This is a genomic window from Beduinella massiliensis (genome assembly GCF_900199405.1).
Lineage (GTDB): Bacteria > Bacillota > Clostridia > Christensenellales > Aristaeellaceae > Beduinella > Beduinella massiliensis.
This window is the reverse complement of sequence record NZ_LT963430.1, coordinates 1,965,915-2,427,287: the sequence shown is the minus strand read 5'-3', so window position 1 is coordinate 2,427,287 and position 461,373 is coordinate 1,965,915. Positions and strand designations below refer to the sequence as shown.

Annotated in this window: 423 protein-coding genes, 2 tRNA genes, 2 other RNA genes, 6 pseudogenes, 2 riboswitches and 1 other annotated feature (2 of these 436 running past the window's edge); of the genes and pseudogenes, 202 read left to right on the top strand and 231 right to left on the bottom strand. The window is 58.5% G+C overall.

Annotation, left to right across the window (positions count from 1 at the left end):
* From C1725_RS11760 to C1725_RS11695, 14 genes are all read left to right on the top strand, one after another.
* Positions 1-1,095, top strand: the 3' portion of a protein-coding gene (locus C1725_RS11760; protein WP_102411788.1) for a nucleotide sugar dehydrogenase. 225 nt of this gene lie to the left of the window's left edge; 1,095 of the gene's 1,320 nt are visible here — the last part of the coding sequence; its start codon lies off the left edge, out of view; its stop codon occupies positions 1,093-1,095.
* Between the two features lie 224 nt (positions 1,096-1,319).
* A complete protein-coding gene (locus C1725_RS11755) occupies positions 1,320-1,790 on the top strand; it encodes a CtsR family transcriptional regulator (RefSeq protein ID WP_102411787.1) in 471 nt (156 codons plus the stop codon).
* Between the two features lie 2 nt (positions 1,791-1,792).
* Positions 1,793-2,320, top strand: coding sequence for a UvrB/UvrC motif-containing protein (locus tag C1725_RS11750; protein ID WP_102411786.1), 528 nt, complete (start codon positions 1,793-1,795; stop codon positions 2,318-2,320).
* Positions 2,313-3,323, top strand: a complete 1,011-nt coding sequence (locus tag C1725_RS11745; RefSeq protein WP_102411785.1) for a protein arginine kinase — start codon at positions 2,313-2,315, stop codon at positions 3,321-3,323. The genes C1725_RS11750 and C1725_RS11745 overlap by 8 nt, the downstream gene beginning before the upstream one ends.
* A 30-nt stretch (positions 3,324-3,353) precedes the next feature.
* Positions 3,354-5,813: an AAA family ATPase gene (locus C1725_RS11740; protein ID WP_102413331.1), complete on the top strand. Its 2,460-nt coding sequence runs from the start codon at positions 3,354-3,356 to the stop codon at positions 5,811-5,813.
* A 148-nt stretch (positions 5,814-5,961) separates the two neighbouring features.
* Entirely contained in the window at positions 5,962-6,624 is a 663-nt protein-coding gene (locus C1725_RS11735) for a response regulator (RefSeq protein ID WP_102411784.1), read from the top strand.
* Between the two features lie 88 nt (positions 6,625-6,712).
* Positions 6,713-7,627 (top strand): ATP-binding cassette domain-containing protein, encoded by a 915-nt coding sequence (locus C1725_RS11730; RefSeq protein ID WP_102411783.1) that lies wholly within the window; start codon positions 6,713-6,715, stop codon positions 7,625-7,627.
* Positions 7,620-8,453 carry an ABC-2 transporter permease gene (locus C1725_RS11725; RefSeq protein WP_102411782.1) on the top strand — a complete coding sequence of 278 codons (834 nt, stop codon included), beginning with the start codon at positions 7,620-7,622 and terminating at the stop codon, positions 8,451-8,453. The genes C1725_RS11730 and C1725_RS11725 overlap by 8 nt, the downstream gene beginning before the upstream one ends.
* Positions 8,454-8,555: 102 nt before the next feature.
* A complete protein-coding gene (locus tag C1725_RS11720; RefSeq protein WP_346026615.1) occupies positions 8,556-9,488 on the top strand; it encodes a sensor histidine kinase in 933 nt (310 codons plus the stop codon).
* Positions 9,489-9,612: 124 nt separating this feature from the next.
* On the top strand, positions 9,613-10,110 hold the full coding sequence (locus C1725_RS11715; protein ID WP_102411781.1) for an AAA family ATPase: 498 nt from the start codon (positions 9,613-9,615) through the stop codon (positions 10,108-10,110).
* A 40-nt stretch (positions 10,111-10,150) separates the two neighbouring features.
* Positions 10,151-11,692, top strand: a complete 1,542-nt coding sequence (locus tag C1725_RS11710; protein ID WP_102411780.1) for an O-antigen ligase family protein — start codon at positions 10,151-10,153, stop codon at positions 11,690-11,692.
* A gap of 43 nt (positions 11,693-11,735) precedes the next feature.
* Positions 11,736-14,003: a DEAD/DEAH box helicase gene (locus C1725_RS11705; protein WP_346026614.1), complete on the top strand. Its 2,268-nt coding sequence runs from the start codon at positions 11,736-11,738 to the stop codon at positions 14,001-14,003.
* The gene (locus C1725_RS11700) at positions 14,000-15,154 is read left to right on the top strand and encodes a ribonuclease H-like domain-containing protein (RefSeq protein WP_346026613.1); all 1,155 of its coding nucleotides are present in this window, start codon (positions 14,000-14,002) and stop codon (positions 15,152-15,154) included. Before C1725_RS11705 ends, C1725_RS11700 begins: the two co-directional genes overlap by 4 nt.
* A gap of 3 nt (positions 15,155-15,157) precedes the next feature.
* Positions 15,158-15,871: a tetratricopeptide repeat protein gene (locus C1725_RS11695; RefSeq protein WP_102411777.1), complete on the top strand. Its 714-nt coding sequence runs from the start codon at positions 15,158-15,160 to the stop codon at positions 15,869-15,871.
* A gap of 37 nt (positions 15,872-15,908) precedes the next feature.
* Here C1725_RS11695 and C1725_RS11690 read toward each other — a convergent pair whose 3' ends face one another.
* A complete protein-coding gene (locus C1725_RS11690) occupies positions 15,909-16,688 on the bottom strand; it encodes a helix-turn-helix domain-containing protein (RefSeq protein ID WP_346026612.1) in 780 nt (259 codons plus the stop codon).
* Positions 16,689-16,819: 131 nt separating this feature from the next.
* On the opposite strand from C1725_RS11690, the gene C1725_RS11685 reads away from it, so the two are divergent.
* Both C1725_RS11685 and C1725_RS11680 read left to right on the top strand, forming a co-directional pair.
* Positions 16,820-17,641 (top strand): TIM barrel protein, encoded by an 822-nt coding sequence (locus tag C1725_RS11685; protein ID WP_102413329.1) that lies wholly within the window; start codon positions 16,820-16,822, stop codon positions 17,639-17,641.
* Positions 17,642-17,671: 30 nt separating this feature from the next.
* Positions 17,672-18,838 carry a Gfo/Idh/MocA family oxidoreductase gene (locus C1725_RS11680; RefSeq protein WP_102411775.1) on the top strand — a complete coding sequence of 389 codons (1,167 nt, stop codon included), beginning with the start codon at positions 17,672-17,674 and terminating at the stop codon, positions 18,836-18,838.
* Between the two features lie 177 nt (positions 18,839-19,015).
* Here the strand turns inward: C1725_RS11680 and C1725_RS11675 are convergent, their stop codons facing one another.
* Together C1725_RS11675 and nrdD are read right to left on the bottom strand one after the other, a co-directional pair.
* Entirely contained in the window at positions 19,016-19,846 is an 831-nt protein-coding gene (locus C1725_RS11675) for an HAD hydrolase family protein (protein WP_102411774.1), read from the bottom strand.
* A 63-nt stretch (positions 19,847-19,909) separates the two neighbouring features.
* On the bottom strand, positions 19,910-20,182 hold the full coding sequence (gene nrdD / locus C1725_RS11670) for an anaerobic ribonucleoside-triphosphate reductase (protein WP_102411773.1): 273 nt from the start codon (positions 20,180-20,182) through the stop codon (positions 19,910-19,912).
* Between the two features lie 199 nt (positions 20,183-20,381).
* On the opposite strand from nrdD, the gene C1725_RS11665 reads away from it, so the two are divergent.
* Complete coding sequence (locus tag C1725_RS11665) at positions 20,382-21,128, top strand: alpha/beta hydrolase-fold protein (RefSeq protein ID WP_102411772.1); 747 nt, start codon at positions 20,382-20,384, stop codon at positions 21,126-21,128.
* 3 nt (positions 21,129-21,131) lie between these two features.
* A complete protein-coding gene (locus C1725_RS11660; protein WP_102411771.1) occupies positions 21,132-21,680 on the top strand; it encodes a hypothetical protein in 549 nt (182 codons plus the stop codon).
* A gap of 100 nt (positions 21,681-21,780) precedes the next feature.
* Here C1725_RS11660 and C1725_RS11655 read toward each other — a convergent pair whose 3' ends face one another.
* Positions 21,781-23,151 carry an MATE family efflux transporter gene (locus C1725_RS11655; protein ID WP_102411770.1) on the bottom strand — a complete coding sequence of 457 codons (1,371 nt, stop codon included), beginning with the start codon at positions 23,149-23,151 and terminating at the stop codon, positions 21,781-21,783.
* A 142-nt stretch (positions 23,152-23,293) separates the two neighbouring features.
* Between C1725_RS11655 and C1725_RS11650 the strand changes: the two genes are divergently transcribed.
* Positions 23,294-24,430 carry an exonuclease SbcCD subunit D C-terminal domain-containing protein gene (locus tag C1725_RS11650; RefSeq protein ID WP_102411769.1) on the top strand — a complete coding sequence of 379 codons (1,137 nt, stop codon included), beginning with the start codon at positions 23,294-23,296 and terminating at the stop codon, positions 24,428-24,430.
* A complete protein-coding gene (locus C1725_RS11645; protein ID WP_102411768.1) occupies positions 24,427-27,549 on the top strand; it encodes an AAA family ATPase in 3,123 nt (1,040 codons plus the stop codon). The genes C1725_RS11650 and C1725_RS11645 overlap by 4 nt, the downstream gene beginning before the upstream one ends.
* On the opposite strand, the gene C1725_RS11640 is transcribed toward C1725_RS11645, so the two are convergent.
* A complete protein-coding gene (locus tag C1725_RS11640; protein WP_146009236.1) occupies positions 27,546-28,277 on the bottom strand; it encodes a SprT-like domain-containing protein in 732 nt (243 codons plus the stop codon). The genes C1725_RS11645 and C1725_RS11640 overlap by 4 nt on opposite strands.
* Positions 28,278-28,453: 176 nt before the next feature.
* Here C1725_RS11640 and C1725_RS11635 point away from each other — a divergent pair, with 176 nt between their 5' ends.
* Both C1725_RS11635 and C1725_RS11630 read left to right on the top strand, forming a co-directional pair.
* Entirely contained in the window at positions 28,454-29,467 is a 1,014-nt protein-coding gene (locus C1725_RS11635; RefSeq protein ID WP_346026611.1) for a peptidoglycan-binding protein, read from the top strand.
* A 66-nt stretch (positions 29,468-29,533) separates the two neighbouring features.
* Positions 29,534-30,622, top strand: a complete 1,089-nt coding sequence (locus C1725_RS11630; protein ID WP_146009235.1) for a zinc metalloprotease — start codon at positions 29,534-29,536, stop codon at positions 30,620-30,622.
* A 305-nt stretch (positions 30,623-30,927) separates the two neighbouring features.
* Here the strand turns inward: C1725_RS11630 and C1725_RS11625 are convergent, their stop codons facing one another.
* Together C1725_RS11625 and C1725_RS11620 are read right to left on the bottom strand one after the other, a co-directional pair.
* The gene (locus C1725_RS11625) at positions 30,928-31,794 is read right to left on the bottom strand and encodes a PPK2 family polyphosphate kinase (protein ID WP_102411764.1); all 867 of its coding nucleotides are present in this window, start codon (positions 31,792-31,794) and stop codon (positions 30,928-30,930) included.
* 23 nt (positions 31,795-31,817) lie between these two features.
* Positions 31,818-32,552, bottom strand: a complete 735-nt coding sequence (locus C1725_RS11620; protein WP_102411763.1) for a S24 family peptidase — start codon at positions 32,550-32,552, stop codon at positions 31,818-31,820.
* 268 nt (positions 32,553-32,820) lie between these two features.
* On the opposite strand from C1725_RS11620, the gene C1725_RS11615 reads away from it, so the two are divergent.
* The 6 genes from C1725_RS11615 to C1725_RS11590 all read left to right on the top strand — a co-directional run bounded on the left by C1725_RS11615 (position 32,821) and on the right by C1725_RS11590 (position 38,260).
* Positions 32,821-33,522: a hypothetical protein gene (locus C1725_RS11615; RefSeq protein WP_102411762.1), complete on the top strand. Its 702-nt coding sequence runs from the start codon at positions 32,821-32,823 to the stop codon at positions 33,520-33,522.
* A 17-nt stretch (positions 33,523-33,539) separates the two neighbouring features.
* On the top strand, positions 33,540-34,556 hold the full coding sequence (locus tag C1725_RS11610; RefSeq protein ID WP_102411761.1) for a GGGtGRT protein: 1,017 nt from the start codon (positions 33,540-33,542) through the stop codon (positions 34,554-34,556).
* Between the two features lie 121 nt (positions 34,557-34,677).
* Positions 34,678-35,154 carry an amidase domain-containing protein gene (locus C1725_RS11605; protein WP_102411760.1) on the top strand — a complete coding sequence of 159 codons (477 nt, stop codon included), beginning with the start codon at positions 34,678-34,680 and terminating at the stop codon, positions 35,152-35,154.
* A gap of 100 nt (positions 35,155-35,254) precedes the next feature.
* Positions 35,255-36,169, top strand: coding sequence for a WYL domain-containing protein (locus C1725_RS11600; protein ID WP_102411759.1), 915 nt, complete (start codon positions 35,255-35,257; stop codon positions 36,167-36,169).
* 16 nt (positions 36,170-36,185) lie between these two features.
* Positions 36,186-37,373 (top strand): hypothetical protein, encoded by a 1,188-nt coding sequence (locus C1725_RS11595; RefSeq protein ID WP_102411758.1) that lies wholly within the window; start codon positions 36,186-36,188, stop codon positions 37,371-37,373.
* Positions 37,370-38,260 (top strand): metallophosphoesterase, encoded by an 891-nt coding sequence (locus tag C1725_RS11590; RefSeq protein WP_102411757.1) that lies wholly within the window; start codon positions 37,370-37,372, stop codon positions 38,258-38,260. The genes C1725_RS11595 and C1725_RS11590 overlap by 4 nt, the downstream gene beginning before the upstream one ends.
* Positions 38,261-38,376: 116 nt before the next feature.
* Here C1725_RS11590 and C1725_RS11585 read toward each other — a convergent pair whose 3' ends face one another.
* Genes C1725_RS11585 through C1725_RS11575 form a run of 3 tightly spaced genes read right to left on the bottom strand, consistent with a single transcriptional unit; the run spans position 38,377 to position 40,997 of the window.
* The gene (locus C1725_RS11585; protein WP_102411756.1) at positions 38,377-39,120 is read right to left on the bottom strand and encodes an ATP-binding cassette domain-containing protein; all 744 of its coding nucleotides are present in this window, start codon (positions 39,118-39,120) and stop codon (positions 38,377-38,379) included.
* The gene (locus C1725_RS11580; protein WP_102411755.1) at positions 39,113-40,129 is read right to left on the bottom strand and encodes an iron chelate uptake ABC transporter family permease subunit; all 1,017 of its coding nucleotides are present in this window, start codon (positions 40,127-40,129) and stop codon (positions 39,113-39,115) included. The genes C1725_RS11585 and C1725_RS11580 overlap by 8 nt, the downstream gene beginning before the upstream one ends.
* Positions 40,089-40,997, bottom strand: coding sequence for an ABC transporter substrate-binding protein (locus tag C1725_RS11575; RefSeq protein WP_102411754.1), 909 nt, complete (start codon positions 40,995-40,997; stop codon positions 40,089-40,091). Before C1725_RS11575 ends, C1725_RS11580 begins: the two co-directional genes overlap by 41 nt.
* A gap of 131 nt (positions 40,998-41,128) precedes the next feature.
* Between C1725_RS11575 and C1725_RS11570 the strand changes: the two genes are divergently transcribed.
* The 18 genes from C1725_RS11570 to ilvA all read left to right on the top strand — a co-directional run bounded on the left by C1725_RS11570 (position 41,129) and on the right by ilvA (position 59,365).
* Entirely contained in the window at positions 41,129-42,016 is an 888-nt protein-coding gene (locus C1725_RS11570; RefSeq protein ID WP_346026610.1) for a LysR family transcriptional regulator, read from the top strand.
* Between the two features lie 75 nt (positions 42,017-42,091).
* Positions 42,092-42,751: a hypothetical protein gene (locus C1725_RS11565; RefSeq protein WP_102411752.1), complete on the top strand. Its 660-nt coding sequence runs from the start codon at positions 42,092-42,094 to the stop codon at positions 42,749-42,751.
* Positions 42,748-44,157 carry an exopolysaccharide biosynthesis polyprenyl glycosylphosphotransferase gene (locus tag C1725_RS11560; RefSeq protein ID WP_102411751.1) on the top strand — a complete coding sequence of 470 codons (1,410 nt, stop codon included), beginning with the start codon at positions 42,748-42,750 and terminating at the stop codon, positions 44,155-44,157. The genes C1725_RS11565 and C1725_RS11560 overlap by 4 nt, the downstream gene beginning before the upstream one ends.
* A gap of 172 nt (positions 44,158-44,329) precedes the next feature.
* Positions 44,330-44,497, top strand: a complete 168-nt coding sequence (locus C1725_RS19390) for a hypothetical protein (RefSeq protein ID WP_346026609.1) — start codon at positions 44,330-44,332, stop codon at positions 44,495-44,497.
* 369 nt (positions 44,498-44,866) lie between these two features.
* The gene (pyrR, locus tag C1725_RS11555; RefSeq protein ID WP_102411750.1) at positions 44,867-45,415 is read left to right on the top strand and encodes a bifunctional pyr operon transcriptional regulator/uracil phosphoribosyltransferase PyrR; all 549 of its coding nucleotides are present in this window, start codon (positions 44,867-44,869) and stop codon (positions 45,413-45,415) included.
* A 70-nt stretch (positions 45,416-45,485) separates the two neighbouring features.
* Positions 45,486-46,772, top strand: coding sequence for a solute carrier family 23 protein (locus C1725_RS11550; protein WP_102411749.1), 1,287 nt, complete (start codon positions 45,486-45,488; stop codon positions 46,770-46,772).
* Positions 46,773-46,900: 128 nt separating this feature from the next.
* A complete protein-coding gene (locus tag C1725_RS11545; RefSeq protein ID WP_102411748.1) occupies positions 46,901-47,830 on the top strand; it encodes an aspartate carbamoyltransferase catalytic subunit in 930 nt (309 codons plus the stop codon).
* On the top strand, positions 47,830-49,110 hold the full coding sequence (locus C1725_RS11540; RefSeq protein ID WP_102413328.1) for a dihydroorotase: 1,281 nt from the start codon (positions 47,830-47,832) through the stop codon (positions 49,108-49,110). Before C1725_RS11545 ends, C1725_RS11540 begins: the two co-directional genes overlap by 1 nt.
* A gap of 12 nt (positions 49,111-49,122) precedes the next feature.
* A complete protein-coding gene (pyrF, locus tag C1725_RS11535; RefSeq protein ID WP_102413327.1) occupies positions 49,123-50,052 on the top strand; it encodes an orotidine-5'-phosphate decarboxylase in 930 nt (309 codons plus the stop codon).
* 4 nt (positions 50,053-50,056) lie between these two features.
* Positions 50,057-50,824: an iron-sulfur cluster-binding protein gene (locus C1725_RS11530; protein WP_102411747.1), complete on the top strand. Its 768-nt coding sequence runs from the start codon at positions 50,057-50,059 to the stop codon at positions 50,822-50,824.
* Complete coding sequence (locus C1725_RS11525; RefSeq protein WP_102411746.1) at positions 50,817-51,731, top strand: dihydroorotate dehydrogenase; 915 nt, start codon at positions 50,817-50,819, stop codon at positions 51,729-51,731. Before C1725_RS11530 ends, C1725_RS11525 begins: the two co-directional genes overlap by 8 nt.
* 301 nt (positions 51,732-52,032) lie before the next feature.
* Complete coding sequence (gene thrS / locus C1725_RS11520; protein ID WP_102411745.1) at positions 52,033-53,931, top strand: threonine--tRNA ligase; 1,899 nt, start codon at positions 52,033-52,035, stop codon at positions 53,929-53,931.
* A gap of 15 nt (positions 53,932-53,946) precedes the next feature.
* Positions 53,947-55,884 carry a threonine--tRNA ligase gene (gene thrS / locus C1725_RS11515; protein ID WP_102411744.1) on the top strand — a complete coding sequence of 646 codons (1,938 nt, stop codon included), beginning with the start codon at positions 53,947-53,949 and terminating at the stop codon, positions 55,882-55,884.
* Positions 55,885-56,125: 241 nt separating this feature from the next.
* Positions 56,126-56,665 (top strand): translation initiation factor IF-3, encoded by a 540-nt coding sequence (infC, locus tag C1725_RS11510; RefSeq protein ID WP_487042804.1) that lies wholly within the window; start codon positions 56,126-56,128, stop codon positions 56,663-56,665.
* Between the two features lie 24 nt (positions 56,666-56,689).
* Entirely contained in the window at positions 56,690-56,887 is a 198-nt protein-coding gene (rpmI, locus tag C1725_RS11505; protein WP_102411743.1) for a 50S ribosomal protein L35, read from the top strand.
* A gap of 30 nt (positions 56,888-56,917) precedes the next feature.
* Positions 56,918-57,268 (top strand): 50S ribosomal protein L20, encoded by a 351-nt coding sequence (rplT, locus tag C1725_RS11500; protein ID WP_102411742.1) that lies wholly within the window; start codon positions 56,918-56,920, stop codon positions 57,266-57,268.
* 107 nt (positions 57,269-57,375) lie between these two features.
* Positions 57,376-58,161, top strand: a complete 786-nt coding sequence (locus tag C1725_RS11495) for a TrmH family RNA methyltransferase (RefSeq protein WP_102411741.1) — start codon at positions 57,376-57,378, stop codon at positions 58,159-58,161.
* 4 nt (positions 58,162-58,165) lie between these two features.
* A complete protein-coding gene (gene ilvA / locus C1725_RS11490; protein ID WP_102411740.1) occupies positions 58,166-59,365 on the top strand; it encodes a threonine ammonia-lyase in 1,200 nt (399 codons plus the stop codon).
* Positions 59,366-59,432: 67 nt separating this feature from the next.
* On the opposite strand, the gene C1725_RS11485 is transcribed toward ilvA, so the two are convergent.
* Positions 59,433-59,816 (bottom strand): PH domain-containing protein, encoded by a 384-nt coding sequence (locus C1725_RS11485; protein WP_102411739.1) that lies wholly within the window; start codon positions 59,814-59,816, stop codon positions 59,433-59,435.
* A 223-nt stretch (positions 59,817-60,039) separates the two neighbouring features.
* Here C1725_RS11485 and C1725_RS11480 point away from each other — a divergent pair, with 223 nt between their 5' ends.
* The 6 genes from C1725_RS11480 (at position 60,040) to C1725_RS11455 (ending at position 67,698) form a co-directional block, all read left to right on the top strand.
* Positions 60,040-61,824 carry a histidine kinase gene (locus C1725_RS11480; protein WP_102411738.1) on the top strand — a complete coding sequence of 595 codons (1,785 nt, stop codon included), beginning with the start codon at positions 60,040-60,042 and terminating at the stop codon, positions 61,822-61,824.
* Positions 61,796-63,031 (top strand): AraC family transcriptional regulator, encoded by a 1,236-nt coding sequence (locus tag C1725_RS11475; RefSeq protein WP_102411737.1) that lies wholly within the window; start codon positions 61,796-61,798, stop codon positions 63,029-63,031. Before C1725_RS11480 ends, C1725_RS11475 begins: the two co-directional genes overlap by 29 nt.
* 130 nt (positions 63,032-63,161) lie before the next feature.
* Positions 63,162-64,748 carry an extracellular solute-binding protein gene (locus tag C1725_RS11470; RefSeq protein ID WP_346026608.1) on the top strand — a complete coding sequence of 529 codons (1,587 nt, stop codon included), beginning with the start codon at positions 63,162-63,164 and terminating at the stop codon, positions 64,746-64,748.
* 61 nt (positions 64,749-64,809) lie between these two features.
* Positions 64,810-65,706 (top strand): ABC transporter permease subunit, encoded by an 897-nt coding sequence (locus C1725_RS11465; protein WP_102411735.1) that lies wholly within the window; start codon positions 64,810-64,812, stop codon positions 65,704-65,706.
* A 10-nt stretch (positions 65,707-65,716) separates the two neighbouring features.
* On the top strand, positions 65,717-66,589 hold the full coding sequence (locus C1725_RS11460; RefSeq protein WP_102411734.1) for an ABC transporter permease subunit: 873 nt from the start codon (positions 65,717-65,719) through the stop codon (positions 66,587-66,589).
* A gap of 26 nt (positions 66,590-66,615) precedes the next feature.
* Positions 66,616-67,698: a DUF2961 domain-containing protein gene (locus C1725_RS11455; protein WP_102411733.1), complete on the top strand. Its 1,083-nt coding sequence runs from the start codon at positions 66,616-66,618 to the stop codon at positions 67,696-67,698.
* 62 nt (positions 67,699-67,760) lie between these two features.
* Here the strand turns inward: C1725_RS11455 and C1725_RS11450 are convergent, their stop codons facing one another.
* Both C1725_RS11450 and C1725_RS11445 read right to left on the bottom strand, forming a co-directional pair.
* Complete coding sequence (locus tag C1725_RS11450) at positions 67,761-68,729, bottom strand: Gfo/Idh/MocA family protein (protein WP_102411732.1); 969 nt, start codon at positions 68,727-68,729, stop codon at positions 67,761-67,763.
* 14 nt (positions 68,730-68,743) lie between these two features.
* Entirely contained in the window at positions 68,744-69,829 is a 1,086-nt protein-coding gene (locus tag C1725_RS11445) for a Gfo/Idh/MocA family oxidoreductase (RefSeq protein WP_102411731.1), read from the bottom strand.
* 104 nt (positions 69,830-69,933) lie between these two features.
* On the opposite strand from C1725_RS11445, the gene C1725_RS11440 reads away from it, so the two are divergent.
* From C1725_RS11440 to C1725_RS11425, 4 genes are all read left to right on the top strand, one after another.
* Positions 69,934-70,815 (top strand): helix-turn-helix domain-containing protein, encoded by an 882-nt coding sequence (locus C1725_RS11440; protein WP_102411730.1) that lies wholly within the window; start codon positions 69,934-69,936, stop codon positions 70,813-70,815.
* A gap of 188 nt (positions 70,816-71,003) precedes the next feature.
* Positions 71,004-72,206, top strand: a complete 1,203-nt coding sequence (locus tag C1725_RS11435) for an extracellular solute-binding protein (RefSeq protein ID WP_102411729.1) — start codon at positions 71,004-71,006, stop codon at positions 72,204-72,206.
* Between the two features lie 132 nt (positions 72,207-72,338).
* Entirely contained in the window at positions 72,339-73,361 is a 1,023-nt protein-coding gene (locus tag C1725_RS11430; protein ID WP_102411728.1) for an ATP-binding cassette domain-containing protein, read from the top strand.
* 15 nt (positions 73,362-73,376) lie between these two features.
* Entirely contained in the window at positions 73,377-75,314 is a 1,938-nt protein-coding gene (locus tag C1725_RS11425) for an ABC transporter permease subunit (protein ID WP_102411727.1), read from the top strand.
* 54 nt (positions 75,315-75,368) lie between these two features.
* Here C1725_RS11425 and C1725_RS11420 read toward each other — a convergent pair whose 3' ends face one another.
* The 4 genes from C1725_RS11420 to C1725_RS11405 all read right to left on the bottom strand — a co-directional run bounded on the left by C1725_RS11420 (position 75,369) and on the right by C1725_RS11405 (position 78,889).
* A complete protein-coding gene (locus C1725_RS11420) occupies positions 75,369-76,163 on the bottom strand; it encodes a ZIP family metal transporter (protein ID WP_102411726.1) in 795 nt (264 codons plus the stop codon).
* Between the two features lie 21 nt (positions 76,164-76,184).
* A complete protein-coding gene (locus C1725_RS11415; RefSeq protein WP_102411725.1) occupies positions 76,185-77,102 on the bottom strand; it encodes a SufD family Fe-S cluster assembly protein in 918 nt (305 codons plus the stop codon).
* Positions 77,095-77,826: an ATP-binding cassette domain-containing protein gene (locus C1725_RS11410; RefSeq protein WP_102411724.1), complete on the bottom strand. Its 732-nt coding sequence runs from the start codon at positions 77,824-77,826 to the stop codon at positions 77,095-77,097. Before C1725_RS11410 ends, C1725_RS11415 begins: the two co-directional genes overlap by 8 nt.
* Positions 77,827-77,965: 139 nt before the next feature.
* On the bottom strand, positions 77,966-78,889 hold the full coding sequence (locus C1725_RS11405) for a LysR substrate-binding domain-containing protein (protein WP_102411723.1): 924 nt from the start codon (positions 78,887-78,889) through the stop codon (positions 77,966-77,968).
* 120 nt (positions 78,890-79,009) lie between these two features.
* On the opposite strand from C1725_RS11405, the gene C1725_RS11400 reads away from it, so the two are divergent.
* From C1725_RS11400 to C1725_RS11390, 3 genes are all read left to right on the top strand, one after another.
* Complete coding sequence (locus C1725_RS11400; protein ID WP_102411722.1) at positions 79,010-80,383, top strand: MATE family efflux transporter; 1,374 nt, start codon at positions 79,010-79,012, stop codon at positions 80,381-80,383.
* An 83-nt stretch (positions 80,384-80,466) separates the two neighbouring features.
* Positions 80,467-81,126: a beta-phosphoglucomutase gene (gene pgmB, locus C1725_RS11395; RefSeq protein WP_102411721.1), complete on the top strand. Its 660-nt coding sequence runs from the start codon at positions 80,467-80,469 to the stop codon at positions 81,124-81,126.
* Positions 81,127-81,276: 150 nt separating this feature from the next.
* Complete coding sequence (locus tag C1725_RS11390) at positions 81,277-82,761, top strand: DUF1846 domain-containing protein (protein WP_428829584.1); 1,485 nt, start codon at positions 81,277-81,279, stop codon at positions 82,759-82,761.
* 90 nt (positions 82,762-82,851) lie between these two features.
* Here C1725_RS11390 and C1725_RS11385 read toward each other — a convergent pair whose 3' ends face one another.
* Positions 82,852-83,949 carry an FAD:protein FMN transferase gene (locus C1725_RS11385; RefSeq protein WP_102411719.1) on the bottom strand — a complete coding sequence of 366 codons (1,098 nt, stop codon included), beginning with the start codon at positions 83,947-83,949 and terminating at the stop codon, positions 82,852-82,854.
* A gap of 290 nt (positions 83,950-84,239) precedes the next feature.
* Between C1725_RS11385 and C1725_RS11380 the strand changes: the two genes are divergently transcribed.
* Positions 84,240-87,650, top strand: coding sequence for an SH3 domain-containing protein (locus tag C1725_RS11380; protein ID WP_102411718.1), 3,411 nt, complete (start codon positions 84,240-84,242; stop codon positions 87,648-87,650).
* Between the two features lie 14 nt (positions 87,651-87,664).
* Entirely contained in the window at positions 87,665-88,408 is a 744-nt protein-coding gene (locus C1725_RS11375) for a methyltransferase (RefSeq protein ID WP_102411717.1), read from the top strand.
* Here C1725_RS11375 and C1725_RS11370 read toward each other — a convergent pair whose 3' ends face one another.
* Both C1725_RS11370 and C1725_RS11365 read right to left on the bottom strand, forming a co-directional pair.
* Positions 88,409-89,242, bottom strand: coding sequence for a restriction endonuclease (locus C1725_RS11370; protein WP_102411716.1), 834 nt, complete (start codon positions 89,240-89,242; stop codon positions 88,409-88,411).
* A gap of 92 nt (positions 89,243-89,334) precedes the next feature.
* Positions 89,335-91,344 carry a zinc finger Ran-binding domain-containing protein gene (locus tag C1725_RS11365; RefSeq protein WP_102411715.1) on the bottom strand — a complete coding sequence of 670 codons (2,010 nt, stop codon included), beginning with the start codon at positions 91,342-91,344 and terminating at the stop codon, positions 89,335-89,337.
* A gap of 192 nt (positions 91,345-91,536) precedes the next feature.
* Here C1725_RS11365 and C1725_RS11360 point away from each other — a divergent pair, with 192 nt between their 5' ends.
* From C1725_RS11360 to C1725_RS11275, 18 genes are all read left to right on the top strand, one after another.
* Complete coding sequence (locus C1725_RS11360; RefSeq protein ID WP_102411714.1) at positions 91,537-92,073, top strand: hypothetical protein; 537 nt, start codon at positions 91,537-91,539, stop codon at positions 92,071-92,073.
* 69 nt (positions 92,074-92,142) lie between these two features.
* A complete protein-coding gene (locus C1725_RS11355) occupies positions 92,143-93,300 on the top strand; it encodes an aminotransferase class V-fold PLP-dependent enzyme (protein ID WP_102411713.1) in 1,158 nt (385 codons plus the stop codon).
* A gap of 3 nt (positions 93,301-93,303) precedes the next feature.
* A complete protein-coding gene (gene thiI / locus C1725_RS11350; RefSeq protein WP_102411712.1) occupies positions 93,304-94,455 on the top strand; it encodes a tRNA uracil 4-sulfurtransferase ThiI in 1,152 nt (383 codons plus the stop codon).
* Positions 94,456-94,621: 166 nt separating this feature from the next.
* On the top strand, positions 94,622-96,484 hold the full coding sequence (locus C1725_RS11345; protein ID WP_346026607.1) for a DUF2207 family protein: 1,863 nt from the start codon (positions 94,622-94,624) through the stop codon (positions 96,482-96,484).
* A gap of 22 nt (positions 96,485-96,506) precedes the next feature.
* Complete coding sequence (locus C1725_RS11340; RefSeq protein WP_102411710.1) at positions 96,507-97,166, top strand: HAD-IA family hydrolase; 660 nt, start codon at positions 96,507-96,509, stop codon at positions 97,164-97,166.
* Between the two features lie 85 nt (positions 97,167-97,251).
* Complete coding sequence (gene nadD / locus C1725_RS11335; RefSeq protein WP_346026606.1) at positions 97,252-97,851, top strand: nicotinate-nucleotide adenylyltransferase; 600 nt, start codon at positions 97,252-97,254, stop codon at positions 97,849-97,851.
* Between the two features lie 14 nt (positions 97,852-97,865).
* The gene (yqeK, locus tag C1725_RS11330) at positions 97,866-98,456 is read left to right on the top strand and encodes a bis(5'-nucleosyl)-tetraphosphatase (symmetrical) YqeK (protein WP_102411708.1); all 591 of its coding nucleotides are present in this window, start codon (positions 97,866-97,868) and stop codon (positions 98,454-98,456) included.
* Positions 98,450-98,818, top strand: a complete 369-nt coding sequence (rsfS, locus tag C1725_RS11325; protein ID WP_346026605.1) for a ribosome silencing factor — start codon at positions 98,450-98,452, stop codon at positions 98,816-98,818. Before yqeK ends, rsfS begins: the two co-directional genes overlap by 7 nt.
* 3 nt (positions 98,819-98,821) lie before the next feature.
* On the top strand, positions 98,822-99,418 hold the full coding sequence (locus tag C1725_RS11320; RefSeq protein ID WP_102411707.1) for a NusG domain II-containing protein: 597 nt from the start codon (positions 98,822-98,824) through the stop codon (positions 99,416-99,418).
* Positions 99,415-99,933, top strand: coding sequence for a Gx transporter family protein (locus tag C1725_RS11315; RefSeq protein WP_102411706.1), 519 nt, complete (start codon positions 99,415-99,417; stop codon positions 99,931-99,933). Before C1725_RS11320 ends, C1725_RS11315 begins: the two co-directional genes overlap by 4 nt.
* A gap of 169 nt (positions 99,934-100,102) precedes the next feature.
* Positions 100,103-101,812: a glycoside hydrolase domain-containing protein gene (locus C1725_RS11310; protein WP_102411705.1), complete on the top strand. Its 1,710-nt coding sequence runs from the start codon at positions 100,103-100,105 to the stop codon at positions 101,810-101,812.
* Between the two features lie 163 nt (positions 101,813-101,975).
* Complete coding sequence (locus C1725_RS11305) at positions 101,976-104,360, top strand: SpoIIE family protein phosphatase (RefSeq protein ID WP_102411704.1); 2,385 nt, start codon at positions 101,976-101,978, stop codon at positions 104,358-104,360.
* Positions 104,361-104,466: 106 nt separating this feature from the next.
* The gene (gene tilS, locus C1725_RS11300) at positions 104,467-105,834 is read left to right on the top strand and encodes a tRNA lysidine(34) synthetase TilS (protein WP_346026604.1); all 1,368 of its coding nucleotides are present in this window, start codon (positions 104,467-104,469) and stop codon (positions 105,832-105,834) included.
* 37 nt (positions 105,835-105,871) lie between these two features.
* Entirely contained in the window at positions 105,872-106,438 is a 567-nt protein-coding gene (gene hpt / locus C1725_RS11295) for a hypoxanthine phosphoribosyltransferase (RefSeq protein WP_428829583.1), read from the top strand.
* Positions 106,439-106,506: 68 nt separating this feature from the next.
* Positions 106,507-108,390 (top strand): ATP-dependent zinc metalloprotease FtsH, encoded by a 1,884-nt coding sequence (ftsH, locus tag C1725_RS11290; RefSeq protein ID WP_346026603.1) that lies wholly within the window; start codon positions 106,507-106,509, stop codon positions 108,388-108,390.
* 324 nt (positions 108,391-108,714) lie between these two features.
* Complete coding sequence (locus C1725_RS11285; protein ID WP_346026602.1) at positions 108,715-109,584, top strand: PHP domain-containing protein; 870 nt, start codon at positions 108,715-108,717, stop codon at positions 109,582-109,584.
* A 47-nt stretch (positions 109,585-109,631) separates the two neighbouring features.
* Positions 109,632-111,182 (top strand): VanW family protein, encoded by a 1,551-nt coding sequence (locus C1725_RS11280; RefSeq protein ID WP_102411701.1) that lies wholly within the window; start codon positions 109,632-109,634, stop codon positions 111,180-111,182.
* Between the two features lie 25 nt (positions 111,183-111,207).
* Positions 111,208-111,591 carry a Rid family detoxifying hydrolase gene (locus C1725_RS11275; RefSeq protein ID WP_102411700.1) on the top strand — a complete coding sequence of 128 codons (384 nt, stop codon included), beginning with the start codon at positions 111,208-111,210 and terminating at the stop codon, positions 111,589-111,591.
* A gap of 54 nt (positions 111,592-111,645) precedes the next feature.
* On the opposite strand, the gene murC is transcribed toward C1725_RS11275, so the two are convergent.
* Positions 111,646-113,040: a UDP-N-acetylmuramate--L-alanine ligase gene (gene murC, locus C1725_RS11270; protein WP_346026601.1), complete on the bottom strand. Its 1,395-nt coding sequence runs from the start codon at positions 113,038-113,040 to the stop codon at positions 111,646-111,648.
* 222 nt (positions 113,041-113,262) lie between these two features.
* Here murC and purR point away from each other — a divergent pair, with 222 nt between their 5' ends.
* From purR to C1725_RS11090, 36 genes are all read left to right on the top strand, one after another.
* Positions 113,263-114,084, top strand: coding sequence for a pur operon repressor (gene purR / locus C1725_RS11265; protein WP_102411698.1), 822 nt, complete (start codon positions 113,263-113,265; stop codon positions 114,082-114,084).
* Between the two features lie 19 nt (positions 114,085-114,103).
* Positions 114,104-115,483, top strand: coding sequence for a bifunctional UDP-N-acetylglucosamine diphosphorylase/glucosamine-1-phosphate N-acetyltransferase GlmU (glmU, locus tag C1725_RS11260; RefSeq protein ID WP_102411697.1), 1,380 nt, complete (start codon positions 114,104-114,106; stop codon positions 115,481-115,483).
* Positions 115,484-115,596: 113 nt separating this feature from the next.
* Positions 115,597-116,166: an aminoacyl-tRNA hydrolase gene (pth, locus tag C1725_RS11255; RefSeq protein WP_102411696.1), complete on the top strand. Its 570-nt coding sequence runs from the start codon at positions 115,597-115,599 to the stop codon at positions 116,164-116,166.
* A gap of 11 nt (positions 116,167-116,177) precedes the next feature.
* Positions 116,178-119,798: a transcription-repair coupling factor gene (gene mfd, locus C1725_RS11250; RefSeq protein WP_102411695.1), complete on the top strand. Its 3,621-nt coding sequence runs from the start codon at positions 116,178-116,180 to the stop codon at positions 119,796-119,798.
* 186 nt (positions 119,799-119,984) lie between these two features.
* Complete coding sequence (locus C1725_RS11245) at positions 119,985-120,977, top strand: deoxyguanosinetriphosphate triphosphohydrolase (RefSeq protein ID WP_102411694.1); 993 nt, start codon at positions 119,985-119,987, stop codon at positions 120,975-120,977.
* Between the two features lie 80 nt (positions 120,978-121,057).
* Positions 121,058-122,818, top strand: a complete 1,761-nt coding sequence (dnaG, locus tag C1725_RS11240; RefSeq protein ID WP_102411693.1) for a DNA primase — start codon at positions 121,058-121,060, stop codon at positions 122,816-122,818.
* A complete protein-coding gene (gene rpoD / locus C1725_RS11235; protein ID WP_102411692.1) occupies positions 122,815-123,900 on the top strand; it encodes an RNA polymerase sigma factor RpoD in 1,086 nt (361 codons plus the stop codon). Before dnaG ends, rpoD begins: the two co-directional genes overlap by 4 nt.
* Before the next feature lie 83 nt (positions 123,901-123,983).
* A complete protein-coding gene (locus C1725_RS11230; protein ID WP_346026599.1) occupies positions 123,984-124,682 on the top strand; it encodes a tRNA (adenine(22)-N(1))-methyltransferase in 699 nt (232 codons plus the stop codon).
* A complete protein-coding gene (locus C1725_RS11225; RefSeq protein ID WP_102411690.1) occupies positions 124,667-125,428 on the top strand; it encodes a Nif3-like dinuclear metal center hexameric protein in 762 nt (253 codons plus the stop codon). Before C1725_RS11230 ends, C1725_RS11225 begins: the two co-directional genes overlap by 16 nt.
* Positions 125,429-125,454: 26 nt before the next feature.
* Positions 125,455-126,165, top strand: coding sequence for a C4-type zinc ribbon domain-containing protein (locus tag C1725_RS11220; protein WP_102411689.1), 711 nt, complete (start codon positions 125,455-125,457; stop codon positions 126,163-126,165).
* A gap of 71 nt (positions 126,166-126,236) precedes the next feature.
* Positions 126,237-126,567, top strand: an RNA gene (rnpB, locus tag C1725_RS11215) — RNase P RNA component class A.
* Between the two features lie 198 nt (positions 126,568-126,765).
* Complete coding sequence (rpsB, locus tag C1725_RS11210) at positions 126,766-127,488, top strand: 30S ribosomal protein S2 (RefSeq protein ID WP_102411688.1); 723 nt, start codon at positions 126,766-126,768, stop codon at positions 127,486-127,488.
* Between the two features lie 33 nt (positions 127,489-127,521).
* Positions 127,522-128,175 carry a translation elongation factor Ts gene (tsf, locus tag C1725_RS11205; RefSeq protein ID WP_102411687.1) on the top strand — a complete coding sequence of 218 codons (654 nt, stop codon included), beginning with the start codon at positions 127,522-127,524 and terminating at the stop codon, positions 128,173-128,175.
* Positions 128,176-128,255: 80 nt separating this feature from the next.
* Positions 128,256-128,972: a UMP kinase gene (pyrH, locus tag C1725_RS11200; protein ID WP_102411686.1), complete on the top strand. Its 717-nt coding sequence runs from the start codon at positions 128,256-128,258 to the stop codon at positions 128,970-128,972.
* Between the two features lie 167 nt (positions 128,973-129,139).
* The gene (frr, locus tag C1725_RS11195) at positions 129,140-129,700 is read left to right on the top strand and encodes a ribosome recycling factor (RefSeq protein ID WP_102411685.1); all 561 of its coding nucleotides are present in this window, start codon (positions 129,140-129,142) and stop codon (positions 129,698-129,700) included.
* Positions 129,697-129,906, top strand: a complete 210-nt coding sequence (locus C1725_RS11190) for a hypothetical protein (protein ID WP_102411684.1) — start codon at positions 129,697-129,699, stop codon at positions 129,904-129,906. Before frr ends, C1725_RS11190 begins: the two co-directional genes overlap by 4 nt.
* Before the next feature lie 58 nt (positions 129,907-129,964).
* Positions 129,965-130,723: an undecaprenyl pyrophosphate synthase gene (gene uppS / locus C1725_RS11185; RefSeq protein ID WP_102411683.1), complete on the top strand. Its 759-nt coding sequence runs from the start codon at positions 129,965-129,967 to the stop codon at positions 130,721-130,723.
* A gap of 15 nt (positions 130,724-130,738) precedes the next feature.
* On the top strand, positions 130,739-131,542 hold the full coding sequence (locus C1725_RS11180) for a phosphatidate cytidylyltransferase (protein ID WP_102411682.1): 804 nt from the start codon (positions 130,739-130,741) through the stop codon (positions 131,540-131,542).
* Positions 131,543-131,573: 31 nt separating this feature from the next.
* Positions 131,574-132,710 carry a 1-deoxy-D-xylulose-5-phosphate reductoisomerase gene (locus C1725_RS11175; protein ID WP_102411681.1) on the top strand — a complete coding sequence of 379 codons (1,137 nt, stop codon included), beginning with the start codon at positions 131,574-131,576 and terminating at the stop codon, positions 132,708-132,710.
* A gap of 163 nt (positions 132,711-132,873) precedes the next feature.
* Complete coding sequence (locus tag C1725_RS11170) at positions 132,874-133,914, top strand: M50 family metallopeptidase (protein ID WP_346026598.1); 1,041 nt, start codon at positions 132,874-132,876, stop codon at positions 133,912-133,914.
* 36 nt (positions 133,915-133,950) lie between these two features.
* The gene (ispG, locus tag C1725_RS11165; RefSeq protein WP_102411679.1) at positions 133,951-135,018 is read left to right on the top strand and encodes a flavodoxin-dependent (E)-4-hydroxy-3-methylbut-2-enyl-diphosphate synthase; all 1,068 of its coding nucleotides are present in this window, start codon (positions 133,951-133,953) and stop codon (positions 135,016-135,018) included.
* On the top strand, positions 135,015-139,349 hold the full coding sequence (locus tag C1725_RS11160; RefSeq protein ID WP_346026597.1) for a PolC-type DNA polymerase III: 4,335 nt from the start codon (positions 135,015-135,017) through the stop codon (positions 139,347-139,349). The genes ispG and C1725_RS11160 overlap by 4 nt, the downstream gene beginning before the upstream one ends.
* 192 nt (positions 139,350-139,541) lie before the next feature.
* Complete coding sequence (locus tag C1725_RS11155; RefSeq protein WP_146009233.1) at positions 139,542-140,054, top strand: ribosome maturation factor RimP; 513 nt, start codon at positions 139,542-139,544, stop codon at positions 140,052-140,054.
* Positions 140,035-141,132, top strand: a complete 1,098-nt coding sequence (gene nusA / locus C1725_RS11150) for a transcription termination factor NusA (protein ID WP_102411676.1) — start codon at positions 140,035-140,037, stop codon at positions 141,130-141,132. The genes C1725_RS11155 and nusA overlap by 20 nt, the downstream gene beginning before the upstream one ends.
* Positions 141,133-141,171: 39 nt before the next feature.
* A complete protein-coding gene (rnpM, locus tag C1725_RS11145) occupies positions 141,172-141,420 on the top strand; it encodes an RNase P modulator RnpM (RefSeq protein WP_102411675.1) in 249 nt (82 codons plus the stop codon).
* Complete coding sequence (locus tag C1725_RS11140; protein ID WP_102411674.1) at positions 141,413-141,727, top strand: ribosomal L7Ae/L30e/S12e/Gadd45 family protein; 315 nt, start codon at positions 141,413-141,415, stop codon at positions 141,725-141,727. Before rnpM ends, C1725_RS11140 begins: the two co-directional genes overlap by 8 nt.
* Before the next feature lie 54 nt (positions 141,728-141,781).
* Positions 141,782-144,562 (top strand): translation initiation factor IF-2, encoded by a 2,781-nt coding sequence (infB, locus tag C1725_RS11135; protein WP_102411673.1) that lies wholly within the window; start codon positions 141,782-141,784, stop codon positions 144,560-144,562.
* Positions 144,563-144,587: 25 nt separating this feature from the next.
* Entirely contained in the window at positions 144,588-144,965 is a 378-nt protein-coding gene (gene rbfA / locus C1725_RS11130) for a 30S ribosome-binding factor RbfA (protein WP_102411672.1), read from the top strand.
* Between the two features lie 4 nt (positions 144,966-144,969).
* Positions 144,970-145,908, top strand: a complete 939-nt coding sequence (locus tag C1725_RS11125) for a DHH family phosphoesterase (protein WP_346026596.1) — start codon at positions 144,970-144,972, stop codon at positions 145,906-145,908.
* Between the two features lie 4 nt (positions 145,909-145,912).
* A complete protein-coding gene (gene truB / locus C1725_RS11120; protein WP_346026595.1) occupies positions 145,913-146,794 on the top strand; it encodes a tRNA pseudouridine(55) synthase TruB in 882 nt (293 codons plus the stop codon).
* 1 nt (position 146,795) lies between these two features.
* Positions 146,796-147,734: a bifunctional riboflavin kinase/FAD synthetase gene (locus tag C1725_RS11115; protein ID WP_346026594.1), complete on the top strand. Its 939-nt coding sequence runs from the start codon at positions 146,796-146,798 to the stop codon at positions 147,732-147,734.
* Positions 147,735-147,870: 136 nt separating this feature from the next.
* Positions 147,871-148,134 (top strand): 30S ribosomal protein S15, encoded by a 264-nt coding sequence (gene rpsO / locus C1725_RS11110; RefSeq protein ID WP_102411668.1) that lies wholly within the window; start codon positions 147,871-147,873, stop codon positions 148,132-148,134.
* A 122-nt stretch (positions 148,135-148,256) separates the two neighbouring features.
* Positions 148,257-150,419 carry a polyribonucleotide nucleotidyltransferase gene (locus C1725_RS11105; RefSeq protein ID WP_102411667.1) on the top strand — a complete coding sequence of 721 codons (2,163 nt, stop codon included), beginning with the start codon at positions 148,257-148,259 and terminating at the stop codon, positions 150,417-150,419.
* A gap of 173 nt (positions 150,420-150,592) precedes the next feature.
* The gene (locus tag C1725_RS11100; RefSeq protein WP_102411666.1) at positions 150,593-151,834 is read left to right on the top strand and encodes an insulinase family protein; all 1,242 of its coding nucleotides are present in this window, start codon (positions 150,593-150,595) and stop codon (positions 151,832-151,834) included.
* Between the two features lie 102 nt (positions 151,835-151,936).
* On the top strand, positions 151,937-152,263 hold the full coding sequence (locus tag C1725_RS11095; RefSeq protein WP_102413322.1) for a transposase: 327 nt from the start codon (positions 151,937-151,939) through the stop codon (positions 152,261-152,263).
* The gene (locus C1725_RS11090) at positions 152,264-153,148 is read left to right on the top strand and encodes a phosphotransferase (protein ID WP_102411665.1); all 885 of its coding nucleotides are present in this window, start codon (positions 152,264-152,266) and stop codon (positions 153,146-153,148) included.
* 139 nt (positions 153,149-153,287) lie between these two features.
* On the opposite strand, the gene lexA is transcribed toward C1725_RS11090, so the two are convergent.
* The 5 genes from lexA to C1725_RS11065 all read right to left on the bottom strand — a co-directional run bounded on the left by lexA (position 153,288) and on the right by C1725_RS11065 (position 159,169).
* On the bottom strand, positions 153,288-153,896 hold the full coding sequence (gene lexA, locus C1725_RS11085; protein ID WP_102411664.1) for a transcriptional repressor LexA: 609 nt from the start codon (positions 153,894-153,896) through the stop codon (positions 153,288-153,290).
* Positions 153,897-154,019: 123 nt separating this feature from the next.
* Positions 154,020-155,045 (bottom strand): hypothetical protein, encoded by a 1,026-nt coding sequence (locus tag C1725_RS11080; protein ID WP_146009232.1) that lies wholly within the window; start codon positions 155,043-155,045, stop codon positions 154,020-154,022.
* A gap of 12 nt (positions 155,046-155,057) precedes the next feature.
* Positions 155,058-156,428 (bottom strand): MATE family efflux transporter, encoded by a 1,371-nt coding sequence (locus C1725_RS11075; RefSeq protein WP_346026593.1) that lies wholly within the window; start codon positions 156,426-156,428, stop codon positions 155,058-155,060.
* A gap of 377 nt (positions 156,429-156,805) precedes the next feature.
* Positions 156,806-158,065 carry an IS110 family RNA-guided transposase gene (locus tag C1725_RS11070; protein WP_102411661.1) on the bottom strand — a complete coding sequence of 420 codons (1,260 nt, stop codon included), beginning with the start codon at positions 158,063-158,065 and terminating at the stop codon, positions 156,806-156,808.
* Between the two features lie 321 nt (positions 158,066-158,386).
* Positions 158,387-159,169, bottom strand: a complete 783-nt coding sequence (locus C1725_RS11065) for a DDE-type integrase/transposase/recombinase (protein ID WP_346026592.1) — start codon at positions 159,167-159,169, stop codon at positions 158,387-158,389.
* A gap of 150 nt (positions 159,170-159,319) precedes the next feature.
* On the opposite strand from C1725_RS11065, the gene C1725_RS11060 reads away from it, so the two are divergent.
* From C1725_RS11060 to mscL, 25 genes and pseudogenes are all read left to right on the top strand, one after another.
* The gene (locus C1725_RS11060) at positions 159,320-159,802 is read left to right on the top strand and encodes a helix-turn-helix domain-containing protein (RefSeq protein ID WP_102411660.1); all 483 of its coding nucleotides are present in this window, start codon (positions 159,320-159,322) and stop codon (positions 159,800-159,802) included.
* Between the two features lie 57 nt (positions 159,803-159,859).
* Positions 159,860-159,997 (top strand): hypothetical protein, encoded by a 138-nt coding sequence (locus C1725_RS19385; protein WP_346026591.1) that lies wholly within the window; start codon positions 159,860-159,862, stop codon positions 159,995-159,997.
* A complete protein-coding gene (locus tag C1725_RS11055) occupies positions 159,994-160,827 on the top strand; it encodes an IS3 family transposase (protein WP_102411659.1) in 834 nt (277 codons plus the stop codon). Before C1725_RS19385 ends, C1725_RS11055 begins: the two co-directional genes overlap by 4 nt.
* Before the next feature lie 283 nt (positions 160,828-161,110).
* A tRNA-Ser gene (locus C1725_RS11050) sits at positions 161,111-161,201 on the top strand.
* Between the two features lie 31 nt (positions 161,202-161,232).
* Positions 161,233-161,306, top strand: a tRNA-Trp gene (locus C1725_RS11045).
* A gap of 119 nt (positions 161,307-161,425) precedes the next feature.
* Positions 161,426-161,662 (top strand): IS3 family transposase, encoded by a 237-nt coding sequence (locus C1725_RS19645; protein WP_102411658.1) that lies wholly within the window; start codon positions 161,426-161,428, stop codon positions 161,660-161,662.
* Positions 161,663-161,737: 75 nt separating this feature from the next.
* Positions 161,738-161,953, top strand: a pseudogene (locus tag C1725_RS19640) (hypothetical protein); the annotation flags it as partial.
* Positions 161,905-162,189 (top strand): annotated as a pseudogene (locus C1725_RS11030) (GDP-mannose 4,6-dehydratase); the annotation flags it as partial. The pseudogenes C1725_RS19640 and C1725_RS11030, both read left to right, overlap by 49 nt.
* A gap of 1,127 nt (positions 162,190-163,316) precedes the next feature.
* A complete protein-coding gene (locus C1725_RS11025) occupies positions 163,317-165,419 on the top strand; it encodes an RNA degradosome polyphosphate kinase (protein WP_102411656.1) in 2,103 nt (700 codons plus the stop codon).
* Between the two features lie 30 nt (positions 165,420-165,449).
* Positions 165,450-165,671: a binding site (T-box leader), on the top strand.
* A gap of 59 nt (positions 165,672-165,730) precedes the next feature.
* Positions 165,731-166,429 (top strand): serine O-acetyltransferase EpsC, encoded by a 699-nt coding sequence (gene epsC, locus C1725_RS11020; protein ID WP_102411655.1) that lies wholly within the window; start codon positions 165,731-165,733, stop codon positions 166,427-166,429.
* Positions 166,430-166,714: 285 nt separating this feature from the next.
* Entirely contained in the window at positions 166,715-167,482 is a 768-nt protein-coding gene (locus C1725_RS11015; protein WP_102411654.1) for a sigma-E processing peptidase SpoIIGA, read from the top strand.
* 37 nt (positions 167,483-167,519) lie between these two features.
* Complete coding sequence (gene sigE, locus C1725_RS11010; protein WP_346026590.1) at positions 167,520-168,257, top strand: RNA polymerase sporulation sigma factor SigE; 738 nt, start codon at positions 167,520-167,522, stop codon at positions 168,255-168,257.
* A 62-nt stretch (positions 168,258-168,319) separates the two neighbouring features.
* Positions 168,320-169,093, top strand: a complete 774-nt coding sequence (gene sigG / locus C1725_RS11005; RefSeq protein ID WP_102411653.1) for an RNA polymerase sporulation sigma factor SigG — start codon at positions 168,320-168,322, stop codon at positions 169,091-169,093.
* Positions 169,094-169,395: 302 nt separating this feature from the next.
* Positions 169,396-169,641: a PRC-barrel domain-containing protein gene (locus tag C1725_RS11000; RefSeq protein ID WP_346026589.1), complete on the top strand. Its 246-nt coding sequence runs from the start codon at positions 169,396-169,398 to the stop codon at positions 169,639-169,641.
* A 79-nt stretch (positions 169,642-169,720) separates the two neighbouring features.
* Positions 169,721-170,209 carry a transcriptional regulator NrdR gene (nrdR, locus tag C1725_RS10995; RefSeq protein ID WP_102411651.1) on the top strand — a complete coding sequence of 163 codons (489 nt, stop codon included), beginning with the start codon at positions 169,721-169,723 and terminating at the stop codon, positions 170,207-170,209.
* A 112-nt stretch (positions 170,210-170,321) separates the two neighbouring features.
* A complete protein-coding gene (gene spoIVB, locus C1725_RS10990; protein WP_346026588.1) occupies positions 170,322-171,602 on the top strand; it encodes a SpoIVB peptidase in 1,281 nt (426 codons plus the stop codon).
* A gap of 69 nt (positions 171,603-171,671) precedes the next feature.
* Positions 171,672-172,463, top strand: coding sequence for a sporulation initiation factor Spo0A C-terminal domain-containing protein (locus C1725_RS10985; protein ID WP_346026587.1), 792 nt, complete (start codon positions 171,672-171,674; stop codon positions 172,461-172,463).
* Between the two features lie 55 nt (positions 172,464-172,518).
* Entirely contained in the window at positions 172,519-173,685 is a 1,167-nt protein-coding gene (locus tag C1725_RS10980) for a phosphopentomutase (protein WP_102411648.1), read from the top strand.
* Between the two features lie 14 nt (positions 173,686-173,699).
* Entirely contained in the window at positions 173,700-174,515 is an 816-nt protein-coding gene (locus tag C1725_RS10975) for a purine-nucleoside phosphorylase (RefSeq protein WP_102411647.1), read from the top strand.
* Positions 174,516-174,595: 80 nt separating this feature from the next.
* Entirely contained in the window at positions 174,596-175,762 is a 1,167-nt protein-coding gene (locus C1725_RS10970; RefSeq protein ID WP_346026888.1) for a serine hydrolase, read from the top strand.
* Between the two features lie 365 nt (positions 175,763-176,127).
* On the top strand, positions 176,128-176,889 hold the full coding sequence (locus C1725_RS10965) for a site-2 protease family protein (RefSeq protein ID WP_102411645.1): 762 nt from the start codon (positions 176,128-176,130) through the stop codon (positions 176,887-176,889).
* Between the two features lie 7 nt (positions 176,890-176,896).
* Positions 176,897-177,640 (top strand): segregation/condensation protein A, encoded by a 744-nt coding sequence (locus C1725_RS10960; RefSeq protein WP_102411644.1) that lies wholly within the window; start codon positions 176,897-176,899, stop codon positions 177,638-177,640.
* Entirely contained in the window at positions 177,627-178,178 is a 552-nt protein-coding gene (gene scpB, locus C1725_RS10955; protein WP_346026586.1) for an SMC-Scp complex subunit ScpB, read from the top strand. The genes C1725_RS10960 and scpB overlap by 14 nt, the downstream gene beginning before the upstream one ends.
* 56 nt (positions 178,179-178,234) lie before the next feature.
* Positions 178,235-178,687 carry a DUF4279 domain-containing protein gene (locus C1725_RS10950; protein WP_102411642.1) on the top strand — a complete coding sequence of 151 codons (453 nt, stop codon included), beginning with the start codon at positions 178,235-178,237 and terminating at the stop codon, positions 178,685-178,687.
* Positions 178,688-178,715: 28 nt separating this feature from the next.
* On the top strand, positions 178,716-179,162 hold the full coding sequence (gene mscL / locus C1725_RS10945) for a large conductance mechanosensitive channel protein MscL (protein WP_102411641.1): 447 nt from the start codon (positions 178,716-178,718) through the stop codon (positions 179,160-179,162).
* A gap of 93 nt (positions 179,163-179,255) precedes the next feature.
* Here the strand turns inward: mscL and C1725_RS10940 are convergent, their stop codons facing one another.
* Positions 179,256-179,822 carry a TetR/AcrR family transcriptional regulator gene (locus tag C1725_RS10940; RefSeq protein WP_346026585.1) on the bottom strand — a complete coding sequence of 189 codons (567 nt, stop codon included), beginning with the start codon at positions 179,820-179,822 and terminating at the stop codon, positions 179,256-179,258.
* A gap of 255 nt (positions 179,823-180,077) precedes the next feature.
* Between C1725_RS10940 and C1725_RS10935 the strand changes: the two genes are divergently transcribed.
* The 4 genes and pseudogenes from C1725_RS10935 (at position 180,078) to pyk (ending at position 184,789) form a co-directional block, all read left to right on the top strand.
* Positions 180,078-181,055 carry an ABC transporter substrate binding protein gene (locus C1725_RS10935; RefSeq protein WP_102411639.1) on the top strand — a complete coding sequence of 326 codons (978 nt, stop codon included), beginning with the start codon at positions 180,078-180,080 and terminating at the stop codon, positions 181,053-181,055.
* 86 nt (positions 181,056-181,141) lie between these two features.
* Positions 181,142-181,996, top strand: a pseudogene (locus tag C1725_RS19380) (ABC transporter permease); the annotation flags it as partial.
* A 171-nt stretch (positions 181,997-182,167) separates the two neighbouring features.
* Complete coding sequence (locus C1725_RS19375) at positions 182,168-182,959, top strand: ABC transporter ATP-binding protein (RefSeq protein ID WP_346026887.1); 792 nt, start codon at positions 182,168-182,170, stop codon at positions 182,957-182,959.
* A 66-nt stretch (positions 182,960-183,025) separates the two neighbouring features.
* Positions 183,026-184,789, top strand: a complete 1,764-nt coding sequence (gene pyk, locus C1725_RS10925) for a pyruvate kinase (RefSeq protein WP_102411637.1) — start codon at positions 183,026-183,028, stop codon at positions 184,787-184,789.
* Between the two features lie 70 nt (positions 184,790-184,859).
* On the opposite strand, the gene plsY is transcribed toward pyk, so the two are convergent.
* The 5 genes from plsY to C1725_RS10900 all read right to left on the bottom strand — a co-directional run bounded on the left by plsY (position 184,860) and on the right by C1725_RS10900 (position 190,090).
* On the bottom strand, positions 184,860-185,477 hold the full coding sequence (plsY, locus tag C1725_RS10920) for a glycerol-3-phosphate 1-O-acyltransferase PlsY (protein WP_346026584.1): 618 nt from the start codon (positions 185,475-185,477) through the stop codon (positions 184,860-184,862).
* Between the two features lies 1 nt (position 185,478).
* On the bottom strand, positions 185,479-186,810 hold the full coding sequence (gene der, locus C1725_RS10915) for a ribosome biogenesis GTPase Der (RefSeq protein ID WP_102411635.1): 1,332 nt from the start codon (positions 186,808-186,810) through the stop codon (positions 185,479-185,481).
* Between the two features lie 2 nt (positions 186,811-186,812).
* Complete coding sequence (locus C1725_RS10910; protein ID WP_102411634.1) at positions 186,813-188,120, bottom strand: DUF512 domain-containing protein; 1,308 nt, start codon at positions 188,118-188,120, stop codon at positions 186,813-186,815.
* Positions 188,121-188,261: 141 nt separating this feature from the next.
* Entirely contained in the window at positions 188,262-189,440 is a 1,179-nt protein-coding gene (gene spoIIP, locus C1725_RS10905; protein WP_102411633.1) for a stage II sporulation protein P, read from the bottom strand.
* Positions 189,437-190,090, bottom strand: a complete 654-nt coding sequence (locus C1725_RS10900; RefSeq protein WP_102411632.1) for a YphA family membrane protein — start codon at positions 190,088-190,090, stop codon at positions 189,437-189,439. Before C1725_RS10900 ends, spoIIP (C1725_RS10905) begins: the two co-directional genes overlap by 4 nt.
* Before the next feature lie 188 nt (positions 190,091-190,278).
* Between C1725_RS10900 and C1725_RS10895 the strand changes: the two genes are divergently transcribed.
* The 24 genes from C1725_RS10895 to C1725_RS10780 all read left to right on the top strand — a co-directional run bounded on the left by C1725_RS10895 (position 190,279) and on the right by C1725_RS10780 (position 216,819).
* Positions 190,279-192,243 (top strand): DNA gyrase subunit B, encoded by a 1,965-nt coding sequence (locus C1725_RS10895; RefSeq protein WP_102411631.1) that lies wholly within the window; start codon positions 190,279-190,281, stop codon positions 192,241-192,243.
* A gap of 3 nt (positions 192,244-192,246) precedes the next feature.
* Complete coding sequence (locus tag C1725_RS10890; protein WP_102411630.1) at positions 192,247-194,694, top strand: DNA topoisomerase (ATP-hydrolyzing); 2,448 nt, start codon at positions 192,247-192,249, stop codon at positions 194,692-194,694.
* A gap of 145 nt (positions 194,695-194,839) precedes the next feature.
* Entirely contained in the window at positions 194,840-195,628 is a 789-nt protein-coding gene (locus tag C1725_RS10885) for a polysaccharide deacetylase family protein (protein ID WP_102411629.1), read from the top strand.
* A gap of 11 nt (positions 195,629-195,639) precedes the next feature.
* Complete coding sequence (locus C1725_RS10880) at positions 195,640-196,308, top strand: single-stranded DNA-binding protein (protein WP_102411628.1); 669 nt, start codon at positions 195,640-195,642, stop codon at positions 196,306-196,308.
* A gap of 191 nt (positions 196,309-196,499) precedes the next feature.
* Positions 196,500-196,793, top strand: a complete 294-nt coding sequence (locus tag C1725_RS10875; RefSeq protein WP_428829582.1) for a YerC/YecD family TrpR-related protein — start codon at positions 196,500-196,502, stop codon at positions 196,791-196,793.
* 2 nt (positions 196,794-196,795) lie between these two features.
* Entirely contained in the window at positions 196,796-199,081 is a 2,286-nt protein-coding gene (gene pcrA, locus C1725_RS10870; protein WP_102411626.1) for a DNA helicase PcrA, read from the top strand.
* Positions 199,082-199,083: 2 nt separating this feature from the next.
* Entirely contained in the window at positions 199,084-201,084 is a 2,001-nt protein-coding gene (ligA, locus tag C1725_RS10865; protein WP_102411625.1) for an NAD-dependent DNA ligase LigA, read from the top strand.
* Between the two features lie 12 nt (positions 201,085-201,096).
* Positions 201,097-202,083, top strand: a complete 987-nt coding sequence (locus tag C1725_RS10860; protein ID WP_102411624.1) for an AIR synthase related protein — start codon at positions 201,097-201,099, stop codon at positions 202,081-202,083.
* An 85-nt stretch (positions 202,084-202,168) separates the two neighbouring features.
* Entirely contained in the window at positions 202,169-203,032 is an 864-nt protein-coding gene (locus C1725_RS10855) for a YicC/YloC family endoribonuclease (RefSeq protein WP_346026886.1), read from the top strand.
* A 16-nt stretch (positions 203,033-203,048) separates the two neighbouring features.
* Positions 203,049-203,321, top strand: coding sequence for an extracellular matrix/biofilm regulator RemA (gene remA, locus C1725_RS10850; protein ID WP_102411622.1), 273 nt, complete (start codon positions 203,049-203,051; stop codon positions 203,319-203,321).
* Entirely contained in the window at positions 203,322-203,939 is a 618-nt protein-coding gene (gene gmk / locus C1725_RS10845; RefSeq protein ID WP_102411621.1) for a guanylate kinase, read from the top strand. It abuts the gene before it with no gap.
* A 21-nt stretch (positions 203,940-203,960) separates the two neighbouring features.
* Positions 203,961-204,173, top strand: coding sequence for a DNA-directed RNA polymerase subunit omega (gene rpoZ, locus C1725_RS10840; protein WP_428829581.1), 213 nt, complete (start codon positions 203,961-203,963; stop codon positions 204,171-204,173).
* A gap of 6 nt (positions 204,174-204,179) precedes the next feature.
* The gene (gene coaBC, locus C1725_RS10835) at positions 204,180-205,376 is read left to right on the top strand and encodes a bifunctional phosphopantothenoylcysteine decarboxylase/phosphopantothenate--cysteine ligase CoaBC (protein ID WP_102411620.1); all 1,197 of its coding nucleotides are present in this window, start codon (positions 204,180-204,182) and stop codon (positions 205,374-205,376) included.
* A 150-nt stretch (positions 205,377-205,526) separates the two neighbouring features.
* Positions 205,527-207,758 (top strand): replication restart helicase PriA, encoded by a 2,232-nt coding sequence (gene priA, locus C1725_RS10830; RefSeq protein ID WP_346026583.1) that lies wholly within the window; start codon positions 205,527-205,529, stop codon positions 207,756-207,758.
* Between the two features lie 21 nt (positions 207,759-207,779).
* The gene (def, locus tag C1725_RS10825; protein ID WP_102411618.1) at positions 207,780-208,256 is read left to right on the top strand and encodes a peptide deformylase; all 477 of its coding nucleotides are present in this window, start codon (positions 207,780-207,782) and stop codon (positions 208,254-208,256) included.
* The gene (gene fmt / locus C1725_RS10820; RefSeq protein ID WP_346026884.1) at positions 208,256-209,200 is read left to right on the top strand and encodes a methionyl-tRNA formyltransferase; all 945 of its coding nucleotides are present in this window, start codon (positions 208,256-208,258) and stop codon (positions 209,198-209,200) included. The genes def and fmt overlap by 1 nt, the downstream gene beginning before the upstream one ends.
* Positions 209,201-209,202: 2 nt before the next feature.
* On the top strand, positions 209,203-210,678 hold the full coding sequence (gene rsmB / locus C1725_RS10815) for a 16S rRNA (cytosine(967)-C(5))-methyltransferase RsmB (RefSeq protein ID WP_102411617.1): 1,476 nt from the start codon (positions 209,203-209,205) through the stop codon (positions 210,676-210,678).
* Positions 210,675-211,721 carry a dual-specificity RNA methyltransferase RlmN gene (gene rlmN / locus C1725_RS10810; RefSeq protein ID WP_102411616.1) on the top strand — a complete coding sequence of 349 codons (1,047 nt, stop codon included), beginning with the start codon at positions 210,675-210,677 and terminating at the stop codon, positions 211,719-211,721. The genes rsmB and rlmN overlap by 4 nt, the downstream gene beginning before the upstream one ends.
* Positions 211,722-211,743: 22 nt before the next feature.
* On the top strand, positions 211,744-212,460 hold the full coding sequence (locus tag C1725_RS10805; RefSeq protein ID WP_346026582.1) for a Stp1/IreP family PP2C-type Ser/Thr phosphatase: 717 nt from the start codon (positions 211,744-211,746) through the stop codon (positions 212,458-212,460).
* Entirely contained in the window at positions 212,457-214,313 is a 1,857-nt protein-coding gene (pknB, locus tag C1725_RS10800; RefSeq protein WP_102411614.1) for a Stk1 family PASTA domain-containing Ser/Thr kinase, read from the top strand. The genes C1725_RS10805 and pknB overlap by 4 nt, the downstream gene beginning before the upstream one ends.
* A 52-nt stretch (positions 214,314-214,365) precedes the next feature.
* Positions 214,366-215,244, top strand: a complete 879-nt coding sequence (gene rsgA / locus C1725_RS10795; protein WP_102411613.1) for a ribosome small subunit-dependent GTPase A — start codon at positions 214,366-214,368, stop codon at positions 215,242-215,244.
* Positions 215,237-215,902 carry a ribulose-phosphate 3-epimerase gene (rpe, locus tag C1725_RS10790; RefSeq protein ID WP_102411612.1) on the top strand — a complete coding sequence of 222 codons (666 nt, stop codon included), beginning with the start codon at positions 215,237-215,239 and terminating at the stop codon, positions 215,900-215,902. Before rsgA ends, rpe begins: the two co-directional genes overlap by 8 nt.
* A complete protein-coding gene (locus tag C1725_RS10785; RefSeq protein WP_102411611.1) occupies positions 215,899-216,528 on the top strand; it encodes a thiamine diphosphokinase in 630 nt (209 codons plus the stop codon). The genes rpe and C1725_RS10785 overlap by 4 nt, the downstream gene beginning before the upstream one ends.
* 93 nt (positions 216,529-216,621) lie before the next feature.
* A complete protein-coding gene (locus C1725_RS10780) occupies positions 216,622-216,819 on the top strand; it encodes a hypothetical protein (RefSeq protein ID WP_146009229.1) in 198 nt (65 codons plus the stop codon).
* Positions 216,820-217,012: 193 nt separating this feature from the next.
* Here C1725_RS10780 and rpmB read toward each other — a convergent pair whose 3' ends face one another.
* The gene (gene rpmB, locus C1725_RS10775; protein ID WP_102411609.1) at positions 217,013-217,204 is read right to left on the bottom strand and encodes a 50S ribosomal protein L28; all 192 of its coding nucleotides are present in this window, start codon (positions 217,202-217,204) and stop codon (positions 217,013-217,015) included.
* Positions 217,205-217,453: 249 nt separating this feature from the next.
* Between rpmB and C1725_RS10770 the strand changes: the two genes are divergently transcribed.
* The 6 genes from C1725_RS10770 to C1725_RS10745 all read left to right on the top strand — a co-directional run bounded on the left by C1725_RS10770 (position 217,454) and on the right by C1725_RS10745 (position 226,084).
* The gene (locus C1725_RS10770) at positions 217,454-217,804 is read left to right on the top strand and encodes an Asp23/Gls24 family envelope stress response protein (protein ID WP_102411608.1); all 351 of its coding nucleotides are present in this window, start codon (positions 217,454-217,456) and stop codon (positions 217,802-217,804) included.
* Positions 217,805-217,836: 32 nt separating this feature from the next.
* Entirely contained in the window at positions 217,837-219,483 is a 1,647-nt protein-coding gene (locus C1725_RS10765) for a DAK2 domain-containing protein (protein WP_102411607.1), read from the top strand.
* Between the two features lie 45 nt (positions 219,484-219,528).
* On the top strand, positions 219,529-221,532 hold the full coding sequence (recG, locus tag C1725_RS10760) for an ATP-dependent DNA helicase RecG (protein ID WP_102411606.1): 2,004 nt from the start codon (positions 219,529-219,531) through the stop codon (positions 221,530-221,532).
* 164 nt (positions 221,533-221,696) lie between these two features.
* Positions 221,697-224,333 (top strand): pyruvate, phosphate dikinase, encoded by a 2,637-nt coding sequence (ppdK, locus tag C1725_RS10755; protein WP_102411605.1) that lies wholly within the window; start codon positions 221,697-221,699, stop codon positions 224,331-224,333.
* Between the two features lie 81 nt (positions 224,334-224,414).
* Entirely contained in the window at positions 224,415-224,870 is a 456-nt protein-coding gene (gene rnhA / locus C1725_RS10750) for a ribonuclease HI (RefSeq protein WP_102411604.1), read from the top strand.
* 122 nt (positions 224,871-224,992) lie between these two features.
* Positions 224,993-226,084 carry a tyrosine-type recombinase/integrase gene (locus C1725_RS10745; RefSeq protein WP_102411603.1) on the top strand — a complete coding sequence of 364 codons (1,092 nt, stop codon included), beginning with the start codon at positions 224,993-224,995 and terminating at the stop codon, positions 226,082-226,084.
* A 180-nt stretch (positions 226,085-226,264) separates the two neighbouring features.
* On the opposite strand, the gene C1725_RS10740 is transcribed toward C1725_RS10745, so the two are convergent.
* Both C1725_RS10740 and C1725_RS10735 read right to left on the bottom strand, forming a co-directional pair.
* Complete coding sequence (locus C1725_RS10740) at positions 226,265-227,113, bottom strand: LCP family glycopolymer transferase (RefSeq protein ID WP_102411602.1); 849 nt, start codon at positions 227,111-227,113, stop codon at positions 226,265-226,267.
* An 8-nt stretch (positions 227,114-227,121) separates the two neighbouring features.
* Positions 227,122-227,559: a GtrA family protein gene (locus C1725_RS10735; protein ID WP_102411601.1), complete on the bottom strand. Its 438-nt coding sequence runs from the start codon at positions 227,557-227,559 to the stop codon at positions 227,122-227,124.
* 383 nt (positions 227,560-227,942) lie between these two features.
* Here C1725_RS10735 and C1725_RS10730 point away from each other — a divergent pair, with 383 nt between their 5' ends.
* The 4 genes from C1725_RS10730 (at position 227,943) to C1725_RS10715 (ending at position 233,882) form a co-directional block, all read left to right on the top strand.
* On the top strand, positions 227,943-229,067 hold the full coding sequence (locus C1725_RS10730; RefSeq protein ID WP_102411600.1) for a DUF3798 domain-containing protein: 1,125 nt from the start codon (positions 227,943-227,945) through the stop codon (positions 229,065-229,067).
* Positions 229,068-229,164: 97 nt separating this feature from the next.
* Positions 229,165-230,769 carry an ATP-binding cassette domain-containing protein gene (locus C1725_RS10725; RefSeq protein WP_102411599.1) on the top strand — a complete coding sequence of 535 codons (1,605 nt, stop codon included), beginning with the start codon at positions 229,165-229,167 and terminating at the stop codon, positions 230,767-230,769.
* Entirely contained in the window at positions 230,762-232,627 is a 1,866-nt protein-coding gene (locus C1725_RS19370; protein ID WP_346026581.1) for an ABC transporter permease subunit, read from the top strand. The genes C1725_RS10725 and C1725_RS19370 overlap by 8 nt, the downstream gene beginning before the upstream one ends.
* Complete coding sequence (locus C1725_RS10715; RefSeq protein ID WP_346026580.1) at positions 232,620-233,882, top strand: ABC transporter permease subunit; 1,263 nt, start codon at positions 232,620-232,622, stop codon at positions 233,880-233,882. The genes C1725_RS19370 and C1725_RS10715 overlap by 8 nt, the downstream gene beginning before the upstream one ends.
* 236 nt (positions 233,883-234,118) lie before the next feature.
* Here the strand turns inward: C1725_RS10715 and C1725_RS10710 are convergent, their stop codons facing one another.
* From C1725_RS10710 to C1725_RS10700, 3 genes are read right to left on the bottom strand one after another with little or no spacing between them, the layout of a single operon-like run.
* Positions 234,119-235,039 carry a 2-dehydropantoate 2-reductase gene (locus tag C1725_RS10710; RefSeq protein ID WP_102411598.1) on the bottom strand — a complete coding sequence of 307 codons (921 nt, stop codon included), beginning with the start codon at positions 235,037-235,039 and terminating at the stop codon, positions 234,119-234,121.
* Positions 235,036-235,746, bottom strand: a complete 711-nt coding sequence (locus C1725_RS10705; RefSeq protein ID WP_346026579.1) for a DNA alkylation repair protein — start codon at positions 235,744-235,746, stop codon at positions 235,036-235,038. Before C1725_RS10705 ends, C1725_RS10710 begins: the two co-directional genes overlap by 4 nt.
* Positions 235,743-236,576 carry a deoxyribonuclease IV gene (locus tag C1725_RS10700; RefSeq protein ID WP_102411596.1) on the bottom strand — a complete coding sequence of 278 codons (834 nt, stop codon included), beginning with the start codon at positions 236,574-236,576 and terminating at the stop codon, positions 235,743-235,745. Before C1725_RS10700 ends, C1725_RS10705 begins: the two co-directional genes overlap by 4 nt.
* Positions 236,577-236,828: 252 nt before the next feature.
* Here C1725_RS10700 and C1725_RS10695 point away from each other — a divergent pair, with 252 nt between their 5' ends.
* Complete coding sequence (locus tag C1725_RS10695; protein WP_102411595.1) at positions 236,829-238,313, top strand: fucose isomerase; 1,485 nt, start codon at positions 236,829-236,831, stop codon at positions 238,311-238,313.
* Positions 238,314-238,366: 53 nt separating this feature from the next.
* On the opposite strand, the gene C1725_RS10690 is transcribed toward C1725_RS10695, so the two are convergent.
* From C1725_RS10690 to C1725_RS10675, 4 genes are all read right to left on the bottom strand, one after another.
* On the bottom strand, positions 238,367-238,942 hold the full coding sequence (locus C1725_RS10690) for a xanthine phosphoribosyltransferase (RefSeq protein WP_102411594.1): 576 nt from the start codon (positions 238,940-238,942) through the stop codon (positions 238,367-238,369).
* 84 nt (positions 238,943-239,026) lie between these two features.
* Positions 239,027-239,491 (bottom strand): hypothetical protein, encoded by a 465-nt coding sequence (locus C1725_RS10685; RefSeq protein WP_102411593.1) that lies wholly within the window; start codon positions 239,489-239,491, stop codon positions 239,027-239,029.
* Between the two features lie 206 nt (positions 239,492-239,697).
* The gene (locus C1725_RS10680) at positions 239,698-240,774 is read right to left on the bottom strand and encodes a glycoside hydrolase family 18 protein (RefSeq protein ID WP_346026578.1); all 1,077 of its coding nucleotides are present in this window, start codon (positions 240,772-240,774) and stop codon (positions 239,698-239,700) included.
* A 120-nt stretch (positions 240,775-240,894) separates the two neighbouring features.
* Positions 240,895-242,292, bottom strand: coding sequence for an MATE family efflux transporter (locus tag C1725_RS10675; RefSeq protein WP_346026883.1), 1,398 nt, complete (start codon positions 242,290-242,292; stop codon positions 240,895-240,897).
* 139 nt (positions 242,293-242,431) lie between these two features.
* Here C1725_RS10675 and udk point away from each other — a divergent pair, with 139 nt between their 5' ends.
* On the top strand, positions 242,432-243,037 hold the full coding sequence (udk, locus tag C1725_RS10670; protein WP_102411590.1) for a uridine kinase: 606 nt from the start codon (positions 242,432-242,434) through the stop codon (positions 243,035-243,037).
* A gap of 81 nt (positions 243,038-243,118) precedes the next feature.
* Here the strand turns inward: udk and C1725_RS10665 are convergent, their stop codons facing one another.
* The 20 genes from C1725_RS10665 to C1725_RS10570 form a co-directional block, all read right to left on the bottom strand.
* Positions 243,119-243,985: a shikimate dehydrogenase gene (locus C1725_RS10665; RefSeq protein ID WP_102411589.1), complete on the bottom strand. Its 867-nt coding sequence runs from the start codon at positions 243,983-243,985 to the stop codon at positions 243,119-243,121.
* Positions 243,986-243,995: 10 nt separating this feature from the next.
* Positions 243,996-246,386: a phenylalanine--tRNA ligase subunit beta gene (pheT, locus tag C1725_RS10660; protein WP_102411588.1), complete on the bottom strand. Its 2,391-nt coding sequence runs from the start codon at positions 246,384-246,386 to the stop codon at positions 243,996-243,998.
* Between the two features lie 21 nt (positions 246,387-246,407).
* Positions 246,408-247,436 carry a phenylalanine--tRNA ligase subunit alpha gene (gene pheS, locus C1725_RS10655; RefSeq protein ID WP_102413316.1) on the bottom strand — a complete coding sequence of 343 codons (1,029 nt, stop codon included), beginning with the start codon at positions 247,434-247,436 and terminating at the stop codon, positions 246,408-246,410.
* Between the two features lie 334 nt (positions 247,437-247,770).
* Positions 247,771-248,127 carry a DUF1292 domain-containing protein gene (locus tag C1725_RS10650; protein WP_102411587.1) on the bottom strand — a complete coding sequence of 119 codons (357 nt, stop codon included), beginning with the start codon at positions 248,125-248,127 and terminating at the stop codon, positions 247,771-247,773.
* A gap of 16 nt (positions 248,128-248,143) precedes the next feature.
* Entirely contained in the window at positions 248,144-248,473 is a 330-nt protein-coding gene (locus C1725_RS10645) for a DUF1292 domain-containing protein (protein WP_346026577.1), read from the bottom strand.
* A 10-nt stretch (positions 248,474-248,483) separates the two neighbouring features.
* On the bottom strand, positions 248,484-248,921 hold the full coding sequence (gene ruvX / locus C1725_RS10640; RefSeq protein ID WP_102411586.1) for a Holliday junction resolvase RuvX: 438 nt from the start codon (positions 248,919-248,921) through the stop codon (positions 248,484-248,486).
* Positions 248,922-248,934: 13 nt separating this feature from the next.
* The gene (locus tag C1725_RS10635) at positions 248,935-249,201 is read right to left on the bottom strand and encodes an IreB family regulatory phosphoprotein (protein ID WP_102411585.1); all 267 of its coding nucleotides are present in this window, start codon (positions 249,199-249,201) and stop codon (positions 248,935-248,937) included.
* Between the two features lie 101 nt (positions 249,202-249,302).
* The gene (locus C1725_RS10630) at positions 249,303-250,319 is read right to left on the bottom strand and encodes an AI-2E family transporter (RefSeq protein WP_346026576.1); all 1,017 of its coding nucleotides are present in this window, start codon (positions 250,317-250,319) and stop codon (positions 249,303-249,305) included.
* Positions 250,320-250,457: 138 nt separating this feature from the next.
* Positions 250,458-251,012: a hypothetical protein gene (locus C1725_RS10625; RefSeq protein ID WP_102411583.1), complete on the bottom strand. Its 555-nt coding sequence runs from the start codon at positions 251,010-251,012 to the stop codon at positions 250,458-250,460.
* 84 nt (positions 251,013-251,096) lie between these two features.
* The gene (locus tag C1725_RS10620) at positions 251,097-252,002 is read right to left on the bottom strand and encodes an RluA family pseudouridine synthase (RefSeq protein ID WP_102411582.1); all 906 of its coding nucleotides are present in this window, start codon (positions 252,000-252,002) and stop codon (positions 251,097-251,099) included.
* Positions 251,950-252,459 carry a signal peptidase II gene (gene lspA, locus C1725_RS10615; RefSeq protein WP_102411581.1) on the bottom strand — a complete coding sequence of 170 codons (510 nt, stop codon included), beginning with the start codon at positions 252,457-252,459 and terminating at the stop codon, positions 251,950-251,952. The genes C1725_RS10620 and lspA overlap by 53 nt, the downstream gene beginning before the upstream one ends.
* Positions 252,460-252,475: 16 nt before the next feature.
* Positions 252,476-252,757 carry a DUF5665 domain-containing protein gene (locus C1725_RS10610; RefSeq protein ID WP_102411580.1) on the bottom strand — a complete coding sequence of 94 codons (282 nt, stop codon included), beginning with the start codon at positions 252,755-252,757 and terminating at the stop codon, positions 252,476-252,478.
* Between the two features lie 89 nt (positions 252,758-252,846).
* Positions 252,847-253,335, bottom strand: coding sequence for a DivIVA domain-containing protein (locus C1725_RS10605; protein ID WP_346026575.1), 489 nt, complete (start codon positions 253,333-253,335; stop codon positions 252,847-252,849).
* Between the two features lie 51 nt (positions 253,336-253,386).
* Positions 253,387-254,019, bottom strand: a complete 633-nt coding sequence (locus C1725_RS10600) for a YlmH family RNA-binding protein (protein ID WP_346026574.1) — start codon at positions 254,017-254,019, stop codon at positions 253,387-253,389.
* A 107-nt stretch (positions 254,020-254,126) separates the two neighbouring features.
* Positions 254,127-254,414 carry a YggT family protein gene (locus C1725_RS10595; protein WP_346026573.1) on the bottom strand — a complete coding sequence of 96 codons (288 nt, stop codon included), beginning with the start codon at positions 254,412-254,414 and terminating at the stop codon, positions 254,127-254,129.
* Between the two features lie 21 nt (positions 254,415-254,435).
* On the bottom strand, positions 254,436-255,059 hold the full coding sequence (locus tag C1725_RS10590) for a cell division protein SepF (protein WP_102411576.1): 624 nt from the start codon (positions 255,057-255,059) through the stop codon (positions 254,436-254,438).
* Positions 255,060-255,070: 11 nt separating this feature from the next.
* Entirely contained in the window at positions 255,071-255,775 is a 705-nt protein-coding gene (locus tag C1725_RS10585) for a YggS family pyridoxal phosphate-dependent enzyme (RefSeq protein WP_102411575.1), read from the bottom strand.
* A 24-nt stretch (positions 255,776-255,799) separates the two neighbouring features.
* Positions 255,800-257,005 carry a biotin/lipoyl attachment domain-containing protein gene (locus C1725_RS10580; protein WP_102411574.1) on the bottom strand — a complete coding sequence of 402 codons (1,206 nt, stop codon included), beginning with the start codon at positions 257,003-257,005 and terminating at the stop codon, positions 255,800-255,802.
* A gap of 37 nt (positions 257,006-257,042) precedes the next feature.
* Entirely contained in the window at positions 257,043-258,023 is a 981-nt protein-coding gene (locus tag C1725_RS10575) for a methyltransferase domain-containing protein (RefSeq protein WP_102411573.1), read from the bottom strand.
* A gap of 57 nt (positions 258,024-258,080) precedes the next feature.
* Entirely contained in the window at positions 258,081-258,596 is a 516-nt protein-coding gene (locus C1725_RS10570) for a shikimate kinase (RefSeq protein WP_102411572.1), read from the bottom strand.
* A gap of 212 nt (positions 258,597-258,808) precedes the next feature.
* Here C1725_RS10570 and argF point away from each other — a divergent pair, with 212 nt between their 5' ends.
* A complete protein-coding gene (gene argF, locus C1725_RS10565; RefSeq protein ID WP_102413314.1) occupies positions 258,809-259,765 on the top strand; it encodes an ornithine carbamoyltransferase in 957 nt (318 codons plus the stop codon).
* Here the strand turns inward: argF and yfbR are convergent.
* Positions 259,762-260,337, bottom strand: a complete 576-nt coding sequence (gene yfbR / locus C1725_RS10560; RefSeq protein WP_102411571.1) for a 5'-deoxynucleotidase — start codon at positions 260,335-260,337, stop codon at positions 259,762-259,764. The genes argF and yfbR overlap by 4 nt on opposite strands.
* Positions 260,338-260,390: 53 nt before the next feature.
* A riboswitch (TPP riboswitch) is annotated at positions 260,391-260,491 on the top strand.
* Between the two features lie 103 nt (positions 260,492-260,594).
* Here yfbR and thiT point away from each other — a divergent pair.
* Positions 260,595-261,230, top strand: coding sequence for an energy-coupled thiamine transporter ThiT (gene thiT / locus C1725_RS10555; RefSeq protein WP_346026572.1), 636 nt, complete (start codon positions 260,595-260,597; stop codon positions 261,228-261,230).
* Positions 261,231-261,287: 57 nt separating this feature from the next.
* Here the strand turns inward: thiT and C1725_RS10550 are convergent, their stop codons facing one another.
* Together C1725_RS10550 and C1725_RS10545 are read right to left on the bottom strand one after the other, a co-directional pair.
* Complete coding sequence (locus C1725_RS10550; protein ID WP_346026571.1) at positions 261,288-262,709, bottom strand: glucose-6-phosphate isomerase; 1,422 nt, start codon at positions 262,707-262,709, stop codon at positions 261,288-261,290.
* Between the two features lie 46 nt (positions 262,710-262,755).
* The gene (locus tag C1725_RS10545) at positions 262,756-263,568 is read right to left on the bottom strand and encodes a sugar phosphate isomerase/epimerase family protein (RefSeq protein WP_346026570.1); all 813 of its coding nucleotides are present in this window, start codon (positions 263,566-263,568) and stop codon (positions 262,756-262,758) included.
* 236 nt (positions 263,569-263,804) lie between these two features.
* On the opposite strand from C1725_RS10545, the gene C1725_RS10540 reads away from it, so the two are divergent.
* The 3 genes from C1725_RS10540 (at position 263,805) to C1725_RS10530 (ending at position 268,097) form a co-directional block, all read left to right on the top strand.
* Positions 263,805-265,211 (top strand): FAD-dependent protein, encoded by a 1,407-nt coding sequence (locus C1725_RS10540; protein WP_102413311.1) that lies wholly within the window; start codon positions 263,805-263,807, stop codon positions 265,209-265,211.
* Positions 265,212-265,277: 66 nt separating this feature from the next.
* Positions 265,278-267,212: a YgiQ family radical SAM protein gene (locus tag C1725_RS10535; protein ID WP_102411569.1), complete on the top strand. Its 1,935-nt coding sequence runs from the start codon at positions 265,278-265,280 to the stop codon at positions 267,210-267,212.
* A 12-nt stretch (positions 267,213-267,224) separates the two neighbouring features.
* Positions 267,225-268,097: a putative ABC transporter permease gene (locus C1725_RS10530; protein WP_346026569.1), complete on the top strand. Its 873-nt coding sequence runs from the start codon at positions 267,225-267,227 to the stop codon at positions 268,095-268,097.
* A gap of 283 nt (positions 268,098-268,380) precedes the next feature.
* Here the strand turns inward: C1725_RS10530 and galE are convergent, their stop codons facing one another.
* The 8 genes from galE to gpr form a co-directional block, all read right to left on the bottom strand.
* Complete coding sequence (gene galE / locus C1725_RS10525; protein ID WP_102411567.1) at positions 268,381-269,394, bottom strand: UDP-glucose 4-epimerase GalE; 1,014 nt, start codon at positions 269,392-269,394, stop codon at positions 268,381-268,383.
* A gap of 151 nt (positions 269,395-269,545) precedes the next feature.
* Positions 269,546-270,178, bottom strand: a complete 633-nt coding sequence (locus C1725_RS10520) for a cyclase family protein (RefSeq protein ID WP_102411566.1) — start codon at positions 270,176-270,178, stop codon at positions 269,546-269,548.
* Positions 270,175-270,651, bottom strand: coding sequence for a GNAT family N-acetyltransferase (locus C1725_RS10515; RefSeq protein ID WP_102411565.1), 477 nt, complete (start codon positions 270,649-270,651; stop codon positions 270,175-270,177). The genes C1725_RS10520 and C1725_RS10515 overlap by 4 nt, the downstream gene beginning before the upstream one ends.
* The gene (locus tag C1725_RS10510; RefSeq protein WP_346026568.1) at positions 270,652-271,581 is read right to left on the bottom strand and encodes a 1-phosphofructokinase family hexose kinase; all 930 of its coding nucleotides are present in this window, start codon (positions 271,579-271,581) and stop codon (positions 270,652-270,654) included.
* A 115-nt stretch (positions 271,582-271,696) separates the two neighbouring features.
* Positions 271,697-273,781: an elongation factor G gene (gene fusA / locus C1725_RS10505; RefSeq protein WP_102411563.1), complete on the bottom strand. Its 2,085-nt coding sequence runs from the start codon at positions 273,779-273,781 to the stop codon at positions 271,697-271,699.
* A 315-nt stretch (positions 273,782-274,096) separates the two neighbouring features.
* Positions 274,097-274,864 (bottom strand): glutamate racemase, encoded by a 768-nt coding sequence (gene murI, locus C1725_RS10500; RefSeq protein WP_102411562.1) that lies wholly within the window; start codon positions 274,862-274,864, stop codon positions 274,097-274,099.
* Between the two features lie 58 nt (positions 274,865-274,922).
* On the bottom strand, positions 274,923-275,807 hold the full coding sequence (gene spoIIP, locus C1725_RS10495; RefSeq protein WP_346026567.1) for a stage II sporulation protein P: 885 nt from the start codon (positions 275,805-275,807) through the stop codon (positions 274,923-274,925).
* 112 nt (positions 275,808-275,919) lie between these two features.
* Positions 275,920-276,846: a GPR endopeptidase gene (gene gpr, locus C1725_RS10490; protein ID WP_102411560.1), complete on the bottom strand. Its 927-nt coding sequence runs from the start codon at positions 276,844-276,846 to the stop codon at positions 275,920-275,922.
* Positions 276,847-277,049: 203 nt separating this feature from the next.
* Here gpr and rpsT point away from each other — a divergent pair, with 203 nt between their 5' ends.
* Positions 277,050-277,322 (top strand): 30S ribosomal protein S20, encoded by a 273-nt coding sequence (gene rpsT / locus C1725_RS10485; RefSeq protein ID WP_102411559.1) that lies wholly within the window; start codon positions 277,050-277,052, stop codon positions 277,320-277,322.
* 94 nt (positions 277,323-277,416) lie between these two features.
* On the opposite strand, the gene holA is transcribed toward rpsT, so the two are convergent.
* From holA to C1725_RS10450, 7 genes are all read right to left on the bottom strand, one after another.
* The gene (holA, locus tag C1725_RS10480; RefSeq protein WP_102411558.1) at positions 277,417-278,433 is read right to left on the bottom strand and encodes a DNA polymerase III subunit delta; all 1,017 of its coding nucleotides are present in this window, start codon (positions 278,431-278,433) and stop codon (positions 277,417-277,419) included.
* Positions 278,411-280,729, bottom strand: coding sequence for a DNA internalization-related competence protein ComEC/Rec2 (locus C1725_RS10475; RefSeq protein WP_102411557.1), 2,319 nt, complete (start codon positions 280,727-280,729; stop codon positions 278,411-278,413). The genes holA and C1725_RS10475 overlap by 23 nt, the downstream gene beginning before the upstream one ends.
* A 29-nt stretch (positions 280,730-280,758) precedes the next feature.
* Positions 280,759-281,973, bottom strand: a complete 1,215-nt coding sequence (locus C1725_RS10470; RefSeq protein ID WP_146009227.1) for a hypothetical protein — start codon at positions 281,971-281,973, stop codon at positions 280,759-280,761.
* A gap of 14 nt (positions 281,974-281,987) precedes the next feature.
* Positions 281,988-283,526, bottom strand: a complete 1,539-nt coding sequence (locus C1725_RS10465) for a GerMN domain-containing protein (protein ID WP_102411555.1) — start codon at positions 283,524-283,526, stop codon at positions 281,988-281,990.
* Positions 283,527-283,539: 13 nt separating this feature from the next.
* Positions 283,540-284,610, bottom strand: coding sequence for a GerMN domain-containing protein (locus C1725_RS10460; RefSeq protein ID WP_102411554.1), 1,071 nt, complete (start codon positions 284,608-284,610; stop codon positions 283,540-283,542).
* Positions 284,611-284,624: 14 nt separating this feature from the next.
* Positions 284,625-285,989: an ATP-binding protein gene (locus tag C1725_RS10455; RefSeq protein ID WP_102411553.1), complete on the bottom strand. Its 1,365-nt coding sequence runs from the start codon at positions 285,987-285,989 to the stop codon at positions 284,625-284,627.
* A gap of 91 nt (positions 285,990-286,080) precedes the next feature.
* Positions 286,081-286,773 (bottom strand): response regulator, encoded by a 693-nt coding sequence (locus C1725_RS10450; protein WP_102411552.1) that lies wholly within the window; start codon positions 286,771-286,773, stop codon positions 286,081-286,083.
* Positions 286,774-287,029: 256 nt separating this feature from the next.
* On the opposite strand from C1725_RS10450, the gene C1725_RS10445 reads away from it, so the two are divergent.
* A complete protein-coding gene (locus C1725_RS10445; protein WP_102411551.1) occupies positions 287,030-288,547 on the top strand; it encodes a D-alanyl-D-alanine carboxypeptidase family protein in 1,518 nt (505 codons plus the stop codon).
* 108 nt (positions 288,548-288,655) lie between these two features.
* On the opposite strand, the gene C1725_RS10440 is transcribed toward C1725_RS10445, so the two are convergent.
* From C1725_RS10440 to tig, 9 genes are all read right to left on the bottom strand, one after another.
* Entirely contained in the window at positions 288,656-289,399 is a 744-nt protein-coding gene (locus tag C1725_RS10440) for an IS3 family transposase (RefSeq protein WP_102411550.1), read from the bottom strand.
* Positions 289,396-289,746, bottom strand: a complete 351-nt coding sequence (locus tag C1725_RS10435; protein WP_102413310.1) for a helix-turn-helix domain-containing protein — start codon at positions 289,744-289,746, stop codon at positions 289,396-289,398. The genes C1725_RS10440 and C1725_RS10435 overlap by 4 nt, the downstream gene beginning before the upstream one ends.
* Before the next feature lie 86 nt (positions 289,747-289,832).
* The gene (gene yihA, locus C1725_RS10430) at positions 289,833-290,477 is read right to left on the bottom strand and encodes a ribosome biogenesis GTP-binding protein YihA/YsxC (RefSeq protein WP_102411549.1); all 645 of its coding nucleotides are present in this window, start codon (positions 290,475-290,477) and stop codon (positions 289,833-289,835) included.
* Positions 290,478-290,493: 16 nt separating this feature from the next.
* Positions 290,494-292,842 (bottom strand): endopeptidase La, encoded by a 2,349-nt coding sequence (lon, locus tag C1725_RS10425; protein WP_346026566.1) that lies wholly within the window; start codon positions 292,840-292,842, stop codon positions 290,494-290,496.
* Positions 292,843-292,912: 70 nt separating this feature from the next.
* The gene (gene lonB, locus C1725_RS10420) at positions 292,913-294,589 is read right to left on the bottom strand and encodes an ATP-dependent protease LonB (protein WP_102411547.1); all 1,677 of its coding nucleotides are present in this window, start codon (positions 294,587-294,589) and stop codon (positions 292,913-292,915) included.
* 74 nt (positions 294,590-294,663) lie between these two features.
* Positions 294,664-295,053, bottom strand: coding sequence for an ACT domain-containing protein (locus tag C1725_RS10415; protein ID WP_102411546.1), 390 nt, complete (start codon positions 295,051-295,053; stop codon positions 294,664-294,666).
* 55 nt (positions 295,054-295,108) lie between these two features.
* Complete coding sequence (gene clpX, locus C1725_RS10410) at positions 295,109-296,422, bottom strand: ATP-dependent Clp protease ATP-binding subunit ClpX (protein ID WP_346026565.1); 1,314 nt, start codon at positions 296,420-296,422, stop codon at positions 295,109-295,111.
* A 33-nt stretch (positions 296,423-296,455) separates the two neighbouring features.
* On the bottom strand, positions 296,456-297,040 hold the full coding sequence (gene clpP / locus C1725_RS10405) for an ATP-dependent Clp endopeptidase proteolytic subunit ClpP (RefSeq protein WP_102411544.1): 585 nt from the start codon (positions 297,038-297,040) through the stop codon (positions 296,456-296,458).
* 34 nt (positions 297,041-297,074) lie between these two features.
* Positions 297,075-298,361: a trigger factor gene (gene tig / locus C1725_RS10400; RefSeq protein WP_102411543.1), complete on the bottom strand. Its 1,287-nt coding sequence runs from the start codon at positions 298,359-298,361 to the stop codon at positions 297,075-297,077.
* Positions 298,362-298,647: 286 nt separating this feature from the next.
* Between tig and C1725_RS10395 the strand changes: the two genes are divergently transcribed.
* Positions 298,648-306,420 carry a GH36-type glycosyl hydrolase domain-containing protein gene (locus C1725_RS10395; protein WP_102411542.1) on the top strand — a complete coding sequence of 2,591 codons (7,773 nt, stop codon included), beginning with the start codon at positions 298,648-298,650 and terminating at the stop codon, positions 306,418-306,420.
* Here the strand turns inward: C1725_RS10395 and C1725_RS10390 are convergent.
* The 35 genes from C1725_RS10390 to C1725_RS10220 all read right to left on the bottom strand — a co-directional run bounded on the left by C1725_RS10390 (position 306,415) and on the right by C1725_RS10220 (position 344,512).
* The gene (locus tag C1725_RS10390; protein ID WP_102411541.1) at positions 306,415-306,993 is read right to left on the bottom strand and encodes a DUF6512 family protein; all 579 of its coding nucleotides are present in this window, start codon (positions 306,991-306,993) and stop codon (positions 306,415-306,417) included. The two genes, C1725_RS10395 and C1725_RS10390, sit on opposite strands and share 6 nt — an antisense overlap.
* 107 nt (positions 306,994-307,100) lie before the next feature.
* Entirely contained in the window at positions 307,101-307,700 is a 600-nt protein-coding gene (locus C1725_RS10385) for a YhcN/YlaJ family sporulation lipoprotein (RefSeq protein ID WP_102411540.1), read from the bottom strand.
* Between the two features lie 94 nt (positions 307,701-307,794).
* Complete coding sequence (locus C1725_RS10380; RefSeq protein ID WP_346026564.1) at positions 307,795-309,453, bottom strand: nucleoside kinase; 1,659 nt, start codon at positions 309,451-309,453, stop codon at positions 307,795-307,797.
* A 153-nt stretch (positions 309,454-309,606) separates the two neighbouring features.
* Entirely contained in the window at positions 309,607-309,969 is a 363-nt protein-coding gene (locus tag C1725_RS10375) for a DUF1667 domain-containing protein (protein ID WP_102411538.1), read from the bottom strand.
* 3 nt (positions 309,970-309,972) lie between these two features.
* Positions 309,973-311,220, bottom strand: coding sequence for an FAD-dependent oxidoreductase (locus C1725_RS10370; RefSeq protein ID WP_102411537.1), 1,248 nt, complete (start codon positions 311,218-311,220; stop codon positions 309,973-309,975).
* A complete protein-coding gene (locus C1725_RS10365; RefSeq protein ID WP_102411536.1) occupies positions 311,217-312,659 on the bottom strand; it encodes an FAD-dependent oxidoreductase in 1,443 nt (480 codons plus the stop codon). The genes C1725_RS10370 and C1725_RS10365 overlap by 4 nt, the downstream gene beginning before the upstream one ends.
* 47 nt (positions 312,660-312,706) lie before the next feature.
* The gene (locus C1725_RS10360) at positions 312,707-313,978 is read right to left on the bottom strand and encodes an aminoacetone oxidase family FAD-binding enzyme (protein WP_102411535.1); all 1,272 of its coding nucleotides are present in this window, start codon (positions 313,976-313,978) and stop codon (positions 312,707-312,709) included.
* A complete protein-coding gene (locus C1725_RS10355) occupies positions 313,941-314,807 on the bottom strand; it encodes an SIS domain-containing protein (protein ID WP_102411534.1) in 867 nt (288 codons plus the stop codon). The genes C1725_RS10360 and C1725_RS10355 overlap by 38 nt, the downstream gene beginning before the upstream one ends.
* A 78-nt stretch (positions 314,808-314,885) precedes the next feature.
* On the bottom strand, positions 314,886-315,629 hold the full coding sequence (gene surE, locus C1725_RS10350) for a 5'/3'-nucleotidase SurE (protein ID WP_346026563.1): 744 nt from the start codon (positions 315,627-315,629) through the stop codon (positions 314,886-314,888).
* A 1-nt stretch (position 315,630) separates the two neighbouring features.
* The gene (locus C1725_RS10345; protein WP_346026562.1) at positions 315,631-316,608 is read right to left on the bottom strand and encodes a VanW family protein; all 978 of its coding nucleotides are present in this window, start codon (positions 316,606-316,608) and stop codon (positions 315,631-315,633) included.
* An 8-nt stretch (positions 316,609-316,616) separates the two neighbouring features.
* Positions 316,617-317,867, bottom strand: a complete 1,251-nt coding sequence (locus C1725_RS10340; protein ID WP_346026561.1) for a VanW family protein — start codon at positions 317,865-317,867, stop codon at positions 316,617-316,619.
* A gap of 147 nt (positions 317,868-318,014) precedes the next feature.
* Complete coding sequence (locus tag C1725_RS10335; protein ID WP_102411530.1) at positions 318,015-318,485, bottom strand: CD1247 N-terminal domain-containing protein; 471 nt, start codon at positions 318,483-318,485, stop codon at positions 318,015-318,017.
* A 41-nt stretch (positions 318,486-318,526) separates the two neighbouring features.
* Positions 318,527-319,084, bottom strand: coding sequence for an elongation factor P (efp, locus tag C1725_RS10330; RefSeq protein ID WP_102411529.1), 558 nt, complete (start codon positions 319,082-319,084; stop codon positions 318,527-318,529).
* A gap of 64 nt (positions 319,085-319,148) precedes the next feature.
* Positions 319,149-320,216: a M24 family metallopeptidase gene (locus C1725_RS10325; protein WP_346026560.1), complete on the bottom strand. Its 1,068-nt coding sequence runs from the start codon at positions 320,214-320,216 to the stop codon at positions 319,149-319,151.
* 179 nt (positions 320,217-320,395) lie between these two features.
* On the bottom strand, positions 320,396-321,277 hold the full coding sequence (locus C1725_RS10320) for an EamA family transporter (RefSeq protein ID WP_102411527.1): 882 nt from the start codon (positions 321,275-321,277) through the stop codon (positions 320,396-320,398).
* Positions 321,270-322,013, bottom strand: a complete 744-nt coding sequence (locus C1725_RS10315; protein WP_102411526.1) for a helix-turn-helix domain-containing protein — start codon at positions 322,011-322,013, stop codon at positions 321,270-321,272. The genes C1725_RS10320 and C1725_RS10315 overlap by 8 nt, the downstream gene beginning before the upstream one ends.
* Before the next feature lie 25 nt (positions 322,014-322,038).
* A complete protein-coding gene (gene sigK, locus C1725_RS10310; RefSeq protein WP_102411525.1) occupies positions 322,039-322,782 on the bottom strand; it encodes an RNA polymerase sporulation sigma factor SigK in 744 nt (247 codons plus the stop codon).
* A gap of 70 nt (positions 322,783-322,852) precedes the next feature.
* Entirely contained in the window at positions 322,853-324,055 is a 1,203-nt protein-coding gene (locus tag C1725_RS10305) for a peptidase U32 family protein (RefSeq protein WP_346026559.1), read from the bottom strand.
* A gap of 39 nt (positions 324,056-324,094) precedes the next feature.
* Positions 324,095-325,291, bottom strand: a complete 1,197-nt coding sequence (gene mltG / locus C1725_RS10300) for an endolytic transglycosylase MltG (protein ID WP_102411523.1) — start codon at positions 325,289-325,291, stop codon at positions 324,095-324,097.
* A gap of 21 nt (positions 325,292-325,312) precedes the next feature.
* Positions 325,313-325,666 (bottom strand): YlbF family regulator, encoded by a 354-nt coding sequence (locus C1725_RS10295; RefSeq protein ID WP_102411522.1) that lies wholly within the window; start codon positions 325,664-325,666, stop codon positions 325,313-325,315.
* Positions 325,667-325,740: 74 nt separating this feature from the next.
* Positions 325,741-327,405, bottom strand: coding sequence for an RNase J family beta-CASP ribonuclease (locus C1725_RS10290; RefSeq protein WP_102411521.1), 1,665 nt, complete (start codon positions 327,403-327,405; stop codon positions 325,741-325,743).
* Positions 327,406-327,662: 257 nt separating this feature from the next.
* On the bottom strand, positions 327,663-327,992 hold the full coding sequence (gene trxA / locus C1725_RS10285) for a thioredoxin (RefSeq protein ID WP_102411520.1): 330 nt from the start codon (positions 327,990-327,992) through the stop codon (positions 327,663-327,665).
* 47 nt (positions 327,993-328,039) lie between these two features.
* Positions 328,040-328,468 carry a SoxR reducing system RseC family protein gene (locus C1725_RS10280; RefSeq protein WP_102411519.1) on the bottom strand — a complete coding sequence of 143 codons (429 nt, stop codon included), beginning with the start codon at positions 328,466-328,468 and terminating at the stop codon, positions 328,040-328,042.
* Positions 328,469-328,471: 3 nt separating this feature from the next.
* Complete coding sequence (gene aspS / locus C1725_RS10275; protein WP_102411518.1) at positions 328,472-330,274, bottom strand: aspartate--tRNA ligase; 1,803 nt, start codon at positions 330,272-330,274, stop codon at positions 328,472-328,474.
* 52 nt (positions 330,275-330,326) lie between these two features.
* Positions 330,327-333,341, bottom strand: a complete 3,015-nt coding sequence (locus tag C1725_RS10270) for a DNA translocase FtsK (RefSeq protein ID WP_346026558.1) — start codon at positions 333,339-333,341, stop codon at positions 330,327-330,329.
* A 93-nt stretch (positions 333,342-333,434) separates the two neighbouring features.
* Positions 333,435-334,619 carry a hypothetical protein gene (locus C1725_RS10265; protein WP_102411517.1) on the bottom strand — a complete coding sequence of 395 codons (1,185 nt, stop codon included), beginning with the start codon at positions 334,617-334,619 and terminating at the stop codon, positions 333,435-333,437.
* Positions 334,620-334,888: 269 nt separating this feature from the next.
* Positions 334,889-335,461 carry a dipicolinate synthase subunit B gene (locus tag C1725_RS10260; protein ID WP_102411516.1) on the bottom strand — a complete coding sequence of 191 codons (573 nt, stop codon included), beginning with the start codon at positions 335,459-335,461 and terminating at the stop codon, positions 334,889-334,891.
* Positions 335,462-335,464: 3 nt separating this feature from the next.
* The gene (locus C1725_RS10255; protein ID WP_346026882.1) at positions 335,465-336,283 is read right to left on the bottom strand and encodes an NAD(P)-dependent oxidoreductase; all 819 of its coding nucleotides are present in this window, start codon (positions 336,281-336,283) and stop codon (positions 335,465-335,467) included.
* Between the two features lie 396 nt (positions 336,284-336,679).
* Positions 336,680-337,843 (bottom strand): FtsW/RodA/SpoVE family cell cycle protein, encoded by a 1,164-nt coding sequence (locus C1725_RS10250; protein ID WP_102411514.1) that lies wholly within the window; start codon positions 337,841-337,843, stop codon positions 336,680-336,682.
* A 14-nt stretch (positions 337,844-337,857) separates the two neighbouring features.
* Positions 337,858-338,628: a P-loop NTPase gene (locus C1725_RS10245; protein WP_102411513.1), complete on the bottom strand. Its 771-nt coding sequence runs from the start codon at positions 338,626-338,628 to the stop codon at positions 337,858-337,860.
* Between the two features lie 21 nt (positions 338,629-338,649).
* Positions 338,650-341,148 (bottom strand): penicillin-binding transpeptidase domain-containing protein, encoded by a 2,499-nt coding sequence (locus C1725_RS10240; RefSeq protein ID WP_102411512.1) that lies wholly within the window; start codon positions 341,146-341,148, stop codon positions 338,650-338,652.
* A gap of 27 nt (positions 341,149-341,175) precedes the next feature.
* Positions 341,176-341,733, bottom strand: coding sequence for a rod shape-determining protein MreD (locus C1725_RS10235; RefSeq protein ID WP_102411511.1), 558 nt, complete (start codon positions 341,731-341,733; stop codon positions 341,176-341,178).
* 19 nt (positions 341,734-341,752) lie between these two features.
* The gene (gene mreC, locus C1725_RS10230; protein ID WP_346026557.1) at positions 341,753-342,823 is read right to left on the bottom strand and encodes a rod shape-determining protein MreC; all 1,071 of its coding nucleotides are present in this window, start codon (positions 342,821-342,823) and stop codon (positions 341,753-341,755) included.
* 54 nt (positions 342,824-342,877) lie between these two features.
* The gene (gene mreB, locus C1725_RS10225; RefSeq protein WP_102411509.1) at positions 342,878-343,915 is read right to left on the bottom strand and encodes a rod shape-determining protein MreB; all 1,038 of its coding nucleotides are present in this window, start codon (positions 343,913-343,915) and stop codon (positions 342,878-342,880) included.
* An 18-nt stretch (positions 343,916-343,933) separates the two neighbouring features.
* Positions 343,934-344,512, bottom strand: a complete 579-nt coding sequence (locus tag C1725_RS10220; protein WP_346026556.1) for a Maf family protein — start codon at positions 344,510-344,512, stop codon at positions 343,934-343,936.
* 243 nt (positions 344,513-344,755) lie between these two features.
* Between C1725_RS10220 and C1725_RS10215 the strand changes: the two genes are divergently transcribed.
* The 8 genes from C1725_RS10215 to C1725_RS10180 all read left to right on the top strand — a co-directional run bounded on the left by C1725_RS10215 (position 344,756) and on the right by C1725_RS10180 (position 352,185).
* Positions 344,756-345,103, top strand: coding sequence for a hypothetical protein (locus tag C1725_RS10215; RefSeq protein ID WP_102411507.1), 348 nt, complete (start codon positions 344,756-344,758; stop codon positions 345,101-345,103).
* Entirely contained in the window at positions 345,100-346,293 is a 1,194-nt protein-coding gene (locus tag C1725_RS10210) for a cation:proton antiporter domain-containing protein (RefSeq protein WP_102411506.1), read from the top strand. Before C1725_RS10215 ends, C1725_RS10210 begins: the two co-directional genes overlap by 4 nt.
* 93 nt (positions 346,294-346,386) lie before the next feature.
* On the top strand, positions 346,387-347,625 hold the full coding sequence (locus C1725_RS10205; protein WP_102411505.1) for a helix-turn-helix domain-containing protein: 1,239 nt from the start codon (positions 346,387-346,389) through the stop codon (positions 347,623-347,625).
* 86 nt (positions 347,626-347,711) lie between these two features.
* The gene (locus C1725_RS10200) at positions 347,712-348,950 is read left to right on the top strand and encodes an MFS transporter (protein WP_146009222.1); all 1,239 of its coding nucleotides are present in this window, start codon (positions 347,712-347,714) and stop codon (positions 348,948-348,950) included.
* A gap of 10 nt (positions 348,951-348,960) precedes the next feature.
* Positions 348,961-349,428, top strand: a complete 468-nt coding sequence (locus tag C1725_RS10195; protein ID WP_102411503.1) for a GNAT family N-acetyltransferase — start codon at positions 348,961-348,963, stop codon at positions 349,426-349,428.
* Between the two features lie 182 nt (positions 349,429-349,610).
* On the top strand, positions 349,611-349,913 hold the full coding sequence (locus C1725_RS10190; RefSeq protein ID WP_102410455.1) for a hypothetical protein: 303 nt from the start codon (positions 349,611-349,613) through the stop codon (positions 349,911-349,913).
* A 2-nt stretch (positions 349,914-349,915) separates the two neighbouring features.
* Positions 349,916-350,761: an IS3 family transposase gene (locus C1725_RS10185; protein ID WP_102410756.1), complete on the top strand. Its 846-nt coding sequence runs from the start codon at positions 349,916-349,918 to the stop codon at positions 350,759-350,761.
* A 107-nt stretch (positions 350,762-350,868) separates the two neighbouring features.
* A complete protein-coding gene (locus C1725_RS10180) occupies positions 350,869-352,185 on the top strand; it encodes a transposase (protein ID WP_102411502.1) in 1,317 nt (438 codons plus the stop codon).
* 184 nt (positions 352,186-352,369) lie between these two features.
* Here the strand turns inward: C1725_RS10180 and C1725_RS10175 are convergent, their stop codons facing one another.
* The 34 genes from C1725_RS10175 to C1725_RS10010 all read right to left on the bottom strand — a co-directional run bounded on the left by C1725_RS10175 (position 352,370) and on the right by C1725_RS10010 (position 381,775).
* Positions 352,370-353,416, bottom strand: coding sequence for an RnfABCDGE type electron transport complex subunit B (locus C1725_RS10175; RefSeq protein WP_102411501.1), 1,047 nt, complete (start codon positions 353,414-353,416; stop codon positions 352,370-352,372).
* Between the two features lie 15 nt (positions 353,417-353,431).
* Complete coding sequence (gene rsxA / locus C1725_RS10170; protein WP_102411500.1) at positions 353,432-354,007, bottom strand: electron transport complex subunit RsxA; 576 nt, start codon at positions 354,005-354,007, stop codon at positions 353,432-353,434.
* Positions 354,008-354,022: 15 nt separating this feature from the next.
* A complete protein-coding gene (gene rsxE, locus C1725_RS10165; protein ID WP_102411499.1) occupies positions 354,023-354,628 on the bottom strand; it encodes an electron transport complex subunit RsxE in 606 nt (201 codons plus the stop codon).
* Positions 354,625-357,402, bottom strand: coding sequence for an FMN-binding protein (locus tag C1725_RS10160; protein ID WP_102411498.1), 2,778 nt, complete (start codon positions 357,400-357,402; stop codon positions 354,625-354,627). Before C1725_RS10160 ends, rsxE begins: the two co-directional genes overlap by 4 nt.
* Complete coding sequence (locus tag C1725_RS10155) at positions 357,395-358,378, bottom strand: RnfABCDGE type electron transport complex subunit D (RefSeq protein ID WP_102411497.1); 984 nt, start codon at positions 358,376-358,378, stop codon at positions 357,395-357,397. The genes C1725_RS10160 and C1725_RS10155 overlap by 8 nt, the downstream gene beginning before the upstream one ends.
* 20 nt (positions 358,379-358,398) lie before the next feature.
* On the bottom strand, positions 358,399-359,724 hold the full coding sequence (rsxC, locus tag C1725_RS10150) for an electron transport complex subunit RsxC (RefSeq protein WP_102411496.1): 1,326 nt from the start codon (positions 359,722-359,724) through the stop codon (positions 358,399-358,401).
* A gap of 191 nt (positions 359,725-359,915) precedes the next feature.
* Positions 359,916-361,652, bottom strand: a complete 1,737-nt coding sequence (gene recN / locus C1725_RS10145; RefSeq protein ID WP_102411495.1) for a DNA repair protein RecN — start codon at positions 361,650-361,652, stop codon at positions 359,916-359,918.
* A gap of 23 nt (positions 361,653-361,675) precedes the next feature.
* Positions 361,676-362,125, bottom strand: coding sequence for an arginine repressor (locus C1725_RS10140; RefSeq protein ID WP_102411494.1), 450 nt, complete (start codon positions 362,123-362,125; stop codon positions 361,676-361,678).
* Positions 362,126-362,147: 22 nt separating this feature from the next.
* Positions 362,148-363,008 carry an NAD(+)/NADH kinase gene (locus tag C1725_RS10135; protein WP_102411493.1) on the bottom strand — a complete coding sequence of 287 codons (861 nt, stop codon included), beginning with the start codon at positions 363,006-363,008 and terminating at the stop codon, positions 362,148-362,150.
* Between the two features lie 64 nt (positions 363,009-363,072).
* Entirely contained in the window at positions 363,073-363,879 is an 807-nt protein-coding gene (locus tag C1725_RS10130) for a TlyA family rRNA (cytidine-2'-O)-methyltransferase (protein ID WP_102411492.1), read from the bottom strand.
* 18 nt (positions 363,880-363,897) lie between these two features.
* A complete protein-coding gene (gene dxs, locus C1725_RS10125; RefSeq protein ID WP_102411491.1) occupies positions 363,898-365,796 on the bottom strand; it encodes a 1-deoxy-D-xylulose-5-phosphate synthase in 1,899 nt (632 codons plus the stop codon).
* 103 nt (positions 365,797-365,899) lie between these two features.
* The gene (locus C1725_RS10120; protein WP_102411490.1) at positions 365,900-366,484 is read right to left on the bottom strand and encodes a hypothetical protein; all 585 of its coding nucleotides are present in this window, start codon (positions 366,482-366,484) and stop codon (positions 365,900-365,902) included.
* A gap of 694 nt (positions 366,485-367,178) precedes the next feature.
* Positions 367,179-367,625 (bottom strand): divergent PAP2 family protein, encoded by a 447-nt coding sequence (locus C1725_RS10115; RefSeq protein WP_346026555.1) that lies wholly within the window; start codon positions 367,623-367,625, stop codon positions 367,179-367,181.
* Between the two features lie 12 nt (positions 367,626-367,637).
* Entirely contained in the window at positions 367,638-368,546 is a 909-nt protein-coding gene (locus C1725_RS10110) for a farnesyl diphosphate synthase (RefSeq protein WP_102411488.1), read from the bottom strand.
* Entirely contained in the window at positions 368,543-368,785 is a 243-nt protein-coding gene (gene xseB, locus C1725_RS10105; RefSeq protein ID WP_346026554.1) for an exodeoxyribonuclease VII small subunit, read from the bottom strand. The genes C1725_RS10110 and xseB overlap by 4 nt, the downstream gene beginning before the upstream one ends.
* Positions 368,776-369,969: an exodeoxyribonuclease VII large subunit gene (gene xseA, locus C1725_RS10100; RefSeq protein ID WP_346026553.1), complete on the bottom strand. Its 1,194-nt coding sequence runs from the start codon at positions 369,967-369,969 to the stop codon at positions 368,776-368,778. The genes xseB and xseA overlap by 10 nt, the downstream gene beginning before the upstream one ends.
* Positions 369,970-369,989: 20 nt before the next feature.
* Positions 369,990-370,838: a bifunctional methylenetetrahydrofolate dehydrogenase/methenyltetrahydrofolate cyclohydrolase FolD gene (gene folD / locus C1725_RS10095; protein WP_102411485.1), complete on the bottom strand. Its 849-nt coding sequence runs from the start codon at positions 370,836-370,838 to the stop codon at positions 369,990-369,992.
* Positions 370,839-370,840: 2 nt separating this feature from the next.
* Positions 370,841-371,794 (bottom strand): tRNA (adenosine(37)-N6)-threonylcarbamoyltransferase complex transferase subunit TsaD, encoded by a 954-nt coding sequence (locus C1725_RS10090; protein ID WP_102411484.1) that lies wholly within the window; start codon positions 371,792-371,794, stop codon positions 370,841-370,843.
* On the bottom strand, positions 371,791-372,195 hold the full coding sequence (gene nusB / locus C1725_RS10085) for a transcription antitermination factor NusB (protein ID WP_102411483.1): 405 nt from the start codon (positions 372,193-372,195) through the stop codon (positions 371,791-371,793). The genes C1725_RS10090 and nusB overlap by 4 nt, the downstream gene beginning before the upstream one ends.
* Before the next feature lie 57 nt (positions 372,196-372,252).
* Positions 372,253-372,486, bottom strand: coding sequence for a DUF2273 domain-containing protein (locus tag C1725_RS10080; RefSeq protein WP_346026552.1), 234 nt, complete (start codon positions 372,484-372,486; stop codon positions 372,253-372,255).
* 10 nt (positions 372,487-372,496) lie between these two features.
* The gene (gene amaP, locus C1725_RS10075) at positions 372,497-373,333 is read right to left on the bottom strand and encodes an alkaline shock response membrane anchor protein AmaP (RefSeq protein ID WP_102411482.1); all 837 of its coding nucleotides are present in this window, start codon (positions 373,331-373,333) and stop codon (positions 372,497-372,499) included.
* 32 nt (positions 373,334-373,365) lie between these two features.
* Positions 373,366-373,878 carry an Asp23/Gls24 family envelope stress response protein gene (locus C1725_RS10070; RefSeq protein WP_102411481.1) on the bottom strand — a complete coding sequence of 171 codons (513 nt, stop codon included), beginning with the start codon at positions 373,876-373,878 and terminating at the stop codon, positions 373,366-373,368.
* A 67-nt stretch (positions 373,879-373,945) separates the two neighbouring features.
* Positions 373,946-374,488, bottom strand: coding sequence for a SpoIIIAH-like family protein (locus tag C1725_RS10065; RefSeq protein ID WP_102411480.1), 543 nt, complete (start codon positions 374,486-374,488; stop codon positions 373,946-373,948).
* A gap of 12 nt (positions 374,489-374,500) precedes the next feature.
* Positions 374,501-374,896, bottom strand: coding sequence for a hypothetical protein (locus C1725_RS10060; protein ID WP_102411479.1), 396 nt, complete (start codon positions 374,894-374,896; stop codon positions 374,501-374,503).
* Positions 374,893-375,123 (bottom strand): hypothetical protein, encoded by a 231-nt coding sequence (locus C1725_RS10055; RefSeq protein ID WP_102411478.1) that lies wholly within the window; start codon positions 375,121-375,123, stop codon positions 374,893-374,895. Before C1725_RS10055 ends, C1725_RS10060 begins: the two co-directional genes overlap by 4 nt.
* Before the next feature lie 20 nt (positions 375,124-375,143).
* Positions 375,144-376,286, bottom strand: a complete 1,143-nt coding sequence (spoIIIAE, locus tag C1725_RS10050) for a stage III sporulation protein AE (protein WP_346026551.1) — start codon at positions 376,284-376,286, stop codon at positions 375,144-375,146.
* Complete coding sequence (gene spoIIIAD, locus C1725_RS19365) at positions 376,283-376,669, bottom strand: stage III sporulation protein AD (RefSeq protein ID WP_102411477.1); 387 nt, start codon at positions 376,667-376,669, stop codon at positions 376,283-376,285. The genes spoIIIAE and spoIIIAD overlap by 4 nt, the downstream gene beginning before the upstream one ends.
* A 16-nt stretch (positions 376,670-376,685) precedes the next feature.
* Entirely contained in the window at positions 376,686-376,883 is a 198-nt protein-coding gene (gene spoIIIAC / locus C1725_RS10040; RefSeq protein ID WP_102411476.1) for a stage III sporulation protein AC, read from the bottom strand.
* A 25-nt stretch (positions 376,884-376,908) separates the two neighbouring features.
* A complete protein-coding gene (locus tag C1725_RS10035; protein ID WP_102411475.1) occupies positions 376,909-377,424 on the bottom strand; it encodes a hypothetical protein in 516 nt (171 codons plus the stop codon).
* Positions 377,421-378,338, bottom strand: coding sequence for a stage III sporulation protein AA (spoIIIAA, locus tag C1725_RS10030; RefSeq protein ID WP_102411474.1), 918 nt, complete (start codon positions 378,336-378,338; stop codon positions 377,421-377,423). Before spoIIIAA ends, C1725_RS10035 begins: the two co-directional genes overlap by 4 nt.
* Before the next feature lie 80 nt (positions 378,339-378,418).
* Positions 378,419-379,084, bottom strand: a complete 666-nt coding sequence (locus tag C1725_RS10025; protein ID WP_346026550.1) for a L,D-transpeptidase family protein — start codon at positions 379,082-379,084, stop codon at positions 378,419-378,421.
* Between the two features lie 154 nt (positions 379,085-379,238).
* Positions 379,239-379,643, bottom strand: a complete 405-nt coding sequence (locus tag C1725_RS10020; RefSeq protein ID WP_102411472.1) for a DUF550 domain-containing protein — start codon at positions 379,641-379,643, stop codon at positions 379,239-379,241.
* A gap of 24 nt (positions 379,644-379,667) precedes the next feature.
* Positions 379,668-381,407 carry an SNF2-related protein gene (locus C1725_RS10015; RefSeq protein WP_102411471.1) on the bottom strand — a complete coding sequence of 580 codons (1,740 nt, stop codon included), beginning with the start codon at positions 381,405-381,407 and terminating at the stop codon, positions 379,668-379,670.
* Entirely contained in the window at positions 381,404-381,775 is a 372-nt protein-coding gene (locus C1725_RS10010; RefSeq protein WP_102411470.1) for a hypothetical protein, read from the bottom strand. Before C1725_RS10010 ends, C1725_RS10015 begins: the two co-directional genes overlap by 4 nt.
* Before the next feature lie 192 nt (positions 381,776-381,967).
* On the opposite strand from C1725_RS10010, the gene C1725_RS10005 reads away from it, so the two are divergent.
* Positions 381,968-383,107: an SH3 domain-containing protein gene (locus C1725_RS10005; RefSeq protein ID WP_146009219.1), complete on the top strand. Its 1,140-nt coding sequence runs from the start codon at positions 381,968-381,970 to the stop codon at positions 383,105-383,107.
* Between the two features lie 46 nt (positions 383,108-383,153).
* Here C1725_RS10005 and C1725_RS10000 read toward each other — a convergent pair whose 3' ends face one another.
* The gene (locus C1725_RS10000; RefSeq protein WP_102411468.1) at positions 383,154-383,843 is read right to left on the bottom strand and encodes a hypothetical protein; all 690 of its coding nucleotides are present in this window, start codon (positions 383,841-383,843) and stop codon (positions 383,154-383,156) included.
* 139 nt (positions 383,844-383,982) lie between these two features.
* Positions 383,983-384,092: riboswitch (TPP riboswitch) on the bottom strand.
* A 175-nt stretch (positions 384,093-384,267) separates the two neighbouring features.
* Here C1725_RS10000 and C1725_RS09995 point away from each other — a divergent pair.
* Positions 384,268-385,206 (top strand): DDE-type integrase/transposase/recombinase, encoded by a 939-nt coding sequence (locus C1725_RS09995; RefSeq protein ID WP_102411467.1) that lies wholly within the window; start codon positions 384,268-384,270, stop codon positions 385,204-385,206.
* Positions 385,207-385,211: 5 nt separating this feature from the next.
* Here C1725_RS09995 and C1725_RS09990 read toward each other — a convergent pair whose 3' ends face one another.
* From C1725_RS09990 to C1725_RS09980, 3 genes are read right to left on the bottom strand one after another with little or no spacing between them, the layout of a single operon-like run.
* Positions 385,212-386,084 (bottom strand): damage-control phosphatase ARMT1 family protein, encoded by an 873-nt coding sequence (locus C1725_RS09990; RefSeq protein ID WP_346026549.1) that lies wholly within the window; start codon positions 386,082-386,084, stop codon positions 385,212-385,214.
* A gap of 50 nt (positions 386,085-386,134) precedes the next feature.
* A complete protein-coding gene (locus tag C1725_RS09985) occupies positions 386,135-387,289 on the bottom strand; it encodes an HD domain-containing phosphohydrolase (protein ID WP_102411465.1) in 1,155 nt (384 codons plus the stop codon).
* A gap of 59 nt (positions 387,290-387,348) precedes the next feature.
* Positions 387,349-387,702: an Hpt domain-containing protein gene (locus C1725_RS09980; RefSeq protein WP_102411464.1), complete on the bottom strand. Its 354-nt coding sequence runs from the start codon at positions 387,700-387,702 to the stop codon at positions 387,349-387,351.
* Between the two features lie 331 nt (positions 387,703-388,033).
* Here C1725_RS09980 and C1725_RS09975 point away from each other — a divergent pair, with 331 nt between their 5' ends.
* Together C1725_RS09975 and C1725_RS09970 are read left to right on the top strand one after the other, a co-directional pair.
* Complete coding sequence (locus C1725_RS09975; protein WP_102411463.1) at positions 388,034-388,252, top strand: cation transporter; 219 nt, start codon at positions 388,034-388,036, stop codon at positions 388,250-388,252.
* Positions 388,253-388,295: 43 nt separating this feature from the next.
* The gene (locus tag C1725_RS09970; RefSeq protein WP_102411462.1) at positions 388,296-390,146 is read left to right on the top strand and encodes a heavy metal translocating P-type ATPase; all 1,851 of its coding nucleotides are present in this window, start codon (positions 388,296-388,298) and stop codon (positions 390,144-390,146) included.
* Between the two features lie 137 nt (positions 390,147-390,283).
* On the opposite strand, the gene C1725_RS09965 is transcribed toward C1725_RS09970, so the two are convergent.
* On the bottom strand, positions 390,284-390,664 hold the full coding sequence (locus tag C1725_RS09965) for a metallopeptidase family protein (protein WP_102411461.1): 381 nt from the start codon (positions 390,662-390,664) through the stop codon (positions 390,284-390,286).
* 173 nt (positions 390,665-390,837) lie between these two features.
* Between C1725_RS09965 and C1725_RS19360 the strand changes: the two genes are divergently transcribed.
* Positions 390,838-390,981, top strand: coding sequence for a hypothetical protein (locus tag C1725_RS19360; protein WP_346026548.1), 144 nt, complete (start codon positions 390,838-390,840; stop codon positions 390,979-390,981).
* Positions 390,982-391,051: 70 nt separating this feature from the next.
* On the opposite strand, the gene C1725_RS09960 is transcribed toward C1725_RS19360, so the two are convergent.
* The 21 genes and pseudogenes from C1725_RS09960 to C1725_RS09865 all read right to left on the bottom strand — a co-directional run bounded on the left by C1725_RS09960 (position 391,052) and on the right by C1725_RS09865 (position 413,024).
* On the bottom strand, positions 391,052-391,258 hold the full coding sequence (locus tag C1725_RS09960) for a hypothetical protein (protein ID WP_146009218.1): 207 nt from the start codon (positions 391,256-391,258) through the stop codon (positions 391,052-391,054).
* Between the two features lie 87 nt (positions 391,259-391,345).
* The gene (locus C1725_RS09955; protein ID WP_102411459.1) at positions 391,346-393,808 is read right to left on the bottom strand and encodes a glycosyl hydrolase 2 galactose-binding domain-containing protein; all 2,463 of its coding nucleotides are present in this window, start codon (positions 393,806-393,808) and stop codon (positions 391,346-391,348) included.
* A gap of 298 nt (positions 393,809-394,106) precedes the next feature.
* A pseudogene (locus C1725_RS19635) lies at positions 394,107-394,200 on the bottom strand (D-alanyl-D-alanine carboxypeptidase family protein); the annotation flags it as partial.
* Positions 394,174-394,461, bottom strand: a pseudogene (locus C1725_RS19630) (M15 family metallopeptidase); the annotation flags it as partial. The pseudogenes C1725_RS19635 and C1725_RS19630, both read right to left, overlap by 27 nt.
* A gap of 314 nt (positions 394,462-394,775) precedes the next feature.
* On the bottom strand, positions 394,776-395,489 hold the full coding sequence (locus C1725_RS09945) for a D-alanyl-D-alanine carboxypeptidase family protein (protein WP_102411457.1): 714 nt from the start codon (positions 395,487-395,489) through the stop codon (positions 394,776-394,778).
* 38 nt (positions 395,490-395,527) lie between these two features.
* Positions 395,528-397,345, bottom strand: coding sequence for a GTPase HflX (hflX, locus tag C1725_RS09940; protein WP_346026547.1), 1,818 nt, complete (start codon positions 397,343-397,345; stop codon positions 395,528-395,530).
* A gap of 52 nt (positions 397,346-397,397) precedes the next feature.
* Complete coding sequence (gene nifU / locus C1725_RS09935; protein ID WP_102411455.1) at positions 397,398-397,793, bottom strand: Fe-S cluster assembly scaffold protein NifU; 396 nt, start codon at positions 397,791-397,793, stop codon at positions 397,398-397,400.
* 1 nt (position 397,794) lies between these two features.
* Positions 397,795-398,973 carry a cysteine desulfurase NifS gene (nifS, locus tag C1725_RS09930; RefSeq protein WP_102411454.1) on the bottom strand — a complete coding sequence of 393 codons (1,179 nt, stop codon included), beginning with the start codon at positions 398,971-398,973 and terminating at the stop codon, positions 397,795-397,797.
* Entirely contained in the window at positions 398,970-399,410 is a 441-nt protein-coding gene (locus tag C1725_RS09925) for an Rrf2 family transcriptional regulator (protein WP_102411453.1), read from the bottom strand. The genes nifS and C1725_RS09925 overlap by 4 nt, the downstream gene beginning before the upstream one ends.
* A gap of 237 nt (positions 399,411-399,647) precedes the next feature.
* Positions 399,648-400,898, bottom strand: a complete 1,251-nt coding sequence (glyA, locus tag C1725_RS09920) for a serine hydroxymethyltransferase (protein WP_102413306.1) — start codon at positions 400,896-400,898, stop codon at positions 399,648-399,650.
* A 158-nt stretch (positions 400,899-401,056) separates the two neighbouring features.
* Positions 401,057-401,193: signal recognition particle sRNA large type (gene ffs / locus C1725_RS09915), an RNA gene on the bottom strand.
* Positions 401,194-401,253: 60 nt separating this feature from the next.
* The gene (locus tag C1725_RS09910) at positions 401,254-402,816 is read right to left on the bottom strand and encodes a putative ABC transporter permease subunit (protein WP_346026545.1); all 1,563 of its coding nucleotides are present in this window, start codon (positions 402,814-402,816) and stop codon (positions 401,254-401,256) included.
* Positions 402,817-402,929: 113 nt separating this feature from the next.
* Entirely contained in the window at positions 402,930-403,667 is a 738-nt protein-coding gene (locus tag C1725_RS09905) for an ATP-binding cassette domain-containing protein (protein ID WP_102411451.1), read from the bottom strand.
* Positions 403,668-403,894: 227 nt separating this feature from the next.
* Positions 403,895-405,139 carry a S41 family peptidase gene (locus C1725_RS09900; protein WP_346026544.1) on the bottom strand — a complete coding sequence of 415 codons (1,245 nt, stop codon included), beginning with the start codon at positions 405,137-405,139 and terminating at the stop codon, positions 403,895-403,897.
* A gap of 132 nt (positions 405,140-405,271) precedes the next feature.
* Entirely contained in the window at positions 405,272-406,342 is a 1,071-nt protein-coding gene (locus C1725_RS09895) for a PucR family transcriptional regulator (RefSeq protein WP_346026543.1), read from the bottom strand.
* 288 nt (positions 406,343-406,630) lie between these two features.
* Positions 406,631-407,752 carry a sn-glycerol-3-phosphate ABC transporter ATP-binding protein UgpC gene (locus C1725_RS09890; RefSeq protein WP_102411448.1) on the bottom strand — a complete coding sequence of 374 codons (1,122 nt, stop codon included), beginning with the start codon at positions 407,750-407,752 and terminating at the stop codon, positions 406,631-406,633.
* Positions 407,753-408,175: 423 nt separating this feature from the next.
* A complete protein-coding gene (locus C1725_RS09885) occupies positions 408,176-409,342 on the bottom strand; it encodes an ABC transporter permease (protein WP_102411447.1) in 1,167 nt (388 codons plus the stop codon).
* On the bottom strand, positions 409,342-410,319 hold the full coding sequence (locus tag C1725_RS09880; protein ID WP_346026542.1) for an efflux RND transporter periplasmic adaptor subunit: 978 nt from the start codon (positions 410,317-410,319) through the stop codon (positions 409,342-409,344). The genes C1725_RS09885 and C1725_RS09880 overlap by 1 nt, the downstream gene beginning before the upstream one ends.
* A gap of 173 nt (positions 410,320-410,492) precedes the next feature.
* Complete coding sequence (locus C1725_RS09875; protein ID WP_102411445.1) at positions 410,493-411,878, bottom strand: MATE family efflux transporter; 1,386 nt, start codon at positions 411,876-411,878, stop codon at positions 410,493-410,495.
* 76 nt (positions 411,879-411,954) lie between these two features.
* Complete coding sequence (locus C1725_RS09870; protein WP_102411444.1) at positions 411,955-412,386, bottom strand: hypothetical protein; 432 nt, start codon at positions 412,384-412,386, stop codon at positions 411,955-411,957.
* Positions 412,387-412,391: 5 nt separating this feature from the next.
* Positions 412,392-413,024: an epoxyqueuosine reductase QueH gene (locus C1725_RS09865; protein WP_102411443.1), complete on the bottom strand. Its 633-nt coding sequence runs from the start codon at positions 413,022-413,024 to the stop codon at positions 412,392-412,394.
* A gap of 215 nt (positions 413,025-413,239) precedes the next feature.
* Here C1725_RS09865 and C1725_RS09860 point away from each other — a divergent pair, with 215 nt between their 5' ends.
* Positions 413,240-414,178: a DDE-type integrase/transposase/recombinase gene (locus C1725_RS09860; RefSeq protein ID WP_102411442.1), complete on the top strand. Its 939-nt coding sequence runs from the start codon at positions 413,240-413,242 to the stop codon at positions 414,176-414,178.
* 1,180 nt (positions 414,179-415,358) lie between these two features.
* On the opposite strand, the gene C1725_RS09850 is transcribed toward C1725_RS09860, so the two are convergent.
* The 47 genes and pseudogenes from C1725_RS09850 to C1725_RS09640 form a co-directional block, all read right to left on the bottom strand.
* Positions 415,359-416,903: a carboxyl transferase domain-containing protein gene (locus tag C1725_RS09850; protein WP_102411440.1), complete on the bottom strand. Its 1,545-nt coding sequence runs from the start codon at positions 416,901-416,903 to the stop codon at positions 415,359-415,361.
* A gap of 6 nt (positions 416,904-416,909) precedes the next feature.
* Complete coding sequence (locus C1725_RS09845) at positions 416,910-417,887, bottom strand: transketolase C-terminal domain-containing protein (RefSeq protein WP_102411439.1); 978 nt, start codon at positions 417,885-417,887, stop codon at positions 416,910-416,912.
* Complete coding sequence (locus C1725_RS09840) at positions 417,880-418,713, bottom strand: 1-deoxy-D-xylulose-5-phosphate synthase N-terminal domain-containing protein (RefSeq protein WP_102411438.1); 834 nt, start codon at positions 418,711-418,713, stop codon at positions 417,880-417,882. Before C1725_RS09840 ends, C1725_RS09845 begins: the two co-directional genes overlap by 8 nt.
* Positions 418,713-419,456 (bottom strand): SDR family oxidoreductase, encoded by a 744-nt coding sequence (locus tag C1725_RS09835; RefSeq protein ID WP_102411437.1) that lies wholly within the window; start codon positions 419,454-419,456, stop codon positions 418,713-418,715. Before C1725_RS09835 ends, C1725_RS09840 begins: the two co-directional genes overlap by 1 nt.
* Positions 419,457-419,490: 34 nt before the next feature.
* Entirely contained in the window at positions 419,491-420,471 is a 981-nt protein-coding gene (locus tag C1725_RS09830) for a lactate/malate family dehydrogenase (RefSeq protein WP_102411436.1), read from the bottom strand.
* Positions 420,468-421,640: an acyl-CoA reductase gene (locus C1725_RS09825; RefSeq protein ID WP_102411435.1), complete on the bottom strand. Its 1,173-nt coding sequence runs from the start codon at positions 421,638-421,640 to the stop codon at positions 420,468-420,470. The genes C1725_RS09830 and C1725_RS09825 overlap by 4 nt, the downstream gene beginning before the upstream one ends.
* Positions 421,627-422,706 (bottom strand): LuxE/PaaK family acyltransferase, encoded by a 1,080-nt coding sequence (locus tag C1725_RS09820; protein ID WP_102411434.1) that lies wholly within the window; start codon positions 422,704-422,706, stop codon positions 421,627-421,629. Before C1725_RS09820 ends, C1725_RS09825 begins: the two co-directional genes overlap by 14 nt.
* A 1-nt stretch (position 422,707) precedes the next feature.
* The gene (locus C1725_RS09815; RefSeq protein ID WP_102411433.1) at positions 422,708-423,346 is read right to left on the bottom strand and encodes a GNAT family N-acetyltransferase; all 639 of its coding nucleotides are present in this window, start codon (positions 423,344-423,346) and stop codon (positions 422,708-422,710) included.
* The gene (locus tag C1725_RS09810) at positions 423,343-424,722 is read right to left on the bottom strand and encodes an AMP-binding protein (protein ID WP_102411432.1); all 1,380 of its coding nucleotides are present in this window, start codon (positions 424,720-424,722) and stop codon (positions 423,343-423,345) included. The genes C1725_RS09815 and C1725_RS09810 overlap by 4 nt, the downstream gene beginning before the upstream one ends.
* A 22-nt stretch (positions 424,723-424,744) precedes the next feature.
* Positions 424,745-424,981, bottom strand: a complete 237-nt coding sequence (locus tag C1725_RS09805) for an acyl carrier protein (RefSeq protein WP_102411431.1) — start codon at positions 424,979-424,981, stop codon at positions 424,745-424,747.
* A 12-nt stretch (positions 424,982-424,993) separates the two neighbouring features.
* Entirely contained in the window at positions 424,994-425,215 is a 222-nt protein-coding gene (locus C1725_RS09800; RefSeq protein ID WP_102411430.1) for a phosphopantetheine-binding protein, read from the bottom strand.
* Entirely contained in the window at positions 425,166-425,843 is a 678-nt protein-coding gene (locus C1725_RS09795) for an MBL fold metallo-hydrolase (RefSeq protein ID WP_102411429.1), read from the bottom strand. Before C1725_RS09795 ends, C1725_RS09800 begins: the two co-directional genes overlap by 50 nt.
* Positions 425,840-426,757, bottom strand: coding sequence for an ACP S-malonyltransferase (gene fabD, locus C1725_RS09790; protein ID WP_102411428.1), 918 nt, complete (start codon positions 426,755-426,757; stop codon positions 425,840-425,842). Before fabD ends, C1725_RS09795 begins: the two co-directional genes overlap by 4 nt.
* Entirely contained in the window at positions 426,754-427,836 is a 1,083-nt protein-coding gene (locus tag C1725_RS09785) for a 3-oxoacyl-[acyl-carrier-protein] synthase III C-terminal domain-containing protein (protein ID WP_102411427.1), read from the bottom strand. The genes fabD and C1725_RS09785 overlap by 4 nt, the downstream gene beginning before the upstream one ends.
* Positions 427,836-428,585, bottom strand: a complete 750-nt coding sequence (locus tag C1725_RS09780; RefSeq protein WP_102411426.1) for an SDR family oxidoreductase — start codon at positions 428,583-428,585, stop codon at positions 427,836-427,838. The genes C1725_RS09785 and C1725_RS09780 overlap by 1 nt, the downstream gene beginning before the upstream one ends.
* Before the next feature lie 24 nt (positions 428,586-428,609).
* A complete protein-coding gene (locus tag C1725_RS09775) occupies positions 428,610-429,263 on the bottom strand; it encodes a NeuD/PglB/VioB family sugar acetyltransferase (protein WP_102411425.1) in 654 nt (217 codons plus the stop codon).
* Between the two features lie 36 nt (positions 429,264-429,299).
* Entirely contained in the window at positions 429,300-431,591 is a 2,292-nt protein-coding gene (locus tag C1725_RS09770; protein WP_102411424.1) for a hypothetical protein, read from the bottom strand.
* Positions 431,592-431,643: 52 nt separating this feature from the next.
* On the bottom strand, positions 431,644-432,753 hold the full coding sequence (locus tag C1725_RS09765; RefSeq protein ID WP_102411423.1) for a DegT/DnrJ/EryC1/StrS family aminotransferase: 1,110 nt from the start codon (positions 432,751-432,753) through the stop codon (positions 431,644-431,646).
* A 124-nt stretch (positions 432,754-432,877) separates the two neighbouring features.
* The gene (locus C1725_RS09760) at positions 432,878-434,677 is read right to left on the bottom strand and encodes a glycosyltransferase (RefSeq protein ID WP_102411422.1); all 1,800 of its coding nucleotides are present in this window, start codon (positions 434,675-434,677) and stop codon (positions 432,878-432,880) included.
* 20 nt (positions 434,678-434,697) lie between these two features.
* On the bottom strand, positions 434,698-435,540 hold the full coding sequence (locus tag C1725_RS09755) for a glycosyltransferase (protein ID WP_346026541.1): 843 nt from the start codon (positions 435,538-435,540) through the stop codon (positions 434,698-434,700).
* Between the two features lie 62 nt (positions 435,541-435,602).
* Positions 435,603-436,235, bottom strand: coding sequence for an SDR family oxidoreductase (locus C1725_RS09750; protein WP_428829579.1), 633 nt, complete (start codon positions 436,233-436,235; stop codon positions 435,603-435,605).
* 132 nt (positions 436,236-436,367) lie between these two features.
* A complete protein-coding gene (gene rfbB / locus C1725_RS09745; protein ID WP_102411421.1) occupies positions 436,368-437,387 on the bottom strand; it encodes a dTDP-glucose 4,6-dehydratase in 1,020 nt (339 codons plus the stop codon).
* An 11-nt stretch (positions 437,388-437,398) separates the two neighbouring features.
* Complete coding sequence (gene rfbC, locus C1725_RS09740; RefSeq protein WP_102411420.1) at positions 437,399-437,962, bottom strand: dTDP-4-dehydrorhamnose 3,5-epimerase; 564 nt, start codon at positions 437,960-437,962, stop codon at positions 437,399-437,401.
* A complete protein-coding gene (gene rfbA / locus C1725_RS09735; RefSeq protein ID WP_102411419.1) occupies positions 437,962-438,849 on the bottom strand; it encodes a glucose-1-phosphate thymidylyltransferase RfbA in 888 nt (295 codons plus the stop codon). The genes rfbC and rfbA overlap by 1 nt, the downstream gene beginning before the upstream one ends.
* Positions 438,850-438,968: 119 nt before the next feature.
* Positions 438,969-439,703 carry an ATP-binding cassette domain-containing protein gene (locus C1725_RS09730; protein ID WP_102411418.1) on the bottom strand — a complete coding sequence of 245 codons (735 nt, stop codon included), beginning with the start codon at positions 439,701-439,703 and terminating at the stop codon, positions 438,969-438,971.
* A 9-nt stretch (positions 439,704-439,712) separates the two neighbouring features.
* Positions 439,713-441,167 carry an ABC transporter permease gene (locus tag C1725_RS19355; RefSeq protein ID WP_346026540.1) on the bottom strand — a complete coding sequence of 485 codons (1,455 nt, stop codon included), beginning with the start codon at positions 441,165-441,167 and terminating at the stop codon, positions 439,713-439,715.
* Between the two features lie 62 nt (positions 441,168-441,229).
* Positions 441,230-442,165 carry a glycosyltransferase family 2 protein gene (locus C1725_RS09720; RefSeq protein WP_346026539.1) on the bottom strand — a complete coding sequence of 312 codons (936 nt, stop codon included), beginning with the start codon at positions 442,163-442,165 and terminating at the stop codon, positions 441,230-441,232.
* A 77-nt stretch (positions 442,166-442,242) separates the two neighbouring features.
* The gene (locus C1725_RS09715) at positions 442,243-444,372 is read right to left on the bottom strand and encodes a Helicase associated domain protein (RefSeq protein ID WP_102411416.1); all 2,130 of its coding nucleotides are present in this window, start codon (positions 444,370-444,372) and stop codon (positions 442,243-442,245) included.
* A gap of 390 nt (positions 444,373-444,762) precedes the next feature.
* On the bottom strand, positions 444,763-445,608 hold the full coding sequence (locus C1725_RS09710; RefSeq protein WP_102411415.1) for a tyrosine-type recombinase/integrase: 846 nt from the start codon (positions 445,606-445,608) through the stop codon (positions 444,763-444,765).
* 196 nt (positions 445,609-445,804) lie between these two features.
* Positions 445,805-446,128, bottom strand: a complete 324-nt coding sequence (locus C1725_RS19350; protein WP_346026538.1) for a hypothetical protein — start codon at positions 446,126-446,128, stop codon at positions 445,805-445,807.
* Positions 446,129-446,164: 36 nt separating this feature from the next.
* Positions 446,165-446,440, bottom strand: coding sequence for a recombinase zinc beta ribbon domain-containing protein (locus tag C1725_RS19345; RefSeq protein ID WP_346026881.1), 276 nt, complete (start codon positions 446,438-446,440; stop codon positions 446,165-446,167).
* A gap of 107 nt (positions 446,441-446,547) precedes the next feature.
* Positions 446,548-447,267 (bottom strand): annotated as a pseudogene (locus tag C1725_RS19340) (recombinase family protein); the annotation flags it as partial.
* Positions 447,268-447,489: 222 nt separating this feature from the next.
* Entirely contained in the window at positions 447,490-448,335 is an 846-nt protein-coding gene (locus tag C1725_RS09700) for an IS3 family transposase (RefSeq protein ID WP_102411414.1), read from the bottom strand.
* Positions 448,336-448,337: 2 nt separating this feature from the next.
* A complete protein-coding gene (locus C1725_RS09695; protein WP_102411413.1) occupies positions 448,338-448,640 on the bottom strand; it encodes a hypothetical protein in 303 nt (100 codons plus the stop codon).
* Positions 448,641-449,442: 802 nt separating this feature from the next.
* On the bottom strand, positions 449,443-449,784 hold the full coding sequence (locus C1725_RS09690; protein ID WP_346026537.1) for a sporulation initiation factor Spo0A C-terminal domain-containing protein: 342 nt from the start codon (positions 449,782-449,784) through the stop codon (positions 449,443-449,445).
* Positions 449,785-450,006: 222 nt separating this feature from the next.
* A complete protein-coding gene (locus C1725_RS09685; RefSeq protein ID WP_102411411.1) occupies positions 450,007-450,774 on the bottom strand; it encodes a DUF1829 domain-containing protein in 768 nt (255 codons plus the stop codon).
* A gap of 6 nt (positions 450,775-450,780) precedes the next feature.
* Positions 450,781-451,233 carry a DUF6978 family protein gene (locus C1725_RS19000; RefSeq protein ID WP_146009212.1) on the bottom strand — a complete coding sequence of 151 codons (453 nt, stop codon included), beginning with the start codon at positions 451,231-451,233 and terminating at the stop codon, positions 450,781-450,783.
* Between the two features lie 235 nt (positions 451,234-451,468).
* Positions 451,469-451,879, bottom strand: coding sequence for a phage holin family protein (locus tag C1725_RS09680; protein WP_102411410.1), 411 nt, complete (start codon positions 451,877-451,879; stop codon positions 451,469-451,471).
* Between the two features lie 14 nt (positions 451,880-451,893).
* Positions 451,894-452,637: an NlpC/P60 family protein gene (locus C1725_RS09675; protein ID WP_102411409.1), complete on the bottom strand. Its 744-nt coding sequence runs from the start codon at positions 452,635-452,637 to the stop codon at positions 451,894-451,896.
* A gap of 130 nt (positions 452,638-452,767) precedes the next feature.
* Complete coding sequence (locus tag C1725_RS19335) at positions 452,768-452,908, bottom strand: hypothetical protein (protein ID WP_346026536.1); 141 nt, start codon at positions 452,906-452,908, stop codon at positions 452,768-452,770.
* Between the two features lie 74 nt (positions 452,909-452,982).
* On the bottom strand, positions 452,983-453,378 hold the full coding sequence (locus C1725_RS09670; RefSeq protein WP_102411408.1) for a hypothetical protein: 396 nt from the start codon (positions 453,376-453,378) through the stop codon (positions 452,983-452,985).
* 13 nt (positions 453,379-453,391) lie between these two features.
* Positions 453,392-454,255 (bottom strand): hypothetical protein, encoded by an 864-nt coding sequence (locus C1725_RS09665; protein WP_102411407.1) that lies wholly within the window; start codon positions 454,253-454,255, stop codon positions 453,392-453,394.
* Positions 454,256-454,268: 13 nt separating this feature from the next.
* Positions 454,269-455,600: a glycine-rich domain-containing protein gene (locus tag C1725_RS18995; protein ID WP_146009211.1), complete on the bottom strand. Its 1,332-nt coding sequence runs from the start codon at positions 455,598-455,600 to the stop codon at positions 454,269-454,271.
* Positions 455,597-456,460, bottom strand: a complete 864-nt coding sequence (locus tag C1725_RS09655) for a hypothetical protein (RefSeq protein ID WP_146009210.1) — start codon at positions 456,458-456,460, stop codon at positions 455,597-455,599. The genes C1725_RS18995 and C1725_RS09655 overlap by 4 nt, the downstream gene beginning before the upstream one ends.
* Entirely contained in the window at positions 456,457-457,524 is a 1,068-nt protein-coding gene (locus C1725_RS09650) for a Gp37-like protein (RefSeq protein ID WP_346026535.1), read from the bottom strand. The genes C1725_RS09655 and C1725_RS09650 overlap by 4 nt, the downstream gene beginning before the upstream one ends.
* Before the next feature lies 1 nt (position 457,525).
* Positions 457,526-458,371 carry a phage distal tail protein gene (locus C1725_RS09645; protein WP_102411403.1) on the bottom strand — a complete coding sequence of 282 codons (846 nt, stop codon included), beginning with the start codon at positions 458,369-458,371 and terminating at the stop codon, positions 457,526-457,528.
* A gap of 9 nt (positions 458,372-458,380) precedes the next feature.
* Positions 458,381-461,373 carry the 3' portion of a phage tail tape measure protein gene (locus C1725_RS09640; protein WP_346026534.1) on the bottom strand. The gene runs 604 nt beyond the window's last position, so the window shows 2,993 of its 3,597 coding nt (coding positions 605-3,597); the start codon falls outside the window, past its right edge; it ends in the stop codon at positions 458,381-458,383.

Here is a 461,373-nt window from a genome sequence, read left to right as displayed (position 1 = left end):
ACGCGCCTGCGCGACGCGAAGTTTCATATCGTGGCCGTGCCGACGCCCGTCAACGCGGATAAGTCGCCCGATTTGTCGCCTGTAGTGAACGCGAGCGCGCTCGTCGGGCGCAACCTGACTCCTGGATCGATCGTCGTGTACGAATCGACGGTTTACCCGGGCGTGACGGAAGACGTGTGCGTGCCGATACTCGAGCGCGAATCCGGTCTACGCTGCGGCGAGGACTTCAAGGTCGGCTATTCGCCCGAGCGCATCAACCCGGGCGACAAGGTGCACCGGCTCGAAAATATCCGAAAGATCGTCTCCGGCATGGACAAAGAGGCACTTTGCGAGATCGCAAGCGTGTATGAGCTGGTGATCGAGGCGGGCGTGCATCGCGCCTCCACCATAAAGGTCGCGGAGGCGGCGAAGGTCGTGGAGAACAGCCAGCGCGACATCAACATTGCCTTCATGAACGAGCTGGCAATGGTGTTTGACCGCATGGACATCGACACCAAAGAGGTCATCGATGCGATGAACACCAAGTGGAACGCACTTGGCTTTACGCCCGGCCTCGTGGGCGGCCATTGCATCGGCGTGGACCCGTATTACTTTGTTTACGAAGCGGAGAAGCTGGGCTATCACTCGCAGATCATCCTGTCCGGGCGCAAGATCAACGACGGCATGGGCGCGTTCGTGGCCGATGCGGTCATCAAGCAGCTCGTGCTCGCGGGCAAGGCGGTGCGTTATGCAAAGGTGGCTATCCTGGGCCTTACGTTCAAGGAGGATTGCCCGGACACGCGCAATTCCAAGGTGGCAGACATCATCGGCCGCCTAAGGGAATACGGAATCGATCCCGTGGTGACCGATCCCTGCGCGGCCCCGGAGGACGCGGCGCGCGAATATGGCGTGACGCTGCGGCCGCTTTCGCAGGTGCAGGATGCCGACTGCGTGGTGATCGCGGTGGCGCATAAGGCGTTTCGAGCGCTGACGCTTGAGCAGATCGACCGCCTGTTCCGGACGATGCCCGCGGACGAAAAGGTGATCGTAGACGTGAAGAGCATTCTGGACAAGCAGGAAGTGCTTCGCGCCGGATACCGTTACTGGCGGCTGTAAAGGCGAGCGCCAGCCTTCCGACCTGAACTGCGCGGTCTGTATTTGTTTGAACCTGCCAGAAGCATCCCGGGCTTTGCACCGAAGGATGCTTTTTTAGTCCTATCCAGGGATGCACCTGCTTTTCCCTTGGACTGACAGCAAAATTTTTTCTGAACCGCTTGACGGATTCGGATTCCGGCGTATAATATAGTCAAAGTAGGTCAATAAGATGATGGGGTGGTCTCATGAAACCGCTTAGTGATACGATAGAGGCCTTCATCAAGGCTTTGATGGAAGAGGATGACACACAGGTAGAGCTCAAACGCAACGAGCTCGCCGAGCATTTTCAATGCGCGCCGTCTCAAATCAACTACGTGCTGGCGACCCGATTTACGCCCGACCACGGTTACGTGATCGAATCCCGCCGGGGCGGGGGCGGCTACATCCGCATCGTGCGGATCGCGAGCAGCGACAAGGACGACCTGCTCAAGTCCATTTACCAGCGGATCGGCACATCGATTTCCCATGGGGACGCCATGCGGATTTTAGCGAGGCTGCAAAGCGAGGAGATCGTCACGGAGGAGGAAGCGCACCTGATGGCGGCGGCGCTGACGCCGCAGGCCGTGCCGCTGCCGCTGAGCATGAAGGACGCGCTGTGCGCGGGAACGCTGCGCAGCATGATCTTGGAACTTGCCAAACGTAAGAAGGAGGCTTAAGGATGCTTTGTGAGGAATGCGGGAAGAATCCCGCGACGATTCATTATACACAGGTTCAAAACGGCGTCGCGACGCAGATGCACTTATGTGCGGCCTGTATGGCGAAACACCAGAAGGGACTGGACACGATGTCCAGTCTGATTTCCAGCCTTCTTTCAGGCGTTTCCGGCCAGAAGGAAAGGCCGGAGCAGGAGAAGCTTCGCTGTCCCACCTGCGGAATGGAGTACGAGCGCTTTCGGGAGACGGGGCTGCTCGGCTGCGCGGACTGCTACAAGGCGTTTGCGGCGCAGCTGGCCCCGATGCTGGGGCGCATCCATGGGCGCACGCAGCACGTGGGTCACGTGCCGCCTGCCCGCAGCGCGCACATCAGCGCGCAGCGGGAGCTGGAAAAGCTGCGCAGGGAAATGGACGAGGCGGTCGCGAAGGAGGAATTCGAGCTCGCGGCGCAGCTTCGCGACCGCATCCGCGCGATGACGGTTACGGAGGAGGAACAGGCGGAAGCGGCGAAGGGAGGCTGCGAGCATGCGTGATCAGCTTTTAGACGACGTGGTGCTTTCCAGCCGCGTGCGTCTTGCCCGCAATTATCGGGATATCCCCTTTCCGTCGATGATGAACGACGTATGGGCGGCGGAGACGATCCGCCGCACCTGCGACGCGGCGTCGACGTTTCCGGACGCATCGAGCTATGCTTTCGTACGGCTTTCCGACCTGTCGCCCATCCAGCGTCAGGAAATGGTGGAGCAGCACGTCATCAGCCGTGATTTGCTGCGCAGCGCGGATTTAGCCGCCGTTCTTTTGGGCAAAGATAATAAGGTCAGCATCATGGTCAACGAGGAGGATCACATTCGGCTGCAGGTGCTCTTGCCGGGGACGGACGTGGAGCAGGCGGCAAAGATTGCACGCGAGGTCGATGATGGGCTGGAAACCCAGGTGACATATGCCTTTGACGACCAGCTCGGCTACCTGACCGCGTGCCCGACGAACACGGGATCCGGCATGCGCGCCTCGCAGATGCTGCATCTGCCCGCGCTGACGATTCTGCGCCAGATGGGCGCTGTCGGGCAGGCGGTCGACAAGCTGGGGCTCACAATCCGTGGGCTTTACGGCGAGGGCAGCGAGGCTTTCGGAAACCTCTATCAGGTCTCCAATCAGGTGACGCTGGGGCGCACGGAGGAGGAGCTTGTGCAGGCCATCCGGGAGGTCGGCAGCCAACTGGCGGACATGGAGCGCAAGGCGCGCAGGACGCTGCTGGAGAAGGATCGTCTGACGCTGGAAGACCGGTTGATGCGCTCGGTCGGCGTGCTGATGTACGCGCGGCGTATCGGGGACAAGGAATTCATGCAGCGTTGGTCGGACGTAAGGCTGGCGAGCAGCCTGAACCTCGTTGACATGGACGGCTCAACGCTCGATTCGCTGCTTTACAGGGCTCAGAGCGCGGGCATCGCCCGAAGGGCCGGAAAAGAATTGACCGCGCCCGAACGGGATCAGCTTCGCGCAGAGTATGTACGCGCGGCGCTTTGCGGAAAACATTGACCCAAGTGGGATTTGGAGGTAATTATGGCATTGTTTGGACGCTTTACGGAGCGGGCGCAGCGGGCCCTGCAGGGCGCGCAGCACGCGGCTGTGGCGATGAAGCATCATTATGTAGGAACGGAGCACCTGCTCATGGGGCTCATGCAGGTGCAGGACGAAAAGGACCGCGAAATGCTCCAGGGCATCACGGCGGAACAGGTGCAGGACGAGATTCTGCGCGTGGTGGAGACCGGCGATGAGCCGGTCACCGGCGCGCTGAGCCTGACGCCGCGAACGAAGAAGGTGCTGGACGGCGCGATGGCGGAATCCCGAGCGCTGGGGCAGAACTACATCGGCGCGGAGCACCTATGGCTGGCGCTGCTGCGCGAGGGCGAGGGCGTCGCGGCGCACGTGCTCACGTCGCTGGGCGTCAACTTGGAGGAAGCGCGCGATACGATCCTCGCGTCGCTTTCGGGCGGCGGCGCGGGTGCGCCCCAGCAGGGAGGAGAAGCGCGCGAGGGCGCATCCGAGACGAAGACGCTCGACCAGTTCGGGCGTGACCTGACGCAGGATGCGCGCGATGGCAAGCTGGATCCGGTCATCGGGCGCAGCAAGGAGATCGAGCGGGTCATTCAGATTCTCTCGCGCCGCACGAAGAACAACCCGGTGCTCATCGGCGAACCGGGCGTGGGTAAATCCGCGATCGCGGAAGGGCTCGCACAACGCGTTGTGGATGGCAACATTCCGGAGATGCTGCAGGGAAAGCGCGTATTTTCGTTGGATCTGGCGTCGCTGGTGGCGGGCAGCAAGTACCGCGGGGAATTTGAAGAACGCCTCAAGAATGCGCTCAAGGAGCTGAAAGAGGCGGGCAACGTCATCCTGTTCATCGACGAGCTGCATACGATCGTCGGCGCGGGCAGCGCGGAGGGCGCAATGGATGCGGCGAATATTTTGAAGCCGCAGCTCGCGCGCGGGGAACTGCAATGCATCGGCGCGACGACGCTGGACGAATACCGCAAGCACATCGAGAAGGACGCCGCGCTGGAACGCCGTTTTCAGCCTGTGACCGTCGGAGAGCCGACGCAGGAAGAGGCAGTCGCCATCCTAAAGGGCCTGCGCGACCGTTACGAGGCGCATCATAAGGTTCGCATTACGGACGAGGCCATCGACGCGGCGGTGTCGCTCTCCTCGCGCTACATTTCAGATCGCTTCCTGCCCGACAAGGCCATCGATCTGGTGGACGAGGCGGCCTCACGCGTTCGCATCCGCTCGTTCATGACGCCCCCGGACATGAAGGAGACGCAGGAGGAGCTGGATGCCATCGCCAAGGAAAAGGAAGAGGCGGTCGCGCATCAGGACTTTGAAAAGGCGGCGGGTCTGCGCGACAAGGAGCGCTCGCTGGTCGCGGAAATGGAATCGCGTCGAAAGGAGTGGGAGCGTCAACGCAACGCCGTGCACGAGGAGGTCGGGGAGGCGGAGATCGCCGAGATCGTGGCCCAGTGGACGGGCATTCCTGTGCGGCAAATGACGCAGGATGAATCCGAGCGCCTTCTGCACCTGGAGGAGACGCTTCACGGCCGGGTCGTGGGGCAGGACGAAGCCGTAAGCGCCGTCGCCCGTGCAATTCGGCGCGCGCGCGCGGGCCTCAAGGATCCCAAGCGGCCGATCGGCTCCTTCATTTTCCTGGGTCCGACGGGCGTGGGCAAGACGGAACTGTGCCGCGCGCTGGGTGAGGCGATGTTCGGCGACGAGGATGCGGTCGTCCGCATCGACATGAGCGAGTACATGGAAAAGCACAGCGTGTCGCGCATGGTCGGTTCGCCCCCCGGCTACGTCGGTCACGATGAGGGCGGCCAGCTCACGGAAAAGGTCCGGCGCAAGCCCTATAGCGTGGTGCTCTTCGACGAGGTGGAGAAGGCGCATCCGGACGTCTTTAACATACTCCTTCAAATTTTGGAGGACGGACGCCTGACGGACTCGCAGGGACGCACGGTGGACTTCAAGAATACGGTCGTCGTCATGACCTCCAACGCGGGCGCGCACGCCATGGAAGACAGGAAACGCCTGGGCTTCGGCACGGACGTGGAGAGCGAAATGGAGCGCGCACGCAGCTATGAACAGATGCGCGAGCGGATCATGAAGGAGGTCAAGAACCTCTTCAGACCCGAATTTCTCAACCGCGTGGACGAAATCATCGTCTTCCATCCCTTGGAAGAGGCGGATATCCGCAAAATCGCGGGTCTCATGGTCGCGCAGGTGCAGCGCAGACTGCAGGAGCAAGGGATCGAGCTGCGCATGCCGGACGAAGCGGTCGCCTACCTCGCCAAGGCGGGTTTTGATCCGCAGTACGGCGCGCGTCCGCTGCGCAGGGCGATTCAGCGCACGGTCGAGGACGCGCTTTCAGAGGAGATTCTCGCCGGGCGGGTTCACCTGGGCGATACGGTGAGCGCGTCGCTACAAGACGGCAAGCTCGTCTTTCGTACGGCGCAGCCCGAAGGCGTAGACGCATAAAGGCAACGGCAGGGCGGCATGGTCTTAGAGGCCGTGCCGCCTTTCGCTGCGTAAGGCGGCGATTGGGGAAGAATACGAGGGAACGCTTATCGCCTGTTCATTCTAATCGCCATATGGAAACGTCCGAGCGGCGCCGGGAGGGCTTATCATGAAACACATACTCATCGTGGACGACGACGTACATATCGGGAACCTGCTGGAAACGGCGCTCACCCAGGAAGGGTATCGGGTATCGCGGGCCTATTCGGGCACCGAGGCGCTGTTCGTGCTCTCCGCCTCCAGGCCGGACCTCGTCCTGCTCGACCTCATGCTGCCGGGACTTTCAGGGGAGGCGGTGCTGCCGAAGATCAGGGAAATTCCCGTCATCGTCGTCAGCGCGAAGGCGGACATAACGGACAAGGTGAGCCTGCTGCTCGGCGGCGCAGCGGATTACGTCACCAAACCTTTTGCGCTTGAAGAGCTGCTGGCTAGAATCGCCGTGCGACTGCGCGGTGCGGCAAAGGATTTGAACGCAGAACTGACCTGTGAGGCACTGCGGCTCGATCCCGCGGCGCGCAGGGTATGGGTGAACGATGCCGAAATCAGGCTGACGCGCACGGAGTACGCAATCCTAAAGCTGCTGATGCAAAACCCGGAGCAGGTGGTCACCAAGTCGCAGCTATTGGATCGCATCGGCGAGGATACGCCGGACTGTACGGAGAGTTCCCTCAAAATGCACATCAGCAATTTGCGGCGAAAGCTGCGCATCCCGCAGGGCAGGGACTACATCGAAGCCGTTTGGGGCATCGGCTTTAAGCTGCGGACGGAATGAATCTATACCGTATCTTTACGATTTTCTTTACCGCTTTCCATACCTTCTTTCGATACAATGCCCGTATCAAACCAAGGGAGGCTTTCAAATGGAGTACGTTCTGACCGCCGACGCCCTGTGCAAGCACTACGCGCACTTTAAGGCGCTCGACGGCCTGTCCATGCATGTACCCAAGGGCGCGGTATACGGCTTTATCGGGAAGAACGGGGCGGGCAAGACCACGCTGATTCGTCTGGTCTGCGGACTGCAGGCGCCTACGTCGGGAACATTTGCGCTCTATGGCGCGGAGAACCGTGACCGACGCATCCGGCAGGCACGCAGGCGGATGGGCGCGGTGGTGGAGACCCCCTCCATCTATCTGGACATGACGGCGGAGGAAAACCTGCGGGCGCAATACCGCGTGCTGGGGCTTCCGTCGTTTGACAGCATTCCGGAGCTCCTGCGGCTGGTGGGACTTTCGGACACGGGGAAGAAAAAGGCGAGGCATTTTTCACTCGGCATGAAGCAGCGGCTCGGTATCGCCGTCGCGCTTGCCGGGAACCCGGACTTTTTGGTGCTGGACGAACCGGTCAACGGGCTGGACCCCCAGGGCATCATCGAGATTCGTGAGCTCATCCTGCGGCTCAATCGCGAGCACCAGATCACCGTTCTGATCTCAAGCCACATCCTGGACGAGCTGTCAAAGCTCGCGACGCATTACGGCTTTATCGACGGCGGACGCATCGTGAAGGAAATCAGCGCGGAGGAGCTGGAGACGGCCTGCCGAAAGTGTACGCGCATGAAGGTTACGGACACACAGGCCCTTACGCGCGTGCTGGACAGCATGAACGTCCAGTACAAGATCCTGCCGGACGACACGGCGGATGTGTTCGCGAGACCCAACGTCTCGCAGCTTACCCTCAGGCTGCTGGAGCAGGGCTGCGAGATCCTGTCCATCGTAGAACGCGACGAAAGCCTGGAAAGCTATTACGTCAGCCTCGTAGGGGAGGGTCGCCATGCGTAACGTATTGTCGGCAAACTTTGCCCGTCTTTTCAAGGACAGGGTCTTCTGGGCCACCCTCGCGGCGATGCTTCTGTGCGCGGTCGTCACCATGCTCAGCGGATGCAGGCAGGCCGCTGTAAACGCAGGCTCCGGGTATTCCTATACCTTGGATTCCTATTACTTCGGACTTGCGCCGACGCTCGGGCTCTTCTGCGCGGTCTTTACAAGCCTCTTTCTCGGCACCGAATACAGCGATGGCACCCTGCGCAACAAAATCATGGTTGGGCACAGCCGTGCGTCCGTTTATCTGGCCAACCTGGCCGTCTGCTTTGCGGCCACGCTCTGCTTTGCCGCCGTCTGGCTGACGGGTGGGCTCGTCGGCATCCCCTTCCTTGGTCTCTGGAAAATCGGCATCACAGGGCTTGCGGCCTACAGCGCCCTCATCTTCTGTTTCTCCGCGGCCCTTTCCGCCATCTTTACGTTTGTGGGCATGAACCTGCAGGGCAAGTCGGCTTCCGCCGTGCTTTCTCTCCTCCTGTTCCTCGCCCTGCTCGTCGGAGCGAGCATGGTGTATGCCCGTCTTTGCCAGCCGGAGATGACGAGCGGCGTCGTCATCACCTCCGAGGGTATGCAGATGGCGGAGCCCGCGCCGAACCCGGAATACCTCGGCGGTAACCTGCGCAGGGCGTATGAAGGGCTTCTGAACTTCCTGCCTACCGGTCAGGGAATCCTGATGGCGAATCTGGAGGTGGCGCGTCCGCTTTACATGCTGGCATCGTCCGCGCTGATTTCGGTGGGCATGACGCTGCTTGGCGTATGCATGTTCCAAAAAAAGGATTTAAAGTAGGGCGGGTGAGACGCTTGTCATTGTCGTGGATCGTATGCGGCATTTTATCGCTCGCGGTTCTGGCGCTCTGCGTCAAGATATAGTGGAAGGCGGGTGAGCGGAATGATCCTTCTTGGGCTTGCGTGCGCCGTCCTTGCAGTGCTTGTGCTCACGCTTGGCGCGAGGGTCTGGTTTCTCCGTAAGACCATGGACGAAATCGGCGCAGAGCTTAAGGAATGCCTGTCGAAGGACACGAATCACCTGATCTGCCTGTCCACACGGGACCGGCATGCGAGACGCCTTGCCTCGACGCTGAACGAGCAGCTTTGCGTACTGCGCAGAAAACGCCTGCAGTACGAGGGCGGCGACCGCGAGCTGAAGGAGGCAGTGACGAACATCTCGCACGATTTGCGCACCCCGCTGACCGTCATTCTGGGGTATCTGGACCTCTTGAAACGGATGGAGAAGAGCGACGTGGTTTCACGTTATCTTTCCTTTATCGAGAACAGAGCGCAGGCGATGAAGCAGCTGACGGAGGAGCTGTTCCGCTATTCGGTGCTCACATCGACGGCGGAGGAACTGACACTGGAGCCGGTCGACGTCGGCCGCGCGCTGGAGGAGAGCGTGGCTTCCTTTTACGCAGTCTTTAAGCAACGGGGAATCGTCCCGGAAATTCGAATGCCGGAGAGGCCTATCATGCGCAGCCTCAATCCCGCGGCGCTTGCCCGCGTGCTCGGAAATATCCTGAGCAACGCGCTCAAGTACAGCGATGGCGACCTGACGATCTCGCTCTTGAACGACGGGGCGCTTGTCTTTACGAACGCCGCGTCCGGTCTGGACGAGGTACAGGTCGGGCAGTTGTTTCACCGCTTTTTCTCCGTTAAAACCGCGCAGAACTCGACCGGTCTGGGTCTTTCCATCGCCAAGACGCTGGCGGAGCGGATGGGCGGCGCCGTCAGCGCGCGCTATGAAGCGGGGAGGCTGAGCATTTGCGTTATCTTCACGGAGAATCCGTCCGAGGAGAAATGCGATGGAGAGCCAGAAGAAGCGAATTAAAAAATAATGGGTACGCCGGCGGCTTTTGTACATACCGCCGGCGGCCTTTTGCTTTCGTGCAGGGCCTTTCTTGCACAAACGGGAGCGGAATGCTATACTAGGGGAAAAGCAAGGGAGCGATTGGATGGCGAAGATCATCATGCTTCGGGGAAATTCGGGCAGCGGCAAGACCACGACCGGCAAGACGCTGCAGCAAAAGCTGGGCCGCGGGACGCTGCTCATTTCGCAGGACGTCGTGAGGCGCGAAATGCTCTGGGTTAATGACGGCCCTGCAACAAAGGCGGTAGGGCTCCTGAGCAGCCTGGTGGAGTATGGAAGCCGGACGTGTGAGTACACCATACTGGAAGGAATTTTGAACGCCGAGTGGTATCGCCCCCTTTTTGAAACGGCCGTACGCCTCTTTGACGGGGAGATCTTTGCCTATTACTTTGACATCCCGTTTGAAGAGACGCTTAGGCGGCACGTGCAAAAACCGAACGCCCAGGAGTTCGGCGAAGCGCAGATGCGCCGCTGGTGGAAGGAAAAGGACTACATCGGGTTCCTGCACGAGGAGGCGATCGGCCCTGATTTAAGCGCGGAGGAAATTGTCGATCGGATCTATCGGGATGTGACATCGAGATAGCGCGCGATAAGCTGCTGCAACAAACGGAGGGACGCGCGGCATGGAGGAAAATTGGACGAAGGAAATGCGCAGTAACGCTCCTGCCGCCGTCTACGCGGCGATGATGCTGGGCATATTCCCGCTCTACTATCAAAACTATTACTTTAACATCAACACATGTAAGTACCGTTTTTTTATATGGTTAACTTTTTTGCTATGCGTCGGCGCAGCGGTCTATGCGGCCGTCCGTATCAGCAGACGCAAGCGTCCTTTTGTGGGAATCAGCCTGCCTGTCGGGGCGATGCTTGCCTTTGTCTGCTGCGCCGCCATCGCCTGCCGGTTCAGCGAAGAACCGGCAAAGGCGTTCAGCGGGGAGCTGGGACGGCGCAGCGGCCTGCTCTATTTGATGGCGATAGGCGCGATGACGTTCTTACTGTCGCAAGGGGGCGGCGGATACCGGGCTTGTCTTGGCGTCTTCCTCGTTTCGGGTTCCGCGGTCTGCGCGCTGGGCATCCTCAACTATTTTTATGTCGACCCGTTGCATTTTTACACCCACTTGACCGGCGGGCAGGAAAACGTCTTCATCTCGACGATTGGCCACATCAATTTTTTCGGGGCGTTTGTCGCCATGGTGCTTTCCTTCGCGCTCGCGGGCGCGATCAGCGCGAGATGGCCTTCCGTTCGCTATGCCTGTCAGGCGCTCGTGTTCGTGGGCTTTTCGGCGGCGCTCGCCGCGCGTAGCGACAGCGTCTACATTGCGATCGCGGCGGTTGCGATCGCGCTTCTGCGCCCGGCGCTTGCCTCCTGGCGGACGCTGGCAAGGGCTTTTCTTTGCGTAGCCTCCTTTTTTTTCTCGGCCTGGCTGATGGGTCTTCTTCCCTTTCAGCACATGCAGCTTCTGGGGATCAGCGCGGCCATCGCTGAATTGGGCGGCGCTCTCGCCGGGCTGGGCGGGCTCTGTGCTGCGATGAGCGGGCTCTTTTTTCTGCTGGATTGGCGGGGCTTGGATGCGCGCGCGTTGCCGTACGCACGCCGAACGCTTTACGCGCTGTGCGCTCTTGGGCTGCTTTGCACCGCTTTGTGCGTCGTATGGTTCACCGCGTTTGACCGGGAGACGCCTCTGGGCGCGCTGAATAACTATCTTCGCCTGGACGAGGCGTGGGGGACGGGGCGCGGCTTCGCATGGATTCAAGCGCTGGGGGCTTACAGGGATTTTTCACCCCTGCACAAGCTCTTCGGCTGTGGGCCGGACATGGTGCGCCGCGTGCTCGCGCCGCTGATGACGGAGGAGGCGCTCGCAAACTCGGGCGGCGTATTTGAAAACTGCCATAACGAGTACCTGCAATACCTGATGACGACGGGCGCGCTGGGCCTTGGGTGTTATCTCACCTTTCTGGGGGCGACCTTTTACAGGCTGGCGCGCGCGGGCAGGAAATGCCCGGCAGTGCGCGCGGTCTTTGCGGCGGTCTTCGGCTACGCAGCGCAGGCCTTTGTAAGCGTGAACCAGCCGATCACGACGACGGTCTTCTTCGTGCTGTGCGCGGTGGGGCTGGGACTGACCGCGGACATTGCGCGTAGACAAGAAGCGCCGGATTGTTTATAATAAGTAAATGTATGCGTAAATGCTAGACGGAGGAGGCGTTTTCTTGAATCTCACACAGCTCTTGGACAGGCTGCGCCATACGGACTTCATGGAAAACGTCACGCATTGGGAGACGATCCCCGCGCGGGCGGCGCAGTACGCGCCTTTTCCGGAAGGGCTGGACGCGCGCATTCCGCCGGTGCTTCGCGCGCGGGGGATCGGGCAGCTCTACACCCATCAGCGAAAAGCGTTGGAGGAGGTTCTCGCGGGGAAAAACATCTGCGTGGTCACCCCGACCGCTTCGGGAAAGACGCTGTGCTATAACCTGCCGGTTCTGGACAGCATCCTGAAGAACCCCGATGCGCGCGCGCTGTACCTCTTTCCCACCAAGGCGCTTTCCGCCGATCAGGTCGCTGAGCTCTACGAGCTCATCACCGCCCTTGACGTGGACATCAAAACCTATACTTACGACGGCGACACCCCCGCGGCCGCACGGCGTGCCGTGCGGCAGGCCGGGCATGTAGTGGTGACCAACCCGGATATGCTGCATTCCGGTATCTTGCCGCATCATACGAAGTGGGTTAAGCTTTTTGAGAACCTGCGCTACGTCGTCATCGACGAGATTCACGCCTATCGGGGCGTATTCGGCTCCAACCTGGCCAACGTCATCCGGAGGCTTAAGCGCGTTTGTGCGTTTTACGGTTCGCATCCGCAGTTCATCTGCTGCTCCGCGACCATCGCGAACCCTGCGGAGCTGGCGCGCCTGCTCGTAGGCGAGGAATGCGAACTGATTGACAAGTCCGGTGCGGCGAGTGGAGAAAAGCACCTGATCTTTTACAATCCGCCGGTCGTCAACAAGCAGCTCGGCATCAGGCGTTCGGTGATGCAGGAGACGCAGCGCATCGCCGCGATGCTGGTGGACAACGACATCTCCACCATCGTCTTTGCCAAGTCCCGCCTGACGGTCGAGGTGCTCACGCGTCACCTCAAGGAGCGCGTGAAGGATCCGCTGGGCAACGCCGGGCGCGTGCGCGGCTATCGGGGCGGCTATCTGCCCACGCAGCGACGCGAAATTGAGCAGGGCCTTCGCAGGGGAAGCATACGTGCGGTGGTTTCGACCAACGCGCTGGAGCTGGGCATCGACATCGGGCAGCTCGACGCCTGCGTGATGTGCGGCTATCCCGGCACCGTGGCCAGCACATGGCAGGAGGCGGGACGCGCGGGCAGACGGCGCACGGCGGCGGCGACGATCATGGTCGCCTCCTCGGGTGCGCTGGATCAATACATCGTGCAGCACCCGGAATATTTCTTCGGCCAGTCGCCGGAGAACGCGCTGGTCAACGCGGACAACCTGTACATCCTGCTCAGCCATCTGAAGTGCGCGGCCTATGAGCTTCCCTTTGAAGAGGGCGAAACTTACGCGCCGGGCGTGGAGACGCCGGAAATCCTCGACTACCTGTGTGAGCAGCAGATCCTGCGCCACGTGGGGACGCGCTATCACTGGATGGCGGAGGAGTTCCCGGCCGCCGACGTGTCGCTTCGCTCGATCGGCGAGGAAAACTTTCTCATCATCGACATCACCCGTCCGGAGCACCGGCGGGTCATCGGCGAGATGGACCGTTATACCGTGCCGATGCTGCTGCACGAGCACGCGATTTACATGCACGAGGGGCAGCAGTACCAGGTTGAAAAGCTGGATTTCCCCGAAAAGAAGGCTTACGTACGCAGCGTGGACGTAGACTATTACACGGATGCCGATCTCAACACGAGCCTGCGCGTGCTGGACGTGTTCAAGGACGAGGATGGGGCGGGAATTTCACGCGCATACGGCGAGGTACTCGTCACCTGGCTTGTGACGATGTTTAAGAAGTTTAAGCTCGACACACAGGAGACGCTGGGGTTCGGCCCGGTGGACCTGCCGGAGCTGGAGATGCAGACGACGGCCTGCTGGTGGTCGCTGCCGGACGCTATGACCGAGGGCATCTCGCAGGACGCGCTGCAGGGAGGCATGCTGGGCATCTCCAATGCCATCCGTCAGCTCGCGCCCCTTTACCTGATGTGCTCGCCTCAGGACATCGCGGTGCTCTACCGCGTGCGCGACCCTTTTACGAAGAAGCCGACGATCACCCTGTACGACAACTGCGCGGGCGGCGTGGGGCTCAGCGAAAAGGTATATGGCATGAACCTGCTGCTCTTCGAGCACGCGCGCGAGATGATCGCGGCCTGCCCCTGCGAGGCGGGATGTCCCTCATGCGTGGGGCCCGTGGCCGAGGTGGGCGCGCAGGGAAAGCGCACGGCGCTGCTGCTGCTGGAAAGGATGCTGAGCGCATGAGAGGGCTGCGGGACAGGCTGAACGCCATTTCCGGAAAGCCTGCAAGGTCTGCCGCGCCGGTTTCGACGGACTGCTTCGTGCGCGACACACGCGTGCCGCTCGCGAAGCTAGGCGGCGTCGAACGCACGACGATCGCGCAGGTGCGAAGGGTAGACCCCACATTTTCGGGCTACGGGTGGGACATCCGGCGGCTGCTCTTTCTGGATACGGAGACGACCGGCCTTTCGGGCGGTGCGGGAACGCTGGCCTTTCTGGTCGGCGTCGGTTTCATCGAGGGGGAAGAGCTGGTGATCCGGCAGCTTCTCATGCGCGACTATCCGGAGGAGCCGGTGCTGCTCTCGCATTTGGCGGGGCTGATGCCGCGCTTTGATGCTTACGTGACGTTCAACGGCAAGAGCTTTGACCTGCCGCTGATCCAGTCCCGTATGACGATGCACCGCATGCGGGACGAGTACCGCGACCTGCCGCACCTGGATCTGCTGCATCCGGCGCGGCGCATCTGGAAGCTGCGGCTGGGCCGATGCTCGCTCGCGGCGCTGGAAGAGGCGGTGCTCGGCGCGGGCCGGGCGGACGACCTGCCGGGCGCGCAGGTACCGGAGCGCTACTTTTCCTACCTGAAGACGCGAGACTTCGCGCTGCTGGAGGACGTGCTGCACCACAACATGCTGGACATTCGTTCGCTGGCCGTACTGCTCGCAAGGCTTTGCCAGGCGATGGACGCGCCGGAGCAGCAGGCGTTCTGCCAGGACGTGTTCAGCGCGGGCCGCGCGCTGGAGCGCTTCGGCTACGTGGAGGAGGCGCGCAGGTGCTATCGCGTGGCCAGCACGAGCGAGCTGTCCGAAAGGGCACGGGTGAGCCTCGCACGCAGCTACCGGCGCGAGCGCGACTACACGCAGGTGCAGCGTGAATGCCAGGAGATGATCGCGCGAAGAGAAGGCGGCGCGTTTCCCTACGTGGAGCTGGCAAAGATTTGCGAGCACCACACGCACGAGCTGGAACGTGCGCTGCGCTATACGCTCTGCGCGCAGGAGTACCTTGCTTCGTTGCCACCCTGGAAACAGGTGGATCCGCTGGAAACAGAGGCGCTCGAAAAACGGAGAAGACGGCTTCATATCAAGCTGCAAATAAAAAGAGACAAACAGGAGGTCTGAACCATGGGCTTTATGACGGGCATGAAGGGCAACAAGGCATACGCCGCACACGCGAAGGGGAATCTCGCGGAGGCAAGGCGCTTGTATGAGGAGGCGTATCAGGAGGGCATCAACGTGCCGAAGATCCTGCTGGGCTACTCGGTGCTGCTGCTGCGATCCGAGGAATACGACAAGGCGCTGGAGGTGCTGCGCCGCGTAGAAAAAGCTCCGGGGCTCGTGCCGGATCAGAGAACGCAGATGCTGACCAATTATGCGATCGTCTGCTGGAAGCAGGGGCGCACTGAGCGCGCGGTGGAGGTCATGCAGGAGCTCGACCGCAAGAAGAAGAACGGCACGATTTACGGCACGCTAGGCTTTTTGCTGATCGAAAAGGGCGACGCGGAGGAAGCGCTTCGCTACAACCAGGAGGCCGTGGAATACGACGAGGAGGATCCGGTGTTCCTGGACAACATGGGCCAAACGTATTACCGTGTGTTGGGAGACAAGGAAAAGGCAAAGCCTTACTTTGAAAAAGCGCTCAAGTTTAAGCCTTCCGCGATCGATACGAACTACTTCCTCGCGCTGTACGACATCGAGGCGGGAAACAAGCCGGCGGCGATCGAAAAGCTGCGCACGTCTGCAAAGGGCAAGTTCTCGCCGCTCAACTATGCGCGGCCGGAGATGATCAGGGCGAAGCTGGAAGAACTGGGCGCAAAACCGGAAGAGGACGACGATTAAGGAGGCTGCGGCATCATTGTGCCGCAGCCTCCTTTTGTTATCGCCTACGTCCGCCGGGCGTTTCCCCAATGTACGCCTTGTAGACGCGGTGGAACGTGCGCATGCTGGAAAAGCCGCAGGCGTTTGCGACATCGATCAAAGGCCTGTCGCCGGATTCCAGCATGCGCCGCGCCATCTGGCAGCGAAGGCTGCTCACGTACTTCGAAAAAGAGCAGCCGACCTGTTCTCCCCATAGGTGGGAAAAGCGCCCCTCGCTGTAGCCAAAGGCAGCCGCGGTCGAGGCGACGCTGAGCGGTTGGGTTGCATGGCGCTCCACGTACAAAAGAATGCGCTGAATGAGGCCGCCGCTTGCGTCAGAGGTGTTGGGTAGAAGGCCGATCCGGTCGATCAGGAGTGCGAGCAGCGCCTCAGCGAGGCAGTTGACGAAGCGCTCGTTGCCGTCGTTTTCGGGTGACGCCATCATGTTCAGGATGCACGGGCACTCCGCAAGATTTCGCACGTCCAAGACGCCGCTCTGGAACCGGCTGGACGAGAGCTGAGCCTGCAGGGCAGGGACGACGGAGAGGGGAATGGTCGCGATGATGGCGTCGGAGCTTTCAGGGGACAGATAGCTGTGCACGACGTAGCTAGAATTGACAATCAGGTGACCGCTGGAAACCGGCGTGCTGACGCCGTCCTGAATTACGCAAAGGACGCCGCTCTCTACGTAGGCCAGCTCGATGGTGCTGTGAAAATGCGCGAAATAGCTGTTGTTTTTCGCACGCCAAGCGGATGCACGGTGCGTCTCGTCGCGCGTTAGCTCGTAAATTTGGTTCACGGTGCGCCTCCTGTGGGTCAAACGATCTGTAGCGGGTTTTGGCATTATCATATCATAAACTGGCGCGACAGGGAAGCGGCGATCGGCTATAATAAATTTTAGATATGGAATTTTTTCAGGAGGTGTTCGTCATGGAAAAACGTCCCGTTGCGTATCAAATTTACTCCGCACGCGAGGAGGCCGAGAAGGATCTGGATGCGGTTCTGGCTGCGCTGAAGGGCATGGGGTATGACGGCGTGGAATTCGCCGGCTTTTACGGCCACAGCGCGCAGGAGGTCAAGGCGATGTTGGATAAGCACGGCCTCGTCGCGATTTCCAGCCATGTGCCGTTTGCGCAGATTGAGGCCGATATGTTCGGCGTAATCGCCTACCATCAGGCCATCGGCTGTTCGCACATCGCTATTCCGTACCTGGACGACGCGACGCGCCCCGGCTCGACGGGTTTTGGCAGAACGATCGCGGTCATCCATCGTTTTGCCCGCCTGATGAAGGAGGCGGGACTGACGCTGCTTTATCACAACCACGACTTTGAGTTCGTTCAGATCAGCGGCCAGTACGCCCTGGACTTTCTCTATGACGCGGTGCCTGCGGACCTGCTCAAGACAGAGCTGGACGTCTGCTGGGTGAAGTACGCGGGCGAAGACCCGGCGGCCTACATCCGCAAGTACGCGGGTCGCTGTCCGGTCGTCCACCTGAAGGATTACGTGGGCCGCAAGGGAGAATCGGCGCCCTACGCGCTGATCGGTATCGACGAAGGCGAAAAGAAGGATACGCAATCCTTTGAATTCCGCCCTGTAGGCTACGGCTGCCAGGACGTGGAAAGCGTGCTGGAGGCGGGCATCGAGAGCGGCGCGGAGTGGTTCGTCGTCGAGCAGGATATGTCGGTGGGACGCACGCCCCTGGAAGCGGCGGAGATGAGCATCGGTACCCTGAAAAAGCTGGGCCTCAAGTAAAGCGAAAAAACGCGACAGGAGAGATCATCAATGAGCGATACGGTGCTTTCAAACTTTACACCGACGGTGCACGAGGAGCGCACCTATACGAAGACGCTGAAGGTCGGCATCATCGGTACCGGCTGGATCGCGGAATCGCACGCGGAGAGCTACAAAAACATGCCAGACGTGAAGGTCGTCGCCCTGGCGGACCTCGTCCCCGGCAAGGCCGAGAAGTTCGCCAAGCATTATGGCTTTGAGGACGCGCATATCTATCCGGATCACAAGGCCCTGCTCGAAAATGAGGAGCTGGACGCGGTTTCCATCTGCACCTACAACCGCACGCACGCCGAGTGCGCCATCGCCGCGCTGGAGGCGGGCGTCAATGTGCTGCTCGAAAAGCCCATGTGCGTGACCACCGAAGAGGCGGCCGAAATCATCCGCGCGGAAAAGAAGAGCGGCAAGCTGCTTTCCATCGGCTTCCAGCCGCGCATGGACAAAAACATGCAGATGATCAAGAAGATCGTCGAATCCGGCGAGCTGGGCGAAATCTACTACATCCAGACAGGCGGAGGGCGCCGCCGCGGCATCCCCAACAGCACGTTCATCGAGCAGGATACGGCGGGCATCGGCGCCTTGGGCGACATCGGCTGCTACTCGCTGGACATGGTGCTCAACGCCATCGGCTATCCGAAGCCCCTGACGGTCACGGGCTATACATCCAACTTCTTTGGAACGAATCCTCTGTATCAGTATGCCGACGCGGCGCACACCGCGGAGGAGAACGCCGCGCGCTTTAATGTCGATGACTTCGCGGCTGCATTCGTCCGTCTAGAAGGCGGCATCGTGCTTGACTTCCGCATCTCGTGGGCCATGCACCTGGATACCCCCGGCGACACGGTGATCCTCGGCAAGAAAGCCGCGCTGCGCATCCCCTCCACCGAGTGCTGGAACGGCACGGTCGGCGGCCCCATGAAGCTGTACACCGACGTGGCGGGCGCGCAGGTGGAGACGGTTATCCCGATCATCGAGGATGACAAGTCGAGTTTTTCGGGTCTGTTTGACCGCAAGATCCGTTCCTTCCTGGACGCGATTTTGGAAGGCAAGGCTGCGCCCGTGCCCAGCAGCCAGATCCTCTACAACCAGGCGATCATCGACGGCATCTGTAAATCCGCAAAACTGGGACGCGAGATCGAGATCGAAATTCCCGAAATTTAATCCACGGCGGGATGAAAGCCGCATACCCCGCGGAGCGGGAGGATACGGGCTATGCGCCAAAGCGGCGTCGGATTATTCCGGGAGGCCTGGTCCGGAAAAGGGCGGGCCAGCGGTAATTCGTTTCTACAAGATAGGCAGGCGTGCCATCGCGGCGCGCCTGCCTTTTGCTGTGCATGTTTAGCGTTGGGAGAAATGACGCGCCTTTAGAAAGCGGGCCACGCCGTCTGCGTCGTTCGCACCGATAACACCCGTGGCGATGCGCTTTAAGGGTTCAGCGGCGTTATCGACGGCATAGGCCTCGTCGGCTGCTTCAAAAAGCGGAATATCGTTGATAGCGTCGCCGAAGGCTACAATGCGCTCAAAGCCCAGCAGTTCCTTGAGCTTACGGGCCGCTTCGGCCTTCGTCGCCTGCGCGGGCATGAGCTCGCACCAGTATTCGGGACGGTACAGCTCCTGCTGAAAGACGCACCGACAGCCTTCGAGCTGTGAGACTTCCTCGTACAGCGGCAGAAGCGCCGCCTGCTCTCCGATGAAGGTGTAGTAGAAGACGTCGCCCGCATACAGCGCCGTCTCGTCTTCCAGCGGACGCAGCCGGGGATCGCCGCTTCGCTGGGAGAGATAGCGCCGGATGCCGTCGTTTTCCCGCGAGGGGAGCCAGGAGACGCGTTCGCGCCCTTCCACAAAGGAATAGACGAGCGGAGAGAGCGCCAGATGAGCGGCGATAGACTGAATCCGCGCGCACAGGATGGGGGAAAACGACACGCTGTGCAGGTTTTGCGCGGTTACGGGGTCGCGGATAAACGCGCCGTTGTACACGATAACCGGCAGGCACAGGTGAAGTCCGCTTGTGACGCGGCTGGCTGAGGAGAGCGAGCGGGCCGTGGCATAGGTCAGGGACAGACCGTCCTCTATCAGTGCGTTCAGCGTTTTTAGACCCGTAGGGGGGATGCGATCGTCCCGGCCGAGCAGGGTACCGTCCAGATCGGTGATAAAAAGCGTCTTCGGCATGACGGAGCTCCTTGAAAATAGAATATGAAAAGGCCGCGGTGATAAGCATCGCGGCATAAGCGGTTAAAGGGCAATCGAGTGCTTGACGCGGTCGTGCTCCTCGGCACGCTTGGCGTTGTTGAACCGGTCGAGTGTGCCCACCAGATATCCGGTGATCCGGCGGATGCGCTGGAAGGGATGGTCGGCATAGTGATAGGCGATGTCCACAAAGTCGCCGTCGATTTTCAGGTCGAGCATGTCCGGCTCACGGCCATACAGACTGACCGCGCGGGCAAGATAGGCGTTCACTTCTTCCTGCGGAAGCTGGCCGCCGGTGATTTGTACGTTGCAGGGCATGGGCATTCCTCCGTTCAAACACAATATCTTCTCTTGGTGCCTCATTATACCACATCATATAGTACTTTGCAACGGCCTGCTATACAATCCATGTACAGGCGAGAGAAATTGGCAGGAAAAAGCATGAAAATGCAGAATAATATATACAGACGGCACATAGAATTGGGTGATCATATACGCGCAATGGGAGGCATGAGCAATGCAGGCAACATATCATCGGATGTACAGCCCCAGCCTGATGCGGGATATGGAAGTCAACGTCTATGGTACGCAGGGAAAGCCCTGCGTGGTATTCCCCTCGCAAAACGGCAGATACTTTGACTTTGAGAGCTTTGACATGATCGAACCCTGCCGCCCATGGCTCGAAGCGGGAAAGCTGCGCCTGTTCTGTGTGGACAGCATCGACCGTGAAACCTGGTCCAATCGGGAGATGCCGCCCCGCAAGCGGATTGAGCGCCACGAGCTTTGGTTCCGGTATCTGACGGAGGAATTTTATCCTTGGATGATGCGGACTTGCGGAGAAGGGGAGATGCCCTTTACGATCGGCTGCTCCATGGGCGCGACGCACGCGGCGAACCTGTTTTTCCGCCGCCCGGATCTCTTCGACGGACTGATCTCGCTGAGCGGTACCTACGACGCGCGCCTATTCTTCGGCGATTACATGGACGAACTGGTCTACTACAATTCTCCCTATCAGTGCCTGAAAAACATGTGCCAGGAACATCCTTACATCAAGCTGTTCAACCGGTCGAACATTATCCTGTGCGTCGGTCAGGGAGCCTGGGAAAAGGATATGCTGGAATCGACGCGCGCAATGCAGCGGGTCTTCGAGGAAAAGGGCATCCATGCGTGGGTCGATATTTGGGGAAGCGACGTCGCCCACGATTGGATCTGGTGGCGCAAGCAGCTTCATTATTTCCTTGAAAAAATACTGGGTGAGGCATAAAACATGAAAAAGGAAAACAAAAGACGCGTGCAGCTCGCACCGGCCCTCGTGCCGGTGCTGCTCTTTGCGCTGGTGCTTGTGCTGGTGATCTGGCATTCCGCCTCCTCGCGGCCCGCGGCCCCGGCCGATCTGCAGGAGCGCGAGAACACCGTGGCGAACGTGTTGGGGCAGACAGAGCTGTTTTTGCCGGGCGACCTCAAGCTCGAATCGTTTTATGAAAACTACACGGGCATTCGCAATTGCAGACGAATCGGAGCTGTCGCCTTGAGCGCTGAGCAGAGCGCCTTTTTGGCAGCGCTCCCTTGGCCGGCTTTGCCGGTGCCGGAAGACGTGCGCGCGGAAATCCTCGAGCCCGAATCCGATATCTACAGCGTGTACGAACCGTACGAGCCGCTTCGGGCGGCCGCACAGGAAGCGGATGGAAAGTATCTCCTGTTCGACCGCAGCGGGGACGGCCCGATGGACGGGTGTGCGTACTGGTCGAGCCAGTTTACCCTGCTCGTATGGGATGAGGCGGGAGACCGGCTGTACTTCATGACGTGGGACGCCTGATCTATCCGCGGGAAGGGTAGCGCTGCTGAAGTGCATAAAAGAGCGGCTTCGTGCTTTGAAAGAAAATCCTTTCAAAAGACGAAGCCGCTCTTGGGGTTGATCAGACCATCGGGCGTCCCTCGAACAGCGCGCGCTTGAACCCGTGGATTCGCACATAATAGGCGGCGATCAGCAGCGCCGCGGCGCCTGTCCAGGCGGCGATTTCCGCATAGTAGATTCCTTCCTGACCGATGAACCGGGGAAGCAGCCAGGCGACGCCCACGCGCATGACGAGCTCCACAAAGCCGGAAATCATCGGGATTACCGTATCGCCCATGCCCTGCAGCGCAGAACGGTACACGTGCAGCAGGTAGAGGATGAAGAGGATGCTGCTCATCACGCACAGGTATCGGTAGGCGATGTCGAGCACCTCTGCCGCGCTGCCGCTCGATTCCGAGACGAACAGGCTGAGGATGGAGCGTCCCCAAGCGAACATGGCGGCGCTGATACAAAGCGCGGTGGCGACGCCCATGAGGGCGGCGGCACGCAAGCCCTTTTGAATGCGCGCAAGCTGCTGAGCGCCGAGGTTTTGTCCGGTAAACGTGGCCATCGAAAAGCCGAAGGAAGTCGCGGCGATTTCCAGCAGGCCGTACAGCTTGTTCGTGGCGGTAAAGCCGGCGACGAACAGGAAACCGAACCCGTTGACGACGTACTGTACGCCCATGCCACCCACGGCGATGATGGCGTTTTGCAGGGCCATCGGCGTGCCGAGTCGAACCAGCGTGCGGATGCAGACAGGGTCGGGTACGAAGTCCTTACGCGTCAGGCGCAGCATCGGCAGGTTGAAGACCGCGCGCAGACAAAACAGCGCGGAGAAGATCTGCGCGATGACCGTTGCGGCCGCGGCGCCCGCAACCCCCCAATGAAAGATGACCACAAACAGGAGGTCCAGCGCGATGTTGATGACCGAGGCGATCAGCATCGCGATGAGCGGGGTGCGGCTGTCGCCCAACGCGCGCAGCAAAGAAGCGAGGATGTTGTAAAACATCACGACGCAAAGCCCGGCGAACATCACGCGAAGATACGTCAGCGCCAGGTCCAGAACGTTGGCGGGCGTGTTGAGCAGGAGGAGCACGGGACGGGCGATGCATTCGCTGACCAGCGTCAGCACGACGGCGATGACGGCGCCGAGCAGGGCGCTCATGCCTACCGCCTTGCGCAGCCCCTGGAGATCGCCAGCGCCGAAGCGCTGCGCGATGGGGATGGAAAAGCCGCCGGTGAAGCCCGTGACGATGCCCAGCGTCATCCAGTTCAGCCAGTCGGCCGCACCGAGGGCGGCCAGCGCTTCAACACCCGCGAACTGCCCGACGATCGCCGTGTCCACCGTGGTATAAAGCTGCTGGAAGACGTTGCCCAGCATCAGCGGCAGCGCGAAGGTCAGAATCAACTTCGCGGGGCTGCCGTGTGTCATGTCCTTAACGTGTGCGCTCATGTGATGCCTCCATCTTTGGGGTTACGTAGTCAAGAATAGCATGGCGATGCCCCAAAGTCAAGCGGTCGAAGACCGCGTCTTGACAAACCCCAGGGCTGACGATATGCTTACAGAAAGTCGACAAATTAGGAAGGAAGAAAAAATGCGCTTCTTGCACCTTTCAGACCTGCACCTGGGCAAGCGGGTGCACGGCTTTTCCATGATTGAAGATCAAGCACACGTGCTGCATCAAATAGAAGAAATCGCCAAAAGCGTGACGCCGGATGCCGTGCTGATCGCGGGGGACCTTTACGACAAGGGCGTGCCGCCTACCGAAGCGGTCGGTCTGCTGGATGGGTTCCTCACGCGCCTGCTGAGCCTGAAAATCCCCGTGTTGGTGACGAGCGGCAACCACGATTCGCCGGAACGGCTTTCGTTTGCGGGGGACATACTCGACGCTTCGGGGCTCTACATCGCGGGCGTGCTGCAAAGCAAAGTCAAGTGTGTGCGCCTTACGGACGCCTGGGGGCCGGTGGACTTTTATCTGCTGCCCTTTGTAAAAGCCGCGAAGGCCGCCGCACTGCATCCGCAGGCGGACATCGAAAACTGCGACGATGCCGTCCGCGCGATGCTCACGGACATTCCACGCGAGGCGGGCGTGCGTCGGGTGCTGCTGGCGCACCAGCTCGTCGCTGCGCCGGGCGAACAGGTCGAGCGCTGCGACTCGGAGACGCTGCAGCTCGGCGGCACGGACGCTGTGCTGGCCGATGCGTTCGACGCGTTTGACTACGTGGCGCTGGGGCATCTGCACCGTGCCCAGCGCGTCGGCCGCGACGGCATTCGCTACGCGGGATCGCCCTTGAAATACTCGTTTTCCGAGGCGCGGGGGACAAAGAGTATAACCCTGGTGGAGATGGACGAGAACTGCGTACACGCGAAGCTTTTGCCGCTCAGCCCGCTTCGGGAGATGCGGGAGCTGCGAGGCAGGCTGGACGATCTGCTGAAGGCCGCGCAGGGGGAATCGGACGATTACGTGCGCGCGGTGCTGACGGATCAGGAACCGCTGTACGACGCGATCGGTCGGCTGCGGCGCGTCTATCCCAACGTGATGTCGCTCGAATTTGAACGGGAAGCGGCGCTCGAGGGGCAGAAGGCGCTGCATCAGGTGGACGTGCGCAGCCGGACGCCCATGGAGCTGTTCGAGGACTTCTATTTACATCAGGCGGGAATGGAGCTAGATGACGCCGCGCGGGCAGTCGTTCAGGAGGCCATTCGCCGCGCTCGGGAGGGACTGGCATGAAGCCCATCGCGTTGACGCTGTGTGCGTTCGGCCCGTTTGCCGAGGAGGCGCACATTTCCTTTGACCGGCTCGGCAGCGCGGGGCTATTCCTCATTACGGGGGATACGGGTGCGGGGAAGACGACGCTCTTTGACGCGATCGTCTTTGCATTGTACGGCGAGACGAGCGGTAGCCGCAGGCGCGCCGACGGCATGCGCAGCGACTTTGCCCTGCCGGATGTGCCGACGTATGTGGAGCTCACATTCAGCCATCGCGGTCAGCGCTACACCCTGCGTCGAAATCCGGGAGGATATGAGCGGCGGAGCAAGCGCGGCGGGGGCGTGGTACAGGAAAAGCCCGACGCGACACTCCTTTACCCGGATGGCACGGTCACAAGCGGCGCGCGCGCCGTGACGGAGCAGGTGACGGCGCTGCTGGGCATGGACGAGCGGCAGATGAAGCAAATCTGCATGATCGCGCAGGGGGAATTCCTCAATCTCCTGCTCGCCAAGGACGAGGAGCGCCGCGCGGTCTTTCGCCGCGTGTTTGACACGGACTTTTACGTGGACGTTCAGCGTGCGCTCAAGGAGCGCGAGAAGGGGCTGAAGGAGCAGATTACGGGGCAGGAGGTTACGATCGTGCAGACCCTGCGGGAGCTGGAAGAAATTCTTTCGCTGGATCATCCGACGGTTCACGACGCGCCGGAAGCCATCGAAAAGCTCAAGCAGACGCACCGTGCGGACAGGCAGCGGCAGATGCAGCTGCAACAGGAGGCGGAGACAGCCCAGCGGGCGGCGGGGGAGTTTTCCGAGCAGCTCGTTCAAATTCAGGCGAACAATGCGCTGCTGGACACGCTGGAACAGGCGAAGGCGCATGCAGAGACCCTTCATGCCAGACGCGGGGAGATGGAGGCGCTTACACGTCGCTGTGAGAAGGCGAAAGCGGCGGATGCGCTGAGCGCCGGCCCCCTGGGCGCCCTAAAGCGGGAACAAGATGCGCTTGGCGCGCTGCAATCGCAGGGCGCAGCGCTGCGATTGCAGCGCGACGAAGCGTGCGAACGGCTCACGGCGCTTGCGCGCACCCGGGATGAAGCGTGCGAACGGGAGGAAGAGGCCGCACGCTTTCAGGCAGAGGCGGCGCGCATCGCATCGCAGCTGCCCCTTTACGAGCAAGCCGCGGCGTGCGGGATTCAGGCCGAGCGAGCGGAGCAGGAATTTCGCGCCGCGCGGCTGGTGCAGGAAAATCGAACGCAACGGGAAGCGCAGATCAGGCAGACGCTGGCGGCGCTGCGCGACTCTATAGAGTCAGGGACGAAGGCGGGCCTCGAGGCGGAGCGTCTGCGCTCCGAACTGCAGAGCGGGCAGAACCGGCAAAAGCGTCTGGAAGCGCTGTCCGCGAGGACTGCTGAGGGCGCAAGGGAGCAGGGAAATTACAAGAACGCCTGCGCGGCATTTGAGCGCGCGCAGGCAGCATATGACGACGCGCGCGCCAGGACGGCTGCGCTGGAGGACGCTTTTTACCAGGCACAGGCGGGCCTGCTTGCCGAAAAGCTGGAGGAGGGCAAACCCTGTCCGGTGTGCGGAGCCACGCACCACCCGCACAGAGCGGCGCTCGCGCCGGACGCCGTGACGCAGCAGCAGCTTGCACAGGCGAAAAAAAGTAAGGACGCCCTCGAAAAGAAACGGCAGGACAGTGCGGGCGACGCGCAGGCGGCTCGCGCCCGGCTGGACGCGCTGCACACACAGGTTCAAGCGGAAATACGGGAGCTCTTTGAAGGCGGCATCGCACAGGGGGGCGGCCTGGACGCGGCGGTGCGTGCGGAGCTGGAACGACTCAACGTGGAGCTGACACGTCTGAAGGCGGCGCTTGCCGAGCGGGAAGCGGCCCTCGCGCGCGCGAAGCAGGCGGAGATCGAGCGCGGCAGGCTGGAAAAGGAACAGACCGACCTTCGGTCTGCTTCTTTGGAAGGGCAACATGTGCTTCTGAAAGCGCAGGCAGAAAGCGCGCGCCTGCACGAAGCGGCGCAAAGCCTGCGCGCGCAGCTCACGTTTACTTCGCGCGAGCGGGCGCAAAAGGCGATGGACGATGCTTCCGCGAGGCAAGCGGCGATTTTAAACGCTAGCAGGCAGGCACAGGAAGCGCTCAGCAAACAGAACGCGGCCTGCGAGGCGCTGAAGGCCCGTCTGCGGGACAATGAAAGCGCCCTGCTGGAGGCGGAAGTGCGCGCCCGGGAAGCGCGTATGAAATTCAACGACGCGCTTGCCGCGAGCGGATTTGAAAGCGAAACGGACTTTGAGGCGGCGCGGCTTTCACGGGAAGCGGTGGAACAGGCGCAGGCGGAGCTTGAAAGCTACCGCGCGGAATGCCTGCGCTGCGAGGGCGAGTTGGCGCAGCTCACGGCGCAGGCAGAAGGCAGACGGCGAATGGACGCGCCCGCGGTGCAGGCGCGCCGGGACGCGGCGCAGGAGGCGGCGCGGGCGGCGCAGAAGCAGCTCGCCGACCTGCAAGCCGACATGCGCCAGCGCGCGTATCTGCTCAGCCGCCTGGAAGAGACCTACGTGCGCTGGCAGGGGACACAGGGAAACTACGCGCAGGCGCGCCGCCTTGCTTCCACGGCGTCGGGCGAAGTGAACGGCCCACAGGGTCAGCGGCTTTCCTTCGAGCAATACGTGCAGGTCTATTACTTCACGCAGGTTTTGGAGGCGGCCAACGCGCGCCTGCTCGGCATGTCGGGCGGGCGCTACCGGCTGCTGCGCAAGGAGACGGCGCTCGACCGGCGCACGAACGATGCGCTGGGGCTGGACGTTTTAGACCATTACACCGGCAAGGTGCGCGACGCGGGCTCTCTATCGGGCGGGGAATCGTTCCTCGCGTCGCTGGCGCTGGCGCTGGGGCTCTCGGATGTAATCCAGCGGCGCACAGGCGGCGTGCAGGTGGAAACGCTGTTCATCGACGAAGGATTCGGCTCGCTGGACGAAGAAGCCCTCGAGCAGGCGATGACCGTGCTCGAAGGCCTGACCACACAGAGCAACCTCGTGGGCATTATTTCACATGTGAGCGCGCTTAAGGAACGGATCGAGCGCAAAATTGTCGTGACCAAGAGCATGACGGGCAGCAGCGTGCGCGTGGCGAAGGACTAGCGCGGCGTTTTCAGGGGCGTCAGCAGCGAGAGGGGCACCGTGTACTTGTCGTACCGGCGGCCCCTTTTGTCGTGCCAGACGCCGCCGCGCGCGGGCACCATCACTGAGGCCGTCTTGCCCACACGGGAGACGATGCCGGTCAAGTTCTTTTCGCAGTAGGGAAAGCAGACGTGCGCGCCGACGCCGACACCCTGCACAGCGGCTTCCTGCGCGCGGGTGGGGAGAGAATGCGTGCAGGTCCTATGATGGAAGAGTCCGCGCGAGAGCGCGCGGAAGACCGCCTGGTGCGCATCACAGGAGCCAGTCAGCGCCCATTCGGCGGCGTGGCACAGTTCATGCTCGAAGACGAGCATGAAAGCCTCCAGCGGATCGGCGGCGGATAGCCCGTTTACGGTAAACGGCCCCTCCCGGAGCCGGAAGAGGAAGTCCGAACTCATGCGGATTTCCGTGACGGGGTCGTGGCCGCGCTCCTGAGTTACGCAGAACTTGCCCGCGCAGCGCGTCATGCGGGAGGTCGCGGCGAGATGAAGGCCGGGGAGCCTATCGGCAAACAGGCCCTGAAAAAATGCCTGATCGTACAGGTAGAGCAGCCTGGGAAGGGCGTCTGCGGGAAGTTTGGATACGGGAATATGGCCGAGCTGCGGAAAGGCATCGAGCGCCGCCGATTTGACCGCGGCGCGGCGCGCCAGGGCGTCGTCCGCCGGGAGCGGACAAGGGAAAGGAAACATCAGAAAAATCACCTCAACGCGATTAGCTTAACGCCTTTTTGGAGGGCTGTCAATGGCAGTGAAGGCACACACGACCAATGAATTTTTACGAAAAGGTGTTGACAACTTAACAAAATTGAAATATATTGTAGATGCGAAGAGGGCTCAACGGAGCATCTTGGAAAGGAGTGAGTCCAATGGATACGCATTTGAATCCCGTACAGAAGACATCCGTGCGTTTCAAGCGCGCTATATGCGTTGGCCTTGCGTCGGCCCTGCTCGCGATGTCAGCGGTGCCGGCCATGGCGGACGGTAAGGGAACGGTGACGGCGACGTCTCTGTACGTGCGAAAGACGGCCTCCACGGAGGCCAAGGCGCTGTGCAGCGTCAGGAAAGGGCAGCGCGTGACCATCCTGGATACGGACGGCGACTGGTATAAGGTAAAGACAGGGGAAACGATCGGGTACTGCGCAAAGCAGTACATCGACATCGAGGCGCAGAGCGCGGCGGAGAGCAGGCAGGAAGACCTGGGTACGGTCGCTTCTCTGGGCGACGCGCCCGCGACGAGCAGGCCCGGAGACGAGGGGAATAAGGTACTCAAGCTCCAGAAAGCGCTCACCATCAAGGGGTTCTATTCAGGCCGCCTCAGCGGCCACTACGGAGATCTGACGAAGGAAGCCGTGCAGGCATTCCAGAAGAGCAAAGGCCTTTCCACCGACGGCATAGCCGGAAAGAAGACGATTGCGGCCCTCTTCGGACAGAGCGCGGCAAACGACGCCGGTGCTTCGGACAAGTCCTATAAGACGGAAAAACTCGACTGGTACCACGGCGGTAACGGCAAGATTCCGAACGGGGCGACGATTACGATCAAAGACGTCGGCACTGGAAAGACGTTCAAGGCGAAGCGCCGGTTCGGCACCAACCATCTGGACGCCGAGCCCATCGACGCGCAGGCGACCGAGGCGATGAAGGCGATTTATGGCGGGAGCTGGTCGTGGTCCCGGCGGGCCGTGCTGGTGCTGTACGACGGCCGCGTGTACGCGGGTTCGATGAATGGCATGCCGCACGCGGAAGAGGACGAAAACATCAAGGACAACCAGTTTGACGGCGTATTTTGCATCCACTTTTTCGGAAGCAAAACGCACGGAAGCGACAAGGTCGATAAGGAACATCAAAACCAGGTCGCAAAGGCCATGAAGGCCGCCTGGTGACGGGTGCGGCGGCTTGAAGCGAAGCCGCCGCGCTGCTTTTACAGGGATTGAGAACGGAGTATGGACGTGAAAAAGGCAACGAAACGGGCGAAGGTCTGGATGGGGTATGCCGCTTTTCTGATCTGCTGCTTTGCGGCGGGCTACCTCATCGCCTGGTCCGGGCATACAGGCGGGGCGTCGATCACCACGGGAAAGATTTTCAGCACCGCAAAGGTGCTGGTGTTTTTCTGCCTTTGCGCGTACCTTCACATCCTGCTGCACGAGGCCGGGCATTTGCTTGCGGGCCTGACGACGGGATACCGCTTCGTCTCCTTTCGCGTCGCGAGTTTTACCCTCGTGCGTACGGGCAAGGGCTTTGCCATGCGGCGCTTTTCAATTCCGGGCACGGCGGGGCAGTGCCTGATGATGCCTGGGGACTGCGCGGGGGAGCCGCCCTACATCCTGTACAATCTGGGCGGCGTGCTGATGAATCTCCTGCTTTCCCTCGCGGCATGCTTCCTTCCCGGCGTTTTTTTTCGGATATTCAGCGCAGCGGGGCTGATTTTGGGCCTTTTTAACGGCATTCCACTTCAAATCGGCGGCATTCCAAACGATGGCTACAACCTGTACGTCATGATGAAAAATCCGGCGGCTCGAAGGGCGTTCGCCGCTCAGCTTTCTATCAACGGCCTGATGAGCGAGGGAAAGCGTCCGCGCGATCTGTCCGAGGAGCTTTTCGCGCTGGAACCGGCGGCGCGGGATCTTTTCAGCGTGACGCTGCGGCAGATGCGCTATGCGCGTGCGCTCGACGCGGGAAATTTGAGCCGGGCACGGGAAGAGCTTGACGCCATGCAGCGGCAGAGGGACGCTCTTCCTGTCTATTATCAGTTGGAACTGGATTGCGAACGCGCGTACCTGATGATGCTCTTTGAGGAAAGCTGCGAGACGGTGGACCTTGTCTATGGCCGTGGGGCGCGCGCTTTTGCCCAAAAGGCGCAGTTCATGCTATCGCACCTGCGCGTGGAAATTGCTTATGCGCTGCAGTGCGAGGGAGACGTCGCGCGCGCAAGGGAGCTGTACCGCCGGGCGGAAAAGTGCGCGGCGCTTTATCCGGTCGCGGGCGAGGCACTATTTGAAATGGATATGATGCGCGCGTGGATACGGCGCGTTGAATAAAGAAGGACTTTGCCGCGCTTTTCGGCGACAAGAAAAGCCCGGGCAATGTCCGGACTCTGGCCATCGGCAAAGCCGATGACCTCATGCAAAATGAAGGCTCCTCTTGCGCGAAGGCTGCGGGCGATGTTTTCCTCCGCAAATGCTGCGCATTTGACTCCGGAAAACGTCCCGCCCGACCGGCGAAGCCATACGGTGCATATGAAGGGGAAACATCCCCTTCATGCATCCCTTCTTAAAATACAAGACGATACAAGACGGTACATTGTCGACAGTCTGAGTCCGGGCGATGTCCAAACTCGGTCAAGTTATTCTTCGCTTTCAAGGCGCTGCCTGCATACGGGCAGCGCTTTTTGCGCCTCCTCGGTAAGCTCCGGGTAGTGCGGGTCGATTTCCCGCAGCGCCTTTAAGATCGCCTCGGATACGAGATAGCGCGTGTACCACTTCTGATCGGCTGGCAGCACGTACCACGGGCATTCGCGCGTGGCGGTGAAGTTGACTGCGTCCTCATAGGCGGCGCTGAACTCTTCCCACATTTCCCGATCGTCCAGATCGCCGGGGCTGAACTTCCAGTTCTTATCTCGCTCGTCGATGCGCTCGAGAAAGCGCTCTTTCTGAACCTGCGGTGAGACGTTTAAGAAGAGCTTGAGCACGCGGGTGCCGGTATCGTACAGGTACTGTTCGAAGTGGCGGATATGGCGGTAGCGCTTTTCAAAGAAGGTCGCGTCGTCCAGGCAGCGCTCCGCGAGGTTGTAGTGCTTGTAAAGTCCGTGCACCTTGACCACCAGCACGTCCTCGTAGTACGAGCGGTTAAAAATGGCGATCTTTCCGCGCTCCGGAAGGGCGGACACCGCTCGCCAGAGAAAATCGTGGGAAAGTTCCTCGAAGGAGGGCTGCTTAAAGCTCTTGACGCTCACGCCCTGCGGATTGATGCCGCTCATCACGTGACGGATGGTGCTGTCCTTGCCCGCCGCGTCACGCGCCTGCAGGAGGATCAGCAGTCCTTCCTTGCCGTCCGCGTAGAGCATGTCCTGCAAAGCGCTGATTTTCCTGAGGTTCTTCTGCGTTTTTTCTATCGCTTCGGCTTTTTCCATGCCGTCTTTCAGGCTGTCGGTCGGGAGCTCCTGAAGACAGAGCTTGCGCTCGCCGTCGTAGCGGTAACGTTTCAGGCCCAAGAAAACCCCTCCTCCATGAAAGATTACAGGCTCGCTTCCAGGCGCACGGCGCGTCCGATGAAGTTCACGTCGGACGCGTCCAGCGTGTCGGCGCTGTACTCCCGTCCGTAGCTTTGCAGCAGCACGCGCGTAGCGTCCAGTTTCTTCACCTTGCGCAGCGCACGATGGTTTTGATATTCGACCAGCATGATCGCTTCGTCGATCGGGCTTTGCGCGGGTACGATCAGCACGAGGTCGCCCGCCAGCACGCGAAAGCCCCGCATCGAATCGTCCGGGGAAAGGAAGTAGAGCACCTTTTCCGGGTTCCCGCCTTCAATGCGGCCGTTTTGAATCGGCAGCAGCCTGCGGTCTACGCTTTGCCAGGCGGCATTCATGACGGGAACGGCCTTGAGCACGCCGGTGAGGGCGTCGAGCCAAATGCCGCTCGCGGCTGCGGACGATTCCTCCTGCGCGGAGGCTACCTTCACGGCTGCGGGCGCCGGCGCGGAGCGCGCGGGAGCGGGCGCTTTTTCCTGTGACTTCAGCATTTCAAGGTCCACGGTCGCGGCAATTTCGTCCAGAGAAAAATCGGCCTCCGTCTGCTCGCGCAGACCGATGGTGCGCAGGATGCGGCGCGCCTGATCGTCCTGAATAATGCGTTTGCCGCTCTCCACTTCGAGCAGATATTTTTCCGAAATGCCGCACTTGCGCGCGACCTGCTTCGGGGTCATCTTTTGCCGGGTGCGTTCGAGCAGGATGAGATCTCCCAGGCGGCTCATGACGGTTTCCTCCTATAAAACAAATATCAACGATCTTTAGTATAGCACAGCCTCAGCCAAAGGCAAGCGCGGGTGGGAAAAATCGCATTTTTATCAATGCTTTCGCGTACGGTGCTGCGGCGCGGGGCAGGCGGTCTTTTCGGCGCGCGACAAAAATCGCGCGTATCCCGGGAAATCCCCTATTCATTCCGGAAAAAACATGATATAATTAATTGGATAATGCCAAGCCTTGTGCTGCGACTATCTTAAGATAGGAGGAATCAATTCAATGCAATACTCCAAGGAAGTTGAAGAAATGGTCTGTATCGCCAAGGGGCCGAACCACGGCCCGGCGCCCATTCCCGAAGAGGGCAAGTGGGTGCAGGCGAAGGAGATCAAGGACATTTCCGGCCTTACGCACGGTATCGGCTGGTGCGCTCCTCAGCAGGGCGCGTGCAAGCTGACGCTGAACGTGAAACAGGGCGTCATCGAAGAGGCGCTGGTGGAGACTATCGGCTGCTCGGGCATGACGCACTCCGCCGCGATGGCCAGCGAAATCCTGCCCGGCAAGACGATCCTGGAGGCGATGAATACCGACCTGGTGTGCGACGCCATCAATACCGCCATGCGCGAGCTGTTCCTGCAGATCGTCTATGGCCGCACTCAGTCCGCCTTCTCCGACGACGGCCTGGTCATCGGCGCGGGCCTGGAAGACCTGGGCAAGGGCCTTCGTTCGCAGGTGGGCACCATGTACGGCACCAAGCTCAAGGGCACCCGCTATCTCGAGATGGCTGAAGGCTACGTGCTCAAGCTCGCCATCGACAAGGACGATCAGGTCTGCGGCTATCAGTTCCTGTCCCTTGGCAAGATGATGGACGCCATCAAGAAGGGCATGTCCCCGAACGAGGCCTACGAAAAGAACATCGGCACCTACGGCCGGTTCAAGGCTGAAGACGGCGCGGTCAAGTGGATCGACCCGCGCAAGCAGTAATAGGAGGTGTGCAGGAAATGGCTCTGTTTGAAGGTTATGAACGTCGCATGCCCCAGCTCCAGCCTGTCCTCGAGAAGTACGGCTTCAAGGATTTTGATGAGCTGAAGGCTTTCAACAACGCCAAGGGCGTGGACGCCTACAAGATCGTGGAGGGCATTCAGCCTATCGCCTTTGAAAACGCCAAGTGGGCGTACGAACTGGGCGCGGCCATCGCGCTGAAGAAGGGCGTCAAGACCGCTGCCGAAGCCGCCAAGTGCATCGGCGAAGGCCTGCAGGCTTTCTGCATCCCCGGCTCGGTCGCGGATCAGCGCCAGGTGGGTCTGGGTCATGGCAACCTGGGCGCGATGCTGCTGGATGAAAAGACCGAGTGTTTTGCGTTCCTCGCGGGCCACGAGTCCTTCGCCGCAGCAGAGGGAGCCATCGGCATCGCCCGCAACGCCAACAAGGTGCGCAAGAACCCGCTGCGCGTCATCCTGAACGGCCTGGGCAAGGATGCCGCCATGATCAACTCCCGTATCAACGGCTTTACCTACGTGCAGACCAAGTATGACTACCTCTCCGCCGACGTAAAGGAAGACCATGCGCTCAGCATCGTGGGCGAGACGGCGTATTCCAGCGGCGAGCGCGCCAAGGTTCGCTGCTACGGCGCGGACGACGTGCGCGAGGGTGTGGCCATCATGTGGCACGAGGGCGTGGACGTTTCCATCACCGGCAACTCCACCAATCCCACCCGCTTCCAGCACCCGGTTGCCGGCACCTATAAGAAGGAATGCTGGGAAGCCGGCAAGCAGTACTTCTCCGTGGCTTCCGGCGGCGGCACGGGCCGCACGCTGCACCCGGACAACATGGCCGCCGGCCCCGCTTCTTACGGCATGACCGACACCATGGGCCGCATGCACTCCGACGCGCAGTTTGCGGGCAGCTCGTCCGTCCCGGCGCACGTGGAAATGATGGGCCTGATCGGCATGGGCAATAACCCCATGGTCGGTGCGACCGTGGCTGTGGCCGTGGCGGTTGAGGAAGCTTCCAAGTAATCCGTTCGTTTAAAGAGCTCTCCGGGCGACCCGGAGAGCTCTTTTCGTCTTCTTCTGCAGATACAAAGCCACTGTCACAGGCCACTGGCGCATGCATACGCTGGCAGGGGAGGGATGACGAATGGGGACGGTCTATGACCGCGGGAAAGCGGTCGCGTATGCGAAGCGTTGGGCGTTTTCGCGCAATCCCGATTTTCTGGATTTTCAGGGACTGGGCGGAGATTGCAGCAACTTTGTCTCCCAGTGTCTGTTCGCGGGGTGCAGCGTCATGAACTATACGCCGACCTATGGCTGGTATTACATCGATGGCAACCGACGTACCGCCTCCTGGACGGGCGTGTCCTACCTTTACAGCTTTCTTGTGAGCAACCGGGGATCGGGTCCGTTTGCTCGCGAGGTAAAGAGCGCGGAGGTCGAAATGGGCGACGTGGTGCAGTTGGGATTCAGGGGAACGCCCTACACGCATACCGCGCTCATCGTCGGACTGGAGGCGGGAGAGATTTACGTTGCGGCGCACACGTTGGACGCATGGTGGCGCCCGCTCTCCAACTACCGTCAGCAAAACAGGCGCTTCCTGCACGTCGAGGCCCGCGCCTGAACGTACATTCATACCGTGTCTTTTAGACGGATTGGAATTTTCATTCTTGCATGCGTGTGCTAAAATAGATCGTAATGACAAAGGTAACTGGGAGGAACGCGTGAAGACGGATCGGCTGTTGGGGATCGCGATGACGGTATTGCGGGAGGGAAAGACGACTGCGCCGCAGCTGGCGCGAAAATTTGAGGTTTCGCGCCGCACGATCAGCCGCGACGTGGAAGCCCTGTGCCGCGCGGGCATCCCGATCGTGACGGAGCAGGGAAGCGGCGGGGGAATCTCCATCGCGGCGGGGTATCGGGTCGATGCGGCGTTGCTGACGCGCGAGGAGCTGGAAGCGATCCTCGCAGGTGTGCGGGGCATCGACAGCGTGTCTTCAGCGCCGCGCGAGAGCGCCCTGCGGGACAAGTTGCAGGGCAGCGGACGAATCGCCGCGACGGACGGCGTGCTGATCGACCTCGCATCGCATTATCGAGGTTCGCTCACGGAAAAGATCGACCGTATCCGGCGGGCGATTCGCGAAAGACGGCTGATCCGTTTTACCTATTATGCTGAGAAGGGCGAAAGCGAGCGCTGCGTAGAGCCGTATTTTCTGCTCTTCAAGTGGACGGATTGGTATGTGTACGGCTATTGCAGGCAGCGCGAGGACTTTCGCCTTTTTAAACTTACGCGGCTTTGGGATTGCAGGCTGCTGGACGAGCCGTTCTCGCCGCGTGATGTGCGCGCAGAGGATGTCGATCCGGATCAATACTTTACCGGCGCCGTTCAGTTTTCGGGTCTGTTTGAAGAGCGCATGCGCTATCGCCTGATCGAGGAATACGGCCCGCAGAGCTTTGCGCGGACGGAAGACGGGCGACTGCTCCTGTCTGTGGGATTTACGAGCGAAACGGAGATGCTGAGATGGGCTTTGAGCTTCGGCGACGCGCTGGAGGTGTTGAAGCCCTGTAGCCTCCGCGGGGAGATCGCACGGCAGGCCCGCGGCCTCTGCGCGCGCGAAGAGCGAAAGGGTGCTCCATGAGAGAAAGGAACAGGGTATGCAAAAGAAACTGACAATCTGTCTTTGCCTGCTGCTGACGCTGACGGGGTGCAGGCGCGTGACGCCAATTCCTCAGCCGGAGAACGACGGGCATCGCGCGCCGACAGCGGCTCCTTCAGCGCAGAACGGAGCGCGGCAGCCGGAGCTGTACGATTTTCTAATCGACCTGGACGGTCGGGAAATCGCGCTGCCCATGGATTACGAGGCACTCTTGGCGCTGGGCTTCTCGGCGGGAGAAGTTACTGGCGAGCTCGCGCCGGGCGAAATCAGCCGTGCGTTCGCTATGGAGGCGCAGGGATTTCAGGCGGAGGCCTTTTTCATGAACACAGGAATGGATACGCAGCCGACACAGCGCTGCTCCGTCGCGGGGCTCGTGGTCGAGAAGCGGACGGAGGACATCCAGGTGACGCTGCCCAAGGGAATCGCGCTCGGCGAGGCTGGGCGCGGGGAAGTTGAAAGCGCCTATGGTGCACCCGTCAATGTGTACGAGCAGGACGGCATGACCGAGCTTTGCTATGAATACGGATTGACGAAGGCGGCGTATCTGGGGATCGATCAAGCGAGCGGGAAGCTGTCCCGCGTTGAGCTTTACAACTTTGAAGCTTCGGGACAGGAGGCGCCTGCGACGCAGCTCTTTGAGCATACGCAGCGCGCGCTCGCTTACAGCGCGCCCGACGCCATGGGCGCAAGCCTGACGGACGGAAGCTTCGCGCTGGAGGGGGAGCTCTTTCAAATGCCCGCGCCCGTGTACGCCTTCATGGAGGCGGGCTGGATACTGGACGCCGTGGAATCGCGCAGGCCGGACGAGGCGGTCGTCGTGCCGGGTCAAGGCAGCGTGCAGATTTCTCTGGAAAGCGGCGGACTGTACCTAAACGTGCTTGCGTGCAATTTGGAGGAAAAAGCGGCGAACCTGCTGGATTGTTTCGTGCTTTCCATCTCTGCCGGTGAAAAGGCGAATGCGGCCTCGCTGGAGCTGCCGGAGAGCGTGAGCGTGGGTATGGAGGAAAGCGCCCTGTTGGAGGTCTTGTCGGGCTATGCCTATACAGAAGAAGACTTTGAAGGAATCAGGCTCTATACGGTGGAAGAAGCGATTATCGTGCAGATAACCGTTGCCGCAGATACAAAAGCTGTGCAGAGCATTCGGCTCAGTACGGCGCTGAACACGAAAGCACAGGGTAAAGTATGAAGAAAAGAAGATTCAGGCGCGTTCTGTTCGTATTGCTTGCGCTGTTCGTGGCGGGCATTTTGTTCATTCTCGTCTCCGTTTACCTTTCTGCGAACGCGATCGTGGTGACGGTGTACGGCTGTGAGTCGCCCAAAATCGAGGAGCCGATCGACCTGCTGCTCCTGACGGACATGCACGCGCACAGCTTTCAGGAGGGAAATGCACGGCTCCTTCGCCGCGTGGCGAAGGAAGCGCCAGATGTGATCTTGATCGCCGGCGACGCGCTCAACTGGTACAGCGAATCGCACGACTACGTGACGAATCTGGTGGAAAGACTCAGCCGCATCGCGCCGGTCTACTTTACGGTCGGAAATCATGACGCCAAGTACATGACCCAGTCACAGGATTATGGGCTGCTTGACGAAATCGAGCAGGCGGGAGCCGCTGCGCTGAACGCCGGCTACGTGGACGTGGTCGTCAAGGGACAGAAGCTGCGCATCGGCGGCCTGTACGACTTCGTATTCAACAGGAATGGGATGGACGAGGAAGCGTACCGGCAGACGGAGGGATACAGGTTCCTCGCGGGCTTTGAGGATACGGACGACTTCAAGCTGCTGCTGGCGCACCAGCCGAACTTTCTGCTGGACGACGACCCGGAGGCTCGTTGGGACATCGACCTTGCGGTCTGCGGGCACGAGCACGGCGGACAGGTGCGTATCCCTTTTTACGGCGGGTTCTATTCGACGCACCTGGGGTGGTTTTCACCGTACCTCGACGGCGCACACCTGATAAACGGCATCCCGACGGTTATTTCCCGCGGGCTCGGCACTTACACAAAGGGAGGATACCGCATCGTCCCACCGCGGTTTTGCAACATCCCGGAGCTCGTACGCATTGAGCTTAGATAAAGGGAAAGGTTTATAGATAAAAGGCGGTCAGCGGCTCAAAGCGAGCCGACGGACCGTCTTTTTTGATTCAATCAAGAAATTGCGTATGGCCGCGCGGATGCTCCCCGCTCTGAATTTTACGCACGTTCAAACGCGATGCCCTCGCGGCGCAGGACACGGACGCCAAAGGCGCTTTCCACGGCGGGCAGCAGTGCAGCCTCCTCGGGGCCGCCGGTGAAGAGCAGCCGCCCGCCGTGCAGCAACGCCGCCCGGTCACAAAGGGCGAGCGCCTGATCGATGTCGTGCAGCACGACGACGACACATCGGCCCTCGTCCCGCAGCGCGCGCAGGATCCGCATGAGCTCCAGTTGATAGGCGATGTCCAGAAAGGTCGTGGGTTCGTCGAGCAGCAAGTTTTGGGCATCCTGCGCGATGAGCATGGCGAGGTAAGCCTTTTGACGTTCGCCACCGGAGAGCGTGCGCAGGTCACGCTGCGCGCAGCCTTCAAGGCTGGTGAGCTGAAGGGCGCGCTCGACTGCGGCATCGTCCGCCTTTGTGTGCACACGAGAGAAGCCAAGATACGGAAAGCGCCCGTGTGCGACGAGCGAGGCGACGCTGATGGCGGGCACCGCACGGGTTTGCGGCAAAAACGCGAGCGTGCGCGCCAACTCCTTCGGCGCATAGGCGGAGGCGGGGCGTCGGTCGATTAAAACCTCGCCCTGCGCGCTCAGCAGGCGGGCCATCAGGCGCAGTAGCGTGGATTTTCCGCTGCCGTTGGGGCCCAGGAGCACCGTGACCGCGCCGTCGGGCGCGAGGAGCGAGATGTCCCGCAGCACGGGCGCGCTGCCGTAGGCAAAGGAGACGCCCCGAAGGTCAATCATGGGTACGCCCCCTTTTCTGGCGAAGCAGCAAAAGCAGGAAAAAAGGTCCGCCGATGAAGGACATGAGAATGCCTACCGGCAGCTCGAAAGGCTGAAAGAGCGTGCGCCCCAGCGTGTCGCACACGAGCACGAACAGCGCCCCGCAGACGATGGAAAGAGGCATAAGCGCGCGGTGCTCTCCGCCGGTGAAGCGGCGAACGGCGTGCGGTACGATCAGCCCCACGAAGCCGAGCAGCCCGGAAAAACTGACGGCGGCTCCGGCGAGCACGGAAGAGAGCGCGAGCAGGGAGAAGCGGGTGCGCCGCACGCGCATGCCGAGGCTTGCGGCGACCTCGTCCCCGAGCTGCAGCACGTCCAGCTCGCCGCTTGCGAGGAACGCCAGCAGCAGCGCAGGCAGCAGATACAGCGCCGCGCCGCCGAGGCGCGCGGGGGTGACGCCGGAAAAGCCGCCGATCATGAAGCCGCTCATCCCCAGCGTCGATTCGGGAAAGAGCGTGGTCATGAGGTCGATGCCAGCGGACAGAATGCTGGAAAGCGCCACACCTGAGAGGACGATGGTCATGCGCGAAGCGCCCGTGCGATCCGCAAGCACGAAGATGAACAGCGAAGCGAAGAGTGCGCCAAGAAACGCGGCGGCGGGCAGCAAGCGCAGCGCTGTGGGAAACAGGCAGGAGAGGATCAGCGTCGCGAAGCCGGCCCCTGCGTTCACGCCGATGACGTTCGGACCGGCAAGCGGGTTGCCCAGCACGGCCTGAATCAGTACGCCGCTGGCGGAGAGCGCCGCCCCGGAGAGAAGCGCGCAAAGCGTCCTCGGCAGACGAACGTACAGGAGGATGCGCGCCGCGGAGGTGGCGAGGTTACCGTGCAGCACGTCCGTGAGCGAAACCGTCAGGCTCGTGCCGCTCGCGCCCAAGCTGAGGCTTACGACGGAAAGCAGCGCGAGCAGCGGCAGGAGAAACAGAAGCGCTTTAGAAGCACTGCGGGTAGAGGATTTTTGCGAGGTACGCATAGCTTTCCCCCCAACGCGCGTTCGGCTTGTAATGGAACAGTTCCTTGGGCAAGAGGATGAGACGATCCTGTTTCACGGCGGTGAGCCCCTGCCAGGCGGGATCGCCGCCGAAGCGCTCGTCCACAAAGGCGAGGGCGGCCTCCTGATCGGCGCCCATGACGGTGATGAAGATAAAATCCGGATCCTCACTGACGATGGCTTCCAGACTTAGATCCTCGAGCAGGGAATCGTGCCTGCTGACGATATTGTCACAGCCCAGATCTTCCAGGATCACACCGGCGAGGTTGTCGGAGCCTTTGGCCTTGACGCCGCTGGAATAGGCGCGAAGGAGCAGCACACGGGGAGCGGGCTGCCCTGTCGTTTCCTCCCGCACCGCGCGGATTTTCTCGGCGACGGCCTCGCCGTTTTGCTGGTAGAGATCGTCCCGTCCCGTCAGGTCGCAGAACGCGCGCAGCATCGACAAATAATCCGCAAAGGCGTCAACCCGAAACGTGGCGCAGGGAATGCCCATCTGCGTGAACAGCTCGGCGGCCGGCGCGTGCGAGGCAATGTCGGCGGAAAGAAGGACGAAGTCCGGGTCAAGGGCGAGAACGGCCTCCAGATTGGGCTCCTTTACCGTACCGACGATCTGAACGTCCGCACTGAGCGGCAGGCCGCGTTCGGAAACGGCGTCCTGCGTGGTGCCGACGAGCTCCCCGCCCGCGAGCAGCCACGTTTCGGCAAACGAACCGTAGAGAGAGACGACGCGCTGCGGCGTCTCGGCAAAGGAAAGGGTGCGCCCCTGCGCATCCTCAAAGGAGGAACCGGCGAGGGAAACTGCGGGGAAGAGCGCGAGCATGACCAACAGGGCGTAAAAACATTTGCGCATGTAGAATCTCCTTTTACAGGTCTGCGTCGTGGGACGCCAATGTTCTTCATTATACAGCTTGACGTACTGGGTGTAAAATAATAAAATAGAGTACGATAAATAGGGTAAAGCCTATGGAAAGAGGGCTTGGCATGACGCTTCGACATTTACGGGTCTTCCTTGCGGTCGTGGACAGCGGCAGCATGAGCGCGGCGGCGAGGGCCCTTTACATCGCGCAGCCTTCCGTCAGCGGCGCGATAGCGGAGCTGGAGGCGCACTACGACGCCCTTTTATTCGACCGCATCGGCAGGCGGCTGGTCATTACCCCGATGGGAGAACGTCTCGCGGGATACGCGCGCAGTCTGCTCGCGCTTTCGGACGACATGGAGACCACGATGCGCAACGGCGTAAACAGCCTGCGTGTGTCGCTGGGCGCGACCATGACCGTAGGTGCGTGTGTGATGAGCGGGCTGGTGCGTCAGCTTCAGGCGCAGTGCCCGGCGGTCAAGTGTCAGGTTCGAGTGGAAAACTCATCCGTGATCGAAGAGCGGATGCTGCAGAGCGAGCTGGACATGGCGCTGGTGGAAGGGACCATCAAGCATGCCGAGATCGTGTCGCGTCCGGTGATCCGCGACCGGCTTGTTCTGGTAGACTCGGCAGGCGGCGTGCTGCAAGATTGCGAGAGCGTCGGACTTCGCGAGCTGGAAGGGCTGCCGTTTGTGCTTCGCGAGCGGGGCAGCGGCACGCGCGAGCTGTTCGAGCAGGCGCTCCTCGCCAAGGGGGTCTCTATTTCAGAGTGCTGGACGTGCGTGAGCGCGCAGTCCATCGTGTCGGCTGTGAGTGCGGGACTCGGCCTGACGGTCATCTCGCGCCGCCTCGTGGAGGAAGCGCTGCGAAGAGGCACGCTGCGAGAGATCGCTGTAAAGGACGCGGCTTTTGAACGCAATTTCAGCCTGTGCTACCACAAGGATAAATTTTTGTCGCCGCCGCTGCGCGAATTTTCGCGTCTTTGCGCAGAATGGGGCGAAAAAGAGCGTTGACAAGGTGAGCGCTTCGTTTTACCATGGAGAAAAAGGCGCACGCGCAGACGGGCGCTACCCGAAAGGAACGGACGTATGACAGGAAAGACGATTGAGGTCTCTTATGACGATAAAACCCTTTTGATCTGCAACCAGCGCTGCCGGGAGTGGACGCATCCCTACGCGTACGAGGGGGACGGCGAGGATCTGCACGCGGCGGGCTGCGGCATTTTTTCGCTTTCGCATGCGGTGGAATGGATGACAGGCAGGCGCGTTTCAATCGAGTCGCTGGCGGACTTCTCGGTTCAGAACGGAGGCCGGGGCGACGACGGCACCGATCGCCCAGCGCTGCTGGCGGCGGTCAAGGAGCGGGGCCTTGCGGCGCGGCTTGGATTTGATTATCACATGGACGGGCACCTGAACGACCGCGAGGCGCTCTGGGCGCATGTAAGCGGCGGGCGGGGCGTCGCCCTTTCCAACATCCGGGCGGGGCACATCGTGCTGCTCTGCGCTGCGCGCGTGCAGGAAGGGGAACGACAGCTGCTGGTGGTGGATTCCTTCTGCGAGAGCGCGGATGCGCGCGTGAGGGAGCAGGTGCGCGGGACGATTCGGGGCAGCGAGATCACGTTTGAGGTCCAGAACAGGGCGGGCCTTTCCGTCGGCACGGCGACGCAGTACGCGATGTACTGGGTGCCGCTTGCGATGGCGGTGGACTTTAACCTGCTGCACTACGTGAAGGACGAGGACGGACGATGAAGAAGGACAAGCGGCTGCTTTCGGAGATCGCGGTGCTGGGCATCAAGGCGGCGCTCTACGTGCTGCTGTGCGCCGTGTTTTTCGTGCTGATGTCGATCAACAACCCGCAGATTCTGTGCATATCCCGTACGGCGGCCGTGTCGCTGCTGACGTTCTTCATGTTCGGCGTGGTGATGGTGTCGGTCTACGGCGGGTTTGCGGTCGGCAGGCAAAAGAGCCGGCCGATCGCCATTTCTCTGTCTTTGGCGGTTATGCTGACGGACGTGGTGACATACCTGCAGCTTCAGATCATGAACGTCAATGAAGCCAATAACGACCACTTGATCCTCTTTGGGCCGGACATCTGGCTGCTGCTGATCGCGGCGGCGTTGCAGGTCGTTCTGATAACCCTGTTTGTTCGCGCGGCGAATCGGCTCTTTTTCCGCTTCCACGCGCCGCAGCGCTGCCTGCTTATCACCGCGGGCGAGGGCGACGCGAGCGTCATCGTGCGCAAGATCGAGCGGCTGCCGCTGCAATATTCGGTGCGGCAGGTCTTGGATTACCGCGACGACGCGCTTTTTCGCGCGTTGGACGCGTGCGACACGGTGTTCTTCTGCGGCGTGCCGGCGGGCGAGCGCGTGCATCTGATGGAACGCTGCTATGCGCTGGGCAAAAATATCTACATCCACATGGGCGTGGCGGACGTCATCACGCACAGCGCGGAGCATATCGTGCTGGACGACCTGCCCTTTCTGGAGATGGAAAACGGCGCGCTTTCCATCGAACAGCGCTTTATCAAGCGGGCCATGGACATCGCCGTGTCGCTGGTTGCGCTCGTCGTGCTCAGCCCCCTGCTGCTCGTCTGCGCGATCGCGATCAAGTGCTGCGACCGGGGGCCCGTCATTTACCGTCAGCGGCGCGCGACGCGGGGCGGGCGCATATTTGAGATCTACAAATTTCGCACGATGCGGGTCTGCGCGGGCACGGAAAAGCAGCATTCCGCAACGCGGGATGACGAACGCATTACGCCCGTCGGGCGCGTATTGCGAAAATGCCGTGTGGACGAGCTGCCGCAGCTTATCAACATCCTGAAGGGCGACATGAGCCTCGTGGGGCCGCGCCCGGAAATGCTGGAAAACGTGACGCAGTACACCCGGGACGTGCCGGAGTTTTCCTATCGCCTGAAGGTCAAGGCGGGCCTGACCGGTTTTGCGCAGATCGAAGGCAAGTACAACACGTCGCCCAAGGACAAGATGATCATGGATCTGCTATATATCGAGCGCTACAGCATCTGGCTGGACGTCAAGCTGATGCTGCGCACGTTGACCGTCTTTTTCAAGGCGGACAGCACCGAGGCGTTTGATGAGGCGCGGCGGGAGGAAACTAAAGAAATTTCCGAGCCTGAAAAGCGCAGGCATGAAGGGTGAACAAAATGGCGGCTCATAGAGAGATGGCGGGCGCGAGGCCGGAAAAACGGCCTCGCGCCTCATGCGTTTTAAGAGTCATTGCGGCGCGCAGGCGCTTTAATCCGGGTAAATTGTGGCGTTTTGCGCATACTAGGCCAAGGCCAAACGACCATCAATGAAGGAGCGATGCATGATGAAACGCAGATTGCCCCGCGTCATTCGCACGTGGCAGCGCAAGGGCCGTGAGGAGCGGGAGGAAAGCGAGGAAGCCCCGATCCCTTCGGACGTGCAGGGAAGCTACACCGGGACGCCGCTGGAGGAGGGCGACGACCGCCCTGTTCAGGACGCGGACGACCTGTAGGCGCACGCGGGCGGAACCTTTTGACGGCTCTGAGGAGACGGCGCGGCCTCCTCAGAGCCGTTCCAATCAGCGCGCTCGGATTTTCTCGTGCAAAGCGAGACATTCGGGAAAAACGGAAAGGAAACGCATAGGCCATCCTGCACTTTGAATGCGCCGGCCGGCGCAATTCGACAAAAAATTTATAAACGCCCTCAAAAGGATATAGCTTTCCCGAATGGGTTGTGCTATAATAACGCAGATCAAAACGAAGGACGCCTTTAAATCGGTCCCGTGAGGCTGGTAAGGTTGCGCCGGTAATTTGTGCTGCAATGGCCTTGCCCTGCCCGTCAGGACAAGGCTTTTTTCTGTGAATTAAGGGGAGGAAGCGCCATGCCGGAATTCCGCGAAAAGGCACATATCATGGACGAAGCGGCTGTGGACCGCGCGCTGACGCGCATTGCGCATGAGATCATCGAGAAGAACAGGGGCGTGGGGGATGTCTGCCTGGTCGGCATACAGCGCCGCGGCGTACCGCTGGCGCGAACGCTGGCCGACGTCATCGAGCGTTTCGAGGGTACGCGGGTGCCGGTCGGCGTGCTGGACATCACGCTTTACCGCGACGACCTTTCGCTGCTCAGCGAGCACCCGGTGCTCAACGGCACGGACGTTCCCTTTGTCATTCAGGACAAGACGCTCATCATGGTGGACGACGTGCTCTACACGGGGCGCACCGCCCGCGCGGCGATGGACGCGCTGTGCGACATGGGACGCCCGCGGCGCATTCAGTTTGCGGTTTTGATCGACAGGGGACATCGCGAGCTGCCCATCCGCGCGGACTACGTGGGCAAGAGCCTACCCACCTCGCAAAGCGAAATGGTGAGCGTGCGGCTGCCGGAGGTCGACGGGGCGAAGGAAGTCGTCCTGATGGAACGCGTCTGAGGAAGGCGATTCGTTGATTCCCGGCTTCGGCCGGTGTCATACAACAGAGGGAATAGGGGGAGTTTCTACCATGGTTAAAACGACGGCGGTCAAAAAGGATTCGACCGGAAAGCTGCTCATCCTGGGCATTCAGCATGTGTTCGCGATGTTCGGCGCGACGGTGCTCGTGCCCGCGCTGACGGGCCTCAGCCCCTCCACCGCGCTGCTTTGCGCGGGCCTGGGCACGCTGCTGTTCCACTTCATCACCGGGCGCAAGGTGCCGGTCTACCTCGGCTCCAGCTTCGCATTCATCGCCGCGATTACGGCGGTCGCCACCAAGTATTCCGGGGGCGCGGCCGTCGGCAGCGCGGAGTACGTGGCAAACGGCCTGCCCTATGCGACGGGCGGCGTGATGGTCGCGGGCCTTCTCTACGTCGTGCTGGCGCTTCTGGTGCGCATCTTCGGCGCGGAGAAGATCCGTTCGTTCTTCCCGCCGGTCGTTACGGGCCCGATGGTCATCATCATTGGCATGATGCTCGCGCCCACCGCGGTCACCAACATCACCACCCAGATCGGCAGCGTCTCTACCGGCTGGAACTGGCTGATCGCCATCGTCACCATCGCCACAATCATCGGCGTGACGCTGTGGGCCAAGGGCTTCTTCAAGCTGGTGCCGATCCTCTTCGGCATCATCGTAGGCTACGCCTTCTCCTCCATCCTGACGGCCTTCGGCATCCCGGTCGTGAACTTCGAGCCCGTGAGCCAGGCTTCCTTCATCCAGATGCCGCTGCTCTTCCTGCCCAAGTTCGGCTGGGAGGCGATCGTGATGATCGCGCCCATCGCTATCGTCACCTTCGTGGAGCACATCGGCGACATCACCGCTAACGGCGCGGTCGTCGGCAAGGACTTTATGAAGGATCCGGGCCTGGATCGCACGCTGCTGGGCGACGGCCTGGCGACCATGCTGGCCGGCCTGCTCGGCGGCCCGACCAATACCACCTACGGCGAAAACACGGGCGTGCTGGCGGCGACCAAGAACTACAACCCCGTGACGCTTGAAATCGCAGCCTGCTTCGCCATCGTTCTGGCCTTCCTGGGCAAGCTGGGCGCCATCCTGCAGACGCTGCCGGGCCCGGTCATGGGCGCGGTGTCGGTCGTGCTGTTCGGCATGATCGCGGCGGTCGGCCTGCGCACGCTGGTCGAAAACCAGGTGGACTTCAAGGCCTCCCGCAACCTGCTCATCGTCGCGGTGATGCTGGTGTTCGGGCTGGGCGGCGCGAGCGTTACCTTTGGCGCGGTCACGTTCAGCGGCACCGCGCTGGCGGCCGTGCTGGGCATCGTGCTCAACAAGGTGCTGCCCAACCCCATCGACAAGTAATCTCCCTTGGGCGGCGGAGCAATCCGCCGCCTGCTTTGGAACATGGGCGAGGCGCGGTGCCTGCCGCGGCGCGCTCCTCATTGTAAATGCAAACTTCCTTTACGGACTGATAACGGGAAGGTGAGAACGTGACCCTGAAACGCAAGGATTTGCTGGGCCTGCGCGACGTGAGCGCGCGGGAGATCGAAAGCATCCTCACGACCGCCGACGCCATGAAACAGGTGCTGCTCTCAAACAACAAGAAGACGCCGCACCTCCAGGGCAAGTCGATCGTGACCCTCTTTTACGAAAACAGCACGCGTACGCGCATGTCGTTTGAACTGGCGAGCAAGTACATGTCCTCGGCCTCGGCCAATATCTCGGCCTCGGCCTCCAGCGTGCAAAAGGGCGAGACGCTCATCGACACGGGCGTTACGCTCGACCAGATGGGCACGGACGTGATCATCATCCGCCATCCGATGTCCGGCGCGCCGGCGCTGCTCGCCAAGCACGTGCGCGCATCGGTCATCAACGCGGGCGACGGCATGAACGAGCACCCGACGCAGGCGCTGCTGGATATGATGACCATGAAGACGCACCTGGGCGGCCTGTCGGGCCTCAAGGTCGCGATCGTCGGCGACGTAATGCACAGCCGCGTCGCGCGCTCCAACATCTGGGGACTTCAGACCATGGGCGCAAAGGTCTTTCTCGCCGCGCCGCCGACGCTGATTCCGGTGGAAATTGAAAAGACCGGCGCCATTCTCGCCCCGACGGTGGAGGACGCCGTGGAAGGCGCGGACGTGGTGATGGGCCTGCGCATTCAGCGCGAGCGCCAGCAGAAGGGATTGTTTCCCTCCGTCGCGGAGTACTGCGATAACTGGGAGCTCACGCCTGGACGCGTGGCGCTCGCAAAGCCCGGGGCGCTCGTGATGCACCCCGGCCCCATGAACCGCGGCGTGGAGATCGCGAGCGCCGTCGCCGACGGCGGGCAGAGCGTCATCGCCGAGCAGGTGCAAAGCGGTGTGGCGGTGCGCATGGCGCTGCTCTACATGCTCACGAGAAGAGAGGTGCAGGCATGATGAAACGGCTGATTCGCGGGGGCCGCGTGATCGACCCCTCGCAGGGGATCGACGGTGTATTCGACCTTTTGATCGCGGACGGCGTGATCGTAAAAATCGCGGAGCGCATCGAGGAAGCGGATGCAGAAGTAATCGACGCCGCGGGCCTTTGCGTGCTGCCGGGGCTGGTGGACATTCACTGCCATCTGCGCGACCCGGGCTTTGAATACAAGGAGGACATCGCCACCGGTACGCGCTCCGCTGCGGCGGGCGGCTTTACCAGCATTTGCTGCATGCCCAACACCAGCCCTGTGAACGACTGCGCGGCGGTGACGCGCTACATTCTGGAGCGAGCGAAGACCGTCGGAAGCGGCGTAAACGTCTATCCGATCGGCGCGATTTCCAAGGGACTTAAGGGCGCGGAGCTGGCGGAAATCGGCACGATGAAGGCGGCGGGTATCGTCGCCATCTCCGACGACGGCAGGCCGGTCGTCAACGCCAATCTGCTCAAGCTGGCGCTCATCTACGCGGACCACTTCGACGTGCCGATCGTCTCGCACAGCGAGGATTTGGACCTCACGGACGGCGGCGTGATGAACGAGGGCTATATGTCCACGCTGCTCGGGCTTCGCGGCACGACGCGCGCGGCGGAGGAGGTCATGATCGCGCGGGACATTCTCGTGGCCGAGGCTTACGGCAAGCGCATCCATCTTTGTCACGTCTCCACCAAAGGCGGCGTGCAGCTCGTGCGCGAGGCCAAAGCGCGCGGCGTGCGCGTGACGGCGGAGACCGCGCCGCACTACATCGGCGCGACGGACGCCTGGGTGCAGGACTACGACACCAACACCCGCGTCAACCCGCCGCTGCGCACGGAGGAGGATCGCCTCGCCGTGATCGCAGGGCTCGTGGACGGCACGCTGGACTGCATCGCGACCGACCACGCGCCGCATCACGCGGACGAGAAGAACGTGGAATACCCGCTCGCAGCCTCCGGCATGGTGGGCTTTGAGACGGCCTTTGCGATCTGTTATACGGAGCTGGTCGAAAAGGGCTTTATGGACATGAGCCGTCTGGTTTCGCTGATGACGGCGAACCCCGCGCGAATATTGAACCTTCCGGCGGGCACACTCGCGCCCGGCGCGCGCGCGGATGTGACGCTGGCGGACATCGGCGAGCGCTGGACGGTGGACGCGGAGAAGCTCCATTCCAAGTCGAAGAACACGCCCTTTGACGGCAAGACGTATACGGGGCGCGTGAAGAAGACGCTGTGCGGCGGACAGACGATTTATGAGGAGGGCTGAAACATGCAGCAGATGGATTTACTGATCTCGCGCATCATCGACAAGAAGAACCCGACGGTCGCGGGCCTGGACACGCGGCTGGAATACCTGCCGGAAAAATTTTTGCAGGCGGTCATGCCGGCGGGCGTGCATTCCTTTGAGGACGCGGCGGAGGCGATCTATCAGTACAACTGCGCGCTCGTGGACGCCCTTTACGATATCGTGCCTGCGGTAAAGGTACAGGTGGCCTACTACGAGATGTACGGCCCGGCGGGCATGAAGTGCTTTGAAGAGACGATGACCTATGCGCGCAGAAAGGGCCTGTCCGTGATGGCCGACGTCAAGCGCAACGACATCGGCGCAACGGCGGAAGCCTACGCCGCCGCCTACATCGGCAGAACGGACGTGGCGGGCGAGCGCCTGCAGGCGTTTCCGGCGGACTTCGCGACCGTCAACCCGTACCTGGGGGTGGATGGCATCGCGCCCTTTACCAAGCAGGCGGCTGAGCACGGAACGGGCATCTTCGCTCTGGTGAAGACGAGCAATCCTTCCTCCGGCCAGCTTCAGGATATGAAGGTCGAGGACGGGCGCACGGTTTACGAGGTCGTGGGCGACCTGGTAGAGGAGTGGGGCAGGGACCTCGTGGGCGAGCATGGCTACAGCGCGGTGGGCGCGGTCGTCGGCGCGACGTATCCGGCGCAGGGGGCGGCGCTGCGCGTGCGCATGCCGCACACGTTCTTCCTCGTGCCGGGCTATGGAGCGCAGGGGGCGACGGGCGCGGACCTCGCGGGATGCTTTGACGGGCGCGGCCTGGGCGCGATCGTGAACGCCAGCCGCTCGATCCTCTGTGCTTGGAAACGCCGCGAGGGCGTTCCCTTTACGCAGGCGGCGCGCGAAGAGGCCATCCGCATGCGCGAGGACATCGCCGCCGGGCTCGCGGCTGCGGGCAAGGCGCTGAGGTAGGCACATGGAACAGACGATGGCAAAGGTTCTGCGGGTCGAGGACATCGCGGAGGACATCTTCCTGCTGCAGGTGGAAGCTCCGGGCATCGCCCAAGCGGCGAAGCCCGGCCAGTTCGTGCACCTCGCGGTGCCGGACGCGGGCGGCCACATCCTGCGCAGGCCGATCAGCCTGATGGGCTTTGACGAGAAGACGCTGACGATGGCGATACAGATAAAGGGCGAGGGCACGCGCCGCCTGCGCGGTCTGCGTCCGGGGGACGCGGCGGACGTGCTGGGCCCCATTGGGCGCGGGTTTGAGCTGTGCGGCGCCAAGCGCGCGTTTTTTGTGGGCGGCGGCGTCGGCGTCGCGCCGGTGCGCGGCGCGCTGGATCAATTCAAGCAGGAATGCGCCTGCGAAGCGTTTTTTGGCTACCGAAGCGAGGCGTTTGTCTACGGCCTGGACGGCCTCGACTGCCCGGCCCACGTCGTGACGGACGACGGCACGCTGGGGGAACGCGCGCTGGTGACCGCACCGCTGCTGCGGGCGATTGAGGCGGGCGCGCCGGACGTCATCTTCGCCTGCGGCCCGGCGCCGATGCTGCGCGCAGTGCAGCGGATCGCCCTTGAAAGGGATATTCCCTGCCAGATTTCTCTGGAAGAACGCATGGGCTGCGGGCTGGGCGCATGCCTGGTGTGCAACTGCAAGGTGCGCGCGGCGGACGGCTTCGACTATAAACGCGTGTGCGTGGACGGCCCGGTATTTGACGCGCGGGAGGTGCTCTTCGATGATTGATCTTTCGCTCGACCTGTGCGGCGTTCACCTGAAGAATCCCGTCATCGCCGCCTCCGGCACGTTCGGCTTTGGCCGCGAATACGATCAACTTTACGACATTTCAAAGCTCGGCGGCATCTCGGTCAAGGGCTTGACGCTGAAAAAGCGGCTGGGCAACCCGCCGCACCGCATCGCGGAGACGCCTGGCGGCATGCTCAACAGCGTGGGGCTGCAAAACCCCGGCGTGGATGCCTTTATCGAGGAAGATCTGCCTTGGCTGCTGCAAAAGGACGTGGCGGTCATCGCAAACATGGCGGGAAACACCGAGGAAGAGTACTGCCTGATGGCGGAAAAGCTTTCCGCTGCGGGCGTGCACATGCTGGAAATGAACATCTCCTGCCCGAACGTGAAGGAGGGCGGCGTGGCCTTTGGCATTCGGCCGGAAAGCGTATACGCGATCACGAAGGCCGTGCGCGCGCACGCGAAAAAGCCGCTGATGGTGAAGCTGTCGCCCAACGTGGCGGATATCCGCGAAAACGCCCGGGCGGCGGAGGAAGGCGGGGCGGACTGCATCTCGCTCATCAACACGCTGACGGGCATCTCGGTGGACGCGCGCACGCGGCGCATGACGCTTTACAACAACGTCGGCGGCATGTCCGGCCCGGCGGTGCGCCCGATCGCCTTGCGCATGGTCTGGCAGGCCGCGCAGGCGGTGAAGATTCCGGTAGTCGGCATGGGCGGGATCGTGACCGGCGAGGACGCGGCCTCCTTTATGCTGGTGGGCGCGCAGGCGGTCATGGTCGGTACGGCAAACCTCATGGACGCCTACGCCTGCCCGCGGATCATCGGGGAGCTGGAAGCCTACTGCGAGGGACAGGGCGTCAAAAACGTGCAGGAGCTCGTGGGAACGATCCAAACCAACGGTTAATTCCGGGGGACGAATTGGGGCTTGACGTCCGGGAGCATTGGGCGTATACTAATGCTAACTTCGGGAATGAAGAAGAAGAGTAATCCGCTACGAAACCCTCCAGAGAACGCGTGCCGGCGGCTGGAAGCGCGCGGGGTGAAGGACGGATGAAGACCACCTTTGGACCGGAAGCGCGCGGGGCGCGATAAAGCCCCTACGAGAGGGAGCGCCTATACGCTCAATCAGGGTGGAACCACGGGCATTCACGCTCGTCCCTATGCGGGACGGGCGTTTTTTATTTGAACCGGAAAGGGTGAAGCATATGAAAATCGTCTATCGGGGCGAAGCGCACGCGGTCGAGGACGGCGCGAACGCGCTGGACATCGCAAAGCAACTGGACAGGGAGCTCTATAAGGAAGCCGTCGCGGTGCGCGTAAACGGCGAGGTGAAATCGCTGCCAGAGGCCGTGACGGGCGGCGCGGAGCTGGAATTTTTGACGTTTGAGGATGCGGACGCAAAGCGCGTACTGCGTCACACGGCTTCGCACGTGTTGGCGCAGGCGGTAAAGCGTCTGTTCCCACAGGCGAAGCTGGCCATCGGCCCGGCGATTGAGAATGGCTTTTATTACGACTTCGACGTAGAGAAGCCCTTTACGCCGGAAGACCTGGCCGCCATCGAAAAGGAAATGCAGCGCATCGTCAAGAAAAACGAGCGTTTGGAACGCTTTGAGCTGCCGCGCAAGGATGCGCGCAAGCTCATGGAGGAAATGGGTGAGCCCTACAAGGTGGAGCTCATCGACGATTTGCCCGAGGACGCGGTGATTTCCTTTTACCGGCAGGGCGACTTTATCGATCTGTGCGCGGGCCCGCACCTGCCCTCCACGGGCAAGGTGAAGGCGTTCAAGCTCACCAGCATCGCGGGCGCGTACTGGCGGGGCAGCGAGAAGAACAAGATGCTCAGCCGTATATACGGCACGGCCTTTGACACGAAGGAAGCGCTCAGCGCGTATCTGACGCAGATCGAGGAGGCCAAAAAGCGCGATCATCGCAGGCTGGGTCGTCAGCTCGACCTCTTCGACATCCTGGACGAGGGACCTGGCTTCCCGTTCTTCTTTCCCAAGGGCATGGTGCTGCGCAACACCCTGGAGGACTACTGGCGCAGGATTCACCGCGAGCACGGATATGAGGAAATCAAGACCCCGATGATGCTCAACCGCGCGCTGTGGGAGCGCTCCGGACACTGGGATCACTACCGTGAAAACATGTACACCACCCAAATAGACGAGACGGACTTTGCCATCAAGCCCATGAACTGCCCGGGCGGCATGCTTTGCTACAAGCGGCGCAAGTGGAGCTATCGCGACCTGCCGATGCGCTGCGGTGAGCTGGGGCTGGTGCACCGCCACGAGATGTCCGGCGCGCTGCACGGTCTGATGCGCGTGCGCTGCTTCACGCAGGACGACGCCCATATCTTCATGACAGAGGAACAGATCGAGCGCGAGATTCTCGGCGTGTATGACCTGATCGACGAGGTGTACAGCGTATTCGGGTTCGACTACCATGTGGAGCTCTCCACACGGCCCGAGGACTCCATGGGTACGGACGAGCAGTGGGAGACGGCGACGCGCGCCCTGAAAAACGCCCTGGACAAAAAGGGAAAGCCCTACGTGATCAACGAAGGAGACGGCGCGTTCTACGGCCCGAAGATCGACTTTCATCTGACGGACTGCATCGGGCGCACCTGGCAGTGCGGCACGATTCAGCTCGACTTCCAGCTTCCGGAGCGCTTTGATCTGACCTACACGGGCGCGGACGGCAGGGAGCACCGCCCGATCATGATCCACCGCGTGGTGTTCGGCTCCATCGAGCGATTCATCGGCATCCTGACCGAGCAGTATGCGGGCGCGTTTCCGACCTGGCTTTCGCCCGTTCAGGTGAAGGTGCTGACCATCACCGAGCGCAGCGACGCATGGGCGCGGGAGATCGAACGCGTGCTGGAGAGCCGCGGCATCCGCGCGGAGCTGGATCTTCGCAACGAGAAGATCGGCTTCAAGATTCGCGAGGCGCAAATGGAAAAGGTGCCGTACATGTTCGTCCTGGGCGACAAGGAGGTCGAGAGCCGCACCGCTGCGGTGCGCGATCGAAAAGGAGATCTGGGCCCTATGCCGCTTGAAGAGATTACGGCGAAGATCGAAGAAGAAATCCGCGCAAAGGCGCGGTAAGAAGGAGGCATTCCCATGCAGATTGAAATTCAGAACGGCGCGCACACGTTTGAGGACGGCATGAACGCGCTGGACATCGCAAAGCAGGTGGACAAGGAGCTGTACAAGGCGGCGGTCGCCGCGAAGGTGAACGGCGAGGTGCGCTCCCTCGTGGAGCCCGTGCCGGACGGCGCGAAGCTCGAGATTCTGACGTTTTCGGACGAGGAGGGCAGGCGGGTTTTTCGTCACACGGCCTCGCACGTGCTGGCGCAGGCGGTAAAGCGCCTGTTTCCGCAGGCGAAGCTGGCCATCGGCCCGGCGATTGAAAACGGCTTTTACTACGACTTCGACGTAGAGACGCCCTTTACGGCGCAGGATCTATCGGCGCTGGAGAAGGAGATGCAGCGCATCGTCAAGAAGAACGAGCGTCTGGAGCGCTTCGAGCTGCCGCGCGAGGAGGCGCGCAAGTTCATGGAGGAAAAGGGCGAGCCCTACAAGGTGGAGCTCATCGACGACCTGCCGGAGGACGCGGTCATTTCCTTTTACCGCCAGGGCGACTTTACCGACCTGTGCGCGGGCCCGCACCTGCCCTCGACCGGCAAGATCAAGGCGGTGAAGCTCACGCAGGTCGCGGGCGCGTACTGGCGGGGCAGCGAAAAAAACAAGATGCTGCAGCGCATTTACGGCACGGCCTTCGACACGAAGGAAGCGCTGGACGCCTATGTCAAGCAGGTGGAAGAGGCGAGAAGCCGCGACCACAACAAGCTGGGCCGCGAGATGGAGTTCTTTACGACCGTCGATTATATTGGCCAGGGCCTGCCGATCCTGCTGCCCAAGGGCGCGCGCGTCATTCAGCTGCTGCAGCGCTGGGTAGAGGACGAGGAACAGCGCCGCGGCTACCTGCTGACCAAGACGCCGCTGATGGCCAAGCGCGAGCTGTACAAGATTTCCGGCCACTGGGATCACTACCTGGACGGCATGTTCGTGCTGGGCGACCCGAACGACGAGACGAAGGAGTGCTTCGCGCTTCGCCCGATGACCTGCCCGTTCCAGTATCAGGTGTTCCTCAACCGGATGCGTTCCTATCGCGACCTGCCGATGCGTCTGGGCGAAACGTCCACGCTCTTTCGCAACGAAGATTCGGGTGAAATGCACGGCCTGATCCGCGTGCGTCAGTTCACGATCTCCGAAGGCCACCTCATCCTGCGGCCGGATCAGCTGGAGGAGGAGTTCAAGGGCTGTCTGGATCTGGCGAACTACATGCTCGACACGCTGGGCCTCAAGGAGGACTGCACCTACCGCTTCTCGCAGTGGGATCCGCAGAACCCGAAGAACAAGTACGAGGGAACGGCCGAGCAGTGGGAGACGGCCCAAAGCACGATGGAGCAGATTTTGAAGGACCTTGGCGTCGAGTATACCGTCGGCATCGACGAGGCGGCGTTCTACGGCCCGAAGCTCGACATTCAGTGCAAGAACGTGTTCGGCAAGGAGGATACGCTCATCACCATTCAAATTGACATGCTGCTGGCCGAACGCTTTGGCATGGAGTACGTTGACGCGGATGGACAGAAGAAGTATCCTTATATCATCCACAGAACGTCCGTGGGCTGCTACGAGCGCACGCTTGCACTGCTGATCGAGAAGTACGCGGGCGCGCTGCCCGTATGGCTTGCCCCCACACAGGTGAAGGTGCTCACCATCACCGACCGCGCGGACGCCTGGGCCAAGGAGATCCAGCGCGAATTGGAGAGCCGCGGCATGCGCGTGGAAACGGATCTTCGCAACGAAAAGATCGGGTTCAAGATTCGCGAAGCGCAGATGGAGAAGACGCCGTACATGTTGGTGCTCGGCGACAAGGAAGTGGAAGAGCGTAAGGCCGCAGTGCGCAGCCGCAAGGACGGAGACCTGGGTGCGATGGCGCTTGCGGACGTAATTACGCGCCTGGAGGAAGAAATCCGGACAAAAGCCCGATAATTCGCTTGACAGGAAGCGGGATGCGTGGTAAGATAAAACGCGTATGAAGTAGAAGCTGCCCGCTTCTCACCCGGCGACGCCGTTGCCGCGGTTCAGGCATTGTGTTATCGTGCAAGAGCGGGTGGTTTCGCCCGCTCTTTTCTTTTGTCTACGGAAAAAGCGGGGCAGGGGCGTCTGTCCCCGGAGGACCGGGATAACGCGCAAAAAGCGCAATGATTGCAGGAGGTGTATCGATATCAACATGGATCTGATGATCAACGAGGGAATTCGCGACCGCGAGGTGCGTGTAATCGATCAAAACGGCGAACAGCTTGGCGTCATGATGACGCGCAAGGCGCTGGAACTGGCAGAGCAGGCGGCGCTCGACCTGGTGAAGATCGTACCCAACGCAAAGCCGCCGGTTTGCAAGCTGATGGATTACGACAAGTACCGCTACGAACAATCCAAGCGCGAGCGCGAGATCCGCAAGAATCAAAAGGTCGTATCCCTGAAGGAGGTTCAGCTCTCCGCCACGATCGAGGAAAACGACATCCAGACCAAGGCGAAGAACGCGCTGCGTTTCCTCTCCGACGGGGATAAGGTGAAGGTATCGATTCGCTTTCGCGGCAGACAGATTACGCATACCGAGATCGGCATGCGCGTGATGCAGGATTTCGTGGAACGTGTAAAGGACGCCGCCGTCGTTGAGCGCAGGCCGCTCGTCGAAGGGCGCCACATGATCATGATCCTCGCACCCAAAGACCCCGGCAAGGAAACCAAGCAAACGGCTCCTAAAGAGTGATTTACCGGAGAGGAGGACCCCATTATGCCTAAGCAGAAAACGCATCGTGGTGCGGCGAAACGCCTGTCTCTCACCAAGAACGGCCTCGTCAAGCGCGCCAAGGCTTATAAGAGCCACATCTTGAACAAGAAGTCCACCAAGCGTAAGCGCAACCTGCGCAAGACGGATTACGTCGCCGCAACGGAAGCCAAGACGATGAAGAAGCTCATCCCGTACAAGTAAGCATTTCGTCCAGCAAAGGAGTGAATTACCATGGCAAGAATTAAAGGGGCTGTGAACGCCCATAAGAAGCGCAGGAAGATCATGAAGCTGGCGAAGGGCTACTACGGCTCCAAGTCCAAGCAATACCGTGCCGCGAGCGAACAGGTCCGCCGTTCGCTACGCTATGCCTACATCGGACGCAAACTGCGCAAGCGTGACTTCCGTACCCTGTGGATCTCCCGTATTAACGCGGCGGCCCGCATGAACGGCATGTCCTACTCCACCTTCATCAACGGCCTGAAGAAGCAGAACATCGAGGTCAACCGCAAGATGCTGGCCGACCTCGCCGTGAACGACGCGGCTGCTTTCGCGAAGATCGTCGAGCTGGCTAAGAAGGCGTAAGGTAAAAAAGTATTCCCTGTTTCGACAAAAAGCGAAACAGGGGCTTTTTTATACGGAGAAAAGCATGTATAATAGGAAAAAGCACTCGCCGGGCGGAGGAATGGGGCATGCAGGAAATCACCAGCACTCAGAATGAAAAGATACGCGCGCTCAAGGCGCTTTCGCAGAAAAAGGGCCGGGAAGAAGCCGGCTGCTTTCTGGTGGAAAGCGTCAAGATGGTGCGCGAGGCCGCGGACAGCATGCAGGTGCTGACGGTGCTGGTGGACGCTTCGCATGTGGATGCTCTTATGCCCCTGCTTGACAAGCTGGAGGGCATGGGAACGCAGGTGCTGCGCGCGCCTGAGCACGTGCTCAAGAGCGTCAGCGACGCCAAGACGCCGCAGGGTATTTTGGCCAGCGTGCGCATGCCCAAAGCGCCGCAGCGCCTCGCGGGCACACGCTTGGTGGCGCTGGACGGCGTGCAGGATCCGGGGAATGTCGGCACGATTCTGCGCACCGCAGACGCCGCCGGATTTGACGGCGCGCTCCTGGGCGACGGCTGCGCGGACGTATTCGGCCCCAAGGCGCTGCGCGCGACGATGGGTTCGATCTTTCGTGTGCCGGTGCTGCGCGTGCCTGAGCTTCCGGCGTCGCTTACGGCTTATCGGGAAGCGGGCTATTCGGTCGTCACCAGCGAGCTGGACGGTTCGCCTTTTTACCAGCGAAAGGACGTGGGCGAACGCTTCGTGCTCGTCATCGGCAGCGAGGCGCGCGGCGTGTCAGACGCGGTATCCAGGGTGGCCACGCACCGGTTGAAGCTGCCGATGCGCGGGGGCGCGGAATCACTAAACGCGGCAGTTGCTGCGGGCATCATGCTTTACGAGCTGACGCGGCCCGCAGACGAAGGGAGATAAACGTATGAACGTTTCATTGGGTATGGTGCTGGAGGCGCGCGAGCACCTGAAAGGCGTCGTGCATCGCACGGATCTGGTTCCCTCCAAACCGCTGAGCAACGGGGAGTATCAGGTCTACCTCAAGTCAGAAAGCCTGCAGGATACGGGCTCGTTCAAGGTGCGCGGCGCCTACATCAAGATCGCCAGCCTGACGCCGGAAGAGCGTGCCGCGGGCGTCATCGCTTCCTCTGCAGGCAACCACGCGCAGGGCGTCGCGCTGGCGGCCCGCACGTTCGACGTGCCGGCCACCATCGTTATGCCGGAGGGCGCGCCGATCGCCAAGGTAAAAGCGACGCGCGAGCTGGGGGCGACCGTCGTGCTGCACGGCACCGTCTACGACGACGCCTTTGCGTACGCTTGCAAGCTGCAAAAGGAAAGCGGAGCGACGTTCATCCATCCCTTTAACGACCCCATGGTCATCGCAGGACAGGGCACGATCGGCCTTGAAATCGTGGACGACATGCCGGATGTCGACGCCATCGTCGTGCCCATCGGCGGCGGCGGACTCGCGGCAGGCATCGCGGTGGCCGTCAAATCCCTGCACCCGAACATCCGCGTCATCGGCGTGGAGGCGGCGGGCGCGGCCTGCATGAAGGCGTCGCGCGAGGCGGGGCACGTCGTCACGCTCGACAGCGCGAAGACCATCGCCGACGGCATCGCAGTCAAGACGCCGGGCGACGAAACGTTTGAAATCTGCAATAAGTACCTGGACGACATCGTCGCCGTGGACGACGACGAGATCGCTCAGACGGTGCTCTACCTCATGGAGCGCTGCAAGATCGTGACCGAGGGCGCGGGCGCAGCGGCGGTGGCGGCCATCATGGGTCACAAGTTCGAGTGCAGGGGCAAGGTAGCGGCGGTGCTTTCAGGCGGCAACATCGACGTTACGATGCTTTCACGGATTATCGAGAAGGGCATGCTCAAGGCGGGGCGCATGATCAAGCTGCGCGTCGTCATGGAGGACAAGCCGGGCCAACTCACCCTGACCTCGCGCATCATCGCCGAATGCGGCGGCAACGTCGTGCAGGTGCATCACGATCGCTCCTGTGTGGAGCTTGGAATCAACCATGCGCTTTTGGAGGTCTCCGTGGAGACGCAGGACCGTGACCATGCGGAACGCATCATCGGCGAGATCAAGCGCAACGGCTTTTCCCTTCTGGCCTGATTGCGCAAGGGGCTATCCATAAAAAGAAAAAAAGTGGTGGACGCCACTTTTTTTGTATAGTTTCTGTTTACAGCAAATTATCCTCGTCTTCGCTGGACTGCATGAATTCACGGCTGCTGACCCGCTTCAGCTCACGCTGAGACTCTACCATGTCGGAAAGCATCTCTTTGACCTGCGCAGAATGCTTGACGCGCTTGATGTCGAACTCCGGGGTCGATTTGTCCGCAGAACAGCAGTGGATAGTGCCCAGGCCGAAGAGCCGCTCTCCCAGCGAGCGCTTCAGGGTCACGTCCATAATCCGGTAAAGGCGGACCTCTTCTTCCTTCTTGTTAAAAAAACCCGTCTCAATCAACAGCTTTTCATCCGTCAGCTTGTAAACGGTAAAGGACCAGGGGAGCCCAAAAAGTGTGCGCTTGCGGTCATGCCATTGATAGGGTGTATCGCTCATCATCTTATCCTCCGGATTGATTCATCTATTGAGTATTATATCATGGGATTTTTCAATTTTCCAGAGGTTTGCTGAAGTTGCTATTCCAGGCATTGGAATTGACCTTGCTTAAAATGTATGATACAATTTGCAATCACTCCGTCGATCTATGACGGGTTTTAGCCGGAAGATTTGATGTAATAGAAAGCGTTTGACGGCAATCATTGATCATAAAGAAGGGCATTTTATGATGAAACAGAAGCACAAGGGAAAGGCGTCGCTCTGTCAACTGATTGTCGCTGCTTTTGTTATCAGTGTCATACCACTCTACGTCTTTTTTCTCACATTTATCAACATGAGCTTTAAAAGCAACCGGGAAACCATCTTTCAGACCATTAGATATGAATGCGAATCCGCTATGCAGGGAATAGAACGCAGTATCCAATCCATCCAGACGCGGCAGTTTGAGCTCTTGGAAGACGATACCGTAACAAGGCTGGCATTTCCAAAGTACAGCACCGGCAGCGCATATGAACGCGTTTCGGATATTAAGAAAGTTCAGTCTGCGCTGCGTTTGGTCGTCAGTCTGAACGACATCATAGATACGATATCGATTTATTATCCGGAGAAAGGATTCGTTTTAAGCCAAAATGCGGAATCTGGGTATAAAGCTATAGAAAATCTAGAGACGTTGCACTGGCTGAATGATGTATACAAAAATGCAAAGGGCATGCTAGCAACGCGAGAGGACATCTTCTTGGTAACCGCATCGACGGCGCGCGGTGCCGCCAAGCTGGAGCCTTCTATGATGTTACCACAGGTTGTCATTATCACCAAAGTTTCGGTCAAAACGCTGGAACAAGAGCTCCAAATCCATGCAGGGACTGAGCAGGGAAAGGATTTTCTGCTCCTTAGCGGACGGTCGGTCATCACTTCGACTCTCGAAAGCGAAAAGCAGGCAGACTTCGTTTGCGCGATAGTGGAAAAAGAAGGTATTGAAAGCGCAACTCCCCTTAAAGTTGGTAAAGAGTTGTACACGGTATTCGGCGCGGGATCGTTTCTTTCTGAGTGGAAGTTATACGAAGCTGTGAATGAATCGGTCGCTTTTCGACGCATAAACGATCTAAAGATTTTCATCCCCCTCATTACGGTTTTTGTGTTTATCGTGATAAACACCTTTATCTTTTTGGTTTATGGCAGATTGTACCGTCCAATGAAGCGGTTGACGGAATCATTTTTGCGAGTAAAACAAGGAGATTTTGCAGTAGCGCTGAAAGGAGCGAGAACTAGCGATATCGAATCGGTTTATCAGAGTTTTAACGAGATGACAGGAGAACTCAAACGGCATATAGAGACGGAATATACACAGCAACTTCTCTTAAAAGATGCAGAGCTCAAGCAACTGCAATTTCAAATCAGTCCACATTTTCTTTATAATTCCTTTTTCATCCTCCAAAGCTTTCTTGAAGAAGAGGAGTACGAAAGCGCAGAACACATGACGAATGTATTGGGAACCTATCTGCGATATATCACGCGAAACAGACAACCCTTTTCCACGCTTGAAGAAGAGGATAGACATGCCAGGGCGTATATGGAGATACAGCAGATTCGTTTTATGCGCACGCTGAAGACAAATTTTTCGGAGCTCCCATCGGAGATTGCAGATGTACGGGTTCCTCGCCTCATCTTACAGCCTTTGATCGAAAATGCATTTGCTTATGGCATCGCCAAAGAACAAATTGGTGTGATTGAGGTGAAATATCGAGTTTCTTCCAGTCGGATCGAAGTCCTTGTGGAGGACAGCGGTAGCGGAAATCAGTTTGAACACCTTGAAAAGATCCAGGCTATTTTAGCACAGAAGGACACAGGATATGTCGGCATTGCGCTTAACAATATTCACTCCCGCCTTCGTGGTGTGTATGGTGAAGGCAGCGGACTGCGAGCAGAAGCGTCCCCGCTTGGAGGTGTGCGGATGATTATATTGATTGACAGGGGAGAAGCGGATGATTCGTGTTTTAATCGTGGACGATGAACAGATCATTGTCGATGCGCTCTATTATTACATTCTTCGCAAGCAGTGCGAAGAATTGGATGTATACCGCTCCTACGCTTCGTTGGAGGCGTTAAGCCTTCTGGAGCAGGCGAGCTTCGATATCCTGCTGGCGGACATTTCGATGCCGGATATGGACGGACTTGAGTTGATGGAAAAGGCGCGCTCACTGTGGCCGGAGATTCGCGTGATTTATTTTACCGGATTTGATAGCTTTGATTATGCCTACAGGGCGCTGAAGTACGAAGGGGTCAGTTACATCTTAAAGACAGACGGCTACGATCAGATTTGGGAGAGAATTCAAAAAGAGATGGAGCTTCTTCGCACACGGCATTCGATGAGAATGCAGGCTATGGTGTATCGTCAGGCATTAAATTCTCTGGACACGAATGATTTTTGGCAGCGCGTGCTTCAAAATGCTATGAATGATACCGATTTACGGAAGGATAATCCGATGCTTGCGCGGTGGGATTGGCAGCGCCCTTCTTTTTCATTGTATGGGAACTTAAGCCCTTATTCTCCTGATCTGCGTATGGCGGTCGATGAAGCGATAGGCCGTTTTCTTGCGCAGGACTTTGTCTGCTGTTATTCGATTAGCAATACCGTCCTGTACGCGCTACTGCAGTTTTGTGGTCCTCCAACGCGGGAGAAATCTTTTTCTCATATTTACTTTGAGGCAATGCTTGAAAAGATACAGCAGAACATGGCAGAAGCACGCGGCATAGCAGCGTCGTTCGTCTACGGTGAGTCGGTTCTGCAGCCGCAGGATCTTCCGGGTGTTTTTTCTTCTCTGCAAAGTACGATGGAAAGATGCGGTGGGCAGGGCGATCTGCTGCTCATGGCCTATCGAGAGCAAGACTATTCCCGGCAGTGGGCGATCCGACGAATCCAGCAATACGTGGCTGAAAATATAGATCAGGAGCTTTCACTTTTAAAGCTGGCGGATACGGTTCATTTTAATCCGTCCTATTTATCTCGGTTTTATCACCAACAAACAGGCGAGCGCCTTCAGGATTTTATTAATCGGGTGAGACTTGAAAATGCGGCGGCATTGCTTGACGGCTCGCCGCTTCCTATTAAGGATATTGCACAGCGGTGCGGTTATGGCTCTTCAAAGTACTTTGCAAAGCTATTTCGTCAGCAATATGGGCTAGCGCCTGTTGAATGGAGAAAGCGGAATAGGAGGTAAACAAAAGATACTAGATGTAAAAATCCTTGCGTAGACGATGTTGCATATATTCTTTATAATAAAAACAGCAAAAGTGACTGATGTGGGTGCACACGCAGCAGGATCACGAAAGAGCTTAGGAGGGATTTCGTTGAAGAAGTTAAGTTTTTTTCTGGTTCTGATGCTTATATCTACGCTTCTTTCCTCGTTCGCGTTGGCGCAGGACGAACCGATCGAAATTACTACCGTACGCAGTTCGGTTGGTGATCGTATATTGACATTCATCTCGAGATCCGGCGAAAATGACGAGGATAACCGCTGGACACGACTCATTGAAGAGGAACTTGGTATAAAAATCAAGTACAACTGGATTGCCGGAAGTGTGGAGGAATACGATCAGAAACTCAACCTTTCGCTGGCTTCAGGCGATATGCCGGACTTCATCAAGTTTACGTCCTTGAGCCAGGTTCATCAGGCGGTAGAGGCAGGTTATGTTCAGGATGCACGCCCGTTGTTTGACGAATATGCATCGCCGCTGCTCAAGGAAATTTATGCGCTTGATAACGAAGTGGAATTTAACGCATGTACCTTTGCGGGGATTCTCGGTGCGATTCCCAAGATTTCGCCCGCACAGGATACCTACCAGTCCTGCTTTATCCGTAAGGACTGGCTGGATAAGCTAGGGCTTCAGGAGCCGAAATCGCAGCAGGATCTGCTTGCCATCATGGAGGCATTCGTTACGAAAGACCCTGACGGCAACGGTAAGGACGATACATATGCGCTGGGAATTTCTGACGACCTTTGGAACGACCTGTACAACGTCAAGGGTTTCGCCTGTGCCTACGGCGCATATCCGTCTATCTGGTATGACGACGGCAACGGTAAGGTCATTTTCGGCAGCGTGCAGCCGGAAATGAAGGCAATGCTCTCCCAGTTGAATGAAATGTACGAAAAGGGCTGGATTGATCCGGAATTTGTCGTCAACGATGTGGGCGAAAACGTGATTGGTGGCAAAATCGGTGTTGTTTATGGCCCGGCATACGTGCCGTGGATTACGCAGGCAAGCCACAATTTCGACGGTGCGATGTGGCAAGCTTACGTCCTGCCGCACGTGAGTGAGCCCTATGCGAAGACGACGGGCACCTCTTCTACGGCAGAGTACTACGGCATCAACGTGAACGCAAAACATCCGGAGGCGCTGATTCAGATATTAAATCTCTTTGCGGAAAAATGCTGGGGAGAGACCGCACAAGCAGACGTTTACTTTGGCGCGGGCGATGCGGAGGGAATGTACCATCTGTGCCCGTTTAACTTCTTGCATCCCTATAACAATTACTTGATTATGGAAGGTATAGAAAAAGGACTTGCGCAAGGTTCCTCTGAGGGAATTTTCGCACCTGCTGTTGGATTCTATAACGGAGTGATGCTCTACCGTGAGCAGCACGACGAGTTGGCCTGGGCCAATGAGTTTGTAATGTCGCCCAACCCGTATTCCACGACCTCGGTAAACAAATTCCAGCGCGACAACAATCTTGTCGTGACGGCTGCCCGTGCTTGGACGCAGGCAGAGGAAGACCGCGGCGTGGTCTGCGAAAAGCTGCTGAACGATTCCTTCATCAAGATGATCATGGGCGAAATGCCTGTTGACGACTTTGATAAGGTGGTAGACGAGTGGTATAAGCTGGGCGGCGAGGCGATCTCTCAAGAGATGAACGCCTGGTACGGAGCGAATCAATAAACCATTTGCCGGATTGTATCCCTGGATGCAATCCGGCAAACCTACAAATATAGGTGGTAATATGCTTCGAAAGTTTAAAAGAGAGTTTTCGTTTCATGCGATGATGCTGCCCGCGCTCATCCTCACGTTCCTATTCGCTTACATCCCAATGGGCGGAATTACCATTGCCTTCCAAAATTTTATTCCGGCAAAAGGAATGTTCGGAGATCAGCAATGGGTTGGTCTCGGAAATTTCAGGTACATTTTTTCCATGCCGGATGCGTTGAACGTCATACGCAACACGGTCTTTATCTCGGTTGGAAAGATGATCGGCCTGATCATCGTGCCGGTTCTGACGGCTATCCTGCTCAACGAGGTGAATCGGCCTGGCTACAAGCGCGTGCTTCAGACGGTTGTGAGTTTTCCTCACTTCGTCTCCTGGGTGATCATGGCCGCGATTCTTACAAAACTGCTTTCCGGCTCGGGCATGATCAATACACTGCTAAAGACGTTGGGGTTGAAATCTATTCCCTTTCTGAGCAAAGCGGCTGTCTTTCCGTACACGATGATTATTTCAGACATTTGGAAGGAATTTGGTTTCAGTTCTATCATCTATCTCGCTACGATAACGAATATCGACCCGCAACTTTATGAGGCTGCGCGGGTCGACGGAGCAAACCGCTGGCAGCTTAACTGGCATATTACGCTGCCGGGAATGGCGTCGATTATCGTGTTAATGAGCCTGCTTAGCTTGGGCAACATCTTGAATGCAGGTTTTGACCAGATCTACAACATGTATAACCCGATTGTCATGGATACAGGCGACATCATTGATACGTTCGTTTATCGCATGGGCATTATCAACTTCAAGTACGGCGTAGCGACGGCCATGGGCTTATTTAAATCCGTCATATCGTGTATACTCATCAGTGTGTCCTATTACATGGCGTATCGTTTTGCGGATTACCGTGTGTTTTAGGAGGGCAAAGATGAAAAAGAAGATCGATCCGTTTCCATTTGTCTGCACAGCACTGATTACGCTGATGGCCGCAACTTGCCTCATTCCGATTCTACATGTGTTGGCTGTCTCGCTCAGCAGCAATACGGCGGCTTCTGCAGGTGTGGTATGGCTATGGCCTAAGGGTTTTACGCTCACCTCTTACGCTTATGTTCTCAAGCGCGTAATGTTTTGGAAGTCCATGTGGGTTTCAATAGAACGCGTCGTGCTTGGCGGCGCGATCAACGTGCTGATGTGCGTACTAACGGCCTATCCGCTTTCTAAATCACGAGAACGCTTTTCAATGCGCACGCCCTACGTATGGTTCCTCTTTTTTACTACGCTTTTCTCAGGCGGCCTTATTCCTTGGTATATCCTCATAAAGGAATTCGGCATGCTCGATACGATTTGGGCGCTCGTTCTTCCGGGAGCGGTCCCTGTCTTCAACGTATTGGTGATGCTAAATTTTTATCGTGCGATTCCGCAGCAGCTGGAGGAGGCGGCTCTTATTGACGGAGCAGGACAATGGAAAATCCTTATGAGAATCTACTTGCCCGCTTCCCTTCCTGCCATCGCAACGATCACGGTGTTTTCACTCGTCAATCACTGGAACAACTGGTTTGACGGCGTGATCCTGATGAACCGACCGGAGAACTATCCAATGTCCAGCTATTTGCGCATTCTGTTGTTTCAAAGTGACATCCTAGAGGTAAGCAGCAGCAGTAGTCAAGAGCTGAAGGAAATTTCCGAGCGCACGCTTCAATCTGCGCAGATGTTTGTCGGTATTTTGCCTATCTTGTTTGTCTATCCTTTTTTGCAAAAATACTTTGTCAAGGGTATTTTGCTGGGAAGCGTCAAAGGCTAAACTATTTTGAAAGGTGGAGGAGGCATATGTACATCGACCTCGGAAACTTGTTTGCACGTCGCCAAGCGCAGTCCCGTTCGATTAATGCGGAAAATTTTCGCGGGGAAAAGGGGAAGGGCGGGATGGATACCCCTGAGACCGCTAGAAACAAAAGGATCGCATCCGCTAGCCGTGAATTAGGGATGGGCAATAAAGTATCACCGTGCCTGGATTTAGCGGCTGGTGAAACCGTCGAAATCATGGATAATGATGGACCGGGTATTATACGCCACATCTGGATGACGCTGGACCCTGCCTTTTACCGCGATATTATTGTTCGTATGTACTGGGATGGAGAGGAAGAACCCTCTGTCGAAAGCCCAATCGGAGATTTTTTCTGCAATAGCTGGAACAAAGCACAGGACGTCTTTTCCATCCCCATAAACGTCAATCCGCGTGGAGGAATGAACTGCTTTTTTCCCATGCCCTTTCGACGGCACGCACGGATTACGGTGACGAATGACTCGCCTTGTGAGTTGCTTGGCTTCTTTTATACGATTAATTATACTTTAGAAGCAGTAGGGGAAGATGCGCTTTATTTCCATGCACAATTCCGACGTTCAAACCCACTCGCATACGGCAAGCACTACACATTGATCGATAAGATCGAGGGGCGTGGGCAGTATGTCGGTACGTTTATGGCATGGCAGCAAAACAATGCTGGGTGGTGGGGCGAAGGGGAAATCGAAATGTACCTGGACGGCGACGAAACATATCCCTCGATCGTAGGGACAGGCACCGAGGATTACTTTGGTGGCGCTTGGGGATTTGCACACGAAAAGGACAGCCGTAGCTTTTCAGCACCTTACTTTGGATACATTGACGCATCAGACGGGCAGCCAGGCTGTATGCGAGCGGGTTCACGCTTCATTCTATACCGTTTTCACGTTCACGATCCAATCTTTTTTGAAAGAGAGCTCACCGTAAGAATGCAGGCGTTGGGCTGGCGTAAAGAAGGAAGATATTTGCCTCTCCAGGACGACATCGCAAGCGTTGTTTATTGGTATCAGGATCTGCCACACGCAAAATTTCCGGAACTACCCTCACGGAATAAACGCGAGATTATTTAAAGGATAAAAGGAACCAGCGTCTTTTGACAGATCGCTGGTTCCTTTTGCGAGCATTTGTTTGATTATAGGCTGGCGCCCTGCGCCGCTTTAGGCTGGTATGCAGCCTCCATCACGCGCGTGAGCAGCACGGCCTGCTCGATGCCGAACTCCGGCAGGTCGTAGCCCTCGTTTACGGCCCTGACCCATTGACGCACAGGCAGCTCCGGCTTTTCCGGCAGATCGGTAATTTCCTTCCATTCGCCGCCGGTCGCCTCGCAGCAGGCCTGCAGCGTGCCGTGCACCATCAGCGCGCCCTTGGTGCCGCTGATCTCCAGCGTGTAAGGGTTGTTCTGGGAGACGAAGCCCGTCTCCGAAACGCCGATGACGCCCTTGGGGAATGTCAGCACGCTGACCGCATTATCCTCAACCGGGCGGTTCGTGAAACTGGTGAAGGTGGACTGTACGGACAGGGGCTCACCCAGCAGCCAGCACAGCGTGTACATCGGGTGCGCCCCCAGATCGATCATCGCGCCGCCGCCGCAGAGCGTGCGGTCGTAGAAGTGCGGGGGCAGCCAATCGGCGGTGCTGCCGTTGTGCACATTGCGTACGCGGGCATAGGTCACCTCGCCCAGCTCGCCCGCGTCGGCCATCTGCTTGGCGCGCAGGATCGACGGGTTGCACTTGTGGGGGAAGGAGATGACGAAGCGCGTGCCGTTACGGCGCACAGCCTCCTGAATGCGCAGCGCATCCTCGGTTCTGAGTGCGAGCACCTTTTCCGTGAACACAGCCTTGCCCGCGTCGCAGGCGCGGATGATGATGTCCGGATGCAGATTGGTGGAGGTGGTGATGGAGACGCCGCCGATTTGCGGATCGGTGAGCACCGCCTCATAGCTTTCGTATGCGCGGCAGCCGAGTTCCTCGGCCCAGGCTTTGCAGACCGCCGCATCCTCATCCCAAACACCGGCAATTTCGCAGCCGGGCGTGGAGGAAAGCTCGTGGGCATAGTCCCTGGCATGCACGTGCCATTTGCTGATGAGCGCAACCTTAAGCATGCTAACGCCCTCCCTTACTTGTTAAAATACACGGGCTCGCCCGTCCGGGCGGAGGTATAAATCGCCTCGAGGATTTCAGAGACGACGCAGGCCTGCTCCGGCAGCACGACGGGATCGGTGTCGTTCTCCAGCGCATCGATCCAACGGCGCTGCTCGGTGATGCCGGGGGTTTCCTTCACGCCGTCGTAGAACGCGACGCCGCCCGCCGCCATGTCCGGCACGACCTCGATCAGACGGTCAAATTCTGCCTTGTTGATGGAAAGGCCGTTTTTGATTTGCGCGCCAGCCTTGGAGCCGCAAAGCTGTACGCTGCCTTCCGGGATGGGCTCGATGGTATTGAGCGCCCAGGTCGCATCCAGGGTGATCGTGGCGCCGTTTTCCATGACGATAAAGCCGAACGCTGCGTCCTCCAGGGTGTTGGCGCCTTCCGCCCAGCCGCCCCAGGGGTTGCCGCACTCGGGATGCTCGACCTTCTTGTACTTGGTGCCGACGACCATGCGCGGCTTGTAGTTGTTCATGAGGTAGAGCGTGAGGTCGAGGGAGTGCGTGCCGATGTCGATCAGCGGCCCGCCGCCCTGCTCATACTCGTTGAGGAAGACGCCCCAATTCGGCGTGCCGCGGCGGCGGATGGCCAGGGCCTTGGCGTAGTAGATGTCGCCCAGGTCGCCGCGCTCGATGACGCTTTTGAGGAAGCGGCTTTCGGGCTTATGGCGATGCTGATAGCCGATGGTGAGCTTTTTGCCGGTCTCCTTGGCCGCTTCCACCATGCGGCGCGCGTCGGCCGCCGTCTTGGCCATGGGTTTTTCGCACATGACGTGCTTGCCCGCATGAAGTGCGTCGATGGTGAGCTCCGCGTGGGAACGGTTGGGGGTCAGCACGTGTACGACATCGATCGTCGGGTCTTTCAGCAGTTCCTTGTAATCGGTGTAAACCTTGGCGTCGGGCGTGCCGTATTCCTTGGCGGCCTTCTCGGCGCGCTCGGGGACGAGATCGCAGAACGCGACCATATCCGCGCGGTCGACCGCCTTGATGGAGGGCATATGCTTGCCGTTGGCGATGCCGCCGCAGCCGATGATGCCGATACGAAGTCTCTTGGACATGGAAAAAACCTCCCGTTTTTTTGAGTATAGGATAGCATAAACGGGCTGGCTTTGATATAATAACTTTGGCTGAAAGTATCAATTTTTTGCGAAAGAGGGAGCACATGCGCATCTATCATGAAACGCGCAAGCCCGCGGACAGCGTGCAGTATTTATACGATTGTAACCTGCAGCGGCGCACGGGGCGGGCGACGGTGGCGCAGGCGCACATCCACGAGTGCTTTGAGATCCTGTACTGTACGCAGGGCGCCTTCCGCCTTCGCGTCGGCGGGCAGCCCTTTCGGCTGTCTCCTGGGGACATGGCGCTCATCGATCCGATGGAGGCGCACCATACGCAGGCGGTCGGTCCGGGGGAGAACGCCTATATCGTGCTGAAGTTTGCGCCGGAGGTTCTTTACAGCGCCGAACAGCCGCTTTACGAGTTGGGCGCTCTCGTACCGTATCTGCGCTTTGGCGCGACGCACCAGAAGATCTTTACGGACGAGGAAATGCGCTCTGCGGGTATGGACGCGGCGGTGCTCGAAATTTATCAGGAATTTGCGCAGCGCCGATACGGCTATACGCTCGCGGCGCGCGCAGGCATCGGGCGGCTTTTTGTCTGGATTTTGCGCCGCTGGCACGAAAAGAACGAGGTGGAGGCGCTCAGCGACACGGCGGCGCGATTGCTCGAGCGTGCATTTACGTTCATCGAAAACAACTATGCGCAGGAGATCACCATGCGCGACGCCGCACGCTACTGCGACATGTCGTATACGTCCTTTTCACGGTTCTTTTCGCAGTATGCGCAGCGCGGCTTTGCGCAGACGCTCACCCAGGTGCGCCTCAAGAAGGCTATGTTCCTGCTGCTGACGACCGACCTTTCGACCACGGAAATCGCGATGCAGACGGGGTTTTCGACGGCGAGTTATTTTATTTCGCGCTTTAAGGAGATGAATCACATGACGCCGGGACGCTACAGGCGCGGGCTGGCGCTGGAAGGAAAATAGGGCATGAGCCGCCTGCTTTGGGATGTGAATGGGCAAGGTGCCACGTGTCACTGTTAAATATTTGATATTTTTTCACGAGTCCACCTTGCCAGTCGATAAGATTTGCGTTATAATAACCACAAGTCTTGTCGGTATTCGGATCGTCTGGAAGCCGGCATTCTGACAATCATTTTAGGAGGCGTTTTTTCTTGAAGAAATGGATCGCATCCCTTCTGGCCCTGACGATGGTCTTCTCTCTCGTTTGCGTTGGCTCTGCCGGCGCGGACTCGGGATATACCATCCGCATCTACTCTAACTCCAACTCCACCGAGCGCACGACCTGGCTGATCAACGAAGCCAAGCAGGCGGGCTTCAGCATTTCCATCGACGACAACACCGTCCTCTCGGGCGACACGGCCGCCATTCAGGCCGCGAACGAGAAGAAGGACGGCGATATCCTCTTCGGCCTCAACGAGACGCGTTGGAGCCAGGTCGTCAACGGCACGTATGAAAACCTGTCCGTGATCGATTGGACGCCCTCCTGGGCGGATCAGGTGGGCGCGTACGTCTACCCCGGCAAGGCTTACGGCCTGGTCATTCAGAACGTCCTGATGCTGTACCGCACGGACGACCTGGGCACCAAGGGCGAGAAGCTCTCCTTCAAGCACTGGGCCGACATCGTGGACTGCGGCTACAAGTGGTATCGCCAGGGCAAGGTCGGCGGCACCACGAACGCCAACATCAACTCCGCGATGCTCTATGCGTTTGTCGATCCGACCTCCAAGGCGGGCGGCATCTCGATCGACGGTTGGAAGACCCTGTGGAACTACTGCGCGAACGGCATGTTCACGGGCGACTCCTACGGCTTTGACGCGCTGAACCGCGGCGACGTGCAGGTTTCCACGTTCTATTCCTCCTCGCTCTACGGCAAGATCGACGCGGCGGCGGACAGCTCCGAGAATCCCCTCAAGGGCACGATGACGCCGGAGAACTGGGAACTCGTCGACATTGAGGACGGTACCTATTACATCGCCGAGTACCTGGGCGTGCTCGACCGCGAAGGCCGCACGGATGAAGAGACCGAGACCGTCAAGGCATTTGCCGAGTGGTTCGGTTCCGCCGAAGTGCAGGCTGCGTGGGGCGAAGAGTTCGACTCCTACCCCTGCAACGAGGACGCGGCCAAGATGCTCTACCCGGATGGCGTCCCGGCGATCTACACCCTGAAGAACTTCGCGCTGGAGAAGGTGGAAGGCACCGACATGAACTACGCCGAGTACGTGGCGGCCCACTCCAGCGAATGGACCAACATCATGACGAATCTGGGCTTCTACTGGGCGGACGCGAACGGCGCCGCTGCGGAGCCTGATTGGGAAAATCTCGATTGGGCCGTGCTGACGCAGCCCGCTGCCTAAGCGACAGGATCATACAAAAGCATAGTGAACGGTTTCGTGCGGCGAGTCGTTTTACGGCTCGCCGTACGATGTTCCTCCATGTTTCGCCCCGCATGGAGCGAGTGATTTGAAATCAGAGAGCAGGTGTTCAAAATGATTCAGTTGAACGGCATCGAAGTGAAGTTTGGGGACTTCACCGCGCTTCACGATATCAATGTAAACGTGAAGGAAGGCGAGTTTTTCACCTTCCTGGGGCCGTCGGGCTGCGGAAAGACGACGACGCTGCGCACGATCACGGGCTTCATCGAGCCGGTGCACGGTACGGTCTGCGTAAAGGACAGGGATATCACCCACGTGCCGATCGAAGAGAGAAACATCGGCATCGTCTTTCAAAGCTACGCGCTGTTCCCAACGATGACGGTGTACGACAATATCGCGTTCGGCCTCAAGCTCAAGAAGCTGAAAAAGGGCGAGATCGATGAAAAGGTGCGGGGAATCGCCAAAAAGGTCGATCTTTCAGACGAGCAGCTTAAAAAGGCGGTATCGCAGCTCTCGGGCGGTCAGCAGCAGCGCGTGGCCATCGCGCGCGCCCTGGTGACGGAGCCCGCGATCATCTGTATGGACGAACCGCTTTCCAATCTGGACGCCAAACTGCGCGTACAGCTTCGTAACGAGCTCAAGGCGATGCAGAAGGAGTTCGGCATCACGACCATTTACGTGACGCACGATCAGGAGGAAGCGCTTACCCTGTCTGACCGCATCGCGGTCTTCAACAAGGGGTTTATCGAGCAGATCGGTACGCCCAACGAGGTGTACAACCACTCCGCGACGGAGTTCGTCTGCAACTTTATCGGCGACATCAACCGGCTGGGGGAGGAGATCGTCGGGCGCATGATCGCCAAGGGCGCGAAGCTCTCGATCAAGGACAACAACTACGTACGCCTGGAGCGCCTGCACGTGAATACCCCGCCGCAGGACGGCGTGATGGTCGTAGAAGGCAAGATTGAGAACCGCGAGTATTACGGCCTTTACATCAAGTATTACATCCATGCCTGCGGGCAGACGATCAAGGTCATCGAGAAGAACGACGGCGTGAACATCTACGAGCCCGGTCAAACCGTCCACATCAACATCAACCCGGCGGACGTCATGGCCTATACGCCCGCCGAGGCGTAGAGGGGAGGGCGACGTATGCAGCAGACGATACAGAAAAAGCGCTTTCGTACGGATATTCTCGTCAAGGTCTTGGGGATCGCGTTCTTCGCCTACCTTTTCTTTGGCTTTATGCTTATTCCCTGCCTGAACACGCTGACGCAGGTATTCAACGCGAAGAACGCGGCAGGCGAGGCCGATCCCTTTGCGGTCATCCGCTTCTTTTTCGCCGGCAACATGGGCAAGTACGTGCTCAATTCCCTTAAACTGGCGCTGTGTCTGGTGGTCACGGTTAACGTCGTCGGCGTTTCGATCGTGCTGCTGACGGAGTACTTCGACATCAAGGGTGCGAAGATTCTGCGGCTGGGCTATATGACGACGCTGATTTACAGCGGCGTCGCGCTGGTAACGGGTTATCTGTTTCTCTACGACCGGGACGGCATCATCACGACGATGCTCGTCAACGCCTTTCCGGGGCTCAACCCCAACTGGTTCTCCGGCTTTAACGCGGTGCTTTTCACGATGACGTTCGCCTGTACCAGCAACCACGCGCTGTTCCTGCGCAACGCCATCCGCGGCATCGATTATAACACGGTGGAAGCGGCGCGCAATCTCGGCGCGAAGCCCTTCAAGGTGCTGTGGAAGGTCGTCTTCCCGACGCTGATACCTACGATGTTTTCGCTGACGGTCATGACGTTCATCACCGGCCTATGCGCCATGTCCGCGCCGACGCTGCTGGGGTATGACTCCATCAATCCGGAAATCGTCCGTCTGGCGGGCTCGTCTATCGCGGACGAAGCTTTTCCGCAGGCGCGCGCGGCGCTGCTTTCGATCATTCTGGCGATGTTCACGATCATCCTGTTAACCGTCCTTTCCTTCTATGAGCGCAAGGGGCACTACCTTTCCGTCTCCAAGACGAAGGCCAAACTGGTCAAGCAGAAGATCACGAACCCCGTATCCAACGTGCTGGCGCACATCTATGCCTACGTGCTCTTCATCATCTACATGACGCCCGTGGTGATGATCGTCATCTTTTCGTTCCAGACGTACAGCGCGATCCGAATGAAGAAGCTGGATCTCGCCAACTGGACGACGATCAACTTCTTTGGTTCGCAGGATTATTCGTATCTGACGAATCGGGGAACATACCGAACACGAGAGGGCGCGATCTCAGGCCTCTTTTCCAACAGCTCGACGATGAGCGGCATCAGCACGAGCTTCGTGATGAGCGTCATCGCGGCGGCGCTGGCCTGCCTGATCGTCGTGATCGCCTGCAACTACATCTTCAAGCACAAGAAGTCGGGCATTCTGCTGGAGTACAGCATGCTGTTTCCGTGGCTGCTGCCGACGATCCTGATCTGCTATTCCTACCGCACGTTCTTCAACGACGACTCAATTTGGTACGTGTTCAACAACAACCTGTACTACATGAACAACGTGCGGCTGCTCATCATCATCGCCTATACGGTGGTCAGGCTGCCATTCTCCCTGCGCATGATAAAGGCGTCGTTCTACGCGATAGACGAAGAGCTGGAGGATGCGGCGCGAAACCTGGGCGCGAGCGGGCTTACGACCTTCCTCAAGGTTAAGCTGCCGATCATTTTGCCCAGCGTCCTGGCGGTATTCGCGCTCAACTTCAATTATCTGTTCACGGAGTACGACATGTCCGCGACGTTCGCCAGCTCCTACGGCACCACCTACGCGATGGTCATTCAGAGCATGTGCGCGGATGAGGGGCTGTACGGCTACAACGTGAACGCTTCGGGACGCCGCTGCGCATCGACGGTCTTCATCATGCTGGTCTCCGGCCTTATATTGTACCTCGTGTACGGCGTAGGCGCGCGCGACCTAGGTGAACGCCTCGACATACGCGAGAAGCGAAGAAAACGCTGGAATTCATTGAAAGGGCGATTTACAAAACTAAAGTCAAAGCCGAGGCCAAAAACGGATGTTTCGGTTTCGCCCGCAGGGGATTAGAAAAATGGCTGATGCAGATAACTGCGTCAGCCATTTTTTAGGGAAGACACTAAATTAACCCAGCGCGACGTCCAGAATCATCATAATGATGAAGCCCGCCATTACGCCGAGCGTTCCGGCGTTGGAGTGCTCGCCCAGATGCGCCTCCGGGATGAGCTCTTCCACGACGACGTACATCATCGCGCCCGCAGCAAAGGAGAGCAGCCAGGGCATCAAAGGCTGAATGCCGCCCGCGACGAGCACGGTGAGGATGCCGAAGATCGGTTCTACGATGCCGGAAAGGCTGCCCAATACAAATGCCTTTGTGGCGGAGAGGCCTTCCTGGCGCAGCGGCAGGGAGATTGCCGCCCCCTCCGGGAAGTTCTGAATGCCGATGCCAAGGGCGAGCGCGATTGCGCCCGCGCCCAGCGCGACGCTGCCGCCGTGCTGCGCGGCGCGGGCAAAGGAAAGGCCGACGGCCATCCCCTCGGGGATGTTGTGCAGCGTGACCGCGAAGACGAGCAGCGTCGTGCGCTTCCAGGAGGAGGAGACGCCTTCCGGCTTGTCCGCGCCCGGATGCAGGTGGGGGAGCAGGCTGTCCATGAGCATCAAAAAGGCGATGCCCATCAGAAATCCGCCCGCCGCAGGAATCCAGCCGATTCCGCCGGCGGCTTCCGCCTCTTCGATGGCAGGAATGAGCAGAGACCAGACGGAGGCCGCGATCATGACGCCCGCGGCGAGCCCCAGAAAGATGCGCTGAATGCCGGCGTCGATTTTGTTTCGGAAAAAGAAGACGAGGGAAGCGCCGAGCGTCGTCATCAGAAAGGTAAAGCCGGTGCCGCCTGCGGCCCATAAGAGGGAATTTGCCATGAAAGGACCTCCTTTGCGCGCTTATTTCAGGAACCCGGCGATGATCTTTTCCTCGGCTTCCTGTTCAGTCAAACCCAAGGTGCGCAGCTTCAGAATCTGTTCGCCTGCGATCTTGCCGATCGCGGCCTCGTGAATGAGCGCGGCGTCCGTGTGGGCCGCCCACAGTTCGGGCGCGGCGTTGACCGTGCCGTCGCCCACCAGGATGGCGTCGCACTCAGAATGACCCGAGCAACGGTTGTTGCCGCGGATGACGGAGTGGTATTCCTGATGGGAACGCCCCTTGGCGACGGAGCGGGAGATGAGATCCACGCCGGAATCCTCGCCGTCGAGAGTGACCTCGAATTCGGTCTTCGCCTGTTCGTCATGGTCCGTGAGCAGGCGCTCCCGAATGATGAGGCGGGCGCGGGCTGCGAGCTTCGCGCGCGTGGTGCGCACGGTGGAATTAACGCCGCTGAGTTGAATCGTGTCCATCTCCAGACTGGCATCCTCCGCGAGCGTCGCGTCGGTCACGGGATCGATGCGTTTAGCGCCCGTGCCCGTGCCTGTACCGATGTGCTTTTCCTTGTACAGGACGTGTGCGCCGCGCTCCAGAAAGAAGCGGTGGATGCCGTTGTGGCGCGCTTCCTCCTCATCGTCGGTGTGCACGCCGCAGCCCGCGACGATGACGACGTCCGCTCCCTCGCCGATATAAAAGTCGTTGTACACGAGATCGTCCACGTCGCCGTGCGTCACGCAGGCGGGGATGAAGACGGTTTCCCCTTTCGTTCCGGGCAGCACGTGGATGATGAGACCGGGCGCATCCTTTTTGGAGTCGATTTTGATGTTCTCGCTGGACTGGCGTCCGGCGCACTGGCCGTCTTCCCGAATATTGAACGCGCCGTTGAAGGAACCCTTCCAATCGGATACGACGCTGAGCAGCATTTCCGTAATCTTATTCATGTTGCATGACCTCCACCTGACGCGGGCAGCCCGCAAATGCCTCGCCCTGCAGGAGCGTAGGCAATACCTCTTCCCTGGGACCGGACGTGCGCACGCTCCCGTTCGCGATGACCACGATTTCGTCCGCGATATCCAGTATACGCTCCTGGTGCGAGATGATGAGCAGCGAACCGGAGAGCTTTCCGCGCATTTCCTTGAACACGCTGATGAGGCTGGAAAAACTCCACAGATCGATGCCCGCCTCCGGTTCGTCGAAGATCGAAACCTTCGCGCCGCGGGCGAGGACGCTGGCGATTTCAATGCGCTTGATCTCGCCGCCCGACAGGCTGGCATTGATTTCCCGATCGATGTATTCGCGCGCGCATAGGCCGACCTTCGCGAGGACGTCGCACAGCCCCGACTCCGTCAGTTTGCCGCCGGCCGCGAGCTCGATGAGCATGCGCACGGTGATTCCCTTGAAACGCACGGGCTGCTGAAAGGCGTAGGCGATGCCGCGGCGCGCGCGCTCCGTGACGTCGAGGGGGGTGATGTCCTCCCCGTCCATGCGGATTTTGCCCGTAGAGGGCGTCTCGAGCCCGGCGATGATCTTGGCAAGCGTCGTCTTCCCACCGCCGTTCGGCCCCGTTACGACGACCAGCTTGCCGTCCGGAATGGCGAGATCGATGTCTTTGAGGATTCCGCCGCCATCCGGCAGATCCCAGGAAATTCGCTCCAGTTGAAGCATATCTGTTCCTTCTTTCTGATGGTATATCAATCGGCATGCCGAGCGTTCAATCGGAGGACAAACATCAGCTTGTCCGAATCGACAGCAGCCGATGCAGGACGCAGGGACAGTATAGCACACGTCCATCGTCGAGGCAACGTTAATTCCGAGTATTTTCGTCAAAATTATTTGGCAGGGATGCATGGAGCAGGGAGGAGAGGAACGTATCCGCGGCGAAGGAGAGCGGACGGCCCGCTGTGGATATGGCGCAGATACTGCGGGGAGGCGGAGATTCCTTGAGCGATAGCTCAAAGAGATCTCCCTGCGCGATGGCCTCCCGCGCAAAATCCTGCGGCACAAAACCGATGCCGAGTCCCCGGCGAACGACGGGCACGAGCAGATCCGCGGTGGAAAGCTCGATGTCCGGGGCGAGCGTCAGCCCCTGACGCGCAAAGAACTGATCCAGATACTGACGTGAGTGCGTTCCTGGAATCAGACAGACCAGCGGATACGCGCACATCTCGCTCAGCGTCAGGGTGCGCCCGCGCAGAGAAGCAAAGGAGCTTCCGGCAACGGCGATATCCCGAAAGGCGCAAAGCGGCGTCACGCTGAGCCCGTCCGTTTCTCCGACTGGGGAGACGACGACCGCCAGATCGACCAGCCCGTCGCGCAGAGCCTGCAGAGCGGCGTCGGTTAATCCGTTTAATATCTTCAGGCGTATGCCGGGATACGCCTTGCGAAAGCGTTCGAGCGGCCCAAGCAGGTAGTGCTGAAGGGTCGTTTCGCTCGCGCCGATGCGCAGCGTTCCCTCGCGAAGCGCGCGACGCTGATAGAGCGCTTCTTCTGCGTCCGCGATATGCCTGCGTGCCTTTTCGACACCTGCGTAGAGCAGCTCGGCTTCCGGCGTCAAAGAGACACCCTTTTTCGTCCGGACGAACAGGCGACAGCCCAGTGCTTCCTCCAGCTGCGCCATGCAGCGGCTGACCGTCGGCTGGGAGAGGTACAGGGCCTTGGCTGCATAGGTGATATTTCCGGTTTCCGCCACGGCGGCGAAGATTCGATAGGCGTTCCAGTCCTCGTTCACGTTTGCCTCCTTTACAATCTACAATAAAAATGAATGAATAATATAAAAAATTGATATTTGCAAATGGATGACGCCGTCAGTATAATACATGCGATAAAGCGTTGCAAGGGGGAATAGCTCGTGGAGCGGGATTTGACCGTCGGGGATCCGGGGCGCGTGCTCTGGCGATTTTCGCTGCCCATGTTCATCAGCGTCATCTTTCAGCAGTTCTACAACATTGCGGACAGCGTCATTGCGGGGCAGTTTGCGGGCGAGGACGCGCTCGCAGCCGTCGGGGCTTCCTATCCCATCACGATGATCTTTATGGCAATCGCGGTCGGCAGCAACATCGGCTGTTCGGTCGTCATCTCACAGCTGTACGGGGCCCGGCTTCTGGGAAGGATGAAGACCGCCGTTTCCACCACTTTGATCGCGTCGGTCGCGCTGTCGATTGTTCTGACCGTCGTGGGCCTGGGCGGGAGCGCGGGGCTCATGCGCCTCATCAACACGCCTGAAAACATCTTTTCAGACGGCGCGCTCTATCTTCGTATTTACATCGGCGGCTTTCTTTTCCTGTTTCTGTACAACATCTGCACGGGCATCTTTCAATCGCTTGGCGATTCGCGCACGCCGCTGTACTTTCTGATCGGATCCTCCATCGGCAACATCGTGCTGGACCTTCTGTTCGTCGCGGGCTTTCATTGGGGCGTTGCGGGCGTCGCGTGGGCGACGTTTCTCGCGCAGGGCGCCGCCTGCGTGCTGGCGTTTGCGACGCTGCTGGGGCGCCTGCGCCGGATTCACGCGGACGGGCCCTCCGCGCGCTTTTCGACGCAGATGCTGATGGACGTCGGCCGTATCGCTGTGCCGAGCATCCTGCAGCAGAGCTTCATCTCGGTGGGCAATATCTTCATTCAGGGGCTGGTGAACAGCTATGGCTCCGCGGTCATCGCAGGGTATTCCGCCGCAGTCAAGCTCAACACGTTTACAATTACCTCTTTCACCACCCTGGCAAACGGCCTTTCCAGCTTTACCGCTCAGAATGTCGGCGCAGCCAGATTTGAACGGGTACGCGGCGGGCTAAAGGCCGGACTCGTGATGGCGTTTGCAGTGGCGGTTCCGTTCTTCGCCGCCTTCTTCTTCCTGAGCGAATCCGTCATGCGCATTTTCCTAGGCGAACCGGGCGGGTTGGCGATGCGTACGGGCGCGACGTTTCTGCGCATCGTATCCCCGTTTTACTTCGTCATCTCTGTCAAGCTCATGGCGGACGGCGTACTGCGCGGCGCGGGCGCGATGCGGGATTTCATGATCGCCACGTTTACCGACCTGGTGCTGCGCGTGGCGCTTTCCTTCGTCCTGGCTGGGCTGATGAAGGACACGACGGGCATCTGGCTCTCCTGGCCGATCGGCTGGACGGTCGCCGCAGCCTGCTCGGTCGCGTTTTACATGAGCGGGCGCTGGAAGAACGCGGGCGTCATCCGGCGTGAGAGCAAAGCGCTTGCGAGCGAACTGGAATGACAAAAAAGAAATTCGGCGCGAGGGTGTACAGGCCTCGCGCTTTTTGTTAAACTGAATAGAGCAAAATAGACGGAGGCGTATTTATGGAAAGGCAATATCGGGGCATCCTCTTTGATTTGGACGGCGTGATCTGCTATACCGACCAGTACCATTACCGCGCGTGGAAGACGGTCGCCGACAGGCTGGACATTTACTTCGATGAAGCGATCAACAACCGGCTGCGCGGCGTGTCGCGCATGGAAAGCCTTGAAATCATTTTGGAGCGCTATGACGGCGTGCTGACCGACGCGCAAAAGGTTGAGCTGGCGACGGAAAAGAACGAAATCTATAAACGCCTGCTCTCCGATATGACGCCTGCGGATCTGCCGGAGGCGGTGCGAAAGACGCTGCCGATCCTTCGGGAGCGCGGCTTTGCGCTCGCGATCGGGTCTTCCTCCAGAAATACACAGTTTATCCTTTCACGCATCGGGCTGGAGGGTTTCTTTGACGCGGTTTCGGACGGGAACAACATCACCCGCTCCAAGCCGGACCCGGAGGTGTTTTTAAAGGCGGCGCAGTATTTGTCGCTTGCGCCGGCGGAATGTCTCGTCGTTGAGGATGCGAAGGCGGGCATCGAGGCGGCGATTGCCGGTGGATTCGACAGCGCGGCCATGGGCGACGCGGTGAAATGCGGCCTTGCGACCTATGCGCTGGACGGCTTTGACGGTCTGCTGGACGTATGCAGGGAACCCTTGCGGGTTTAAACCGCCGCGAAAGCAACGTTCGGCTGGGGAAGCGGCTGCGGAAAAATCCATCGCATTTTTTCGCAAATGGATTGCCGGTAAGGGGCGGATATGGCATAATAGTCGAATGGAATGAAGCGGCAGGCTATGGGACAAAGAGGAGGAATCGGTTTGTCCAGGATCGGATTTGACAACGACAAGTACATCGCCATGCAGTCGGAACAGATCAGGCGGCGAATCTCGGAATTCGGCGGCAAGCTGTATCTGGAATTCGGCGGCAAGCTATTTGACGATTACCATGCGGCGCGCGTGCTGCCGGGCTTTAAGCCGGACAGCAAGGTGAACATGCTGCTCAAGCTGAAGGATCAGGCGGAGATCGTCATCGCTATCAGCGCGGCGGCGATCGACAGCAACAAGCGGCGCGGCGACCTTGGCATCACCTACGACGTGGACGTGCTGCGCCTGATCGACGCCTTCCGGGAGATCGGATTGTACGTGGGCAGCGTGGTCATTACGCAGTACAAGGGGCAGAGCGCCGCGGATGCGTTCCGCAAACGGCTGCGCTCGCTGGGCATCAAGGTCTTTCGCCATTACGTGATCGAGGGTTACCCTTCCAACATCCCGGTGATCGTCAGCGAGCAGGGATATGGCAAAAATGAGTACATTGAGACGGAGCGCTCCCTGATCGTCGTCACGGCGCCGGGACCTGGAAGCGGCAAGATGGCGACCTGCCTTTCGCAGCTCTATCATGAGCACAAGCGCGGAATCAAGGCGGGCTATGCGAAGTTTGAGACCTTCCCGATCTGGAACCTGCCGCTCAAGCATCCCGTCAATCTGGCCTATGAGGCGGCGACGGCGGATCTCAACGACGTCAATATGATCGATCCTTTCCACCTTCAGGCCTACGACAGCATCGCGGTGAACTATAACCGGGATGTGGAGATTTTTCCCGTTCTGAATGCGATTTTTCAGAAGATTTACGGCGAATCTCCCTATAAATCGCCCACGGACATGGGCGTCAACATGGTTGGCAACTGCATCGTGGACGACGAGGTCGTCTGCGAGGCCTCGCGTCAGGAGATCATCCGCCGGTATTATGAGGCGCTGTGCGCGCAGCGCCAGGGAACGGGCGATGCCGAGGCGGTTTACAAGATCGAGCTGCTGATGAATCAGGAGCATATCGAAGCAAAGGACAGAGCGGTAGTGCCCTCTGCGCAGAGCGTCGCGAAGAAGACGGACGCGCCCGCCGCGGCGCTGCAGCTTCCGGATGGGCGCATCGTAACCGGAAAGACCAAGGAGCTGCTCGGCGCGTCGTCGGCGCTGCTGCTCAACGCGCTCAAGGCGCTGGCGGGCATCCCCGATTCAGTGCACCTCATCAGCGCCGCAGTCATCGAGCCGGTGCAGGCGCTCAAGGTGCAATACCTCGGCAACCACAACCCGCGGCTGCACATGGACGAGGTGCTGATCGCCCTTTCCATCAGTGCGGCGAGCGACGAGCGCGCGGCTGCGGCGCTCAAATGCCTGCCACGGCTCGATGGATGCGAGGCGCATTCTTCCGTCATTCTTTCGAGCGTGGATGCGTCGATCTTCCGCAAGCTCAAGATCAATCTCACGTGCGAGGCACGGTACGAGACCAAAAAGCTGTATCACCGGTAACGCGTTTTACACCCGATTGTGTTGGAAAAACCCCCGCACGGCGCCTGGCAATTTGCGCTGTGCGGGGGTTTTTCCATGTATGAGGGATTGTTAAGAACGTGCGAGCGCCTGCGCGCCGACCGTCATGACGATGCTTTCATCCGGCATAACCCAGAGCGCCTCGACGCCATCCAGACCTTCGATCAGCGCGCGGCTCTCCTCGTAGGGAAGAAGAAATGCCGCGGTAGAGAGCAGGTCCGCAAGGCCGGAATCGGCGGTCAGAATCGTGACAGCCCGGTAATAGGCGCCGGGCATCAGCGTCCTTGGATCGATCAGATGATGATAGCGCCTGCCCTCGACCGTGTAGTAGCGCTGATAGTCGCCGCTCGTGACGATGGACATGTCTGAGACGGCGAACTTCGCGAGCATGTCGTTTTCGGAGTTGGAGAGGATGAACCCCTCCGGCTTTTGTACGCCGATGGTCCATGCGGCGCGCCCGTCGGCCGGGGCGGCGCCCACGCGCACATTTCCTCCTGCGCTGATGACGAAGGAGGGCATTGCCGAGGCAGCGAGCTGCCGGGCGACGTATTCGGTGGCATAGCCCTTGGCGACCGCGCCGACATCGAGCTGCAACTCCGGATCCTTGAAGAAGACGGTGGAGTTTTCGGTGTCGAGCACCACGTCGTCCATGCTGATGTGCGCAGCGGCGGCTTGAAGTTCCTCCATCGGAGGAAGGCTGGCGCTCGTGGGATCGTCCAACCCCGCCTCGCGATAGGCATGCCAAATCGAGAGCACGCTGCCCATGGCGACGTTGACCGCGCCGTGCAGGTCGGGCTGGTTGTCACGGCAGAAGACGAGCAGGTCCATGAGCACGGGGTCAATCTGAACGGGCTCCTTTGCTGCGCGTTGATTGACCGTGTAGACGCTGACGACCCCCTGCGCCGTGTAATCGTGGTAGGCGTCGAAGAGCATGTGCAGGCGCTGAAAGCTCTTGTGCGCGCTCTCGGCGACGCTGTTAAACGTCTCTTCGTCCACGGCGTAGCCGGTCAACTGGATGAGCGTATCGAACGTATCGAAGTACAGGATGGAGAACTTTTGCTGCGCGGGCGCGGCGGTTGCGTCGGGCTGTCGGGCGGCGGGGGACGTGCAGCCGCCCAGCGAAGCTGCCAGCAACAGCGCGCAGAGCATGAGACATAACGATTTTTTCATCGGCTTCGCTCCATTGTTTTCATATTGCCAAAGCTTCGATCATTATAGCAGATAAGCGGCTTCGACGTAAAGGGTGGAGCGCTATGTCCGGGGCCAGAAGAGCGCCGCTCCTGCAAAATTTTGACCGGAAAGCCTAGGAGGGTCCCATTGATTTATCCGAATGTTACCAACAAAACCGCGCAAAGTGAGAATGGACAAATTATTAAGATTGTGTTACAATTTTCGCGGATTAACAACGCGATTCGCGCGATTAGATTGGGGTACGACAAAGCGTGAGGAGGAACGTCGAAATGAAACGAAGAAGAGCGGTACGGGAAAAGTGGCTGGCGCTGTGCACGGCGCTGCTGCTGGGGTTGATGCCCGCATTTCCGCTCGCGGCGGAAAGCGCGCCGCTGACGCAGCGCAGCGCGGCGGCCTCCGGCACGGTGCGGGTGTATCTTTCCTCGCTTTCGTCGCTCTCTTCGCTGGATCTGACCATCGCGGGCAGCTACAGCGTGAACGGCGACACGACGCAGGCCTTCACGCGCGGCGATCAGGTGACGGTCAGCTGTTCGGGCAGCTCGCTGACGCTTTCCAAGGGCGGCGTCGCGCGCTCGATGGGCTCCAGCTTTAAGCTGCGCCGCCACCAGACGAGCGGCGAAAACGGCGTGCGCATCGCCCAGGCCCGCAACAGCGCGAACCTTTACGGCGGCGACATCGAGTTTCGCGCCAATGGGGGAAAGGTGCAGGCCATCGTGCACGTCTATATCGAGGATTACATGAACGGCGTGCTGCCCTATGAGATGAGCAATGGCTTCCCGCTGGAGGCGCTCAAGGCGCAGGCCGTCGCCGCGCGCACCTATGTGGCCGCGAAAATGGCGCAGAACCGCTCCACCTACGACGTGGTGGATACGACCAGCGATCAGGTGTACCGCGGAACGCCCAGCGGCAACGCGACCTGCAAGCAGGCGGTCGAGGAGACGGCGGGCATCGTCGCCATGTACAACGGCGCTTACATCGGCGCGTACTACACCGCCAGCAACGGCGGACAGACGGAATCCATCAAAAACGCATGGGGGACGAGCGGCTATCCGTATCTCTCCGTCAAGGACGATCCCTACGACCTCAAAAACAGCATGTCGCCGACGCGCTCCGTGACCGTTTACAAGACGCCCTCGCAGGGGACGAGCAATCAGACGCTGGAAAGGCTCGTCAAGCAGAAGGTGGCGAGCGCGACGGGACTGTCCACGGACGGCGTTACGATCACGGAATACGTGAACGTTCGTGCCTACGACCCCAAGTTTGCCGATCCCTCGCGCCTGTACCGCAAGGTCGAGTTCACCGTGCGGGTGCAGGGGCTGTCCTCGCCCGTGACGGTCTCGCTTGATTACTTCAGCGAGATGGAAAGCGCGCTGAGCCTGAGCCTGAACACGACGCAAAACGAACTCGTCAGCGTCAGCGAGACGGACAGCACCTTCCGCATCACGGCGAGGCGCTATGGCCACGGAATCGGCATGAGCCAGCGCGGCGCGCAGCAGATGGCGAGCGAGGGCATGCGCTATGAGGACATCATCGGGTTTTATTACCCGGGGGTCTCCCGCGTGAAGATCAATTTTACGCGCGCGGGTCTGCTTCAGGCGTTGGGCGGTTCCAGCTGGCCTGAGGAAGCGCCCGGCCCGGACGACGGAAACGACGGCCCGGACAATGGCGAGGAGACGATAGCGACCGCGGTGGTTTCGCTCTCCTCCGCTTACGACGTGCTTAATTTGCGCGCGCAGAAGAACACGGATTCCGGGGTCATCGCGCGCATTCCGCACGGCACGCAGCTCGCGGTTCTCGAGGACGACGGCACTTGGTGCCGCGTGCGGTACGGCGTGCAGACGGGTTACGTCGTCAGGAGTTATTTGACGTTTGTGTCCGCGCAGGAGACGCCCGTGCCTGGCGAAACGACGCCGCGGCCCACACAGACACCGGGAGGACAGACCAGCGGCTACAAGGCCTATGTGGTGCTCAGCGGCGGATACCTCAACCTGCGGGCAGAGCCGTATACCTCTTCGGCCGTGCTCGCGCGCGTGTACAGCGGTGAGATGCTCGACGTGCTGGATACCTCCTACAGCGGGTGGGTGCGCGTGTCGCGCGAAGGCGTCGTAGGATACGTATCGCGCCAGTACGTGCAGATCATCGAGATTTCGGGCGGCGGTTCGTCCGCAGAGCCTACGCCCACCCCTGTTCCGGAGGCGACGGCAACGCCGGAACCGACGGGCACGCCCGACCCCGACGCCATCGCGACGCCGGAGCCTACGCCCACGCCTGCGCCCCAGAAAGAGCTGCGCGCCGTGGTGGAGCTGTCCAGCAGCAGCCAGACACTCAACCTGCGCGAAACGCCGTCCCTGGATTCCCGTGTGATCGCACGGCTGCCGCACGGTATGGTGCTGGAGGTCGAGGAACGCTATCAGACCTGGAGCCGGGTAAACGCCACAGGGCTTGTGGGCTATGTGCTCAACAGCTACGTGCGCTTCGAGGAGTATGTTCCGGCGCCGCAGACGACGCCGACGCCGGAGGCGCCGCTGAATCCGGAGGCGACCCCGGACCCCGAGGCGACGCCCGCGCCGGAGCAGACGCCGCAGCCCACGAACACGCCCGTGGCCACCGAGCTGGTCGCGCGCATCGCGCTTTCGGGCCCGGGCAGCAAGCTGAACCTGCGCGCGTCGGCCGGAACCTGGGCGGACGTGCTCACCCGCATCCCGCATGGGGCCTACGTGCATGTGGAAAGCTACGACCCTGCATGGAGCCAGGTACGTTACGAAGGATGGACTGGCTACGTTTCCTCACAGTACCTGGTACTGGAGGAGCGCCCGGTGCAGACGCCTGAGCAGACCGATTCACCGGAGAGCACCCCGGCGCCTACGCAATCGCCGGAGGAATGGATGCCCAGCGAGGTTGTCGTTTCAGTATCCAGCAGCCTGAACATGCGCAGCACCCCCAGCACGCGCGGGAAGATCGTTGCGCGCCTCTACGACGGTGAACGCCTGACGGTCGTCGGGCAGGGGACCGGTTGGTATCAGGTGCGCTATGGCTCTGTGGAAGGCTGGGTCAGCGCGGACTACGTCGTGCCGATCTACGCAGACGCGCCGCCTGAGCCCACGAAAGCGCCCGCTCCGACGCCAGAGCCCGAGCCGACGGCGAGCCCGGAACGGACGGAAGAACCGGGACAAACGGCAGAACCGACGGCAGAGCCGGACCACACGCCTGAGCCGGAAAGAACCGCGGAACCCGAAGAGACGCCCGCCCCTGAAAAGACCCGGGAACCGCAGCCGACGGCGAGGCCCGGCGACGTCATCAACACGGGCGAGGCACGCCAAGGGGCGGCCCTTCGCGAAAAGACGCGGGACGACGCGCCGGTGCTGCTCTCGATGGAGCAGGGCGACGACGTGCGCGTCGTAGAATACACGTCCTCTCAGTGGGCGCGCGCGGAATCGCAGGGCGTTTACGGCTACGTGCGCTTGACGGATCTGTACCTGGATTATTGGGCGGCTGTCTGTGATCTGAACGGTTCGGAAAGTCCGCTCTACGAGGAAAAGAGCGAGGAATCGGCGGCGGTGGGCACGCTGTCGGACGCAGAGGTGGTCACCGTCTATCGGGTGGAGGACGGCTGGGCGCGCGTGCGCACGGGCGGAGGCCGGGAGGGCTATTGCCTGGAAGGCCTGCTCAACATCCTGTAATCGAGGAACATACGATGGAAAAATGGCGGAAAGCTGGAGAACGGATTGATGACTTACAGTTTGGGCGCATGCACATCCTGCAAAAGCCCGGTGCGTTTTGCTTTGGAACGGACGCCGTGCTGCTAGCTGACTTTGCGGCCGCGCGCGTAGGCGAACACGTGGTGGATTTCGGCACGGGCACGGGGATTCTGCCGCTGCTCATTGCCTCGCGCACGGAGCGCACGGTGTTTGACGCGTTGGAAATCCAGGCGGACATGGCCGAAATGGCGGCGCGCAGCGTTCAGATGAACGCTCTGACGGAGCGCATCCGCGTACATCATGCGGATCTTCGGGGAGCTGCGGAGCTGCTCGGCTATGAATGCGCCGATCTGCTCGTCTGCAACCCGCCCTATGGGCGCGCGGGCGCCGGGCTTCTGAATCCCGAAGATACGAAAGCGCTCGCCCGCCATGAGACGGCGTGTACACTGCCTGAAATTGCGCAGAGCGCCGCGAAGGTGCTGCGCAACGGCGGGCGCATGTGCGTGATCTTTCCCGCGCCGCGCATGCTGGAACTGACGGACTGTATGCGCGCGCAGAGGCTGGAACCCAAGCGCATGCGGCTGGTCTACGCGCGGGCCGACAAAGCCCCCAAGCTTTTGCTGCTGGAATGCATCAAAAACGGCAGGCCCATGCTGCACATGCTGCCGCCGCTTCTGATGAGCGAGATGGACGGCTCACCGACCGCGGAGGTCGAGCGCATCTACCGGATAGCCCGGTAGTCAAAGGGCCCTGTACTGAAACTGGCGATACCTGCTGACGATGGCCAGACAAAGGCAAAGAAGCGAGGGGATCAACGCGTACAGCCGGCCGGTGAAGATGTAGAAAAGGTAGAGGAAAAAGCCGTAGAGCAAATAGCGCCGGATTTTTTCCGGCTCGAAGACCACGGCGCGCAGCTGCTCCCAGGCAAAGGGGTGGCGCTGCCTGCGCCCGAGCGCGACGAGCTGTTCGTCCGTCGCGGGGGAGAGGTGCCCCGCCATCGCGGCGAGGGCGTCGCCGTCTACGGCGCGCACGGGAGGGACCAGGGTTTGACACAGGCGGAGCGCCTGCGCGTCAAAAGAGCAGGTCGCACACAGTACGCAGCGCGCCGCGCCGCTGCCGATGCGCGCGCGCTGTGCTTCCAGCACGTCGCCGCAGGATACGCGTGCGCTCACGTGGGCGCGCTTGCAGCGGACGAGGAGCGTTTCGTCGTGGAAAACAGCCAGGACGCCGAAGGGCGTCTTTTTTTCAATACGAATGGGATAGACGCTTTGAAGGCAGCGCGCGGCGCATTCGGCCGCCGCCTGTTCGCCGAGCAGCGTCATTTCCTCGAGCGCGAGCATCCCGCCCAGGCGAACGCGCAGTGCGCTTTCGCGCTGGTGCAGGGTCTTTTTTTGCCAAAGGGAGAGCGTGATGCAAAGAAGCAGGCCCAGCGCGCTGCCCGCGGCGAGGGAGCTGGCCGCATTTCCCCAAAGCCTGTAAAACCACAGGATAGACAGAAGAAAGAGAAGCGCGCGCAGGCCGACGCGGTCCAGCAGGCCCGCCAGGGCGCTCTTTTGCTCAAACGGTGTGATCATATATCCATCCCTCCGCGGGTAGTGTGCCCGCAAAAGGCCGCGGCATACAAAGGCGCCGCCCGGAGATTGCCTTCTTCGGGCGGCGCCTTTTGTCAATCCGTATAGGTGTATCGTGCGGTTATGCGCGGCATGTTGCTGTACATGCCGTAGGCATCGCCGTAGACACGGTAGTATTTGCCGACTTCCCATTGGGTCTTGGTGCTGTTTTCGAGCATGACCAGTTGTTCGATGCCGTCGGTGCCCGTATCCATGATTGCGAGCTGCGGCTGCGTGCTCACGATGCGGGTGATCGTGCCCTTGCAGACGTAGACCTGGCCCTTGCGCATGTTGATGTTGTTGATGAGGTCCTGGTAGTCCGCGGCCTTGAACGGCCACGCCTTGCGCGTATACACGTCCGCCGGGGGCATGTAGTACATGACGTGGGTGACCACGGAGTCCGCGCGCCCCGGGTATTGCGCGCGCACCGTGATCGTGTTGTCGCCGATCGTGGGGAAGTAGGCGATGAAGTTGAACGAACCGTTGGCGTCCACTTCGACGTCGCCGCCCTTCACGAATGCCAGCTCGCCTTTGTTGATGAGGGTGAGCTCCGCCTCGCTCTGGACGCTGTAGGGAGATTCGATGGTCACCGTCGCCCCCGGGAACGTGGTTGCGTAGATGCGGGCATAGGCGCTGCTGGATTCGACCAGCGTATCCGCGGCGAACTCGAGCGCGATGTCCTGCTGGGGACGGTTGAGGACGATTTCCATGTTGTTCTCGCGGCAGTACTTGCTGCGCACCGAAACCTGAATGCGGTTTTCGCCGGTCGGCTGCACCTGCACGTTGCTGGAGACGACGCCGTTGTTGTTGACCTGGTCGGAGACGTTGGTGCCATCGATAACGACGCGGCTGCCTTTCTCGACCTGAAGACGAATTTCAAAGATCGAGGTGGAAACGTCCGCGTAGGGCGATTCCGGGCGGACGAGCGTAATCGGCGAGAGCGGCACGCTGATGGTGTACTGGATCGGCGAGAGCGCCGCCTGGTCGCCGTCGCTGTACTTGATGAAGGGCGTGAGCTCGACGTCCATCGTGTCGCTGGTGACGATCTCCGTGTTCTCGTACCAGTAATAATCCGGAATTTCGATGGTCGCCACGCCGTCCGTGACGATGTAGGACGTCTGCAGTTCGCGCACGTAAATCTGCGCGCCCTCCTTGCCGGAGATGGTAATGATATGGCCCGGCTGCTCCTTGACGGTCGCTTCTTCGATGGTGACCTGCGAAGCGATCGTCTGCGGCGCGGAGAGGCCCGAGAGGTTGATGAAAAGGGAAATGCCGAAGTAGCTGGTGGCGATGACGGCCACCGCTGCGGCCAGCCAGACGAGCAGCTTGGGCCACAGGCGGCGCTTGCTGTGAGGGCGCTTGCTGTGCGCGCTCGAAGCGGCGTAGGTGCGCAGCGTGGTGCTCGAATAGGTATGCGTGTCGCGGTAGTTGCGCGTAGGCTGATAGTCGGTGTATGCGCCGGGATCCGTCTCGTCCACAGGGCTTTCGTAGCCGTCGTAGAACACGGGCGCGTTTTCGTCTGTGTCGTCGAAGATGAAATCGTCGCCAGGCGCTTCGTCATAGGGGTCTCCGGCCGGCGGTTCGGGGGGCGGGGGATTCTCCGAAAGCGCGCGCGCGTATTCGCGTCGCTTGCGCGCGCGCCTTTCCTCCAGCGGCTCCTGCGGCAAGTCGTCCGGCGAATATTCTTCTTCGGCGTCCTCTTCGGGCAGAGGACGGATGACCGTCGCGGTGCGCAGGCTTTCCTGTGCCGCGCGGGCGCGCGCGCGCATCTTCTCCAGGTAGACCTCTCCGCGCACGCGCCGCTCTTTGAGCTGCTCGATTTCCCCGGCGAGCTGCGCGTTGTCGTCCTTTGGCGCGGCGTCCTCGGGTTCTTCGCTGAGCACGTCTACGGTCTCATCCTCGTCATAGCGTTCGTAGGACGTCTCCGGCACCGCGTCCCGGAGCTCCTGCTCCCAGCCGCGCGTCGCTCCGGCATCCTCCAGGGTGTTTTTCGGCAGCGGCGCCCCGCATTTGAAGCACCTGGGGAAATCCGCTTTATTCCAATATCCGCAGGACGGACATTTCATGGGCGTTCAACCTCCATTTGTCTCGATACGCATAAGAGAACCGTAAATAGCTTCTATTCGCAATCGCGAGGCCAAAATCCTGCCGCTGCGGGAATTTTGAACCGGTCAACGAAAAGTCGGCGAGAATACTAGCCCAGCCGGTTCTTTCGTGTTATACTATGTACATATGGCTGTAAGCAATGGAGGATGGTTATGGACAATTTTAGAGAAGAGGTCGTCGTACGCCGCAACCGCATACTCAACGACCTGCTCTACGTCATGGCGTGGATTTTGATCGTTGTATTCGGCCTGGTGGCGCTGATGCTTCTGCAGAGCACGATCATGGTGCTGAATTTTAACATCATGGCCATCGTGACCATGCTGGCGACCGGCGGCATCGCGGTAATGCTGTTTTTTAAGAAGGACGTCCTGCGCACGGAATACGAATACACGTTCACCAACGGCGAGATGGACTTTGCCCGCGTGTACGGCAACAACAAGCGCAAGGAACTGGGCAGCATGCGTATCAAGAACGTGGACGCCTGCGGATGGGTGGCAGGCCCCAGCTTTCAGCGCTACGTCAGCATGCCGGGCGTGCGCAAGGACAACTGGTTCCTCAACCGCGATTCCAACCTGTTCTACTTCTACTTCGTGAAAGAAGGCAGCAAGCGCATTATCGTCATCGAACCCTCCAAGGAAATGGCCGATCTGATCCGGCAGTACGCGGCGCACGGCGCGTTTCAGGGCTGACAGGCAGGCCGATTCGATCAATCTGACGCCTCCGGCTGCACCGCCGGAGGCTTTTCATCGGAGGAAACCATGGAAGTTTATCTGGACAACAGCGCGACGACCCGCCCGTTCGACGAGGTGATCGAGGCGGTGTCGCAGACCATGCGCGCGTCCTTTTACAACGCTTCCGCTGCTTATAAGCCTGCGGTGGAGGCGGAAAAGAAGATGCGCGACGTGCGCGCCTGTATCGCCCGCGCGGCAGGCGCGCGGGAGGACGAGGTCGTGTTTACGAGCGGCGGCACGGAGGGCGACAACCTCGCTATCCTGGGGACGGCGCAGCTTTGCCGCAGGCCGATGCGCTTTTTGTATAGCGCGGTGGAGCATCCGGCGGTGATTCAAGCCATGGAGCGCGTTAGCGGGATGGGGCACGACGTCGAAGTCCTGCCCGTGACGGCGCGCGGCGTACTGGATATCGAGGCCGCCCAAAGGCTGCTGACGAAGGACACGGCGCTGGTGAGCGTGATGCAGGTCAACAACGAAACAGGCGCGGTGCAGCCTATCGGCGCGCTCCGCGAATGCATGGCGAGCCTTTGCCCGCAGGCCAGGCTGCACGTGGACGGCGTGCAGGGATTTTTGCGCGTCCCGTTTTCCATGAGCAGGCTGGGCGTGGATCTGTACACGCTCAGCGGCCATAAAATTCACGGCCCCAAGGGCGTAGGGGCGCTGATCGTCCGAAAAGGCACGCGCCTTGCGCCGCACATGCTCGGCGGCGGTCAGGAAAACGGCCTGCGCTCCGGCACCTACAATACGCCGGGCATCGCCGGGCTCGGCGCGGCGGTGAAGACGTTCATGGGGCTGGAGGCCCCGCTCGCGCACTTGCTTGATATGAAGCGGACGCTGATGGAGCGCGTCCTCGCCGGCGTTCCCGGCGCGCAGGTAAATGGCCCGCTTGCGGGCGAAGCGGACGCTGCGCCGCATATCCTGAACATTTCGTTCCCGGACGTGCGCGGTGAAGTGCTGCTCCACGCGCTGGAGGCGCAGGGGATCTACGTGTCCACCGGTTCCGCCTGTTCCAGCCACAGGCAGAAGGTCAGCACGGGCCTTCGGGCGATGGGCCTTTCGCCGGCGCAGGCCGAAGGAGCGATTCGCTTCAGCCTTTCGCCCATGAACACCCTGCAGGAGATCGAGCGCGCGGCGGATGCGGCCATCGCGGCGCATGCGCAGCTCAAGCTGTTTAGGAGGCATTGATCGATGAGAGAATTATTGCTCGTCCGTTACGGCGAGGTTCACTTAAAGGGGCAGAACCGCCCTTATTTTCTGCGCACGCTGGTGAACGCCGTGAAAAACGCGGTGCGGGAGATCGGCGGCAACGTCTGGATTTCGGACAGCCGGATCTTCGTTTCCGACGCGGAGGATATGGACGAATGCATTCGCCGCGTGACGAAGGTGTTCGGCGTGCATTCGGTCTGCCCGGCCGTCGAGATGGAGAAGGACGATTTCGAGGCGGTCTGCCGGGAGGCGGTCGAGCTCATGCGGCCGCTTACAGGCACGTTCAAGGTGAATGCGCGCCGATCGGACAAGCATTACCCGCTCGATTCGCCCGCGATCAACCATCAGGTGGGCGGGTGCGTGCTCAAAAACCTGCCGGAGCTCCGCGTGGATGTCCATAAGCCCGATCACGTGCTGAGCGTGGAAATTCGCGACAAAGCGTATTTGTACGTGCGCTGCATTCCCGCGGTGAACGGCATGCCCATGGGCACGAACGGCCGCGCCTGCCTTCTGCTCTCCGGCGGCATCGACAGTCCGGTCGCGGGCTTCATGATCGCCAAGCGCGGGGTGGAGCTCTGCTGCGTGCATTACCATTCCTTCCCCTACACGAGCGAGCGCGCCAAGGAAAAGGTCGTGGAGCTGGCGCGCATCCTGAGCGAATACTGCGGAAAAATCAGGCTGTACGTGGTGCCCTTCACGCAGATTCAGATGGATATCCATCAGAAGTGCCCGGAAAACTATACGACGCTGATCATGCGGCGCTTTATGATGCGCATCGCCGAGCGCGTGGCGCGCATGGACGGCGCGCAGGCGCTCATCACGGGCGAAAGCGTCGGACAGGTTGCGAGCCAGACCATGGAGGCGCTCGGCTGCACGGACGAGGTGGTCGGCATGCCCGTGTTCCGTCCGTGCATCGGGTTTGACAAAATCGAGATCGTGGAGCGCGCGGAAAAGATTGGAACGTACGAAACCTCGTCGCTTCCCTACGAGGATTGCTGCACCATCTTTACGCCCAAGCACCCGACGACACACCCCAAGGCCGAGCTCATCCGCAAGGCGGAGGAGGCGCTGGCGGGCGAGGCGCTGATCGCATCCGCGCTGGAGGGCGTCGAAGTGATCGAGGTCGGTGCATGATCGCTGGATTCGGGCCGCTTTGCCGGACGGCAGGGCGGCTCTTTTGCGCAGGGCCGACGGATGAATGCGGAAGACACTGCCAGCAAATACCGCGATTTCAAGGATTGACGGAAAGCGCGGTATCGTCAATAATGAATACACCTGTAATGGAAGGGGGCGTACCCACGTGAAAAAGAGAATGATCGTATGCTGCTTGCTTCTCCTGCTGCTCGGAATCGCTTCGGGCGCCGGGGCGGAGGATCAGGCGACCTATCAGCGCGCGGCGGACTTCCTGATCGAGATTGAGGAGGACGGAAGCGCGATCGTTTCGGAGAGATGGGAAGTGGAGTTCAGCGGGGAGGACGAGTTTTCGCGCTATGGGCGCGTATACCTTCCCTCGCAGCGCTATGCGCTGACGGATTGGCGTGTCGCCGTGGATGGGAAGCCGTGCACGATCCTTGGCGCTCCGGATGAGGCCAGACCGGAAGGCCGGGCCGCGGTCTACGAGGACGAGCGCGGAACAGTGGTGGAGGTATACCATCGCAGCGAAAACGAAGCGCGCACGATCGAAATCGGTTACACGGTTCAGGACGCAGTGCTTCTTTATGACGATGTCGCTGAATTTGCGTGGAACCTGACGGGCGCGAGCGAGGTCTCCCATACGGGGTACGTACGGGCCTCCCTGACGTTGCCGTACGCGGAAGGGGCGGAGACTGCGGATTATCACATCTGGGCGCACGGTCCTCTGAACGGCAGCTTGGTGAAGGAAGACGCTAACCACGCATCTTTGAGCGTCGGCGACGTGCCGGGCGAAGAGCCGCTGGACGTCCGCGTCGCCATGCCGCCCGATTGGTTTACCGGCGGGCACAGGATGGATGGAAACGGTATGGAGACGATCCTTGCGCAGGAAGCGCGCCTCGCAGAGCGCGCGAACTTCCGCAGGCACGCCCTGACGATTCGCCTCTGCGTCCTGGCGGCCGTAGCGGCCCTTTGTCTATGCCTGGCCTGGATATTGAAGCGTACGGGCGTTATCGGGCGCGGCGGCTACGCGACAGGCGGCGAGCGCGTGCGTTCCGCCTGGCGGCACGACGCCGCAAACGAGCCGGAATATCTGTATGCCCTGCCCGACGGCCGCTCTCCGGCGCTCGTGGGGCTGCTGTGCCATTTTTACGACCGGGCGGACGTATCCGGGCAGATTTTGACGGCGACGCTGATGGAGCTGAGCCGCAAAGGCTGTGTAAAGATAGAAAATGACACGGATCAGGCGTATCTGTCGTTCAATAAGGTGGATGCGGAGCTTTTGCCGCACGAACAGGCGATGCGCGAGCTGCTCTTGTGGGCTGCGCAGGACAGGGCACGCCTGTCGATGCAGGATGTCAAAGCGCGGATGGAAGAAAAGCCGGAGGAAGCGAAGAAAAAGCTGGATGCGTTCTTTGCGCCCGTCGAGACGGAACTGAAATCGTTGACCGAAAGGCCCCGCTGGAACCAGAACGGATTCGTGCTGGCGGGCATGTCGTCTGTGCTTGCCTTCCTACTTTGCGTCGGGGTGACGCTGCTGACGTCCGTCGAAATGTACCTGTCGGGCCTGCTGCTCGCTGCGGCGCTCTTTTTCATCGTCCTTCGATGGGGCGCGCCCGGCGTCCGCCTGAGCCAGGAAGGGGAAGATGTGCTCGCTGGTTGGAGCGCATTTGGGCGTTATCTGGACGCCTTCGTGCTCGAAAAAGAGACGGAACTGCCCGATGTGAACGTGTGGAGGCAGTGGATCGTCTACGCCACGGCCATGGGCAGGGACGAGCGGCTGCTCGAGGCGCTTCCGCTGCGCTATCCGGAGATGAAGGCGGGGCCCTATGACGGGGGTGTGAATCCGTGGTACAATTATGCCCTGTATTCCTCCGCGATGAACAGCAGCCTGCATGACCTAGGAGATTCGATGCGCACGGCGTCGAAGTGGCAGCCCGCCGCGGATGCGAGCGCCGCTGGCAGCGGCGGCGGCTTTTCCTCTTCCGGCGGCGGCAGCGGCAGCGGAAGCGGCGGAAGCTTTTCAAACTGAGACGACGGCAGGAGGCGCGGCGATGAAGTACAAATGCTTGGTGCTAGACCATGACGACACGGTGGCGATAAGCACGCCCGATATTCACTATCCCGCTTTCGTCGACACCCTTTCCGTGCTGCGCCCGAACATGCGCCTGACGCTGGAAGAATTTCTGCTGGCCAGCTTCGATCCGGGCTTCAGCGACTTCTGCTATGAGACGCTTGGCTTTTCGGAAACGGAAATGGCATTTCAGCTTCAGAATTGGCGAAGACACGCGGAGAACAAAATTCCGCGTTTCTATGACGGCATCGCGGAGATCGTTCGGCTGCAGAAGGAAGCGGGCGGGCACGTCTGCGTGGTGTCGCACTCCTACGCCGACAACATCCTGCGCGATTATCGGGAAAACGGATGCATCGCGCCGGACGCGGTCTTCGGCTGGGAGCAGGGGGAGGGCAGGCGAAAGCCTGATCCTTACCCGCTCCAGGAGATCATGGCACGCTTTGGTCTTTCGCCCGGCGAGCTGCTCGTCGTCGATGATCTCAAGCCCGGTTTTGACATGGCCCGCGCCTGCGGCGTGTCCTTCGCCTGCGCCGGATGGTCCGGACGGGTGGAACAAATCGAGCGGTTCATGCGCGCGCACTGCGATTTTTACTTTGAGACGGTGGAAGCGCTGCGGGCCTTTCAGTTTCCGACTCGTTGATCGGCGGGGGTGAATTTTTCTCTTCCCGTTCGCCGGCAAATCGGGTATAATATCTGCTGTTACGAATCTTGGAGGAGGACGCGGCGTGCAAAAGATCGGCGTATTCGGCGGCAGCTTTAACCCGATTCACAGGGGCCACATCGCCATGGCCCTTTGCGCGCTGGACGCTTTTTCGCTTCAAAAGATGCTTTTGCTTCCGACCGGTAACCCACCGCACAAGCGGGAGGGGCTGGCGGACAAGCGCGACCGCTTGGAAATGGTGCGCCTTGCGGCGCTCGAGGATGCGAGGCTTCAGGCCTGCGATCTGGAGGTCACGAGGGGCGGCGTGATATACACGGTCGATACGCTTCATCTCCTACGCGCGCGCATGCCGGACGCCTCGCTGTATTATCTGATCGGTGCGGATACGTTGCTGGATCTGCACACCTGGCGACATGTGGACGAGGTGCTCTCGCTTACCAGCTTTATCGTGTGCGGGCGGCCGGGATACGGATCGGAGGAAGTGATCTCATGTATGGACACCCTGCGCCAAAGCGGTGCGGTCATGTATTGGCTCGACATGCCGGCGCTGGACATATCGGCGACCATGGTGCGTGCTCTTGCTGCGCAAAAGGGGCCGCTGGAGAAGGCCGTCACGGCGAAGGTCGCCGCGTACATACGAAACCACGCTCTGTACGGCGCGTGACGGAGGGCAGGGCGATGACGCGAACTGACATGCTGAAAAAGCTGAAGAAGACGCTGGACCCGCAGCGCTACAGCCATACGCTGGGCGTCGAGGAGACGGCCGTTCGGATGGCGCGGACGTTCGGGGCGGACGAGCGGAAGGCATCGCTCGCCGGGCTTCTGCATGACTGCGCAAAATGCTGTTCTTTGCAGGAAATGAACGCGTACGTACAGAATGATAGCATAGCACAGACGGTAGATAGCGACATGCGCGCTTCGCGCGCGCTGATGCACGGCCCTGCAGGGGTGGCGCGTGCGCGCGCGGAATACGGCGTGGACGACCCTGAGGTGCTGCACGCCATCCGTTACCACACGACAGGATGCGCGGGCATGTCTGCTTTGGACAAGATCATCTATCTGGCGGACATGATCGAGCCGGGGCGCAAGGAATACCCGGGCCTTTCGGACGTGCGCGCCCTGTGCGAATCGGATCTTGACGGCGCAATGCGCCTGGCCTTATCCCAAAGCGCCGGCTACGTGAACGAAAACCGCCAGGCGCTGCATCCCGATACGCAAAAAGCGCTGATCGCGCTGACAGAACCTTTACAGGAGGAAACGAAATGCTGAGCAATGAACAAATGGCTATTTTCGCGGCGAGACTGCTGGACGAAAAAAAGGCGCAGGACATCATGCTGCTGGACGTGCACGAGATGACGGTCATCACCGATTACATGCTGATCTGTTCCGGACGCTCCGTGCCGCAGGTGAAGGCGCTTTGCGAGCACGTGGAGGAGAAACTCTATGAACAGGGCTTCGACCCGCGCCGCAAGGAAGGCGTAGGGGACGGACGGTGGATCGTGCTGGATTACGGCAGCCTGATGATTCACATCTTCCATGAGCAGGATCGCGCGTATTATCAGCTGGAGCGCCTGTGGTCGGACGGCGCGAACGGCGTGTGCTTTGAAGAGGCGCAGGGCGAAGGGCAGTAAGGTATGATGAAAAAAAGGGACGTACTGATCATCGTCCTGGTGCTCGTCGCGGCGCTGGGCGCGTTTTCCTATACGCAGAGCAGACCGCCGGAGAGGATGACGATCCCGGCGAATACCGCCGGGCGCGTGGAGCCTACGACGCCGCCGGAGGAGACGGCCGCGCCGAAGGCAGAGGATCAGCCCCGCACGACCACGGCGCCGGCTGAAACGGCGGACGCGCAAACGGAAGCGCCCCCGGCGGCGGAGCCCACAGCGGCAAACGCACAAAGCGCAGTGGTGGGTCCGCCCGTGCCGCAGCGCATTCAGACGAACAACTACGTCGTCATCGAGGTAAAAAGCAAGCGCTGGGGCGACCCCATTCCCATGGATATGGACAAGGAAATTACGGTCAGGCAGGAGAACGGGGCGGTCAACGTCGTCAGCATTACGCCTACGAGCGTCAAGATGCATTCTTCCACCTGCGAAAACCAGGACTGCGTCTATCAGGACGAAATCCCGATCAACTACATGGAGACGAACCGGATTCTGGGAAATCTCATCGTGTGCCTGCCTAATCAGGTGGTCATCCGGCTCGTCGCAGGCGAGGAGGAAGCTCCATGAGCGAGCGGACGAGGCGCGTGGCGCTTTCGGGCCTGCTGACCGCGCTGATGGTGATCCTGGGTTACTTTGACAGCGCCATCCAGATCCCGATCCCCATACCGGTGCCCGGCATTAAGCTGGGTCTGGCGAATTCGGTGCTCCTGTATTCCGTGTACATGATGGGTATCGGTCAGACGTTGATTTTGATGGTGCTCAAGGTTCTGATTACGGGATTCATGTTCGGCAACCCGCAGATGATGACGTACAGCTTTATGGGCGGCCTGCTCAGCGTTCTGATGATGCTGCTCGTCAGGCGGATCAAGGGAGTCAGCGTCATCGGGACGAGCGTCGTCGGCGCGGCGTTTCATAACGTCGGTCAGATCCTCGTCGCGGCGCTTCAGCTGAAGCTGCCGGAGCTGTTTACCACGTATCTGCCCATTCTGCTGGTAGTCGGCGTGGTTACGGGCGTGTTGACCGGCATCATCGCGCAGATGGTCATGAAGCACCTAAAGCACATGCCGCAGGCGAGGTCATAGCGAAAAACACGGCGGAGCGAAAGCCCGCCCTTTTTTCATGCCTGCGCGCGGGGAAAAGGCATTTTTGTATACCGCTTCCTTTTGTTTCAGCCGCTGCCATGCTATAATGGACGTACAAGGCGCATAGACGACCGGCCGCTCGCGGCCAAGGAAGCAGGAGGAGAAGGGGATGGAGCCTTACACGTTTTTTCTCGCGTCTTCACTGGAAAAGGTGTTTCCCGATCAAAAACCCGATGCGCTCGCCGAGGGGGCAGTGTGCACGGCATGGCGCGGGACGCGCGCGGGCGTGCAGCTCGTTTTTCATTCGCAGGCGGGGGCGGCGGCCTGGCGGTTCAAGGTGGCGGTCTCGGGCGCGCCTCAGATGCCGAGAATGCGGCGGGTGGAGTGCCTGCCTTCGGACTTCCCGTGCTATGAACGGCGCGATGAAAACTACCTGCGGGATCAGCCGGGCCTGTACCCGGATCTGCTTTGGCCGCTCGAAGCGGACGAGATCGAGCCGCTGCCCCGGCAGTACCGCAGCCTGTGGCTGACCTTTGACGTGCCCAAGGACGCAAGGCCGGGGGATTATCCGGTGCAGGTGACCGTCGCTGCGGTGGAGGATCACGTCGCCCCGAACGGAGCTCGCGTAAAGCGCCCCGAGGGTGCTCAGCGTGCGTGTGTCCTGCACTTTACGCTGCGGGTGCCGCGCGCGTCGCTTCCGCCCCAGAAGCTGTTGCATACCGAATGGTTTCACGCGGACTGCCTTGCGCAGTACTATGGCGTTGAAGCTTACAGCGAAGCGCACTGGAGAATTGTCGAGCGCTTTATAAAGGCAGCGGCGGAAGAGCATGGCATCAACGTGCTGCTGACGCCTGTGTTTACGCCGCCTCTGGACACCGCGGTCGGGCACGAGCGGCTGTGCGTACAGCTGGTCGACATCGAGCTTGAAGAAGGTGCCTATCGCTTTGACTTTTCAAAGCTTGCGCGCTGGGCGGATATTTGCCGGAGGAACGGCGTCGACACGCTCGAGATAGCGCACCTTTTCACCCAGTGGGGCGCGGCGGCGACGCCGAACATCTACGTGCACGAGCAAGGCGCGCTGCACCGAAAATTCGGATGGGACGTGTCCGCCAGGAGTCCTCTGTATCGTGCCTTTTTGGAGGCGTTTTTGCCTGCGCTTCGCCAATACCTCGCCGGTTTGGGGTATGACGACGAGCATGTGATCTACCACATTTCCGACGAGCCCTCGGCCGGGCATTCCGGCCAATACCGCGCGGCGCGGGCGCAGGCCGCCGACTTACTGCAGGGCTGCCGGATCATGGACGCGCTGAGCGACATTGGGTTCTATCGTGAAGGGCTCGTCGATCATCCCGTCGTCGCCGTAGACCACATCGAGCCTTTTGTCGAGGCGGGCGTGCCGGGGCTTTGGGCCTACTACTGCTGCGGCCAGTGCAAGGACGTCCCGAACCGGTTTTACGCGATGCCGAGCAGCCGGAATCGCATGATGGGTGTGCTGCTGTACCTGTATCGCATCGAAGGCTTCCTGCATTGGGGATACAACTTTTATAACGCGCAGTACTCCCTGCAGCCGATCGATCCGTATCGCGTAACCCATGCGAGGTACGCTTTTCCTTCCGGGGATCCCTATCTGGTCTATCCGGGGCCGGACGGAGAGCCGCTTTCCTCGATCCGCGCGGAAGTACAGGCGGACGCGCTCTTTGACCTTCGGGCGCTTGAACAGCTGGAATCGCTCGCCGGAAGAGCGTTTGTCGAGGAGATGATCTGCGGCCTTTGCGGCATGCGAAGGCTCACCTTTGATAATTATCCCAAGGATCCGGCGTTTTTGCTGAACCTTCGGGAGCGCGTAGCGGCGGAAATCGACGCGCGCTGCGACCAATAGTTTTTCCGTCCCCGTCCATCGCGTGGACGGGGATTTTGCGTATTCGTTCAAGGAACGTCCTTTGGCGTCGGATTCGCGCGCAATTTCGCGCGCAGGTACGACAACCCCGCCGTTAGGCCCGAACTATAATAGGGCATAAACGGATAGAGCGGGAGTTTTGTGTATGGCGCAGAGAAGGGTATGCAGGCTTGAAGTGGGGACAAGCACGGACAGGCGTGAAAAGCGCCGGGACGGACGGCGGCGGCATACCGCGCACAGCGCGGGGAAGGAGCGCCGTCAGGTGCGGATTGAACCGCTGCATTCGCTGTTCTTCTTCGCTTGTACGTTCCTGTCTTCCTTTGCGGCGCTTCCTTTCGGCAGCATGCCGGTCGCACCGGCATTTTTTGCGGCGCTGCTGGCCTTTGACGAGGCGGCGGCCTGGGGAGCGGCGGGCATCATCGCGGGCGCGCTCACGGGCGTTTTCCGCGGCGTCATGATGCAGGGCTGGCAGCTTCCGGAGTGTATCGTCATTTCGCTCATGATGCCCGTGGCGCGCCGATGCTTTAAGCCCAAATGGCATTGCTGGCTTTACGCGCTGTCGGCGTTCGCGGCGGCACTGCCGACGCTCTTCGTGCAGAGCGACAGATTCACCGCCATTTTTCAGTGCGTGGAGCTCGGCGTCGGCGTACTCGCGCTGACGCCTGTGTTTACGCGCATCATTCTGATGATCCAGGGACGGGAAAGCGCCGGCGCGGCGGACGACTGCCTGTGCATGCTGGTGCTCGCGGTCTGTATGCTGGCGGGTTTGAACGGGCTGGGAACTGCGGGCGGATTTCTCGTGCGCGTGGTGTCTGTCGCGCTTACGGGCGCCTGCGCCTATGCCGGAGGTGGCGTCGCGGGCGTGGCCTGCGGCGGCGCGGTCGGGCTTGCGCTGGCCTTGCTCGGGCGTCCCGCGCACGAAATCGTCCTTTTGCTGCTGACGGGCTTTTTCTGCGCCCTTGCGCGCGGCGGAACCCGCAACCGGGCGGCGGCGGGAGTCGGCGTCGCGGCGCTTTGCACGTGCGCCTTCTTTGGGCTCGAGTTCCTGCGGTGGGGGACGCTGCTGTCCATCCTCTGCGCGGCGGCGGCGCTGACGCTGTGTCCGCAGTCCGTGTTGATCTGGATGGAAAAGCGCATCTCGCCCGCCCTGGGCGAGGACGCGCGTGCGGAGCTATCGAGGCGCTATACATATCATAGCGTCCGCGACGTGGCTTGCAGTCTGCGGGAGATGACCGACGCGCTGCCCGCCCCGCACGCGCCACAACGGGAGGATGAGGCGCGCGTCGAGCGCTTTGCACAGGGCTTTTGCGAGCAGTGCGGGAAGCGAATGGTCTGCTGGAACGACGAATTCGCCCATACCAAGCAGTGGGTTTCTCAGATGCTGCGGCCTTTGCCGGAGCGCTCGGACGAGGAGGTGCGTCAGGGAGCCGAAGCGATGGGCTGCGAGCGAAGCCGCCACTTCGCGGAGGCGCGCAGAGGCCAGCTCATGCAGGAACGCATGGAAAATGCGGCCTATACGCGCTGCATTGAGCAGCACGGGACGATGAAACGCCAACTGGGAGCGCTGGCGCAGGCCGTGACGCGTCTGTCGGGCGAACTGTGCGAGGACATAGAACTGGACAACGCGGTCAGCGAGCAGATCAGGAGGGCGCTTACGCGGGCTGGTATACAGGCGCGGGTCATCTACGCGGTACGCAGCGGCGGACGGCTGCGGGTGATGGTGGAACGAAAGGACGAGTCCACGATCGGCAGCGTGCAGGAGGCCATCGCCGCGGCCGCCAAGACGCCGGTGCGCTGCATCTACGACGAACTGCTGCAAACCGAGCTGTACTTCGAGCAGGACGCTCCACTGGACGCCGAGGTTGCGGCGGCGAGCATGAAGAAGGCAGGCGAGGAGGTCGCGGGGGATAGCAACTTTACCCACCGGCTGCGGGGCGGAAGGTGCCTGGTGGCGCTCAGCGACGGTATGGGGAGCGGAAGCGCCGCGCGGCGGGAGAGCCAAGCAGCGCTCAGGCTCCTGTACCGCTGCTTCAAGGCCGGATATTCCCGAGCGCAGGCGCTCAAGGCGGTCAACAGCCTGATGGTTTCCTGCGCAGGGGAGGATGTCTTCGCGACGCTGGACCTGTGTCTGCTGGATCTATACGAGGGGCGTGCTACGATTGAAAAGCTGGGCGCGTGCACTTCCTTTCTGGTCCATGACGGCAAGTGCGAAGCGCTGGAAGCGGACACCCTGCCGATGGGCATGCTGTTGGACGTGCAGCCCTGTTCCCGCTCGGTGGAGGTGGACGTGGGCGACCTGCTGATCTTCATGACGGACGGCGTCGCGGATACGTTCCCGCAGGGGCAGGAAGGGCTGATGCTGGCGATCGACCGCCTGCGCACGCAGAGTCCTCAGACGATCAGCCGTGCGCTGCTGGAGCGCGCGCTGCGCGTACAGGGCGGGCAGGCGGGCGACGACATGACGGTGCTGTGCGTGCGCATCGTCGAGAGCGGCATGGAGGAATACCGGCAGGGACGAAAAAGAGGATAACCCAGGGTCGCCGCGGCATAAAGCGGTGACTTTTTTCTTTTTTTCGTCTTGCGCTTCCAGCCGTTAGCGGGTACAATATAGCCTGTATATGATGGGGGAAATATCCATGCTCGAAGAGAAGGTCCGCGAAGCGCTGCTGGGGCCGTGCGGCGTGCATACGGGGGATGTGGTGCTCGCCGCGGTCAGCGGAGGGGCGGATTCCGTCGCGCTGCTGCACGCGCTGTACGGTATGGCGAAGGCCGGAGAAATCCGGCTGGAGGCTGCGCACTTCGAGCACGGTATCCGCGGCGGGGAATCGCTCGACGACGCGCGATTCGTGCGTGCGCTTTGCGATACGCTGCAAATTCCGCTGCACGAAGGGAGCGCAGACGTACCGGCGCTTGCGCGGGCGTGGAAAAACGGCCTGGAGGACGCCGCGCGGCAGGCGCGGTATGCTTTTTTACAGGACTGCGCGGCGAACGGGGGCATCAAGGCCGTCGCGCTGGCACATCATATGCAGGATCAGGCAGAGACGCTGCTGCTGCATGCGGCGCGGGGGAGCGCAGGGCGCGGCCTTTGCGCGATGCAAGCGCGCAGCGGCCTTTACGTCCGCCCGATGCTGGGCGTAAATCGATCGGAAGTCCTCGCCTATTTGGATGAACGGGGCCTGTCTTGGCGTGAGGATTCGACCAACGCCTCTCTAGAGCCCGCGCGCAACCGCGTGCGGCACACGGTGATGCCGTCTCTTCGTAGTGTCAATCCACGCGTTGAGGAGGCGCTTTGCCGCCTGGCAGGCATGGCGCGGCGCGACGAAGCGTACTTTGACGAGGCGCTGAAAAGCCTTTGCCTGCCTGCGCCCATAGGTGTGCCCTACGGTCTGTGCATGCCGCTTAAACCCTTGCGGCCGCTCCATCCGGCGCTGCTGTCCCGGGCACTTTACGGGTTCCTCGTCGAGGCGGGGGTCAAAAACCTGTCCTATGAGTGCCTTGAACGGTTGGAAAATACGGTTAGAATGGGCGGTACGTGCAGCCTTACGGGCGGCTTTACGGCGCACGCGGGCTGGACGCATCTGCACGTCGTATCGGAAGGGTTCAGCCCCGAAACATCGTTTGAGATTCCGTTGCAAGAGGCGCTGGCAGGCAGAACGCTGCCCTTGGGCGGATGCCTGAGGCACGTCCCTGGAGAATATGAAGGGCTGGGCGACGGCATACGGCGGCAGGCTCTGCGTACGGATGCGCTGTCAGGCGCCGTCGTTCGCTACAGGCGGCCGGGCGACCGGTTTTGGCCGCTGGGCGCCGCCGGAGCGCAAAAGTTCAAGCAGACGATGATCGACTGCCGGCTGGATCGGCCTTTTCGAGACCTCGTCCCCCTGATTGCCGATAAAGACAGGATTCTTTGGGCGATTGGGCTGCGCGTGAGCCAGGAAGCGGCCGTCCTGAAGGACGGTCGGGGTGCGGAATACCTTGCCTTTTCGGGCAGATTGCCCTGGCTATAGAAGAAAAACGAACAAGAGGAAATAAGGAGCTTGAAACATGCAACAGGAACGCAGGATGTACAGGGACTTAAAGGACGAACTGCTGCTGACAAAGGAGCAGATCGCGGCGCGCGTGAGGGAGATGGGCGAAGAGATCACCCGGGATTATGACGGCATGGAGGGGGAGCTGGTGCTGGTCGGCATCCTGAAGGGCGCGATCGTCTTCTTTGCCGACCTGATTCGCGAGATCGATCTGCCGCTTTCGATGGATTTCATGGCGATTTCCAGCTATGGCAGCGCCACCAAGTCTTCCGGCGTCGTGCGTATCCTCAAGGATTTGGACAAGGACATCGTCGGAAAGCACGTGCTGGTCGTGGAGGACATCATCGACAGCGGCCTGACGCTCTCGTTCCTCAAGGACAATCTGCTCTCCCGCGGCGCGGCGTCGCTGAAGATCTGCACGCTGCTCGACAAGCCGGAGCGAAGGCGGGTGGACCTGCACGTGGACTACGCGGGATTCCAGATTCCGGACGAGTTCGTCGTCGGCTACGGGCTGGATTACGCGGAGACGTACCGCAATTTACCGGATATCGGCGTGCTGCGCCCGGAGGTCTATTCGAAGTAAGAAGATTTGCAAGCCGGCGCGAGTCGTGCTATAATAATACGATCATCATCATCTAGGGAGGTCAGCGCTTGAAGAAGTCATACAGGGGGTTTGCGCTTTATGCCGTCATCATACTGGCGATCATCATCATCAGTCAGATGTTCGGCGCGATGGGGCAGACCCGCAGCGTCAAGATAGATTACAACAAGCTTTTGGAGTACATCGAAAAGGACGAGATCTCCGCCGTCGCCATTCTGGACGACACGCTGGTGGGCCTGATGCGCACGACAAAGATCGCGCAGATGGATTTCCCCGACAAGGCGTACGACTTTGAAACGACCATCGACAAGGACAACTTCTTTGCGACGGTGCGCCAGATTTACGCGGACAAGCTGGGCAAGCCGGTCAGTCAGGTGAGCGAGCTGGACTTCGCGTTCGGCATTACCTATCTGCCTCAGCCGCAGACGCCGTGGTATCTGGAGTTCATTCCATTCCTGATTATGATGGCGCTCGTGTTCGTCTTCTGGATGTTCATCATGCGCCAGCAGTCGGGCGGCGGCAACAAGGTCATGTCGTTCGGCCGCAGCCGCGCGCGCGTCTTTGACCCGGACAAGAACAAGATCACCTTTGCGGACGTGGCAGGCGCGGACGAGGAGAAGGAAGAGCTCGCCGAGATCGTGGACTTCCTGCGAAACCCCAAGCGGTTTACGGACCTCGGGGCGCGCATTCCCAAGGGCGTCCTGCTCGTGGGCCCTCCCGGCACCGGCAAAACGCTGCTGGCGAAGGCCGTCGCGGGCGAGGCGGGCGTACCGTTTCTGTCGATTTCCGGCTCCGACTTCGTGGAAATGTTCGTCGGCGTCGGCGCGAGCCGTGTGCGCGACCTGTTTGAGCAGGCGAAGCGTCATGCGCCGAGCATCGTCTTTATTGACGAGATCGACGCCGTCGGCCGTCACCGCGGCGCGGGCATGGGCGGCGGGCACGACGAGCGCGAACAGACGCTCAATCAGCTCCTGGTGGAGATGGACGGCTTCTCGATCAACGAGGGCGTCATCGTGCTCGCAGCGACGAACCGCCGCGACATCCTCGACCCGGCGCTGCTGCGCCCCGGACGCTTTGACCGGCAAATTACGGTCAATTACCCTGACGTGCGCGGCCGCGAGGCGGTGCTCAAGGTGCATTCGCGCGGCAAGCCCCTCGCGGACGACGTAGACCTCTCCGTGTTGGCCAAGCGCACGCCCTTCTTCACGGGCGCGGATCTAGAAAACATCATGAACGAGGCGGCGATCCTCTGCGCGCGCGCGGGCGGTACCGTCATTTCGATGAAGAACCTGCGCGACGCGGTGGAGCGCGTGCAAATGGGCCCCGAAAAGAAGAGTCACGTCGTGACCGAACAGGATAAGCGTCTGGTCGCCTATCACGAGGCGGGGCACGCCATCGTGGGGGCGAAGCTGAAATACTGCGACGACGTACACTTGGTGACGATCGTGCCGCGCGGCAACGGCGCGGGCGGATACACGCTGTCCCTGCCGGTGGAGGAACGCGATTTTTCGACCAAGAATGCGCTCGTCGACTTCGTGACCATGGCGTTGGGCGGTTACGCGGCGGAAAAGCTCGTCATCGGCGACGTGTCCAACGGCGCGACGAGCGATCTGAAGCGCTCGACGGAGCTGTGCCGTGCGATGGTGACGCAGTACGGCATGAGCGACAAGCTGGGCCCGATCTATCTGGGCGGCGAACAGGAAGTCTTCCTCGCGCGCGATATGAGCCAGCAGACGCGCAATTACTCTGAGGAACTTGCCGCGCTCATCGACACGGAAATTCGCGAGCAGCTGCAAAACGCGTACTATCGGGCGACGGATATCCTGCGGGAAAATGTCGGGAAGCTGCACGGCCTTGCCGAGCTGCTGATCGAAAAAGAGACGGTGTACAAGGCGGAGTTCGAGGCTTTTATGAACAAGGAAGAGGAAGCCTGATTAAAGGGGAGCTACATGCGGTTTTCGAGCATTGAGAGCGCTAGGGGAAGGCGCGTCCTTGCGCGGCGAGGGGCGGCGGATGAGGCCTGCCTTTGTGCCGCGCTGCCCGGGGGGATGGCTGCGCCGCGCTCCGTAGGGGCGTTTCCGAATGAGGCCTTTTGCCCGAAAAACGATAGCGATGCGGTGAAGGATCGTCCGCGGCCGGCATAAAGCGGCTGCGGGCGGGGACCTGCGCCGCTTTCGCGTATCCCGCGGGATAAAATCGGGATTCCTGACTGAATCCCGGGACAGGCATCCGAACCCACGAGGAAAGGACGAATGCGCATGAAGGCGGACCTACACATCCATACGACCGCCTCGGACGGCGCGCTCGCTCCAAATGCGGTGGTACGTGCGGCGGCACATGCGGACTTTTCGTTGATCGCGGTGACCGATCACGACACCATCGCCGGGCTGGAAGAGGCCCGCGCCGGAGCGCTTGCGGAGAATATCGCGCTGCTGCCGGGCGTCGAGCTCAGCGTCGCGAGCGCCGGAATGGACAGAGAAATTCATCTGTTAGGATATGGAATCGACCCCAACGACGCGACGCTCCTTCGTTATTTTGAGCGGAAGGGCGTGGAACGGGCGGCGCGCATGCGGTCTATGGTGGACAAGGCGCGCGCACTCGGGATGGAAATCCGGCTTGAGGACGTGCGCGCTATGGCGCAGGGCGTTCTGTCCCGCGCGCATATCGCCAAGCTCATGGTGGAAAAGGGCTTCGTTCCGGACATGCGCACGGCCTTTGAACGTTATCTGAACCCGGGAAAGCCGGTTTACGTGCCTCGGGAAAAGACGACCGTGGCGGAGGGGTGCGAACTTGTGCGGGAGGCGGGAGGGGTGCCTGTGCTGGCGCATCCGGGCCTGCTGCGCATGGGGGAGACCGCGCTGGAGGCCTGCGTCAGCGAGTGGGTCGGACAGGGCCTGGCGGGCATTGAGGTATATCATCCCAGTCATCAGGCCAATCATCTGCGTTTTCTGTGCGCGCTCGCGCGCAGGAAGGGCCTGTTCGTGACGGGCGGCAGCGATTACCACGGCGAGCAGATGCGAGAAACCCATCTTGGCGACGGATTGGACAGATGGGAGACCTGCGATGCTGACGCGAAGGCGCTTTGGAACGCCGCAGGCACTCGTTGGGGAACCCTTAGGGGCGCCTGAATGCTTCAAGCGTTGAGCCCGTAATACCATCGAAAGGAGTGAGCGGTATGTCTTATTCAAGGGCGGGGTATACGCCGCAAACCCCTCATCAGCCGAAGACTCCGAAACAGCCCATAAAAAAAGGTGGAAGAGGGCGCAGACCCGGCAGCCGCATTCGTTTTTCAAAGCGCGCCAAGGCGGTCTTCGGCCTGCTGCTTGCGCTGATCGTTCTGGTGCTGGCCGCGATCGGTCTGGCTGTCTACATGAGCGTCAGCGTTCACGCCTATGACGACACGTTCGTGCCCGGCGTCTACATCGGCAACGTTTCGCTCGGCGGCATGACCCCGGAGCAGGCGGCGGCGCAGCTCACGGGCGTGGCCCAGACGGGCATGGAAGGCTGGCACGTGAACCTGACCTATCAGGATGTAACCAAGACGATTACCCCGGCGGACCTCTCGATGCGCTTTGAAGTGGGCGATCAGCTCAACAAAGCGTGGGCGATCGGACGGTCGGGGAGCCTGTACGAGCGCTATTCGCAGATCCAGAGCGCCAAAAAGGAACCGATGGCGATCATCGGCGAGATCTCGTATGACGAGGCGATGCTGGACAGCATCCTCAGCCAGGTTCAGGAAGGACTTGAGCGGGAGGTGCAGAACGCGGCGTCTTCCTTTGAGCCCTCGAGCGACACGCCCTTCGCGTTTACGGACGAGGTATACGGGCGTCATTTGGACACGGTGCCGGTCAAGGAGCAGATACTCGAGGCGGTTCGCTCGCTGGAAAGCCGTGACATCGTGCTCGAACCGGAGCTCACGGCGCCTACGGTAACGCGCGCGATGCTGGAAGAGAACATCTCCGCCGTCGTCATCGTGAAGAGCAACATATCCTCCTCGAGCGAAGCGGGCCGCAACCAAAACATCGCGGTCGCGTTGGAAAAGCTGAACGGTCTGGTCATTTCGCCGGGCGAGCGCGTTTCTTTCAACAGCGCCGTCGGCCGGCGCACGGAAGCGAACGGGTTCACCACGGCGCTCGAAATCGCTTACGGCGAGTACGTGGAGGGCATCGGTGGCGGCGTTTGCCAGGTATCCACGGCGCTGTATCAGGCGGTCGCGCGCGGGGGGCTCGAAATCATCGAGCGTACGCCGCACGCGATTCCCTCCAACTACGCCGAACCGGGACAGGACGCAACCGTGTCCGACCGCGGCCTCGATTTCATCTTCCGGAATACGAGCGACATGCCGATCTACTTCAAGGCGCGCATGGTGGAGGACGGAAGCCGCAAGTTCATCGAAATCACGATCTTCGGCAAGCCCCTGCCGGACGGCATTCGCTACACGCTCGAATCGACGGTAGTGGAAACGCTCCCCCTGCCCGATCCGATTTACGTGAAGGATAAGGACGCCAGGTACGTGGTGTATGAGGACGAGGAGTACCAGGCGAGCAAGGGCCGTCAGGGCTACGTGGTGGAGACGTACCTCGTGACGACGAAAAATTCCGCGCTTATGGAGCGCGAGTTGATCTCGACGGATACGTATAAGGCCAGCGCGCCGCAAATCTATGTGGGCGTCACACCAAGACCGGTGGATACGCCTGCCCCGGAAGAGATTATCCCAGAGGGATAGACGAATATAAGGGAGGAAACGTACGATGGAAAAGAAGTGCTTTTTGACGGAAAAGGGTCCCAAGGCGGTCGGGCCGTATTCAACCGCGGTCGAATACGGCGATACGATTTACCTGTCCGGCATGATCCCGATCGACCCCGCAACCCAGAAGCCGGTGGAGGGAGACTGCACGGCGCAGGCGGTTCGCGTGTTTGAAAACATCAAGCTCGTGCTCGAAGAGATGGGGGCGACGATGCAGGATGCGCTTAAGACGACCGTATACCTGACCGATCTGTCCAAGTTTGGAGAGGTCAACGCGATCTACAAGGATTGGTTTGGCCCGGATTATCCCGCGCGCACGTGCGTGGAAATCAGCAAGCTGCCGCTCGGCGTGCAGATTGAAATTGAGGTCATCGCAAAAAAGCATTAAGCAAAAAAGCGCGCCCCTCGCGGCTATGCCGAGGGGTGCGCTTTCGTCCGTCCGTCAATTCTGCGGCTCGTGCTGCGCGATCTGGTCGTTCAGGAGGTTGATATTGCCGCAGCCCATGGTGAGCACGAGATCGCCCGGCTGCCAATGCGCGCGAAGGTAGGCTTCCGCGTCGTCGAACGTGGGCGTATAATGCACGCGCTGGCCGGTCTTTTCGATTGCTTCTACCAGCATGGTGGCGTGGATGTCGCCGGGATCCTTTTCGCGCGCGGCAAAAATGTCGGTGATGAGGATTTCGTCCGCGTCGCGGCAGCAGTCGATGTAGCTGCCAAAGAGGTGCTTGACACGGGAGTAGGTGTGCGGCTGCATGACCGCCCACAGACGGGTGGGATGCTGCATCTTCGCGATGGAAAGAGCATTGCGCATCTCCGTGGGGTTGTGGCCGTAGTCGTGATACAGCCGGACGCCCTGCACGGTAGAGGTATGCTCAAAGCGCCGGTGCGCGCCGGTAAAAGCCTCCATACCGCGCTTCAAATCCTCGAACGACGCACCCAGCGCATGCGCCGCAGCCATGGCCGCCAGGGCGTTGAGCACGTTGAAGCGGCCGGGCACGCTGAGCTGGACGCGGGTGCGCGCTTCTCCCTTGTACACGAGGTCAAAGCCGGCGCGCCCCGTATCGTCTTCCAGCAGGTTATCGGGGTGCCAGTCGCACCGGCCGTCCATGCCGAAGGTTTCATGGGCGCAGGAAAGAGCCTCCATCAGTGAAGCGACGCGCGGGTCGTCGCCGTTGCCGATGCACAGGCCGTCCGAAGGCAGCAGGGAGAGAAATTTGCCAAACGTCTGCGTGATGTCGTCGATATCCCTGTAAAAATCGAGGTGATCTTCTTCGATGTTGAGCACGACCGCGATGGTCGGGCGCAGGTGCAGAAAGCTCGCGTTAAATTCACACGCCTCGGCCACGAAGGCGTCGCCGCCCCCGATGCGCGTGCTGCCGCCGATGGCGTCGAGCTGACCGCCGATGTGAACAGAGGGGTCGAGCCCCGCGTTCACCGCGATCTGAGAGAGCATGGAGGTCGTGGTCGTCTTGCCGTGCGTGCCGCAGACGCCTACCGCCCGTGGATAGCCCTCCATGAGCTGGCCGAGCAGCGTCGCACGCTCCATGCTGGGGATGTTGAGGCGGGCGATTTCCAAACGTTCGGGATTGTCGGGAGCGATGGCGGCGGTATAGACCACGAGGCCTGCGCCGCGCACGTTCTCCGGACGGTGCCCGATCTCGACGGGGATGCCGAGCGCGCGAAGCTTTTTCGTGGCGTAGGATTCGGTGCCGTCCGAACCCGTGACGGCGTAGCCCTTTTGCTGGAGCATCTCGGCCAGGCCCGACATGGAGCTGCCGCCGATGCCGATCATATGGACGCGCTTGCCGGTATAATCCCGGATGTGCGGTGAAAGCATAAGACCACTCCCTTTAAAAGCAAGAACTTTTGAACGCGTAATGCCCATATTATACGCTTTTGTAGGGCTTGGTATCAACCGCTTTCGGAAAAAAGGAAGAAAACCGTAAAAACTCGAACAAAAATGCACGAAAATGTGTGCTTGTACTGGATTTCATCTGAAAAGTGAATTATAATAGGGCTTATTCAGTGAAACATTCGTAGTTTTGAAGGGGGATCTTCCATGGACCGTATCAGGCGCAACGAGCGTCTCGCCGCGATGACGCGCATTCTGGTGGCTGCGCCGAATCATATCTTCACGCTTAGCTATTTTTGCGAAATGTTTGGGGCCGCGAAGTCCACGCTCAGCGAGGACATAGACATCCTGCGCGACGTGCTCGCGCAGTTTCATTTGGGTCAGCTGGAGACGGTCACGGGCGCGGCGGGCGGCGTCCGCTATCGCCCGATCCTCGTGGGCGGCGACGCGCTCGCATGCGTGCAGTCGGTCGCAGAGATGCTCTCCTCGCCGGGGCGCGTGCTGCCCGGCGGGTTCGTCTACATGGCGGACGTGCTCTCCATGCCCGATCTGGTGGAAAAAATGGGCATGATCATGGCGTCGCAGTTTTATAAGCAGGAGCCGGACTTCGTGCTGACGATGGAGACGAAGGGCATCCCGGTCGCGCTGATGGCAGCCAAGGCGCTGGACGTGCCGCTGGTGATCGTACGGCGCGACAGCAAGGTCTACGAGGGGCCGGCGGTGAACATCAACTATCTGTCGGGTTCCGCCGGCCGGGTGGAGACGATGTCCCTTTCACGCAGGGCAGTCAAGGAAGGGCAGCGGGCGCTCATCGTCGACGACTTCATGCGCGCGGGCGGCACGGCGCGCGGCATGGTCGACATGATGCGTGAGTTCGCGGTGACCGTGGTGGGCATCAGCGTGGTGATGGCCACGAAAGAGCCCGCGAAGAAACGCGTGGACGGCGTCAAGTCCCTTCTGCTGATGGAGGACGTGGACGACGCGCAGGAACGCGCGATCATCCATCCTTCCGATTGGCTTCTCCAATAACATCAAGGAGGCGTAGCGAATGGACCGTATAGCCTTGATTCTGGCCGCCGACGACGGCGCGCAGATGCAGTCGGGCATTCCCAAGGCGCTGCACACGCTGTGCGGCAGGACGATGATCGAGCACGTGGCGCACGCGATGAACAGCGTGTGCGGCGAGGTGGCTTACGTGCTGGGAAAGAGCAGCGAAGCCGTGCTGAACTGCGTCGGCCGGAACGTGCCCTACGTGCTTCAGGATCCGCAGGAAGGCTGGGGCACCGCGCGCGCGGTGCGCGCGGCGATGCAGATGCTTTCCGGCCGTGACGGCTGCGTCGTCATCGCGCCGGGCGACATGCCGCTGGTGAGCGAGGAGTCGCTGGAACGCCTGGTGCGCGCCGTTGAAGAGGACGACAGCGTCGCCGCGCTGCTGTACGCGACGATGGAAAACCCCAGCGGGTACAGCCGGATTGTACGCGATGATCTGGGTCAGGTGCAGTCCGTCGCGAAGAACGAACGCCTGACGCAGTCGCTTTCGCGCATCCGTGCGTGCAACGCTTCCGTCTACTGCGTGCGCATCGACATGCTGATGTGGGCCCTTCCGCTGGTGAAGCGAAGCGAGGCCGACGGGCTCTATCACCTCTCTGACGTGGTGGGCATCCTGAGCGGCGCGGGATACCGCGTGCAGGGCGTGAAGATGCGCGATCCCATGGAGTGCATCGACGTGGACGACTGCGTGCAGCTGGCGCAGGCGAGCAGGGCGATGCGCGAGCGGATTAACCGCCGGCTGATGAAGGCCGGCGTCACGATGATCGACCCAGACGCGACCTATATCGATTCGGACGTGCAGATCGGCTCAGGCACGCGCGTCTATCCGGGCTGCGTGTTGGAAGCCGGCACCGTCGTCGGGAAAAACTGCAAGCTGCTGCCGAACTCCAGAATTCACGGCGCGAAGATCGGGGATCACGTCACGGTTGAAAGCTCGGTCATCCTCGAGGCGGAGGTGGAAAGCGACACGACCGTCGGTCCGTATGCTTACCTGCGGCCGGGCACGCGCGTGGGAAGCGGCTGCCGCGTGGGAGACTTCGTGGAGATCAAGAACAGCTCCATCGGCGATGGAACGAAGGTATCCCACCTTACCTACGTGGGCGACAGCGACCTTGGCCGGGACATCAACCTGGGCTGTGGCGTCGTGTTCGTCAACTATGACGGCAAGGTGAAGCGCCGCTCGACGGTGGGCGACCACGCCTTCATCGGCTGCAACGTAAACCTCGTCGCGCCGGTCAACGTCGGCAGGGAGGCGTATGTCGCCGCCGGTTCGACCGTGACGCGGGACGTGCCGGAGGGCGCGCTCTGCGTCGCGCGCGAGCGCGAAACCATCAAAGAGGGCTGGGTCGAGGCGCGCAGGGAGCAGGGAAAACTCTGATCGCGTCGAATCAGATAAACCGAACATTGAGAAAAAATGCAGCGGGGGAGGCGCAGGCTTTCCCCGCATCGCCCTGTTTTGGACGCGGGCGATCAAAAAGAGGGGTTTTGAATATGTTTGTCATCGTAGGGCTGGGCAATCCCGGCAGTCCGTACGCGCGAACGCGTCACAACGTGGGCTTTGACGTGATCGACGTCCTGGTGGAGAAGCTGAACGCAGGAGCGCCCAGAAAGATGTGCAGCGCCCTCGTTTGGGAGGCGCGCGTCGAGGGGGAGCGCATGGCGCTGTGTAAACCGCAGACGTACATGAACGACAGCGGGCGCAGCGTGGTGGAGCTGGTAAACTGGTATAAGCCGGAAAACGACCGCCTGCTCCTCGTTTACGACGATATTGACCTTCCGCTGGGCAAGCTGCGCCTGCGGGCGAGCGGCAGCGCGGGCACGCACAACGGCATGCGCTCGGTCATCGGCCTGCTGGGCAGGCAGGACTTTCCGCGTCTGCGCGTGGGCGTGGGCGCGAAGCCGGAGGGCTGGGACCTCGCGGACTGGGTGCTCTCGCACTACCAGACCGAGGAAGAGAGAAAGACGCAGTTCGACGCATTCCTGCACGCGGCGGACACCGCGCTGACGATCGTGCGTGAGGGCGTCGAAGCCGCGATGCGGGCATGTAACGTCAAGGGCTGAGGGAGGAAAACATGGCGAATGAATTCCTGTTCGAACCGCTGAGCGGCTGGGAACCCTATAATCGGCTGCTCCTCGACGTCCGCGCGCACGCGGTCGTCGCGGCCTATGGCATGAGCGAAGGGCAAAAGGCGCATATCGTCTCCGCGCTCCATCGGGATACGGGGCGTCCGGTGCTCTTCGTCGTGCCGAGCGACCAGGTCGCCGCGCGCGCGCACGAGGATATATTGCAGATGCTGGGCGGCGGCGCGGCGCTGTTTCCCGCGCGGGAGGTGAACTTTTATCAGGCTGTCGCCCAAAGCCACGAGCTCGCCTGCCGCCGCATCGAGACGATGCAGCGCCTGCGCGCGGGGGAGGCAAAAATCGTCGTCGCCCCGGTCGACGCGCTGATGCACCGCCTCATGCCGCAGGCACTCTTTGCCGCACACACGATTCGCCTGTCGGAGGGGGACGTTTATTCGCCGGGCGAGCTCGCAGCCGCCCTTTCACAGGCGGGCTACGCGCGGGAGGAAATGGTGGAGGGAAAGGGGCAGTTCGCGCTTCGCGGCGGCATTCTGGACATCTTCCCGCCGGACGCGCTCAGCGCCTGCCGCATCGAGTTCTTCGACGACGAAGTCGATTCCATCCGCACGTTTGACGTGCTCACCCAGCGCTCACAGGCCCGCCTCAAGGACGTCGTCATCCCCCCCGCCGCCGAGGCCCTGGTGGACGGCAAGCAGGCGAAGGGAGCCGCAGACCGCCTGCGCGCGTCGCTCGAGCTGGCGCTCGCCGCAGCGCAGGGGCGCGAGCAGGATTCGCTGCTCGGCTCGCTTCCGATGCAGGAGGACTACCTGACCGGCGAGCGCTACGACGTGGCGCGCGAGGTGATTTCCCGCGCGGCGCGGCCCGGAACGCCCCGGGAGCGCCTGGAAGGGGCGGTGCGTGACATCGCGGACGCCTTGGAAGAAGGACGCTATGTGCGCGGGCTGGAGCGTTATATGAACCTGCTCTACGACGCGGACGAAACGATTCTTACGTACATGAAGGATCCGATCGTCGTGCTCGACGAACCGGATCATCTGCGCGAACGTTGCGAAAACCGGCATTTTGAGTTTATCGAGGCGTATAAAAGCGCACTGGAACGCGCGGAAGCGCTCAGCGAGCAGGCTGAGCTGCTGCTCGACTACCCACGTCTTTTGCCCAAGCTTACGCAAAACGGCGCGGTGGCGATGACGGGCTTTTTGCGCACGATGGGCGGCTTTACCCCCAAGGACGTCGTTCAGCTCGACGGCACAGGCGTTTCCGGCTATCAGGGGCAGTTGAAGGACCTGTGCGCCGATATGGCGCGTTGGCAGCAGGACGGCTGGCGCATCGCGCTGCTCTCCGGCGGCGTGGCGCGCGGTCAGCGCCTGCTTGCCTCGCTGAGCGAGCTGGGAGCCGCCTGCACGTTTCGGGAAGACGGCGGGAGCGTCAGGCCCGGGGAATGCGCCGTCGTGCCGCTCGCGCTGACGCACGGCTTTCAGTATCCGCAGATCAAGCTCATGGTCATTTCCGACGGCGACATCTTCGGCGTCGCGCAGAAAAAGACCCGCTCGCGTCAGAAGAAGGCGGGCGAGAAGATCGCGGCGTTTACGGACCTCAAGGTCGGAGATTACGTCGTGCATGAGACGCACGGCATCGGCGTCTATCAGGGCACGGTGCGCCTTTGCAGCGAGGGCACGTACCGGGACTATCTGTTCATCCAGTATCAGGGGAGCGACAAGCTGTACGTGCCCACCGACCAGCTGGACCGCATTCAGAAATTCATCGGTGCGGAGGGCACCGCGCCGCGCATCAACAAGCTTGGCGGTTCCGAATGGAAGCGGCAAAAGGCCAAGGTCAAGCAGTCGATCAAGCAGCTTGCGTTCGACCTGGTGAAGCTTTATGCCGAGCGCAAGGCGAAAAAGGGTTACGCCTTTTCCAAGGATACGCCTTGGCAGCGCCAGTTTGAGGAGAACTTCCCCTTCGAGGAGACGCCGGATCAGCTGCAATCCATCGCGGACATCAAGGCGGACATGGAAAGCAGCAGCACCATGGACCGCCTGCTGTGCGGCGACGTAGGCTACGGCAAGACGGAGGTGGCCCTGCGCGCCGCGTTCAAGGCGGTCATGGACGGAAAACAGGTGGCGTTCCTCGCGCCGACGACAATCCTCGTGCAGCAGCACTACAACACCGTCCTCAAGCGCTTCGAGGGCTTCCCGGTGCACGCGGAGGTCATCAGCCGGTTCAAGACCGGCGCGGAACAAAAGAAAATCCTGCAGTCGGTGAAGGACGGCTCCGTGGACATCCTGGTGGGCACGCACCGTCTGCTGGGGAAGGACGTGGTCTTTAAGGATCTGGGGCTGCTCGTCGTGGACGAGGAGCAGCGCTTCGGCGTGGCGCACAAGGAGAGCATCAAAAACCTCAAGAGCAGCGTGGACGTGCTCACCATGTCCGCGACGCCGATTCCGCGCACGCTGCATATGTCCATGGTCGGCATCCGGGACATGAGCCTGCTCGAAACCCCGCCGGACGAACGCTATCCGGTGCAGACCTACGTCATCGAGTATCAGGACGGGCTCATCCGCGACGCGATCCTGCGCGAGCTGCAAAGGGGCGGGCAGGTGTACTTCCTGTACAACCGGGTGGATACGATCGACCAGTGCTATGCAAAGCTTTCCCAGCTCGTGCCGGAGGCGCGCATCGCCATCGGCCATGGACAGATGCGCGAGCACGCCCTGGAGGACGTGATGCTCGACTTCTACGAGCACAAGTACGACGTGCTGCTGTGCACGACGATCATCGAATCGGGCTTGGACGTGCCCAACGCGAACACGCTGATCGTCTACGACGCGGATCACTTCGGGCTGTCGCAGCTCTATCAGCTTCGTGGACGTGTGGGCCGTTCCAATCGTCTCGCCTACGCCTATCTGACGGTCCGCGCGGGCAAGGTGCTCAGCGAGGTGTCGCAAAAGAGGCTGGACGCCATCCGCGAGTTCACGGAGTTCGGCTCCGGCTTTCGCATCGCCATGCGCGACCTGGAACTGCGCGGGGCGGGCAATATTCTGGGGCCGGAGCAGAGCGGCCACCTTTCCACGGTCGGCTACGACATGTACTGTAAGCTCATCGAGGAAAGCGTGCGCGAAATTCGCGGGGAAATGGGCGAAGCGGTGGAGGACATCGAGGCGCGGGTGGAACTGCATGTGGACGCCTTCCTGCCCATGGAGTACGTCGGCGGCGAGCAGCAGCGCATCGAGGTCTACAAGAAGATCGCGTCCATCGAGGACAGCGCGTCGCGCGACGACGTGGAGGAGGAGCTCATCGACCGCTTCGGCGACGAGCCGCAGCCGGTCATCAACCTGGTCGCGATCGCCCATCTCAAGGCGATGTGCGAGCAGCTGGGCATCGATCTGATCCTACATCGCGGAGGCCAACTGCAAATGCGCTTCTCGCCCTACGCGCACCCGGACGGCGCCAAGCTGCTTTCCGCCGTGCAAGGCGTAGACAAACGGCTGATCCTTTCGGCTTCACAGCCGCCGAGCCTCAACCTGCGCGATCCTTCGCTTTCGCCGGAGGAGATGCTGCACGAGGGCGTCAGGATCATGGAAAAGGTGATGAAAAATCTGGCGCGCAACTGACCCTTGCGCTTATGGGCGGACGAAGTGTGTTTTTTTCGTCCGCCTTCAAGGGATTGGGCTGTTTTTGTCGAATCAATACCATATTGTGTGGAATTTGCCCATCGGGCGCCGCGCAAAATAGACGGACAGGCGCTTCGGGCGCTGCTATCGGCGCAGTCGGCCCGACGCACGAAAGGGGGAGGCTTCGTGAACGTACGCGAACAGATCGAAGCGCGCGAGGAGAGCTTTCTATCGCCTTATGCGGTGAAAAGCGCGCAGTCGCGGGGGCGCGAACGGGAGATCGAGCCCTGCACGCTGCGCACCGCGTTCCAGCGCGACCGGGACCGCATCCTCCACTGCAAATCGTTCCGCCGCCTCAAGGGGAAGACGCAGGTTTTCCTCGTGCCGCAGGGCGACCATTACCGTACGCGGTTGACGCATACGCTGGAGGTGTCGCAGGTGGCGCGGACCCTGGCGCGCGCGCTTTGCCTCAACGAAGACCTGACCGAGGCCATCGCTCTGGGGCACGACCTGGGCCATACGCCGTTCGGCCATATCGGAGAGCGGACGCTCGACCGCATGACGCCCGAGGGGTTCGACCACAAGGATCAGAGCCTTCGCGTCGTGGACGTGCTGGAGGATTTGAACCTCACCTGGGAGGTGCGCGACGGCATCGCCCATCACTCGGGCAAGCAGCCCGCGGCGACGCTGGAGGGGCGCTGCGTGCACTTCGCCGATCGGATCGCCTACATTAACCATGACATCGACGACGCCCTCCGCGCGGGCGTATTAAAGCGGGACGATTTGCCGCGCGGGTGTGTCGCGACGCTGGGCGATACGCACGGCAAGCGCCTCAATACCATGATTGCGGACATCGTCACCAGCAGCGCCGGCAGGGACGAGGTGAAGATGTCCGACGAAATCTGGCAGGCCAGCATGGAGCTTCGCACCTTTCTCTTCTCGCGTGTATATTCGCGGGACTGGGCGGCGGGCGAAGAAAAGAAGGCGGATCACGTGGTCGAAGCCCTCTACCGCTACTACGCCGAGCATCCGGGGCAGATGCCTCTGGAATACGTCGAGATCAGCTATCGCGAGGGGCTGGAGCGCAGCGTCTGCGACTATATCGCCTGTATGACCGACGGATACGCGGTCGCGACCTACCAGAAGCTGTTCGTCCCCGCCGCATTTGACAGCCTGTAAAGCGGGCCTTTGGTTTTCGCGATTCAGGCAGGAAATGAAACGGTTTTGGCGAATCAAAGGATTAAGGACGGTGAAGGAATTTGGCAGGACGCTTTCCGCCTCAGTGGCTGGACGAGCTGCGCGCACGGGCGGATATCGTTACCGTGGTTTCACAGTACGTGCAGCTCAAGCAAAACGGCCGCCGCTATTGGGGCCTCTGCCCGTTTCACGGGGAAAAGACCGCGTCCTTCAGCGTCGATCCCGAACGGCAGATGTATTACTGCTTTGGCTGCAAGGCGGGCGGCAGCGTGATTCAGTTCGTCATGGATATGGAGCACGTGGAGTTCGTGGATGCGGTCAAGCATCTGGCGGAGCAGGTGCACATGGAGCTGCCGCAGGTGACGTATTCCCCGGACTACGCGCGATTGAAGAGCGAACGGGAACGCCTGCTCGGGGCAAACGTGGAGGCCGCGCGCTTTTACCATGCGCAGCTTTGGAAGAATGAAAGCGCGCAGGTGCTTGCCTACCTGCACGGGCGCGGTCTGGACGACGGCACGATCATGAAATTCGGGCTGGGCGCGACGCCGCCCGCTTGGGACGGCGCCACGCGCTATCTGCTCTCCAAAGGCTATACCGTGGAGGAACTGACGCGGGCCTGCATCACGGTTCAGAAGGACGAGAAGGTCTACGACATGTTCCGCAATCGGGCGATTTTCCCGATCATCAACGCGCAGGGAAACGTTCTGGGTTTCGGCGGTCGGGCGCTGGGAGACGCGAAGCCGAAGTACCTCAACTCGTCGGACACGCCGGTGTTCAACAAGCGTTTGGGCGTATATGCGGCCAACCTTCTGCGCAAGCAGCGCGGGCTGAAGCGCGTCATCCTGGTGGAGGGCTACATGGACGTCGTTTCGCTCGTGCAACAGGGGGTCGCGGGCGTCGTCGCCACGCTGGGAACGTCGCTCACCGTGGAACAGGCGCGCCTGCTCAAGCGCTACGCCCCGGAGATCTGGGTGGCCTATGACGGCGATGCCGCAGGGCAGCACGCCATCCTCCGGGCGCTGGACATCTTCGATGCGGAGGGGATTCCGGCGCGGGTGCTGTACTTCCCGGACAACCTCGACCCGGACGAGTTTATCCGCAGAGACGGGCTTTCGGCCTTTGAACAGCTGACGCCGATCGGCGCCGTGGCCTATCGCATGCAGCGGGCGGCGGACGGATTGGACCTTTCCACGCAGGAGGGAAGGACGCAGTACGCGCTTGCCTGTTCAAAATTTCTAAAAAAAGTACAGGAACCGGTGGAACTGGACAGCTATATTCAGCGTCTGATGATAGAGACAGGTTTTCCGCGCGAAGTGCTGATGCAGCAGGTGGGCAGGCAGACCGCCTCCCCGTCGCCCGCGGAGGTGTCGATCAAAAGACGTGCGCGCGCCGAGGAGGACAGGCAGGCGTTTTTGCCCGACCATTTGAAGGCGGAACAGTCCATATTGTCCTTTCTGTCGTCCGGGCGGATGGAGCACTCGCTCGTGCGGCCGGAGGATTTTACGCAGCCGCTGCACCGGCAGATGGCTGAGGCGCTTTTGAGCGGACAGTCTGCCAGCGCTTTGCTGGAAGAGATGGAGGATGAAACACTGCGCGCGCAGGCGGCGCAGATCATGGAATGTGAACCCAAGGGTGAGGCGGATGTAACGCTGCAAATCGTCGCAGACTGTCTGGAGCGGATGCGGAAATACCGCATACAGACGAAGATCGACGAGCTCAAGGAGAAGCTTGCGACGCTGCAGGGTGAGGAGAGAAGGGAAGCGCTTTCGCAGCTCATGCAGCTTGAGGGGATGCGCCGCACCAAGGCCGGCCGAAAGGAATGATCCAAGTGAGCAATACACCGGACGCGAACAAAAGCAAAATCGAAGAGCTCATCAAGGCCGGGAAGGCCAAGGGCGTGCTCACCTATAAGGAAATCATGAACCAGCTGGTTGAGATGGAGATCGAGCCGGACCAATTCGATAAAGTGCTGGATACGCTGGAATCGCTGGGCATCTCCGTCGTAAACGGAGAGGACGGTCAGGAGGCGGTCAGCGAACCGGAGGAGGAAGTGGACATTTCCGTGCCGGAGGGCGTCGGTATCGACGACCCGGTGCGCATGTACCTCAAGGAGATCGGCAAGGTGCCGCTGCTTTCGCCCGAGGAGGAGATCGAAATCGCCAAGCGCATGGAGGCCGGGGATGAGGAGGCAAAGCGCAAGCTGGCTGAGGCGAATCTGCGCCTGGTCGTCTCCATCGCCAAGCGCTATGTGGGACGCGGGATGCTCTTTCTCGACCTGATACAGGAGGGCAACCTCGGCCTCATCAAGGCGGTTGAAAAGTTTGATTACCGCAAGGGATACAAGTTTTCCACCTACGCCACCTGGTGGATTCGCCAGGCGATCACCCGGGCGATCGCGGATCAGGCGCGCACGATCCGCATCCCCGTCCACATGGTGGAAACGATCAATAAGCTGATCCGCGTGTCGCGCCAGCTCCTCCAGGAGTACGGCCGGGAGCCCCTGCCGGAGGAAATCGCGCGCGAGATGGACATCCCAGTCGAAAAGGTGCGCGAGATCATCAAGATCGCGCAGGAGCCGGTATCGCTGGAGACGCCCATCGGCGAGGAAGAGGACAGCCACCTGGGAGACTTCATTCCCGACGACGAAGCGCCAGCGCCCGCGGATGCAGCGTCGTTCATGCTGATGAAGGAACAGCTCATGGACGTGCTCGACACCCTGACGCAGCGGGAGGAAAAGGTGCTGAGGCTTCGCTTTGGGCTGGACGACGGCCGCCAGCGCACGCTGGAGGAGGTTGGGCGCGAATTTAACGTGACGCGTGAACGCATCCGCCAGATCGAGGCGAAGGCGTTGCGCAAGCTGCGCCATCCGAGCCGCTCTAAGAAGCTGAAGGACTTTCTGGATTAAGAGGAACGAAGGGGCCGGAGCCTCTTACGGGGGGCCTGGGGGCGGCGCCCCGAGGTTCCTTTCTTTCATTTACGGAGGAGAACGTGCAGGAGATATTGCTGGACGAAAGATTGGAGACGATCGCCTCCCTTGTCGGGAAGGCGGCTTCCGCCGCAGACATCGGGGCGGATCATGGGCGGCTGGCGTGCGCGCTGCTGGAGCGAAACCCCGGCCTGGTGATGACCGTATCGGACGTGAGCGCACCTTCCCTTGAAAAGGCCCGCCGCCTGCTGCGCGAGCGGGGGCTCTTGCCGCGCGTGCGCCTGTGTGTGGCAGACGGCCTTGAAGGCATTGAAAAGCCCGTGGAGGCGATCGTGATCGCGGGCATGGGGGCGAGGACGATCCGGGGCATCCTGGAAGGCGGCAGGGAGAAAATCGGTGCGGCAAGGCTGATTCTTCAGCCGAACCTGGACGCGGACCAGCTTCGCGTATGGCTTTGCGGCAATGGCTTTGAGATCATCGCAGAGCGCATCGCGCGCGCGTCCGGGCGGTTTTATCCTATCCTTTGTGCAAGACAGGGAGAAAGCGCTTCGATTTCGGGCAAAGAGGCTTTTCTGGGGCCGGAGCTCCTGCGCGGGCGTCCCGCGAATTACGAAGCGTACCTGCTTTGGCTGCGGGACGTGCGCCTGCGCGAGCGGGAGCATGTGGCGCAGGGGGCGACTCCGCACGCGCTTTTGCGGAGAGAACGCCTGGACGAACAGCTTGCGTGGATAGAGGAGGCGCTTTCATGGAAGCAAAGGTAAAGGACATCGTAGCCCTGATCGACGCGCTCGCGCCGTTTGAGACTGCGCTATCGTGGGACAACGTCGGCCTTCTGGCGGGAGACCCGGAGGCTACGGTCACATGCGTCCTGACGGCGCTGGACGCGACGCCGGGCGTGATCGAGGAAGCGAAGGCGCGGGGCGCGCAGCTCATCGTGACGCACCATCCGATCCTTTTTTCTCCGGTGCGAAGGGTCTGCGCGGACGACCTGCAGGGAAGATTGATCGTGTCGATGCTGAGAGCGGGTATTTCGATGGTCGCCGCACATACGAACTGGGATCTGGCGAGGGGCGGATCAAACGACGCGCTGATGAAGACGGCAGGCTTTGAAGGAGCCGCAGGCGAAGGCTTCCTTCGAACGGTGCAGATCGAATCCCCCCTCGCGCCGGATGCGCTGGTGCAGGCGCTCAGCCTTCGCCTGAAGACGCAGGCGCTCTTCTACGGAGATCGGACGCGGCCGGTACGCCGCCTCGCCTGCTGTTCGGGCGCGGGCGGGGAAGAGCTCTTGGCGGCGGCGAAGACGGGCGCGGACTGCTATCTGACCGGCGAACTCAAGCACCACGAGCTGCTGGAGGCGATGCAGTTGGGCCTGCGGGTGGCGCTCGTAGGTCATGGGCCGAGCGAAGAACCGGCTGCGGACGCGCTAAATCAAGCTTTACAAAGTCAGGCGAATGCGCTACAATATCCTGTACATGTCATTCGGTCAAAGGTCAATCCGTTCGTTTAAGGCGGGATCAGGTAGGAGGTTTTTTCGTGGAACAGCAATTAGAACTTTTATGGCAATACCAGCAGGTAGATATGGAGGTTGAACGTTTCGAGCGCGAAATGCGTCAGGCGCCGAACCGTCAGAAGCTGCTCAAGCAGCGTGAATTTCTGATGGAGCAGCAGAACGTCGTCAAGCGCATCGAGCAGGAAGTGGCCATCATGTCCGACCGCATGGAGGCTATCCGCGACGAGATCATCCGCCTTCAGAATTCTGTCGCCGATCTCGGGGCACAGACGGAGAAGAACCCGCCGGAGACGGTGGAGGATGCGCGCAAGCAGATTCAGCAGGCGCAGAAGCTCGTCAATACGATCACGCGCTATGAATCCGAATTGACGAAGCTTCGCAAGGACGCGGACCTTCGCGACCGCCACCAGCACGAGGCGCGCGTGCGCGCGGCCAAGACGCGTGCGGAATTCGACCAGCTGAAGAAAATCTACGACGTGGAGTACAAAAAGCAGTCGGAGGAGCTGGAACGCCTGCGCGCCCGCGCGGCGAAAGCGGCCAAGGACATCACGCCGGAGATGCTGGAGCGCTATAAGGTCATCAAAAAGCACAGCATTCCGCCGATGACCCGGCTGCAGGGGGATCGCTGCGGCGGATGCAACATGTCGCTTCCGGCGGCGGTGCTGGGCCAGATTCGTTCCGGCAGCGCGGCGGTGGAGTGCGAAAACTGCGGGCGCATCATCATCACCCAGTAAAATTTTTGCGGCGGCAAATGTGTCGTGTTGCTTGACACATCTGCCGCCGTATGTTATGCTTCGTAAGGTTGTGAGGTTGCTAAACGGTCGCGTGCTTCGGCATGAGGAAAGTCCGAGCTCCATAGGGCAGGGTGCCGGGTAACACCCGGTGGAGGCGACTCCAAGGAAAGTGCAACAGAGAGATACCGCACGCGCGAGCGTGTAAGGATGGAAAGGCGAGGTAAGAGCTCACCAGCGGCTTGGCGACTTGTCCGCTATGTAAACCCCACCCGGTGCAAGATACGATAGAGCGCATATGGCGGCCCGTCATGCTCCAGGATTTCGCTTGAACCTGCCGGCAACGGCAGGTCTAGATAGATGATCGTTCACGACAGAACTCGGCTTACAGGCTCCGCTCACAACCGCATGGAGCGCGCTTCCGCAGGAGGAAGCGCGCTCCGTTTTCATCATGAGCCGAAAAAGTAGGCGCGGCATACTTGTGCAAAGCGCGGGTTTGTGGTATACTATTTCGGAAATCGCACCCGTGCCGATTTATTTGTCCTGCCCAACGGGCCCAAATAAAGGAAACGCACGGGGAGGTTAAAAAAGGAGGAAACCCAAATGGCAGTTATCTCTATGAAGCAGCTCCTGGAAGCGGGCGTGCACTTCGGTCACCAGACCCGCCGCTGGAACCCCAAAATGGCGCCCTACATCTTCACCGAGCGCAATGGCATCTACATCATCGACCTGCAGAAGACCGTCCGTAAGATCGACGAGGCGTACATGTTCGTGCGCAACCTCGCGATGGAGGGCAAGACCGTGCTGTTCGTCGGCACGAAGAAGCAGGCGCAGGAGTCCATTGAGCAGGAAGCCAAGCGCTGCAACATGTTTTACGTCAACAACCGCTGGCTGGGCGGCATGCTGACCAACTTCAAGACCATCAAGACCCGCATCGCCCGCCTCAACGCGATTGACGCGATGGAGCAGCGCGGCGACTTTGAAGTGTTGCCCAAGAAGGAAGTCATTAAGCTGATGGCCGAGCGTGAAAAGCTCGAAGCGAACCTGGGCGGCATCCGCGAGATGAAGAACCTGCCGGGCGCGCTGTTCGTAGTCGATCCGCGCAAGGAGCACATCGCGGTGACCGAGGCCCGCATTCTGAACATCCCGATCGTCGCGATCGTCGATACCAACTGCGACCCGGACGAGGTCGATTACGTGATCCCCGGCAACGACGACGCGATCCGCGCTGTCAAGCTGATCGCCGGCAAGATGGCCGACGCGATCCTTGAGGGCAAGCAGGGCGAGCAGGCCGAGCCGGAGACGACGGAAGCCGCCGCGCAGTAAGGCCGACACGAAACGCAACAGGAGGAATACACGATGGAAATCACCGCTAGCATGGTCAAAGACCTTCGCGAGCGCACCGGCGCTGGCATGATGGACTGCAAGAAGGCGCTCGTCGAGTGCGAGGGCAATGTGGAAAAGGCGATCGATTACCTGCGCGAAAAGGGTATCGCCAAGGCCGCTAAGAAGGCGGGCCGCATCGCTGCCGAGGGCCTGGTCGACGCGTACATCCACATGGGCGGCCGCATCGGCGTGCTGCTCGAGATCAACTGCGAGACCGACTTTGTCGCTAAGACCGACAACTTCAAGAGCTTGTGCCACGACGTCGCGATGCACATCGCCGCTGCGAACCCGCAGTACGTGCGCCGCGAGGAAGTGCCCACCGACGCGCTGGACAAGGAAAAGGAAGTTCTGCGCGCGCAGGCGCTCAACGAGGGCAAGCCCGAAAAGATCGTCGACCGCATGGTCGAGGGCCGCGTGGAGAAGTACTACAAGGAAATCTGCCTGATGGAGCAGCCCTACGTCAAGGATCCCGACAAGACCATCGGCGACCTGATCGCGGAGGCGACGGCGACCATCGGCGAAAAGATCACGATTCGCCGCTTTACGCGCTATGAGCGCGGCGAGGGTCTGGAAAAGCGCCAGGATAACTTCGCTGAGGAAGTCATGGCGGAAGCCGGCCGGAAGTAATTCACAAAGAAAAGGAACACCCTCCGTGTCAGAACGGACGTGTTCCTTTTTTTAAGGCGAGACGAAGAGAGGATGGATGCGTGATGGAACAAAAGTACAAGCGCGTGCTCATCAAGCTGAGCGGCGAGGCACTCGGTGAAAACGGCAGGCTGTTTGACTTTGATCAGATCGACCGCGTCGCCGCTGTCATCCGTGAGGTGCACGAGATGCAGGCGGAAATCGCGATCGTCATCGGCGCGGGAAATATCTGGCGCGGACGGCAGGGACCTGCGGCGAAGATGGGCGCGGTTACTGCAGACCACATGGGCATGCTGGGGACGATGATCAACTCCCTTGCGATGCAGGACGCGCTGGAGCGGCAGGGCATTCAGACCCGGCTGCAAACCGCCATCGAGATGACGCGCTTCGCGGAGCCTTATACGTACAGGCGCGCGATGCGGCACCTGGAAAAGGGGCGCGTGGTGCTCTTCGCCTGCGGCACGGGCAACCCCTTCTTTTCCACCGACACCGCGGCCGCACTGCGCGCAGTGGAGATCGGCGCGGATGCCATTTTGCTGGCGAAGAACATCGACGGCGTCTACGACGACGATCCGCGGCAGAACCCGGAGGCAAAGCTGCTGAAGGACATCACCTACGCCGAGGCGCAGCAGCGCGGGCTTCGCGTCATGGACGCGGCGGCCATCACCATCTGCATGGAAAATAAGGTGCCGGCGATTCGTGTCTTCGGGCTGGACGATCCGGAAAACATCCTGCGCGTCATGCAGGGAGACGGCATGGGTACGCTCGTTCATCCCTAAGCGGGATCGCCTAGGCGGACGCGGTTTTCCGCGCCCGCTTTTCTTTTCCCTCGCATGAGAGGCGATTTTGCGGAACATCATCGACCGCTTAAAGAAAACTCTTGCCAGAATCGCAGGAAACGTATACAATATAGACAAGAATTTTGCGTTTATGGGAGGTAGCTCCAATGATTAAGGACGTTATGGATACCGCTAAACATAAAATGAACAAGACGAAGGACGTGCTTCGCTCGGACCTGATGGCCATTCGCGCTGGCCGCGCGAACCCGCAGCTGCTCGACCGAATCACGGTCGATTATTACGGCACGCCTACGCCCTTGACGCAGATGGCGAACATCTCGGCGCCGGAGCCGCGGCTTTTGCAGATTTCCCTGTGGGACAGCAAGATGCTGTCCACCGTGGAAAAGGCGATTCTCAAGAGCGACCTGGGGCTGACTCCCTCCAACGACGGAAAGGTCATTCGCCTGATGCTGCCGGAGCTGACTGAGGAGCGCCGCAAGGAGCTCACGAAGGTCGTGCGCAAAAACGCCGAGGAGGCCAAGGTTGCGATTCGCGCCATCCGCCGCGATGCGATGGAGCAGTTCAAGAAGATGAAGAAGGACGCGGAGATCACCGAGGACGACCAGAAGAAGGCGGAGGAAGACGTTCAGAAGTTGACCGACGCGGCGATCAAGGACGTCGATAAGATTTGCGCGGACAAGGAAAAGGAAATCCTGGACGTCAGATGAGCGGTATTTGCTTGGCGGGGCTGCCCGTTGAAACGGCGCTTGAGCGCCTGAGGGCGGTCGGGAAGACGCCCCGAATCGTGAAGACCTGCGCGCCGCGCCGGCGGGACGAGGCGCAGAGGGGTGTCCTGCGCGTGCTGCGCTATGACGAAGCTCAAAACGAGCTGACGGTCGCGCTGTTTGTAGATCCCATTCAATCGGTTGAATAAGCAGGCGGGGCGAACCCCCGCCTGTCCTTTTGAAAAGACGCAGCGAAAGGAATGGCTTATGGCATTTTGGGGAAAAGCAAAAAAGGTCGAGCCTGACGTCGGGCTCGATCCAACGCGTCTGCCGCAGCACGTGGCGATCATCATGGACGGAAACGGAAGGTGGGCCAAACGGCGCAACCAGCCGCGCGCCTTTGGTCATCGCGCGGGCGTCGAGGCGCTCAGGGCCATCATCCGGGAGAGCAGCGACCTTGGCATCAAGGCGCTGACGATTTACGCCTTTTCGACGGAAAACTGGTCGCGTCCGAAGGACGAGGTCAGCGCACTGATGAGCCTGCTTTTGGAGTTCTTTGGAAGAGAAATCGACGAGCTGCACGAGAACCGCGTATGCATCCGCATCCTCGGCGACGTACAGGGAATGCCTGCACCACAGCGGGAGGCGCTGGTCGCCGCGATGGATAAGACGGGCGGCAACACGGGGCTCAAGCTGAATATTGCGCTCAATTACGGAAGCCGCATGGAGATCGTGCGGGCGGCGCGTACGATCGCTGAGCGGGTTGAACACGGGGAGATTCGCGCGGAACAGGTGGATGAGCGGCTATTTGAGTCCTGCCTGTATACCGTGGGGCTTCCAGACGTCGATCTGCTGATCCGCACCAGCGGCGAAATGCGGCTGAGCAACTTCCTGCTCTATCAAGTTTCCTATGCGGAATTCGTCGTCGTGGACACGCTCTGGCCGGATTTCGACCTGGCCGCGTACCGGGCGGCGCTGATGGAATATCAGAAGAGAGACAGGCGCTTCGGCGGCGTAAAAGCGTGACGGGAGGATCAAAAGATGGTACAACGCATCATAACAGGCGTATTTGGAATCCTGGCGCTGATCGCGATTCTCTATTTCAGGGGCTGGGTGGCGTCGCTCGTGGTAGCGGTCTTTTGCGTGATGGGGCTCTACGAGGAATACATGGCCTTTAAGGCGGGCGGCCATAAGCCGGTAGCCTGGCCGGGTCTGCTTGCGGCGGTGCTGATGTGGCCGGCTTACGCGTGGAAAGGGCCTTATATTATCCTGCCGCTGCTCGTCTTTGCGATGCTGCTTATCATGCTTGAGGTCGTGCGGCGCAGGTCGCCGGAGTGGATCGACGCGGCAGCCTCCCTTTATCCGCTGCTGACCGTCTTTTTGCCTATGTCGCTTTTTCTCATCCTGCTGGACGACGTGCGCTACCCTGTGGGCATCGCGCTGGTCGTGCTCACGTTCGTGATCGCTTTTTCCGGCGACATCTTCGCGTATTTTATCGGTTCCTTTTTCGGGAAGCATAAGCTGTGTCCGGCGGTCAGCCCGAAGAAGACGGTGGAGGGCTCCATCGCGGGGCTGGTCGGCGGGGCGCTGACATGCCTTGCGGCGTTTTATCTGTGCACGCTGGGCGGCATGCAGATGCCGGGCCTTGGCAGCGTCGTGCTGCTCGCGCTGGTCGGCGGCGTCGCGGGACAGGTAGGCGATCTTACGGCATCGCTCGTCAAGCGTCACTGCGGGATCAAGGACTTCGGTTCCGTCTTTCCGGGGCACGGCGGCATCATGGATCGGATGGATAGCGTGCTGTTTACGCTGATCGTCGTGTGTTCCTATTGTCTGCTGCTCATGTAAGCGGGAAACGGAAATGAGGAGGACTTCTCGCATGCGCAAATTGGCGATATTGGGTTCCACGGGTTCCATCGGCACGCAGGCGCTTCAGGTGGCTGCGCTGCACGCAGACCGCTATCAGGTGACGGCGCTCGTCGCGCGGTCGAGCTATACGCTGTTTTTTGAACAGGTGCGCGCTTTCAGGCCCAGGCTTGCGGGGCTTGTCGTGCGTCCGGACGCGATTCCGGACGACTTGAAGCAGATCGAATGGGTCTTCGGCGAGGAAGCCCTGACCTTTGCGGCGGAGCATGCGGATGCGGACGACGTGCTGGTATCGGTCGTCGGCATCGCGGGACTGTCTGCGGTGATGAAGGCGCTTCAAAGCGGGAAGCGCGTGCTGCTCGCCAACAAGGAACCGCTCGTCGCGGGCGGCGCGCTGGTGACAGAGGCCGCCCGTCGGGCGGGAAAGCCGCTACTGCCTGTGGACAGCGAGCACAGCGCAATCTTTCAATGTTTACAGGGGGCGCAGGGAAATACGCCTCGCCGCCTGCTGCTGACGGCCTCCGGAGGCCCCTTCCGCACGTGGCAGAAGCGGGACATCTATCGGGCGACGAAGGCGCAGGCCTTGAAGCACCCAAACTGGTCGATGGGCCAGAAGATTACGATTGATTCCGCGACGATGATGAACAAAGCGCTGGAAGTGATCGAGGCGCGCTGGCTTTTTGACATGCCCACCGAGAAAATCGACGTGCTCGTTCATCCACAGAGCGTGGTGCATTCCATGGTCGAGTATGAAGACGGTGCGGTGATCGCCCAGATGGGGACGCCGGACATGCGTCTGCCGATCCTGTACGCCATGTCCTGGCCGGAGCGGCTGGCGACGGGCGGTCAGGCGCTTGACTGGTCCCAAATAGGCGCGCTGACCTTTGAAGCGCCGGACACGGATAAGTTTCCTGCGCTGAATCTCGCATACGCCGCGCTGAAAGCGGGCGGCACGGCGGCAGCCGTGATGAACGGCGCGAATGAGGCGGCGGTGCAGGCTTTCCTGGAGGACCGCATCTGCTTTGGCCGCATCGCACAGGTCGTAGAAGAAACGATGCAGCGCATCAGCGTTGTGCATTCGCCTAGCCTGGAAGAGGTCTTCGAGGCGGATCAGGCTGCGCGTGCAGCGGCGCAAGAGCTGCTTGCCTGATATCCCCTGGGGCAAAATACGGAGAAGTGGGAAGAATACGCACGGCCGTCGCGTAGAATAGCAAGGACGGCTGAATCAAGAGCACCGGACAGCGCGTGCGCGGCGCAGCCGGACGCGAATCGCCCCTGCCTTAAAAGAGCCAAGGGCGAGATGGATAAGGAGAGTGTTTTCAACGTTTAGCACGCTTTTCTATGTTTTGCTTGCCCTCGTGATGTTGGGCGTACTGGTCATGGTGCATGAGGCGGGGCACTTTTTCGTGGCGCGTCTGTGCGGCATCGAGGTCATGGAATTTTCCATCGGGATGGGCCCGAAGATCTGGGCGCATACGGGCAAGAGAGGAACGGTTTACTCCCTGCGCGCGCTGCCGGTGGGCGGATACTGCAAGTTTTACGGAGAAGATGAGGACAACGACGACCCGCGCGCTTACAACAAGCAGGCGGTCTGGAAGCGTTTCCTGTCCGTTCTCGCGGGGCCGTTGATGAACTTTGTGATCGCGCTGCTGATCGTGATCGTCTTCGTGACGGCGATCGGCGAATACTACCTTCAGATACAGTCCGTCAATGCGGGCGAGCCCGCGCAGACGGCTGGACTGGAGGCAGGAGACGTACTCGTCGGCGTGAACGGCGAGACGATCACGAGCGCCGCTATGGTGACGGATGCCATCTCGAAGAGCGGGGGCAGCCCTGTGACGATGACGGTCATGCGGGACGGGGGATATCGTCACGTATCCGTCTCGCCCGCGTACAGCGCGGAGATGGGCGCTTATGCGATCGGCATCTCCTTCGGGAGCGCGCGCGTGCGCCTGCCGCTGCTGGACAGCGTCAAGGTTGCGGTGGACTGGAACATCTCGGCGGTGAAGAGCATTTGGGACGCGCTGGCCGGGCTGGTAACGCGCGGAGAAGGCGTAAACGATATCGCCGGGCCGGTAGGGACGATCGACATCATTCAAAAGGAAACGCGCGCCGGAGGGCTCGACATTTATTTGAAGCTCGCAGCGCTCATCAGCATCAATCTGGGCTTTATGAACCTGCTGCCCATCCCGGGGCTTGACGGAAGCCGTCTGATTTTCTTCGCCATCGAGGCGATTCGGCGTAAGCCCGTGAACCCCAACGTGGAGGGGATGATCCACATGTGCGGCTTCGTACTGCTCATGCTGGTGGTCGTGGTCTTCACCTACAAGGACATTCTGCGCATATTCGCCTGACGGACGGATGGATGTACGAAAGGAAGGCTTAAAACGATGACGCGAAAGGTACAGGTCGGCTCTGTCGCGGTGGGTGGCGGCGCGCCCATCAGCGTGCAGTCGATGACGAATACGGACACGCGCGACGTGGAGGCGACGCTATCCCAAATCCGCGCGCTGTCGGCGGCGGGAGCGGACATCGTCCGCGTCTCGGTTTACGACATGGAATGCGCCCGAGCGGTGCGCGAGCTGGTGGACGGTTCCCCGGTGCCGCTCGTGGCGGACATCCACTTCGATCACAAACTGGCGATCGCGGCGGCGGAAAACGGGATTCATAAGCTGCGCATCAATCCCGGCAACATCGGTGGAGAGCAGAACGTGCGCGCGCTTGCGGACTGCGTGAAGGCGCACCATATCCCGGTTCGCATCGGCGTAAACTCCGGGTCGGTGGAAACGGACATCCTGCAAAAGTACGGCGGGCCGACGCCCGAAGGGATGGTGGAAAGCGCTCTCAACCACGCCCGCATGCTGGAACGCTGCGGCTTTTACGACATGGTGCTCTCGATGAAAGCGTCGAACGTTCGCGACACCTATGACGTGTACCGCTTGGCGAGCGAGCGATGCGACTATCCGCTGCATCTGGGTGTCACCGAGGCGGGTCTGCCCGGCGAGGGCACGCTCAAATCGGCCATCGGCATAGGTTCCCTGCTGCTTGGCGGCATCGGGGACACGATCCGCGTATCTTTGACGGGCGACCCCGTGCCGGAGGTGCAGGCGGGCATCGACATCCTGCGCGCCGTGGGGCTGCGCAGCGATCACGTCAGCTATATTTCCTGCCCGACCTGCGGGCGCACCTGCATCGACGTCGGCGGCATCATGCGCCGCGTACAGGATGCGCTTCGCGACGTGCGCGTGCCGCTCAAGGTTGCGGTCATGGGCTGCGTCGTCAACGGCCCGGGCGAGGCGCGCGAGGCGGATATCGGCATCGCGGGCGGTAAGGATGGCGGCGCGCTGTTCGTAAAGGGCAAGGCGCCGCGCAAGGTACAGGGAGACCTCGCACAGGCGCTGATCGACGAGATTTGGGCGCTGCTGAAGGCGAGAGAAGAAGGAGAGGGCCAGTCTTGAACGAAACCGGATCGTGGCAGACGCTTTTGGGGCAGCCGCTTCGGCCCATTGCCGGACATTTAACCCTGAGCCGGGCGAAGGTCAGTCGGGACGGTCAGCGTCTGCTCGTCTGTTTTACATCGGACCAGCTCATCGGAGAGAAGGATTTTCTGGCTGTGAAGAAGGCCATTCAGGCTTCCTTTCCAGAATGCAGGGTATCCGTGCGCATCACGAGTCCGCAGCTGGCGGACGATTTTTTGAAAAATCCCGCTGAATACGGTGCGGTGCTGACAGGCTGCATCGGCCGCCATTACGCGTCGCTGCGTCCCTGGCTGAAGGATGTCTCCTGGTCCATGGAGGAAGGGGCCCTTTTAGCGACGTTGCCTCTGGCGGCCGCTTTGCCGTACTTTGAAAAGAACGACACGGCGGCCTTTATTTCGCGCATTGTAAAGGATGTATTCGCCATCGAAGTGCCCGTTCGCTTTCAGGTGAGCGGTGATCAGGAACGGCAAATCGCAGAAATTCTGGAAGAGCGCAAGAAGGAAGAAGAACTGCTTCTTAAAGAAGTGGCGGAAAAAGCCGCGCAGCAGCAGGCAGAAAAGCCTGTGCAGCAGCGGCCGAAGAACGTATACGGCCGGGTGATAGCCGATCCCGTCGTGGAGGTCAAGGAGCTCCTGGAGGATAGCGGCAAGGTCGCCATCTGCGGCGAGGTGCTCACAGTGGAGACGAAAGACCTCAAGGGCGGAGAAATGCTGCTGCTCTCGTTTGCGGTCACGGACTACACCGGCACCATACAATGCAAGGCTTTTTTGCGTTACAAGAACCGTTTCCGCAAGGCGGATCCCAACGCAGGCGACGCCAAGGAGCCGACCGAGCAGGAAAAGAAAGCCGTTCAGGACGTGGTGGACGCGGTAAAGGCGGGCGACTGGCTGGTCATTCGCGGCGACTGCCAGTTTGATAAGTTCATGCACGAGACGGCGATCATGGTGACCGACATCAACCTGCACGAAAAGCCCCGCAGAGAGGACAAGGCGGAGCGCAAGCGCGTGGAACTTCACCTGCATACCCAGATGAGCAACATGGACGCCGTATCTTCTGCATCCGCGCTCATCAAGCGTGCGGCGGAGTGGGGCCATCCCGCCGTCGCCGTCACGGATCACGGCGTGGTGCAGGCATACCCGGAAGCCTTCGGCGCGGCTAAGAAAAACGGCATCAAGCTCATCCCGGGCGTCGAGGCCTATCTGACGGACGAGACGACCGTAGTGACCGACCCGGACGACCGGTCGATCGATGAGCCGATCGTCGTGCTCGACTTTGAGACGACGGGCCTCAACCCGCGCAGGGAGCGGGTCATCGAAATCGGCGCCGTGCGCATTCAAAACGGGCAGATCGTCGAGGAGCTTTCGCAGATGGTCAACCCCGGAACCGCGATTCCGGCGAAGATCACCGAGATTACGGGAATCAACGACAGCATGGTACAGGGCGCGCCCGACGCCAGCGTCGCCATTCCGCAATTATTGGAATTTATCGGGAGCGCGGCCCTCGCCGCGCACAACGCCTCCTTTGACACCGCATTTTTGCGCGAGGAATGCAGGCGGCTGGGCATTGAGTTCAGCTGCCCCGTCATCGATACGCTGGAGTTCTCCAGGCGCATGTATCCTTCCCTCAAGAGCCACCGCCTCGGAGCGGTCTGCAAGTCGCTCGGCATCAGCCTGAAAAACGCCCACCGCGCGGTGCACGATGCGCGCGCGACGGCGCACATGCTCAACAAGATGTTCTTTACCGCGCGCGGACAAGGCGTGGAAAAGCTCAGCGACATCAATACGGCGCTGCAGGGCGGGGCCATCGGCGAATCGCACCACATCATTTTGCTTGCGGAGAGCCAGAAGGGGATCGAAAACATCAATCGCATGGTTTCGGAGGCCCATTTAACGTACTTTCACCGCCAGCCGCATACCCCGCGTTCCATTATTCAAAAGTACCGGGAGGGCGTCATCGTAGGCTCCGCCTGCGAGGCGGGCGAGCTCTTTCGCGCCATCGTGGACGGCAAGGACGACAGCGTGCTCACGCGCATCGCGCGCTTTTACGACTACCTGGAGATTCAGCCGATCGGCAACAACGCGTTCATGATTCGAAACGGCACCGCAGAGGACGAGGAAGCGCTGCGCGATTACAACCGAAAAATCGTAGCGTTGGGTGAAAAGCTCGGCATTCCGGTCGTCGCGACGGGCGACGTGCACTTTCTGGATCCCAAGGACGCAGTTTTCCGCGCAATCCTGATGGCGGGCAAGGGCTTCTCCGACGCGGACGAGCAGCCGCCGCTGTACTTTAAGACGACGGATGAAATGCTCGAGGAGTTTGCCTATCTGGGCAAGGAAAAGTGCGAAGAGGTGGTCATCGACAACCCGCAGAAGATCGCAGACCGCGTGGGCGACGTTCGGCTCTTCCCGCGTCACCCGGAGGGGAAAGAGACGTTCCAGCCCTTTTGGCCGGACGCGGCGGACAACATCCGCAACATGTCTTATCAGCAGGCGCACGAATGGTACGGCGATCCGCTGCCGGAAATCGTCAAGGCGCGCATCGAAAAGGAATTGGGCGCGATCATCGGCTACGGTTTCGCGACGCTGTATAACATCGCGGAAAAGCTGGTGAAAAAGTCGAACGCGGACGGCTACCTGGTCGGTTCGCGCGGGTCGGTGGGCTCGTCGTTCGTAGCGCACCTGGTCGGCATCACGGAGGTCAACGCGCTGCCCCCGCACTACCGCTGCCCTAAGTGCCAATATTCCAACTTCGACGTGGACAAGGTCAAGTACAAGGTCGGCGTCGACCTGCCCGAGATGAACTGCCCGGTCTGCGGGGAGAAGCTCACGCGCGACGGGTTTGAAATCCCGTTCGAGGTCTTCCTCGGGTTCAAGGGCGATAAGGTGCCCGATATCGACCTGAACTTTTCCGGCGTGTATCAGCCCAGGGCCCACGCTTACATCGAAGAGCTTTTCGGCAAGTCGCAGTGCTTCCGCGCGGGCACGATCGGCACGCTCGCGGACAAGACGGCCTACGGCTTCGTCAGCAAATACTGCGAGGAGCGCGGCCTGCACGTGACGGAGGCGGAAAAGAACCGGCTGGTGCAGGGATGCGTCGGCGTTAAACGCACGACGGGCCAGCATCCGGCGGGCATGGTCGTGCTGCCCAAGGAGTATACGATCTATCAGTTCACGGCGATTCAGCACCCCGCGGACGACGTAAACTCCTCTGTCGTCACCACCCACTACGACTTCGGTTCCATGCACGATGTGCTCGTCAAGCTGGACGTTTTGGGCCACGACGATCCGACGATGATCCGCATGCTGATGGATCTGACCGGGATCGACGCGCGCACCCTGCCGCTGACCGATCCCAAGGTCATCTCGCTCTTTTCCTCGCCGGAGGCGCTGGGGGTCACGACCGAACAAATTCACAGCAAGACGGGCACCTACGGCATTCCGGAGTTTGGAACGCGCTTCGTGCGTCAGATGCTGGAGGAAACGAAGCCCACCACCATGAACGAGCTGCTGTCGATCTCGGGCCTTTCACACGGCACGGACGTGTGGATCGGTAACGCGCAGGATTTGATTCATCAGGGCGTCGCGCTGGCGGACTGCATCTGTACGCGCGAGGACATCATGAACGGCCTGATCGCCATCGGCGTCGAATCGAAGATGGCCTTCGATACCATGGAGAGCGTCAGAAAGGGCCGCGGCCTGAAACCCGAGATGGAGCAGGCGATGGTCGCGCACAACGTGCCGGACTGGTTCATGGACTCGTGCAAAAAGATCAAATACATGTTTCCCAAAGGGCACGCCGTCGCCTATGTTACGATGGCGCTGCGCATCGCCTGGTTCAAGGTGTACAGGCCGGAAGCTTATTACGCGGCCTTCTACACGGTGCGTGCCGACTGCTTTGACGCGAGCATCCTCGCGGGAAGCATCGAGAGCATCGAGGAGCACATGAAGGAAATCGACGCCATGAAGGATGCGACGGCGAAGGACAAGGACATGTACACCCTGCTCGAGCTGGTGCTGGAGATGAACTACCGTGGCATTCACTTCGCGCCGGTGGATCTGTATAAGTCGCAGGCGGACAAGTTCGAGGTCATCGGCGAGGGGCTGATCCGCATGCCGTTCAACGCCCTGCCGGGCGTCGGCGCGAACGCGGCGCAGGGAATCGTGGATGCGCGGGCAAACGGCCCCTTCATCTCCATTGAGGAATTCAAGGAGCGCACGCATCTTCCGGGTTCCGCAGTGGACCTTTTGCGGGACTGCGGATGCCTCGGCAGTATGCCAGAGACCAATCAGGTTTCCCTTTTTACGCTCTAAATGAAGCAAAAGCCGCTGAAAACAGGTTTGTTTGCCGCCGCAGGGGTTGTAATTCATTTCTTCCTGTGTTATAATAACGAGGGTAGGATAGTGAGACTGTAGTGCCGCGAATGTCGGCATGCGTGAAAGAGTGGGCTTGACATCCCACTCTTTCCTATTGTTTATCCGTTTAAAAGGTTTAGGAGTGTGTACATGGCGCAAAGCGATATCGTCACCGTGGCCATGCCGGCCTGTGAAAAGCTGGCAGGTGAAATGCATTTTGAGTTGGTAGACGTCGAGCTTGCCAAGGAAGGCGCCGGCAGATACCTGCGCATATACATTGACAAGCCCGGCGGTATAACGCTGGATGATTGTGAGGCCTTCCACCGGGCGATTCAGCCCCAGGTGGAGCGCGTGGATTACGACTTCCTGGAGGTGTGCTCGCCGGGGCTCGACCGCCCGCTGAAAAAACAGCGGGATTTTGACGCGCACATCGGTCAGGACGTGCAGGTCCATTTGTACAAACCCGTCGATAAAAAAAAGGTTTTTGAAGGCACGCTCGTCGGCCTGATCGACGGCGAGATCGTGCTTGACACCTCGGAGGGACAGGCGCGCTTTGCGCAAAAGAGCGCCTCCAGGGTCGTGCCTGTGCTGCATTTTGAGGATGTTGATTTTGAAGACCTGGAAATAGAGGGAGCTGAAAGCGATGAATCGGGAAGTCATTGAAGCGATCGGCGCGCTGGCCAAGGAGAAATCCATCAGCAAGGAAGTGCTGTTCAGCGCGATCGAAGAGGCGCTCAAGTCCGCCTATAAAAAGAACCTGAAAAAGGCGACGGCCGGCATGCCGAACGTGCGCGTGAATCTGGACCGCGAGGACGGAACCGTGCAGGTATTTGCGCGCAAGGTCGTCGTGGACGAGGTCACGGACGACGCGATGGAGATTTCCCTCAGCGCGGCGCGCGCGATTCAGCCCAGCTATGAGGAGGGCGACATCGTCGAAATCGAGGTCACGCCGCGCGATTTCGGCCGCGTGGCCGCGCAGACGGCCAAGCAGGTCATCGTGCAGCGCATCCGCGAAGCGGAGCGAGGCATCATCTACGACGAATACATCGAGAAGGAAAACGAGATTCTGACCGCGATCGTGCAGCGCGTGGAAGGCAAAAACGTATTCGTAGAGCTGGGAAAGACCGAGGGCATCATCGATCCCGGTCATCACATGCCGGGCGAGGAATACAACCTGGGCGACCGCCTGAAGGTTTACGTGTTGGAAGTGCAGCGCTCCGCAAAAGGGCCGCAAGTGCTCGTGTCGCGCACGCATCCGGGCCTCGTCAAGCGCCTGTTTGAACTGGAGGTGCCGGAGATTCAATCCGGCATCGTACAGATTAAGTCGATCGCGCGTGAGGCGGGCTCCCGCACGAAGATGGCGGTATTTTCCTCCGATCCGCTGGTGGACGCGGTGGGTTCCTGTGTGGGCCCGCGCGGCGCGCGCGTGGATCGAGTGGTCACCGAACTCAAGAACGAGAAGATCGACATCATCAAGTGGTCCGGCGACCCGGCGGAATTCATCGCCAACGCGCTCAACCCCGCGAGGGTCATCAACGTCTTTGTTTCCGAGAAGGATAAGGCCTGCCGCGTCATCGTGCCGGACAACCAGCTTTCGCTGGCCATCGGCAAAGAGGGGCAGAACGCCCGCCTTGCGGCGAAGCTGACCGGCTGGAAGATCGACATCAAGAGCCAGTCCCAGGCAGAGGAGATAGCTGAAGAGGCCGCGGCAGAAGTTGCGCAGGCCGAGGACGCCGAATAAAGAGGGGTGTAGGGGTTGCTCAAGCCACGTAAGGTTCCCATGCGCATGTGCGTGGGCTGCCGCGAAATGAAGCCCAAGCGGGAGCTGCTGCGCATCGTGAAATCGCCGGAAGGCGCGATCGCTTTTGATCGGATCGGCAAGGCGCCGGGGCGCGGCGCTTATGTGTGCCCGAGTAAGGAATGCCTCACGCGGGCCGTAAAGCAGCGCCAGCTTGAACGCGCGCTGGAAATGCCGGTGGGCGAGGCGGTCTACGCTCAGCTGATGGAGCAGGTGGAAGCACATGACTGATCCAAAGGTATGGGGCCTTTTGGGGCTCGCAAGCCGCGCGGGTTACGTCGTTTCGGGGGAATCCACGTGCGAAATCGCGCTGAAAAAGGGCGAGGCTGCGCTGGTGCTGATCGATGAAGACGCGTCGGCGGGGACTCAAAAAGCGATGGGCGATGCCTGCAGGTATCGCGGCGTGCCGCTCTACCTTCTGGAGAGCGGAAGGTTGTCCGAAAGCATAGGCAAGTCCGGCCGCAAGATTGCGGCGGTTAAACCAGGTTCTCTGGCGCAGCAACTGCAAAGGTTATTGCGGCCGGATTCTAACATATAGATGTCAATAAGATTACTAAATTGAATCGCTTATAAGCGGGGGTGCAAGGGCCGAATGTCCAAAGTCAAGGTGCAAGAAGCTACAAAAGAACTGAGTCAGGGCGCTGGCAAGCTGCTCGAAGATGTCACGCGCGTTCGTCGTAATGCGCAGGACTTGCTTCAATCGCTCAAAAAGGTAGAGGCTTCGTTCGTTCAGAAGGAAGAGGAAATCAAGGAGCAGCAGCTGAAAGAGCAGCAGCGCCAGATTCTGAGCGCGCAAAGCAAGGCATGGACGATGCCGGATGCGGAAGAGGTCGCTGCGCCAGAACCCGCGCCCAAGAAAGAAACGCCCGCAGCCGAAAAACCGGCTTCAGAGGCGCCGAAGGAAGAAAGCAAGCCCGCGCAGGCGGCTTCGGCCGTCGAGGAGGCGCGCCCGGCGCAGCCCGCTGCAAAGGCGCCCGCAGCGCCGGCCGGTACGCCTGTACGTCCCGCGGCGCAGCAGCAGGGCGTTCGCCCGCAGCAGCCGCGCCCCGTTCAGCAGGGGCCGCGCCCCGGCGCGCCCATGCAGCAGCAGGGCAGCATGAACCGTCCCGCTCCGCAGCGTCCGTACGGCCAATCGCCGCAGGGCGGTCCGGCCCGTCCGTACGGTCAGTCGCCGCAGGGCGGCCCAGCCCGGCCCTACGGTCAGTCGCCGCAGGGGGGGCCTGCGCGTCCGTTCGGAGGCCAGGGACCTCGCCCGCAGGGGCAGGGAGCACCGCGTCCGTTTGGAGGTCAGGGCCAGGGCCCGCGTCCTTACGGCCAGCAGCCGCAGGGCGGCGCGCGCCCCATGGGCGGTCAGGCCGCTGGGCGTCCGATGGGCCCGCGTCCCGGCATGGGCCGCAGCAAGGGGCCGGAGCTGGCCCCGACGGTCGAGAAGGAGCGCGTTTCCAATTACGACCCGAACAAGAAGCTTTATCAGCGCCAGCATGACCCGGAGCGCGTGGCGCGCAACCGCAAGCAGATGGTGCGCGAGAACGGCATCGGCATGGACGACGATGTCGTGCGCGGCGGACGCAGGAAGCGCAAGGTGCAGTCCGCGCAGCAGCTGATGGCGCCGATCAAGATCGAAAAGGCATACATGACCGCCGAGACGATCACGGTCAAGGACCTGACCGAGCGCATCGGCAAGCCCGCGGGCGAAATCATCAAGAAGCTGCTGCTGCTGGGCATCATGGCCACGATCAACCAGGAGCTGGATTACGACACGGCGCAGCTGGTCTGTTCCGAGTTCGGCATCGAGCTCGAAAAGAAGATCGAAAAGACAGCGGAGGACGTGCTCACCGAGAACGTCGAGATCGAGGACGACGAGAAGGATCTTCTGCCGCGTCCGCCGGTCGTCACCATCATGGGCCACGTCGATCACGGCAAGACCTCGCTGCTCGACTACATCCGCAAGGCGCATGTGACGGCGGGCGAAGCGGGCGGCATCACTCAGCACATCGGCGCGTACACCGCGCAGTGCAAGGGCCGTACGATTACCTTCCTGGATACCCCGGGCCACGAGGCGTTTACTTCGATGCGTGCCCGCGGCACCCAGGCGACGGATATCGCCGTGCTGGTCGTCGCGGCGGACGATGGCGTCATGCCGCAGACGATCGAGTCCATCAACCACGCGAAGGCGGCGAACGTGCCGCTGATCGTGGCGATCAACAAGATCGATAAGCCCGGCGCGAACATCGAGAAGGTCAAGGAAGACCTGACGCGTTATGAGATCGTTTCCGAAGAGTGGGGCGGCGACACCATCATGGTCCCCGTTTCCGCACACACGGGCGAGGGCATTGAGGATTTGCTGGAGAACATCCTGTTGCTGGCGGACGTGCAGGAGCTGCGCGCGAACCCGGATCGTATGGCGCGAGGCGTCATCATCGAGGCGCGTCTGGACAAGGCGCGCGGCCCGGTCGCGACGGTGCTGGTGCAGAATGGTACGCTGCATACGGGCGACACGGTGGTTGCGGGCATGGCGTTCGGCCGTATCCGCGCGATGGTCAATTCGCGCGGCGAGCGCGTGAAGAGCGCGGGACCGTCCACGCCGGTGGAGGTCACGGGCTTTGGCGACGTGCCGGAGGCCGGTGACGAAATCAGCGCGGTCGACGAGCGTCTTTCCCGTCAGGTTGTGGAGGAGCGCCGCGCCAAGCAGAAGGCCGAAATGGTCAAGAAGTCCGCGCGCGTTACGCTGGACGAACTGTATTCTCAGATCGCGGCGGGCAACGTCAAGGACCTCAACATCATCATCAAGGCGGACGTTCAGGGCTCGGTGGAGGCCGTCAAGCAGTCGCTTGAAAAGCTCTCCAATGAGGAGGTGCGCGTGCGCACGATCCACAGTGGCGTGGGCGCGATCACCGAGAACGATGTCATGCTGGCCAATATCGACAACGCGATCATCATTGGCTTTAACGTGCGCGCAGACGCTAAAGCGACCGCAGCGGCGGCGCGCGACGACATCGACATTCGCTTCTATCGCATTATTTACCAGGCGATCGAGGACGTCGAAAAGGCAATGAAGGGTATGCTGGCGCCGGAATTCAAGGAGAATATATTGGGCCATGCGGAAGTGCGCACCGTGTTCAAGGTGACGGGCGTCGGCACCGTGGCGGGCAGCTACGTCACCGACGGCAAGGTACAGCGCAACGCGTCCGTACGCCTACTGCGCGACAACGTCGTCGTCTTCGAAGGCAAGCTGGATTCCCTGAAGCGCTTCAAGGATGACGCCAAGGAAGTCGCCTCCGGCTATGAATGCGGTATCAGCCTGGAGAAGTTCAACGACATCAAGGAAGGCGACGTCATCGAGTGCTTCGTCATGGAGGAAGTCGCTCGCTGAGCCTTCTGCGAAATGAGGAGAGACCATGCCATTTCAGTTTGAACGGACGGATCGCATCGCGGAAGAGATGCGCAGGGAAATCGACCACATCATACGTGAAGATCTGAACGACCCGCGCATCGCGGGTACGTTCAGCATCACGCACGTGGATGTGACGCGCGACCTGCGCTATGCCAAGGTGTATGTCAGCATCATGGAGCCGGAAAACCGTGCGCCCATGATGGCTGCGCTCAAGAAGGCGGCAGGCTTTGTACGCCGCGGAATCGGAAAGCGCATCCAGATTCGATATACGCCGGAGCTGCTCTTTGAGCTCGACACAAACATCGAATACGGCGTGCATATTGCCAGCCTGATCGATCATGTCATTGCAGAGGAAAAGGGGACGGAAGATGCCGATTCCTGAAAAAATGTTGCAACAGCTGAGACAGGCACAGCGCATCCTGCTGATTGCCCACGTATCGCCGGACGGTGATACGCTGGGCTCGGCGCTCGCGCTGCGTCTGGCTTTTTCATCCCTTGAAAAGACGGCGGACGTGGTGTGCGAGGACCCAGTTCCGAGGCTTTACATGCACCTGCCCGGGGCGGAAAAAGTGCTGCGCCCGGAAGCGGTGCGTGAAACGACGTACGACCTCGCAATGGCGGTGGACGTATCGGACGAGGGACGTATGGGAAGATGCGAGCCGCTCTTTTTTAGCGTTCCTCAAAGGCTTCTGATCGATCACCATGGGACTAATACGCACTTTGGACAGGAGAACTGGGTCGACGCGGAGGCTTCCGCGACGGGTGCGATGGCGCTTCTCATGATCCATGCGCTGAACGTTCCGCTTACCCGGGAGATCGCACGGTGCCTATTTGTGGCTCTATCCACGGATACCGGCCATTTCCAGTTCGCAAACACGAACGCACAGGCGATGCGCGCTGCGGCTGAGTGCGTGGAGACCGGGATCGACGTGGCGGTCCTCACAGAACGGCTCTACCGACAAAAGCCGCGCGCGAAGACCGAGCTCATGGCCTGTGCGCTGGGTTCGCTCAAGTTTGAACGGGGAGGCCGTATCGCCTATATGACGCTGTGCGCGGCCGACTTTGCGCGCTGCGAAGCGAGCGAAGACATGAGCGAGGGGATCATCAGCTTCGCCATCGAGACGCAGGGCGTGCAGGTTGCCTTTTTAGCGCGTGAAAAGGCAGATGGGATCAAGTTCTCCCTGCGCAGCAAGCCGCCGTACGACGTAGCGAAGATCTGCAAGGGGTTTGGCGGCGGCGGCCATATTCTGGCGGCGGGCTGCACGATTGCCGGTTCGATGGAGTCTGCGGTCGCGGCGATGCTGTCTGCGATCGACGTGGGGTGAGGCTGTGAACGGATTTCTTTGCGTTCTCAAACCGCCGGGTATGACCTCAAGCGACGCGGTCGTCCTCGTGCGAAGACGCCTTCCGCGCGGTACGAAGGTGGGACATGCCGGAACGCTGGATCCGGAGGCCTGCGGCGTGCTGCCGGTGATGGTCGGCAAAGCCACGCGGCTTTTTGATTACCTGGTCGAGAAGGAAAAGATATATATTGCGCAGCTGAAGACGGGGATCGAGACCGACACACAGGACGCCTACGGAAAGGTGCTCAGCCGGTCGGAAAAACGAATTTCTGCGGCGCAGCTCAAGAACGTGCTGCCAGATTTTCTGGGCACGATTTTGCAGACCCCGCCGATGTATTCGGCGCTGAAGGTGGACGGCCGGAAGCTGTGCGACATGGCGCGCGCCGGTCAAAGCGTGGAAATCGCCGCTCGGCCTGCGCAGATTCATGAGATCGAAGTGCTGGAGCGCCTGCAGGACGGATCGTTTCTTTTGCGCGTGCGCTGCGGCAGGGGGACGTACATCAGAACCCTTTGCAGCGATATCGGCAAAGCGCTTGGATGCGGCGCGCACATGGGCTACCTGCTGCGAGAGCGGACGGGCGTCTTTGACGTCAGGGGTGCGCATACGGTAGAGGAAATCGAAGCGGCGGAGGATTTGCAGCCGTTTCTTTTGCCCATGGACGCACCGCTTGCGCATATTCCGCGCGTCGAGGTCACGCCGGAAGCCGCGTCTTTTTGCCAAAATGGGAATGCACTCCGTGCGTATCAGCTGCAGGGGGATTTATCCGCAGACACGCCGCTGCGCGCATATCTGGCGGGGGCGTTCGCCGGGGTCGGCAGATATGACGGCCGGGTATTTAAGTTTGACGCAATGTTACTGGAGAGATAGCATGAAGCTTTTAACGCACGAGACGTATTGGCAAGGTCCGGAGACGGTCGTTGCGCTCGGCATGTTCGACGGAGTGCATATCGGGCATGCGCAGCTCATTCGAACGGCCAATCATCTGGCGGCGCTACACGACCTAAAGAGCGTCATTCAGACGTTTTCCACGCATCCGCTTTCAATCATCGCACCGGACCGCGTACCGCCGATGCTGACGACACGGGCTGAAAAGATCGCGGCGATCAGCGGATACCGGCCGGACGCGCTTATCATGCGTCCTTTCGACGCGGCGTTTGCGGCGCTTTCGCCGGAAGCGTTTGTTCAGACGCTCGCGCAGAGCCTCCATCCGCGCCATATCGTGGTGGGCTTTAATTATACGTTCGGACTGAAAGGCGCCGGGACGCCGCAGCTGCTTACAGAGCTGGGGCGCCGCTATGGCTTTGAAACGCATGTCGTCGGGGCGGTCGTTCGGGACGGGGAGACGGTATCCTCCACACGCATTCGCGAGCTCTTGCAGCAGGGGCGCATGGGGGAGGCTACCAGGCTGCTCGGCAGGCCGTACAGCCTTTGCGGTGAGGTGGTTCGCGGCAAACAGCTGGGCCGCAAGCTTGGCTTTCCGACCGCCAACCTTGCCTGGCCGAAGAACAAAGCGATACCGCCCAAGGGCGTGTATTTTTCGCGCGTGTGGATGGAAGGGGACGCGTATGAGGCGATGCTGAACATCGGCACCCATCCGACCGCGCCGGGCGGACCGCCCAGCATTGAGGCGTATCTGGTTGATTTTGACGGCGATTTATATGGTAAGCATTTGCGCGTAGAGCTTTGGCGCTACCGCAGGCCTGAGCAGCGTTTTGCGTCGCTGGATGCGCTTAAAGAGCAGATGGGGCTGGACCTTGAAGCGACGGTGCAGTTCTTTGAGGAACGCAAGAAGCCGCAAAATAAATAGAGACGGTGTATTTACAAAAAGGTTTGGACATGGTAAAATAAACAACGGGTCTTTTGAACCGTATGCGCGGTTGGTCGAATCTCCGACGTCCTACCATGCTTGCGGCGATGCCCGAACATAAATGGAGGTGCTTCAAATGGACAAGGAACGCAAGAACGAGATTATCAAGGAATATGCCCGTCATGAGGGGGATACCGGTTCTCCTGAGGTTCAGGTTGCGCTGCTGACCGAGCGCATCAATCACCTGAACGAGCATTTGGCGGATCACAAGAAGGACCATCACTCCCGCCGCGGCCTGCTGCTCATGGTCGGTCAGCGTCGTGGTTTGCTGGCGTACCTGAAGCAGACGGATATCGAGCGCTACCGTGCGCTGATCGCGCGCCTGAATCTGCGCAAGTAAATCTGTGGGGCGAAAGCCACGCCATGCCCCAGATGAAGGGCCGTTCGTTTGGGGGTTCCCCTCCAAACGACGGCTTTTTCAACATGAAGAAAGAAAACGGATCAAGAATAGGGAGGCCTCTCATGCATAAGGTATTTGAAACAGAGCTGGCCAGGCGCAAGCTGTCGCTTGATTTCGGCAAGTACGCCGGCCTGGCGAACGGTTCTGTGCTGGTGCGCTACGGGGATACGGTCGTGCTCGTTGCGGCGACGGCTTCGGCCAAGCCGCGCGAGGGCATGGATTTTTTCCCGCTGAGCGTGGATTTTGAAGAAAAGCAGTACGCGGTGGGCAAGATCCCCGGCGGCTTCATCAAGCGTGAAGGGCGCCCGACGGAAAAGGCGATTCTGACCAGCCGCCTGATCGACCGCCCGATCCGTCCGCTCTTCAACAAGGGTATGCGCAACGACGTACAGGTGGTCGCGACCGTGCTGTCCGTCGACCCGGATGTGCCGCCGGAAATTCCGGCGATGATCGGTTCGTCTGCGGCGTTGTCGGTCTCCGACATCCCCTTTGGCGGGCCGACCGGCTCCGTCATGGTGGGGCGCGTGAACGGCGAACTGGTTCTTTCCCCGACGGAGGCGCAGCGGGCGGAGTCCGACCTGCACCTGGTCGTGGCCGGCACGAAGGACGCCGTCATGATGGTCGAGGCGGGCGCAAAGGAAGTCAGCGAAGAGGTCATGCTTTCCGCGATCCTGTTTGCGCACGAGCACATCAAGCAGCTCGTCGCCTTCCAGGAGCAGATCGTCGCGGAGATCGGAAAGCCGAAGGCGGAATTCCCGATCGTCACCACCGGCGAGGATGTGAAGGCCGCTGTGCGCGAGTATGCGTATGAAAAGTGCGAGTGGATCTTCGAGTGCTTTGACCGGCACGAGCGCCAGGATCGCGAGGATGCGGTCAAGGCCGAGGTGCAGGCGCACTTTGCGGAACAGTTTGAGGGCCGCGCCGGTGAAATCGACGATGCGCTTTACTATCTGAATAAAGAGATCATGCGCAAGAAGATCCTCGAGCAGGGTGTCCGTCCGGACGGCCGCAACCTGCACGAGGTACGCCCGATCTGGTGCGAGACGAGCGTGCTGCCGCGCCCGCACGGCTCTGCCGTGTTCACCCGCGGCGAAACGCAGGTCATGACCGTAGCGACGCTGGGCGCCATGGGCGACGCGCAAACGCTGGATGGCCTCAGCAACGAGGATACCAAGCGCTACATGCACCATTACAATTTCCCGCCGTATTCGACGGGCGAGGCTGGCCGCCTGCGCGGCCCAGGCCGCCGCGAGATCGGTCACGGCGCGCTGGCCGAGCGCGCGCTGGAGCCGGTGATTCCCTCTGAGGAGGATTTCCCGTATGCGCTCCGCCTCGTGAGCGAGGTGCTCTCTTCCAATGGATCGACCTCTCAGGCCTCTGTGTGCGGCTCTACGCTTGCGTTGATGGACGCTGGCGTACCGATCAAGGCGCCGGTCGCCGGTGCTGCCATGGGTCTCATTAAGGATGCGGAGACGGGTAAGGTGGCGGTTCTGACCGACATTCAGGGCCTGGAGGACTTCCTGGGCGACATGGATTTCAAGGTCGCGGGCACGATGAACGGCATCACCGCGATTCAGATGGACATCAAGATCAAGGGCATTGACGAGCCGATCCTCCGTCAGGCGCTCTCGCAGGCGCTGGAAGCCAGACTGCACATCCTGGGCAAGATGCTGGAAGTGCTGCCGCAGCCGCGCGAGAATCTGTCTCAGTACGCGCCTAAGATCATCCGCTTTACGATTAACCCTGAAAAGATCCGCGAGGTCATCGGGCCGGGTGGAAAGATGATCAACAAGATCATCGCGGAAACCGGCGTCAAGATCGACATCGAGGACGACGGACGCGTGTTCATTTCCACGCCGGATGAGGAGGCCGCTGCCAAGGCACGCCGTATCATCGAGGGCATTGCCAAGGACGTCGAAGTCGGCGACGTGTACACCGGCAAGGTTGTACGCATCATGAACTTCGGCGTGTTCGTTGAGCTGCTGCCCGGCAAGGACGGCATGGTGCATATCTCCAAGCTGGCCAATGGGCGTGTGGAGAAGTGCGAGGACGTCGTAAAGGTCGGAGATGAGCTCGAAGTCAAGGTCGCAGAGATCGATTCTCAGGGCCGCATCAACCTCGTCCGCAACGATATCGTGTATGAGCACAACGAGCCTGTGCGCCGTGGACCGGTTGGTGACCGCCGCCCGCCGCGCCGCGAACATTCGGGCGGGTTCAAGGACTAAAACAATCCGGGGTGCGGCGATGCCGCATCCTTTTTTTCGTATGCTTGCGCCGAACCGGGAAATGCTAAAGAAGGTATCATTCGGCTACATGCCGCAGCGCGCATGCGGCATTGCCGGGCGTAGATCTCCCGACAGGGGGCTTCCGTGTCTGGGAGATGAAAGGAGTTTAGGACATGTACGACGAGTTTACACTGCCCAATGGGCTACGCGTGATCGCTGAAAGAATTCCGCATTTTCGCTCGGTAAGTGTCGGCCTTTGGGTGGGTACGGGCTCGATGCAGGAGACGCCGGAGGAAAATGGGCTTTCGCACTTTATCGAGCACATGCTCTTTAAGGGGACGGAGCGCCGCAGCGCCATGCAGATTGCCGAGGAGATGGACGCGATCGGCGGGCAGATGAACGCTTTTACGTCCAAAGAATGCACGTGTTATTACGCGAAGGTTATCGACGAGCACTTCGAGAAGGCGCTCGACCTGCTCAGCGACATGCTGCTGCATGCTGCGTTTCATCCGGAGGATTTAGAGAAAGAACGGGGCGTGATTCTAGAGGAGATCGCGATGACAGAGGACACGCCGGAGGATCTCGTGTACGAGCTCCTGAGCTCGGCGTACTTTGCGGATCATGCGCTCGCCAGGCCGATTCTCGGCCCGGAGAGCGTCATACGGAGTGTCACCCGTGATCAGCTGCTTTCCTTTCATCGCCGGCATTACAGGCCCGACAACACCGTTCTCGCCGTCGCGGGCGGCTATGACCTGGAGCAGCTAAAGGAGATGGCTGCGCGTTTCCTCGGGGACTGGAGCGAGCCTGTCCATGCGCCGCAGAGGGATGCGTTCGGCGGCTGTGCAGCGCGCGCGGAGACGAAAAACAAGGACATCGAACAGGTACATCTCTGCTTCGGATATCAGGGGATTCCGCTCGGGACGGACGAGGCATATCCCTTATCCGTCTTCAACAACATCCTGGGCGGCGGCATGTCCTCGCGCCTCTTCCAGAAAATCCGCGAGGAGATGGGTGCCGCGTATTCCGTCTATACCTACCCGACTTCTTATCCGGGGTGCGGCGTTTACGCGATCTATGCGGGTACTTCTATCGAGCAGGCGCAGGCGGTGATAGACGAAATTCATAATCAGGTCAGGCGCTTCTTAGACGAGGGCTTTACTGACAAGGAATTTGTACAGGCGCGCGACCAGCTCAAAGGCGGCTATATCCTCGGGCTCGAAAGCACGTCGAGCCGCATGTCGTCGATCGGGCGCAGCAAGCTGCTGCTTGGATACGCCAATGAGATCGACACCGTGGTTGGGAAGATCGAAAGCGTGACCCGCGAAGAGGTCATGGAGATCGCTCGCAAGGTGTTGGAAGGGCCCTATGCGGCCGCGGCCGTCGGCCGCAAGGTCGATACCTTACAGCTTAAATAACTGTGTCCTGCCAGGATGCGGCGGACGATCAGCGTGCAGGTCCATGGTACTATGGCGAAAGCCCTGAGTCAGAACCGTCGTATCTAACCGTCAGCGAGCGCCCTGATTTCCAGAAAGGAGTTCAGGGGCGCTCGCTATCTTATATTAGGGACGCAATCCGGGGAATTTACAGGCACGAGACAGCATATCTCCAAACGTGGCTCGCCTTATCTTCGGCGGACTCTTTGGCTTGCCGCCAACCGAGCGGCATTCTGTGATTCAATCCCGTCCGATTGCTACCAATCGTTAAAATCCAGAGGGAAACATCACCTGACTGCCGTTGGCGCAATTGCAAGAAAAATGTGCAACATCATCTTCACGATTCTCAGAGAGAACAGGCCGTGTGAAGCCGCGCCGCCGAAGAAGCAGGGGTTGAAGGGGGATGCTTAGTTGACAGCCTCGATTATCGAATGGATAAATATATCATATCCTCAACACATCATCGAAAATGTAATTGAGGATGGGTACTATGCCATTGTTTATGTGCTGGTAGATAAAAAAACCGGGTTCAAACAAGCATTAAAAGTTATGCGTAAAGAGTATGTTCTGCTTGGATTTTCTATTTTGCAAGAGTTCAACTTGCTTCATACCCTCTCACAAATGATTGATTTTGTGCCAAAGGCATACACATATCACCCTGAGATCAAAGCTTTTTCAATGGAATTTATCGATTCACCATCGTTATCTATAACTGATAGCCCTACAACATTAGCAATGGCTTTGCATAGCCTTCACTCTATAAATGCTGATGTTTTTGACTTCGTAGAACATATATCGGTAAATTATTATTTTGATAGGCTAAACAAGATTAAGACTTTATCCGACTATCATACGCCCCGTTTAAATGAGCTGAAAACTCGTATTCAAGACAATCGCGCCATAATAGCAGCGGATGTTCAGGCGTTAGATTCTATAAACATCCCTCCTTTTTCAATACTTCATCTTGATGTGAATGAAGATAATGTTTTGTTATCTAAAGGAAAAGTCGTACTTCTTGACTTTGGACAAGCATTGATTGGTAACCCGGTTTTTGAATTGGGTTTTATTAGCGTGCTTAGTGGATGGAATCCTTCTTTTTCTTCACAGATTATCAAATCATACTCCGCAATTTCAAAGAGAGATTTCCCTAAAAGCTCAATACAATTGGCTTCTCGTATTGCTACTTGGCGTTTGGCAATATCCACGCTCTTAGACTGCGCTCATCTGTCAGAGAATTGGGTTGATGATTTTGGAATCGACTTTATATTGTCTTGTGTGAAAAAATTATGCCCTTAATCGAAATTTTTCTATGAATCTTTATAGCTGGTCTTTCTTAAGATGAAAAAAATCAGCATGACAATCACTCCGCCGGAAAGAAAAAATGCGCGTTTCCAATCCAATCAGGAACACGCGCATTCTGCGATTTTTTATGAACTTACATGCGGCGAAGAAGCGAAGTGACCTTGCCCAGCACCGACATTTCCTCGACGATGATCGGTTCCATCGTGTCGTTCTCCGGCTGAAGACGAAAATGGCCATTTTCCTTATAATAGCGCTTGACCGTCGCTTCGTCCTCGATGAGCGCGACGACGATATCACCGTTATTGGCATGGGGCTGCTTGCGAACGACCAGATAATCGCCATCCAGAATGCCTGCGTTGATCATGCTTTCTCCGCGGACGCGGAGCACAAAGTGCTCACCATCGCCCAGAAAATCAGCGGGCAAGGTAAACTGATCCTCGACATTTTCCTGCGCAAGAATGGGAATGCCTGCCGTGACGCGGCCGACCACGGGAATCTGTACCATTTCCTGGCGGTTAAAGGAGGGATCTCCCAAAACCTCCATCGCGCGAGGTTTCATGGCATCGCGGTGAATGAGCCCTTTTTTTTGCAGACGCTGCAAATGACCGTGCACGGTCGAGGTGGACTTTAGGCCGACTGCATCGCAGATTTCCCGAACGGACGGGGGATAGCCCTTTTCCTGTATTTCGCTTTTAATAAATGCCAGAATTTTTGCCTGATTATCGCCGCGCGGTTTCTTCATGAGACGTTACCACCTTGTGTACATAGTAGCTGAAATTAGTATATCATATACGGAAGGGAAAAAGCAAGGCGTCATCAAACGTTTGTTCGCGATCTTGCGTACAAAAGGGAAAAACCTGAAAAATCAGGCGCGCGTTTGCAGGATGGATTCACAAACCTTCTGTATGTCCGGCAGAAAGGCGAGCAAGGAATCGAAGCGGCGTTTAAAATCGTCGTCGTCTCGCAAGCCGAGATCGGCCATGAAACGCCTAAAGGCTGGCAGCCGCGCGGAAGCCTTTTCCGCGTCATCCATGTGCAAAATGATCTGACACCGCGCAAACGTGGCCCCCATCCAGAAGACCGCGTCCTGCGGGTAGCCTGAAGCGAGCAGTTCCTCGATACCGCCGATGGAAATGTTTCGAGCCTGTGGGGTGATGTCTGCGCGAAAGCGATACGCTTTGGATGGACCGAAGGATGCGCTGGCGAGGTCATATGTAGCGATGAGTTCTCGCAGATGCATAGGCAGACAAGCCGCGTCAAAAGCGTCGCCGATCAACGGAGCGAGCAAGCGCGTGCAGAATTCCTCCAAACGATATTGCGAAAGGACGCGCCGTGCCTGTGAATACCGCTTTTTCACCGTGCAGTTTTTCAGTCCGGCTGAAATAATGGGAAAGGTTGAAATCCCCGTGGGGAAAAGCCAACTGTTGACGCGCTCCGGGTAGGGCGCGGAAGGGTCAAAGGCTGCGGCACTTTTTCGGATGGAGGCGATGAAGCCATCGCAGCGTCGCCTGATCCAATACGGAGATGCGAATTGCTCCGCGACGGCCCTGTGCAGAGGCGCAAGCCACCCCTCGGGGTCGGAGAGGATGCCGTTCGCCTGCAGCGCATAGGCGAGGTAATGCGTCGTCAAAATGTGCTCAAGCGAATCGAAAGCCGCACGATCGATACAGGTTACCTCCAACAGGGCCCCCTGATACGTAAACTTGCCGAGGGATTGGGAGGGTTTGCGCAGCACGACGACCACGTCGACGTCCGAGGTGATGGACCATGCGGCGTCATCCGGCGTTTCCAGAACGGACCCCGACAGATAGGCTCCACAAAACCCGGGCATGTCAGCGCCTTCCCGATTCACCCATTCACGTGCCGCCCAGACCGCGTCGCCCCTATTCATGCGAATCTCCCCTCACGATGCTGCTGTGGTGCGCGTCAGATTTTTCATCCAGTTGTACCTGTTAACCTTGACGACTGCGACAAAGCACTTTAAAATCTGGTCGCACTTGAGGCAGGCAAAGACGACCCAGGGCGCTGCACCTAGGTAAGAAGCGATGATCGCGCTGGGCAGTACGACGAGAAAGACGAAAATCGTGTCGTTTTTAAATACGAAGCTGATGTCTCCGCCGGACTTGACGAGCCCGAAGAGGCAGGGCATTTGATAGCAGGTGCCGATGAGGGTGACGGAAAGCACCCGGATGAACAGCGTGGACTGCACGGCAGCCTCCGCACTGATGCCGCCGTAGAGCGACACGAAGGGCCCTGCGATCAATACGGTCAGCGCGCCGATGACGAAGCCGAGCGTGAGGAAGATGACCTGTGTCGTGCGCGCATATTCCTTCATCAGCTCGGTCTTGCCCGCGCCGATGGTCTTTCCGGTGATGATGCCCATCGCTGTCGCGAGGCCGTTGATCGCTACGTAAGCGAGCGTGTTCATGGTATTGGCGACGCTTGCAGCGGTAATTACGCTTGCGCCGTAGTGGCCCAGAATGATGCTGTTGGCCATCATGTTGACGCTCCAGACGATTTCACCGAGCACCAGAGGCGTTCCGTATCGAATGAAGTCGCGGGTCAGCTCCGAATCACCGTTTAGGGTGTCCGTCAGCGAGAAGCTGAGCTTTTTATCGACCCTCAAAACATAGAAGAGAGCGACGCAGGTTTCGACGATGCGACAGATCAGCGTGGCGATAGCCGCGCCCCGAACGCCCAGGGCCGGGAATCCGAACTTACCGAAGATGAGCACGTAATTGAGGCAGACGTTCACGACGAGCGAGATGGCAGATACGTACATCCCGACATTGGCCGTCTCAACGCAACGCATGGAGGCGAGCAGTACCTGCGTGATACAGAAGAAGACGAACGAGAAACAAACGCAGCGCAGATAGACGGCTCCCTCTGCAATGACGAGCGGGTCGCTGGTGAAGACGCGGATGATCTGCGTAGGGAAGAGCGCGCACACGGCCGTCAAAATTGCGCCGACGAGCGCGGCAAAGCGCAGGCCGATCCCGACGATGCGGCGAATGTGCAGCGTGTCGTGTTTTCCCCAATATTGCGCGCCGATAATGATGACGGCACCGCCGATGCCGGATGTGAACATCTGCAGTAGCACTTGAATCTGCGACCCCATGTATACGCCGGATACCGCGCCGTCGCCAAGCGTATTGACCATCAGGTTGTCGGCAAAAGAGACCAGAAAGGTGATTAGATTTTGTAAAGCTACCGGAATGGCGAGCCTTAATAGGTCGTGATAGTAATTCGTATCCCTTGTCAGCAGCCTGTTCATGGCTCCCATCCTCTTTTCGCGCATTGATTGACGAAGAATCGTACCATGGGCATTCTAGCATGCGAAAGAAGGGGCGTCAAGCTAAGAAACGGTTATCTTTCGGGGTACTGTGATTTAATGAAGATACCCGGAGAATTTGCATTTTTGTAGGTTTGTCAAACAACTTGGAGAGTGAAAGCAAGAAGGAACTCTCTAGGCGAAACCCAAAGGAGAGGGCGCATCGGTCTGTTGTTGGTGCGAACTTGGTGGGCAGCTAGCTGCCCACCAAAGTCATCGAGCGAGAAGAAGTTTGAAACAAACACAAGGATAACGGCCATAACAAAGGGGACAGCAAACAGGCTGTCAAAAGGCAGCCAGACAGAGAAAGCGAAGGAGCGCTAAGCGTGAGCGAAAACGGGCGGTTCGTCTGTAATGACATAGCCCCTCAATCGCAAAAGCTCCAACGCTTGAGACTTGGTAAGAACCTTTGCTTTATCCACAGGAGAGGGAGAAAGGAAGCCATCGGGAGAGTAAGGCTCCAGCTTGGTCAATATATTCCAGATAGCGGTCAGGAGCATACGGCACACGGCAATGATGGCTTTTTTGTGCCCACGACGGGCTTTGATTCTGCGGTAACGTTCCCCAAATTCCGGGTGTTCTTTAGAGCGAATGACGGCGTTGGCGACCTGAACCAGTAATGGTTTAATGTAGGAGCCGGCGCGGGAAATGCGTGTAGACCTGACCTTACCACCGGATTGGTCGTTGCGGGGGCAGCAACCAGCCCACGAGCTGAGATGCTTGGCCGAAGGGAACACGGACATATCCGCGCCGATTTCCGCAATGATTGAGATTGCGGTCATCGGGTTAGCGGAGAAGCCCGGAACGGAGTGAAGCAAATCAAGCGCGTGGGAATAGCGTTCGGTCAAGGAAAGAATCACGCTTTCAATCTTCGCACGGTGCTTTTCAAGCTCGTCCATGTGGTCAAGGGATTCGCGGAGCTTGACAGCCTGCTCATGAGAGATTGCGCCGTCAACTGCGGCCTGAATCTCGTCAAGAGAATGCTTGCACCTTTTGTCAACGAAGGGGGCAACGTCAAAGGGCTCACCCGGATGCTCAAGGATGTATTCGGTAATCGACCTTGCCGATTTGCCGAATACATCCGAGAACACATCATCCAGCTTCAGATTGGAGACGGTCAGACAGTTCTGTGCTCGGTTTTTCTCGCCGGTCAGGATGTTGGTGAGCTTTCCGCGGTAGCGCAGAAGATCGCGAAGCTGGCGAATATCAGGAGGAGGGATAAAACTGGGCTTGATCATGCCGCACATGAACAGGTTGCAAATCCACTTGGCGTCCTTACGGTCGGTCTTGTTGCCCTTCTGCGGCTTTGTATACTTGGGATGGGCGAGGGTAACAAGTCTGCCGTTCTCAAGGCTGTTGAACACGGGAATCCAGTACTTTCCTGCCGATTCCATACAGACCTCAACGCAGGAATGTTGGTCAAGCCAAGCTGCCAAATCCTGAAGGGCTCTGGAGAAAGCGGAGAAACGGGCTTCCTTGTATTCGGTTCTTCCATTGGCGTCAGTGGTTCCGATACAGGCGTAAATCCAAGTTTTGTGGACGTCCAGACCACAGCAGTTATTCCAATGAATCTTGAACAAAAGCAAACCTCCCAAGATGAATTGGAAAGGGCCGCATTGACTGGTCGTCCTGCAAAATCGAGTCGATTCGGAAGAGATAAGTTTACGGGCTACTTGCTTGCGCCATTCGTTGATGCCTTCACGGACGACCGACACCATATAAGAATGCGGGGTGGCCGCTATACCGCCCCGCCACTCATCTCCACGGGTTGTGTAGTTTACCGCCCTTCCCATGAACAGTATAGCGAACTATAACTTACGGCGAAAGCACCGAGTTTCATAACCTCGTTGGTGCCTTTCGTAGAAAGGCGGATTATAAGAATGGGAATTGTAGAATAGCTTTTAGTCTTCTCTGTGACTGCGTTCAACCTTACCGTTGTGGCGAGGTGTGTATGGTTTTATGAGCTTATGCCGGATTCCCAGATCAGCAGCCGTTTTCTCAAACAGAGTTACCTGATTGCGTTTGCTGTTGGAAAAGCGGTTGGTGAATTCAAAGCCGTTGTCGGTCTGGACACACTCTACCCGGATACTCCGGCGGGCATACCACTTGAACAGCCTTTTGAGAAAGTCAGCGGAAGAATAGGTGGACTGCTCAGGGTAAGCGGCCAGGAAGCGCAGTCGGGTAAACTCATCCATGGCAGTGTACTGAAACAGGCGCAGCTCCGGGTCCGCGATACAGCGGCGGGGCACCACCTTCACATCCACCTGAACGCGCTGTCCAGGATAGGTCATCTGCTCATAAGGCTTGGGCCTGTAAGCCGGCTTCTTCTCTGCTTGTGGGAATAACCCCAGTTTTCGCATCACGCGGAAGAGGCTCTCCGGGCGGCGGGTATACCCCCGCCGACGTAAGCGGTGCCACAGTTCCACCATACCTAGTTTGGGATCTCTGCGGCGCATATCCCGGATTAGCTTCAGCTCCGCTTCGGTATGCTGGTTGGGATGACTGTGGGGACGCCGGGACTGGCAGGCCAAGGAGGCCATGCTCCCATCCCAGCGAGCTTTCCAGAAGTAGATATACGACCGGCTCTTGTTGTATTTCCGGCTGGCCCGGCTCACGCCGTATTTCTCCGCATACTTCATCAGGGATTGCCGATATGCCATGTCCTGTGTTATACTCTTGCTCATGAAGGATGTGGCCCCCTCTCGTATAGTTGTTGTCCGCAACTCCAACTATAACCGATGAGGCCATATCCTTCATCCTTTTTTTCTTCTTCTGTCCAAATATGATATGCTCCCTATAAGAGAGACAATAAAAAACAAAACAAGGGAGCAATTATGGGAAAGAGAATAGAAATGGATTTAGAAGAAAAAGTGTTTCTGGTAGAGGAATACATAGCAGGTCGAATAAGAGGCAGAGAAGCAGCCCGTCGGGCCGGAGTAGGGTCCTCAACGATGCAAAGCTGGATCAGCCGTTACCGGGCGGAAGGAATCGAGGGACTTCGTCAGGATGGAAATCGGGATAAGAGAAGGTACGACAAAGAGACCAGGCGAAAAGTGGTTGAGGAATATCTATCCGGCAAGGGCAGCACCTTGTCTATCGCAGAAAAGTATAAACTTCGCTCAGGAAATCTGGTATTAGATTGGGTTAAGGAGTATCATCGTCATAACGGAAAAGAAACAGGAGGAGACGTTATGGCGAAAAGAAGATACACATTAGAAGAACGGGTACAGGTCGTGAAAGAGCATTTGGAGAATGAAAAAAGCTTTTCGGAGATTGCAAATATATATGATTTAAGTACCCAGCTGGTCCGTAGTTGAGTGAAAAAATACCAGGGAATGGGTCTGGCAGGACTGGAGGACCGGCGGGGGCAGCGTATGGCAGAGCAGACGCCCCGGACGCAGGAGGAAGAACTGCGAATCTGGAATGCCGGATTAGAGCGGGAAAACTATCTGCTGAAAATGGAGTTGGATTTGTTAAAAAAAGTGAAGGAACTGGAAAGGGGGGATCGTTGAGACAATTCCGGCAGGAACGGCAGTATGAAGCAATCAGCAGATGTGTAAAAGAGCAGGGATATCCTGTGGATGCCGCATGTCTGGCGCTGCATGTATCCAGAGCGGGCTATTATCAGTGGTGTTCCGGCAGAATCAGCGCCCGTGCCGCCGAAAACAGGCGCATTGTGGATATGGTAAAAGAAATTCATGCACAAAGCCCGGACAAAGGTTACCGCCGTATCAGGGACGACCTGGAACGTTACTACGCAACCCCGGTAAATGACAAACGAGCCTTGCGCATCTGCCGCAGTCTGGATATCAAATCCACAATCAAATACGCCGGTCATGGCTGTACGAAACGCGCTTCAGACCCGCAGCACATCGCGGACAATCTGCTATGCCGCCGGTTCCATGCGGACAGGCCAAATGAAAAGTGGCTGACGGATGTGACCGAACTGAGATATTACGTTGGCCCTGTGCTGCACAAGGTTTACCTCAGTGCCATATTGGATCTCTGTGACAGAAGGATTGTGGCCTTTGTCATTGGGGACACTAACGACTGCGGATTGGTGTATGATACTTTTGACCAGGTAATTGCAGAGAACCCTGGGGCACATCCCCTCTTTCACAGTGACAGAGGAATCCAATACACGACGCAGGTGTTCCACAATAAACTGGTGGATGCCGGCATGGTTCAGAGCATGTCGCGTATTGGCAAGTGTATTGATAATGGCCCCATGGAAGGCTTTTGGGGAATTCTCAAGCGTGAGCGTTACTACGGCAGGCATTTTACCAGCCGGGAAGAGTTGACCCGGATGATAGAGGAAGTACATCGCCTATTACAATTTTAGGCGTCTCCAGCGCGCCTTGGGCGTTCTCACGCCCTTGGAAAAGCACGAACTGTATAGAGCGGCATAATCGGTCCTACAAGAACCGTTTGGTTGCTTCTGGACAAAAATGGATTTTGCGTGGCAGCGTAAATAAACCGTAAATTATTTCAGTGTCTACTTGACGGGGAGCAGTTCAATAATGTATTGTACTCCTATACAAAGATATCCAGAGAATTTGCATTTTGTTGTTGACACATATCGCAGATTTTGCTATAATAAATCTCGCTGATTGAGCAGCAGTCATGGAGAGTTGGCTGAGTGGTCTAAGGCGCACGACTGGAAATCGTGTGTGGGCTTATACCCCACCTAGGGTTCAAATCCCTAACTCTCCGCCATACCTTGTGGTTTTGATTGGCCACAGGGCATAGGGGCATGGTGTAATGGTAACACGTGGGTCTCCAAAACCTTTGTTGAGGGTTCGAGTCCTTCTGCCCCTGCCACGAAGGGGCACCGATATTGATGCAATGTCGGTGTCTTTTTTGCATTTTATTGAGTTTGTATTGCGAATTTCGTTTCAATACTCCGGAAAACACCGCTATTTTAGGCGAATTATGTAGGAATGAACGTCCAATCCACGAGGCCAGGATACTGGCCACTGCGAAAGAATAGTTATGAAGGGTGGTTTTTCGCTCACGGGAGCGGTTTTCAGCAGAATTTGAGCCTCCCTTGGGCTGAAAAAGAAAGAGGTGAACAGGTTCGGCAGCTCGTCGACGAATACATTCAATTCTACAACTACGAGCGCATTGACATGAAAAACGGCCTTACTCCCTTCGAAATTCGGAATAAGGCCGCCTAATGTCGCGTAATTCTACGTCCGGGTTTGTTTTTTTGTCTATTTCCGTTATAGCAGTCCAATTACGGCTTTAAGACCCTTACGAACGACGTGCGGTTTTGCGCCATGATGGACAACCTATATAGCAAGGAATGCAGCTGCGGCATCCAGCTTGACGATCCGAGCATCAGCGTAGATTGGGGCGAGGTGGTGGAAATGCGTCTATTCGTGAAGGACACGACATCGCCGCTATCAGATGAATGCGATTGCAGGATGCCTTCCGCAAGTACAGTATTAAGTGCTATCATCAGGTAGCCACCGACAAGAACCACGACGACTTGCCGCTGGATCGCCCGGATCTGTTCTTTAACGAAAAAAGGCCTATTTATACCTCTAGCCCGTACTCGAAATCTAAGGCAGGGGCGGACTGCTGGTATATCACAGAATCTACTGTCTGCCGGTGAGAATCCTCCCGTTGCTCTCAAAACTATGGCCGGTATCATTTTCTAGAGAAGCTGCTCCCGCTAATAATCTTCAACTGCTTGAACGACCCGACAAAGTGTAATGAGCATGGGCGGCCAGCTGGGCAACGATATTGTAAATAAGTTGGTCGCACGCGGAAATGAGGCCATGTACAGCGCGATATCGCCCTGGTGCAAAGCGGGGAGCAGCGGTATGACTGTGGGGCACGCAGCACCATATGTACATAACCGGACATCACCGATAGCGCAGCTTGTGCGCATGTGCTGCACGACGAAGAACAGAATGCGATAGCGATGATTCATTGAGTGGCTTGAACCGTGGTGAATGCGGCCGAAGAAGAGAATCATCCGAAGATCCGCGCGATTACCGTAGGTGGCATCGAGAACATCGTTAACACCGTCAAGGGGAGCCATGCATCAGCTGCAAAATGTATGCATTTCTACAGACTATGCTTGGTGTATCTATCTTGAATATAGGAGGGGGATCGCTGCAGAAATTAGACAAGTCTGCATCCTATTAATTTTACAGGCAAAAAAGACCTTCCGTTGTAGAATAAGAGAAAGCTACAACGGAAGATTTTATTGTGGCAAAATATACGAAGATTTAAATATTAGCAGAAAAAGTACTTGCAAGAAAGAAATCAGGGGCAACTTACCGCAAAATTGCAGAGCGTTACCGTTTAAGCAAGGAACAAAATGATAATTGCATGAACTGCTGAAGGAGGAACGAATTGCCGCAGGCTATACACCTCGGTCTAAAGATCGTCCACGCAAAGACCGTCCACACAAAACGGCCTCACTCCTTCCGAAATCAGGAGCAAGGCCGCGTAAAGTCATGTAATTCCAAGACAAGATTTTATTTTCTTGTCCGTTCCATCTGGGTAAGTTCAACCGCTCTAAATACGGTCCCGTAATTCTTCTTAATAACTGAGCAGAGAGGGCAGCACCATCATTACAACCAGACCAACCGCCACGACGCCCGCCAAGATGCGGACAGCCATTTTTTTACGCTCAGCGGCTTTCGTTTGTTTTGTCATATCCATCCTCCATTCCGGTTCGCTTTTGTTATTATAGCACGTTTCGGATAAGCGGTAAAGAAATTTTGGAGCGCATTCAAATGTAAAAATCATGAAAAATCTACGAAAAACGCGCTTTCTATGCTATAATTGTAGCATTACAACGGATGAGGTGTTCATATGGATAACCCCAACGCAGACCGATTTGCCGCAAGCGATTATTACGTGAACCGAGAACTCAGCTGGCTTGAATTCAATCAGCGCGTGCTCATGGAGGCGGCAAACCCCGATAACCCTGTCTTTGAACGGATGAAATTTCTGTCGATCGTCTCTTCCAATCTGGATGAGTTTTTCATGATTCGCGTGGCCTCTCTGCGCGACCAGTGCAATGCGGGCTACAAAAAGCCCGATGCCGCAGGGTTTACGCCCAAGCGCCAGATCGCTCTGATCACACAGCGAACACAGCAGATGGTTGCCCAGCAGTATCAGATCCTGCGCCAGGGCGTGATGCCTGATTTGCTTCGCAGCGGCATCCGTTTTCTCAAGCATGAACAGCTTTCGCCGGAGCAGCTTGAGTGGATTCAGGGTTATTTTGAACACGAAATCTATCCCGTGCTGACCCCTATGGCCGTGGATAGCTCGCGTCCCTTCCCGCTGATTCTGAACAAGAGCCTGAATCTGGGCGTTTTGCTCGCCTCGCGCGATAAGGAGCGCGCGGATCCAGACTTTGCGACCGTGCAGGTACCATCCGCGCTGCCGCGTATCGTCGAGCTCCCTTGCCTGCGAGGGGAGGCGGAGCGCACGTTTATCCTGATGGAGGAGATTATCGAACATTCGATTAGCCGCCTTTTTGACGGCAGGCGTGTGCTGTGCTGCCACCCCTACCGCATTACGCGCAACGGCGACCTGAGCTTCGACGAGGAGGATGCGGCAGATCTGCTCTTTGCGATTCAGAAATCGCTCAAGAAGCGCAAGTGGGGGGCGGTCATTCGTCTGGAGATCGCACACGATGCGGACAATGCCTTGGTTCGGTTCCTTCGTCACGCGCTGGAGGCCAGCCATGACGAGGTGTACCGTATCGACGGTCCGCTCAATCTCGACTTCCTGATGAAGCAGGTATATGGGCTGCCTGGTTTTGATCATCTCAAATATAAGCCCTTTAAGGCGCATATCGCGCAGGAGCTGCTGCCGGAGGAAGGCACCCTTTTTGACACGATTCGGGCGCACGATGTATTTTTGCACCATCCTTACGACAGCTTTGATCCGGTGGTCCAATTCGTGCAGGCTGCAGCCCGCGACCCGCAGGTCATGGCGATCAAGCAGACGCTGTATCGCGTCAGCGGCAACTCTCCCGTCGTGCGGGCGCTGGCGGACGCAGCGGAAGCGGGCAAGCAGGTGACGGCGCTGCTGGAGATCAAGGCACGCTTTGACGAGGAAAATAATATACAATGGGGAAAACAGCTCGAGCGCGCCGGATGCCACGTCGTATACGGCTTAAAGGGACTCAAGACGCACTCGAAGATTACGCTCGTCGTCCGAAAAGAGGCAGAGGGAATCTGTCGCTATGTGCACCTGGGTACGGGGAATTACAACGACGTGACTGCGCGGCTGTACACGGACATGGCAGTCATGACGGCGGACGAAGAAATCGGAGAGGACGCTTCGGCATTTTTTAACATGCTCACGGGCTACAGTGAAACTCCGCAGATGCACGATCTTGTCTATGCACCACGCCTGCTGCGTGAAAGGCTGACGGAGCTCATCGACCGTGAAGCTGAGCATGCCAAGGCAGGGCGGCCTGCGAGCATAACGGCCAAGATGAATTCTCTGCTCGATCCGGAAATCATCCGTTCACTCTATGCCGCGAGCTGTGCGGGAGTCAAAATTCGCCTGCTGGTGCGGGGAATTTGTTGCCTGCGGCCGGGAATCAAGGGAGCGAGTGAAAACATAGAGGTTTCTTCCATCGTCGGACGTTTCCTCGAACACAGCCGCATCTTTCGCTTTGAAAACGACGGAAATGTCGAGGTGTATCTTTCCAGCGCAGATTGGATGACGAGAAACCTTGACCGGCGCGTAGAATTGATGTTTCCCGTAAAGGACCGCGCGATCGCTGCGCAGGTGGAGGATATCCTCTTCTCGTCTCTCAGCGACAACGCAAAGGCGTGGCACATGCATTCCGACGGCAGCTACGACCGTGCACCGCTGGCTCCGGGAGAAGAAAAGCGTAATATTCAGGAGATTTTGATACGCCGCGCGGAGCGAACCTGGCAGGAAGAGCCTTGACAGCTTACGGATACCCGCATATAATAAGACGGAAAAGCGATGAACGAAAAAGTAAGACCGTTTGAATTGAAAGAGAGAATGCGTCACCGGCTGAAAGCGCATTTCGAGGAAAGCGGTTTGAAGTGCATTCGGGAGCTGCGCACCGAAAAAGGCATGTAGTGCGTTTGTAGGCTGCGACATGGCGCCGTGTTAAGGCGATTGAGTGGGGCTTCATGCCCAATGAGAGTGGAACCACGGTCCGCCGTCTCTTTAGTAGGAGACGGCGGATTTTTTGTCGGCAGACAAGCCCGCAAGGAAAGGGGAGATCGGTTATGTTTCGCGATATTCAGGCAGATATCGCCGCGGTAATGGAGCGTGATCCCGCTGCGAAGAGCAAGTGGGAAGCTCTGCTCTGCTATCCGTCCGTGCGCGCAATGTTCTGGCATAGAATTGCACATAGGCTTTATCTCAGAAATCATACGACATGGGCGAGAATTATCTCTCAGCATGCCCGGCACAAGACGGGCATCGAGATTCATCCCGGAGCCAAGATCGGCAAGGGATTTTTTATCGACCATGGAGACGGCGTCGTCATCGGCGAGACGACGGTCATAGGAAACGGAGTGACGCTCTATCAGGGGGTGACCTTAGGCGGGACGGGAAAGGACGTAGGCAAACGTCACCCGACGATTGGGGATAACGTGACGGTTGGGGCGGGCGCAAAAGTGCTCGGTCCATTTACGGTGGGAAGCGGCAGCAAGATCGGCGCGGGGGCAATCGTCCTCAAAGAGGTGCCGCCTAACTGCACAGTCGTCGGCAATCCGGGACGTGTCGTCCGCAAGGAAGGGGTGCAGACGCAAGGGGCGGATCTGGATCATGTCCACCTGCCCGATCCGGTGAAAGAACACATTCAACGTCTGACCGCGCGAATAGACCAACTGCAGATCTGTATGAGGACACAGTGCGTGCATGCGGAGGATGAGCGCTGCCAGATTCGCGTGGATGACGCAGAGGAGAAAAATGACTTATAGAAAGGCCTGAGTACGCAACAAGCAGGACGAAAATGTGCGATACGAACTTAAGACAGCCAGAGGCTTCCTTTTCGAGCATGAAAGGGGAGCTTTTTTTATGAATCCGATGGGAAACGCGAAACAATAAAACAGACCGAGAGTTTGCTGGGATGTATACAGACCAAAGTCTGAATGAGCGATTTTCGACATCCTGAAACCGTGGGTCTGCTTTTTTCGCGCGCTCTTTCAACAAACCGCGAACCGTTTGCAGCCTATAATGGGGACATGCGAAATGAGGTGTGACTCATGCGCATTGCGCTGGAAGGTTTTATTTTGCTGAATCTGCTCATGAATGGTTTTACGCTTTTGATGAGCGCACGCATCGCTTCTTGCAAGCGTATCCGACCCGGAAGAATCCTCTGCGGCGCATGGATGGGTACGGCGTACGCGCTGTTGGCGTATACGTGGCCGCCTGCCAAGACGGTTCTTTTTTTCCCCGTTAGCCTTTTAATGGCGGCCAGCATTGCACCGCAGATGCGCTTGCGCGTGCTCTTGCGGTGCGCGGGCACCTTGATTGGCTGCACGTTTTTGCTGGGCGGAACAGGGTATGCGCTCACACAGGCATTAAAAAGTCGAGGCCTCGCGCTTGCTTTGGGTACACCCATCGCAGTATATTGCGTCCTTCGTCTGGTGCGCACGCGTACCGAACGATCTGGATCGATGACAATACGGCTGCGCTGCGGATATCGGGGGAACAGCGCGGAGATCGACGGCTTCGTGGACAGCGGCAACCGCCTGATCGATGCCGTCACCGGGCTTCCGGTGATCGTCGTAAGCGCGGCGGACGTGCGCGGGATGCTGCCCGAATCTGCGGATCCTACGGATATTTCGACCCTGCCGCCCGGGTTCAGGCTGTTGGCCATGGCAGGCGTCTGCGGTACGGAGATGGCGATGTGCTTTCATCCCAGGGTTTGGGTCAGACAAAGGGATGCATGGTGCGAGGTGCAGGCCGTCATGGCCGTAGCGCCGCGTCCTCTGCCGGAGGGCGCGCTCGTACCGTTCTCCCTTGTATAAAACGTTTCGTGAAAACGAAAGAGAGGTAGATGGAAAGATGATGCAGTGCAGCACGACGGACATTTGGGGGTTTACGACACAGGCGCGGGCGCGGCTATTGACGATCCTGAACCGCGTGCCGGAGACGACGGTGGGATACATCGGCGGGAGCGACACGCTGCCCGCGCCTCTGTCGCACGAGGAGGAACTGGCGCTCATGCAGCGCCTCAAGCAGCGCGACCCGCAGGTGAAGAGCCTGTTAATCGAGCGCAATCTGCGTCTGGTCGTCTACATCGCCAGAAAGTTTGAAAATACAGGCGTGGGAATCGAGGATTTGATATCCATCGGCACCATCGGACTTATCAAGGCGGTCAACACGTTTGATCCCGATAAGAAGATCAAGCTCGCAACCTACGCCTCCCGGTGCATCGAGAATGAAATTCTCATGTTTTTGCGCCGGAACAACCGGACGAAGCTCGAAGTTTCGCTTGACGAGCCGCTGAACACAGATTGGGATGGTAATGAGCTCCTGCTTTCCGACATCCTTGGAACCGAGGGGGATATGGTCTACCGCTCCGTCGAAGAGGGCGTCGAAAAGCAGCTGTTGGCTTCTGCCCTGAGCCGGCTGTCCTCGCGTGAAAAGAACATTATGTACCTGCGCTTTGGGCTCAAGGGAGGAAAGGAGAAGACACAAAAGGAGGTTGCGGACATTCTGGGCATTTCTCAGTCCTACATATCCAGGCTCGAAAAGCGCATTCTGGGCAGGCTTCAAAAGGACATGGTGCGCATGGGCTGACGCATAAAACGCACAGGCCAAGGCAATAATGCTCCCATCCGGCAAGGACGGAGGGAGAATGCATGGCGACGAACAAAGTAGAAATCTGTGGGGTGGATACATCCACACTTCCAGTGCTGACAAACGAACGGATGCGCGAGCTGTTTCCGCTCGTGCACGGGGGAGATCAAAAAGCGCGGGAAGAATTCATCCGCGGCAATCTGCGGCTGGTGCTCAGCGTCATTCAGCGATTCAACAACCGCGGGGAAAACGTAGACGACCTGTTTCAGGTCGGCTGCATCGGGCTCATCAAGGCACTGGACAACTTCGACGTGACGCAGAACGTGCGTTTTTCGACGTATGCGGTGCCGATGATTATCGGCGAGATCCGGCGCTACCTTCGGGACAATAACCCGATTCGCGTAAGCCGCTCGCTGCGCGATATCGCCTACAAGGCGCTATCCGCGAGGGACCGGCTGGCCTCGACGCTCGGCCGAGAGCCTACGATCCAGGAACTTGCCAAGCACATGGAGCTTCCCTGCGAGGACGTCGTGCTCGCACTGGAGGCGATCCAGGACCCGATATCGCTCTTTGAGCCCGTTTACAACGACGGCGGGGACGCGCTGTACATCATGGATCAGGTGAAGGATGAAAAGACAAACGACGAGGATTGGCTGGAGGGAATCGCCATACGCGAGGCCATGCACCGGTTGAGCGAGCGCGAGAAGCATATTCTGAAGATGCGCTTTTTCGATGGGCGCACGCAAATGGAAGTGGCGAGCGAAATCGGCATCTCGCAGGCGCAGGTGTCCCGCCTGGAAAAGACGGCACTTTCACACATGCGCAAATACATGTAGAGCCTGCAGGCGGAATCAACCCGTCTCGTGCAAAATGAATACACACTTTGCACGAATGTTACGGGGAAGTTTTCCTCCGCAAATGCTCCGCATTGGACTACGGAAAACGCCCCGCCCGACCGGCAAAGCCGGTCGATACGATTCCACATGAAGGGGAAGTCTCCCCTTCATGCATCCTCTCTGACATTCCGTTACTGTGTTGATGCTCTGTGAGGCGGGATTAATCCGCCTTTTTTCGTGTGACAAGCTGCCTGCTGATGCGCTCTCGCATACAATAGAGTATGCGAGGGAGGGGGAATCTTATGAGCCTGTCCGAGCTGAGAAACAAGGATGTCGTGAACGTGCCCGACGGGCGCGTGCTGGGCAAGGTGATGGACCTGGAGTTTTGCCCGCAGGACGGACGCGTGCAGGCGATCGTGGTGCCGGGCGCGTTCAGCGCGTGGCAGCTCATCAAGGGAGAGCGCAGCGGTGTGGTCATTCCATGGCAGCTTATTCAGAAAATCGGGGACGACGTCATCCTCGTTTGCCTGGACGACACGCAGAGCTGACAATTTTTCTTTACGATTCGCAGGGATTCGGTTATAATAGTTCAAACGAATTCCGGCGTTTCGAAAGGAAGGCACTTTCATGAAATGTATCTTTTGCAACTGTACGGACAGCCGCGTGGTCGATTCCCGCCCCACGGAGGACGGTGCGATTCGCAGGCGCCGCGAATGCGAACGCTGCGGGCGGCGCTTTACCACTTATGAGAAAATCGAGACGCTTCCGTTGCTGGTCATCAAGAAGGATCGCCGGCGCGAGCCGTTTGACGCCGACAAGATCCGCCGCGGGCTCGTAAAGGCGTGCGAAAAGCGTCCCGTCGCCATTGCGGATATCGAAGCGCTGGTCAACGAAATCGAGATGGCGATGCTCAACTCCATGGAGCAGGAAGTGACGACGCAGCGAATCGGCGAGATGGCGATGGAAGGTCTGCGCAAGCTCGACGAGGTCTCTTACATACGCTTTGCGTCGGTTTACCGGCAGTTCAAGGATATTCAGTCCTTTATGCATGAGCTGAGCCAGTTGCTCGCGGAGAACGCTCCCAGCGGGGAGAAGGAGCAGGAAAAAGAGCGCTGAGCGGCAGGTGAGCACATCCCTGGCAACCCTTTACCGGCATATTTCATCGTTTTTTTGCGCATCGTAGGCGTGATAAAGCGATGGAATGGCTTTGGGAAAGGGTTGTTTTTTTATGAATCAAAAACGTCTTAAAAAAATCATCGGAGTCGTACTCAGTCTGCTCGTTGTCGCCGTTAACTATTCGACGCCGGTGCAGCAGTTGACGAGCCTTCCAGACGCGCTCGTGCTTCGGGAAGGACAGGAGGTGCGCCTAGCATGGGGGCTTCCCTTAAAGGTGCGCATGAACCAGCAGGACGCAGCCGTGATTTCCTCCGGCGACGAGACGCTGTCGGACGTGGCGAGAACCGACGTGGAGCTCGCGGCCGTAAACGCCGGTCAGGCGCAGGTGCAGCTTTCGCTGTTTGGAAGCTGGCCGTTTAAAAACGTCGACGTACAGGTGCAGGATCAAAAGATCCTCGTCCCCGGCGGACAGGCGATCGGCGTGGCGCTGCACACGAGCGGCGTTTTAGTCGTGGGAACCTCCGACCTCTCCGGCGGCGCGTCGAATCCCGCGAAAAAGGCGGGGCTGAAGCCCGGAGACCTCATCTGCTCTATCGGCGGGCAGGAAATTCAAAGCGCGGAGCACCTGGCGGAGGTCGTGAACAAGCTGGGAAACGCGACCGTCGAGGTGGTCGTGAAGCGTACGGGCAAACAGGTGCACCTGAACGTATCGCCGGTGGTGGACGCGATCGACGGGAAATACCGGCTCGGAGTCTGGGTGCGGGACAGCACGGCAGGCGTGGGTACGCTGTCGTTTTACGACCCGGACAGCGGGTACTTCGGCGCGCTCGGACATGCTATCACGGACGTGGACACCGGGGAATTCCTGACTGTCCGCGAGGGGAACGTCATGCATGCACACATCGTGGACGTTCTGAAGGGTCAGCGCGGCGAGCCGGGCGAGCTGAAGGGTTCCTTCCTGAAGGAAGGAGAGACGTTCGGAAATATTCTGCTCAACAATCAGTTCGGTATCTACGGCAAGAGCGACGAAGCGGTCGTAAACCTGCTCTATCCGAATGGACTCCCGGTCGGTTCCAGAAGCAACGTTCACGAAGGAAAGGCGAGCATCCTCTCTACGGTAGACGGTGATACGATCAAGGAATACGAGGTGGAGATCACCCGCTGCGTTTCACAGGGAAGCGCTTCGCAGAAGGGAATGATTTTGCGCGTAACGGATCCGGAACTGCTTGAAACGACGGGCGGCATCGTACAGGGGATGAGCGGAAGCCCAATCCTGCAGGACGGATACATCATCGGTGCGGTCACGCACGTGTACGTGAACGACCCGACCCAGGGATACGGCATGTACATCGAGTGGATGCTGGAGCAATCAAAACAGGCGACCGCTGCGTAAAAGAGGAAGGACTTTGCGCATGCTGTGGCGAATACCCGTCTTGCAAGAAGCAAGATGGGGGGAGAAAACATGCAGGCTCCTTTTCGGGTTCTGGTCGCTTTGAACGATCAGAACCTTTCCGCATTTTTGCAATCGGAAATCCTGCGCGACCCGGAGTGGGATCTGATCGGCGCAACGCCAAGCGGGCTTAGCGCGTTGAAGATGACGGGCGCGTGGCTGCCGGACGCGGTCATCATGGATGCGTTTCTTCCGGGTCTCGACTGTGCCGCGTTTTTGCAGCGTCTGAAGGATGGCACGATCGAAAAGCTGCCCTTTATAGCGGCTATGACGGCCCCCGCTTTGATGGAGCGGACAGAAGCCCTGCTCGAACAGGGGGCGGACGCGCTTTGGGCGAAACAGGAATGCGCGCGCGAAATTTCAAACTTCAAGAAGACCGTCGAACGGCAGCCTTTGAGCAAAATTGCTTTTATGCGCATCAGTGAACGGACGGAATTGGCCTCGAAGCTGCTCATGCAGATCGGCATGAACAGTGCGCTGCTGGGTTTTGCGTATCTGGCCACATCCTCCGCTATCGCCTCGGTCAACCTGGAGCTTTCCAAGAATTTGAACGGCTGCGTCTATCGATGGGTCGCTCATAAGTATGGAACCACGCCTACGCTCGTGGAGCGCGCAATTCGGCATGCCATCGAGAGCACCGTCAATCATGCGAGCCCACAGCTTCTGTACGCAGTGTTCGGCAACACGATGGATCCGCAGCGCGGCAAACCGACGAACAGCGAGCTGATCGCCATGCTAGCGGAGCGCGTACGGCTGCAAAGCCAAAATGCAGGATGCGCGGATGCGCAAAGTACGATGGGTTGATTCTGAAACGAGCAGTAAGGGCCGCGCACAGCGCGCAGGCCGGAGGGGAAGCTATATGAACCGTAAAAAAGTAATCCTGATTGTTCTGGACAGCGTCGGTATCGGCGCTCTGCCGGATGCCGCGGACTACGGCGACGCAGGGGCGCACACGCTGCGCCACGTGGTGAATGCCTGCCATACGCGCATTCCGTACCTGATGAAGCTGGGGCTTTGCAACATCGAGGGCGCCGGGTTTGGCGAGACACAACCCGCGCCGATTGCCGCCTATGCCCGCATGCGCGAGGTCTCCGCAGGCAAGGACACGACGACCGGCCATTGGGAAATCGCCGGCGTAAAGCTCGATCAGCCCTTCCCGACCTTTCCGGAGGGTTTCCCTGCGGCGTTCATCGAGGCATTCGAAGCGCGTACAGGGCGCGGCACGATCGGCAATTACCCTTCGTCCGGAACGGCGATTCTGGATCAATTGGGAGAGGAACACATGAAGACGGGCAAGCTGATCGTCTACACCTCTGCGGACAGCGTCTTTCAGATCGCCGCGCACGAGGAGATCGTGCCGGTCGACGAGCTCTACCGGTACTGCGAGCTTGCCCGTGAAATGCTTCAGGGCGAACTTGGCGTCGGGCGCGTGATCGCGCGGCCCTTCATCGGAACGCCAGGGGCGTTCGTACGCACAGGGCGCCGCCGCGATTTTTCTATGCCGCCGCCCCGCAATCTGCTCGACGCGCTCTCCTCGGCTGGGCTCACCGTGTTTGGCGTCGGCAAGATCGAGGATATCTTCTGCCATCGCGGCTTGACTGGATCGAACCACGCGAGCGGCAACCCCGCGTGCATCGAGGCGACGCTCCGCTCGATGGAGGAGGATTACAGCGGCCTGCTGTTCACCAATCTGGTAGATTACGATATGCTCTACGGACATCGTAACGATGTTCAGGGGTATTCCGATGCGCTGGAAGCGTTTGATCGGAAGTTGCCCGAAATCTATGCGCGCATGAACGCGGGCGACATGCTCATCATTACGGCGGATCACGGCTGCGATCCGACGCATCCGGGCACCGACCATACGCGCGAGCACACGCCGATGCTGTGCTATCAAAAGGGCATCGGCAAGGGAGTCGACCTGGGCACGCGCGCGACCTATGCGGACATCAGCGCGACGATCCTCGACTTTTTCGACCTCGACAATCCCTTTACGGGGACATCATTCCTCGAAGAAACCAGATAAAGGAGCGCGAAGGTATGGAAGAATTGCAAAAGATCGAGGCCGCCGCCGCCGCTGTAAGAGCGGCCTGCGGTGAGGCGAAAATCGGTATTATCTTAGGCTCCGGCCTTGGCGACTACGCGCAGGCGTTGGAAGAGGCGAAGACGATCGCCTATCGGGAACTGCCCGGATTCCCAGTGTCTACCGTATCGGGGCACGCGGGCCTGTGGTATGCGGGAAAGCTGCATGGCAGGCGCGTATGCATGATGCGCGGACGTTTTCATTACTACGAGGGATACTCGCTTAAAGAGGTGACGCTTCCCGTTCGCGTGATGAAGAGCCTGGGCGTGGAAACGCTGATCGTCACCAATGCGGCGGGCGGTGTAAACACGTCGTTCCGGCCCGGCGATCTGATGATCCTTTCGGACTTCATCAACATGACGGGCGCAAATCCGCTGTTTGGTCAAAATCTAGACGCGTTTGGCCCGCGCTTTCCGGACATGAGTTACGCCTTTGACCCGGAACTGCGCCGTTTAGCAAAGGACAAGGCGGCGCGGCTCGGTTTCACGGCGCGTGAGGGCGTGTACGCTCAGATGCCGGGCCCCTGCTATGAGACGCCCGCGGAAATTCGCATGCTGCGTACCTTGGGGGCGGATGCTGTCGGAATGTCCACCGTACCGGAGGTGATCGTCGCACGTCACAGCGGCATGCGCGTGCTGGGCATCTCCTGTATTACGAACATGGCGGCGGGTATTTTGGGGAAACCGCTGTCGCACGCCGAGGTGATGGAGACGGGCGAGCGCGTGAAGGGCACGTTCCGCGCGCTGCTGGATGAAATCGTCAGCGCGCTGTAGATATTCCTTATGAATAGAAAGCCTTCCGCAGCGGGGATGCTATTTCCAAACGCTGCGGGAGGTTTTAGATTGTGAAGGGCATGAAGCGGTTTGCCGCGCTGATGCTGTGCGCGCTGGTTCCCCTTTTATCCGGAACTGCGATGGCGCAGGATGCGCCGCTGGAAGAAAATGTACCTGTCGAACTGAGCTGTCCGTCCGCTATCCTGATCGAGGCCTCCACGGGCCAAGTGATCTTTGAAAAAAACGCGGACGAACAGCGCCCGGTCGCGAGCGTGACCAAGATCATGACGATTTTGCTCACGTTGGAGGCGATCGAGCAAAAGGCCGTGTCGCTGGACGACCAAGTGATGGTCAGCCAAAACGCCGCGGGAATGGGCGGCAGCCAGGCGCTGCTGGATGCGAACCAACCCTATGCGCTGGGCGAGCTGCTCAAGTCGACCATCGTAGCCAGCGCAAATGACGCCGCCGTGGCGCTCGCGGAGCACATCGCGGGCGCACAGGAGGTCTTCGTGCAGCGCATGAACGCGCGCGCCAAGGAGCTGGGCCTGGAAAACACGAATTACGTCAACTGCACGGGCCTTCCGGCCGAGGGGCAGCACACCACCGCGCGGGACGTCGCCACGCTCTCGCGCCAGCTGGACCGCTTCCCGCTCTACTATAAGTACAGCACGATCTGGATGGACACCATCGCCCATAAGGGTGGTCGCGTGACGGAGCTGACAAACACGAACCGTCTGATTCGTTTTTACGAGAACTGCGACGGATACAAGACGGGCTCCACCAACGAGGCGAAGTATTGTGTGTCGGCGTCGGCTAAACGCGGGGGATTGCGGCTGATCGCCGTCGTCCTTGGCGCACCGGGCGGTCAGGTGCGGTTTGACGAGGCCCGCAAGATGCTGGACTACGGCTTTGCGAACTACCAGATGTCCAAGGTGGTGGGCGAGGGAGCCGACATGGACATGCAGGTTGCCGTCAAGATGGGACTCAAGGACAGCGTAGGCGTGCTGGCAGGCGAGGAGATTTCAATGCTGCTCAGGAAGGGCGAGGAAGGCGCGCTCAGCATCGAAGTCGCCCTGCCTGAGACGATCACGGCGCCGGTACAAAAAGGCGAGGCGATTGGCGAAATCACGGTGCGCAAGGGCGAACGGGTCGTCGCAACCGCGCCTGCCGTGGCGGCGGAATCTATCGGCATGCCGGGCATGCTGGAGGCGCTGCTGCGCATCTTGGAAAACTGGCGCGTAAATTAGAAAAACGAAGAGGCTGCCGAAAGGCGCCTCGGACCATCAACAAAGTATCGTCTTGTAAGGGGATGCATGAAGGGGAAGCTTCCCCTTCATGTGTCATCGTATCGACCGGCTTTGCCGGTCGGGCGGGGCGTTTTCCGCAGTCAAATGCGCAGCATTTGCGGAGGAAAACATGACCCGTGACATTCGTGCAAAATGAAGATTCATTTTGCACGAGGCCATCGACAAAGTCGATGGCCAGAGGCTGCCGAAAGGCGCCTTTTTCGTTCTGTAAAGGCCGAGATTCAAGCGACGCTTCCTCCTTCGGTTGCGCGATCTGCGCGAATGCGGTATAATAAATCGAACGAAAAAGCTGCTGGAGGCGTTTGATGGATTTATTAAAAATGCTTCGCGACAATCCGATGCAATTTCTTGATTTTTCACTCTATCGCGTGCCCGCGGTTCTGATTGCGCTTTGCTGTCACGAGTGGGGGCACGCGTTCGTCGCTTACCTTTGCGGCGACCCGACCGCTAAACTGATGCACCGCATGACACTCAACCCGCTGCGTCACCTGGACCCGGTGGGAACGATCATGCTTTTCTTTCTGGGTTTCGGATGGGCGAAACCGGTGCCCGTCAATCCCCATAACTTCCGGAATGGACGCTGGGACGACCTGAAGGTCTCCATTGCGGGTATTTCGGTTAACCTGTTGATTTTTCTTGGATGCACGCTGGCGCTCGTGGGCGTCACCTATTATGCCTGGACACCGGAGATGCTGCGAATCTACTCGTTGAAAAGCCTCCTGGGCATCAATAGCGGTATAGCGGCGAATATTATGATGGGGAACAGCGCTTTTTTTGCGGATTCCATGCTGCATCCCGGCGCGCTTCCCGTCCTGCGCATGCTCATGCAGATCGCCCACATCAACCTGTATATCGCGTTGTTTAATCTGGTGCCCGTGCCGCCGCTGGACGGCTATCACGTGCTGAACGATCTGGTGCTCAGAGGACGCTGGCAAATTACGCAGCGGCAGGCTCAGATCGGTATCGGCGTCGTGCTGGCGGTTTCCTTTATGACGAATTGGCTCTCCATCGCCCTCAATTTTGCCGCGACCGGCATTCAAAATTTCATCTTACGCTTCTTTATGTGAGGATTGCATGGCCTATATCATACAGCTTAAACAGTTTGAGGGCCCGCTCGACCTTCTGCTGCACCTGATTTCGCGCGCGCAGATCGACATTTGCGACATCTTCATTTCGGAGATCACGGAACAGTATTTGGCGGCGATGGGCGACGTCGCCTCTTTAGACATGGATACGGCAAGCGAATTTCTTGCGATGGCGGCGACGCTGCTTGAGATCAAATCCCGCGCGCTGCTGCCGCGCCCGCCGGAGCCGGAAGAAGAGGGGGAGGAGACGCCGGAGCAGGCGCTCATTCGCCGTCTGACCGAGTACAAGCTTTACAAGGAGAGCGCCGGGCAGATGAAGGACTTTGAAAAAGCGGCGCAGTCTGTCTTTTCAAAGCTGCCGGAGGAATATCCGCTGCCGCCGCCGACCTATCAGCTGGACGGGCTGACGATGGAGGGGCTGGTTGCGGCGATCGAGCGCATACTGGCCCGTATTGAGCTTAAAAACGCGCCCGGCCCATCGGTACGTTCGATCGAGCGGGACAGCTATTCCATCGAGGAGTGCGTCGTGCGCATAGCCCAGCGCATAAAGAAGGGGCCCGCGTATTTTACGGAGCTTTTCAGCGACAGCCCCTGCAGGGACGAGGTCATTACGCTTTTCATGGCGCTTTTAGAGCTTTTACGCCTTGGCAGACTGCACATCGAGCAGGCGCACGTATTTGACGACATATTGCTGTTGCCGGGCAGGAGGGAGATCCCCAGTGGAGCAAGTTGAACTGAGCAAGGTGATCGAGGCGATTCTCTTCGTCTCCGGAGAACCCGTGGAGCAGGCAGAGCTGGAAAAGGCGCTGGAGGTAACCTCGATGGAACTTACGGCGGCGCTGGACGAGCTCGAGAACGACTTTGAACGCGAGAAACGAGGTATTCGCCTGCTGCGCTTCGGAGACCACGTGCAGCTCGGCACGCGGCCGGACTATGCGCCTTACGTCGAGCGGCTCCTGCAGCCCATTCAAAAGCAGACGCTTTCGCAGGCCGTCATGGAAACGCTGGCGGTCATCGCGTACAAGCAGCCGGTGACGCGCGGTGAAATCGAGGCGATTCGAGGCGTCAAGTGCGATTACTCTGTGCAGTCGCTGGTGAACAAACGCCTGATCTGCGAGGTGGGACGCAAGGAGACGCTCGGCCGTCCCATCCTCTACGGCACGACGGACGAATTTCTCCGGCATTTCTGCATATCCTCGCTTGATGAACTGCCCCGGGTGGACTTCAGCGCGGTTGAAGCCGCGGTCAACGCGGGAGCAGCGGAAGAATAGGCAAGGAAGGACGACGGCCGCTCTTGCGGTTGAAAACGAAAAGGGAGGAAAAGCACATGACGCAAAGGCAAAACCCGCTCAGCAAGCCCCAAAGCCAGCTCGTCCTGCTCATCAGCGGCGATGGAATCGACTTTGAGGCGATTTCCGACGCATTGGGGCTCAAAAGCACGGACGTGCGCCACAAGGGTGAGGTCATCAACCGCCTGCCCCAAATCGTCGCGGAGCACGACGAATGGTATCACGAGATCGAGCTTACGGAGAGCAACGACGTAGACACGGCCATGAACGACCTATTGGAGACGCTGGCGCAGCACAAGGAAAAGCTGTCCGCGCTGCAAGACAGGTATGCGATCATTCTGCGCATGCACGTCAAGTCCGACTACGCGCGCATCTTTTACCGGCTGATGCCGGATACCCTGGCGCGCCTGGCCAAGACGGGCGTGCCGCTCGAGGTATCCGTCCTTTCATGGGGAAAGATGCCCTTTCAAACCGTAAGCGAGACGGAATAAAGCGGCATGAGGAGAGGGGAAGATTCAAATGAAGAAATTTTTTAATGATTTTAAGGCATTTGCGATGCGCGGCAACGTCGTGGATATGGCGGTCGGCGTCATCATCGGCGGTGCGTTCGGAAAGATCGTCTCTTCATTGGTTGCGGATATCTTCATGCCGTTGATCGGTATGCTCACCGGCGGCATCGACATCAGCGGTGCATTCTACGCGTTGGACGGCGGTGCCTACGCCTCTGCGCAGGCCGCGGCGGATGCGGGCGTCGGAACGCTCAATTACGGCGTTTTCCTGCAAAACGTCATCGATTTTCTGCTGATTGCGCTGTGTATCTTCCTGATGATTAAGCTCATCGCCAAGGTCATGCCCGCAAAGGCCGAACCGCCCAAGGAAGAACCGCGCCTTTGTCCGTACTGCAAGGCGGAAATCCATAAGGATGCCACGCGGTGCCCGCACTGTACCTCCGCATTAAACGAATGAGATTCAAAAGAAAGATGAAAGCGATCCTTTCAGCGGGTGGAAGGATCGCTTTCATCTTTCATATGCGATACGGGGGAAATCTATGTTATCCCTTTACAGGGCTGTTTTCAAAGAAAGCGTATGCGAGATCAGCGAGGCGCTGACGGGACGGGTCAGTTCACCGCGCTGAGCGAGATGAGCGAGGCCGTAAAGCATGACGCGCGCGCTGCATTCGACGTATTCTACGTCCGCTTCGCCCTCCTGCGCGGCCTGCGATACAATCCGGCAAAGGGAGGGGACGACATGGTCAGTGATACGGGTGACGGCGTCCTCGTAGAGCGCAGCATGCTGGGGCAAGCACAGGTCCGCGAAGAAGGGCGTTTCCTTCAGGCGGCCCCAAATTTCGCTGTCGAGCACGGCCGTAAGCTTTTCATGCCCGGTCAGCGGAGCGTCGGCAATGCGGCAGATCACGTCCTCGCAGTGAGAAGCCCATCCCTCTGCGACGGCTTTGACCATATCGTCCTTGGTGGTAAAATAATAATAGAAGAGACCTTTGGCCACGTCGACCGCAGCGACGATTTCCGCGACAGAGGTCTTCACAAAACCCTGCATCGTGAACAGCTTGGCCGCGGCCTCGACCATTTCCGCTTTTCTTTCTTCCGGCTTTTTGACGGTACGCATGGAATCGCTCATCCTTCCTTGGTTCCTTGTGGGGATCGTTCTTGGTGGTTGTATCATACTGCGATCGGTTCTCAGCATCAAGCGTTAGCCGCCTAATCATTCGTTTTCTGTGCCGAACCGTCAAAACAGGCGCTTCAAATTACAGAAAGGTTTCAGGCAAACGAATCTGCGCTTGACATGACCCCCCTGTATGCGCTACACTACCGCTAGTAGGGCGGCGGTCATCCGCCGCAAGTAGAATAAGGAGGATTCCCCATGAAAAACGCCAGACGCATCCTTGGTTTGCTGCTCTCTCTAATGCTCGTGCTGGGCACGACGGCCGCGCTCGCCGACGAAGAAGGCTCCGTGAAGATCGGTATTTTACAGTATGTGGAGCATGCGGCGCTGGACAGCGCGACAGAAGGGTTTAAGCAGGCCCTGAAGGAAAACGGCTATGAGGACGTTACCATCGATTACAAGAACGCTTCCGGCGACAACGCGACGCTGCAGCTCATGGCGGAGCAGTTTGCGTCGGGAGATTATGACGTACTGCTGGGCGTCGCGACGCCCGCCGTGCAGGCGCTGCTTACCGCTGTGAGCGACAAGCCGATCCTCGGTACGGCCGTAACCGATTACGTATCGGCCGGGCTGGTCGCTTCCAACGAAGCGCCCGGCGCGAACCTGACGGGCACGAGCGACATGAACCCGGTGGACAAGCAGATCGACCTGCTGATGCAGCTCGTGCCGGACGCGAAGACGATCGGTGTGCTGTACACCTCCAGCGAGGTAAACTCCGAAATCCAGGCCAAGATGGCGGAACAGGAAGCTGCCCGCTACAGCCTCGGTGTCGTCACCAAGACCATCAGCGCGGTGGGCGAGGTGCAGCAGGCGGTGGAATCCCTGGTCGGCCAGGTGGACGCGCTTTACATCCCCACGGACAACATCTGCGCGTCGGCTATGGCGGTCATCGCCTCCGTCGCGAATCCCGCGAAGCTGCCTGTCATCGTCGGCGAGGAAAACATGTGCAACGAGGGCGGACTCGCGACCATCGGCCTGAACTACACGAAGCTCGGCTATCAGACGGGTATGATGGCGGTGCGGATTCTGAAGGATGGCGCTAACCCCGCCGAAATGCCGATTGAAGGCCTCGGAGACGCGGACGTTTACCTCAATCAGGTGACGGCGGACGAGGTGGGCATCGTCTTCCCGCAGGAGCTGGTCGACGCGGCGGTGAACATCGTCAAGGCCGAATAAGCGCCTCTTCGTTTCCAAAGACACCTGCAAAGGCGGTGGCGTTTTGCCATCGCCTTTGGCGGGTTTTGAAAGACAGGAGATTGCACATGTTTTTAGCCAGACTGTGGCAGGCGATGCCGAGCGCCGTTTCGCTGGGCTTCCTGTGGGGCGTCATGACGCTGGGCGTATATCTCACGTACAGAATTCTTGATTTTGCGGATCTTACGGTCGACGGCAGCTTTGCGCTGGGCGGCGCCGTGCTGGCGCGTCTTGCGACGCTTGGAATGAATCCCTTTATCGCGACGCTTTTTTCGTTCTGTGTGGGTATGCTTGCGGGCGCCTGCACGGGCCTCATGCACACAAAATTGAAAATTCCCGGTCTACTGGCCAGTATTCTGACGCAGATCGGTTTATATTCGGTCAATTTGCACGTGATGACCAAGGCGAACATCTCCCTCAACACGTTCGTCGCGGGCAAGCGCACGAGCCTGACGCTGTTCAACGAGGTGCCGTCTTTCGGGCTTTCCGACAAGATGGTCATTCTGCTGTACGGCGGCATTATCGTGGCGGTCGTCATCGCGCTGCTTTGGTGGTTTTTAAATACGGAGGTCGGCATTACGATGCGCTCCACCGGCGATAACGAGCGCATGTCGCGCGCGTTGGGCGTCAATACGGATGCGATGAAGCTTCTGTGCCTGATGCTGTCCAACGGTTTGGTGGGGCTGTCTGGCGCGCTCATCGCGCAGAACAACTGCGTCGCAACCCTGGATATGGGCGCGGGAGGCATCGTATTCGGCCTTGCGGCGGTCATCATCGGCGAGGTGCTCTTCCGTCAGAAGTCTCTGCTCGGTAAGCTGATCGCGGTCATCCTCGGCTCCATCGTCTACCGCATTATTCAGTCTGTGGTGCTGATCCTCAACTGGCCGCCGGAGGACTTTAAGCTGCTCTCCGCGATCATCATCGCGATCGCGCTGGCGCTGCCCGTCATCTCGGAAAAGCTGGCCCCCATCTTCGGCAAGAAGAAGGAAGCGGCTTCGCAAAGCGTGAAGGCGGAGGAGGCGCAGACGGAGAAGCACGATAATACGCTTACGCAGCCGGTGGAGGAGGCGGAGCAGGGCGGGACGTCCTCTTCGCTGTCCATCAGCGGCATTTCCAAGACGTTCAACGCGGGCACGATCAACCAGAAGATCGCGCTGGCGGGCGTCGATTTACAGCTCGATCCGGGTGATTTTGTCACCATTATCGGCGGCAACGGCGCCGGTAAATCGACGCTGCTCAACTCCGTAGCAGGCGTTTACACGGTAGACGGCGGGCATATCGCCATCGGTGAAAACGCAGTTACCAGGACGCCTGAGTACAAACGCGCCGCGCTCATCGGCCGCGTGTTCCAGGATCCCATGATGGGCACCGCCGCGAACATGACGATCGAAGAGAACCTGTCCATCGCGCTGCGCCGTGGCAAACGCCGCACGCTGGCGCCGGCCATACGCAGCGGAGAGCGCGCGCAGTATCGCGAAGCGCTGAGATCGCTCGACCTGGGGCTGGAAAACAGGCTCAAGTCGCGCGTCGGCCTGCTTTCCGGCGGCCAGCGACAGGCGCTGACACTTCTGATGGCCTCGCTCAACAAGCCGCAGCTTCTGCTGCTCGACGAGCACACGGCAGCGCTTGACCCCAAGACGGCCAAGAACGTCCTCACCTTGACCCAGCGCATCGTTCAAAAATACGGCCTGACCGCCATGATGGTCACGCATAATATGAAGGATGCTCTGCAATACGGCAACAGAACGATCATGATGCACGAAGGCAAGGTCATTTTGGACATTGACAGCAGGACCAAAGAGCGTTTGCACGTGGAGGACCTGCTCGTGATGTTCGAACGCGCCAGCGGCGACGCGCTGAACAACGATCGGATGCTGCTATCATAAAGCCAAGCCGTACCCCGCGCCTTTGGCGCGGGGCATTCCAATCAAAGAAGGAGGAAACCATTTCTTATGAGAAAAACCAAGATCGTCTGCACTGTAGGCCCGGCCAGCGAGGACGTACAGATGCTTTCCAGCCTCATGGACGCGGGCATGAACGTCGCGCGGCTGAACATGTCGCACGGCAGCTACGACGAACAACGACCCCGCATCGAGAACATCAAGCGCCTGCGCAGGGAGAAGAACATTCCTCTTGCGATCATGCTCGACACCAAAGGGCCTGAAGTGCGCACGGGCGTGCTGAAGGACGGCAAGGTGACGCTCGTGGACGGGGAGACGTTCGTGCTCACCTCGCGTGAGGTAGAGGGCGATCAAAAGTCCGTCTCCGTGACCTACCCGGCGCTTTGCACCCACGTGAAAGCCGGAACGCGCATCCTCATCGACGACGGCCTGATCGGTCTGGAGGTCATCCGCGTCGAGGGGGGCACGGATATCGTGTGCCGCGTCGTCGAAGGCGGCGTGCTGGGCAGCAAGAAGGGCGTCTCCGTTCCGGGCGTCGATCTGGAAATTCCAGCGATCAGTCAGAAGGACCGTGAGGACATTCTCTTCGGCATTGAAAACGGCATCGACCTGATCGCGGCTTCGTTCATCAGCCACGCTTCCGACGTCATGTTTATCCGCAAGCTGCTGGAAGATAACGGGGGCGAGAACATCCAGATCTTCTCCAAGATCGAGAACCGCCTGGGCGTGGACAATTTTGACGAGATCCTGAAGGTTTCCGACGGCATCATGATCGCGCGCGGCGACCTGGGCGTCGAGGTGGACATGGAAGAGGTACCGGTGCTGCAAAAGGCGTTTACGCGCAAGTGCAACATCGCGGGCAAGCCCGTCATTACCGCGACCCAGATGATGGATTCCATGATGCGCAACCCCCGTCCGACGCGCGCGGAAGCGAACGACGTAGCCAATTCCATCATGGATGGCACCGATGCGATCATGCTCTCCGGCGAGACGGCATCCGGAAAATACCCGCTGGAAGCGCTGAACGCGATGCGCCGCATCGCCAATTACGTCGAGGAGCGTTTCAGCTTCAAGCGCATGGCGCAGCTTCATGACGTTTCCGAGACGGGGCGTTCGCTCACCAACGCGGTCAGCTATGCCTGCTACACGATGGCGATGGATCTGAACGCGGCGGCGATCATCACGCCTACGCGCGGCGGGTTCACGGCGAGGCTGGTCGCGAAGTACCGGCCTTCCTGCCATCTGGTTGCGACGACGGACAACGAGAAGACCTACCATCAGCTGGGCGTCGTCTGGGGCGTGCAGCCGGTACACATGCCCTCTGCGGGCAACACGGACGACATGGTGCAGTCCTCGGTAGACGCGGTGCGCGACGCTGGATTCCTCTCCGACGGCGACATCGCGATCATCACGGCGGGCGTGCCCACCGGCGTCAGCGGCACCACGAACCTTATCAAGGTGCACGTAGTCGGCGACGTACTGCTTCGCGGCAAGGGCGTCGGCACCACGAGCGCTTCCGGGCGCGTTTGCGTCGCCCATAAGACGAGCGACTTAGGCAACCGATTTCAGCCCGGCGACGTGCTGGTAACCTCCATGACCACCAATGACATGCTTCCCATGATCCGCAAAGCCGCCGCGATTATCGTGGAAAGCGACGACCTGACCTGCCACGCGGCCATCGTGGGCTGTGCGCTGGACATTCCGGTCATCCTGGACGGTTCGATGACGGCGACGCACAAGCTCAAGGACGGCATGAGCGTATCCGTTGACCCGAACTGCGGTTATGTCTACAACGGCGACATGGTAAACCGATAACGACATGAAAAAAGAGAAGGAACGCGAAATGATCGCAGTCCTTCTCTTTTTTATGGCTTGAACGAGGGGTTCATTTCTGTTTTTTTCCCTTCAGGGTCGAAAAGTCGAGCTTGTTTTCCTTGCCTGCCAGCAGCCGCTGGATGTTCGCCCTGTGGCAGAAGACGGCCAGCACGCAGATGACGACGAGGCAGAGCGTGACGCGCAGATCAAAGGGCGTGGTCGCGGTGATGATGAAAGGATAAAGGCAGGCGCTCGCGATGGAGCCGACGGATACGTAATGGGTCAGCGCCACGATGAGGATGAAGAACGCCAGCACGATCAGCGACTGAATGGGATAGAGGTAGAGGAGCAGGCCAAAGGAGGTAGCGATGCCCTTTCCGCCCTTAAAGTGCAGCAGCGCGGGGAAGTCGTGGCCCACGATTGCCGCGATGCCGCCGAGCAGCGCGCCGAACTTGCCGCCGAGCAGCCATCCGCCGATCAGGGCGGCGATGATGCCCTTGAGCATGTCGCCGATGAGCGTCAGCGCCGCGCTGGAGCGTCCGAGGACGCGGAGCATGTTGGTGGAACCGGCGCTCTTGCTGCCGTAATCCCGGATGTCCATGCCCTTCGCGCAGCGGGAGAGCACCACGCCGGTTGAAAAATTGCCAAGCAGATAACCGACGACGAGAACCAGCAATAGCTTTAGCATATCAATTCTCCTTTTGCTTCTGCCGTAAGATGAAACGAACCGGCGTGCCCTCAAATCCGAACGCCTTGCGGAACTGATTCTCCAGGTATCGCTCATACGCGAAATGCATCAACGTTTCGTCGTTGATGAACAGCACGAAGGTGGGCGGGCAGGTGCCCTGCTGCGTCGCGTAGTAGATCTTGAGCCTCCGCCCGCCGCTCGCGGGCGGCTGGAGCGCGGTGGTAGCGTCCGCGAGCACGTCGTTGAGCACACCCGTGGTAATGCGCTTGCTGGCCTGCTCGTAGACCGCCCGGACTGACTCCAGCACCTTGGAAACGCGCTGGCCGCTGAGCGCGGAGATAAAGAGCACCGGGGCATAGGTCATGAATTTGAGGTCGTCCAGCACCTGCTTTTTGTAGTTCTCCAACGTCTTGGTGTCCTTTTCGACGGCATCCCACTTGTTGACGACCACGATAGCCGCCTTGCCCTCGTCGTGGACGTAGCCGGCGATCTTGGTGTCCTGCTCGGTGACACCGTCGTTTGCGTCGACGACGATGACAGCCACGTCGCAGCGCCGGACGGCGGTCAGCGAGCGCACGATGCTGTAACGCTCGATGGATTCGTCCTCGATGGTGCGCTTACGACGTATGCCGGCGGTATCGATGATGTTATATCGTATGCCGTCCTGGCTAAATTCGGTGTCAATCGCGTCGCGCGTGGTGCCGGGAATATCGGATACCATCGTGCGGTTCTGGCCGAGCAGGCGGTTGGTGAGCGAGGACTTGCCGACGTTGGGGCGGCCTACGATAGCCACTTGGATGACATGCTCCTCCTCATCTTCCTGCTGCGTGCTGCCTTGGGGCAGCAGCTTTACGATCTCGTCGAGCAGATCGCCCAGACCCAGCATGTTTGCGGAGGAGATCGCGATGGGCTCGCCGATGCCGAGCGTATAAAAGTCGTAGATATTGTCGCTCATGTCGGGCGTGTCCATCTTGTTGACCACGAGCAGCACCGGTTTCTTGGTGCGCCGCAGCATGTTGGCCACGTCCATGTCGTCCGCGGTCATGCCGGTTCGCCCGTCGACAAAAAAGAGGATGACGTCGCAGGTTTCCATGGCGATTTCCGCCTGTTCGCGCATCTGGGAAAGCAGCACGTCGTCCGTGCGCGGGTCGATGCCGCCGGTATCGATCAACGTAAACTTATGGGTCAGCCATTCCACGTCCGCATAGATGCGATCGCGCGTAACGCCGGGCGTATCTTCAACGATGGAAATGCGCCTTCCGGCGATGCGGTTAAAAAATGTCGATTTACCGACGTTGGGGCGTCCCACGACGGCGACCAGGGGTTTTGCCATGATTATCCCTCCAAACCACGCAGCGCATAGAGCAGCTCGGCGCCGTCGTTGGGCACCGGGCGAATCGGTATGCGAAGCGCCTGTTCAACCTGCTCGAGCGTCATGTCGTCCAGAAAGACGTTTTCGCCCGCGCGCAGCATAGATTGTGTAATGAAGATTTCGTCGGCCTCGACGCCCGCGAGCTGTGCCGCGAGGTCCTGACCGGTCAGAAGGCCGGAAACGGTGACCGTTTCCCCAAAAAAACGATTGAGTACGGGCTGCACCGTCACCTCCACGCCCGGAATTGGGTACGAGGCGATGAGGCTGTGCATAAAAGGCGCGACAGAAGTGCCGGTCGCCATCACGACACGGCGCGGCCTTGCACCCGTGTCGTCGGGGTCAAGACGCAGGGCGGTCTCAAACTCATCCGCAAACTGCCGCAGAAGCCCGACGCCGTTTTCGATTTGCGGAAAGTCCTCATAGGCTTCGCAGGGCGGAATGGGTTCCTCAGCGATTTGATAGAATTCGTCCGAGGGAAAGACGAAGCGCGTTCCATGCGCGCGCAGCATCCGTTCCTGCCAGCGGTGCGCTGTTGAGACGACGGCTTTGGCTTCTTCCTTCGTGTACGGGCGAAGCGGGTAGAGCGCTTCGCGATACTTCGTGAGGCCGACCGGTACGAGCGCGGCCGTCAGCGCAGCCGGGCAAAGGCCCGTCAGATCCGCAAGCGTTCGCTCCAGGGCGCCGCCGTCGTTGATTCCGGGACACAGGACGATCTGACAGTGAAAGTGGATACCCGCGTCCGCAAAGCGACGCAGATGTTCCATGATGCGGCCCGCCTGATTGTGGTGAAGCATGCGCTTTCGCAGCTCCGGATCAGTCGTGTGGACGGAAATATAGATGGGGCTGGCCTTGCGGTCGATAATGCGCTGCATTTCGGCGGGCGGCAGGTTGGTCAGCGTGACGAAATTGCCCGCGATCAGGGAAAGGCGCCAATCGTCATCGCGCACGTAAAGAGAGGGGCGCATGCCCGGGGGCATCTGCTCGATAAAGCAGAACATGCAGTGGTTCGCACAGGTCTTGGGGTACGTCATCAGCGTCGATTCCAGCGTCAGGCCCAATGTGTCCGCATCGCTCTTGTCGATCGAAAACGAATACTCCGTTCCGTCCTCGCGGGACAGGAGCAGCGTCAGGTGCTTTCGGGCCGTCAGGTATTGGTAGTCGACCTGATCCAGCACCGGCGTTCTGTTGATGGAGATGAGCGTATCGCCCTTTTTGACGCCGTGGCGCGCAGAAATGGAATGCGGCGCGACATCGACAATGCGTTGCGGCAAATCGGACAGCCTCCTCGGTTCAGCGTAGATTGCGATGTAAACCCAACATATTATCGGGTATTTGGGAATCAAAGTCAAGCCTTCGGCAAAATCGCAGGCAAAAAAGGGGCTGTAAGCAGCGCTTACAGTCCCGGTTGCCCGTCACTTCGGCGGGTTGTCCTTGTCAGGCCGCTTGCCGAACAATCCGCCCGTGATTTCACTCGTGTTCCTCCTGAGCTTTTCGCCCATGCCTTTGCCGCTGCCTGTGGCGAGAAAGGCAAAGACCAGCACGGCGACGCCCGCGATGACCAGCATCCATACGATACCGCTGCCGGAGCCCGCGTCGGACTGGGCGGCATCCGCGCCGCTGCCGCCGGACGCGCCCGACTGCGTACCGCCGGAGGAAGCGCTCTTCTGCGGGGTATTTCCCGCGCTGCCGGAGGTGCTGCCGCTGACCTCGCCGTACAGCGTCTTGGACAGGACGTTCGCCATCAAATCCGCGGAGGCGATGGCGCGCTCCTTGGAGATGGTGTGCGTGCCGAACTCCAGCAGGATGGCGTGGGGCATGATCTCCTGGTTATAGTTGCCCTTGCCGATGAAGATGTCCTTGATGAGACCGGGGTACATCTTGTCGGCCACAGCCTTGATCTGTTTGGCGAACGCCCGGTTCGCGTCGCTGTTCTGGTTCGCCTTGCCTACCAACAGGCGTACCTTGGATACGTTTTCCCCCTTCACCGTGTGCGTGTACTCCTCAGGCGCCGGGATGCCGTCACGGTGAATGTCGATGAGGGCGTCCGGCCCTTTTTCGGCCAGACGCGTGGCCGTCTGGCGCGAGCGGCGGTACGCGCCGCCGTCATGCGGCAGGTGCGTGGAGGTATCGAGCGCGACCGTGATGCCGCGCTTTTCAAGCGCCGCCTTGAGCTCCTCGGCCACGTCGTAAATGCCGCCGCGCGTCTCCTTGCTCTCCGTGCCGTCCGTGGGGATGTACGACTCGTCACTATGGGTCACGTACATCGCGATGAGCTTCTGCTGTTCCTGCGCATAGACGGAGACGGCTTCCTGTGCGTCAAGCCACGAGACGTCCGGCATTTCCTCGTCGCCGGCGAGAAGGGCCACGGCTGTCTTCTGCCCCTCATCCGCGGATTTGATCCGATAGAGCTTGTTGTCCGCGCTGATGTACTCGTCGTCGGCGTTCACCGTTCCCGCGATTTGAAAGAGCTGATCGCCGGATTCCGTGAAGACCGTGTAGCATTCGTCCGCGGTGTCGCCGACGCTTGCCCGCGTCGTCAGCGGCATCAGCAGCAGGCAGACGGAAGCGAGCATTGCAAGGTACTTTTTCATTTTTTCCGCCTCCCTGTGGCGATTGCGCCATCCTCCATCGGCTCCTTCGCCGCGCCGCTCGTGAGCCGTTCCAGCGCTTCTCCGACGAACTCCGCCAGCAGGACGGCGAGCAGCCCGGAAATGACCACGGCGTCGAGCGCGCCCGCGCTGCCCAGGTGCAGCGTCTGGTCGATGCCGTTCGCCCAGTTGACCGCACCGACGGCGATATCCGCCAGCAGCACGCCGACGACGCCCGCGAAGAAGGCCGCCCTGCGCGAACGGCCGAGCAGATAGGCGACGACGCCTGCCGCCAGCCCGTAGACGTAGTTGGGGTCGATGTAGGTCTGAATCGGGTCGGCCGGCATGATCCGTCCCAGCAGGTAGACGGCCGCGCCCGTCAGGACGGCGGCGACGAGGGCGCGGATGCGCTCCTTATTCGTTCCGGCGCGCACGAGCAGATAAATACAGATTCCCAACGGGATCAGCGCGCCGCCGATGTTGAGCGTCACGCGGCCGAATTGCAGGTCAGGAAGCCAGCCTCCGACAAAGATGGCCGCGACCATGAGCAGCGCTTGGCGGTCCGTCAGATACATGCGGTCCAGCACGCGCTGGCCGACGCCGAACAGGATGAGCAGCGCCAAAACGGTGAGGAGTACCATCCCAATAGACATGACTGCACCTCGTTTCGGGATTTATTGACGGACGTATTATGCGGGAAAGGAAGGGAGATTATCCTTTTTACGTGGACGATTTCAAAAGATCAGCGTAGTAGATGGACGGGATTGCGAAAAAAGCGGAATTATGATAGAATTAATATTTAGCAAAATTGGTTGCTTGGGATGAATCAGGAGGATGGTCAATGGCAAAGCAGTATAACGCCGGCGTGCTGAAAGTGTTGGAGGGCCTGGACGCGGTGCGCATGCGCCCCGGCATGTACATCGGATCAACGGGTCAAAGAGGTCTTCATCATCTGGTATGGGAGATCGTAGACAATGCGATCGACGAGGCGTCCAACGGCTTTGCAAGCGAGGTCAAGGTCGAGCTGCACAAGGACGGTAGCGTCAGCGTGGAGGACAACGGGCGCGGCGTTCCGGTGGATATGCATCCGCAGCTGGGCATTACGGGCGTCGAGGTCGTTTACACCAAGCTGCACGCGGGCGGCAAGTTCGACCACGAGAACTACGGGTATTCCGGCGGCCTGCACGGGGTAGGCGCTTCGGTCGTGAACGCGCTTTCAAAGTGGATGACGGTGGACGTCTACATCAACTGGACGCACTACCGCATGCAGTTCAGGAGCGAATACGACCCGAAGGAGGGAAAGGTCACGGCCGGACGCGCCGTGGGGCCGCTCGAAAAGATCGGGAATACGCGCAAAAAGGGCACGCGGGTGACGTTCATGCCGGACGATTCGATCTTTGAGGAGACGGTCTTCAACGGCGACACCGTCCGCCGCCGCCTGCGCGAGCTGGCGTACCTCAACAAAGGGCTTCGCATCGTCTATACGGACGAGCGCGTCAAGGAACCGGAAGAGCGCGAGCACGTCTTCCAGTTTGACGGCGGGCTCGTCGATTATGTGCAGTTCCTGAACCGGGACAAGACCCCGCTTTTCGAGCAGGTCGTCTTTTTTGAGGGTATGAAGGACGACGTCATCACCCGCATCGCTTTTCAATACAGCGACAGCTACACGGACAACGTCTTTTCCTACGTCAACAACATCCCCACAGCGGAGGGCGGAACGCACGAAATCGGGTTCAAGGCCGCTTACACGAAGGCCTTTAACGATTTTGCCCGCAAGATCGGCGCGCTCAGGGAAAAAGACAACAACCTGGCGGGTGAGGACTTCCGCGAGGGGCTCACGGTGGTGCTCTCCTGTTCGGTGCGCAATCCGCAGTTCGAGGGGCAGACAAAGGGCCGTTTGGGCAATACGGAGGTGCGCCCGGCGGTCGAAGCGCTGGTGAGCGAAAAGCTGACGGCATTTCTGGAGGATCTAAAGAATCAGGACCTTGCGCAGCGGATCGTCGAAAAAGCCATCCGTGCGGCCAAGGTACGCGAGGCATCGCGCAAGGCCCGCGAGGTGGCGCGCGCGAAAAACCAGCTCGACGCGGCCCCGCTGGTCGGCAAACTGTCCAGCTGCACGGGCAGAAAGCCCGAGGAAAACGAGCTGTTCATCGTCGAAGGTGATTCTGCCGGCGGTTCCGCCAAGCAGGGACGCGACCGGCGTTTTCAGGCGATTTTGCCGCTTCGCGGCAAGCCGCTCAACGCGGAAAAGAAGCGCATCGATCAGGTGCTCGCGAACGACGAGTTCCGCTCCATCATCACCGCGTTAGGCACGGGCATCGACGAGGATTTCACCCTCGCGCCGCTCAAATACCACAAGGTGATCATCCTTTCCGACGCAGATCAGGACGGCGCGCACATCCGTGCCATCCTACTGACGTTCTTTTACCGGTACATGCGCGAACTCGTCACGGAAGGCCACGTGTACATCGGCATGCCGCCGCTTTACCGCGTGCAGCGCGGCAAGGACATCCAGTACGCCTACGACGACAAGGAGCTGCGCCGGCTCACGAAGAGCGGCGGCAGAGGCTATACGATCCAGCGCTACAAGGGCCTGGGCGAGATGGACCCGGAGCAGCTGTGGGATACGACGATGAACCCGGAGAACCGCAAGCTCATGCAGGTGACCATCGAAGACGCCGCTGAGGCGGAACGCATGGTTACCATCCTGATGGGCGACAAGGTAGAGCCCCGGCGAGACTACATCAGCGCCAACGCGAACTTCAACAAGGTGGATACATTCCTGGAGCACGAGGGGAGGGCGTAAGAAATGGGCCGAAAGAAGGACGACATGACGCCAAAGCCGATCGCCCAGAGCATCGTGCAGGCCCCGATGGAAGAGGTCATGCACCAGTCGATGATCCCTTACGCAGAACACGTCATTCTGGAGCGCGCGCTGCCGCGCGTAGAGGACGGGCTCAAGCCCGTGCAGCGGCGCATCCTCTTTACCATGAACGAGCTGGGCATGACGCCGGACAAACCACACCGCAAGTGTGCGCGCATCGTCGGCGACTGCCTGGGTAAATATCACCCGCACGGCGATACGTCCGTGTACGACGCGATGGTTCGCATGGCCCAGCCGTACAGTCTGCGCGGTCTGCTGGTGGACGGCCACGGCAACTTCGGCTCCATAGACGGCGACAGCGCCGCCGCCATGCGCTATACCGAGGCGCGCATGGCGCCGCTGGCGCTTGAAATGCTGCGGGACATCGACAAGGACACCGTTTCCTTCAGTTTCAACTTCGACGACACGCTCAAAGAGCCGGACATGCTGCCCGCGCGTTATCCGAACCTGCTGGTCAACGGCGCGTCGGGCATCGCCGTGGGCCTTGCGACAAACATCCCGCCCCACAATTTGCGCGAGGCTATCGACGCGGTGGTGGCGCAGATGGAAGACCCGGACATCACGGTGGACGGACTGATGAAGTACATCCCCGCGCCGGACTTTCCGACAGGCGGTTTTTTGCTGCGCACGCCGGAGATCAGGCGCGCCTATGAATGCGGGCGCGCTAAGCTCACGGTGCGGGCGCGCGTGCACGTCGAGGACGGCCCATCCGGCCGCAAGCTGATCGTAATCACCGAGGTGCCCTATCAGGTGCCGAAGGCAGCGATGCTCGAAAAAATCCTGCGGCTCAGCGAAGAGCGCAAGGCCCAACTCGGCGGCATTCACGACATTCGGGACGAGTCCGACCGCACGGGCCTTCGCGCCGTCATCGAGCTCAAGCGCGACGTGGACCCGCAAAAGGTGCTCGCGGTGCTCTACAAGTACTCGGACCTTCAAGTGACATTTGGCGTGAACATGGTCGCCATCGCGAACGGGAAACCCAAGCAGATGGGCCTCAAGGAAATCATACATTATTACGTTGAACACCAGAAGAGCGTCGTCACGCGCCGCACGCGCTACGAGCTTTCGCAGGCGAAGGCGCGCGAGCACATCCTGCAGGGCCTGATGATCGCGGTGGACAACCTCGACGAGGTCATCGCGCTCATTCGCGGGAGCAAAAACGCGAAGGAAGCAAAAGAGGGGCTGATGGCCCGCTTTGCCCTGACGGACGTACAGGCACAGGCGATACTGGATCTGCGCCTGCAGCGGCTTACGGGCCTGGAAATCCTGACGTTGCGCAAGGAATACGACGAGGTTTTGCGCCTGATCGACAAGCTTGAAGGAATCCTGAAGAGCGACAAAAAGCTCCTAGGCGTCATCAAAAAGGAGATGCTCGAGATCAGGGAGCGCTTCGGAGACGAGAGACGGACGCAGATCGTGGACGACGACACCCAAGCTATGACGGTGCCGGAGGAGCAGCCGGAGCCGGAAGACACGGTCTTTCTGCTGACGCGCGGCGGACAGGCGCGCCGCATAGCGCCCAAGGCATTTGAAAAGGCGGAGTTCAAGACGCCGGAGGAGCTGCCGCGCTGTCTCATACGGATTCAAACCGACTACTCCCTGTACTTCTTTACAGACGCGGGCAACTGCTACCCTGTCAGCACAACGGCCGTGCCCGAAATCGTGCGCGCAAAGGATCGCGGGCTGACGCTGGGCGGGCTGCTCATGGGTCTGGAGGACGGCGAACAGGTCGTTCGGGTGCTGGCGATTCAAAACGGCAGCCTGGAAAGGACGGAAGACCTGCTGTTCGTCACCTGTCAGGGGATGATTAAGCGCACCGCAGCCGCCGAGTACGGCGTGCGCAAGGCGAAATTCGCAGCCATCAACCTCAAGGGCGGCGACAAATTGCAGGCCGTTCACGTGCTGTCGGACGAGCCGAACATGCTGCTCCTTTCAAGAAACGCCATGTCCATACAGTTTGCGCTGCAAAGCGTGCCGGTCACCGGGCGTACGACGGCGGGTGTCAAGGCAATGGCGCTCGAACTCGGCGATGCGGTCGTCTTTTCTTCACCGGTCTATCCGGAGGGAGAGGCCGTGCTGTTCAGCGACCGGGGCTACGCCAAGCGCGTGCTGATCGTCGATTTCGACATCCAGAACAGAAACGGCAAGGGGCTGCGGGCTTTCACGTTCAACAAGAACAGCTCAAACGGAACGCGCGTCGCGGGCGCGCTGTACGTGCGGGAGCCCTTTGACTTTACCGTGTGGCAGCAGGGCGGCATGCAGTCCACGATGAACACCGACGCCGTCATGATCGAGCCGCGCGCCTCGAAGGGAAGGCCCTACGTCATGGCGCTGATGGACGACGTCGTGACGGAAGTGAGCGCAAAAATCTAAGAATAAAAAGCACACATTTTCCGCTTTGAAGCGTCATATAATAGCAGTGGGTTGCAGCAAAGGGGCGATCCGGCAGGCATTCTTTCGTTCTAACAAAGGCCCGTCTTTCATACAGATGGGCAGAGTAAAAACGGAGGCGATGCACATGGCGGATAAGAAGATTCACCCCGGGAGCTTGCAGCGCATTGCATTGGTCGCATGCCTGGCCGTACTGTCTGTCGTTTATGCAGGCATGACGATATCGGGAGATGTCACGACGGCGGCGGCAAAGCGGGAATTACCGGTTTACAACGTCGATACGGAGGAAAAGGTGCTTTCCATCAGCTTCGATGCTGCCTGGGGCAGCGCGCAGACTGAAAAGATACTGGACATCCTGGACGAATACGACGTGCGCACGACATTTTTCCTGGTGGGCTTCTGGTCTGAAAAGTACCCGGAGCTCGTGCAGGAAATCGTGCTCCGCGGGCACGAAGTTGGGAACCACAGCGCGACGCATCCGCATATGTCTAAGTTGTCTGAGGCGCAGATCAAGGAAGAACTGAAGAAAGCAAGCGATCTGGTCGAGCACATTACCGGAAAACCCACAACGCTCTTTCGCCCGCCCTATGGCGAATACAACGACGCCGTTGTTCGCGTCAGCCGCGATGAAGGCTATGAATGCGTGCAATGGAACGTCGACTCGCTGGACTGGAAGAACCGCGGCGTAGACGATATGATCAAGCAATGTACAAAAAGCATCCATCCGGGTGACATCGTGCTGTTTCATAACGACTCCAAATACATCGTGGAGGCGCTTCCCACCATCCTCAAGACGTATACAGAGGCTGGTTACAAGATCATCCCCGTCTCCGAACTGCTGCTGAAGGGGGAGACGTGGATCGATCATCAGGGAACGCAGCACCTGCAGACCGCTGCGCCGCAACCGAAACCATAAGGGGTGATACGATGGAGAACATGGTCAATACACTGCGCCTGACCGGCCAGATCGTCGACACGCCGCAGGTCGGTCACGAAGCGTTCGGCGAAAAGTTCTACTATTTGACGCTCGGCGTGCCGAGACTGTCGGGCACGCAGGATCTTCTGCCCGTCACGATCTCGGAGCGGCTGCTCGAGGAGGGGGAGCTCGCATCGGGCACGACGCTGTCGCTGGAGGGGCAGGTGCGCTCCTACAACAAGATCATCGACGGCGCAGGGCGGCTGCTCATCACGGCTTTCGCGCAGAAGATCCTGCCGGTGGATGAAAAGGAAAACCCCAATCAGGTGCACCTGACGGGGACGCTGTGCAAGATGCCTGCCTACCGCACGACGCCGTTCGGACGCGAAATCGCGGATCTCATGCTGGCCGTGAACCGCGCGTACGGCAAGAGCGATTACATTCCCTGCATCACCTGGGGACGCAGCGCGCGTTTTGCCTCCAGGCTCAAGGTGGGCGACCACATCCACCTGAGCGGACGGCTGCAAAGCCGCAGCTATCAAAAGCAGATGCCGGACGGCAGCGTGGTGGAAAAGACGGCCTACGAGGTTTCGGTCGGCCATCTGGAGGTCGTTTCCGAAGAGGCACTGCACCCGGCGATGCCGCTCGAAAACGAAAAAGCAATCTCGGAGCATGCCTGAGCGCCTTTGCCCGCCGATGCGGGCATCTTTTTTATTTGGATTCATTTTTTTCTTCCGAAAAAGATTCTTTCCGGCTTTAACACGGTGAATTGTATCCTTTTTTTACGGGCAGATTTATGGTATAATGAATTATAGTAAGGGCGTATGCCCTTTTGTAAATGAACGAACGAAGCGCATGGAGGGTCCGCAAGGTGTTTGAATCAAAAATTAAAAACGCCCAAACCGACCTGTTGGTAAAGGCGATCCTTTCCCTTCAGACCGACGAGGAGTGCTATCGCCTTTTTGACGACCTGTGCACGATACATGAGGTACAGGCGCTCGCGCAGCGAATCGAGGTGGCGCGCCTGCTCAGGGAGCGCATCACCTATCACGACATCGCTGAACGGACGGGCGCCAGCACGGCGACCATCAGCCGCGTCAATCGCTGCCTGACCTACGGGGCGGACGGCTACAATACGGTGCTTGACCGGATGGAGAAGGAGTAATCATGGATTTAACTGCATTGAATCGCGAACAACGTCTTGCCGCCGAAACGCTGGAGGGGCCGCTGCTCGTGCTGGCGGGCGCGGGCTCCGGAAAGACGCGCGCGCTTACATACCGCATCGCCAACCTCCTGGATAAGGGCGTGCCCGCCTGGCAGATTCTGGCGATCACGTTTACCAACAAAGCGGCGCGAGAGATGCGCGAACGCCTTTTAAAGCTTGCGGGCGAGCAGGCGGACGAAGTATGGGTTTCTACCTTTCACGCAAGCTGCGCGAAGATTCTCCGCCGTGACATCGAAAAGCTGGGTTACACGCGCTCTTTTACGATCTACGACGACGACGATCAGATGACCGTCATCAAGGAGCTGCTCAAAAAACAGAACGTCGATGAAAAGTTCCTGCCCGCGCGCGAGGTCAAGAGCAAGATTTCCGACGCGAAGAACAAGCTGCAAAACCCGCAGGAGTGGTTCCACGCCTCTAGCCGGGATTATCGCATGCAGATGATCATGGACCTTTACACGGCCTACGAGGAGCGGCTCAAGGCCGCCAACGCGCTGGACTTTGACGACCTGCTGGTGAAGACGCTAGAGCTGTTCAGCCAGCACCCGCCGGTTCTGGAAAGCTATCAGCGCCGGTTCCATTACATTCACGTGGACGAATACCAGGATACCAACTATGCGCAGTATATGCTCGTAAAGCTGCTGGCGGGCGAATACCGGAACCTGTGCGTGGTGGGTGACGACGACCAGTCCATCTACGGCTGGCGCGGCGCGGACGTACGCAATATCCTGGACTTTGAAAAGGACTTTAAGGACTGCAAGGTCATTAAACTCGAGCAGAACTACCGCTCTTCCGCCAACATTCTGGACGCGGCGAACAACGTCATCGCGCACAACGCCGGCCGCAAGGAAAAGGCGCTGTGGACGGAGAAGGACGAAGGCGAAAAGATCTGCTTGTTCCATGCAGGAGATGAGCGGGAGGAAGCCGCCTGGGTCTGCGACCGGATGCAGCAGATGCACCAGACGGACGTATCCTACAACGCGATGGCCGTGCTGTACCGCATGAACGCGCAGTCCCGCGTGCTGGAAGAAATGCTGGTGCGCGCGGGCATTCCCTACAGGATTTACGGAGGCATGCGTTTTTACGACCGCAAGGAAGTGCGCGACATCGTGGCCTATCTGCGCGTCATCGTAAACCCGGCGGACGACGTGTCGCTGCGGCGCATCATCAACCAGCCCAAGCGCTCCATCGGCGACGCGACCATCGCGGAGCTCGTGCGCAGCGCGGCGGAGCAGGATTATTCGCTCTTCACGGCGATGCTGGAGCCGCCGCAGACGCTGGCTTCCCGCGCGCGAAAGTGCGTCGGGGAATTCGCCCAGCTGATGACCCGGCTCACCATCGAGCGCGAGACGATGCCGCTTTCGGAATTCGTGCAAAGGCTGATCGACGAGACGGGCCTGCTCGCGCAGTATACGAAGGAGGATTCCGACGAGGCCAGAACGCGCGTAGAGAACATCCAGGAGTTCATCGGCGCGGTGCAGGAGTTCGCGGAGAAGGCGGAAGCGCCGACGCTGGAGGATTTCCTCGAAAACGTCGCGCTCGTGACCGACCTGGACTCGATGACGGACGACGCGCAGGCGGTGACGCTCATGACGCTTCACAGCGCCAAGGGCTTGGAATTCAAGAACGTCTTTTTGATCGGCATGGAAGACGGCATCTTCCCATCCCTTCGCTCGATGAACGACGAGGAGCGCATGGAGGAGGAGCGCAGGCTTTGCTACGTGGGCATCACCCGCGCGCAGGATCGACTCTTTCTTTCCTATGCCACGCAGCGCATGCTGTTCAACCTGATGCAACACAACCGGCCTTCACAATTTCTGGATGAGATTCCCTCTCGTCTGATCGACGGCGGCATGGAAGCGCGACAGGCGGTGCAGAGTGCCTTCCGCGCGCACGATGAGCGGCAGCAGCAATCCTCGTCCACGCGCGAGCGCCCGGTGCTGCACGTCGGCCGTCAGCCGGTCAAGGACTTTGCGGGCGGACGCTCAGGTTCGCTCAACATTCCCGGCGTACAGAAGGGATTTGCTACGGTATCCTCTCAGGCGCAGGCTTACGTCAAGCCCGCTGTATTCAAACCCGGCGACCGCGTGCTTCACAAGAAGTTCGGCGAAGGCGACGTCGTCAAGGTGACCGGCAGCGGAAACGACGCGCGCATCTCCATCGAATTTGCCGCTTACGGCGTAAAGGAGTTCGCGCTGTCCATTGCGCCGATCATCAAGGTAGGAGGCTGAACATGGACGAAGTGCAGCACATGCAATCGCTCGTCGACAGGCTGAACGAGACGGCGCACGCGTATTATGTGCTCGACAACCCCGTGATTTCCGACGCGCAGTGGGATGCGATGTACGACGAGCTTTTGGCTCTGGAAGAGAAGACGGGCGTCAGACTGCCGGATTCCCCGACGCGCCGCGTGGGCGGTCAGCCCATCGCGGCGTTCGCGCCGCACCGGCACCTGGGCAGACTTTGGAGCCTGGGCAAGGCGCAGTCCGAAGGCGAGGTTTACGACTGGTGCGCGCGGTGCGAGCGCCTGCGCGAAGCGATGGAAGCGGCGGACGTTCCGCCGCTCGCCTTTGCCGTGGAGTATAAACTGGACGGGCTGACCATCAACCTGACTTATGAGGGCGGGCTTCTGGTCGGCGCGGCGACGCGCGGCAATGGCGAGGTAGGCGAGGAAATCCTGGAACAGGCGCGCACCATCCGCACGATCCCCGCGCGCATCCCTTTTACCGGGCGAATGGAGGTGCAGGGCGAGGGTATCATGCGCCTGTCCGCGCTGGAGGCGTACAATAAGTCGGCGACGGAGCCGCTGAAGAACGCACGCAACGCGGCCGCAGGCGCGTTGCGTAACCTAGACCCGCAGGTGACGGCCGCCCGCAAGCTGGACGCGTTTTTTTACCAGATCGGATACATCGAAGGGCGCTCATTTGCCGATCATCGCGAGATGATCGATTTTCTTCGTGAAAACCACTTTCAGGTGACGCCGTATTTGAAGACCGCCTCGACCATCGAGGAGGCGATGGAGGCCGTACGCGAGGTGGAGTCGCAGCGCGAATCGCTGGACTTTCTGATCGACGGCGCGGTGATCAAAATTACCTCCTTCGCGCTGCGCGAGGCGATGGGCTACACCGACAAGTTCCCCCGCTGGGCGTTGGCCTATAAGTTCCCGGCACAGGAAATGGTAACTCGGCTGGAGGACGTCACGTGGGAGCTGGGGAGGACCGGAAAGCTTACGCCGCTGGCCCATCTCAGGCCGGTGGACATCGGCGGCGTTACCGTCAAGCGCGCGACGCTGAACAACGTCGGGGACATCCAGAAAAAGCACGTGCGCATCGGTTCAGACGTGTGGATCCGCCGTTCCAACGACGTAATCCCGGAGATCATGGGATGCGTCCAAGGCGGCGGGGATGCGCATCAGGAGGAGATCGTGGCGCCGTCGGTCTGTCCCGCGTGCGGGGCGCCGCTGACCCAGCGAGGCGCGCACATCTTCTGCCTCAATCGCACATCCTGCAGGCCGCAGGCGGTCGCCCGGTTAGCACATTTCGCTTCCCGCGACGCCATGGACATCGAGGCGTTCAGCGAGAAGACGGCGGAGCTCTTCTATGACGAGCTTGGTCTGCGCGATCCGGCGGACCTGTACGCGCTGACGGCGGAGCAGATGATTCCGCTCAAAGGCTTTGGCCCCAAGAAAGCCGAAAAGCTGCTTTCGGAGCTCGAAAAGAGCAAGGACTGCCCGCTAGACGCGTTTATCTATGCGATGGGCATTCCAAACATCGGTCGTAAGACCGCGAGGGATCTCGCCCGCGTCTTCGGCTCGCTGGACGCACTGCGCGGGGCGACGGCGGAGCAGCTCGTCGCAATCGACGACATCGGGGACATCGTCGCGAGCAGCGTCTTGGAGTACTTTGCCTTTGATGAAAACAACGCGCTGGTGAACCGCCTGCTGGAGGCGGGCGTAACTCCGCGCGAGATGGAGACGCAGACGGAATCAGACGTCTTTGCGCAAAAGACGTTCGTGCTCACGGGCACGCTGCCGACGCTGACGCGCGCGCAGGCGGAGGAAATCATCACACGGAACGGCGGCAGCGCCACGTCCTCCGTCTCCAAGAAGACCAGCTATGTGCTCGCAGGCGAAAATGCCGGCAGCAAGCTGGAAAAGGCACAAAAGCTCGGCATTCCCGTCATCGACGAGGACACATTTTTGAAGATGGCATCCGGTAGCGACGAGGATGCGTGAGAGGAACGTGTTATGCGTCAAGGCAAGCTGACAAACGAAGAACTCGAGAAGGTCATCCTGGCCAACATTCGCCCTATGCATCCGGACGTGCTGCTCGGCGCGGGGGTCGGGGAGGACTGCGCGGCCATTCGCTTTGGGGATGAGGCGTGCGTGCTCTCGACCGATCCGATCACTGCAGCCGAAAGCCGTATGGGCCAGTTGGCCGTGCAGGTATCGCTCAACGACGTGGCCAGCGCGGGCGCGGAACCCGTGGGCGTGCTCATGACGCTGCTCGCGCCCCCGCAGGCGCGGATCGAGCAGATCGAGCAGGTCATCCGCGAAGCATCGGAGGAGGCGCGCGCGCACGGTTTGGACATCGTCGGCGGGCACACGGAGGTCACGGATGCGGTGACGCGCATCGTCGTCTCCACCACCGTGATCGGCCGCACAAAGCTTGAAAACATGGTGAAGACGCGCGGCGCCCAGTGCGGCGACGCGCTGGTGATGAGCAAGTTTGCCGCGCCGGAGGGCACGTCGATCCTCGCGAGAGATTACGAGATGGAGCTTCGCGCCGTTTTGTCGGAGCAGGAGCTTTGCGATGCGCGCGCGTTTTCGCAGCGCGTAAGCGTGCTGCCCGAGGGCCGCATCGGCGCCTCCATGGGCGTGACCGCTATGCACGACGCGACGGAGGGCGGCATTCTGGGCGCGTGCTGGGAAATCGCATCCGCCTCCAATCTGGGCGTTCGCGTCGACGCGGACGCCATCCCCGTCCGCAGCGTGACGCGGAAAATCTGCGACCATTTTGGCATTGATCCGCTGCGCCTGATCTCCAGCGGCGTCATGCTGATGACGCACCCAGACGGCGAGGCGCTGTGCGCTGCGCTGCGCGCGCACGGCATCGAGGCGACGAGAATCGGCGTGCTGCAAAAAGAAGGGATGGAGCAGGTGCACAGCGGCGTGACGGCCCCCCTCGCCCCGCCTCAGAGCGACGAGATTTACCGCGTAATCGCGAAAAAGTGACGGCAGACGCCGGGTTTCCTTTTGGGTGCGTTTGTGCTATACTAGTTCATCATGAAATAAAGAAGGATGGATGCCCGTGCGAAGCATGACCGGCTACGGCCGCAGCCGCATGGAAATAGATGGACGGGAAATGACGGTGGAGGTCAAAAGTGTCAACCACCGTTTTCTCGACATTTCGTTTCGCATGCCGAGGAGCCTCTCCTTTTTAGAAGAACCCATTCGCAGGGAACTGTCCGCGCACATGAGCCGCGGGCACGTGGACGTATTCTTGACTTACCGCAACGCCCGCGCCGACGCGCGCGTGGTAAGCGTGGACGTCGCGCTGATGCAGGCCTATCAAAGGGCGCTTGCGCAGATGCGGGAAGCGGGAAGCCTCGTGGACGACATGAAGCTCTCCGCGTATTCGCGCCTGCCGGACGTGCTGACGGTAAGCGAACAGGAGGAAGACCAGGATGCGGTGACAGCGCTGCTTAAGGCGGCGCTCGGCGAAGCGCTTGGCGGCCTCATCGCCATGCGCGAGCGCGAGGGCGCGAGCCTTCGGGACGACATGCGCAGAAAGCTCGACCGCCTGTCCGAGCTGCAGGGGCTGATCGCGCAGCGCGCTCCGCTCGTCACTGGAGACTACCGCGACCGGCTAAAGGCGCGTATCGAGCAGTTGACTGAAGGGCCGATGGACGAGCAGCGCCTCATTCAAGAGGTCGCCCTTTTCGCGGACCGCGCGGCAATCGACGAGGAGCTGGTGCGGCTGAGCAGCCACATTTCGCAGTTGCTGTCTCTGCTTGAGAGCGTGGAACCTGTGGGCCGTAAGCTGGATTTTCTCGTGCAGGAGCTCAACCGCGAGGTCAATACCATCGGTTCCAAAGCATCCGATCTCACGATCGCGGGGCTCGTCGTCGAGGCGAAAAGCGAGATTGAAAAACTGCGCGAGCAGGTTCAGAACATCGAATAACGCAGGAGGAGCGGACATGGCAATAAAGCTGATTAACATCGGTTTCGGCAACATCGTGTCCGCAAACCGCATCGTCGCCATCATCGGCCCGGAATCCGCGCCCGTCAAGCGGATCATACAGGAGGCGCGGGAGGAGCGCAGGCTGATCGACGCGACGTATGGGCGGCGTACGCGCGCCGTCATCATTACGGACAGCGGCCATGTGGTGCTTTCCGCGGTGCAGCCGGAGACGGTCGCGCATCGCCTGAACGCAAAAGAGGACAGCACCGAGGAGGAGGAAGATTCATAAATGGAACAACCGATACGCAAGGGTATGCTGCTCGTCATATCCGGTCCGTCCGGCGCGGGCAAGGGGACGCTCGCCAAGCGCCTGCTCGCGGACGACCCGACCTTTAAGTTTTCCGTTTCCGCTACCACGCGCGGCCCGCGCTATGACGAGGTGGACGGCGTGCACTATCACTTCCTGACGGAGGACGAATTTCAGGAGCGCGTGGACGCGGGCGACTTTCTGGAATGCGCCGTCGTGCACGGGCACCGCTACGGCACGCCGCGCGCATATGTGCGCGAATGCCTGGAACGCGGGGAAAATATCCTGCTGGACATCGACCCGCAGGGCGCGCGCAGCGTTGCGGCGGCCATGCCGGACTGTGTGACGGTTTTTATCCTGCCGCCCAGCTATGAAGAACTGCGCATTCGCCTGCACACGCGCAACACGGAGAATGAAAACGAGATCAACCGCCGCCTCGGCAATGCAAAGGGTGAGATCGATCAGCTTTCCCGCTACCAGTACGCCATCATCAACACGACCGTGGAGAAAGCGATCGTGGAGTTGAAGGCCGTCGTCGCGGCCGAAAAGCAGCGCACGACGCGCTTTTTCCCCGTCATCCCCGAAAAGAACGAAGCTTAAAGCGATTTGGAGGTAATATCTATGGCCATGACCAATCCCACGATTTTGCAGCTGCTCGACAAGGTGGATTGCCGCTATACGCTGGTGGTCGAGGTTTCCAAGCGTGCCCGACAGCTCGTCGGCGGCGCGCAGCCGTTGATCGACACCAAGGAGACGAAGGCCGTTTCCATCTCGATCGACGAGGTCAACCGCGGGCTGATCGGCTATGAGCGCCCGACCGAACTGGGAGAATGATGCGCTATGACGCTTGAAAAGCGCTGTGTCGTTCTGGGTGTGACGGGCGGCATCGCAGCGTACAAGGCCGCTGAAATCACGAGCCGCCTCAAAAAGCTGGGGACGGACGTGCGCATCATCATGACGAAGCACGCGTGTGAATTCATCACGCCGCTCACCTTGGAGACGCTGAGCGCGAACCCTGTGGTCTGCGACACGTTTGAGCGCGCCAGAACCTGGGAAGTGGAGCACATTGCCTTGGCGCAGCGCGCGGACCTCTTTCTGATCGCCCCGGCGACCGCGAACATCATGGCGAAGATGGCGGCAGGCCTTGCGGACGACATGCTTTCCACCACCGTGCTCGCTACGCGCGCGCCCGTACTGCTTGCGCCTGCGATGAATACGGCCATGTGGGAAAACGCTGTGACGCAGGAGAACCGCAGGACGCTTGAAAGGCGCGGCGCGCATTTCGTAGGGCCGGATGAAGGGCGTCTGGCCTGCGGCGCTATGGGCAAGGGCCATATCGCCTCCGTCGATTCGATCGTCGAGACGGCATGCGAGTTGCTCTGCCCGCGTCGGGATTTTGAGGGCAGGCGCGTGCTGGTGACAGCGGGGCCGACCCGCGAACCGCTCGATCCCGTGCGCTACCTGACGAACCGGTCTTCCGGCAAGATGGGCTATGCCATCGCGGAGGCCGCCGCTTTGCGCGGCGCGCGGGTGACGCTGCTGACAGGGCCGGTGCACTTGACGCCGCCCGCAGGGGTAAACGTCTTGCACTTTGAGACGACGGAGGAATTGCTCTCGCTCGCGAAGATACACGCCCCCGCTCAGGATGTCGTCATCCAGTCCGCGGCGCCCGCGGATTACCGCGCGGCAGAAATCGCGCCGCAGAAGATCAAGAAAGCGGACGGCGGGGCGCTGACGCTTCGTCTCGCAGAAAATCCTGACGTCGCGAAGGCGCTCGGAGAGGCGAAGCGCCCTGGCCAATGCTTCGTCGGTTTTGCGGCTGAGACGAACGACGTCGAAGAAAACGCGCAGAAAAAGCTGGAGAAAAAGCACCTTGATTTGATCGTCGCGAACGACGTGACGAAGCCCGGCGCGGGCTTTGACGTGGACACGAACATCGTGACGCTCATCACGCCGGATGACGTGCGCCCGCTCCCATTGCTTTCCAAGCGTGAGGTGGCGGACCGCATACTGGATCGCGTGCTGGAACTTTTCTGAGCAAGTAAAGCGGCTTTGCAAAGAGCCGCTTGTTTTCTGTCCATTATCCGGCAATACTTGAGATTTTGCGCGGGAAACGCTATAATGATACGATGCAGTTATGTGCTGTCTCGTGAATACCGACGATGGGCAAGAAAGGAGGGAAGCAAAATGGCATTCTGCGAGGTGATTGTCGATATCGTGCATGAGAACGTCGACAAGGTGTTCACGTACCGCGTGCCGGAGGGCATGCGGCTTGAAGCGGGGATGCGCGTGCAGATTCCCTTCGGCCCGCGAAAGATAGAAGGGTATGTCGTTCGCCTGACGGAGCGTTCCGATATCCCGTGCAAGTGCGTCATTCGGCCGCTTGAGGATTATCCGGCCCTTCTGCCGCACATGATGTGCCTGGCGGTAGAGCTTTCGCATGAAGCGCATTGCCCGCTGGCGGAGACGATTCGCCTGATGATTCCCGCCCAGATGCGCGGAGAGCGCGTTAAGCCCAAGGAAGAAGAAATGGTTTCGCTTTCCGTGGATGCGGGGGTGCTTGCGCAGGTCATCGCATCCCTGAATCGGGCGCCCAGGCAGGCGCAGGTGCTCGCCGCGCTCGCAGAGGCGAAGGGGCGTGCGATGACGATGGAGGCTCTTCGCGCCCAGATTCCGGATTGCAGGGCTGCGGTAAATGCGCTCGTAAAAAAGCAAATGATCACCTTGAAGCGCCAGGAGGTTTTGCGAGCTCCCGTTTATTCGAAGCCCGACGTCTGCGGCGAGGAGCCCGAACTGACCCCTTCTCAGTCCGCTGTGCTGGGGGAACTGCTGCCGGCGCTGTGCGCCGGGACGGGGCGCTTTTTGCTCTACGGCGTGACGGGAAGCGGCAAGACAGAGGTTTACATCCGCGCGGTGAAGGACGTCCTAGCGCGTGGGAAGACGGCTATCGTCCTCGTGCCGGAAATCGCCCTGACGCCGCAGATGGTCGATTGGTTTAAGGCGCGCTTTGGGCAGGGAGCGGCGGTTCTCCATTCCCGTCTATCGGCGGGGCAGCGGTTCGACGAGTGGCGGCGCATTCGTAAGGGCGACGCGCGCGTCGTCATCGGCGCCCGCTCCGCGATCTTCGCGCCGCTTGAAAACCTGGGCGTCGTGATCGTGGACGAGGAGCATGAACAAAGCTACATCGCCGACAATTCGCCGCGTTACGACGCGCGAGAGGTTGCACGCATGCGCTGCGAAAACGAAGGGGGGACGCTGCTGCTCGCGAGCGCGACGCCGAGCATGCGTTCCTTTGCGCTCGCACAACGGGGCGATTTGACGCTGTTGGAATTGCCTGCGCGCGTGAACAATCGCCCGATGCCCGAGGTGCACCTCGTGGACATGCGGGAGGAGCTGGAGATGGGGAACCATACCATTTTCAGCGGCGCGCTGATGGAAGGAATGAAGCGCTGCCTGGAAGGCGGGCATCAGGCGATTCTTTTCGTCAACCGGCGCGGCTATTCGACATTTGTCTCCTGCCGCAGCTGCGGCTACATCGTCAAGTGCCCCAATTGCGACGTAAGCATGACCTATCATCAGGACGGCGAGATGATGCAGTGCCATTATTGCGGGCATCAGGAAAAGCCCCCGACGGTCTGCCCTTCCTGCCAAAGCCATTACATCCGTTACTTCGGTACGGGCACGCAGAAGGTGGAGCAGGAAATGCAGCGGTATTTCCCCGGCGTGCCGCTGCTGCGCATGGACAACGACACCACGCGTACCCGCGACGCGCACCACGAAATCATCGGCCGTTTCAGGCGGCAGGAGGCGCGCGTGCTCATCGGCACGCAGATGATTGCCAAGGGACTGGATTTCCCGAACGTGACGCTCGTAGGCGTCATCGCGGCGGACGCGATGCTGGGACTGCCGGATTACCGGGCAAGCGAGCGAACGTTTCAGCTCATCACGCAGGTGGCTGGGCGCGCCGGGCGCGCGCAATGTACAGGCGAGGTGTTCGTGCAGACCTACACGCCGGATCACTACAGCATTCAGACCGCGGCGAGGCAGGACTTTCGGGCTTTTTATGAGCAGGAGATGCGAAGGCGCAGGCAGCAGCTTTTCCCACCGTTTACACAAATCTGCCGGTTGCTCATCGAGGCTGCGGAGCAGCCGCCTCTGATCCGTACGGCGCAGGCGCTTTCAGAGCAGATGAACGCCTTTATGCAAAGGCATACGGGGCTTGCGCGTCAGCTTATCTCGATGCGAAGCATGGAGCCTCCGGTTCGCATGATCCGCAAAAAGTACCGCTGGCAGGTCGTCGTCAAGCTGATCGACGTGCCCGCAAGCGACCCCATCGTCGAGAAGATGACGGAGCTTTCGCGCGTCGAATGGCCGGGCGCGCAGGTTTTCCTGGAAATCAATCCATCCAGCATGGTTTAATGAAGAGGAGATGAATGAAAAATGGCTTTAAGAAAGATCGTATATATCGAGGACGAGATGCTGCGCAAGAAGAGCCGCAAGGTGGAGCGCTTTGACGAGCGGCTCCACACGCTGCTCGACGACATGGCGGAAACCATGTACAAGAACAACGGCTGCGGACTCGCGGCGCCGCAGGTTGCGGTGCTCAAGCGCGTAGTGGTCATGGACGTGGGCGACGGACTGATCGAAATGGTCAATCCGGAGATCGTCTCTCGAGAGGGAGCGGTGGACGGCGTGGAGGGGTGCATTTCCATCCCCGGCAGGCAAGGCTACGTCGTTCGGCCGCAGAAGGTCGTCGTGCGGGCGCAGGACCGAAACGGAGCCCCGATTGAGATTACCGGCGAAGACTGGCTCGCGCGCTGTATCTGTCATGAGACCGACCACCTGGACGGCCAGTTGTATGTGGACATCATGCACGAAGAGGTTTTCGACACGGAGACGGAGGAAGAGGAATCTTGATGCGAATCGTTTTCATGGGTACGCCGGACTTCGCGGTGCCGAGCCTGCGCGCGCTGGTCGAATCCGACCGCTACGACGTCGTAGGCGTCGTCTGTCAGCCGGACCGGCCCAAGGGGCGCAGCGGCAGGCCCCAGCCCTGCCCGACCAAAGAATATGCGGTTTTAAAGGGGATTCCAGTCTTTCAGTTTGAACGCATACGCCGCCCGGAGGGTGTCGAGGCGATGCGCGGCCTTGCGCCGGACATCTGGGTTACGGCTGCGTTCGGTCAGATTCTTTCGCAGGAGCTGCTGGACATTCCCAAGTTCGGAACCATCAATGTGCACGCGTCTCTGCTGCCCGCATATCGCGGATCCGCGCCGGTCAACTGGTGCCTCATCAACGGCGAGCGCGAGACGGGCGTTACGACCATGCTCACGGACAAAGGAATGGACACGGGCGACATGATGCTGCGCGTAAAGACGCCGGTTGGCCCGGAGGAGACGGCGGGCGAATTGACGGAGCGGCTCGCCGTCATGGGGGCGAAGCTGCTGATGGAGACGCTTCAGGCGGTCGAGGCGGGAACCTGCCCCCGAGAGGCGCAGGACCCGGAGAAGGCCTCTTACTATCCCCTGCTGAAAAAGGAGACCGGACACATCGACTGGACGATGAGCGCGGAGCGCATCGCGAACCTCGTGCGCGGCGTCAATCCCTGGCCGGGGGCCTGGACGGAGATGGACGCGGGCGTTCTCAAGGTCTGGAAGGCCGCTGCGTTTCATGGCGATGCGGGCGCGGTTCCCGGAGAAGTAATGACGTCCGACCCCAGGCAGGGGCTCGTCGTCTCGACAGGCGAGGGACGCCTGGAGCTTATGGAAATACAGGCGCCGGGCAGCAAGCGAATGCATGCAAAGGATTATCTGCGAGGCCATGCGATCCCTGTGGGGACGCGCCTTGGAAAGGGCAATTAAGTATGACGAACGAAACCCGCCGACCGCCTTACGGGCGCAAACCCGCCCCGGGCACCGCAAAGCCCGTCGCGCGAAAGGGCGCGCCCTTTCGCAAGGACATGCCGTCCAGGCCCGCGCGCCGCGAGGGCAACTTCGTTTCACAGAGCGCCCGCCGCGTCGCGCTGGACGTTCTGCTGGAGGTGTCCCTGCAGGACGCATACGCGTCCCTGGCACTGAGCCATCACCTGCAGGGGCCCATTTTCCTTTCAGACCGCGACAAGCGCCTCGTGACGGAGCTGGTCTATGGAACGTTGGAAAATAAGATTCGTCTGGACTACATGATCGACAGCTATCTGGAGCGAAAAGAGCTCGACGCGGTGGTACGCGAGATCCTGCGCATGGCGGCCTATCAGCTCTTCTTTCTCGACCGTGTGCCGGACATGGCGGCGGTGGACGAAGCCGTCAAGCTCACGCGCGCCAGGGCAGGCGAGAACTACACGGGACTGGTGAACGGCGTACTGCGCACGATGCTGCGCGAAAAAGACCGCGTCGTCTATCCTAAGCCCGACGCGGAGCCCGCACGGTACCTCTCGGTAATGTTCAGCCTGCCGGTGTTCCTCGCGCAGCGGCTGATCGACGCCTACGGCCCGCAGACGGCCCTTGCGATCGCGAAATACCGCCAGGACGAACACGAGATGACGCTGCGGCCCAATCTGGAGCGAACGACGGTTGAGGCCTTTGAACGCTTTCTTTGTCAAAGCGGCATTCAGTTTGAACCCGGCCTTGTGCCGGGCGCGTATCGCGTAAAGCAGCCCGGCGACATGACGGCGCGAGCCGAATACAAGAGCGGCCTGTTCTCGATCCAGAGCGAGAGCTCTATGCTCGCGGCGAACGCCTTGGGCGCAAGGCCGGGACAGTCGCTGCTGGATGCCTGCGCCGCGCCCGGCGGCAAGACGGCGGTGCTCAGCGAGACGATGCACGGAACTGGCCGCGTCTACGCCTGGGATTTGCACGAGCATCGAGTCACCCTGATTCGTGCCATGGCGCAGAGGCTGCACCTGGACAACGTGCGTGCGGCGCAGCGGGACGCATCGCAGCTGAGAGAGGATCTCATTCTGACGATGGACGGCGTGCTGCTCGACGCGCCCTGCTCCGGCACCGGCGTCATGCTCTCAAAGCCGGACATCAAGTACCGCCAGACGCAGGAGAGCGTCGCGGCGCTCGTAAGCACCCAGCAGAAGCTGCTGGAGGCCTGCTGCCAGTATGTCCGTCCCGGCGGAACGCTGGTCTATTCGACCTGCTCAATTTTGCCGGAAGAGAACGTCGAGCAGGTGAACGCTTTTTTAAAGGCGCATTCGGAATTTCACCTGGAGCCGCTCGGGGAGTTGCTGCCGGAAGCGATTCGCCCACACGAAGAAAACGGAATGATTCAGCTGCTCGCGCATCGCGACGGCATGGACGGCTTCTTCATCGCCCGGATGCGCAGGTCGGAGGGATGAGCTTGCTGGAACTTTTAAGCATGTCGCAGGCGGAAATGGGTGAGCTGCTCGCTTCCTGGGGCCAGCCCGCGTTTCGCAAAAAGCAGCTTTTTTCCTGGCTGCATCAGGGGACGCCGTTTGAACAGATGCTCAACCTTCCCAATGCCCTGCGCGTACGTCTGCGCGCGGAGGCGTCCGAAAACACCGTGTCCGTCCTGGAGACGATAGAATCTAAGATCGACGGCACCGTAAAGCTACTGTACCGCCTCCTGGATGGCAACGTCATTGAGGGCGTGCTCATGCGCTACAAGCACGGCAACACGCTTTGCCTTTCCACGCAGGTGGGCTGCAAGATGGGCTGTGCGTTTTGCGCTTCCACGCTCGACGGCTGCGTGCGCAACCTGAGCGCGGGCGAGATGCTGGGGCAGGTGGTCTGCGCCAACCGCGTGCTCGGTGAAGGGGAGCGCGTGCACAACATCGTGCTCATGGGCAGCGGAGAACCGCTGGACAACTATGAAAACACGACGCGCTTTCTGCGCCTGCTGCGTGAGCCGGACGGCGTCAATATCGGCCTTAGGAACGTGTCGCTTTCCACCTGCGGCCTGGTTCCGCAGATGTACGCCTTTGCGGATGAGGACCTGCCTGTGACGTTGTCGGTCTCTTTGCACGCGCCAAACGACGACGTCAGGAGAAAGATCATGCCGGTCGCGAACCGTTACAGCATCGAGGAGCTCATCGGCGCGTGTAAAAACTACATCGGGAAGACCGGACGGCGCGTGATTTTCGAGTATGCGCTCATCAGCGGCGTGAATGCCTCGGTCGCTCAGGCGCATGAGCTCTCGACCCTTCTGCGCGGCATGCAGTGCCATGTCAACCTCATCCCGCTTAACAGCGTCCCGGAGCGCGGGCTCCAAGGCGTGAGCGAACGGGAGGTATCCGCCTTCAAGGCAGCGCTGGAAGAACGGCACATTTCGGTCACGCGCAGGCGCGAGATGGGCGACGACATCGAGGGCGCCTGCGGACAGCTCCGCAGGAAGTACATCGCGAATACGGAAAACGAATGACGGAAGTTTGGGGGGATTGATCGTGAAATCCATCGTAAGAAGCGACGTGGGACGCGTGCGCAAGCAGAATGAGGATACGGCCTATGTGGGGGCCGCGCAATCGCTGCTGGCCGTCGCCGACGGCATGGGCGGCCATAAAGCGGGCGAAGTGGCCAGCTACATGGCGATCGATACCCTGAAACAGCGCCTCCGGACGCACAAACCGGACCTCAAGCTGATGCGGCTTGCATTTGAAGAGGCGAACCGGCGCATTGCGGACGTGTCGAAAGGCGAGGAAAACTGCCACGGCATGGGTACGACCATGACCGCGCTGTGGAAGACGAACGCCTCGATGCTGCTGGCGCACGTGGGCGACAGCCGCGCATACCTCCTGCGGGACGGCATTCTGCATCAGGTGACGGACGACCATTCGGTCGTAGCGGAGCTCATGCGAAGCGGTCTGCTCACGCCGGAAGAGGCGCGGAAGCATCCATATCGGAACGTCATCACGCGCGCGCTGGGCAGCGCGCCGAGCGTAGAGGTCGATCTGCGCGAGCACGAGCGGCATAAAGGGGATATCTGGCTGCTGTGCACGGACGGGCTCAGCAACATGCTGTCGGATCAGAAGATGCAGGAAATACTGAGCACCCTTCCGCCGGATCAGGCTGCGGACGAACTGCTGCATCTGGCGCTGGAAGCGGGCGGCACGGACAACATCACGTTCATCCTCGCGTTGGACGACGAGGAGGTGAATGCATGATCGGCTGCGTGCTGGCCGGACGCTATCGGATCGACTCCCTCATCGGAAAAGGCGGCATGGCGATCGTATACCGAGCGGAGGACCTGCGAACCCACCGCGTCGTGGCGGTCAAGGTGCTGCGCGAGGAATACAGCAGCGACGAGGAGTTCCTGCGGCGTTTCGACCGCGAGGCGGAGGTCTACGCGAAGACGTCCTCGCACCCGAATATCGTCAACATGCTGGATCTCGGCTCCGATGGAGATACGCATTTTCTCGTCATGGAGTACGTGAGCGGAAAGACGCTCAAGGAACTCATCAAGGAACACGGCAAGCTGCGGCCCGAGTGGGCGGTTCACCTGACGCTGCAAATTCTGGCGGCGCTCGGGCACGCGCACGAGCAGCACGTCATCCACCGGGACATCAAGCCGCAGAACATGATGCTAGACGAGGACGGACGCATCAAGGTGGGCGATTTCGGCATCGCCAAGATGACCGATTCCGCGACGATGACCATCGCAGACGGGAACGTGATGGGCTCTGTCCACTATTTTTCGCCCGAACAGGCGAAGGGCCTGCCCGTTTCGGAGACGAGCGACCTGTATTCCGTCGGGGTGATGCTCTACGAAATGCTGACGGGCCATGTGCCCTTTGAAGGCGATACGCCGGTCAGTGTCGCGATGAAGCACCTGACGGAGCTTCCTAAGCCCGTCTCGCAGGAGGCGAATGTCTCCCCGGCGCTGGAGCAGGTGCTGAACAAGGCATTGTGCAAACAGGCGGATCAGCGCTACCAGTCGGCGGACGCGATGGCGAGGGATCTGCGGCGGGCGATGCGCCACCCGGAGGGGGGGTTTGTCAACATGCGCCCGGCGTCGGAACCCGGGGCACAGACGCGCCGTCATCGCCAGATGCAGCGTCAGATTCGACAGGGTCTGCGCAAGCGCAAGGCGCTGACCATCACGCTTACCTGTCTGTTGAGCCTGACGCTGCTCTCCGGACTTGCCTACACGGGGGTTATGATCTACGATAGAACCGTTCGCCACGTCACGATGCCGGATTTGATGGGCCTGGATGAGGAAACCGCAGTCAAAATGCTCGACCGCGCCGGCGTGACGCCGGTCGTATCCCGCAGATACAGCGAAAACCCGGTGGGGATTGTACTGGAACAGACGCCCGGAAGCGGTGAAAGCATGCTGCGGGGAGACGCCGTTTATATCACGGTCAGCAACGGAACCAATACGCTGACGGTACCTGACCTTTTCGGCCTGACGGCGGAGGATGCGGAGTATGCGGTCGGCCAGGCGGGGCTGACGCTCGGCGACGTCACGGTAGAGATATCCGAGGCCATGGCGGGCACGGTCTTTTCGCAGGAGCCGCCCGCAGGGAAGGTTGTGGACAAGGATGCCGTGGTCGATCTGCGCGTCAGCGGCGGCCTGGTCATCATCCCCGATCTTTCCGGCAAGCGGTTGGAGGAGAGCGAGGCGGAGCTGCAAAACCTCGGCCTGCCTCGCGGCAACGTCACGACGCAGCCGGTGGACAATGCGAAACAGGACGGCGTGGTGCTCTCCCAGAATCCGAGCAAATTCGAGCGCGTGTTCCCGGATACGGAGGTCGACCTGATCGTGGGTCAGCTCGACAAGCGGAAATACAGCGCCACGGTCGCAATCACCGTGACGGTGCCCTCAAACGGCGCACATGTACGCGTGGCGCTGGTTGAACCCGGCGGCACGGAGCGGGATCAGTACGCGGCCATGCTGACGCAGGCCGGTGAGAACGCTTTTTCCATCACGCTTCGCAGCGAGTATTCCGGACGCATGGCATATCGCCTGTACATCGACGATCAGTTCGTCAGCGAGACGGAGGTCACATTGCAATGACGACCCAACCGGCGATCAGAAGCCGGACGACGGAAGGGAAGGGATTGCCCGAATGACGGGACGCATTGTCCGCGGAATCGGCGGCCTGTATACGGTCCGGGAGGACGAAAGCGAAACGGAATTTGTGCTGAGGGCGCGTGGAAAGCTGCGCAGGCAGCATATGACGCCGATGGTGGGCGACCGGGTGGCGTTCAGCCCCGGCAGCGGCGAGGAGCACGGCTGGCTGGAGGAAATCCTGCCGCGGGCGACCTGCTGCGTGCGGCCGCCCGTCGCCAACGTCGACGTTCTGGCGCTGGTGGTCGCGCCAGTGCCGCAGCCGGACCTTTTGCTCATCGATCGAATGATCGTCTGTGCGCGCCGCGTCGGCATTCAGCCGTTGCTTTGCGTGAATAAGTGCGATCTGGAGGCCGATCTCGACGAGGCCTGTCGTGCGGCTTATGAGCGCGCGCAGGTTCCCGTCTTTACCGTGAGCGCGCATGAAAGACGGGGGCTTGACGCGCTGAAAGCTTATCTGGCGGGGAAGACCGTGTGCTTCGCGGGGCAGTCGGCCGTGGGGAAGAGCTCGCTGCTGAACGCGCTGTTGAACCTGTCGCTTCCCACGGGAGATGTGAGCCGCAAGACAGAGCGCGGGCGGCACACGACACGACACGCGGAGCTTATCTTTGCAGAGGGCTTTCGGGTGATGGATACGCCGGGTTTCAGCCTTCTCGGATTCGAAGAGGGCTTTGAGCCGGAAGAGCTTTTGGCGTATTACCCGGAATTTGAGCCGTACGAAGGAAAATGCCGCTTTGCGCCCTGTCTGCACGACCGCGAGCCCGGATGCGCCGTGCGCGAGGCGATGCAGCAGGAAAAAATATCGACGGAACGCTGGGCACGGTACTGCGTGCTGCTCGGCGAATTGCGCGAACTGTGGAGGAATCGGTATGATTAGGTTTTCGCCATCTATTTTAGCCTGCGATTACATGAACATGGGCAAGGATATCGACCGGATGGAACAGGCGGGCGCCGACTGGCTGCACCTGGACATCATGGACGGCCTGTTTGTGCCCAACATCAGCTTTGGCCCTGCGGTTGTTTCCGCGGTGGACATGCAGAGCAATCTCCCGCTGGATGTCCACCTCATGATCGTCGACCCGGATCGTTACATCGACGCCTTCGCCAAGGCGGGCGCCGACTATCTGACGGTTCATGCGGAGGCGGTGAAGGATTTGAGCCAAACCCTAGACAGCATCCACGCAGCCGGCATGAAGGCGGGTGTCTCGCTGAAGCCCGCTACCGAACCTTCTGTACTGGAGGGATGCCTCTCAAAGATAGACCTCGTGCTCGTCATGACGGTGGAACCGGGGTTTGGCGGGCAAAAGCTCATGCCGGAAATGCTGAACAAGGTCAGCGTGGTCGAGCGAATGCTGCGCGGAGCGGGAAGCGGTGCGTTGATCGAGGTAGACGGCGGCGTCACGATGGACAACGCCATGCAGGCGGTGCAGGCGGGTGCGGAGGTTCTGGTGATGGGCACGGCACTGTTTAACAGCGCGAATCCGGGCAATATCATGTCGATGCTTCGCGCCGCGAGCGAGGGCGCAGAAAAATGAATGCGCTGATCGTACTCGGCGGCCAAAAACCCTCTTCAGGCCTTTTGCAGGAGCTGGCGAAGAGGGCGTCGCTCGTCTTATGCGCTGATTCCGGCCTGGAGGCGGCGCTTGAGGGCGGCATACGTCCGGACGCGGTCATCGGGGATATGGACAGCGTATCGGATCATCTGCTGAACCGCTATGCTTCCGAAAACGGAAAGGTGTTGCGGCTTCCCCGCGAGAAGGACGATACGGACGGCGTAGCCGTGCTCGATTACGCGATCGGGCTCGGCGTAAAGCAAATTACGCTGACTGGAGCGCTGGGCGGAAGGCTCGATCACGCGCTGGCCAACTGCATGCTGCTCGTGCGTGCCGCAAACCGCGGTCTCTCTGCCTGTATCGAAGAAGACGGTCAGCATATCGAATTGCTTCGCGGCTGCCGTAAGATCGAGGGGCACAGCGGCCAGACCTTTTCGCTGCTTTCCTTAGGGGCGGCGCACGTAGCTTCGCTGGAAGGCGCGCATTATCCGCTCTGCGACTACGCGATGAGGAGCGACTATCCGATCGGCATCAGCAATCTGTTTGAGACATCCTGCATCCGGGTCGAGGTGGACGCAGGCGACGTACTTTTCTTTCAGATCAAGTAAGCTATAGACGGGGATATCAGAAAAAAGCCGCGTATTTCCGCATCATTTTGGCCTTCTTCCGCATAGAGTGTGGTAAAAGCGGGGGTGATGGCCATGGGCAGATGCAGGGGAACACGCGGCTTTTCGCCGCCTTGCGGCGGCAATCCGCGGCGCGGCCAGGTGTTGATTGGGATTATTCTGATGCTGATCGGCCTTTTTCTCATCTTCCTGTGCATTCCATTTCAAATTTGGATCGTGCTCTTTGGCGCGGCGCTGATCCTGCTGGGATATTTTTTCATCCGTACACCTTGAGGCGGGCGAAGGGGATGAAAAGGATTGCGGTACGGGAAGCGTTGAAAGGGGGGAAGAGCTCATGCGCATTCGGATGGTTTGTCTGCGCGCACCTCGTTTTTTACGGGGTTTCCTGCGCCTCTTCGCGCGCTGAACGGAGACGAAAAAAACGTGATCCATGCTCTGGATCACGTTTTTAATCGCTCAAAAGAGATTACAGCGCGCGCTGGACTTTGCCGCTGCGCAGGCAACGCGTGCACACGTTCATGTGGCAAACGCTTCCATCGACCACTACGCGGACGCGCTGCGTGTTCGGCGCCCAGCTACGACGGGTCTTGCGATTGGAGTGGCTGACGTTGTTGCCGGACATGACGCCCTTGGCGCAAACCTCACAAAACTTTCCCATAAGTCACACCTCCTTCTGGAGCGGAAACAGTCATATAACAGAATCATTCTATCATCTTTTCGGGGTTTTGACAAGTACTTTTTGAAACCCACAGAAAAAAACATCTCAAGATCCCTGAATAAGCCCAGGCGGCACGACCATATTATATTTTTAAAGGAATATTCTTGCGCCTTTGGGACAAATCCTGTATACTGTAAGTTGATCCAATGAGACCGGGTCCGTTTGACCCTTGTGCAAGGAGGGTTTCTCATGGAATGTAAGATCAAAAATGATCTGGGTACAATTTCTATCAGCGAGGATGTCATGCTGAAGGTGGCGGGCTATGCCGCGCTGGAATGCTACGGCATCGTAGCGATGTCATCAAAGCGTGCCAAAGATGGGTTCGTGGAATGGCTTGGGCGCGAAAACCTGACGAAGGGCGTGCAGATTCGCGTCGAGGAAAATGTCATCGACGTAGACCTGTTCATCATCGTGGAGTACGGCATTTCGATCGCGGAGGTCTGCAACGCGATCACGGAGACCGTGCGCTACAAGATGGAAAGCATGACCGGCGCCAAGGTGCGGTGCATCAATATCACGGTTGAAGGCATTCGCGTCTGAGCGGCCTTTGATACGAACTGGAGGCGGAAAACTTGTCACAGGAAACCATCGATGGTTTGTTGTTCAAAGAAATGGTTTTGGCCGGCGCCAGCCTGCTGGAGCGCAACCGTGAGGCGATCGACGCGCTGAACGTGTTTCCCGTTCCGGACGGCGACACCGGCACAAACATGTCCTTGACGATGAAGTCCATGGTCAAAGAACTTTCGGCCCTGGACGAGGCGAACGCGGCAAAAGTAGCCGAGGCCGCGTCAAAGGGTGCGCTGAAGGGCGCCCGCGGCAATTCGGGCGTCATTTTATCGCAAATTTTCAGAGGCTTTGCGCGCGGCCTGGACGGCGCGGCGATCATCACGCCGGTGCTGTTCGCGCAGGCGCTCAAGAGCGGTGCGGATACGGCCTACAAGGCCATCATGAAGCCCAAGGAAGGAACGATTCTCACGGTCATCCGCGTCATCGCGGAGGAGGCGCTGCGTCAGGTTCGCAAGAATCCGGACGATATGCACGCGCTGATGGACGTTGTCGTTCAGAGCGGCGAGGCCATCCTGAAGAAGACGCCGGACATGCTGCCCGCGCTCAAGCAGGCGGGGGTCGTCGATTCCGGCGGACAGGGCCTGCTCACGGTCTTCACAGGCTATAAGGCGACCCTGAACGGCGAGCATATCGACGATACGAACATGGAAGTCGGAGAGGCTGCGACGCTTGACTTTGAGGACGACCACGACGCGCTTGAAGAAATCACGTTCAAGTATTGCACGGAGTTCATCATTCAGGATATGCCGGAAACCATTACGGAAAACGACATCAACACCTTCCGCCGCCGCCTGGCACGCATCGGCGACTGCGTGGTCGTCGTGGGCGACTTCTCGCTGGTCAAGGTGCACGTGCACACAAACGAACCGGGCAAGGCGCTGCAGTACGCCTGCGCCATGGGCGATCTCATCAACCTGAAAATCGATAACATGGCGGAGGAACGCAAGGAACGCCAGGCACGTCAGGCGCGCGAAACGAAGCAGGAGCAGCCGCAAAGCGATTACGGCATGGTCGCCGTCTCGCTCGGCGAGGGCTTCTCGCAGATTTTCAAGGATCTTTCGGTAGACCATATCGTCGAGGGCGGTCAGACGATGAATCCGAGCATCGAGGACATCCTGGGTGCGGTAGATGCCGTGAACGCCAAGACGGTTTTTGTGCTGCCCAACAACTCCAACGTCATTCTGGCAGCGACGCAGGCGGCCGAACTGTCCGATAAAAACGTCATCGTCATCCCGACCAAGAACGTTGCGATGGGCATCGGCGCGGTCGTCGCTTTCCAGCCGGATCTGGATCCGGACGGAAACGCGGCGAACATGACGGAGGCAGCCAATCGCGTGAAGACGGGGCAGATTACGTTCGCCGTGCGCGATTCCACCTTTGAGGGCAAGGAAATCAGGGAAGGCGACATCATCGGCATTTACAATGGAAAGATTCAGGTCGTGGGCAGCGACGTACACGACGTAGCGCTGGAACTTATGAAGATTCTGGTGACCGACGAGGACGAGTTGATCACGGTCTATTACGGCGAAGATACCAAGGAGGAAGACGCGCAGGCGCTGACGGACGAAATCGCCGGGATGTACGGCGAGCGCGACGTGGAGATTCAATACGGCGGTCAGCCCCTGTATTACTACCTCTTTTCGGCTGAGTAAACGAAGGGCCGCCTGATTTCAGGCGGCCCTTTTCTGGAGGAAACGATGCAGGCTTTCGCTTGGAAGGACTTCAAGGGCTTTGGACCGGCGCGCATAAAGGCGCTCGCTGCGCGGGAAATTGAATCGCCCGGACAGCTGCTCGAGCAGCTGCCGACCGGATACCGCGACACTACCGTGCCGATGCCCGTCGCCGCGCTCTCAGACGGCATGCAATGCGCTTTCGCGGGCTGGATCGATGGTGCTGTTCACCTGCATCGCGCGCACGGTATGGTATGGGTGAGCGCAAAGGTCAGAGATGACAGCGGCGTTCTGCGCTGCATGTGGTTTAACCAGCCTTGGATGAAGCAGCAGATCCACGAGGGGCAGGAGGTCCTGATGTATGCGCACATCGTCCGAAAGAAGACCGGTCTTATTGCGATGAACCCTACTCTGGAACGGGAAAGACGCATCACGCCTGTGTACGCGCAGATTCCGGGGGTACCGCAAAAGCTGATCAGAGATGCCGTGGCGCAGATGCTGGAAACGTACGATTGCGCGGACGACATGCCCATCTCACTTCGAGAGAGACATTCTCTGTGTGACCGCACATATGCACTGCGGCAGGCGCATTTTCCAAAGGACGCCTCGTCGCTCGCTGCCGCCAAGAGAAGGCTCGCGTTTGAAGAATTGCTGTACTTCCAGGCAGCGCTCACGGGCGTTGCAGCGGAAAAACCGCTCGGCATTCAAATCGGCTGCGGTACGGGGGATGCGGAAGCATTCTGGCGGGCGCAGCCTTTTACCCCGACCCACGCGCAGGCGCATGTGCTGGAAGAGATCCTTGTGGACATGGCGGCTCCTGAGGCCATGGCGCGCATGGTGCAGGGCGACGTGGGCTGCGGCAAGACGGCGATTGCCTTCGCGGCGCTGTATGCTGCCGCGAAGCACGGATTTCAGGGTGCTATGATGGCGCCTACGGAGGTGCTCGCCAGCCAGCACATGCGCTCTGCCGAGCAGATGCTCGAACCATTGGGCGTTCGATGCGGACTGCTCACCGGCAAGATGAGCGCGGCGCAGCGCAGGGAAGCGCGTGCGGCCATCCGCGACGGGTCCTGGGATGTGGTGATCGGCACGCACGCGCTGATTTCAGAGGGCGTGGAATACGCGAGGCTGGGCCTTGTCGTCACCGATGAGCAGCATCGGTTCGGTGTGCGCCAGCGCACGCGACTTTCGCTCAAAGGAGAATCGCCTAACGTGCTGGTAATGTCCGCGACGCCGATTCCGCGTACGCTCGCGCTCGTGCTGTACGGCGATCTCGACATCTCGGTCGTAGATGAACTGCCGCCGGGACGCAAGGCGGTGAAAACGCGTATCGTCGCAGAAGAAAAGCGCGCGGGGCTTTACGATTTTATCAGGAAAGAAGTGAAGATAGGCGCGCAGGTGTATATTGTCTGTCCATTGGTGGAAGAATCAGCCGACGGGGAAGAGTTCGTGAGCGCATCCAGACTCTATGAATCCCTGAAAGACGGCCCACTGCAGGGGCTTCGCCTCGGACTCGTTCACGGCAGAATGCGCAGCGTAGACAAGGACAGCGTTTTACGCGCGTTTGCTGCCGGGGAAATCGACGTGCTTGTCGCGACGACGGTCATCGAGGTGGGCGTCAACGTGCCGAACGCCACGATCATGGTCGTGGAGAACGCGGAGCGGTTCGGCCTTGCGCAGCTGCATCAGCTCCGTGGACGCGTGGGGCGCGGAGAAAAGGAAAGCTGGTGCTTCCTGCTGGCGGAGCCCAACGACCGATTGCGCACGCTTACCGGGACGAATGATGGCTTTGAAGTGGCGAGGCGCGATCTGGAGCTCCGCGGAGCGGGAGAGTTCTTCGGCACGCGCCAGCATGGGGAACCCCAAATGCCTGCGCTGATGCTCTGCGGCGAGACGGCGCTGCTGAAGGAGACGCAGGAAGCCTGGCGAACCCTCCGTGGTTCGCCCGCATATGCACAGGAAGCCGACGCGATTGTGCGCGCAGCGCGAAAAAGATTTGAGAAAAATGGTCCAACCTTGGCGAGAAATTGAAAAACGCCCAACGGGCTGCCTGTTTTTACTTGCTATTTTCGGGTGTTTATAGTATAATTCCTATGTGAGCCATGTCGTGGCTTATTATTTCTGTTGCAAGGTAGCGGCACATTTTTCTTTGCGCCGCTTCTTACTAATGTTCTTTTGAACAAGGAGGACTAGGCATGACGAAGTACGTATACCTGTTCAAAGAGGGAAACGCCAGCATGCGCAATCTGCTGGGCGGCAAGGGCGCCAACCTCGCTGAAATGACGTCTCTGGGCCTGCCGGTGCCGCAGGGCTTCACCGTGACGACGGAAGCCTGCACGCGCTACTACCAGGACAACAAAACCATCGGCGACGACATCGTAGCGCAGATCTACGAGGCGCTTGCCACGACGGAAGAAATCTGCGGCAAGAAGTTCGGCGATCTGGATAATCCCTTCCTTGTATCCGTCCGTTCCGGTGCCCGTGCTTCCATGCCTGGCATGATGGATACCATCCTCAACCTCGGTCTGAACGACGTGGCCGTCAAGGGCCTGGCGAAGCTGACCGAGAACGAGCGCTTTGCTTACGACTCCTACCGCCGCTTCATCCAGATGTTCTCCGACGTCGTGATGGAGATCCCGAAGTCCAAGTTCGAGCGCGTTCTGGACGCCATCAAGGAAGCGAAGGGCGCCAAGTACGATACCGACCTGAACGCCGAGGACATGAAGGAAGTTACCGAGAAGTTCAAGGCGATCTACAAGGAAGAAAAGGGCGAAGACTTCCCGCAGGATCCGAAGGTTCAGCTGATGGAGGCCATCAAGGCCGTCTTCCGCTCCTGGGATAATCCGCGCGCTATCTACTATCGCCGCATGAACGACATTCCCAGCGACTGGGGAACCGCAGTCAACGTGCAGTCGATGGTCTTCGGCAACATGGGTGATACCTCCGGCACGGGCGTTGCGTTCACCCGCAATCCTTCAACCGGCGAAAACAAGCTCTACGGCGAGTACCTGATCAACGCGCAGGGCGAGGACGTCGTCGCGGGCATCCGCACGCCGCAGGAGATCTCCACCCTGAAGAACGTCATGCCGGAAGTGTACGAGCAGTTCGCGAAGATCGCGGATACGCTGGAAAAGCACTACCGTGACATGCAGGACATGGAATACACGATCGAGCGCGGCAAGCTGTACATGCTGCAGACCCGTAACGGCAAGCGCACCGCCGCGGCTGCGCTGAAGATCGCCGTCGATCTCGTGAACGAGGGCATGCTCACCAAGGAAGAGGCCGTGCTCAAGGTTGAGCCCAAGCAGCTGGACGCGCTGCTGCATCCGCAGTTCGACGCTTCCGCTCTGAAGGCCGCCAAGGCGATTGCCACCGGTCTGGCCGCTTCTCCGGGAGCCGCCTGCGGCCAGGTGTACTTCACCGCTGCCGAGGCTACCGCCGCCGCTCAGTCCGGCCAGAAGGTCGTTCTGGTTCGTCTGGAGACCTCTCCGGAGGATATCGAGGGCATGGCGCATTCCCAGGGCATCCTGACCGCCCGCGGCGGCATGACGTCCCACGCGGCCGTCGTGGCCCGTGGCATGGGCACCTGCTGCGTAGCCGGCTGCGGCGCGCTGAAGGTGGATGAAGAGGCTAAGACCGCTACGATCGGCGACAAGGTCTTCAAGGAAGGCGACTGGATGTCCATCGACGGCTCCACCGGCAACGTCTACGGCGAAGCCATCAAGACCGTTGAGGCCTCTGTTTCTGGTGATTTTGCGACGCTCATGGCTTGGGCGGACGAAGCGCGCAAGCTGCAGGTTCGCACCAACGCGGACAATCCGCGCGATACCGAGGTTGCCGTCAAGTTCGGCGCTGAAGGCATCGGCCTGTGCCGCACCGAGCATATGTTCTTTGAAGCGGACCGCATCGCGGCTGTCCGCGAGATGATCCTGGCCGAGACCGAGGATCAGCGCCGCGTCGCGCTGGCGAAGATTCTGCCGATGCAGAAGGGCGACTTTAAGGCCATGTACAAGGCGCTGCAGGGGCGTCCCATGACCGTTCGCTACCTCGACCCGCCGCTCCACGAGTTCCTGCCCCAGAAGAATATGACCGAGGAGATCGCGGCGATCGCCAAGGAGCTGAACACCACCTCCGAAGCCATCGTATCCAAGATCGACGCGCTGCACGAGTTCAACCCGATGATGGGTCACCGTGGCTGCCGTCTGGCCGTGACCTACCCGGAAATCGCTGAGATGCAGACCCGTGCGGTCATCGAGGCTGCGATCGAGGTTTCTCAGGAAGACGGCATCGAGATCCATCCCGAGATCATGATTCCGTTGGTTGGCGAGGTCAAGGAGTTGGCCTACGTCAAGAAGATCGTCGTGGAGACCGCAGAGCAGGTCATGACCGAGAAGGGCGTAAAGCTCGATTACAAGATCGGTACCATGATCGAGATTCCGCGTGCGGCTGTCACCGCGGACGAAATCGCCAAGGAAGCGGAATTCTTCTCCTTCGGCACCAACGATCTGACGCAGATGACGTTCGGCTTCTCGCGCGATGACGCGGGCAAGTTCCTGGACGCTTACTACGATAAGAAGATCTTCGAGTCCGATCCCTTCGCCCGTCTGGATCAGAACGGCGTAGGCAAGCTCGTGCAGCTGGCTGCTGACCTGGGCCGCAAGACCCGCCCGGACATCAAGCTGGGCATCTGCGGCGAGCACGGCGGCGATCCGTCTTCCGTCATGTTCTGCCACAAGGTTGGCCTGAACTACGTTTCCTGCTCGCCGTACCGTGTGCCGATCGCCCGTCTGGCGGCTGCGCACGCTGCGATCATGGAAAAGAACGAAAAGTAAGACTTGCGATAAAGTATCTGGACCCGCTTCGCTTTGGGGCGAAGCGGGTCTTTTTTCGAGGATCATCAGGAGCGTGCGGCAATGAAAGAAATTACCATGTATACGGACGGCGCCTGTTCCGGCAATCCCGGACCGGGAGGTTGGGGAACGGTCCTGATCTACGGGGATCACCGGAAGGAGATGTCCGGCTTTATGCCGGATACCACGAATAACCGGATGGAGGTCTTCGCCGTCATTCAAGGCCTTCTGGCGCTCAAACAGCCCTGTAGGGTTTCGATCTATTCGGATTCCGCCTACTTTGTCAATGCATTCAATCAGCATTGGATTGAAAATTGGAAACGCAACGGCTGGAAAAACGCCAGCAAAAAGCCGGTCGAAAATCAGGACCTGTGGAAGTGGCTGCTAACGCTCATGCAGGATCATGAAGTTACAATTCATAAGGTCAAGGGGCATGCGGACAACGCTTTCAACAACCGCTGTGACGAACTGGCGACCGGTCAGATCAAGCAAAACGCCAAGGCGGCGATAAAACCGTAGTTTTTAGCTCGGGGAAGTGAGACTGAAAACACTTCGCAAAAGCCTTCTTTTGCGAAGACATTGACCTTCTTCCTCGATTATGATATACTGGTTTCACAAATTCGCAGAACCAGGTGTTAAATATGCCCAACGATTATCAAAAGCAAACGGCGCGCATGCGCACGGAAAGTCTTCGCAAGCTCGAACGCGAGCTGCCCCAGTGCTGCCTGGATTACTTTATCGCTATAGAGTCGCAGACGGGTACGCTTACACGCCTTGCTTACGCATATGACCTTCGCATCTTCTTCCAATACCTTTCTGCGGAAGTTCGAAAATTTGGCGGCAAGGACGTCCTCTCCTTCGACGACGAAGACCTTCGCAAGATCACCAAAGCCGATATTGAGCGCTACGGCCAATACCTGACGCTTTACTATAAAAATGACATCGACGAGGACGGAAACGTGTCCTCGCGTGAACTCGAGAATGCCGAATGCGGCAAGATGCGCAAGCTTTCATCGCTGCGTTCGTTTTTCAAGTATCTATATGCGGATGGCCGTATTCCCGGAAACCCCGCCGAACTGGTACCGCTGCCCAAACGTCATGAAAAGGCGATTATTCGCTTGGAACTCGACGAGGTAGCCCGCATTCTAGACGAGGCCGAAAAGGGCGAAAATCTGACGGCACGCCAGCAAAAATTCCACCAGATCACGCGAAAACGCGATCTAGCGATGCTGAGCCTCTTTTTAGGGACAGGTATCCGTGTGAGCGAATGCGTCGGACTGAACATTGACGACTTCGACTTTACGCAAAACGCCTTTATCGTGACGCGAAAAGGCGGCGCCGAGGTCATGCTTTATCTGTCCGACGAGGTTTCACAGGCGCTGCAGGATTATCTGTCGGAGCGCGAGCAAATAGAAGCGCTGCCGGGTCACGAAAACGCTTTCTTTCTCTCCATACAGCGCCGCCGCATCACGCAGCGCGCAGTCGAGAACCTCGTCAAAAAGTATGCTGCCATTGCTGCGCCGCTGAAAAAGAAAATCAGCCCGCATAAACTGCGCAGCACGTACGGCACCAACCTGTATCGCGCGACGCAGGATATTTACCTCGTCGCCGACGTATTGGGCCATTCGGACGTCAATACGACACGACGGCATTATGCGGCCATGCTCGAGGATCGCAGGCGCTCCGCGGCAGAACACACGCAGCTGCGTGAACCCGACGATACCCACGATTGAAACGAATATTGCTTAAGCCGAAATCTGATGGTATGTGTATCCCTTTCCCTTCATTTGTGTATGATCTGGACATGAAACGACCCTCCTGTTGCAGTTTTGATTGCCTTCATTCTACAACACGAGGGTGTTTTATTTCTCTGTCTATTTTCCTTTGAGCGGTCCATTTTTGATAGAGCCGCTTTAATTTTGCGGGAACAGAAAGGCGTGTAATTCCTGCCGCATGGCGGCCCAGTCGGTTTCGTATACGGTCGTATCCTCAAACCTGCCTTCGAGAAGAGCTGCTGTGCCGGGAAGCATGAGCTCATCGCGCTGTGATCCGCCCATGACCTTCGTGGCGAGCGTAATCATATCCATAATTCCCAAATTGGTTTGCATCGTGCTCATGAGCTTTTGCGCGAGCCCCATCAGGGAAATCGGGTTTTTGTCGCGCGTGCCCTGATAAAGAATCTGCATGATGGACTTATACTGGCGGCTTTTCCCGTCGATATTGTTTCCTTTCAGGCGCATGTACGCGATCGCCTGTTTACCGGTAAGCGTCTGCTGGCCTTCAGAAAGGCCCAGCGCCGCAGCTTCTTCAGCGTTGAGCGGCATCTGCATGCCGCCTACGCTGTCGGCAATCTGTGCGAAGCTGCTAACGTCCAGCGTAACATAGCTGTTTACGTTCATCTCCAGCAGTTCGTTGATCGACTTCATCATTAGATTGGGTCCGCCATAGGCGTAAGCTTTTGCAAGCGGAATATATCCAACTTGCGGAATTTCCGCTAAAATATCGGTGCGAATGTCCGTCATACAGGCTCGACCGCTGCTTTTATCGATGCTGGCGAGTAAAACCGTCTCCACATCGCTGGATTCTTCGCTGTCGAGAAGGAAGAGCGCGATCGTCTGCATAGACTTTGGAACGCTCGCTGCCTGAGACAGATCCTTTTTATCGATTTTGACCGGGTAGTCATCCGCAGCCAGCACACTCAGCGGCAGCAGGAGAAGACATAGAAGCAATGCCAAGGCACGACTTCCGCGAATGTTCTTCATATCCGGACTCACTCCTTTTTTTGCTTTGCACCCTTAAAAATAAAGAGTTTCGAGAATATATAGTTGAGCACAATGACAATAACCTGCGCGACGAGCTTTACGCCCAGGTCCCAAACGCCAAGCTTTACGACAAAGATCCAGAGCAACGCTTCTTCGGCGCCAAAGGACAGCACACGCATCAAAACGAAGTTGAAAAATTCAACGATCAGTTCGGCAAAGCTGTTTGTTTGGGAACGAAAGACGTAAAGCTTATTGGCGACATAAGCAAAAAGCACTGCAACAGTCCAGGCGATTCCGTTCGCCAACATGGAATGCAGCGTAATTACCCGCGTAAAGCAAAAGTATACGACATAGTTTACGAGCGTCGTGCAAACACCGATAATAATATAGCGGATGAGTTCCGGATCTTTCTTTACCTTATCCACATACTTTTGAATGGTTTCCATTGCGTGCAATTCCTCTTTCTTCTCAAACTAGATTGACAATTCCAGCATATACGAACTTATAAAGTATATCATATCTCCACCGTCCTGTCAAAACCGTCTGGGATTTCATTTTTAAATGCATAATGCATACGAGGAAAATGCAAATTTTGCTTGACATTCTTTTCCTCATACGGTATCATAAAAACATTCAATCAAAATTGTATATCTTTATGGTCTGGACACAAAAAATGCACCCCGGAAGCGATCGGCTGAAAATTACTTCTCTCGCTTCTGGAGCCGCGGATGTCTAAAAATGTATAGCTTCCGTGGCATTTCTCCTGTTGGGAACCCCTCTGCGGGTACCATAGATGGTCGGTTGACCAAAGATTGAAGGAGGAAACCACATGAAAAAGCTGCTCTGTATGCTCCTCACCGCCGCGATGCTGCTTGGCGTCTGCGCCAGCGCCCTTGCAGATTACAAGATCGCGATTTTGACGGGCACGACTTCTCAGGGTGAAGAAGAGTTCCGCGCTGCTGAGCGTGCGCAGGCCGCCGACCCCGAGCACATCGTCACGGACACATACCCCGACAGCTTTATGGCCGAGATGGAGACGACCGTTGCCAAAATCGTGGCTTTCGGTTCCGACCCGGATGTCAAGGCGATCGTAATGTGCCAGGCTGTTCCCGGCGCGAAAGCCGGTTTCGACAAGCTGAAGGAGATGGGCCGCGACGACATTCTAACGATCGCGGGCACGCCGCAGGAGGATCCGGCTGTCATCTCCGCTGCCGCCGACATCGTCATGTACGCGGACGAGGTCATGCAGGGCGATACCATCATGGAAAAGTGCTCTGAATGGGGCATCGACGTGCTCGTACACTACTCCTTCCCCCGCCACATGGCGATGGAACTGATCGTCGGCCGCCACGAACTGCTCAAGCAGAATGCGGAGGCTCTGGGCATCGAGCTGGTTGACGTGACCGCGCCCGATCCGACCGCTGAGGCAGGTGCCTCTGCTTCCCAGCAGTTCATCCTCGAGGACGTGCCCGCACAGATGGAGAAGTATGCCGGCAAGAAGGTCGCCTTCTTCACCACCAACTGCGGCATGCAGGAAGCGCTCCAGACCGCGATCCTGACCCAGGCAAACGCCTACTATCCGCAGCCCTGCTGCCCGAGCCCCTATCACGCTTTCCCGGCGACCCTCGGCCTCGACCAGCTGAAGATCGGCGGCGACGACGAGGACGCGCTGCGGCAGATTGCGGCCAAGCTGCAGGATTACAACGCTGTGGGCCGTTATTCCACGTGGCCGTCCCCTGTCGCGATGACCGTCATCGACATCGGCGTTGAGTATGCGAAGGCTTTCATCAATGGCGACATCACCACCCGCAACGACGGAGACGCCCTCAAAAACCTGTTCAATCAGAAGATGGAAGGCGCGAAGATCGACAATTACACCAACGCGGAAGGAACGACCTTCGACAACTACTATACGATCCTGCTCGCGCCGGTTGATTTCGCGGATTATCTCTGATCCATCATTCAAAACGGATTGATTCCGGCAAAGAGGGCCGACCCGCTTCACTCAGGCGTTGAGGCGGGTCGGCCTTCCTTAGAGGAGGGACACCTAGTTGGGTGCAGAATACGTACTGGAAATGAAGGGCATCACCAAGCGCTACGGCGAGAACACCGTGCTGTCGGATGTAACCGTCCGCATTCGTCCCGGCGAGATTCATGCGCTGCTCGGTGAAAACGGCGCGGGCAAGAGCACGCTGATGAACGTGCTCTTTGGCATGCCCGTCATTCACGACACCGGCGGGTTTGAAGGCGAGGTCTATCTGGATGGCGAAAAGGTGACCATCTCTTCCCCACACGACGCCATGCTCAAGGGTATCGGCATGGTCCATCAGGAATTCATGCTGCTTCCGGGTTTTACGATTACGGAAAATATCAAGCTGAACCGCGAGATTTCCAGGCCCGGCGTGCTCAGCCGGGTGTTCGGAAGGAATCTGGAACAGCTCGATATGAAGGCGATGGCTGTGGACGCCCGCAGCGCGCTGGACAGCGTGGGCATGGGAATCGATGAATACACGCTGGTCAACGGCCTGCCGGTCGGCTATATGCAGTTCGTCGAAATTGCCCGTGAGATCGACAAGACGGGCGTAAAACTGCTCGTGTTTGACGAGCCGACCGCCGTGCTGACGGAAAGCGAAGCGGAACAGCTCATTTCGGTCATGAAAAAGATTGCTGCGCAGGGGATTGCGATCATCTTCATCACCCACCGGCTGGACGAGGTGATCGCAGCGTCCAACTCTATTACCATCCTGCGCGACGGTCAGCTCGTCACCGCGCGAGAATCGAAGGATACCACCATCGTCGAACTGGCAGAGCTGATGATCGGGCGCAAGGGCGAGGCGATGGTCAAGGCGGAGCCGAAGCAGCCCGACCCGGACGCGCGTGTCGCGCTCTCTATTCGCCGTCTGAGCGTAGATATGCCGGGCGAAGAGGTATCGGACGTGACGCTGAACGTGCGGGAAGGAGAAATTCTCGGCATCGGCGGTCTGGCTGGACAGGGAAAAGTCGGCATCCCCAATGGCATTATGGGTGTTTATCCGGCTGCGGGCGAGGTAGAGCTCTACGGAAACCCGATGGAACTGAATAATGCGCGCAAAGCCCTGCAAAGCGGGTTGGCGATGGTATCGGAGGACCGGCGCGGCGTCGGGCTGCTTCTGGATGAGTCCATCGAGGACAACATCGTCTTCAACGCCATGCAGATCAACGGCGATTTTTTGACCAGCGTCGCGGGCATGCACTTCAAAAACGGCCGAAAAATTCGGGAGCACGCCAAACGCATGATTCAAGAGCTGGACATTCGCTGTACCTCTCCCCTGCAGCACACCGGCACGCTTTCCGGCGGAAATCAGCAGAAGGTGTGTATTGCGCGTGCGCTGACGATGAACCCCAAGCTGTTATTCGTGTCCGAGCCCACACGAGGCATCGATATCGGCGCAAAGAAGCTCGTCCTCGAAACGCTTGTCAAGCTCAATCGCGAGATGGGTATGACGGTCGTCATGGTTTCGTCGGAGCTGCTTGAGCTTCGTTCGATCTGCGACCGCATCGCCATCGTGGCGGAAGGCAAGGTGGTGGACGTTCTGCCACCGGATAGCTCCGACGCGGATTTCGGTCTGGCGATGTCGGGCATCAAACCGGAGAAAGGAGCTGACGGTCATGCTTAAAAAGGCAACCCCCGCGCAGAAGATCGCCGCTTCCATCCTCGTGGTGGCCGCGCTTGTGCTCATCTGCACGGGCGGGTACGGTCTGACGATCCGAAGCGGTTCAGCCGGACAGAATATGCTGACCACCATGCGTTTGCAGTCGGTGCTGAATACTGCGGGCGCGGGCGCTACGGAGGCATACGTTAAAGCTGCGAAGGCAGAAGCGGCGGCGAAGGTCAAAGCTGAAGGCGGCGGGATGTCCGCGGTACGCGAGGCGTCCGCAAAGGCGGAAGAAGAAGCGCGCGCAAAGGCGCAGTTTGATTCCGTGGACATCTCCGCGCTCGATACCACCGAAATCAAGAACGCAATCGAGGCGCTTTCGCAGGCCCAGCGCGATTATTTCATCGAACAGTCCGCGGCGCAGGCTCTTTACATCGAACAGCACGCCGACGAGCTCGCTGCGACGGCGGAGGAAGAGGTCGCAGCTGACTCGGAAACTGAAATCGATACGATCTCCACCGAAAGGACCGTCGATCTCTCGGGATTTACTGCGAGCGAGGAAATGCTTCGCTTGCAGGGCGTCGTAGATGAAAGATACGAGGCGCTCAAAGCGAATCTGAAGATGATCTTCCCGGAATTGGACGACGAGATCCTTGATACGCTGAAGCCCACCGTGACGGCGATTACCTACAGCGCGGGCGACAGTTTTGAAACGCAGTACGACCGCTTTTTGGCGGCTTCCGGCACGCAGCACAACAGCGCGCAATACTTTATCATGCGGAACGGCATGAACCTGATTACGGTTGCGATTGGACTCGTTATTCTGGCGCTGCTGGTGCTTTTCTATCAGCCGCTCGTCAGGAAACTCGGTCTCCCCCGTCTCATCATCGGCATGTTCTTCGTGCTCCTTTGCCTTCTGGCTGTGCTGTACGACCTGTCGCTTCCGGCGCTGCTCGGGAATACCATCGTCCGAATGGGCATGAACAGCGTGCTCGTGCTTGCGATGCTGCCGGGCATACAGTGCGGCATCAGCTTGAACCTGGGACTGCCGCTGGGCATTATCGGCGGTCTGCTGGGAGGCCTGCTCTGCATTGAGTGGGGACTCAGCGGTTGGATAGGATTTATCTTTGCGGTCGCCGTCGGTCTGGTGATTTCAGCGGTGCTGGGTTTCCTGTACGCGCTGTTGCTCAACAGGCTCAAGGGAAACGAGATGGCAGTCACGACCTACGTCGGCTACTCGATCGTATCCCTCATGTGCATCGGCTGGCTGGTGCTCCCCTTTAACTCACCGGAACTCAAGTGGCCGCTGGGCGACGGGCTGCGCGTTACGCTGAGCCTCAAGTCCTCCTATCGCCACCTGCTGAACGACTTTCTTTCCTTTAAAATCTTCGGCGTAACGATTCCTACGGGCCTGCTTTTGTTTATGGGGCTGTGCTGCCTGCTTATGTGGCTGTTCATGCGCTCTAAGACGGGCATCGCCATGAGCGCGGCAGGCAATAACCCGCGTTTCGCGGAGGCGACTGGCATCAACGTCGATCGGATGCGCATCATTGGCACGATGCTGTCGACGATGCTCGGTGCGGTGGGGATCATCGTATACAGCCAAAGCTATGGCTTTATGCAGCTCTATCAAGCGCCCCGCCAGCTCGGTTTCGTTGCGGCGTCCGCCATCCTGATCGGCGGGGCCAGCACTTCACGAGCGCGTATCAGCCACGTCATCCTTGGCACATTCCTGTTTCAGGGGGTTCTGACGCTGGGCATGCCGGTCGCCAACGTGCTCGTGCCGCAGAGCACGATCTCGGAGACGCTGCGTATCCTGATTTCTAACGGCATCATCCTATATGCGCTGACAAAGTCAGGAGGTGCTTCACGTGCGTGACCGCAAGCTTTTTTCAGACTTCCTGCGCGAAAACGCGGTAACGGTGATGTTCGTACTGCTTTGTGCGGTGTGCATGTTCCTGTCGGGAATGGCTCCCTCCCACGTCATGTTTGAGCTGTTCAGCCGGTTATCGCGCAACGCCTTTCTGGTGCTCGCGCTGATTATTCCGATCGTCGCGGGCATGGGCATCAACTTCGCGATCACAATCGGTGCGATGGGCGCGCAAATCGCCCTGCTATGGGTGCTCGAATGGGGCATTCCTGGTATTTGGGGTTTTCTCGTTGCGGCACTGATGACCGTGCCGATCGCGGGCCTGTTTGGTTTTTTGATCGGCAAGCTGCTCAACAAGATGAAAGGGCAGGAAATGATCGGCTCGATGATCCTCGGCTACTTCGCCAATGGACTGTATCAGCTTCTTTTCCTGTTCGTTTTCGGCAATCTGATCCCTCTAAAGAACCCATCGTTGGTCATCAAAGGCTCGGTGGGCGTCGCTAACACGATGGATCTTTCCCGTGAAGGCGGGCTTAAGTACGCACTGGACGGCCTGTGGAAGCTCCCCTTTGAACAGGCGCTGTACGTATTCATGGCCGTGATAGCGGTGTATTGCGTCGTAAGGTATTTGCTTTCCGGCAATCGGGATGCGAAACGCCTTTGTGTATGCCTCGCTTTCCCTGCTGCTGCCTGCCTGCTCATTCAAATCCCGGCGATGAAGGCCCTGTTCTCCAAGGTGAACGTCCCGATGGCTACATTTGGACTGGTCGCCGTTCTTTGTCTGTTCAACGTCATCATCATGCGGACGAGGCTTGGACAACAGTTCCGCGCGGTCGGCCAAAGCGGCGCGGTAGCAAACGCCTCGGGCATTAACGTCAACCGCATCCGGATCATCGCGATCATTATTTCGACGATCCTGGCAGGCTGGGGACAGCTCATCTTCGTGCAAAACATGGGCAGCTTGCAAACGTATGGCGCGCATGAGCAGGTCGGCCTGTATGCAGGCGCTGCGATTCTGGTTGGCGGCGCGTCGATCGTGCGCGCGACGAACGCGCAGGCGCTGCTCGGCTGTATTCTGTTTCACCTGCTCTTTATCGTAGCGCCGGATGCAGGCAAAAATGTATTCGGCAACGCTGCGATCGGCGAGTATTTCCGCGTCTTCATCTCCTATGGCGTCATCGCTGTAGCGCTCGTCATGCACGCATGGAGCGGCGCGCAGCGTAAAAGGCCCGCAAACGCTATCAGAGAGGCGAAGGCTTCATAATCCTGGCCTCTTCCCCATTTCCTTGTTAGGGTATGCGGCTATGGAGGATCTAAAAAGAGAACGCTTGGGGTACCCCTACATAAAAAGGGGTGCCCCAAGCGGTTTTGTATTTTCAATTAAATATTGTCGTGTGAACACGACGTAGTCATTCTTCTGAATACACTTGCCGCCCGGTGTATTCGGGCGGCGGACACCACGTTTTTGTCCTCATGCAGCCCCTCTTTCATAGTTCCTTTTCACTTTGTCTTCTCCATCTCCCGTATCGTGCGATACAGACGTTCGTTAATGGGCGCGTGCAGACCATGCAACTGCGAAAGACGGCATACCGTTCCGGAAAAAAGCTCGACCTCTGTGTCGCGGCCGGCCTCAATGTCCTGCGCCATTGACGGCTTTCCTTCCGGCGCAAGGGTATCCAATAAGCTCAGCCAATAGGAGAGGTCTTCCTCCGTCAGACGTATGCCCTCGTAGGGGGCGAGCGCCATTACCTCGCGCATCGCCGCGATCATCAGTTCCCGCGCCTCTCCGGGAACTTGAATCGTGCCGTAATTTCCCCTGAAGACAGCGACGGTCTGATTGACGCCTACGTTCAGCATCAGTTTTCCCCACTGCCTGTGCAGCATATCTTCGACCGCCTCATGTGCGATACCGACCGACCTAAAGAAATCCGATACCTTTTGCATGCGATCGCTGACGACACCGGGGGTTTCTTCGCCGAAGCACAGGAGCCCGGGATGCGCATAGGTTAGACGGTTTCCTTTCTTGACGGCGTCCATTCCCTGCGCGACGCAATAGAGCACGCGCTCTTTGCCGTAACGCTCCGCGATTTCCCGCTCGCTGGAGATGCCGTTGAGCGCTGAGAGGAGAATCGTATCGGGACCTACGTGAGCGGCGGCGATGTCGATCGCAGCCTTCAGGCCGCCCTGCTTGACGGTGAAGAGCAAAAGATCGGCCGGCGCGCAGGGATCCGATGGAGCGACATATTGGAAATCACAGGGATGTCCGTTGCAGAAAACCCCCTCCCGCCTGTAACGGGCGATGCGCGCTTCATCGGCTAAAATGCGCAGGTCGGACTTGGGCAAGGCGCGCGAAAGCTGATATGCAAAGAGAATGCCCAGCGCTCCTAAGCCGACAACCGTGACGGTTTGAATGGATTTCATGACCGATTCCTCCTGCGATAGGTTCTGCGAATTTCCGCTTTGTCCGAAGCTGTGACGCGCCGTGACTCGATCATCTTTTGAGCCGCCTTTTCTATAACCCATGGATCGAATGCTGCTTCCTGCATGCAATGCCGGGTTTTAGCCGGGAAATAACCCCATGCCGTCGCTAAAGCCCAGGCGACAGCCATTCGAGCATAGTACGCCTCGCACCGCACGCCGGGAAGCGCGCAGAGCACGTCATCGATCGATTCCGGGCGCATATACATGTCGATCATCATCACCACGCCGAAACGGGCCGTAAAAGGCTGCTCGCTTGCGGAATAAGCTTTTACGCGCGGCCATGCACGGCGAGCTTCCTCCTCACCCATTCGTCCGGCAAGCGTAGCACAGAAGCTGTCGCAGATAGACCAGTTGTCGATGACGGGCAGGTAAACGTCAACCCAGCGCCAGCGCGTTTCTTCTTCTGCGTTTGCGTAGCCGATTACCATCCCGCGCAGCATTCGTTCCTCGAAGGAAGCGTTGGAAATTTTCGAGACGTAATACGCAGCGTCCTCTTTCGCCAGTACGCGCGCAAGGCGTCTGAGCACAGGCAGACGCACACCGAGCAAATCCGGTACGTTTGGCAGCAGAGAAGCGGAAAACGCCTGATAAGAAGGCTCTGCATGTGCCAAGACCCAGCGATGCAGGCTTTCGCCATCGTATTTCATGGTGCGTAATGTGCGCGCAGCAACGCGATTTCCGCTGCGTAGCCGTCCAATTCGTTGGGCGTTTCGAGATAAAACGGTAGATGACATAGGCGCGGATGATTGACGATGCGGACGAACGCGTCCAGGCCGATGCTGCCCTGCCCGATTTTTTCGTGACGGTCCTTATGGCTCTCAAAGGGGTTTTTGCTGTCGTTCAGATGGACTGCCCGGAGCCTGTCAAGGCCGATCACCTCGTCAAAGCGCCGCAGCACGCCATCCAGATCGCCCACGATGTCGTATCCGGCGTCGTAGACATGGCAGGTATCCAGGCATACGCCGAGCAGCTCTCCGTGGCGTGCGCCGTCGATGATCGCGCGAATTTCCTCGAAAGTTCTGCCTACCTCGCTGCCCTTTCCGGCCATCGTTTCCAATAAGACGGTCGTATGCAGGTCCTCCAGCGGCACCTCGTCGAGCATCTGGCAGATCAGCTCGATGCCGCGTTCCACCCCCTGCCCGACATGCGAGCCCGGATGGAAGTTATACAAATTGCCCGGCAGGTATTCCAGCCGATCGAGATCCTCGCGCATCGTGCGCGTGGCAAAGGCGCGGATGCTTTCATCCGCAGAACAGCCGTTGAGCGTATAGGGGGCATGGGCCAGTATAACGGGAAATTCGTGCGTGCGCAGGATTTGCCGTAAATTTTGCACGTCGTCCAGATCGATCGCTTTAGCATTTCCACCGCGCGGGTTTCGGGTAAAAAACTGAAAGGTATCCGCATCGATGGCGACGGCTTGACGCCCCATCGCTTCAAAACCTTTTGCGGCCGAAAGGTGACATCCAATATGCAGCATATTTCCTCCTTTTGATTCAGGCGCGAGACAGGTCGGGAGCGGATCACGTCTACGCGTTCTGCGCTGGGCGATCAGGTTTTTGATTCGGCGAAAAACGAGTGCAAGGAGCAGCCGTCCCTTTTATCAGGCTTTATTGTACCATATTTTCCATCGTATGCAAACAAACGACAAGGTATCAAAACAGGCATTTCCATTCCGTTCTTTTTGTGATAGAATAAGGCGACGAATTTTTTATTTCAGGAGGTATGATTCATGCGCAATATTCCCGACGTGAAGCTGGGGATCGTCGCCGTCAGCAGGGACTGCTTCCCCATCGCGCTGTCTTCGCGCAGACGTTCAGCGGTCGTTGAGGCTTACCGCAAGGCGGGCGGAGAAATTGTGGAAGTTCAAACAACCGTCGAGAACGAAAAAGACGGCTTAAAGGCGCTCGAGGAGCTTCGGCAAAGCGAATGCAATGCGCTCGTCCTGTTCTTGGGAAATTTCGGACCCGAAGGCCCGGAAACGCAGCTGATTCAAAAGTTTGCAGGCCCTACGATGGTGATCGCCGCAGCGGAAGAAAGCAGGGACTCCCTGATCGAAGGAAGAGGCGACGCTTACTGCGGCATGCTGAACGCCAGCTACAGCTTGGGACTGCGCCATTTACGCCCATATATTCCCGAATACCCGGTGGGCACCGCGGCGGAAATCTCCGCGATGATCGCAGAGTTTGTGCCCGTCGCGCGCGTTCAGTTGGGACTGGGAAAGCTGAAGATATTTACGTTCGGCCCGCGTCCTTACGACTTCCTGGCCTGCAACGGCCCGATCAAGGCGCTTTTTGACCTGGGCGTGGAGATTCAGGAAAACTCCGAGCTGGATCTGTATGCCGCCTATCAGGCGCACAAGGACGATCCGCGCATTCCGGAAGTGATTGCGGACATGGAAAAAGAGCTTGGAGAAGGAAACCGCATGCCGGGCATTCTTCCCCGCTTGGCGCAGTATGAAATCACCCTGCTCGATTGGGCGGAGCAGAATAAGGGCGCGAGCGATTACTATTGCTTTGCCAATAAGTGCTGGCCCTCTTTCCAGACGCAGTTCGGCTTCGTTCCCTGCTACGTCAACGCGCGCCTGACCTCGCGCCTGATTCCCGTCTCCTGCGAGGTCGACATCTATGGAGCGCTCAGCGAGTACATCCTCGCCTGTGTCACGGAGAATGCCCCCACGCTGCTGGACATCAACAACTCCGTCCCCAAGGATATGTATGAGAGCGAAATCAAGGGCAAGTACGATTACGCCCTCACGGATACCTTTATGGGGTTCCATTGCGGCAACACGCCCATCTGCCATCTCGCAAAGGGCGAGATGAAATTCCAGCGCATCATGAAGCGCTCCCTCGAGCCGGACGTGGAACCCGACATCACGCGCGGCACCTTGGAGGGCGATTTAAAGGCCGGAGAGATTACGTTCTTCCGCCTGCAAAGCAGCGCAGATACGACGCTGCACAGCTACATCGCGCAAGGAGAGATTCTTCCCGTCGCGACTCGCTCGTTCGGCGGCATCGGCGTTTTCGCCATACCGGAAATGGGCCGCTTTTACAGGCACGTCTTGATCGCCAAGCACTACCCGCATCACGGCGCCGTCGCGTTTTCGCATGTAGGGAAAGCACTCTTCGCCGCGATAAAATGCCTTGGCGTTGAAGACATCGCCTTTAATCAGCCTAAGAGCATGCTGTATAGGGATGAAAACCCGTTTAAAGCGTGAAGATGCAAAGAGACGCCGTTTCTCGGAGCGGCGTCTCTTCTTTATACATCTTTTCAGTCTTCGATAAATTCGATCGATCCGGCGTCCATGCGCTTTACACGTGCCAGCGAATAGACGTCGCAGCCCATCGCTTCCAGACGCTGGTGGCCTGGCTGAAAGGCTTTTTCAATGACGATACCGATGCCGGCGAGCGTCACGCCCAGGCCGGACAAGAGCGTGTGTACGCCTACAGCAGCCTCGCCGCTCGCAAGAAAATCGTCGATCAGCAGCACCCGATCGTCGGGCTTGATAAAATGCCGCTTCAGGGTCAGTTCATATTTCGTCCCCTTGGTGAACGACTGCACGGTCGTCTGCACGACGTCGTCCGTCAGAATACGAGATCCCTGCTTCTTCATGACGACGAGCGGCAGATCCATCGCCAAGGCGGTCATCGCTGCGGGCGCGATGCCGGAGCTTTCGACGGTGACGATTCGCGTGATGCCCTTTCCGTTAAAGTGATCGGCGAACGCTTCGCCGACCGCCTTCATCAGCTGTACGTCAATCTGGTGGTTCAAAAAGGAATCCACCAGGAGTACATCCGCATTCAGCGCCCGGCCTTCTGCGCGGATTTTATCTTCCAGTGCCTTCATGTACTTCTCCTCGTATTTATCAGATGATTGTTTTTCTATTATACCGCAATATAGCGGGATGTACAACAGAAAAACCGAAGGTTTTTAAGCATGCCTGCATGGATCGTACGGAACCGGGTAGAGCGGCAGCGGCCTGGGCATCGGCCTGCAGCACGGGTCGGAGGCGCCCACGGCTTCCGGCCGGACCAGATAGGCCTCTACCACGCATTCCAGCCGCGCGTCAAAGGAAAGCCCCTGCGAACAGACAGGGCCACAGACGAGCCGGACGGCCGGTACAAAGACGACGCGCGTCTGCCGGCATTCTCCACGAGGACAGTTCAACGGGATGCAAACGCGTACGCAGATTTTTGTGCAGCCGACATGTGTGCAGCAAACTGCGTCCTGAATGACGGCGCGAAGCGGTATGTCCACTTCATAGACCAGCGCGCCGCGCTGTACGCCGGCACATTCCCTGTATTCGACGGGCCCGCCGTCGTAGCAGACTTCCGTCAGCGTCAACGGCGCCGGCAGGCAGTCGCAAATTCCCGTAATGCAAAGGCATGTATCCAAACACCGAATCCATTCCCGACCGGAACAGAGGATTCGATCCACCAGATATCGGCGGGGTATATCGCAGCAGGGGCTGCATGGCATCGGCGCGCAGGCGCCTGGGAGGCAATGAGATTGATTCATAAGCTGCTCCTTTCCGCCTGAAGCAAATTGGAGCCCGATGCTCCAAGCTTACAGTGCGCTCAATACAGCTTATGCACCCCCGCTCAATCGGTTCTCAGCCCCTGCGCCATAGCGCGCAGCAGTTCTCCAGAGGAATCCTGCGTGTAATCCCAAAACATCATGCCGCCAAGCTTTCGCTGACGGGCGTACGCGCCCTTGAGCCGCATGGATTGGGGATTGTCAAAGCTGATAAAGGTCTGCTCCCCCAGCAGATAGGGCGCCATTGCGTCTTCATCCCAGCGTAAAACGTATGCATTAGAGGGTAGATAATCGGCACGAATCGTGTCGTAGGTCACAAACTTACTGCCGCTGTTGAGCGCGGCAGCCCCCAGCGCCTCAGCACCGCTCCAGACGCGTCCATAGGCCGCGCCGCCCAGAACGAGCTTCTCCCTCGAGAAACCCATGGACTCCAGCATGCGCACAGCCGAGTCCACGCTGATTGCGTTTTTGTCGTAGGCGGCGGGATACAGGTTCGCGTGATGGGTCGCCTTTTTTTCGGCGCGCAGATCGTAGGTCATCACGTTCACATAATCGACAAGGCCGTTCAGCGCCTTCGCGTCGATTCCCTTTACGGTTCCCTCGGAAGCCCCGACGGCGAGGCTTAGATGGTATGCCTTCCCCGTCTGCGAGCCGAGGACGTCGAGCGCCCCGCGAAGCTCGCGCACGAGGTGTACGAGGTTTTCTTTATCCTGTGGGGCGGCAGAGATTCCGCCCGCCCCGATCGTCGGGTATTCCCAGTCGAGATCAATTCCGTCCAAATCGTATTTTTGAACCGCGTCGAGAATGGAATCGATGAACACCGCGCGCTCGTCCGCCGACTGAACGGCCTGCGAAAAGCCGTCGGCTCCCCATCCGCCGACCGCGAGAATCAACTGAATGTGCGGATGCCTGTCACGGAAGGATGTCATCTGCTGCCAATGCCGCAAATGAGATGTCTTCAGGCGGCCGTCTTCAATCAGACCAAAGGAATAAAAGAGGTGGGTCAAATGCTGCGCATCCTCGTCTCGAAGGTCGACGTTAGCCTTATCCATCAGATAGGCGCCGCTCATCAGCTGTCTTTCGGGCTCCGGTACACCGGCACGGGTGCCGAAAAAAGGGATGCAAAGAGTAGATATGATCATCATTAGTGCTCCTAACTGCGCCATGGCCTGAAATAGCCGTGCGGCTCTCATCACGTCACGCTCCTTCCCTGATACACTGCTAAATAGACAGCGGGAAAGCGCGTTTGGTCTCTGCCATTTTTATACGCTCAGTGTCTTCCATTTTCCTTTCGCAAATCGGATGTACAGCCATATCCCGCGCACGGCGAGATCAGCCACCATGCCTGCCCATGCGCCATAAATCCCCAGCCCCAGCGCGATGCCAAATACATAGGCGACCACCAGACGCACACACCACATCGTGCAAAGCGATATGTAGAAGGGCACGCGGGTATCCCCTGCTCCGCGCAGCGCGCCGCTCATTACGATGGCCACACCGAAGAAGGGTTCCTCTGCCGCGCAGAAATAGAGCAGCCTTGCGCCGATTTGCCGTACCTGTGGATCGCGCGTGAAGAGAGACATGAGCGGATAAGCGAAGATGACCATGAGCGCGCTGGCTGCGCACATGCAGAGGATACCCAGACGGTTGCAGATGCGTCCGTAGCGTTCAGCGCGAATCGTATCCCGCGCGCCGAGAGACTGCCCTACCAACGCCGTCGCCGCCGCCTGGATGCCGAAGCCTGGCATGTAGCCGAGGGATTCAACCGTAATCGCCAGGTGATGCGCCGCCAGTTGCGCGGTGCCAAAGGAGGCTACCATACGCGCAAAGAGAATCTGACCTACGTTGATGGCGACACGCTCCAGCGCTGCGGGAACGCCTACGCGAAACATTCGGACGAGCAGATCGCGCTGCGGACGCATGTATTTCCCACGCAGCCTTATGCGCCGCCTGCGTCGCATGAGGCAGAGCAGCATCAACAGACCCGACAGCGCCGTGGAAATGGCGGTGGAGATGGCTGCCCCTCGAACGCCGAGGCCTGCACCCCACACGTACAGGGACAGGGAACCGATTTGTACCGTACGTGAAGGGAAAATTAACAGGGTATTTCCGATCACATTGAGAACATTAGAGGCGGCGGTCAACAGCATGGGCGTACGCATGTCGCCGATGGCGCGTAGCGCATTGGCGAGCACGATTCCCAGATAGTTGGGAATGAATCCAAGCGCTACGATGCGGATATAATCGGCGGAAAGCGGCTGGACTTCCGTTTCTGCGCCCATCCATGCGGGAAGCCTTCCGGCGATCAGCCAGACGACGAGCATAAAAAATGCGGACAGCGCGAGGGCACAGGTAGCCATCTGTCCGCAGACTCGCTCAGCGTCGTCGTACTCGCCCGCCCCGAAAAAGCGCGACGCGAGCGCCATGCCGCCCACGCCTACGGAGGTCATGATGCCGCCCAGCAGCCACATGGGCGACGCATTGACGGCGACCGCCGCCGTCGCCACCGCTCCAAGGCTGCCGACCATCGCCGTATCTACGTATTGCACCAGCGTTACCAGCAGGTTTTCTGTGATGGCCGGTGCGGCGAGGCGTACGACCTCCCGGAGCTGCCCGCCTTCTTCCTGCGCACGATTTTTGGCGGTGTTCGTATTTCTCATTCCCTTCAAGCACATTCCCTTTCATCATACCATAAGAGGCGACAAAATCAAGCGCAATTCCGCACCAATCGGCAATCTCTTGACAAACAGATATGAAAAATGGTATCTTCTCTAACGATGAAAAAAGGGGGAATCCGTGATGTTCATCGGCATTTGCGGCGCCAGCGGCAGCGGGAAGTCCACGCTTGCCCAAGAGATGGCGGCCATGGCGACCCGGGAAATCTGCATCATCAATCAGGACGCCTACTATCTGGATCACCCCGAAATGACGCTGGAGGAGCGCAAAAAGCTCAATTACGACGCGCCGGACATTTTTGATCACGATCTGCTCTTCCACGACATGCAGGCGCTGCTCGCTGGAAAGCCGATCACGCAGAAGCGTTATGATTATACACGCTATCGTCGTATGGATTCGGACGAGCTCCTGCTTCCGTGCGAGGTTATCATTCTCGAAGGCATTCACGTTTTCTACGACGCGCGTCTGCGGGACATGATGAACCTGAAGCTCTACATGCATGTCGAGCCGGACATCTGCCTGCTGCGCCGCATCAGCCGCGACATAAAGGAGCGGGGCCGCCATATCGACGGCATTTCCGAGCAGTATCTTGGCACGGTCAAGCCGATGTTCGACCGCTACATCCGCAACTATATCGAATATGCGGACGTCATCGTCGGTAAAGGCGGAAAAAATGCAAAGATTGCGGAAATACTCGCTGGATATATCAACAATGGCCTGCACCTGTAACTTTAAAAAAGGAACCGAAAGTCTGTTTACACATTGCAGACTTTCGGTTCCTTTTTGTATATCCGGAAGAATCTTAAACGGCTATATTTCCCGTTCCAGCATTTTGAAGATTTCACGTTGCGCCTTGGCAGGCGGCAATTTCCCGAGCCAAATCTTCTGGGCTTCCGCAGCCTGATAAAACAGCATGCCGAATCCCCCCACCGCTTTGATCACATGCCGGGCGGCGTATTCGAGCAGCTTAGTCTGCGGGGGATTGTAGATGGCATCGAAGACAGCGGCGCAGCGCGCGACCACTTCCTCTTCCACAGGGCTTACACCGGTATGCGGGTACATGCCGACGGGCGTACAGTTGATGAGGATATCGAAAGCCCCCTCAATGCCCGAAAGCGCCGTGCAGGCGATGCGGCTGTGTCCGTCAGATTGCGTATCCGCGAGCGCGGCAGCGAGCGTTTGGGCGCGTTCCAGGCTGCGCGCGGCGAACGTAACCCGCCCGCCGCGGCGCAGGATTTCAAAGCCTGCCACGCGTGCCGTTCCGCCGTTTCCCAAGATCAACACGTCTGCCTTGTCCGTATCGACCCAGGCTTCCTGCAGGGCGCGCATCATGCCGAGCCCATCGGTGATATGGCCGGTGAGAAGCCCATGTTCACTGATCGAAACCGTGTTGACCGCGCCGCAGGCAGAGGCGGCCATGTCGAGCTCGTCTAGGAACGGTATGATGGCTTCTTTGTAGGGAATGGTCACGTTAAATCCTGAAAAACTCTGCCTCAGGACGTCAATGGCGGATGGGAGAGACTCACCGGAAACAGGAAGCGGGATGTAGACCGCGTTGAGCGCACGAGCGTCGAAAAGAGAGTTATGAATCTGAGGCGACCATGTATGCGGCAGCGAGCCGCCGAGCAGCGCAAACTTCAGCGTCGCGGCGTCGATGCGAAGGTTTAAAGCTGGCATGCATCCTCCGTCAAGCGCGGATCACCGCACCGTATTCCTTTTCGCAGACAGAAAGGATCTTTGTCATCACCGCATTTACGTCCTCATCTACGAGCGTGCGGTCCGGACTGCGGAAAATCAGAGAGAAAGCGACAGATTTTTTGCCGGTCAGCATCTGCGCTCCGCGATAGATGTCGAACATCTCGGCGCTTTCGAGGAGCGCTCCGCCTGCCTTGCGGATGGAGGCGAGTACCGTGCCGACGGGTACTGATTCGTCCATCACCAGCGCCAGGTCGCGCGTAACCGCCGGAAAGCGCGGCAGCGGTTTGACCTCTCCCATGGGCTTCTTGAGCGTGTCGAGCGCCCGCAGATCGACTTCCGCGATCAACGCGCGGCGCGTCATGTCGAAGGCTTCGAGCACGTCGGGATGCACCTCGCCGATGCGCGCTATCACAGAAGCCTGCGCCCGCAGGATTGCGGCCCGGCCGGGATGATGATACGGTTCTGCCGCAGGCTCAATTTCACAGGCGATTCCAAATTGACGGAGCATTTCGGTCACGGCGTTGCGCACTGCGTAGAAATCGATCTGCGAGCCGTAAGCGCCGATAGACAGCATCCAATGCTCGTCGGGCAATCCTTCCTCCGTGCGTGCGCTCGCGTCGAAGACGGGAGCGATTTCGTACAGCATGGCCTGTTCGTTGCCTCTGTTCTGGTTGAGCGCCAGCGTTTGCAGCATGGAGGGCACGAGGGTGGAACGCATGACGCTCGTATCCTCACCCAACGGATTGAGCAGCCGGAGCTGTTCACGACGCGGATCGTCCGCCGCAAGGCCCAGCCTGTCCAGCAGCTTCGGACTTACGAAAGAGAAGTTCTTGATTTCATACATGCCGAGCCCCGTAAGAATGCGGCCCAGTTTGTCGGTAAGCTGCATGCGTGGACTGCGTCCGCCGGGCGTCGTCTCGCCACGAAGAAGCGTCGCGCTCAGATGCTCAAATCCATAAATGCGAAGCACCTCTTCGGATATATCCGCCTCCATCTCGACGTCCTCGCGGAAATTCGGAACCGTCACGACCATTCGATCGCCGGACAGCTCAACGCCGAACTCGAGGGATTCCAAAATCTCTTTCATCTTTTCGCCGGGCACATCGACGCTGATGCGCTTACAGATGCGGCGCACGGAGGTTTCAATGATCTTGGTAGGCGCGGGGGCCGGATAAACGTCCACCGTGTCTTCGATGACGTCGCCCGCGTCCAACAGTTCGACCAGTTGGCAGGCGCGGTCGATCGCTTCCCGCGCGGTCGCCGGGCAGACGCCCTTTTCAAAGCGGCCGGATGCCTCGGTGCGCAGGCCCAGCGCACGCGAGGTTACGCGGATATTGGCGTGTTCGAACGCGGCGGACTCGAACATGACCGTCTGCGTACCCTCTACGATTTCGGACTCTTCGCCGCCCATGACGCCCGCGATACCCGTCGCACGCTCCTGATCGGCGATGACCAGCATGTCGGGAGACAGCGCGCGTTCCTTGCCGTCAAGCGTGACGATCATCTCACCCTCGTGGGCCCGGCGCACGATAATATGCCCATCACGAACCTTTGACAGATCGAAGGCGTGCATCGGGTGTCCCGTTTCAAGCATGACGTAGTTGGTGATGTCCACGATGTTGTTGATCGAACGCACGCCGCAGCCATGCAGCGCCTTGCGCAGCCACATGGGCGAGGCGGCGACGCGCACGTTCTTGACCACGCGCGCCACATAGCGCGGGCAAAGGTCGGTATCGCGCACCTCGATGTGCACGTAATCCTCCATCTTGCCCGGTACGCCCTGCACCTTTACTTCTGGCTTGCGAAACTCGGTGCCGAGTGTGACGGCCGTTTCGCGGGCAACCCCCCAGACACATTGACAGTCCGGACGGTTGGCGAGGATCTCGAAGTCCACGATCTGGTCGTCGATGCCGAGGATCGGCCTTACATCCGCCCCCAGCGGGTACTCCTCGTTAAAGATGAGGATGCCCTCGTCCCCGACGGACGGGTACAAATCGACCGGTACATCCAGTTCGGGGCCAGAACAGAGCATGCCGTAGGATTCGACGCCGCGCAGCTTGCCCTTCTTGATGTGCTTGCCGCCGGGCAGCACTGCGCCGCACTTGGCCACGGGTACCAGCGCGCCCTCGAAGACGTTTGGCGCGCCCGTTACGATTTGCAGCACCTCGTCCCCTACATCCACCTGGCAGATGACCATGTGATCCGAATTTTCATGCTTGACGACGGACAAGATGCGGCCCACGACGACGTTTTGCACCTGTGCGCCCATGTCCTCAATGCCCTCGACGCCGGTGCCGTGCATGATCATCTGTTCTTCATATTCCGGAGCCGACACAGGAACGTCGGCGTATTGTTTCAGCCATTGCATCGGTACTTTCATGATGATTCCCCCCTGCCCTTCTTAGTCCGCACGCAGTTGCGAGAGGAAACGCAAATCGCCCTCGTAGAGCATGCGCATATCCGTAATGCCATAGCGCAGCATCGCGATGCGCTCCATGCCGACGCCGAATGCGAAACCGCTGTACTTCGTGCTGTCGATGCCGCACATTTCAAGCACCTTCGGGTTGACCATGCCGGAGCCCAGCACTTCGATCCAGCCCGTGCCCTTGCAGACGCGGCAGCCCTTTCCGTGGCAGGCGACGCAGGTCAAATCGACCTCCGCAGAGGGTTCCGTGAACGGGAAGAAAGACGGACGGAAGCGCGTCCTGATGTCGTCGCCGTACAGCCGCTTGGCGAAGGCGTCCAGCGTTCCCTTGAGATCAGCCATCGTGACGTCCTCGTCGACGACGAGCCCCTCCATCTGATGAAAGACCGGAGAATGCGTAGCATCTACCTCGTCCGCCCGGTACACGCGTCCCGGACAGATGACCCGGATAGGCGGCTTGCGCGTCGTCATGGTGCGCGCCTGCACCGGGGAGGTGTGCGTGCGCAGGAGCACGTTGTCGTCGAAGTAGAAGGTATCCTGCGCATCGCGCGCGGGATGGTTCTTGGGGATGTTCATGAGCTCGAAGTTGAAGTGATCCAGCTCCACCTCCGGGCCATCGACAACCTCGAAGCCCATGCCGGTGAACACGTTGACGACTTCGTCGATGACGAGAGAGACCGGATGCTGACAGCCCTGGCGCGGCGCGGGCGTAGGCAGCGTGACATCGAGCTTCTCCGCACGCAGCTTGGCTTCCTTTTCAGAGGCCTGAATCTTCTGCGCCATTTCATCCAACCGCGCGGTCATGTCCTCGCGTGCTTTGTTGATGAGCTGCCCCATCGCGGGACGTTCTTCGGCGGACAGCTGCCCCATAGAGCGCAAAATCTGCGTGAGGCTTCCCTTTTTGCCAAGCACCTTCAGGCGCAGCGATTCCAGCGCGCTGGAATCTTGAATTTGCTGCAGCTGGTCTTTCAGCTCGTTTTGAATCTGCTGCAGCTGGTCGTGCATGTTCATAGATATCCTCCTTTTGGATTTGGAAATCACATCAAAAAAGCTCTCGTCCGCATAGGGACGAGAGCTGATGCAGCTTCGTGGTACCACCCAACTTCACCTCGCGCAGAAATCTGCGTTAAGGCCTCGCGCGGATAACGGCCGCTATTCCGACTCTGCCTATTATTGCTTTCAGCAGAGCAGCTCCGGAGTGAATTTCCCGCATCGGACACAGGCGGCTTTCAGCCAAGACCACCCTCTCTGCGTGACGCGATGTGCGCGGGCATTGTCTCCTTCAACGCTTTTAATTTTCGCTATTATACCATTCAAACAGATGAAAAGCAAGCTCTTTTTAATGGAGCGTATGATCATGCTCACAGCAGGCGTCCCCGTGCTCGCAATCACAGTCGCCGCATTCATCCGATACGCTGTCCATCGCTTCCTTGAGCGTGTAGGCAACGTACTTTTCAAAGACCGATTCGACCTCTTCCGGATCGTCCGGCACGACGTATTCATCCAACCCATCCGCCGTCTTCTCCACGCGCAGAAAGAGAAGCTCGTCTTCCTGCTGCGCGTTCTGGGGCTCCAGCTCGCTCAGAACAACGTATGTCTTGCCGGCTACCTCCATCGCCATCACGTAGCGGAACTGAAAGGTTCGACCGCTCTGATCGGTGAGCTCGACGATCGTGGGATCCATTTGTTCGTTCATATGTGTCCCACCCGCCTTACTCCTGCGGTTCGTCGTCCAGAACGTCCGATTCGCTCAGCTTGACAAACTTGTCGAATACCGCCTGAAGCGTTTTTTCATCTTCAACCGTGACGTAGCAATCCTCGCCCTGTTCGTCCTTGGCGATCTTGAGGATGAAAACCTCGTCCGCGTCCGTATCCGGAGTTGCTTCCAGCGCGGTGAGCATCACGTACAGATCGCCTTCGTATTCCAGCGTCATCAAGTGTTCGAAGTGCACGCTTTCGCCGTCTTCATCGATGAGCTCGATGATATCGTCTTCTTCCATTTCGGTTTCTTCCATGCCTTCGAGATTTTCCATATCGTCCATCTTTGTTTCCTCACTTTTCCGTATGTAATGAAATATGCTTCAAACCACCGGCATCAAGAAATGCCTGCAGGATGATTACCGCCGCGACCATATCGACCTTCTGCTTGCGCTTGTCCCTGCGCATGTCGGCCTCCAGCAGGGCGCGTTCCGCGCTTACCGTCGTCATGCGCTCGTCCTGATAGTACACGAAAAGACCAGCCGCCTCTAATTGAGCAGCAAAGTCGCGCACGCGCTCCGCTTGACCGCCGGCGCTGCCATCCATGTTGCGCGGCAAGCCGCAAAGGAACAGATTGGTTTCATGCGCAGCCGCCAGTTCTTTAAAATGGCGGACGTCCGGCCCGTAGCCGACGCGCGTGTACGTTTCCAGCGGTTGGGCGGTGATGCCCAACGGGTCGCTCACGGCGACACCGATTCGCCGGTCCCCCACGTCCAGACAAAGAATGCGCAAGCGCATGCCTCCCTTACTTCGCGTTGTGCTCGATGTAGGAACGAACCAGTTCCTCCATCAATTCGTCGCGCTCAATCCGGCATACCAGGGAACGCGCGCTTTGATAACTCGTAATATAGGTTGGATCGCCGCTCATCAAATAGCCGACGATCTGCGTGATCGGATCGTATCCCTTCGCACGCAGCGCATCGTATACGCGCATCAAGATCGAATGCGCGTCGTCCGCGGCTTCGCCTACCGCGCGAAAATACCGCGTTTCGTTTTCAGAACGATCTGCCATGCGAATTCGCCCCGCTTTCTGTGCTATATGGTGGTATTATACCGGCTTCTACAGGAAAAGGCAAGAATACAGGGAAAATAGATTTTAAAATTTTGATGTATTCAGCCGGGATAATAGCGTACGGCATGCAGAAAACCGCGCGCAGCGAGAAAAGCCGGTAGCGCCAGCAGCATGCCCCGGATGCCGCCGACGCTGCTTCCCAGGGTCAAAAGAAGGATGACGGCTACCGGATGTACACCGGTGCTCGAGCCCATGATGCGCGGGCTCAGAAGGTTCGCCTCCACCTGCTGAACGAGCACCACCGCGAGCAGCGCAAGCAGCATGTGCTGAAAGCCCATATCCACGGAGAACAGCAGCACCGGGATCGTACCGAGCACGGGCCCGTAGTACGGTATGATATCTAGAATGCCCATCGCGAGGCCCAGCAGCAGATAATAGGGTACCCGCAGCAGCCACAGCAGAAAGGCGGTCATCACCCCCACGAACAGGCTGACCGTAAATTGCCCCTTCAGGTATTGAAAGAGCTCACGCTTCATCTGAGAGGTAGCCGCGAGAAAGCGCTTTCTATAGCGGAGCGGAATACACATGGAAAGCCGGTAGCCGAATGCTTCGCGATCCTTTAAAAAGTAAATGGCCAGCACGAGCGCAATCAGCATGCGTGACAGGCCGTCCATCAAAGCGCCCGTCTGGTGCCAGGCGCTTTGGGCAAGCTGTGCGCCGATGCCGGATAGGCGCTGCGCGATAAACTGCCCGCCGCCGGATAGCTGGATGCCGTAGCCGCTCAAAAACGCCTGACCGCGTTCGATAAGCTGCTGAACTCCCAGCAAAATTTGCGGCATTTGGGCGCTCAACGCCACGGACTGCGCGATGACCGGCGGCAATAAAAGCGCGATCAGGACGCCGATGAAAAGGAAGGAAGAGAGAACGGCGAGCGCTACGGCCCATCCCCTTTTTAAGAAGCCCTCGAATACGGCACAAAGCGGGCTCAGGAGCGCGGCCCATGCGACACCCCAAAGCACCGTCTTGATGACGCTGCGCGTCGGTGGGTAAATTGCGAGCAGCAGCAAACTTGTCGCCAACCCCGTAAAGACGAAGATCGACCGGATTCTTTTCGTCATGACGTTCCCTCCTTTCAAAAAAGAGAAGGCGGATACACCCGCCTTCTCTCCCGTGCTTTTGCGCCGCCTCAGCGATCCCATAGATCCATCATTTGCTTTTTGATCTGCGCGCTTCCCTTGTCCAGCATTCGCTTCATCTTACGTCCCTGCGGCATCATCATCAGCCCTGCGCCCATGGCAAGGCCGAGGACGCTGCCCGCCGCCATTCCCCGAAACGTCGACATCCGCATCCTGCATCCTCCTCTCGCTGCGTTCAAGGCTCTCCAGCGAGAACCACGGTATGACGATGTCCCCGCTGACAGAATCCAGCGTAAAGTCCTGCATCCATCTGCGGCCATAGAGCATGTCGTCGATCGGACCGAATGAAACCTCGATTGCGTCCACGAAGAGCGTCCGCTCATTCAGCCGAATATCGGTGGCCCACCCCACGCGCAGGCCGCCGGTATCTCGAACCCGGCCCGGCCTGCAAAAGACTGGCGGACGTTCCCTTGGCTGCGTATCGACCATGACGCTCATATTTCCCAGCAGGGTGATATGCTCCCGCGATATAAACCGCGGACTGTGCAAACCGCCCTGCACGACAATACCCGCGAGCGCATGTCCATCCCTTCCGAGCGGAGCCGAAAGCACATTGCCTACTCTTTGGGCGTTATGAATGACTGGAAGACCGATCAGACGATTGGCACGCGTCATTACCGCTTCCTCCTGCATCGCTTTACGTGTCTATTGTGGCCCGGTTTTAAGCGCGCATGCTAGGAGAACATTTGCAGCGGACAATTACCGCAGCTTTTGCAGGACGTTTAGGAAGTCGTCTGGGACAGGCACGCAAAACTCCATAATTTTTCCACTCGACGGGTGCGTGATGCGCAGGGTATGCGCGTGCAGCATCAGCCGGGGTATCTTGACGGTCGGATGCTTTGCACCGTAAATCGCATCTCCCAGCAGCGGATGGCCGATATGCTGCATGTGAACCCGAATCTGGTGCGTCCGCCCCGTAAGCAAATGCACATCGAGGTAGGAAGCGCCCTTCAGCGACTCGATGACCCGATACTCAGTGTGGGATTCGCGTCCATCCGCGACGACTGCCATGCGCTTCCTGTCCACAGGATGCCGCGCGATCGGCGCGTCGATTCGTCCGCTTTCCTGAGAAAAGCGCCCCAATGCGACGGCGAGGTAGTGCTTTTCCATCGTTCGCGCCTTAAACTGCTCGCACAGAGAAAGATGCGCTCTGTCGTTTTTCGCGACGATGAGCAGCCCGGAGGTATCCTTGTCCAGGCGGTGCACGATGCCAGGACGCAATTCTCCGCCAATGCCGGAAAGGCCGTCCAGATGGTAGAGCAGCGCGTTGACGAGGGTGCCATCTTCATTTCCGGCGGCCGGATGCACGACCATGCCGCATGGCTTGTCGATCACCGCGATGTCCGCGTCCTGGTAGAGGATGGCGATCGGTATGTCCTGCGCGATAACCTGCGCAGGACGGGCATCCGGAATGTTTAGGACGACCTCCTGCGCGTCTTTGAGCCTGTGCCCCGCCTTGAGGACGCCTTCGCCGTCGATTGCGGCATGGCCCTCCTCGATCAGCTGGACGCATCGCGAACGCGTAAGGCCGCTGTGCCGCACCAGAAACTGGTCAAGCCGCGTCCCCGCGCTTTCGGAATCGACCTTTGCCTGAATCCTTTCCATGCTCTTCTCCGTTCTTTTCAAAGGCTGTCATCAGTGCAAGCAGAATGCAGGAAACCGTGACCGCGATATCCGCTACGTTGAAAATAGCAAAATGAACGAAACGCGGCTCGATGAAATCCACCACGTAGCCGTACAGAAGGCGATCGATGCAGTTGCCGAGCCCGCCGCCTAGCAGCGCCCAGACCAGACACGAATTCAATCGGTTTGGCCGTACCCAGCGCCTGAGCGCGAGGGCTGCCGCAACGAGCACCAGAAAGGTCAGGAGGGCCAGCATCCAAGGGGCTATTTGGAGCATGCTGAACGCGACGCCTGTATTTTCGGCATATGTCAGATGTATAACGCCGGGCATGAGCGGATAGCTGCCCCCCGGCATCGCCGGGAGGAGCGACTTTGCCGCAATTTTGCTTGCGCGGTCGAGCAGCAGCACGACGAGCGCGATGGGCCAATACCTTCGCATCAGAATCTTCAGTCCTTTAAAGATTTCGCTCTACTACGCGGATGACCTCGGCAAGAAATTCGCCAATCACGGGCAGGTTGTCGACCGTGATGCGCTGCAGCAGCACGATGAGCAGCGCCCCCAGAATGGAAAAACCCACGGCAAAGCCAAATCCCCGCGCGACGCCCGACACAAAATTTACCCAGAGCAGGCGTTTTGTATCGCTGACGTACTGCAGGTATTCCGACAGCCGGAGCTTTTCCGCATTTTTCGTAAGGCGTTCGATCTGCCCGATAAGCAGACGCATCCGCTTTTCCATGAAGGCTTCACCTCGTGGACAGTATGGACAACACCGCTCCTGAAAATGCAAAACGGGCGGGCGTCAAACGCCCGCCCCTCTTCGCGTGATTACTTTGCTTTAAACAGCTCGTTCTCGGACTTGAGCACGTGCATCTGGTCGTCCACCAGACGCTGGAATCGCGCACGGTAGTCCGCCGCGGCGCTGCGCAGCGTATCGAGCTGGTCGTTGAGCTCCTGCGTCTCCTTGCGTACGTTCGCGGCGACCTTGTCCGCGTCTTCCTGCGCCTTGGCAAGGATTTCAGCGGCGCGGTTCTGCGCGTCGGCCACGGTTTGGTCGTACACACGCTGCGCATTCGCCAGCAGCACGCGCGCGCTCTCGCTGTCATCCTTTACGACCTGCGGGGCAGGCTGAGGGGCGGGCCTGTCCGACGCGGCGTTCGCCTGCGCCAGACGCGCGCGCAGATCCTTGATTTCGCGCTCGCGGGCTTCCATTTCATCCATGATGTCCTCAAGCAGGTCGTCTACCTCGTCGGTGTCGTAACCCCGCGCTTTAATCGTAAATTGCTTCTCCTGAATCATCTTGATCGTAACGGCCATAAAGTTCGCTCCCTTCTGTTGTATGCCACAAGGCGGTAATATAGAAGACATTTATTCGTACCGGAACAGCACAATCGCGATGCGCCCTTTACGGGTAGGACCGTCGATCTGCTCGACACGAACCCTGCCCATCCCCCGGACAGAAAGCAACGCGCCCGCGCCGACCAGCGCATCCGGCCGCGTTTCCTCCATAAAGTTGACGCGTACGCTGCCATCGCGAATGGCCTGCGAGGCATCCCCGCGTGACAGACGGTACCCTGCCGCCAAGACGGCGTCCAGCCGCAAAGACGCGACGGTATCGCGGATCAGCTTTCCCGCAGGCAGCGGCATTTGCGGAACTTCGGAAAGCCTGTGCAGCTGAAGCGAGGCTTTTCCAGCTTTGATGAGGTTCAGCACAATGTAGTCGGCCATTTCTTCCAAGGCAAACAGGAAAATTTGACCGTCCCGTACTACAATATCCCCGATCGTCTCGCGGATCATACCCAGAGCCATTAAAGAACCGAGGATATCCCGATGGGTAAGGCTCGCGTAACGTTGATCCCACTTGGCGTAAAGACAGCAAAACGGCCATTCCCATACGGGCTCGTCCCCCGCATAAAAACAGCATACGGTGCGCTCCGCCTCTTCGTAGCCGCCCCATGACTTCGCGCTTGCTCCCGCCTGACCGGCGGCATAAACGGCCAACCGCATCTCCGACGGGTCTAAAAATCGCGTATACGAAGGACGGCCGCTTCGCGCGGCGCGCGTAGCAAGTTCGCCAAGACGCGCGGTAAGCGTTTTCTGTGTATCCATCAAAAGATCCCCAGCGCCGCGAACTGCAGTCTGCTCAAAAGCCCCTGTAAAAGGCTGAGCAGGATCAACGCGATAAACGGCGAAAAATCGAACATCATCGACCGGTGCGTCAGACTAAAAATCAATCTGCGAATCGGCGCGAGCAGCGGCTGCACGATCCGATCCAGAAACCGCATGACCCCGGAATAGGATGGAACGAGAAAGGACAATACGCACTGAATGATGATGAGCGCGGACAGCAGCCGAAGAAACATGCCGACGCCGCCGATTATCTGATATAGGATCATCCTATCCTCCATCCATACTGCTTACATGCGAAAAGCCGGGTTGAACTCTCCGGCGGGCACCGCCCCAGGCGCCGCACCCCGAACTTCCGTGCTGTTCACGACGTCGACGGTCGACGGCGCCAGGAGATAAGTGCGATGCGATACGCGGATCATCTTGCCGCGCAGCGCGAACGCCGCACCGCCCAGCATGTCGATCACGCGCTGGCGCTGGGTATCGTCGATCTCTTCCAGATTCAGCAAAAGGCTTCGGCCGTCGAGCAGCGCGTTGATGATGTTCTGGCTGTCCTCAAGCCGGCGGACACAGACGATCATTTCGCTGTGCTTGCGGGTCTCCGCGTCCGTCCGGGGCGTCATGGGCACGACGTTATCTCGAATCGGGGTTGTCTTGCGAGGAGCATAGACAGGTTCTTCCTCCGGCTCATAGACACCGGGCTGCACTGCGCCCCGCTTGCCGCTAAGGCCCATCCCCGCGCGCGCCGCAGGCTGTTGGATGGCCGCTTCCTGGCGCATGCCGGCGGGCTGCTGATAATAATCCTCTGCAGGGTACTCTTCGTCATAACCGGTCATCCCGTCGTCCGCCGGCGCTTCTTCCGGGTAGACGCCTAAGATTACGCCGATCTTGCTCAAAAAGTCCATGAACGCCATGTTCTTCCTCCTCAGATTCGGTTTGTCTGCGCCGGATACGTGCGTTTGCCGAAGATGGCCGTTCCGACGCGAACCATGGTGGCCCCTTCCTGGGCTGCGATTTCGTAGTCCGAAGACATGCCCATCGAAAGGTGCCGGATCTGCGTGCCGTCAATCGCTTCGCCGCGCAGCGCCTCAAAGAGCGCACGCATCCGCCGAAAGAGCGGGCGAAGCACTGTCTCGTCGCGCGTGTTGGGCATGACCGCCATCAGCCCCTCGATACAAAGGCCGGGAAGCTTCGCGTACGCGCGCACAAAAGGCAGTACCTCTTCAATCTCCATTCCGCCCTTTTGAGGCTCGCGGCCGATATTGACCTGCACCAGCACCGGCATGCGCCTTTGCGTCTCCTGCGCGCGCCGGTTGATCTCTTGTGCCAGGTTCTCACGATCCAGGGATTGAATCATGCATACCTTGTCTATTATATATTTAACTTTGTTCGTTTGCAACTGTCCAATTTGATGAATTGCAAAAGAAGCGTCTAAAAAGGGGTACTTCTCCAGGATTTCCTGTACCCGATTTTCGCCGAGCTGGGTGATGCCCGCCTGCCGGACCCGATTGATGCGATCGGGTTCGATCGTCTTGCTGACGGCGATGATCTCCGGCGTCTTCCCCCATTCCGCGCTTGCGCGCGCAAGATTCTCCCTGACGTCCGCCACGTTTTGCTCGATATCATCCATGCAGCTTCATCTTTCTTTCCGCAATCAATTAAACAGTCTGACCGTCTTGCCCGCCTGCAGCGGGGAACCCGCATAGATCGAGCGGACGAACGCGGTCTTCTCGTCGCGCGAAATGACCGTGACCGGGACAAACGTGTCGGTGCCGAGCTCCGAAACCACGACGCCGATCATATTGCTCTGCGAATAGAGCGCCGAAACCGGAACGTTCACACCGTCCACGAATTCGCCTACCACCACGCGGCACGTGCGAATGTTGAGCACCGGCTCCACGTTCGTGTCGATCTGCATGCGCACGAGAAGCTCTCCGCCGGAGCGGGTGAACGACTCGACGGTGGCGTCGACGAGGTAGTTATCAAAGCCGTCAAGCTGCATTTTGTATGCCTGGCCGGGCACTGGATTCCAGCTCTTTTCCGAGCTCACGAGCAGCGCATACCAGCCCTCCGGCTTGATAGTTCTGAAGATTGGGTCGCGACCGCGCGAGACGACGTCCGTCTCCAGCCTTTGACCGGAAAGCACCGCGCGCACCTGCGCGGGCGTCATCGTCTCATAGGTTTTCGCATTTACGGTCGATTCATACCCGTCCGTGTAGAAACTGACAATGCACTCTTCCTTAGCGTCGTACGTCGTCGTCCAGCTTTCAATTTTTTTGAGCTGCCGGCTCTCCTCGTCGTACAGGCTGCTGAGCGTCTGATCGTCCGGATATTTTTGGCGCAGGTAGTTCTGACGCGCGTTGATGGCATTGGTCAGCTGTTTTTCCAGGTTGTTGAGGCTGCCGACGCCCTGCCCCTGCACCAGCGTGCGAACCTCGAGCGCGAGGGTGTCCACCTGTAAATCCAGCTTTTCCAGCTGCGCGTCGACGTAGTTTTTCATGACCTGTTCTTTATGGTACTGCTGGATGGCGCTGCGGTAATTTTCCAGCTTGTTGATTTCCGTCTGGTTGTAGCCGGACGAATAGACCTGACAGATGACGTTTCCTTTGTACAGATGGCTGCCCTCTTCGGCGATGTAGTCGGTTCGCGTCACGCCCTCGGCGTCGTACAGGGTTTCGTTGCGCGCGATGACGATTTCACCCTGATATTGGCTGCCCATGCTCCCTTCGGTAACGATCGCCGTCGTGCCAAGCCGATCCCGCTGCGAGAACCACAGGCCGATACCAAAGGCGATCAGCGCTACAAACACCATGAACATGTAAAACCGCGCATGAATGCGCACGCGTTTTTTTCGTCTCAAACGCTAACCTCCCTTCGGTTTTTTCAGCATGCGCATTTTACTGCGCGTCTTCTTCTGCCTTTTCCAAAATCCATACAGAACACTTGCGGCCGCTGAGCAGGATGTCAAAGCTGTCTGTGACGGCAAGGCCCGGGGCGCGCGCGACCGCGTTGTCCGCCTGAGATCGAACGCCGACGAGGACGATGCGTCCCTTGTCGTCCAGGACGCGCCGCGCTTCGGACAATAGGCCGCGCAGATATGCTTCGGGCTGAGCGGCCTCCAGCTGCTCGGGAAGATGCGCAACGACCGCGTCCATCTCTCCATCCGCAAACGAGAGACTCAGCGGATTTTGACAGACCAGGCGCGCACCCTGTACGCGCGAGAGCGCTGACTGCGCCTCCGCCTTTTCGCAAACACCCGTAACCGTGCGCGCACCCGCGTTTTTCAGCGCACGGAGCAGCGTCTCTTCGGAGCAAAGCAGATTCAGCGCGTTCTTGCCGCCGACGCGCGCAAGCGCCGCGACGATCGTGCACACATCGCCGCGCAGAGCGCCGGGTTTTTCCGGCTTGACGGATCGTTTGGAACCCAAACGCCACAGGAACAGCGTCACGCCCTCGCTGCGGCGGGCGATCCACAATTCGACGTCGGGGCGCTCGCGAAGCGTCTTCATCCCCGTCTGTTCGATGATCGCCTTTTCAAGCATGTTAAGGTATCGCATATTGACCGGCACGAGCTTGTCCCGATCCATGGTAACGATGCGAAAGCGCTTCTCCCGCGCCTCTTCATAGGGGATCCGATCCAGCCAATCCCCGGCGGAGAGCAGCTTCTTTACCGCCGCGTCGACGTCCGAAACGCCGTGCATCTGCGTCAGCACCAGAAAGTTATGGTGCATATAGTTAAGCCGCAGTTCCTTGACGCTGCGATACAGCACGGCCCCGCTGAGCATCCGTTCGATCGTTACGCCGCCCTCTCGCCGGAGGAGGCCTTCCACCGCGCGTTCCATCCCCGGGATAAAGGTCGCGTAATACAATTTCTTCATCTGGTATTCTCCCTTAAAGACGGGCGCCTTTTATTGCGCGCGCCCGACGTCGAATCATTATACCATGGATTGCCGCTTTTCACAACAAGCCCTGATCGCTGCCTGAACCGTCTCGTCCATTTTTAAGCCCTGCGCATGCACGACGGCATCCGCTTGGGCTTCATAGAGCGGGATGCGTTCGTCGTAAAGCATGCGAAGCGTTTGCCCCTCGCGCAGGGCGATGCCTCGGGAAGACAGGTTATGAATGCGCCGCTCGATCTCCTCATAGGGAAGCTCAATGTAGAGGACGGTGCCCACGGCGTGCAGATGCCGCATCGCCCGCTCTTTATACACCACGCTGCCCCCCGTCGCGACGACGTATCCGCTCACTTGAAGCGAGCAGACAGCGTCCGCCTCTTCCTCTAAAAAGCGATCGATGCCGTCGTCATCGACCATTTCCTGCAGCCTTCGTCCGCTGCGCTCCTGGATGACGTCGTCCGTATCGATAAAAGACATGTCAAGCGCCTGCGCGAGTTTGACGCCGACGGTGCTCTTTCCGCATCCAGGCATTCCAATCAAAATGATGTTTCCCATCTCTATCCTTCCCCTTATGGCGGACTGCATGCTGTTTCCTTTCAATAATGCATTATTTTACCGCATAAAGGTGAAGATTTCAAGCGAAAGCGCCAGGATTGTCCGTTTTTCGGGCGTATGTATAAATTTGCATTGCATGGTTGAATTTTTATTCTGAAAGATGTATAATTAGCCATCTCGATTTATCGATGAACATAAAGGGGATGTTTTTCATGAATTTACAGCATTACGCGCCCAAGGCACGGTTTGCGCAGCGTCATCTTTTGACGCTACAGGACTGGAAGGAAGATGAAATTTACCAGTCCCTCGCGCTGGCGTTGAAGCTCAAGGCTGAACAGAAAGCAGGCGGCTGTGAAAAGCCGCTCGCAGGAAAGACGTTGGCGATGATCTTCGCGAAATCCTCTACCCGCACGCGCGTCTCTTTTGAAGTCGGGGCATCGCAGCTCGGCGCGCACGCGCTGTTTCTGTCTACAGCCGACATTCAGCTCGGGCGGGGCGAACCCATCGCGGATACCGCAAAGGTGCTCTCGCGCATGGTGGACGGGATCATGATTCGCACGTTCAGCCAATCCGACTTGAGTCAGCTCGCGCAGCACGGCTCGATCCCGATCATCAACGGGCTCACGGACGAGTTCCATCCCTGCCAGGTGCTGGCGGACCTTCTGACGATTTACGAGCACAAGGGGACGCTCAAGGGGCTCAAGCTCGCGTTTGTCGGGGACGGTAACAACATGGCGCATTCGCTGCTGATCGGCTGCTCCAAGCTGGGGCTTGACGTAGCGGTTGCCTCCCCCAAGGGGTATCAGCCCAATCCAACCTACGTTGGCTGGGCGAAGGAAAACGCAGAGGCGCACGGAAGCCGCGTCGAGATTACGGAAGATCCGAAGGAGGCCGCCGCACAGGCGGACGTCGTCTATACGGACGTCTGGACGAGCATGGGCCAGGAAAAGGAAGCGCAGGAACGCCTGAAGGCGTTCACAGGCTATCAGGTAAACGAAACGCTCATGCAGTGCGCAAAGGACGACGCGCTCTTCCTGCACTGCCTGCCTGCGCACCGCGGCGAGGAAGTATCCGCCGGCGTCATCGACGGCGCGCAATCCGTCGTCTTCGACGAGGCGGAAAACCGCCTGCACGCGCAAAAGGCGGTCATGGCGCTTCTGATGGGTTAATTCAGCTCGTCCAGCGAGAGAGCGAAGCTGGGGACGAATTCCCGCATGAAGTCCCCCACCTCCGCAAGCTCGATTTTGCGAATGCTCGCCTCAATGCTCTGCGCGGCTTTCTCAAACTCGCGGTTTCCGGCCTTGAGCTCCTCTAGACACTTGGTGTAGGCCGCGATGCGGTCGGCAGCCTTTGCGACCTTCCAGGCTGCCTGATCCTCACGGGGAGTGAGCAGGCCTTCGTAAGCCTCCTTGAGATCGTCTGGGAGCATTTTGAGGAGCCGCTTGGCCGCGCCTTCCTCTACCTGCTTGTACGCAGCCTTGATTTCCTCGTTCTGATATTTGATCGGCGTGGCGAGGTCGCCGGTGAGCACCTCGCCCGCGTCGTGAAAGAGCGCGAGCTGGGTAATGCGGCCGATATCATAGCCGCGTCCGTAGCGCACATTGCCGATCGTGGCGATTCCGTGGGCGATGAACGCGACCTGTGCGGTGTGCTCCGCGACGTTTTCCGGGAAGGTATTCCGCATGAGACTCCAGCGGTAGATGTGATTGAGACGCGAGAGATAAGCGAAAAAATGATTCATACAGCGCTCTCCTTGACAATTTTTGTCCCCGTGTGTATAATAACGTCGAATTGAATAGCCGCTAGGGGCGCATGTAACATGCTGAGATGGCGAAAGCCGGTCCCTTTGAACCTGTGTAGATAATCCTACCGTAGGGAAGCGATAGAATCAAGGAAGACTTTCATTGTCTGATCTGACCGCGCCACCGGAGGGAGGCGCGGTTTTTTGTTCCTTCGAGCGGACGTTCAATGCACAAAATCATGAGGAGGTTTCCATCCATGTTCGAAAAGTTTGCCGAAGTACCCATGTCCGCTTGGGCGGTCGTCATCTCGCTCGTCCTCGTCGCCGTCGTGATGATCGTCATCATGCGCGGCCGTCAGAAGTGGACGACCCGCATGCTCACCAACGCAGCGCTTTGCATTGCGCTCGCCTTTATCCTCTCCTGCATCCGCCTGTTCAGGATGCCGCAGGGCGGCAGTATCACCGCCGCATCGATGCTTCCCATTTTTTTGTTCGCCTACGCTTATGGCGCGGTTCCGGGGCTCGTGACGGGCATCGCGTACGGCATTTTACAGTTCATTCAGGATCCTTATTTCGTCCATCCGATTCAGATTTTGCTCGATTTCCCGCTCGCGTTCGGCCTGCTGGCGCTGTGCGCCGTGGGGCGCAAGCTTCCGGAGCGTTACGGGCTTACGGTCGGCATCGTGCTGGGCTCCCTGGGACGCTTTGTATGCGCCACGCTTTCCGGGGTCGTCTTCTTCGCGGACTACGCGCCCGAAGGCCAGAACCCGCTCTTCTATTCCATAGCCTACCAGGCTTCTTACATCATCCCGGAAATGGTTATCTGTATCCTGATCTGTCTGATTCCCCAGGTCAAGCGGACGATGCTGCGCCTCGCGCGCGAAACGCACTGACATAAGCATATAGCGGGCGGAACGCATTGCGTTCCGCCCGCTCGTGTATGAGGCTGTTTACAGCGTATACTCCGGCTTCGCGCCAGGACGACCGGTCATTTCCTCGCGCGCCTTCACGTACTTTTCAGCGGGGTTGCCCAACACCGCGTAGGACGCGATCTTGGACGTTTCCACGCCCGGCTGGTTGAACGCGTCGATGTCGAGCAGCTCGCCCGCGTAAGCGGTGCACATCTCAAAGAAGTACAGGAGCTGGCCGATGGTGTAAGCGTTGACCTCCGGCAGGACGATCGTCTGGTTCATGCGTCCCGCCTTGTACAGCGCGTACTCCGTGCCCTGGCGCTCGGCCTCGATGAGCTGGTTATGCGTCTTTCCGCCCAGGAAGGCGACGTCCGGGAACTGCTCGCAGCCGTGCGGAATCGGCGTTTCCTTGCGGAAGGACTCCACTTTGATGAAGGTGACGACCTTGTCGTACGGGCCCTCGGTATAGAGCTGGAGCTGAGAGTGCTGATCGGTCACGCCCAGGGACTTCGTCGGAGTCTGACCGAAGTTGACCGCCATGCCTTTGCGCGTCACGCGCTTGCCGAGGCTTTCCGCCCAAAGCTGGCAGAACCAGTCCGCGATGAACTTGAGGGAGTCCGCGTAAGGCATGACGACCTGCACGTTCATGTCGAGGTCTTCCATCGCGATGTACTGCAAGACCGCCTCCAGCAGGGCTGGGTTCTTCCACACGTCGTCCGTCTTGCAGCGCGCGTCCATGTCCGCCGCGCCGGCGAGCAGCGCGCGAATGTCGATGCCGCAGACGGCCGCCGGGACGAGTCCGACCGGGCAGAGTTCTGAGAAGCGTCCGCCGACGCCGTCCGGGATGAAGAAGGTGTCGAAGCCCTCTTCCTTGGCGATCTTGATGAGGTTGCCCTTCTCGTGGTCGGTTACAGCGATAATCTGGCGCTGCCAGCCCTCGCCGACCTCGCGCTTCAGCAAATCAGACACGATCAGGTACTGCGACATCGTCTCTGCCGTCGCGCCCGACTTGGTAATCACACAAAAGCAGGTCCTCTTTACGTCGATGACGTCCAGCAGCGCGGCCATGCGTTCAGGATCGATGTTGTCCTCGACGTAGAGACGCGGTCCACCGCGCTTTTCGGCGGGCAGCTCGTTGTAGTGCAGGTGATTGAGCGCCTGCTGTACGGCGATCGGACCCAGGGCGGAGCCGCCGATGCCCAGAACGACGAAAGCTTCGTAATCGCTGCGCACGCGCGCGGCAACGCGCTCGATTTCGGCGACGATTTCCTCCTGATTATAAGGAAGTTCCATCCATCCGAGCCATCCGGTTCCGCGGCGGGTCTGCACCTGACGCTGCGCGGCGGCGGCGAAGGGCGCGTATTCGTCGACGGTCGAAGCGGCAATCGCGTACTGCATGCCGAGCGTATCCGCCATCATGTGGTTCACGTCAAGACGAATCTGCTTTTTGGTATCCATCATACACATTCCTTTCCTGGTTGTGTCTTTTCCCATGCGTCATCCCATATTATACACGATCAGGGCATTTTTGTGAAGCGATCTGCATCGTCTTTCTCAGGTATGCGATCGACTGTGCGAGCTCTTCATCGGACGAATAAAGCGTCGTATACGGTTCCAATATGACCGGGCCTTCATAGTGCACGGCTCGAAGTCGACGTCCCAGCGCCTCAAAATCGAACGTCCCCTGTCCGGGCATAAAGAGCCTTCCCCCGGCGTCGTAGTCACATACGTGTACGTTTAAAAGTTTGTCCCCCATCGCGCTGATAAATTCCGAGACGTCGTGGCCGGACTGCATCGCCTGCTTGATGTCCAGCACAAAGCCCGCCTTGGGATAGGCGCTTCGCACCTGCAAGACCCGCTCCGGCGTGGACATTTGGCACCAGCTCACATTTTCAAAGCAGACGGTGATGCCGTAATCCGCCGCCAGATCGCACAGCTCGCCGATGCGCGGCGCGACGCTGTCAAAGTTAGCCGCAATGCCGGTTCCCTTTACATTGTGGCGTCCATGATAGACATAGATCCGAGCGCCGAGCGCCTGTCCCGCTTTCAGCACGCCTTCGAAGATTTTCTGCGCTTCCAGCCGCTGCCGTGCGGAAAGGCTGAACAGGCTGTTTTCAAAGGCCGTGCCCATCGGGTGCACGCTTGTCGAAGGGAGTCCGCCCAACCGTTCGCGTACCAGAGCGCCGAAAGCAGCCGAATACTCGCTGTATGTCTCCAAAAAGATTTCCGCGCAGTCTACGTCAAACGTTCGGAGCCGCTCCGCGGCGTCCTCCGTTTCCATTCTGCCGTAGAAGGCGGCGGTCGTAAGGCCTAAGCGCATGCGCCCCCTCCTTTTTTCTTTACATAACGAGTGTATTATAGACGCTTTTGCGTTTTCTGACAAGCGGCTCCAAATCGCCGCGAACGCTTGACGAATGATAGGGAATCTGTTATAGTCTATCAGGTATGTCCCTGTCGTCATAAGCGCGGGCAGTCTCTCTGATTGCCGCCTTGATGCCGCAGGGCTTTTATGTGCGTATCAGACGATCAGATTAGGAAGGATGACTTTTGCGCATGATCAGGCAGCAATACGATGCCATCATCATCGGAGCCGGTCCCGCCGGCATCTTTACCGCGTTGGAGCTCACGGAGAGCCGTCCCGAAATGCAAATTCTCATGGTCGATACGGGCCGTGAAATCGTAAGGCGCGTGTGCCCTGCGCGCACGACGGGCAAGTGTGTGCAGTGCTCGCCCTGCGCCATCGTACACGGATGGGCGGGTGCCGGCGCTTTTTCCGATGGCAAGCTTTCCTTGTCCGACGAGGTGGGCGGTCATATCTCCGATTACATGACGCACGAGGAAGCGCAGGCGCTTATCCGCCGCGCGGACGAGACGTATCTGCGCTTCGGCGCGCCGGAGGAAGTGCACGGTCTCGACGACAGAAAGGTCGATGAAATTTCCTACGAAGCGTCGCGCTACAACATCCGCCTCGTCCCCTGCCCTGTCCGTCACCTGGGGACCGAGCACGCGGGCGAGGTGCTGCGCGCGATGCACGATTACCTCATCGAAGAGACGAACACGACTTTCGCGGAGCTGACGACGGCCGATCGCATTCTGGTGGAAGACGGACGCGCAAGCGGCGTCGCCCTGCGAAGCAAAAACGGAGACACCTTCGAGGTACGCGCGCCCTATGTCGTCGCCGCGCCCGGACGGGGCGGCGCGGACTGGCTGAGCGAGCAGGTCAAAGCGCTGGGGCTCAAGACGCGCAACAATGAGGTGGACATCGGCGTGCGCGTGGAAGTGCCCAACTCCATCATGGATCATCTGACGAAGTATCTCTACGAGGCGAAGCTCGTCTACTTTGCGGACACTTACGAGAACAAGGTGCGTACGTTTTGCATGAACCCCGGCGGCGTCGTTTCTGAGGAACACTACGAGGGCGGCATCGCGGTCGTAAACGGCCACAGCTATGGCGACGCGAAGCTGCGCACCGGCAACACGAACTTCGCGGTGCTCGTCTCTACGAGCTTTACGGAGCCCTTTGACCAGCCCATCCGGTACGGCCGCTACATCGCGCAGCTGGGTAACATGCTCACCGGCGGTCCTATCATGGTACAGCGCCTGGGCGACCTGCTCAAAGGACGGCGCACGACGGCCAGCCGCCTGGCCCGTTCTACCACCATTCCGACGCTCAAAACCGCCGTGCCGGGCGACCTCTCCTTTGTGCTGCCTCCACGCCATCTGACGAGCATTATCGAAGCGCTGCGCGCATTTGATCACGTTGCGCCGGGACTGTTCAGCAAGAACACGCTGCTGTACGGGGTGGAGGTCAAGTTTTACTCATCTAAGGTATTGGTAGACAACAACTTTGAGACGCCGATTCAGGGCCTGTACACGATCGGCGACGGCGCCGGCATCACGCGCGGCCTGATGCAGGCGTCCGTCACGGGCATCAAGGTTGCCCGCCATATCGCAAACCGTTAACGAACCGATTCCGCCGCAGAGGGACGTCCCCTGCGGCGCTTTGTCTTCTGGAAAGGACTGTCTGTTATGCGAGAGCTCTTCCCGCCCACGACGATGGCGGACTGCCGCGCGCGCGGCTTTGAAGTTCCGGACTTTGTATACGTCAGCGGCGACGCCTATGTGGATCATCCATCCTTCGGCAGCGCTGTGATCGTCCGTACGCTGGAACGCGCGGGCTATCATGTCGCGGTGCTCGCCCAGCCGGACTGGCACAGCGCTGAGGACTTTAAGCGCTTTGGAAGGCCATATCTTGGCTTCCTCGTATCCTCCGGCGTCATTGACAGCATGGTAAATCACTACACAGCCGCGAAAAAGCGGCGCAGCGAGGACGTGTACACGCCAGGCGGCAAGGCCGGGCGGCGGCCTGATCGTGCCGTGATCGTCTACTGCAACCGCATCCGCGAGGCCTACGGTGATATCCCTATCATCATCGGAGGCGTTGAGGCATCCCTGCGGCGCTTCTGCCACTACGATTACTGGGATGATCGCGTGCGCGCATCCATCCTTCAGGACAGCGGAGCGGACCTGCTGCTCTACGGTATGGGCGAACGGAGCATTCTGGCGGCCGCAGACTGGATCAACCGCGGATCACAGGCATGGGAACTGCCCACCATGCGGGGGGTGTGCTTCATGTCCGCGCAGCCCGTTCGCGGCTGCACGGAGATTCCTTCCTTTGAGGAGTGCCTCCAAGACAAGCGCGCCTATGCCGCGGCGTTTCTCACACAGTACCGCGAGCAGGATCCTGTCCGTGGAAAGGCGCTCATGCAGCGGCACGGAAACCGGTACCTCGTGCAAAGCGCGCCGGATCTGCCGCTGACCCGCGAGGAGCTGGACGCCTCTTATACACTGCCCTACCAGCGCACATGGCACCCGGATTACGACGCCGAGGGCGGCGTTCCGGCGATTGAGGAGGTCAAGTTCTCGATCGCCCATACGCGCGGGTGCTTTGGCTCCTGCAGCTTTTGCGCCATCACGTTTCATCAGGGGCGCATCATCACCTCGCGCAGCCATGAATCCGTACTCGACGAGGCGCGGCGCATCACGGAGATGCCGGACTTTAAAGGCTTCATCCACGATGTGGGCGGCCCCACGGCCAATTTTCGCCGTCCCTCCTGCGAGGGGCAGCTGACGCGCGGTACCTGCGCGGCGCGTCAGTGCCTTTACCCCGCCCCCTGCAAAAATCTCGCAGTGGATCATCGAGACTATATTTCCCTGCTTCGGGAAATTCGCGCTCTGCCCCGCGTCAAAAAGGTGTTTATCCGTTCGGGCTTGCGCTACGATTATATCATGGCGGACAAAAGCGACGCATTCCTGCGGGAAATCGTCGAGCACCACGTCAGCGGACAGCTCAAGGTCGCTCCAGAGCACGTAAGTCCCAAGGTTCTTTCCTACATGGGCAAGCCCGGCCGCGACATTTACGATGCCTTTGTCGGGAAATACGAGGCGATGAACAGACGCCTTGGCAAAAAGCAGTACCTTGTCCCCTACTTGATGAGCAGCCACCCGGGAAGCGACCTTTCGGCCGCCATCGAGTTGGCAGAATATCTGCGCGATACCGGGCATCAGCCGGAACAGGTGCAGGACTTTTATCCAACGCCCGGTACCCTTTCTACCTGTATGTTTTATACGGGATTGGATCCGCGCACGATGAAGCCCGTCTATGTTCCCCGCACGGCGCACGAAAAGGCGCTGCAGCGCGCCCTTTTACAATACAAACGCCCGCAAAATTTTGCTCTCGTGCGGGAAGCGCTGCGCACGGCCGGGCGGGAGGATCTGATCGGCTTTGGAAAGCAATGTCTCGTGCCGCCCGAAGGCGCACGTACGCCGGCACCGTACCGCAAAAAGACGCAGGAACGGAACCCAAAGGTAGAACCGACGGATTCCGGACGGCGCGGCGGCATCTCTTCCAAGGCATCGCCGCGAGCCAAGGGACGTCCCGGCGCGCGGAAGAAACCAAGATGAGGGGGGATGCGCATGCGGAGCCTCGGAGAATACATCCTCTATTTTTTCTTTTATTCCTTTTGCGGATGGTTCTATGAATCCGTGCTTTGCTCAATCGCCGGGAAGCACATCGTCAACCGTGGATTTCTGAACGGACCGATCTGCCCGGTTTATGGGTTTGGCGCGCTGCTGATCGTGATGTGCCTTTCCCCCATTCAGGATGCACCGGTTCTGCTGCTCTTTCTCGCGGGCGCCGCGCTGACCTGTACGCTTGAGTACTTCACCAGCTATCTGATGGAAAAGCTCTTTCACGCCCGCTGGTGGGATTACTCTGCGCGCCGTTTTAACATCTCAGGGCGCGTCTGCTTGGAGGGAGCGCTGGTGTTCGGTGCCTTTTCTGTGGCGATGCTCCGGGTGTTTCATCCACCGGTCGCGCTCTTCGTCCACCGAATCAACGAAACGCTTTTATACGCCCTCAGCGGGAGCCTTTTTGCGCTGCTGGCTGTCGATACGGCGGTGACCTCCGGCCACGTGCTGCGGCTGAACGGCCATCTGGCAGAAATACAGGCAGCGCTCAACGGGTACAGGCAGTCGATCGAGTCGCAGACGAGTGCGCTGCTTACGCAGTTGGACGGGCAGAAAAACGCCCTGCTGGGACAAGTCGAGGAGCGAAGGGAATATCTCCGGGGCCGTGCAGAGGCGATCTGGGAGCAGGTTGCATCACAATTTGAAAACAGTCCGTTTCATTCGGAGCGTATTCAAAAGCTGCTGTCCCTGCGTAGCTACCAAGACCGGCGCCTCTTTCACGCGTTCCCCGGCCTGAATTCGACACGCTACGGTGAAGCGTTCAAAAAATTCAGGGACAGGGCGCTCTCCTTTAAAAAGAATTCGGAAAAAGACATATGAAAAGAGCGGATGGTTTGCACCGCCCGCTTTCAGAGAATCAACAAAGTAACGGAATGTCAGAGAGGATACATGAAGGAGAAACTTCCCCTTCATGTGGAATCGTATCGACCGGCTTTGCCGGTCGGGCGGGGCGTTTTCCGTAGTCAAATGCGCAGCATTTGCGGAGGAAAACATCTCCCGTGACATTCGTGCAAAATGTTTATTCATTTTGCACGACGCCATCGACTTTGTCGATGGCCAGAAAGCGGACGGTTTGCACCGTCCGCTTTTGTTGTGCGCTCTGTCAGTCCGCGTAGCCGTTCGGATTCTGAGTTTGCCATCTCCAGGAATCGCGGCACATATCCTCCAACGTCTTCTCGGCCGACCAGTCGAGAAGCGTGCGCGCTTTCGCGGGATCGGCCCAGCACTCCGCGATGTCGCCTGGGCGACGCGCCACGATCTGGTAAGGCACCTTGACGCCGTTGACCTTTTCAAATGCGCGCACGATGTCCAGCACGCTGTAGCCCGTGCCCGTGCCCAAATTAATGATTTCGACACCCATGTGCTTCTCGGCATAGGCCGCCGCCGCAACGTGGCCCTTGGCCAGATCCACCACGTGAATGTAGTCGCGCACGCCCGTGCCGTCATGCGTCGGGTAGTCGTCCCCGTAAACGCTCAGGTGGTCGAGCTTTCCGGCGGCGACCTGGGTGATGTACGGAAGCAGGTTGTTCGGAATGCCATTGGGCATTTCACCGATGCGGCCGCTCACATGCGCACCGATCGGGTTGAAATAACGAAGCAGCACGACCGACCAGTCGGGATTGGCAAAAGCGATGTCCGTCAGGATGCGTTCGTTCATGTATTTTGTCCAGCCATAGGGATTGGTGCAGCTCGTCGGCATGGTTTCATCCAGCGGCATGTGATCCGGAATTCCATAAACTGTCGCGGAGGAACTGAAGATGAAACGCTTCACACCGTGGCGCTTCATGGCCTCGCATACCGTCAGCGTGCAATCCAAATTATTGCGGTAGTATTCCAAGGGCTTTGAGACCGATTCGCCCACCGCCTTATAGGCTGCAAAATGGATGACCGCGTCGATCTTGTTTTCGGCGAACAGCGCATCTACCTTTTCTGCGTCGCATACGTCGATGTCGTACAGCTTAACCTTACGACCGGATATTTCCTCCACCCGGCGCACCGCCTCAGGGCTGCTGTTGTAGAAGTTATCCGCGATGATGACGTCATGACCGCAGGCCAGCAGTTCCACGCACGTATGGGTTCCGATGAAGCCGGCACCACCTGTCAGCAAGATGTTCATGATCCATTCCTCCCTCATGTCCAGCCCGTGTTCCCTATGCTATCGATGTTTGCGTAAATGCGTAAAAGCGTTAAATTTTACGCACCCCTATTATACCACGATTTCTGCAAATTTCAACCACTCTTTTGCGGCTTAGAAGCCGCATTTAGCTTCAGAGAGCGCACTTCTCCAACTCCCGCAGGATCATCCGGCAGGGTGCTCCGTCGCTCTTTTCGATCAGCATGGGCAGCGCGATCAGTTCATATGCGCCTGCATGGACGCTCGTGGCGTCGTAGCCTTCGTATATGGTTACGCCCCCGCCGAGCAGAATGCGGTGCACGTCTCCGTTTTGATTATAGGGTTCGATGGAGAGATAGTCGATGCCGATAGCCTTAACCTCGCAGGACACGAGGTAGCGCGCGGCATCCGCCGTGAGCGCCACGTACTGTGGATTGAAGCAGTCGGCGCGCATGCCGTCTGCGTTATCCGTTTTAAGAAGCAGGCGTTCTCCTGCGCGCGGAGCAATCGTTTGTAAATCCGCAGCATCGATTACAGGACGCCCGGTCAAATCCACCACCCGACACGCTCCGATAAAACAGTCGGGCGACAGGCGATCGAGCGTCCGGCCGTCGTCTAAAAAATGATAGGGCGCGTCCATATGCGTACCTGTATGGACGCTCAGGTGGATGTTGGATACGTTGCAGTCTTTGCCCTCGGATATCGCATACCACCATTCGCGGCGATACGGCGGATCGCCCGGATATTGGAGCATCCCCTCCCGCAGGGGGACGGTAAGATCGATCATGAGTTCGCCTCCGTTTCTGTCCTTTGAAGGATATAGCGTACCTTTCTTCGCGCGCCGCTCTGATACATTTCACAGGTCCGCGGTACATCTACCACGTCCAGCAGACGCGCACCCAAACGCTCGCACGTCCTTCGGGAAGCAAGATTGTCCAAATCCGCGGTAATCAACACGCGCTCCATCTCGTGACGCCACGCCAGCGGCAGGATCAGACGCACGGCGCGCTCGGCGTAATGACGGCCTCGGTACTCCGGCTCGACCGCGTAGCCGACATGGCCTGCATACTCGATCAGGGGGCTTTCGCCTACGCGCAGACAGACGTTGCCGACGACCTCCCGTCCGTGCGGCTGATAGATTTCAAAGTCGTAAACCGGCACGCGCTGCGCCTCCGGGATCGCCGGAAGCCTGCCGCGGAGCCTCAATTCAATTTCATCGTCGTGCGGTACACCGACCGCAAGGAAATCTTCAAAACGCATTTATACCCGCCCAATCTCGACGCGCTGCAGGAGCTGTTCGTAGGCCTGCCGTTCAAAGAGGCAGCCGTCCGGGCTGCTGACCGCAGCTGCAGCAGCGGCGACGCCGCAGCGCAGCGCTTCCTTCATTTCGCCCCCCGACGCAAATCCGCAGATCAGTCCGGCGACCATGGCATCGCCCGCGCCGACCGTCGAGTGTACGTTCACCGGCAGAGAGGGCGTATACAGCGTCGTCTTGCCGTCGGTCATGAGCGCCCCGCCCGTTCCCATCGACACGACGACGATCTGCGTACCGCGAGCGATGAATTCCAGCGCCTGCGTCCGGATTTCGCGCAGGGTCGTCAGCTTCTTGTCGGAAACCTGCTCCAGTTCCTGCAGATTGGGCTTGACCAGGAACGGAGCGCCCAGGATGCCGTCCGAAAGACAGGCGCCGCTGGCATCGAGCACGCACCGACACCCTGACTTTTCCACGCGCATCATCAGCATTCGATAAATAGATGCCGGGCAATCAGGTGGAATGCTGCCCGTCAGCACCAGATAACTGCTCACCCTCGCGAGTTCTTCCACACGCGCGGCGACCGCCACGAGTGCCGACTCGTCCACCGGCATGCCGGGTTCGTTGAGTTCGGTAATGCTCCGGTTTTCCTCATCCTGGATCTTTAAATTTGTGCGTACCGCCCCCTGATAGCGCACGAAACGCTCGTGAATTCCCAGCTTTTGAAGCGGCTCCAGGATGAGGCGCGCGTTGTCTTCCCCCAAGAGACCGGTGCAGGACGTATCCAATCCAAGGTTATTCGCCGCGAGCGCGACGTTTACCCCCTTGCCGCGCCCAGCGCTCTGCTCGCTCGTGATACGATTGGTCGCGCCGATCGTAAATCCCTTAACCTGAACGGTTCTGTCGATGCTCGGATTCAGGCATACCGATGTAATCATTGTATTCCTCCCTGCGGCCTCGCGGCTTTCCATGCGCTTATTTTACCACATTTGCAGGGCGCCAACAACGGGCGGCAAGAGAAAAGCCGGAGCAAATGCTCCGGCCAAGGAATTCTTATTCGTCGTCATCGTCCGACTCGCTCTGCTTGTGCTCCTCGATGATCTTCGCCGCGATCATGGCGGGCACTTCTTCGTAGCGCTCGAAGCTCTTGGTAAAGGTTCCGCGCGCCTGCGTCATAGATCGAAGATCCGTAGCGTATTTCGTCATTTCCGCCAGCGGAACCTCAGCGACGATCTGCTGCATATCCTCCACCTGGTTCATACCCAGAATACGACCGCGGCGCTTGTTCATATCGCCGATGATGTCGCCCATGTACTCGTCGGGCACGAGCACCTCCACGTGATAAATGGGCTCGAGAAGCACGGGGCCGGCATCGATACACTTCTTGTAGGCCAGACGCGCGGCGGTCTTGAAGGCCATTTCGGAGGAGTCCACGGCGTGATAGGAACCGTCGTACAACTTTGCGCGCAAGCCGACCATCGGATAGCCTGCAAGGACGCCCTTGGGCAGGTTTTCGCGCAGTCCCTTTTCGACCGAGGGAATGAAGTTGCGCGGCACGACGCCGCCCACGACCGCATCCACGAATTCAAAGTCGGTGGAGCTGTCCTCCAGCGGGGAGAACTCGATCCAGACGTGGCCGTACTGGCCGTGACCGCCGGACTGTTTCTTGTGGCGCCCTTCTGCCTTGATCGTCTTGCGGATGGACTCGCGATACGGAATGCGCGGCTCCTTGAGGACGGCTTCGGCGCCGAACTTGGCCGCCAGCTTCTGGCGCGTGACCTCCAAGTGCAGTTCGCCCTGACCGCAAAGCAGCGATTCCGTCGTATCCACGTTCTTTTCCAGCTTGAGCGAGGGATCCTCCTCCATCAGGCGGGAAAGTCCGGAAAAGACCTTGTCTTCCTCGCCGGCCTTTTTGGCGAAAATCGCCATGGACATCTGCGTGATCGGAAATTCCAGCGGGTCATACTTGACGACCTTGTTGACCTCGCACAGGCTGTCGCCCGTGTTGGTGTACTGCAGCTTGGAAAGCGCGCCGATATCGCCCGCGTACAGCGCGTTGACAGGCGTCTGCTTCTTGCCGCGCACGGTGAAGATGCTGGCCGCTTTTTCAAGCTTTTCGGTGTTCGCGTTAAAGAGCGCGGTTCCGGCCGTCAGCGTACCGGAGATGACCTTGATGAGCGAGAGCTTGCCGACAAACGGGTCAGCGATGGTCTTGAATACCTGCGCGGTAAAGGATTCATTCAGGTCGCAGTGACGAACGTGTACGGTGCCCGTCTTCGGGTTGACGCCGTGGAACGAATGGCCCAGCGGAGAAGGCATGTAAGTAGCCAGCGCGTGCAGAAGCGGCGCGACGCCGATTCCCGTCGTGGCAGATACGGGCGCGACCGGCACGACAGACCCGTCGTAAATCCCCGCAGACAGGCCGCGCATCATCTCCTCGTCGGTGAGCTCTCCCTCGCTGAAGTATTTTTCCATGAGGTCTTCTTCCGTAGACGCGGCGGCCTCGCGGCAGGCCTCAATAGCCTCTTCGACGTCAGCGGCCATGTCGGGCGGAATCGGGATTTCGTGCATTGCTTTTCCGCTGCCCTCGAACGCCTTTTTGCTCAGCACGTCGATGATCCCCTTGAAATTCGGTCCCTCGCCGATCGGCAGCACCATTGGGATGATGCAAGAGCCGTACTTTTCACGCAGCGCGTCGAGCGTCTTGCGGAAGTCCACGTGCTCACGGTCCATCTGATTGACCGCGATGAACTTCGCCAGTCCGTTGCGCTTTGCGTTGTTCCAGGCCTTTTCAGCGCCCGTCGTAATGCCGGAGGGCGCACCCATCACGATCAGCACGCCTTCCGCCGCGCACATCGGACCGACCGCCTCGCCGATGAAATCAAAATAACCGGGAACGTCGATAAAATTGACCTTCTTCTTGGAAAACTCGACCGGCACGACGGACGCTCCAATCGAAATATGGCGCTTGATCTCTTCCGGATCGTAGTCGGAAACCGTGGTTCCGTCTTCTACGCGCCCCTGACGGTCGATGGCACCGGATGCAAACAACATCGCCTCAACCAGCGTCGTCTTGCCCTCGCTGCCATGACCGAGAACCGCAATGTTACGAATGTCTTTTGCCAGGTAGTCCTTCATGCTCAATCCTCCTATTTTCTGTATCCGACAAGGTGCGGATACGAAGCGAATGTTCGGTCTAAGCCGATTCATAAGGGTGGCATGCAGCGTTTTCGCACCCGCCACACACCATCTGTACATCATTATACCTTAAACGAACAAAAAAGAAAAGAATTTTTTGTCCAAACGGAGATTGTTTCTCAAAATTCTGATATTTTTTGTGCCAAGGTAAAAAACGTTCGGGATGGATCGGAAGGTTTCCATTATTTTGCTTTCATTATTCGTATTAAAAAGGTCCCCGGCAGCACGAGGCAGCCGGGGACCAGGGGGTTCAGTCTATTCCAGACGCATCAGGGCACGCATCTTTTGAAGGTTTTGCGGGTCGCTGAGGGAGGTTTCAAAGACGACGACGCCTTCGCCTGAGGTGCGCAGAACGCCGTTTTCTTCAAGGCGTCTTTTGAGTTGGCGGATCGTTCCGCCGTTTCCGTCGATAACCTGTGTGGTGTCCGGGAAAAAAGAGCGAATCTCCTCCCGAAGGAAGACGTAATGCGTGCAGCCCAGTACGACGCAATCGATCTGCCACCCCCTGAAAGGTGCGAACAGGTCTTCCAGATAAGCGTGAAGCGCGCTGCCATGCAGCGCCCCGCGCTCAACGAATTCCATCAGTCCCGGGCACGGCAGGGCAATCGCCCCTTCGCCGTACTGCCCCATCAGGCGCAAAAACTTAGGCTGCGAAAGCGTAACCGGGGTTGCCATCACGAGGATGCTGCCGCCATGGCGCATTTCCGACGCGGGTTTTAAGGCGGGCTCCATGCCGATCACCGGAATCTGCAGCCGTTCGCGGAGCGCCTGTGCGGCCACGCCCGTGGCCGTGTTGCAGGCGATGACGAGCGCTTTGATTCGGCGCGCCAGAAGAAAATCAGAAATTGCAAGCACGCGCGTTAGCACTTCGTCTGCGGACTTCGTCCCATAGGGCGCGTAGGCCGTATCCCCGTAATAGATGTATCTTTCATGAGGAAGCACGCGCACTGCCTCGCGCAGAACGCTGATGCCGCCTACGCCCGAATCGAATATTCCGACCGGCGCGTCCTTATCTTCGTTCATATCCGTACTCCTCATCTGTGATGAACCTATTATAGCGCATCTGACGTAAAAAATCCAACTATTGGGCCGCCTGGACGATCGCCTTCGCCAGATAGGGCATGGATGCGAGCGCCTCCTCCAGCGTGTTCATGTTGTTGCCCACCTCGATCAGGACCGCGCCTTCGGAGATATGCTGGTTAAAGCGCCCCGTCTTTAGCTTAACCGGATAGGAAAGTCCCTCCACCTGCGCGTTCAAGGCGTCGGTGATCGCCTGTGCAAACACGATGTTGACCTCCCAGTTCGGCTTTTGCTCAAATTCTTCCCCGCCGGAAGTGCCGGTTCCCTTTCCGATGAGCACCATAACGTGGGCGAGGGAGTTCTTCCCGTCTGAGACGCTGTTATGCCCGGCCATGGAAGCGACGTAGGCATCGCGGTGCAGGTCGATGTAGTAGTCGAACGTCTCCCCGCGCTCCCGGTACGCCTCCAGCGTTTGAAGTGAACGCGTATAGGCGGTGGAGAGCACCGGTGGTTCGTGCGCAGTGGTGTCGTGCACCACGTCCATACCGAGCTGCGTCAGTTCCTCCGTCAGCACGTCTCCGACCTTGACGACGTTGTAATTGTTGTCCTTCGTGCGCCAGCGCTCGGTCGGCGTGTAAGAATTGGCTTCAGTCGGCTCGTACGCCTCCCAGGTATGCGTATGGTAGATGAGCACGCGCTTCTTCTGCTGAGGTTGGTGGGTGCGCCGGATGACCTCGATGCGGATGTCTCCCGGCTGAGGAAGCTCATCCGGCTCCACCTCGACGCTCTTCCCCGAAGCGTCCGGCGAGGACTGCGGAAATGCAAAGAGATTTTCTGGCTGCTGGGCGTCCTGATAAGCCATAGCGGGCACTGCAAGCTCTTCTTCTTTAAGCCCGCCGAGGCCAAGACCCAGGCAGAAGAAAGAGACGGCCGCTACGATGAGCATAGCGGCTCGTCCCCTATTTGAAAGGATGATCTTCTTCAAGGTTTCAGGCTTCATCGTTTCACCCCGCTTTTCTCTATCAACTGTATGCAAAAAGCATTGCAAACATACCGCTTTACGACATGAGCAAGGAGATTTCCGCAGGATCAAGCTGCGGATGCAGCGCCTGATTGATGCCCGTAGCGACGATATCCGCCATGTGCTCGATCAGGGTATCGACTTCGCGCGGCGTGACGACCAAATCGCCGAGCTGCTCCGTCACGACGCGCTGAATCAATGCGTCGACGACCTGCTCCTGATCTTGTCCCTCCTCCTGAACGTCCTGCACCAGATAGGATAGCGCATCGCGTGCGATGGTCGCGGCGTAGACAACCATTGGAACGCCGATTGCGATCACCGGTACGCCCAGCGTGCTCTGCGTCAGGCCGAGACGATGGTTGCCGACGCCCGAACCGGGTGCAATGCCGGTATCCGCAATCTGCAGCGTGCTGCAAATGCGCCCGGACTCGCGCGCCGCGAGCGCGTCGACCGCGATGACCGCCTCCGGATGAACGTGATGGACGATTCCCCTTACGACTTCCGCCGTTTCCATACCGGTGATGCCCAGCACGCCGGGCGCGACCGCGCTGACCGGGCGCACGCGCTCTGAAAGCGACTGCGGTAGGTGCGCGCGCAGGTGACGCGTCACGAGCGTCGCGTCCACGACGCGCGGACCGAGTGCGTCAGCCGTTACGCGCCGGTTGCCGAGCCCTACGACGAGCACATCGCCCTCCGAAGGAAGCATCTGGCGAAGGCTCTTCGCGAGTTCATCCGCAAGCTCCTTTCGCACGTCCAGATCGAGCTGCGATTGCTGCTCGAAGCTGAGCGTCACGTAATACCCACGCGGACGCTGCATCGTCTTTTCTGCCTGTTCTGTTACGATTTTCACGACGGTTCGCTCGATGGCTCCACTGCGCTCCGTCGTAAGCTCAATTCCCTCGCGCTCCTTTTCCCCCGCCATCTGGTGGCGCTCAAGCGCTAAATCCGTAAACACGCTTCGCATGCTTTTCCCCGTCCATTCATTTTTCACTCAGGCTGTGCAGATGGAAGCGAAACTATGCACGGCGGTATTTGCAGCATTTACTTTAAAAATGTCTGGAAAAAGAGGCGTTTTCGAGAAATATAAAGCTTGCAATCGGCTTGAAAACATGGTAAAATACTATTTGCTGATTCTAAAGCGAATGATACATGAGGAGGTGAACTGTTTTGCCGAACATTAAGTCTGCTATTAAGCGCGTCAAGGTGAGCGAAACCAAGAATCTTCGCAACCGCATGGTGAAGTCTGCGACCAAGACCTCGCTCAAGAAGTACGAGGTTGCTCTCGCTTCCGATGCGAACGCCGCTTCCGCGTTGCTGGGTTCTACCTCCAGTGCTGTCGATAAGGCTGCGGCAAAGGGCGTCATCCATAAGAACGCTGCAAACCGCAAGAAGGCCCGCCTGGCCCGTGCTCTTGTGAAGGCACAGGCTGCCGCGAAGTAATGCAAAAAAAGTACCCGGTTCGCGTTTGAACCGGGCTTTTTTGTCTTTTGGGAAATTACATGGTGCGTACAGGAATGCGCGTAGAAAAGGTGCTTCAAGCCGTTTTCCCGCACAACATGAGCATCGCCCGTTCCAGCGCCGCGTCCTCCCTCATGCGGCCGCTCTTTATCGCAAAGTCCGTCTCTTCGCAGAGTCCGACACAGCGCGCAAGAGCCGCCGCGTCATACCCGCGCACTTGGCCCTGTATGCGGTTAAACACAAACGATGGGACGCCAAGCCGCTTCATCTGTTCCCCCTGAGGCACCTTTCCTTCCTGCATGAGCTTCGCGTGCAGGAGCTGACGATACTGCCGCTGGATGAGCGCCAGAATGCCGATCCGCGCCTCCCCCGCCTCCAGCAGATGCGAAAGCAGCCGGAACGCCTGTTCCTCCTTGCCTGCTAAAATCGCGTCCACCATGTTGAAGACGGTGCACTCCAGCGTCTTGGTAGCGACCTGCTCGATGTCGTCGTGGGTGATTTCCGTTCGCTCGCCCGCGTAGCTGACCAGCTTTTCAATTTCGCGCAGCAGCATCGTCAGATCACGTCCGGAGGTGAAGGCGAGGAACTGCGCCTCCTGCGGTGAAATCGTCTTGCCGTAGCCCTTGAGCGTGGCGCGCATCCAGCGAGCGAGTTCCATGTCGTCCAGCGGGTCGAACTGCACGACTGTCGCGGCCTTTGATAGCGCCTGCGAGAGTTTTTTTCGCTTATCGATCGTGCCGCCGCAATAAAAGACCAGACAGGAGGTCTCCGGCACGCGCGGGATGTACGCGGCAAGCCGTTCTGCCTCCGCCGCTTCGTCCCGCGCGCGCCCGGCAGTGAGCAGGGCGCTGTCCCGCACGACGATTAGCCGGCAAGCATCCATCATCGGCAGCGTTTCGCACGAGGAGATGATGGCGTCGGCGGAAGGATTGTCCAGAATCGTCTCGTTCATCTGCTCCAGCCCCGGCGTCAGGATGCGCTCGCGCAGCTTCCTGAGCGCGCTTCGCTTCACGTGCTCTTCCTCCCCGGAAAAAAGGTAGACGCGCGCGGGTGTTCCGTTCTTCAGCGCGTCAAAAAATGCCTGATGCGTCATAGAAAACCCCTCTGTCCTGCACAAAACGGCGGACGCTGTAGCCCCCGTTTTGGATTCGTATTTCAATTGCGCCGCATTCGTCCGTACGCAGCGCGGGGATTCCTGCTTCCCGCAGGCGGCTCATCACCTCTTCGGAGGGATGACCATAGGTGTTTTCCCCCACGCTGATGAGCGCGAGCGACGGCGCCGCGTGCCGCAGCAGTTCCATGCTGGTGCCGTTTTTCGCTCCATGATGCGATAGCTTCAGTATATCACAGTCGGTGCCCACATGCACCTCGTTTTGGACGGGTACATCCCCTGCTGTTAGGATTGTAACCCCGTTTACGTCGATACGAAGCATCAGGCAGCGGCCGTTGGCGCCTTCGGCGGAAGGCGTGGGGCAGAGCACATCTACCTGAAGCTCCGGCGGGGTCTTCACTACGTCGCCCTGCGCGTAACCCTCCAGAGAAGCGCCCCGAGAAACGGCACGGGAAAGCGCATCCAGCACGCCCGCGTCGGTTTCAGCCGCTTCGATTCCGGTTGGCAATCCGATGCGTTCAATCGGGATGCCGGCGTCGAGCAGACCGGAGAGCCCGCCCGCGTGATCCGTATCCAGATGACTGAGCAGCAGCAGATCGACGCAGCGGCCCTCCTTGCGCAGGAAATCCCGCAGCGCTTCCCCCTCTGAAGGCCCCGTATCGATGGCCAAGGTAAAGTCTTTCGTCAAAAGGACGGCGGCATCTCCTTGTCCGACGTCCAACTGAATGTATCGGACATCGAGCCCCTTTGGAGAGATCCACAGGCAGAGGGCGAGCGAAAACACCGAAAAACAGGAAACGAAACGAACGAATTTTCGCATGTGCACGTAAGGGCTTAGAAGAAAAAAACAGAGGATGCAGGCAGCTACGACCAACAACGGAATGCGCGGAATGCGCAGGCTGCCCAGCGGGAATGAAGCAAAGAAGCGCGAAAGCACCTCCATCCCACGCAGGCAGTCGCCCACCAGCCATGCGAGCGCACGCCCCAGCGGCATATAGATCGCGCTTAAGAGCAGCGACAAAAGCCCGGCCGGCACCGCAAAACCAGCGAGGAAGATACAAAGAAGGTTGGCAGGTATGCCGAGCAGCGGAATTTCGCCGAAGAACATCGCCTGTGCCGGAAGGGAAGCCGCCTGAGCGGCGACAGCGATAGACAGGCTACCCCGCATCCGTTGCGGCAAAAAGCCAAGCGCGCCTTCTACGCGCGGATGCAGGAGCACGATCCCCAGCACCGTCGTAAACGACAGCACGAACCCCATATCAAGGAGCGCAAGCGGCTCAAACGTCAAAATCAGCAGGGCGGCTGCGGCCATTGCGGTGGGGGCGTTGTAATCCCGCCCGGAAGCTCTCGCGGCCAGCAGAAGCAAACTCATGACGCAGGCGCGAACGGCGCTCGCGGGCGCGCCGATGAGCAGGCAATACCCCACGAGCAGCGCCGACGTGAGGACAAGGCGAAATCGGATCGACAGGGAGAACCAATCGAAGAGCTTGGCGAGCAGGAACGCGAGCAAGCCGACGTGTAGCCCGGAAACCGCCAGCAGATGCGCGATACCGCTTTTTTTAAAGGCGTCGTAGAGAGCCTGTGCAAGTCCGCTCTTATACCCCAGCAACAGTCCCTGCATCATCCCGGCTCTAGCGCCGTATAGGACATCTATCCGCGCGGCAATCGCGCCGCGCGCTGCATCGAGCAACGCGAGCGGTTGGAACACGCCTGTATCTGAAATGTCGATCACGCGGGTGCCATAAAGGCCAAAGTCCATGCCACGTCCGCGGAGATAGCGATAAAAATCAAATCCGCCGGGGTTCCTCTGCTCCTGCGCCTCGTAGACAAATCCCTCAAAGCGTACCGTTTGTCCGGCGCGCGGTGCAAGGCGCTCCGTACAGGGAAGGCTTGCGTACGCCTTCGCTTTCGTGCGCTGCGTGGCGCCGTTGCGGGTGACGCGAACGTCCGTCATGCGGTAGGTAGCCCGGCCCTTTTCTTCGTCGTACTTGAGCTTTTGCTCGATGCGCGCTTCAACCGTCACCGACCCCGGCTGCGGCGTCTCGATGTGCCTGAGCGCAAGCGAGCAGCGCGTCATGCCGGTAAGGGCAAGCAGCAGAAACAGCGGCACATAGACAAAGCGTCTGCGCCCTGCGAGCAGGACAAAGCACACGCCGAGCAGCAAAAGCTCCAGGATGATGAACGCGTAATGAAAGGAGACGAGGCTTCCGACCGCTGTACCCGCCATGTAGGCAATTGCGGCGTAAAGCAACGCGTAACGCGGCCGTTCCTCCCTCATTTCTCCTTCCGGCACATTCTATCTCCCCTTTAGGCGCGTCTTTTGTAGTACAGTGCGATGAAGGTATAGACGATCACGACGACAGGCAAAAACAGCCACAGAAGGCTGAAGCGGGATAAAAACGACGCGAAGATGAGCACGCCCAGCAAGGCCGCAGCCTTGCCTGCGCTTCTCGCCGCTTCTACCAACGTGCACAGGCGGTGACGCGCGGTCTGTATGTCTTCCAGTACGCCTTCAAGTCCCGCCTGCGGCGGGAACGTCACTTCGATCCCCTCAGCGGGAACCTCTCCCAGACTGCCCGCCGTGCGGAGATACACGCCCGAAGGCTTAAAGCGACCGTTCTGTACGCTGACACCCGCCTTTTTAGCGATAGCACGAGCACCTGCGTCCAGCTCGCCCAGCAGAGTGGTGCGAACGCCGCTTGCGACCAGCGCTTTTACACGATCCTTAGCGCCGTTCTTCAACAGGGGCTCGAGTGCGATATAGCCCAGGAAAGCAAAGCCCTCGGGCTGCGACATGCCGTAGCCCGTGACGCGCATTCCCCGCTGCATCGCCCGCGCCGCAAAACCGTTCAGGGCTTCACGCTCCGCCTCCACAAAGGGCCGGGGCGCGTCCTCCCAGACGAGCTGGCAGCGGTCGAGCACGCCCGTCAGCGGGCCGCTGAGAAAGGCGAGCGTCTGCCCGCCGTCCTGATGTTCGCTGAGAAGCACATCGTTCTCTTCCCTAAGCTGTCGGATGGGCGGAAATTGGCCGCGCAGCTTTTGACCATCATAGCCGAACGAACGGGCGTATGCGGCAGTCTCCTCTTCGGAGCACAGCGCGCTCGCGGTACACAGGAACATCCACGCGCTCTTTCGACGCATCGCACGCTCGTCCTCCTGGAAAAAGGGTGCACCGACTTCTCCTACGCCGTACTGTCCGTCCGTCAGCTCCTTTACGTCGCCCAGATAGAGCACCGACACCCGGGCGATCTTTTGCATCCGGCCGATCGTCACACGCAAACGCCCTTTTTCGCCCATAGCGGCGAGGACTTCCTTCATCACGACGAACATGCCAAGGGGCGTCACGCTCAGCGCCAAGAGGAGCACGCTCAGCAGAACGTACAAGGGCGCGTCCTGCCGCAGGACGCCTGCGAGCAGCGTGATCCCCGAGAGGACGCCGCAGCCTGCGAGAAGCTCTTTTGTCGCGCGCATGAAGCGTTCCACGGGTTTTCTGCGCACAGAACGCCTTCGCTTTAGCCGCATGATCAGCCCTCCCATCAATCCTCCTGGAGGATAATGCCCGGATTCCGCACGAAGTAACCGCGCATCCCCATCGAACCCGCGAGCGACGCGACCTGCCCCCCATTTACAAAGAAACAGACACGCCGCACCTGAGACAGTTCCGTCATGGTGTTGACGATGGTATAGATGACGTTTCGCTCTTCCTGCGGGCTCAGATCCGCGCACGCGTCGGCAAAGGCCTGCGAAACGTTGATCAGCGCTACGTCGTCCACGATTTGGAGGCCGATGATGTCCGCATCGCTGATCCCCTCCGGCAGCGCAAGGGCGAGGCCCTCCTTTGCGTCCGCACGCTGCGGCCCTTCGAGCAGCTGGCGGAACAGCGCTCGGGGAATGAAGCTCTGCTTTTGCGGAACCGGGCGGTTGACGCCCGCCAGCATGTCGCCGGATTGGGTCGGAAAGTACAGGCGACAGTATTCGGCCAGGTAAGCACTAAAATCCTGACGCATCAGGATGCCGCCCTCAAAGCGCTGTTCCCTGCCGTCCAGGCTTTCCTCCTCCGTCAGCTTGTCGACGAGCTTGTCACCGATGTGCACGACGACGCCGTCGAGCATCGGAATAAAGCCCGTCAGCGTGTACGTCATCATCGCGAGGAAAAGTCCCTTGGGAATGGCCGACACAGCGAGCGCCTCTTCGAGCTCCGGCGAAAAATTCAGACGGACAATCGTGTAGGAGCTTCCGGCAAGACGGCTCTCTTCGGGCAGGCCGATCAGGTAGTCGAGCGGCGAAAAAGCGCTAGGGGAGCCCTGCACCGCGCTCGCGCCCTTCCCCCATTCCCGCAGGAGCTCTGCCGCGTAATCCACGGTGGCTGAGGAAGTGAAGGAAATGCTGTGTACTTCTGGCACCATGAAGCGCGCGCCGGGCATTGGAAAATACAGCGTCGCCATCTTCGTAAGGCCTGAGCCGTTTCCCTGGGTACGCTGCCCTTCGAGCTGGTTCCAAAGCGCAGATACGTCTCCGCCCGCGCTGCGCGAAAGCGTGCCCATCGGAATCTGCGCGCCCAGATCCTGTCCTTCCTCCCTGCCCTCCACCAGTACGTTGACGTAATCCACACCGGATAGCTCCGTCAGGGTATTGGCGATCGCGACGCGGGCCGTGAACAGCTCCTGCGGCTCAAGCGTGCGCGCCTGGGAGGAGAGGTTGACCGTCACGATTCCGTTGGAGACCTCGACCGCGGAGGCGCCGCTCTGCACCTCAATACCCGGCGCAATCGCGCGCATTCCCTCCTGCATCGGGTCTGCGAGCAGGGCTCTCAGCACCGCTTCCTCCTCCGTCATGTTGTTTGAAACGTAGATGCTGCGCACCGTGGAGACGAGCTGTGTTCCGTCATAGCTCAGGTAGTGCAGCACGGCATCTAGCGTCCGGGCGGACGTCATATCGCCCTGCGGCGCGTCGTAAACCACCGATATGTCCGAAGCGATCAGCTCGGACGGCGGGCGTTCCTCAATTTGCTCCACGCAGCCCCCCAGCGTCAGACAGCAGAGCAATGCGGCTAAGAGCCGCCTACTTTTTCTCATCTCTGTTCCTCCGCTATTGATGATCCATCAGCGCCAGCAGCGACGCGTACGAAAGCTTCCAGTTCCCGTTTTCACATGTCAGCGGGACGGGGATCTTTTCGAGCCCAACCCGACTGCCGTCGCTGCGCTGCACCTGAATGTTCACGGGTACCGTCGCTCGCATTCCGTCCACGGAAACCGTACCCGTGCCGACGCTGTACCCGAGCAGGGAGACCTCGCGCAGACTCACCTCGCTTAAAAATTCGGTCTGCGAGGGCAGCGGCACGTCGCCTGCGGAAACGCTTTTGGCCATGAAGACGTACAGGGTTTCCCAGCTCTTGCTTTGCCACATGGAAAGCACAGCTCTTACTGCGCCGCGCGGGGACAGAATGACGTCCTCGTTTCTTTTCAGCGGCTCCAGCGCCACGCTCGGATCTGCTTCATCCGTATATATTGCAGAACGCATGAGGCGATCGCCCTGAATATCCCCTTCCTGTGTCGCAATCAGGATCTGTACACGCTCGCACCGGCCGCTTTCCGTCAACGCGTTTGCGATCGACAGCACCGCAAGCTGCCTGCGCAACGGGATCTCGTGGCGCCAGTATTCAAACGACTCCCAGTTTTTCGGCGCGTCGGCCGGCGGGGCGAGAAAGGCTTCGCTTAACGTCACGCTGACAAGGTTTCCGCTTCTCCGGGTGGCGACAACCTGCGTATCCGGGGGGAAGAGGCCGACCAACTCCTGATAGGATGAGCTGGGACCCGAGATGAGCGCCTGCACGATGGTGAGCTCCACCGCGTCGTCGCGCGGAACGCTCAGCACGCGTTCCTCACGCCCCAAGAAGGAGGTCTGGTAGTACCGGTAATAGAGCGTCGCGACAGCCAGGTCGCTCTGACTCCCCTGCGCCGCGGGCTGAACGGGCGTCGCAGTCGAGCCGGGCAGCGTCGTCGTGAGCGGGATGGTCGTCTTGCGCTCCTCCGCCCCCTCCTCTGAGAAGAGCGGCTGCGAGACGGCAACGGGCAGCGTCACGATACCGAGGTCGAGCGCTGCAACGCCGCAGAAAATGAGGACGGCCAGCGTCAAACTTGCGATGAACTTGCGAATCAACGAATCCGCCCTCCTTACTTGACAGGCAGCTCGATGGTAAAGGTGGTGCCTTTGCCCGGCTCGCTCTGTACGTCGATGTTGCCGCCATGCAGGCGGATAATCTGCTGCACGATGGAAAGTCCGAGGCCCGTACCGCCCGTATCGCGGGAGCGAGCCTTGTCCACCCGATAGAAGCGTTCAAAGATATGCGCCAGGTCCTCCCGCGGGATGCCGACGCCATTGTCTGTGATCTTTAAAATCGCGTCACGTCCATCGCGCACGAGGGTCACCCGGACCTTTCCGCCGTCCGGCGTGTACTTGATGCCGTTTTCGACGATATTGTAGATCACCTGCTGAAGCTTAAGCGGATCGGCAAACATTTCGCATTCGTCGTGGATGCCGACCTCGATCTCCTGCCGGCGCTGGGCGGCCATAGGCGCGAGCCGCCGGATCACCTCCCGCACCGACTCGCCCAGGGGCATCATCTCGCGGCGCAGCTTCATCTTGTGGCTGTCGATATGAACCAGCGTCAGCAAATCGCCGATGACGAGGTTAAGCCGATCGATTTCCTTGTTGATGTCCTGCAAGAATTCCTTTCGCAGCTCCGGGTCCATGTCGTCCTGATAGATGACGGATTCCAGCAATATCTTCATCGTGGCCAGCGGCGTTTTGAGCTCGTGCGAGGCGTTGGAGACGAACTGATTGCGCGAGTTGTCGAGATTTTCCAGCTTTTCACTCATGAGGTTGAACGTCTCCGCGAGTTGAGCCATTTCACTGTGCCCCTGCACGCGCACGCGGCTGGAAAAGTCGCCCTTGGCCATCTGTTCGATGCCCGCGGTCAGGGCGCCGATGGGGCGCGTGATCCAGCGCGAAACGAGGAAGCTGAGCATGCTGACCGCGAGCGCTCCCAAAACGAATGTGGAGAGCATTTGGTCCCGCATGTTCACGAGGGAATCCACCATATCCTGCACCTGCGAGGAGTAAAGCAGGACGCCCGTGCGTTCTCCGTCCTGAACGATCGAGGCGGTAAAGTAGCCGACCCAGATGCTGTCCCGATCGCGGCCGGAGAAGAGGTCGAGCCAGGAAAACTGCTGCCTTCTTCCGTTTCCGGGCAGCAGATGAAATCCATAATCCGCGTTCTGCTCGCCCGCAAGCACGGTGCTCACCTCGCCCAGCGCCAGGCGCGTCCCGTTGTACTCGCTGAACGTGTCCAACTGTACCTTGCCGTCCATGTCGAGCACGAGCAGCCGGCCGCCTGTCTGGCGCCCGGCTTCGAGAAGCTCGTTATAAAACGAATCCGTGGTTTCCGTCTCCCAAAGCGGTGCGAACTGCACCGCCAGTTCGGAAACCGTGCTCTTTTCCGCACGTACCTTTTCGTTAAAGAGCGAATCACCGACCATCTTGATCAGCGAGGTCGCGACCGCATAATAGGAGACGCCGATGACGATGAGGAATGCGATGACGATCTTCGTGCGGATGCTGGAAAACGGGTTAATCTTTGTCCGTGAAATAGTAACCCACTCCCCATTTGGTCAGGATGAACTCCGGCTGGGTCGGGTCCCGTTCGATCTTTTCGCGCAGGCGGCGGATATGAACGTCCACCGTGCGGATGTCCCCGAGATAGTCGTACTTCCAGACCGTTTCCAGCATGTTTTCGCGGCTGTATACCTTTCCGCGATTGGTGATGAACAGCTGCAGCAGGTCGAATTCCTTCGCCGTGAGCTTGACGTCCTTGCCCCCCAACGTTACGGAACGGTTCGCGAAGTTGACCTCCAGATCGTGCACGCGAACGACCTTCTTGTCTTCCGCTTCACCTGCCGGGGCTGTGCGCCGGAAGATCGACTTGATGCGCGCCTTGACCTCCAAGATGTTAAAGGGCTTGGTCATGTAGTCGTCCGCGCCGTATTCCAGGCCTAGGATCTTATCCATGTCCTCCCCCTTCGCCGTTAGCATGATGATCGGCACGTTGGAACGCTCGCGAATGCGCTGACAAACCTCAATGCCGCTCATCTTCGGCAGCATGACGTCGAGCAATATGAGATCATACGAACCCGAAAAAAATTTATTGACAGCCTCTTCCCCGTCCGCGGCGGAGTCGACGGCGTATCCGTCCTGTTCCAAGCTGAAACGAAGCCCCTTGACGATGAGCGGTTCGTCGTCGACAAGCAATATCCGTTTGGCCATTGAAGGTCCCACCCTTTCCTTCTCACCTGAGCGCGTTTTGCTGTATGAGACTATTGTACCCTCCCACGCAGTCCAAAATCAACCCAAATCGCAAGAAAAATGCAATATTTTCACCACAAGTTCGTAATATATAGGGATTGGAATCGTCATAATTGAAAGCTTGGAAAGGGAATGCATCTGTACAATCCGGGGAAAACATGTTATAGTAATAAAACGCTCATTTATAAACGCATCCAAAAAAGGAGGGACAGCTGCTTTGAACAAAGCGCATGCCGGTATCTTGCGCAGGTTGATCGTGCTGTTTCTGCTCGTTTATACGATTTTGCCTGGAGCCTCGGCGCTTGCCGCTGCAAAACCTACGGCTACCCCCGACCCCGATAGATTTGTAGATCCCACCTATCCCCCCAACGTCGCCAAGTGGGATTCCAGCCATCCGGACCTGCTGGAACCGGAGATGGTGCTCGCAGAAGCGGCCATCCTCGTGGAGATGGATACGGGGACGGTGATCTTCGCCAAGAACGAGGATCGGATTTTATACCCGGCCAGTACGACGAAAATCCTGACTGCGCTGCTTGGCATTCAGTTCGGAGACCTGGAAGAAGAGGTGGAAATCACCGAGGAAGCGCTCGACATCCCGGAGGACTCGTCGAAGATCGGCCTTCGCGCAGGCGAGATGATCAAGCTGAAGGACCTGATCTACGGCACGATGGTCAAGTCGGGCAACGACGGTGCCAAGGCGATTGCCGTACACATCTCCGGCAGCGAGGAAGAATTCGTAAACCTCATGAACCAGACGGCTTCCATGCTCGGATGCAGCGAAAACACGCACTTTGCCAACTCGCACGGCTATCACGACGAAAACCACTATACGACGGTGCGCGACATGGCGATCATCGCCCGCGCTGCGATGCAGGTGGATACGTTCCGCGACGTTGCGAGCTCGTACAAGTATACGATCCCTGCGACGAACCTGCAGGCCGCCCGGAACCTGCAGTCGGACAGCATGAATTTCATGAGCCCCACCCAAAACGACGGGGAACCGAATTCCTATTATTATAACGGCGGCATCGGCGTCAAGACGGGCTTTCACAGCAAGGCGGGCTACTGCTACGTCGGCGCGGCCTATCGCGACGGTGTGGAATTGCTCAGCGTCGTCTTCAACACCTCCCGACGTGGGCGCTGGAACGACACCCGTATGCTGATGGATTACGGCTTTTCGCAGTACATCAGCACCAACCCCGTCAGCATCTACGAGGAGGATCCGCGCTACATCGATATCGCCGGCTTTGCACTGGACGATTACTACAACGACGAGGAGAAGTACGGTACCGTAAAGCTCGGCATCCGCCCGATGGACGAGGAAAACGAAGTGCATGTCGTCGGCACGCGGGACGAAATCGAGACGATGAAGAACAACTTCTCCAGCATCTCGCATGTCAACTGGACGCGTGAGTTCCGCGCTCCGATTTACGAGGGCGACGTGATGGGCGTGTTGACGTTCTACCCGCGCGACGGAGATCCGGTCGATTACGAACTTTATGCGACGCGGTCCGTCGCCGCCCGCCTGGACGGTCCGCCGACGCTGGAGGAGATCGAGCGCTACACGCTGGAGGACGAGAATCCTCTTCCCCGCTTTTCCTTGGAATACGTGACGGTTCCAGCCGTCCTTCTGATCATCCTTATTCTGTTCATCCGCAGGCTTCGTTCGCTTCGCAAAAAGAAAAAAGCGCGCGATGTGCGCGTTCCGGAGCCCAAGTCCCGCTCATACAGATGACAAAGCCGCCCGGTGCAAGCTGACCCGCCCCCCGTCAAGAGGACAGTGAAAAAATATAAAGTAAGCCGTCTAGTGAAGTGCCCCCCAAAAGTTAGACAAATAGTTTAATTAAGCAGCCGCAAGGGCTTGCTGTCTGTACATCGCAGGTGGCAAGCCCTTTGTCTTTGCCTTGCGGCGGCGGTTGTTGTAGTAATCAAGATAGTCAGTCAGTTCTTTCTTAAAATGTTCCATGGAATGAAACGTCTGCAAATACAGCATTCTCTGGTACTGCTTGTGCTGATACTGCCAGCCTTGGTCGGAATGTAGGATAAGATTTGTTCCATCCGGAATTTTTGCAAAGGCATTGTTCAGCATAGTTGTCACCATAGACAGCGCTGGCCTGTCCGAAATGGTGTAGCTGACGATATCCCGGCTGCACAGGTCGAGGATTGGCGACAGGTAGAGTTTTTGCCCCAAGAGACTGAACTCTGTGACATCGGTCACCCACTTTTGATTCGGCTTCTCTGCTTCAAATTTGCGCTCCAGCAGATTTGGAGCGATTTTGCCAATTTCTCCTTTGTAGGAATGATATTTTTTCATCCGGACGCGGCAAATGAGTTTCAGGTCACGCATCAGTCGCTGTACCGTCTTGTCGTTGAGGACAGAACCTTTGTCACGCAATTCGTCTGTGATACGGCGGCAGCCGTAGCGACCTCTGTGCTCATGATAGATGGCCGATATCAACTCTTTTTCCAATTCGTATTTGTCTGGCGCGGTCTGTCGCTTTATGTGGTAATAGTAAGTGGCACGCGGGAGTTGAGCGATGGAAAGGAGCAGATCCAGCCGAAAATCTTGCCTCAGTTTTTGAATCACCAGTGTTTTTTGCGCTGGCGCCGCTCGTCTTCCAAAACCAAGGCTTGCAAGTTTTTTAGGTACGCATTCTCCGCTCGTAGCCGCTGCACTTCTGCAAGCAAATCTTCTTCTGTTTTTTCAGGTAGCCTTGGTGGGCGTCCCTTGCTCCCGCGCCCACGACGCTCTACGCAAAAGCCTTCCGGGCCTTCTGTTAGGTAAATACGCTCCCACGCCGCGACCCGCTTGTCGTCTCCAACCTCGAATTGCCGCACTGCTTCCTTGTAACCCAACCTTTCCTGTTGCATTGTTTCTACCACTATCGTCTTAAACTCTGGCGTGTATCGCTTGTTTGGTTTCCCTTTTGGCATAAAAAGCACCCCCAACGTTTTCAGTATACCATACTGTCTAACATTAGGGGGGCAGTTCAGCACCGGGCGGCCTTCTATTTCTATAATCAGGCTTCAGGCTCGTCCTGAATTTGTTCCGGGCGGACAGCTTTCAGCCCTTCCGCCTGCGCTTCGGTCATGATCTTTTCGAGCAGCGAAAGCACCTGCTCGCGTCCCGTTCCGTCTTCGGAGGAAAATGCGATCACCTCCCATGGCTGAACCGCGAGCCCGCGGCAGATCGCCGCAATGTACTTCATGCGAGCTCCGCGGCTGATCTTGTCGGCCTTCGTCGCGATGACGGTGAAGGGAATGTCGTGCGAACGCAGAAAGGCATTCATGTCCCGATCGTCAGCCGTCGGGTCGTGCCGGATATCCACGAGATGCAGCACGTGGCGCAGCGTCGCGGAGTCCGCGAAGTAACCCTCCATCATGTCCATCCAGCGCATCTTTTCGTCCTTAGCGACCTTGGCGAAGCCGTAGCCGGGCAAATCGATCAACTGTAGCGCTTCGTTGATCGTGTAGACATTGAGCAGGCGCGTCTTGCCCGGCGTACTGCTGGTGCGCGCCAGCTTATTCTGGCGGCAAAGCTTGTTAATCATCGAGGACTTGCCCACGTTGCTCTTGCCCGCGAGCGCGACCTCCACCAGGCCAATGCCTGGGTAATCGCGGTATTCCGCCATGGACGTGATAAAGGAGGCCCGCTTGATTTCCATGATACACCTCTTTCGTTTATTGCGCCGCCGGTTGGGGCCTTTCGACCAGCGCGGCGCTGAGCACCTCGCTGACGTCCTCCACCGGGACGATCTTCAGCTTTTCCAGCACGGCCTTCGGAACCTCTTCCAGGTCCTTCAGGTTCTCCTTGGGGATGAGCACGGTATCGATACCCGCGCGATACGCGGCAAGCAGCTTTTCTTTGAGCCCGCCGATGGGCAGGACGCGCCCGCGTAGCGTCACCTCGCCCGTCATGGCCACGTTCGGTCTGACGGCGATGCCGGTCAGCGCGGAAACCAGCGCCGTGGTCATCGTGACGCCAGCGCTCGGCCCGTCCTTGGGTACCGCGCCCTCCGGTACGTGGATATGGATGTCCAGGCTCTTATAAAAATCGGGATCGATTCCGAACGCCGCCGCATGCGCGCGCACATAGGACTTCGCGGCCCGCGCGCTCTCCTTCATCACATCGCCAAGAGAGCCCGTCAGTTCCATCGCGCCCGTGCCGGGCATGGTCGTAGTTTCGATTTGCAGCGTATCCCCGCCGACCACCGTGTAGGCGAGCCCGTTAACGACCCCGACCTCGGGGCGCTTGCCCGCCTGCTCGTAGTGATACCGCGGCGCGCCCAAGTCCTCCTGAAGGCGCAGGACGGTGATGGATTCAAGCTTTGTGCCGTCGTCCAGCATGCGCACGGCGGCCTTGCGAACGATCTTGGCGAGGGTGCGCTCGAGCCTTCGAACGCCTGCCTCGCGCGTGTAGCCCTCGATGATCTTTTGCATCACCGAATCGCTGATCCGTACGCTCTTGGGCTCCAGCCCGTGCTCCGCGATCTGTTTAGGCAGCAGATGGCGCTTGGCGATGTTCAGCTTTTCTTCCTCCGTGTAGCCGGAAATCTCGATCACCTCCATGCGATCGAGCAGCGGACGCGGAATCGTATCGGTGGTGTTTGCGGTCGTCAGGAACATGACGTGCGACAGGTCATAAGGCAATTCCAGATAGTGGTCTCGGAACGCGAAATTCTGCGCGCCGTCGAGCACCTCGAGCATCGCGCTCGCGGGGTCGCCGCGAAAGTCAGAGGCCATCTTGTCGATTTCATCGAACAGGAAGACCGGGTTGGACGTGCCCGCCTGCTTGATGGAGGAAATGATACGGCCCGGTATCGCCCCGATGTACGTGCGTCGGTGGCCGCGAATTTCCGCCTCGTCGCGCACTCCGCCGAGGGACATCTGCACGAACTTACGTCCCAATGCCCGCGCGATGGAGCGTGCGATCGACGTCTTGCCGACGCCGGGCGGCCCCACGAAGCAGAGAATCGGCCCCTTCATGTCGTTTTTGATCCGCCGTACGGCCAGATATTCGATGATCCGCTCCTTGACCTTTTCCAGCCCGTAGTGATCTTCGCTCAGCACGCGACGCGCACGGCGAAGATCGAGGTTGTCGGGCGTCATCACGTCCCACGGAAGGTCGAGAATCCACTCGACGTAGGTGCGCGTCACGCCGATTTCGGGAGACCCGGGAGCCATGCGGGATAAGCGTTCCAGTTCGCGGGCGGCCTTGTCGCGCACCTCATCCGGCAGCTTCATACGGGAAAGCCGTTCCCGAAGGTCGTCCACGTCTCCCGCGTCCTTATCGCCCAGCTCGGTCTGGATGGCCTTGATCTGTTCGCGCAGGAAATAGTCCTTCTGATTTTTTTCGATCTGCTTCTTGACGCGCGCCTGTACCTGCTTCTCGACCCCGGCGAGCTCCGTTTCATGCGCCAAGATGGTGCAGACCGTCTCCAGCCGCTCCACAACGTCGAACTGCTCCAGCACGCTTTGGCGCTCTTCCAGCTTCGTCAGCACGTTTGCTGCGATGACGTCCGCCAGCTGCGCGGGCTCGTCGATGGACAGGATCGATTGCAGCGTATCGGTTGAAAGCCGGCCGCTGATTTTACTGAATTCTTCGGCGAATTGATGCGTAGTGCGCACGAGTGCCTGTACTTCCAGCGTCTTGCGCACGGCCTTCTGCGCGTCCGGCACCACCGAAGCGATGTAGCAGGGTTCTTCCTCCACAATCGCTTCCAGCCGCGCGCGCGCGATTCCCTCTACCAGCACCCGCAGCGTATCCCCCGGCAGTTTCAGCACCTGCTTCACGTTCGCGATGGTGCCCACGCCGCAGATATCCTTCATCGCGGGATCGTCCACATCCGCGTCGTGCTGGGCGGCCAGAAAGATGCGCTGATCCTCCACCATCGCCCGTTCGAGCGCCTGCACGGACTTTTTGCGCCCCACGTCGAAGTGGAGCACCATGTGCGGAAACACCATGAGACCACGAAGCGGCAGCATCGGCAACAACTCAGGCTGTGGCCTACTTTTCTTTGTTTGTGCCAATGTCAGCCCTCCTCTATTTTAAATCTTTGGATGAACCTTTATTATACCCACCTCACGGCGTTTTGACAAGTCATTGCGCTGGAGTGGCCGCGCTTTGGGCCGCGAGCGTCTTGTCCCCGTGTGCGGCGCTCTGACTGTCCTGCGTCTGCGGGACGTCCACCAGCATCGCGTTCAGGGCATCGTCCAGCGTCTTGATCGGGATGACCTCGATGCCGATCTTGGAAAAGCGCTCCAGGTAATTGTCCGCAGGGACAAAAACGCGCCTGAGCCCCGCGCGCTTGGCTGCCTCCACCTTGCTGGGGACGCCGCCGACGGGCTTTACGTCGCCGCGCACGGAGATTTCGCCGGTCACCGCTGTCGCGCCGTCCACCGGTCGGCCGAGCAGCGCGGATACCGCCGCCACGGCCATCGCTACGCCTGCACTGGGGCCGTCGACCGGCGCGCCGCCAGGAAAATTGACGTGCAGGTCCACGCTGTCCACGTCGTAGCGCATGCGGCGGAGCAGGGTCTGTACGTTTTCCGCCGAGCCGCGTGCCGTGCTCTTGCGGCGGATGAGGTGGCCGGGCGTTCCGATCTCCTCTTCCTCCGCGATGCCCGTGACGACGATCCTGCCTGAGCCAGCGACGGCGACCGCCTCGATGTCCATCACCGCCCCTTGATGGCAGCCGTAGACCGCAAGACCGTGGACCGTGCCGACGCCGCATTCGAGCGAGGCCTGCTGCTCCGGACGCACGGGGTAGTGACCGCTGTCCACCACCCATTCGATGTCCGCGCGGGTAATACACTTTCTATCTTCTAGCTGTGCCACGCCTGCGCCCATCTGCACGATGTTGACGGCATCGCGCCCACAGGTCGCGTAACGGCCCACCAGCTCCGCCTGCGCCTCATCCATCTCAAAGCCTGCCCGTACCGCCGCGCCCATGGCGATCGTCGCGATCTCGTGCGGCTCCAGCGCTCGGAAGTAGATCTCCATGCAGCGGGAACGCAGCGCAGGCGGCAGGTCGTTTGCACTGCGGGTCGTCGCCGCGACCAGGCGGAAGTCCGCCGGCATGCCGTTCTTGAAGATGTCGTGAATGTAACGCGGAACGGACATGTCCTCCGGGCTGTAGTACGCGGATTCAAAGAACACCTTGCGATCCTCAAGCACCTTTAGCAGCTTGTTCATCTGCGTCGGATGCAGTTCCCCTATTTCGTCCAGGAACAGCACGCCGCCATGCGCCTTGCTGACTGCGCCCGGCTTTGGCTGCGGCACGCCCTGCACGCCCAAAGGACCCGCGCCCTGGTATATCGGGTCATGTACACTGCCGATCAGCGGATCGGCGATTGCGCGTTCATCGAAGCGCACGCAGGTCGCGTCCATCTCGATAAAGGGGGCGTTCTTCGCAAAGGGCGTGCCCTCCGTCTGTTTCGCCGCTTCCAGCACGAGGCGCGCCGCGCAGGTCTTGCCGATGCCCGGAGGCCCATAGATAATGACGTGCTGCGGGTTCGGACCGCAGAGGATGGCCTTGAGCGAACGGATCCCCTCCTCCTGCCCGATAATGTCCTCAAATTTATTCGGGCGTACGCGCTCGCTGAGCGGCTCGCTAAGCCGAATCGCGCGCATACGCTGCAGGCGATCCATCTCCTGCGCGCCCTCCCGGCGTGCGGCGGGCTGTTGCTTTTGCTGCTGCCTGAGCTGAATGAAGAAGTAAATGCCGATAACGACGGTCACGACGAGCTGTATACCAAGCAAAACGAAGCTGAGCAAAGTTCATCCCTCTTTCCCTGTCACATGTCGCTTATATCTTGCGTGACATGGAAAGGAGGCATGCAGGGGCTTGTTTACAGGGAACGATTCCCTTCCGGTTTCAGGATGTCGTAGTCTGCGTGCGCGAGCGCCTCTTTTGCATTCGCCTCGTTTTCAGACTTGACGAGCACGTAGTCCGTATCGAATGTGGATATGACGAACACGCCGATACGCGCCTGAGACAGCACTTGTGTAATGGCGGAAAGAATGCCGATCAGGGAAAAATCGAGCACGCCCGTGACCCGAAAGGCCCGCCAGCCAGGCTCACAGGAGACAAACGCCCGGGGCGCATCCTGCGACCGGCAGACGAGCGAGCACTCGCCGTCCGTTCGGGCAGCAAAGGCGAACGGCTTGTCCAGTACGTCGGACGGAAAAGAATCCAGTTTTAAAACAGAAAATTCATCCTCTAAAAATGCAAGCTGCATGCGTCCTCCGTCTACAAAGAGACTGCCGCAGCGCGGCAGTCTCGAAATTCAGTTGTCAGGATACCGACGGTCTGCGGGCGGTCATGCTGCCTTCGTCATGATGCGTCTTGGCGCTCAGCCGCTTTTGCGGCACGCCGGGCACCAGGGTCGGCTTTGCCTTGCCCCGAACCACGTCCGTCGTAATGATGACCTTGGACACGTCCTCGCGCACAGGCAGCTCGAACATCGTATCCAGAAGCGCGTTTTCGATGATCGCACGAAGCCCGCGGGCGCCGCTCTTGCGCTCAATGGCCATGTGCGCTACCTCGCGCAGTGCGTCCGGCTCGAACTCCAGCTCCATGCCGTCCAGTTCCATCAGCCGGGTGTACTGCTTGACCAGGGCGTTCTTCGGCTCCGTCAGAATCTTCACCAGCGCGTCCTCGTCGAGGTTTTCCAGCGTCACTACGATCGGAAGGCGGCCTACAAATTCAGGAATGAGCCCGAACTTGAGCAGATCCTCCGGACGAATCTGTGCCAGAATTTCGCCGAGCTGCTTATCTTCGGGACGCGAAACATCCGCGCCGAAGCCCAGCGTCTTCTTGCCGGTACGCTGTTCGATCACCTTGTCAATCCCGTCGAAGGCGCCGCCGCAGATGAACAGGATGTTCGTCGTGTCGATCTGGATGAACTCCTGATGCGGATGCTTCCGCCCGCCCTGCGGCGGGACGCTCGCCACCGTCCCCTCGATGATCTTGAGCAGCGCCTGCTGTACGCCCTCGCCCGAGACGTCGCGCGTGATGGATGGATTTTCTCCCTTGCGCGCGATTTTGTCGATCTCGTCGATGTAGATGATGCCGCGCTGAGCCGCCTGAATGTCGTAATCGGCATTCTGGATTAAGCGAAGGAGGATATTTTCCACGTCTTCACCCACGTACCCGGCTTCCGTCAGGCTGGTGGCGTCCGCGATGGCGAAGGGAACGTTGAGAATTTTCGCAAGCGACTGCGCAAGGAACGTCTTGCCGCAGCCCGTGGGGCCCAGCATAAGAATGTTCGACTTTTGCAGTTCTACGTCGCCGCGCTTGACCGGAGAGTTGATGCGCTTATAATGGTTGTACACCGCGACGGACAGCGAACGTTTCGCACGCTCCTGGCCGATGACGTACTGGTCGAGGATAGACTTGATCTCCGTCGGACGCGGAATATCGCCGGTTTCCGTATCGCGCGTCGTGCCCAGATCGTCCGCGATGATCTCCTGGCACAGGGTAATGCACTCATCGCAGATGTAGACGCCGGGTCCGGCTACGATGCGGCGAACCTGATCCTGAGGCTTGTCGCAAAAGGAGCAGCGCGCCATGCGGGGCTGTCTGGTATCGTCTTTGTCTCTTGGCATTTTGCACCTCATTGCGTTGTTTTAAGAGAAGGATTACGCGCGATTCTTGTAGATTTCGTCGATGATGCCGTATTCCAGAGCTTCCTGCGCGGAAAGGAAGTGATCGCGCTCGACGTCGCGCTCGATCTTTTCGAGCGGCTGTCCCGTCATTTCGCTCATCAGCTTGTTCATCTTGACTTTCGTACGCATGAGCCACTCGGCCTGGATCGCCACATCCGTGGCCTGGCCGCGCGCTCCGCCCAAGGGCTGGTGAATCATCACTTCGCTGTTGGGCAGCGCCAGACGCTTGCCCTTCTCGCCCGCCATCAGCAGGAAGGCAGCCATCGACGCAGCCATGCCGATGCATACCGTGCGCACCGGAGACTTGATGTAGTGCATGGTGTCGAAGATCGCCATGCCCGCCGTCACCGATCCGCCCGGGCTGTTGATGTACATGGAAATTTCCGCGTCGGGGTTTTCCATCTCCAAAAAGAGCAGCTGCGCGACGACGGTATTGGCCATATCGTCGCCGATCTCACCGCTCAAAAACACGATGCGGTCTTTCAGCAGGCGGGAGTAGATATCGTAGGAACGTTCACCGCGGTTCGTCTGTTCGACGACCATAGGAATGAGACTCATGGCAAATACCTCCTTTACAGCAGGGGAATCAGGATTACTCGGCGATGGCCGAGTCCTTCAGCAGCTCCACCGTCTTGCGGATGCCGATGGAATCCTTCAGATACGCGGTATCCTCCGGGCGAAGCGTCGCCTTGAATTCCTCGGCGGTCTTCTTGCCCTCCTCGGCGTACTTGGCGATCTCCGCCTCTACCTCTTCTTCGGTAGCTTCGATACCTTCCGCCTTCATGATGGCCTCGAGCACCAGCTCGGCCTTCACGCGCTTATCGGCCTCTTCGCGGTACTGCTCACGCATGGTTTCCATCGTCTGGCCGGTATAGGTCATGAAATCCTCCATGCGAAGGCCCTGATACGCCAAACGCATCTGGAAGTCACGGATCATGCCGTCAATCTGCCGCTCGATCATGGCTTCAGGCACGTCCAGCGTCGCGTTCGCAACCGCCGCGTCCACGACTGCGTTTTCAAACGCCGCGTCGCAGTGCGCCTTGTTGTCCGCCTCCAGCTTTGCCCGAATGTCCTGCTTGTATGCATCAAGCGTGTCAAACTCGGACACGTCCTTGGCGAAGTCGTCGTCCAGCTCCGGCAGCTCACGCATCGTGATGGAGTTGACCTTCACGTGGAATACGGCGTCTTTGCCGGCAAGTTCCTTGGCGTGATATTCCTCCGGGAACTTCACAGAAAGATCCTTTTCCTCGCCGACGTTCATGCCGACCATCTGCTCTTCAAAGCCGGGGATAAACTGGCCGGAACCGATCGTCAGGGTTTGGCCCTGCGCCGTGCCGCCTTCGAAAGCGACGCCGTCCACCGAACCCGCGTAGTCGAGATTCACGATGTCGTCGTCCTGCACCGCGCGGTCCTCAACCGTGACCTCGCGCGCATTCTTCTGGCGATCCTGCTCCATCTTCGCGTCGACATCCTCGTCGGTCACGGGATGCTCGTGCTTTTCGACCTTGAGTCCCTTGTACTCGCCCAGGGTCACCTCGGGGCGCACGAAGACCTCCGCGGTAAACACGAGGTTCTTGCCGCTTTCGATGGTTTCGATGTCCACGCTCGGGCGGTCGACCGGCTCCAGGTTGTTGTCGGCCACAGCCTGATCGTAAGCTTCGGGGAAGATGACTTCAAAGGCGTCGTCGTAAAAGACGCCCTCTCCATACATATTTTCAATCAGCTTGCGGGGCGCCTTGCCCTTGCGGAAACCCGGCACGTTGATGCGGCCGCGGTTCTTCAGGTATGCCTTCTGCATCGCCTCGTCGAACTTTTCCGCTTCGATGTCAAAGGAAATCTTTACTTTGTTGCTGCTCAGTTTTTCAACAGAGATCGTCATGCTAACGGTTCCTCCCAGTAGTTCTTGGTGTACATATTTCATGATAGAGATAATGCACTATCCTGCATTGTAACATAAACAAAAATCAATTACAACCATTTATTCCAAGCGTATACCGGTTTTTTCTGATTTTGCACCTCGCGTAGCCGCTCAAAACGGCGCTTTTCTATTCTATGCGAGGCAGCGCTAAAACTTGCGCCCTTTCCTGTTTCCGCTGTATATGTGCCCATACCCCTGCGCAAAATAGGAGCAATCATCCTGAAAAGCCAATGAAAAGGAGCCTGTCATGACGTTCTTGAGCCTGATCGCCGCCTTCGCGGCGCTATTTAGCCTCCTGTTCCTCTGTGCAGCCGTGGCGCACGCCCAACCCAATAAGCCGGACTGCGAGGAGGAGCTCAGCCCTGCTTCGCTTTGCGCGCACTTAAAGCGTATCGCCGCTGCGGGACACGTACGCGGTTTAGGCCGGATACGTGGCCTTCGTCCGCGCGTGCGCGCGCTTCGACGGGCGCTCGAGGAGCTTGACGCGCTCGCGGCGGGCGGTTCAGACGCCCTGCTCCCCGGCGCGCAGTGGCTTTTAGACAATGGGCGGCTTTTAGAGGACGCATCTCTGGCCCTGCTGTATGATCTGAAAGGGGTTCGGTCCCTGCCGCTTTGGGGGCGGCGTCCCCGGATTATGGACTTCGCGCGCGAGTATCTCAGCCATACGGGCGCGCACGTGGATACAGGCATGCTGAGGGAAGCTGTGTCCGCCTGGCAGGAGATAAGCCCTCTGTGGCTCTCAGAGCTTTTTACCCTCCCGCTCGCCCTGCGCGCCGCGTTGATTTTTCGCATATCAAGTCTCGCGGAGGAATGTCTGGCCGCCCAGAGACAGCGCCTTGCGGCGGAAAACGCCGCTCATACGCTCAGTAACCGTGCCCTGCGCCGCGCGCCGGAAGACTGCACGTTTTGGGAGCACCTGCTGAAATGCCTGCGCGAACAGGGCAACGCCGAGGCGCTGCAGATGATCGACCGCCGGCTGGACGCGCTCGATCAGACCGCCCAACGCATCGTCGAGGCGGAGCATATGCGCCAGACGCAGGAACGGCAGGCCCTGTCCAGCGCTATCACGAGCCTTCGCGCGATGGGGCTTATCGATTGGGATCCGCTGTTGGAATCGCTCTCTCCCGTCGAAATGCTGCTGCGGGAGGACCCGTCCGGGGTCTACGAACGGATGGACGCCGCTACCCGCGCGCTTTACCGCACGCAGGTGTCCCGCTTTGCCAGGGCCAGCATCTACTCCGAAGGGCTTATCGCGCGCTGCGCGCTCGAATGCGCACAGGCGCACGGAACGGAAGGTGCGGATTCCCTTTCTCAGCACGTGGGCTTTTACCTGCTGGACGCGGGCGAATATGAGCTGTGGGAACGGCTGGGCAGCGCGCCCCTGCGCGTACGCGTGCGGCTGTTCTTGCACAGGCACGCGGGCATCCTGTACCCGCTCGCCCACGTTCTGTGTTCGCTGCTTTTCTTTGCTCTCTTTTGCCTGAGCCGTCCATCCCCATTGCTGCTGCTTCCCGCGCTGATCGTTTCTACCGCCGGCGCACAGGAAATAATCTCCCTTTGGGTTCGACGCAACGTGCCCGCAAAGCCGCTTCCGTGCATGGAATACGAGACGCTTCCGGAATCGCTGCGTACGCTCGTCGTCGTCCCCACGCTTCTTTCCAGCAGGGAGCAGGCGCTCTACATGATCCGTCACCTCGCCGTCCTGCAAAAGGGCAACGACGACAGGCGGCTCTCCTACCTTCTGCTCGCGGACTTTCGGGACAGCGACGCGGCGCAGGAAATCGAGGATGAGGACATCACGAAAGCCTGCATGGAGGGCATCCGCGCGCTCGGACAGGGAGATACCTTCCTATATTTACACCGTGCCCGCACATGGAACGACGCGCAGAAGCGCTTCATGGGGCGCGAACGCAAGCGCGGCGCGCTGGAAACGCTCAACCGGCTGATCCTGACGGGTGAAACGAGAGACGCTTTTACAGCCGCATCGTTTGACCCGACCTGGCTGAAGGGACGTTTTCGTCAGGTCATCACGCTGGACAGCGATACGATCATGCCGCCCGGAAGCGCGCTGCGCCTCGTCGGCATGATTACCCATCCGCTGATGCGGCCCTGCGAGCGCGACGGACGCAGGCGCGGCTGCGCGCTCATACAGCCGCGGATGGAGCAGGCTGCGCACCGCGTAACCACCCATCTGTGCCGCGTCTTCGGCGGGCCCGGCGGAGTGGACCCCTACGTGAGTGCCGTCTCGGACGTATATCAGGACATCGCCGGGCGAGGCAGCTTCGCCGGAAAGGGCATTTATGACGTCGAACGTTTTGTGCAGGCGACAGAGCCCTTCATCCAGCCGGGCACCGTGCTCTCGCACGACCTGCTGGAAGGCGAGTTTTCCCGTGCGGCGTTCGCAGAAAACGAGGTTTTCTATGACGGACAGCCCGCTACCCTGCGCGCCTACTTTCTGCGGCTGCACAGGTGGACGCGCGGGGACTGGCAGATCGTAAGCTACCTGATGCCGAAGATTCATACGCCGCTCGGAAAGCAGAAGAATCCGCTCGACCTCCTTTCGCGTTTCAAAATATACGACAATTTGCGCCGCAGCCTTATTCCGGCTGCGCAGGGATTGCTTCTGCTGCTGGGCATGCTCGTCTCGAGCGGCGCAGCGCTCGCCTACGCCCTGCTGCTCCCCAGCCTTGGCCTGCTGCTTTCCCCTTCTCGTGAAGGGCTGCGCGCGGCGTTCGTGCAGACGGCGCTTATCGCGCACCAGGCGCTTGTGCAGACGGATGCGGCTATACGGAGCCTCTATCGGCTATACGTGTCGCATCGCGGATTGCTGGACTGGGTGACGGCGCACGACGCGGAGAAGGCGAAGGACAAGCCAGAGCATTACGCCTTATCAAGGGTCTGCGGTGGCCTGCTGCTCTTCTTCGGCGCGGCAAACGTCGTCTATTTCTGGCTCGCCCTGCCCCTTGGCCTGTCCTGGCTTTGCCTGCCCGCGATTTCTCGATGGCTCAATTCTCCGCTGCACGAGCGCATTCCGCTCGGCGCCGATGAAAAGGAATCGCTTCTTTTATACGCGCAGAAGACTTGGGCCTTTTTTGAGCGCACGGTGACGGAGGAAGAGCACTTCCTGCCCATCGACAACCTGCAAGTTGTCCCGGAACGCGGGGAAGCGCACAGGACGTCCCCGACGAACATCGGGCTCTACCTGCTTTCCTGCGTTGCCGCGCGGTATCTTGGCTTTCTGGAGCCGGACGAAATGGCCGCGCGCGTGGAAAAGACGGTGGGAACGCTCAGACAGCTGAAAAAGTGGAACGGGCACCTATACAACTGGTACGACACGAAGACCCTCGACGTCCTAAATCCCGCTTACGTTTCCAGTGTGGACAGCGGAAACCTGGCCGCCTGTCTGCTGTGCTGCGCGCAGGCGCTGCGTGCGGACCTTTCGCGGTTTGACCCAGGCTTTCGGCCGCTCGTACAAGAGCTTGAATCGCTGTTTGACGAGATGGATTTAAATGCTCTGTACGATTCCGGGTGTGAGCTCTTCTACGTCGGCATCCAACCCGACGCGGCAGAAGGCCCGAAGCCGACGCACTACGACCTGTTGGCCTCTGAATCCCGTCTGCTCAGCTTTTTGTCGGTCGCAACCGCGCAGGTACCTATGCACCATTGGAAGAGCCTGGGCCGCTCGCTCGTGAAGACGCGAGGGGGCGTTACGCTCGCCTCGTGGAGCGGGACAATGTTTGAATATCTGATGCCCGCCCTGCTGATGCGCCTCACGCCGGAAACGCTTCTGCATGAGGCGTGCCTGCAAGCGGTGGCCGAGCAGATCGCCGCGTGCCCCAGGACGCCATGGGGGATTTCGGAGTCGGGCCATTATCAGTTCGATCCCGCGCTGAACTATCAATACCACGCCTTCGGTCTGCCGCAGCTCGCACTGCGAAGCGAAACCGCCCGTCACGTCATCGCGCCCTATGCCGCGGCGCTCGCGCTGTGCGTGCGTCCGCACGCCGCCGCGCAGAACCTCATGCAGATGGAAGCACTGGGCTGGCTTGGCGAGCTCGGCTTTTATGAAGCGGCGGACTACTCCGTTGAGCAGGACGGCGGCTTTGCCCTCGTCCAGAGCCATATGGCGCATCATCAGGGCATGGCGCTGTGCGCGATGTGCAACGCGCTCATGGACGACGTGCTGGTGCGGCTCTTCAGCGAGCGGCTGGACGTGTCGGCCTATTCCCTGCTCCTGGAAGAGCGAATCCCCCAACGCCGTTCCCTCCGCTTTCACAGGCGCGCCGTCCGCGGTGAAAACAGGCCCACGCCGCGCTCCTCCTTCGCCTCGCGCAAGGCCTCGTCGAGCGCGCTTCCGCTCGACGCCCAGGTTCTCTACGGCGAGGGCACCACGCTCGTGTGCGATGCGCGCGGCGGCGGCATGCTGAAGAGCGGCGGCTACATGCTTTCCCGCTTTCGCTCGGATCCCTTTGCGCCAGGCTACGGCATACGGTTTTACGTCCGCGACGAAGAGCGGATTTTTCAGGCAGGCTGCGTAGGCTCTGAAGGCGAAATTCGCTTTGAGACAGGGAGCGCGGTCTATACCCAGGCGAAAAATGGGGTGGAAACCACGCTTACCTGCTGCGTCGGCCCGTTGGACGGAACGGCGGTGCACGTGCTCGAAATCAGGAATACAGGCAAAGCGGCGCGTAAGCTACGTGTATCCAGCTATATGGAGGTCGCGCTGTGCTCGCAGCGTGCGGATGAGGCTCACCCGGCATTCGTAAAGCTGTTCGTCGAGACGTCAACCCCGATGTCCGGTACGCTCGTCGCCTCCCGCCGCGCCCGCAACCGCGACGAGGACACGCCTGCGCTCTTTCACACCGCCGTATGCAGCATTCCGGATGCCTCGTTTATCGAAATCAGCGATCGAGGGGCATTTCTCGGACGCGAAAATGACGCACTAGAGCGCCCGGCGATGCTGTCTGGTGCTCCGAAACGGAGCGTCGGGGCGGTCGTCGATCCCTGCGTCGCGCTGCTGACGGACCTGTTCCTCGAGCCGGGAGAAGGCTGCACGCTCGCCTACGCGACAGGCGCGCAGCCGGACGCCGGGGCTGCCGCTGCGCGCGCCGCTCAGTACGACGGCGTGGAGGCCTGCCTGCGTGCACAGGCGCTCGCCCGGATTCAGGCACAGGTGAGCGCAGACTACCTCGCGCTCGATCCTGGCGCACAGAATATTGTGCAGCGCGCGGCTACCTATGCGATCTATGGCGGGCAAAACCCCGACCAGCTGACCGTTGCGCAGAAGAACACGCTTGCGCGCGAGGAAATCTGGGCGCTGGGTATTTCCGGCGATCTGCCGATCGTCACTGTTCAGGCAACAGGCACGGCAGATCAGGCGCTGTGCCGCATGGCGCTCAAACTGCACGAAGCTTGGCGTCAATGGGGAATCTGGGCCGATCTTGTCTTTCTCTGCCCTGGCAAGGGGGATTACGGCGAACCCGCACGCGACATGCTGAACAGCATGATCGCCTGCGGCCATGCGCGCGACCTGATCCATAAACCGGGCGGCGTCTACGTGCTCGAAGAGGGAAATGTTTCAGAATCGCTTCGGGTGTTGCTGCTATCGATGTCCTGCCTGACGTTTTATGGCGGCCAGGACACCTTGGGCGCACAGCTCAAGGCGCTCAGGGGGATGCCTGAGACGGCGCGTCCCCTTCCGCCCGCGCCGAAAGGAGCTCTGCCGCGTGCGGCGCTTCTTTGCGACAATGGGTTTGGCGGCTTTGATCCGTACGGCGCGTACGTCATCGACAGACAAAGCCCCACGCCCGCGCCCTGGTGCCTCCTTCTTTCCAATCCGAAGATGGGGTGTATTGCCACCGAGCGGGGAATCGACCTCACCTACGCCTCGAGCAGCCATGACGGACGGCTGACGCCTTTCAGCAATGACCCGGTCGTCGATCGATCCGGTCTGCGGCTTGTCCTGGTCGACGAAGCGCGCGGAAATAAGCTGTCGCCCCTGCAAGACGCGCTGCGCGTCACCTACACCCCTGGCCGTGCACGATGGGAGTGCGTCTATCTTGATGCCGTGCAAACCGTAAGTCTGTTTGTGGACGCCGAACGACCGGTGCAGTTTATTTCCCTATCGCTGCAAAACCAGACCGGTCGAACCGCAAAGCTGACCGTCTCGCTATCTGTCGATTTTATTTTGGATACGACGGGCGATCGAAAGACGCTGATCCGCGCGCGAACGCAGGAAAACGCGCTTTATCTGGAGAGTCCCTGCATGCCGGGCGTCACGTTTGCGGCGGTCGTGGGCGGCAAGGACGCACATCTGTCCGCCCCCTGGCTGGATGGAACGCTTAGTTCTTCCGCGCCCGGCGGCCCGCTGCCCTTTTTACCTACGGCGCAGCTTGCCTGCTCCGTGAAGCTCGCGAACGGCGGCGGGCAGAACGTCACGTTCTGCATTGGCCATGCCGGTACACCTGAGGAAGCTGCCGCGTTGGTAAGCGAACTGTCTGCACCGGAAATACCCGTGCGTGAGCGGCAAGCGCTGGAGCGCTGGAATGAGCGCTTAAGCGTCCTTTGCCTGCGAACGCCGGATGCGGTTTTGAACGCCGCGCTGGGACGCTGGCTTCCCTATCAGACGATCGCTTCGCGCCTGTACGCGAAGGCTGGTTTTTATCAAGCGGGCGGCGCGACGGGTTTTCGCGACCAACTTCAGGACATGCTGGTGCTCCTCTACACGGATCCCGGGAGCGTACGAGCGCATCTGATGCTCTGCGCCGCGCACCAGTTCGAGGACGGCGACGTGCAGCACTGGTGGCACCCGCCCGCGCGCGGTGTGCGCACACATATGACGGACGACCTGCTGTTTTTGCCTTTCGTCACCGCCTCCTACGTCGCGGCAACTGGCGACACCTCGGTCCTAAACGAGCGAATTGCTTACCTTCAAAATGTAGAAATCCCCGCCGGAAGCGAGGACTTTTACGGCGAGGCGGTTCCCTCGCGGGACGCCGCGCCGCTGCTCGATCACTGTTTGCGCGCCATTCGCCGCGTATCCTTCGGCGCGCACGGCATTCCGCTCATCGGTACCGGCGACTGGAACGACGCCATGAATCGCGTCGGCATCGAGGGAAAGGGAGAAAGCGTCTGGCTCGGTTGGTTTTTCAGCTATACCGCACGCGTCTTCGCGCCTCTGTGCGAACCGCCTGTGCAGGAGGAGCTGCTCCGCCTCGCGGACGATGCCCTGCGCGCCGCAGACGAGCAGGGCTGGGACGGCGCATGGTACCGGCGAGCCTATATGGACGACGGGACAGCGCTGGGCAGCGCCGGAAGCGATGCGTGCCGCATTGACTGTATCGCCCAGTGCTGGGCCGTGATCGCGGGCGCGCCGGAGAAGCGCGCGAATCAGGCGATGGACGCCGTGCTCTCGCAGCTCGTCGACCGGGAACACGGCATCATCCGACTGCTCGCACCGGCCTTTGACGATACCGACCTGGAGCCGGGATATATCAAGGGTTATCTGCCCGGCGTTCGGGAAAACGGCGGCCAGTACACGCACGGCGCCGCATGGGCCGTGCCTGCCCTGCGTAAGCTGGGGCGCGTGGAAGAGGCGTGGGAAATTTTTCGCATGCTGCTGCCCTACACGCACGCGGATACGCCGGAGAAGGCCGCGCGCTATCGCGTGGAGCCTTACGTCAGCGCGGCGGACATCTATGCGAGCGAACAACAGATGGGACGTGGGGGCTGGACGTGGTATACGGGCTCCGCGGCCTGGATCTACGTCGCGGGCGTCTACGTACTGCTGGGCTTTGAAAAGCGTGCGGGCCAGATTCGCCTGAATCCGACGCTGCCCGCAGATTGGGACAGCTTTGAAATCGTCTATCGTTTTGAGGGCAGCGCCTATACGCTGCGCGCCGAGCGCAGCGCAGCAGAGGCGCGGCTGGACGGAGCCCCCCTTCCTGACGGCTGGATCACGCTTGAGGCGGACGGTAAGGATCATCAGGCGGTCTTCCCTATCGCGGTGGAGGGCTTATGACAGCCCGTAGGTAAGCGTCACCGGGCACTGAAAGAGCGGCAGACGCGGCGTGCAGAACGTGAAGACGACGCTCAAAATCAGCAGAACCGCCAACAAGGTCGCCGTCCAGACCCGGACGGAGCGCCTGCGCGTCCCCCTCGCAAAGACGCGCAGGCCCACGGCCTGGCCCGCACCGAGGCTGATCGTGAAAAGAAGGATGTCCGCCCAGAGCGCATGCAGCCCCAGCGCACCGGTATACGTATAATACCCGGCGATCATCACCGCGAGCGCTGTCAATGCGGCCGTGCAGGCTCCGAGCAGCCAGCGCGCCTGCCTCCGCTCCACGTCCACATCACCCTGGGGCCAGGCGGCGCGCATGGGCCGGATCAGCGCCATGCCCAACAACCACCAGAGGGTGATGGGCCATAGCAAAATTTTTCCGTGCTCCCAAATGCTCTCGTTTACCGGTGCAAACGCGCCGACGAGCGGAAAATGCCCCGACAGGTTAAACAGAAAGTGCCAAAGCGTCCCCACGAAGAACAGAATGATGAAGCCGCCACGGTTCCACCGGCGTACGCGTCCCGTCAAATCCATTTGCATCCGCTCCTTTGTACCCCGAGCGTATGCTGCATCCCTGCTTGCGCATGACCGAAACCAAAAGAAAAAAGGGCGGTACAAACCGTCCTTTTTCGATACCGCGCTTAACCCACCGGCGCGATGCGGTTGACAATTTCCGTAAATTCTGTCGTGATGTCCGAAATGACGGAGCCGCCGTCCAGTTTCTTGCCCAGGTCTTGAACGCGCGTCAGCAGGTCCGGATCCGCCGTGACGGATACGTTCTGGATGCGCTTGTCCGCCGCCTTGGCGCGGTTAGCGACCATATCCTTAATCCGCGTGGTCATCTCGCCCTTATATTGGGCGTCAAACTCCACGCCGATTAAGGCCGTATCGCCGACTACCAGCGTCGTCGCCTTCTTGATTTCGCTGAGCCGCTGCACCTCGTCGCTGACCTTCTTAGCCACCGTCATGGCGTCCTCGTCGCTCATCGTGCCGCTGGCCGCAGGCGCGGTCGGTTCAGCGCTCGTGCCGGCCTCAGGCATGTCCGTCATGGGCAGCGTCGTGTCAGGCGCAATCGTCGGAGCTTCCGTCGGCATGGTCGTGGGTTCAACCGTCGCTTCTTGCGTCGGCGCCGCTGTCGTTGTGATCGGCGAGGGAGACGGCGTCGGCGTCGTATTGCTCGCGCAGCCAGCCAGGGATACAACCAACAAGGCGCTCAAGAGTACTAGGATTGTCTTTTTCAAAGCTCATTCGCCTCCTCACGGGTATTGTGCGCAGGCGGGCGAAAAGCAAACCGAAAAAGCGAAAAACACAGGTAGCTTTTTTTGTTATTGCGCGTCATTCCATGTAGAAGGTGCACCCGCCGATGAACTCGCGCAGAATTGAAGTAGGCGGTATTTCGTCCTCGACGTCCGCAGTCTTGAAGTAATTCAGGAATTTTATCATGCGCACCACGCGCGTATACCAGCGGCTGTCCTCCGTAACGGCCTCGAGCAGCGGGTACGCATATTTTTTGAGGATGGCGAGCTCGTAGTAGAGCGACGAGTTAAACATCAAATCCGCCTCTTCCTGAAACGGAAAGATGTGCTTCTCTTCTCCCGCGCGTACGGAATCCCACATATCCATCGTGCGCTCCACGGGCGAATGGCGGAACTGGTAATCGCGCACCAGGCGGCGCAGCAGACGGACGTCCGTGGTGCGGATGCGGTTGTGATCGTCCAGGTTGAGCTGGGTCAACGCGCTGATGTAAATCTTGTACTTCAGCTTGCTGGGCACGTCCTCCGTAAGCTGCCTGTTCAGCCCATGGATACCCTCCACGATGATTGGCTGATCCTCGCGCACGCAAAGCAGATTCCCCTGCGGCTTGCGCTGTTTGGATTTAAAGGAAAACTCCGGGACCTCGACCTCTTCTCCCTGAAGCAGGCGAACCAGCTGGTCGTTAAAGAGCGGTACGTCCAGCGATTCCAGACACTCCAGGTCGGGCTTCCCCGCCTCGTCCAGCGGTACCTTATCCCGATCCAGATAGTAATTGTCCAGCGAGATGGAGACGGGATGCAGGCCGCTCAGTCGAAGCTGAATCATCAGGCGCCGCGCGAACGTCGTCTTGCCCGACGAAGAAGGGCCTGCGATCAGCACGAGGCGCGCGCCCTTTTCCGCAATTCGATCGGCCGCGTCGGCGATACACTTTTCCTGCAGCGCTTCGTTCACCCGAATAAATTCGCGGATTTTGCCGCTTTCGATCAGGTCGTTCAGATCCGCCGCGTTGCTGCAGGAAAGGATTTTTCCCCATTGAGCAGCCTCGGCAAACGCGCGCTGCAGCTTGGGACGCTCCACGAAGGGCGCGGTCCGGGTCGGCTGCGCGGGCGCGGGCAGCTGAATGACGACGCCGGGAAGGTAGAATTGCAGGGAAAAGTGGCGCACATACCCCGTAGAAGGGAGCATTTCTCCATAAAAATATTCCTTCATGCCGCCGCAGTCGTACAGGTCAAAATAGGTATAGGGACGATACGCCAGAAGACGCACCTTGTCCTTCTGGCCGTCCTCCTCAAAGTAAGCCATTGCTTCCTCGCGCGAGACGCGCGTGCGAACAAATGGAAGATCTGCGGCGACGATCTCACGCATACGCTGTTCGATGCGTCGCACGCGAAGGCCTGACAGCGCGGCATCGCCCGTGACCACCGCGTATACGCCGTAGCCTGCGCTGTTTTCGATCCGCACGTGCGCGCCTGGCATCACGTCCTTCACCGCCATGAGGAAGATGAATCGTGCGGAGCGCTCATAGACGCGGCGGCCCTCTTCGTCTTCGTAGTTGACCAGCACGCAGTCGCAGTCCTTTTGCGGCTGCCAGCGCAGGCCCTTTACCGTTCCGCCTACACGCACGGCGATTGTCTTTTCCTCCGCCTGCGGCATGTACAAATGGAGAATTTCCTGCATGCTCATGCCGACCACGCATTCGACCGCCAGACCATTTATATGAAGGCGAATCCTTTCCGCCATTTTGCTTCCCCCTTTTTGTGCGATTCTTATATTATTTCTGTATTTTTTCACATTTTCCTGCCGAAGAATGCGCCGGTTTTGCGCTTCCTTCTTCATTTTGCCCACGAATGAAGAAAGGGCGGGCGCACCAGCGTCCGTCCTTTTAGCTTGTCCTTACCGAGCCGGGATATCCGAGGTCGCCACGACGTTTGCGCCCGTACCGCAGACGTCTTCAATGAGCACGTCCCCGCGGTGAAGTGGCGCCCTCGCGCGGACAGCCGCGATCGCTTCCAAAACCTGCGGAATTTTTGCCTTGGGTATTGGCGCATGCGTCTTGCACGAGCAGACCGGACGCACGCCGCCCTCCAGGCGGACGAGCGAAGTGACCACGCGCATCGGGCAGGTCATCTCCTGACGGCCGTAGGTTTCGCCGCGCCTGCAGGTATTTCCCACGACCGTCACCTGACCGTCCGCGTCTTGCGTCACCTTCAGCTGGCAGCCCATCGGGCATGAGATGCAGATCATTTCCTTCGTCATCGCTTAACCCTCCGTCACGATCGACAGGTGGACGTCGTCCGCCAGATCGGTTACGTCGATCGTCACCTTTTCCATTTCGCCCGGCGTCATGATCGGCTTTTTGCGCCGCAGCAGTTCCCTGTCTCCGCTCCTGATCACGAGCGCGGCGCCCCGGTATACCTCGCCGACGCGGAAATACAGATCCACCTTTCCGGTGGCTTCGCTCGACAGCACCTGCGGCACGGCGTAGCGCACGCCGCCCTCCGCGACGACGCGGTGCGCACGCTGCGCGGGGCGGGAATTCCGAACGAAAGCTGCCGCACTGCGGCCGGCCAACTCCGCCTCGTGGCTTACGTTGTCCACCAGGTCGTGCACGTGCAGCACGTTGCCGCAGGCAAACACGCCTGCGAGGCTCGTCTGACGGCCCTCGTCGACCACTGCGCCCGACGTGACGCGATCCATCTCCACGCCCGCCTCGCGCGTCAGCTCGTTCTCCGGGAGAAGCCCTACGGAGAGAAGCAGCGTATCGCAGGGAATGGTCTCTTCCGTGCCCGGAATCGGGCGCTTCGTCTTTTCGTCCACAGCGCTGATGGTCACGGCCTCGACGCGCTCGCGCCCGTGGACGCGCACGACGGTGTGGTTGAACTTCAATGGGATGTCGTTATCCACCAGGCACTGCACGATGTTGCGGTTCAGGCCGCTTGAATACGGCATGAGCTCGCAGACCGCCATCACCTTCGCGCCTTCCCACGTCATGCGGCGCGCCATGATCAGCCCGATGTCACCCGAACCCAGGATGACGACCTGCCTGCCGGGCATATAGCCTTCCATGTTGGTGAGCCGCTGCGCGCAGCCCGCCGTAAACACGCCTGCCGGACGTGCGCCGGGGATGCTCAGCGCCCCGCGCGTGCGCTCACGGCAACCCATCGCCAGCACGATCGCTTCAGCCTCGATTTCGAGCAGACCCTGCTGCGCGCTCACCGCATAGACGCGGCGATCCTCTGTAAACTCGAGCACCATCGTCTCCGTCAGAACCTCGATGCCGCTTTCCTTTACTTTATCGATAAAACGTCCCGCGTATTCGGGCCCCGTCAATTCCTCCCCAAAGTAATGAAGTCCAAAGCCGTTGTGGATGCACTGCTGCAAAATGCCGCCAGGCTCCTTGTCGCGCTCCAGCACGAGCACGCTGACGCCCGCCTCGTGTGCCTGAAGCGCTGCCGCCAGCCCGGCGGGTCCGCCGCCGATGACGACCACGTCTACCTTGCGGTTCATGCGCGCTTCACCTCCTTGAGTTTGCCGACGACCAGGTTGGATTTCCCGCCAAATTTTGTGATTTCATCCATCGGAAGCCCCAACTCGCGCGATAGGATGTCCATCACGCGCGGGGAGCAAAAGCCACCCTGGCATCGCCCCATGCCTGCGCGCGTGCGGCGCTTTACGCCGTCCACGGAGCGCGCTCCGCGCCGGATCGCCTCGACGATTTCGGCCTCGGTCACCGTTTCGCAGCGGCAGATGATGCGTCCGTACAGCGGGTTTTCTGCGATGGCCGCCGCCTGCTGCTCGCGCGTCATCCTGCGGAAAGCCGCGATGTGGCTGCGCCTCGGCTCAAACGTGCGGTTTTCTTTCAGCGTCAGGCCCTGCGCCCGGAGCAGGTCTGTAATTTCCTCCGCGATAGCGGGTGCGCTGGAAAGGCCCGGAGAGCAGATGCCAGCCGCGTGTACCATATGCGGCGCTCGCTCGCTCGCCCGGAGGATGAAATCCCCCGTAGAGGGAATGGCCCGAAGCCCGGCGAACGACGTGATGACCGAACGAAAGTCGAGCGCGGGCACGGACCGGATCGCCTGACGGCGCAGGGCGTCGATTCCCGCCTGCGTCACCTCTGTGTCGCGCTTGTCCGTCTGGTCTACCGCCGTGGGACCTGCGAAGATGTTGCCGTCCACCGTCGGACTCACGAGCACGCCCTTGCCCATCCTCGAAGGGGTCTGAAAGACGACCTTGAACGTACGGCAGGCGTTTCTGTCCATCAGCAGGTACTCGCCCTTCCTGGGCGATATGGAGAAGGAATCGTCCCCCGCCATGCGTGCGATGTCGTCGGCAAAAAGTCCCGCCGCGTTGACGACGTAGTTGGCTTCTATCCGCTCGTCCCCGCAGGTCAACGCAAATCCGCCGTCCGCCAGCCTTTCGATGGCCGTGACGGGCGCGTTCAGCTTAAACTCGACGCCGTTTGCGCGCGCATTTTCGCTGCACGCGATGGTCAGCTCGTAAGGGCAGGTGATTCCCCCTGTCTGCGCGTAGAGCGCGCAGGTAACTGCTTCAGACAGCGAGGGCTCCAGTTCACGCGCCCTGCCGCCGTCCACGATTTCCATATCCGGCACGCCGTTTTGAACGCCCTGAGCATAGAGCCGCTCGATTTGCGCGCGATCCGCCTCGTCGAAGCCGACGACGAGCGAGCCGCAGCGCCCTAAGGGAACGTCCAACTCCTCACACCACTTCGTAAACAGCGCGTTGCCGCGGACGTTCACCCGTGCCATGACGCTGCCTGGCTCACAGTCATATCCTGCGTGGACGATCGCGCTGTTTGCCTTGGAGGAGCCCATGGCGACGTCCTCCGCCGCCTCTACGAGCACCGTCCGTGCTGCGTAGCGCGAAAGCTCCCTGGCGATCGCACAGCCGGTCACACCGCCGCCGACGATGACCACATCGTACCGCATGTCGTTTCCCCGCTTTCCTGGTTTCATATGTATAACGCCGTCCGGCGTTACAATCCCTGCGACTGCGCTGCAGCCTGTCCTGCGAGTACGCCCGTAGAAAAAGCGATTTGCAGGTTAAACCCGCCCGTATGGGCGTCCACATCCAACACTTCGCCCGCAAAGTAGAGTCCTTTTATGCGTTTGGAGGCCATCGTGCCGGGGACGACTTCCTTTACGTCCACGCCCCCGCGCGTGACAATCGCTTCCTCTACCGGCCGCATGCGCTCGATTTCGAGCGGAAGCGCCTTGAGCGCCTCCACGAGCGTTTGGCGCTGAGGCCGCGTTACCTGATGCACGGGCATTTCCAGAGACATGCCCACAAGAGAAGGAAAAATCAAGGCCAGACGCTGCGGCAGCAGACCGCAAAGGACGCTTCCGAGCTGCTTGCGCTGCATGCTTTCAAAATCGCGCTGAATGCGTTTGTCGAGCTGTTCGGGCGCAAGACCCGGCTTCAAGTCGATCCGCACCTCTACGCCGGCCGGCTCCAAATCGGTCATGTGGCTCGAGAGCTCGATTACCAGCGGACCGGACACGCCAAAGTGCGTAAAGAGCATCTCGCCCAATTCGTCGTACAGCTTCTTTTTGCCAAGGCGCGCACTGAGCCGCACATTTTTAAGCGCAAGCCCCTGCAATTCGCGAGGCCACTGCGCCTTTGTCACCATGCCTACGAGGGACGGCCGCGGCGGAACGATACGGTGTCCAAGATCCTCTGCAAAGCGGTACCCATCTCCGGTGGAGCCGGTGGACGGATACGACACGCCGCCCGTCGCGACGACTACGCTCTGCGCGGGAAGCTCCGTTCCGTCTTCGAGCAGCACGCCGTGGACGATGCCATCCCCCTGCAAAATCGTCTGCACGCGGCAGCCGAGCCGCACCCGAACGCCCGCCGCGCGCAGCGCGCGTTCCAGCGCGCGTGTGACATCGCTCGCCTTTTCGCTCTCGGGAAATACGCGTCCGCCGCGCTGAACCACGGTCGCAACCCCCAGCGACTCGAGCAGCGCGACCAGATCCTGTGCGGAGAACCGGCGCACCGCTGCGTTCAAAAAACGTGGATTTCGAGGAACCTGCGCAAAAAATTCCTCGAAATCCGCGATATTCGTGACGTTGCAACGTCCTTTTCCTGTGATATACAGCTTTTTGCCCAGCTTTTCGTTGCACTCAAGCAGCGTGACCTGCGCACCCTCCCGCGCAGCCGTGAGCGCCGCGATCATGCCCGCAGGTCCGCCGCCGATGACGGCGACTTCACGCACGGTCTTTGCCGAGGTAGACTCGATATTCATCCCAAATTCCTTCCATCAGCCGGAAATGCTCCGACAAGTCGTCGCGCCTTCTCAGGCCGACCGCTACCACCAACGCGTTGATTACCGACAGCGGCGCGGCCAGCGAATCGACGAAGGAGGCCATATCGGTACGTGCGGTCAGACAAATCGTCGAGGCGGAATGCAGCGGCGACATCGGCCCGTCCGTGAGGGCGACGACCTGCGCGCCGCGCGCCTTGGCGAACGTCATCGCTTCGAGCGTGCGCGTCGAATAGCGCGGAAAGCTGATGCCGATCAGCATGTCCTCTTCGTTGACGCGCGAAATCTGCTCGAATACGTCGATCGCACTTTCGCCCACGATGCGGACGTTGTCGAAGATAAAGTTCAGATAATAGCCCAGAAACTGCGCGAGCGGCGCAGCCGCGCGCACGCCCATCACGTAGATATTGCGTGCGCTCAGGATACGATCCACCACGTCGTCGAAGGCTACGGTGTCGATGTCCTCGATCGTCGTACGGATGTTTTGCATGTCCGCGCGCAGCACCGTGCGCAACACCTCCGACTGATCGATGTCAGAGGCCATTTCAAAGCGCTGTACCGCTGTCAGCCGATGGCGCACCAGTTCCTGAAGCGCCCGCTGAAGCTGCGGATACCCTTCGTAACCCAGCGCCGAGGCAAAACGCACGACCGTCGATTCGCTGACGCCGACCTTCTCGCCCAGGCGGGAAGCGGTCATGAAGACGGCCTTGTCGTAATGCTCCACAATATATTCCGCAATCCGTCGATGGCCCTTGCTCAGACGCTTGCCGGATTGATTGAGACGGCGGATTAAATCCTGCATGTCCTGCATTTTCTTCACTCCATGCTGCAAATTTGATCGCTTTTGACATTCTATCAAATTCACCGCTGATTTGCAAGCATAACCCGCTTATTCCTGCAAAAACCGCTCTGCCGCCCCGCGCGACGTCCAATCAAAATTCAGCACGGTGTAGGTGATGAAGCCCTTGCGCAGCAATGTGACGTCGTTTTCTCCGGCTTCCTGTTCGTCCGCCGCCCCGCCAACCAACCAGTAATATTTCCCGACGCGCGGATTCTCCTGCTCCAGATACGCGCCGTCATAGCGAAGCCGGGACAATTCCGCCGCGCGCTCGCCGCGGGTCGCCCCCAACTGTACGTCCGGCAGGTTGATGTTCAGCACCGTCATCGGCAAAAGCTGCTTTGCATAAAGCCGGTCCGCGGCCTTCAATGCAGTCTGCGCCGCGGCAGCGCACAGGTCGTGCCTGCCAAACGGGACGGAAACGGCAATTGCAGGAAATCCCGCAAAAGCTCCCTCCATTGCGGCGGCGACCGTGCCACTGTAGTGCACGTCCGTGCCGATATTATAGCCGTCGTTGATGCCGGAAACGACGACGTCCACCGGGCCGGTCAGTTTGTCCAGCGCGAGCTTTACGCAGTCCGCCGGGGTACCGTCGATCGACCAGGCCATGGCGCCGGGCCATTCCACGGGACGCGCCATCAGCGGGCGGAACATCGTGATGCTGTGGCTGGCAGCGCTGCGCTGCGTGTCCGGGGCCGCGACCGTCACGCGGTGTCCGGCGTCGATGAAAGCCTGTGCAAGGGCTTTGATGCCGCAGGCGCCAATGCCATCGTCGTTTGCAATCAATACGTGCATACTATTCCTCATTGCGGTACATGAACGCCGTCATGACACCGTCTTTCGCTTCAAATTCCAGCCGGAGTGCATACGGCAGGATGTTTCTGAACTTCATATCCGAGCGGCTGCCGACGGTCGCGTCGAAGCCCGCTGGGATGTACTTGACGCCGCCTTGGCCGTGCCAGTGCATTTCCTCGATGAATGTAGGGATGCGCAGCACGATGTTGTACACCGTCGTGCAGACCTGACAGGTGCCTCCTCCGTATCCCATGCTGCTGTCGCCTGAAAGGATCGGGGCAAGCTTGTAGCCCGTTTCCTTTTCATAGGGGCCGCAGATGGCGTTGAAGGAAAAGACATCGTCCGGTCTGATCACGATATGCGTCAGCAGCTTCGCCGCCAGATCGATGTTGTACATCCGCCCTACGTTCTTTTCAGAGCGCCCGGTTGAATAGTAGGTCGTAAAGGCGTAAAGCAGGTCGCCGGGCTGCGCCTCCTGCCACGGGACGAAGTAGGTCAATTCCAATGCGTCCGCGCGCACCGACTGGTCGTCCTCCTCGCGGCGGTATTCAAAGTACGCGCGACCGTCGGCGATCTTCTTTACCGCAACGTATGCGCCCTCGCTGACGTTGACGGCATACCGGTACTCCTCCGGCCTGAAGCTGACGCCGCGCGTCACGCGACCGACGGCGACGTAGGAGGAGGTGCCGGGCATGGGGCCCACAAAGGGGTCCTTTCGCTGCACCCGCTCGGTGAACTTGGTGAGCACGTAACCGACCTGACCCTCGTAGTCGATCTTCGTAAAGGTGCGCATCTTCTCATATACGTCCACGATCGTACCGGCCTCGATGCGCCCCAACACATTCGCTTCCTCGCTGCCGCGCGCGTATACGTTCAGGTCCTTTCCGATGATGCCCGTGTAAAGGGCCTCTTCCTCGCCCAGCGCCGTCGCGGGCAGCAGCATGAGCGCAATGCAAAGCAAAATGAATAATTTTTTCATGGTTTTCATCATGCGTCCGCCCGATAGATCATGACCGTCACGACGCCGTCCGTAAGCTGAAGCGCCATCCGAATGTCGTACGGCAGCATGTTTTGAAAACGCAGATCGATGTTCCCCTGCCCGACGGCCGCGTCAAAATCGATGGGCGCGTAATCGATCCCGTACGAGCTGTGCGGCTGCTCCTTGACGATCTTCGCCGGAATCTGCAGGAGGACGTTATAAAGCGTCGTGGAAACCTGGCAGATGCCTCCGCCGTAGCCCGTCTTTTTTGAACTCACGTAGTTGATAATGGGCCCCAGCTCGTAGCCGTTTCTGGCGCTGTACGGCGCGCAGTAATCGTTGAAGGAGAAGTTTTCGCCTTCCTTGATGACGACGTCCTGAAGTCGCTGCACGCCCTCGCGCATGTTGTGCACGCGTCCGACGCCCAGTTCGCTCCGGTCGCCCGCTTCGTAAAAAGTCGCGAAGACGCCGATCAGGTCACCGGGTTGAGCGGCGTCCCAGGTCTTCACCGGCTCCAGCGTGATGCGCGAGCCCGCGGCGATCATGCCGGTCGTCCTGAGATAGGGAAGCAGCATGTTCCCCCTGGCGTCCGGCTCGTTCACGCAGACGATCGATCCCTCCGGCATCGTTAAGAAGACTTCGTCCGGGTTTTCGGCGTTTAAAATCTGTACATCGCCCACGGCCTTCGCCGCGTAGGGGTACCAGACCGCTCCGGGAATCAGGCCCAGATACGGATCGATAGCGCGGAAGCGATTCAGAAATTCGCTGAGCACGTAGCCCGTCTTGTTGCCTTTTTTCACGTGCGCCCAGGTCTCGCCTACGCTGCTGACGATGATTTCCTCGTCCTCATAAACGGTCGCGACCATCTTGGCTTCCTTGGAGGGCGCCTGACGCACAGATAGATCCTTTTTTGCCTTCGCGGTGTAGACGTCGATGAATTCCTCGTAAAAATACTTCATCGGCACCTCGACGCCTTCCCTGGCCGCCTGAATCTTGATGACATTGCGCGCCAGGATATAGCCTACCTCGCCGTTTTTTACGACCTTGAACCACTGGTCACCCAGCTCCAGAATATCGACCGATTCGTCCTTTTCTACGCTTTCCAGCTTTTTGGCGGACGTGGATTTCGTCTTGCGCACGGTCATGTTCTTCGTAACGACGCCGGTGTAAAGAATATCGATTTCCTCATCTTCCGCGAAAGAGCAGAGCGGAAATGCGAAAAGAAGAAGCAAAAAAAGTGCAATCAGCCGTTTGGTCATGATAAAGAAGTTCCTCCTCCCCGCAATGGACATTTGCAGTCATTATAACATGTGTACCGGGGTTCCCGCAACCGCAAAGAATACTCCCGAAAACTGACGAAAAAAAGCCGGAAAATCATCCCGTGATTTTCCGGCTGGACGCTGAATTTATTCCTCGTCGGTTGGATCGCCATCCTCCGGCGGGAGTTCCCCGAAGACGGGCTTACCGCAGTTGGGGCACAGATGCTCCTCCTCCAGGTCAAAAGCCGTCTCGTCGAAGTAGATGCTCGTGCCGCAGTTCGGGCAGTCGTACTCAATCAGCCCGTCGTCATCGTCCTCTTCGTCGTCTTCCTCTTCGTCTTCTTCATCGTCCAGATGATGGTGATGACCGCAGGAACACTCCTCGTCTTCCTCGTCGCCGAAGAGCGCGTTTTCCATCTCGCTCAGGTCCTCGTCGATATCCTCGACGTACTCCTCGAGCTCCTTGTGCGCTTCTTCTGCCTGCTCCATCTTTTCAGCTACCAGCGCATATGCATCCACCATCGCCAGAAGGAGCTTCCCCTCCTTCGTGTCGGCGTTGATTCCCATTCCCTCCGCCAGGCCTCTCAAATAGGCCGCGCGATCCGTGATCTGGCTCATCGTCCATTCCTCCTGTCCGCACTTGGCGGCACCACGCGCGATTACGCGCGCTCCATATACTCGCCCACGCGGGTATCCACGCGGATCTTGTCGCCGATGTTGATGAACAGCGGCACCTGCAGCGTATAGCCCGTCTCCAACGTCGCGGGCTTGTAGGTGTTGGACGCGGTATCGCCCTTGAATCCGGGTTCGGTCTGAGTGACCTCAAGCGTCACGAAGTTCGGTGCTTCGACGGAGAACGCCTTGCCCTTGAAGAAGCGAACCGTGACGTTTTCGCCTTCCTTGACGAAGCGAACCGCGTCCTCTACCTGATCCTGCGTCAGCGGGATCTGCTCAAAGGTCTCGTTGTCCATGAAGTAGTACAGCCCACCGTCGTTATAGACGTAGTTCATTTCCTTGGTCTCGATGATCGCGCGCGGCATCTTGTCGGTCGGGTTGAAGGAACGCTCCACCACCGCGCCCGTCATGATGTTCTTGATCTTGGTGCGGACGAACGCCGCGCCCTTGCCCGGCTTCACGTGCTGGAAGTCGACGATGTTCCAGACGCCGCCGTCCCATTCAATCGTAATACCCTTGCGGAAATCTCCTGCCGTAATCATGTAAAAATCCCTCCGTATTCTTTTTCGTATGGTGTTTAAAGGATGAAAAAGGCGAATAGCCCGCTTAAAGCGTGACCAATTCCTTTGTCGCAGGGGTCAGGATGCGCACGCCCGATTCCGTGACAGCGACACTGTCCTCGATGCGGACGCCGCCGACGCCGGGCACGTAAATTCCGGGCTCCACGGTGATGACCATGCCTGGCTCGACGATGTCGCCGCAAAGGCGGCTGAAGCGCGGTTCCTCGTGAATTTCAAGGCCCGTGCTGTGTCCAAGGCCATGCCCGAAACGGCCCGCATAGCCCGCCTCATCGATGATGGCCCGGGCGACCGCATCCACGTCGCTGCAGCGTACGCCCGGGCGGATCGCCTCAAGCGAAGCGAGCTGCGCGCGCAGAACGGTGTCGTACATGCGACGAAGCTCCGGCGAGACCGAACCGACCGCAACCGTGCGCGTCATGTCAGCATGATATCCACCGGTCACGGCGCCGAAATCCATGGTAATGAAGTCGCCCCGGCAGACCTTCCGGTCGGAAGGAATCGCGTGACAGAGGGAGCCATTCGGCCCGGACGCTACAATCGTATCAAATGATACGCCCTCGGAGCCGTTGCGCAGCATCCAGAAATCCATTTCCAGCGCGATTTCCCGCTCGGTCATCCCTTCACGAATGAAGGAGCACATGTGCTCAAAGCAATCGCTCGTCAGCTTGTTGGCACGGGAAAGCGCCTCGATCTCCCCCGAATCCTTGATCCGGCGCAGGCGCTGCGTCATACCTGCCAAGGATACGAGGTTCATTTCCGGCATGACGTCCTGCAGCTTTTTGTACTGCTCGACCGTCAGCACGTCCTCCTCCACCGCCAGGCACCGCACCGCCTTTTCCGAAAGCAGGCGGAAAGCGACCGTCTCGTGGGCCTCACCTGACGCGATTTCGTATACTTCAAACGACGGGGCCTGCCGCTGCGCCTGTTCGGTGTAGCGAAAGTCCGTGACGATCGCCGCCCTGCCGCCGGCAACGACCGCGATGCCCTCGCCCGTGTAGCCGCTCAAATAGCGGATATTGGGGGCGCTGCTGATCAGCGCGGCCTGTGCTCCGTCGGGCAGCAGCCGCAAAAGCGCCTCGCAACGTGCGTTCATTTCTCCACTTCCTTCAAAATAGAACGCAGCATGCGCCGCGCCCATATGCGCAAAATATTTTAGCATAAAAAACGCCATTATTCAAGTTCTTTGTTGCAGCGCACCCTTCTCATTGTGCAAAATATTGCGCTTTTTTACGCAGAAAAAAGCCGCCAATACACTTTGGCGGCCAAACGGCATCAAATTTTGCTTTTGCGCTGAGATAGAATCAGGCCTAGCAGCGTCAGGAGCACGCCCAGGAATGATAGCGGCGTCACCCGCTCCTTGAGCAGCAGCGAAGACGCGGCGACCGTCACTACGGGCACCAGATATATGTACGCGCTCGTCTTGGCCGCGCCGATCGACTGCACCGCGCGCCCCCAGGTGACGAAGCAGAGCGCGGACGCGACGAAGCCCAGGTACAGCAGATTGAGCAGCGCCGTTAGGCTAAGCCCGCCGGGCGAGGGGAACGAATGAACCATCCGGGGAACCACCGGCAGCATGAAGACGAGCCCCCAGAAGAAGATCCGTCGCGTCGTCTGCACCGTGCTGTGACCGAAGCCGGCGATGCGCCGCGTCAGGATCGTGTAGGCCGCCCAGACGACGGCCGCGAGCAGCGCCAGCACATCGCCTAGCGGATTGAGCGCGAGCGCGCTGCCCGCGAATCCAATACAGGCGATGCCGAGAAGCGAGACGGCAAAGCCTGCGAAAAAAAATCCACCCGGCCGTTCGCCCTTCAAAAAGAAGAAGGACAGGATGGCCGTAAAAAAGGGCGCGACGGAAAGAATCACGCTCACGTTGGAGGCATACGTGTACTCCAGCGCGATGTTTTCCAGCAAAAAGTAAAGCGTCACGCCGCAAAGACCGGCGGCTATCATCGGCAGCTCTTCCCGAAAACCGCGTGTCTTGAGCGGACGCGGCGCGGCCAGCCACAGCGCCCCGTACCCCAGCAGAAAGCGGATAAACAGGATGGCAATCGGCTCAAACGTCCTGAGCAGAACCTTCGTGGAAATAAACGTCGTGCCCCAGACGATCACCGTCATCGCTGCCAGCAGATGTCCCGTTTTTGGATCCTTATTCATGTGTGCGTTCTCCAATCATGCGCTGATAGTAAGCCGGCGTCATGCCGGTAAAGCGTTTAAAAAATCGTGTGAAATGGCTTTGATCGCAAAATCCGGCCTCCATGCCCGCCTCCAGGGGAGACATCCCGCGCCGCAGCCCCTCCTGCGCACATTCGACCCTGAGCGCCTCTTGATAAGCTCCCGGCGGGATGCCGAGCTCGCGCGTAAACGAGTGCAAAAGATAAGAGCGGCTGCATCCGCAAAACCCGCTCAGTTCAGAAACCGTAACGCCGCGCCGAAAGTGCTCGCGCAGGTATGCGCAGGCCGCTTCAAAGCGCGTGTCCACAGGCTCGTGCGGCCCGCGGCGCATATGTTCCCGGCTCAGGCGTCGCAAAAACGCAGGACGGCAGGAATCGCGCTCATAGGCCCGCAGGAAATCTTCCGCAATCGCCGCGTCCTTTAAGACGGGCGCCGTAAACCGGGGCGCTGCGCATTCGGTCATCGCCTCCATCTGCGTCTGCGCGATGTGCAGCGCACGGTAGGCGAAGGGGGCGTCGGAGGCGGCCACGCAGGCGTGAACCTGACAGGGATTCAGCAGCATCATATCGCCCGTACACACGGGATACTGGCCGCCCTCGGCGGACATGATCCGCGCGCCGCGGATGATTAACCCCACGACGTAATAGCTGTGAAAATGCCGTGTGAGCGGCACCACCTGTCCGCTGATTTCCACTGCCTCAATTCCAGACCCAGACATAGCGCATCCTCCGTTCCTTCGTATTTTATCGCATTCTGGCTGCCTTGTCTTGAACGATTGTGCTTTTTTCGCTCGGCAGGGGCTTTTTGAAGCTGTCGCACAGCGTTTCGAGCGCCCGCTTTTCGATGCGGCTCACATAGGAACGCGAGATGCCCAGCACGCGGGCGACCTCCTTTTGCGAGTGCGGCACGCCATCCGTAAGCCCGTATCGCAGCTCCAGCACGACCCGCTCGCGCTCGGGCAGCTGGGTGCGGATCAGCCGCGCCACCTTGCCGATGGAAAGCCTGCGGTCCACCTCGTCCGGCACTGCGTTTTCGTCCGTGCCCAGGATGTCGGTGAGCGTAATCTCGTTGCCTTCGCCGTCCGTGCCGATCGGTTCCGATAGCGAGACGTCGCCCTTGCGCTTCTGTGACGCACGCAGCACCATCAGTATTTCGTTTTCGATACACCGCGCGCAGTAGGTCGAGAGCTGGGTGCCTGTGCCCGATTTGAATGTACTTACGCCCTTAATGAGGCCGATCGTCCCGATGGAGATCAGGTCGTCCGCATCGTAGCCCGGCACGGTGTACTTACGCGCGATGTGCGCCACGAGGCGCATGTTGTGCTCGACGAGCTCGTTCTTCGCCTGCGCATCCCCGGCCTGCATGCGCGCGATGCAGTGCGCCTCTTCCTTCGCGTTCAGCGGCTTTGCAAAGGCGGATCTGCCTGATACGTAAGCCAGAAAAAAGAGCGCGTCCTTGACGAGCCATAAAAGCGCAGATGTCAGCATTTCGCATCCCTCCGCGGGAAACGTATGCGGCATCTGCGCGAAAACTGTCTGTCCTTGCCAGAGAAAAACGTCAACCGCCCTGCCGCGCGTGATTGCGGCACGGCCCGCGCAGCAAATCGCCCGCGCCGATTCCCTCCGGCGCGGCGATGCGAACGCGCGCCTTGGGATGACCGACGACGCTGACCCGCTCGCCGGTTTCCTCCATCACGATCTCCCCCACGGTGAGCGGGACGATGCCCTGCGGGGTCATTGCTTCCAGCGCGTCGCCGGTAAAGAAGCGGTTCTTTACCTCCAACAAAATCTCACCGCCCGGCAGCCGGTCCAGCACGGCGGCGGTAAACTCGCTGTCCTGCCGGAAGCCCTCCGCACCGGCGCACTGCTCCGGCCGCCCGAAGTAAAAGCCCGTGTCCGACGGCCTGTGGCTCGCCTTTTCCAGCTCCCGCACAAGCGACGCGCGCAGGCCCTCGTATTCAGGCAAAGAGCGCTGATACGCGTCCAGCGCCCGGCGGTACGCCCCCACCACGGTGGCCACGTAGTATTCCGTCTTCATGCGTCCTTCGATTTTAAGGCTGGCGATGCCGGCCTCTACGAGTTCGGGTATGTGCTCGATCATGCACAGGTCATGCGCGCTGAGGATGTAGGTGCCGCGCGCGTCCTCCGAGATGGGCATGTATTCGCCGGGGCGCGTCTGCTCGGCCAGTGCGTAGCGCCAACGGCACGGCTGCGCGCAGCTTCCCTGATTGGCGTCCCGCCCGGTCAGGTAATTGCTCAGCACGCAGCGTCCGGAGTAGCTCATGCACACAGCCCCGTGCACGAACGCTTCCAGCTCCAGCTCCCCGGGGGTGTTTTCGCGAATCTGGCGGATCTGCGAAAGCGACAGCTCGCGCGCGAGGATGACGCGCTGCGCGCCCAACGCATGATACAGCGAGGCGGTACGCGCGTTAACCGTGTTGGCCTGCGTGCTCACGTGCAGCGGTAGCGCGGGCACCTGCTCCCGCAGGAGGGTCATCACGCCCAGATCCGAAACGATAGCCGCATCCACCCCGAGCGCCTGCGCGCGCTGCGCGGCGTTTAACATGCCCGGGATGTCCTCGTCGTACGCAAAGATGTTCATCGTCACGTACAAGCGCTTGCCCGCGCCGTGTACGATGGCTATCGCCTCTTTTAACTGCGCGTCGTCAAAATTTCCTGCGTAGGCTCGCAGGCCGTAATTCTTCATGCCGACGTAGACGGCATCCGCGCCGAAGCGGACGGCTGCGCGCAATTGCCGCATACCGCCCGCCGGTGCCAGTAGCTCTGGAATTTTCATGGCTTACTCAATGCCCCTGCTCTTGTCGTATTCGATCCAAAGCGGCCTGTACATGGAAACCGCCGCTTCGTGCTCTTCCAGCGTCTTGGAGAAGTGCAGTTCGCCGGAGTTTGGATCCTTGCTGCAGAAGTACAGATACCCCTGCTGGCGGTACTGCTCGTCCGGATACAGCGCCGCGATGATGGCGTCCGTCGAAGGATTACAGATCGGGCCCGTGGGCAGCCCCTTGTTCTTGTAGGTATTATAGCCGGTGTTGACTGCCAACTCCTCGTCGCTGAGCGCCATCTTTCTGGAGTTCAGGTAGTACTTAATCGTGACGTCCGACCCCAGCGTCATGTTCTGCTTCAAACGGTTGTGGAACACCGCCGACACCTTGGCGAAGTCTGCCGTCTTGGCTTCCTTTTCGATCATCGAAGCCAGCGTCAGTACCTGATCCATCGTGAGGCCCAGCTCCTCGGCGCGTTCGTCATAGGTCGCGGGATACACGGCCTCCGTCTGCGCCAGCAGCTTCTTGATGATGTCGTCCGCCGTCGCGGAGGTGTACACCTCGTACGTATTGGGCGACAGATAGCCCTCCAGCACGTACTTCCGCTGGCTGACGTTGGGCGAACCCAGCACGTCCGCGATGTAGTAGTAATCCTTGTAGTTTTCCCCGGTCTTGCACAACGTCAGGAATTCTTCCTCGGTCTTGATAATGCCGTCCTTGAACAGCTGCGCGGCGATGTCCTCCACCGTCCACCCGGGGATGATCGTGATGCGCGCGGTGTTCGGCTTGCCGTCGCCCGTGGTCAGCTGATCCATGATCTCCATCATATCCATGGACTTTGCCAGCATGTATTCGCCGGACTGAATGCGTTGTCCCTTGCCCATAAAGTCCGTCACGTACTTAAAGACCGTGCGGTTATGGATGAGACCCGCCTCCTCCAACTCGCGCGAAACGCGCGAGAGCGAGCTGCCCGAGGACACCGTAAAGGTGACAGGCGTTTGATCTTCCGCGTTCACGGGACCGACGAAGTGATCCGACACGAAGCTCCAGCCGGTCATCAAAAGACCGCAGACGATTGCCAGCGACGCAGTGAAGACGACCAGCGGCCTCAGCACAGCCCACAGCCAGTCGTACCAGAAGAAGCCGTAGGAGCGCTCCTCATGCAGCGTCTTGTGGTCGTAATCGCGCGGCACCTTTTTCTGTTTTTTCCCCAAATGGGTTCAGCCTCCCGTCTGTCAGACGCCGTCCGGCAGCTCCAGGGACAACCCCGCGGCGTCTGACAAAATTTTGAATACGTCCGCCAGCGTCTTTTGCATCTGCATTTCCGCCAGCAGGTACGCTTGGACGTCCTGATTCATGTATAGCAGCGTGGCAAGCTGCTGAAAGCGCTTCATCTCTTCATCCGGCATCTTCCCAGCTGCGCCGGTCATGCTCATCTGAAGCTGTAGCTGCAACTTTTTGTACTCCTTCAGCAGCGCGCGGTTCGTTTCGTCCGCATAGGCGGCCTCGCGCAGACGGGCAAGCTCCTTGCACTCGTCGCTGTTTCTGATTTCGCCCGCCAGGCGGTTCGCAGTATCGTAAATGTTCACGTCCGATCCGCTCCCTCAATATAGACGTGCAACGCATCCCCTGCGTTGCACGCTTTCATACATTTGTTTTTCGCTCAGGTTTCCATGATGATCGGCAAAATCATCGGGTTACGTTTAATGCACTCGAACAGGTACCGGTGCAGGTCGTCCTTGATGCGATTCTTAATCGGCGTCCAGTCGGACGTCTCGATCGTGCTGTACTGTGACAGCACGTTTTGCACCACCTGCTTGACGCCTTCGATCAACTCCTCGTTTTCGCGAACGTACACGAAGCCTCTGGAGATGATCTCCGGACCGGAAGAGATGAGCCCCGTTTCCCGGCTGACGCCGATGACAACGATGATGAGCCCGTCCTGCGCCAAGTGCTTGCGGTCGCGAAGCACTACGTTTCCCACGTCTCCGATGCCAAGTCCGTCCACCATGATCGCGCCCGTCGGCACCGCGCCTGCGATGTGCACGCCGTTGCCGCCCAGCTCGATGATCTGCCCCAGTTCCGGAATGATGATGTTGTCAGGATCCATGCCCATGGACTTGGCCAGCTTTGCGTGCTGGCAGAGCATCCTGAACTCGCCGTGCACCGGGATGAAAACCTTGGGATGCACGAGCGTGTGAATCAGCTTGAGCTCCTCCTGGCAGGCGTGCCCTGACACATGCACGTCCGCGATCGCCTTGTAGACCACCTGCGCCCCACAGCGGTATAGTTGGTTGATGACGCGCGAGACGAGCACCTCGTTGCCGGGAATCGGCGAGGCGGAAAGGATGACCAGGTCGGTCGAGCGAATCTGCAATTTGCGGTGTTCGCTGTAAGCCATGCGCGTAAGCCCCGACATGGGCTCTCCCTGACTGCCCGTGGTGAGCACCACGATTTCGTTGTCCGGAAAGTCGTCCAGATCGTCCGCCTCGATGTAACAGCCGACCGGAATTTTCAGCTCGCCCAGCGTCATGGCGACCTTCATATTATTCACCATGCTGCGGCCGATAAAACAGATCCGGCGGTGATATTGTACGCAGAGATCTACCACTTGCTGGATGCGGTGGATGTTGGAGGCGAACATGGCGATGATGATGCGTCCCGCGGCGTCGCGAAAATACGAGTTAAACGTCTCGCCGATCTTGCGCTCGGACATCGTATAGCCCGGACGTTCGACGTTTGTGGATTCGCACAGCATCGCCAGCACGCCCCGGCTGCCCCAGGCGGCGAACGTATTGAGATCGGTTACCACGCCGTCAATGGGCGTGTAGTCAACCTTGAAGTCGCCCGTTACGATTACCGTGCCCGCGGGCGTCGTAATCGCCATCGCGACCGCACCGGCGATTGAATGGCTGACTTTGATAAACTGAACGGTAAAGCTCCCCAGCTGCACGGTATCCTTCGGCTGGATGACCTGCATGGGGATTCCGCTGATCCTGTGCTCGCGCAGCTTGTTTTCGACCAACGCAAGCGTCAGGCGTGTGCCGTAAATGGGCATGGGAATCTGACGCATCACGTACGGGATGGCGCCGATGTGATCCTCATGGCCATGCGTGAGCAGCAAGCCGCGGACGCGATCTCTGTTTCGCACCAGATACGTCACGTCCGGGATGACCAGGTCGATGCCCAGCATATCCTCCTTGGGGAAAATCGATCCGCAGTCCACCACGATGATGTCGTCTCCATACTCAAAAACCGTGATGTTCTTGCCGATCTCGTCCACGCCGCCCAGCGGTATGATACGAAGTTTAGATGGAAATTCTGCCACGTTTTCCTCCTTTCAAGTCGTCCTGTTCCTCTCACGACTAGAATGTGTATACATTTACTTAAAGCACAATCCGCATGTCTTTCAATGCCGGCATGTGCTTTTTGTATGGTTTTATGCAGGTATCCGTCCACCCTGCCATAGTATGTCATGGTTATTATAGCACACATTTCGCTTTCTGTACAAAAGAAAATACAAATCCAGGCATGTGCTTTTTTGACAAAGCGCATGCCTGGATTTGTAAATGTTTACAGATTTTTTCAGTCCATGTACGGCGTGAGCAGCGCGAGGATGTCCGCCTGGCCGCGCGCGCCGACGACCCGCTCTACCATCTGTCCACCCTTGAGCACGACAAGCGTGGGAATGCTCATCACGCCGAAGCGCTGCGCGAGCGCGCTGCTCTCGTCCACGTTGACCTTGCCGACGATCGCTTTGCCCTGCGCCTGCTCAGCGACGGCGTCCACGTGCGGAGCGACCATGCGGCACGGTCCGCACCAGGGCGCCCAAAAGTCCACCAGCACGGGCAGGTCGGAGGCCATTGCCTCCGTCTCAAAGTTCTGTTCCGTAAATTCCTTAACAAATGCGTTCATATTTTTCCTCCTTTTCGGTCTGCGTTCGTTTTATCCCGGACGCGCCGTCAAGCATTTTTCTGCCGGATCGAAACAATGCGCGGCTGCCACATGCCCTTCTTTTTCATATGCGGCTCGAGCGCGCGCAATACGAGCAGGGCCGCGCCGATCCCGAGCAGGCCGCACAAAACGGTGAACAGATCCGCCTGAATCGATAGGTTCAGCGCGGTTCTGATGGGGCCCGCCACGAGCAGACCCGCGATGAACAGCGCGAGCGGCACGATATAGGCCAGCATGGACGCCTGCGCCACGCGTCCCTCGGGAATCTCCACCACGACCTCGTCGCCGAGGCCAGCACGCGCCTTAATCGTAAGGCTCGTGCATTGGGTTTTCCCTTCGCTGCACGCGCCGCACTTGGCGCATGCCTCCGGTCGCTCAAAGAGCACCTCGATCGTATCGTCGGCGTTTACGTTCACCACAGTTCCCGTCTTGCGCAAGGTTTATTCCTCCGTCTCTTCTTCCTCACAGGTCTTGATATGCAGCATGTCGAGTTGATCCTGCGCGACGTTCGAGGGGGTCTGCATCATGAGGCAGGAAGCGTTCTGCACCTTCGGGAACGCGATGACGTCGCGCAGGCTCTCGCGTCCCGTAATCTGCATGATGAGGCGATCCACGCCGAACGCGAAGCCGCCATGCGGCGGGGTGCCGTACTTAAACGCCTCGAGCAGGAAGCCGAAACGCTCCCACGCTTGCTCGTGCGTGAAGCCGAGCAGACGGAACATGCGCTCCTGCAGGTCGCTGGCATGTATGCGGATCGAGCCCGAACCCATTTCGATTCCGTTGAGCACCAGGTCGTAGGCCTTCGCGCGAACCGCGCCCGGGTCGCTTTCCATGAGCTCAAAGTCCTCGTCCATGGGGCATGTAAAGGGATGATGCTGGGCCACGAAGCGATTTTCCTCGTCGCTCCACTCGAGCAGCGGAAACTCCGTGATCCACAGCAGGTCATAGCGACTCTTGTCGATGAGGCCCAGTTCATGTCCCAGACGCAGGCGCAGCTGGCCCATGGCCGTAAGCGCGACGTACTTCTTGTCCGCGATCAGGAACAGCGCGTCGCCCGGCTTTACCCCCATGGCCTCGATCAAAGTCTGCAAGGCCTCCGGCTTCATGAACTTGGCGAAGGAGCTGCGCACCGCGCCGTCTAGGGAAACGGTCGCCCAGGCCAGTCCCTTCACGTGATAGGTCTTCACGAATTCGCCCAGGGCGTCGATTTCCTTGCGCGAGAGCTTCGCCGCGCCCTCGGCGCGGATCGCGCGCACGGTGCGTCCCTCGGCCACGGCGTCCTCGAACACCTTGAAGCCGCAATCCTTCACCAGCTCATCCACGCACCGTATCTTCATCTCAAAGCGCGTGTCCGGCTTGTCGGAGCCGTACATGTCCATCGCATCGCGCCAGGTAACGCGCGGAAGCGGCAGGGTAATGTCCATGTCCTTGACCTCGCGGAACACGTCCGCGAACGCGCCCTCGACGACGTTCTGAATGTCTTCCGGCTCTACGAAGGACATTTCAAGGTCAAGTTGTGTGAACTCCGGCTGACGGTCGGCCCGAAGGTCCTCGTCGCGGAAGCAGCGCGCAACCTGAAAATAACGGTCGTACCCTGCGAGCATCAGCAGCTGCTTGTAAATCTGCGGAGACTGCGGCAGCGCGTAAAACTCGCCCGGGTGCACGCGGCTGGGCACCAGGTAATCGCGCGCGCCCTCCGGCGTGGACTTGGTGAGGATGGGCGTTTCGACCTCCAGAAAGCCCTCGCCCTCCATGTGGCGGCGAATGACAGAAAGCACCTTGCTGCGCAGGGCCAGCGTGTTTTGCAGCACCGGACGGCGCAGGTCGAGATAACGATACTTCAGGCGGACGTTTTCCGCTTCCCCAGCATCGTCTTCGATGTAAATCGGCGGCGTCTCGGACTTGTTGAGCAGCTTGGCCTCTCGCACGAGCACCTCTACCTGACCGGTTTTCATTTTATCGTTGATGGCGCCTTCGCCGCGTGCGCGCACCGTGCCGCGAACGGCCAAAACGTATTCGCGCGAAAGCGACTTACCGATGGCAAAAGTGCGCTCGTCGTCGTCCTCGCCGTCAAAGACCACCTGCACGATGCCCGCGCGGTCGCGCAGATCCGTGAAAATCAGGCTGCCGAGGTTGCGTGAGCGCTGCACCCAGCCCATCAGGGTAACGTCCTGTCCGATCCTGTCCGTGGAAACGTCGCCGCACATGCAGGTGCGCTTCCATCCGCTTAGCCATTCAGCCATGGGAAAGTCCCTCCTATGTATTTAAAAGCATTGTTTGCCATGGGAACCCAAATCATTCCTTGAGCTTGCGAAATTCCTCACGCGTCATCAGCACGGCGCGGGGCTTTGCCCCCTCCGCCTGGGCGACGATACCCCGCCGGGCCATCTCGTCGATGAGGCGGCCGGCGCGCGCATACCCCACGCGGAGCCTCCGCTGCAGCATGCTGATCGAAGCCTGCCCGGCGTCCACCGCCAGCTCGATCGCCTGCTCCAGCAGCTCGTCTACGACCTCTTCCCCATCCTTCTTTTCCTCGCCCTCCGGCTCGGAATCCGTGTTGTTCAGGTGCTCGATTACATCCTCGTTGTACTCTGCCGCGAAGCGTTGCTTCACGTAGCCGACGACGCGCGAAACCTCCTCGTCCGACACGAAGCAGCCCTGCACGCGCAGCGGCTTGTTGGTGCCCTGCGGCGCGAAGAGCATGTCGCCCTTGCCGAGCAGCTTCTCCGCGCCCGCACTGTCCAGAATCGTGCGGCTGTCCACCTGTGAGGAAACCGCAAAGGCAATGCGCGAGGGGATGTTGGCCTTGATGACGCCCGTGATGACGTTGACCGAGGGGCGCTGCGTCGCGATCACCAGATGGATGCCCGCCGCGCGCGCGAGTTGGGCCAGGCGGCAGATCGACTCCTCCACCTCGCCGGGCGCGACCATCATGAGGTCGGCCAGCTCGTCGATGATGACGACGATTTGGGGCATGCGTTCCTCGTCCGGCTGGAGCGAGGCGTTGTAACCGCGGATGTCGCGAACCCCCTGCCCCGCAAAGCGCTTGTAGCGCTGGTCCATCTCCATGACGGCCCACGACAGCGCACCGGAGGCCTTTTTCGGGTCGGTCACGACCGGCACCAGCAGATGCGGGATGCCGTTATACACGGAAAGCTCCACGACCTTCGGATCGATCAGGATGAGGCGCACCTGTTCCGGCGTCGCCCGGAAGATGATGGAATTGATAATCGTGTTGATGCAGACCGACTTACCAGAGCCCGTCGCGCCGGCGATCAGCACGTGCGGCATCTTTGCCAGATCCGCGATGATGTTGCGCCCGGCGATATCCTTGCCCAGCGCACAGGCGAGCGGCGAGGGATGTCTTCGCGCTTCGTCGCTTTCCAGCACGTCGCGCAGCGCGACCGCGGAGATCGACTCGTTCGGAATCTCGATGCCTACGGCGGGCTTGCCGGGAATCGGCGCCTCGATGCGTACGCCCGCAGAGGCCATGTTGAGCGCAATGTCGTCCACCAGGCCCAGGATGCGCGATACCTTCACGCCGGGCGCGGGCTGCAGCTCGTAACGGGTGATCGCCGGACCGTGCGTCACGTTGAGCACCTTGGCCTGCACGCCGAAGCTTTTCAGCGTGCCGACCAGCTTGGCCGCCCCTTCCTCGTCCCGCTGACGCGTGTCGCCGCTGACCGGCGGCTTGCCGTTCTTGAGCAGATCGACCGGCGGAAAAAAGTACGGCTCCACCGGCTTGGCCAGTGGGTTTTCCGCTTTCTTCGGAATCGTGATGGGCGTATCGTCCAGCCTGCGCGTTTGGGGAGAAGGCTGCGTTTCTTCAGCGTCTACCCGCGCCGGAGCGTTCATAACGGCCGGAGCGCTCTGCCTTGCGGCGTTCTGGTTTTGCGCCGCCCAAGGTGACAGGGGCGCGGAAACGGGCGCGGCGGGTTCCTCGTCAAAGGACGCATCCGCAAGAGGCGCTTCCACCGAATCGTCTGAAGCAGGCGGCGCCGGTACTTCTTCCTCCGGCACATCCCACGGCTCTTCCGGAGGCGGCCATTCCTCCGTCCCGGGCTGCATCTGTGCGGCGGCTTCGGCCTCCCTTGCGGCTTCCTCGCGCCGTCTTAGCATGAAATCCGGCAGGTCGAGTACCTTCGAATCTGCGACGGGCGCAGGGGCCGACGTGGTTTCGATATTTTCGATGTAGAGCTGAGGCACCTCTTCATAAGCGGTCTGGTGAACGGTGACGTCGCCATAGGCGCTGCGGTCGTCGTATTGAAACGGAGGCATCTCTTCCTGCGAGTAGGCAGAATAATACCCCGTCTCCCCCTGGGACGGCGCATCGTCGTAATCGCTGTAACCGACGTCGCTATAGCCCTGCGCTTCATACACTTCGGGCTGAACATCGCGCGTGCCGTAGGGCGCCTCTCCCATCCCATACGCCGGAGCGACATAGGGATCGTAGACGGGCTCCTCCGCAACGAACGGATCTTCTTCCACCTTGCGGCGTGCGCGGCGCTTACGCGGTTTTTCGAGTTCCGCCTCCGCACGAATTACACGGGAGGGAGCAGGCGCCGGCGGTTCTTGCGCTTCAGACTCAACAGGTTCGGGCGCGGGCTTTACGTTCTTTCCTTTAGGCGTCTTGAGCGCGGACGGCGTAGGCGCTTCTTCCTCCTGCACCGCCTCGCGGGCGGCGCGGCGCTCTTCCCTGCGCTCGCTCAGATTCTGGCGCATGTCTCCGAACAGGACGGAGATGTAATCGCCCACCTGATAGAGCGTTACGTTGGTGATGAGCATCAGATCCGCGATAATCACGAAGATGAACAGCAGCATGCTGCCCCACAGATCCAGCGCGCGCCACATCGGCCAGGCGAGCAGCGCGCCGAGTACTCCGCCGCCCGTCTTGATCGCGCTGGAGCGGATGTAGGAAAGGCGGATAAAGGTGATGTAATCTTCCGAGAGGTGCTGGTACTCCATGTACCTGCGCACGTCGTTGATCTGATAGAGCTGAAAGATCGACGAAACGCAGATGAACAGCACGACGAAACAGACGATCTTGCGCACGTTGACCTGCGCCTGCGCGGAAAATGTCAGCAAAATTCCCGCCCAACAGACGATGATCGGAATCAGCGGACAGATTGCCCCCGCAAGCCCCTGCATGACGGCGCGGAGCTGAACGATCACCGCGGCCTCCGAGGTCACGAACAGGCACACGAACATCAAAATGCCCAGGCAGAGAATCATAATTCCACAGGCTCCGCGGGTGATCCGGTCGCCTGTGCTCGTCTTACGTTTTTTTCGATTCTTTACGGCCTTGGCCATCCTCTGTCCTCCCAATGCAAATAGCAAATCTGCCCGGGCCTTTACAAAAGCCGGGCAGATTATTATATCACACAAAAGCTTTTCGGTAAACCCTCAACCCACACGCTTTCCGGCGTACAGGATGAGGCAGGAGACGACACCCTGCTGATCCGCATGGATTTCCAGGGTATTCTCGCCGGAAACGTAGAAGAGGCTGTCTCCGGGCTCCAGCATCAGGTCTACGGCGTCGTTCTCATCCAACGTCGCGCGACCGTCCGGCGCGCCGAGCAGCTTCTCGCACTCCGCGAGCGTCGAAATGCCCGGGCGGATACCGAAAAGGTCGATGCGCGCGGCCCGAATGGCCGTGAGCGGCGCTTCTTCCTCCTCGCACTCCGCGTACAGCCAGGTTTCCAGGGACATACCGCGAAGCTGCGGTTCCTCGAACAGGTATACGCGGCTTTCCAGCGTGTAGTCCGGGTCGGTGAGCTGGGTGAATTCCTTCATGTACGTGCCGATGGGCTCGCCGAGCTTCACGTCCGCGACCCAATTCGGAAACGCACCCGCCGAAACGGCGTCCCGAATGCCCTTGGCTGCGTCCGCCGTCTCTTCCGCAGCGGACAGCGTCTTGCCCAGCTCGGAGAGGCCGTCCTCGAGCTCGTAGAAGTAAAACTGGCATGCGCCTGCACTACCGGAAACCATGGAATACTGGCTGGCAGGGTAATACACCGTGACGCCCCGCGCATCGATGGAATAGTTATCCCGCGGCATGGGCGTAATCTTCGCATTCTCCATGTAGGCGTTGAGACTTCCCCCGATTTCCGTCTCGATAATGCCCTCCATCGCGCCCAAGGAGGCTTGCGGATCCGCAAAAAGTGCCTCCAGCGGAATGCGATCCCCCGTCTTCAGGTCGAACACCATTGCGGTCACGCTGTCGCCCAAGCTTCCATCCGCCTGTTCGCCGCGGCGCGACACCGCGACGGAGAGCACATCCCCCTTTTGATAGACCGCCGTGTCCATCAAAAGCGTGGCTTCGCCCTCCGCTTCACCGCCGCGTTCCACGATGCGCTTCATCGTCAGCCGGGTGCTTTCCAGAGAGAGACCGGTCTCGATCGCCGTGTTGATCTTGCCTTGAACGATTTCGTCCTCAATGCCGCTCACCACGGGATAGCTCATACGGCTGTTTCCTGCCGTCTCTTCCTTCACGTCCACCCGTATTTCCGCCAGAGCCGAAAGACTCGCGAGGCTCAGCGCCAGCGCCAGCAGCAGCATCGTCAGCAGCCGTGTGTACTTTTGTTCCATACGTCAACCTCCTTTGGAGCCCAGAGCAATCCCGGCAATCCGCGTTTAAGCCCGGCATAACAGAACATGCCGGGCACCGCCGCTTTTGGCGCGGCGCTGCTGTACCTTTATCTCGCCTTCTGGCCGGCGCGTCCATCCGGTACCGTTGCTTGATGTTTGGCCGTGCTCACTCTAAAGACATAGCTCCCTTTTACGTCCTCTGTTCCATATAAACGAAACAGGGACGCCTTTTCTTTCCACGGCGTCCCCTGATTTTCCTCTTTTCCCGCTCACAAAAGAATGGGCTGCATTTGCGATTCCAAAAGCGCCAGTCTGGCCGCTTCCGGAATCCTGTCCATGTGCGCGACCAGCGAGTTGGGTTTTTCCATGGGATCGTCCTGTCCGAAGGGGACGAAAAATACGTGCTTGGCGTTGAGCAGCATGCCGATATTCTTCGCTGCGTTGCCGAGCCCGTCGTTCGTGGAGGGCGCGAGCAGCAGCGGTCTGCCGTTGCGCAGGTGCGACTTGCAGGCCAGCGTCACGGGCGTATCGGCGATGCCCAGCGCGAGCTTGGCGAGCGTGTTTCCCGTGCAGGGGGCGACGATCATCAAATCGAGCAGCTTTTTCGGCCCAATGGGCTCTACCTGTGCGATCGTAGCGAGCGGTTCCCTACCAGTCATCCGTGCAAGCTCATTCCAGAAGTATTCCGCCTTGCCGAAGCGGGAATCCGTCGCTGCGACGCTGGGCGAGACGATGGGCGTCACCTCCGCGCCGGCTGAAACCAGCGCCTCGACCTGCGGCAGCACCTTCTTGAAAGTACAAAACGAGCCCGTCAGGGCGAAACCAATTCGCTTGCCTTGCATTTTTCAGCCCTCCTGCGCAATAAATGTCCTGATTGCATCGAGCAGCACGTCCGCCGCATAAGCGGGCGCGTATTTTCCTGGGATTCCGCCTGCGAGCACGAAGCGTCGTCCCAGACGCGCGGCTGTCTGCATGTCGATTCCATAAGGCGCGCTGGCCAGTTCCAGCGCAAGCGCTTTCTGATCCATCGCCGTGAGCTCCGTTTCACCGATGACCGGCGCGGGAGCGGTATTGAAGATGAACTGCATGCGCCCAATACATGTGGCGATATCCTTTGTATCGCAGGCTGCGCAGCCCTCCGCCCGCGCAAAGACGCGATCCTTCTCTTTGCGCGCGGCGACCGTCACCTCCGCGCCGAGCGCGCAGAGCTTTCTCGAAAGCAGTCTGCCGATTCGCCCGTATCCGACGACGAGGCAATGGCTGCCCGCGACGCAGCTTTCACTTTCGCGCATCGCCTCGAAGATTGCCCCCTCAGCGCTTGGAACCGCGTTGCCGACGGCGAAGCTTTCCAGGGAGGCGGGCGAAAACAGGCGCCAAACCCCTTGCGCTTCGCACTTTCCCGCGAGAACGTTTGCGCCTTTCGGGATTCTGTCCCGCGTTTGCGCCATCAAAAGCGGCTGCGTCGCGAGCGGCGTCGCTACCATCCCCTCTTTTTCCGCTACCGGGTAAGGCAATATGTAAAAGTCGTAATCCATCACTTCTGGCCAGGCGCATGCAAAGGCAGGATCAAATAGGTCAAGCCAGACACCGTCGGCCTGAAAGCCCGCAGTCCTCGCCCTGAGCACGAGCCAGCCGCTGCGGCGATCCCCTCCAACCACCAGCATTTTCAAGCGCATCCCTCCTCCTCGCTTCTTCTCCATCCTACGCACCAGCGCGAAAAAGGTGCAAGCGGGCGGTGCCCGCCGCCCTCACCGAACGGCCCCTCCAGAAAAGTCAAAAAGCCGCCCTCGGCATTCGCCGGGGCAGCATAGATCATCGACAAAGTAACGTCGTAAGAGGGGATGCATACAGGGGAGACTTCCCCTGCATGTGAAATCGTATCGACCGGCTTTGCCGGGCGGGCGGGGCGTTTTCCGTAGTCAAACACACAGCATTTGCGGAGGAAAACATCTCCCCTATTCTTCGTGCTAAATGAAGATTCATTTTGCACGAGGCCATCGACTTTGTCGATGACCAGAGCCGCCCTCGGCATTCGCCGGGACAGCAGGAGGTCGAAGCAATCAGGTTGCGTCCATGACGCGCGTGATCGGCTTGCGCCTCGTCACGTTGAGCACCAGGCCGATGCCCGCCATGTTCGCGATGAGGTTGGAGCCGCCATAACTGATAAACGGCAGCGGGATGCCCGTAATGGGCATGACGCCGATGTTCATGCCGATGTTTTCAAACATATGAAAGATCAGCATGCTCGCCACGCCCACAATAACCAGCCGTCCGAAGCGATCCGACGTATGGTAGGAAAGGCGGAGCATCCGGTATATCACGAAGGCGTAGAGTACCAGCAGGATGATACACCCCACAAAGCCCATCGTCTCCGCGACGGAAGAAAAGATGAAGTCCGTATGGTTTTCGGGCACGAAGTTGAGCTGCGTCAGCGTACCTTCCTTAAACATGCCCACGCCGGTCATTCCGCCCGCGCCAACCGCGGTCATCGCCTGCAGCGTCTGAAAGCCCGAACCGGTCGGATCCGCCTCCGGGTTGACGAAGGCCGTCAGCCGCAGCCAGCGCCAGTTGCCCGTGGATTGCAGCATAAAACCCGCCGCGATGCAGACGACGACGCCCGCGCCCACAAGCGCCAGCCAATACTTCATCGGGAAGCCCGAAACCAGAAGCAGCGAAAAGAAGATGACGACGAACACCAGCATCGTGCCGATGTCCGGCTGTGCGATGATAAGCATCAACGGAATACCGATATGGATGCACAGCCGCATGAAATAGCGCAGCGTAGGCACCGGCTTTTCATGGCGCGAAAGCTCCTTGGACAGGGAGATGATGATTGCGACCTTCGCCAGCTCGGAGGGCTGAATGGTTCGATCCCAGATGATGGAGAACCAGCCCTTCATGCCCGTGATCGCCTCGGACGCAAGCACCAGCGTAAGCAGGGCGACGTTGGCCACGTACAGGAAGGGCCAGACGCGGCCGAGGAACTGATAGTTGATGGACATCATGCCGCCGACGGCCACAAAGCTGACGAGCACGAAAGCCGCCTGCCATCGGCCGTTGTAGGAATCCATGACCAGCTCGATGATCGAGCGGTCCGCTCCCAGGGAGGGGTCGTAGTTGGTAATCGTAACGGCCAGCACGCCGAAAATCGCCAGCGCGTAGGCCGCGACGAACAGCTGCCAGTCGAAATGCGGCTTGGACAGCCGATCATTGGCAAAATGCAAAAGGCATCACTCCTCTACGATCGAGTCAGGCGCGCGAATAGGCCCTTCTTTTCCGGCGCTGATTCCGCTTCGCCCAGCATTTGGGCGGCGATGCGCGAGAGCGCCTTCGCTCCCTCGCCGGAGCCCCGAAGCGGCAGGACGCGCTGCAGCGTGCACTGCAGGATTTCCTCGTCCTCCGGCACCGCGCAAAGCAACTTCGCGTCCAGCGAAGCTGCCACGGTCGCGGGCGGGTATTGAAGCCCCCGCTTTACGTAGTCCCCGCGCACACGGTTAACCACGACGCGCGTGCGCGCCCCGCCGCGCTGTGAGATGAGCCCCGCGGTTCGGTCCGCGTCCCGCATGGCGATGTCGTCGGGCGTGGTCACGATGACCGCCTCATCCGACGAAGCCATAGCCTCCTGCGCGATGGGGCCGATGCCGGTCGGGCAATCGACCACCACGTGTTCAAAGCGGCGAGAAAGCATCTGCAATAGCCTGTGAAAGGCGTCGCCCGTCATGGCCCCAGGATCGCGCGTCTGCGACGCGCACAGCAGCGTGAGCCCTGGCACGTCCTTCACGGCCGTCAGCGCCTGGCCGAGCGTCGCTTCCTCCTCGATGACATCCAGCATGTCGAAGACAATCTTGTTCTCCATGCCGAGCATCATGTCCAGGTTGCGCACGCCCGCGTCCGCGTCCACCAGCACGGCGCGCTGCCCTGCAAGAGCTAGTCCCGCGGCCGCGCACAATGCGACCGTCGACTTGCCCGTCCCTCCCTTGCCGGACAAAAATGCCCAGACACACGCCATCGCGCCGCCTCCATCCTTTGTTTAATAAGCCAGCCAGTTCGAGGCCGGCATCGTCTCGTTCACGGTAATCGTCCGCTGGTCCATGTAGTACTCGATGATGCTCTTCATGGCCGGGGATACGCGCGCTCCGCCGTATCCGTTCGGGACGTAGACGACCACGGCGATTTCCGGATTTTCGTAGGGCGCGAAGCCCACCATCCACGCGTTGTTTTCCAGGTCGATCTTCGTCTTTTCAGCCGTACCGGTCTTGACGGCTATATCGCTTTCATACTTGAAATTTTTGAAGTATTTCGCTGCGGTACCGCCGTCGTCGACCACGCCCTTCATGCCCTGGCGCAGCAGCGTCAGATAGGGCTTGGCTTCCGTCAGCTCCGCCGCGACGACGGGCTGACCCCGGCTGATCACTTCGCCCTCCGGCGAAGTGATCGAATCGATCAGGGACAGGTCGTATACCGTGCCGTTGTTGGCCACGGCCGCTACGTAACGCGCGAGCGCGACCGGGGTGACCGAGGTGATCGACTGGCCGACGCCGACCATGATCGCCTCGCTGCCGCCCCATTTGATCTCGTTCAGCGCCAGGTAGATGTCTCCGACGACCGCCTGTAGATAGACAAGGCTTTGCGACATATCCAGCTCTTCCATCAGGATGGTACGGATGTTGCGCACCCAGTCCGTTTGGTTGGTCGCGACTGCCATGTCCATCAGGCTCTTGACCGCCGTGTCCAGCTTCGCCTCGTCGAACGTCATGCCGCGTTCCTTGCCGATGCTTTTCAGGTGGTTCTTGATCTGATTGGAAACCAGATACGGCCTCCACGTCGCCTGCTCGGAGGCGTTGATGGCCTTCTGCGGGTCGTACAGCGTAGCTTGGCTGCCGACGTAACTGCGAAGCTCGCCGGGCAGATCGATGCCCGTCAGCGTCGTCAGGCCGTAAAGCGCGGCGTACTTGTACAGGTCGTTGTTGCCCGCCTCATAGAGACGGGAAGCCAGCTCGTAAAAGAAGTAGTTGCACGAGTGGTTCAGGCCTTCCTTTATCGTCTGATTTGCGTGCTGCCACTTCTGGTTGATGTTGATCCAGCACTTTGGCGGGTTGGTCTTATCGTACTTTGTATAGTATCCGTCGTCGCTGATCTGTTCGTACGGCCCCAGCAGCCCCGTCGCGAGCGCTGCTGTGCCGGTAACCATCTTGAAGATGGAGCCTGGCGTGTCGCGCGAGCCGATGGCATAGTTCAGCAGAGGGTTCCGCGTGTCCAGCAGGATGTCCGCCGCCGCCTCGCCGCCGACGATGAAGGCGTTCGGATCGTAGGGCGGGTAGCTCGCCAGCGCGAGCACGCGCCCTTGCATGTCCACGACCACCGCGGCGCCCTTTTCCGCAAGCTTGATCGGGTTGGCCTCAAAGTCGCGGTCCGTGCCCTGAAGGTCCTTCTTGTTTTCCTCCAGCCAGGAAGGATTGAGCATCTGCTCTTCCTGCTTCGCGCGAATCTCGTTGATCGTGCTCTCCAACGCCGTTTCCGCGACGCGCTGCAGGCCCGAATCGATCGTCAGCTTGACGTTATTGCCGTTTTTCGGCTCGGACGAGGAAAGTTCGCGGCTGACCGTGCCGTAACGGTCGATTTCCACGATGCGCTTTCCCTGACGCTCGGTCGTGTTCGGGGTCAGCCAGTCCTCCATCGTCTTTTCTACGCCGTCCAAGCCGATGAGGTCGCTGAGGCTGTAGCCCTTGTCCTTCAGGGTATTGTTATACGTGTCGGCATTTTGAATCTTGCCGACGTACCCCAGCACATGGCAGGCCAGCGTATTGTTCGGATACACGCGCTTGGTGGTCACGCCGACGGAGATGCCGTCCAGCGTGAGCGCGCGCGTCTCGATTTCAATGACCGTTTCCCAGCTCACGTCCGAAGCAATGGTGATCGGCGAGGTGAGGAACGCGTTCATCTGCATCGTTTCCCAGATGCCGAGAATTTGAATCTTCCGCTCCAGCGATAGGCTCTCCGGAATCTTATATCGCTCGCAGAGCTTCGTAAAGAGCTCCTGCTTGCCCGTCTTGGTCATGTAAAAATTGCTTCGCCACATGCTTTCGCGCTTTTCCTTGACCGATTCCTTGACGTCGCCCCAGTCAAAGTCCCACAGCCCCGTCGCTTCGTCGAGTACGAGGGAAAAGCTGGATTCGATGGTGCCGCCGTAGCGCTCCACGATTTCGATCGTGTCGATGATCGCCTGCGTGTATTGGCCATAGGCGCTGATGTCGTTTCCGTCCGCGTCCTTGCCCGGTTTCCAGGTCGGGTCGCGGTAGAACTGAACGTTGTAGACCTTTTTATCGTACGCCAGCGTCATGGAGTTCGCGTCCGTGATGGTGCCGCGATCGCCGCGGCTGGTGATCGTCTTCGTCTTTTTGCCCTGCGCCTTTTCCGCGTAGATGTCTGCGTTGCGGATCTGCAGGTTGGCAAGCTGTACGATCAAAATGGTGAACAGAATCGCCGTGATCGCGCCCAGGAAGATATAACGTCCTCTGTATTTGTTCATGCCTGTGTCATGCCCCCATTTTGCACGTCATACGTCCGTATCTGCTTCTTTGCCCTTGCGAAATCTGGGCCGTTGATAGTGCATGACGGCGTTCGTCATCTTGATGATCAGGACGCAGACGACGCCTGAATACACCGTGCACAGCAGCACGCGCCCGGCATGCCGCATCGTAAGGTCTACGCCGTTAAGATACGTGTAGATCATGAACACGCTCTCGCGCATCAACGTAATCGCCATACAAATAACGATTGAAAGCAGTAGTTTTCTTCCCGCGCGGCGCTTAGGCGCCGCTTTTTCTACGAGCATTGGCTCAAACCCCATGCGCATGCGCGCGGCGACGTAGCCCATCAGCGGATACAGGATCATGTAAAGGCCCGCCACCTGCCCGACCGCGGTATCCATCAGCAGGCCGAACGCCGCTCCGGCACAGAATCCCTCGTAGGTGCCGCCGTAGAAGACGAGCGCTGCGAGCGCACAGGCCAGGATGTCGGGCTGCACGTTCGCAATGGCGAGATACCTGAACACGCTCGTCTGTATGATGTAGGAAAGATATACGACCGCCGTCATCCTAAGAAATTTTGACATGCGCTTCCTCCCTTAGGACTTAAAATTCGGGGAACATCTCGTCGGCCTCGTCGGTCACCTGCGCGCCCTCGTCCAGTTCGTCCGGCATATCGTCCGGCGCGGGCGTCGGCGTAACGGAGGGATCGGGCGTAGCCGTGGGCCGGCCGGGAGCATCCGGCAGCGGCACCGGCGTGGATACGATGTTGGAGGAGTCGATGGTCACCTGCGGACGCGGGGTCGGCGGCGAAACGATGATCGTTTCGTCCTCGTTGTAACCTTCCGGCATCAATTCGACCGTCGGTTCATAGCGAAGCACCAGCACTTCCTCGATGTGCTGAAAATCCGCCGCAGGTTCCACGACGATGTAATGCTTGTTCTCCTCCATGGAGCGCGTGCTTTCGCGCACGTAGCCGATCAGCAGGCCCTTGGGAAAGGGCAGGCCGACGCCGGAGGTGATGACCGAGTCGCCGGGGCGCGGCACGTTGTCCAGCGGCAGATAATACATGCGGCACATCGGCTCCCCGTTGACGCCGAGCGTCCCCTTGACGATGCCCTGGTCGCGGCTGGATTCGATCAGCGCCGCGATGGAGGAGTTGGTGTCGATGATGGTGATGACCTTCGACGTGGTGTCGAAGACCTCGTATACGTGACCGATCAGGCCCTCAGCCGTAATGACGGCCATCTCGGTCTTCACGCCGTCGCGCGATCCAACGTCGATGGTGAAGGTTGAAAACCAGTTGCCCGTTTCGCTCGCCACGACGTGCGCGAGCACGGGGTTCATATCCGTGTTGGCGTTGTAAGCGCCCATCATGTTGCTGAGGCGTTCGTTCTTGTTGACCTCCTCGTCGTACAGTAGCGACTTGAGGATAAGCTCGTCGTTTTGAGCCTTTAACCTGTTGTACTCGTATTCGATGTTGCTGCGCAGCTTCAGCTTCGCCATATAGTCGCTCACGGCGGAAAGAGAACGGGATACCAGGCTCTGAATCGGCGTGATAATCGACGAGAGGACGTTTTCCGCCGGGTTTTCCCTGCCCACGTATTGCGTAAAGATGCCGAATGCCATCACCAGCACCAGCAGGATGACAAATACGACGCGCAGGAATTTGATCAAGCCTGGGCGTTCTTTTTTTGACTTCGCCATAAAAAACTCCTTTGCCTGATGTCCTTAATCGCGCATCGCGTCGCCCTTGCCGATGCTGTCCAGCAGCTCGATGTTGTCTGCCAGATGCCCGGCGCCGAGGATGACGCTCTCCGACGGATTGCGCGCTACGGATACCGCAATGCCCAGCTCGGATGCGATCAGGTGATCCAAATCCGGAAGTTGCGCGATGCCGCCCGTCAAATAGATGCCGCTGCGCATGACGTCGCCCGCGAGCTCCGGCGGCGTGCGTTCCAGCACCCATTTGATGGATGCGACGATCTCCGCGATCGGCCCCTGCAGGGCCTCGCCGATCTTTATCGCGCTCACCTCCACCGTCATCGGCAGGCTCGTCACCATGTCGCGTCCGCGCACCAGCGCGCGGCGCGCGTCGTCCTGGCGGACGATCGCCCCGCCAAGGTCGAGCTTGAGGTCCTCCGCCGCCCGGTCGCCGATCAACATGTTGTTTTCCTTCTTGAACATGGCGGCAATCGCCTCGTCCATCTTGTCGCCCGCCACGCGAAGCGAGCGCGAGACGACCAGTCCGCCCAGCGAAATCACAGCGATTTCACTCGTGCCGCCGCCGATATCCACGACAAGACTGCCCTCCGGCTCGTAAACCGGAAGGCCTGTTCCGAGCGCCGCGGAGAGCGGATGCTCCACCACCTGGATGGAACGCGCGCCCGCCATGCGCACCGCCTCACCTACCGCCCGGCGCTCCACCGTGCTGATGACGCTGGGCACGCTGATGACCACGCGCGGCTTGATCATGTAATGTGTGCCGACCGCCTTGCGGATAAAGTAATGGAGCATGATCTCCGCCATTTCAAAATCCACGATGACGCCGTCGCGCACCGGGCGAATGGTCTGAATATCCCCGGGCGTCCGGCCCAGCAGAAGCCGCGCGTCCTCGCCCACCGCGAGCACCTCGCGCGAGGCGTCCTCCCGCACGACGAGCAGCGAGGGCTCGCTGAGTACGATCCCCTTCCCTTTTACATAGATGCGCACGTTGGACGTGCCCAGGTCAATGCCGATATCCGGCGCGTGAATGCCAAAAAAGCGCATAGAAACCCTCCGTCTATATCAAAGCGTGACGCCAAGGCGCGTGAGCAGTTCGCGAACCGTCGCCATCGGCAGCCCGATGACGTTCGAGGCCGAACCCTCGACACGGTCGATGAACATGCCCGCACGTCCCTGAATGGCGTAAGCGCCCGCCTTATCTATCGGTTCACCCGTGTCGACGTAGCGGCCAATCTCCGGCTCCGACAGGGGAACGAAATGCACGCGCGTGCACTCTGCGCGCACCTCCTGTAAACCGCTTGCAGCATCCATCGCGCAAACGCCCGTGTACACCTCATGCCAGCGGCCGGAAAGCAGCGAAAGCATGCGCCGGGCATCCTCTCGATCCTTCGGCTTTCCGAGAATTTGCCCGCAGTATACGACCGTGTCGGCCGCGAGGATGAGCGCCTGTTCACCCGGATGGCGCAGTGCAACAGCCTGCGCCTTTTGAAGCGCCAGTCCGCACACGGTTTCAGCCGGGGTGGCCGCGTCGCGCTCCACGATGTCCGGCACGTCTATCGTAAACGAAATTCCCATCGCAGCGAGCAGCTCTCTGCGCCGCGGGGATTGGGAAGCGAGGATGATCCGGCTTTCGCCTGACAAAGCGATCCCTCCTGATAACATGCGTACATTCAAGTTATTATATCACAGCCTCTGCGGTTTTGCATCATAAAATGAAGCAGAATCGGCCCTTATCACGATCATGCCTCTTTTTGTTCCCCTTAAACGCTGCAAAATACGAATCTTTTTGAGCTTTCTCATGAAAAAAAAACGCTGCTGCGCTTGCATTTATCGGGCGCCAAGCGTACAATGTTCACCGAATAAACGAATGGAAGGTGAGCATTCATGCAAGTGGTAACGCTTGTACTCAACAAAACCGAATGCCTGGAAGAACTGCTCGAAGCGCTCATAGAAAATAAAATCAGCGGTGCGACCGTGCTGGACAGCACCGGCATGATGCGCGCGCTGGACGCGCGCGCGGACGACATGCCCATGTTCGGCATGATGCGCGCGCTGCTCGATCCAGAGCGCAAGAGCAGCAAGACGGTTTTTATGGTTCTGAGAGACGAACAGGTAGATACGGTGCGAAAGATCGTAAACCGTGTCACCGGCGGTCTTGACCGCCCCGATACGGGCATCCTCTTCTCCATCCCGACGCTCTTCGTCGACGGCTTGGGAGGCGCGACGAAATGAACATCCTGCTCGCCGTATCCCTTGCACTCATCGTAGGCCTTCTATTCAGCCGCATCATTCGGCTGATTCATCTTCCCAATGTGACCGCTTATCTGGTCGGCGGCCTGCTCGTCGGCCCCTCTGTGCTTGGCATCATCCCCAAGGAGGCCGCGCAGGCTCTTTCGATCCTGACAGACGTGGCGCTCGGCTTTATCGCCTATTCCATCGGCGCGGAATTCAAGCTCAGCTATCTGAAGCAGATCGGTTCAAAACCCATCATCATCACGCTCTTTGAAGGCCTCTGCGCCGTCGCGTTCGTCGACGTCGCCCTGATTTTGATGGGCTTCCCCCTTCCGCTGTGCTTGATGCTCGGCGCCATCGCCGCCGCGACGGCCCCCGCCGCCACGCTGATGGTGGTGCGTCAATACAAGGCGCGCGGCCCCGTGTGCAGCATGCTGTTGCCCGTCGTCGCGATGGACGACGCGCTGTGCCTAATGGCCTTCAGTATTTCCAGCGCCATTGCCGCCGCCCTGCACAGCGGAAACGCGCTCACGCTGCAGAGCATGCTCGTTTCCCCGCTCGTTCAAATCGTGGGTTCCCTGCTTCTGGGCGCGGCAATCGGCTTTGCGCAGACCCTCGCCGCCCGCTTCTTTCACTCGCGCGGCAACATGCTGGCGTTGGCCATCTCTTCCGTGCTCGCGGGCCTCGCTCTGTGCGAAATGTGGAATCTATCCTCTCTTTTGGTCTGCATGATGATCGGTGCGGTGATGATCAACGTCAGCCCTGCGTCCAGCAAGATCATCGAACAGTGCGACCGCTTCACCCCGCCGCTGTTCATGCTCTTCTTCGTTCTTTCCGGCGCGGATCTCGACCTCTCCGTATTGCCGACCGTCGGTCTGCTGGGTATCAGTTACCTGATCTTCCGCAGCGCGGGCAAATGGCTGGGCGCGTTCATCGGTTCCTCGCTCGTAAAGGCCGAGCCGAACGTGCGCAAGTATTTGGGCTACACCCTGCTGCCGCAGGCGGGCGTTGCGATCGGCATGACGCAGCTCGCGATGAAGGTCATCCCCGAATATGGCCCCACGGTGCGTGCGGTCATTCTCGCAGGAACGCTCGTCTATGAACTCGTGGGGCCGGTCATTACGAAGGTCGCGCTGACGAAGGCGGGAGAGATCGCCTCCGCTCCCAAGGTACAGAAGGCTAGTGCCTGACGAAAGGACAGTTCAGGCATCCGCCTGGCTCCGCATTCGCGGGGCCTTGTTTTTTTTCCTGCCTCATGCTATAGTGCTTGCGAGGTGGACGAAATGAAAAACTACACAGGGTTTCTCATCCGGCGCGAGCGGCTGCGGCAGAATCTTTCCCAGGAAGGCCTTTGCCGGGGGATTTGCGCGGTTTCCTATCTCAGCAAGATCGAGCAGGGGCTCGTCACGCCGGGCGCGGAGATTATCGAACAGCTTTTTCGTGCGCTCGGCATCCGATATATGGAGGATCCCATCCTCTTTAAGCGCGCAAAATCCGAGCTGCGCACGTTTTTTGAGCGTTTTTTTCTCTACGTTTTAAAGGAGGAGGACGGCGCTTGGCTGGACGAACATCAGCCAGCGCTTGCCGAGTCTGCACTGGATCTTCCGCTGCGCCTGTTTCATCTCTACCGCGCCGCTTATGCAGACGATCAGATGGCTATGGAGGCTGAAATCGAAGCATTAAACCCGTTTCTCTCCTACCTGAACGACGACCAGCTCTTCCTCTACCACTTTGGGCGGGCGCTGCTTCGGGGCGACGACGAAGCGCGGGAAAATGCCTTTCTTGGCGCGCAGCGTCTGCGCCCCTGCTCCTGTGTCCAATATCACCGCGCGGACTTTGACTTCCTGCGCGGCCGGTATGTGCAGGCCGCGCAGGAAGCGGAGCAGGCCTACCAGCTTGCCTCAGAAGAAGGCAACGGCTATATCATGCTTTACGCAAGCGCTCTTCTCGGGATGAGCTATGCCAACCAGCACCATTATCCGTTCATGATGCGCTATTTTCGCCGGGCGCTTGCGCTATCGCAAAGCCTTGCGCCTGACTTCGCCGGACAGGTATTGTACAACATCGGGGCTACCTGTTTGGAGCTGAACCGGTACGACGAGGCGCTGACAGCGCTCAACGCCTCCCTTGAATACCCCTTCGAGAAAGACGCCTCCGCGCTGCTCACCTATCATAAGCTCGCCATCGTCCATACTCAGCTAGGCAATGTAGAGGAGGCATGTCAATATCTTTCCAAGGCGGAGGCCCTGTGCACCCCTGAGACGCCCGACATTTACCGACGCATCCTGTGCGTGGCAAAGATGCGCCTGACGACCGATTATCTCTCCAACCCCGAATACACCGCGCTACTGCGTGGGATATACGACGAATCCGAGGAAGCGCTGCACTTTGGCTTCAAGCAGTTCCACGGTTCTTTTTTAATCGAAGCCTATGTACACCAGCGCCGGTATAAGGACGCGTTGACCGTGTCACGTGAGATATCCGAATTTTCTTTCAATTCGCCTATTAGCATAGATGAATAGGCTGTTTTCATGTCCGTTTTCCCAAAACAACCGCCTTTCTTTTCGTTTAAATTGGTTGTACAATAAAAAAGAAAGGCGGTGTCTTTTTGAAAACTTCTACGCTTTGGACGCGCAACTTTACCACCATCACGCTTGGAACGGTCATCAGCGCCATCGGGGGAACCGCTATGGGGTTGGCGCTCAGCCTTATCGTATTCGATCAGACTGCGTCTACATGGCTTTCAGGGATTTTTGCGGCGGCCTCGCTCTTTCCCGGAACGGTCCTCCCCATTCTGATCGCGCCGTACGTGGATCATTGCGACAGAAGGCGTCTGATCGTGCGCATGGATACGCTCAGCGGCGTGCTCTACCTTCTCTTTGGCTTTTATCTGATCCGCCACCCTTTTTCCTACGCCGCTTACCTCACGTTCAGCCTCGTCACCGGATGTATCGGTTCGACGTACAACCTGGCCTACGACGCGCTTTATCCCGATCTGATTCCCAAGGGGTTTGCGCAAAAGGGCTACGCGGTTTCTTCCATGATTTACCCGACCGTAACGGCCGTCGTCACCCCCGCAGCCTCCGTTCTGTACGGCGCATACGGCATCATTCCCATCGTCCTGACCGAGGGGGTGCTGCTGCTGATTGCCGCGATATTTGAAAGCCGCATCCGCATAGATTTTGCGGTAAAACGGCGAGAATCCACGCCCTGGAAGGAGCGGCTTTGCGCCTACGGCCGCGAGATCAGCGGCGGCATTCGATATGTGCGTAAGGATCGAGGCATCCGCAGCATTTATCTGTACATGACCACCACGAATGCGTGCAGTCAAAACGTCAATCTCATGGCTATGGCCCATTTTCAAAGCAGCACCACCCTCACGACCGCGATGTACGCCCTGCTCATATCGGCTGAAACCGTGGGTCGCATGCTGGGCGGCCTCGTGCATTACGTCTTTAAAATTCCGCAGGAACGCCGCTATACCCTGACGGTTTGGGTGTACCGCTTCTACGAAATATGTGATGGCGCGCTCCTGTTCCTATGGTATCCGCTGATGCTTGCCGCCCGCTTCCTGTGCGGTTTTATGGGCGTCAACACGGCGACGCTGCGAACCGCTGCCGTGCAAAATTATCTGCCGCCCGATATGCGAGCCCGCGTCAACGCACTTTTCAGCGTGCTCATCAGCGGAGCGATGATGCTCGCCCAGCTTTGCGCAGGCGCGCTCGGAGAGGTGCTTCCCTATCGCTATGTCTCGTTGGTGTTTGCGGGCTTTTCGTTCCTCATGATTCAAGCGCTTATCGTCAGAAACCGTGCGGACGTCGAACCGATTTACAACCGGCCGATCTGAGGAGAAACATATGGAAATCAAGTGGATACAGGATGCAGACATAAAACGCGAAATCGCAGCACACATCCTTTCTCTCCTGCCTGAGTGGTTCGGCATCTCAGAATCTACGGCTGAATACATTCGCGAAAGCGCGTACATGCCGTTTATCGCCCTGATGGAAGCAAACACGCCCATCGGATTCCTGTCCATCAAGCGCACCAGCCCTGCCGCTGCCGAAATCTACGCCATGGGCATCGACCCGGCTCATCACCGTTGTGGCGGCGGACGGCTGCTCATGGCGGCCTGCAAGCAATGGTGCAGATCGCAGGGATTTTCTTACCTGCAGGTCAAGACGCTGGACGGCTCCCATCCCGATCCCCACTATCGGCACACCCGGTGTTTCTACGCCGCCATGGGATTTCAGCCGCTGGAATGCCTCTCTGCGCTTTGGGGCGAGCAGTCCCCTTGCCTGCTCATGGTTCAATACCTCGACGTATGAATCAGAGGGATTGACGCAAAGCCCATCCTCTCTGTAAAGCGAACATAGACAAAGGGGCCGTTGCACAAAAAGACCGTAACAAGAAAATGAAAAAATGGACTGTATCCCGATAAACGGACAATGAAATAAGAGACCTCCTGTTGTAGAATGTAAGAAGCAAACTACGACAGGAGGTTTATTGTATGAGGCAAAAATACACGAAGGTACAAGGCCTTATTGAAACAATACGCGAGCGGAAAATCACGGGCGAAACGAATCGTGAAATCGGAGCCAGCCTTGGGCTAACGAAGAAACAGGTTGAGCAACTAGTCAATCGAGAAAACCGTAGAGAACGATTAATCGCAAAGGGCGATGTACCTCGCCCTAAAGGCCGTCCGCGTAAAATGCCGGAGAACGAGGAAATCCAGCAGAATAATGAATTGGTAAAACTGCGTATGCAGGTGGAACTGCTGCGAAATTTTCTGTTAGAAGTTGGAAGAAGGTGAAATTGAAATATCGAGTTATAGAACGTTTTCGCAACATTTATCCTATCGTCACAATGTGTGAAGTATTTGAAGTTTCCCGAAGTGGGTATTATGCTTGGCGTAAAAAGCAAGAAAAGACGCCGAAAGATCAGTGGTTGGTCGATCTGATTGTGGAATGTCAACAGCAGTGCAACCAGACCTACGGCATCCGCCGTGTTCGTCTCTGGATCCAGCGGAAGAAAAGAAAAAATGTAAATCTTAAAGCACTTCTGCGCGTCATGCGCAAGACCAATCTGCTTGCACAGATTCGGCGGCAAAGAAGATATACTCAACATCAGCAAAACGTGTACAAATACCCAAACCTATTGCAGCGTGCCTTTGAACAGCAACGGCCCAATCGTTTCTGGTCAACAGATATCACCTATATCCCCACACCACAGGGAATGCTGTATATGTGTGCGGTGATTGACCTTTGTGGTCGAATGGTGTTGGCCTATCGCATTGGTGGCGACATGGCCGCATCGCTGGTTACTCAGACGATCCGAGACGCTATGATAACAGAGAAGGTCACTGATGGACTCGCGCTCCACAGTGACCAAGGGTCTCAATACACCTCCGAAGCATACTTCGACCTAAGCAAAGAATATCACTTTCAACCCTCTATGTCCAGTCCCGGTTGTCCATACGACAATGCTGCTATGGAGAATTTCTTCGGAACGCTTAAATCGGAATGCCTTTATCGTGCCCATTATTCTACTCGCGCAGAGGTAGAGGAGTTGGTTGCACAATATGTCCACTTCTACAACTTCGAACGCATTAACCTGAAATACGGCCTTACTCCCTATGAAATCAGGAGCAACGCCGCGTAAGGTTGCGTAATTCTACAATATCCTTTTATTTTCCTGTCCGTTCAACCGGATACAGTCCACTGGACGAGTATAGGACAAGAAGGATAGAGCAGCTGTGCCGCAATCACGTGCAGTTTTTGCTGATCCTGGACGGACATAAGCCGCCGGATCACACGACCATCGCCAGATTCCGAAGCGGGAAAAAGACAGGAAAAGCGATTCAGCATCTGTTTGAGCAGTATGTCAATCTGCTGGAACGAAAGGGCGAAACGAATCACGAAGTAGTGTTCATAGACGGGACAAAGATCGAGAGCAAAGCGAATCGATATACGTTCGTGTGGCGAAAAAGAGTAGAACGGGAACTGAAGAAAACCAAAGAGAAGCTGAAAAAATACCGAACGGAAGAACATGGATACACGACGATGAAAAAGGCACAGGCATATTTGGATGAATTGAATCGGGAGATTGCCCAAGCGAATATCGAGGTGAAGAAAGGCCGCGGACATCATAAACCCACGATTGTACGTTTACGGGACGAGGTTCAAGAGCTTGTTCGGCGTTGGATGGATTATGAAGAAAAGCTCAAGACCTTGGGAGACGGGCGAAACAGCTTTTCAAAAACAGATCCGGATGCAACGTTCATGCACATGAAGGAAGATCATATGCGCAACGGGCAGTTGAAGCCGGGATACAACGTGCAGTTTGCAGTCAATAGCGAATACATCACAGGAATCGGAGTTTTTTCGGCTAGAACGGATTATTCAACGCTTTCCATCCTGTTGAAAACCATGGAAGAATGGCAGAAGGCTATCTACAAAAGAGTCTGTTTGGATTCGGGTTATGAAAGCTTGCTCAACTACCGGCATCTGGCAGGGAACAAGCAGCTGGCATACATCAAGCCCAATAACTACGAAGCCATAAAAGAGAAAAAGTTCAAGGCGCAGATCGGACGCAGAGAGAACATGGCATATTACGAACCGGGGGACTATTTCCTGTGCAAAGCCGGAAGGATGCTGGTGCGGATTTCGACAACAACCGAAAAGGAAAAAGACGGTTCCCTGAAAGAATTGGCGCATTACCGCTGTGAGGATTGCTGTGCGTGTCCACATCGTGCGGCATGCTGTAAAGCCAAGGATCCCGAAAAGCAAAAGGAACTGGTTGTCTGCTGGGAAATGGAACATCTGCGCAAAGCTTCACTGGAACGAATCACATCAGAGGAAGGAAAACTGCTTCGGGTGAACCGCTCCATTCAGGCAGAAGGCAGCTTTGGTCAACTCAAGCATAACCGCAATTTCAAGCGCTTTTTGACCGGTGGTCATATCAAGGTGATGACGGAGCTATGCCTTCTTGCCCTCTCACAGAACATCCGTAAGCACATTTCCAAATGCAACGCCCAAAGGCAGAAAACGCATCTTCTGCGTCCCAAAGCGCTGCTGAAATTCTGATTTCCCAGAAAAACTGTTTTTGTTCATAAAAAACAGACGCCCTAAAAATACGATTGTGTTGGACGTCTATTTGCTGTTCGATTATTTGCTGAAATTGGCTGCGTTGTGACCATAAAAGAGTACAACAATGGCGGTGCCGCAGATTTTTTTAATCTGCAACACCGCCTTTTCATACCCGCCAAGCTTATTCGGCCTTCTTAGGCGCCAGTTTGGTGGCTGTCGCCATCGCATCGCGCGGCGTATGGCGCTCACGCATCGAGATGGCCTTCTTCGGGCACTTGACTGCGCACTTGCCGCAGCCTGTGCACGCATCCAACACCTTGTGCTTTTGCTTGAGCTCGCCCAGAATCGCGTCAAACTCGCACTGCTTTTTGCAAAGCGTACAGCCGACGCAAGCATCCGGGTCGATTTCTGCGGTGAAGCGGTTCTCCAGATCTCCCCAGAGAGCGCCCGTCGGGCAGCTTTCCGCGCACATCATGCAGCCGACGCACTTCGTGTAGTCGATCACAGGCAAGTTATTTTCCATCGTGATCGCGCCGAACTTGCAGACCTTTTCACACTTGGTGCAGCCAATGCAGCCGACCTTGCAGCGCTCCTTGACGTCCTTCGCCTTGTCGTGCGAGCTGCAAACCACGGATACCTTGCGATCCACGGGCTTCATGGAGAGCACGTGCTTGGGACAAACCGCCACGCACTTCTCACAGCCCTGGCACTTTTCCTCGTCCACGACTGCAAGCTTACGGATCGGGTCGACATGAATCGCGTCAAACGGGCAGGCACGTTCGCACGTGCCCAGGCCCAGACAGGCGTACGGACAGGACTTGTTGCCGTCCGCGACGAGAGATGCCGCAAGGCAATCCTCGATACCGTTGTACTCATACTTGGGCTTGCAATGGCCTACGCTGCCCTGGCAGTTCAAAGAAGCTACCCTACGCGCGCCCGCATCGACGGACACGCCCATGATCTCCCCCATCTTTTCAGCTACCGACGCGCCGCCGACGGGGCACTTGCCCACCTCGGCCTTGCCATCGGCAACCGCGGCGGCGTAACCGTCACAGCCGGGAAAACCGCATGCACCGCAATTCGCGCCCGGCAGGCATTCGCGCAGCGCATCCGCCTTGGGGTTGGAGGGCACCGCGAACACCTTGCCGGTCACGGCGAGCAGAGCGCCGAAGATCAGGCCCAATCCGCCGAGAACCAGCGCGGCAATCAAAATCGAAGTCAAATCCATGATGTCGCACCCTCCTTAAATCAGGCCGGTAAAGCCCAGGAACGATACCGCCATCAGGCCGGCGGTGATCAGCGCGCCCGGGAAACCATCCATCCACTTAGGCATGTCGCTGACTGCCAGACGCTCGCGGATGCCCGCGAACAGCACGATGGCCAGCGTGAAGCCGAGCGCGCCCGCAACACCGTTGACGACGGACTCGATCAGGTTGTAGCCTTCGGTCATGTTCAATAGGGCGACGCCCATGACGGCGCAGTTGGTGGTGATCAGCGGCAGATAGACGCCCAGGGCCTGATACAGGCTGGGGCTGATCTTCTTGAGCGCCATTTCCACGATCTGCACCAACACGGCGATGACGAGGATGAACGCGATGGTCTGCAGGTATTCGAGCTGGAAAGGAACCAGCAGGTAGTACTGCACAAGATACGTCACCAAAGAGGCCAGCGCCATGACGAACGTAACCGCCATGCCCATGCCGAAAGCCGTCTCAATTTTCTTGGAGACGCCCAGGAACGGGCAAATGCCCAGGAAGCGGGACATGACGAAGTTGTTGACCAGAATACCTCCGATCAAGATCGTTAAGATATTGCCCATGTTTTCCCCTCCTCCTTACGCAGTCTTCTTTTTGCGGTTGGTGAACGCGTTGACGATCGCCAGCAGAATGCCCAGCGCGATGAATCCTCCCGGAGGAGCCGTCATGATCGCCATCGGCTGAAAGCTCGCCCCAAGCACGGAAACACCGAAGATCGTGCCGTTGCCGAGCAGCTCGCGAATGGAGGAAAGAAGGGTGATCGCCAGAGTAAAGCCCAGCCCCATGCCCAGACCGTCCGCCATGGAGGCGACCGGCGGGTTCTTAAAGGCGAACGCTTCCGCACGGGCGAAGATGATGCAGTTGACGACGATCAGCGGGATGAACATGCCCAGCGACTTATCCAGCGCCGGCAGGAACGCCTTTACGACCAGCTGCACGATGGTAACGAACGTCGCAATGATGACGACGAACGCAGGAATGCGGATTTTTTCCGGAATCGCGTTTCTGAGCAGCGAAATGACCAGATTGGAGAAGACCAAGACGAACGTAACCGCCAAGCCCATACCGATGCCGTTGGACGCGGCCGTCGTAATCGCCAGCGTCGGGCACATGCCCAGCACCAGGCGGAACGTCGGGTTTTCATCCAAAATGCCGTTCATGAAGATTTTACGTAGGTTCTTCATTCCTGCACCTCCTCAGCCGCCAGCTTCAGCGCGTCGTTGATGGCGTTCGAGGTCATCGTCGCGCCCGACACCGCATCGAAAGAGGCGGTCCCAATTTCCTGACCAATTAGGCCCTCAAAGCCCTTCTCGATCACGTCCGCGCCGAAACCCGGCGTCTCGTTGTGCTCCACCACCTCAAACGAGGTAATCTTGCCGTCTTCGACCGAAACCGCGACCTTCATCGGCTGAAAGCCGTTTACTTCGTACACGTTGCCAACAGTCGCGGGCTCATCCGCAGCGGAAGCTCCCGGCGCGGAGGCCGGGGCTGCAGCGCCGTTCTTCTCAGCAGCCTGCTTGAGCGCGTCGTTGATGGCATTCGAGGTCATCGTCGCGCCGGATACCGCGTCGAAGCTCGCCGTCGCGATGTCCTGTCCGATCAGGCTCTCGAAGCCCTTCTCGATCACGTCCGCGCCGAAGCCCGGCGTCTCGTTGTGCTCCACCACCTCAAACGAAGTGATCTTGCCGTCCTCGACCGAAACCGCGACCTTCATCGGCTGAAAGCCGTTTACTTCGTACACGTCGCCAACAACGGCGGGCTCGTCCGCAGCGGCAGCTTCCGGCGCGGAGGCCGGGGCTGTAGCGCCGTTCTTCTCGGCAGCCTGCTTGAGCGCGTCGTTGATGGCATTTGAGGTCATCGTCGCGCCGGATACCGCGTCGAAGCTTGCCGTCGCGATGTCCTGTCCGATCAGGCTCTCAAAGCCCTTCTCGATCACGTCTGCGCCGAAGCCCGGCGTCTCGTTGTGCTCCACCACCTCAAACGAGGTGATCTTGCCGTCCTCGACCAAAACCGCAACCTTCATCGGCTGAAAGCCCGCTACTTCGTACACGTCGCCAACAACGGCGGGCTCGTCCGCAGCGGCAGCTTCCGGCGCGGAGGCCGGGGCTGCAGCGCCGTTCTTCTCGGCGGCTTGCTTGAGCGCGTCGTTGATGGCATTTGAGGTCATCGTCGCGCCGGATACCGCGTCGAAGCTCGCCGTCGCGATGTCCTGCCCGATCAGGCTCTCAAAGCCCTTCTCGATCACGTCTGCGCCAAAGCCCGGCGTCTCGTTGTGCTCCACCACCTCAAACGAGGTGATCTTGCCGTCCTCGACCGAAACCGCGACCTTCATCGGCTGAAAGCCCACTACTTCGTACACGTCGCCAACAGAGGCGGGCTCGTCCGCAGCGGCAGCTTCCGGCGCGGTGGCCGGAGCTGCAGCGCCGTTCTTCTCGGCAGCCTGCTTGAGCGCGTCGTTGATGGCATTTGAGGTCATCGTCGCGCCGGATACCGCGTCGAAGCTCGCCGTCGCGATGTCCTGTCCGATCAGGCTCTCAAAGCCCTTCTCGATCACGTCCGCGCCGAAACCCGGTGTCTCATTGTGCTCCACCACCTCAAACGAGGTGATCTTGCCGTCCTCGACCGCAACCGCGACCTTCATCGGCCCAAAGCCACTTACCTCGTATACGTCGCCCGTTCCTGCTGCGCCGCCGTTCTTCTCAGCAGCCTGCTTGAGCGCGTCATTGATGGCATTTGAGGTCATCGTCGCGCCGGATACCGCGTCGAAGCTCGCCGTCGCGATGTCCTGTCCGATCAGGCTCTCGAAGCCCTTTTCGATCACGTCCGCGCCGAAGCCCGGCGTCTCGTTGTGCTCCACCACCTCAAACGAGGTGATCTTGCCGTCCTCGACCGAAACCGCAACCTTCATCGGCCCAAAGCCGTTTACTTCGTATACGTCGCCGGTACCTTCCGGCTCTTCCTGAGGAATCAGATAGCTGTTATAGAAGTCAACCGCCTGGCCAACGGCCTTGAAGACCGCCTTGGACGAAACCGTCGCACCGGAAAGCGCCTCGACACCGTCCAGGTAGCCTTCTGCCGTCGCAGCCTTGCCGTCGAACTGCGCACAGAAATCCGGGTCGGTCGTCCTGGAGCCGTAGCCCTCGGTCTCGTTGTTTTCGGTCATGACGACTTTAGAGATTACACCTTCCGACGTGATGCCCATGCGCAGGCCAATCTGATCCGCAAAGCCCTTGGAGGAAAGATCGAACACGTAGCCGACTGCGTCGTCGCCCACCGTGCCCTCATAGACGGACTTGATCGTGCCGTAATCGCCGATAAGGCTCATCACATCCAGCGCACCAAACGCCTCGGCGGCTTCCACATAGCCCTTGCGGTCAAGGTCCTCGCCTTCCAGCGCGGGCACGGCCGCATTCGGCTCCACGCCGAGTACATCCTTGGAATACGCCACCATCTGGCGCACCGCCGCAATAAACGGCTTGGAGGTAACCGACGCGCCCGAGATGGCCTGCACCTTGGTGTCGATCTCTTCCGGATCGGCGGCCAGACCCGGGAACTGGCTCTTAAAGGGTTCCTCGCCCACCTTCATGCCTAGACCAGCGGTCTCTTGCAGATCGCCGACGGAGATGCCGTGGATGGAACCGTCTGCGCCGATGCCCAGCGTGATCGGCACCGGTCCACCGTAGCCCTGCGGAGCCGCCGTCATCACGTAGCCGACGGTCGTATCGCCGGCCTTGCCGGCATACAGCGCGGTGATTTGGTCGTATTCAGGAGCAGCCTGAATCTCCTGCTCCTCGAAAATCTCCGCTTCCGGCAGCACCGCGCGCTGCGCGCCCTGGCTCGCGGCCAGTTCCTGCTGCGCGATCGGGCCGGAGGTGATGGCGTTCGTACCCGCCAGCGCGAGCGCAGCCACCAACGTAAAGACGAAGAGCCTGAGGCCCAGCTTCAACACGTCACGCATGGCTCTTCACCTCCCCGAAGGATTTCGGCGACGTCACGCGCTCGATCAGCGGCGCGACGACGTTCATGAACAGAATCGCGTAGGAGCAGCCCTCCGGCATGGAGCTGTTGAACGCGCGGATGACAAAAAGCATCACGCCGCAGCCGACGCCGAAGATGATCTGACCCCAAGGAGTTACCGGCGAGGAGGAATAATCCGTCGCCATGAACAGCGCGCCCAGCATCAAGCCGCCGCTCATCACCTGATAGAGAGCGGAAGCGGTGCCCGCGTCCGCGCTGTACAGGGTTCCCGTCTGAATCCAGAAGAGGATCAGCGCGGTGCCGATAAAGGTAACCGGGATGCGCCAGTTGATCACGCGGCGGGCGAACAGGTAAGCCGCGCCGATGAGCAGCGCGAGCTTGCTGGTCTCGCCCAGCGTGCCGGGGCAGTTGCCGATAAAGAGATCAAATAAGGAATAGGTGCCCGCCTGAGCCTGCAGCGGCGTCGCGCTGGAAACCGCGTCGACCGCGCCGCCCATGCCGGCCATCCAGTTGCCGCCCTGCGGCGCAACCCATGCAGTCATCAGCGTCGCCCAGGAAGCGAGCAAAATCGCGCGCGCGGCGAGCGCCGGGTTCATGAAGTTCTGCCCGATGCCTCCGAAGAACTGCTTCACCAGAATGATCGCGATGGCCGAGCCAATCGCCGCCAGCCACCACGGAGCCGACGCAGGCAGATTATAAGCGACCAGCAGTCCGGTTACCACCGCGCTGAAATCGCCGATCGGGTTGCCGCGCTTCGCATGCTTGCAGTAGAACCACTCGGAAAATACGGCCGAGACCACCGAAACGGCGATCAATATCGCGGCGCGCAGACCGAAGAACCACACGCCGGCCAGTCCGGCCGGGATCAGCGCGATGCACACGTCCTGCATCACGCGCCGCGTGGATACGTTATCCCGCAGATGCGGAGAAGATGATACGGTGTATTTTTTCTGCATATCAGCATTCCTCCGAACGATCAAGACTTCTTCACGCTGGCGCGGATGCCCAGCTTGGCCATGCGGCAGCTCTGCGTCAGCTCGCGCTTGGCGGGACATACGAAGGTGCAGGCGCCGCACTCCATGCAGTTCATCGCGCCAATCTTTTCGCAGTCCTCCCAGAGGGAACGGCGCGCGAACGCGTCGATCCGGGTCGGCACCAGGCGCATCGGACAGGCCTCCACACAGCGCCCGCAGCGGATACAGGAAGATTCCTGCGCATGCACACCCTCGTCGCCGAAAGCAAGCAGACCGCTGGTTCCCTTGGTTACAGGGATGTCGAGGGTCGAAAGCGCGATACCCATCATCGGACCGCCCAGAACGACCTTGCGCACGCCGTCTGCAAAGCCGCCGCACGCGTCTACAAGCGCGTAAAGCGGTGTACCGATACGCACGCGCAGATTGCGGGGCTCCTTTACGCGGCCTGCCACCGTCACCACGCGGTCGATCAGCGGCTTGTTCTCGCGAACGGCCTTCGACACGGCGTAAGCGGTGGAGACATTGCTCACGACCGTCTTAACGTCGGCGGGCAGACCGCCGTTGGGCACGCGCCGTCCTGTAAGCGCGAAGATCAGCTGTTTTTCACCGCCCTGCGGGTACTTCGTAGGCAGAGCGACAACCTGTACGTTCTTTCCCTGCGCCGCCTGCTCCATCGCGGAAACGGCGTCGGGCTTGTTGTCCTCGATGCCGACCATCAACTGGGTCGCGCCGAGCATCTTCGCCTCAAGCAGCATGCCGTCGATCACATCGGAGGCGTGCTCCAGCATCAGGCGATGGTCGCTCGTGAGGTAGGGTTCGCATTCCGCGCCGTTGAGGATCAGTGTATCCACCTGCTTTTCAGGCGGAGGCGCTAGCTTAACAGCTGTCGGGAACGTCGCGCCGCCAAGGCCCACGATGCCGCGGTCCCGGACGATGTCGATCAGTTCCTTCGCGCTCAAAGAACCAACGTTGTTGCGAGGCTTGACGCTTTCATCCCAGCGATCCTGAAAGTCATTTTCGATGACGACCGCAGGCACACTTTTGCCGCTGGAGAGCACACAGCTGGAAATGGCCTTCACCTTACCGGAGACCGAGGCATGCACCGGCGCGGAAACGAAACCGCCCGCTTCGCCGATGACCTGTCCCATAGCCACTTCCTGGCCGGGCGTCACGACGCATTTGCAGGGCGCGCCAATGTGCTGGGATAGCGGGATCGTCACGAGAGAAGGCACCTTCGCGTCGATCACCGGCTGCGCATTGGTGGATTGCTTCCCGTTCCCCGTCTCATGCGGATGTACGCCACCCTTAAATGTCCGTGTATTTGCCACAGACAAGTTCCTCCCTTCAGCCCAACAGGGTTATTGTATATTGGGGCTCAAATTATCCATCGATCATTATAGCACGAAAACCCGTTCATTTGTATGACATTTTTCGTAATAATTCAGTTTCTCTTTTTTAAGACGGAAAAAGCGGCGTTTTTCGCGTCGCTTTATGCAAAAATGTCAATTTGTTAACGAACTTATTCACTTTTTCGAGATAATTCCCGCAAATTTCCTTTTCGCTGCGCAGCCTCGGCGAGCAGCGTTCTTGCGTGGCGCAGACTGCTTTCGCTCGTCGCCTCGGCGCCGCCCACCATGCGCGCCAATTCCTCGCTTCTTCCCCGGTCGTCAAGGCGTAAAACGCTCGTACGGGTCTTCCCCTGCTCGACGCCCTTTTCTACTATATATTGCGCGTCCGCCATAGCTGCAATTTGAGGCAGGTGTGTCACGCAGATTACCTGATGCCCCTCCGCGATCTGCGCCATTTTTTCGGCTACCACCTGTGCCATTCGGCCGCTAATGCCGGTGTCGATTTCATCAAAGACCATGCTGGGGACGCCGGATTGCTCCGCTTCCAGGTTCTTTACCGCCAGCATGATGCGCGACAGTTCGCCGCCCGATGCGACGCGGGCAAGCGGTCTGAGCGGCTGCCCCAAATTAGCGGTCATGGTGAATTCCACCTCGTCGATACCGTTTGGTGTAAACCGACTGTCGGTTTTGTTTTGGTCCGAAAATGACACCTGAAACTGCGCGTGCTGCATGCCCAGATCGTGCAGCTCTTTTTCGACCTTTTTTTCAAAACCGACTGCAATTTCTCTTCGCAGCCGCGAAAGCTCCGCCGAGGCTTTTGAAAGGATTTCTTCCTGCTTTACGAGCGTCTTTTTCAGTTGACCGGATAAGTCGTCCGCATGTTCCAGGCGGTCAAGGTCCTTTGCGGCCTTCTCACGGAACAGCAACACGTCCGCAACGCTCCTTCCATACTTTCGCCGGAGTTTTCCGATCAAATCCAGACGCTCCTCTACCTGTTCGGCGTCCTGAGCGTCGTAATCCAGTTCACCGTGTAATGCGCGTACCTCCCCGACCGCGTCTTCTAACTGGTAATAGAGCTCGTCGAGCCGTGCGTAGATTTTTTCGTAGCGTTCATCCAGATGTGCAATAGCGCTCAGCTCGTCGATTCCTCCGCGGCAGGCGTCGAGTGCGCTCGTCTGCTCGTCAGAACCGGCGTACAGCGCTTCATAAGCATTTTCAACGCTCTTTGTAATCTTTTCCGCGTTGCGGTAGAAGACGCGCTGGCGCTCGAGCTCCTCTTCCTCCCCCAGACGCAGCTTTGCCGTGTCGATCTCGTTTACCTGATAGCGCAGCATGTCCGTTCGCCGTTCTCGTTCCGCCGCGTCGCTCAGCAGGTGTTCAAGCTCTGTGCGGGTCTTTCTCCATTCTCCGTAAAGCGCCGCAACCTGAGCTCGTTTTTCCTGTAGATGCTTTCCGCCGAAAGCATCTAGAAAGGACAGATGGCGCTTTTCATCCAGCAACGACTGGTGTTCATGTTGGCCGTGAATGTCGAGCAGCAGCGCGGAAATCTGCTTGAGCGTCGAAAGCGGAACGACGCTGCCCATCACGCGGCAGATATTACGTCCCCCGCTGGTTAGCTCCCGCGAAATGGCAAGCAGCCCGTCCTCCGCTTCCATCTGCAAATCCACAAGCAGTCGCAGAAGCGCTGTGTTGGCCGATACGTCAAAAAGCGCCTCAACCCGCGCCTTCTGCTCGCCGTTTTGGATGAGGTCGCGTTCCGCGCGTTCGCCGAGCACGAGGTTTACCGCGTCCACTACGATGGACTTACCCGCGCCCGTCTCACCCGTTAGCACGTTAAAGCCCGGCGCGAACTCGATCGTGATGTCGTCGATGAGCGCCAGGTGGTGAATGGAAAGCTGCAACAGCATCGCTTCTGCTCCTTTTCACGGCCTTACTTCATCATGCTGCGGAAGCGTTCCACGATTTGGGGCGCCTCCTCGTTCGTACGGCAGATCACCAGAATCGTATTATCTCCCGCGATGGAGCCCAAAATTTCAGGCCACTTCAGGCTGTCAACCGCCTCGGCCGCCACGTGCGCGCTGCCCGTAAGCGTCTTGATGACGACGAGATTGTTCGCGCAAACCACGCTGAGAACCGATTCGCCAAACATGCGGATGAAGCGTTCATTCATCCCCTTTTCCGCCTTGTCGAGCGTCGCGTACTTGTAACCGCCTGTCTCGGAAAGCACCTTGATAAGGTGCAGCTCCTTGATGTCGCGCGATACCGTGGCCTGCGTGACCAATATTCCCCGCTCCCGCAGCGCCTCCGCGAGCTCTTCCTGCGTCTCGATGTTGCGCGATTCAATGATCTCCGCAATCGCGGTGTGCCGGGTCGACTTCATGCCATCGCTCTCCTTTTGTTCCTCATAGACTCCACTGCGACAGCTTAGAGCGCAGTAGGGTGAAAAAATTCCGTTCTTCCTGAAAACGGATAAAACAGGCGTCCGCTGCAGCGCGGCGAACCCGTATGTGTTCGTGGTTATGCACAGCATACGTCCGCTGTCCGTCGACGCAAACAGCCATCCCCTCGCGCGGCTCCTCCGCGTTAATGCCCAGCGTCACGACCTCGTGATCTGAGAGCACGATGGGGCGCGATTGCAGTGAGTGCGGACAGATGGGAGACAGTATGAAGCAGGGAACGTCCGGGCTTACGATCGGGCCCCCCGCCGACAAGGAGTAGGCTGTCGAGCCCGTCGGCGCAGACACCACGAGCCCGTCCGCGATGTAATGATCCACCAGCGTATCTCCTACATACGCGTCAAAGCCCACCATGCGTGCACAGGTGCCGCGCGAGAGCACGACCTCGTTGAGCGCGCAGATGTTTTCGTGTCCTTCGATGATCACTTCTAACATCATCCGGCGCTCAACCCGGTATTCTCCTGCGCGCAGCCGCATCAGCGCGTCGCGTAGATTTTCCGGTTCCACTTCTGCCAAAAAACCGATGCGACCAAGGTTGACGCCCAGTATGGGAATGCCTGTAGCCGACGCTTCGGGCACGGCGCGCAAAATGGTGCCGTCCCCGCCTAACACCACCAGCGCATCCACCCCATCGGCAGGGCGGTCGGAAACCTCATAGCCCGTTTGAATGGACAAATGCTCGCTAAGCGAGCGATCCACCACGACGCGCAGCCCTAGATCGCCGCACACGCTTATGCAGGCCTGCGCAAGCGCGGGGCCCTCCTGCTTTTTCGGGTTCGAGGTCAGCCCCAGGGAACGTACCTCCATGCCGCTTTCCTCCTCCCGTCATCCTGTGACAGTATACCATCAAATGAATATTCATGCAAGGCATTCATTTAAGGGAAAAATGTGCCTCTTCGACGACTTGGGCGATGGCCGTCTCCCCTATGCTGCATGCACACCGTGAACCCGGGACGATATGCACCAGAAACTCTATGTTGCCCTCTGGACCGGTGATCGGCGAAAACGAGAGCTCCTGTACCCGCCAGCCCATGGAATCGACAAAGGACACGATCTCTGCGATAACGTCGCGGTGCACCTGCGCATCCCGGACGACGCCCTTTTTCCCCACACGGTCGCGTCCGGCCTCAAACTGCGGCTTGATCAGCGAGACAAATTCACCTGTCTCGCCCATGATGCCCGCAGCAGCGGGCAGAATCTTGGTGATCGAAATAAAGGAGACGTCCATCACCGAAAGCGTCGGGTGGAGCGGAAGATCCTCCGGCTTCAGATATCGCGCGTTCGTGCGCTCCATGACGGTGACGCGCGGATCATTGCGCAGCTTCCAGTCGAGCTGGCCATATCCCACGTCGATCGCGAAGACATGCGCTGCACCGCTGCGCAACAGCACGTCGGTAAAACCGCCCGTCGAGGCGCCCAGATCCATCGCCACCGCACCCTGCGCGCTTACATCGAACACGCGCAGCGCCTTATCCAGCTTGAGCGCGCCACGGCTGACGAAATCGTGCGCCGCGCCGCGCACCTCTACCTGAACGCCCGGTGCGACCGGTGCGGAGGGCTTCTCCGCCTTTTGACCGCCGAGATATACGATGCCCGACATGATGATCGCCTGGGCCTTCTCGCGGCTCGGTGCGAGCCCGCATTCCACCATGTAGGCGTCTAAACGCTTCTTTTCCATCTTAAATTCCTTTAGCTTCTATATGTTATGAGGCTGCGAAATCATGTTCTGTACGTGCGACGCGATCTGCTCCGGCATGAGTCCGCACTCAGTGAGCAACTCGCGCATGGAGCCGTGCGTCACAAAGCGATCTCCGATCGAAAAACAGCCCGCGAGCTTTCCGAGGCCCTTTTCCACACACAGGAGGCTGAGCGCCTGCCCCAGACTCCCGGAAGAAATGTTTTCCTCCACCGTGAAGACCGGACGTCCGCCGCTAAGCGCTCGTTCTACGCTGAAAACGTCGAGCGGCTTAAGCGTGGAGGCGTTGACGACTGCAAACGCCTTTCCATCCACACGCAAGCATTGCGCCGCCTTGAGCGCGTGCTGCACCATACGCCCGTGTGCGATCAGCACGCCGTCCTCTCCGTCTTGCAGCCATTGCCACTTTCCCGGCTCAAACACACGCCCCGGGCAGCGCTCCTCCAGATCGATGCCATCCTTGATATAGCGGATGGCGAGCGGTCCCTCGCACTTCAGGCTCTCAAAGAGCATCTGGGAAAGCTCCGCGTTGTCGCTCGCCTCCCAAATCGACAGGCCCGGCATGGCGCTGAGCATCGACAGATCGAATACCCCATGATGCGTCTTGCCGTCTGAACCGACGAGACCTGCATGATCCACGAGCAGCCGTACAGGCAGGTCTTGCAGGCAGATATCGTGAAAAATCTGATCGTAAGCACGCTGCAAAAAGGTCGAATACACGGCAAAATAAGGCTTCATGCCCCCCCGCGCGAGGCCCGCCGCCATCGTGACGGCGTGCTCTTCCGCGATACCGACGTCGAAAAAACGCTCCTTGTATTTGCGTTCAAAAGGGATGAGCCCTGTTCCCGAAGCCATTGCAGCGGTAATTGCAACCACCTGATCGTCCGAATCCGCCATCGCGCACAGCGTATCCCCCACGACGTTTGCCGTCGCCGGAATAATAGGGGTGCTCTTCTGCGCGCCGTCTTCCAGAAAGAAGGGGGCGATGCCGTGGTACTTTTCGGGCCGGCGCTCCGCTCGCTCATACCCGCGTCCCTTGCAGGTGATGACGTGAATCAGCAGCGGCGTATCCGTCACCTGCTTAGCTTCCGCGAGCACATGCTCCATCATCGCGATGTCGTGCCCGTCGATGGGGCCCAGATACCGGAACCCCAGCGACTCAAAAAACTCGCCGTGAACCCAGAAGTGCTTGAGCGCGTTCTTCATCTTTTCGAGCCGCTTGGCCGCCCGTGGTCCGACCAACGGAATGCGCGTGATGCCCTTCTTGACCGCCAGCTTCGTGCCCCGCCAACTCGCGCTGGCGCGCAGCTTGGTCAGGTGATTCGCCATCGCGCCGACGTTGCGAGAGATAGACATCTCGTTGTCGTTTAAGACGACGATCAGGCGCGTGGATCGTCCCATCTCCTCGTTGAAGTTTCCGGCGTCGTTCATCGCCTCGTAGCACATTCCACCCGTAAGCGCTCCATCCCCGACGACGGCGACGACGTGGTAGTCCTCGCCTCGAATATCCCGCGCGCGCGCAAGCCCCAGCGCCGCGGAAATCGCCGTGGCGGAATGGCCGGTATCGAATACGTCGTGCTCGCTCTCACTCCTTCGCGGAAAGCCACTCATGCCGCCGTAGGTGCGCAGGGTATGAAAGTCCGACTGCCTTCCGGTGAGCAGCTTGTGCGCGTAGGTTTGATGCCCTACGTCGAAGATCAGCTTGTCCCTGGGGCTGTCAAAGACCCGATGAAGGGCGACCGTCAGGTCCACAATGCCGAGGTTTGAAGCGAGGTGCCCGCCGTTTTCCGCAACGGTGTCGATGATTTCCTGGCGAATTTCGCCGGCAAGCTGCTCCAGTTCGGGCAATGAAAGCGACTTCAGATCCTCCGGGCTCTGTATATTCGGCAATATATCCATCTTTTCACTCTTTTCCTCTGTGCGTTCCCCGGCAGGAATGCGGGCAGGCACTCTGCCTGCCCCTGTACATTCGCACACAAACGCATGTTTTACGGAGGGCTGCTCAGCCCTTGCCCCGCCTCCTAAAGGAGAAAGCCGCGATCGTCCGACCGACAAATGCGATTACGTCGTGACTTCGACTGAGCGCAAAGTGCTTGCCCAGCGCCTTGCCGCCAATGATGAGGGCTGCGGTCGTCGCACTCATGAGCATGGTGCCCAGCGTATTGCTGATGCCGAACTCCATGAGGTAATAGACGATCGCGGAACCGGCCGCGCCGCTGACGATCGACGTGATATCGCCCACCACGTCGTTCAATATGTTGGAAATTCTGTCTGCCCGGCGAATCAGCCAGATGGACTGCTTCGCCCCTGCGATGCGCTTGGCCGCCATTGCCACGAAGGGCTTCTCCTCCGCCGCTGTGATGGCCGTACCTACGATGTCCGCCGCAATGCCCAATCCAATCAGCACAAAAAGCGCGATAAGCGCGACCCCCAGGCCCATCGAGCGCATGAAGACCTCGGATACGAAGGTAATGGAAAAGGACAACACGAAGGAGATGCCGGTGATGAACAGCGCCCAGCGTCGCTGCTTTGCGGCCGCCTCCTGCTCCTTTGAGCGAGCTTCCTTTTGTTTTGCGTCTTTACCCACGCTGCAAATTCAACTCCACAGTCATTTTCTGCGATAAAAAAAGCTCACAGGCGTGAGCTCATAAAAGAATGGTGGTAATATGACAGATAAACCTTGCGGCTTTAGGTCCGGTAGGATTTCCCCGCCGGCTACTCCCCGTCACCGGATGAGCGGTTTCCCTTGAAAGCCGACTGCAAAGCGTCTCCGCGTTTGCGACCGGATTGCCACTGAGACCACACTGTAATCCCTGTCATATCCGAAAAAACGACAGCCTAGGAGCTTTCCTCGGCAGTTTCATCTTCTCCTAGCCTCTTTTGCAGACGCGGTTTCAAACGGCAATCACGCAGGCGCCATGAGCCCTAGGCTCCTTTGTGTAGTTCCGCTATCCACCGCACCCGCTCAAGGCAGGCTACGCTGTATGCAGCCATAAACGCGACCGCAAGTACAGGTTTTCATGGCGTGCGAGGTTACCGCACCGCCAAGCCTCCACGAAAGATGGGTCAACGCCCCCATGCCATTGGGGATCGCCCATAATTCTTACTCCCAGCGCCAACCCCCGACTGGGCGTCGGCAGCCAGCACCAGAAACTTCATCGATGTGCCCTTTGACGGATTTTTAGCCCCGCCTTCAGAGAAGATGTCGCTGACTAGGATACTGCACCACCTTAGAGAGTAGTATATCATTTTTTTGTCCAACTTGCAACGGACAATTCGTATTATCCCAGCAAAACGCCGATTAGCACCCCCAGCAGTGCCCCGGCGACGACCTGCACCGGCGTATGGCCGATCAATTCCTTGAGCTTTTCGTCGTCCCATCCCTTGCCGTTGGTGAACATGTCCTCGATAATGCGGTTCAGCACGGCGGCCTGCTTGCCCGCGGCCCGGCGCACGCCCGCGGCGTCGTACATCACGACCATCGTAAAGCATACGGAAATGGCAAAAATGGAAGACGAGAACCCTTCCTGAAAGCCTACGGCCGTGCTCACCGCGCACATGAACGCCGAATGCGAGCTGGGCATTCCGCCCGAGCCGACGAAGCGATGCACGTCGAACTTCTTTTGCAGCATAAGCGTCAGCAGAACCTTGAAGAGCTGCGCCGTAAACCACGCAATCAGACCCGTCCAGAGAATCCGGTTCCCCAATATTGCTAAGAGCGTATCCACCACTGATCCCCCTCACGCGCGGCGTGCACGAAGCCGCACTGTGAATTCCCGCAGATAACCCGCCCGATCACCGAAGCAATCGAGTGCGGAAAGCGCCTGATTCCAAAGCGCCTCTTCCATTTTGTGCGCCCCAGCGGCACCGTACAGCGCGGGCCAGGTCATCTTTCCCCTCGCCGCGTCCATGCCTGTCGCCTTGCCCAGCGCCGCCGCGTCACCCTCGATGTCAAACAGGTCGTCCTGAATCTGAAAGGCGATACCGATGCTGTGGCCGAATGAGGAAAGCGCCTGCATCTGCTGGTCCGTCGCGCCCGCAATCCAGCAGGCTGCCAGCAATGGCGCCGTGAGCAGATCCGCCGTCTTATGCTCGTGGATATACGAGAGAGCGTTTTCGTCCGTTTGCCGGTTTTCATAGAGCAGGTCGATGCTCTGTCCGGCAATCATACCCGTGACGCCCGCGCGCGACGCGACCTCTGCAATGGCGCGCACATGCCCTTCCAGGTGCGCCGGGTAACGCAGCGCGTTTTGAAGCATGCACTCAAACGCAAAGTTCAAAAGTCCGTCGCCGGCCAGCGTCGCGGGCCCCACGCCGTACACCTTGTGGTTCGTCGGCCTGCCGCGCCGGGTGTCGTCGTCATCCATCCCCGGCAAATCGTCGTGGATGAGCGAGTACGTATGGATCATCTCCAACGCACAGGCAGGCGCAAGCGCCTCCTCGCAATCGACGCCGAGCATATCCGCCGCTGCCAGCAGCAGCACGGGCCGCACCCGCTTGCCGCCAGCCAGCAGGCTGTAGCGCATGCTTTCCGCCAGCCCCTTCGGGATACGCCCCGTTTCAAATTCGGATTCGGTTTGCGGCAGCATCGCGCGCAGGCCGTCCTCCACCCGCTTCACATATCGGGCGTTTTGCTCTTCGTAATTCATGGTTCCACCTCAAAGGGCTTTTTTTCCGCGTTGTCCTTTGCGCCGGCCTGAATCTGCTCCACCCGGAGCTGGGCATTTTCCAGCATTCCGGAAAGTTCCCGATACAGGCTCATCCCCTCTTCATATGCGCCAAGGGCTTTGTCCAGCGGCATGGAACCGTCCTCCATGCCCGCCGCGAGTGCTTCCAATTTTTCAAGGCCTTCTTCAAACGTGAGCGGCGCCTTCTTTTTTACGGGCATGCCGTATCCCTCCATTTCTTAATCGAGGCCTCGGCCTCGCCCGCCTTCAGGTGAAGCGTCACCTCGTCGCCGCTTCTGAACGCCTGCACGGGGTTTCCATCCTTTGTGACGTATGCGTAGCCCCGTTCCAGCACGCCCGTAGGGCTCAGCGCTTCCAGCCGTCCAAGCGCCCCCTTGAGCGCCGCCGCCTGCATCCCGAGGAGCTGGCCGATGCGCGACGCGAGCCGTGCCCTTGCGTGGTCGAGCATCAGACGCTTTTGCGAAAGCGCACGGCTGGGGCTGTAGGCGTTCACGACCGCCCGCGCGTGGCAAAGGCGCGTCTTTGCGTCCCGCATCCGTCCAGCCATCCGCTGCTCGAGCAGCGCCGCATATCCCTCGACCTCGGCAAGCAGTTCATCCCGCACCGGGACGGCCCGTTCCGCCGCGGCGGACGGGGTCGGCGCGCGCAAATCCGCGACGAAATCCGCTATGGTAAAGTCCGTCTCATGGCCGACCGCCGACACCACAGGCGTCCTGCACGCGAAGATCGCGCGCGCAACCGCCTCTTCGTTAAAGGCCCAAAGCTCTTCTATAGAACCGCCGCCGCGCCCCACGATGATGACGTCCACCTCCGGCAGGCGGTCCAGCGTTTTGATCGCCCGAACGATTTCGCCTGCTGCGCTGTCGCCCTGTACGCTGGCTGGGCAAAGCAGCAGGTGCACGCCCGGATTGCGCCGCGAGGAGACGCTCACGATGTCCCGCACCGCCGCGCCCGTCGGCGAGGTCACGACGCCCACCGTCCGCGGCAGCAGCGGCAGCGGCTTTTTGAGCGAGGGATCGAACAGACCCTCGCGCTCCAGTTCGGCCTTGAGCTGTTCAAATCGAAGGTACAGGTCGCCCACACCGTCCGGCCGCATGCTCTCTGCGTAAAATTGATATTGCCCGCCCTGCGCATAAAGGCTTACCGCGCCGTCCAGCACGACGCGCATGCCGTCCCTGGGCTGCATGCGAAGCCCAAACGCGTGTTGGCGAAACATGACACAGGCGATGCGCGCATTTTCGTCCTTGAGCGAGAAATACAGATGTCCGGAGGTATGCCGCTTAAAATTGCTGATCTCCCCGCGCAGCGAAAGCCCCCGCAGCATCGGATCGGAGGCGAGCGTGCGGCGCACGTATTCATTCAGCTGTGTGACCGATACGAGCACGCGCTCCCCTTCCTTCCATTTCAGCGGCCCAACGCCTGCGCCGCGTCCAGCGTGTTTTTCAGCAGCATGGTGATCGTCATTTGCCCGACGCCGCCCGGAACCGGCGTCAGATACCCCGCCGCTTCGCTGACCGATTCAAAGTCCACATCTCCGACGACCTTGCCGTCCACCCGGTTGATGCCCACGTCTACGACGGTCGCGCCGGGTTTCACCATGTCGCCGGTAATGAAACCGGCCTTGCCCACCGCCACTACGAGAATGTCCGCGGCGCGCGTAAAGGACGCGATGTCCTTCGTGCGGGAGTGACAGATCGTCACGGTCGCGTTTTCGGAAAGAAGCAGCAGCGCCATCGGCTTGCCCACGATGTTGGAGCGGCCGACGACGACCGCGTTGCGGCCGCTGATCGGGATGTCGTAATAGCGCAGCATCTCCATTACGCCGCTGGGCGTACAGGGAACGAAGCCCTTCACACCGTTCATCAGGTTGCCCGTATTGATCGCGTGAAAACCGTCCACGTCCTTGCGCGGGTCAATCAGGGCAATCACGGTCTCTTCCTTCAGATGGCGCGGCAGCGGCAGCTGCACCAGAATGCCGTGTACCGAGAGGTCCTCGTTCAGCTTACGAACGGTGTCCTCCAGTTCTTGCTGTGTGCAGTCCGCCCCAAGGCGGATGACGGTCGAGCGAATGCCCAGCTTCGCGCATCCGCGCTCCTTGTTTCGCACATAGATCTGGCTGGCAGGGTCATCGCCCACCAGCACCACCGCCAGGTGGGGCTCAATCCCCGCATCCCGCAGGGTTTGCGCGCGCAGCGCCAGTTTTTCCCGAACCGCCGAGGACACGGCCTTTCCATCCATCAACGTAGCAGCCATTCTTACGCCTCCGTTTCTTCCTTAAGCAATTGTTCAAGGCCGAGCAGGGCTATGCCCACCGCGTTATCCCCCGCGAACTCCGGCCTTGCGAAGCACAGCTCCAAAGGCAGCCGTCTTTTAGCTATCCTCTCCTGCAGCAGCGTGCGAAGGTGCAGCGAGGAAGCCACGCCCCCCGCCAGCAACGCCTGACGTACCCCCGTGCGCTCCGATGCCGCAAGCAGCATCCGTAAAATCGAACGCGCAAGCAGGGAGAAGACCTCTGCCGCCGCATCCTGCGGGGCGATGCTCCCCGCGTCAAGCAGACGCAGCATCTGCGTCTCCGCTCCCGAAAGCGAGCAATCTATCCCTCGCATGCTGACCTTCAGCAATCCTTGAGATTTCCCCGCCATCGCCAGGCGCTCCATTTCAGGGCCCGCCGGAAAGGAAAGCCCTATTCGGACGCCCACGCGATCCACAAGCTGACCCGCGTGCAGATCCATCGAACCGCCTAAAAGACGCAGCTCGCCCGGACGGGAAAGCAGCAGTTCGGTCGTGCCGCCGGAAAGATGCAGCGCTAAAAAGACCTCGCCGGCGATTCCGGAATCCACTCGCGCGGCGCGGATATGCCCTTCCTGGTGGCTCGCCGAAAAAAAAGGCACGCGCAGCAGCGATGCAGCCGCACGTGCGTGACTTTCGCCAACCCTAAAGACCGGCATGTAGGAGTCCTCCACCGGCCTTGGACGAACGCTCGCGCAAACCGCAGCCACTTCGCAGCCCGCAATGTCGCGCATCGCCTCCTGCAGAAGCCCTGGCAACGCCGATACGTGCTGAAAAAGGCCTTCTGATTGCTGAAGGCCGCGTTCACCCTGCGCTACGCGCAGCAAGCGACGGCGCGAGGACAGGATTTCTCCTTCGATTGACACAGCCGCTACAGATGTGGTGTAGCAGCTCGTATCGAACCCGACGACCGCCTTCACTTTTCGCTCTCCAACTGCCGGTTCAGGTTGCCCAGCACGCCATTGATGAACGCGCCCGACTGTTCGGTCGAAAAGCGCCTGGAAAGCTCCACCGCCTCGTTGATCGTCACTGCCGCAGGGATGTCGTCCATGTACAGCAATTCATACGCGGCCAAGCGCAGAATCGCCAGATCGACGCGCGCGATGCGCTCCATCGACCAGTCCTGCAAAAATGCCGCTATTTTGTGATCGACGACGTGCAGCGCCCCAAAGACGCCCTCAGTCGCCGCCTGAATGTACTTCGCGTCGTCCTTATCGGGCACAAATTCGATCATGCCGCCGAGCGTTTCATCGCCCGAACCGCCCATCATGTGCTCGTAAATCAGTTGCATCGCCGCCTCGCGGGCCGCAGATCGCGCCATGTCTTCTTCTCCGATCCAAATTGTATTTCCGAGCCGGCAAAACCGGCCGCCTGTCGTTTACTTCTCGTCGCGATGAAAGAGATCCATGATGCGCCCGATAAAGGCACGCTTGTCCTTCACACCGCCCAAGAATGCGCCCACCGCAAAACACACGCAGATCAGCAGCGTGCGCCAGAAGCCGATGAGCAAAAAGAGTACAGCCACCAGAACGCCCACCAACCCGTACGCGATGACGGAGGCGGGCGTCCCGGGTTCAAAAATCTGAGAAAGGATTTGCTTGAATTTTTCCACAGGTCATCCCTCACTCGGCCTGCTGCTCGTCGTCTTCACGGCCTTCGCCGTCTTCCGCCTCGCCGCAGGGCATGTCCTTATCCTCTTCCGGCATCTTGATATCGCTATGCGTTTCCTCGACCGTCTCTGGCGCAATTTCAACCGACGCTTCCGCATCCATATCCTTCACATCGACCGCGAGCGCCGGACGGTTTTCCGGCGGCACGTCTATCTTCGGCAGCGGTTCGGGCAAAGGCTCGCTCGTACGCGCAAACGCGTGCGAAGTCTGCAGCCGCGCGGGAATCGCATAGGGAGACCCACCGGCCTCCGTAGCGTCCGTCGTGCTGTCCACGATGACACGTACCTCGCGCACGTCCACGCCGGAACAGGCCTCCAGGTATTGCTTGATCTGCTTTTGCAGCGCCGCTACCGCGAGCGGAATGCTGATGTCCGCCGCCAGCGTCACGTGCACGTTGACCTGCACCGCATCTCCGTCGCTGGAAAGCTGCGAAGAGACGATCTTGAGCTCCGGATGCTGCGTCAGGCACTTGGCGACGAGCCCTTCCAGCGCCTTAACGGAGATTTTCACCGTTCCGTTTTCGTTCTTCTGAATAGCAAAACTGCGCTTTTGCCTGCGTCCGCCGGGGAATACGACCGCCAGCAGCAGCAACGCAAAGACGGCGACGAGCGCCGCCAGCGCGAACGTAAGCAGCCGGTTCCACGTTCCGTTTTGCAGGGTGGAAACGAGGCCTTCAAAGAAGGCCGGCGAAACGGCCTTTGCGCCGACCGCTCCTAGGCCCGCCGCAGCGCACAGAAGCCCCAGCACGCAAACGACGATCAGCAGACGATCCCAGATAGGATGTTTCATCTTTTTGTCCTCCGTTCAGCCGCCAGCGGTGATCATTCCTGCGCCTGATCCTCCGTGGGATCATCGCCTTCTCCCTGCTTTTCGTCGGGCGCGGAGGTTTCCTCGGCCACCTTGGCCTCGACCTGCGCCTGCAGCCGCGCCATCTCCTGGCTTTGCTGCAATTCCTTGTTTTCCTTTTCAAAGCTGACGCCCATCACGTGTACGTCTACGCTGATGACGTGAAGCCCCGTCATCGATTCGACGGACTTGCGGATATTTTCCTGCACGTTCAGGCCGACCACCTGAATGGGCATGCCGTAATCCACGATGATCGACACGTCCACCGTAACTTCTTCCGCCCCGACCTCCACCTTGACGCCGCGAAGCAGGGAGGACTTCGACTTGCCGCTGAGGATGCCCGTGATCGCGGATGGACCGGACATGCCGGCAACGCCCTCTACCTCGGTCGTCGCGACGCCCACGATGGTGGCGATGACCTCGCTGGCGTAGGTTATGGTACCCTTTGCATTCGTATCATCAACATTTACAGGCAGATTTTCACTCATGTCTCTACACCTCCTTGAGGATATACTCTAGTATAACAGATTTTTGTCTGATTGACAAATCTCTCGTTCATTTTGTCTGGATTATTTTGATGTTTTCGGCCTCTTCCTCTGTTTCACGTGTGGCGGCATCCAAAATCTGTACGGCCTGCGCGTCGCTGAGCGCGCCGCCGCCGACCACGACCGTCACGCTTCCCGGCTTTGCCGACACCAGCACGTTTTCAAATCCCTTTGCCTTGAGAATGCTTTCCAGGCTCGTCTCCTTTTCCATGCATCCAACCAGCGCGAGCTTTTGCGCCTGCGCCTGCGCCACGGTGTCCTTGGCCGCGCTCCCGTCCGCGATGATCGCGTCAAGCATGCTGATCTCCTGAGCGCGCGTCGTGGCGCGGTCCTGCTGATACGCGGAGAACGTGTCCTTTTCGCCGGTCGGCGCAGGGGTGGGGCTAGGGGTGGGCCGAGCGCCCTCGATGCGCACCACCGGTACCTCGCCGCTGATGCGCGCGTCGGGTGCAAGACCCAGGCGATAGTTGACGTACCCGGATACCACCAGCAGGCCCAGCAGCGTCAGCAGCATCGCCGTCTTTTTGTCCCAGAAGCTCTTTTTCTTTTCCACTTTCTTTCCCTCCTATTGATTGACATCCCTTTGCAGGACCTCCACCGCTGAGGCGGGGAGCGAGAGCAGCGTCTTAACCGCCTGCGCAAGCTCGATGCGCACCTGGAGATCGCCCGCGCCGTCTGCCACCACCACCACGCCGCTGGGCCGTTCGCTCGTCCTCTGGGTGCTTTCGCCAAACGCCCCGGCCGTCACGGCGGTATCCTGCGCCGTGTAGATGATGACGTCCACGTTGCCCGCGCCCTGTACCTTGGACAGCACCGCGCATAGCCGCTCCTCCAGGCTGGAATTCGTCCGTGCCGGCGTGCCCTGGCCCATCAGCGTCAAGGCGAGCAGGGCCAGCGCGCCGATGCCCAACAGCCATTCGATGCCGCGTACGGCGCGCAGCTTCTCCCAAATCTCCCTCATGGCGCACCTCCTGTAAGCACGTTCGTCACAAATGCGGCGTCCGTCACGGCGGGGGGCGCGCCCCTCAGCAGCAGAGAAATCTGTGTCATCATCATATGTAAGAGCAGCAGCCCGCAGACCAGACGCACATGCCCCCTGAATTTTCCCGGCCCCAGAAGAAGCTGACAGAGCGCCGACAGGCAGCTGAGCACGCAAAGTCTCGTAATGAGCGAGATCAGTCCCTCCACATTAGCGTCCCCTTTCTACCTTACCTGAGCATGACCGTCATGTTCCCGACGACGAGCAGCTGCGTGACCAGCAAAAAGAACATCGCGCTCACGCACAGCAGCGCAGAAAAAAGCGACATGAGCACGTCCGCCAGGTCCCCGATGCACGACACGAGCTGCCCGTCCGCGATCGGTTCCAGCAGCGCGGCACAGACCTTGAACACGAGCACCGAGCTCAGCACCTGCAAAAGCGGCGTGAGGACCACGCCGCACAGCAGGATCAGTGCGAACACGCCCAGCGCGTTCTTGATGAGCAGCGAACAGCCGACCAGCGTATCCACCGTATCCGCGAACATGCCTCCCACGACGGGCACGAAGTTGTCGATGGCGTACTTCGCCGTACGGATCGAAACCCCATCTACCGCGGCGCTGCTCACGCCCTGCACCACCATGACCCCGATGAAGACCGTAAAGCAGATACCCAGCGTCCAGTTCGCCACGTCTCGCAGGAGGGAGGCCAGGCGCGAGAGATGGATGCGGTCGGAAAGGTGGCAGATAGCCGTTACCGCGCCCGCACACAGCAGCAGACGCAGCGTCACATCCCGAACGATCGCCGTCATCGTGCCCGACGCCGCGATGACCGCCGGTTGCAGCACCGTGGAGGAAACGCTGCCACCCACCGCCGCCAGCAGCGCCAACAGCATCGGGAAGATCACCTGCATGGCGTCGGACATGGTGCGAATCGCCTTGCCGACCGTCTCCGCGCTCAGCGCAAGATGTGAGAGCACCGGGATGAGCACGAACAGGAAACAGGCGTAACGGCAGACCCCCGCGATATTCTCCGAGGAGAACGAATCGCCCATCTGCGTCACTACGCCGCACAGCACCGCGGGCAACAGGATTTGCATCATGAGCCCGAAGAGCGCGCTGAGCGAACGCCAAAACGCTGTTCTGATCCGTTCGAGCAGCCCCTCCGCGCTGAGCGAGGCTGTACCGCTTGCAAGGCCCTGTACGATCGATCTGGCGTCCGCGCCCTCCAGCATCGACCCGGTGATTTCGTCAAGGTCGGAAAAGTCCAGGCTGTTCAGAACGCCGTTCATCTGCTCGCTCAATGTTTCAGCCTGTCCGACGGCGGGAGATAAAAAAAACAGCACGAGCAGCAGGCAAAGAACCGTGCGCCTCACGCGAGCACCCCCGTCACCACGTCCATCAGAGAAACGACAATGGGCGCGGCGATGGAGAGGATGGCCACCTTGCCGCAGAGCTCCACCTTGTCCGCGATGCCTGCAGCGCCCGCATCCCGGCAGGCCTGTGCGCCGAACTGCGCCAGATAGGCGATGCCGATGACGCGCAGCAGCGTGGAAATGTACACGCCGTCCAACCCGACGCGGCTGGAAAGACTGCGCATCGCTCCCGCGACCTCCTGCACGCCGCCCAGCACGCCCAGCATCAGCAAAGCCCCTGCCGCGAGCGAAAACACGGCCGCCGCTTCCGGCTTTGCCTCTTTCAGCACCGCATAGAGGATGGCGGACGCGAGCCCCAGCCCCACCCATTGCGTGATCTCCATCTAAAGCCCCTCCCGGTCAGTAGAGCTGAAAGATGCTCTTGACGTTGTTGAAGAGCTGCGCCACGACGTTGACTACCATGAGCAGCACGACCACAAGCCCCGCGACGGACGTCAGCATGGCCATGTCCTCGCGGCCTGTGCGGTTGAGCACCTGCGTGATGACCGACACCAGAATACCGATGCCGGCGATTTGAAAGAGCAGATCGACGCTCACGAGCAAACCTCCTTTTATAGCCAGATCACCAGAGCAGCAGGATCAGCGCCGCGCCGCCCGTAAGTCCCAGCGTTCTGTACAGGCGCATCTCGTCCTTGAGTCGCCCGCGCGCTTCCTGTTCCAGCCTTTCAAGGACGCGAACCGCTCCCTCCAGCGCGCGCCGCTGCTGTTCCATGCCGCCCTCTCCGATCATCGAAAGCCAGGGATTCAGCGCGGCGAGGTCTTCCGCACGCAACACGCGCAGCGCCCCCCGGCGCAGCTCCCGTTCGGCCCGCGTCAGCGCCGCCTGAAAACCAAGCTCCGGCGCTTCTCCCATGATCCGGCCCGCCATGTCAAACAGCGCGCCCGCACGTCCACGCGCAGCCCTTCGGAGCAGCGCGGGCAGGGGCAACGCGCCCAGCAGCATGCCGTCCATCATCTGAAGCAGCGCGGCGCGCAGGTCTCGCAGCAGGTCGGCACGCGTGCGCGCAGCCTGCGCCGCTCCCACGCCCGCCGCAGCAGCGCAGGCGCCCACGGCGGCGAGTGCCGCCAGCCGCATCATGAAAGCCCCTCCGCCGCACGCGCGACCGCTTGGCCTGCTGCGTCAAAACAAGCTTTGATCCGTCCCCGGTCGGCAAGCAGCACGTAACCCGAAAACGCCCCTTCCTCCATCAGCCGCCGCAGCACGGGCCGCCCGCGCAGCGCTTCGATGGAATCCGCGTGAGCGCTCGCAAGCACCGAAACGCCGCAGCGCAGCGCCTCCAGCACCGCCTGCGCGTCCTCCTCGCGTCCGATCTCGTCCGTGACGATCCATTGCGGGCTCATCGCGCGCAGCAGCATCTGCATGGCCTGCGCTTTGGGGCAGCCGTCCATCACGTCCGTCCGGCCGCCCACGGGCATCTGCGGCACGCCGTCGACCGCGCCGCACAGCTCGGAGCGCTCGTCCGCAACGCAAACATGCTGTCCACGGATGTCCGAAAGCTGGCGCGCCGCGTCCCGCAGCACCGTCGTCTTGCCACAGCCCGGCGGCGAGAGAACCAACGTGCTTTTCGGATGTCCTTCTTCATCGAAAAGGCGAGGCATCAGGGCGTCCGCTGCGCCCGGCACCGGCCGGGCGATTCGAACGCACAGCGATCCGACCGAGTGAAGGCCTGTGATCCGTCCCTCTTGCACCGCGACCCTGCCGCAGACGCCGATACGGTGACCGCCCCGCACCGTGAGGAAGCCCTGACAGAGCTCATCCTGCCGCGCGTAGAGCGAGTGCTCGCACAGCGCTGCCAGCAGCGACTGCACCTCTGCGGCGCTGGGACGCCATTCCAACAGCGTGCTTTCTTCATCTGTCACCCACTCCACGCGCTGCTCCGCGCGCACGCGGAGTTCGAGCAGCGCGCACGCCTGCAGGGCGCTGAGCTCCTGTATCCGCCGCCTGACGGCGGACGGCAGATAGCGCAGGAGATCCTCCCGCCAATCGCCCATCTCCGCTCCTCCTTCACGTCTCAAGGGACTGTCCGTTTTGCTTTTTCATGGTATGTTGCCTGTCCGCGTTTCATGACAGCCTACTCAAACAGCATCAGGCCCAACGCATGATACAGGCCATAATCCACCACATCGCCGCCGCTTAACTTTTTTTCCTTCTGGAAGGCCTTGATCGCCGCGCTGGTCGCGTCGCCATACACGCCGTCGGGGTTTCCGTGATAAAAACCCAGTGCGCGCAGCTTTCGCTGTACGGCGCGCACGTGCGCGTTTCGGTCTCCGGGCTTAAGCGTACGCAGGGAATCGCCCAGCTCCCCGTAAGCGCCGCCTTCGATGATGACCGTCGCGCCGTTTTGAACCCGCGCGTACAATTCCTCCACGTCCTTGTTGTACATGCGGATGCACCCGTGCGACGCGTTGTACCCGATGGAATTGGGCTTGTTCGTGCCGTGAATGCCGTAAGTCCCCCAGGGAACGTTCAACCCCAGAAAGCAGGTTCCAAAGCCGCCCGGGTCTCCGCTGAACCGATTTACGATCTTGAAGACGCCCAGCGGCGAGGGCGTCTTATAAGCGCCTGCCGCGACCGGGTAGCGCTTTATCTGCACGTGATCCTCGTAGAGCGTGAGCGTCATGCGCTCGACGTCCACCACGATCACCTGTTCCGGTCCTCGAGCATTCGCGTGCCCTGAAAAGAGAAAAAGCGCCGAAGCCACCACCAGCGCCGCGCACCAAAGAATTCTTCGACGCATCTTGCACCCCTCCGCAGGCATCCTATGAAAATGGGGAATAAAAAATGCGGCGGCAGGACCTGCCTCCGCTCCGAACGGCATATTGGCCGCAAGCGATTTTTAAATCCAAATAAAAACGACCCAAGGCCTTTAGCCGTGAATCGTCTTCGCATCCTCATTCAGCGGGTTTCACCCGTCCCGCATCCCTGTTCGTTTCTTCGTGCAGATTTTCCCGCAAGCGGTTGATCTCCACCGTCCAATCACGCTTCATGTTGCGGGCGTGCTTTTTCAGGTACGCCTCGCTGAATTCCGCAGGGCTGATGCCGTAGCAGAGCAGCACGTCCCCAAAGTACATCAGCACGTCGACCATTTCCTCGATGAAATGCGCGCGGACGTCCTGATCTTCCATGATCGCTTTGTCGCCGATCTTCTTGATGACGTCGATCACCTCGCCGCACTCGCAGAGCATCCAAAGAAGCTGCTCGCGGGCCTTAGCCGGGCTGAGCCCTCCCCATTTGTCCAGGTATTTCTCCTGCAGTTCCCGCTGCATCTGCAAAATGTCACTTACGGAAATCTCCATGCCCAGACCCCTTTCTTTCCCGCTCTAGTGTATCTCTTCTTTCGCCCTCTCCATGAGCCGCGCGACGAGCCGTTCCATGTGCGCGCGTGCCTGTGAGCTCGCGAGCGCCTCGCGCGATGGGTCGGGCGCGCCGTCGCCCATGATGGCGATGAACTGGCTCACCTTGAGGCCCAAAGCCTCCTGCATGTCCTGATCCGATCCGCGCGGCGAGACAAGATAGTAGCAAAGCAGCGAATCCTCCTGACCGATGCGGTGCGCGCGATCCTCCGCCTGGCTGTGCACAGCGGGCGACCAGTCCAGTTCACCGAACACCACGCAGGTCGCGCGCTGCAGATTGAGCCCCGCCGCCGCCCGCAGCGACACGCAGCAAAGGTTCGTCTTTCCCGACATGAACGCGCCCGCCGCCTGATCCTTCTGATCCTGCGTCTCCCGCCCGGTAATGAAGACCGGGTGAAACGCGTGCAGCTCCGTCCGGTAGCGGTCCATCACCTGATGATGGTGCGCGAAGAGCAGCACGCGTTCGCCGCCTTCCAGCAACGCGCGCACAAACGCCGCGACGAAGGGCGCCTTGGAAAGCCCTGTCGCCTGCCTTTCACCCTGACAGACCTGCTCCGCCAGCAGCGCGCGCTCGGATGCGCCCAGCGATACGTCGCTCAGCCGCAGTGCCTTTTCCCACACCGCCTTCATGACGCCCTTGTACAGCGCGTCGTCCGCGTCGATTTCCTGCACCAGGCGCCGTTTGGGCGGCAGCTCCGAAAGCACCTGCTGCTTTGTTCGGCGCAGCATCAGCCCTTCGCGGCGCAGATGCTCGCCCAGCAGATCCGGCTTGGCGACGATGGCGTTTCCGTATCCATAGCACCATTCGCGCGAGAAGCTCTCCCAGTCGCCGAGAAAGTGAAAGTCCAGGATGTTGATGACGTTGAAGATTTCGCCGCCCTTGTTGTAAATCGGCGTGCCCGAGAGACCCACGACGTGCTCGCAGCTTTCCGCCAGCAGGCTGGCCGCGGAGTATTTTTCCGTTCCCGCGTGGCGCAGCTCCTGAATTTCGTCGAAGATGACCGACTGCATGCAAAGGCGCGGCAAGACCTCCTTCCACCCGCGCAGGAGCAGATAATGCACGATGTACACGTCTGCGACCGGCAGTTCGTAGGGCGTAAGCCCCCGGATGACGTGGACGCGCAGACCGCCCGGCAGCTTCAAAAAGCGCTGAAGCTCGCGCTCCCAGTTGCGTACGAGGTGTGACGGCACGACGAGCATTACCGGCAAAAGCCGCGTCGTCGCCAAAAAGGCGATCGCCTCCACCGTCTTGCCCAGGCCCATCTCGTCCGCAAGCAGCGCGCGGGGATTGGCGAGCAGCCAGGCGAGCCCCTCCTTTTGAAAGGGACGCAGCGCGCCCTCAAAGTATGCCTCCGGGGGCGTTACGCTCTGGGGCATCCGCTGGGCACGAAGACGCTGCGCGGCGTATGCCTGCGCCTGGGTGAGCGCCTCTTCCCAGCGCTTTTCGTCCCGCTCGCTCACGCGCAGGGGATAACGCAGCATCAGCCAGTTCAGGTCTCCCACGATGCGCCGGTGCGCCGTGAAGCGCGCCTCGCCGCGTCCATGCCCTTCGCAGCCCGGAAACAGGCGCTTGGCCATCTCGGTCACGCAGGGTTCGCCCTTGATCGTCCAGCAGCGGCTGCGGCGGTTGTAGCTGAGCGTACCGTAGTAATGCTCCGCGTCGCCAGTTCTTTGCAGGTAGGCCGGAATTTCGTTTCTTTCGTTCATGGAAGGCTGATCCCCCACTGTCTGTTCAGGCTGACCACGCAAAGGGGCTTTCCGCCGACCGCGCGCGGCATCATAGCGCTTCGCTGCACGATCAGCACAATCCCGCTGATTGCCTCGCTCTGCGCGTAGCGGGCAAGCTGGCGCAGCAGCGCTGCGCGCTCAGGCTTTCCGCACTTCACTTCGATGCCCACCGTGCCGCACAGAAAGTCGATGCGCCGCCCGCCGCCGAGCTTTGCCTCGTGCTGCGCCGAAAGCCCGAATACCTCAAGCGCTCGAGCGATCTGCTCGTGCAGCTGCGCTTCGCTCTGCCAGGGCGCCGTGCGAAGGACGGATACCGCCTCGACGATTCGCCGCATTTCCTCTTCCAATCCTTTTACTCCCCCCGCCAGCCATGTATCTGCCATTTTAGCATTCCCAGAGCGCGCTTTCAACCGTCCGTTCCACTTTTTTCGCGCACCCCGTTTTTCCTTTTTGCCCGCAGGCCTTGCAACAAATGCTATTTTGAGGTATGATGAACGTATTCAAATTGTAGAATTTTCATTAGGAAAGGGGATTCCTACATGCCTCGAACCCGTCGCATGCTCGTTTCCGCGCTGGCGCTCGCGCTGATCTTCGTCTTTTCGACCGGCGCGCTCGCGGAAAAAGCCATTAAAAAGGTCGATCCCACCATCAAGGTGAACAAAAATTCATTTACGATCCGCCCCGGCATCGATACGGAAATGACGCTGACGCTCAGCATGCCCGGCTTCCTCTCCGTCAGGACGCTGGACAAGGACGGGGGCGAAATCGAAACCCTCTTCACCGACCGGGAATACCCCAGCGGCCCGAGCAGCTTTGCCTGGAACTGCGCCAGACAGGACGACGGCTCGTTCTACCCTGACGGTGAATACCGTCTCGGTTTCACGCTGCGCGACGAATTCGGCAACGTCTCCAAGGAGTCGACCGTGAAGATCAAGACCGGTCAGCCCCGCCCCGTCGTATCCAACGTCCAGTTCAGCAACGAAAATAAGAAAAAGCCCTGGACGTTCACCGTCGATCTGTCGATGAACGGATCCGTGCGGCTCGATATCTTCAACGCGACCAACCTCGACAACAGCATATACGAGATCGACGGCATCGAAAAGGCTAAAGCCGGCACGGCGACGATCGCCTGGGACGGCAAGATCGTCGAAAAAGAGGACAACAAGGTCGTAGATTCCTACTCCCTTTCTCCTGGCAACTACGCCGTTCGGGTAGTTCTCATCGACAAGGATGACGAGGAAAGCGACGACGAGCCTATCTTCATCACGGTCGTAGACGACAAGGACATGACGCCCTACATCACCGGCACGGAGCCCGAAATCACGCCTGAACCCGAAGAGGAAGAAGAGCCCGCGTCGGAGGATGACGAAGAGGAAGACGATAGCGGCGACGTCATGGACGCTGAGGACGACGGCAAGGATGCTGAAAAGACCACCTCTAAGAGCGCCAAGGATACAGGAAACGACGATGACCGCACCATCGGCAAGGCGATCAAGAACGACGTCAACGTCCGTTCAAAGCCCACCAAAAAAGGGGTACGCATTACACGCCTGCGCCTGAACGAAACGGCCACCATTCTCGATACCGTCACCGATGACGACGGCGAAACTTGGTACTACATCCATACGCGCGGCGGCGACGAAGGCTATGTGCTCGGAAGCCTCATCGAGATTCAATAAAGACAGACAAAAAAATCCTCCCTCGATCAGGGGAGGATTTTTTTGTTCAATCTGCGATAATATACGCCAGCGCGTAGGCGCTTGCCGGGCGAATACCGCGTTCAGCCCAGGAGGCTTCGATCTCCGGATCCACCGCCGTCGACAGTTCGACCGAGTTTCCAGCCGGAATGCCCAGGTAATACGGCGAAAGCGTATCCACGAAGATCAGCTTGCCCTCCGCGTCGTACAGCGCGTAGACGATCATGATGTTCGAGACCGTCTCCTGCTTGTCGTTCATAACCGTCGCTTTAAGGGTCGTAGACATATCGTCTCCGTAGAGCGTCTGTTGTGAAAAATCAGCGGTGCAGTTCAGCCGGATGACCGATCCCTCGCCCGCAGGGCGTGCTACGAGATCGAACTTGTAAGCCGCCATCGTGTTGAGCGAATCCAGATTCGTATATTCCCGAACGAATCCCTTTTCCCCAGGGGCCAGCACGGAGGGATAGCAGGAGTACACCGGGGTCGAATAGATCGCCTGTCCCTCCGAATTGTACAGCTCCAGCGTACCGCCGTCCAGCACGATCGGGACGTCCCCCGTGTTTTCAATCTGCGCAAAGTAGTACGCGTAGAAAACATCCTCATAGGCGTAGGTCTGCGCCGTCTGCTGGGTGATCGTTGCCTGGCCTTCCGCCAGCGCGCCCACCGAAAAGAGCGCCAGCAGCAGCGAGGTTCCCAACGCCAAAAGTCCTTTTTTCATCTGTCTTTGTACCTCCTTCTTGGGGTTTTTAACACTATACCACAAAAGGAGCAAAAACTGTAGCCCCTGAGCGGAAATAGCAAAATTAGGCGCATCCCCAAAAACAAAAGCAGCGCGTCCCACTGGACACGCGCCCCGGCACGTATGCCTTTCACGTTCCCTGCGTTGGCATTACCCACATCAGGTTCTTCGGGTCGAAGCCGGCTGGCTTCCTCTCAGCCCGGAAAGCGAGCTCCCCGTTTACAGGTTTTATTGTAACGCTTTTGCTGCTCTCTGTCAAGCGCTGTCCTGCGGGCCTTTTGCGCGCAGTGTAGGAGTACAATACATATTGGACAGTAGAAGAAAAAAAGGATGAAGGATATGGCCTCATCGGTTATAGTTGGAGTTGCGGACAACAACTATACGAGAGGGGGCCACATCCTTCATGAGCAAGAGTATAACACAGGACATGGCATATCGGCAATCCCTGATGAAGTATGCGGAGAAATACGGCGTGAGCCGGGCCAGCCGGAAATACAACAAGAGCCGGTCGTATATCTACTTCTGGAAAGCTCGCTGGGATGGGAGCATGGCCTCCCTGGCCTGCCAGTCCCGGCGTCCCCACAGCCATCCCAACCAGCATACCGAAGCGGAGCTGAAGCTGATCCGGGATATGCGCCGCAGAGATCCCAAACTAGGTATGGTGGAACTGTGGCACCGCTTACGTCGGCGGGGATATACCCGCCGACCGGAGAGCCTCTTCCGCGTGATGCGGAAACTGGGGTTATTCCCACAAGCCGAGAAGAAGCCGGCTTATAGGCCCAAGCCTTATGAGCAGATGACCTATCCTGGACAGCGCGTTCAGGTGGATGTGAAGGTGGTGCCCCGCCGCTGTATCGCGGACCCGGAGCTGCGCCTGTTTCAGTACACTGCCATGGATGAGTTCACCCGACTGCGCTTCCTGGCCGCTTACCCTGAGCAGTCCACCTATTCTTCCGCTGACTTTCTCAAAAGGCTGTTCAAGTGGTATGCCCGCCGGGGTATCCGGGTAGAGTGTGTCCAGACCGACAACGGCTTTGAATTCACCAACCGCTTTTCCAACAGCAAACGCAATCAGGTAACGCTGTTTGAGAAAACGGCTGCTGATCTGGGAATTCGGCATAAGCTCATAAAACCATACACACCTCGCCACAACGGTAAGGTTGAACGCAGTCACAGAGAAGACCAAAAGCTATTCTACAATACCCATTCTTTCTTCTCGCTCGATGACTTTGGTGGGCAGCTAGCTGCCCACCAAGCTCGCACCAACAACAGACCGATGCGCCCTCTCCTTTGGGTTTCGCCTAGAGAGTTCCTTCTTGCTTTCACTGTCCAAAATGTTTGACAAACCTACATGTCCTGCGGGCCTTTTGCGCGCAGACAGACGATGCTCAGAACCGGAACGCCGAGCGGGAAGGCGACGATTTCGCACTTCGCCATGAAGAGGAAGAACAGGTTCGGCCTGCCGCAGGCCATGAGGCTCTCGTAATTCCCCTGCCCTTTGCAGATCACCACGTCCGCCTCTTCAAACGCGCGTCGGAACGCAGGCGACGTATGGCAAAGCACCGTACCCAGCGCGCCGTCTCCGCTTGAAAGTACCGATGCCACTTCCTCCATCCGTACCTGACGTGCGTCCATCAGCGTCACATCGTTTACGATCGGGCGTCCGCGCACGCCAAAGGTCACGCGAAGCTGCGGATACCGGTCTTTTAACGTCTCAATGAAAAGCCTGTCCAGCACGATTTCTCCGCAGTTGTCCCCCAGATACAAAAGACGCTTCGCATCCGTCAGCGCCTCAAACAGCGGCGCGCTGTCGTCGATCGACAGGGTATCGACCGTTTTCAGCCTTTCCTTGAGCATTTGAAGACTGAACGTATGCCGGGCCGCAAAGTCGATCAGGTTGCCGCTGATCGCGAGCCGAAGCGCCAGCGATAAAGGCGCCGGTGCTTCGGCAATTTGTGCGCGAAGCTGCGGCGCCAGACGCAGAACCTCTTCATTGTAAAAGGCCCGGAGCTCCCGATAAGGATCCTCCTCGCCCAGCACCTGTGTCAGCATGCCATAAATTCTGCCCATGACCTCGGGGTTGCACGCATGCTCTTCCGCCTCGCTCAACAGCAGCTCTGCACGCGCAAGCAGCTCGTCCTCCCTGTCCCGTGGCAGATTCAGCAGCGCGCAGACCTTACGCACCTGCTCCCTGTCGCACGCTTTGCACGCTTCCCGCATTTTTGCCTCCATACAAAAGCAGCCGAAACCTTCGCTTCGGCTGCCTGATTTCATTTTTGTGACGCGACGTGCATCGGTTCCCGCCGTTCGTACAACTGCCTCACGGTCTCCGGCTCCGATGCGTACAGCGTGTCGTGAATGTATCCCGCCGTCGCGCGAAAACATTCGATCATAATCGGATTGAACACGCCGCATTCGCCGCCCAGGATCATATGTACCGCTTCCTCATGCGTATACGCCTTTTTGTAAACGCGTACGCTTACCAGCGCGTCGTAGACGTCGGCCAACGCCACCACCTGCGCCCAGACGGGAATCTGATCCCCCACGAGCCCATCCGGATAACCGCGGCCATCCCAGCGTTCGTGATGATAGCGGCAGATGTCGTAGCAGTACTGGTAGATTTCGCTCTCCTGAAGTCTGGGCACGCTTTGCAGGATTTCGCACCCGCGAATGGTGTGCTCCTTCATGATCTCGTATTCTTCCGAAGTCAGCCTGCCCGGCTTGTTGAGGATGTAATCCGGAATTGATATTTTGCCTACGTCATGCATGACGGAAGCGTCCGTGATCTGCGGAATCTGTTCTTCCCGAATGCCGAGCTGCGGGTAGTGGTGCACGATGTACTTGAGGAGCACCGCCGTCAGGCTGCGGATGCGCTTGACGTGTTCGCCCGACTCGCAGTCTCTGAATTCGATAACCGTCGACAGGGTATCGATGAGCGCGCTGTTTGTCTCTTGAATCTTCTGCGCCTGCGCCTCCAGCTGGCGGGCCTGCCTGTCCAGCGCAATCTCCTGCTCGTCCACGACGTGCTTGAGCTGCTCTCTGTTTTCGTACAGCTCAATCACGTTGTTGATACGCCTGCGGATGAACTCTGGCATAAAGGGCTTCTTGATGATATCGACCACGCCCAGTTCGTATCCGCGCCGCAGCGTGTCGTCGGAATTTTCAGCCGTAATCAGGAATACGGGGATCTTCTTCATCAGCCCGCGCAGGGTCAGGGCCTGCAGCACCGCAAAGCCGTCCATTACCGGCATGACGAGATCCAGCAGGATCGCGGCGATCCCCATCGGATGTGCGTCGATGATCTCCAGCGCATCCCGGCCATTTTCCGCTTCAAGCGTCGCATAGATGCCGTTGAACGCCTCACTGAGCAGTGCGCGGTTCAATTCCACGTCGTCCACGATGAGCAGCGCTTTGTCACTGCGCACAGCACATCCTCCTTCCGTTGTTGATCTTCCGTATCGTTCAGGCTCCGCGCGGAACCGTTTTAAGCGTCCACCTGCCCTAAATACTGCAAAATCTTATCGTATTCAGCGCGCACCGTTTCATAGAGGGCAGGTACGCTCGAACCTTGCCCCTGGCGAACAGCGACCACAAGGTCGTTGCAGGCCGCCTGCAGTTTTCCAAAGCCCAGATTGGCCGACAACCCCTTAAGGGTGTGGGCCGTCCTCTCTATTTTCTGCGAATCGCCCTGCTCGATGGCATCCTTAAGCTCACGGTAGGTCGCGTCCTGCGGAAACCGCATGACGAAGCGCCTGAGCAAACCTTCATTTCCGGAAAAACGATGCAGCGTTTCCGGAAGGTTTACGTCAAGCGAGATAAGCGCGTCTCTAAACTCCATTTTCTATCCCTCAACTAATGTAGGCGCGCAAAATACGGGTGCGCGCGGCGTTATCTGTATTTGCATGGCAAAACAACGATGCCGTCTTGCCTGTGTGGAAAACCAATCTGATATAGTCTACCACATTCACCGGCAATGTTCAACCTTTCACGTCAAAAACCGGTCGAAATACCGTTCTCTCGCAAGAATATATCAATAATTCAAAATATATTGATTTTTCTATTGACGTTTTCATTTCATTGATCTATAATATCAGCAGATGAGCAATCGTTCATCTTTCGAGATTCAAACGCGATCGTTCTGGAGCATAATTGAGAAGGGAGCGGTAATCATGAAAAAGCATTTTAAACTGATCGACCTGGACTGCGCCAACTGCGCCGCCAAGATGGAGGATGCCATCCGCAAGATCGAAGGCGTCGAAGATGTATCCGTCAGCTTTCTGTCGCAGAAGCTGACGCTTACGGCAGCGGACGACCGCTTCGACGCGGTCGTCAAGGAGGCCGTCAAGGCCTGCCGGAAGATCGAGCCGGACTGCACCGTCGTTCTGTAACGATAGGCGGCACGGCCGCCCGTTGAAAGCGAGGAGGGTTCTCTTGTCCAACAAGCAAAAAAAGATGCTCGTGCGCATCCTCGTGGGCGCTGCGCTTCTTAGCGCGGCGGCGCTGATCCCTGCGGAGGGATGGCTGCGCGCTGCGCTGTTCCTCGTTCCCTATGCGCTCGTCGGCTGGGACGTCCTGTGGCGCGCGCTGCGCAACATCCGCGGCGGTCAGATTTTCGATGAGAATTTTCTCATGGCCGTGGCGACGCTGGGCGCGCTTGCTCTAGGAGACTACGCAGAAGCCGTCTTCGTGATGCTCTTCTATCAGGTGGGCGAGCTGTTCCAGAGCTACGCGGTCGGACGCTCCCGCCAGTCGATTTCCTCTCTGATGGACATCCGCCCGGACTTTGCCAACATCGAACGAGATGGAGCGCTCGTACAGGTAGACCCCGAAGAAATCGCCGTCGGGGACGTCATCGTCGTAAAGCCCGGAGAAAAGGTACCGCTGGACGGCACCGTGCTGGAAGGTTCCTCCACGCTGGATACGGCTGCGCTGACCGGCGAATCCCTGCCCCGGGAGGCCCGCCCCGGCGACGGCGTCGTCAGCGGCTGTATCAACCTATCCGGACTGTTGCGCGTCCGCGTGACCCAGCCCTTTGGAGAATCGACGGTTTCCAAGATCCTCGATCTCGTCGAAAACTCCAGCAGCAAAAAGGCGAAGGCGGAGAACTTCATCACCAAGTTTGCGCGTTACTACACCCCTGCCGTCGTCATCGGCGCGGCGGTGCTGGCGGTGCTTCCTCCGCTTCTGTTGGGCGGCGGGTGGGGCGAGTGGATCAGCCGCGCGCTTACGTTCCTCGTCATCTCCTGCCCCTGTGCGCTGGTGATCTCCATTCCCCTCAGCTTCTTTGGCGGCATCGGCGGCGCCTCCAAGTGCGGTATCCTCGTCAAGGGCAGCAATTATCTGGAAGCGCTCTCTCATGCGGGCATCGTCGTCTTCGACAAGACGGGCACCCTCACGCGCGGCAGCTTTGAGGTCACGGCTGTGCACCCGGACGAAGTCTCCGAGAAGGAGCTGCTGGAGATCGCAGCGCTGGCGGAAAGCTTCTCCGATCATCCCATTTCCCGTTCCCTGCGAGAGGCCTGCCACGCCGAGCTGGACGCCGGGCGCGTGCAGGACGTCAGCGAGCTCCCCGGCCATGGCGTAAAGGCGCGGGTAGACGGGCGCCTGATTTACGCCGGCAATGGCAAGCTGATGGACCAGGCAGGGGTCGAATGGCACGATTGCCACAAGGCGGGTACCATCGTACACGTAGCGGCCGACGGGCAGTACATGGGCCACGTCGTGATCTCCGACACCGTCAAGCCCGACGCGAAAAAGGCAATCGCCGCGCTCAAGGAAACCGGCGTTCGCAAGACCGTCATGCTGACCGGCGACTCTGAAAGGGTCGGCAGGGCAGTTGCCGCCGAACTCGGCGTGGACGAGGTGCACGCCCAGCTTCTGCCCGCGCAAAAGGTCGAGCAGGCCGAGCGGCTGCTTTGCGAAAAGCAGGGAAGCGAACAGCTCGTCTTCGTCGGCGACGGCATCAACGACGCTCCCGTTCTCACCCGCGCGGACATCGGCATCGCGATGGGCGCGCTGGGTTCCGCCGCGGCGATTGAGGCGGCAGATGTGGTGCTGATGGACGACAAGCCTTCCAGGATTGCGGACGCTATTCGCATTTCCCGCCGGACGCTTCGCATCGTGCGCCAGAACATCGTCTTCGCGTTGGGCGTCAAGGCCGTCGTGCTCGCGCTGGGCGCGCTGGGCCTGGCGAACATGTGGGCCGCCGTCTTCGCGGATGTGGGCGTCTCGGTGATCGCGATTCTTAACGCGACGCGCGCGTTGCACGTCAAAAATCTATAAAGCTCCGCATAGGATTGCCCGCCGGTGCATCTGCCGGCGGGCCCTTTTGATTTGCCGCGAAAATTACGCGCTGCATTGGCATGCGCAAATGGACGCCGTCAACGGACGTACGAAGTCGGATGCGGGCATCGTCCGGATCAGCGCCTTCTCCGATCTCCGTACAGATAGCGGCGGATGTCCGCCTCGTCCTCGCGTTCCAGGTCGCGCACGCCCGCCTGACGCTCCAGGTGGTGGCGGAATTCGTGGCGCAGCACCTCGCGCACGTGCCTTCTGAGCTCCTCCGGGGAACAATTCCCGTATACTTGCTGAAACGATCCGTAATAAATCACGATGCGGCTGCCCATCGCGCCGCTGTACTGGTATTCTCCCATCGTATACAGGTCGTCCGCGCGCGCGTGTTCGCTTAAACGGCAGGCTTCAGAGAGGATGACGCCCCCGTTGAGCCCACGGTAAAGCACTTCGGGGAGCTCTTCCGCCTCCTCGTCCAGCATCTCGTGGAATTGTTCCAGCGATACCATATTCTGCACCTCCGCCTGTCGTTCTCCTTATTCTATCATGACGCGCCTTTTTCAGCAACCGCGTGCGCGTCGCCACACGCTCTCCTTCATTTTTCACAATTGGCCTTTATGCGTTCATTCTGCGGACACAGTTGGGCTGTATACTCTTTCACAACAACAGGAGGTGATTCTTCATGAAAGAAAATTTTCTCACGAAGCTCGCGCTTCGTTTCCCGCAGCTTTACCTGCTTCTATCCGCGATCGACACCCGGCTGGGCACCTCAATTCTTCCCCTGCCTGCGCTATCCCGCCGCTCCTTTGGCCCGCGTGCCCACTAAGGCAACAAGCCTTTTCACATAGATTCGTGCCCCAGCGGCTTTCGTTCAAGCCGCCGGGGCACGTTTGCGTCTAGTCCGGCCAGGTTTCGCTGTCGTCGTAGATGCCGCCGAACTCGCGCAAGCCCTGTGTCATCGCGTTATTCGCGACGGCGCTCAGATCTTCAACGTTGTCGATTTCGTCCATGCGACTGTCCACCGCGCGCTTCACGCAAGGGTGCAGCGACTCGTAAAAGGCTGCGGCACGTTGATCCCGCTGCAAAAGGTGCTTCAAAGACACATTTCTCATCCCTTTCCGTCTTCCGATCCGGTTCGGTTCAAAATGTATCCTTCCCTGCACCCCGGTCTTCCATGAGTGACGCCGTGCTTACAGGTCGTAGACGCTGCGCGCCCGAAGCTGTTTTGCGCTGCCGCGAAGCACCTTTACGCGGCGCTCGCCCGCGTTCATATCGAAGAAATTGTCCGAAAGCAGCAGATCCGCGTCCTCCGATTCGATCTGCACATAGCGAGCGAACGCACAGGCCGTAACGACGACCTCGTCTCCCTCTAAGCGCAGGGCAAGTTTGGGATCCATAAACGCAAAGTGTTTAGGCGCGCAGAAGAGCGCTGTGCCGCAGGAGACCGCCTTGCCATCCTGTTCAAACGAAAAGCTCGCGTAGTTTGCCGTGAGCGACGCTTCCTCAAAGCAGAGCTTTTTCAGCCAACGGCTGGAAAGCGCCGGCACTTCGATCTCCTCTGCTCCCTCGCGTACGACCGCACCGTCGGGTGTGCGAAGCGCCCAGCGCACGATTCCGTGCACCGTAAAGCGCGTCTCATTGGCCACGCACAGGGTGATCGAGCGCTCGATGGGCTCTGGATGGAACTCGTTGATCTGGGGGTTCTGGGTGATTTCGCCCTCCTCGCAGCAGGAGAGCATTACCGGCGCGAAGAAGCGCTTGGCCGCGTAATGCAGCGCCTTCCAGCGGCCATAGTAGTCGATGGAAGACCAGGACGCCACGGGCCAGCAATCGTTGAGCTGCCAGATGATCGCGCCCATACAGCGCCCGCGGAACCTGCGCCAGTGCTCCACACCGTAGCGGATGGCGTCCGCCTGCAAGAGCTGAGAGGCATACAGCAGGTTATCGAAGCTCTCCGGGTAGCGGTAGGTCTGCGACAGGTAGGAAAGGATTTTTCCGTTTGCCGCGCGATTGCGCTGATGACGCTCCATGACGCGCGAGAAGATGTTGCGGTCTTCAGGCAGCGTAAAGGACTTGACCGTTTCCAGGCACGGGAAGGACTGGAAGCCAAACTCCGACGCGTAGCGGAAGTGGAACTTGCGGTACTCTGTGAAGGGCTTTTCGCCGTGCCACACGTCCCAATAGTGCACGTCGCCGCGATTGGGGTCGTTCGGCTCGTCAAACGCCCCTCCGGAGGAGGGCGATGCAGGCCAGTAAAATGTCTGCGGCGCGTAAGCCTTTACCACGTTGGGGATGATGTATTCAAACATCTTCGTGTAATCGGCCATGTGGCTGGGGCGCCTTACGCCAAATCCGGACTGCCCCGCACGAACGGCGTCCGCCGCTTCCTTCTGGAACATCTCCATCTCGTTGTTTCCGCAAAGCAACGCCAGCGACGCGTGATGGCGCAGGCGCAGCACGTTGTCGATCGCTTCCTGTGTAATGGATTCCTCGAAGTCCTCCGTCAAATCGTAGAACGCGCAGGCGTACATGAAGTCCTGCCAGACGAGCAGGCCCAGCTCGTCGCAGATGTCGAAGAAGAAGTCGTCCGGATAATACCCCCCGCCCCAGACGCGAACCGTATTAAAATGCGCCAGCTTTGCGTCCTCCAACAGGCGGCGCGTGCGTTCGGGCGTCACGCGGGAAAGGATATTGTCCTCCGGGATGTAATCGCCGCCCATCGCGAAAATTTTGACGCCGTTGATCACATGGCAGAATTCCTCTCCCCATTCGTCCTTCTCGCGCGAAACCGTCAACGTACGAAGGCCGATACGCCGCTCCCACACGTCCAGCAGCTTTTCATCCTTTGAAAGCTCCACGCGTACGGTGTAAAGCGGCTGGTCTCCATAGCCCGCAGGCCACCAGAGCATGGGCTCGCCGATTACGACGTTCAGCGATTCGTCGTCCTTGGGGCGGTACACCCGCCCATCCGGCGCCGTAACCGTAGCCGAAAGGGTCATCTCCTCCTCCATGTAGGCATCCAGCTCCGGCTCAAGGGAAAGAATCACGCGCCCGTCCTCGTGCAGCTGGCCGACGTACACGCTGTCGATGCGGGCCATTTCGATCCCCAGCAGCGAGATGTCCCTCCAGATGCCCGCATCCGGCAGGCGAGGCCCCCAATCCCAGCCGAACATGCAATGCGCCTTGCGCAGATGTGAAAATCCCGGCGTCGCGTCCGTCGTACCCCAGCAGGGGCGTGCTTCGTTCTCCGCAAGGATGTACCTGAGCGGCGAACGGAACAGGATACGCACCTCGTTTTCGCCCGCACGCAGCATGTCCTTCACGTCCCACTCCCAGGTGCGGTGCATGTTGTCGGCGCTGGCGACCGCTTCACCGTTCACCGTCACGTCGCACAGCGTGTCCAAACCCTCGCAGCGAAGCAGCACCGCGTCGCAGGCGAGCAGAGTTTCGTCCACTGAAAAGCTGCGGGTATAGACGTAGTCCTCCCGCATCACGTCAAACGCCGCCTGCTCATTTTCCCGGTAAAAGGGGTCCTCCAGCCTGCCTGCGCGCAGCAAATCCGCGTATACGGAGCCCGGGACCACCGCGTCGAGCCATGCGTCGTCCCCCGCTCTCTGCATGCGCCAGCTCCCGTTCAGAGATTGTGCGATCATTTGTTTCATCCTTTCGCTTGGTTTTTAGCTGCTAGGGGATTCTCCCCTGCGCGCGCCATCTCCTGCCGTCTGCAGGCGCCGAAAAAGAAAAAGGGGCCGCCGCCGATAAAGCGGACAGCCCCACCTCCCATCGGGCGAGGCGCCACCGCCGCCTCTGCCCGAAAAGGTCGTTATTCGTTTTCCATGTCCTCTACGCTGATGGACGTGAACTCCGTGCCGTCAAAGGCCGTCACCGCGTCGTGCCACTCGGCGGTGAACTCCTCCAGCGACAGGTTGTTGTCCCGCATGTAAAGCGCGGGCTCGAGCCCCACGTAGCGGAAGTGCCAGGGCTCATAGATGATCTGGGTGATATCCTCCTTGTCCTTCGCGTAGCGCAGGATAAAGCCGTAATCCCAGCAATTCGCCGCAAGCCACTTGCCCTCCTTGGTGTCCGCGAAGGCGCTGGTAAAGCGCTTGCCGATGCCGGAGTAGTTGATGATGTCGATGCCAAGGCCCGTCTGATGATCCGAAGACCCGGGATAAGCCACCACCTTGTCGTCCACACCGTTATTCTTTTTTAGCCGGTTGTAATACATGGTGTTCTGCGTCTGATAGCTGCGGTAGCCGGAGCTGGCGTAGAGCTTGACGCCGTCCTCCAGCGCTGCGTCGAACATCGCGCTCATGGCCTCCGACGCGGCCTTCCGCATCTGAATCGCGTCGCTAGACACCTTGCGCGCCTTGATCTTGACCAGGTCTGAGGGCTTGTAGTCCTTATCCAGCAGCGAATCCCGGTTGGCCAACACCAGATAGTCGCTTTCCATCAGCGATTCATAGGAGAGCGCATAGTCCCACGCGCTAAAAAACGCCTCTTCCTGCTCCAATTGCTCTTCGGAGACGTACTCCAGCCCAAGGCCGAACGCGCCTGCCGGAGCCGTAAGCAGCAGCATCGAGAGCGCAAGCGCCCCCGCCGTCTTAGGGTCCTTCAGCTTCATCCTTCGTCCTCCTCCGTTTCAACGGCGCCGCTGAGCGCGCCTGTTCTCTGCCCCTGCAAAAGCTCCAGGTATTCCTCAAACGGAATGTTCAGCTCCGCGATCGCCGTCGCGTGCTCCACGCCCACGTAGCGGATGTGCCAGGGCTCGTAGGCATAACCGGTGATATCCTCCCATCCGCGCTTGTAGCGGACGATAAAGCCAAAGCGGTGCGCGTTTTCAGCGACCCAGATGCCCTCCGGCGAATCGCCGAATTCTTCTTCGAGGCCGATGCCCAGCGTGCTTTCGCCTTCTATGTCCATCGCAAGGCCCGTCTGGTGCTCCGAATATCCGGGTTTTGCCACAACCTGGCTGGCGCGTCGCTCACCCAGCGCCTCTGAGCGCCGTTCGTAAATCGCGCGCTGCGTCGCGTAGCTGCGATAGCCCGAGGTCGCGTAAAGCGTAAAACCCGCCTCGTCCCTCGCCGCCTGGAACAGCGCCTCCAGCGCCGTAGCAGCCTCCGGGCGCATGTAAATGTTCCCGGCAAGCGCGGGCCGCGTGGGCGTAACGTCCGGAAGCACCAGTATCGGCTGCGCGCTTGGCGCACGATTCTGCTTGTTCACGAGTACGAGCGAGCCCTGCGCGTTCTGCCCCGGCAGCGCATAGCTGAACGATCCGAAGAACACCGATACGGCCGCCGCCAGCGCGGCAAAGGTTCTGATGGGTAACAGCATGGCAGCAAGTCCTTTCGCCGTCGTTTTCTTCCGTTACATTAAACGATTGAGCCCTGCGATTCCCTGCCCTCGTTTTCCTGTTCTTCCGGGGATTCGCAGATCGCCTTCGGCCCCAGCGCGCGCACGAGCCTGCTGAACGTCTCGTCGTCCACCATGGCCCGCACCAGCGTACCCTCCGCCTCATATCGTTCCTCAAGCACGCGGTTTTCGTCGTGCAGGCGGGAGAGCGCCGTCGACTGGGCGTAGGGCACTCGCACCCACACGGGACGCTGCAACTGCATCAGTTCGCGTGCGATCGCCTCCATCAGCGCCTCGATACCCGCTCCCGACTTGGCGCTGATGGGCAGCGCCCCCGGAATATCGGGCGTCCTTTCCGCTGCGTCCATCTTGTTCAGCACGTCGATCACGGGCTTATCCGCCGCGCCGAGGGATTCCAGCACCCCGCAAACGACCTCGCGCTGTGCGTAAACCTCCGCCGACGAGGCGTCCGACACGATGACCAACAGATCGGCCAGCATCGCTTCTTCCAGGGTGGACTGGAAAGCGTCCACCAGGGCGTGAGGCAGCTTGCTGATGAAGCCAACCGTGTCCACGAGCAGGAAGTCCCCTCCGTGCGGAAGCTTCACGCTGCGCGTGACCGGGTCCAGCGTCGCGAACAACTTGTCCTCGGCCAGCACGCCTGCCTCCGTCAGACGGTTGAGCAGCGTCGATTTCCCGGCGTTGGTGTAGCCTACCAGCGCCACCACCGGCACGGCGTTTCGCTCCCTGCGCGCGCGGCGAAGGGAGCGCTGCGCGCGCATTTCGTCGATCTCGCGGCGCAGGTCCGTCATTCTCTTGCGGATGCGGCGGCGGTCGACTTCCAATCGCGTCTCGCCCGGGCCACGCGTGCCGATGCCGCCGCCCAGACGGGACATCGAAAGCCCGTGTCCGATCAGCCGCGGCAGCTGATAGTTGAGCTGGGCGAGCTCTACCTGCAACCGTCCTTCGCGCGACTGCGCGCGCTGGGCGAATATGTCCAGAATCAGCGTCGTTCGGTCGATGACCTTGACGCCCAGCAGGTTTTCGAGGTTCCTCGTCTGCGCACCGGTGAGCTCGTCGTCGAAGATGACCGTGTCGATGTCCAGCGCCTGGCAGTCCAGGGCGATCTCGTCCGCCTTGCCGCTGCCCACGTAGGTCGCTCCGTCGGGCTTTGCGCGCCGCTGCAGCGTCTTTTCGATTACCTGCGCACCGGCGGTTTCCGCCAGACGCGCAAGCTCCTCCAGCGACACCTGTGAATCCATTCCCACCAGGTACGCGCGTTCCGCGCCGCCCTCGTCGCTCTTCGCCGCCTCGCCCTGCAGTACGCGCTTGTCCGCCAGGAGTATCTCGTCCATCCATTCCTTCTGGGGTATGCGGTAGATGCTGAGCGGCTCCATCAAAATGACCTGCGGCACGCCCGCCTTGCATTCGCCCAGGAAGGCCGCCTGAATACCCGTGGGCTTGTCGTCCCGCGCGCCGACCGAAGCCATCGCGTCAAAGCGCAGCGTGCGCAGGGAGCTCAAGTCCACGTCCGAGAGGCGTGCGTCCCCGCCCGGATGCGTGTGGATACAGCGAATCATGGAAAGCCTCTTCGTGTTGCGCCGAAGGTGCATGTCCTTGAGCGGCACGCTTTCCAGCGCGCCGATGGTCACGTCCAGCACCTCGCCGCTGCGCGCGACGTACACGCTGATTTCGCGGTTGATAAGGCAGGTGTAATGCGCGAGCCGCTGCAGAAAATCAATAGGGGCAAACTCGTTTTCCTCGATCTCCGCCTCGTACAGCGTCTCAATCTCCCGAAGGAGCGAATCCCGAATTCCGGTCGTGTTCCCGTAAAGCAAATACATCCCTCTTCCTGTCAAAAAGGGCGGATACGTCGTATCCGCCCGCCCTTTATTTCGCCGCAGGCTCGGCGTGTTCAGCCCGCTGCTTTTTCTGATAATCCTCGATCGCCGCCTTGAGCGCTTCCTCAGCCAGCAGCGAACAGTGCATCTTCACCGGAGGCAGGCCGTCCAGCGCTTCCGCTACCGCCTGATTGGTGAGCTTAAGCGCCTCCTCGATCGTCTTTCCCTTGACCATCTCGGTCGCCATGCTGCTGGTCGCAATCGCCGCGCCGCAGCCGAACGTCTTAAACTTTACATCCACGATGACGCCGTCCTCCACCTTGAGGAACATGCGCATGATGTCGCCGCACTTGGCGTTGCCCACCGTGCCGACGCCGCTGGCATCCTCGATTTCCCCGACGTTGCGCGGGTTGCTGAAGTGATCCATGACCTTTTCGCTGTACATTTTATTTCACCGCTCCTTCCAGCATATCCTGATACATGGGCGACATATCCCGAAGCGTCTTCACGATCTCGGGCAGCTTTTCGAGCACCGCGTCCACGTCTGCTTCCGTATTGAAATCGCCCAGCGTAAGCCGAAGCGAGCCGTGCGCCACCTCGTGCGGCAAGCCGATCGCCAGCAGCACGTGCGAAGGATCGAGCGAACCGGAGGTGCAGGCCGATCCGCTGGAGCCCTCAATGCCTGCAAGATCCAGACGCAGCAGCAGCGCCTCGCCCTCGATGTACTGCACCGATACATTTACGTTGCCCGGCAGGCGCCGCGTCCGGTGTCCGTTGAGGCGTGAATAGGGGATTTCCTTTAAGATGCCGTCGATCAGCCGGTCGCGCATCGCGGTAAGACGCGCGGCGTGGCTCGCCACGTCCGCGGTCGCAAGCTCGATCGCCTTGCCCAAGCCCACGATGCCGGGCAAGTATTCCGTGCCCGCGCGCCGCGCGCGCTCCTGCGCGCCGCCGTGCATGAAGGGGTCGGCCTTGACACCCTTCTTGATGTAGAGCGCGCCGATGCCCTTGGGACCGTAAAACTTATGCGCGGAGAGCGAGAGCATGTCCACCCCGAGCGCGCGGACGTCTACCGGAATTGCGCCGACCGCCTGCACGGCGTCCGTGTGCATCAGCACGCCGTGCGCGTGCGCGATGCGCGTAATTTCCTCGATGGGCTCGATGGTGCCGATCTCGTTGTTCGCCATCATGACGCTGACGAGGATCGTCTCCGGTCGGATGGCCTTTTCCACGTCGGCGGGGCTCACGAGTCCGTCCGCGTCCACCGGCAGGTAGGTCACCTCAAAGCCCTGCTTTTCGAGCCACTGGCAGGTGTGCAGCACCGCGTGATGCTCGATGCTCGTGGTAATGATGTGGTTGCCCCGGGCTTTGTGCGCAAAGGCCGTGCCCTTGATAGCCCAGTTGTCCGCCTCGCTGCCGCCCGCGGTGAAGTAAATTTCGCTCTTGTCCGCGCCGAGCGCCTTCGCCACCTTGGCCCGCGCGCATTCCACCGCCTGCCGCGCCTCGCGGCCCGCTGCGTGGATGCTGCTGGGGTTTCCATAGATCTCGGTAAAGTAAGGAAGCATCGCTTCCAACACCTCGGGTTTTGTCGCCGTCGTCGCGGCGTTGTCAAGATATATGCTCATGGTTGCTCCTTTCCGCTTTCCTCCATCATTCGCTTTTGATCGTCCAGCATATCCTGCAGCGTCACCGAATAGAGCACGTCGTCCATGCTCTTGGATAGGCGCTGCCAGACCACCTTGGTCGGGCAGGCGCAGGATCTTTCACAGCGCTTATCGTCCGACAGGCAGTCCGCCAGCAGGATCGGCCCCTCCAGCACGTGCATGAGCTCTCCCATCGTAATGCTCGCGGGTTCCTTGCCCAGCATATAGCCGCCCTGAGCCCCCCGCACGCTTTCCACCAAACCGTCCCGCCGAAGCAGCGCGATGAGCTGCTCCAAATACTGCTCCGGAATGTCCTGGCTTTCCGCGATGCTCTTGAGCGGCTGCGGCCCTTGTCCATAACGCGTCGCAAGCTCGAACATCGCATGGATCCCATAGCGCGCACGCGTCGAAAGCTTCATGGTCTGTCTCCTCTCGCCGAATCTCGATCATTTTTATCGGAATTGCACGTCTATCCTAGCACGCGGCCTAATCCTTGTCAATAGGACGCGTTTCATTTCGACTTATTTTATCAGAAATAAACGCAAAAACCCCCGCCGTTTGCGTTGAAACGGCGGGAATTTTTGCTTAAACCGGCAGGCTTTAGCCGCATGCGCGGGCAGCATTGATCTCCCCGCCCGTACGAGATCCCCGTATAATCACATGCGGGTGACGCCCTCGTAAAGCGGATAGGCCGCGCAGAGCGCTTCCACCTCGCGCTTGACCTGCGGCAGGGCCGCATCCTTTTCGCGAACCACGCGCGCGATCCAGCCGGCGATGGTCTTCATCTGCGCTTCCCTCATACCGCGCGTCGTTACGGCGGGCGTACCCACGCGTATGCCGCTGGTCACGAAGGGGCTAAGCGTTTCCTTGGGAATCGTGTTCTTGTTGACGGTGATGTTCGCCTGCCCCAGCAGCGCTTCCAGCTCCTTGCCGGTGACGCCGGTGCCGGTGAGGTCGAGCAGCATCAGGTGGTTATCCGTGCCGCCGGAAACGAGACGGATACCCTCCTCTTCAAACGCCTGCGCCATGGCTTTCGCGTTGAGCACGATCTGGTGCTGATAGGCCTTAAACGCGGGCGTCAGCGCTTCCTTGAAGCAGACGGCCTTGCCCGCGATCACGTGCTCCAGCGGGCCTCCCTGCGTGCCGGGGAAGATCGCCTTGTCGATGGCCTTCGCGTACTGCTCCCGGCACAGGATCATGCCGCCGCGGGGGCCGCGCAGGGTCTTGTGTGTGGTGGTCGTCACGAAGTCCGCATACGGCACCGGACTGGGGTGCTCTCCCGCCGCGACCAGACCGGCGATGTGCGCCATGTCCACCATCAGCAGCGCGCCCACCTCGTCCGCGATCTCGCGCAGGCGCTTAAAATCGATGATGCGCGAATAGGCGGACGCACCCGCGACAATCATCTTGGGACGGCATTCCTGCGCGATGCGCAGCACCTCGTCGTAGTCGATGACCTCCGTATCCTCCGTTACGCCATAAGGCACAAACTTGAAGTACTTGCCTGACATGTTGACCGGGCTTCCGTGCGTCAGATGTCCGCCGTGGGAAAGGTTCATGCCCATGACCGTATCTCCCGGTTCCAGCATGGCGAAGTACACCGCCATGTTCGCCTGCGCGCCGGAGTGCGGCTGCACGTTGGCATGATCAGCCCCGAAGAGCTCCTTCGCGCGGTCACGCGCCAGGTTCTCCACCACGTCCACATACTGGCATCCGCCGTAATAGCGCTTTCCCGGATAGCCCTCCGCATACTTGTTCGTCAGGTGGGATCCCATCGCCGCCAGCACCGCGTCGCTCACGAAGTTTTCCGATGCGATCAGCTCGATGTGCGCGCGCTGGCGGGTAAGCTCGTCCTCCATCGCCTGCGCCACCTGAGGATCGGCCGCCCGGATCGCCGCAAAGTCTATCATAATTCACTGCCCCTTTCGTGCTACTGTCGTTATCCTATTATATCGCCGGATGCGCCTGTTGGCAAGCGCGCATAGTCCTCATAAACAGCAAAAAAACGCCGGGCGCAATACCGGCGTTTCCATAAGCTGTCTTGAAGACCCATTTATTAAGATTCAAAAACCGTAAGGGCTCAGGCCAGGCATCCCCGCGGCACATGCTGCTGAATGCTTATTGCTGCTTCCTTCCGGACCTGACAAGGTTCACACCGCCTCATTGCACAGGACCCGTCCGTCATCGCCCTTACAGCCTATTCATTGTAGACGATTTTCCTTCAAAAATCAAGGGGTTCTTTTGATCTTCCCGCATTTTGGCTCACGCTTCGCCCTGCCCGGCGTAAAGCCGGGGCGCGAGCGCGAAAAGCGCCATGTGTGAAAGGGCACTCAGCAGCAAAGTGACCGCAGCGGTGCCCACCAAAACCGTCTCCGTCTCGAGGCCCGCGCGCAGCATCAGGTACGCCGTGCCGCCCGCTACGACCGCGAATACAAACCCGGCGATCATGCACATCATCGGGTTCAACCCCTGCTTGATCGCCTCTGTCGGAGAGGTCCACGAAAGGCGCGGGCGATACATGTCAAAAAGCAGGCCCGCCGCGTTGACTCCAGCTGCAAAGAAAAACGCGGTAAATGTAGCGTATGCAGCCTGCGCAGGCGCGATATGCAGCAGCGGAACCGCTGCCGCCACCCCGGCAAGCACCGCAAGCAGCGCCACCGACGCGCCAAAGAGGTGCTTCCCCAGCGCCAGCGTATACGCGCTTACAGGCAGCGAACGCCCGAACGCGAGAAGGCTTCCCTCCCGTGAGAAGGCCGTCACGCCCCCGGTATTCAGGCTTGCCACCAACGCGAGCAGCGCAGTCAGCCCCAGCGTCACGACGTTCGCATCCACCGTCTCGCCAAACAGCGCGGCCAGCTCTGCGACATCCCGGGGCATGGCGAAGGTAAGCATGCACAGCATGACCGGCGCCATCGGGATGTCGATGAGTGCGTTCATCGCGTAGGCAGGCGTTCGCAGCGCCACGCGCCATTCGCGCAGGAACAGGGCGGCAGTCTGCGAACGCCGCGGCGCACTCCCCCTTGTTCGCCTGCGTCTGCCGCCGGCAGCTGTCTCGCCTGCCGCCGATAGGCCCCGTTCGTACAATCTGCCGGACAGCAGAAGCGTCAGCGCAAGACAGACGGCAGACGCAAGCGCCAGCAGCGCGAGCTGTCCGAACGCAGCCACGCCCTCGCCGCTCAGCGCCCGAAGCGCCCAACCCGCTGGCGGATAGGCGCTCACCAACAGATCGACCAGGCTGCGCCTCGAAAGCAGGAACGTCAGCATTGCCTGCACGGTGAAGTTTTCTTCCGCATTTTTGAGGACCAGCGCCTGCATTGCCAGTACGGCTCCGATGCCGAGGAACGCTCCGCCAACCATCAGCGCCTCGCGGTGACGGACGAGCGCGCCCGCACGCATCAGGATAAGCGACAGCGCCGCGCAAATCGCGAGCGGAATAAACGGCAGCAGGAAGAGCACCAGCACTGCGCGGACGAGATAGGAAAACGCGAAGGCTTGCGGGTACAGCAGGATGGGCGGCAGACACAGCGCCAGCACGACCAGATATTCAAAGAAGAGCACCTGCGCAAATTTTGAGGCGAAGACCGTGCGCTCGCGTGCCGGAAGCGCGGCGAGCAGTTCTACATCCCGCCCAAAGTACAGCGTGCCGAGCATCGTCGCCGTGCCGGTGATGAGCATCATGAGAGGCATGAGCAAAAAAAGCAATGCCAGCACCATCTCACGGACGAACGAAAACGGTCCCGTCGCCGCGCCAAAAACCGTATGTACCAGCAACGCATAGCAGCCTATGAGCGTGGCTACACCCGCGACGGCGGCAAGAGCGATCATCGTCCCCTGCCAAAATCGCTTCTTATCGGTGCGAAATGTCGTCCGCAAGGCAGAAAGGCCCATTCGGTTTTTCATCTGTACCCGAAAGAGCAAGAAAAACGTGCGCATCTGCCTCATTCCTTTCCGCCGTCCGCGTCGGTCATCTCCAGGAAGATGCTCTCCAGCGTCTGCGCATGCTCAGCGCTGCGCAGTTCGTCCATCGTCCCCTCCGCGATCAGCCTGCCGGACTGTATGATGCCGATGCGGTCACACAGCCTCTCCGCCACGTCCAGCACGTGGGTCGAAAAGAAGACCGTGTTGCCGCTCTCGCAGTGACGGCGCATCTCTTCTTTCAGGATATGAGCCGCCCAGGGATCCAGCCCGACCATCGGCTCGTCGAGCACCCAAAGCGCGGGCTGATGGATCAGCGCACCGATCAGCGTGATCTTCTGGCGCATGCCTCGCGAATAGCTGCGTACGAGGTCGCCCGCCGCCTGCGTCATCTCGAACATTTCAAGATATCGGCCGATGCGCTCCCGCCGCTGTGAATTTTCCACGCCGTACATGTCCGCCATGAAGGACAGGTACTCCATCCCCGTCAGCCGCTCGTATACCTCTCCGCCATCGGGCACGTAGCCGATCATGCGCTTTGCCGCGATGGGGTCCTTCTGCATGCTCACGCCTCCGATGACGACCTCTCCCGCGTCCGGACGCAGAATGCCTGTGAGCATCTTGATCGTCGTCGTCTTGCCCGCACCATTCGGCCCGATGAACCCAAATATCTCGCCCCGATTGACGTGGAGCGTCAGATCGTCTACCGCCCGCACGCTGCCCTTCGCGTAGGCCTTGCACAGATGCTTCAGCTGAATCATATGGCTCCTTCTGCGGCCCGAATGCCGCCTTCGATAATTAGATTTTTTTCTAAATAGATTATAGCACGCTCCGGCGGCATGTCAAGGGCTTTCCATATGATCCCAAAGACAGGCAGTGCACGCGTCCGCCTGAGAGTCCCTGCATCGCTCGTTTGCCTACCCAGCCCGCGCGTAATTTTCAGCAGGCACAAAGGAAAAGAGCGGCCATTCCAGCCGCTCTGAACGGTTTATTCTGCTGTTCCTTCCGCTGCGATCTGATCGCGGACGACCTCGACCGCTTTTTGGAGCTGCACATCCTTATCGCGCGGGATGTTATTGATGCCGTAACGCAGCTTCACATCCTCTGCCTGCTGCACCGGCACATCCGGCTCGATGCCGATACCGTGAATGCACGTGCCCGAGGGGGTAAAGTAGCGCGCGACGGTAAGCTGCATGCCTGCGCCGTCAGAATCAAAGGGGAAAACCGCCTGCATGATGCCCTTTCCGAACGTCTTCTCGCCCACCAGCGTGCCGACGCCGGTATCCTTGACCGCGCCCGCGACGATCTCCGAAGCGCTCGCACTGTAACCGTTGACCAGTACCGCAAGCGGCAGTCCCAAAGCCTCCTCGTCCGAGCGCTCTTCCGTCCGGTTGCCGTAGCGGTCCTCGGTCGAGACGATCACGCCCTCGGGCAGCAGCACGTCCGCGATGGCCACCGCATCGGTGACGAGTCCTCCGCCATTGCTTCGCAGGTCGAGGATCATTCCCTTCGCGCCCTGCTGCTGAAAGTAGGAAACAGCCTCCTTAAACCCGTCCGCCGCGTCGCCCATGAAGTCGTACACGATGACGTAACCGATGGCGTCTTCCATCATCTCGTATTCCACGTAGTTCATTTCGATCTGCGCCCGCTGAACGGTCAGGTCCATCGTCTCCTCGCCGCGCAGAACGGTGATGGTGACCTCGGTTCCCGGCTCGCCGCGCATGGCCGCGACCGCCTGACTCTGCTCGTATCCGGTATAGCCGACGCCATCCACACCGATGATCTTGTCGCCTGAAAGCACCCCCGCCGCCTCGGCCGGGCTGCCCTTGAACACGCGCGTCACCATCATTAACGTGTCCTCCGGATCGACGAGAAGCTGCGTGCCGATACCCGCGTAGGTACCCTCGACGTTTTCGTTCATCGAGGCATAGTCCTCCGGCGTATAATAAAAGGAGTACGGATCGTCGAGCCCCACCATCAGCCCGATGGCCGCGTATTCCAGCATCGCGTCCGTATCCGGCTCCTCGTAGTAAAACGCGTTCACGATCTGCATCAGCTCATCCAGACGTTCAAATTGCTTCAGTCGGTCGTATTCTTCCCGCGTGATGGTGACCGTCTTCTCCTTACCCTTTGTGCCGAGGAAAAAACCCGTCGCGCAGGCGCTCAGCGCGGCGCCCGTCAGCGTCAGCGTCAGCGCGGCCGCCGCGATCCGCATCATATTTTTATGCTGCATGCCATAAGCCCTTTCTGTCAGTCTATGCATCTGACGTTTTCGGATTCGTTTTTGTTGCGTAAAGCGCTGTGTATGAAAAGGGATTCCGGCTCGTCACCGGAATCCCCCTTTATACCTATCGGCGCCCGCCGCTCAGTACACGGGACGCGGCTTGTCCTTGCCGCTCTTGCCGAGCAGCAGCATCATCTTGAAGGTGACCGCATCGTCGAACTTGCGCAGGTCGAGGCCCGTCTGACGCTGCACCTTGTCCAGGCGGTACACCAGCGTATTACGATGGATGTAAAGCTGGCGGGCCGTGTCGGATAGGTTCAAATCCTTGGCAAAGAACATCTCGATAGTATGCAGCATTTCCTCGTTGAACAACCGCGCGGTGCGGCGGTTGAAGAGGATGCTGTGATAGCGCTGTCCCAGTTCGCGCGGGATATCCATCAGGAAGCGCTCCAGCACGAGGTTGCGGTACACAAAGATGTGCTGATCCGCACAGAAGGTACGACCGACCTCGATCGCGCGGCGCGACTCGCGGTAGGACTCGCCCAGCTCCGAAAGGTGATGCTTGGGCTCGCCGATGCCCACGATGCAGCTATGCCCCAGCTCGTCCATCAGCATCTGATCGATAGCTTCTGCCAGCTGGAACAGCTCGTCGAACGCTTCCACCTGTTCCATGCTCTTGAGCAGCACGACCGTATGGCGATCCATCTCGATGAGCAGGTCGCCGTTGGCGCGCGGCACGAGTTCCTCAAGCTGAGTAAAAGCGGTGTCGTTTTCCGTCTGCAAAAGCTGGAAGACCAGCACGCTGCGGTCGCGTTCCATGTCGATCTGGTGCTCATGCGCGAGCGCTTCCAGCTCGGAGCCGGTCAGCTCCTCGCGCAGCACGCGGCGATAGACATCGTAACGGCTGGCGATCGGCGCTTCGCCGCGTCCCATGGACTGGATCATCGCACCTGCCAACAGGATGCAGTCGTGCGTGGCGGCACCCTGCGCATCCGCACAAAGCACCAGTTCCGGCGTAATGCCGATGGTGAGGAACGTCTTTCCGTCGAAGGCGACGGGCAACCCGGGTTCCATGAACTCGGGCAGGTTCAGCTGAACCTGCTGTTCTTCGGGTAAAAGCACATTTCCTTCTACGTCCAAAAGCCAGATCGGCTGCATCAGCCGGGCCAGAACTTGCTGAACCTGATTCAAAAAGCGTTTTTCAGGAACCATCCAACCTACTCCTTTCGTTGCTTCCATATCAATCCATTTTCAGTAAAACTGAACGAAACTCTTTATGGTTTAGCATCATACCTTTTTTATTATAATCGATTTTTTGAAAATATGCTAGAGGCACATGGACAGATTCACTCTTTTTGGCGTGGTAATACCGTTATGATTTGGTGATTTTGTCGATATTAGTCAAAAACGCACAAAGGCACCGATGCTTTACTGCCTGCGCGGACGGCGGAGCAATAAAAAAGGGGCCGTAAGTCTTGCTTACGGCTCCGTAAAAATGCCTTACCGGGAAACGATGGTCGCTTCCGTATCCTTGTCGAAGAAGTGCAGGCGGTTCGCATCAAAGGCGATCTTGATGGTATCGCCGGTGCGGGCCGTGGAGCGCGGATCGACGCGGGCGATGATGTTTTCGTCCTTGCCGGAGGTCTTCAGGTACAGGTAGGTTTCAGAACCCATCAGTTCGACAACCTCGACCTTCGCATCGATGACGCTGGTCTCGGAGTTGGCGATGAAAACTTCCTCATCATGGATGTTTTCAGGACGGATGCCCATGTAAACTTCCTTGCCGATGTAGCTCTCGTCGACGAACTTGGAAATCTTGCTGACCGGCACCTTGATCTTGTTGTCGCCAAACTTCGCCCAGACGCCGTCCGCCTGCTTCTCCAGCTTCACGGTGAAGAAGTTCATCTGCGGGCTGCCGATGAAGGACGCGACGAACAGGTTGCAGGGATAGTCGTACAGGTTCTGCGGCGTATCGACCTGCTGGATAAAGCCGTCCTTCATGACGACGATGCGCGACGCCATGGTCATGGCCTCGGTCTGGTCATGCGTGACATAGATGAACGTGGTCTGCAGACGCTGATGCAGCTTGGTAATTTCGGTACGCATCGCGACGCGCAGCTTGGCGTCCAAGTTGGACAGCGGCTCGTCAAAGAGGAAGACCTTCGGGTCACGGACGATGGCGCGGCCCAGGGCGACGCGCTGACGCTGACCGCCGGAAAGAGCCTTCGGCTTACGGTTGAGCAGGTGCTCGATGTCCAGAATCTTGGCCGCTTCGTGCACGAGCTTGTCGATTTCCGCCTTGGGCTTCTTGCGCAGCTTCAGGCCGAACGCCATGTTGTCGTACACCGTCATGTGCGGGTAAAGAGCGTAGTTCTGGAAAACCATCGCGATGTCGCGATCCTTCGGAGCCACGTCGTTTACAAGCTTCTCACCGATGTACAGCTCGCCGTCGGAGATTTCTTCCAGACCTGCGACCATGCGCAGGGTCGTGGACTTACCGCAGCCGGAGGGGCCGACCAGCACGATGAACTCCTTGTCCTCAATGTCCAGGCAGAAGTCGCTCACTGCCGTCACATTGCCGGAATAGATCTTGTAGATGTGCTTCAAAGATACGCTTGCCATCAAGAGATCCCCCTTACTAAATATTGAGTTGTTCCTACGGGCAAACTGGGCTGAACGTTAACTGTCAACCTCATTTGCCATCATTATACCGGTTTATTTTACGAACGTAAATTGCTTAAATACACAAACTTCGCGCGGCGCATTTGTGTAGTCTCCATCACAATTTTGCCACATTTTTTCACGCTCTCGCCGCATTTTTTATCCTCTTACCCGGTTAATGAAATTGGTTAGGGAAAATCTCGATTTTCCGTCGTTTTTCTCATGTTTTCGCCGTGTTTTGAATACTACCTTTTTCAAGCTTTAACATTTTGAATATTGAAATAACAGAAAATGCAGTTTTTTGCCGCAATATGGATTGCGTTAACGTTACCGCCCTTCCATTTCCTGCATCTTCCTGTTGTCCGCCTTCAACTTATTCGCCGTTTACGTCTGATCGCTTCTAAGCGCGTCCACCGGCATCATGCGGGAAGCCCGCACTGCAGGATAGACACCGAAAAAGAGGCCGATCGTGCCGGAGAAGCCTACCGCCGCCCCAAGCGTCCTGAGGGACGCCTCGATCGATATGCCGATCAGACGAGAGGCTCCCACGATCAGCGCGCTGCCCGCCGCCATGCCAAGCATGCCGCCAAGCATCGCGTAGGACACCGCCTCCAGCAGAAACTGCATCAGGATCGTCCGCCCCGTCGCCCCCAGCGCTTTCATCAGCCCGATTTCGCGTTTTCGCTCTCGGACGCACACGAGCATGATGTTCATCACCCCAATGCCGCCCACCAGCATGCAGATGAGCGCCACGCAGGACATCACGAGCAGGAAAATCTGCAGGATGCGCCGCGCCGCAGCCATCTCCTCCTCCAGGGTGATCGCCTCATATCCTTCCCCATATCGCCTCAGCAGGATCTTTTCCGCGCTTTTTGCGACCGCTCCGACGTCGCGCGAGGCGTCTACGCAAAGCACCAGCTCATCCACGCCGCCGCCAAACAGCGTCTCGTACACGGTGATCGGGATGTACACCTTTCCTGTGCCCGTGGCGATCACGCGCTCCGTGGTCGCCGGTGCGATGACGCCCACCACGGAAAATCGCCTGCCGGATAGGTCGATCGTCTGCCCCACCGCGTTTCCGTTTCCAAACAGCGATGCCTGCGCCGCTGCGTCGATGACCGCGACGGGCCGCGTATTCTCGATGTCCCTTGAAAGCAGGAAGCGTCCGCTCTGCATCTTTACCTTTTCGATGTCTCCCATCTGTGCATCGCATCCCGTCAGATTAACGACGGCCGTCTCATCCGCGCGGGTGGCGTAGGCCGTCCTGGCGGCGCTGGCGCTCACGAGCACGTCCTCTATCCCCCGCTCGATCAGTCCTGCATCCTGACGTCTGAGCGAAACGCCCTCTTGAACGCTCGCGTGAACCCATGCGCGGCCTACGCCGATGCGCCCAAGCTCCGTCTCCACCTCGCGCTGCCCCGCGTCGCCGATCGCCGTTATCGCCACAATCGCCCCGATGCCGATGGAAAGTCCCAGCACCGTCAAGACAGAGCGCACCGGCGTCTGAAAGATGCTCTTGAGCGAAAGCCCCAATATGTCCCGACCGCGCATTACGGCTCCACCGCCTTTACACGCGTGCCCGCCTCAAGCGCATCGGGGGCATCCACCGCGACGGTAAGCGTCACCGGCGCACTGAGCACCTCGATGCCGAAGTCGTCCTGAAGTCCCGTCTTCAGCTTCAGCGGCCATACGCGTTCGCCATAAACCTGCCATACGCTCTGTTCGTCATCGGAAAACGCCTCAACCGGCAGCACGAGCGCCGCATTTCTGGAGGCGCGAACGATCTGCACGTCTACTCGAGAACCGACTGGCAGCTCCAGCTCCTCGTCCGGCGTGATCTCTACGTCTGCCAAGCTGATGCCGTCCGTGCGGGCCATCGGAAGGCCCACAGAGGTGACGCGCCCCGTGCCAATCACCTTTTCGTCGCGCAATAGCCGAGCGGGCAGCCCCGTTTCAAGACGCGCCGCGTCTCGCTCGCCCACCTGCATCGAGACGCTCTGCTCCGCCCCCGCGAGCGTGAGCGCCGGACTGCCCGCGAGCAGTACCTCCCCGCTCTTCACGTGCGTGTAGAGCACCTGCCCGTCCTGTTGCGCGCGCAGCGTCTGCGCGGCCACCTGCGCGCAGAGCGTTTCCACCTCGTCCTGCATCGTCGCCTGCTGCGCGTTGACCAGCGAATCGGCCGTGCTGTTTCCGAACGTCTCCACGCTCGCGCTCTCCACCCGGCGAACCGCCTGCATCAGCGAGGTTTCCAGCAGGGACGTATCCAGTCGCAGGAGCGCCTGCCCTTCCTTGACCCATTCGCCGGCGCCGACATACACCTGCGCCACACGGCCGCCCGTCTGGCTTGCGATCATGCTCGTATCCCTTCGCCCGATAACGCCGCTGCCCATGACGCAATCCTCGATCGTCCGCCGCTCGATGGTCGCCGTCTTCACCCGTACCGCCTGCTCTCGTGGCCAAAAGAGCATCCCCAGCACCGCGCACGCCGTCAGGGCGAGCACCCCGCGCGTCAACCATTCCTTATGCATATCCATCATCCTCCCGCATCGCAGTTTTATTCTGCCGTCGCGGGCGGCGATTATCCCAATGCGTCCCCTTTAAGAAATGGAAGCGCGAAGCGCGCATAAAACGGATGTCCACGAAACGCTGGGCGTCCCTCGTTTGAAAAACGACGTCCTCGCGTTTCGCGGCCATCCGCCATTTACATATTCTTCTGTTCCATTCTTCGATTCAGGATACGCGGAAAATTGATGTAAAAGAGCGCGCCTGCCGTGATCGCGGAAAGCGTGTCCGCAATCGGTTCCGCAGTGTAAACGCCGGTCACTCCCATGAAGCGCGGCAGGATCATCGCCAACGGAATCAGCAGGATGATCTTGCGCAGCACCGCCAAAAACAGCGAGACGCGCGCCTGTCCGAGCGAAAGGAAGGCAGCCTGACAGGCATTCTGAATGCCGAAGATACCGATTCCCAGCATATAGATGCGCATACCGCGCACCGTCAGTTCGATCAACTGCGGGTCAGAGGTAAACATGCGTATGAATGCGCGCGGAAAGCAGATGGTGAGTAGCGTCGCCGCGTGGGTAATGCACAGGGTGCTTACGAGCAGCAGCTTGAACGTGCGGCGCACGCGATCCATCTTGCAGGCGCCGTAATTAAAGCTCATGAGCGGCTGCATGCCGTTCGTGTAGCCGCTTACAGGCGTAGAAAAGAGCTGGCACACGCTGATGATGATCGTCATCGTGCCTACGTACAGGTCGCCGCCGTATTGCAGCATGCCGCGGTTAAGCGTGATCTGTACCAGGCTCTCTGTGGACTGCATGATGAAAGGCGAAACGCCCAGCGAGGCGATGGCCGCGACGCGCCGCAAATCAGGTCGAAGCTTTGTGGGACGAATGCGAATCTGGCTCTTCGCGCTTGCGAGAAACATCGTCACCCATAGGCAGGAGGCAGCTTGGGAGATCACCGTCGCCAGCGCCGCGCCCTTTACGCCCATGCCGAGTCCGAAGATGAGCAACGGGTCCAGCACGATATTGAGCACCGCGCCGATCATGACCGAAAGCATGGCCGTCGCGGCATACCCCTGCGCGCTGATAAAGGGATTGAGACCGAGCGCCAGTTGCACGAACAGCGTGCCGTACAGATAGATCGTAAGGTAATCCTGTGCGTAGCCGATGGTTTGCTCGCTGGCGGCAAACGCGATCAGAAGCGGGCGCATGAAGGCGAAGAAAAAGGCCATGAGCAAGGCGGAGAGCACGAGCAGCATCACCACGCCCGTCCCCAGAATGCTTTCAGCGCCCTCACGGTCGCCTTCGCCCAGTTTGATGGAGGCCAGCGGCGCGCCGCCGAAGCCCACAAAAGCGCTGAACGCAGAGATGATCATGATGACCGGAAAGGTCACGCCCACACCCGTCAGCGCCGCGCTGCCGACGCCCGGAATGTTTCCAATGTAGATACGATCGACCAGGTTGTAAAGAACGTTGATGACCTGCGCCATGATCGCCGGAAGCGCCAGACGCAGCATGAGCTTTCCGATGCTGCCTTCTCCCAGGTTGAGTGTGCGTTTCGTGTCTTTCTTCGCATGGTTCATGTCAGACTTTCCTCTTGCAGGCTTCGTATGCCCGCGCTTCTTCTTTCTATTTCTGCCGCTGCCTGCACGGCGATTTTTATTCCTTTTCGTCGTTTTGAGCAATCAGCCGCTCGCAGTCCTGCGGCGGATAGGCGAGCAGAGCACCGAAGCGCAGGGCGATTTCCCGGCGCGCCTTGCCCGCGTAGGCTCCGTCATCCAAAAGCGCGCGCTTGTCCGCCTTAATGCGCCGGTAAGCCAAAAGCACCGCATCTTCCCGGTAAAAGAGAATGCCATATTTCCCCCGATTCATCGAAACGGGAAACAGGTCGCTCAAAAGCGGGTCGTCCTCCACGACGTACCTTGTGCCGTATTGGGCACAAATCTGATCGCAGAATGACAGATACCGATCCCGCTCCTGCGGCGTGTCACACGGATGGGCAAGCGCCAGCGGTTTGAGGCCCGCGTGCACCATCTCGTTGAAACAGTCTATAACTCCGCAGCGGTACGAATACAGGTCGATCTTTTCCATGTCTCTCACCCCTTGGACGTGTCGGTTTCCGCCTGTGCCGCCAGCTTGGAATAGGCGCAGCCGCAGTAATTTTGACGGTAAAGGCCGTACTGCTCCGAGAGCGCGATCGAGCGCTTAAATCCGTCCCGCTTTTTAAAATCTGAGCAAAGGTAACGTACCCCATACGTCTGCTCCAGTTTCAATCCGATCGCATTGAGCAGCGCCGCATTCTTGTGCGGACTGATGCTCAGCGTCGTGGTGAAGTAATCCGCGTGCAAATCCCTCGCGGCCAGCGCCGCTTCCGTGAGCCGAAGCCGAAAACAGCGTTCGCAGCGCGCTCCGCCCTCCGGCTCAGCCTCCAACCCACGGGCGATTTCCCGGAATCGCTCCGGCTCATACGCTCCTTCCACGACCTGAACCGTATTCGTCAAACCCATCTCCCGAACGAGCCGGCGCACTTCGCCTAACCGGCGCCCGTATTCCTCCGCCGGGGCGATATTGGGATTATAGTATAGGAGCCTGATGTCAAAGTAAGGTGACAGGTATTCCAGCACATAACTGCTGCACGGCGCGCAGCAGGCGTGCAGCAACAAAAGGGGACGCCTTCCGTTCAAGGAACGCAGCGTCTCCTCCAATTTTCTCTGATAATTCACGACCATTCGGTGTATTCCCCGTTTCACCAGTAAAATTCTTTTCCTAATATTATACCATAAATCTTGCAGATAAGAAAGGCGATAAATTGTCCCTCAGTCCAAATACTGTAGGAGTACAATACATATTGGACAGTAGAAGAAAAAAAGGATGAAGGATATGGCCTCATCGGTTATAGTTGGAGTTGCGGACAACAACGATACGAGAGGAGGCCACATCCTTCATGAGCAAGAGTATAACACAGGACATGGCATATCGGCAATCCCTGATGAAGTATGCGGAGAAATACGGCGTGAGCCGGGCCAGCCGGAAATACAACAAGAGCCGGTCGTATATCTACTTCTGGAAAGCTCGCTGGGATGGGAGCATGGCCTCCCTAGCCTGCCAGTCCCGGCGTCCCCACAGTCATCCCAACCAGCATACCGAAGCGGAGCTGAAGCTGATCCGGGATATGCGCCGCAGAGATCCCAAACTAGGCATGGTGGAACTGTGGCACCGCTTACGCCGACGAGGATATACCCGCCGCCCGGAGAGCCTCTTCCGTATGATGCGGAAACTGGGGTTATTCCCACAAGTAGAGAAGAAGCCGGCTTATAGGCCCAAGCCTTATGAGCAGATGACCTATCCTGGACAGCGCGTTCAGGTGGATGTGAAGGTGGTGCCTCGCCGCTGTATCTCGGACCCGGAGCTGCGCCTGTTTCAGTACTCCGCCATGGATGAGTTTACCCGACTGCGCTTCCTGGCTGCTTACCCTGAGCAGTCTACTTATTCTTCCGCTGATTTTCTCAAAAGGCTGTTCAAGTGGTATGCCCGCCGGAGTATCCGGGTAGAGTGTGTCCAGACCGACAACGGCTTTGAATTCACCAACCGCTTTTCCAACAGCAAACGCAATCAGGTAACTCTGTTTGAGAAAACGGCTGCTGATTTGGGAATCCGGCATAAGCTCATAAAACTATACACACCTCGCCACAACGGTAAGGTTGAACGCAGTCACAGAGAAGACCAAAAGCTATTCTACAATACCCACTCTTTCTTCTCGCTCGATGACTTTGGTGGGCAGCTAGCTGCCCACCAAGCTCGCACCAACAACAGACCGATGCGCCCTCTCCTTTGGGTTTCGCCTAGAGAGTTCCTTCTTGCTTTCACTGTCCAAGATGTTTGACAAACCTACAATAAATTGTCCCTCAGTCCAAATACAGAAGCTCTTCATGCGCGTCCGGCGAGATTCAATTCGGTGTCGCGCCGGTACCGGCGTTGTGGCGCAGCGTGCCCCTATTTCTCGTGTCGCACGCGTGCATTTCGGCGCGCATAGGCTACATCGGGCCCAGGCCAAAGGGAGGGATCGGGATGACGATGTGGGCTACTGTCCTCGAAGTTCGGAATTTCAGCTTATTGGTGCTTGATCGCAGCACCTGTCAGCAGGTGATCGTCTTTGCTCAAAACACGCGGTGTTTTTGCGTCGGCGATTGCGTGCGCATCGAGTATAATGGAATCATGACGCTGAGCATACCGCCTCAAATCACCGCAGACTGCATTTGCCGCGTCTGTTGTTAGACGCCCGGCCCGCCCAAAAGGCAGGCCGTACATCGCGGACTTTCGAGCTTTAACCGCGCATTCCCCCCTCAACTAAAAAAGCCGTCCGGCCTCACCTCGATATAAAAGCTCCGAAAATCCGTTTGCATGGAATACTTCGGAGCTTTATTTAAAGACCTTATTCTATTCTTTTCGCGCAATAAAAATCCGTTCACGCTGCCTATACAGGATACGGATGACATAAAATTTGGACACAAAAAATTCCGAAATCCCACTATTAAGGATTTCGGAATACCCTGTGTCTGCACGCAGATTCTGATACAATTTACGATTTGAGGACGAGGTTGTTCAAGAAGTGTGCAAAGATCGGAGCAATGTTAGTATGGCACATACCCCTTGAACACCCTCTGACTATTTTGCCCCTCCTTCGCATATTCATGAATATTCTTTACATTTCAAGACACGTCAATTCAGTATTTTATGAATAATTATAGATGTAAAGCGCAGAATACAGCTACTTAGAAATAGACCAACATAGAGTTTTCTCTCGTTTCTATGAGATTCTCTCACGCGGGCGCGTTCCTTTTTATAAGAAGAAAAAGTTTTAACGGTATTGCAATCCGAGAATTCCTCTGTCCCCGTCTTACTTAATTCATCCATAAAGGTATTGTTCGATAGGAACTGAAAAAAGGACATTGTGATATAATCTACACTTTTGCCAGTTCTGACAGGAAATTTGCAAAGCATAAAGAGACATAGCCTCACATATCCGTCTATGAGAAAAGCACTACTATCATATCCCACACAAATTAGAGTGGAATATTCCCATGTTTTTTCTTAATAATCATCGCGTTCTTAGAACGCAGTGAATCCAACGCATTGACAATCGCTTTTCTGGTATCCTTCGGTTCGATGATATCGTCAATATAGCCATTTTCAGCTGCAATATATGGATTCAAATAGCGTTTTTCGTATTCTTCAATCAATGCAGCACGGACAGCCTTCGGATCCTCAGCTTCCTTGATTTGCTTTCTATAAAGAATATCCACCGCGCCCTCTGGTCCCATGACAGCAATCTGTGCAATCGGCCAAGCAAATACATAATCCGCACCCATATACTTGCTATTCATCGCAATATAGGCACCGCCAAATGCTTTTCGCATAATAAGCCCAACCTTAGGTACAGTTGCCTCAGAATACGCAAAGAGAATCTTTGCGCCATGTCGAATAATTCCGCCATGCTCCTGTTGTCTTCCTGGCATATAGCCTGGCACATCGACCAGCGATACAAGCGGAATATTAAAGCAGTCACAAAAACGAATAAACCTGGCAATCTTATCACTGGAATCAATATCCAACACACCTGCATTGCAGGATGGCTGATTCGCCACAATGCCTATCGTTTCCCCTTCAATCCTCGAAAAACCGATGACAGCTGTCACACCAAAGTTTTTTTGTACTTCAAAGAACGATCCTTTATCCACAAATGTTTCAATGACCTGATGTACATCATACGCCCGTCTCATGTTGGTCGGTACAATCTCTTCAATCTTGTCACATGTATCAACCGATTCACTCCAGTGAATCGGCGGCTGTTCCTCATTGTTCTGAGGAAGATAAGACAACAGCCTGCGAACGCCTTCCAAACAAGACCGGTCGTCTTCGTACACAAAATGGCTTACGCCAGAAATGCTGGCATGGATTTGTGCGCCACCCAGTTCTTCCGCCGTAATATCTTCAAATGTAGACGCCTTCACCACAACTGGACCAGTAATAAACATTTTGCTGGTCTGTCTCGTCATGAAAACAAAATCACAAATTGCAGGAGAATAACATGCTCCACCTGCGCATGGACCCATAATAACCGCGATTTGTGGAATCACACCCGAGGCTTGCGTATTGCGCATAAAAATGCCGCTGTATCCTGCCAGAGAATTAATTCCCTCTTCAATGCGCGCTCCACCGCTGTCATTAATGGAAATGAACGGGGCCCTTGCTGCAAGCGCCATATCCTGAACATGGCAAATCTTCTTGGAATGCGTCTCCCCAAGCGTTCCACCGTTGACTGTAAAATCCTCAGAACTCGCATAAGCAAGACGACCATTAATCTGACCGTAGCCCACGACAACGCCGTCGCCGGGATAGATTGCAATTCCAGTTCCCGCTTTATCCGGACGCGCTTCGCGATAAACCTCAATTTCCATAAAGGTGCCGGGATCAAATAAGATATCCATCCTCTCCCGCGCCGTCAGCTTGCCGCCTGCATGCTGTCTTTGGATTCGGGCTTCTCCTCCACCTTCCAGCGCCTGAGTCTTTCGCCGCCTCAATTCCTCAATAATGCTCTTATCCCACATATACCGTCAGTTTCTCCCATCCCATGCACATTTGATCTGCTGCACAATCTTTGAAACGCTTAATCCCGACTGGTCAAGCTGATAAGCATATCCTCCCGCTTTGGGGAACGCATCGCAAACGCCTAAGCGCAGAACCGGGATCCCCTTGCCAACAGCGGCTACCTGCTCAGCCACCGCACTGCCCAGACCGCCATAAATGCTGTGTTCTTCGATGGTAACCAGCAATTCATGTGCCCTGGCAGCTGCACAAACCGCCTCTTTGTCCATAGGCTTAATCGTATGCATGTTGATCACCGAACAGGAAATGCCTTCCTCGCCCAGCATCTCCGCTGCTTTTAGCGTATTAGCAACCATGCTTCCCGTTGCAATAATGCCAATGTCTTTTCCTTCTTTAAGCTTCACAGCTTTACCGATACAGAATTCATAATCCTCTTTATAGACAATCGGCATATTCATAGGGCCGGTCATTCGAATATATGTGGGATCCTTTGTGTTGGCTGCCGCCAAAACACATTTTATAATCTCCATACAGTCCGCCGGAGAAAGGATCGTGATGCCTGGCAGCGCGCGCATAAACGCCAGATCTTCAATGCTCATATGTGTCGTTCCCAATATGCCTGCGCCAAATCCGGACGTCAATCCTACCAGCTTGATAGGCAGCCTCATATATGACATGTTCACACGAACCTGATCTGCACAGCGCGTGCTGCAAAAGCTTGCATAGGAATTGGCAAAGGGAATAAAACCTTCCTTAGCCAAGCCTCCTGCCGCACCAACCATGTTCTGTTCCGCAATTCCGAAATTATAGAACTGTTCCGCGTGCTCGTGCTGATAGCGTTCCAAGCCCGAAAAATAGCAAAGATCAGAGGTGAGCATCAGCACATTAAGATTCGTTTTCGCCAGTTCTTCAGCAGCCACACCAAAGGCCCCACTGGGTCCCAGCCGCGACCACATGCGAATATTCTTTGAATTGTACTCAATCATTCTCTTTCTCCACTTCGGTCAGCGCCTGTTCGTACTGTAATTGGGAAAGCCTGTTGTTATGATATTGCTTATTATTCTCTATAAAAGAAACGCCTTTGCCCTTCACTGTCTGCGCCAACACAACAAGCGGCTTTTCCCTCTTGCTGCCAAACGCATCCAAGAGCGCTTCAACGTCATGTCCGTCTGTCACGCATGTTTCCCAGCCAAAGCTTTTCCATTTGCTCTCCATTGCACCCATATCCATGACGTCCTTCGTCCAACCATCATACTGGATATGATTCTCATCTACAATTGCCACGAGCTGATTCAAGCCAAAATGTGCCGCGCTGGCAGCCGATTCCCACACCGATCCTTCGTCGCATTCGCCATCTCCCAAGATGACAAATACGCGTGAATCCTCATTCTGTTTGCGCCTAAGAGCCAAACAGGCGCCAACGCCTAAGGAAAGCCCCTGCCCCAGACTGCCGCTTGCATATTCAATACCCGGCATTCCTGTCAAAGATGGATGAGCAGACAAGTCGCTTCCATCCTGTTTGAACGCATCCAGTTTTTCCCGTTGAATAATCCCAACACCTGCTAGCGCCGGGTACAATGCCAGCGCACCATGTCCCTTGCTCAGAATAACACGATCGCGCTCCTCCATCAGCGGATTGTTTGCCTCATACCGCACAATGCCGCCATAGAGCGCTGCAAGAATCTCTGCAAGGGAAAGGCTTCCGCCTATATGTGCGCCTACATTTCCTGTAGAATACGTCATCTCGATGATATCCTTACGAATCTGCTTCGCAAGCGCTTTACAGCGCTGAACAAGCTGCTGATCTGCCATCATATTCCTCCATCTACCCGGATCGTTTGACCTGTGATATAGCTCGCCATGTCATCAGCAAGAAATGCGATCACATTGGCAATCTCTTCCGGCTTCGCCGGCCTGCCCATGGCTGAACGATGCAAGGTATCTTCCCGCAGCGTCATACTCATCTGGTCGCCCATTTCGGTTCCTACAATTCCCGGAGCAACCGCGTTTACACGAATCTGATAAGGCGCCAATTCGCGCGCCAGATGCTTCGTCGCGCCAGTCATCGCAGCCTTGCTGGCCACATATTCATACTGAGCCGGTGTTCCATCCAAGCCAGCAATAGAGGATACATTGACGATACTTCCGTATTTCTGACGCATCATCAAACGGGCAACATACTGCGTAATCAATGTTGCCGCAAAAAAATTGATGTCCATCACACGATGCATCTTTTCCATTTCTGTCATCGTAAAGCTCGTACTCGTTTCAACGATGCCAGCGATATTCGCCAATACATTAATTGATTTCTTGTCTTTGCGAATCAGATTAACCGCAGCTTTAATCTCAGCTTCACTTGACATATCAAAATACACCGGTTTAATCCAAACGCCACATACGCGCGAAAGCTCTTCCATATCACGTTCAAACGCATCATCCTGTTTTCGCGCGCACGCCCAAACATTTGCACCGTTTTTTGCAAAAACTTCGACGGTAGCTCTGCCAATGCCTCGTCTGGCACCTGTAATGATGGCATTCTTATTCTTTAGATTCATCTGCTGCACCCCAGACCTGTAATCTTGTCATCCGTTAATTGCCTACAGATTCGCCTACGCGTTCCAATACCTCTCTAATCTTCTCAACAGAGTCAAAAAATGCACGGTATTCTTCTGGCATCCAACGGTCACGAATGCGTTGCTGCACACCCATCGCTCCAACAACAGAGGGAACTGAAAGAGAGACTCCTCGCACACCATGTTCGCCCCGCAGTGGAGAGCAAACGGAGGCAATGGTCGGCCTTTGGTTTAAAATGGCATCTGCCAAATAGCATACGCATGTGGCAATTCCGAAATGTGTCCTTCCCTTTGCCCGAATGATTTCTCCGCCCATTTCCCGCGTCTTTCGCGCCATCTGCGCACGAATCTCCTCATCCCATGGCAATCCTGTCGCTTCACAATACTCTGCGATCGGCATTCCTGCAATGCTCACTTGGCTCCACAGTGGCACCTGTCCATCCCCGTGCTCTCCTACAAGAACCCCATTCACTACGCCTGTACTTAAGCCAACATAATCTGCCAGGCATCGAACAAACCGCGACGTGTCCAGTACACAGCCGGAACCAAAGACCATTCCATCTGGCAAATCCATCCATTCTGCCACTTTGTGCGTCAAAATATCTACAGGATTGGAGATTACCATGATCACGCCACGTGTATAGTATTGTTTAATGGAGTCCACGACATTACGCATGATTTTTACGTTTTCATTGGTCATATCCAGGCGCGATTCCCCGGGACGTCGATTTCTGCCCGCAGTGATGATGATCAGATCACAATCTACACAATCTTCGTAATCACCGGCATACAAATCCACTGTACCCATGCTGGGAATTCCATGCCGAATGTCCTGCGCTTCGCCGTCGATTTTTTCATACGCAACATCGATTAATACAATCTCGCGTGCAATATCGCGCAATGCCAGCGCATAGGCAATTGAGGAACCAACATAGCCGGCGCCAACAATCGCTACTTTGCGCGTTCCGCCCATGCGAACCAGTTTTATGTTTTTCATTCCAACCTCACAACGCGCGACAAAACCCGCGCAAGGTCATATCCATCCCAGAACATACCAATATCCATCGCTTTTCCAACCTGGACAATTCGGTCAATTCCGCGGAGATGATTCGTCACTACAAAATCGCGCAATGCTTCTCCATCAAACCCAAAGTACGTAATTGTCTGATACTTTTCAGTGATATACGGAACCAGTTCTTCCAATCCGTCCAAACCGTGCTCATAGAAGTATCCACCTTTTCCGCGAAGACACGTTACGTCCTGCGGCAGAGTTTCTACCTGCATTAGATACAGGAGATTATCCTTCTTTTCGCATCTCATGACACTTTCGGAATGCACTGCATCTTCACACATCTTTGTATATTTTTCTACGCTGACAGCGGGCTGAAGCACGTATTTGCGCTGCGCGGTTTCATATACAGCGTTCCAGAATCTTTCACGAGCCTGCTGGCTGTCGTTCATCCAGAAAATCATCTGCGGACTGGAGCAGGCGTTTTGATCCATCAAATACGTATCATTGTAAAAATTCTCTGCCAGCGAGCGTACTGTCTTGTCATCCGCCTTCAGTACAGCTTCACCATTAAAAAGGCCAAAGGAGTAGCGGTCTGCAAATGCGATATCAATACACCGCGGCTTGCTGGAATAGTGTTTTACCGAAGCAATCGTCCGATCTCCGCCCCAAATCAAACGAACGTCAGCCTGCTCACAAAAGGCTGTGGAAATCTCATCGTCTGCCGGATAGCGAACAAAGGCCGTCCTTTTGGCGATCCCATCATGTCGGCTCAGCGTATCAGAAACACCCTGGCAAACCACCTGTGTCTGGGGAAATACCCGGCTGGGCAGACGCACAATATTTGCACAGCCCGACAACACGCCAAACAAATAGCTGAACGCAAAATTAATTGGGATATTGCCGGGCGCAATGTGAAAGCACAGTCCTCGCCCCAATCGTTGAGCAGCCTCGACGCAGCGCTCCTTTAAGCCTAGAATATTGGCTCGCCGACACCAAAAAGCCAATGCAATAATATCAGGATATTGCCTGCATTCCGGTATCGCCAACAATGTACGAGACAAATCGGAAGTGAACTCAATCGCCTCTTTGCTGTAAGGGGAGAGCGGGGTTCGATCAACCTGTGCTGTGCCCACGATATACTCAACGCTTTTCATAAGTGTCACTGCATCCTCTCAATTCCGCACCCTTGATACGCCCATGTATTTTGAAATACTTGCCCATTCTGCCGCATGGACAATCGTCTTCGCCCAAGATTTCTCCTTCATCCTCTGTCAGAATGGCATGTCCCGGATAACTGATCGGCAGCAGGGAAACCAATTCCATCAAGCCTCTTTCTCTCATGCCTGCCACAGAAAAATCCGCCGGACGCCTGATCACGACATCTGAATAGTTTGAACAGTGCATATGACCATGCTCACATTCAACAAACACAGATCCAAGCTGCTCAGCCATGCCGTAGTAGTTATAAATCGACACATTTCCCCCCAATACAGCATGGAGCCGGTTGTTAAATGTCTCGGTATCTACCGCCTGATCCTTCAGCTTCTTCCAGCCGCCAATATGGAAAAGGATACCCTTTTCAATCGGCAGCGAAACACCTGCTTCCTCCAACGCCCTGACCACATATTGCCAAATCATATATGTGTATCCAAACATCAGAATGGTTTCTCCCTTATGCTTCTCAACATACGCACGAATCTTTTCAATATCGATTTCCATGTTCTCATTGAGCGCATATGTCACATTCCTGCCGAAAGTCGTAAAGCCGATGATTCCGGCGCCGCGCGCAGAAAACATGCTCCGATCCTTTTTCACCATTTCCGTATCCAGAAGAAGAAGGGGCAGTCTTTGCTTGCCAATGTAGGATGTGATGATTTCCGCGAGGACCTTCGTCTGGCGGCGCACGTTCTCTTTGTCAAGAAATATCCTGGAAACCTGTTGGCCCGACGTGCCAGACGAAGTCAGGGTTTTCGCAACATCCTCCCGGTTTACGCTCAGCATATCATAGAGCTTGAACAACCGTACAGGAATATAGGGAATATCCTCAACATGATGGCATTTAGACAAATCAACGCCTATCGTATCCAGTATTCTCGCATAGGATTGGCAATGTTCCCGGTGGTACTCCGTCAGTTCAATGAGTCCCTCGAATAATCTCTTTTCCTTTTCGTCCGATTTCAAACTATACGGGGGGAGTTCATATAATGTATCCAATACCATATTACTCTACCTCTATCAGGAAAATATCCTCGGGCTCTGAAAAAGATGCACCAAGCGAAGCATACAAATTCATCACCGCAGTATTCTTGGTGCTGATTCGGCCGTTGAGCTGCTGATAACCGGACGCCTTACACATAGAGACTGCTTTTGCATACAGAGACACTGCCGCGCCTGTAATACGATAGCGTGCTTCAACAGCTGCCAAATGAACAAACGCTGCTTTGTCCGAAATCTTTCTGAGCGTCAAAAAGCCTATAACGGCTCCTTTGTATTTGCAGATCAGCGTTGTGTCCTTCTCATCGATCCACTGAGCCAGAATACCCGAAGCTTCCTGCAGATCTGGCCGCAGCTTAATATGAAATCGTCTGTCATCCACAAAGCTTGCCTGCGCTATACGCAAGACATCCGCATACTCACCCGTCAATTCAGAAATCTCCATACGCACGAGCTGATCAAAATCAATCTTTGAACGCATCAGATTGATGGATACACCCATTGTACGATCTGCAAGCATAAAACCGCGTCGATACATCTCCACCTCAGTATCTGCAGAGGCAGGCATAATGATCCTTGCATTTGTATAGCCGGACAAATCCCAGTCACAAACCTTGTCCGTTTTAGATTCAAATAGTCGCATCATTTCAATTCCGAATACAAAACCTTTCCCGAATCATTATGAGGAATCTCTTCAATATGGATTGCTGTAAATGCCGCTTTATTCAGGCCGGTTTTTGAACTGATATATCCAACGATTTCCTCAGTCTGTTCGCTGGTCGTATAGATTCTTAGCTTGTCGTCTTCGCCCACACATGCAGTTTCAAATCCCACCTTGCTTAGCAGCTCTTCGATCTCCGTAAGATTCACGCGATTGCCAAATATTTTCAAAAACCTCTTTTTTCGTCCAACAACATAGTAATATCCATCTTTATCGCATTTTCCCATATCTCCGGTTTCCAATCGGCCATGACGCTCATCGCCCTTCGCCAAATCCTCTCGTGATTCAGCATAACCCATTGTTACGTTATCGCCATAGTATACCAGTTCGCCCACTTTTTCCTTCTCAGTAATTACGCTTCCATCAACGTCAATCAGTTCGAATCGGCCCCCCGGAATGGCAATTCCAATGCTTCCTGCCTTCTCTACCGAGTTTTGCGCAGGCACATAGCTCATGCGCGCAGTAGCTTCTGTCGCGCCATACATCACGATCAGCGCTTTCCCCTTCGCCCTCATCCCAACTGCATATTTCTCGTGTAGTTGGGCACCCAATCGGCCACCCGCCTGCGTAATATACCGCAAGGATGGCAAGTCCATTTGAAGAAAACGAAGCCTGTCCAGCATCTGATAAGTATATGGTACGGCACCAAATGTTGTTGCCTGCTTCTCCCGGAAGAACGACCAAAATCCACGATCAAAGAATGACTTTTCTGTAAGAATCAGGCTGGCCCCTGCCATCAGATGAGACTGCACGATAGAAAGCCCATATGTATAACTCATGGGCAACGTAGTAATCGCACGATCATCGCTGCGAATCGCAAGATACTCCACAATCGACTCAGTATTGGACTGAATATTCAGATAGGTTTGACGTACAAACTTCGGGCTGCCTGTGCTTCCAGAAGTCGTCAGCATTACAGCAAGATTATCGTCCATCTTCGGCGCTTCAGCACCCGTGGCAATAAGCTTGTAACCCTCTATCGCAAAAATCCCGTCGTCCTGCATAAAATCATCCGGGCACCAAATATACTGCGGTTGATAACGCTCCTTCAGGGCGTTAAATAGACCGTTATCAATCGCCGCATTCAGCAACACTGGTACGCCTCGCTTTTTTAGGAAACCAATATAACCAGCAACAGAAGCAACGCAATTCTTACAAACTAAGAATACAAATGAACGTTCAGGAATTTCTTCCACAATTTCATTAGCCATCTGATCTAACGCATTGTAGGTCAGCACACTATTTTCCGTATGCACTGCAACGGCTTCGCCCTTTTGTGCCAGCTCATCCCAAAAAAACATTGTGTGTTTGCCTCCTCACACATCAGGTCTCTACGTTGTACTTTTTAAGAAGCTCTTTTCCTTTCTCATAGGAAGAAAAATCAATGATATCATCCGTATCAAACATCATATCAAACGCTTCTTCCAGTTCGGCGATCAAACCCATATGCCCAACGGAATCCCACGCTTCAATACCCTGATAAACCAGAGCAGGAAGCTGCTCGTCGCTTACGTTAAACGCCGTCTTGAAAACCTGATCATACTTCTGCTTGTTATTCATGTTTATTCTCCTTTACGCATTCATCAGGGCGAGAATATCGCCGACAGTTACAAACGTCTTAATCTTTTCGCTGTTGAGTACAACACCAAATTCGTCGTCCATCATGACAATCAACGACAGCTTTGTCAGCGAATCATACTCTTCCACATCCGCAAGGACGGTTTCAGCCGTCAGCGTTCCTTCTTCAACCTCCAGAGTTTCTTCCAGAAGAGCCAGTTTTTCTTGTTCTGTCATTTTTCTTTTCCTCCATAATAAAGTGATGATGGTGTCCAGGATATACCGTTATACTAGAAGGCAAAGCATCTAAAAAAGGTTTCGTGATACTCGCCCACTCAGCCCTATTGCCCCCGGGGAATCTAAGCTCAACCTCCATGCCGGGAATGAGGTTGTCCCCGGAAAAATAAATTGTATCGTCCAGAAAAATACCCATCCCGCCCTTTGAATGCCCCGGCAATTCATATAGTTTAAATATGTGACCCTGCCATTCAAAGCTATAATATTGTTCAAAGATTTCATCTGCCTCTGCCTTGTATGCAGGATCGGAAAGCGGAATGTGATCCAGCGCTATCCAGCTTTGAATCTCGCAGAGCGCGTCGAAATATCGAGCCATGTTTTTTCTGGAATCTCGAATGATTTCTGCACAGGTTCTACTGCACAGAAGCGGGGCATGATACGCTTCTTTCCACGCATTGACACCAGAGATGTGATCATAGTGTTCGTGGGTGATCAAAATCCGATCGATCTTCAGCCCTTCCCCGGCACTTGTATCCGAACAAGGATCAATCACCACAGCATGACCATTCTCTTTGATCAAATACATGTTAGATTGCAGTTTATCGGATACAACTCGCGAAATCTTCATACAAGCATTTCCAAAGTTTTATTGAGCGTCTGCACATTTTCTGCTCGGCAAAGCATAACATCGCTGACCGTCTTTTTGGCAAGCCCTGTCAGCGTTCTGCCTGGGCCGCATTCAATCAGTGTATTCACGCCTGCCGTCCTCATTCCACAAATTGTATCCGTCCAACGAACCGGGCGTACAACCTGTTCCACCAGCAGCTCTGCAATTCCCTCCGAAACTTCTCTGCCAATGGCATTCATATAGATAGGTAGCACCGGAGCAGACAGCTTATAATTCTTCAGCACGTTCTTCAGAATCTCTGCTACCGATTCCATCAGCTTGCAATGCGAAGGAACGCTAACTGCCAAACGCATCGCTCGCATCCCTTTCTCTTCAGCCGCACGCATTGCAGCGTCAATGCCTTCAGCCGTGCCAGCGATAACCGTTTGCAGAGGCGAATTGTAGTTTGCTGGAGCTACATAGTATTCTGTGATTGATGCACAGAGCGCTTCCACGTTTGCAGGCTCTGTACCGATTACCGCTACCATCGCGCCTTTTCCAATCGGAACCGCCGCCTGCATCGCATCGGCACGCTGTTGCACAATCTCAAACGCCTGAGACATATTCAATACCCCAGCAGAAACAAGTGCCGCATATTCACCCAAGGAGAATCCTGCCACACAATCCGGCATAATTCCGTGTTTCTTTAAAATAGCCCCTGCTGCCAGATCTGTCGCCAACACACACGGTTGCGTATTGTGCGTAAGATTAAGCTCTTCCTGGCTTCCTTCAAAGCAAAGCCGGGTAATGGATCTTCCCAACACGTCGTCAGCACATTGGAATACTTCGCGAACGCAGGCATCACGTTCATACAGGTCTTTAAACATGCCTGGATACTGTGCGCCCTGTCCCGAAAATATAAACGCTGTTTTCAACCGTGACTCACCGTTCCTTCTGTGAAATAATCGTCAGTATGCTCTATCGTATAGATATGATCCGTATCAATCGTCACATCAGCACACGCCCACGAAAGTCCGACGCCAAATCCATAGAGGAACACTCGCTTCTCCCCTTGGCCTTTGCCGCCAAAGTGATCACACAGCGTTACAGGTATAGCACATACGCTCGTGTTTCCGTAGCGATCCAACGAAATAGGCATTTTTTCTGCCGGAGCCTTCAATTTTTTCAGCAGATGCTTCAGAATAAACAGATTCGGCTGATGGAATATAAACGCATCGTATGTTTCAGCACTCTGCTTCTGATTGCGCAAAAATTCCAGCGCCAGCCTTGGTACATCTGTCATGGTAAATCCAAAGACATCCATGCCGTTCATAAACAGATCGTAGTCCGAACGCACGTTTCCATCCGCCCACTCCACACGTTCATGAGAAGCTTCCGGATTACGATAACCGCCAGCTGGCACAATGATTGATTTAAACCGGCTTCCATCGGTCTTCATTCCCACGGTAATCTGCGGCGCCTCCTCACATTTTTCAAACAGCGTCGCTGTGCCACCGTCTCCAAACAGCATTCTTGACTTGTCCAGCGGAGAAATCACCTTACTCGTAATGTCACCGTTCAGCAATAGTCCGCGTGTTGCATCGCTGGACTGCAAAACAGAACACATCGTCTGAATCCCATAGACATATCCAGAACACGCCAGATTTGTGTCAAACGCAATACAGTCCGTGGACAATCCCAGGCGCTTATGCAAAACGCAGGCTGTCGGCGGCACCTGATAATCCAAATAAGCAGCCGTAAAAATCAATACGCCGATCGTGCTCGGATCAATGTCCATCTCTTCCATAAGCCGCTTCGCCGCAACAAAAGCCAAATCGGAGGAAGTCTGCTCGGGCAGCGCGTGATAAGACTGCCGTACGCCCGTTGTTTCAATGTTCTTGGATACCGTTTCAGCGCCAAATAGTTCATCATAGTCATGTGCATTGACACATTTGTTTGGAAGCTCTGCAGCTATGCCTGCGATTTTAATGTTAGAAAACTTAGAAGTAATCATTAAGACAGTGCCCCCGCATCATAGATTAGATTTGTACCCGTCATGTATCTGGATGCATCACTCAGCATGAAGCAAATCACCTCTGCAGCATTCTCCACAGGAATCGCTCCAAGATATTGATTACGCATCAATTCTTCATCATTTCCACCCGATTGTTTAAACTCCTGATACATCTCCGTCTCCACCATACCAAATGCAATGGTATTGAGTCGAATGCGCTTAACAGCCAGTTCCTTTGCATAGGGATGAATCAATGCATTCATCGCACCTTTTGCCGCAGCATAAGCTCCCTGCGCCCTATCACCACGAATCGATGCAATCGACGAAATCCCCAGCATGCTGGCTCCCTCATTGTAGCAGCCGCGTTCGGATACACATCGCAGCAGCTCTGCAAAGGCGAAATAGTGAATCCTTGCATTCTCTTCTATAAATTCCGGCTTTGTCATCTTGATTGGACGGTTCTTTCCAATCCCTGCACAATGCACCAACCCGTCAATAGCGCCCTGTTCCTTGGCAATGGCTTTCACCAATGTCCGGATTTCCTCAATCTTGCTGAGATCCTGAATCCAGTACCGGTGATTACCTGGCTGCATCTGTTCCGAACTCTCGCGAAGCCTTTCCTCATTGCGTCCAATCAATGTAACGCGCGCACCCAATTGCGAAGCCAATATACACGTGCTCCTTCCAATGCCGGAGGATGCTCCTGTGATCAGTATATGTTTATCGCTCAGTGTCATGGGGTTTATCATTCTTATCCGGCTCCTTTTTTAACATCACTCTTCAGCATCATACGCCTCGATCATTTTTGCAGGAACTCCAAAGTAGCTTCCCTGTTTACGCGTATTGCGGATTACAACAGATCCGGCTCCAAATTTACATCCGTCCGCTATTTTAATCTTATCGATAAGTGTGCAGCGCATGCCAAAGTAACAGCCCTCACCGATGATCGTGTCTCCTCCTACAATGCAATGCGGCATCATGCTGACATAGTCGTTCAATACCACATCGTGTCCCAAACCGCATTGCATATTGAGAATACAGAACTTTCCAACATGTGTATTGATCGCCAAACTTACGCCATTGCAGAGAATGGAGCCTTCACCGATCGTACAAAGATCTCCAATAATCTCCACATTGGGGTGAATCAGCGTCGCACTGGGGAGCCCGGCTTCCATGCAGGTCTGCGCCAAACGCTTTCTGGTTTTGGGATCGCCGATAGGCACTGTAACATAGGGCTTGGGGTCCATAGCCATCAAGCATTCCAGACCGCCAAGAATCTTGTCTCCTTCAATGGTTTGTCCAGGCTTTGCGCCTTCCTCCACAAACCCCAAAAACCTCCATGTAGGCGTTTGCTCATTAATGATATCTATCAGCGCCTTTATTTCTCTAGCAAACCTTCCTGCCCCAACCAAGACCAAATCTTTCATGATTATGCTCTCCTCGTCATCCTATATTCTGCATTTTTATCTCAGAGCAGTTTGAAATGCAAACCTGTTCAATATCATAAACTCTTTCAATTCTTGTACGGGCATCGTATCCATCGTCTGATATGTTACCAGCCAATTGTACAACAGTCTTAGCTTCTTCCTTATGCTGTCTGAATACTCTCCTTTTTCATATGCCATAAAGAATTCCAGAATCGTTTTGCTTTCCTCGATCCAACGCTTGCTGCCAATATCAGTACGCAGAGACTTTTGTTTATTTCGGGTTGTCATGCCCTTCAGGTCGCATGCAATGATTCCCTCGCCCAACAGAATCGCACTTAATCTAAGCATTTGACTGAAGGATGCATCTTTTCCAACCTCATCCATCAGGCCGTTTATTCCTTCAGCAAACTCTCGAGACACCATGCAGCCTTCAACCAGAACAGCCGGATCAATCAGAATATCCTCCACGTCAAAATGCTTCATACCGACAGTGGTTCCGTTATCTATCGCCGAGCAGAATCCGTGAATCATCGAAAACTCATCGATGCCATTTACCAGCTGAGAAACAGCGCTCTTGGGATACACGGTGCTGTCATCCACAAAATAAACATACTCACCATGCGCTTTTTTCAAGCCGTTGCGCCAAGCATATTCTTTCTCCGCAAAATCAAGCCCTGTCTCGTTTGAAAAAGAACTCAGGCGCTCTCCAAACAATTCTATAACGTGATATTGCGATGCAACTTTCTTTCTCTTCTTGTCTATCCTTTCCGGCAGACAATAGGATTCTTCAATCAACTTAATGTTTTCATAGTCCAATTCCCGCAGGCTTTTGAGCGTATGCGCGTATGCATCGCTCTGCGTATCTCCATGAGCAAGAATCACAGAAACCAATGGTTTTTTCTCCATACGTTCATGCCTCTGCTTCTCAAGCTCTGTAATGGAAAGCGTGTATTTCCCTTCATAGTAATCTTCAAGTCTCTGCTGATATCGATGATCCGCAAACTCCTCGTCAACTCTGCTGCGAAGCTTTCTCAAGAACGCCTCATAGTTCTTCTTATCGCTATAACGCTCCATGTCGTCACAGATTCTCGCGTACATCTCTCCGACAGACTCATATAGATTGGGCCACGCCTTGTCACGATCATCAAAAAAGCCTGGATTGCGAATGGAAAAAGCAATCGTATCACTAAATATGCTCTCCATTACATAGCCATCAAAGCCTTCTCCGAAAGAAAGCACCCATCTCGCCTTTCCGATCAGCTCTAAATACTCATGAAAAGGCGTATTGCAAATCATCACAATTTCAATTTCAGGAAATCTTGATTTTATCTTTTTGAGAATTTCCATTCTCATAGGCTGTTCATCCGGAGATACGACAAGAAGATTCTCTTTTTTATCAAAACCGTATCTATGAAAGGCTATTTTCTTGTCTGCCGGGATATAGTGCACCGGCATTCCATAATAGCTTCGCACTTCCCTGCTCGTATATTTCCTGTGCGCACAGGTCATCGTCATATCCGGTATGATCCTGCGAAGCATTTCGATATATCGGATATTGGGCATCAACTCATCATTCTGATTCATGATATTGCCTCGAACCTTGATTCTATCCGATTTTAGCCAATTCAAGTCTTCCGTTTTGAGGTTGGCCAAGATATTCATAATCTGATACTCGGGAATCTGAATAATGAGTTCTTCCAGGTTCTTAAAATACGGGCGGATCTGTTCAAAGCGGTAAATATTGCGCTTTGCATCGAACTTTGTATAATTTGAAAATGTATTGGGGGACGGAATGGTCGCCAGCATCACGTCGTAGCCTTTCTCTTTTGCATAAGGCTCAATATCATTGCAATAATTGCAGATACACATCATTCCGCCGCAAATCTGATCAAAATCCGGCACCAGGTATACAATCAGCTTTTTTACCCATTTTGAATAATCTTTTGAAATCCGCTGATCCTGAATTTTCTGATGATGTTTACTGCTGTTCGAAGCCTTTTGCGAAACAAACGACGTCGCTACGACAGATCGCCCCTCTTTCCGCCCATATAGTTCATAGTGCACCAGAGGATTAATTCCTTGTGCAGCCACATCAGGATGCGTCCGCAAATATCCCATTGTAGAAAAATGCTGCGATGGATCATTTCCCTTTAACCAGCCTTCCTGCATATAGTCTTTTGCAGGATCGACACTCTGCGATACCAGGTACATGTTTTGATACCATTTCTTATCGAAATAGTTCGAATTATTGATTTTGCAGAGGTTTCTATATTGCTTAAGCGTACGCTTAAGCATATCTTTGCCCCGGTTTTTTTCATCCTCGTTCATTACATCCGCATCCCCTTATTTTCCCCTTATGCCTCCATAAAACGGCAGCGCGTCACTCGGGAATACACTCTATCAGATTACAGATTCGCTCAACCTGCTCATGAGAAAGCCCGTCATAGATCGGCAAACACAGAACTTTCCTAGCCAATACTGATGCAATAGGCAGCTGTGCCCGCCTTGCATCTTTATAGCAAGCACAATCGCTAAGCAGTGGATAAAAATACTTGCGGCAGAAAACTTGATTTTCCTTCATCCACACATAGAGTTCATCACGCGTGTGCCCATACACGGTTTCATCGATTTCAACCGGCATATATGCGTAATTGTATTCTACGCCCCAATCCTCCGGCACAAAAAAGCGAATACCCGGTATTTTCTTGAGACACTCACGATATTTCAGCGTCACATTCCGCCGACGTAAAATAATCTCATCAATATGGTTCAGATTACACAAGCCCATTGCCGCCTGAAACTCGTTCATCTTTGCGTTTCCGCCGACAACATCGATGTTTTCTTCGTCTCTGATTCCAAAGTTCTTTAGTTGATTTGCTTTTTTGACCATGTCTTCTCTGTGAAGAATCGCCGCACCGCCCTCAATCGAATTATAGAGCTTTGTAGCATGAAAACTCAGAATAGACCCGTCTCCATAATTACACAAAGCTTCTCCATTCAGCTTGGCGCCAAATGTATGGGCAGCGTCATAAATCACCGGAATCCCGTGTTTCTTGCCGATCGCTCCCAGCGCTTCCACATCGCACGGAAATCCGTACACATGTACCGCCAGAATAGCGCAAGTCTTTTCGGTAATCAGCGCCTCCACGCTCTCAGGATCAAGCGTCAGATCCTTCCAACGTATGTCACCGAAAACAGGCGTGCAACCAACTTCGCTAATGGCATGAACTGTCGAAACGAACGTAAATGGCGTCGTAATGATTTCGCCCCTTAACTCCATGGCTTGAAGCAGCACTCTCAATGCAGAATGCCCGTTTACAAACAAGCAGAACTGTTCCGCTCTCAAATACTGCTGAATCTTCTGTTCCAGTTCCTGATGCAGCGGCCCATTATTCGTCAAAATCCGACTCTTCCAGATTTTGTCAACATAGGAGAAAAACTCTTCTTTTTCAGGAAGAAAAGGCCTTGTAACATAAATTGCATCCGACATAAGCGTACCTCTCTTTTGGACACTTGTTCGTATAACTATCTGCTTTTTATACGTCCTGCTGTGCCATCTTCATCATCAATAACTATTTGCTGTTTCTTGTTCTGATCTGATAAAACACCAACCATCAATGCAGAAATCTGCGCGCTATTCCTTTCAGCAATCGATATGCTTTTCTCAAAACGCGATATGCTGGTCCCCTATTTTCATAGGATGTCCGAAATTCCGCTTGCACGCACATCTCATATTCACGGCTGATCTCTTCTGCTGTCCACTGATAAACACGCTTTGATATTTTCTGTCTCACTTCTGCATACGCCGCATCAAGTTTCTTCTGGCGCTCATCGCTCTGCCCGCTGCAAAATGGAACACGATATTGAGATGTCGTTTTCGGAATATACAAGAATTTTTCCTTGACAGCATAGCGTGTCCAGAGTTCCCAATCTTCCAATACGTTCAGGTGCGTGTCAAATCCGCCATATTCTTCATACAGGCATCGCGCAAACATGACAGATTGAATCGGAAGATAATTCTGCTGAAGCAGGCGTAAACGATTGAACGGGAAATCAACGGCATGCTCATAACCGATTAGCTCATATTGGTAAGGCTCTTGACTGATCATACGTATCGGTGTTTGAGCTCCCAAAGCATAAGCCACCCTGAACTCCGTATTGTTCTGCAGCGCTGCAACCAGGGTCTCTACATGATCGGCATAGAATACATCGTCATCATCCAGAAAATTGAAATACTCGCCGTTGGCGCTCTCCATTCCAATATTCCCAACAACGCAGCGCCCACGCTTTTCTTTTGTTGCATGGTATTGTATGCGTAGATCTGAGAACTCCGATATAATCATCTCTTGGGAGGCGTCTTTTCCGTCTTCAACAACAACAACTTCGATATTGGGATATGTTTGATTGCAAAGAGAAATTAGCGTCTCTCTCAATACATCAGGCCGCCCACACGTGCGAACAATCACTGAAACCAGCGGGAAATCTTTCGGTCTTGAGCACGTCCAGAAGTCGCCTTTCCTCCTGAATTCGTAATCCAATTCGTGAAATACAAAAGTCTCGGCATCGATTCTTTTTCGATTCTTCCGTCGCCACCTTCGTGCAGAGTACAGTTTATTCAGTGAAGCACAATATGCCATGAATATTTGTTTTCCCACCCCATCAAATGGCACATTGGCACGCAGGCAGCTTCTTAAAACACAAACATGACCCCAAAGCCGCTCTTTCAATGACCCAAATTTTGTTCTCAAAACCAGGTTGCCGACAATGGAATTCACGTACTGAATTGGCTTTATCTCTCCGGCGGTTTGATAGCAATAATGGTTGATCACTGCTTTGGGCACATATCTAAGCCGGTATCCTGCCATGCGCACGCGCCAGCTTAAATCGACATCCTCAGCATACATAAAGAATCGCTCGTCAAATCCATTGATTTGCTCAAATACGTCCCTTCTGATCACAAAAGCAGCTCCTGACGACCAACTCGTCACTCCGGTCAACGGGTTATAGCATTTGGGGTGCTCATACGGGAATTGTCTGAGTTCCCAAACAGCAATATCTGTTCCAGCATCCGATTCTATCGCATCGCTAAGCGCCTGAAACGTATCCTCATAAACCGCAGTATCAATATTACAGAAAAACAAATAAGGTGCATGTCCTAATGCTGCCCCGATATTATTGCCCGCGCCGAAGCCCAAATTCTCTTCGTTGCTTTTGACCACAAATGCGCCAAAGCGCCCCCCGTATTCTTCCTGTTTAGCTTTCAGCACATTCACCGTTTCATCGTCAGAATGGTTGTCTACAGCAAACAGATTCAGCATTTTTAAATCGTATTGAGCAGATAGCAGCGCATCAAAGCAACCATCAATCCATTTCTGTGAACGATATGTCAAGTACACCACATCAAAAGCGACCATTGTCTAATCCTTTCATTTGCTTATGATAAACCTGCAATCCACTTCAAAATCGCTTTTGCAAACGGGATACGCCCGATCTTTTCAAACACCCTGTTAATTCGTTCCGTAAAAAACACCATGTCAACCAACTCATTCCGCAACGCTTTTACATATTCTTCATGGTGTCTTTGATAGAACTCTCGATGATTCTCGTAAATCTGTGCATACATCATTCTAAGATGCTCCACATCATCCTTCAGCTCCGTGCTTCTAGACTTTCCTTTGATACGATAGTGAAACAGCGTCTCCGGAATCTGATAAATCTCACGTCCCATATCCAAAATGCTGATCCAGAAATCGTAATCCTCTAATCCCACGGTCATATTGCTATTGAATCCGCCGACAGCTTCCCAGTCGGCTTTATAAAACAGTGCTGTGATAAAAACGATATTCCCTTTGAGCATCTGTTCAAAAGAATACGGAGGCAGCTTCCACACGCCGCGTTCTTTGCCAAACTTATCCGCCTGACAATACACAACACCGACTTCCGACCTGTCTTGAAGAATATGCACAGCCTTCTCTATATAAGATGAATCAATGAGGTCATCCGCATCCAGCGGCAAGATGTATTCACCTTCCGCATTTACGATTCCATGATTACGCGCTTGCGCAACGCCCACATGCTCTGTGCGCAAAACACGGCATATTCCGCTTTCGTTCAGGTTCTTCAAAACCTGAATTGTATGCATATCGTCCGATCCATCATCGATCACAATCAATTCAATCGGCTTATAGGTCTGCGCATTTACCGATCGTATGCTTTCCTCGATATATCGCCCATCGTTATAGCAGGGCATAATCACCGAAACTTGTCCCTTTATCATATACCTCTCTCTCTTTTCTATCCCTCTTGTAAGCTTCACATCCTACCATTTCAAAAGTAGCATTAAGCGTCTATCTCTCTCAGATACCGCTCCAGCGCGTCCTTCCAGTCCGGCAGCGGCACAAAGCCAGTTTCCGCCAGCTTTCTCTTGTCCAGCCTGCTGTTGAACGGGCGCGCCGCCTTGCTTGCACCGTATTCCGCCGTCGTCACAGGCAGCACCTGCGTGCCCATCCCCGCCTGACGGAAGATTTCGCAGGCGAAGTCATACCAGCTGATGTATCCGCCCTCGTTCGTGGCGAGGTAATAGCCGTACTCCTCCGTCTCGATCATATCGACCAGCAGGCGCGCAAGGTCGAGCGTGTATGCCGGCGTGCCGATCTGGTCGCTGACCACGCGCAACGTGTCGACTTTCTGCCTGAGGCCGAGCATCGTCTTGATGAAGTTCTTGCCGTTCTTGCCGAACATCCACGCGATGCGCACGATGAAGAACCTCTCCATCTCACCTGCCACGGCTAACTCGCCTTCCAGCTTCGTCTGACCGTACACGTTCAGCGGCGCGTAATCCTTGCAGTCCGGCTCCCACGGGTTTTCCCCCTGCCCGTCGAATACGTAGTCCGTGGAGATGTACATCAGCTTGCAGCCCAGCGCTTTGCAAACCTTCGCGATGTTCGCCGTCCGTGATGTCCAGCGGCACATATGCAGCCTGTATCACCGGGACGATGTCGCTGCCCACGGCTTCATGACCGCGCGCAATCAGTTCATTGACGACGTCGCGGCCCAGCTGTCCGCTGACGCCCGTTATAAATACCTTCATATTTTTTTCCCTGCTCAGCGATTGCCATACATCTCCTCATAGTAGTTCTGATATTCCCCGGAGATGATCTCTTCCCACCACTCGCGGTTGTCCAGATACCACGCGATCGTCTTCTGGATGCCGTCGGCAAACTTCGTCTCCGGCAGCCAGCCCAACTCGCTATGAATCTTCGTCGGGTCGATGGCGTAGCGCATGTCGTGGCCCTTGCGGTCGGTGACGTAAGTGATCAGGCTCTCCGGTTTGCCCAGTGCCTTGCAGATCAGCTTCACGATGTCGATGTTGCGCATCTCGTTGTGGCCACCGATGTTGTAGACCTCGCCCACGCGTCCGTTGTGGATGATGAGGTCAATCGCCTTGCAGTGATCCTCGACGTACAACCAGTCGCGCACGTTGAGGCCCTCGCCGTACACCGGCAGCGGCTTGTCGTTCAGGCAGTTGGCGATCATCAGCGGAATCAGCTTCTCCGGGAAGTGATACGGGCCGTAGTTGTTCGAGCAGCGGGAGATCGTCACCGACAGGCCGTAGGTGCGGTGATACGCCAGCACCAGCAGGTCAGCGCCCGCCTTCGAGGACGAATACGGGCTGCTCGTGTGAATCGGGGTTTCCTCGGTGAAGAACAGGTCGGGGCTGTCGAGCGGCAGGTCGCCGTAGACCTCGTCGGTCGAGACCTGATGATAGCGCTTGATGCCGTACTTGCGGCAGGCGTCCATAAGCACCTGCGTGCCCATGATGTTCGTCTGGAGGAACACGCCCGGGTTCTCGATAGAGCGGTCCACGTGGCTCTCCGCCGCAAAGTTGACCACGATGTCCGGATGTTCCTCTTCAAACAGGCGCTCCACGGCCTCGCGGTCGCAGATATCCGCCTTCACGAAGCGGAAGTTCGGTTTATCCATCACGGATTTGAGCGTGGACAGATTGCCCGCATAGGTCAGCTTGTCCAGACAGATGATGCGATAGTCCGGATGCTTGTCCAGCATGTGGAAAACAAAGTTGGAGCCGATGAATCCGGCACCGCCGGTTACGATAATCGTCATATGCTTCCTCCTTAAATCTCGCCGTACACAAAGTTACAGTCCGAATTGTCCAGCAGCGGCGCGGTCGTGTCCTTCTGCGAGAGATTCTCTTCGTGCACCTCGCCCCACTCGACACCGATCGTCGGATCGTTGTAGCGGATGCCGCGGTCGCATTCCCTGCTGTAGATACTGTCGACCTTGTAGCAGAACTCCACGTCGTCCGTCAGCGTGCGGAAGCCATGACCGAAGCCGCGCGGGATGAACATCATCCGCTTGTTCTCCGCAGAGAGCTCCACGGCGACCCACTGCTTATACGTCGGGCTGCCCTTGCGCAGATCGACCGCCACATCCAGCACTACGCCCTTTGTGACGCGCGCCACCTTCGCCTGCACCATCGGCGCATTCTGGAAATGGATGCCGCGCAGCGTGCCTTTCACCGCCGTGAAGGACTGATTGTCCTGCACAAATTCGTTCGTAATGCCGACGTCAGCAAACGCCTTGGTCGAATACGTCTCCATGAAGTACCCGCGATGGTCGCCGTGCACCTGCGGTTCGATGATGCAAACGCCGGGCAGTTTCGTTTCGATCCTGTTCATCAATAACGCACCTTGCCTTCCGCAACCGCCTTCAGATGCTGCCCATACGGGCTTTTGCCGTAGCGCGCTGCGCTCTCCAGCAGCTTGTCCTTGCTGATCCAGCCATTTTTATAGGCGATTTCCTCCGGGGCGCTGATCTTGACGCCTTGCCTCTTCTCGATCATGCGCACAAAGTCCGCCGCGTCGACAAGGCTTTCCATCGTGCCGGTATCCAGCCACGCAAAGCCGCGCCCCAGCAGCTGCACATCCAGCTTCCGATCTTCCAGATACATGGCATTGAGTGTGGTGATCTCCAGCTCGCCGCGCGCGCTGGGCTTCACCTCGTGTGATCGGACAGAAACGCCCGCCGGGTAGAAATACAATCCAGTGATGGCGTAGTTGCTCTTGGGCTGCTGCGGCTTCTCCTCGACGGAGATGACGTGACCGTCTTCGTTGAACTCCACCACGCCGAAGCGCTCCGGATCGTTGACGTAATAGCCGAAGACCGTCGCGCGGGCGTTTTGCTCCGCATTCTCCGCTGCCGCGCGCAGAATCTTACTAAAGCCGTTGCCGTAGAAGATGTTGTCACCCAGCACCATGGCGCACGCGTCGCCGCCGATGAATTCCTCGCCCAGCAAAAACGCCTGCGCCAGCCCATCCGGAGACGGCTGCACGCAATAGCTCAGATGCACGCCAAACTGACCGCCGTCGCCCAGCAGATGCTCAAAGCGCGGCGTGTCCTCCGGCGTAGAGATGATGAGAATCTCCTTGATACTCGCCAGCATAAGCGTGCTGAGCGGGTAATAGATCATGGGCTTGTCGTAGACGGGCAAGAGCTGCTTGCTCGTCACCATGGTCAGGGGGTACAGGCGCGTGCCCGCGCCGCCGGCTAGGATGATGCCTTTCATATCATTCTGTCTCCCAAATAACCAAATTTTATGTATAGCTTAAAACCATTTGGAAAAAAACATGCTCTTTATATTCGGAGATTGGATGGCTGCATACTATTCCTATCTATTTCAGGCGCTCATCTGTTACCAACCTCATATTCATCACAAATCTGCTTAGTTTTCCCAAACATCCGCACTTGACCATGCTCAATCCACAGCACACGATTGCACATCCGCCGGATCTGCGGCAGGCTGTGGCTCACGAACAGCACCGTCGTGCCGCCGCTCATCAGCTCCATCATGCGCCGATAGCTCTTTTCCTGAAAGTCCGCATCGCCCACGGAAAGCACCTCATCCACGATGAGTACCTCCGGGACAACGACCGTGGCAATCGAGAACGCCAGACGCGCGATCATGCCGGAGGAATAATTGCGCAGCGGCACATCGATGAACTGCCCGATCTCCGAGAACGAGACGATCTCGTCATACTTGCTTTTGAGAAACTCCTCCGAATAGCCCAGAATCGCGCCGTTTAAGAATATGTTCTCCCGCCCCGACATGTCCATGTCGAAGCCACTGCCCAATTCCAGCATGGGCGCAATATTGCCGCGTACCGTCACGCTGCCTTCGCTAGGCTTTAAGATGCCAGAAATCACCTTGAGCATCGTGCTCTTGCCCGCACCGTTGTGGCCGATCAGGCCCACCACCTCGCCGCGGTTCATATCAAAGCTCACATGCTTCAGCGCTTCAAATTCATTATATTGCAGCTTGCCGCGCAGCATTTGCACCAGATACTCCTTGATGCTGCCGATGTGGTCGTTCGCCATGCGAAAGCGCATGGACACATCTTTTACCTCAATGATCTTCTCCATGCGCTCACCTCACAGCTGCAAAACAAACTTGTCCTGATTCTTCTTGAACACCACAATGCCCAGCAAAAGCACAGCCACAGATGAGAGGATGCACCACAGATATGCCATCGGCTCGGGCGATACACCGTCGATGATACAGATGCGCGCAAAGGTAATATACTGATACATGGGGTTCATGTGATACAGCGTCAGGAACTTTGCCGGGATGATGTTTTCCGTGTAGAAGATGGGCGTCATATACATCCACATCAGGCTCACCACGCCCCACAGGAACTGCGTGTCCTGAAAGAAGGTCATCGCCGTCGAAAGCAGCAGCACCATGCCCAGCACAAAGCCCAGCAGACAGAGGACATCGAAGATCAGCAGCAAACAAGACGGTCCCGGCATGATACCCGTCAGCAGCATCACCAGCAACAGAGGGATCAGCGCCAAGCCGAGGTTAATCAGCGACGAGCAAATTCTGGCAACAGGATAGATGTATTTTGGCATATAGACCTTTTTGATCAGCGAAGCGTTGCCCGTGATCGACGTCATGCCCAGCGAAACAGCCTCACTGAAAAAATTGAAAAACACGATACCCGAGAGCAAATACACAGGGTAATTGGCCGTGCTGGACTTAAACAGCGTTGAAAACACGATATACTGCACCATCATCGTCAGCAGCGGATTCATGAAGCTCCATGCCATGCCCAGCGCACTGCGCTTATACTTCGTCTTGAAATCTCGACCAACGAGCTGCTTAAGCAGGAACCCATACCGGCAGCCCAGCGTGCACAGCACCGCCACACTGCTGTTCTTCCCCTGCTTCATGCGCCGGTATCCCCAGAGCGCATAACCGCCCAAAACAGCAAAAGCGCCCGCAACAATCAGCCAATACGTTTTATAAAAGGAAAGCGCCCGGATGCCATTCACTTGCAGGCAGAGCTGCCCCGCACCGGGAATGCCGTCCATCGTGTAGTATTCCTCCGGCGCAATCGATTTGGCGATGTCAAAGCGCCCCGCCATCACGGTATTGCCGTAGTAGAGCGTAATCGCGTCGTCCTCAGCGCAGCCTGACGTCCAAAGTATCAGCGTCAGCGCCTCACCCCTTGAAACCCTCTCCGTCTGCGCAAACGTCAACGCTGTGTACTGGCCATCTTTGAGATTAGACAGAGGTGCGCTCAGACGCGCCACCTCATCCCCCCCCGCATTGACCAGTGAACCCTCCAGCGTTCCCTCGTGGCTGCGGCCATACGTCGCCGTCATGATTTCCAGTCCGGTCAGCTCCTCCGCCGGGGCGCTGACGCGCTGGGCAACCATCACGCCTTCCGAAATCTCACCAATAACCGACGATGCCGACAGCGCATCCGTCGTCACCGACATGCGCCGGAAGGAATCGCCCGCCACCAGATAGACAAGCAGCACCATCACCCAATATACGCCTGCAAGCGTCAGCAAAAAACGCTTGGCCTTCTTTAAATCCATGTTTCTTCTCCCTTTGGCTTAGCTTCGCATCAGCATGCCTGCATCAAAATCATCTGTCTTCTTTACCATCTCATCATAAACCCGATCTTTCGTTTGCTTGAGGATATCCACTTGAGATAGTTGAGTTTAAACACCAAACTGCTGTGCTCTGCCGAAAAATCCTGCAACAGCCGCTTATCGTCTTTGGGCAGACATTTTTCGTAGGTCTTCAAAAAAACAGCCGCCTGCCGCTTCTTGGTACACACAATCTTCCTGAACGCTCGAAAATGTGTGATCTTATACCAGATATACCACAGGCTTCGCACATCCTGTGCGCCCACGCTATTGCCGATATGCTGCCGGTAAAGCAGCGTACAATCGTCCACATAGGCAAGCTTTCCAAACCGCGCAGCCACAAGCGCAATCCACCAGTCGTGCATGACGGTGCTTGTGATGTCCGTGCAACGAGCTGCCAGCTCAATCAGCGCCCTGTTAGCCGCCGACGTGCATCCTGTGACGATATTTTGAAACAGGATATTTCTGTAATCCACAGCGTTCGGATTCTGCTGCTGCATCTGCATGAGCGATGGACTGATGACCTCGAATCTTTCATTCACAGGCGTAACATCCGTATAGGCCAGCAGCGGAACCTCTTTTCCGTACATCTGTTGTGCGTCGCTCATCGCCCGCAGTGTACGTTCCATCTTCTCCGGAAGCCATACATCATCCTGATCGCAAAAGAACACGATGCCTGCCGTACTCGCTTGCATCAGCGCAAAGAAATGCTCCCGCGCATTTCCAAACCGCTTGCCCAATCTCACCCTGCTGATTTGCTGCGGATATCGCGCCTGGTATTCCTCAATGATGTCTGGCGTGTGGTCGGTCGATCCGTCGTCGGATATCAGCAGATGCCAGCCCTTGTAAGATTGCCCCAGAATGGAATCAATCTGTTCCCTCAGATAGCGTTCGCCATTGTATGTAGTCATCAGGATTTCAACATCCTGCTTTCGTTGCTCCATATCGTCCATTCTCTCACTCTACATGTTTGAATTCTGCGGCATATGGGAAATCCGCGTTCATTTCGCACGAATTATAGTCATGCTCGTCCCGCATACTTCCTGCCGTTATATTCCGGAGCAAACAGGTTCACCTGCCGAAGCTGATCATAGCGCGCACTGCCAGCACGCACGCTTTTTTGTCCGCGGCGCAGTGCATCCTTCTGACTGCGTATCCATCGCCCCAGCGCAAAGCCATCCGGCGTCACATAGTCTCCTGCAACATCAAGATTGCCGTTTTGGGCATAATATCTGCACGCCGCCTCATAGCCTTGCTTCCATTGCAGTTTCTTGACGCCCTCCCACTGCATGCCAATCGCGTCCATCTGCCGGATTCGCTCAGGCGTCAGCGCATAGGTTTTCCGCTTTCCCTGCCGGGCGCGCCTGATCTCAAATATCCATCCGCCCAGCCTAAAGCCATCCGTTGTAACATAGTCAACAGGAACGTTCAGATGTCCGTTGTCCCGGTAGTATAGCGCCGCCGCAAGATATCCCTGCTGCCAGCTTTCCTCGCGGAAGTCCCATACCATCCCGATTTCGTCCAGCTGCGCAATGCGCACTTGTGTCAGCAGATCGCCCTTTCGATTGCCCTTGCGAATCTGGCGAAGCATATTCAGCCAGCTGCCCAGCCGATAGCCATCCTCGCAGACATAGCTGTCCTTCACGCGCAGATCGCCGTTCTTGTCGTAAAACTGCTTTGCATGCGCATAGCCATTCTCCCATGCCAGCTCCATGCGATCCTTCCAGACCATACCGATGTTTTCAAGCAGCTCAATCTGCTCCTGCGTGAGTTTTTGTGCCTGTGTGCCCTTGTACAAAAGACGCTGGCGCTGAATCCATGTCCCCATGCACAGCCCGTCTTCATCCGTATACCGCTTGGGCACCATCAGGTTTCCATGCTGTTCGTAATACTCGCAGGCAGAGGCATAGTACTGATCCCACGTCGCCGCCAGACTGCGCTCCAGCTCCCGGAATAGCGCTGCACATTCGCGGTTCTGCTCATCCACCTCGAAACACTCAAAGACAATCTGCTCCGCCTGACCATTTTTACACAGACGCTCAGCTGCAGCACGCATCTCACTCTGGATCGTGCCGATGCTGCTTAACCCTTCAAAGTTGTTCACCACATCGATAATCATCGGCGTCTGCCCGTCGCCGGAGGTCAGCGCGCGGCCAATCTGCTGCTTGTAGATGATGGGCGATATCGTCGGGCGGAACAGAATCACACCGCTCAGCCCCGGCACATGCACGCCCTCGTTGAACATATCAATCGACAGCAGCAGCTTGATGTGCTCGCTGTCGTCCCGGCAAAAGCGCTCATATTCCTTGCTCGTCTGCGAATCGCCGGAATAAGCCGTGTAGCAATGCACATCGGGGTCGATATTTTCAAACCATGCGGGAATCTGGCGCAGCAGCTCCAGCATATGCGCACGGTTTGCGCAGAAGATCAGATAGCGCCCCGTGCGGTCAGTCATGTATTTTTCAAAGATGACGTCCAGCCCATCTGCCCGTCCGACCGCGCGGCGCAGCTCATCCATCCTGCTCGCGCACAGCTTTTTCGCGCCCCTGTTCTGAGCAATGCGCTCTTCCACCCCTAAGAGCGCTTCCTGATAGCGGTACACCGTCGTCACATACGCGGGCGCAGGCAAAATGCCGCGCACAATGGCCTCGCCCAGCGTCATTTCGCTGGCGATGCAGTCTTCAAAGAGCTCCTGCGCCATATCGCGCTGACCATCCAGATAGCGCACTTTCGTTGCAGACAGCCCCATGATCATTGCGTCTTCAAAGCGTACCAAGAACCGCTGAACGCCCTGTCCCCAGCAGGCCGCGCCACAGCGGTGAAACTCGTCGAGCACAATGCAGTCCGGCGCAAGCTGTTCCAGCAGTTCGTCCGTCAGGCTCATCAGCTTGGCATAAGTCATGAACTGCATGCGTTCCGCCGAAAAACTCGGCGACGATTTGCGGATATTCTCAAGCTGTGTCTTATAAATGTATTCGCTCGACGAGAGCCAGACAACGCGCGCCTGGGGATGTTCTTCAATCCACTTGAACGCAATGAAGCTCTTTCCCGTCCCCGTAGGATGAACGACGGCCGCTTTGCCCCGGCTATCGAGCATTTGGCAGACGGCATTGTACGCCTGCATATTATGAGAAAAAAGCTGAATGGCCACCGTCTTCACCTTCTGCTATCTGGACATGCTTATTCGCAACGCAGGATGCAGACAGCATGCTCAACACACATGCCACCCACAATTCACACGTCCGCTCTGTCAAGATCAGCTTGACTCAACAGAATCCACATTCTGTGAAAACATATTCTTACGCAAAAGATAAACTTCCAGCTTTCAGACCGGGTTTGATATACATGCAATAAAAATGCACATGCTGAAATACACCGCTGATACGATGAAATGTCGGTGGTGCTATTTTCATGTGTGAGATAGCCTTGTCAGAATGAATTAACCTTGAAAAATCCAGTCGTTCATGTTATACTCCAAAAAACGGGAGTGGTTTGTCCTTTGTTCCTGCTCCCTATGAGTAGCTGGAATGTGGATTCGGTTCTACGATACAAGCCCCAGCTGATCCAGCCGTCTTGCATGCTCTGCACCGGTGGTGATCAGGTAGATGCGGGTCGTTTCAATGGAACTATGGCCAAGAACGTCAGCCAGCTCCACGATATCCCTGCAAACCCTATAATAGGCTCTGGCAAACAGATGACGCAGGTTATGAGGGAACACCTTGCTGGCGTCCACACCCGCCGCTCTGCACAGACGCTTCATCTCGCCCCAGATCTGTCTGCGGCTCATCCCTGTCCCTCTTGCGGTGATGAAGATCTCGCCAGAGGTAATTTTTTGTTTTTGGCAATACTTCAGCAGCTTTTTAGCCAGCTTACCGGGGACGAGAATGGTGCGTATCTTGCCCTTCAAATCGACTTCGGCACGCCCGCACTTCAGCGCCTCTACTGTCAGATATTTCACTTCGGATACACGCACGCCCGTGCCGCAGATCGTTTCCAGCAGGAGCGCAAGGCGCTCGTTGTCAGCCGCGCGCGCTGCGCAGACCAGCCGACCAAACTCATCCCGGTTCAAATCCCGGGATGAGTCCCTGAACATCTTTCTCTGGACCTTAAGGTATTTCACCCTGCATTCATGCCAGCCCAGCATGGCAAAGAAGCTGTGAAGCGCCGCCAGCGCGCCGTTGACCGTCACCGCCGCTTTGCCCGACTGCCGAAGCTTCTCTTTCCATTCCACGACCTTCTCCTTGGTCACAGCCAGATCGCCTAGCCATGCCTGAAACGCCCGTAATTCATGCAGATACTTGGTCTTGGTTTCCATGGAGCGTTCCTCCGTATGCAGATGCGCGGCAAACCGACTGATCATTTTCTCCGTAATTCTATGTTCTTTCATTTTCGCGTCCTCCTTATTGTTCTTGTATTGCTTGCCTCATTATATTACTTGAATCAACAACCTATCTTTTCGTATTTGTTGGCGATTTTACATCAACTGATGTCGAAAATAGAAATACCCCCGCAAGTTAAGCCACCAGCTAAGTAACAACAATGTTCTGTCGCTCAGCCACCTGCTCCGCTTGCGGGGGTATTTCTTATACGGAACCTTCCGTCCCTACGGTAATTTCCGTTCCATCCTTGAAACCGAAGGTCAATTTCTTATTTCCCTTATCGCCACTCACAACAACCCTATCCACCGTCCCGGTAAATACCCTCTCATCAAACGCACCCAATCCATCCGTATTCCTGATCTTCTCAATGAAGGCTTCCAGCTTCATCTTTCTGCTGGCTTTCTCAGCCAGCTGATCGCTTGTCTTGCGCTGTAGCTCCTTGAACGTTTCACATTTGGCGGTCAAAGCATCGAAGGCTCGGTTGTACTCATCCTGATCCTGCACCATTTCAGCGTTCCTGCGCGCCATCTGGTTTAGCTCCAGATAAAGGCCGCCCAGTTCCGTTTAAATCCGCTTTGACTCACGGATCAGCTTATCCGTATTGGTCAGGCTCATGATCACGGCCTCGTAGGTTGCGATGATCTCCTGCTTTCGTTCAAGCATCTGCCCAAGGGCCTTCTGATAAGCTGCCTTGACCTCTTCCTCTCTGACATGGTGTGTACGGCAACGATCCGCGCCTTTGTCGTACTTTCTGTTGCACCGCCACACAATGCAGCGGTATGGATCGTTGCTGTGCCAGACCTTGCTGCCAAAGTACGCGCCGCACGCTCCCCAGACCAGCGGTTGGAGAAAATACTGGTCGCGCTGGTGTGCTTGCCCTTCTGACTACGTCGCGCCATCTCATACTGCACCAGGTCGAATACTTCCGGTGTGACAATGGCGGGATGAATGTTCTCCTCGTAAAACTGGGGCACCTCGCCGCGATTCACTTGCGTTTTGCTCAGAAAATCAGGCTTAAAGGTCTTTTGCAGAAGGGAATCGCCTTTGTATTTTTCGTTGGTCAGGATGGAGCGTACCGTGCTTTTTGTCCATTTCACCTTCCCGGCCGGGGTCGGAATGCCGCGCTCCGTCAGGATCGCCGCAATGTTGGAGGGCGTCTGCCCGTCCAGAAAGAGAGCGTATATTTCTCGGACGATTCGCACCTTGTCCTCCACGATCCGCAGTTGGTTATCTGTCGCCAGTGCCTTTCTCATAGCCAAGGAAGTGGGCATAACCCACCGAAACCTTACCGTCCGAGATTCGTTTGCGCCAGCCCTGGTGACGTTTTCCGAAATAGACCGGCTCTCCTCCTGCGCTAGACTGCTCATGATGGTAATAAGCAGTTCGCCCATGCTGTCCAGCGTATCGATGTTCTCCTTCTCAAAGGTCACGCCCACACCTTTTTCCTTCAGCAGGTGGATGGTGGTCAGCGTGTCCGCCGTATTCCGGGCAAACCGGCTGACCGATTTGGTGATGATCCTGTCAATCTTGCCAGCCATAGCATCCTCGATCATGCGGTTGAAGTTCTTTCTCCGCTTGGTGCAGGTACCGGTGATGCCCTCGTCCGCGTACACCTCCACAAAAATCCATTCGGGATTCCAACTGATCTTCTTTGTGTAGTAGTCCACCTGGGCTTCATAAGAAGTCTGCTGTTCCTCTTCTTCTGTACTGACGCGGGCTAGGCAGCAACTCGAATGAGCGCCGTCAATGGGCTTGCTGCCGCATATCGCTGCAAGGTCGCGGGAATCATCCGCACTCTTGTTCCGCTTGTAGTTGTGGCCTCACTCATGATGGACTGTATACGGTTGAATGGACAGGAAAATAAAAGGATATTGTAGAATTACGCAACCTTACGCGGCGTTGCACCTGATTTCATAGGGAGTAAGGCCGTATTTCAGGTTAATGCGTTCGAAGTTGTAGAAGTGAACATATTGTGCAACCAATTCCTCTACCTCTGCGCGGGTAGAATAATGGGCACGATAAAGGCATTCCGATTTAAGCGTTCCAAAGAAATTCTCCATAGCAGCATTGTCGTATGGACAACCGGGACTGGACATAGAGGGTTGAAAGTGATATTCTTTGCTTAGGTCGAAGTATGCTTCGGAGGTGTATTGAGACCCTTGGTCACTGTGGAGTGCGAGTCCATCAGTGACCTTCTCTGTTATCATAGCGTCTCGGATCGTCTGAGTAACCAGCGATGCGGCCATGTCGCCACCAATGCGATAGGCCAACACCATTCGACCACAAAGGTCAATCACCGCACACATATACAGCATTCCCTGCGGTGTGGGGATATAGGTGATATCTGTTGACCAGAAACGATTGGGCCGTTGCTGTTCAAAGGCACGCTGCAATAGGTTTGGGTATTTGTACACGTTTTGCTGATGTTGAGTATATCTTCTTTGCCGCCGAATCTGTGCAAGCAGATTGGTCTTGCGCATGACGCGCAGAAGTGCTTTAAGATTTACATTTTTTCTTTTCTTCCGCTGGATCCAGAGACGAACACGGCGGATGCCGTAGGTCTGGTTGCACTGCTGTTGACATTCCACAATCAGATCGACCAACCACTGATCTTTCGGCGTTTTTTCTTGCTTTTTACGCCAAGCATAATACCCACTTCGGGAAACTTCAAATACTTCACACATTGTGACGATAGGATAAATGTTGCGAAAACGTTCTATAACTCGATATTTCAATTTCACCTTCTTCCAACTTCTAACAGAAAATTTCGCAGCAGTTCCACCTGCATACGCAGTTTTACCAATTCATTATTCTGCTGGATTTCCTCGTTCTCCGGCATTTTACGCGGACGGCCTTTAGGGCGAGGTACATCGCCCTGTGCGATTAATCGTTCTCTACGGTTTTCTCGATTGACTAGTTGCTCGACCTGTTTCTTCGTTAGCCCAAGGCTGGCTCCGATTTCACGATTCGTTTCGCCCGTGATTTTCCGCTCGCGTATTGTTTCAATAAGGCCTTGTGCCTTCGTGTATTTTTGCCTCATACGATAAACCTCCTGTTGTAGTTTGCTTCTTAACATTCTACAACAGGAGGTCTCTGATTTCATTGTCAGTTTATCGGGATACAGTCCATTTTTTTCATTTTCTTGTTACGGTCTTTTTCTGCAACGGCCCCTATATTCATATTTAGAATTCTTCTTCAGTCGCTTACACTGTGTAACGCTCGCTCGGGCATTTGGGGGCTATCGTAACACAGTGTAACGAATGGTCGGGCAATCGTAACGGAGTACAAATTGCAATCGTAACACCGTGTTACGATCGGTCGTAGGGGGGTGCAAAATTTTGAGCAAAAAAGAGACGCCGCATCCCGGCTATCGAAAATCCAGTCACCAGGAAAGCGGCATAAAATGATACGGCGACGCCTGCAAGGACGAAACTTGCAAAATACGGTACATAATCAGACCTTTATTGACCTTTTTAGCCTGTTGAATGAAGTAAACTCACCATTTGGGGCACAAAAAAAGAACACCAACATTATATCAATATCGGTGTCCCTTAGTGGTCTGGGTGAGAGGATTTGAACCTCCGGCCTCTTGAACCCCATTCAATGACAAAACGCCGATTTATCTATGTTTTTTGGCATGTTGTAGACCATTTGTAGACAGTAGAAACGTTATTTTTTGAGCTTTGTTCGCCTTTAGTTTTCAATAAACCGCCGTTCTTCACTATGGAAATGGCGGTTAAAAAGACCATTAATCCGCTTGACATTTTGACATTATAAGCTTCATAATTTCGTTTGTCAAATTAACAACTAAACCGCGCCCTTGCTAAAAACTTCCCGAACCACTACATAATGATCTTCTCCCCCTCCGCAATGTAATTCGCCAGTGCTCGCATGAGCTCTGCGGGCGTGGGCTTGTCGATGACCTTGTGCCCCAGCACTTCCCGCAGCATCTCACGGTCGCCGTGTTCCCATATTTCTTCCACGGCCCGCGCGATTTCACGGGCAACCAGGTGCGGCTTTGTGCGGTGAATCGCCGCGACCGGTTTGTAAACCTTCTCGTTCAGTTCGTTGCGTGGAAAAGTGTCAAGTCCAACGATAATTGTCGCCGAGGACGCGAGGTAGGAGTAACCGCATTTTGATGTGTTGCCGCCAAGCGATACCGTGGATGCATAGGGGTTTTTCATATGTATGGCACCTTCCTTTGTAATTTGGTGCCAATAGCATAGTCGAAAACTTCCCGCAGTCGCTCGCTTGCGTCGTGATATGTCCTGTAACGTCATTTGCAGCAATCAAAAAGGCCCCGGCAGGGCGCGTCCATCGCATCCCGCCGGGGCCTCGTCTATTTGTCTATTCTGTTTACGCCATCTCTTGTTTCACAATATCGCGATATCTTCAATATAAATATATCAGGATGCAAGCTCCGCAATATAATTTAATCTCTTCTTCCAAGGAATGGGTGTTAACTCATAACTACCGATTGCCGCTAAAAGTTCTTGGCCAACAGTCTTTTTTGCATCATTTAAGACAATGTAACCCCTACTTTTTTCTGGCCTAATTTTTTGCACATCATTCCATGAAAACAGGGCCGCTTGAACGCTTTGTTTTGTTGGTGAATTCAAGGCGGTTATAACTCTTTCCGGACTTTTTCTTGAGGATGGAATTACGAAATCGAAACAATGCGAAAGACCCGAATGTCCCATTATCATAATTGATCGTGTGCAGCGAACATCGTTTTCGTTTAAGAATTCACTTACTTCCTCAAAGAATAACCCCTTAACCCGAGATGATGATGTCATAAACATATCACCAATTTTAAGCATTGCTTGTATCATTATATGTTGCTTTTGTGCAATGTCAAAGCGCGAGGCATGCGCGCAAATCTCCTCTTGCTTAATTGTTACGCCTAGTGTTGCAGCTATCTGAGACACCATTTCTTGGCGTTTTGAAGATTTAATGTCACAACCGCTTATTTGAAGATCACTCAGAATATACCCATCATCCGTGAGTTCAAATCCATCAGAAGTTTGCTTTACATAAAATTGTATATGATCGTTATGTATGTCCAGGAAAGGCGTCGTTATCTCAACGTATTCATTAATTTTATATTGTGTGGTATTTTTTCTAATCCACTCAAGATATTCGGATATAAAATCCATGTCTTCAACGGATTTCATTTCACTTCACTCCATCTTTCTTTGCTCATATATTTCTATTTGCTCTATGTTATTCGTATTACAATATCGTAAAAAGTCCAGCAATGTCCGGCATTTATCTTCAGTATCACCAAAAATCACCGGTATTTCAAATGCCCATGCATCTGGGCGTTTTTGTCCCGCTCGCCATATATGGAGATGTGGGCATGGGATAACAGTAAGGTCTGGGTTCGTATGCGGAGGGCCTCCCACATCTAAACGTAGTAAAAACGTTTCTTTTTTGTATCTCAGCTGAAGAGTATATTTTTTAGCATTAATATGCCCCGCTCGATTTATGTCTATTATGAATTTATCTTTAGATGAAAAAACTGATTCCAATCCTATAGCAGCATATCTACCTTGTTCAGGTAGCTTGCAAACGCCGGTTTCTAGAATTCTCTTTAGGACTTGAATAAGTCCATTTGCTTCATCTTGCGTCATTTTGTTCACCTTCGTTGGATTTATCTATGATTATTCTAACATAGATTTTGAAGGTGGTCTATATTATTTCTTCCAACACGTTTTTAATTAAACGTAAGATGGAACTTTTTCTATATTAAATGCATTATACACCTCAATATTAAGAAAGTAAATAAAATATCCTTAAAATTTAAGTAAATAACAAAAGCAGCGCATCAGAAATATCCTCTCTCCAGTGCGCTGCCTTTATTCTAATTTATTTTTCGTCGCCGTTCCCGATGGCGTCCAGCGCATCGCGCAGCTTCTCCGGCCATTTCACGCCCAGCAGCGTCGTGTTCTCCAGAATGGAGATGCCCTCGTTCGCCACGTAGAAGCACACCACCGCATTGTGCAGTACCGCCGTCCCCATCGCCTGGTCGAGCTGCCAGGCGATGAACACCACCAGCACCATCACGCCCTTCTTGAGCAGCCCTTCAAAGCCCGCCTTGCTCGACAGCGCGCCGTTCTCGCTCTTTCCCGACACGCCCTTCGCCGCGCAGATCAGCCCGGTCACGTAGTCCACCGCCATGAAGACCGCCATCGTCTGCACGAGCACCGGCAGGCCTCCCCAGAATCCGGCGACCGCCCCCACGGCCGCCGCTACGCCCTTCACGATTTTTTCCCACATAGGTTCGTCCCTCCTCAGTCGTTTAAGTACCCGCAAAGCTGCTCGATCAGCGATCGCGGCACCCGCATCATGCTGTTATCCGGCGTATCTCCGCCGTCCGATCCGCTCGCATCCTCGGGCGCCTGCGGCGTCTCCGCCCCGCCCGCTTCCGCCAGATACGCCGCGCTCACCCAGCCCGTATGCTCCTTATAGCTCACTCGCGCCCAGTCGCCCTGCGTCTGCGAAACGCTCAGGCGCGTCCCGTCCGGGATCATCTGCATGTACGTCCCGCCCGGCGTCCTGCGCTGGCGAAGTCCGCCCTGCGCGCGCACGATGTATTCCCCCGCCATGTCGTCCCCATCCTCTCTATCGGCGCCGTCGTAGTCGACCAGCCGGTGCCGCGCCGCGTGCGTCCAGCCGTTCCTGCGCGTCGAGGCGCACACGCACCCCTTCGTCGCGCTGGCGTGCACCACCTCGCAGCCCGGCGCGCCGCAGTAGACGCCCATGTGCTCGCTGACCTCGCCGTCCCGAATGAACAGCAGGTCGCCGGGCTGCAAATCCGCCTGCGCGAGCGGGCGCTTGTCCACGCAATCGTCGCGCCACATGCTCGTCGCGCCCGCCGTGCGGTACGACGGGCAGCCGAGCTGCCGCAGGAGGTACACGACCAGCCCCCGGCAGTCCATGCCCTTGGGCGTCGTCCCACCCAGCGCGTAGGGAATGGGCGGCGTGCGCTGCGCGAGGGCCACGGCGGCCTGTACAAAAGCCTGTCTGTCGATCATTCCATCACCTCTTAACGCCCTGCCCCCTTCGGGCGCAGGGTACGGCCCTGTGGAGCGCTCTGCGCTGTCCTCGGGCCTAGTCGCTTTGCTCCCTTATTAAGGGGGCGGGCGAAACGCCCGCCCCGTCCCGTCAGCCCACCGTCTCGACCACCAGATCGCCCAGGCCGCTCTCTTCAAGCAGCTCCTTCACCTGCGGCCGCAGCGTCGCAGGCACGTCCCCGTACAGGGTCTTCCCCAGGATCACCCTCTGCGCAAAAAACATCGCCATCATCAAAATTCCTCCTTCTGTGTGTCGTAATATGGCCCATAGCAGGCGTTCATGAACCGCCTCTATTAAACCCGCAATCACGGGTAGACCTGCATTGCCATCTCCGCGATGACATCCTCTACAAAATCCCCCCGCTCGCTCACCGCCTGAATCTGCGCTTTGAGCAGCGCGTTTTCCGCCTCAAGCTCCGCGTTCGTTCTCGGCGGGGCGGGTGGCGGCGCGTAGTCCGCGTCGATCTCCTCCCGCGTGCGCGGTACTATTGCACCGTCCGCGAGTTTGTACCGGCAGACGCCGCGCTCGTCGTATAGCGGGCCGTCCAGATAGTTGCCCTGCGCGTGGTGGTACCGGTAATCGTAGCCCTCGTCAACTTTTGTCCAGCCGGTCAGGTCGGTCAAAAACGCATCGCTGTTGATGGCCGTGATGCGGCCTGCGTCGTCTATTTTGACGTATACGCCGTATGGTTTAATATCCACGCTATCCCCCCTTTTATAGTTCGCATGATACGCCGCTCAGGCCGGTCACGATGTACGATTGTCCGTGCGTTGTAAGGCTGTCATAACCCCCCAACCTAAACACGCATCTATCCGGCAACAACGAGATGCCCCCTGGCGTCATGTCGTGCCATACGCCATCGTCAAGATACATTTTGGGCGTCCCGATCAGTGTAGGGGCGCGAGTAAACGATCCGGGCACCTCGATTCTCGGGTTGTCGCCGTGCAGCCTCTTTGCCTCATACCATTGTGATGCATCCATCGGCAAGTACCATCTCCTGCACTCCGCCAGCTCAACGCTGTACGGGCGGGGCACATACGGCGGCAGGGTGTCGGCGGTGTATACACCCTCGTATAGGGCGGCCCATATCCATGTATAACCCCTATCAAGTCGGACCAGGTAAGTGCTGTTGGACGTGTACAATGCTGTTCCATAGCTAGCATCTGCGCCACTGCTAAACTTCGCACAACAAATATCAAGTGTTCCATCTGACTTCATCGCAGCAAGCGTGTATGTTTTTGTTGCATCAATGATATTTTGCGGGACAATTTGATATAAGCGGTTTCCAGATACAGATATTCCATCATCCGTTACATTGACGGTTGTTTCTGCGTGATATGCCCTCCAACGATCAATGTTGTACACACTACCGCTATAGCTCGTTTGCCCCCGCTGGTTTACCAGATACATCGGCAAAAAATTCCCGTTGCCCAGCAGATTCACCGGCCCCGCGTAATACTCCGGTGGCTTCCCGCCCAGCAGCGCGGCGTCGGCGGCGCGCTCGCCTTTGCCAAGAAAGTGCGACCTGATCCACGCCCGCAGTTTTTTCCGGCCCTCGTAGTCCAGATATTTCGGCATGCTCTCGCCCCCCTTAGCTCAGGTATCGTCCAACACGCACGGCCACGATGCCCGCCGTGCCCGCGCCCATGTTGCCGTCGCCGCCCTGACCGTAGCGCGTGCCGGGCAGGCTGTCGTTGCCATATGGCCCGTTGCCTCCGTTTGTCCCGCCGCCGCCCTTGCCGCCGCGCCCGAGCCTCCTGCCGGTCGAGGTGTCGTTAAAAACGTAGTAGGCCGCGTCGCTCGCGGGCATCGACCAGCTCGTGCCGTCAGCACCCTGGCTGCCGACGTTGCTGCTGTTTTTTCCATTTCGGCCATACCCGCCGCCCGCGCCGCATATGCCGCCGTCACCGCCACGACCCCCGTCGGGATAGGTGGCGTTCGTGCTCCCGCCCGGATGTCCCGCGCCGCCGCCGCGAGCGGTGAGCAGCGAGCCGAACGAGCTCGCTCCGCCATTTCCGCCGCCGGATGGCGCGTAGGTTGCGCCGGTACCAGCAGCGCCCACCGTAACAGCCACCGCCGCGCCGGGCGTAAATTGGCCAGCGCCAAACGTCGCGTCCTTTTTCTCGCCCGACGCGCCCGCTCCGCCGCCGCCCGGCGTTGTGTAGCTCCCGCCGTAGTCATAGCCCGCCGACGCAGCGCCGCCCCCGCCGCCGATGCAGGTGACGATCAGCTTCTCCGCCCACGCGGGGATCGTCCACGTCGTGTTGGACGTAAAATACACGTCGCTGTATTCCACCCCGTGCGCGGTCAGCGTGACTGCGCCGGAACCAGCAGACCATGTTCCTGGTACAGCGCCAACGGTAACTACCGAGTAGGCGTATTGTCCGCCGACAGCGCTTGATGCTGTAACCGAAATACTCGTGCTGGTTGTGCTTGTAAGTAGGGTCCAAGTGTTAGCCAGGTAAACATCGTATCTTGCAATAGGATTATTCGTACCGGCCTTCGCCCCACTCCACGACAATGTAACAGTCTTACCGATTCGTACATCATAAGCCGATAGCCAGATAGATGTTGGTGCCGTCGGCGCGGTGACGATACTCGTCAGCGTCGCACTCGCCGTGCTCACCGGCGCGTCGAAGCCCGGAATCCTGCCCAGCGCCTTGACGGTGTACTTGTAGCTGCCGTTGCTCGTGGGCGACGTAACCGTGCAACTCGTTCCGTCAAAGACCGTCGTGAGCAGTACGCCGTCCCGGTACACCTCGTACCCACGAATAGGGTTGCCCGCGCCGCCCGCAGCCCCTGACCAGGAAAGCGTCACGCTCGCCCCGAAGCCCACGTTGTTCGCGGACAGCGACAGCGCCGTCACCGCCGTGCACGCCGTGACAGTCGCGCTGCCTCCATCTTGATAACAAAACACGCTCATTGCCTCACATCCTCGATAATCGTCGCAAGCGCGAAGTCCGACGTCGGGGCGGACAAACAAATAATGGTCAGTTGACCGTCGGTGTCCACCCGGCACCCCGACAGCAACACCTTGCCGATTTGCTCTCCCTGTACGGCGAACCGCACCCTCTGCGTCGCGCTGTTCGCGACCGTTCCGGTCAACGACACAGTTTTTTCGTACGCCCCCTGCGCATTTACCGTCCAACCCGCCGCCGGAACGTTGATTGTCTCGCGGGATACCTCGTATATGCACCCCATGATTTTTTGAGCGAGATTCCCGGCCGCGTCGCCCGACAGCGTGCCCCGCACGCTCTCGAACCACGTTTCAAATGCATCGTCCCATTGTGCAAACAGCGCGTCCGTGTCCAGCGGTGCGGCGGACTGCGAAAATTTTCGCTCGTCTACGATCATCTGCTGCGCAACACTCGCGTCGGTCGGTTTTATCGTAATGCGCGCCAGTGGCAAGTCCACGGCCTCTGAATCGTTGCGTAGCGTCGGCGCAACGGGCGAGATCGCCGGTGTCCCCTGTATTACCATCTCGGTGATTTTTCGATTGATGTAATCGCATCTCAGCACCACCCGGTCAATGCGCGGGTTCCCCGTTGCCGCTGGGGCCAGCGTCAAATTAGCCTGCGTCGTGTTGACGCCTATTCTCCCGCGTATGATACACCTGCCGGGCTTTATGGCGATGCCCCAATCGCCCGAGGCGATCACCTGCAGCGCATCGAGCGACGAAAGCAGCACGCCGTCGCCGAGCAGCGAGGAGAACAGGGCCGCGAAATCATCTGCGCTGTACCGTCGGTCGCCGTTGGCAGAATTAAAGGGTATGTACAAATTCACGCCGTTTCACCCCGTTTGATTTTTTCGCTCAGCGTAGGCGTCGCCGTTCCAAATTCCGCGTGCATTGTCGCCACGCCGTTTTCGTAGGTTTCGATCACCGTAGTCAAGCGTTTTTTCAGATTCACGCCCCACGCAGCCTTGCGGATCGTGCATACATCACCGAGGTCGAAATCGTCTCCGTATTTCACAAGTTTTGATTGCAAATTCACCGTGCCGCTCATTTCTTGAGATCGCCGGTGGGCGCTCATGTAACCTGCGCCGGTGTTTTGCATCGCGCGCCGGTATTGCGCGTCGGTCAATTCAATTTCGTTCCCCTCGTCGTCGTAGCTTTCACGCCCGCTCGTGTGCCAGTCAGACCCTTCGCGCCGACGGTATCCGGTCAACGCGACATTTCCCACCGTCAGACATTCGCCCTCATCGTCGTATACGTAGCACATATCCGACGCGTCGGAAATATCGTCGGTGTACCGGGCTTCGGACAGCGTGTCGTAGCGTTCATCAAAGGCTATATTGCGCGTCTGTCCCGCGTGCGCAAAAATATGTACGGCGCAGGTCGCCGGGCTGAACGCCGACCGAATGCCGTAAAGGCCCGCGGTCAGGGCCGCACATACGTTGTCCAGGAGCGTTCCCTCCGCGCTCAGCGTCATCGTCTCTCCGGTGGCCGCGCCGAAATCATATGTCAGCCCCGGGAATGCCCGCGCGCCGTCCGAAAATACCTCATCGCACATTTGCGCGCAGATTTGCCCCGGCGTACCGGTGAACGATTTGGGTACGGAAAGGTACCGCATCGCAAGCAACGTTTCCATGCTCTTCCCGCGTATGCGTTCGTGTGTAGCGCCGGTTTCCTCGTCCTCGATGTCCACGCTCGTTACGAGGTATGCCGTCGTATCTCCTGACGGCCACAGGATACTATCCACCTGCGCAATCGCATCTCCGCCCGCCGCGCGCAGCGTGATTTCGATCTCGTCCGGCGCGTCGTCCCTGTGCGTGCGGGTCATGCTGTCGTAGCTGTCCAAAATCCCAACGCGCACGTGCTCATAAGGGCTGTATATCCAGATTTCCATATCATACCCCCGCATAGAGTTCGTCGATGGTTATGCTCACATCAAGCGCGTCTGCGCCGGTTTCCGCGTCATAGCGTATCAGGTTATCTCCGGGGGCAATTTGCAAAAATTCGCTGCCCGTGTCGAGCAGCGAAAACGCATTTCCTGTTTCCCCGGTTGCCGCACGGTAGATTGTGAGCTGCGCGGCATTCTGCCCGCGCGCGGTGTTGATCGTCACCACATCCCCGGCGGACATGCTCGTAATAATGCGGATATAGCGCGCGCTGTTCGCCGCCATGTAGACCGCCGGATTTGTAACGTTCGACCGCGCCGAAAAAGCAATGATGCATCCGGTTTCAACCGAACCGTCGTTTTTCACGTTGACGACGCGCGTCTCCGTGCGCGTCCCAAACTCGATACCCTCTTCCGGTATCTCGACCGGAAATTCAAACGCCGCTGACCATCCCGCAATCCAGACCGTTTTTGCGATTTCGGCGCGCCAATACGGAATAGGCACATACAGCGCAATCGTGATCTTTGACCCGTCCTGCGCTTCGTGCGATACGCCTTGGGCGGTGCACGGCATGACGTAGGTACTCGCGCCCCGGTTGAGCACGAGCGTCATGTCCTTCTGCGCACAAATGCGGATGATGTCGTTCCGCGCCGCAACCACGTCGCGCCGCAGCTTTACCCGCAGGCGCACGCTGCGCGATTGCACTTTTGAGCCGACGAGCACCGTCCCGTCAGACGTAGCCTGATCGATGGTGTGCGTCGCGCGGTTCAGTCCGTGCAGTCCCTCCGCCTGCAACAGCGCCACGCCGTCCACCAACCGCATTTCGCCCGCAGCGCTCCTGATTGTCAATATCATGTTATCACCTCACAGTCGCGCCAGCTCTTTTGACAGTTTCCGCATGCTGATGCTTGACGTGTCGAGCGTTACCGGTATGCTGATCGGGCTGCCGTTGGCCTCGATCTGCGCAGACGAAATCGCCAATCGCACCGCGCCGACGACTTCATCCACGAGCGCTTGACGCCGGCTGCTGATGCCTCCAATCAGAGCGTCAACCATGCCCGCCCCGATAGGCGGCAGGTCGTTTAAGATCATGAGTTTAAGCGGCGCGAGAGCGAGGTCTTTGTTATCAGCAAACCCATTTTTTAGACCTATCATGCTCCAGTAGCCGATTGCCATAAATTCCTTGGACGGCGATTTGATGCCAAGCGATTCTTTCATCGTGTCGATGACGCTACCAGCGGCATCCTTCGCTGCACCTGTCGCCTCTCCCTGATTCTCCGTGATACCCAGCCCCATCGCTTTGATAATATTCTCGCCGATGCTCCCGCCCGATTCCTTAAAATCTACCAGCATGATGGCGGCTCGAATCTTCCCGTCGAGCCCGTCCAGCATGTTCGGCGTGATCGCGCCTGCGGACGCGTTCAGAAGCTCGATAATAGGGTTGTACACCCCGCTCTCCGCGTTCTTCGTAATCTCTTTGGTTATTTCTTCTTTCAAACCGTTCAGGAAGAAATCGTCCGGGTACAGCCCGCCCATGACTTCATCGATTTCCGCATCGCTCATTTTGGGGAAAAACGTCTTCATGCCATCGATGATCTTCGGGCGCACCTGGTCGTAGAATGCGTCTGGCTCCTGCGATGCGTTGTACTGCGCAATGAGTGCCAACAGGTCGAAGTTCTTTAGCAGTTCACTCAGTTCCTCCGGGCTGACGTCCCACGTAGCGGCGAGCGCGTTGATCTTCTCCAGCACCTCCGCCTCAAGTTCAGCAGACTGCGCATCCGCTTCATCCCATGCCAATTCGAGCGCCGCTTCCGCCTTGATCTTAACATCGGGCGTCTCCGCGTTCTCCGCCGCCATCTGTAGCTCCGTCTGTTTTTTCTCGATCTCCTTGTTCATCTCGTTTTCGCTGGCCTGTTTCCACTCGATGACGGAGTTAAACCCGACAATGGTATCCTCTTTCGTTGCGCCCTCCCGCTGTGCCTTTTTGATATAGGCGTCGGGCGTGTATGATTCCAGTGCCTGCTTTGAAAGCTCGATCTCCGTGTTGATTGCGACGATTTGCCCCAGCAGGTCATCAAGCTTTCCCTTGTTTTCCTCTGTAATTTCGATTTCTTTCGTATAGAATCCGTTGATTAACTCGGAAGCTTCTTTTTTGAGGGCTTGAAGCTGTTGCACGTTTCCGTCAGATTTCGCCTTGATGGCATTGATTTCGGCGTCTCTCTCTTCGTCCGTAAGCCCCATGCTATCCCACACGGCGTTGTATTCGTCAATTTTGGTTTGCGTGTTGAGCTTTGCCTGCGAAATACCATCATCCACCCATGTATTTATAGCGCTGGTGAGTGAGTTCTTTTCCTTTTTTGTGATTTTATCATCGCTTGCAAAACCGTCCAACATAGACATGAGGCTTTCTTGCTTCTCGGACATTTGAACCGTGATCTCAACGATTCGATCAGCCGCCGCAACCGCTTTGTCGATCTCCTGCCGAATCTCCGCTGATGCGTTGTCCTTCAGCGCAAAGTCTATGTTTTTCCATTTTTCTTCGTACTCCTTCATGGCGTCACGGGCGCTGAGCCAGTTCAGCGCCAGCCCCCCGACCGCCGTAGCCGCAAGCCCAATGGCAACCGGACCCGCCGCAGGAATTGCAGAAAATATCCCCGCAATGCCGCCGATGCTGCGAATAGACTGCACGCCCTTTAGCAGCGCGGAAATCCCCCCGGTCACTCCGCTGATCGCTTTCATCACCGGCCCGGTAAGCGCCGCCGCGCCCGCGCCGAAAATGATGTTGTTTCTCACGCCGTCGTCGAGGTTTGCGAACTTCTGCGCCAGATTCCCCACCGCGTCCAGTCCGTCGTTGATCGTCGGCAGGAACGCGTTTCCGAACGTCGTCGCCATGTTCGACAGCTTGTTCTGCGTGATCTGGATTTGGCTCGCGGTCGTCCCATAACGCTCTGCCGCCTCGTCCGTGAGCGCGGTGTTGTCCTCCCATGCGGCATTGGCCCGTCTCACCGTCTTTGTCAGCATGTCGCCGCTAGTCGAAAGGCGTTTCATCATGTCGGTCATGCGCACTTCGCTGATGCCGACCGTCTTCAGCGCCGCGTTCACGTCGCCGCCTGCCGCGCTGATCTGCCCCAGCCCGTTTGTAAAGAGCTGCAGGGCGGCAACCGGGTCGCCTTTCCATGCCGTGGAAAACTCTTTCGCACTCACGCCCGCGATCTTTGCGTAGGCGTTCAGCTTCCCTCCGCCGGAAATAACCGCACTGTCGATCTGCGAGAGCGCCTTGCTCATCGCCGTTCCGCCTGCCTCCGCCTCGATGCCAAGCGACGAAAGCGTGGCGCTGATACCCGCGATCTGCGCGTCCGTCAGTCCCACAATCGAGCCCGCGCCCGCAAGCCGCTGCATCATCTCGCCGATTTTGCTCTCGGTCGTGGCCGTGTTGTTGCCCAGATCGACGATCATGCTTCCCAACCGGTCTACGTTGTCCAGCTTCATTCCGGTGATATTGGCGTACTGCGCGAACATCGTCGCGGCCGCCTCGCCGGTCAGATCGGTCGATACGCCCAGGTCGGCCATAACGCGCGTGAATTTCATCACGTTTTTCTCTGCGACGCCAAGTTGCCCCGCGCCCGCCGCAATCCCGGCGATTTCCTCCTTGCTGACCGGGATTTCCTCGCTCATGGCGACGATTTGTTTTTGCAGCCTCGCGTATCCCGATTCGGTCGCGTCGACGGTTTTTCGTACGCCCGCAAAGGCGTCCTCCCATTTGACCGCGGAGGTCGCCGCCGCCGTACCTGCCGCGATGACCGGCGCGGTCAGCCCCAACGTCAGCGCATTCCCAATTTTCCCGGTTGCACCGCTGA

Bases quoted from the DNA above. Each gene is read 5' to 3' on its own strand.
- thiI (WP_102411712.1), top strand. From the start codon at position 93,304: ATGAGAGAATTATTGCTCGTCCGTTACGGCGAGGTTCACTTAAAGGGG.
- C1725_RS09880 (WP_346026542.1), bottom strand. From the start codon at position 410,319: ATGCATAAGGAATGGTTGACGCGCGGGGTGCTCGCCCTGACGGCGTGC.
- C1725_RS10215 (WP_102411507.1), top strand. From the start codon at position 344,756: ATGCAAGTGGTAACGCTTGTACTCAACAAAACCGAATGCCTGGAAGAA.
- C1725_RS10605 (WP_346026575.1), bottom strand. From the start codon at position 253,335: ATGGCCGTTACGATCAAGATGATTCAGGAGAAGCAATTTACGATTAAA.
- spoIIIAD (WP_102411477.1), bottom strand. From the start codon at position 376,669: ATGGAGATCACGCAATGGGTGGGGCTGGGGCTCGCGTCCGCCATCCTC.
- C1725_RS10340 (WP_346026561.1), bottom strand. From the start codon at position 317,867: ATGACCAAACGGCTGATTGCACTTTTTTTGCTTCTTCTTTTCGCATTT.
- C1725_RS11465 (WP_102411735.1), top strand. From the start codon at position 64,810: ATGCTTCGAAAGTTTAAAAGAGAGTTTTCGTTTCATGCGATGATGCTG.
- holA (WP_102411558.1), bottom strand. From the start codon at position 278,433: ATGACGCATCAGGCATTTTTTGACGCGCTGAAGAACGGAACACCCGCG.
- tilS (WP_346026604.1), top strand. From the start codon at position 104,467: ATGCTCGAAGAGAAGGTCCGCGAAGCGCTGCTGGGGCCGTGCGGCGTG.
- C1725_RS10730 (WP_102411600.1), top strand. From the start codon at position 227,943: ATGAAAAAGCTGCTCTGTATGCTCCTCACCGCCGCGATGCTGCTTGGC.
- C1725_RS09775 (WP_102411425.1), bottom strand. From the start codon at position 429,263: ATGAAAGATTTGGTCTTGGTTGGGGCAGGAAGGTTTGCTAGAGAAATA.
- C1725_RS10530 (WP_346026569.1), top strand. From the start codon at position 267,225: ATGCGGAGCCTCGGAGAATACATCCTCTATTTTTTCTTTTATTCCTTT.
- rpsB (WP_102411688.1), top strand. From the start codon at position 126,766: ATGGCAGTTATCTCTATGAAGCAGCTCCTGGAAGCGGGCGTGCACTTC.
- C1725_RS10635 (WP_102411585.1), bottom strand. From the start codon at position 249,201: ATGGCAGATCGTTCTGAAAACGAAACGCGGTATTTTCGCGCGGTAGGC.
- C1725_RS11360 (WP_102411714.1), top strand. From the start codon at position 91,537: ATGGACAATTTTAGAGAAGAGGTCGTCGTACGCCGCAACCGCATACTC.
- C1725_RS10315 (WP_102411526.1), bottom strand. From the start codon at position 322,013: ATGTCTGGGTCTGGAATTGAGGCAGTGGAAATCAGCGGACAGGTGGTG.
- C1725_RS10265 (WP_102411517.1), bottom strand. From the start codon at position 334,619: ATGGAACAAAAGTACACACGGCTGCTGACGATGCTGCTGCTGGCGCTG.
- C1725_RS10970 (WP_346026888.1), top strand. From the start codon at position 174,596: ATGAAGCGGTTTGCCGCGCTGATGCTGTGCGCGCTGGTTCCCCTTTTA.
- C1725_RS11570 (WP_346026610.1), top strand. From the start codon at position 41,129: ATGACGCTTCGACATTTACGGGTCTTCCTTGCGGTCGTGGACAGCGGC.
- coaBC (WP_102411620.1), top strand. From the start codon at position 204,180: ATGACGCTTGAAAAGCGCTGTGTCGTTCTGGGTGTGACGGGCGGCATC.
- C1725_RS10885 (WP_102411629.1), top strand. From the start codon at position 194,840: ATGGCGGATAAGAAGATTCACCCCGGGAGCTTGCAGCGCATTGCATTG.
- C1725_RS09665 (WP_102411407.1), bottom strand. From the start codon at position 454,255: ATGCCGAAATATCTGGACTACGAGGGCCGGAAAAAACTGCGGGCGTGG.
- C1725_RS11320 (WP_102411707.1), top strand. From the start codon at position 98,822: ATGATGAAAAAAAGGGACGTACTGATCATCGTCCTGGTGCTCGTCGCG.
- C1725_RS19350 (WP_346026538.1), bottom strand. From the start codon at position 446,128: ATGGCGCGCAGGAACGCTGAAATGGTGCAGGATCAGGATGAGTACAAC.
- C1725_RS09685 (WP_102411411.1), bottom strand. From the start codon at position 450,774: ATGAAATCCGTTGAAGACATGGATTTTATATCCGAATATCTTGAGTGG.
- C1725_RS09905 (WP_102411451.1), bottom strand. From the start codon at position 403,667: ATGATTCAGCTGAAGCATCTGTGCAAGGCCTACGCGAAGGGCAGCGTG.
- C1725_RS11125 (WP_346026596.1), top strand. From the start codon at position 144,970: ATGTTGCAACAGCTGAGACAGGCACAGCGCATCCTGCTGATTGCCCAC.
- C1725_RS11475 (WP_102411737.1), top strand. From the start codon at position 61,796: ATGATTCGTGTTTTAATCGTGGACGATGAACAGATCATTGTCGATGCG.
- C1725_RS10620 (WP_102411582.1), bottom strand. From the start codon at position 252,002: ATGGAAAGGATTCAGGCAAAGGTCGATTCCGAAAGCGCGGGGACGCGG.
- C1725_RS09845 (WP_102411439.1), bottom strand. From the start codon at position 417,887: ATGATTGAGTACAATTCAAAGAATATTCGCATGTGGTCGCGGCTGGGA.
- pth (WP_102411696.1), top strand. From the start codon at position 115,597: ATGTTTGTCATCGTAGGGCTGGGCAATCCCGGCAGTCCGTACGCGCGA.
- C1725_RS09980 (WP_102411464.1), bottom strand. From the start codon at position 387,702: ATGGAGTTTAGAGACGCGCTTATCTCGCTTGACGTAAACCTTCCGGAA.
- C1725_RS10395 (WP_102411542.1), top strand. From the start codon at position 298,648: ATGACGTTCTTGAGCCTGATCGCCGCCTTCGCGGCGCTATTTAGCCTC.
- rsxA (WP_102411500.1), bottom strand. From the start codon at position 354,007: ATGGGCAATATCTTAACGATCTTGATCGGAGGTATTCTGGTCAACAAC.
- fmt (WP_346026884.1), top strand. From the start codon at position 208,256: ATGCGAATCGTTTTCATGGGTACGCCGGACTTCGCGGTGCCGAGCCTG.
- C1725_RS10205 (WP_102411505.1), top strand. From the start codon at position 346,387: ATGAAAAACTACACAGGGTTTCTCATCCGGCGCGAGCGGCTGCGGCAG.
- rfbB (WP_102411421.1), bottom strand. From the start codon at position 437,387: ATGACGATTATCGTAACCGGCGGTGCCGGATTCATCGGCTCCAACTTT.
- rplT (WP_102411742.1), top strand. From the start codon at position 56,918: ATGGCAAGAATTAAAGGGGCTGTGAACGCCCATAAGAAGCGCAGGAAG.
- C1725_RS10550 (WP_346026571.1), bottom strand. From the start codon at position 262,709: ATGATGGATACCAAAAAGCAGATTCGTCTTGACGTGAACCACATGATG.
- tsf (WP_102411687.1), top strand. From the start codon at position 127,522: ATGGAAATCACCGCTAGCATGGTCAAAGACCTTCGCGAGCGCACCGGC.
- mfd (WP_102411695.1), top strand. From the start codon at position 116,178: ATGGCGAATGAATTCCTGTTCGAACCGCTGAGCGGCTGGGAACCCTAT.
- thiT (WP_346026572.1), top strand. From the start codon at position 260,595: ATGTTCGAAAAGTTTGCCGAAGTACCCATGTCCGCTTGGGCGGTCGTC.
- C1725_RS10475 (WP_102411557.1), bottom strand. From the start codon at position 280,729: ATGAGGGAGGAACGGCCGCGTTACGCGTTGCTTTACGCCGCAATTGCC.
- C1725_RS11575 (WP_102411754.1), bottom strand. From the start codon at position 40,997: ATGCGCAAATGTTTTTACGCCCTGTTGGTCATGCTCGCGCTCTTCCCC.
- surE (WP_346026563.1), bottom strand. From the start codon at position 315,629: ATGCACGTATTGATTGCAAACGACGATGGCATTGGCGCCTGCGGCATC.
- C1725_RS11750 (WP_102411786.1), top strand. From the start codon at position 1,793: ATGCTTTGTGAGGAATGCGGGAAGAATCCCGCGACGATTCATTATACA.
- pgmB (WP_102411721.1), top strand. From the start codon at position 80,467: ATGGAAAGGCAATATCGGGGCATCCTCTTTGATTTGGACGGCGTGATC.
- C1725_RS10650 (WP_102411587.1), bottom strand. From the start codon at position 248,127: ATGAACGAACAAATGGATCCCACGATCGTCGAGCTCACCGATCAGAGC.
- pyk (WP_102411637.1), top strand. From the start codon at position 183,026: ATGAGAAAAACCAAGATCGTCTGCACTGTAGGCCCGGCCAGCGAGGAC.
- pknB (WP_102411614.1), top strand. From the start codon at position 212,457: ATGATCGGCTGCGTGCTGGCCGGACGCTATCGGATCGACTCCCTCATC.
- C1725_RS10595 (WP_346026573.1), bottom strand. From the start codon at position 254,414: ATGATCCTATATCAGATAATCGGCGGCGTCGGCATGTTTCTTCGGCTG.
- infB (WP_102411673.1), top strand. From the start codon at position 141,782: ATGTCCAAAGTCAAGGTGCAAGAAGCTACAAAAGAACTGAGTCAGGGC.
- C1725_RS10130 (WP_102411492.1), bottom strand. From the start codon at position 363,879: ATGGAAAAGAAGCGTTTAGACGCCTACATGGTGGAATGCGGGCTCGCA.
- pcrA (WP_102411626.1), top strand. From the start codon at position 196,796: ATGGATTTAACTGCATTGAATCGCGAACAACGTCTTGCCGCCGAAACG.
- C1725_RS10590 (WP_102411576.1), bottom strand. From the start codon at position 255,059: ATGGCGTTCATGGACTTTTTGAGCAAGATCGGCGTAATCTTAGGCGTC.
- C1725_RS11610 (WP_102411761.1), top strand. From the start codon at position 33,540: ATGGCTCTGTTTGAAGGTTATGAACGTCGCATGCCCCAGCTCCAGCCT.
- folD (WP_102411485.1), bottom strand. From the start codon at position 370,838: ATGGCTGCTACGTTGATGGATGGAAAGGCCGTGTCCTCGGCGGTTCGG.
- C1725_RS19335 (WP_346026536.1), bottom strand. From the start codon at position 452,908: ATGATGGCGATGTTTTTTGCGCAGAGGGTGATCCTGGGGAAGACCCTG.
- C1725_RS11175 (WP_102411681.1), top strand. From the start codon at position 131,574: ATGCGCAAATTGGCGATATTGGGTTCCACGGGTTCCATCGGCACGCAG.
- C1725_RS10965 (WP_102411645.1), top strand. From the start codon at position 176,128: ATGGATTTATTAAAAATGCTTCGCGACAATCCGATGCAATTTCTTGAT.
- C1725_RS10960 (WP_102411644.1), top strand. From the start codon at position 176,897: ATGGCCTATATCATACAGCTTAAACAGTTTGAGGGCCCGCTCGACCTT.
- C1725_RS09690 (WP_346026537.1), bottom strand. From the start codon at position 449,784: ATGAAAAACCCCTATGCATCCACGGTATCGCTTGGCGGCAACACATCA.
- C1725_RS10695 (WP_102411595.1), top strand. From the start codon at position 236,829: ATGCGCAATATTCCCGACGTGAAGCTGGGGATCGTCGCCGTCAGCAGG.
- C1725_RS10980 (WP_102411648.1), top strand. From the start codon at position 172,519: ATGAACCGTAAAAAAGTAATCCTGATTGTTCTGGACAGCGTCGGTATC.
- C1725_RS11595 (WP_102411758.1), top strand. From the start codon at position 36,186: ATGCAAAAGAAACTGACAATCTGTCTTTGCCTGCTGCTGACGCTGACG.
- C1725_RS10305 (WP_346026559.1), bottom strand. From the start codon at position 324,055: ATGCGGCAATTGCGCGCAGCCGTCCGCTTCGGCGCGGATGCCGTCTAC.
- purR (WP_102411698.1), top strand. From the start codon at position 113,263: ATGGACCGTATCAGGCGCAACGAGCGTCTCGCCGCGATGACGCGCATT.
- C1725_RS09760 (WP_102411422.1), bottom strand. From the start codon at position 434,677: ATGGTCGCTTTTGATGTGGTGTACTTGACATATCGTTCACAGAAATGG.
- C1725_RS10140 (WP_102411494.1), bottom strand. From the start codon at position 362,125: ATGAAGTCGACCCGGCACACCGCGATTGCGGAGATCATTGAATCGCGC.
- nusB (WP_102411483.1), bottom strand. From the start codon at position 372,195: ATGGCGCGATCTGCGGCCCGCGAGGCGGCGATGCAACTGATTTACGAG.
- rsgA (WP_102411613.1), top strand. From the start codon at position 214,366: ATGACGGGACGCATTGTCCGCGGAATCGGCGGCCTGTATACGGTCCGG.
- C1725_RS10020 (WP_102411472.1), bottom strand. From the start codon at position 379,643: ATGGAGATTTCCGTAAGTGACATTTTGCAGATGCAGCGGGAACTGCAG.
- C1725_RS09645 (WP_102411403.1), bottom strand. From the start codon at position 458,371: ATGATATTGACAATCAGGAGCGCTGCGGGCGAAATGCGGTTGGTGGAC.
- C1725_RS11480 (WP_102411738.1), top strand. From the start codon at position 60,040: ATGATGAAACAGAAGCACAAGGGAAAGGCGTCGCTCTGTCAACTGATT.
- C1725_RS09765 (WP_102411423.1), bottom strand. From the start codon at position 432,753: ATGTCGGATGCAATTTATGTTACAAGGCCTTTTCTTCCTGAAAAAGAA.
- C1725_RS10770 (WP_102411608.1), top strand. From the start codon at position 217,454: ATGGAATGTAAGATCAAAAATGATCTGGGTACAATTTCTATCAGCGAG.
- C1725_RS10450 (WP_102411552.1), bottom strand. From the start codon at position 286,773: ATGGCCAAACGGATATTGCTTGTCGACGACGAACCGCTCATCGTCAAG.
- hpt (WP_428829583.1), top strand. From the start codon at position 105,872: ATGCAACAGGAACGCAGGATGTACAGGGACTTAAAGGACGAACTGCTG.
- C1725_RS18995 (WP_146009211.1), bottom strand. From the start codon at position 455,600: ATGAGCGTGTTTTGTTATCAAGATGGAGGCAGCGCGACTGTCACGGCG.
- C1725_RS10780 (WP_146009229.1), top strand. From the start codon at position 216,622: ATGGGCAGATGCAGGGGAACACGCGGCTTTTCGCCGCCTTGCGGCGGC.
- rfbC (WP_102411420.1), bottom strand. From the start codon at position 437,962: ATGAACAGGATCGAAACGAAACTGCCCGGCGTTTGCATCATCGAACCG.
- C1725_RS11655 (WP_102411770.1), bottom strand. From the start codon at position 23,151: ATGAGCGCACACGTTAAGGACATGACACACGGCAGCCCCGCGAAGTTG.
- C1725_RS10035 (WP_102411475.1), bottom strand. From the start codon at position 377,424: ATGATGCGGCTGGCGGCACTCGCCGCCGTGGGCGCCTGCGCTGCTGCG.
- infC (WP_487042804.1), top strand. From the start codon at position 56,126: ATGGATCTGATGATCAACGAGGGAATTCGCGACCGCGAGGTGCGTGTA.
- C1725_RS11105 (WP_102411667.1), top strand. From the start codon at position 148,257: ATGCATAAGGTATTTGAAACAGAGCTGGCCAGGCGCAAGCTGTCGCTT.
- C1725_RS09770 (WP_102411424.1), bottom strand. From the start codon at position 431,591: ATGAACGAGGATGAAAAAAACCGGGGCAAAGATATGCTTAAGCGTACG.
- C1725_RS11355 (WP_102411713.1), top strand. From the start codon at position 92,143: ATGGAAGTTTATCTGGACAACAGCGCGACGACCCGCCCGTTCGACGAG.
- C1725_RS09680 (WP_102411410.1), bottom strand. From the start codon at position 451,879: ATGTGGGAAAAAATCGTGAAGGGCGTAGCGGCGGCCGTGGGGGCGGTC.
- C1725_RS19360 (WP_346026548.1), top strand. From the start codon at position 390,838: ATGAAAGAAAATTTTCTCACGAAGCTCGCGCTTCGTTTCCCGCAGCTT.
- C1725_RS11025 (WP_102411656.1), top strand. From the start codon at position 163,317: ATGGATAACCCCAACGCAGACCGATTTGCCGCAAGCGATTATTACGTG.
- C1725_RS10690 (WP_102411594.1), bottom strand. From the start codon at position 238,942: ATGAAGGCACTGGAAGATAAAATCCGCGCAGAAGGCCGGGCGCTGAAT.
- udk (WP_102411590.1), top strand. From the start codon at position 242,432: ATGTTCATCGGCATTTGCGGCGCCAGCGGCAGCGGGAAGTCCACGCTT.
- dxs (WP_102411491.1), bottom strand. From the start codon at position 365,796: ATGGATATATTGCCGAATATACAGAGCCCGGAGGATCTGAAGTCGCTT.
- C1725_RS11720 (WP_346026615.1), top strand. From the start codon at position 8,556: ATGATCCTTCTTGGGCTTGCGTGCGCCGTCCTTGCAGTGCTTGTGCTC.
- thrS (WP_102411744.1), top strand. From the start codon at position 53,947: ATGCAGATTGAAATTCAGAACGGCGCGCACACGTTTGAGGACGGCATG.
- C1725_RS10705 (WP_346026579.1), bottom strand. From the start codon at position 235,746: ATGAAATACGATGGCGAAAGCCTGCATCGCTGGGTCTTGGCACATGCA.
- aspS (WP_102411518.1), bottom strand. From the start codon at position 330,274: ATGGCTGAATGGCTAAGCGGATGGAAGCGCACCTGCATGTGCGGCGAC.
- spoIIIAA (WP_102411474.1), bottom strand. From the start codon at position 378,338: ATGGGCGATTGGCGGGAGGATCTCCTGCGCTATCTGCCGTCCGCCGTC.
- C1725_RS11695 (WP_102411777.1), top strand. From the start codon at position 15,158: ATGGGCTTTATGACGGGCATGAAGGGCAACAAGGCATACGCCGCACAC.
- C1725_RS11710 (WP_102411780.1), top strand. From the start codon at position 10,151: ATGGAGGAAAATTGGACGAAGGAAATGCGCAGTAACGCTCCTGCCGCC.
- C1725_RS10455 (WP_102411553.1), bottom strand. From the start codon at position 285,989: ATGGTCGGTGATTCGCTCTTTAACGAAAAGGTACGTGCGGAAAAGAGC.
- C1725_RS09820 (WP_102411434.1), bottom strand. From the start codon at position 422,706: ATGGTATTGGATACATTATATGAACTCCCCCCGTATAGTTTGAAATCG.
- C1725_RS09840 (WP_102411438.1), bottom strand. From the start codon at position 418,713: ATGGCAGATCAGCAGCTTGTTCAGCGCTGTAAAGCGCTTGCGAAGCAG.
- epsC (WP_102411655.1), top strand. From the start codon at position 165,731: ATGTTTCGCGATATTCAGGCAGATATCGCCGCGGTAATGGAGCGTGAT.
- lspA (WP_102411581.1), bottom strand. From the start codon at position 252,459: ATGCGAAGGTATTGGCCCATCGCGCTCGTCGTGCTGCTGCTCGACCGC.
- C1725_RS10360 (WP_102411535.1), bottom strand. From the start codon at position 313,978: ATGAATATCGAGTCTACCTCGGCAAAGACCGTGCGTGAAGTCGCCGTC.
- C1725_RS11755 (WP_102411787.1), top strand. From the start codon at position 1,320: ATGAAACCGCTTAGTGATACGATAGAGGCCTTCATCAAGGCTTTGATG.
- sigE (WP_346026590.1), top strand. From the start codon at position 167,520: ATGATGCAGTGCAGCACGACGGACATTTGGGGGTTTACGACACAGGCG.
- C1725_RS09865 (WP_102411443.1), bottom strand. From the start codon at position 413,024: ATGGTCGTGAATTATCAGAGAAAATTGGAGGAGACGCTGCGTTCCTTG.
- C1725_RS09995 (WP_102411467.1), top strand. From the start codon at position 384,268: ATGAGCAAGAGTATAACACAGGACATGGCATATCGGCAATCCCTGATG.
- C1725_RS09710 (WP_102411415.1), bottom strand. From the start codon at position 445,608: ATGAAAGAACATAGAATTACGGAGAAAATGATCAGTCGGTTTGCCGCG.
- C1725_RS10950 (WP_102411642.1), top strand. From the start codon at position 178,235: ATGACGCAAAGGCAAAACCCGCTCAGCAAGCCCCAAAGCCAGCTCGTC.
- C1725_RS11530 (WP_102411747.1), top strand. From the start codon at position 50,057: ATGGAACAGACGATGGCAAAGGTTCTGCGGGTCGAGGACATCGCGGAG.
- C1725_RS11560 (WP_102411751.1), top strand. From the start codon at position 42,748: ATGAAGAAGGACAAGCGGCTGCTTTCGGAGATCGCGGTGCTGGGCATC.
- C1725_RS11375 (WP_102411717.1), top strand. From the start codon at position 87,665: ATGGAAAAATGGCGGAAAGCTGGAGAACGGATTGATGACTTACAGTTT.
- C1725_RS11615 (WP_102411762.1), top strand. From the start codon at position 32,821: ATGCAATACTCCAAGGAAGTTGAAGAAATGGTCTGTATCGCCAAGGGG.
- rsxE (WP_102411499.1), bottom strand. From the start codon at position 354,628: ATGAAGAACCTACGTAAAATCTTCATGAACGGCATTTTGGATGAAAAC.
- C1725_RS09750 (WP_428829579.1), bottom strand. From the start codon at position 436,235: ATGTGCCGCTGGACATCACGGACGGCGAACATCGCGAAGGTTTGCAAA.
- C1725_RS11640 (WP_146009236.1), bottom strand. From the start codon at position 28,277: ATGTTTCCTTTCCCTTGTCCGCTCCCGGCGGACGACGCCCTGGCGCGC.
- C1725_RS09695 (WP_102411413.1), bottom strand. From the start codon at position 448,640: ATGAGGCAAAAATACACGAAGGCACAAGGCCTTATTGAAACAATACGC.
- argF (WP_102413314.1), top strand. From the start codon at position 258,809: ATGAATTTACAGCATTACGCGCCCAAGGCACGGTTTGCGCAGCGTCAT.
- C1725_RS09720 (WP_346026539.1), bottom strand. From the start codon at position 442,165: ATGGAGCAACGAAAGCAGGATGTTGAAATCCTGATGACTACATACAAT.
- C1725_RS09800 (WP_102411430.1), bottom strand. From the start codon at position 425,215: ATGACAGAACAAGAAAAACTGGCTCTTCTGGAAGAAACTCTGGAGGTT.
- priA (WP_346026583.1), top strand. From the start codon at position 205,527: ATGGCATTCTGCGAGGTGATTGTCGATATCGTGCATGAGAACGTCGAC.
- sigK (WP_102411525.1), bottom strand. From the start codon at position 322,782: ATGCTGACATCTGCGCTTTTATGGCTCGTCAAGGACGCGCTCTTTTTT.
- C1725_RS10710 (WP_102411598.1), bottom strand. From the start codon at position 235,039: ATGAAATCCATTCAAACCGTCACGGTTGTCGGCTTAGGAGCGCTGGGC.
- C1725_RS10380 (WP_346026564.1), bottom strand. From the start codon at position 309,453: ATGGCGGAAAGGATTCGCCTTCATATAAATGGTCTGGCGGTCGAATGC.
- C1725_RS11665 (WP_102411772.1), top strand. From the start codon at position 20,382: ATGCAGGCAACATATCATCGGATGTACAGCCCCAGCCTGATGCGGGAT.
- C1725_RS09895 (WP_346026543.1), bottom strand. From the start codon at position 406,342: ATGGTTCCTGAAAAACGCTTTTTGAATCAGGTTCAGCAAGTTCTGGCC.
- C1725_RS11700 (WP_346026613.1), top strand. From the start codon at position 14,000: ATGAGAGGGCTGCGGGACAGGCTGAACGCCATTTCCGGAAAGCCTGCA.
- C1725_RS09850 (WP_102411440.1), bottom strand. From the start codon at position 416,903: ATGTGGGATAAGAGCATTATTGAGGAATTGAGGCGGCGAAAGACTCAG.
- frr (WP_102411685.1), top strand. From the start codon at position 129,140: ATGATTAAGGACGTTATGGATACCGCTAAACATAAAATGAACAAGACG.
- nrdD (WP_102411773.1), bottom strand. From the start codon at position 20,182: ATGCCCTGCAACGTACAAATCACCGGCGGCCAGCTTCCGCAGGAAGAA.
- C1725_RS09860 (WP_102411442.1), top strand. From the start codon at position 413,240: ATGAGCAAGAGTATAACACAGGACATGGCATATCGGCAATCCCTGATG.
- C1725_RS09910 (WP_346026545.1), bottom strand. From the start codon at position 402,816: ATGATCGCTCTTGCCGCCGTCGCGGGTGTAGCCACGCTCATAGGCTGC.
- C1725_RS10610 (WP_102411580.1), bottom strand. From the start codon at position 252,757: ATGGAAAAGCGGATGCGTCTGCTTATCGGGCAGATCGAACGCCTTACG.
- amaP (WP_102411482.1), bottom strand. From the start codon at position 373,333: ATGAAACATCCTATCTGGGATCGTCTGCTGATCGTCGTTTGCGTGCTG.
- C1725_RS10370 (WP_102411537.1), bottom strand. From the start codon at position 311,220: ATGAACCGCAAGGTAGACGTGGTCGTCATCGGCGGCGGACCCGCCGGG.
- rpsO (WP_102411668.1), top strand. From the start codon at position 147,871: ATGGACAAGGAACGCAAGAACGAGATTATCAAGGAATATGCCCGTCAT.
- C1725_RS09730 (WP_102411418.1), bottom strand. From the start codon at position 439,703: ATGGAGAAGATCATTGAGGTAAAAGATGTGTCCATGCGCTTTCGCATG.
- C1725_RS09785 (WP_102411427.1), bottom strand. From the start codon at position 427,836: ATGATTACTTCTAAGTTTTCTAACATTAAAATCGCAGGCATAGCTGCA.
- C1725_RS11620 (WP_102411763.1), bottom strand. From the start codon at position 32,552: ATGAGCCGCCTGGGAGATCTCATCCTGCTCGAACGCACCCGGCAAAAG.
- C1725_RS09890 (WP_102411448.1), bottom strand. From the start codon at position 407,752: ATGGCAAGCGTATCTTTGAAGCACATCTACAAGATCTATTCCGGCAAT.
- rpmB (WP_102411609.1), bottom strand. From the start codon at position 217,204: ATGGGAAAGTTTTGTGAGGTTTGCGCCAAGGGCGTCATGTCCGGCAAC.
- C1725_RS11340 (WP_102411710.1), top strand. From the start codon at position 96,507: ATGAAGTACAAATGCTTGGTGCTAGACCATGACGACACGGTGGCGATA.
- C1725_RS10510 (WP_346026568.1), bottom strand. From the start codon at position 271,581: ATGATTACATCGGTATGCCTGAATCCGAGCATCGACAGAACCGTTCAG.
- galE (WP_102411567.1), bottom strand. From the start codon at position 269,394: ATGAACATCTTGCTGACAGGTGGTGCCGGCTTCATCGGAACCCATACG.
- C1725_RS11060 (WP_102411660.1), top strand. From the start codon at position 159,320: ATGGGAAAGAGAATAGAAATGGATTTAGAAGAAAAAGTGTTTCTGGTA.
- yfbR (WP_102411571.1), bottom strand. From the start codon at position 260,337: ATGAATCATTTTTTCGCTTATCTCTCGCGTCTCAATCACATCTACCGC.
- pyrF (WP_102413327.1), top strand. From the start codon at position 49,123: ATGGATTTACTGATCTCGCGCATCATCGACAAGAAGAACCCGACGGTC.
- C1725_RS10210 (WP_102411506.1), top strand. From the start codon at position 345,100: ATGAACATCCTGCTCGCCGTATCCCTTGCACTCATCGTAGGCCTTCTA.
- C1725_RS11415 (WP_102411725.1), bottom strand. From the start codon at position 77,102: ATGAATAAGATTACGGAAATGCTGCTCAGCGTCGTATCCGATTGGAAG.
- C1725_RS10235 (WP_102411511.1), bottom strand. From the start codon at position 341,733: ATGTCAAAATTTCTTAGGATGACGGCGGTCGTATATCTTTCCTACATC.
- C1725_RS09955 (WP_102411459.1), bottom strand. From the start codon at position 393,808: ATGATCGCACAATCTCTGAACGGGAGCTGGCGCATGCAGAGAGCGGGG.
- C1725_RS11635 (WP_346026611.1), top strand. From the start codon at position 28,454: ATGGATACGCATTTGAATCCCGTACAGAAGACATCCGTGCGTTTCAAG.
- C1725_RS09965 (WP_102411461.1), bottom strand. From the start codon at position 390,664: ATGGTATCGCTGGAACAATTCCACGAGATGCTGGACGAGGAGGCGGAA.
- C1725_RS09805 (WP_102411431.1), bottom strand. From the start codon at position 424,981: ATGAATAACAAGCAGAAGTATGATCAGGTTTTCAAGACGGCGTTTAAC.
- C1725_RS11685 (WP_102413329.1), top strand. From the start codon at position 16,820: ATGGAAAAACGTCCCGTTGCGTATCAAATTTACTCCGCACGCGAGGAG.
- murC (WP_346026601.1), bottom strand. From the start codon at position 113,040: ATGCTTTCACCGCACATCCGGGATTATACCGGCAAGCGCGTCCATATG.
- C1725_RS09975 (WP_102411463.1), top strand. From the start codon at position 388,034: ATGAAAAAGCATTTTAAACTGATCGACCTGGACTGCGCCAACTGCGCC.
- C1725_RS09885 (WP_102411447.1), bottom strand. From the start codon at position 409,342: ATGCGCGGTCGGGACATATTGGGGCTTTCGCTCAAGAGCATCTTTCAG.
- C1725_RS10545 (WP_346026570.1), bottom strand. From the start codon at position 263,568: ATGCGCTTAGGCCTTACGACCGCCGCCTTCTACGGCAGAATGGAAACG.
- C1725_RS11140 (WP_102411674.1), top strand. From the start codon at position 141,413: ATGACTGATCCAAAGGTATGGGGCCTTTTGGGGCTCGCAAGCCGCGCG.
- C1725_RS19000 (WP_146009212.1), bottom strand. From the start codon at position 451,233: ATGACGCAAGATGAAGCAAATGGACTTATTCAAGTCCTAAAGAGAATT.
- C1725_RS10985 (WP_346026587.1), top strand. From the start codon at position 171,672: ATGCAGGCTCCTTTTCGGGTTCTGGTCGCTTTGAACGATCAGAACCTT.
- C1725_RS10365 (WP_102411536.1), bottom strand. From the start codon at position 312,659: ATGCGGTACGATGTGGTCATCGTCGGCGGCGGTGTGACCGGCTGTGCG.
- glmU (WP_102411697.1), top strand. From the start codon at position 114,104: ATGGACCGTATAGCCTTGATTCTGGCCGCCGACGACGGCGCGCAGATG.
- C1725_RS11495 (WP_102411741.1), top strand. From the start codon at position 57,376: ATGCAGGAAATCACCAGCACTCAGAATGAAAAGATACGCGCGCTCAAG.
- C1725_RS10465 (WP_102411555.1), bottom strand. From the start codon at position 283,526: ATGAGAAAAAGTAGGCGGCTCTTAGCCGCATTGCTCTGCTGTCTGACG.
- rpe (WP_102411612.1), top strand. From the start codon at position 215,237: ATGATTAGGTTTTCGCCATCTATTTTAGCCTGCGATTACATGAACATG.
- C1725_RS11075 (WP_346026593.1), bottom strand. From the start codon at position 156,428: ATGAACAGGCTGCTGACAAGGGATACGAATTACTATCACGACCTATTA.
- C1725_RS10375 (WP_102411538.1), bottom strand. From the start codon at position 309,969: ATGACGAAGGAAATGATCTGCATCTCATGCCCGATGGGCTGCCAGCTG.
- C1725_RS11550 (WP_102411749.1), top strand. From the start codon at position 45,486: ATGGTTAAAACGACGGCGGTCAAAAAGGATTCGACCGGAAAGCTGCTC.
- C1725_RS10630 (WP_346026576.1), bottom strand. From the start codon at position 250,319: ATGACGAAAAGAATCCGGTCGATCTTCGTCTTTACGGGGTTGGCGACA.
- C1725_RS19370 (WP_346026581.1), top strand. From the start codon at position 230,762: ATGCTTAAAAAGGCAACCCCCGCGCAGAAGATCGCCGCTTCCATCCTC.
- C1725_RS10570 (WP_102411572.1), bottom strand. From the start codon at position 258,596: ATGGGAAACATCATTTTGATTGGAATGCCTGGATGCGGAAAGAGCACC.
- gpr (WP_102411560.1), bottom strand. From the start codon at position 276,846: ATGCGAAGCGTGTTTACGGATTTAGCGCTTGAGCGCCACCAGATGGCG.
- C1725_RS10320 (WP_102411527.1), bottom strand. From the start codon at position 321,277: ATGAATAAGGATCCAAAAACGGGACATCTGCTGGCAGCGATGACGGTG.
- C1725_RS09815 (WP_102411433.1), bottom strand. From the start codon at position 423,346: ATGATGCGACTATTTGAATCTAAAACGGACAAGGTTTGTGACTGGGAT.
- rlmN (WP_102411616.1), top strand. From the start codon at position 210,675: ATGAGCTTGCTGGAACTTTTAAGCATGTCGCAGGCGGAAATGGGTGAG.
- C1725_RS10025 (WP_346026550.1), bottom strand. From the start codon at position 379,084: ATGCGTCGAAGAATTCTTTGGTGCGCGGCGCTGGTGGTGGCTTCGGCG.
- C1725_RS11460 (WP_102411734.1), top strand. From the start codon at position 65,717: ATGAAAAAGAAGATCGATCCGTTTCCATTTGTCTGCACAGCACTGATT.
- C1725_RS10000 (WP_102411468.1), bottom strand. From the start codon at position 383,843: ATGAAAAAAGGACTTTTGGCGTTGGGAACCTCGCTGCTGCTGGCGCTC.
- rsmB (WP_102411617.1), top strand. From the start codon at position 209,203: ATGACGAACGAAACCCGCCGACCGCCTTACGGGCGCAAACCCGCCCCG.
- C1725_RS11725 (WP_102411782.1), top strand. From the start codon at position 7,620: ATGCGTAACGTATTGTCGGCAAACTTTGCCCGTCTTTTCAAGGACAGG.
- rpoZ (WP_428829581.1), top strand. From the start codon at position 203,961: ATGGCCATGACCAATCCCACGATTTTGCAGCTGCTCGACAAGGTGGAT.
- C1725_RS10390 (WP_102411541.1), bottom strand. From the start codon at position 306,993: ATGGATTTGACGGGACGCGTACGCCGGTGGAACCGTGGCGGCTTCATC.
- fusA (WP_102411563.1), bottom strand. From the start codon at position 273,781: ATGAAGGACTACCTGGCAAAAGACATTCGTAACATTGCGGTTCTCGGT.
- C1725_RS11065 (WP_346026592.1), bottom strand. From the start codon at position 159,169: ATGAGCAAGAGTATAACACAGGACATGGCATATCGGCAATCCCTGATG.
- C1725_RS11410 (WP_102411724.1), bottom strand. From the start codon at position 77,826: ATGCTTCAACTGGAGCGAATTTCCTGGGATCTGCCGGATGGCGGCGGA.
- ilvA (WP_102411740.1), top strand. From the start codon at position 58,166: ATGAACGTTTCATTGGGTATGGTGCTGGAGGCGCGCGAGCACCTGAAA.
- nusA (WP_102411676.1), top strand. From the start codon at position 140,035: ATGAATCGGGAAGTCATTGAAGCGATCGGCGCGCTGGCCAAGGAGAAA.
- C1725_RS11440 (WP_102411730.1), top strand. From the start codon at position 69,934: ATGCGCATCTATCATGAAACGCGCAAGCCCGCGGACAGCGTGCAGTAT.
- C1725_RS09780 (WP_102411426.1), bottom strand. From the start codon at position 428,585: ATGATAAACCCCATGACACTGAGCGATAAACATATACTGATCACAGGA.
- clpP (WP_102411544.1), bottom strand. From the start codon at position 297,040: ATGAGTCTCATTCCTATGGTCGTCGAACAGACGAACCGCGGTGAACGT.
- C1725_RS10240 (WP_102411512.1), bottom strand. From the start codon at position 341,148: ATGAACAAATACAGAGGACGTTATATCTTCCTGGGCGCGATCACGGCG.
- C1725_RS11450 (WP_102411732.1), bottom strand. From the start codon at position 68,729: ATGCTTAAGGTTGCGCTCATCAGCAAATGGCACGTGCATGCCAGGGAC.
- tig (WP_102411543.1), bottom strand. From the start codon at position 298,361: ATGACGATCTCTGTTGAAAAACTGAGCAGCAACAAAGTAAAGATTTCC.
- C1725_RS09945 (WP_102411457.1), bottom strand. From the start codon at position 395,489: ATGCTGTTACCCATCAGAACCTTTGCCGCGCTGGCGGCGGCCGTATCG.
- C1725_RS10940 (WP_346026585.1), bottom strand. From the start codon at position 179,822: ATGCGTACCGTCAAAAAGCCGGAAGAAAGAAAAGCGGAAATGGTCGAG.
- C1725_RS10345 (WP_346026562.1), bottom strand. From the start codon at position 316,608: ATGAAAAAATTATTCATTTTGCTTTGCATTGCGCTCATGCTGCTGCCC.
- C1725_RS11675 (WP_102411774.1), bottom strand. From the start codon at position 19,846: ATGCCGAAGACGCTTTTTATCACCGATCTGGACGGTACCCTGCTCGGC.
- C1725_RS11315 (WP_102411706.1), top strand. From the start codon at position 99,415: ATGAGCGAGCGGACGAGGCGCGTGGCGCTTTCGGGCCTGCTGACCGCG.
- C1725_RS11745 (WP_102411785.1), top strand. From the start codon at position 2,313: ATGCGTGATCAGCTTTTAGACGACGTGGTGCTTTCCAGCCGCGTGCGT.
- C1725_RS10745 (WP_102411603.1), top strand. From the start codon at position 224,993: ATGCCCAACGATTATCAAAAGCAAACGGCGCGCATGCGCACGGAAAGT.
- pheT (WP_102411588.1), bottom strand. From the start codon at position 246,386: ATGAAAGTACCGATGCAATGGCTGAAACAATACGCCGACGTTCCTGTG.
- C1725_RS11540 (WP_102413328.1), top strand. From the start codon at position 47,830: ATGAAACGGCTGATTCGCGGGGGCCGCGTGATCGACCCCTCGCAGGGG.
- mscL (WP_102411641.1), top strand. From the start codon at position 178,716: ATGAAGAAATTTTTTAATGATTTTAAGGCATTTGCGATGCGCGGCAAC.
- pheS (WP_102413316.1), bottom strand. From the start codon at position 247,436: ATGCACGACCAGCTGCAGCAGATTCAAAACGAGCTGAAAGACCAGCTG.
- C1725_RS10260 (WP_102411516.1), bottom strand. From the start codon at position 335,461: ATGCAAGGCAAGCGAATTGGTTTCGCCCTGACGGGCTCGTTTTGTACT.
- rpmI (WP_102411743.1), top strand. From the start codon at position 56,690: ATGCCTAAGCAGAAAACGCATCGTGGTGCGGCGAAACGCCTGTCTCTC.
- C1725_RS10900 (WP_102411632.1), bottom strand. From the start codon at position 190,090: ATGTCTATTGGGATGGTACTCCTCACCGTTTTGGCGCTGCTCATCCTG.
- pyrR (WP_102411750.1), top strand. From the start codon at position 44,867: ATGCCGGAATTCCGCGAAAAGGCACATATCATGGACGAAGCGGCTGTG.
- rpoD (WP_102411692.1), top strand. From the start codon at position 122,815: ATGATCCAAGTGAGCAATACACCGGACGCGAACAAAAGCAAAATCGAA.
- C1725_RS10740 (WP_102411602.1), bottom strand. From the start codon at position 227,113: ATGAAGAACATTCGCGGAAGTCGTGCCTTGGCATTGCTTCTATGTCTT.
- C1725_RS10160 (WP_102411498.1), bottom strand. From the start codon at position 357,402: ATGCGTGACGTGTTGAAGCTGGGCCTCAGGCTCTTCGTCTTTACGTTG.
- C1725_RS10110 (WP_102411488.1), bottom strand. From the start codon at position 368,546: ATGAATTACGAAGAGCAAAACGCCCGATATGTGAAGCGGGTGGAGGAC.
- C1725_RS10890 (WP_102411630.1), top strand. From the start codon at position 192,247: ATGGGCCGAAAGAAGGACGACATGACGCCAAAGCCGATCGCCCAGAGC.
- C1725_RS10645 (WP_346026577.1), bottom strand. From the start codon at position 248,473: ATGGACGATATGGAAAATCTCGAAGGCATGGAAGAAACCGAAATGGAA.
- C1725_RS09870 (WP_102411444.1), bottom strand. From the start codon at position 412,386: ATGGAAAAGATCGACCTGTATTCGTACCGCTGCGGAGTTATAGACTGT.
- ispG (WP_102411679.1), top strand. From the start codon at position 133,951: ATGACGCGAAAGGTACAGGTCGGCTCTGTCGCGGTGGGTGGCGGCGCG.
- ligA (WP_102411625.1), top strand. From the start codon at position 199,084: ATGGACGAAGTGCAGCACATGCAATCGCTCGTCGACAGGCTGAACGAG.
- spoIVB (WP_346026588.1), top strand. From the start codon at position 170,322: ATGAATCAAAAACGTCTTAAAAAAATCATCGGAGTCGTACTCAGTCTG.
- C1725_RS10060 (WP_102411479.1), bottom strand. From the start codon at position 374,896: ATGAGGGAGATTTGGGAGAAGCTGCGCGCCGTACGCGGCATCGAATGG.
- C1725_RS11425 (WP_102411727.1), top strand. From the start codon at position 73,377: ATGCAGCAGACGATACAGAAAAAGCGCTTTCGTACGGATATTCTCGTC.
- C1725_RS10975 (WP_102411647.1), top strand. From the start codon at position 173,700: ATGGAAGAATTGCAAAAGATCGAGGCCGCCGCCGCCGCTGTAAGAGCG.
- efp (WP_102411529.1), bottom strand. From the start codon at position 319,084: ATGATTACGGCAGGAGATTTCCGCAAGGGTATTACGATTGAATGGGAC.
- C1725_RS10245 (WP_102411513.1), bottom strand. From the start codon at position 338,628: ATGGCGTGTGTCTGGGCATTTTTGTCCGGCAAGGGAGGGACGGGCAAG.
- C1725_RS11420 (WP_102411726.1), bottom strand. From the start codon at position 76,163: ATGGCAAATTCCCTCTTATGGGCCGCAGGCGGCACCGGCTTTACCTTT.
- ppdK (WP_102411605.1), top strand. From the start codon at position 221,697: ATGACGAAGTACGTATACCTGTTCAAAGAGGGAAACGCCAGCATGCGC.
- C1725_RS10860 (WP_102411624.1), top strand. From the start codon at position 201,097: ATGCGTCAAGGCAAGCTGACAAACGAAGAACTCGAGAAGGTCATCCTG.
- nrdR (WP_102411651.1), top strand. From the start codon at position 169,721: ATGAAATGTATCTTTTGCAACTGTACGGACAGCCGCGTGGTCGATTCC.
- C1725_RS11485 (WP_102411739.1), bottom strand. From the start codon at position 59,816: ATGATGAGCGATACACCCTATCAATGGCATGACCGCAAGCGCACACTT.
- C1725_RS11380 (WP_102411718.1), top strand. From the start codon at position 84,240: ATGAAACGAAGAAGAGCGGTACGGGAAAAGTGGCTGGCGCTGTGCACG.
- C1725_RS11580 (WP_102411755.1), bottom strand. From the start codon at position 40,129: ATGCGTACCTCGCAAAAATCCTCTACCCGCAGTGCTTCTAAAGCGCTT.
- C1725_RS11565 (WP_102411752.1), top strand. From the start codon at position 42,092: ATGACAGGAAAGACGATTGAGGTCTCTTATGACGATAAAACCCTTTTG.
- C1725_RS19355 (WP_346026540.1), bottom strand. From the start codon at position 441,167: ATGGATTTAAAGAAGGCCAAGCGTTTTTTGCTGACGCTTGCAGGCGTA.
- C1725_RS10680 (WP_346026578.1), bottom strand. From the start codon at position 240,774: ATGATCATATCTACTCTTTGCATCCCTTTTTTCGGCACCCGTGCCGGT.
- C1725_RS11735 (WP_102411784.1), top strand. From the start codon at position 5,962: ATGAAACACATACTCATCGTGGACGACGACGTACATATCGGGAACCTG.
- C1725_RS11365 (WP_102411715.1), bottom strand. From the start codon at position 91,344: ATGAAATGTCCGTCCTGCGGATATTGGAATAAAGCGGATTTCCCCAGG.
- yqeK (WP_102411708.1), top strand. From the start codon at position 97,866: ATGACGCGAACTGACATGCTGAAAAAGCTGAAGAAGACGCTGGACCCG.
- C1725_RS10135 (WP_102411493.1), bottom strand. From the start codon at position 363,008: ATGGAGGTACGTTCCCTGGGGCTGACCTCGAACCCGAAAAAGCAGGAG.
- C1725_RS11585 (WP_102411756.1), bottom strand. From the start codon at position 39,120: ATGATTGACCTTCGGGGCGTCTCCTTTGCCTACGGCAGCGCGCCCGTG.
- C1725_RS11590 (WP_102411757.1), top strand. From the start codon at position 37,370: ATGAAGAAAAGAAGATTCAGGCGCGTTCTGTTCGTATTGCTTGCGCTG.
- trxA (WP_102411520.1), bottom strand. From the start codon at position 327,992: ATGAACGCATTTGTTAAGGAATTTACGGAACAGAACTTTGAGACGGAG.
- yihA (WP_102411549.1), bottom strand. From the start codon at position 290,477: ATGGAAATCAAGCGGGCCTCCTTTATCACGTCCATGGCGGAATACCGC.
- rfbA (WP_102411419.1), bottom strand. From the start codon at position 438,849: ATGAAAGGCATCATCCTAGCCGGCGGCGCGGGCACGCGCCTGTACCCC.
- C1725_RS10515 (WP_102411565.1), bottom strand. From the start codon at position 270,651: ATGCGTTTTGAAGATTTCCTTGCGGTCGGTGTACCGCACGACGATGAA.
- C1725_RS10005 (WP_146009219.1), top strand. From the start codon at position 381,968: ATGCCTCGAACCCGTCGCATGCTCGTTTCCGCGCTGGCGCTCGCGCTG.
- C1725_RS11680 (WP_102411775.1), top strand. From the start codon at position 17,672: ATGAGCGATACGGTGCTTTCAAACTTTACACCGACGGTGCACGAGGAG.
- rnhA (WP_102411604.1), top strand. From the start codon at position 224,415: ATGAAAGAAATTACCATGTATACGGACGGCGCCTGTTCCGGCAATCCC.
- C1725_RS11275 (WP_102411700.1), top strand. From the start codon at position 111,208: ATGGAAAAGAAGTGCTTTTTGACGGAAAAGGGTCCCAAGGCGGTCGGG.
- uppS (WP_102411683.1), top strand. From the start codon at position 129,965: ATGGCATTTTGGGGAAAAGCAAAAAAGGTCGAGCCTGACGTCGGGCTC.
- C1725_RS10575 (WP_102411573.1), bottom strand. From the start codon at position 258,023: ATGAAGAAATTGTATTACGCGACCTTTATCCCGGGGATGGAACGCGCG.
- C1725_RS09835 (WP_102411437.1), bottom strand. From the start codon at position 419,456: ATGAATCTAAAGAATAAGAATGCCATCATTACAGGTGCCAGACGAGGC.
- C1725_RS10700 (WP_102411596.1), bottom strand. From the start codon at position 236,576: ATGCTGCATATTGGATGTCACCTTTCGGCCGCAAAAGGTTTTGAAGCG.
- C1725_RS10415 (WP_102411546.1), bottom strand. From the start codon at position 295,053: ATGCAGCTTGCATTTTTAGAGGATGAATTTTCTGTTTTAAAACTGGAT.
- sigG (WP_102411653.1), top strand. From the start codon at position 168,320: ATGGCGACGAACAAAGTAGAAATCTGTGGGGTGGATACATCCACACTT.
- C1725_RS10470 (WP_146009227.1), bottom strand. From the start codon at position 281,973: ATGCGGCTAAAGCGAAGGCGTTCTGTGCGCAGAAAACCCGTGGAACGC.
- C1725_RS10935 (WP_102411639.1), top strand. From the start codon at position 180,078: ATGAAAAACGCCAGACGCATCCTTGGTTTGCTGCTCTCTCTAATGCTC.
- C1725_RS10535 (WP_102411569.1), top strand. From the start codon at position 265,278: ATGCGAGAGCTCTTCCCGCCCACGACGATGGCGGACTGCCGCGCGCGC.
- remA (WP_102411622.1), top strand. From the start codon at position 203,049: ATGGCAATAAAGCTGATTAACATCGGTTTCGGCAACATCGTGTCCGCA.
- spoIIP (WP_346026567.1), bottom strand. From the start codon at position 275,807: ATGCTCATCGTAGCGGCCGTCTCTTTCTTCTGCCTGGGTCTTGGCCTC.
- C1725_RS11660 (WP_102411771.1), top strand. From the start codon at position 21,132: ATGAAAAAGGAAAACAAAAGACGCGTGCAGCTCGCACCGGCCCTCGTG.
- C1725_RS10355 (WP_102411534.1), bottom strand. From the start codon at position 314,807: ATGCAGGACATGCAGGATTTAATCCGCCGTCTCAATCAATCCGGCAAG.
- C1725_RS10325 (WP_346026560.1), bottom strand. From the start codon at position 320,216: ATGAACGCACGTTGCGAGGCGCTTTTGCGGCTGCTGCCCGACGGAGCA.
- C1725_RS11225 (WP_102411690.1), top strand. From the start codon at position 124,667: ATGGAAGCAAAGGTAAAGGACATCGTAGCCCTGATCGACGCGCTCGCG.
- C1725_RS11280 (WP_102411701.1), top strand. From the start codon at position 109,632: ATGTCTTATTCAAGGGCGGGGTATACGCCGCAAACCCCTCATCAGCCG.
- C1725_RS11370 (WP_102411716.1), bottom strand. From the start codon at position 89,242: ATGATCACACCGTTTGAGCAAAAGAGCGCCCTGGCGGGCCTGCTGGAC.
- C1725_RS11650 (WP_102411769.1), top strand. From the start codon at position 23,294: ATGCGCTTCTTGCACCTTTCAGACCTGCACCTGGGCAAGCGGGTGCAC.
- spoIIP (WP_102411633.1), bottom strand. From the start codon at position 189,440: ATGAAAAAGTACCTTGCAATGCTCGCTTCCGTCTGCCTGCTGCTGATG.
- C1725_RS10520 (WP_102411566.1), bottom strand. From the start codon at position 270,178: ATGATCGATCTTACCGTCCCCCTGCGGGAGGGGATGCTCCAATATCCG.
- recG (WP_102411606.1), top strand. From the start codon at position 219,529: ATGCAGGCTTTCGCTTGGAAGGACTTCAAGGGCTTTGGACCGGCGCGC.
- C1725_RS11000 (WP_346026589.1), top strand. From the start codon at position 169,396: ATGAGCCTGTCCGAGCTGAGAAACAAGGATGTCGTGAACGTGCCCGAC.
- C1725_RS11155 (WP_146009233.1), top strand. From the start codon at position 139,542: ATGGCGCAAAGCGATATCGTCACCGTGGCCATGCCGGCCTGTGAAAAG.
- C1725_RS19390 (WP_346026609.1), top strand. From the start codon at position 44,330: ATGAAACGCAGATTGCCCCGCGTCATTCGCACGTGGCAGCGCAAGGGC.
- C1725_RS11730 (WP_102411783.1), top strand. From the start codon at position 6,713: ATGGAGTACGTTCTGACCGCCGACGCCCTGTGCAAGCACTACGCGCAC.
- gmk (WP_102411621.1), top strand. From the start codon at position 203,322: ATGGAACAACCGATACGCAAGGGTATGCTGCTCGTCATATCCGGTCCG.
- C1725_RS11190 (WP_102411684.1), top strand. From the start codon at position 129,697: ATGAGCGGTATTTGCTTGGCGGGGCTGCCCGTTGAAACGGCGCTTGAG.
- C1725_RS11285 (WP_346026602.1), top strand. From the start codon at position 108,715: ATGAAGGCGGACCTACACATCCATACGACCGCCTCGGACGGCGCGCTC.
- C1725_RS10155 (WP_102411497.1), bottom strand. From the start codon at position 358,378: ATGCAGAAAAAATACACCGTATCATCTTCTCCGCATCTGCGGGATAAC.
- C1725_RS11115 (WP_346026594.1), top strand. From the start codon at position 146,796: ATGAAGCTTTTAACGCACGAGACGTATTGGCAAGGTCCGGAGACGGTC.
- C1725_RS09675 (WP_102411409.1), bottom strand. From the start codon at position 452,637: ATGATCGACAGACAGGCTTTTGTACAGGCCGCCGTGGCCCTCGCGCAG.
- C1725_RS10675 (WP_346026883.1), bottom strand. From the start codon at position 242,292: ATGAGAAATACGAACACCGCCAAAAATCGTGCGCAGGAAGAAGGCGGG.
- C1725_RS09830 (WP_102411436.1), bottom strand. From the start codon at position 420,471: ATGAAAAACATAAAACTGGTTCGCATGGGCGGAACGCGCAAAGTAGCG.
- C1725_RS11385 (WP_102411719.1), bottom strand. From the start codon at position 83,949: ATGAAAAAATCGTTATGTCTCATGCTCTGCGCGCTGTTGCTGGCAGCT.
- C1725_RS11525 (WP_102411746.1), top strand. From the start codon at position 50,817: ATGATTGATCTTTCGCTCGACCTGTGCGGCGTTCACCTGAAGAATCCC.
- C1725_RS10190 (WP_102410455.1), top strand. From the start codon at position 349,611: ATGAGGCAAAAATACACGAAGGTACAAGGCCTTATTGAAACAATACGC.
- C1725_RS19385 (WP_346026591.1), top strand. From the start codon at position 159,860: ATGGCAGAGCAGACGCCCCGGACGCAGGAGGAAGAACTGCGAATCTGG.
- C1725_RS09810 (WP_102411432.1), bottom strand. From the start codon at position 424,722: ATGTTTTTTTGGGATGAGCTGGCACAAAAGGGCGAAGCCGTTGCAGTG.
- murI (WP_102411562.1), bottom strand. From the start codon at position 274,864: ATGAACGAAGATAAGGACGCGCCGGTCGGAATATTCGATTCGGGCGTA.
- C1725_RS10665 (WP_102411589.1), bottom strand. From the start codon at position 243,985: ATGCCAGCTTTAAACCTTCGCATCGACGCCGCGACGCTGAAGTTTGCG.
- C1725_RS09795 (WP_102411429.1), bottom strand. From the start codon at position 425,843: ATGAAGATTTCGCGAGTTGTATCCGATAAACTGCAATCTAACATGTAT.
- C1725_RS19645 (WP_102411658.1), top strand. From the start codon at position 161,426: ATGAACGTCCAATCCACGAGGCCAGGATACTGGCCACTGCGAAAGAAT.
- nifS (WP_102411454.1), bottom strand. From the start codon at position 398,973: ATGAGCATATATCTTGACAACGCCGCGACGACGGCGACAAAACCCGAG.
- C1725_RS11100 (WP_102411666.1), top strand. From the start codon at position 150,593: ATGTACGACGAGTTTACACTGCCCAATGGGCTACGCGTGATCGCTGAA.
- C1725_RS10435 (WP_102413310.1), bottom strand. From the start codon at position 289,746: ATGCCAAAAGGGAAACCAAACAAGCGATACACGCCAGAGTTTAAGACG.
- der (WP_102411635.1), bottom strand. From the start codon at position 186,810: ATGGCAAAACCCCTGGTCGCCGTCGTGGGACGCCCCAACGTCGGTAAA.
- xseB (WP_346026554.1), bottom strand. From the start codon at position 368,785: ATGCCCGTAAAAAAGAAGGCGCCGCTCACGTTTGAAGAAGGCCTTGAA.
- C1725_RS11445 (WP_102411731.1), bottom strand. From the start codon at position 69,829: ATGTCCAAGAGACTTCGTATCGGCATCATCGGCTGCGGCGGCATCGCC.
- C1725_RS10335 (WP_102411530.1), bottom strand. From the start codon at position 318,485: ATGAGCCAGATCACGGATCGCGCGGCCTATTTGAGAGGCCTGGCGGAG.
- rsfS (WP_346026605.1), top strand. From the start codon at position 98,450: ATGCTGAGCAATGAACAAATGGCTATTTTCGCGGCGAGACTGCTGGAC.
- C1725_RS11455 (WP_102411733.1), top strand. From the start codon at position 66,616: ATGTACATCGACCTCGGAAACTTGTTTGCACGTCGCCAAGCGCAGTCC.
- C1725_RS11180 (WP_102411682.1), top strand. From the start codon at position 130,739: ATGGTACAACGCATCATAACAGGCGTATTTGGAATCCTGGCGCTGATC.
- C1725_RS10195 (WP_102411503.1), top strand. From the start codon at position 348,961: ATGGAAATCAAGTGGATACAGGATGCAGACATAAAACGCGAAATCGCA.
- C1725_RS10255 (WP_346026882.1), bottom strand. From the start codon at position 336,283: ATGCTGGTGGTTGGAGGGGATCGCCGCAGCGGCTGGCTCGTGCTCAGG.
- C1725_RS10625 (WP_102411583.1), bottom strand. From the start codon at position 251,012: ATGACGCGTGCCAATCGTCTGATCGGTCTTCCAGTCATTCATAACGCC.
- C1725_RS09875 (WP_102411445.1), bottom strand. From the start codon at position 411,878: ATGAACCATGCGAAGAAAGACACGAAACGCACACTCAACCTGGGAGAA.
- C1725_RS11715 (WP_102411781.1), top strand. From the start codon at position 9,613: ATGGCGAAGATCATCATGCTTCGGGGAAATTCGGGCAGCGGCAAGACC.
- C1725_RS10880 (WP_102411628.1), top strand. From the start codon at position 195,640: ATGGAGAACATGGTCAATACACTGCGCCTGACCGGCCAGATCGTCGAC.
- C1725_RS11430 (WP_102411728.1), top strand. From the start codon at position 72,339: ATGATTCAGTTGAACGGCATCGAAGTGAAGTTTGGGGACTTCACCGCG.
- C1725_RS10855 (WP_346026886.1), top strand. From the start codon at position 202,169: ATGACCGGCTACGGCCGCAGCCGCATGGAAATAGATGGACGGGAAATG.
- C1725_RS09990 (WP_346026549.1), bottom strand. From the start codon at position 386,084: ATGCGGGAAGCGTGCAAAGCGTGCGACAGGGAGCAGGTGCGTAAGGTC.
- C1725_RS09925 (WP_102411453.1), bottom strand. From the start codon at position 399,410: ATGAAGCTTTCGACGCGTGCGCGCTATGGGATCCATGCGATGTTCGAG.
- mreB (WP_102411509.1), bottom strand. From the start codon at position 343,915: ATGCGCTTTTTTGGCATTCACGCGCCGGATATCGGCATTGACCTGGGC.
- C1725_RS10585 (WP_102411575.1), bottom strand. From the start codon at position 255,775: ATGGATGATATCGAGCAAAACGTGGCGGACGTCAGGGAGAATCTTGCG.
- clpX (WP_346026565.1), bottom strand. From the start codon at position 296,422: ATGCCAAGAGACAAAGACGATACCAGACAGCCCCGCATGGCGCGCTGC.
- C1725_RS10015 (WP_102411471.1), bottom strand. From the start codon at position 381,407: ATGAACGAAAGAAACGAAATTCCGGCCTACCTGCAAAGAACTGGCGAC.
- C1725_RS09825 (WP_102411435.1), bottom strand. From the start codon at position 421,640: ATGAAAAGCGTTGAGTATATCGTGGGCACAGCACAGGTTGATCGAACC.
- C1725_RS10895 (WP_102411631.1), top strand. From the start codon at position 190,279: ATGGCAAAGCAGTATAACGCCGGCGTGCTGAAAGTGTTGGAGGGCCTG.
- C1725_RS10270 (WP_346026558.1), bottom strand. From the start codon at position 333,341: ATGGCCAAGGCCGTAAAGAATCGAAAAAAACGTAAGACGAGCACAGGC.
- C1725_RS09900 (WP_346026544.1), bottom strand. From the start codon at position 405,139: ATGCAGCATAAAAATATGATGCGGATCGCGGCGGCCGCGCTGACGCTG.
- C1725_RS09755 (WP_346026541.1), bottom strand. From the start codon at position 435,540: ATGATAAAGGGACAAGTTTCGGTGATTATGCCCTGCTATAACGATGGG.
- plsY (WP_346026584.1), bottom strand. From the start codon at position 185,477: ATGCTAAAGCTATTGCTGGTTCTCGTCGTCGGTTATCTGCTTGGCAAT.
- C1725_RS11015 (WP_102411654.1), top strand. From the start codon at position 166,715: ATGCGCATTGCGCTGGAAGGTTTTATTTTGCTGAATCTGCTCATGAAT.
- thrS (WP_102411745.1), top strand. From the start codon at position 52,033: ATGAAAATCGTCTATCGGGGCGAAGCGCACGCGGTCGAGGACGGCGCG.
- C1725_RS10785 (WP_102411611.1), top strand. From the start codon at position 215,899: ATGAATGCGCTGATCGTACTCGGCGGCCAAAAACCCTCTTCAGGCCTT.
- C1725_RS11645 (WP_102411768.1), top strand. From the start codon at position 24,427: ATGAAGCCCATCGCGTTGACGCTGTGTGCGTTCGGCCCGTTTGCCGAG.
- C1725_RS11305 (WP_102411704.1), top strand. From the start codon at position 101,976: ATGGCGCAGAGAAGGGTATGCAGGCTTGAAGTGGGGACAAGCACGGAC.
- C1725_RS09650 (WP_346026535.1), bottom strand. From the start codon at position 457,524: ATGGAAATCTGGATATACAGCCCTTATGAGCACGTGCGCGTTGGGATT.
- C1725_RS10070 (WP_102411481.1), bottom strand. From the start codon at position 373,878: ATGAGTGAAAATCTGCCTGTAAATGTTGATGATACGAATGCAAAGGGT.
- def (WP_102411618.1), top strand. From the start codon at position 207,780: ATGGCTTTAAGAAAGATCGTATATATCGAGGACGAGATGCTGCGCAAG.
- C1725_RS10175 (WP_102411501.1), bottom strand. From the start codon at position 353,416: ATGGATTTGACTTCGATTTTGATTGCCGCGCTGGTTCTCGGCGGATTG.
- rbfA (WP_102411672.1), top strand. From the start codon at position 144,588: ATGCCATTTCAGTTTGAACGGACGGATCGCATCGCGGAAGAGATGCGC.
- nifU (WP_102411455.1), bottom strand. From the start codon at position 397,793: ATGTACAGCGAAAAGGTCATGGATCACTTCAGCAACCCGCGCAACGTC.
- rnpM (WP_102411675.1), top strand. From the start codon at position 141,172: ATGCGCATGTGCGTGGGCTGCCGCGAAATGAAGCCCAAGCGGGAGCTG.
- C1725_RS11605 (WP_102411760.1), top strand. From the start codon at position 34,678: ATGGGGACGGTCTATGACCGCGGGAAAGCGGTCGCGTATGCGAAGCGT.
- recN (WP_102411495.1), bottom strand. From the start codon at position 361,652: ATGCTGTTGCAGCTTTCCATTCACCACCTGGCGCTCATCGACGACATC.
- C1725_RS11080 (WP_146009232.1), bottom strand. From the start codon at position 155,045: ATGAATAGGGGCGACGCGGTCTGGGCGGCACGTGAATGGGTGAATCGG.
- C1725_RS10735 (WP_102411601.1), bottom strand. From the start codon at position 227,559: ATGGAAACCATTCAAAAGTATGTGGATAAGGTAAAGAAAGATCCGGAA.
- lexA (WP_102411664.1), bottom strand. From the start codon at position 153,896: ATGAAGAAACCGCGCGGCGATAATCAGGCAAAAATTCTGGCATTTATT.
- C1725_RS11310 (WP_102411705.1), top strand. From the start codon at position 100,103: ATGGAGCCTTACACGTTTTTTCTCGCGTCTTCACTGGAAAAGGTGTTT.